Genomic DNA, 454,868 nt, shown 5'->3' on the forward strand with positions numbered 1-454,868 from the left:
AACGGTGAGTCGGCGAGCAAACTTTGCAGCAGATCGCGCTTGCGCTGATAAAACGCCGCCAGCGACAGCCAGGTTTGCGGATCGGTCATGTGTTCGGCAAACGCGTACTGCATCGGCGTATCGGCCGAGAACATTAAAAATTGATGGACCTTACATATTTCATCCATCAGCTCCGCGGGCGCCACACAATAACCCACGCGCCAGCCGGTGACGTGATAGGTTTTTCCGAAAGAAGAAATAATCACGCTGCGCTCCGCCAGTTGCGGGTGCGTTGCCATCCCGTGATGCGGTTCGCCATCAAAAACGACGTGCTCGTACACTTCGTCAGACAAAATGATGATGTCGGTGTGGCGCGTCAGCGCTGCCAGCTGGTGCAGATCGGCGGCTGAAAACACCTGTCCGCTCGGGTTGTGCGGCGTATTGACGATGATCATCCGCGTGCGTGGGGTAATAGCCGCGCGTACTTCATCCCAGTTCACGGCAAAATCCGGTACCGTCAGCTTAATAGCGATCGGCGTCGCCCCCTGCAGACGGACAATCGGCGCATAGCTGTCAAAGGAGGGCTCGAAATAGATCACCTCATCGCCAGGATGAACCAGCCCGCTGATGGCTGAGTAAAGCCCTTCGCTGGCGCTGGCAGTCACCAGTACCTCGCTCACCGGGTCATAGCGGGTGCCATAGAGCGTGGCAATTTTGTCCGCGATGCGCTCTCTGAGCGGTTGCAGCCCGGTCATGGAGGCATACTGGTTATGCCCTGACTCCATGGCGCGAGTGACGCCGGAGATAAGTTTTGGGTCGCAGGAAAAATTCGGCGCACCCTGAGAAAGGTTGATGGCGTTATGCCGGGCTGAAAGCTGGCCGATAACGGTAAAAATGGTGGTTCCTACATCGGGCAATTTGGAGCGGGTCTGCACCGGCGTTTTCAAAGTCATCCTCTGTCCCTTCTCGTGGTGAATGCATAACTATTCAAACAATAACTTAATTGCCGGGACAATCGAATTGTTGTCATAATAGCCATGACAAAAACGCATAGCTAAGGTGAGATATGTCGCGTCGTTCATTTCCGCTTAATGCCGTAGAGACGTTTATCGTGACCGCGCGTCACCTGAATCTTACCCATGCCGCGAAGGAGCTTTGTCTGACGCAGGGGGCGGTAAGCCGCAAAATTGCCTCGCTGGAAAGCTGGTTCGGCTTCCCGCTGTTCGAACGCCATGCTCGCGGCCTGCGTCTTTCTTCACAGGGAAGCGCCCTGCTGCCGGAACTGCAATCTGCGTTTGAGCACCTGCTTAACGTTGCTGAACAGGCGCGGACGCACCAGACCGTAATTCGTCTGAAAGCGCCTACCTGCGCGATGCGCTGGCTGGTACCGCGTCTGTTACAGGTCGAGCGCGAACAGCCGGAACTCCAGATTGCGCTGACCACTACCACCGATCATAACGTCAATTTCAAAACCGAATCCTATGACGCGGCGATTGTGTTTGGAACGCACATGAGCGCCGGCGTTCTGCTGTTCGAAGAGGCCTTAACCCCGGTGATGAGCCCGCTGCGGGCCGGTTCTGCGCTGGACACACTCACCTTCCTTCACCCCACGCGGGACAAAACGGACTGGACGCTGTGGCTGGCGAAACAGCCGCGTCCGGCGCAAGCTATGCTCAAAAATCAACACTTTGAAACCATGGATCTGGCCATTACCGCCGCCATTCAGGGGCTGGGCATCGCCATTGCGGATGAAACGCTGGTGGAGGAGGACGTGCGCGCCGGACGGCTGATGCGGCCTTATGATACGAGCATAAAGACGGGGGCGACCTACCGGCTGGTGTTACGCGACGCACCCGACCCGGAGAACGGGCTGGATGCGTTTCGTGCCTGTCTGCTCAGTCGAGGCTGACGTGGTGTTTCATTACCCGTTTGAAGAGGCTCATACGGGCACGCATAAAACGGTTTTCAAGCCGAAAACCTGCATGTTTATTCACACCGATGCGCAACAACACGTCCCGCCCTTTCCGGCAGGCGGGCCAGCGTGAGGGCCCCACCAGGCTATCGCGTGCTCCCGCATCCCGGGCGAAGCTCACCCAGTAGTCCGCCACCTGAGCGGCGAAGGCCAGATCGCGTTCGTTTACATACTGCCGCGAGGGTTCCACCTGCCCAAGGGTATCGAACACGTAGGGCACTTCGTTACCGTGCCAGGCGCCGTTGGTATACGTCGCGTGCTCCGCTTCGGCCACATAATCAAACCAGTATCGCCAGCACAGGCCGCCTGCCCGCTGCTGCGCCTGCATCACCACGTATCCCATGGTGGTAAAGGCCATGTCGCGGCAAACCTGCCTGCCGAGTTCCTCATCGCCCTTCACGCCCGGATAAAGCAGCTTGATCAGCCCCAGGCCAAAGCGCCGCTCGCGACGGAGCTTCTGGATCTGCCCGGCAAGATCGACCCCGAACACCGACATCACGCTGGCTTCGTCGCTGTTTGACCCAATCATCACCGGTACTGAATGCTGACGGGCAGCGAAAAAGACATCGAGCATGGCCTCAGGCAAAACGCAGTCACCCACGATGGGCGCAGGGGCGATATTCAGTGGCGAGGTCAGCGGCCAGAACGCCTCAGGCGGGATCGCGCGAAGCTGTTCCGCGGTGGCATTTTGCAGGCCAAAATGGGCAGCAATCACTTCGCCTTTATGGATGGCCTGCTCGCGCGGGGTGTCGGGCAGCGTGTACCCGCTTTGCACAATGGCTTTATGGAACAGTCCTCCCGCAAGCGGAGAAGCCATCAGCGACAGCACGCTGCGCGCACCGGCCGACTCGCCAAATACGGTGATGTTCTCAGGATCGCCGCCGAACGCGGCAATGTTATCGCGCACCCATTCCAGGGCCTGGATCTGATCGAGCAGCGCAAAGTTATGCACCACGCGTTCTTCTTCCCCCTCCAGCGCCGGATGGGCAAAAAAGCCGAGGTGGCCGAGACGGTAATTAATTGTCACCACCACCGTACCGCGCTTCGCCAGCGCCCTGCCGTTATACGGAGGCAGACCGCCAGCGCCGAGGGTAAATCCTCCGCCGTGCAGCCAGACCATCACCGGAAGCGGATCGGCGCGTGCGACTGGCGACCAGACGTTAAGGTACAGGCAGTCTTCAGAGAATTGGCCAGGATCGCCGCCGCCCAGCTCCTGACAGCTTTCGCTGCTCTGCCAGCTGGAGGCGGAGAACGCCGTCGCCGGACGCACGCCATCCCAGCGTGCAGGGGGGCGTGGGGAGCGCCAGCGCCACGGGCCAACCGGCGGTGCCGCATAAGGAATGCCACACCACACATGGGTATCGCCTTCAGTAGAACCAATTAGTGCGCCCTGGCGCGTTTCAACCACAGGGGCGGAGGGATTTTCCATACCAACCTTCTTTTTCCATCACACCCCTGCAGAGTAACGGTTTCAGAGCAAACCGCAACGCTGTTTGCTGCGCCCTTCCGCCTCCTCGTAAAGCGTAAACTCGTCGTACACCGCACAGCCGAGCGCGGCTTCGAAGGCATTGCGGCTGGCATTGCCGTGGCTGCGCGCCTGCGTTTCATTGCCAAGATTCGACTGGAAAATCCCCGCAGCGCTGACGGGCAGAAAATCCTCATAGGTGATCGGCTGCGCCACAACCCAGCCGCGTTCGATCAGCGGCTGCGGATCGTCGCCGGGACGAAACGCGTGGCGATGCGCCTCACCTGTCGGAGTCAGACGGTAGCGGAAATAAGCCAGCCCCTGACGGCGCAGGAACATTTCGCTGTCCGGGAAGGTGCTGAAGATCTCGCGCAGGTGAAGCTGATGGGTCAGGTTGTCTTTGCCGGTCCCGGCCTGATTTAACAGACGGTCGTACAGCTCGCGTCCTTTCGGCGTAAGGGCCACGCCCCGCTGCTCAATCTCACCGAAACGCGCGGTATGCGTACCCTTGTGTTCTCCCGCGAAAAGCACCGGCTCTTCCAGCGCCTTAAAGCTGGTCTGGCGCAGGAGGATCGGCACCTCGCGGCGCGGCGGGCCTTCAATCAGGATTTTCGGCTCAATGCCGTACTTCGGCATCAGCTCCTGTACCCGGTCGATATCCAGCGTGCGCGGCGTGAGATGGTTGATATGGCACCCCGGGAAACAGACCACGTCGGCTATCAGGCGATGTTCGTTACTAAGCGCCAGATAGGTTTCCTGATCGACCGTCGCATGGCGATGCCAGCGGAAGGTTTCTAAGGCTTCCTGCACAAATTCGCGCGCCTGTGCCTCGGTAAAGTGTCCCTGTACATCATGCAGGTCGATCAGGTCCAGGCAGCGCGGCGTAAAGATGTTTCGCCGGGAGAGGATCTCTGCCGCCCTTTCGCGCAGCGCAACGTTTTCAATCAGCTCCAGGCGCAGCAGCGAGGTAAAAATGCGAAACGGATTACGGCAGAGCGCCGCATCGTCAGTCGGACGAAACGCCGTCGAGTGGACGGGCACGCCCGCCTGGGAGAGATCGTAGTAGCTGACCGGGTACATGCCCATAATGGCGAAGATCCGGCGCAGGGTGGAAAGCTCCTGCGCGGTGCCAACGCGGATCGCACCGTGACGTTCAACATTCAGGCGCGCCAGTTCGTCTGCATTTGCCAGTTGTTCATGTAAAAGTGGGTTATTTTCCAGAACCGCCAGGTTAACGTCCGCCACCAGTTCCAGCAAGGTGCCGTACTGCGGAACTTCCTGCTGGTACATCGCCGACATAGCCTGCGAAAAGTGTTCCCGAATATCATCAGCCGTGATGGTGTTCGCCATGATGTCATGCCTCCAGTGAATACTACCTGGAGTGTAGAGAAGCCCGTTCTTTTCGTTGGGAAGAATTTACAAATTGTGATCCAGGCAGACGAGTGGTCAAAGCATGGGCGTTTTTGAAAAACAGTTGTAACTCAAACAGATCAAATGTTAAAAATATTTTGCTATCAGGTTATCAAATTCAAACAACTTAACTTGTCACCCGCGTCGCTCTGTTTTTAACATCGCCTATGGAAAAAAATGGTCTGTTCAGTCAGCGCATACGCTTGCGCCATTTGCATACATTTGTGGCCGTCGCTCAACAGGGAACGCTGGGGCGAGCGGCTGAAACCCTTAACCTTAGTCAGCCTGCACTATCCAAAACGCTCAACGAACTGGAACAGCTTACCGGAACCCGTCTGTTCGACCGCGGCCGTCTGGGCGCTCAGCTTACGCTCGTAGGCGAACAGTTCCTGACGCATGCCGTTAAAGTTCTTGATGCCCTCAATACCGCCGGTCAGGCCTTAAACCGTAAAGAAGAGCAGGCCAGCGACATCGTGCGCGTGGGGGCACTGCCAACGGCGGCGCTGGGCATATTGCCTGCGGCGATCGGCCAGTTCCACCGCCAGCAAAAGCACGCCACGCTTCAGGTCGCGACCATGAATAACACCATGCTGCTGGCGGGCCTGAAGTCAGGCGAGCTGGATCTGGGCATTGGCCGGATGTCCGATCCGGAACTGATGAGCGGCCTGAATTACGAGCTGCTGTTCCTGGAATCACTGAAGCTGGTCGTGCGTCCGAATCATCCCCTGCTGCAGGATACCGTCACCTTAAGCCGCGTAATGGAGTGGCCGGTGGTAGTCTCCCCGAAAGGAACGGTTCCGCGTCAGAATGCGGAAGCGTTGCTGCAAATGCAGGGCTGCACGCTGCCTTCAGGGTGTATTGAAACGCTCTCGGCGTCTCTTTCGCGCCAGCTGACGGTGGATTATGACTACGTGTGGTTTGTGCCGTCCGGCGCGGTGAAGGACGATCTGCGACGCGGCGTGCTCACCGCGCTGCCGGTAACCTCACCCGGCGCAGGAGAACCCATTGGGATCCTGACGCGGGTAGATGCCCCGCTCTCTGAAGGCGCCCAAACGCTGTTAAGCGCCATTCGTAAGTCAATGCCTCTCTGATCCTGAACGCAGAACCCGCCGCGAGGGCGGGTCTGTCTTACTCAGAACGTTTCCCAGTTATCACCTGAGACGGCCGCCGCCGGGGTTAAAGGCGCGGGTTTTGCTGCGGTTGCGGCGGCTGTAGTCCGTCCTGCGCGCGCCCCGTTGAGACGAAACGCGCCAACGGCTTCCGTCAGACGCGCGCCCTGCTCTTCCAGCGAGGCCGCCGCCGCAGAGGCTTCTTCCACCAGCGAGGCATTCTGCTGCGTCACCTTATCCATCTCGGAAATCGCCTGGCTCACCTGAACAATGCCGCGGCTCTGCTCATCGGACGCGGCCGCAATCTCCAGCATAATATCGGTGACGCGTTTAACCGCCTCGACGATCTCATTCATGGTATTGCCCGCCGCAACCACCTCCCCGGAACCCTGATCGATAAGCGACACCGATTCATTAATCAGGCTTTCAATCTCTTTCGCCGCGTTCGCGCTGCGGCTTGCCAGGGTGCGGACTTCACTCGCTACGACCGCAAAGCCGCGTCCCTGTTCACCCGCACGCGCCGCCTCGACCGCCGCATTGAGCGCGAGAATATTGGTCTGGAACGCGATGCTGTTAATCACGGCGGTAATTTCAGAGATCTTCTTCGAGCTGGTGGAAATATTACCCATGGTTTTCACCACGCCGGAGACCATCTGCCCCCCGCGGCTGGCCTTACCGGAGGCATCTTCTGCAAGTTTACTCGCATGATGCGCGTTATCGGCGTTTTGCTTCACCGTCGCGGTGAGCTGCTCCATGCTGGCCGCCGTCTGTTCGATGGCCGCCGCCTGCTGTTCGGTTCGGGATGAGAGATCGGTATTACCCGCGGAGATCTCACTGGTTCCCCGGTAGATCTCCTCCGCCCCCTGCCGCACTGTGCCCACGGTTGTCACCAGCGCGTGCTGCATTGTTTGCAGATCGCGCGTCAGGCGGCCAATTTCGCTGCGCCCGGTCGGTTCGTCCGGCATGGTTAAATCGCCTTTCGCGATATTTTCGATACGCGTAGCGGCTCGCTGAAGCGGGTTTATCACCGTACGGCGCAGCACCACAAAGGTGATCACCGCCAGCGCCAGCGCCAGGCCAAACGCGCCGAACATAAACATCAGCCCCAGCCGGGTGCGGGTGTGAGCCTGCGCCGTCAGTGCGTTGGCGCGTTCGGTGCGGATTTTTATCGCCTTCAGCAGCACCGCGTTATAGGCATCGTCCAGCGGACGCGCGGTCTCATTTTCATGGTTGATAATGGCTTCAAACATGCCGTTTTTGGCATATTTCAGCATCGGCTGCATACCGGCGATGTAGGCGTCATAGCGGGCTTTCAGATCGCCATCCAGCGCTTCATCAGCCTGAGTGCGAACGGTGCGCTTCATATAGGCGGCAAATCCATCCTGCGACTGCCTGATGCGGGTCTCAGCCTCAGCGATGTTTTGCTTCATCGCCTCCATCTCCGCGATGCGGCTCGCCGCCCCCGCGTGGATCATGTTGATACGGGCGGTGCGTAAATGGTTGGAACTGTTTGACAGACCGGTGCGCACCTGGATTTCTGCTGTGACATCCTGCTGATCGTTATCGGCCTGGAGCAGGAAATAGCCTGCCAGACCCGAGCTCAAGGCAAACAGGAGAATAATGCCACCGAGAATGGAGGAAAACAGCGGAACCAGCCGGATGTGATGCAAGAAACTCAGCTTGTGCTGCGCCTGCATCGATGTTGTGTTGTCCATGACCGTCGACTCTCTTATAGGTAAGATGCGTAAAAACACGCCTGTAAAAGAGTCATCGGCACAGCGGGGAATTAGATTACGCCTAAAAGCGCCAGACAGGTCACACTTTAGAGAAGATCAGGGAAGAAATGCCAGCGGGAAAAACCGCTGGCAGAATAATCAGTTGTCGCCGAAATGGATGACGGTACGAATGGATTTTCCTTCGTGCATCAGATCGAAAGCTTCGTTGATCTGCTCCAGCGGCAGGCGGTGCGTAATGAACGGGTCGAGCTGAATTTTGCCGACCATCGCATCTTCAACCATGCCCGGCAGCTGTGTACGGCCTTTCACGCCGCCAAATGCCGACCCGCGCCATACGCGCCCTGTCACCAGCTGGAAGGGACGGGTTTTAATCTCCTGACCCGCGCCGGCCACACCGATAATGATGCTCTCACCCCAGCCTTTGTGGCAGCACTCCAGCGCTGAGCGCATCACGTTGACGTTGCCGATACATTCGAAGCTGAAGTCCACGCCGCCGTCGGTCAGCTCAACGATCACGTCCTGAACCGGTTTGTCGTAGTCTTTCGGGTTGATGAAGTCGGTCGCACCCATCTCACCTGCGAGCTTAAATTTCTCCGGGTTGGTATCCACAGCAATGATACGCCCAGCTTTCGCCTGTACCGCGCCCTGGATGACCGCCAGACCGATCCCGCCCAGGCCGAACACCGCCACGGTGTCACCCTCTTTCACTTTCGCCGTGTTATGCACCGCGCCGATACCGGTGGTGACACCGCAGCCGAGCAGACAGACTTTATCCAGCGGGGCCTGCGGATTCACTTTCGCCAGTGAGATCTCGGCGCACACCGTGTATTCGCTGAAGGTGCTGGTCCCCATGTAGTGATAGATTGGCTCGCCGTTATAGGAGAAACGGGTGGTACCGTCCGGCATAAGACCTTTGCCCTGCGTGGCGCGCACTGCCTGACAGAGGTTAGTTTTGCCGGATTTGCAGAACTTACACTCGCCGCACTCTGCGGTGTAGAGCGGGATCACATGGTCGCCGGGCTTCAGGCTGGTAACGCCTTCACCCACTTCCACCACCACACCGCCCCCTTCGTGGCCGAGCACCGCCGGGAATACGCCTTCCGGATCGTCACCGGAGAGGGTAAACGCATCGGTATGGCAGACGCCGGTGTGAGTAATTTTGATCAGCACTTCGCCTTTCTTCGGCGGAGCAACATCAATTTCAACGATTTTCAGCGGCTGGCCTGGGCCGAACGCGACAGCTGCGCGAGATTTCATGATGTCTTTCCCTTGTTGTGAGGTGTGTGGGTTTATTTTAGATAAGAGCGCAGCAAATGGCCGACTTCCGCCATCCGCACTGCCCGCTGATCCGGGGTGGTCTCCCCCGTCACCAGCTCATCTTTGAGGTGAATTTCAACCATTTCACCCATCAGGCCATTGGCAGCACCGCGCACGGCGGCTATTTGCTGCAGAATGGCGAGACAGGGATCGCCCGACTCCAGGGCGCGTTCAAGGGCATCAACCTGGCCTCGAATGCGGCGGACGCGGGTCAGAATACGTTTTTTATCTTCGGGTGAATGCGGCATACGCCCTCCTGATACTATAGGGGGGTATGGTACCTCGTATGTTATTGCCCTGTAAACCACAAGAAAGAGACGCTGCAATGAGCACATCGCCGGCAAGGAACAAAAGATATTTAGGGTTTATTCTGGCCGCTACGAATCCTATTTAGCTCGTAATGTTAAAATTCAGCACTTATATGGCACGATGTGAACAGAAATAACATTCTCGTCACCTAACATACTGCTACAAACAAAATGGTGGTGTTAATGATTGTACTAAAGAGCTTTTTATTCTTTGTTGGCGCGGCGGTCGCATGCGCGCTTATTATACTTTGTCTTTGGGTTGATATGCGGTTTGTCGGCCATGATATTCCGGAATTATCACTGACCGAAATTATGCAGGAAACGGTATTAGCGACTATCGTGTTTCTCCATTTTCGTCTGGCGAAAATGGATGAATCCATGCGTTACTGTAATATACTGGTTGGCGGTTTTTTCCTGACGATGTTAATTCGTGAACTGGACGCGCTTTTTGACCTCATTTCTCATGGGAGTTGGGTGTGGTTCGCGCTGATTACCGCTCTGCTGGCTTTAATTCGCCCCGTTATGCATTTTCGCGCTACGCTGGAACAGCTGGCAAAATACACGCAATCCCCCTGGTACGGTATTCTGTTGAGCGGCCTGCTGGCTGTACTGGTCTTCTCCCGTCTCTTTGGAATGCAAGTGCTGTGGCACGCCATTCTGGAGCATGGCTATATGCGTGTCGTGAAAAACGCCGTGGAGGAAGGTTCGGAATCGTTCGGCTATATGCTGTGCCTGGCCGCATCCCTTGGCTATTACATTACCTTTCGCGCTAACGCACGAGAGAAATAGTCTCTTCCCGCTACGTAGACAGAGACGGCGAGGGAAATATTTATCCACTCCATCCTTAGGGCGTTATGGTGGACATGTAAGAAAGACATATCCTAAAAAGAGGTAATCAGGCGTCGATTTTAGCGAATTCTCTCTCACCTTTGCCATCAGCGTCTATCCTTAGACTATCAACAAAAGGAGGCTGGAATGTCTGATTTCGACACTGATAAAAATGCACAATACGCTGGCGATAAAGCCAAAAACAAACTTGATGAATTATCCGGCTCTGCACAGCAGCAGTTTGGTGAATTCGTTGATTCCCCTAAACATCAGGTGAAAGGTGCAGCGAAAAAATATGCTGCCCAGGCCAGTGATGCCGTCTCGGATGTTACTGAAGCCGTCAGAAATAACCCGTTAACGGGCTTAATCGCTGCGGGTGCGGTAGGCATCGTTCTGGGACTTCTGCTGGGACGGAAATAATTTCAGGCCCTCCGGGGCCTTTTCTTTTCCCCACGTTTTTCTCCCTCTCTTCCCCCCTAATTTTGATAGTTCATCTGACAAATCCCCGAACTGCACGAAAAACTTGTACAATTTAGATGTACAGATTTGACCGGATAGTATAAATTCGATGCCAGTGATGTTACAAAATTGTTTGTCAACGGTGGAAAATTATGCGTCGCAACCATGCTCCCTCTACAGCAGAAAGCGCTATAACCTTGTATTTTAACAAGGATAACGTCCCAACACAGCAGGAAACCCTTGGTGCCATCGTCAGTGAGATCATCAAAGAAAATGTACAACTGAGCAGAATGACAATTTGTACAAAGCTGTTGCGCAGAATTGAAGAATCAACGTCTGACGTAGAGAAAGCGCACTATAACGGTTTGATAGCCCTCTTCTTCGAGCGTCAACCTGAACACTGTTTTTAACTTACTAAGTTAGTCATGCTGAGTGAGAATAGAGCATCTGGATGCGATGACTAACCCCATGCTACAGCCGCGTGTAGCAGAGTGAGATTAAGCTATGCATAGAACTAAATTTGAACGACTTAAGGATGACCTTATCGGTGAGGCCGTATTATCCATACTGAAAGAGAACGGACCTATTACCTTTGCGTCTCTTGCTAATCGCCTGCAGGCGATGGCTAACGTTGAATCAAATGATGAGCGTAAAAATGCATTGATTGCCGCTGAAGATGAAGTGCGCCAGCGTGTAACCGGCGTATCGCACGACCGGGGAAGAGTGATGGGCGATTATGAAATTGGCCGCATGCGCTCTCTTTTTACTCACAACACGCTTCTGAGCCCAAATAAGAAACACTAATTTTAACCGAGACGGTGACCACCATGAGTAAAGCGACTATGCACCAGACGTATAATTTTGAAGCCCTGCACGATAAAGGACTGGCGGAACACTTTCTTAATGCTGGAAAGCATCTCAGTGGTGAAGTTGAAGTGTTAGGCTCGGCAATACGCTGTATTATGCTGACCGGTGACAACCTTTCGAATAAAGAGATCATCCTGCAACTGATTCACGCCCTAGAAATTACCGAGGAGCCTGAAGCCTGCGATGTCATTCGCAACACACTTGAAATTGTTGTCGGCTTTACGCGTGATGATATCTGAGAATACACTATTGCGACGGTGAGTGAGTGTTTTTTACTGGTGGTCGAATACTGTAGTCTGTCGTACCACCAGCATAGTGAAGCCGTTAACTAAATAGCCGTACCATTCGATCCAACTCTTCTTCTTTAACCGCGCGGGAAAGATAATAACCCTGGAATCGCTTAACCCCTAACGCGACAAGTTTTTCAAATTTTTCTTCGCTATCGACGCCTTCCGCAACGCATTCGGTCCCCGTCATGTCGCTGTAAACCTGTATCGCTTTAATAATGCTATAGTCTTTGTCGTTAGCCACAAAGTGCTCAACAATATCGCGATCAAGCTTTAGTCCATCAACATTAATCAGTCTGATGGGCAGCATAGCATGATATTTTGAAAAACAGTCATCCAGAAAAAGCCGACATCCCTCGGCGCGTAAACGCTGGAGTGTTTCGGGAATATTTTTATCCTTTGTTACGTCAATCGTTTCAGCTACTTCAAAGACCAGTTTCCCGGCCCACTGCGGTTTGAGTAACATTTCGACGGCCTTTTTGGCCATCCCCGGCAGCGCGTTTCCCGAAGCAAGTTGAGGAGGAATGTTAACTGAAAAATAATATTTTCCATTGTATTTATTGATACCTGATACGGCCGCATGGATGACTAACGCCGTTAGCTTGAGCCATATTTCACTATTTTTTATCCCTCCCAGAAAATAGGCTGGCTTCAGGATCTCACCTTTTTTATGCCAGCGCAGCAGGATTTCAAATCCAACTCCTTTTTTATCACTATCAGTGATAATTTGATAAGCCGCAAAGATTTCCCGTTTATGTAACGCTTGTAATATATCTATTTCCGTTTCCGAAAACACTTTTGTTTTATTTTTTCCTGCACAAACCTCATCTCTGAAAACGCGAGAGTCGCTAAACCATACTCTGATAATATATAATTTACCCAAACCCACCTTGCGATGGGTATAAATAGTTTTATCTGACAGCCCTAACCTCTTACTCTGCTCTTTTATGGAAATACCCCGATAGAAATTCAGTAGCACGGTTAACTCGCGATGTGTTAACCCATGCAAATTTTCTTTACCCTCCTTGTCCGGTACGTTACGCAACAAGCGTGAAGGGCCAGCACGCTCATCTGGCTCATTTTTTACAAAGCCCATTATTTCTGTAATATTCTCTACCCTGATCGTGGAAAGCTTTTTTGTATTATTAACGAGACTTCTCAACGTTGCATTAAGCCATCGCTCAGGTAGTGCACCATACAGGGTGACCCTGCAAATCACCGACAGTGCATTCAGAACGGATACCAAGCGCTTCAGGCTTTCAAGAAAAGTAGCAACGTCACGACCAAGGAAAACCGAAACCTCGGGCGATTCATTTTCCATCATTTTCTCAACGTCAACGGAACATATTTCATCCTCTTCAAAATGGAGTCGCGTGGCGTGTACGCCTCGAGATTTCAGAAGCAGGCTATACCCTTCAAAGGTGAAACCGCAGGCTGAAATAACAAACCGTTGCTTGTAGCAAGTACCTTGCACAGAGGGTAAATTTTGAGACATAACCTGCTCCTGAGAATACAAACATCATTCCCATATGTAATTAAAGCCAATATTCCTTGTCGCATTGAATAATTTTACCGCACCCCATTTGGTTAATAAACCGTTATCAATGTTATGCACATGAACATCTTTGCGTTAATCAACCGACTCATCCATATGCAGCATAAATATCATTTTCTTTTCATATAACAACAGTAACCAGGACTTTCTCAAGGTATAATGAAAATTCCGAAAAAGAAGTCCGGACACTTCTTCTCATCGGCTCAGACAAAAAAGAGAAAATGCTATGGATAATCACATCTCATCCAGAGCTTTGCTACATCGACGGGATGTCATTAAAAACAACCCGCGATTTAGTGAAGCTATAATAGAACACTACAGAATCAATGACGCCATTTATAAAAAACAACCCCTGTTCTACAAAACGATGCTTCAGGAATCACGGTTCAATATAATACTCTCAATATGTTGTTTTGTTTTTGGCAATCAGGCTGAGTCGGTCTCGGAGATTAAGGCACTGTGCTCACGCTATAATATCGCCAGCCCTAACAGCGTTATTGCGATCATCACCATACTTAAAACCACCGGGCGAATTAAGACCTGGCGCTGTACCGAAGATCGGCGAAAAACAAAAATCGCGCCTACGGAAAAAGGACTGGATGAGCTTAAACGCTATATGTCCGGGGCGTTCACGCCTGTTAGCATTCTTTATCCGACATTCAACATTAATGTTAATCTTCTGGACAATGACACACTCAGGCACAACTTTTTCCGGCGCGCCGCAGAATACCTTTTCCGCGGATTAACATTCAGTAAAGTACTTCCGGAGGTGGGTTTATTTATTGATAAGGATGGTGGCCGGATGATTATGCTCTATCTCTATTTGCAGGCCATTAAAAACAAAACAGCATACGGTGCCATAATAGCGTATTCAGCCAGCACACTTGCAAAAGAATTTTTCGTCTCGCGTATTCACGTCAACCGCATTATCAAATCGGCACAGGAGGCAGGTTATCTTAAAGATCGCGGCGATGGCCGGATGTCCATTTACCCGGCATTTATCGAACTTGTCGAAAATTATGCCGGTTTATATTTTGCCTATGTCACACATTACATCAATGTGGTGCCAAAAGAACGACGCCATGCTGTCAACATGACGTCTACACTCTGATCTGACGGGCGTTCGGCTTGCTGAACGCCTTTTTTATCGCTCGCGCAGCGCCTCTTTTGCCTTATTTAACGGTTTCAGCAGATAATCAATGACGGATTTACTGCCGGTTTTGATATCAACCGTAGCTATCATGCCCGGAAACACCGGGAATTCCTTGCCCTGCCGGTTAGTCAGATGGTTACTGTCTGTACGGATATAAACGCGATAATAATAAACATCCCGTTTCACCTCGTCCTGAAGGGTATCCGGTGAAATCATCGTCACCTCCCCCTCCAGCCCGCCGTAAATGGAGTAGTCATAAGCGGTGATTTTCACCAGCGCTTTTTGCCCGGGATGGATAAACGCGACATCGCGCGGCGAGATTTTCGCTTCTATCACCATCTGGTCATCAAGCGGTACCAGGCTCATCAGTTTGCCGTTCGGCGGGATCACCCCGCCAACCGTCGTCACGTCAATGTCTTTCACGATGCCACGCACCGGCGCATTAAACGTTAAGCGGGTGAGTGAGTCTTCGCGCCCTTTCATCACCGAACGCTGCGCTTCGATTTCCGCGTTCGCTTTCGCCAGTTCTTCGCGGGCGCGAACGTAGTACTGGTTTTTCATCTCGGTGATTTTGCTCTCCAGCTCATTTTTTTGGCGTTCAAGGCGTAAGACTTCGACCTTACTGGCCGCCCCCTGCGTCACCAGCGGGCGCGTTAATGCCAGTTCACGCTGCACGAGATCCGCTCCCTGGCGTAAACCCGCCAGCCCTTTTTCAAGGCTTTCGCGACGAGACTGGTAAAGCGCCGTTTCCTGTTTAACCAGCTCAACGTCGTCATCCAGCTCTGCCGGGAATGTCAGCCCGGTGTCGTTCACTTCAGCATTCAGACGCGCGGCTGTCGCCATCGCAGCATTTAATCGAGACTCGCTCTCAAGCACGCTGGACTCGGTTTTCGTCCGGTCCAGTTGGGCAAGCTGTTGACCACGCTCGACGATATCGCCTTCGCGCACCATCAGACTGTGGATAATCCCCCCTTCCAGGGACTGGATCACCTGCTCGTGGGAGGACGGGATCACCTTGCCACTGCCCGTAGTGACCTCATCCAGCTGGAACAGGCTGGCCCAGGTAATAAACACCACCAGCAGGGCAAACAGCGACCATGCCACCAGCGACGATCGCGGCAGGCGGGGCTCCTTCAGTCGGCTATTAAAGCGGGAGAAATCATTCATGCCACGCCCTCCGTTTTCAGTCTAACCGTGCGCTGCGGCGCCTGCTGCGGGGCCATTCCGTGCTGGCGTAAAATGGCATCACGAGGGCCATCCATCACCACTTTGCCGTTTTCCAGCACGATGATGCGGTCAACCAGGTCCAGAATCGGCAGACGATGCGTCGCCACCACCAGCGTCCGGCGCTTACCGAGCCACTGGTGCAGATGCTGGATAAACTGCTTCTCGCTGACCTCATCCAGCCAGGCGGTGGGTTCATCCAGCAGCAGAATATTCGGCGAGGTGATCAGCGCGCGGGCCAGCAACAGCGCCTGACGTTGCCCGCCGGAAAGCCCCATTCCGCCCTCGTTGATGATGGTGTTCAGCCCCATTTTCTGCTTGCGCACAAACTCCAGCGCGCCGCTATTGACCAGCGCCTGATGGATTTCCTCGTCTGTCGCCAGCGGATTACCCATCAGGATATTGTCGCGTACGGAGCCGAAGAACAGCCTCGCCTGCTGACTGAGCAGCTGCATATCGCGGCGTACGTCAGCCGGGTCAAGATGATTGAGAGCAATATCGTCCAGCAAAATGCTGCCCTGCTGTGGCTCCTGCATTCCCGCCAGCAGGTGCAGCAAAGTGCTTTTCCCCGAACCATTCCGCCCGAGCACCGCCACGCGCTCCCCGGCGCGAATGTGCAGTTTGCTGACGTTCAGCACGGTGAGCTTCTCTTCTTCGTCGTAATAAAACCCGACGTCGTCCAGCTGATAATCACCGCGCAGGTGGGCTTTATGCACTTTTTTGCCGTGCTGGGGATCGTCAATCGGACGCTGCATCAGGTCATCCAGTCCCTTGCGGGCCACCTTTGCTGACTGCCAGCGGGAGAGCACGCCGGAAATCTGCGACAGCGGCGCAATGGTGCGGGACGCCAGAATCGAGGTGCCCACCAGCGCACCGGTGGTCATGTCGCCGCTGATGACCAGGTAACAGCCCACCAGCAGCACCACGGCGTAGACGATAGATTGCACCTCCTGGGTCCAGGTCAGCAGCAGCCCCGTCAGCCAGCGCTGTTTCATGCCGACGCTGGCGGCAACGTCATTGGTGTTATTCCACTGGTTCTGGAACCGCTGCTCGGCGCGCATCAGCTTGATGTCCTCAAGCCCCTGCACCGCTTCCACCAGCGTGGCGTTACGAATCGCCGATTCACGCATCCCTTCGCTGGAGAGTTTTCCCAGCGGGCGCTGCACCAGCAGGCCGGGAATGAGCAGCAGCGGCACGGCCAGCAGCACCACCAGCACCAGCGGGCCGCCAATCATCCACAGAATGAAGACGAACAGCAGGAAGAACGGCAGATCGGAGATGGCCGCAATGGTGGTGGAGGTGATCAGCTCCCGCACCGACTCCAGCTCGCGGATCTGGGCGATAAACGACCCGGTCGATTTCGACCGTGCGCCGTTTTTAATCCTCAGGGCGTGGGCAAACACGCGCTCGGAAATACGCAGGTCGGCGCGTTTCCCTACCACATCCGAAATATGCACCCGCAGCATGCGCATGATGAATTCAAACACGATAGCGATCATCACGCCCCCAAACAGCACCCACAGCGTGGCCTCCGACTGGGACGGCACCACCCTGTCATACACCTGCATGGAAAAGACCATGCCGGAGAGCGCCAGCACGTTGGCGACCAGCGCCACCAGCATAATATCGCTGTAACGACGCCAGTCTTTCAGCGCCAGCTGCCAGAACCAGTTTTTCTCATAGGGTTTGATGTAATCATCCACGCGCGCATCCGGCGTGGACTCCAGGGGACGCAGCACCATCAGCCCTTTTAACCGCGAACCGAGTTCGTCACGCGTCAGCGTCGTCTCCAGGCCGCCGTCGCCGCTGAACTGCACGCTGATGTTCCCTTCGTTGTCCATACGGTTGATGACCGCGATTTGCCCGCCGGTGAACTCCGCCAGCAGCGGTAAGCGCCACGGGTCGAGCGATACGGCTTCCGCCGCTACCCAACGCATCCCCAGCCCAAGCTGGCGCGCCATCTCCTCCAGCACCAGCTGGCGCGAAGACTGGCTTTCATGGTTAATCGTGACCCGAACATGCTCCGCCGAAAAATCCAGCCGATAGTGCTTAGCGATGATGAGCATGCCCTGCAACCAGGGTTCGTACTGTGGATGTGTCTTCATAATGCTACGTCCTGTTCAGGGCGATGATTTCGCACTGAAATGATACCTTTGCGAGATGATTAGAAATCGAACGTTACCTAAACGAGCCCGCAAAATAATCTTGTGAAATAGAGGGTTATGGCTATTAATGTAAAGAAACGCAAAAAGCCGCGAGGATCGCTCCCCGCGGCGTTGTTTTACGCAATTAACAGTTGATGATTTGCCAGCAGCGTCGCCAGATCCGTCTGCACGCCGTTCAGCGTCACCAGGGTGGTTGGCGAGAACTGGCCGCCCGTCCCGTCGAGGTCAACCTGGATCTCGGTGTTGCTGCCGTTCTGCACCACGCGGATGTAGTCAGCAATGTTGCCCGCGCTACTGTCCAGCGTCGCCACGCCGTTCACGTAGCTCGCCGAGCCGGTGCCGGTATAGCCGCTGTCGGAAAGCAGGTCGCGCAGATCGATGCGGTCCGTGTCTGCCGTCCCTTCCCAGGTACCGACGGTAAAGCCGTTCACCACATCGCTACCGTTGCCGCCCGTCGCGTCAGACGCGTTGATCAGCTTATAGAGCAGCGTGTCCTGACCGCCGCTGCCGATGTTGAAGGTGTCGTTACCGCCGCGGCCTTCAAAGAAGTTATCCGCGGTATTGCCTGTAAAGACATCGTCACCATTTCCACCAGCCAGCCCTTCAATGTTGACAAACCGTGCAGAACCAAAACCTGTATCTTGCATACCGGTCTTACTGAGATCGATATTCAGCGCTGTCGAACCAGCGAGCTTGTAATCGACAATATCCATTCCCCCTTCGGCGGTCCAGACGTTCACATCGGATACCACGCGGCTACCGCCGCCACCGTTATAAATATGCGTACCGGCCGTTGCGTATAGCGTGTCGTTGTAACCTGTTCCTACAATACCTACTGAATTGCTTCCATCCGTTGCGGCCTGGGCGCTATCAACGACTGCATCCCCATTTTCTGCGGTCAATACATAGGCATGGTTCTTCTCTACCGCTTTGAGTCCCGCCCAGGAAGCGTTGACGTTCTCGATGGTATTCGTTGTCCCGGAAGAGTCGAAACTGACGGACGAAACACCGCCAAAGTCATTAGCATTAGAAAGCAGTACAGCGCTGTAAGACTTGCTCGCATCAAGACCGTAGAAATACACCAGCCCTGTCGAATCGTTCATGTTCACGCCGCCCTGCGGGTTAATGACCTGTGAACTAACAACTTTACCGGTACTCTCGTCTACCAGCAGTACCGTATTACCATAGAAGGCGTTAATACCGTTGGCGTCAGAAATACGCAGAATGATGCTGGTTCCATCGTTGATGGTACTGGTATTTTCGATGTACTCCGTCTTGCCACCCGCCGCGCGGAACACGACTAAATCGCGATCGCCATCATAATCAAGGTCGAGCGCTAGTGCTCCCGTGGTGACGTTAGTGCTGCCCTGATTTGCGCCCGTTAACAGCGTTTGCGATGACCAGTTAACCTGCCCTGTACCGGCGTTCACACCATTGTTGAGCCAGAGCATGCCGATATTGTTGGCGTTAGTGGCAACTGTGCTGCCCGCTGCGCCCGCAATCTCGATCAGATCCATCTTGCCATCACCGTTCCAGTCCACCGCCAGCGAGGTCATGCTGTTTACGCTGTCGCCAAAGGTCTGAACATTCGACCCGGTTCCCACACCGTTAGCCGCCGCGGTTAAATTCCCGGCACCATCGTTGTAGAAAACGGCACTGGTGGCGTTACCCTGACCGGTTAGCCCTCCCACAAAGAGATCCATATAGCCATCGCCGTTAAGGTCGGCCCAGGTCATAGTGGTGTAATAATTACTCGTCGTCCCCTGATTTCCATAGAAAACCCCCGTCACAATCTGGGTATTGGTCAGCGTATAATTACCGTTTGCATCCACGCCATTGGTCGCGACCACCAGTCGGGTATTCGCACTGCTGGAGCCTCCGCCTGAGGTATAGTTGGTGCCTACCGTCCCGTGATACACAATGTCGACATAGCCATCATTGTTGAGATCCACGCCAGAGAGATCGCGGCTCATTTGCGCATTGTTATTGTTGGTCGATGCCACCCCATCCTGGGTTGTAGCGGTTTCAACATAAGCACCACTTTTGTCAAAGCCGATAATAGTGCCGTCCGTGTTCATTACGATTTGCGTATCATAGCCACCCGGTGCGTTGGAATCGTTTGGAGATCCATCGCCGTATACCATGTCGACAAATCCATCCCCATCAATATCAATGCCCATTACGCCGCCGTACCAACTCCATGTGTTGCCATTGACATCATTTGTCTGTCCCGCAACGCCATTAGAACCCACCTGGAAGGTGGTGTAGGTGCCGTCCGCATTGTATTTGAAAGACTGCTGGCCATTTGCATAACTGGTATCTGCACCGAGGATATCCATCAGGCCATCACGGTCAAAGTCGACAAATGTTGATTGCTGCTGTCTGTCCGGACCACTGATTGCGACGGAGCTGAATGAACCTAACGTCGTCGAACTGGTTGCGTTCTGGGTAAAGACCGTAGAATTGCTGAGGATCCTCCATGAGCCATCTTCAGCCAGAGTCAGTGCCGTGCCCGTATCCTGCGAAGAGGCTGCGGTCGAGGTAAAACTTATTTCCGGCGTCGGTGATACCGTCAGCTCGTTCGCGGAGTCATCCGCCGTGATCTGCGTGCCGTCAGCTTTGTAAAGTGCAGCCTTGACATCATATATGCCTAGCGCCAGGGCGTCTGCGTCAGGGATCTGCACGTACCAGGTACTGTTCTTAGGATCAACAACGACAACGCCATTGCGAGAACTGTAAACCACATTGTTGACCGTCACTTCAACGTATTCACCATCGAGGATCTCGAAGTCAACGCGGCCGGTGATAATCGGCGTGGTATCCAGGGTATCCTGCACCTCTACATACATTTGCAAATCAACGGTGAAATCAAACACAGGTGAAGGTGTGGTTTCATTTCCAGCGGCATCGACAACGACCGCATAAAATTCCCCTTTTTCTCCATCTACCAGCGGATCCGTCAAGGCGAAGGACCAGGAAGTACCGTTTACGTCAGCCTCGCCAAGCAAGGTGCCGTCGGCGCGATACACACGCACCAGCTCGCCGGTCAAAAGCGAGGAAGACAACGTGCCGTTTAGCACAGGCAAACGATCGTCTGTTGTCGTGCCAGCACTAAACTCACCGCGTGATGAGCCTACCTCATCCGTATAGCTAATAATTGTCGCTGCGGTGTTAGACGGCGTCAGATCGACGGTAACCACCTGCTCAGCCGTTGCGCCTGTATTCCCCGCTAAATCTACAACCCGAACTTGATAGGTATGTTCCCCTTCAGGCAAATCGCGGATATCGATGAAGCTCCAGCGGTTGCCATTCATCGTGACATACTGCCAGGTCAAACCGTTATCGACGCTGATCTGCACATATTCACCGCTGGAAAGCGGCGCACCAATCGAACCATTGATAGTCAGTGACGTATCATTAGTCAGGAAGTCGCTGTCGCTATAGCCCGTATCGGTTGAAATACTGTCAATGCTGACGGTAATCGCACTATCAGGCGCCACCAGGTCCACGGTCACCTTCTGATATGCCGACCCACCAATGTTACCCGCGATGTCTATTACCCGCACATAGTAGTCATAGGTGCCGTTACCCAGCGTGCGGCCGTCCACGTAGTACCAGCTGTTGCCGGTGACGATCACGTTCTGCCAGCTGACTCCGCCGTCGATGCTAATCTGGGCATATTCGCCGTCGGCCAGCGTTGCGCCGAGCGAGCCGTGCAGCGTCAGGGAGGTATCATTGGTGATAAAGTCGCTGCTGCTCAGGCCGGTATCGTCGCTGATGCTGTCGATAGCGATCGTTTTGCTGGCGTCCGGCGCGACGGTATCAATGGTCACCACCTGGCTGGTGGTGGCGCTGATATTCCCCGCGTCGTCAATCACCCGCAGCTGGTAGTTGTAGTCTCCGTCGGCCAGCGTGCGGCCATCAACGTAGGTCCAGCTCAGACCGCTGACGCTCACGTCAGTCCAGGTCGCGCCACCGTCCAGGCTGATCTGCGCGTGGTCGCCGCTGCCCAGGGCCGCGCCGAGCGTCCCTTTCAGGCTAATCTGGTTGTCGCTGGTAATGAAGTCGCTGTCGGACAGGCCGGTATCCTGCGAGACGGAATCCACGGTAATGCTCGTCGCCGCAGGCTTCGTCAGATCGATTACCACGTCCTGGCTGTCCGTTGCCCCAACGTTGCCCGCATTATCAATGACGCGCACCTGGTACGGGTACGTCCCGTCCGTCAGGGTACGCCCATCGGTGTAGCGCCAGGTGGTGCCGGTCACGGTCAGGTCAATCCAGGTGACGCCGCCGTCCAGGCTGATCTGCGCCTTCTCGTTATTACCGAGCTGCGCGGTCAGGGAACCGTTCACCACCACCTGCTTATCGTTGGTGATGAAGTCACTCGCGCTCAGGCCGGTATCGTTTTGCAGGGAATCAATGCTGATCCCCATTGACGGTGCGGTGAGATCCACGGTGACGCTGTGGTTATCGCTGGCGCTGTTGCCGATTGCGTTGCTCACCTGCGCATTGATCACGTACGAACCGCCGTCCGCCAGCGCGGTCACGTCTGCGCTGCCGACCGTATAGCTCCAGGTGCCGTCATTTTGAACGGTAGCCGTGTAGGTTTTACCGTTAAGCGTAATGGTCACCGTCTGGCCCGCAGGCGCGTCGGTGGTGCCGCTGACAATTAGCGGCGTGCCGTGCTCGGCGGCGTTGACGATATCGTCCTGGGCAAAGGTGTTAATGACGATGGTCGGCACGTCGCCGTTCAGCGTCACGTCGTGTGTTGCGCTGCCCGGGTTACCCGCCTTATCGCTCACCGTAGCCGTAATGGTGTAATCCCCATCGCTCAGGCCGAGGAAGTCGCGGCCCGGCACGAAGACCGACCACGAACCGTCTGCTCCAACGGTCGCCTGATAGCTGTGCCCGTTGAAGGAGACGGTCACCGTCTGGCCCTGCTCCGCGGTGGTGGTCCCGCTAATAGTCTGCCCCGCCAGCTGCTCGGCGTTGTTGACGATATCGTCATCGGCCACGGTGCTGATGGTGACGGCTGGTGCGACGGTATCGACCGTTAAGGTATGGGTCGTCTGGCCGCTGTTACCGGCTTTATCGTTGACCACGGCGGTCACCGTCAGCGCACCCTGGCTCAGTGCGGCCAGGTCTGCCGCCGGAACGTCCAGCGTCCAGGTGCCATCGCTGCCGACAAGCGCAGTGTAGGTTTTTCCGCCCAGCGTGACGGTCACCGTCTGGCCTGCTTCCGCGCTGGAAGAGCCGTGTACGGTGAGCGGCTGCTGAGCTTCCGCCGCATTCAGCACGTCGTCGCCCGACAACGTGTTCACGCTAATCACCGGCACGGTGGTGTCCACGCTGATGGTATGCGTCGCCGAGGCGCTGTTCCCGGCGCTGTCCTGCGCCGAAGCAGAAACCTGGTAGCTCGCGCCGTCGGCCAGAGCGCCCACGTCGGCGGCCGGAACGGTGGTCTGCCAGGCGCCGTCGCTCTGAATGGTGGCCGTATAGCTCTTACCATTCAGGGTGATAGTGACCTGCGTACCGCTGGCGAACTGCGCACTGGAACCGTTGATAACCAGCGACGCGCCCGCTTCTGCCGCATTGATCACGTCATCACCACTGAGGGTGTTGACGGTCAGCGCGACCGATGCGGTATTTACCACCACGTCATGGGTCTGGGTGCTGCTGTTGCCTGCGCTGTCGGTGATAGTCGCGCTGAGGGTTACGGTGCCGTCGGTCAGTGCGGAAATCACGCTGGCCGGAACGCCCACGCTCCAGTAACCGCTGGCGTCAACGGTGGTGGTGTACTGATTCGAACCGATGGTGATAATCAGCTTATCGCCGACGCTGGCGCCGGTTGCGGTGCCGCTGACGATCTGCGCCTGCCCGTGCTCCACGCTGTTGATGACGTCATCACCCGCCACGACGTTAAAGCTGACGGTCGGCGGCGTGGTATCAAGCGTAATCGCTTTACCCGCGCTGCCCGGGTTACCCGCGGCGTCACTCACGCTCACCTGCACGGTGTAGCCGTTATCCGCCAGGGCGGACAGGTCTGTGCCCGGCACGTTAACGCTCCAGACGCCGCCCTGCTGAACCTGCGCGGTGTAGCTGTTCCCGCCGAAGGTTACGGTTACCGTCTGACCGACTTCCGCCGTGGTGGTGCCGGAAATGGCCACGCCCGCAGCCGCTTCGCTGCCGTTGATCACGTTGTTGCCTGCGACCGTGTCAATCGTCACGGTTGGCGCGGTGGCATCTACACTGTATTCGCGGCCCGCCGAAGCGCTGTTGCCGTGCGCGTTGGTGACGCTCACCTGCACGCTGGCGTCGCCGTCTTTCAGACCCGCAAGATCCGAGGAAGGCACGCTCGCCGTCCAGTTACCGTCGGCATCGACTTTGGCGGTGTAAGACTTGCCGCCAAAGGTGATGGTAACGATCTGGTTCTCTTCCACATTGGATGTGCTGCCGGAAAGCACCAGATCCGCGCCTTTCTCCGCCGCGTTAATCACGTCGTCGGTGGCGATGGCATCGATGCTGATCGCCACGGCTGCCAGATCGATGGTGACGTCGTGGCTGATGGAGACCGGATTGCCCGCCGCGTTCTGGCCCGCTACGGTGACGGTCATCGTGCCTGCGGCCAGAGCGCCCACGTCTGCCGCCGGGATCGCCGCGGTCCAGGAGCCGTCTGCCAGTACCGACGCGGCATAGGTCTTGCCATTCAGGGTCACGGTGAGCGTAGTGCCCGCCGCCAGCCCATCGCTTGAGCCAGTGACGATAAGATTCTGACCATGCTCAATGCTGTTGATCACGTCATCGCCCGCCACGGTATCCACGCGCAGCCCCGGCAGGCTGGCGTCGATAGTGATATCGCGCTCGCCCGTTCCCGAATTGCCATGGTCATTAGTGACGGTCGCAGACACCGTTAAATCGCCGTTGCCCAGCGCCGTCAGAACCGACTCAGGCACGTTCACGGACCAGGTCAGATCGCTCTGCACCGTCGCGGTGTAGCTGTTGCCGCCGATGGTCACCGTCACGGTGTTGCCCGCCTCAGCGTTCGTTACCCTGCCGCTGAGGGTCTGCCCCGCAGCCACTTCCGCCGCGTTAATCACGTTGTCGCCCGCCACGGTGTTGATGGTGACGGTTGGCAGCGCGGTGTCGACAAGCAGGTTCGCGGTGTTGCTCACGCTGTTGCCCACGCCGTTGGTGACGGTCGCGCTCAGGGTGTAGTTGGCTTCGCCCAGGCTCGCCAGATCCGCCGCCGGAACCGTCAGGCTCCAGGTGCCGTCTGCCGCAGTTGTCGCCGTGTAGTTTTTACCGTTCAGAATTACGGTCACCACGGTGCCTTCTGCCAGGTTGGCGCTGGTGCCGTTGACGCTCAGGTCCTGCCCTTTTTCTACCGCGTTCAGGACGTTGTCATCGCTGATGGCGTTGAAGCTGACCGACGGCAGACCAGTATCGACGGTCACATTATGCGTGCCGCTGCCGGTGTTGCCCGCCGCGTCGGTGACAGACGCAGTGACGGTCACGGTGCCGTCGCTGAGGACTGAAATGACGCTGGCCGGAACGCCCACGCTCCAGTTACCCGCCGCGTCCAGCACGGTGGTATAAGTCTGGCCGCCAATCGTGACGGTGACCTTATCGCCCGCTGCCGCGCCGGTGGCGGAGCCGCTGACGATCTGCGCCTGATTGTGTTCAGCCGCGTTAATCACATCGTCACCTGCAACGGTGTGGATGGTCACCCCAGGAACGGTCACATCCACCGTCAGAGTGTGATCAACCGATGCCGGGTTACCCGCCTTGTCGCTGACTGAGGCAGTGACCGTCACGCTGCCGTCGGTTAATCCTGCCAGATCCGCCGCCGGAACGTTCAGCGTCCAGCTGCCGTCCGCGCTCACGGTTGTGGTGTAATCTTTGCCGTTCAGCGACACGGTCAGCGTCTGGCCCGCTTCGGCGGTGCTGGTGCCGGAGATTGCCAGGTCTGACTGCGCTTCCGTGGCGTTGAGGATATCGTCTGTGGCAATCGTGTTGATGGTCACGGACGGCGCGGTAGCATCCACGCTGTACTCGTGGCCCGCAGACGCGCTGTTGCCGTTCACGTTGGTGACGCTCACCTGCACGCTGGCGTCGCCATCCTTCAGGCCAGCCAGATCCGCTGACGGCACGGTGTAAGTCCAGTTGCCGCTGTCGTCCACGGTGGTGGTGTAGATCCTGCCGTTCAGACTGATGGTCACGGTCTGCCCGGCTTCCACGTTGGTGGTCGCACCGGACAGCACCAGATCCGCGCCCTTCTCCGCCGCGTTAATCACGTCGTCGGTGGCAAGCGCATTGATGCTGATGGCAACGGTAGCCAGATCCACGGTCACGTCGTGGCTGATGGTGATCGGATTACCCGCCGCGCTGTCGCCGGTAACGCTGATTTTCACGGTGCCTTCCGGCCACGCGCTCACGTCGGTGGACGGGATCGCCGCGCGCCAGGTGCCGTCTGCCAGTACCGTTGCCGCGTAATCTTTACCGTTGACGGTAACCGTCAGCGCCGTGTCCGGCGCCAGCCCGTCGCTGGAGCCTGAAATAATCAGGTTCTGCGCGTGCTCAATGGTGTTGATCACGTCATCACCCGCCACGGTATTCACGCGCAGGCCCGGCAGGTTAGCGTCGATAGCGATCTCGCGCTCGCCGGTCCCGGTGTTGCCGTGGCCGTTGGTGACGGTTGCCGTCACGCTCAGGCTGCCGTTGCCGAGTGCGGTCAGCACGTCAGACGGCACGTTGACGGACCAGGACAGATTGTTCTGCACCGTTGCGGTGTAGCTGTGGCCGCCGATAGTCACGGTCACGGTGTTGCCCGCTTCGGCATTCGCCACGGTGCCGCTCAGGGTCTGACCTGCCGCCACTTCCGCCGCGTTGATGACGTTGTCGCCCGCCACGGTGTTGATGGTGACGGTTGGCAGCGCGGTGTCCACCAGCAGGTTCGCGGTGTTGCTCACGCTGTTGCCCACGCCGTTGGTGGCGGTCGCGTTCAGGGTGTAACTGGCCTGACCGAGACCGGCCAGATCCGCCGCCGGAACCGTCAGGCTCCAGGTGCCGTCTGCCGCAGTTGTCGCCGTGTAGTTTTTGCCGTTCAGAATTACGGTCACCACGGTGCCTTCCGTCAGGTTGGCGCTGGTGCCGCTGACGCTCAGGTCCTGCCCTTTTTCAACGGCGTTCAGGACGTTGTCATCACTGATGGCGTTGAAGCTGACCGACGGCAGACCGGTATCGACGGTCACATTATGCGTGCCGCTGCCGGTGTTGCCCGCCGCGTCGGTGACAGACGCAGTGACGGTCACCGTACCGTCGCTGAGGCCTGAAATCACATTTGCCGGAACGCCCACGCTCCAGTTACCCGCCGCGTCCAGCACGGTGGTGTAAGTCTGGCCGCCGATCGTGACGGTGACCTTATCGCCCGCTGCCGCGCCGGTGGCGGAGCCGCTGACGATCTGCGCCTGATTGTGTTCAGCCGCGTTAATCACATCGTCACCTGCAACGGTGTGGATGGTCACCCCAGGAACGGTCACATCCACCGTCAGAGTGTGATCAACCGATGCCGGGTTACCCGCCTTGTCGCTGACTGAGGCAGTGACCGTCACGCTGCCGTCGGTTAATCCTGCCAGATCCGCCGCCGGAACGTTCAGCGTCCAGCTGCCGTTCGCGCTCACGGTTGTGGTGTAATCTTTGCCGTTCAGCGATACGGTCAGCGTCTGGCCTGCTTCGGCGGTGCTGGTGCCAGAGATTGCCAGGTCGGACTGCGCTTCTGAGGCGTTCAGGATATCGTCGGTGGCAATCGTGTTGATGGTCACGGACGGCGCGGTAGCATCCACGCTGTACTCGCGTCCCGCAGACGCGCTGTTGCCGTTCACGTTGGTGACGCTGACCTGCACGCTGGCGTCGCCGTCTTTCAGACCGGTCAGATCCGCAGACGGCACCGTGGCGGTCCATTTACCCTCAGCGTCCACCGTGGCGGTGTAGTTCTTGCCGCCGAAGGTGATGGTGACGTTCTGGTTTTCTTCGACGTTCGAGGTGGTGCCGGAGAGCACCAGATCCGCGCCCTTCTCGGCGGCGTTGATCACGTCATCGGAAGCGATGGCGTCAATGCTGATGGCGACGTTTGCCAGATCCACCGTCACATCATGGTTGATAGTCACCGGATTGCCCGCGCTGCTCTGCCCTTCAACGGTCACGGTGACCGTGCCTGCGGCAAGGGCACTCACGTCCGCAGAAGGGATCGCCGCACTCCAGGTGCCGTCTGCCAGCACGGTAGCCGCATAGGTTTTACCGTTTACGGTGACGGTCAGCGCCGTACCCGCCGTCAGGCCGTCGCTTGAACCCGTGATAATCAGATTCTGCCCGTGTTCGATGCTGTTAATCACGTCATCGCCCGCCACGGTGTCCACGCGCAGGCCCGGCAGATTCGCGTCTATCACGATTTCGCGCTCGCCCGTTCCGCTATTGCCCACGCCGTTGGTGACACTGGCTGACACGGTTAAATCGCCGTTGCCCAGTGCGGTCAGCACCGACTCCGGCACGCTCACGGACCAGGTGAGATCGCTCTGCACCGTTGCGGTGTAGCTGTTGCCGCCAATGGTCACGGTCACGGTGTTGCCTGCTTCGGCATTCACCACCTTACCGCTGATGGTCTGGCCGGTTGCCAGCTCCGCCGCGTTAATGACGTCGTCACCTGCCACGGTGTTGATAATCACGCCCGGCAGAACGGATTCCACGTTCACGGTGTGCGAGGTGCTGGTGCTGTTGCCGACGCTGTCCGTCGCGGAGGCCGACACGGTGTAAAGCGCTTCACCCAGTTGCCCCACCTCGCTCGCCGGAACGGTTGTAGTCCATTGGCCATTGGTAGCTACCGTGGCGCTGTACGCTTTGCCGTTGAGCATCACGGTCACCACCGCGCCCGCCACCAGCCCGGAAGCCGTACCTGTGATGGTCAGATCCTGGGTTTTCTCGGTGTTGTTGATCACATCGTCACCGGACACGGTGTCAATGGTCAGCACCGGCGCGGTGAGGTTGACTTCAACCTCGTGCGTTGTGCTGTTGCTGTTTCCGGCTTTATCGGTCAGCGCCGCGGTGATGGTGTGATCCCCGGCAGTCAGAGCACTCACGTCCGCCGCAGGCACGCCCACGTTCCACTTGCCGGAAGCGTCCAGGGTCGCCGTGTAATCTTTGTTATTGATGGTGACGGTCACCACGTCACCCGCCGCCGCACCGGTCACGGAACCGGTGACAATCAGCGCCTGCGCATGCTCGGCGCTGTTGATCACGTCGTCGTCGGAAACGGCGTTAATGGTCAGCTGTGGCACCGTGGTATCCACCAGCACATCGAGATCCGCCGAGGCCGGGTTACCCGCTTTATCCAGGACGGCTGCTGTGATGGTGTAATCGCCGTCGGAAATCGCGCCGACATCCGCAGACGGTACGGTGACGCTCCAGCTGCCATTCGCCTGCACGGTGGTGGTGTAATTCTCGCCGTTCAGGGTCACGGTCACGGTCTGGCCCGCTTCCGCGTCAGAGACGCCGTTGATGACCAGATCCTGCTGCGCTTCGGCAGCATTGATGATGTTGTTGTCGCTGACGATTTCAATCGAAACCGTCGGCGCGGTGGCATCCACGCTGTACTCGCGGCCCGCAGAGGCGCTGTTGCCGTTTACGTTGGTGACGCTGACCTGCACGCTGGTGTCGCCGTCTTTCAGTCCGCCCAAATCGGCAGACGGTACGGTCGCCGTCCAGTGGCCGCTGGCATCCACCGTCGCGCTATAGGTCTTACCGCCGAAAATGATAGTAACGGTCTGGTTTTCTTCCACGTTGGTGGTCGAGCCGGACAGCACCAGATCCGCACCCTTCTCGGCTGCGTTAATCACGTCGTCGGTAGCTACGGCGTCGATGCTGATGGCGACCGGCGCCAGATCCACCTTCACGTCATGGCTGATGGAAACCGGATTACCCGCCGCGCTCTGGCCGTCAACGGTCACGGTGACTGTACCTGCGCTCAGCGCGCCGACGTCAGCCGCCGGAATAGCCGCCGTCCAGGTGCCGTCCGCCAGCACGGTTGCCGCGTAGGTTTTGCCGTTGACGGTGACCGTCAGCGCCGATCCGCTCGCCAGCCCGTCGCTGGAGCCGGTGATAATCAGGTTTTGAGTATGCTCGATGCTGTTGATCACATCGTCGCCTGCCACGGTATCCACGCGCAGGCCCGGCAGGCTGGCATCAATCGTGATGTCGCGCTCGCCGGTGCCGGTGTTGCCGTGGCCGTTGGTCACGCTCGCTGTTACGGTGAGATCGCCGTTACCGATAGCGGTTAAGACGTCAGATGCCACGTTAACCGACCAGCTCAGATCGTCCTGAACCGTCGCGGTATAGGTGTTGCCCCCGATACCGATCGTGACAGTGTCACCGCTCGCCGCGCCGCTCACTTTCCCGCTCAGGGTTTGTCCGGAAGCCACTTCCGCTGCGTTAATCACGTCGTCGGTGGCAACTGCATTAATGGTGACCTGCGGCAGCGCGCTGTCGACCAGCACGCTATGGCTGGTGTACGCGCTATTACCCGCGGTATCGGTCACGCTGGCCGTCACGCTGTAGCTCGCTTCGCCCAGTGCCGAGACGTTTGCCGCCGGAACGGTGACGCTCCAGTTACCGCTGGCATCGGTGGTGGCGGCGTAACTGATACCGTTCAGGGTTACGGTGATGAGGGTCCCGTCCGGCTGGTTGCTGGTGCCGGAGACCAGCAGATCCTGACCTTTCTCGGTCGCGTTGATCACGTTGTCAACCGCCAGGGTAGTGATGGCAATCACCGGCGCGGTCAGGGAGACGTCAAACGCGTGCGTCGCGCTGGTGCTGTTGCCCGCTTTATCGGTGAGCGTGGCGGAGATCGTTTGATCGCCGTTAGCCAGCGCGCCCACGTCCGCCGCCGGAACGCCCACGCTCCAGTTACCGGCACCGTCCAGCATGGCGGTGTAGTCTTTGCCGTTCAGGGTCAGGGTAATCACATCGCCCGCCTGCGCGCCCGTCACCTTGCCGGTGACAATCAGCGCCTGGCCGTGCTCGGCAATATTAACAATGTCGTCGCCCGCCACAATGTTGAAGGTAATCTGCGGCACGGTAGTGTCGACCAGCACGGACGCCCCCGCGCTGGCCGGGTTGCCCGCTTTATCGGACACGGTCGCCGTGACCGCCGCGCTACCGTCTGCGATCCCCGCCAGATCCGCCGCCGGTACATCCAGCGTCCAGCTGCCGTTTGCCTGCACCTGGGCGGTGTACTGATTGCCGTTGAAGGTCACGGTGACCGTCTGGCCTGCTTCGGCAGTAGACGTCCCGCTCAGGGTCAGGTCCTGCGCCGCCTCTGCCGCATTTAGCATGTTGTCGCCGCTGATGGTGTTGATGGTGACCGCTGGCGCGGCGGTATCGACGCTGAATGCCTGCGAGGAAGAGGCCGCGTTGCCGTTCATGTTGGTTACGCTAACCTGTACGCTGGCGTCGCCATCCTTCAGGCCGCTCAGTTCGGCAGCCGGTACGGTGCAGGTCCAGTCGCCGTTGGCATCGACCATCGTGGTCCAGGTTTTACCCGCAAAGATAATGGTAACGGTCTGGCCCGCTTCAACGTTCGAGGAGGAGCCGGACAGCACCAGATCCTGGCCTTTTTCTGCCGCGTTCAGCACGTTGTCGTCCGTCACGCTGTTGATGCTTATCGCCACCGGGGCGAGATCGACATCCACCACGGTACCGATGTTCACCGGGTTGCCGGAGGTATCCTGCGCGCTGGCGCTGATGGTGAGCGCTCCATCCGCCCACCGGGAGACGTCCGCGGCCGGAACCGCAGCCTGCCAGGTGCCGTCCGCCAGTACCGAGGCGGAATAACTCTTGCCGTTGATGCTCACGGTGACGGTGCTACCCGCCGCCAGGTCGGTGCTGGTGCCGGAGATAACCAGGTTCTGCGCGTGTTCAATAACGTTAATGACGTCGTCACCGGCGACGGTATCAATGCGCAGGCCGGGCAACTGGGCGTCAATGGTGACATCCAGGGAAGACGATCCGGTATTACCGTGCGCGTTCGTCACGCTGGCCGATACGGTCAGGTCGCCGTTGCCGAGCGCGGTTAACTGACTCTGGGTTAACGGCAGGCTCCAGGTGAGATCGTCCTGTACGGTAGCCGTGTATGTCTGCCCGCCGATGATAATGGTGACGGTATCGCCCGATGCCGCGTTCGATACTTTCCCGGTCAGGGTTTGCCCTGCGGCCACTTCCGCCGCGTTAACGATATTGTCGCCCGCGACGTTGTTGAGGGTAACAACCGGCAGCGAGCTGTCCACCAGCACATCGTGCGTGGCAGAGGCGCTGTTGCCCACATTATCGGTGACGCTCGCCGTCACGGTGTAATTGGCTTCACCCAGCGCGCTCACCGCAGAGGCGGGTACGGTAACGCTCCAGTTGCCACTGGCGTCGGTGGTGGCTGCATAGTTGATACCGTTCAGATTAACGGTGATGGTGGTTCCTTCCGGCTGGTTGCTGGTACCGGAAAGCAGCAGATCTTCGCCCTTCTCTGCCGCATTGATCACGTCATCCGCTGCCAGCGTATTAATACCGATTACAGGCGTGACTGTATTGACCACTACATCCACTGAACTGCTGCCGGTGTTGCCGGACCGATCGGTCACGGAGACGTTAATGGTCCAGGTGCCGTCCGTCAGCCCCTGAACGACGGACGCAGGCAGGCCGAGGCTCCAGTTGCCCGCCGCATCCACCACGGTGGTGTAGTCCACGTTATTGATGGTGATGATGACCAAATCACCCGCCGCCGCGCCGGTGACGGAGCCGCTCAGGATCTGCGCCTGTGAATGGGCCAGCTGGTTAACGGTGTTGGTGTCGGTGACGAAATCGTTGATGGTCACCTGCGGCACGGTGGCATCCACCAGCCCAACGCGGTCCGCGCTGCTGCTGTTGCCCGCCACGTCACTGACGGTGGCCGTGACGGTGACATTGCCATCGGTCAGCGCGCCAACGTCGGCGGCAGGCACGTTCAACTGCCAGCGACCGTCCGCCTGGACCGTGGTCTGGTAAGATTTACCGTTCAGCGTCACGGTGACCGTCTGGCCCGCTTCAGCGGTTGTGCTGCCGCTGAGCACCAGATCCTGCTGCGCTTCTGCCGCATTAATGATGTTGTCGTCGGTCAGGTTATCAAGCGTAATGGCTGGCGGCTGTGTATCGACAATCACCACGCGTGAGGCGTCCGCGCTGTTGCCGTTGACGTTAGTCACGCTGACACTCACCTGCGCCCGCCCGTCGATCAGCGTTTCCATCGCGCTCGCCGGAACGGTCAGGCGCCAGGAGCCGTCCTGCTGCACCTGTGCGGTAAAGGTTTGATCCGCGAATTTCACCACCACGGTTTGCCCGGCCTCTACGCCCTGCGTCTGACCGGAAAGGGTGACATCCGCGCCTTTTTCCGCCGCGTTGAGCCTATCGTCAGTGGTTACGGTATCGATGGTGACGGCCACCGCGTTCAGGTCAAGCTCGATCGGGTGTTCAGCCGCCACGGTGTTGCCCCAGGCATCTTCCGCACTGACGCTGACGGTCATGCCTCCCGCCGTCCATGCCTGAAGGTCCGCCGACGGCACGCCAATCTGCCAGCTGCCGCTGGCGTTAACCGTGGTGACGTATTCAACATTATTGATGGTGACGGTGATCTGTGTGCCTTCGGCCAGATGAGTGCTGGAGCCGGTCACGGCCAGATCCTGCTGCTGTTCAATGGCGTTAATCACGTCATCGCCAGAGATCGTGTTCACGCGCAGGCCCGGCAGTTCGGCGTTGATGTTGATATCACGTTCGCCGGTGCCGGTGTTGCCGTGCGCATTGGTGACAGAGGCGCTGAAGGTTAACTCGCCGTCGCCAAACGCCTGAAGGTCGGCCGATGGGATGGTCACGCTCCATTTCAGGTCGCTGCCAACCGTCGCGGTGTAGCTCTTGCCGCCCACGGTGACAGAGACGGTATCGCCCGCCGCCGCGCCGGTGACGCGTCCGCTGAGGGTTTGGTCAACCGCCGCTTCGGCGTTATTGACCAGGTTATCCCCGGCAAAGGTGTTGAGGATCACCTGCGGCAGCGCGGTATCGACCAGCAGATTCGCCTCGGCGGAGCCGCTGTTACCCACGCTGTCGGTGCCGCTGACGCTCACGGTGTAAAGGGTATTCGCCAGATCCAGCACGTCGGAAACTGGCACCTGAACGGACCAGCTACCGTTCTCAACGGTGGCCTGATAGTTAACGTTGTTCAACGTCACGGTGACAGCGCTGCCGTTCGGCAGATTACTGGTCCCGCTCAGGCTCAGAGGCTGCATGGCCTCCAGCGCATTCAGGACGTTATCCTGGCTGATGGGGTCAAGGGTAAATTCCGGCGGGTTGCCGCTGAGCGTAATGCCGTGCGTCGCGCTGCTGGTGTTGCCCGCCGCATCGGTCACGGAGACCGAAATGCTGTGGCTACCTTCACCCAGCGCGCCAATGACAGAGGCTGGCACGCCGACGCTCCAGCTGCCGTCCGCCTGGACGACACCGGTAAAGGTCTTGCCGCCAACGGTCACGGTGACAACGTCGCCCGCCGCCGCGCCGTTCGCCTGGCCGGAAATAATCTGAGCCTGCCCCTGCTCGCTGGTGTTCAGAATGTCGTCGCCCGCGACAGTGTTGATAGTGACCACTGGCGCTACGGTATCGACCGTGAAATCGGCGGTGGTGGAGGCCCCGTTACCCGCTTTGTCGCTGACGTTTGCCGTCAGGGTGTGCTCGCCGTTAGCCATCGCCTGTACTTCACTGGCCGAAAGCGTAACGGACCAGGTGCCGTCGCTGCCCACGGTCGCCGTGTGATTTTTGCCGTTCAGCGTGACCGTCACAATCTGGCCCGCTTCCGCATCGGTTTTTCCGGTCAGCGTCAGCGGCTGATTATGTTCAGCCGCGTTGATGATGTTGTCCTGGGCGATCGTGTCGACAGAAATCGCTGGCGCAGCGGTATCGACGCCAATCGTCTGGCTGCCGGTCACGGTGTTGCCCGCCGCGTCTTTGCCGCTGACGTTGACCGTCCAGGTACCATCGCCCAGCGCCTGCGCGTCAGCAGCAGGCACCTTCACGCTCCATGCGCCGTTTGCCCCCACTTCTGCGGAATAGGTTTTACCGTTCAGCGTGACGGTAAGCGCCGTTCCCTGCGCCAGGTTTTTGCTGGTGCCGGACAGCGTAAAGCCAGCGGCCTGCTCGCTGGCGTTGATCACGTTATCGCCCGCCGTGGTGGCGAGCGTCACGCTGGTATCCGCTGTAGAAACGGTTACGGTAATACTGCCCGCAGAGGTCGTTTTACTGCCGTCGATCTGGACGACGGACCAGGTATGTTCCCCGTCCGCCTGGGTCGGAAGTGTTACCGTCCAGGTGCCGTCCTTTGCGACCATGGTGCTGGCGATGGTGCTGCCGCTGCTGTCTTTAACCTGAATGGTCGCGCCCGGCTGCCCGGTACCGCTGAAGGTTGGGGTGTTATCATCCGTGACCTCTTTTGCACTCAGCACCCCCTGCTTGTCACCCGCGTTATCCGTCAGCAAAAATGTTGGCGTGGCGCTTTCGACTTCTTTCGTATTATCAATAACTTTTGTTTTGGTTTCGCCGTCACCGCCGTGAGCCAGCAGTGCGCCAATCGCACCGCCTCCCAACGCCGCTCCGGCAATCCAGCCCCACGGCGCATCGCTTAAGACGCTTCCCTGCTCCAGAAAAGGTTCAATGCTGCTAATGGGTGCAGCCTGGGCGGTTAATTCGGTGGCGGCAACGCCTGATGCTTCCCCGGCATCGGCAAATGAAATATGCGTCAACTCCTGGTTATCGTTAAATACCAGTTCGGAATGATTATGGGTTTCCGTGTCTTCGACAAAATAATTATTGCAGCGGATCACGCTGCCATCTTTCATATAAATGAGGAGGTCATTCCCCTGGCGGACATAACGCACCACGTCCTGAGCAGAACCCTGAATTTCAATCACGCTCGGCGATGAAATAGAGACCGAGAGATTCCCTTCACCGGTTAATTTCGTTTTTTCTGCCGTTTTTCGAATGATAACATCAACAACTTTTGCGTTACTCATATTCTTCTCCTTGCAGGTGCGCGTATTCCTGTGGTTATGTCCACCAGAGGGATGTAACTATCCCTGGGAAAAACCACCCATTATTGTCTGACTTATTTCGCGCAGAAAGGCGCGCCTTTTTTAACTCAAATCAGGTAATTTCGCGGCAGCGTTTTTCTCTATTCCGATAAGCGGCATGAGATTATCCACCGCGGAGGCGTAATTAATCGCCGCGCTCCAGCCATCGTATTCAGCCATTATTTTCGCTGAGGTGGCAGACCAGACATCCTGCTCCACGCTGAGCAGATCGTTAATGCTGCGCTTGCTCAGGGTATATTCATTTTTGTAGACGTCGCGGGCGCGCAACGCATTTTCCAGCTGACGTTTTCCGGCCTCCATACGTCCTTGCGCCCCGGTCCAGTCGGCCTGTGCGACGGAGGCTTTTTGCAGGACATCAAAACGGGCCTGATCGACCTGAGACGATGCCATTGCCCTTGCGCCCTCGGCCTGACGGACGCGCGCCGAGACCGCGCCGCCCTGATAAAGCGGTGCATCAATATTGAGCTGGATCTGATCATCCCAGTACGCGCGATTATCAGACTCGTACCGGGTGCGGCCCCCTTTCAGGCTTAAGGTTGGCCAGTGCTGAGACTTCGCGGTTTCTACGCCGTACTGGGCTGAACGCTCCATGTTCTGCGCGGCCATCACCGTTGGGATCAGTGAATAATCAATTCGATTGAGAGAATCCGACTCCACGGCCAGACCTCCCGGAACCGGTGAATAGCGTTCAGCCTGTATGCCAGTTAATACCGCCAGCCGCGCGCGGGCGCTGTTCAGTGACGCATTGTACTGCTCTACCGTCGCCTGCATTCCGGCAATACGAGTGCGGGTCTGAAGCTCATCAGAGGTGGAGCTTACGCCTGCATCGGCGCGGAGTTTTGCCAGCTGCTCAACGTTTTTAAGCGCCTGCACGTTCTCTGTTGCCGCCTGTAGCAGATCGCTGTAGCGTTTCACTTCCACATAGCTGAGGGCCGTTTTTTCCGCGACGGCAGACATCGTGCTCATCAGCTGGTAGCGATAGCTGTCACGCTGAGCTGAAGACTGGCTGATGCTGTTATTGGTCTTGCCAAAATCGTACACAAGCTGCGTCAGGCTCAGCCCCCAGGCTGCGGAATTTCGCAACGAGCCGCTCGAATCGGTGGTCTGGCTGTGACCCGTACTCCCGTTCAAGGCTATTTGTGGCATCCAGCCACTACGCGCTTCGTCTATTTGTGCCTGGCCAATCCCCAGCTGTGCAGCCTGCTGACTCACCGACGGGTCGCGGTCAAGAGCGAAAAGAATACTTTCTTTCATCGTCATTGCCGCAACGGGAGATATCCCTACCAGACCGTTAGTTGCATGAGCCGCAGTCACCACCAGTGAAATTAAGGTCAGGGAAGCAGATAATCTGAGCATCCTGTTATTGCATTTCATCTTTATAATACCCCCGGACTTCAGGTGATGGCTAAATAATTACCAGGAAGAGGTACAAATAATTCACCCTATTTGCCCCACTCCTGTTTGATAAATTCCGCCAATAGTCGACCACACCCATTTCAATTGAGATGAGAGCCGTTCAATCTCTTTTTTTCTTTTAAGAATTTACTTAAATATTTATTGATTCGCAGCATAACAAAATGTGATATGAGCGACCACATCTGTAATGTTAATGCGGTGTTACAAATAAGAAAAAAGATGGGGTTTCTGGACAAATGGCTATTAGATGCGTTTACGCTGAAACATATAAACCCTCTGTAATTTAAGGAAAATTCTGAAACACCTTGATGTACATTTTTGCGTTTATTTCATCTCGAATCAGACACAAAGATTTTCAAAGAACTGTCAATTTAAGTCATTCGCTGATTAATATTAAATTATTTTACTTTAAAAAGAATATCTAATAGATATAAGCACCAATTTATATTTATAATCTGGTTTTATATTCTTATTCGAACTCCTTATTCGGTAGCTTTAACCAAATTTCTATGTAAAACATAGCGTTAACATCAGGTCTAAACGATACATACATGTTTTTGATGACTGATTAATGCTAATTCAATATTCACCTTATTAAACTGTTTTTGGACAACATCCCCCTCCTGTTACGATTCCCTTTCCTGTAAAATGCTGTAAACTGCATAGTATTGCGACATTTTGCAGGATACTGCACCCATGCATAAAACCGCCAGACAGAAATATGTACTTGAAATTATTACTGAACAAGGCCAGGCCAGCATCACTGAGCTGGCAGAAAAGTTGCAGGTTTCGGCGGATACCATCCGTCGCGATCTGACCGATCTGGAAAAACAGGGACTGGCGCAAAAAAACCATGGCGGCGCCATCGCGCTGAATCTCTCGACGATGAACCGAGTTAGCAGGAATACCTTACTGCCTGAAATCAAGCAGCGGCTGGGTAAACAGGTTGCGCAGTGCGTACCTGCGGGCTCGACGCTTTTTCTGGACGCCGGAAGCACACTTCTGGCCGTTGCCTCTTTCCTGCAGGGACCGCTCACCATAATCACCCCTTCTCTTGATATCGCCCAGCAGGTTAGCGATCGGGAAGATATCGATCTGATCCTGCTTGGTGGAAAGTGGGATCAGAAACAGCGCCTGTTTGCCGGAAGCGCCACCCTTTCGCTGCTCTCTCGCTACCGGGCGGATATCGCCATCCTTGGCGCATGCGCCATTCATGCCGAGCTCGGATTGAGCGCCAGTCAGGAGGCGGATGCCGAGGTGAAGCGTGCCATGCTGGCCGCAAGCCAGGCGCACTGGGTAGTCGCCGATCATCTGAAACTCAACCAGTGCGAACCTTATCTGGTTTCAGGGTTATCCCAGATTCATCAACTGTTTTTAGATCGTCCCTGGGCAGAGCTCGGGGACCATAGCGCCGTGCAGGTTACCGTTTGCGCGCATTAACGTGGAGAAGGTCATGAATAAAGTGAAGACAATGAATATTGCGCTGATCGGGTATGGTTTTGTGGGTAAGACGTTTCATGCCCCACTGATCCAGTCCGTCGACGGCCTGAAGCTGGCGGTGGTCTCATCCCGGGATGAAGAAAAGGTCAAACGCGATCTGCCGGACGTCCTCGTTGTTGCCACCCCAGAAGAGGCTATTCAGCACCCGGATATCGACCTGGTGGTTATCGCCTCCCCTAACGCGACCCATGCGCCGCTGGCCACCCTGGCGCTCAACGCCGGCAAGCACGTAGTGGTGGATAAGCCATTTACGCTGGATATGCAGGAAGCGCGAGATCTGATTGCGCTTGCGCAAGAAAAACAACGCCTGCTCTCTGTCTTCCATAACCGCCGCTGGGACAGCGATTTTCTCGGCATTAAGCAGGTGATTGAGCAAGGCAGTATCGGCAAGGTAAAACACTTTGAATCGCATATCGATCGTTTCCGCCCGGAGGTTCGCGTGCGCTGGAGAGAGCAAAATGTTCCCGGCAGTGGCCTGTGGTTCGACTTAGGCCCGCACATGATTGACCAGACGCTACAGCTTTTTGGTCTGCCGCTGTCGGTACAGGGCAACATCGCCACCCTGCGTGACGGTGCGGAAATTAACGACTGGGCGCACGTGGTGCTGAACTATCCTGAACACAAAGTGGTCCTCCATTGCAGCATGCTAGTGGCAGGCGGCGTTGCCCGCTTTACCGTCCACGGCGATAAGGCCAGCGTGGTGAAAGCGCGCATCGATCAGCAGGAAGCCCAGCTTCTGGCAGGCGTCATTCCGGGTAGCGAAAGCTGGGGTGAGGACAGCGACGCTATGGTGCTGTTTAATGCCCAGGGTGAAGCCAGCGCTATCCCTGCGCCAAAAGGCGACCAGCGGCAGTACTATATAAACGTGCGCGATGCCCTGAACGGCAAGATTGACAATCCGGTCCATCCGGTGGAAGCCCTGGCGGTGATGGCGGTGCTGGAAGCGGCGGTAAAATCTTCAGAAACGGGTACAACTCAGGAACTGGATTTAACGGCGCAGGAGCGCGCGCAACTGCAATAAGCCGCAAAAAAATGCCCTGCGGGTTGGCAGGGCATTATCGGTCACTGACGCTTTTTCGGCATCATGCGCAGCAGCGTATTGTCTTTCCAGAAATAGTGATGCATCAGCGCGGCAAAGGCGTGCAAACCAATCACAAAATACCCCAGATTCGCCAGCGTTACGTGCCACGCTTTTAGCGTATCCACCAGGTCAAAATTCCCCTCCGCCGCATGCGGCATCGTCAGGCCAAACGCAAACCAGTCATTTCCCCGGTTATACATCATCACCATGCCGATCAGCGGCAGCGCAATAAACAGCAGGTAGATAACCAGATGCCCCAGATGGGACAGCCCGGTGATCATCGCTTTTGGTTTCGGTTGAATGGGCGGAGCCGGGAATTTCAGGCGGATAAGCAGGCGCGCCACCATCAGCACCAGGATGCTGATCCCGCAGGAAACGTGGATCATATTAATAAGCGGACGATCGGTTCGCGGGAACCAACCTCTGAATTCCATGGCGCAATAGGCCATAATCACTAACAGAAAAACCAGCCAGTGAATGCTGATTTGCAGACCCGTATATTTTGTGCGCATGTTGTTTCCCGATAAATAACAGTTATCGCGCCAACATAACCACCTTTCCTGAAAATGTGAACCCCCTTTTACGGAGGGCCGAGTATTCCCAGTTATTTGAAATCAGAAGCATTAACGTGCCTTCAGAATAACGGAGGGATTACAGAGATGCCCAGGTCCGGCTGTAAATCGCTGAGGCGTTTGCCTTCCGGCCGGGGCGAGGCGCAGGGATGCGCCGAGAGGGCGGGCTTTACAGGGATGTTACCTCCGCCCGTCCCCGATAAGCCGGAAGGAATAAGCCGAAGGGACCGCGAAGCGGCGATTTACCGCCGGGAGCCCGGGTCGCCAGGGTGGTGGCGACTGAGCCACCCTGGCACGTTCACCGGTCATTTTGTTACAGAGTAGCAAGGAACCTAAAGTGAACGGAATGACCACCAGAGCCGTATGTTCCCCCTCACCCTAACCCTCTCCCCAAAGGGGCGAGGGAACTGCTCCGTGCACACATTATCTCGCATGGAGGGGGCTCCTGATTACGACTGTAAATAGACTACCTGCGTCTGCAAATACTCATTCAGACCGTGTTTGCCATCCGCCCCGCCGATCCCGGATTTCCGCCAGCCCGCATGGAAGCCCTGCATCGCTTCAAAGTTTTCACGGTTAATGTAGGTCTCGCCGAACTTAAGCCCTTTAATGGCTTTCATGGCGACATTCAGATCCTGCGTATATACAGACGAGGTTAAACCGTAGTCGCTGTCGTTGGCCATTTTCAGGGCCTCTTCCAGGGTGTCGAAAGCCACCACCGGCAACACCGGGCCAAAGGTCTCTTCGTGCATGATGGCCATGTCCTGATGTACGTCCAGCAGCAGCGTTGGGGGATAAAAATACCCTTTGCCCTCTGCCGCTTTACCGCCAAGGACCACTTTAGCCCCTTCCTGCACCGCGCGCGCCACCTTCTGCTCCACACGCTCCAGCGCGGCGGCGTTGATCAGCGGCCCCATGGCAATATCCGTTCGCTCAGCCGGATTGCCAAACTGGACGGCTTTCATTGCCTCGCCCAGACGATTCACAAAGCGGTCGTAGATCCCCTTCTGAACATAGACACGTTCCGCGCAGTTACACACCTGTCCGGTATTGATGACGCGTGAATCCACAATGGCCTTCACGGCCAGCTCGAGGTCGGCATCGTCCATCACGATGGCCGGGGCTTTACCACCCAGCTCCAGCCCCACTTTGGTGATGTTTTTCGCAGCCGCAGCCATGATCTTTTCACCCGCCCCGACGCTGCCGGTCATGCTGACCATCGCCACTTTCGGGTTCCCGGCCAGCTCCTGTCCGACGGTTTCACCGCGGCCCAGCACCAGGTTGAAGACGCCTTTCGGCAGGCCAATCTCGTCGACGATTTTGGCAAACGCAATGGCGTTGTTTGGGGTAAATTCGCTCGGTTTGATAACGATGGTGTTGCCGGTGATTAGCGCAGGAGCGAGCTTACGGGCAATCAGGAAGAAGGGAAAGTTCCACGGCAGAATGCCGGTGGTGACGCCAAGGGCGCGCTTAAACACCAGAATATTCTCGCCCGGACGGTCGCTCTGAATGATTTCCCCTTCATAACGGCGCGCCCACTCGGCCATATAGTCGATATAGTCAGCGGTAAAGTTAACTTCCACTTCCGCCAGCTGCTGGATCTTGCCCCCTTCGGCCACAATCAGCGCGCTGATTTCGCTGACGCGCTCGCGGATCCCGGCGGAAATTTTGCGTAGCCAGCTGGCGCGTTCAATGGCAGGCAGCGCCTCCCAGCCAGCCTGCGCGCGTTCTGCCGCGTCAATGGCCTTGCGGGCGTCCTCGGCGGTGCCGTCGGGAATACGGGAAATGACCTCTTCCGTGGCCGGATTGATCACGTCAATCCAGGCATCACCCTGCCAGGCAACAAACTGTCCATCAATATACATAGGATGTTGTACGGGTACTGTCATAACCTGCTCCTGTAATCACACTGTTTTTAACAAGTAAACTTAATGTTAAAAACTATAATTACCGGGGCAATTGCCTACTCTATGAGTCTGTTTTTGTGAGATATCTCATAAAAGAAACGGGTCAGCCCGTTTCAAAAATCACAAATCGGCAACAAAGGCTGCCCGTTTGCGTAAAAGATGGCGCAAACGGGCAAGAGCATTACAGCAGAGAACGGCTCACCAGCGCGTCGGTGAGAATGACGTCGTTTCGCAGGATCTGCCACGCGGCGTCCACGTCGGCAGGGATATCGACATGGGCAATGAAATCACGTCCCGCCGGACCGTAGCCGTTGATGTCGTCCCTGAGTCGCGGAAATTCACCCAGCACCAGCGACAGGTAACGTTCTACCGGCCATAACCCCTCGACCGGGCCGCTGAACGCCAGACCGTCGTCACTGTTTTGCAGCACGGGCGTCAGGCCGGGATGACTCATCCATGCGGGCGATGCAGCCTCGTCGCGGCAAACGCGGGCAAACGTAGCCATTGTGCGACGCTGCATCGTCGGGTCCTGCACTACCAGCACCCGGGCGGCGTTCAGTCCGGACTGTTTCATCAACGCCCGGCTGAAGCGGGCGTTTTCGCCACAGTTGGTCGACTGATCCTCAACGTGAAGATGCTCAGCCGGAATGTTCCAGAATTCACGGGCGATGTCGGCCAGAATAGCCGCCTCAGCCCGCCCGGTGGTGGGTATCCTGTTATAGCGGGGGTGCTTAGCAATCGCGGCGTAGAGGAAGGTCGTCGAGTGACCGATCCCGCCGCTGATGATCAGAGGAACCCCCTGTTCAGCCGCGATTTTACAGGCAGCATCAATCGCGGGGATCACCGCGTTACCCGCCAGAATCACCAGATCAACGGGCTGGTTGTCCTGATAGTCGTCCTGAGCAAGCCACGCCCCAACGGTATTCACGGCGTCGAGTGTTGTGCCAGGCAGACAGGGGAAAAGTGCCATTGTCATCGTTACCTCCTTACAGCATTAATCTTTAGAGTACTTCACACAACGGGGTTGAAAAGGAGATCACTCTGAAAGCCGAGGTGCTCATTACGCTGCATATTTGTCATTTTGATGAAATAACCAGAAACATCCAAAAACAATTGGGTTGCACCCTGGGTTTGTGCTTTTGATTATCTGCCCTTCAACACATCCTGCCACAACAGCGTGCTGAAAAAGCACCAGTTGCTGCTTAACCCATCGTGTTCTGACCCGTTTTAGTTCTGGCTGACTTGCCAAACGTAACATCCAACCCTAAGTTGCTTAACAATTTCACAACCATTACACACCGACAGGTTTCACCTGAAGCGCGCCAGGTAACACCTCTATTATCATCCACGTGGCGGAGTTTTGAGTCATGACACAACATGAGAGCACGACAACGGTATTGCGGAAAAACAAAAAGGTATTAATTGCCAGTCTTACGGGAAGTTCTATTGAATGGTTTGATTATTTTCTCTATGGCACCGCTGCCGCGCTGGTGTTTAACAAGATTTTCTTTCCGATGGTCGACCCGGTAATCGGGCTGATCCTCTCCTATCTCTCCTTCTCGTTGACCTTTTTTATTCGCCCCATTGGCGGCGTTCTCTTTGCACATATCGGGGATCGTATCGGTCGCAAAAAAACGCTTGTCCTCACCCTTTCATTGATGGGAGGTGCAACCGTGATGATTGGCCTGCTGCCCACCTACGACATGATCGGGATGTGGGCGCCCGCGTTGCTGATCCTGATGCGTATTATTCAGGGGATGGGTATCGGCGGTGAATGGGGTGGCGCGCTGCTGCTGGCTTACGAGTATGCGCCAGAAAAACGCAAAGGCTTCTTCGGCAGTATTCCGCAGGCGGGCGTTACCATCGGCATGTTGATGGCGACATTTATCGTCTCGCTAATGACGCTGTTCAGCGAAGAGGATTTTCTCTCCTGGGGCTGGCGCATTCCGTTCCTGCTCAGTTCCGTGCTGGTAATATTGGGGCTTTGGATCCGGAAAGATATTGACGAAACGCCTGATTTCCAGAAAGTGAAAAAATCCGGTCAGGTTGCGAAAGCTCCGCTGCGCGACACCATAAAACACCACTGGCGTGAAGTGCTAATTGCCGCCGGGCTTAAGGTTGTGGAGACAGCACCGTTCTATATTTTCTCCACGTTTGTGGTGAGCTACGCCACTACCACCCTGACCTATCAGAAATCCCAGGCGCTGGAGGCAGTAACTCTTGGCGCACTGGTCGCCACTATCATGATCCCGCTGATGGGGCTGCTCTCCGACAGGGTTGGTCGCCAGCGTATGTACGCCGTCAGTGTCTTCGTGCTCGGCCTGTTTATCGTGCCCTGGTTTATGCTGCTGAATACCGGTACCACCTGGGGAATTGTGCTCGCGACCGTTATCGCTTTTGGCGTACTGTGGGCACCGGTGACGGCAGTTCTCGGCACGCTCTGCTCTGAAATTTTCAGTGCCAACGTTCGCTACACCGGTATCACGCTGGGTTATCAACTTGGGGCCGCGCTGGCGGGCGGAACGGCACCGCTAATAGCTACCGGACTGCTGGCGAAATACGACGGCGACTGGGTACCCGTGGCCTGGTATCTGGGCGTGACGGTCGCTATCTCCCTCATTGCAATTTTTTGTGCCAGCCGCATCAACCGTGAACGCCACCTTCAGGCGCAGCCGGAACAGCGATAATATTATTGCGGCTCCGTTCGCGAGCCGCACTTTTTCTTCATCATTCCCTCTACATTTGATTAACATACAATATTCGTATTCACTTGAATTATGATTTTCGTCAGCCGTAGAATCATTAGCCCGCTCACAATTCAACATTTTTAAAGGTAAACCCCGTTATGCGCCTGCCCCAACGCGATCCTTATGCTCCTCGCGAGTGGCAGCCACACGAGAAACCCGCTCTGCTGGGTTCCCCTTCCACCCCGGAACATCCGACGTCGAAACGGATCGCCTATGGCGTGGTCGGCCTGCTGGTGTGCCTGACCGGGGCGCTGGGTAACGCGGTCGTCACCGCCAATCTGCAAAATCTGCAAGGCACCTTCGGCGCCTGGTCGACTGAAATCGCCTGGCTGCCTGCCGTCTATGTCATGACCAACGTCTCCATCAACCTGCTGCTGGTAAAGTTTCGCCAGCAGTACGGTTTGCGCGCGTTTACGGAAGGCTTCCTGGTGCTGTATGTGCTGGTCACCTTTTTCCACCTGTTTGTGAACGATCTCAGCTCGGCGCTGATGGTACGGGCGGCACACGGGATGGTCGCCGCCGCGCTCAGCTCGCTCGGCATTTATTACCAGATACAGGCCTGGCCCGCGAAGCACCGACTGAAGGCGCTGACCATCGGCATTACCGGTTCGTCGCTGGCGATACCGCTGGCGCGGCTGTTCTCCACCGAGCTGTTGCAGCTTGATGAGTGGCGTGGGCTGTACTTCTTCGAGCTGGGTTTGGCCCTGATCTCACTGGCCTGCGTGATTGTGCTGAAACTGCCCCCGGGCGATCGACGCAAAGTTTTCGAGAAGAAAGATTTCATCACCTTCTTTTTGCTTGCGCCCGGTATGGCGCTGTTGTGCGCGGTTCTGTCGCTAGGGCGTCTGGAATGGTGGTTTGAAACACCGTGGATCGGCTGGGCGTTGGCTCTCTCGCTGGTGCTAATTGTCTGTGCAATCGTCTTTGAACATAACCGCAGCAACCCGCTGCTCAATACCCGCTGGCTGTCCAGCGGCAGCATCGTACGCCTGGGGTTGATTATGCTGCTGATCCGCATCGTACTGGCGGAACAGAACACCGGCGTCATCGGCTGGCTGCAATATGCGGGCCTACAGAATGAACAGATGACCCATCTGGCGTGGTCTATTTTCGCCGGAATCGTCTGCGGTATCGTCACCAGCTGTCTGACGATCAAACCCACTAAGCTGGCCTGGCCGATTATCACCTCGCTGGCGCTGATGATTGTTGCTTCGCTGCTGGACAGCCAGTCCAACAACCTGACCCGGCCGGATCAACTGATGTTCAGCCAGTTCCTGCTTGGTTTCGGCAGCGCTTTCTTCCTCGCCCCTGCGATGCTGGCCGCCATTGGCGGGGTGATCGCCGATCCACGCAATCTGGTCAGCTTTTCCGTGATGTTTGGCATGAGTCAGAACCTTGGTGGCCTGCTGGGTTCTGCAATCCTTGGTACCTTCCAGACCTGGCGCGAGAAGTACCATTCCAGCCTGCTGGCTGACCAGCTCACCACCCTCAACCCGCTGGTGAACGAACGCATTCAGCTTTACACCCAGATGTATAAAAGCCTGGTTGGCGACAGTTCCCTGTTGGGAACCCAGGCCATTATTCAGCTACAGACGGTGACGACGCTTGAGGCAAACATTCTGGCTTACAACGATACTTATCTCCTGACGGCGAGCATTGCCACAGCCACGCTGGTCTGGATTTTATGGCGCTTGCTGCGCCTGCGCATCACCGCCCGTATGGCCCTTAAGAACGCCACTGGCAATAAGTAATGACTATTTTTCAGGAGAAGTTATGAGTCAGCAGGATGCCGCCAAAGAGCAGGCCAACACCCGCAAAAATGTACGCGTCGTTTCCATTTTCACCGCCGCGGCTATCGGCATTGTCGGGGTGCTGGTGATCCTTTATGCCTGGCAGTTGCCCCCGTTCACGCGTCATACCCAGTTTACTGATAACGCCTACGTGCGCGGCCAGACCACGTTCATCAGTCCGCAAGTCAACGGCTACATTACTGAGGTCCATGTTCAGGATTTTGTGCAGGTTAAAAAAGGCGACCTGCTGTTGCAGATTGATGACCGGATCTATCGCCAGCGCGTCCATCAGGCCGAGGCGCAGCTGGCAATGAAAATTGCTGCGCTGAACAACAACCTGCAACAGCGTATAAGCGCGGAAGCGGTGATTGCCAAAAACGAAGCGGCACTGAAAAACGCCCGTGCCCAAAGTCTGAAAACCCAAGCGGATCTGAAACGCGTGAAGGATCTGACCGCAGACGGCTCCCTGTCCATTCGCGAGCGCGATGCGGCGCTGGCCAGTGCCGCCCAGGGGAGCGCCGATATCGACCAGGCGAAAGCAACGCTTGAGATGTCGCGCCAGGATCTACAAACGGTTATCGTCAATCGCGCTTCGCTGGAAGCGGACGTTGAAAATGCAAAAGCCGCGCTGGAGCTTGCGCAGATCGATCTGCAAAACACCCGCATTGTCGCGCCGCGTGACGGTCAGCTCGGGCAGATTGCGGTGCGTCTTGGAGCGTACGTCACCGCCGGGACGCACCTTACCACGCTGGTCCCGCCGCAGCACTGGGTGATCGCCAATATCAAAGAGACGCAGCTGGCGAATTTACGCGTCGGACAGCCAGTGAAATTCACCGTCGATGCGTTAAACGATAAAGCCTATCAGGGCCGCGTGGAGAGCATATCCCCGGCCACAGGCGTCGAGTTCAGCGCTATTACCCCGGATAACGCCACGGGCAACTTTGTTAAAATCGCCCAGCGCATCCCGGTACGCATTGAGGTACTCGGTGAGCCGGAGGCGTACCGGCTGCTGCGCCCTGGCATGTCGGTGCAGGTCACCATCGACACGCGGGAGGCGAAACAATGACGCTTCGCCCGATAGCCGGCCTGCTGATGATGGCTATCCTTGCGGGTTGCCAGTCGGTTGACGTTGAGCCCGCCAAATCGTCCCTGCACATCCCGGCCCAGTGGCGCGCGACGTCGGGGCCAACCAGCCCGACAGAGCAGCTCTGGTGGCGTAATTTCCACGACAGCAATCTGAATCACTATGTGGATCAGGCGCTGAAGAACAACAGCGACGTGCTGATTGCCCGCGAGCGGATTAATGAGTATCAGGCCCGGGTATACGCCGCCGACGGCAGCCTGTTCCCGTCGCTTGACGCGGGCGTGACCGGGACGCGCGCGCGCTCGCAGTCCGCCGCAACAGGCCTTCCGGTATACGGTACGTTGTACAAAGGCAGCCTGACCGCCAGCTACGACGTGGATATCTGGGGGGTAAACCGCAGCACCTCCCGTGCCGCCGAAGCGTCGCTGGAGGCACAAAAGGCGGCGGCCGCGGCGGCAGATCTCACGGTCGCATCGTCGGTGGCCTCCGGGTACGTCACCCTGCTGTCGCTGGATGAACAGCTTCGCGTTACCCAGTCCACGCTGAAATCGCGTGAAGAGGCGTTCAACCTTGCTAAACGACAGTTTGAGACGGGATACAGCTCTCGCCTTGAGCTGATGCAATCGGATTCTGAGCTGCGCGCCACCCGCGCTCAGGTTCCACTGCTTCAGCACCAGATTGCGCAGCAGGAGAATGCGCTTAGCCTGCTGCTGGGCAGCAACCCGGGTGACGTTGCGCGCGGTGAAAGCTTTGATGCCCTGACGCCGCTGAAATTGCCCTCCCAGTTGCCGTCGACGTTACTGAACCGACGTCCGGATATCGTCCAGGCTGAACGTCAGCTGATTGCGGCGGACGCGACACTGGCGGCATCGCGTGCCAGCCTGCTGCCGTCGATCAACCTCACGGCCACAGGATCGGTGCAGGATCCCACGCTGTCGGGATTGCTGGATAACCCCCTCCAGCTCTGGAGCGTGGGCGGCAGTATTCTTGCGCCGCTGCTGAACCGACAGACGCTGAATGCACAGGTGGATATCTCCCAGTCTCAGCGTAATCAGGCGTTGTACAGCTACGAAAAAACCGTACGTAATGCGTTTGCCGAGGTGAATGACAGCCTTGATGCCATCACCCGTTATCAGGAACAGCTTAACGAGCTGCTGGCTCAGCAGGCGGTCGCGCAGGAGACGCTGCGGATAGCGCAAAACCGCTACCGCAACGGGTACTCTTCTTATCTGGATGTGCTCGATGCACAGCGCACGCTGTTCTCGGTGCAGACCAGCGTGGTACAGGTGAAAAACAACCTGCTGCTGGCGCAAATTGATTTGTATAAAGCGCTGGGCGGCGGTTGGGTCAGTGCGTGAAAACATGCCGGGTGGCGGCTACGCCTTACCCGGCCTACATTTCGCCTCTGGCGATACCCCCATGGCGCGCGCCCTGCCGCCGGATGGAAAGCTGATTACGCTTGAAGCGGACCCGAAACATGCCGCTGTTGCACTACAAAATATTCATCTTGCGCGACTCGGCGATCGCATAGAACTGATTACAGGCCCGGCGCTAAAGTCGCTCGAGAATTTCGGTGACGTCCCGCCCTTTGACCTGATCTTTATTGATGCCGATAAGCCAAACAATCCCGGCTACCTGGAGTGGGCGCTGCACTACTCTCGTCCCGGCACGGTAATAATCGGCGATAACGTGGTGCGCGACGGCGAGGTGGTTAACGGGCAAAGCGACGATGCACGCGTGCATGGGGTACGGAAGTTTATCGAGATGACTGGAGATAACCCACGCTTAACCGCCACCGTACTGCAAACGGTGGGCGTTAAGGGGTGGGATGGGTTTACGCTAGCGATGGTGGAACGATAAAAAAGCCGGGTGGCGGCTACGCCTTACCCGGCCTGCATGTTCTCCCGTAGGCCCGGTAAGCGCAGCGCCACCGGGCAATGGTTTTAGCCGGAGATCTGCTCCATCGCCTGCAAGATACGCTTATCCGAAATGGGATACGGCGTACCGAGCTGCTGGGCGAAGAAGCTGACGCGCAGCTCCTCGATCATCCAGCGGATCTCCCGCACATCGTCATCATCGCGACGCGCTGGCGGCAGTTTGTTGAGCCACTGCTGCCACGCCTGCTGCACGTTTTCGACTTTCAGCATCTGCGCTCGATCGCGATGCGGATCGACCGCCATTTTCTCCAGACGCTTCTCAATCGCCTGCAAATAACGCAGCGTATCACCCAGACGCTTAAAGCCGTTGCCGGTGACAAAGCCGCGATACACCAGCCCCGCCATCTGCGCCTTCACGTCCGACAGACCCAGGGCCATGGTCATATCCACCCGCCCCTTCAGACGCTTGTTGATATTGAACACGGCGGTGAGGATCTGCTCGACCTGTTTGGCAATCTCCACCACGGTGTCGTTCAGCTCCGCGCGCACCTTTTCATGAAGCTGAGCAAAGCCCTCTTCCGTCCAGACCGGACCGCCCGCCTCGTGGATCAGTTTGTCCACACCGCAGGAGATGCAGTCGTCGATCAGATCCAGCACCTTACCGTACGGGTTAAAGTAGAGCCCCAGCTTGGCTTTGTTCGGCAGCTTCTCGTGCAGATACTTAATCGGCGACGGGATGTTAAGCAGCAGCAGGCGACGCAGCCCGCGCCACATCATCTGCTGTTGCTCCTGTGGATTGTCAAAGAGCTTAATCGCCACGCTGTCGCGCTCATCCACCAGCGCGGGCCAGGCTTTCACCTTGTAGTTCCCGCGCTTCTGCTCATAGCTTTCCGGAAGCTGACCAAAGCTCCAGATGTGCAGCCCGCTCTGCTCAATACCGTCATCGGCCACCGCAGAGAGTGTCTCCTGGACTTTACCTTTCAGCGCTTCTTTCAGCTCCGTCAGAGAACGGCCTTCGAGCAGCTTTTTGTTTTTATCGTCTACTACGCGGAATGTGATTTTCAGGTGATCGGGCACCTGATCCCAGTTCCAGTCGTCGCGGTCAATGGTGGTCCCGGTCATGCGTCGGAACTCACGCTCCAGTGCGTCCAGCAGCGGCAGTTCCAGCGGCGTGACGCGGCCTAAAAACGCTTCGGCGTAGTTCGGCGCCGGTACAAAGTTGCGCCGCACTGGTTTAGGCAGGGATTTGATTAATGCAATGACAAGCTCGCGGCGCAGGCCGGGAATTTGCCACTCAAACCCGCTCTCATCCACCTGGTTTAACAGCGGCAGCGGAATGTGCACCGTCACGCCATCGGCATCCGCGCCCGGCTCAAACTGATAGGTCAGACGCAGCTTGAGGTTGCCCTGATGCCAGAAGTTCGGGTAGTCGAGCTTGCTGACCGACTCCGCGCCCTCTTTGATCAGCATGCTCTTTTCAAAGTTGAGCAGGTCCGGGGTCTCTTTGCTGGCTTTCTTCCACCAGCTGTCGAAATGGCGCGCCGAGATCACATCGTGGCTGATGCGCTGGTCGTAAAACTCAAACAGCGTCTCGTCGTCCACCAGAATGTCGCGGCGGCGGGACTTGTGTTCAAGCTCTTCCACCTCGGCGCGCAGCTTCAGGTTTTCGCGGAAGAACGCATGGCGCGTCTGCCAGTCGCCTTCCACCAGCGCATGGCGGATAAACAGCTCGCGACTCAGCGCCGGGTCAATCTGGCTGTAGTTAACCTTACGCGCTGCAACCACCGGCAGGCCGTAAACGGTGACTTTTTCCGTCGCCATCACCGCGCCCTGCCCGCGCTCCCAGTGCGGCTCACTGTACGAGCGTTTCAGCAGGTGCTGCGCCACCGGCTCAACCCACTCTGGATCGATACGCGCGGCGATACGCCCCCACAGACGGCTGGTTTCCACCAGCTCGGCGACCATGGTCCACTTCGGCGGCTTCTTGAACAAACCGGAGCCCGGGAAGATGGAGAAACGCGCGTTGCGTGCGCCGGTAAATTCCTGTTTATCCGCATCCTTCATCCCGATATGGGACAGCAGGCCGGTCAACAGGGCAATATGAATTTCGCGGTACTCCGCCGGTTCACTGTTCACCGGGATGCCCAGCTCTTTCACCACCTGGCGCAGTTGGGTGTAGATATCCTGCCATTCGCGCACGCGCAGGTAGTTGAGGAAATCCACCCGGCACTGACGGCGGAACTGATTCGAAGAGAGCGCTTTTTGCTGCTCGCCGAGGTAGTTCCACAGGTTTACGAATGCGAGGAAATCGGACTCTTTATCGTGGAAGCGACGGTGTTTTTCATCCGACGCCTGCTGTTTGTCCATTGGACGCTCGCGCGGATCCTGAATGGAGAGCGCCGAAGTGATGATCATCGCCTCGCGCACGCAGCCGTGTTTTTGCGCCTCCAGCACCATGCGCGCCAGCCGCGGGTCGACCGGCAGCTGGCTAAGCTGGCGGCCCAACGGCGTTAGCTTGTAGGCCGTCGCCTGCTCGTCGGTGGTAATGGCACCCAGCTCTTCCAGCAGCCGCACCCCGTCCTGAATATTGCGCTTATCCGGCGCTTCCACAAACGGGAAGGCGGCGATATCGCCCAGCCCCAGCGCGGTCATTTGCAGGATAACGGATGCCAGGTTGGTTCGCAGGATCTCCGGATCGGTAAACTCCGGGCGCGACAGGAAATCGTCTTCCGAATAGAGACGAATACAGATCCCTTCCGACACGCGGCCGCAGCGGCCCTTACGCTGATTAGCTGACGCCTGCGAAACCGGCTCGATCGGCAGACGCTGAACTTTGGTTCTGTAGCTGTAGCGGCTGATGCGCGCCGTACCCGGGTCGATCACGTATTTAATGCCCGGTACGGTCAGCGAGGTTTCGGCCACGTTGGTCGCCAGCACGATGCGGCGCCCGCTGTGCGGCTGGAACACGCGGTTCTGCTCGCTGTTGGACAGGCGCGCATACAGCGGCAGGATCTCGGTATGGCGCAGATCGCGCTTGCTGAGCGCATCGGCGGTATCGCGGATCTCACGCTCGCCGCTCATGAAGATCAGAATGTCGCCAGAACTCTCGGTGCCCAGCTCGTCGACGGCATCGAAGATGGCCTGAAGCTGGTCGCGCTCGGTATCGTCCGCCTCTTCAACAATCGGGCGATAGCGCACTTCAACCGGATAGGTTCGGCCTGAGACTTCAATGATCGGCGCATTGTTGAAATGTTTTGAGAAGCGCTCCGGGTCGATGGTCGCGGAGGTGATGATGATTTTCAGATCCGGACGCCGGGGCAGCAGCTCTTTCAGGTAGCCGAGCAGGAAGTCGATGTTCAGGCTGCGCTCGTGCGCTTCATCGATGATGATGGTGTCGTACTGCATCAGCAGACGATCCTGCTGGATTTCCGCCAGCAGGATACCGTCGGTCATCAGCTTAACCATGGTGTTATCGCTGACGTGGTCGCTGAATCGCACCTTGTAGCCGATGCAGCCGCCCGGCTCCGTTTGCAGCTCGTCGGCAATACGGTTCGCCACGGTGCGCGCCGCCAGACGACGCGGCTGGGTGTGACCGATCAACCCTTTCACCCCGCGGCCTAATTCCATGCAGATCTTCGGCAGCTGAGTGGTTTTACCTGAACCGGTTTCCCCCGCGACGATCACCACCTGGTGGTCGCGCACGGCCTCAAGAATGTCCTGTTTTTTCTGGCTGACGGGCAGGTTTTCCGGATAGGTAATCTCCGGGCGTGCGGCTTCACGCAGCACAACTTTCCCTGCCGCCTGTTCAATCTCTTTGGCCATCTCCTGGTAGATGGCCTGTTGTGCATCAGGATTTTTAACCTTCTTAACGCCGTGCAGACGGCGCGCAAACCGCTGTTTATCGCGCAGCATCAGCGAATCAAGCTGTTGCATCAGCACCGGGAAGGATAATTTCTGTTGTTCTGTCATAGCGTTAACGGGCAGTGCACTGCCGGATAAAATCTCTTTTTAATGATTGCTATAGAGTACCACATCAGTGCTTTTCGCGCCTTATTCAAAAAATTCGAACATAGGCTTCGATATATTGCGCTATCCCTGTGGCAGGATTGTGAATAAAGTGTCAACAAGCAACGGGGCAACCCCCTCAATCAAATACAAAACAGGAAATTCCCATGAGCAAAGTATTAGTGTTGAAATCCAGTATTCTGGCAGGGTATTCACAGTCTGGTCAGCTGGCTGACTATTTCGTTGAACAGTGGCGTGAACAGCACAGCGCGGATGAAATCACCGTGCGTGACCTGGCGGCAAACCCGATTCCTGTGCTGGACGGCGAGCTGGTTGGCGCGCTGCGTCCGAGCGATGCGCCTCTCACCCCACGTCAGCAGGAAGCCCTGGCGCTCTCCGACGAGCTGATTGCTGAGTTGCAGGCCCACGACGTTATCGTGATCAACGCCCCAATGTATAACTTCAACATTCCTACGCAGCTGAAGAACTACTTCGACCTGGTGGCGCGCGCTGGCGTAACCTTCCGTTACACCGAGAACGGCCCGGAAGGTCTGGTGAAAGGTAAACGCGCTATCGTCCTGACCAGCCGCGGCGGTATTCACAAAGATACCCCTACCGATCTGGTCGCACCGTACATGACGCTGTTCCTGGGCTTCATCGGCATTACCGACGTGAACTTCGTGTTCGCTGAAGGTATCGCTTACGGCCCGGAAGTAGCCACCAAAGCGCAGACCGACGCGAAAGCCGCTATCGACAGCCTGGTCGCAGCCTAAATTTTCCCCCTCTCACCGCCCGGTGGGAGGGTTTTTCTTTCCCCCGTATTTCGTTATCATCCGCACCCACTCTCCAGCCCGGCGGCCTGATGTCTGTCATAATCGATACGTTTATTGCACCACCCTGTCACGACGACATTGAGATCCTCTGGCAGGACGAGCATCTGCTGCTGATCAACAAACCCTCAGGTCTGCTCAGCCTGTCCGGGAAAAATCCGCAAAACCGCGATTCCGTCCACCACCGTCTGGTGCAAACCTTTCCCGGCTGCACGCTGGTGCATCGTCTTGATTTTGGCACTTCGGGTCTGATGGTCATTGCACGTAACAAAGCGATTAACGCCGCGCTTTGCCACCAGTTCAGCCAGCGCGCCGTGACCAAGGTTTACACCGCCCTGTTGTGCGGACATGTGGAACAGGACGAAGGGACCGTGGATGCCCCGATTGCCAAAGATCCGGCGCTGTTTCCGCTGATGACGATCTGTGCCCGCACTGGTAAGCCCGCTCGCTCCCGCTATCGGGTGATGGAACGTATTTACCAGGATACGACAATGCCGTTGACGCGGGTTGAGCTTACCCCGGAGACCGGGCGCACCCACCAGCTGCGCATTCACTGCCAGCAGTTAGGCCACCCTATTTTGGGGTGCGATCTGTATGGGGGTCTGGAATGGCCGGGGGCGGAAGAAACGCCCCGGCTGATGCTGCATGCAAGCGTTCTGAGTTTTATTCATCCGCTGAGCGGCGAGACCATGAATGCCCGTCACGCCGCGCCATTCTGAACGAGGTTTACCACATTAAATCGTCAGGGATTTTGAAGTCTGCGTACGGATCGTCTTCGTCCTGCTCTTCCTGACTCAGCGCGCTGTTTAGCACAATGCTGTCCGCATCGCGCTGGGCAATTTTATCCGCCACCACCGCCGGGATAATCGCGTAATCACAGTCGCCATTCGCGTTAATCACCAGTCGGGCAATCGCCAGACGACCGTTGATCAGCTGGGTTTGCGTCTGCTTATCGACGTCGATTTTTTTGATCAGGCTGCCATCGGTAAAGTTAAAGGTAATGTTGCCCTTCGCCACGGTGATGCGGTTCATCTCAATCAGCTGCTTCACCTGCGCCCTGAACTCTTTTGCCAGCACCGCCTGTTTTTGCTGTTCGCTCAGCTGCTTATCACGCTCCAGCTGGGCTTTCTTATTCTCTTCAACAGCCTCTCTCGCCTCGCGAGCCTGGACGCGGGATTTTTTCGCCGTGCGCTGAACCTTCGCCATCTTTTTACTGCTGACTAAGCCCGCTTTCAGCATCTGCTCTTGTAGGGTGAGTTTTGTCATGATCGTTTAAACCGGTTGGAAATGTCGGGGGATTATACCTGAATCGCGCAGTTCATGAAGAACCCTCATGACGCAGTGAAATTAAGTCACTTCCCCTGCGCCAGTGGCTCAGGCATAAATTATGCATTGATAACGTTTAGGCAACATGAACTTAGGATGCATAACCAAATGAGTCAGGCTTTCACATTTACCCTTAAGCGCAGTTGCTTTGATGAAAATTATAACCCGTCAGAAAACACGCGCACCACCACCAACTTCGCCAACCTGGCGCGTGGCGAGAAGCGTCAGGAGAACCTGCGCAATACGCTGGTGATGATCAACAACCGCTTTAACGCGCTGGCGAGCTGGGATAACCCGAAAGCCGACCGCTATGCCGTCGAGCTGGAGATTATTTCAGTCGATATGAATATCGGCGGCGATTTTACTTTCCCGGCCATCGAAATTCTGCAAACGACGATTGTGGATAAAAAGACCCACGAGCGCATCGAAGGCATCGTCGGGAATAACTTCTCATCCTATGTTCGTGACTATGATTTCAGCGTCCTGCTGCTGGAACATAATAAAGATCAGCCCCGTTTTACCCTTCCCGAGAATTTTGGCGAGCTGCACGGCAATATCTTTAAAAGCTTCATTCATTCTGCGGAATATCAGGCGAACTTTAAAAAAGCGCCGGTGATCTGCCTGAGCGTCTCCAGCAAAGACACCTATCGTCGTACCGGTAACCACCATCCGGTGCTGGGCTATGAGTATCAGCCGGACGGCGAGTCGCTAACGGAACAGTACTTCGCGAAGATGGGCCTCAAGGTTCGCTATTTCATGCCGGAAAACAGCGTCGCGCCATTTGCCTTCTTCTTCACCGGCGATTTACTGCGTGATTACACCAATCTGGAACTGATCGGCACCATCAGCACCATGGAGACGTTCCAGAAGATCTATCGACCAGAAATTTACAATGCCAATTCCGCTGCGGGACAGTGCTATCAGCCCGACCTGAATCAGCAGGATCACTCATTAACAAAAATCGTTTATGACCGTGAAGAGCGCAGCCGGCTGGCCATTGAACAGGGTAAATATACCGAAGAGCGGTTCATCAAACCCTATAAAACCCTTCTTGAGCAGTGGTCTCATCACTTCACGCTTTAATTTAATACGAATAAAAGGTTCTTCTTATGAAAACATTGCTCCCGACATCGACGGCTGGCAGCCTGCCGAAACCCACCTGGCTTGCGCAGCCGGAAACGCTCTGGTCGCCGTGGAAACTCCAGGATGAGGAATTACTGGCAGGGAAACAGGATGCGCTGCGTTTGTCTCTGGATGAACAGATTCGCGCCGGGATTGATATCGTCAGCGACGGGGAACAAACCCGCCAGCATTTCGTCACCACCTTTATTGAACATCTCAGCGGCGTGGATTTTGAAAATCGTCAGACGGTGCGGATCCGTAACCGTTACGATGCCAGCGTGCCGACCGTGGTAGACGCGGTGGCGCGCCAGAAACCGGTGTTTGTAGACGACGCGAAATACCTTCGCCAGCTGACGGATAAGCCGATCAAGTGGGCGCTGCCTGGCCCGATGACCATGATCGACACGCTATACGATGCTCACTATAAAAGCCGCGAAAAGCTGGCCTGGGAGTTCGCAAAAATTCTCAATCAGGAAGCCCGCGAGCTGGAGGCGGCCGGCGTTGACATTATTCAGTTCGACGAACCTGCTTTTAACGTCTTTTTCGACGAAGTGAATGACTGGGGCATCGCCGCGCTGGAGCGCGCCATTGAAGGGCTGAAATGCGAAACCGCAGTACATATCTGCTACGGGTACGGCATCAAAGCCAATACGGACTGGAAAAAAACGCTCGGCTCCGAGTGGCGCCAGTATGAAGAGGCGTTTCCAAAGTTGCAGACCTCAAAGATCGATATCATCTCGCTGGAGTGCCACAACTCGCGCGTGCCGATGGATCTGCTGGAGCTAATCCGCGGTAAAAAAGTGATGGTCGGGGCAATTGATGTTGCCACCCAGACCATCGAAACGCCGGAAGAGGTCGCCGATACGCTACGCAAGGCGTTGCAGTTTGTTGATGAAGACAAGCTCTATCCGTCCACCAACTGCGGCATGGCTCCCCTTTCCCGCCAGGTCGCCAACGGTAAGCTGAAGGCATTAAGCGCCGGAGCTGACATTATCCGTCGCGAGCTTGCCCGCTAACCTTCAGGTTTGCCAGTACAGCGGCGTACCGAACCGCTCAATATAGTAGTCAATCACCGCCCTGACGTTCAGGGGCGGATGACGCGCGTTCGGGTAAATCGCCGCAATCGTCAGTGGCTCCGTATTAATAGAACACTCCATTTCCGGCAGCAGTGCCACCAGCTCACCGCTTTTGAGCCGTTCGCTCACCATCCAGTCCGGGAATAGCACAACGCCCATGCCGCCCAGCGCCGCAATCAGGAGCGTTTCCGCGTTATTGGAAGTCATCAGCGGTACGATGGGATAGTGAACCCACGCCTCGCCCGGCTGCCGGATTAGCCAGCGGTTAGGCCCGGACGAACCGCGGTAAACCAGACAGTGGTGACGACTGAGATCGTCCGGCCCGTCGGGCGCGCCATGTTTTTGCAGATAGTCCGGCGAGGCCGCCAGATGGTAGAACTGCTGACCGAACACCCGGGCGTGAAACGAGGAGTCCGTCAGCGCGCCGATGCGGAAGATAACGTCCGCGGCGTCGCGGTGCGGATCGATAAAATCGTCGGTGAGGGTCAGTTCAATGGAGAGACGAGGATAACGCGCCAGAAGCCCCGGCAGGCCCGGCGCGATGTGCCGTTGTCCGAAAAAGACCGGGCCATTGATACGCAGCGTGCCCGACGGCTCGCGGGCGCGTTCATCCAGCTCGCGTCGCGCATCCTCCAGATTTCCGGCCATCGCCCGGGCATATCGCACAAAAAGATGCCCGCTCTCTGTGGGCATAATCGCCCGCGTGTTGCGGTAGAAAAGCTGTTGCCCGAGGGCGTCCTCAAGCTGGTGGATCATGCGGGAAACCTGCGACGCAGAAATTCCTTCCCGCCTCGCCACCACGGAAAAATTCTGCGTTTCATAAACGTCGATGAAGATCAGCAGCGCGCGAATGCTGATATGTCCGGCATCCATCATTAATGCATTTCCTGCACAGGTGTTTCCTACATTATGGCATTTTTCTCAATGATGTTCAGACGTAATCTTCTCCGCCTGGAAAAAGGAGAAAAAGCGTTATGCACATTATTTTAATTTTACTGGTGATTGCCGGCGGCATGGGGCTGTCCGTGGAAGCCGGGCTGCTGGGGCCGCTGGGCGCGGAGGTGGGCGACCTGTGGGCGGCGTTCAGCATATTTAGCGTGGGAACCGGGCTGACGTTTCTGCTGATGCTGTTTTTCAGCCCCCGCAACAGTCCCTCATTTTTTGCGCAGCCGTCATGGCACCTGCTGGGCGGCGTGCTCGGCCCGGTCTACGTCATCATTCTCACCATTGCCACGCCAGCGATCGGTATTGCCATGACGATGATCGGCATTCTGGCAGGCCAGGTCTTTAAAAGCCTGATTATTGACCACTATGGCCTGCTGGGTACGCCGCACCGCAGGATCGATACAAAACGCATTATTGCGCTGGGATTTATCATCACCGCGCTCATTCTCGTGGCGCAGGGGTAACGTTATGACAGTGATTATGATTATTCTGGCGGTGATTGGCGGCGCGACGCTGAGCATTCAAGCTGCCATTAACGGGCAATTAGGCAGCAGCGTGGGGGTATTCAAAAGCGCGTTTCTGACCTTTTCCGTCGGCGCGCTGGTAACCGCCCTGCTCATTTTCTTTTTTGAGCCGAAACAGGCGGTCAGCCTGATGGATGTGCCCAAGTGGCAGCTTCTGGGCGCCCTGTGCGGCGTGCCCTATATAGTGATTATGGTGCTCGCGGTGCAGCGTATCGGCACCGCCGTTGCCACGGTAGCGGTGATCCTGGGTCAGCTGGCCATGAGCATGCTGATTGATAACTTTGGCTGGCTGAACAATGAAGCCATTCCGTTTTCAGCGAGCCGTTTCGGGGCCGTCGTCTGCCTGAGTATCGCGCTCTTCTTCATCTACTCAAGCAGTAAACCTCAGCCCGAAGAGGATTAACCGCCCTCTTTGCGGGTAAAGAACAGCGTCACCGTGGCGACGGTGACGCCAAATTTCTTCATCTCGGTTTTATTGAATAGGCGGGTGCTGTCCTGCAAATACATCCAATCATCAAAGTGCAGCAGCCAGGTTTTGCCGTCCGCCTTCACGTTCATGCTGTAGCGCCAGTTAAGGGCGTTGCCCGAAACCTGACCTGTCGCGACACCTTCTATGTCACCCGCCGTGCCTTCGTAACGATCGTGGCCAATGCGGCGGATATGCCAGACGCGCTTTTGCTTCTCGCCGTCGTCATAGACAAAATGCTCGTTCAGCGTCAGCGTATCGCCGATAACATCTCCGGCGATCTCGACGTGAAAACGGCGGATCTGCTTACCGCTGCGGTCCTGCACCATCCCCCACGCCTCGGTTTTGCCCTGGAAGTAGTGGAAAATATCAAGCCTTGGCTGCTGCTGACGATACTCGGTCACTTCTGTGCTGCACCCGGCCACCAGCATTGTCAGTGTAAGCGCCATTAACAGGAATCGTTTCATTGTGGTCCTCCGATTAACTGCTGACGCAGTTCAGGATACGCGGTGCGGGGATCGAGCCAGATCGCCAGAAAGCGCGAGCTAAACGCTGCCGACTGGCGCGGCCCGAGGGGCGTAAATTTTTTCTGCAAAGCCGTGGGGCGATACCAGAATTGCCCCTGACCGTTATTAACCACAAACGCGAGCTGCGTGCCGGGCGTGACGTCGGGCCAGAGCGCTTTTAGCATCCGCAGCCAGGCTTCACTCTGCGGCTCCTGCTGCAAAATGCCCTGCGCCTGCCACTGGTCGCGGGTCGCCTCGACCAGGTCGTCGCCATCGATATCCCGGGCATAAGTGATAATCAGCGCGATATCGCTGTCTGTTCCTGTATAGCTGCCGTCGGGCGTCAGCAGTTGAGAGGTATAAACGGTAAACGGCCCCCAGGTGAGGGTGGCATCGCCTACCTTGCGCCAGCTCAGCCAGTCAGTCGCCTGCGCGTTACAGGCCATAACGGTTAGCGCGAGCGCGAGTAACAGATGTCTCATTGTTGTCTCCCCATCAGCAGGTGGAAAAACAGCATCAGCACCAGCCAGCCCGGGATCATCCAGCTGACGACGATAAAAGTCGGATCCAGGAACGTGATGGCCCCCAGACGCTCGCCAAACAGGTAGGCCAGCGGCCCGCCCAGGGTCGCCAGCGCCGTCAGCAGCCAGCCCGGCAAGGTGGTCGTGCGGGTCAGTTGCGTCCAGACGGTGGCAAACATCAGCCACAGCGCCACCATCCATAGCGGCATCAGAGACGTGCCAGTGAATGAAATCAACCCCGTCAGCGCCCAAAGGGCGTCCAGCATCGCGCCCGACGCCGCCAGCACAAGAGCGTATACCCGGTGTGATGGCGGTAACAACAGCCAGGCAATCAGCGCCAGCGCGATCCAGATGACCAGCCCCTGCTCGCGAAACAGCACCACCAGCGTCCAGTAGAGATCAAACCCGATGGCCAGCAGAAAGACCTGCCCGTAGCGCTTCATACGCGTTCCGCAGTCAGTTGCACCACGCTGATGGTGCGGGCGTTAAACCCGGCTTCACAGTAGCCGAGGTAGTACAGCCACATCCGGCGGAAACGGTCATCAAATCCGAGCTTTTCAATCTCCTGCCAGGCGTGAACGAAGCGCTGACGCCAGTGCGCCAGCGTGCGGGCGTAGTCCGGCCCCATATCGAAGAGGTTACGCACGACAAAATCGGTATGGCGGGTCATCAGTTCATTCATGGCGGTGATGCTGGGCAAAAAGCCGCCGGGGAAGATGTAGCGCTGAATAAAATCGACGCTTTTGCTGTAGTCGCGATAGCGCTGATCCTGAATGGTGATGGCCTGAATCGCCATCCGCCCGCCCGGACGCAGACGCGCCTGGCAGGTGCGGAAAAACGTTGGCAGGTAGCGTTGGCCGACGGCTTCAATCATCTCAACCGACACCAGCTTATCGTACACTCCGGTCAGATCGCGGTAGTCGCAGAGCAGCACCTCAACGCGATCCTGTAAACCTGCCCGCGCGATCCGCGCGGTGGCCCAGTGGTACTGCTCCTGCGATAGCGTGGTAGTTGTTACCCGGCAGCCATAATGACGGGCGGCATATTCCGCCATCGCCCCCCAGCCGGTACCAATTTCCAGCAGATGATCGTTTGCGGTGAGCGCCAGTTGGTCGCACAGCCTGGTCATTTTTGCCTGCTGAGCCGCTGCCAGATCCTGCTCTTCCCCGGTAAACAGCGCGCTGGAGTAAAGGAGTTTTTCATCAAGGAAATGGGCGTAAAAGGCGTTGCCCAAATCGTAATGGGCGGCAATATTTTCCCGTGCCTGCGCGCGGGAGTTGCGCCGCATCCAGTGCCGTAGCCGCTCTACCGGTTTCCCGAGCAGGCGAAACCCTTTTTCCAGTTGCCCGAGGATCTGGCTATTGCGCGCTATCAGCTCCAGCAGCGGCGTCAGGTGGGCCGTCTCCCAGTCGCCATCTATCCACGCTTGTGCCGCGGCGAGGCTGCCCCCGGTTAGAATGCGCCAGTAGACGCCCGGAGCGAGTACCTGCACCTCAGCGTGAAGCGCGGCGGAGGCGTCGCCGAACTGGAACGTCTGGGCGCCTTCACGCAGCGTCAGCGAGCCGCCGCGCAGCCCGTTCAGCAGGCGAAAAAGCAGCCATCGCGCGACGCGGACGTTGCGCGGGAAATCGGGTTCAAGCGCAAAGACGGGATCGGTCATGAGCGTTCACTCCTGCTTAGGGGATGGTTATGCAGCGGCACGCGCTTCAGCCACAGCCTGAGCGCCTGCCAGTAAATGGCGAAAACGGTTTTGAGGGTCATCAACGGGATCCGCGCCAGCAGCGACCGCAGCGCTGCGCGCGTCAGCGGCTCACGGCGCAGCGTCAGAGTGGCATCAAACACCTTCGTCTCCTGATGGTTTTCGATATGCATGCGCAGCGTGCTGGCCGGACTGTTGAAGCGCCAGTGGTAGACCATGTCCATCGGATTAAAGGGCGAGACGTGAAACGCTTTTTCCGTCGGCGGGGCGTCCCGCCCCGCTACCGCGTAGTAGTGTCGTTCATTCCACGGCGTGTTGCGGACTTCGGCGAGAACCCAGCGCAGGGTGTCTTCCCCGGCATAGCAGTAGTAAAAATTGACTGGGTTAAAATGAAAGCCGAAATAACGCAGTTGGGTTAGAAGCATGACCCGCCCCGCCGGGCGTTCGCCGGTCAGATTTTCCAGACGCTCAAGGACGCGCTCTTTGAGCGGCGTGCCCAGCGGGTAGTCCGCATCATAAAATGCCGCGGGCGCAACGCGGTTACGGCGCACGCCGACGGAGGGCAGCGCGTCCAGCTCATCGAGATCGAGCCAGGCCATAAAGACGCTGTAGGTAAAGTGGTGCGCTTTTGGCGAAAGACGGCGATGGCGCAATGTGCCGTGGTAAAGGCAGCTGTTCATCTCAGTTGCCCTCCCCGGCCGCAATGGCGTTTACCACATCCAGCGCACTGCGTACCCCATCTTCGTGGAAGCCGTTGTACCAGTACGCGCCGCAGAACCAGCTCCGCTGGCGACCGTTTATTTCGCCACGCCGGGCCTGGGCTTGCCAGCTTTGCGGGTTAAAAAGCGGATGCTCATAGACAAAGCGGCGCAGCACATAGCGTTCTTCCACCGGCGTTTCCGGGTTGAGGGTGACGCAAAACAGCGGGCTACCCGGCGGCAGTCCCTGCAAAATATTCATGTTGTAGGTGACGCAGGCGCTGGCCCGATCCTGCTCGCTGAGGCGGTAGTTCCAGCTCGCCCACGCGCGCTTGCGCACCGGCAGCCAGCGCGGATCGCTGTGAAGCACCACCTCGTTACGCTGCCAGCCGATATCACCCAGCACCTCACGTTCAGCCTGCGTTGGGCTGGCGAGCATCGTCAGCGCCTGAGCGGAGTGGCAGGCGAAGATCACCTGATCAAAGTTGTCTGTTACGCCCTCACGCGTTATATCAACCCCGCGATCGTGGCGAATAACCTGCTGCACCGGCGCATTGAGGTGCAGCGTCAGGCGATCGCCAAGCTTGTCCATCATCGCGCGGATGTACTCCCGGGAGCCGCCCGGCACCACGTACCACTGCGGACGATGGGTAATGTCCAGCAGACCGTGGTTTTCAAAAAAGCGTAAAAAGAGCGGCAGCGGAAAGCGTTTCATCTCCTGTAGCGAGGATGACCAGATAGCCGCCCCCATTGGCAGAATGTAATGACGGGCAAAAAAAGGCGTGAAGCGGTGCTGGTGCAGGAACGTCTCCAGCGTGGCGGACTCGCTGACGTCACCCCGGAGCGTCTGTCTCGCCAGCCGATTAAAGCGCACGATCTCCTTCAGCAGCGTCCAGAAGGCAGGGTTTAACAGATTACGACGCTGGGCGAACATCGACGTCAGCGTGTGGCCGTTGTACTCCAGCCCGCTCTGCGGGTTATGCACCGAAAAACTCATCTGCGTTTTTTGCCCGCTGATGCCCAGTTCGCTCAGCAGCCCCATGAAGCGCGGATAGGTGCGGTCGTTGTAGACAATAAAACCGGTGTCGATGGCAAAGTTGCCCTGCGGCGTGTCGACATCCACCGTTGCGGTATGACCGCCCGGCGTGGCCTGCGCTTCAAACAGCGTGACCTGATGATGTCCGGCGAGCCGCCAGGCACAGGTTAACCCGGCGATACCGCTGCCGATAATCGCGATCTTCATGGTCGCACCATCCTGCGCAGCAGTGCGCGCTGAAGTATATCGGGCAGACCGGAGAGCAGGCGCAGCGCCAGGCTAAACCCGGCGGGAAACGCGATATGATCCTTCCCTTTTGCCAGACCGCGACGAATGGCATGGACGGCGTCCTCCACGCTGACCCGGCCCGGCATCGGGAAATCATTTTTTCGGGTCAGCGGCGTGTCGACAAAACCAGGTGAAACGACCGTGACGGCGATCCCTTTCGGCTCCCAGTCGAGGCGCAGCGTCTCAGCAAACCAGGTTAACGCCGCTTTAGAGGCGCCATAGGCTTCGGCTCGCGGGAAGTGAAGCCAGTGCGCCATCGAACTGATCAGCACCACGCGGTTGCCGGATATCAGATGCGGCTGCAACGCCGCAAGGCAGTTTACCGGCCCCATAAAATTGGTGGTCATGACCCGCGCCACCCGCGCGGCATCCACCTCGCCGCGATCGAGATACTCGCAGGTTCCGGCGCAAAGAATCACCGTGTCGGCAGCACAGTCCGCCAGCGCCTGGCGACAGGCGTCCCTGTCTGTCATATCGAACAGGCGCACCGTAATGTTGGGGCTGTGCTGATGCACGGCTGCCAGACGTTGCGCATCGCGCCCGCAGGCAATCACCCGGTAGCCATCGTCGGCAAAAGATTTCGCCAGCCCGGCCCCTATGCCCGAGCTTGCGCCGGTGATCAGAACCGTTTTCATGATTTCACTCTCCGCTTAACGCCGCGTACGGCCCAGCCGAGCACCGGAAGATGTTCGTAAATCATCTCTCCGGCATCGTAGTAATCCCGCTGGCGAACTATGCGATCGTCGCGCATGTCTACCACAGAGCAACCCGGCAGCTGGCGCATTGCCCCCCGGGCAATACGCGGGTGCGACCAGTGCATCATCCAGGTAACAACAAAGCGATCGCCCTGCTGCAAGGGTGCATCGACGGTAAAGCGGCACCGCTGGACGTTAGCCAGCAGGTGAGTGAAATAGCGCTGAATCGCGAACAACCCGCTGTGTTCGCCAAAGGGATCGATAAGCGTGGCATCGGCGCGATAAATCTTTGCCAGAGCCGAAGGTGGCTGGGTATCCAGCGTGGCGTAATAATCAACGAATCGACTGATGACGGGCGGCAACGTGTTCATGGGTCACATCCTGGCTGTAAACAACGTAGCGAAATCGCATAATTAAAACTTACACAATTAGCGTTATTTGTCCAAGTTTGTGCAGATATATTTTTTATACCTCTTTTAATTCAGTATTTTAAAAACTTTCCCTGAGGTGCCAATTTGAGTCAAAAGCAGATTCTCACCGCCGTGCCGTTATTTTTTAGGGATAACCTTAAGGCAAAGGTGCCATTTATCTTCCAGACTTATCCTTTTAATTCATAAGGATGTCACGCGATGAAAAATTTACTGATGGCGCTCTTTTCCAGCCCGGAATCCTTGTTGCAGGTTATGAGTCACCAGGAAATTATCGAAGCCGTAGAGGATGGCGACCGCATCATCATCGATCAGGATGGAAACGCCTCGGTTAACTACAAAAGTAACGAGGTTCGGCAGGACTTTCTGCGCCATGTCAACGCGCTGAAGAGGGCCTGAAATGGGAACGGCAATATTCATGGTATTGATGGTATGCGGCTACTGGTACACCAGCCGCGATCTCTCAACCCGGTTCAAAATTAAGCGTTCATTCGGCTGGGATGTCTATTTCCTTGTGGCGCTGTATGGCTGCATTTTCGTTTTACAGGGCGTGATCGCCACCGGCCTGCTCTGGCTGCTGTTGTTCGCCCTCTCCGCCGCCGACAACACGTTCCATTTCACGTCCGCAAAATACGCCGACTGGCAAATTGATTTTATGAACTGGAGCTTTTTAGGGATTCAGGCTCCGGTCGTGGTGATGCTGGCCTTTGCGATCCTGTTTTGTCTCTATCGTTCTAACTGGGCCGGCAGCGCGCGGCTGGACGGCGAAGGCCGGAAAAAGCTCTACAAGCGGCTGGCACAATCGAGCGGGATTGAACAACTGCTCTATCAGTGCATGGAGGAAGGTGAACTTGCGCACGTCACGCTGAAGTCGCGGCGAATTTATATTGGCATGATCCATACCGCCACGCTGGAGTATGAAAAAACCGCCAATATCGTGCTTATCCCGATGCTGAGCGGCTACCGCGACGGGGAGAACATGCAGCTGTGTATTGAGCACAACTACAGCAAATGGTACGCCGAGCATGAGGTTACGCTCGACTCAGAGCCAAAAAGCGCTATGGATTTCCGTAAGGTGATCATGCTTGATCAGATCGAGAGTATTTCGCTGTTCGATCCGGCAAGTGCCAGCGCGCTGGCGATGCGTGAATAAAAAAATGGCGCCTTATTTCTAAGGCGCCAGGATTATGTGGATGAAACCTGAACTTATGGCGTTACGATATTGAACCAGAAGTCAAATTTGTCCATGTAGCTCAGCATCTCTTCCAGCTTCGCCCCGTTTCCACTCACCTTCACGTCACCTTTATCCATCGCCTGCTTCAGCGTCTCTTTCTTAAGGATGATGTTGTTCAGCGTGGTGCGATCAAGCGCGATAGTTGCGTCGGCATCCTTCGCCTGCGCGTTGGCGGTATGGTTCAGCACGCCGTTTTCCAGTTCCAGCTTGTATTTGCCGCCATCCTTACCGAGATCGACATTGAAGACCGCCTTCGCGTTACCGGCACGCACCCCGTTGATGTGCACACCCAGGTAGTCGAAGAACATTTCCGGGGTCATCGCCCGCACGGTATCCGGGCTGGCGGTGTTCGGCGTCGGCAGCTTCTTCACGCCATTACGCAGTTCTTGCGCGCCGGTCAGGTAGAAGTTACGCCAGGTGCCCGCCTCCGCCTGGTAACCTAACTGCTCAAGCGCGTCGGCTTCCAGATTACGGGCAGCCTGGTTGTTAGGATCGGCAAAGACCACTTTGCTGACCACCTGAGCAACCCAACGGTAATTACCCTGCTGATAATCCGCTTTGGCTTTCTGCATGATGGCATCAGCGCCGCCCATGTACTGCACGAACTTCTTCGCAGCCTGTTCAGGCGGCAGCTCGTCGAGGGTTGCCGGGTTGCCGTCGAACCAGCCGAGATAAAACACGTAAGTGGCTTTGACGTCGTGGCTAACGGAGCCGTAGTAACCGCGGCTTGCCCACTGTTTCTCGAGCGATTCCGGCAGCTTAAATTCTGCGGCGATCTCATCGCGAGTCAGGCCTTTGTTGGCCATACGCAGGGTCTGGTCGTTGATGTAGCGGTACATATCGCGCTGGCCTTTCATCAGCTTGACGATATTCTCGTTACCCCAGGTCGGCCAGTGGTGCTGCGCAATAATCACTTCCGCGTCCGCGCCCCAGCGCTCAATGGCGGCGTTAATGTACTTAGACCAGGCCAGCGGGTCGCGGATTTTCGCGCCGCGCAGGGAGTAGGTATTGTGCAGAGTATGGGTCACGTCCTCTGCGGCCTCGATCATTTTCTTCTCTTTGACGTACCACAGCATCTCCGACGGAGCTTCTGAACCCGGCGCCATCATAAAGTCGTAGGTCAAGCCGTCGATCACTTCTTCCTGACCGGTATGGGTAATGTAGTCGGTCGGCGGGATGAGGGTGACAGTACCCGCAGAGGTGGTGGTGCCAAGGCCTGCACCCACCTGGCCTTTTGCATCCGGCTTCAGCAGGTTGCCGTACATATAGCTCGCACGGCGGCTCATCGCGTTTCCGGCCATAATGTTTTCGGAAACCGCCTCTTTCATAAAGCCATCCGGCGCGTAGATTTTCACTTTGCCAGACTTGACGTCAGCTTCGTCAACCACGCCGCGCAGACCGCCATAGTGGTCAACGTGGCTGTGGGTGATCACCACAGCCACGACCGGTTTCTTGCCGCGGTTTGCATAGTAGAGATCCAGCGCTTCTTTCGCCGGTTCAGCGCTTAACAGCGGGTCGATAACGGTAATGCCCTTCTCGCCCTCAATGATGGTCATGTTGGAGAGATCGAGATTACGGATCTGATACACGCCGTCGGTGACCTTAAACAGCCCGCCAATGTTGATCAGCTGTGACTGACGCCACAGGCTCGGGTTAACCGTATCCGGGGCTTTTTCACCCTCTTTGACGAAATCATATTTCGCCGGGTTCCAGATAACGTTCCCCTGCTCGCCTTTGATCATGTTTTGCGGCAGCGGGGCGATAAAGCCTTTATGGGCATTTTCAAAGTCGGTTTTATCGGCAAACGGTAATTTGTTATACAGGGCGTTATTAGCCTGCTGGGTTGTAGGAGTGGCATCCTGCGGCTGTACTTCCGCAAACGCGGAAAGCGACAGCGACGTCAACACACCGGCCAGCGCCAGATGTTTAGCGATTATCGTTAATTTCATTAAATGGCCTCATAGATTAATTGCGCCGCCAGCGATATTTAATTGTGGCGGATAATTTTAATGCGAACTCATTGAGGACCATTCTAACCAGAATACCTTCCCTTCATAGTCCCATATGGGACTGGTTATTTATCGATTCGTAATCCGTGGGCTATTGCTGCTATACTCGCTACCATAGCAGACGTTGCGGGGAGAGGCTTAGCGTGAATTTTCAGGATATCCATACCTATTATCAGCAACTCAATATTGGGCAATTTTTTCCGCAAATGCTTTGTGAAGGCGAGGTCTTAACCGTTGCCGCAAATAAAAAACTCACCGTTGAACCTGGCTATATTTATTTCTGTACTGAAGGGTCGCTGACGATATTAATGCCTGATGATGGGCTGAATATTGGCAATACTATTGAGTATATGCCGATCGGGTTAATGGAAAGGTATTGTCCACTGGCGAAATATGAATATCGCAGCAGTGCCAGGGTGAAACTGGTGAGAATATCCTGGGCCGACTTCGACCAGATATTTTTCCAGGGTGGGCCTGAGCGCATGCAGGCGCTGGCCACCATACTGACCTATATGTCGATATTCACCATCGACCTGCATAACGAACGCAGGCAGGTCACCAGCTACCAGACCATTAAACCCATGCTCTATCGCTATCTTTATCGGCAGGAAACCCACACGGGAGAGAATGAGGGTCTGGCGCTGTTTATCATCAAGCGCACTAACCTGTCGCGAACGCATGTCTTTCGCGTGCTGGCGGATCTTAAAGCCGGGGGCTATATCACCATGAAGCGCGGAAAGCTGGTGTCGATAGACCGTCCGCTGCCGGAGGCGTATTAAATTACGCCCCTGAAGCGAATGCTTCAGGGGCTGGCTGATTAACGCACCAGGTGCAGGAAGTGCAGATGTTTTTCATACTGGTCCAGGATATCGTTAATTAACTGCTCCTGGTTCCAGCCCATCACATCGTAATTTTGCCCACCTTCCTTGAGGTAGATATCTGCCCGATAGTATCGGTGCTGTTCTGCCTGATTCTCATCATTCTCCATGGCCGCTAGCGCGAAGGTCGGCGAGTTATAGCCACGCAGCCTGACTTCATAAATGAAATTCAGCTCATTGCCTAAATCCACCTCAAGGCGAATACGATCGTCCGACGCGTCGCTGATATGGCTCTGCGTTCCCTGCTTATTCAGTTCATCCTGCACAAGCACCATGGCCGGTTTGATCACCTCTTCCATAAAGCGTTTCACCAGGGAGCGTTTAGGTAAGTAGGCGATGTTACGCAGTCTGCGCTGCCACGGAATGGGGTTACGGGCCGCTGTCGGCGCGATCGTGGCCATACTCAGGCTCTCGCGTTTGGTCAAATCGCGTCGGAGCGCCTTCAGCAGGCCATAGATTGAGACCAGCAGGATCATCGAGAACGGTAGTGCGCTGGCGATAGTCACGGTTTGCAGCGCACTCAGTCCGCCCGCGAGCAGCAGCGCGATAGCGACTACGCCCATCAGCGCGGCCCAGAAGATGCGCTGCCAGACGGGGGTATTGGCCTCGCCGCCGGACGCGAGGGTATCCACCACCATCGCCCCGGAGTCGGCTGAGGTCACAAAGAAGACGATGACCATCGCCATGGCAATAAATGACAGCACGGAAGAGAACGGGAAATGCTCAAGGAAATTAAACAGCGCCAGCGCCACGTCCTGCTGGACGGTATTCGCCAGATCGGACGCTCCCTTGTTCATGATGAGGTAAATGGCGCTATTGCCGAACACCGTCATCCACATCAGGGTAAAGCCCGCCGGGACAAACAGCACGCCGGTCACGAACTCGCGGATGGTTCTGCCGCGGGACACACGGGCAATGAACATCCCGACAAACGGCGACCAGGACAGCCACCAGCCCCAGTACAGCAGCGTCCAGCCTCCCAGCCAGTTGCTGGATTTCGGTTCATAAGCGTACAGGTTAAACGTCTTGCTCACCAGCTCGGACAGGTATCCGCCGGTATTTTCCACAAAGGATTTCAGCAGGAGTACGGTTGGCCCCAGGCACAACACCAGCACCAGCAGCAGTACCGCCAGCCCCAGATTGAGCTCTGATAAAATGCGAATGCCTTTGTCCAGACCGGACACCACGGAAATGGTCGCCAGCCCGGTAATCAGGACGATCAGGATCACCTGCACGGTATCGTTGATGGGTACGTCAAAAAGGTGGTTCAGCCCGGCATTGACCTGTAAAACGCCGTAGCCTAACGAGGTCGCCACGCCAAATACGGTGCCGATTACCGCGAAGATATCCACCGCATGACCTATCGGGCCGTAAATACGGTCCCCGATAATCGGATAAAGCGCCGAACGAAGCGTCAAAGGCAGGCCGTGGCGGTAGCTGAAGAACGCCAGAATCAACGCAACGATGGCGTAGATAGCCCAGGCGTGCAGCCCCCAGTGGAAGAATGTCAGCCGCATGGCCTCTTTGGCCGCAGCGACCGTTTCAGGTGTCCCCACCGGCGGGGAAAGGTAGTGCATGACCGGCTCCGCCACGCCGAAGAACATCAGGCCGATCCCCATCCCCGCCGAGAACAGCATCGCGAACCAGGAGTGGTAGCTGAAGTCAGGCTGGGAGTGGTCGGGCCCGAGTTTAATATCGCCGTAGCGGGACAAGCCGAGGAACGTCACGCTCATTAAAATCAGCGCGACGGCAAGAATGTAAAACCAGCTGGCGTTGGTGAATATTTGCTGTTGCAGTAGCTTAAAGTTTTTATCGGCAACGTCAGGGAAAATCGCGGCAAAGGCGACAAGAAGGAAAATTAACAAAGCAGATGTGTAAAATACCGCTTTGTTAATCTGGCTTTTGGACTGCTTTGGGATAGTGTCGTTTTCACTCATATAGTGTCTTCCATAAACGCATTGACCGCTCTGAATGAGAGGCGTGATCTGCGTCAGGGTAACAAAATCCCTTTATGAATGCAGGTCTGAAACGTTCAATTATACACTATCCCCAAAGGGTATTTGTTGCGCGTTAACGCATCCCTATGCCATTGCATTATTTCGCAGGCAAGAAATGGTTAATTATCCCGGCCAGCCGACTTGGGCCGTAAGTTCTCATCGAATACCAGCCGTTTGCGGCCGGGCTCTTCTTCCCGCAGCGGCTCTACCTGATGCAGCGTCTGCTTACAGCGATCCACCAGCACCTGATACTCCCGCGTGCCCTGCTTTTTCCACTCTATTTCTTGCGCGCTTAGCTCACGAATCGCTTTCGCCGGACTGCCAAGAATTAAGTGATTCGCAGGCATTTCCGCTTTGGCCTTCACAAACGCCGCCGCCCCGACGATGCTGTTTTCGCCGATCGTCGCCCCGTCCATCACCACCGCATTCATCCCCACCAGCGCATTACGGCGGATAATGCAGCCGTGCAGGATCGCACTGTGGCCGATATGCCCGTCCTCTTCCACCACCGTGTCCTGCTCCGGAAAACCGTGCATCACGCAGTTATCCTGAATGTTCGCGCCGTCTTTCACCACGATCCGGCCAAAATCACCGCGCAGGCTGGCGTTGGGGCCTACGTAAACACCTTTGCCGAGGATCACGTCGCCAATCAGCACCGCGGTCGGGTGAACATAGCTCTCTTCAGGCACGACCGGCGTCAGACCATCAATTTGATAAACAGGCATACCCTCTCCTTATGTGATATTCAGACCACCAAAACGCTGGTGATAAAGCGTGCCGGGCGCGGACAGCTCGCCGACGGAGGTTTCCCCCTTCTCACTGACAAACGCCAGGGCTCCCGCTGCCACGCGCTGGTAGATGTTAATGCACAGCTGTCGCGCGCTCTGTCCCGCCCAGTGCGCCGGGAGTAACTCCTCCGGCAACAGCGGATCTTTCAGCACCACGCGACGATAAAAATGAATGAGTAACAGCTGGATCTGAAAGCAGCGTTCCGGGGTTAAATCCTCGGGCGACGCCTCTTTCAGCAGCGGCAGCAGCGGACGGAACGAGTTGATAAACGTTTCGTACATCGCGTTTTGTTCGGTCAACTGCCAGCACTCTTCCACGCGGGATCGTAACGCCGCGCGTGACAAAGCCAGCGGCGAATGAGCTTCAAAGAAAATGACGTTTTCCGCCACGCCCGCGTCATGCAACAGCGACTGCACGTCCGCGAGGTTCTGCGACGGCGAGGCCATCAGGCTCGGCGCCAGCGTGCCGAACCCTTGCCAGATGAGCTGTTTTTTCACGTCCGCGAGCGTGGTTTTATCCAGCCCCTCGGAAAGCAGCAGCAGCCATTTACCATCCCACGCCGGCAGTTCTGCACGGTAGATTTTATTTTCCGCGCGTCGGGTCAAACGCAGCCCCTTGTCGCTGAGACGGTAAAAGCTGCGGCGGCCAATGCGGGACACGTCCAGCCAGCCCTCTTTGTTGAGGCGAAACAGCGCGGTGCGCACAAAGCGCTCCCCGAATCCCATCCCTTCCAGCAGGGCCGCCAGACTGCCGAGCCAGATCTCTCCGCCGCGATGGGAAAGCGCGTCGCCATAAAGCGAGGAGATAAGCGACGTTCCGCTGACGGGAACAGAGCTGACTGCGTGCTGGATAAAGGCATCAAGTTTATTCATGTGATTCATTCTGTTGTTATTTTTTTCCTGGATGAATCATAGCATAGGAATCTGGGGTTTCCCCCTCACCCCAGCCCTCTCCCTCAAGGGAGAGGGGGCCGTCGATGCAGACATTATTTTGTGTAGATCCCTCATCCGTTAGCCGCAACCTTACGCAAATCAAACACCCGGCAGGCTTTACCCTCGGATCGCGGTATGCTGCCGCAGTTAACGATCATCACATCGGTTGAAATCCCCACCATCGATTTAATCCGATGACGCAGCTGATGGCAGACCTGACAACGCTGTTCATGCGTCAGCGTTAAGCTACTCTGTTTCAGCTCGACCTTCACCGAAAGTGAATCAAGATGCCCGCGGCGGTTCACCTCCAGCTGATAGTGCGGCGAAAGATGTTCGAACTTGACGATCTCCTCTTCCAGCTGTGACGGGAAGACGTTAACGCCGCGAATGATGAGCATGTCGTCGCTGCGCCCGCTGATGCGATCCATCCGGCGCATGGTGCGTGCGGTACCCGGCAGCAGGCGCGTCAGGTCGCGGGTGCGGTAGCGGATCACCGGCAGCGCCTCTTTGGTCAGCGTGGTGAACAGCATTTCGCCCTGCTCGCCGTCGGCCAGCGGCGTGCCGTCATTCGGGTTGACGATCTCCGGGTAGAAGTGATCTTCCCAGATGGTCGGGCCGTCAGCGGTTTCAAGACACTCCATCGCCACGCCCGGCCCCATCACCTCGGAGAGACCATAGATATCCAGCGCGGTAATGCCCAGCCGTTTCTCGATTTCGCGGCGCATCGCCTGCGTCCACGGCTCGGCGCCAAACACGCCGACGCGCAGGGAACAGGCGCTGGCATCACCGCCCATCTGACGCTCCAGCTCTTCGATCAGGTTCAGGCAGTAAGAGGGCGTCACCATGATCATATCCGGCTGGAAATCGCGGATCAGCTGCGCCTGCTTCTCCGTCTGGCCGCCGGACATCGGGATCACCGTCGCCCCCAGACGCTCTGCACCGTAGTGCGCCCCCAGCCCGCCGGTGAAGAGCCCGTAACCGTAGGCGACGTGAATTTTATCCTTCGCGCTGCCCCCGGCGGCGCGCAGGGAACGGGCGACGATATTGGCCCAGTTGTCGATATCATTCTGGGTATACCCCACCACGGTCGGCTTTCCGGTGGTGCCCGACGAGGCGTGAATACGCACCACCTGCTCCATCGGCACCGCAAAGGTATCGAACGGGTAGTTGTCGCGCAGATCCTGCTTGGTGGTGCACGGGAATTTTTGCAGGTCCGCCAGCTCGTTGAAATCGTCAGGGTGAACGCCCGCGGCATCAAACTTGCGTTTGTACATCGGAACGTTGTTGTAGGCGTGGTTCAGCGTCCACTTAAGGCGCGCGGTCTGCAACGCCTGCAATTCATCAATGGACGCGGTTTCGATCGGATCAAGCTTTGTTGTATTTATCATCGCAGGGTACTCACATTATTGTTCGCTCAAACACGCTCAAGGATCATGGCAATGCCCTGACCCACACCGATGCACATCGTACACAGCGCGTAGCGCCCGCCGCGTCGGTGCAATTCATTGCTCGCGGCCAGCGCCAGTCTGGCACCGCTCATTCCCAGCGGATGACCTAGCGCGATCGCTCCGCCGTTCGGGTTGACATGCTCCGCGTCATCCGGCAAGCCCAGCTGACGCAGCACCCCCAGCGCCTGTGCGGCGAAGGCTTCGTTAAGCTCAATGACGTCCATATCGGTGATACTGAGTCCGGCACGTTCCAGCACCTTACGGGTGGCGGGAACCGGGCCTAATCCCATCAGACGCGGCTCGACGCCCGCGGTCGACATGGCCACAATGCGGGTGCGCGGGGTTAACCCCTGGGCAAGCGCCATCGGCTCGCTGGCGATAATCAGCGCCGCCGCCCCGTCGTTGACGCCAGAGGCGTTCCCCGCCGTCACCACACCGTTCTTGCGAAACGGGGCTTTCAGCGCGGCAAGCTGTTCAAGGGTGGTTTCGGCGCGCGGATGCTCGTCTACGCTCACTTCCGTTACCGCGCCTTTTTTCCCCGTTACCTGTACCGGGATTATCTCCTGCGCCAGAACGCCATTCTGCTGCGCCAGCGCGGTGCGCTGCTGGCTGCGCAGGGCAAATGCGTCCTGATCGGCACGGCTTATATTTAACAATTCCGCTACATTCTCTGCCGTTTCCGGCATGCTGTCAGTTCCGTATTGCTGATGCATGAGCGGATTCACAAATCGCCAGCCGATGGTGGTATCGAAGATCTCCGCCTGACGCTGAAACGCCGCGGTGGCTTTACCCATCACGAACGGCGCACGGGACATGGATTCGACGCCACCGGCGATCAGCAGATCGCCATCCCCGGCCTTAATGGCGCGCGCCGCAAAGCCAAGGGCATCCAGACCGGAGCCGCACAGGCGGTTAATGGTGGTACCGGAAAGGGTCTGCGGCAGCCCGGCCAGCAGCGACGACATGCGCGCCACGTTGCGGTTATCCTCTCCGGCCTGATTTGCGCAGCCGAAGATCACGTCATCTATGCGCTCCAGATCGAGCTGCGGGTAACGCGCCAGCAGCGCACGCAGCGGAACGGCCCCTAAGTCATCGGCACGCAGGCTGGATAATCCTCCACCGTAGCGACCGACCGGGGTACGCACACCCTCACAAATAAATGCGTTACGCATCAGGCTTCTCCTGTCACACTGCCGCCGGTGCGGTGGGATTTCCCGCGAAAAAGAGCGACGGTTTTCTGTTGTTGATTCTGAATTTCAATGTCATAGACGCCGGTCAGTTTGCCCTGATGCTTCACCCGCGCGGTAGCGGTCAGCTTATCGCCAGCAAAGCCCGGACGCAGAAAATCGATGGCGCAGCCTGAGGCCACCGCCGCCAGCCCCTGACTGTTGCAGGCGTAGGCAAAGGCGGTATCGGCCAGCGAGAATAGCTGTCCGCCGTGGCAGGTTTTATGCCCGTTAAGCATCTGCGGGGTGATGGTCATGGTCACCACCGCGTAGCCCTCGCCCATCTCGATAATGTCCATCCCCATCGCCTGCGCGCAGGCGTCCCGTTCGTACATCGCGCGGGCGTTATGCCAGGCGTTATGACTCATAACTACTCTCCAGAAGCGCACGCTGGCGCAGCAGTGAACAGGGGCGATAACGTTCCTCGCCGTAGTGACGTTGCAGGTTCTCCAGCAGCGTTAACAGACGCTGCCAGCCAAGGCGCTCGCCCCAGGCGATGGGGCCGCAGGGATAGTTGACCCCTAAGCGCATGGCGGTATCGATGTCTTGCTCACTGGCGACCCCTTTTTGCAGGGCATCCAGCGCTTCGTTGGCAATCATCGCCACCGTGCGCCAGATCAGCAGGCCGGGGTAATCCGCAATCTGGACCACCCGTTTCTCCTGGTGCTGCAACCAGTAAATGGCTTTCTGCGTGGCGGCGTGCGGGTTGCCGGGCGCGGCGGCTATAACGGCCACATCCCGCTCGATGCGGTCGACCACCACCACCGGACAGCCGTGGCGCAGCGCCAGCGACTGCGCGGTTTCACCCTGCGTTTCGATCAACAACAGATCGTCAATTTCCGTGACACCGTCACTTCTTCGCTGTGCGCGCATCGGGCTGAAGCTGTGGCTGACCGGGGCGAGCCAGCTGACGGCGGGTTTGTCCTCCTGCCAGCGGTAAACGCCCTGCCCGCTTTTCTTACCCAGACGCCCCGCCAGCACCAGCTCCTGCTGCACCAGCGACGGCAAAAAACGACGCTCCTGCCAGAAGGCGTTAAATACGGAGCAGGTCACGGCAAAGTTGACGTCCTGACCAATCATGTCCGTCAGCTCAAGCGGCCCCATCGGGAAACCCCCGCCGTCTCGCAGGGCGGCGTCGATCACCTCGGGCGCTGCCACCTGCTCTTCCAGCGCGCGCCAGGCTTCCGAGTAGAAAGGACGCGCTACGCGGTTGACGATAAACCCCGGTGTGGACTGGCAGCGTACCGGCTGCTTTCCCCAGCTCAGCGCCAGCTCGCACAGCGCATCGGCCACTTCGGGTGAGGTCGCCAGCCCGCTGACCACCTCCACCAGCTTCATCACCGGGGCAGGATTGAAGAAGTGCAGCCCGGCGACGCGTTCAGGGTGGTTTATCTCCGCCGCAATCGCGGTAACGGAAATAGACGAGGTATTGCTGGCGAGTAGCGTCTGCGGCGGGCAAACCTCTGCCAGCTGGGTAAACAGCGCCTTTTTCACTTCAAGCCGCTCGGAGGCCGCCTCGATCACCAGATCGGCTTTCGCCAGAGCACTGATATTCGTCACCGGCGTCAGGCGGGCGAGGATCTGTTCCCCGGCGTCGGCAGAGAGTTTTCCGCGCGCAACGCGAGAGGACAGCCGCTGGCGAATGCCGTCGACGGCGCGGGAAATCGCCGCAGCGTCAATGTCGTACACCAGAACCGGATGACCGTGGCTGGCTGCCACTTCGGCAATCCCGGCGCCCATGGTGCCGCTGCCAATGACGGCGACCGTATGGATATTCACCATCTTATTTCCCCGTAAAGTTCGGCGCGCGTTTTGCCAGGAACGCGCTGACGCCTTCCCGGTAGTCGTCGCTGCGTCCAGCCAGACGTTGATAGTCGCGCTCCAGATCAAGCTGGGCGTCGAGGGTGTTGGTTTCAGCGGCGTTGATCGCCTGCTTGATCAAGCCCAGGCCATAGGTCGGCTGCGAGGCAAAATGCAGCGCCATCTGCTGTGCGGTGGCGGAGAGCTGCTCGTCGTCCACCACCTGCCAGATCATTCCCCAGGCCTGTGCCTGCTCGGCGCTGAGCTTGTCGCCCAGCAATGCCAGCCCCATGGCGCGGGCGCGTCCGGTCACGCGCGGCAGCAGCCAGGTTCCGCCGCAGTCCGGTACCAGCCCGAGCTTGCTGAAGGCCATCACAAAGCTGGCTGAACGGGCCGCAATCACCATGTCACAGCCGAGGGCCAGCGTGGCACCTGCCCCCGCCGCCACGCCGTTAACCGCGCAAATCACCGGCTTCGGCAGTTTTGCCAGGCGGCGCACCAGCGGGTTGTAAAAAGTCTCAACGGACATGCCCAGATCCGGCGCAGGGCCGTTCGGGTCCACGTTACGGTCGTTGAGATCCTGCCCGGCGCAGAAACCGCGTCCTGCCCCGGTGATCAGCAGGCAGCGGATAGCGTCATCGCGCTCGGCCTGCTTCAGGCATTCGGAAAGCTGCTGGTGCATGACGTCGTTAAAGCTGTTCAGGCGCTCCGGGCGGTTCAGCGTAATGGTCATTACGCCCTGCTCAACATGGCTCAGAATAAATTCCACAATCAGCGTCCTTTAAAGTCTGGGGTGCGTTTCTGTAAAAAGGCGTTGATGCCTTCCCGGCGATCGTCGGTGGCCGCGAGTAGCGCAAACAGCTGACGCTCCTGCGCCAGCCCGGCCTGAAGCGGCACTTCCTGCGACTGGCGAAGCGCCTGCTTCGCCGCCTGTAACGCCAGCGGCGAGTGGCGCGCCATCAGCCCCGCCTGCTTCAGGGCATACTCCAGCGTCAGCGAGGCCGGGTAAACGCCACTGACCAGCCCGGCGCTGTGCGCCTGAACCGCCGTGATGCTTTCGCCCGTCAGCACCATTTTGCTGGCCAGCGATTTGCCCACGCTACGGATTAGCCGCTGGGTGCCGCCTGCGCCCGGCATGATCCCGAGGGTGATTTCCGGCAGGCCAAAGCGGGCGTTATCACCGGCAATCACCACGTCGCAGAGCAGCGCCAGCTCACAGCCTGCCCCCAGCGCGTAGCCGTTCACGGCGGCAATCAGCGGTTTGGTGAAGGCGTTTATCCGCGCCCACAGCTGCGGGCGGATATCGTTCAGTGTGGCGGGCAGGTCTTTCTCCGCCATTTCGTTGAGATCGGCCCCGGCGGCAAAGCAGCGTTCGTTGCCGTAAATCACACAGACGGCGATCTCCGCATCCGCGGCGGCGGCTTCAAGCTGCTCCGCGATTTGCGTGAGCAGCGCATTGTTGAGCGCGTTGCGCGCCGCCGGACGGTGAAGCGTCAGCTGCAACACGCGGCCATGACGGGTGACAATCAGTTCGCTCATGCCATCCCCTTCGCATCAAAATCGACGATAACGTCAGCGGTTAACGGCAGCGCCTGACAGCTCAGCACATAGCCTGCGGCCAGCTCGTCCGGCTCCAGGCTGTAGTTGGTCGCCATGTCCACCTTCCCACGAAGCACTTTGCATTTGCAGGTGGCGCACACGCCGCCCTTGCAGGCGTAAGGCAGATCCGCCCCCTGACGCAGGGCCGCGTCAAGAATGCTCTCGTCGTCCGCCGTCAGGGTGATCTCCCTGTCGCGCCCGTCCTGACGGACGGTGACCTTCTGCCCGTCGGCCTGCACGCTGACTGTCCGTTTAACGGGGGTTCCCGGCGTGTTAAAGCGTTCAAGATGGATCGCTTTTTCCGGCATACCCAGCGCTTTCAGCGCCGCCTCAGCCTCGTCCATCATCGCCGACGGGCCGCAGATGAAGGCTTCATCGTACTGGCGGAAATTCACCAGCGTTTTTGCCAGCGCATGGAGCTTTTCCCCGTCAATACGGCCATGGAGCAGATCGCTGTCGAGCGTCTCCTGGCTGAAGATAGAGATCAGCTGCAAACGCTGCGGGTATTTATCTTTCAGGTCCGCCAGCGCCCGGCGGAACATCATGCTCTGGCTGCTGCGGTTACCGTAAATCAGGGTGAAGTGGCTGTGGGCTTCAGTGGCCAGCGTAGCGGACATAATCGCCAGCATCGGGGTGATCCCGGACCCGGCGGCAATCGCCAGATAGTGGCCTTCGCGTTCGGCCTGCGGCTGGTAGCCAAAATGCCCCTGGGGAACCATCACCTCCAGCGCCATGCCAGGTTTGATCTCGTCCCGGGCATAGCGGGAAAAACGTCCGCCCTCGATGGCTTTGACCGCCACGCTGATCTCACCGCACGCGGTGCTCCGGCAGATGGAGTAGCAGCGGCGCAGTTCATCCCCGCCAGGACTGGCTTTCAGGGTCAAATGCTGACCGGGACGGAAGCGGTACGCCTCCTGTAACGCCTGCGGCACCGCGAAGGTAATGGTCACCGCGTCGCGGGTTTCGGGTTCCACTTTTGCCACTGTTAATGAATGAAACGTTGTCATGGCAGCCTCAAATACATTTGAAATAGTCGAAGGGCTCACGGCAGGTATTGCAGCGGTAGAGCGCTTTGCAGGCCGTGGAACCAAATTCACTGATGAGCGAGGTATCGGTGCTCGCACAGCGCGGGCAGCTCACCTCCGCAGGAACGTGGGCATGGCAGCTATGGCCGACAGGCGGGCTGATGCCATATTCCCGCAGGCGCCTGCGGGCATCGTCGGTCATCCAGTCGGTGGTCCAGGCGGGCTCCAGTTGCAGCACAATATGTACCGGGGAAAAGCCGTTCCCGGTCAGAGTTTCGCGGATCGCCCCCAGCAGATGCTCCGTTGCCGGACAGCCCGAATAGGTTGGCGTGAAGCCTATAACCCAGCCTTCCCCCTGCGCCTTCACGCTGCGCACCATGCCTAAGTCGGTGATGGTCAGCACCGGCACTTCCGGGTCGGGGATCTGGCTTAACAGCGCCCAAATCTGCGGGATTTGGGCAGGCGCAATGTCGACGAGGCGTTGCATAGTGTTCTCCTTTACCACTGCTGGTCGGGGTAAACGCGCTGGAGATACTGCATCTCAGCCAGCATCGGTCCGAGGTGTTCAGTATGTAGCCCCTTCTTGCCGCCCGTGCGATACGCCACTTCCTCGGGCACGCGGAGGGTAGCTTCCGCCAGCCCCGCAAACACTTCGCGCTCCCACGATTCCCGCAGGGCGCGCGGATCAACCGCCACGTCGGTGTCAACCAGCTCCAGCTCGACGTCGTCGGCGTCAAACAATTCAGCCGTAAAGCGCCACAGGCTATCCACCGCCTGCTGCATTTTCTGTGAGGAGGTTTCTGTCCCGTCCCCCAGCCGCACCAGCCAGCCGCGGCTGAAGCGCAGGTGATAGCGCGCCTCTTTAATGGCTTTTGCCGCGATGGCGGCAAGCTGACTGTCGCTGCTGTGGATCAGCCGTTCGTACAGCGCTACGTTCCACGCATCCATCAGATACTGACGGGCAATGGTGTCGGCGAAGCTGCCGTTTGGCTGTTCCACCAGCAGCAGATTGCGGAACTGACGCTCATCGCGGCCATAGGCCAGGGTGTCTTCATCACCCTTACCCTCCCGTTCAGCGGCGTAGGTCAGGAAATTGCGCGCCTGCCCGAGCAGATCAAGGCCGATATTGGCGAGCGCCAGGTCAATTTCCAGCTCCGGCGCATGGCCGCACCAGGCGCCCAGACGCTGTGAGAGCACCAGACCGTTGTCACCCAGACGCAGGGCATAAGCAGATACGTTGTTCATCCCCAACCTCACATATGCTCAATGCCATCAGGGATGGTGTAAAACGTCGGATGGCGGTAGACCTTGCTTTCCGCCGGATCGAAAAACTCCCCGCTCTCTTCCGGCTGGGAGGCGACGATTTCACTCGCCTTCACCACCCAGATGGAACAGCCTTCGCTGCGGCGGGTATAGGCATCGCGCGCGTTTTCCAGCGCCATGCGGTCGTCGGCAGCGTGAAGGCTGCCCACATGGCGGTGCGACAGCCCCTGCTTCGAACGGACAAAAACTTCGTATAACGGCCAGTAAACATTGCTCATGGTTGATTCCTCTTATGCGGCCTGGCGGGCGCGTTGTTTTTCCGCGTGGGCCAGAGCGGCTTCACGCACCCATGCGCCGTCGTCCCAGGCTTTACGTTTTGCGGCCAGACGTTCGTGGTTGCAGATCCCGCGCCCGTTGATCACCTCGTCAAATTCGTGCCAGTCGATTTCGCCGAAGCGGTAGTGGCCGCTCTCTTCATCGAAACGCAGGTCGGGATCCGGCACGGTCATGCCGAGCATCTCCACCTGAGGCACCGTGTTGTCCACGAAGCGCTGGCGAAGCTCATCGTTGCCAAAGCGTTTGATCTTCCAGGCAAGACTGCGGGCGCTGTTTGGGGAGTTGTCGTCGTTGGGTCCGAACATCATCAGCGCGGGCCACCAGAAACGGTTGATGGCGTCCTGCAACATCTGCCGCTGTGCTTCACTGCCCTGCGCCAGCGCCATACAGGCTTCAAAACCCTGACGCTGGTGGAAGCTCTCTTCTTTACAGATTTTCACCATCGCCCGGGCGTACGGGCCGTAAGACGTACGGCACAGCGCCACCTGGTTCACGATGGCCGCCCCGTCCACCAGCCAGCCAATGACGCCGATATCGGCCCAACTCAGGGTCGGATAGTTGAAGATGGAGGAGTATTTCATCTTGCCGTCGAGCATCTTTTGATAGATGTCCTCCCGGGCGCAGCCCAGCGTTTCCGCCGCGCTGTAGAGGTACAGGCCGTGTCCGGCTTCGTCCTGAACCTTCGCCAGCAGAATGGCTTTCCGGCGCAGCGTCGGCGCGCGGGTGATCCAGTTTCCTTCCGGCAGCATGCCGACAATCTCAGAGTGGGCGTGCTGTCCAATCTGGCGTATCAGCGTCTTGCGATAGGCATCCGGCATCCAGTCCTGCGGCTCGATGGCCGTCTCCTGTGCGATGCGTTGCTCAAAGCGTTGTTCTTGCGTCACATAACCACCTTTGTGATTCGTTAAATCACCAAAAACAGCATAATGGTGAATCATTTGGTTTCTTAAAAGTTACACAAAGGTTAAATATAACCCCAAGAAGCGTTTGTTTATTTTGTGACGACGCTCGCAAGCCTTTTCATGAAAGGCTGATTATACAAGGCTTTCGGGTGGTCAGGCTAAGCAATAGAGATCACAGCGTTAACAATTCATTAAAACTCAGCTTGCTTTTTATGATTCGCGATCAAACTATTTATAGTGAAATCACGAAACACCTGGAGAGAAGAAATGCAGCAGTTAGCCAGCTTCTTGTCCGGCACCTGGCAATCAGGCCGGGGCCGCGAGCGCACCATCACCCACGCCATCAGCGGGGAAACGCTATTTGAAGTCACCAGCGAAGGCCTGGATATGGCGGCCGCGCGCCGTTACGCCATTGAACACGGCGGAGAAGCGCTCCGCGCAATGAGCTTTATCGAGCGCGCCGCCATGCTGAAGGCGGTGGCCAAACATCTGCTGAGCCAGAAGGATCGGTTTTATGCCCTGTCAGCCCAGACCGGCGCGACGAAGGCCGACAGCTGGGTGGATATTGAAGGCGGTATCGGCACCCTCTTCACCTACGCAAGCCTCGGCAGCCGTGAGCTGCCGGACGATACCCTGTGGCCGGAGGATGAGCTGATCCCGCTGTCGAAGGAAGGCGGCTTTGCGGCACGTCACGTGTTAACGTCGAAATCCGGCGTGGCGGTGCATATCAACGCGTTCAACTTCCCGTGCTGGGGGATGCTGGAAAAGCTCGCACCCACCTGGCTTGCCGGGATGCCCGCCATCATCAAGCCCGCCACCGCCACCGCGCAGGTGACTCAGGCGATGGTGAAAGCGATCGTCGAGAGCGGACTGGTGCCGGACGGCGCCATCAGCCTGATCTGTGGTGGCGCGGGCGATCTGCTGAACCAGCTCGACAGCCAGGACGTGGTGACGTTTACCGGGTCGGCCAGCACCGGGCAGAGCCTGCGCGTACATCCGAATATCGTCGCGCATTCCATTCCGTTTACTATGGAAGCGGATTCCCTTAACTGCTGCGTGCTCGGTGAAGACGTAACGCCGGACCAGCCGGAGTTTGCGCTGTTTATCCGTGAAGTGGTGCGCGAGATGACCGCCAAGGCCGGGCAAAAATGTACCGCCATCCGCCGCATCATCGTGCCGGAAGCGCAGGTTGAAGCCGTCAGCCAGGCGCTGATTGCGCGGCTGGAGAACGTGGTCGTCGGCGATCCGGCCCAGGAAGGGGTGAAGATGGGGGCTCTCGTCAACAGTGAGCAACGTGCTGACGTGCAGGAAAAAGTCGATCATCTGCTTGCCTCGGGCTGCCAGATCCGTCTGGGTGGTAAAGCCGATATGCAGGCGGCTGGCGCATTCTTCCCGCCCACCCTGCTGTTCTGCCCGCAGCCGGACGAAACTCCGGCCGTTCACGCCACCGAAGCCTTTGGCCCCGTCGCCACCCTGATGCCCTGCCGCAACAGTGAACACGCCATGCAGCTGGCGCGGGCGGGCGGCGGCAGCCTGGCGGGAACGCTGGTCACGGCAGATTCAAACGTGGCGCGGCAATTTATTGCCGGTGCCGCGCGCGCCCACGGACGCATTCAGATCCTCAACCAGGAATCCTCGAAAGAATCCACCGGCCACGGTTCACCGCTGCCGCAGCTGGTGCACGGCGGCCCGGGACGTGCGGGCGGCGGCGAGGAGCTGGGCGGCCTGCGTGCGGTGAAGCACTATCTCCAGCGCACGGCCATTCAGGGCAGCCCGTCCATGCTCGCCGCCATCGGCAAACAGTGGGTCCGTGGCGCGGAGGTGCTGGAAGATCGCGTTCATCCGTTCCGTAAATACTTCGAGGAGTTACAGCCGGGCGACAGCCTGCTGACCCCGCGTCGTACCCTGACGGAAGCGGATATCGTGAATTTTGCCTGCCTGAGCGGGGATCATTTCTATGCCCATATGGACAAAATTGGCGCGGCGGAGTCGATTTTTGGCGAGCGCGTGGTACACGGTTATTTCCTGATTTCCGCCGCAGCGGGGCTGTTTGTCGATGCCGGGGTTGGGCCGGTTATTGCCAACTACGGCATGGAAAACCTGCGCTTTATCGAGCCGGTCAAGCCGGGCGATACCATTCAGGTGCGCCTGACCTGTAAACGTAAAACGCTGAAGAAACAGCGCACTGCCGAGGAAAAACCGACTGGCGTGGTGGAATGGGCGGTGGAGATCTTCAACCAGCATCAGCAGGCCGTGGCGCTTTACTCCATCCTGACGCTGGTGGCGCGCCAGCAGGGTGACTTTTAATCAAAGCAATGGCATTAACCTTGCTGCCTCGAGTGTTTGAGCGCATCAAAATAAACGGAAGGTAATACAGGGGCTGGTTGGCTTTGATTAATCGAACCATCCAGTCTGCCTGGTTTGGATAAGTTACAACCGGAAACACTAAGCAAATTGACCGTATAGTTAGCATAGTTATTATTTATCGCCGGGAATATTCCCGCGTTAAATTACATGGATGATTAACAGACTATGGCAATTCCTGTTTACCTTTTCTTGACTGACGATGGTGGTACAAAAATTACAGGCTCGGTGGATGTTTGTTACCGTGAGGGAAGCATTGAAGTCACTGGCTTTACACACAATCTTCGCCTCCCAACCGATCCATTGACCGGGAAAATTACCAGTAAACGTAACCATGCCCCAGTCGTATTTCAAAAAGAAATCGATTCCTCCTCCCCTTACCTGATGAAAGCGGTTGCGACTGGCCAAACCCTTAAAACGGCCGAGTTCAGGTGGTATCGCATTAATGACGCCGGACAGGAAGTAGAATATTACAATATGCGTCTCGATAATATTCGCGTCGTTTCCGTTACGCCATTGATGCATGACATTAAAGACCCGACGAAAGAAAAACATAATCATCTTGAAGTCGTGGAACTACGCTATGATAAAATAACATGGACATATTGCGATGGTAATATACAGTTTGCAGACTGTTGGGCTGAGCGTTAAATATGCGAAATCCTTCCTATTCAACACCCTATAATATTGCATCCTTTGCACCACCTGGCGTGGACGTCGTTAGCCACATGATAATAGCGCGATTTCATGGTGGCCCCTCATTAATGACCTACATATGGTTTTATCAAATGGTCAGAAACCATGGTCCCTGGGATTATAAACAAGGCCGTGCAGAGTATGCCAATTTTGGCAATTTTCATTACGGTGCCGTTGGTGCGGCAGCAGGCATTCCTGAGGGAATTCTGCTCCGGGGGGCAGGCACTGCACAGATTCTTGCCGGGACAAGCGATCCTGCCGAATTTGCAAAATTCCAGAACAATAATAATTACGGTGATGATCCAGTCGATCAGTTATGGATAAGGGCAGGAATAGATTATGCGCGACGTTCGGGTTTTTAACTGGCGAGCTGGAATTATTATCTTTAGTTTTCTCATATTCATTGCATACCCTTTCCGCGATCTTTTTACCGTGTATGAAAATTTGCAGGAAAAAATCAAGGTTAACGATCGTTTAACTCTTTACATCACCCAGGTTGAGACGGGCTCACTGTCTAAAAACAGGTCTCATATTTATCTCTTTGATGCGAAAAAAAGTCCGGAAGAATTCATGTCTAACATTAAGAATATCAATCCCGTCATGATCACCGATGATGATAAAGCTTCAGTGGCAATTAAAAATGGAGACATTTATCTTCGCGTTCGCGGTACGGTTTATTCGTTCACGACGGTAGGTTTCGATGTCTGCATTCATCTCGACAGTTCACCTTACTGAAGCACACTTTCACTTTCACGGGGTGTGATGCACCCCCGGTCTTTTTTTAACCTGGCAAGACTGACAAACAACCTGGCAGATGCAGGCAAACGCTTTTCGTGCGCGCCTGTCAGGATAAGGCTGACACAACACAATAAACACAACAAGATGAGGTCTGCGATGGGAAGCAATTCTTCTTTTTTTGCCCGTAGAACGGCACTGGCCATGGCCGTTGCGCTCTGTTGCGCCTGGCAATCCCCTGTTTACGCTCACGGCAGCGAGGCGCATATGGTCCCGATGGACAAAACGCTTCAGGCGTTTGGCGCGGACGTGCAGTGGGATGATTACGCCCAGATGTTCACCATCGCTAAAGACGGTGCCTTTGTGAAGGTCAAACCCGGCGCCAACACCGCCATCGTTAACGGCAAACCGCTGACGCTCCAGGTGCCCGTGGTGATGAAGAACAATAAGGCCTATATCCCGGAGACTTTTATCAACGATGTCTTTCAGTCCGGTCTTGATCAGACATTCCAGGTTGAAAAAAGCCCCCACCCGTTAAACGCGCTGACGGCTGATGAAATTAACCAGGCCGTAGCAATCGTGAAAGCCTCTGCGGATTTTAAACCCAATACCCGCTTTACCCAGATTGCGCTGGCGGAGCCAGAAAAAGCCAAAGTCTGGGACTTCGTGCTTAACGGCACGGCGGTGGATGCGCCCCGCCAGGCCAATATCATTATGCTTGACGGCAAACGCATCATCGAAAGCCGGGTGGATCTGAAGGACAAAAAGATCCTCCGCTGGGAGCCGATCAAAGACGCGCACGGCATGGTGCTGCTGGATGACTTCAATACCGTGCAGCAGATCATCAATGAAAGCCCGGAGTTTGCCGCCGTGCTGAAAAAGCGCGGCATTACCGATCCGAAGAAAGTGATCACCACCCCGCTTACCGTCGGCTTTTTTGACGGCAAGGATGGGCTGAAACAGGAAGACCGCCTGCTGAAAGTGATCAGCTATCTCGACGTGGGCGACGGTAACTACTGGGCGCACCCGATCGAAAACCTGGTTGCGGTGGTGGATCTCGAGCAGAAGAAAATCCAGAAGATTGAGGAGGGCCCGGTCGTGCCGGTGCCGCTCACCCCGCGTCCTTATGATGGCCGTGACCGCGTTGAAACGGTGAAAAAACCGCTGGAGATTATCGAGCCGGAAGGCAAGAACTACACCATTACCGGGGATATGGTGCACTGGCAGAACTGGGATTTTCATCTGAGCCTGGACTCGCGCGTCGGCCCGATGATCTCCACCGTGACCTATAACGACAACGGCAAAAAGCGACAGGTGATGTATCAGGGATCGCTCGGGGGCATGATTGTGCCGTACGGCGACCCGGATATCGGCTGGTACTTTAAGGCCTACCTGGACTCCGGCGACTACGGCATGGGTACCCTGACCTCCCCGCTGGTGCGCGGCAAGGATGTTCCGTCTAACGCCGTGATGCTCAACGAAACCATCCCGGACTATACCGGTGCGCCAATGGAGATCCCCCGGGCGATCGCCATTTTCGAGCGTTACGCCGGGCCGGAGTATAAGCATCAGGAGTTAGGTAAACCCAACGTCAGCACCGAGCGCCGCGAGCTGGTGGTGCGCTGGGTCAGCACCGTGGGTAACTACGATTATATCTTCGACTGGGTATTCCACGAAAACGGCACCATCGGAATTGATGCAGGGGCCACGGGCATTGAAGCGGTGAAAGGCGTGCAGACGAAAACCATGCATGATGCCACCGCGAAGGATGACACCCGATACGGTACGCTGATCGACCATAATATTGTCGGCACCACCCACCAGCACATCTACAACTTCCGTCTGGATATGGACGTGGACGGCATCAACAACAAGCTGGTGGCCATGGATCCGGACGTCAAACCGAACACCGCTGGCGGTCCGCGCACCAGCACCATGCAGGTGAATCAGTATGATATTGATACCGAACAGCAGGCGGCGCAGAAGTTTGATCCGGGCACCATCCGCCTGCTGAGCAACACCAGCAAAGAGAACCGCATGGGCAACCCGGTCTCGTATCAGATCATCCCTTACGCGGGGGGCACACACCCGGTGGCGACGGGCGCGAAGTTTGCCCCGGACGAGTGGATTTATCACCGCCTGAGCTTTATGGATAAACAGCTGTGGGTGACGCGTTACCATCCCGACGAGATGTACCCGGAGGGAAAATACCCGAACCGTTCCACGCATGATACGGGCCTCGGCCAGTACAGCAAAGATAACGAGTCGCTGAACGACCAGGATAACGTCATCTGGATGACCACCGGCACCACCCATGTCGCCCGCGCCGAGGAGTGGCCGATAATGCCGACGGAATGGGTGCACACGTTACTCAAGCCGTGGAACTTCTTTGACGAGACGCCAACGATCGGTAAGAAAAAAGAGCAGAAATAACACGTTGACCGGGCACGATGCCCGGTTTTTCATTCGCTTTCTTGCTGAATACCACTCCCCGATTATAGTTAATGTTACTTCGCTTAATGCTTTTGCAACATCTGAAACATTTTGTAGATATCGAAGTGTCCATGAACAACGCTATACATAACCGAGAGGTTTTAGGATGAAAGTCAATGAGATAGCAAGAAGCCTTGCGCTGGCCGGTTTTTTCATTTCCGCCAGTTCAGCCTGGGCCGCAGAAGCCCCTAAGGATGCAACCGCAGCAACTCAGCAGGCCAACAACGCACTCTTCAACCAGCTTCCTTTCTCCGATAACACCGATTTTACCAATGCCCACAAAGGGTTTATCGCCCCGCTACCTCAGGAAATTATCAAAGGGGAGCAAGGCAACACCGTCTGGGATCCACAGCAGTACGCCTTCATCAAGGAAGGCGATAAAGCGCCCGATTCGGTTAACCCGAGCTTATGGCGTCAGTCCCAGCTGATTAACATCAGCGGCCTGTTTGAAGTTACCGAGGGCGTGTACCAGATCCGTAACCTCGACCTGTCAAACATGACCATTATCGAAGGTAAAGAAGGTATTACCGTGGTCGATCCGCTGGTGTCGGCGGAGACGGCCAAAGTCGGGATGGATCTTTACTATAAAAATCGCGGCAAGAAACCTGTCGTCGCTGTTATTTATACCCACAGCCACGTTGACCACTATGGCGGCGTGCGCGGCGTGGTGGACGAAGCCGACGTGAAGTCCGGCAAGGTTAAAGTCTACGCGCCAGCCGGATTTATGGAGGCCGCCGTCGCGGAAAATATCATGGCGGGTAACGTCATGAGCCGCCGCGCCAGCTATATGTACGGCAACCTGCTGAAGCCGGATGCGAAAGGCCAGGTGGGTGCGGGGCTCGGCACCACCACCTCCGCCGGGACGGTGACCCTGATTGCCCCGACCAATATCATCGAGAAAGATGGTCAGAAAGAGGTGATCGATGGCCTGACCTATGATTTTATGCTCGCGCCGGGCTCCGAAGCGCCTTCTGAGATGCTCTGGTATATCGAAGAGAAAAAGCTGATCGAGTCTGCGGAAGATGTTACCCATACCCTGCACAACACCTACTCCCTGCGCGGTGCGAAAATTCGTGAACCGCTGCCATGGTCGAAATACATCAACCAGGCAATTGTACGCTGGGGTGATAAGGCCGAAGTTATCATGGCGCAGCACCACTGGCCGACCTGGGGCAACGAGAATGTGGTTAACCTGCTGAAAAGCCAGCGCGACCTCTACCGCTACATCAACGACCAGACCCTGCGCATGGCGAATGAAGGGCTGACGCGTGACGAGATCGCCGCCAACTTCAAGCTGCCGAACTCCCTGGCCAATACCTGGGCCAACCGAGGCTATTACGGTTCAGTCAGTCATGACGTCAAAGCCACCTACGTGCTCTATTTAGGCTGGTTTGACGGCAACCCCGCGACCCTGGATGAACTGCCGCCTGAAGAAGCCGCGAAGAAATTTGTGGAGTATATGGGAGGCGCGGATGCCATCCTGAGTAAAGCTAAAACCGATTTTGACCAGGGCAACTATCGCTGGGTGGCTCAGGTGGTCAGCAAAGTGGTATTCGCCGATCCAAACAACCAGGCCGCACGTAACCTTGAAGCGGATGCCCTGGAGCAGTTGGGTTATCAGGCTGAATCCGGCCCATGGCGTAACTTCTACCTGACCGGCGCGCAGGAGTTGCGTAACGGCGTGGTGAAAGGTCCGACCCCGAATACCGCCAGCCCGGATACCGTGCGCGCAATGACGCCAGAAATGTTCTTTGACTATCTGGCGGTGCATATCAACGGTGAAAAAGCAGCGGATGCAAAATCGGTGTTTAACATCGACCTCGGCAGCGACGGCGGCAAATACAAGCTGGAGCTGGAAAATGGCGTGCTGAACCACACGGCGAACGCCGAAGCGAAGGATGCTGACGCGACCGTGACCCTCAACCGCGATACGCTGAATAAAATCATCCTGAAAGAAGTGACGCTTAAACAGGCTCAGGATAATGGCGATATCAAAGTGACGGGCGATGCCGCAAAACTCGATGCCATGCTCGGTTACATGGATAAATTTGAATTCTGGTTTAACATTGTGACCCCGTAAAGGCATGCACTCGCGGGCGGTCTTTCCGCCCGCCACAGGGACATTCTCTCTCATGGAAAAAAGACACAACGCCACTCCGGAGCCCGCGACCTGGCCGACCCGTAACGCCATGGTTGTCCACGGGCTGGCCATGAACCTGCCGTGGCTCGCCTTCGTCAACGCGAGCTTTGCGCTCATGATCCTGCTGCGCAATTCCCTGTTCGGCCAAATTGATACCCTCTTACACGTCAGCCCACCTCTCACACAGATGATTGACGCTTCCATGCTGGGGGTAGTCATCCTTTCCGTGGCGCTGGTAATAATGGCCTGGCGCCACATCCGCGGCGTCAGCGCCGTGCTGTTAATGTGTAGCCTGCTGTGGTCGATAAGTTGTTACTGGTTTATCAACGTGATACAGCTTCCTCATCCCTGGCCGATATTCGTTACCCTGCTGATGGCCGGTATGACCGCGCTCTATTTTCATCCGGTGGGACTGGTGTGCTTTATCGCGCCGCTGTGGATCACCATGCCCGTTGCCAGCATGCTGCTGAATCAGGAGATGAACCTTCGCTTTGCCGGGCTGTGGGTGGTGTTCACGTTCATTCTCGTTTGCGGACGCTACATCCTCTTAAGCTGGTTTGAAGAGGCCTGGCGTCGCAACCAGCAGAATCAGCGTTTAATTTCGCGGCTGGATGCGCTGGCCCATCAGGATCCGCTGACGAAAACGGCCAACCGCCGGGCGATGGAGCTGGTGCTGGAAAATGCGGTGGAGCAAGGCAAACGCTTCACGGTCCTGATGCTGGATGTCGACTACTTCAAACTGTATAACGACACCTATGGTCACCAGGCGGGGGACGCGTGTCTCGCGCGGGTCGCGGAGGTGCTGAACACCTCGGTGCGCACGCCAGAGGATGTGGTTTCGCGCTACGGTGGTGAGGAGTTCGTCGTGATCCTCTTTGACTGTGAAGAAAGCGTTGCTGAGAAAGTCGCCGCGCGGATCCAGGCTGGCCTGCGCACCGCAGCCATTGCGCACAGCGCGTCGAAGGTGAGTGAATGTGTGACGGTGAGTATGGGCATTGCCGGCTATACCCCAGGACTGGCCGGCCCGGAAATCATCGCCCGCGCCGATGCGGCGTTGTATCGGGCGAAGGAGTCCGGGCGGGATAGGTGGTCGCTGTAAGTTACGCCGGGTGGCGCTGCGCTTACCCGGCCTACAAAACCAACCTTTTCCTTGCTCCCGTAGGCCGGGTAAGGCGTAGCCGCCACCCGGCGTTTTTTTAATACCGCACACACACCGACTTGGTTTCGCACCAGCCGTCCAGCCAGTCGGGGCGGAAATCATTGCCCGCGCCGATGCGGCGCTGTACAGGGCGAAGGAGGCCGGGCGGAATCGGTGGTCGCTGTAAGTTACGCCGGGTGGCGCTGCGCTTACCCGGCCTACAAAACCAACCTTTTCCTCGATCCCGTAGGCCGGGTAAGGCGTAGCCGCCACCCGGCGTTTTTTTAATACCGCACACACACCGACTTGGTTTCACACCAGCCGTCCAGCCAGTCGGGGCGGAAATCATCGCCCGCGCCGATGCGGCGCTGTACAGGGCGAAGGAGGCCGGGCGGAATCGGTGGTCGCTGTAAGTTACGCCGGGTGGCGCTGCGCTTACCCTGCCTACAAAACCAACCTTTTTCCTCGATCCCGTAGGCCGGGTAAGGCGTAGCCGCCACCCGGCGTTTTATTAATACCGCACACACACCGACTTGGTTTCACACCAGCCATCCAGCCAGTCGGGGCCGAAATCGCGCCCGGTGCCAGACTGCTTCATGCCGCCGAACGGCAGGTTGGCATCTATCAGCGTGTGGCTGTTCACCCACACGGTTCCGGCCTGTAGCCTGTCGGTGTACTCCAGCGCTTTACTGATGTTCTGCGTCCAGACGCTGGCCGTTAAGCCGTATTCAGTGTCGTTCGCCAGCTGAAGCGCCTCTTCCCCGTCAGCTACACGGACCAGATTCACCACCGGCCCGAAGACCTCTTCACGCGTCAGTCGCAGATGATTATCCGGGTTGACCACCAGCGTTGGCGAAACGTAATAGCCTTTGCCGTCTGGCCCCCGGTTCCCGGCGATCAGCTCCGCATTGTGCGCCTTCGCCTCATCCAGAAACGCCTGGACCTTATCGCAGTGGGCGCGCGACACCAGCGGGTTGATAAACGCATCCGGCGACATGCCCGGCCCGACGCTCAGGGATTTCACGGCCTGTTCAAAGCCGCTGACCAGCGTGTCGAACAGCGGAGCTTCAATATATATACGTGAACTGGCCGCGCAGACCTGCCCCTGATTCAGGAAGCTGCCGGTCATCAGCCCTTCAATCACCCACGCCGGATCGGCATCTTTCAGCACGATGGCCGGGTTTTTGCCGCCCAGTTCCAGCGTCACGCCCGTTAGCGTATCCGCCGCCGCGCGGGCAATCTGCTTGCCCGTCGCCGTCGATCCGGTAAAGCTCACTTTGGCAATGCGCGGGTGCGAGGTCAGTGCCGCGCCACAGACGGCGCCACTGCCGGTCACCACGTTGAAAACGCCATCCGGGATCCCCGCCTCGCTCGCCAGTTCCGCCACCCGTAACAGGGTGAGCGGCGTGGTTTCCGAGGGTTTGATCACGATGGAGCAACCTGCCGCCAGCGCGGGCATCACTTTCCACATGCCAATCATCAGCGGGAAGTTCCATGGCACAATCCCCGCCACGACCCCAACCGGCTCTTTACGCGTCCACGCCTGATAACGCGCGCCCTGCGGCAGTGGAATCGAGAGATCGAGGGTTTTACCGGCAATTTTGGTGGTCAGCCCTGCCGTGTAGCGCATCCAGTTCAGGGTGCAGCCCACCTCGAAGGCGCGGGAAATGTTAATCGATTTCCCCTGCTCCAGGGTTTCGAGCTGTGCCAGTTCTTCGCCATGCTGTTCCACCAGATCCGCAAACCGCAGCAGGATGCGTTCCCGCTCGGCCGGAAGCCGCCCGGCCCAGCTTCGGGCGACAAAGGCGCGCCAGCCAGACATCACCGCACGATCGACATCATCAACGCTGGCATCGGCGGTGGAGGCAATGACCTCTCCGGTCGCCGGGTTGTAGACGTTCAGACGCTTTTCGCTATCGGATGCCGCCTGACGCCCTTCGATCCACAGGCCGTGCTGGCGATCTAAAAACTGCTGCACGCCAGGCAGGACGGCGACGTGTGATTCGGACATAGGATACTCCTTCGTTATGCTTCGCAGGGTGTGTATGCAGTCTAAGAGGGGATTCGCATTCCTGCTTTTGTCTGTGTGACATTCGCTTTGCCAGCTGTGACAGGCTCCGCAAATCGTGATAATTCCCGCTTATATCGCTGTAACCGTTGAGTGTTCTTTCCTATAGTCAGCCTCGTAGCCCTGACAATATGCAACATAAATGCAACAATGCGAAAACAGTGACGGTTCAGCGAGAAAATCAATGGCATGTGCAAGCGAACAGGACAATTTTCAGCAGTGGCTGGCGCAAATTAACCAGGTTTGTGGGCGCTTTGCGGCACGTCCGTTAGAGGGGGCGTTTCTCGGCGAACTGGAAACCAGCTATACCCAAAGTCTGAAGCTGAGCACGGTGACCGCCGCAGGCGTTAACCTGTTTCGCACCCGTCAGGAGATCAAAAACGGCAACGACGCCTGGTTCTACACCGTGTTTCAGCTGGAAGGCAGCGCCGGAATCGAACAGGACGACCAGCGCGCGCTGCTGAAAGCCGGGGATATCACGCTGATTGATGCCTCCCGCCCGTGCTCCATTTACTGGCAGGAGCGTTCCCGCCAGATTTCTCTGTTGCTCCCGCGACAAATCATTGAGCAACACGCGCGTTTTCAGGAAGTGAGGTGCGCGTTGCCCCTCTCCCGCAGTTTGCCTACCGTACAGCTGAGCTACCGACTATTACAGGAGAGCATGGGCAATGCCGATCTCAGCGCCAGTGAAAGCGAAGCGGCGCTGGAGGCGATGGTGTGTCTGCTGCGTCCGGCCTTCCAGCAGCATGACGAGGTGCTGCCGCGCAAGGAGCGTCAGTTCCGCCACGTTCTGTCCCTGATTGACGATCATATTCAGTCGGAGGCGTTAAGACCGGAGTGGATAGCCTCAGAGAGCGGCATGTCCGTGCGTAGCTTGTACCGCATGTTTGCCGGGAAAGGGCTGGTGGTGGCGCAGTATATTAAGAACCGTCGCCTCGATTTATGCGCTCAGGCGCTGCGTTCCATCGGCGATGACGAAAAGCTGGCGGGCATTGGCTACAGCTGGGGCTTTACCGACCATAGCCATTTTTCCACCGCCTTCAAGCAACGTTTCGGGGTTTCGCCGGGCGAATACCGTAAGCGTTACCGCTAGTTACTTTTTCAGCCACTTGCCGTTAATCCCCTTCACGTACTCACCCGGCTGCGCGCGGGCCACCAGCTTTTGCCCCGCCATTTTCGCCACCTCGTCGACGGGCAAATTATTGCTGTCAGCAAGCTGCTGGTAACTTTCCGTGCGTGCGGCGTTAATACGGTTCACCAGCGCCAGGGTTTCAGCGTCGTGCTGAACGGGCGCAAGATAGCCGCTCAGGGTTTCCCCTACGCGCCCCTGGGTGCGCGCATCGTTGAGCGTAAGCGTGGCGGCGTGAACGTTCATCCCCAGCGCCAGTAACATCAGAGCTAATCGTTTCATGGCATCCTCAGAACAGATCGCTGCGGGATTTCAGCAGGGCTTCGACGTCTTTATCCACCTTGATATGGATTTCATGCTCGATTTTCACGTTCATGTTGATGGTGATCGGCTCTTTGGGCGCCGCCACTTCAATGCGCGGCGTGCAGCCTGACAGCAGCGCGACGACGGCCACGGTGAGTACACCAGCCCTCTTTTTCATTGTTGTTCCTCACTTTCCTTGCCTGTCGAACCGCGGAGAAGGGGTATCGCCGCATGTTGCTCAAACCATGTTTGCAGATTGTCCCCAAAGCGCAGGCTGCGCCAGAGGGTAAAAATGTTCTCTTCATGGGTGTAATTCAGGTTAACGAAGCTGCTTTTGCCCTCGACGCGGCTGGTGCCTTTAATGGCCGCCTGCATGGTTAACACACCCAGATTATCCACATTGAGTTTTGTCCACGACTGCGAAATTTCCATATAGCGGAGCCAGTTGATCGCCGCCCCGGCAACCACGTTGTCTTTCACAATGGCATCCGCCGTGTCCTGGTCGATGCGCAGCGTCATCGGCCCCGGGTTGGTCAGCCAGCCATCTTTAATGATCCATTTCTCATTGTCCAGCCAGAACGGCAGCGCGCCGCTCACCGGGCCGGACATGGCAAACTGCTTCGGATTTACCGCGCTTATCAGTTCGCTGGAGGAAATATTATCCACGCGCAGTAAAGCCGGATCGTGCTGCGGCATTCTCAACTGCTGCATGGTGATTTTCCCGCCGAGCGCTTCCACCTTCACGTTGGTGAGCAGGAGCGGGTTCGCTTCGGTCCAGGGATAATCGCCCTGGAGATCCGCGGTGATATTTCGGGCTGTGACCAGGTTTTTCACCTCGTCGATTCGTAACGTTACCGGTCCGCGCGTGCCCAGTGACCAGGTGCCCTGGCTTAAGCGGAACGGCAGAACAAAATCAACGCCGTTGATTTCGTTATCCGGCATCCACGCGCTGCCCGCTTTCAGCACGCCGTGCCCCCCGGCCTCAAACCCCTGGTCGGGGGCCGCCGAGAAAGCCACCTGCGCGTACATTTCGCCGCCGCGCAGGGTCATTTTCCAGTCTGGCGGGATCAGCGGCTGGAACACTGTAAGAGACTGTTTTGGCCACCAGGCCTGACCGCGGAGGCGTTCGCCGTCCCAGCGTCCATTCACCTGGACCGGGCCGATGTCATCCGCATGCAGGTTCCCTTTAAACTGGAACACCGTCGGATCTGTCCCGTCAACGCTGAAGGTCAAAACGGACGGCGGCAGCACGCTTCCGCCTGAAAAGCTTGTTTGCCCGGCATTGAGCGCGAGCGCGCCGCTAAAGGTGGGGTTATCCGGGTCCCGCGACCAGCGCACCGGGTGATCCAGCACCAGGCGCGGTTTGCTGACCAGCATCGTGCCGTACTGCAATTTGTCGAACCCCGTGGAAAGATCGGTCAGTTCGATAACGTTGTCGCGCCACTCCCCGGTCCCCCGGACATCCCAGCGCGCGTTCATCGGCGTGAAGTTCCCTTTACCCCAGTAGCGCCACTGCCACAAACCGTTGTCCGGTAAAAAGTCGTTAGCCTGGCCGTCCAGATGCAGCTCAAAATTGCCCATCTCGTTTTCATGCGCCCGCAGAATGGCTTGCAGGCGGCCATCCACGCCCTTTTGCGTGAGCTTCACGCCCGCCAGCGGCCAGCGGATCTCATCGATATCCAGCGAGTCAATGATGCGTCCGCGCGAGCGCAATAGTGCGCCGGGTTCAAACGTAAGCTGCGGATCGTAAAGGCTGCCGGTCAGCTTCGCCGGGAGTCTGGCATACAGGATCAGATCGTTTTGCTTGGCTTCCCCGCTCAGGTGCAGCGGCATAGCGCTGTTTTCCATACTGAGCGAGCCGGGACCGATATTCAGCACCGCGTTGCCCTTACCCGCATCTCCCTGGGTCAGCACGTTGAGCCGCCCCGTGAAGGTGGCTTTTTCCAGCCCCTGCTGCCAGTTATCCACCTTCAGGCCGATGCGACCGCTCATCGGCATACCGGAGGCTGACCAGTTCCAGCGCCCGTCGCTGATGGTCAACTGCTGAGCGGTGATCTGCCACGGTAAATCGAGCAGCGGATCGGGGTTGTCCCGCGCCATAACCACCAGCTGGCCCTGATTATCCTCCCAGTCCAGATCGGCATCGACCAGCGAGGATAACTGTGGCACGTTAAAGGTCGCGACCGTATGCCCTTTCACCGGTACGCCGTCCGGCACCAGCGGCAGGGTAAATTCACCGACCAGCTTCACGGGCTGCGACTGGTCCGGCAGCTGCACATCGAACTGGCTGAAGGAGAGCGTCTGGCCGCGCAACTGCCCCTTAATGCTCACCTGCTCGCCTTTATAGGTGATGTCCTGGCGGGCTGGCGTGAGTGAGGCATGCAGCTCACCCTCCCACTGCTGCCAGGGAGAAAGGGTAAAACGGTGGATGGTCAGCCAGGTGTTGGGCAGGATGGCCTGCCACTGCGCCAGCGTTTTCGGCGCCACCGTAGACGGCGCCGATTGCGGTAATTTGCTCAGGCAGACAGAGTTAAGTTCAAGTGCGCCAATATCCAGATCCCAGCGGCTGGGGTGTGACAGGGTCACGTTTTCCACGCGGGCAATTTCGCACTCTTCTACCAGATAACGGAGATCGGGGATGATCAGGGCGTGGCGCGTGAGCCGTGGGCTTTTTTCAAACGCAATGCGTGTTCCAACGGGAAGCCAGATCCCGGCGAGCGTGGGCACCCACTGGGCGAGCGTCATCAGCAGCGTCAGCGGCACAAGAAATAGCAGCAGTAATAGCGCGATTGCGGCTTTGTATTTACCCTTCATGGGCAGTTAATATCCTGATTTTGCGAAATAAATAAGCCGTTCTTGCCGCTCATTGTCGCATGTTTAGCCAGTCAGTTGAAGGTAATGCCATTTTTAAGAGTAGATGCTCTACAATAATTCATAGAACTTATTGATTTCAATGAATTTTGAAAAATTGTAAGATAATTTTAAACATGCTAACGTGGTTCCAAAATCACTGGAGAAAGTCTTATGAAACTCGCGGTATATAGCACAAAGCAGTACGACAAAAAGTATCTGCAACATGTTAACGAGACGTACGGTTTCGATCTTGAATTTTTCGACTTTCTGCTGACTGAAAAGACGGCTAAAACCGCCCACGGCTGCGAAGGCGTGTGTATCTTCGTTAACGATGACGGTAGCCGACCGGTACTGGAAGAGTTGAAAAAACAGGGCGTGAAATACATTGCCCTGCGCTGCGCGGGCTTTAACAACGTCGATCTCGATGCCGCCAAAGAGCTGGGTCTGAAGGTTGTTCGCGTTCCGGCCTATTCTCCGGAAGCCGTGGCAGAACATGCGGTCGGGATGATGATGTCGCTCAACCGTCGTATTCACCGTGCCTATCAGCGTACCCGTGATGCCAACTTCTCTCTGGAAGGGCTGACTGGCTTTACTATGTACGGTAAAACCGCAGGCGTGATCGGTACCGGCAAAATTGGTGTGGCCGCCCTACGCATCCTGAAAGGATTTGGCATGCGCCTGCTGGCGTTTGATCCGTACCCAAGCGCCGCTGCGCTGGAGCTGGGCGTGGAGTATGTCGATCTGAAAACGCTCTTCTCGCAGTCTGATGTTATCTCCCTGCACTGTCCGTTGACCCCGGAAAACTATCACCTGCTTAACCAGTCGGCGTTCGACCAGATGAAAGACGGCGTGATGATCATTAATACCAGCCGCGGCGGACTGATCGACTCTCAGGCCGCTATCGAAGCGTTGAAAACGCAAAAAATCGGCGCGTTGGGTATGGACGTGTATGAGAACGAACGCGATCTGTTCTTTGAGGATAAATCTAACGACGTGATTCAGGACGACGTGTTCCGTCGCCTGTCGGCCTGCCACAACGTGTTGTTCACCGGCCACCAGGCGTTTCTGACCGCCGAAGCGCTGATCAGTATTTCGGAAACCACGCTGGGGAATTTACAGCAGCTTGATAAGGGCGAAGCGTGCCCTAACGCGATCGTTTAAGACCGTCAGGCCGGGTGGCGGTAACCTCTGCCCGGCCAATAATAAGCCCATCAGAAAAATAAGCACAGGTTAACTATTAAGATGGCTAACGTTCATCGTAAATATAACAATCAAGGATATGACTGTTCCGGTGTGACCATATCAGAATGAGGCTCTGCTGAAGGCTGCGTGATTTGCTGCACTATCGTAACCAGTTGTTCAAAAACAGCTCTCATTTGCGTCGGGTAGGTTAAAGACAACCAGGTTGCCAGCACTGCTCCAGCCAAAAAGCCCAACTTCATACACCATCCCTAATAAATTTAGCGAGATACAAGCTTTAACGTATGTGTGGTGCCGGGTGCCTCCCGGTGAGTCGTTGGTCAGCCACCTTGACCCGCTACTGATTGCCTAAGCTACACGTGCTGTTTAGCCCCTCCGCACAGGGGGATTCACCACGCGAGAAAAATAACACAGTGCCCCGGCTGGTTTAGGGGATATTTCGTTTAAAAATAAATAATGACCATACAAAATTAATCTATAACTGTTTTCAGGAACCCTTCTACACTTTAAGCGGATATATCAGTAATAAGATTAATATAAGTCAGTTTTATTACGTCCCTAAATGCTGGGCTATTTACTTAGCCTTCACACATGTTGCCATTAGCAGAGGAGTCTGAAATATGGCATTCGTAACAACGAAAGATGGTGTCAGTATTTATTACAAAGACTGGGGTCCGAAGGATGCGCAGCCGATCGTTTTCCATCACGGCTGGCCGCTGAGCGCCGATGACTGGGATAACCAGATGCTCTTTTTCCTTGCAGAAGGCTTCCGCGTCATCGCCCTCGACCGTCGTGGTCATGGTCGTTCCGATCAGGTAAGTGAAGGTCATGATATGGATCATTATGCCTCCGACGCATCAGCCGTGGTCGAAAGCCTTGATTTGCGTAATGCAGTGCACGTCGGCCACTCCACCGGCGGAGGCCAGGTCGCCAGATACGTTGCGAAGTACGGCCAGCCTCAGGGGCGGGTGGCCAAAGCGGTACTGGTCAGCGCCGTTCCTCCGCTGATGGTAAAATCAGACACGAACCCCGGCGGTACGCCCATTGAGGTGTTCGACGGCTTCCGCCAGGCGCTGGCCGCTAACCGCGCCCAGTTTTACCTCGACGTCGCCAGCGGCCCTTTCTATGGATTTAACCGAGACGGAGCAGAGGTTTCGCAGGGAACAATCCAGAACTGGTGGCGTCAGGGTATGATCGGTAGCGCCAAAGCCCACTATGATGGCATTAAGGCATTTTCAGAAACCGACCAGACGGACGATCTCAAAGCTATCACCGTTCCCGTGCTTGTGTTGCAGGGTGATGACGATCAGGTCGTCCCGTATAAAAATGCCTCCCTTCTTCAGGATAAGCTGCTCGCAAACAGCGAGCTTAAAATCTATCCAGGCTTCCCGCATGGGATGCATACCACGCATGCAGATACCATAAATGCCGATATCCTGACGTTTATTCGCTCATAAAGACGTTGATTATCCATAAAACAACCGGGCACCACGCCCGGTTCTCTTTTGCGGCAAGAATTGAGCGACCATTTCAGGAAGAAACGCTTACAGGAGTTTGATTTTTACTTCATACCCCTCCAGGCCTGTCATGGCCTCACGAGCGATAAACTCAATTTCAGATACTTCCTGCCCTGTTTTTTTTCGTAATTCTGCAATTTTTTTGGCTATAAGCGCTGAAATTTCTTCCTCTGCCTTTTGCGTCATTGCGTCAACTTTCATATTTACCTCTTGCGGCCGTTTACTGTTTCCAGTATCTAACTGGTTTTAACCATAACCCTATGTAAAGCGTAGACTATCTGCGTTACGTATGCTGCCTTCACCTTGAGATGAGGGGCAGATGGGGCCATTGCATTTAAATATGCATTTAGATTGCATTATTTGAATAAGCTGTTATTGTGCCAACGCCTTAGAGCACATAAACATAAGAAAAGATTTGACTCAAACTCGCCCCGCACCAGGGGCATTTTTTTTGCTCCCTATAAGCAAAAAACCCGCCATGAGCGGGTTTCTGCGTTATTCGGAAAGATTATTTGAAGACTTCTGCTACGGCCTGGAAGTTAGGGCCATGCTCTCGAGCGGCGATGATGACATAGTATTTCCCGCCCTTCTCATCTGCCAGTTTCGAGAGTTTTTGATGAAGATCTGAAGGTGAAGAAATTTGTCCACCTGAAGCCCCTACAGATACATTGCCCAGGTATTCAAGTTTGAAGTGGTGCGCTTCATCTTTGGAAATCATATCTGCCGCAGATGCGCCAAAGCTTGCAACTGTTAAAGCCAATACACTCCCTAATAGTGCTTTTTTCATATCATTCCTCCTGTTAATAAATCTATCTATTTAACATTAGCATCAAATATGGGAATGATCCGTGCCAATGTCGTAGAGAGACTGAGCGATAAGCGTCGCCTGTTGAGCATTATTACCTGCCCTCTCTGACGCAACCTGCGATTACAGCAGGTTCATCTACTATACTGACCTGTGCAGTTAGCATTTATCTGCCCGGTTGCGCGTAAGGTAACCGAAACTTACCTGTACCATGACCATCAGGAGAACAATATGCACACGAGTAAAACCCTGAAAAGGCTGCTAGCCGTATCAGCAGTTGCAGCAATGTTCAGCACCGTTGGCGTACAAGCCCAGACGACAAGCGCCGCGCAAACTAACGCTGCGGGCCAGGCTCAACCGGACGCCAGACTCAGCTCCGGCGACGAGAAAGCGTTGAAGGATATGGCGCAGGCCAATATCAACGAAGTCGCCGCCGCCAGGCTCGCCCTGGACAAGGCCCAGACCAGTGAAGTGAAAACATTCGCCCAGAAAATGGTCGACGACCACGGCGCCGCCCTGACCAAAGTGCAGGCCGTTGCCCAGAAAAAGGGCATAGAGCTGCCGACCGAGCCAGACGCCGCCCATAAAGCCCTGAACTCAAGGCTTGAAAACCAGCGCGGTGACGCTTTTGACAAAATGTATATGGAATATGCTGGCGTGAAGGACCACGAGAAGGTGCTGTCGAAGCTTAAGAGCGACGCCAGTAAAATTGACGATCCGGATGTGAAGGCTCTGGCCAACGAGCACACGCCAGTCGTTGAGCAGCATCTGAAGTCCGCCGAGCAGATGTCAACGCGTGCTGGCGCATCAGCCGATAAATAACGCGTCGGTGAAACGACTACTGCAAAATAAAGTGGGGCCCGCAGGCCCCACGCTTATTTCACCTTCCTGATGAATTATTCCGGCAACGCATAGACAACCACCTGATCGCCTACCTGATCCTTCAGGATCGTGTTCCCGCCAGCCACGAAGGCCACATACTGCCGACCCTTATATTCATACACGGACGGGTTCGCTACCGCTGGAGCTTCTGCCTGATCGGACCACAGCTCTTCACCGCTCTCTACCGAGTAGGCACGCACTTTGGCATCCATTGAAGCACCGATGAAGATCACGCCACCCGCCGTCACTGCCGGGCCACCAATGGTAGGCGAACCCCAGCTTTCCGGCATGAAGAAGCCATACTGCTGTGAGGCGCCAACCGGACGACGCCATTTCACATCGCCCGTGTGCATGTCTATCGCCACGATTTCGCCAAATGGCGGCTGCCAGCACGGCATGCCCAGCCAGTTGCTCGCCACCAGCAGACGCATACCGTACGGGGCGCCTTCCTGTGGGGCAAAGCCGCTTTCATTGCCGGAGTCTTTGTCCGCGTTATCGTAATCCTCACGGCTGTAGAGCTTCACGTACTGAACGATATGCGAGGTGTTGACGATGGCGATCTGTTTTTGCGGATCGAACGCCACCCCGCCCCACTGCACGCCGCCGGCGCTATCGGGATAGGTGAGCGTGCCTTCGCCTTTGGTGGTAGGCGGAGTATACATTCCCTCATAGGTCAGGTTATCCCACAGGCGAGAGCACTGGCCGCCACCGACGATATCCGCCAGCTTCCAGATTTCCGGCTTTTTCGACTGGTCGAGCAGCGGCGCAGGTTTGGTCGGGAACGGCTGTGTAGGCGAGAGAACTTCGCCCTGGACCGAACCATCACCCTGCGGAACCGGACGCTCTTCGATTGGCCAGACGTCCTCCCCGGTCAGGCGGTTAACCACAAACAGGAAGCCCTGCTTGGTGGCCTGAACCAGCGCCGGGATCTGCTTGCCGTCTACGGTGATATCCATCAGCGTCGGGGCAGAGTTGATGTCGTAATCCCAGACGTCGTGGTGTACCCACTGACGGGACCAGACCACTTTACCGGTGTTGATGTCCAGCGCGGTGGTGGAGGTGCCAAGCGGAATTGCGTCGACGCGGTTGCCGCCCCAATAGTTGGGAGACGGCGATGAGACCGGGAGATAGACCAGCCCATTGGCCTCATCGGCGGACATGTGCGTCCAGACGTTAGCGGTACCGGTACGCTTGCGGATCTCTGCCGGTATCGCCTCAAAGGTCCATTCAAGCTTGCCGGTCTGGGCGTTGACAGAAAATACGGTACCCGGAGGCGCTTCGGCATAGGCCCAGTCTTTCCCGGCCCAACCCACCAGCAGATGGTTGCCGACGACGGTTGGCGGTTGCAGGACAGAGAGCGGATACTTGGCGTTAACGGTGTTCCACTGATTCAGATCCAGCACCCCATTGTCCGCAAAGCCGCTGCACGGTTTGCCTGAATCGGCGTCCAGCGCAAAGAGCTTGCCGTCAACGGTGCCCATATAGACCATCTTCTGGCACGCCTCTCCCTTCACCGGATTTTTGGCCTGCCAGTAGGAAACGCCGCGGTTTTTCAGCACCGGCTGGGTCAGTGCCTTGCGCGACGATTTGGTGTCATAGTGCCACTTCTCTTTACCCGTGCCCGGATCCAGCGCAATCAGGCGATCGAAAGGGGTACCGATGTAGAGCGTGTCGTTAGCGAAAATGGGCGTTGCGGACCACACGGTCGCTGGCGTATCACCTTTACCATCCGAGACGTCGCCGGTATGGAACTCCCAGACTTTCGTTAATTTACTGACGTTATCCGCCGTGATCTGGGTAAGCGGGCTGTATTTCTGCGCGTTAAGCTGGCCGTGGAAGCTGTCCCAGGTTGGCGTGCCGGGCACCAGCGGCGTCGCTGGCTGGCTGGCCGAGGCGACTTTCTTTCCGTCACCGCTACCGGTTGAGGCATCGTCTGTGGTTTTTGTGGTTCCAGGCGCCTGCTGATCGGCCGCATCAATATTCAGTGATTCCTGGGTCCCCTGAGAGGCCTCAGCGGCTTTATCCTGCGCCTGCAGCGCGAACGGGGTGACCAGCAGCGCCAGCGCCGTCATGCTGACTTTTATGAAGGGATAATGCTTATCGTTATGCACGGGCGGCTCCTCAGGTTCTGACGGAATGGTTGTAACGGGCGGAATGGCTGCTCAGCATAATCAGACCAATCAGGCCGACCACCATGGCTGCCGTTATGATGTACTGGTGCAGCAGCGCGGCGGCAAAACCAATACCCGCCAACACCACCAGGGTGACAATAATCAGGAAAACACGCGCCCCGCGCCCCGATGCCGCACGTAACACAAAGATCAGTATCGCCAGCACCGCGCTGGCAATGGCCACGCCCAGTGCGCCAATGGTGTCTGTGACGCCGGTAAGCGGCGTCCACCAGGCGTATAGCGCCACCGCGAAGCCTATAACCGCGGCCAACAGCAGCAAAATAGTGCCGACGCGCGAAGATTGAGAATGCAACATACCAGGAATCCCCCTCTAAAAAATGCAAAATGGACCAACATTAAGGCGTTTTCGTGGATATATGTCCCTGCTGTTCGCGCGTGCAATGGCTATTAAAACAACGCGACGTGAAAAACGGCGGCATATTTCCCTAAACGTAACTGAGTATAGAAGAGGATTTTTTAAAGGGGCGTTTATCCGGCGAGTCCCCTTCCTCACGTTGAGCCCATAAGGCAGTGTGTTTCGCTAAAAACGCTCGGGCGAGGTTTATTGTCTGCTTTGAGCGAGGGACAAACGCTGGGTTGTAAAAAAAAATCGCCAGATGGGGTAGTAAAGGCTAGATTTAATTCAGGCATAACTGGTATGACCACATAAATAAGGCTCTATGAATGCGTTCAGTCATAATACCCGTCAATGAAGGTGGATTTCTGGCAGCCACAATTTGGGAAAGAAGCGATGCCAAAGCGATAGTGCTCCTTCATCCGGCAACGGCGGTTGTACAGGGGTTTTATAAGGGATTCGCAGAATATCTTTTTAACAGAGGATTCAACGTCCTCACATACGATTATCGCGGCACCGGCCTCTCTAAATCCGGGCTGGTCCGTACTTACCGCGTTTCGATGTCTGACTGGATCGACCAGGACGTCGGATGTATAACCGCCTGGGCTAAAGCACATTTTCCAGAGCTTAGCCTGTTGGCGGTAGGACACAGTGTGGGCGGGCATGCCGTTCTGCTTTCAACAGCCACCCACGCCCTGCAAGCTGCGGTCATTGTAGCCTCACATGCCGGGGTGACGAGCACCATCAAACGCACCACAGAAAAGGTGCGTGTCTGGTGCGTATTACGTGTTCTGGCTCCGATTCTGTGCCGTATCTTCGGTTACATGCCTGCCAGGCGCCTGGGGCTGGGTGAAGATTTACCGGCGCCAGTCATGCTTCAATGGGGGCGCTGGAGCGCAATGCCTGGATATTTCTACGATGATCCACACTGGAATGCACGCCAACGGGCAAGTGAGATCACCCTACCCGTGCTGGTAATGGGATTTGATGACGATCCCTGGGCTAACCGTGAAGCTATTGCGCGGCTGATGGAGCCGGTGCAACAAGCAAAAATAGAACGCTGCGAGATACGGCACGCAGAGTTTGGTCTTTCGTCCATTGGGCATATGGGATTTTTTCGTACGCGATGTGCGGAGAAATTATGGCCCGTCGTCGGTCAATGGCTGGAGAGTCAGTGCCCGGATTGAACGACGCGTGAACATGACCTTTCTGAGTATTCAACATATTAAAACCTGCCGGCATAAAAATTTGGAAATTTAACGGAAATGGTTAAGCTTCTTAGACACATGCTTAAGGGATAGTCAGGAAATGATTGTTAACTGTATGGTCTACCGTTCAGGCCACCCCGCCGAAACCGTAGATATTGAGGATATCAGTGAAGTCATCCAGGATACCGATGCGTTTATCTGGCTGGGGCTTTGGCAGCCTGAACCTGCGTTTATGTACAAAGTCCAGGAGGAGTTCGGTCTGCACGATCTGGCCGTTGAGGATGCGCTTAATGCACATCAGCGGCCTAAAATAGAGCGTTATGGCAGCTCGGCATTTATCGTTGTAAAAACCGTCAGTGGACAGGACGACAATATTGAGTTTGGCGAAACGCATTTGTTTGTGGGCCGAAACTTCCTTATTACGGTGCGCCATGGTGCTTCAGTGAGCTATGCACCTATACGCGCCCGTGCTGCTGAGGCCCCGGACATGCTTTCGTACGGTCCGGCTTATCCTCTTTACTGTATTCTGGATTTTATTGTTGACAGTTATGCAGAGCTGACTGCGCGCCTCAACACCAAAATTGGTGATATAGAAGCGACACTTTTTCACAGTGAATTTGACCGTGAAGCTATTCAGGACGTGTATTCCCTCCGCCGTAATCTACTCGGGCTTCGCAACGCCGCTCAGCCAGTAGAAGAAATCTGTACAGAGCTTATCCGCATTCATGAAGAACTTATTCCAAAACCCCTCAGGGCGTATTTCAGAGATATTCAGGATCACGCAAGCCATGTAGTAACGGATGTAAATGACATGCGTGAGCTGCTAAGCAGCGCGATGCACGTTAACCTGGCACTGGTTTCAGTGCAGCAAAACGAAGTCGTGAAGAAACTGGCCGGTTGGGGGGCCATCCTCGTGATCCCGACGGTAGTCTTTAGCATGTATGGTATGAACTTCGAACATATGCCGGAACTGAAGACGCTCTTTGGTTATCCGGCTACGGTCGCTGTCACGCTGGGAGCCTGTGTATTACTGTGGCTTCGGCTCAAACGCTCTCGCTGGCTTTGATTGATAAGCGATCTGATAGTTTTTGGTGTCGTGAAGTACAGTAAAGCTTCACGCTTATGTCGATTATGCCACGACACCATACCCTATCCGTTATTTCCCCTGCATATGTCGGTACATTCCTGTTCACCGGGACCCGGTTGCTCAATCCGGGATCGCCCGCTCCACCGTTTATAAAATCCTGAAAAACGAGGCTATCACAGGGCAAGGTCACTCGTTATTCTAAATTATCAAACCACATCGATAATTATTATATTTGTTTATGATTCATTGAGCTCAGATGTGAATTTATATTGACGGACGTAAACATTATTTTTTCACACAAGGATGGTTAATATGAAAAGGGTTTTTATGACGGCTGCATTAACGGGTTTATTTGTCAGTAATAATCCGTATGCAGGAGAAAGCTATCTGGTCTATAACCCACATAATATTGCGGTATTTGAAGTGCGTTTCTTTAATGTTGGCGACGGCCCCTTTATGCCGGACTGGCCGAATGCGTCTGAGTCAACCTGGGATCTTGGCCAGCAACAAAAAGAAAAAATACTCGATGCTATGCGTTACTGGGCTGAGGTTATTACCCCCAGCCCAGGGCAACTGCCTGCCATTATCAATGTGGGGACGTTTAACGACGAGAATGCCGCAGGTTCCAGCGATTCAGTTACCGACGGCATTATAAGTCTGACGCAGTTGCAAGGCGCATTGAACGGTATTGATACCGGAGAGCTGACCTTTGGCTCCCACGCCCAGTTCATCATGGGCAAACTGGATTTTGATAACGTTCCCTATGTGCCCGCGCAATTGCCGCGCACTGGAAAGGCCGATCTGGTCAGCGTCGCTGTTCATGAGCTGGCACATGGACTGGGAATATCCAATATGGTTACCGATCTGCAAGGAAGTGGCACATTCACGCCTGCTTTTGATACCGTGCCTTTTGGCTCCTGGACCAGCCATCTGCGCGATGACCGTGGCAATCCTGCCCGGCCAGGGCAAGTAATATTATGTAATGGATGCAATAACAGATGGGATCCACAAGGCTTTGATGTACGGCTTGATAAAGGCTATTTCACCGGCAGGCATGTGGATGAAGTCCTTGCAGGCGCCATGCCTGGCGTGCCGGTGAAAATGTTAGCAGACGACGGCTCGGTCGATGATAACTACATGAGCCATATCGAGCTGAAAAACAGCATGATGAGCCATCAGAACTACCGCAATTACACCACGTTTATGGAAGCGGAACTGGCGTTGCTGCAGGATATGGAATATCAGATTGACCGGCGTAACTTTTTCGGTTTTTCGCTGTATGGCAACGGGCAAACGCTCGTTAACCGCAATGGCTATTTTCAGCGTAATCAGCAGGCGGATGGCTATCTGGCTGGTCAATACAATACCGCTAATCTGGGAGTTGGCCTGCATGTGTATGGCAGTAATAACCATATCTTTCAACAAGCGGACCTGTTGACGTCAGGGGCTGGCGGCGCGGGCATCCGTATAGATGGGCAAAATAACACCCTGAGCATCGATCCCGGTGTACGGATATACGCCGATGGCGTTAATGGCCGTGGGGTGATGTTTGCCTACGGTAAACAGCACAGCCTTATTCAACGTGGCGACGTTCAGGCACTGGGAGCCAGTGGCGTCGGTATCAGTTTTGATTTTGGCAATAACCTCCTGGGTAACGAGGTGGACTATCGTGGATCCTGGCTTCATATCGTGGACGGCTATTACGATGCGTTATTACCCGAGTTGCAGGGAGCGCTGGTAGACAATGCCGACATCAGCGGACGGGTTGCCGGTAAAGGCGCGGCGATTTATATATCACCGAACGCGCTGGTCGGTAATATAAATATATTAACGGGTGCCCGGCTGGAGGGTGATATTTATTCGGACTACGCCCAGCGGGATGACTATGGCCAACAGCGGTTAACGCTGCTTACCTTCGGTCGGAAGGCCAATGCGTACGGGCAAGCGACGGAAGCTGCCGATGCTGATTTCAGCTTTACGTACCGCGGAAACATTGAAGGTATCAATAATCTGGCACTGGACGCGCACGGAGGGAAAACCTCGCTTAATGGCGATTTCCAGATTTACAGCATGACTATCGCGCCAGGTGCCAGCCTGTCCGGCAACGCCAGCTATACGCTTAATGAGGAAGGCCGCTTTGTAAATAACGGGATCCTTGCTCCGGGTAATTCACTTGGGCAAATCAATATATCCGGTGCTTATCAACAGGGGAATACCGGGCAGTTGTTGTTGGAAGTCGACGGGCGCGGCAGGCATGATACTCTGCGAGTGGACGGTCACGCACAATTTGACGGTCAACTGACGTTTGCGCCGCAGCCGGACTGGTACGCAACAAACTGGCGTCTGAATACGCAAGATTTGCTAAAAACGGACGCTTCCGACGGCAATTTCAGTGCGGTGAACAGCGTGCTCCGTTCACCCACGCTAACGCTGCAAACAACGCCACAGGGAAAGAATGGCTGGCAGCTCTCAATGCTGCGCGCTTCAAACGCATACAGCCGGTATGCGCAGGACGCTAATGCGCGTCAGGTAGGGCAAGCGCTGGATAAAATTGTGGCGGAAGCTAAGTCGGATATACAACCGCTGTACCGTACTCTGGATTTCTCAGCCACTGATGGCGGGAGTATCAGCAATGCCTTGCCGCAACTTTCTGCGGGCGCCTACAGCGCCATGTTCGCAAGTTCCCTGCAGCGTGAACAGCAGATAGCGCGGATCGTTGGCGGGCCAAATCCTGTGGTTATGCCGAAGCAACTGACGGAAGGCGAATGGCGCAGCTTTGCCATACCCTTTGGCGGCGGCTTCTGGCAACAGCGTCAGGGTGACAGTGTAGGGTACGACGCCAGCAGTTATGGCATTGTATTCGGTGCTGAAAAACAAAACGATGAGAATCACAACTGGATTTATGGCTTTCATGGTGCGGTCAGCGGTCAGTCGGTGACAGTGAAATCACCAGAAACCGCAACCGGGAAAACCACTGCTTTCGATCTGGGTGTTCATGCTCGTTACGGCGCTGAAAGGTCCGAAGGAATGTATTTATTCGGCACTGGCCGATTGGGTATTGAAGACAGCTGGCTGGACAGAAACATTAATGTAGAAACTTACGGAGCAAGCCACCATGCCACCTGGACCGGATTGTCAGGTTCTGTTACGGCCGGCGGAGGCTATCGATGGGCGCTGAATAATAATGTGAACGCCGGACCGGTAACGTCATTGAATTACACCACATTACATCGTCCCGGCGTGAAGGAAAGCGGCAATGACGGCAGCCGACTGATGCTGGGTTCGCAGACCTTCGATTCTCTGAGATCAAGTATCGGGGTGAATGGTAACTGGAATGTACCCCTCGCTTCAGGGGCATCGTTCGCAGCTGAGCTGCAGCTCAGCTGGGATCATGAACTGCTTGATGGCAACGTAGTGCAACAAGCCTCTTTCGCCAACTATCGAAGCACAGGGTTTAGTTCCAGGAATCAGGTGACTGGTCGTGACACTCTGGGTGTTAAGGCAGGTATGAGCTATAAAATCAACGCTGATGTCGAATTGGGCATCGGGGTTGAAAGCGAAATGTTTCGTTCTGGCTATGACTCGATTGCAGGTAATCTTTCAGCCACCTGGCGTTTCTGATGTCTGAGGACGAGAAAATAATAGGACTGGCCCTGTCCCCGGCGTTGCCGGGGTATTCCTGAAGGCTTTTGATATCAAAAATGGCTTGTGTCGCCCTGGCCATGCTCACCTGAACCTTTAACCCGCTTAAGCTGGATCTCTTCACCACGTTGCCAGGCATCCGCTCCCTTAGCAACTGGGTGCGCCACAATATCCTTACGTTCTTCTTTGATGGCTTGCGTGCTCACGTCAAAGCGTCGATCTCTGTCCGCCAGAAGTTTAGGGTCTAACTGCCCTTCCCCGGTAAAGCCCATCATCAGTGCCGGAATGCCGAGCGGCAGCTTTTTATCGCGGTCGGTGTGCCAGGTATGCCAGGTCTTGCCGTAGGTATTCACAATTTTGCTCATCAATGCTTTGTCAGCCACTGCAGGTAAACCTGGAGCAATCAGGCTGCCGGATTTCACTTCATATTGATGGCTGTGCCACAATTTTTTTTCTTCCGGCGGCAGTGTGTTAAACAAACGCTCACTAATAATGTACTCAACGCCCATTAAACGGGCATCTTTGGTGTTACCGTCGTAGATCACCGCCTGCATCACGTCTTCATTCAACACGGTTACATAATGATGGGCTTCCATCTGGCCATTTTTATCCCCGCTATAAAAATGGAAACCGTCAAGGTAGGCACTCATTGCATCAATGGGCGGACGGGACTGGATAAGCTGAGCACCGGCTTCAAGCGTGCTCGTCCCGACGGAGGTTTTTACACCCGGAAGAGGCGTATTTGAAGGGGTATTGTTCGCGCCACAACCCACTAACGTCAGGCTCGACAATAATAAAAGCGATAATGGTTTCATTGACCCTCCCTGTAAAAGTCACTTTACTGAAAGTAGTACATTCGCGCAGACACGCCAGGAGAGTTTTTATTAAACCATCCGGCAAACTGGCGTACGTTCCGTTTAAGAACACCATTTAAATACTGGCAGAAAGAGCATCAGAGATTTGTTTGATCAATTGCCATTTATATCAATGTCCGCTTCTGGCACAAAACAGCCATTAACATTCATCGAATTCTCAGTAAATCTGAATACCGGGTCGTATACCGCGGCGAAAGCATTTCACGCTTCATCTGCCATTGCTGCTGTATGCCCTGCCCGGCAAAATAAAGCGTACCCTTTCCATCTTTCGCGTTCAGACGATCCAGCACTTCCATCAGCTTTTCACTTCCGGCACGCGGCGCGCTGTTGTCAAACAAATTGAGCTGGGCAACGCCCTGGCTGAAGAAGTCCCCGAGCATAATGCCGGCTTTCTGGTAGCGGTGACCCTCCTTCCAGATTTTGTCGAGGCACTTTACCGCGGCGTTGATAATGTCGCGGGAGTCCTGAGTGGGTGTGAGAAGCGTCATTGAGGCACTGTTGCCGTAATAGGGTTCGTTCAGAGCGAACGGAGAGGTCTTTACGAACGCCGAGATAAAGCGGCAATACTGGTGCTCGCCACGTAACTTCTCAGCGCCACGAGCCGCATAGCTGCATATAGCCTGGCGCACCTGCTCGTATTCTGTCACGCGCTCACCGAATGACCGACTACAGACGATCTCCTGCTTTGTCGGTGCAAACTCTTCCAGATCGAGGCACGGCTCGCCGCGCAGCTCCCGGACCGTTCGCTCCAGCACTACATTGAAGTGCTTGCGGATAATCCACGTGCTCTGCTCTGAGAGATCCAGCGCCGTTTTGATACCCATCGCATTGAGCTTCTTGCTGATGCGCCTGCCCACGCCCCATACGTCCTCTACAGGCACGATAGCCAACAACCGGCGCTGGCGGTCGATATTGGATAAATCAACCACCCCACCCGTCTGCTGCTGCCATTTCTTCGCCGCGTGATTTGCCAGCTTCGCCAGCGTCTTCGTCTGGGCTATGCCAACGCCGACCTTCAGGTGCGTACGCTTCAAAACCGTTTCACGGATCTCCTTGCCAAAATCAGTCAGGTCCCGGCAATTACGAACCCCGGTGAGATCACAAAAGGCCTCATCAATGGAATATATTTCGACGCGAGGGCTTATTTCTTCCAGCGTGGTCATTACCCGGCTGGACATGTCAGCGTAAAGTTCGTAGTTACTGCTGAAGCAAACCACGCCGGCGCGCCGGAACAGGTCTTTCTGCTTAAAGTATGGCGCCCCCATGGTAACGCCAGCGGCTTTGGCCTCTGCGCTGCGCGCTATCACGCAACCGTCGTTATTTGAGAGGACAACCACCGGTCGGCCTCTCAAATCTGGCCTGAATACCGTCTCGCATGATGCATAGAATGAATTCACATCACAGAGCGCAAACATATCAGCTGGCCGATTTAACAATAAAAGTGACCACACCAAAAACGTCCAGCGTGTCTTCACTGCCAACGATAATCGGTGAATAAGCGCTGTTCATCGGATTGAGTTGAACATTAGGCCGCAGTTGCAGGCGCTTAACGGTGAATTCCCCTTCCACCGCGGCGATGACGATATCGCCGTGCTCAGCCGTTCGGGAACTATCGACCACCAGTAAATCGCCGTCGCTTATTCCCCCTTCAATCATTGAATCACCCGCGGCTTTAACGAAATACGTCGAGCTGGGGTGGGCAACCAGAAGTTCATTAAGATCAATGCGCTGCTCCACATAATCGGCTGCCGGGCTTGGGAATCCGCACTGAACTAAATCGCTGAAAAGTGGAAGCGCGATAATCTCACGCAGTTCTGTAGGTCTGATAAATTCCATTACGCATACCTCTAACACTGTTTTTATATACAGTAGTTTTGTTTTGAAGCACGCGCAAGGCAGCTGAACCGTAGCGACTGTTTAAACCTTCACCGTTTCGTTTGTAAGTTTCTCTCTGGCTTCAAATTATGGTTTTTGTAAATTTTACGATTAAACGCTTCGACTGCTCGTTTTAAAGGCTAAATGAATAGATTGTCATCAACATAAACAAGGTGAAGGGCGGCATAGCATTTCTTTAGCCGGAATGTCGTTTGACTGTACCCATATACAGTAGTATTTTTACGTGCAGACAGAATCGCACAATTAATATTCATAGGGAAAAAATAATGTTTGTTGAACTGGTTTATGACAAGCGAAACGTACAGGGGCTGGAGGGAGCCAGGGAGATAATTCTGGCTGAACTGACAAAACGTGTGCACCGGATTTTTCCTGATGCCAGCGTGACGGTTAAGCCAATGCAGGCGAATGGCCTGAATAGCGATGCCAGCAAAAGCGACCGGGAAAAGCTGAACCGTATGCTTGAGGAAATGTTTGAAGAGTCGGACATGTGGCTGACGCAAGAGTAACAAGGTTAACAAATACCAGCCCACCGGGGAAAAACCGGGCGCAATGCCCGGTTCTGTTTTCAGCCAGTAATGCCTTTAATCACTCACCCGCGGTTCTCCAGCATCGGTTCATTTCTCGGATCGTGCCCGCAAGATAAAAACGCCTCCCGGAATTTCTGCCCATTTTCTCGCGTTATCTTGTACAAGATACAGCTTTTGCATGTCGATCAAGTCATCTTATCCCTGCCCTATACTTTGAGTATGACATCCGACTGGAGGTTTCTATGTGTGGACGCTTTGCACAAGCCCAAACCCGTGAAGAATACCTGGCCTACCTTGCCGACGAAGGCGATCGCGACATCGCGTATGACCCGGCCCCCATTGGCCGGTACAACGTCGCGCCCGGTACCAAAGTCCTGCTGCTGAGCGAACGCGACGAACTACTGCACCTCGATCCGGTGTTCTGGGGCTACGCACCTGGATGGTGGGACAAAGCACCACTGATTAACGCACGTGTCGAAACCGCGGCCACCAGCAGAATGTTTAAACCTCTGTGGCAACATGGCCGGGCGATCTGTTTTGCCGATGGATGGTTCGAATGGAAGAAGTCAGGTGACAAGAAACAACCCTACTTCATCCACCGGGCCGACGGTCAGCCAATCTTTATGGCGGCGATCGGAAGCACACCGTTTGAGCGCGGCGATGAAGCCGAGGGATTTCTGATTGTGACGTCTGCGGCTGATAAAGGCCTCGTCGACATTCATGACCGCAGGCCACTGGTTTTGTCACCAGAAGCGGCACGCGAGTGGATGCGACAGCATGTTGGCGGGAAAGAAGCTGAAGAGATAGCTTCAGATGGTGCAGTGCCCGCCGATAAGTTCGTCTGGCATGCGGTAACGCGTACAGTAGGAAATGTAAAAAACCAGGGGAGGAATTTGATAGAGCAAATAGAAATCAAATCTGATCTTAGTTAGACCTGCACTTTTTAGATGGGATAATAAAACCCTTCCCTCTATTGAAGTCAAAACCTTTGACAACTCCTGTCATTTTACGGGACAAATTATTTCCTTGCTATAAATCAAATTTGACGACACAGGAAAAATTTGGATTGGCTAATCTAATCTGTATGGCCTCCCAGATGGCTAAAATAAGATTTGCTTAAAAGATCTACACGTGCCTTAATGATGCGGTTGGTTCGATGCAATGTGAATCTGACTTTTCCAAAGTAGTCCTCATAACCAGGTGCTATCTCTGATATCCCCTCCTCTTGAGTCCATACGTATGCCATCATGCGTTTCTTTTCATGAACTTGTAACTTTTAAGTGTTCAAGTGGAGTTTTTATGTCATCAAAAATGATAGGTCTTGTTAAGTGGTTTAACGATGATAAGGGCTTTGGCTTCATCTCCCCACTCGATGGAAGTAAAGATATCCTTGTTCACTCTTCTTCTCTACAGGGAGAGACATTCAAAACTCTTTTTGAAGGCCAAAAAGTTAAATTTGCTGTCATTGCCGGTACCAAAGGTCCGACAGCTGCAAATGTTACGCTTTGCGATAAATAACCCCCCTCAATGACCGCTTAAGCTTCTGTGAATTAAATAATCAGAAGCGTCATTTATCGTTTGCGAATATCATTACAACAGGCCAGCATATTTACAGCACCGTCAAATTTGCTGACCGATGTGATGAAATGCAGGACTGCTGCATGAATAGTCTCAAAGCAGAAGTTAACTGCTTATAAAATATTAAAGTGCGTAAGAGGTTAGGCAGCCTCCAAAAGCATCACTTCTTAGTTATTATATGAGATTTTTTAGTAATTCTGAGGGGATTTGAACAACGCGTTGCAGTAAGGGCAAACCAGTTGAGCTCCCTTTTGTACACGATTGTAACTATGCTCCGAGTCTCTTGTGCAGTTTGGACAAGGGCATTTGACTAAATAATTTCGGCGGAATTGCGTGTTTTTACGTGCAGACATAAGCTTCTCCAGTACAAATGGACTGCTACAGTACACGTTAAGGCAGAATATTGCTTGTTTTAATTTCGAAAGAGGTAACTAAACGTTAATAAATCAACCCCCTTTCGAACAACCCTGGGCCATAAAACCCCCTGAAATACATGGTGATACATGAAAAAAGTAATTATTTTCTTTAATGGTAAACCAGGTAAAGTAATCACCATACTTAAGGGCGTGACATCAATACGCGAACAATACCCTAATGGAGAAGGGATAAACCTTCCGATAATGTCAGCCGGTTTTCCCTCTTTAACAGGTGACCATGAAGTTGTCTATGTTGCATCAGATCGAGAGCTTACATCTCAGGAAATATTAGATGCAGCCAGGAAGTATCTATAAGCTTCAATATCTTCTACCAACACTCAACACTGCGGATAACCTTCAGTAACAAGCATTATTAAAACAATTAGGAATTATCAGTATTGCCTACCTGGCGTAGGCTTTTTTTTTCATTTAGCAGACGATACATTCCTGTCTAATGTCATATATTTTTTAGGACTCGGAACATTTTTTGATTCAAACAGTCTAAAAGATATACTCACAAAGGGGGCCTTTATGACAACGCTTATCATCTCTACTATTGTGGCAATGGTACTGGCATTGATGATTTTAAGTCTGATCAAGATCGGGATCAGCGTATCGAACAATCCTGATGAACTGTAATGTATTCAAGTTTCCATAACCTCTTTATTTACTGGGCAGCCTATTCACCTTTCCTCGCAGGCAGCGCCACTCCAGCCCCGGGTACGTTCCACAATTAATTCCCTCTCCATTGGCGCAGCAGGAAGCTGCCCAGTCGTTTGCCCTGATATATAGGGTCAGCCATAAGAAAGTTATCCTGTAAATTTCGCAGAATTTAAGGATTCATTTTGGAGAGGAATTTGGAGGAGTTTCGGGGAAGAAAAAATCGAACAAAAAACCGGGCATCGCGCCCGGTTCTGTTTCCACACTAAAAAGCCCTTAAACACTCAATCCACGATTCTCCAGCATCGGTTCGATCCTCGGATCGTGCCCGCGCCAGTTCCGGTAAAGTTCAGCTAAATCAGTACTGTTGCCGCGCGACAAAATCGCCTCGCGGAATGTCTGTCCGTTTTCGCGTGTCAAACCACCCTGCTCGACAAACCACTGATAGCCATCGTCCGCCAGCATCTGCGTCCAGAGATAGGCGTAATAGCCCGCCGCGTAGCCGCCGCCGAAGATATGGGCAAAATAGCTGCTGCGATAGCGCGGCGGTACGGCTGGAAGATCCAGCCCTTCTTTTTTCAACGCGGCGGCTTCAAAGGCTTCCACGTCTTCAACGGGCTCATGAATGCCGTGCCAGTTCATATCCAGCAGCGCGGCGCTCAGCAGTTCCGTCATGTCATAACCCTTATTAAACTGGGTCGCATTGAGCATTTTTTCCCGCAGCGCATCCGGCATCGGCTCGCCGGTTTGATAATGACGGGCAAAGTGCGCAAACACCTGCGGATGGCTGGCCCAGTGTTCATTGATCTGCGACGGGAATTCAACGAAATCACGCGGCGTGTTGGTGCCTGAAAGCGTGGCATAGCGCTGGCTGGCAAACAGGCCATGCAGCGTATGGCCAAACTCGTGGAACAGGGTAATCACATCATCCCAGGAGATCAGCGCGGTCTGCCCGTTCGCTGGTTTTTGATAGTTGCAGACGTTATAAATCACCGGACGCGCGGCAAACTCGTAAGACTGCTCAACAAAATTCCCCATCCACGCCCCGCCCGCTTTGGAATCACGCGCGAAAAAGTCGCCGTAGAACAGCGCCATGCCTTCACCCGTGTGGTCGAAAATCTCCCACACGCGAACGTCCGGGTGATAAACCGGAATATCGAAACGCTCGACAAAGCGGATACCGAACAACTGCGTGGCGGTCCAGAATACGCCATCTTCCAGCACGGTATTGAGCGCGAAATAGGGTTTGATCTGCGACTCATCCAGCGCGTATTTCGCTGAACGCACGCGTTCGGCATAAAACGCCCAGTCCCAGGCCTGCACCGTAAAACCGCCCTGCTCGTCGTCAATGACCTTCTGAATATCCGCCTGCTCCAGCGCGGCCCTGCTGCGCGCCGCAGGAACTATCCCGCGCATGAATTCGAGCGCGGCATCCGGCGTTTTCGCCATCTGATCGGCAATGCTCCAGCTGGCATAGTTGTCAAAGCCGAGCAGCTGCGCCTGTCTTGCCCGCAACGCGGTAAGCCGACGGATCAGGTCGCGCGTATCGTTTTCGTCGCCTTTTTGAGTGCGTTCCCAGCCCGCGCTAAAAAACTTTTTACGGGTCTCGCGCAGAGACAGCGCCGCCAGCGCGGGCTGTTGCGTGGTATTCAGAAGCGGGATCAGCCAGCGATCGGTCAGCCCTTTTTCTGCGGCAGCATGAGCCGCGGCAGCCATCTCCTCCGCACTGAGTCCGTCAAGCTGGTGAACATCATCCACCACCAACCCTCCCGCCTTATTCGCCGCCAGCAGGCGCTGGTTGAACTGGCTGGTCAGGGTGGCGGCTTCGGTATTCAGAGATTTCAGCTCGGCTTTTTCATCGGCGTTCAGACGCGCGCCCGCAAGAACAAAGTGCTGATACGTCACCTCCGTCAGTCGGCGGGATTCGGCATCCAGCGTGTCGCGATCCTGCCAGACGGCTTCCACGCGGGCGAAAAGCGTATCGTTTAGCCAGATATCGTTCGCCAGCCCGGCCAGTTCGGTGGAGAACTGCTCGTCCAGTGCCTGAAGATAATCGTTGGTGTGTGCGGACGTCATGGCGAAGAACACGCTGCTGACGCGCGACAGCATGGCCCCGCTCTTTTCCAGCGCCAGCACGGTGTTGTTGAAGTCCGGCACGGCGCTCTGCGCGATAATCGCGTCAATATCTGCACGCTTGAGGCGCATTGCTTCATCAAACGCCGGGCGATAGTGGCTGTCTTCTATCACATCAAAACGCGGAGCCTGATAAGGCAGCAGGCTAACGTCAAAGAAAGGGTTGTTGACCGACATCGTTTACTCCTGAGCACGGTATTTCTCACCAGAGTAGGCCAGCCTGCTCCGGCCTGCAATGGCGTCATACAAATGTTGCCTTAACGACCCGCCCGAGAGCGTGCTATGGTAGTACAACACAAAAAGCGTTGAGGAACAGTGAGATGATTATATTAGTTACCGGGGCGACAGCAGGTTTTGGTGAAAGCATCACGCGTCGCTTCGTCGCCAACGGACATAAGGTGATTGCAACGGGTCGTCGTCAGGAGCGTCTCCAGGAGTTGAAAGACGAGCTGGGCGACAGCATCCTGACCGCACAGCTGGACGTGCGCAACCGCGCCGCCATTGAAGAGATGATTGCCAACCTGCCTGCCGAATGGCGTGAAATCGACGTGCTGGTCAATAACGCTGGCCTGGCGCTGGGCATGGAGCCTGCCCACAAAGCCAGCGTGGAAGACTGGGAGAACATGATCGACACCAACAACAAAGGCCTGGTGTACATGACCCGCGCCGTGCTGCCGGGCATGGTTGAACGTAACCGTGGTCATATCATTAATATCGGTTCCACCGCAGGCAGCTGGCCTTACGCGGGCGGCAACGTCTATGGCGCAACCAAGGCCTTTGTACGCCAGTTCAGCCTGAACCTGCGCACCGACCTGCACGGTACCGCGATCCGCGTGACCGATGTTGAGCCGGGTCTGGTCGGTGGAACGGAATTCTCCAACGTGCGTTTCAAAGGCGATGACGCGAAAGCGGATAAAACCTATGAAAATGCGAATGCGCTGACGCCGGAAGATATCACCGAAACCGTCTGGTGGGTCGCGACGCTGCCGAAGCATGTCAACATCAACACGGTTGAGATGATGCCCGTCAGCCAGACCTATGCCGGACTCAGCGTGCATCGCGGGTAATTCACCCTTCCCGGCCTGCGGGCCGGGTATGTGATGACGGTTAAAAGAATGGTAGTATGTTCAGGTTAACTCTCTGAGAAATCACAACCCATGGCCGCTGAATCGCAACTTAATCCTACCCAGCCTGTAAATCAGCAAATTTATCGCATCTTACGCCGTGATATCGTTCGCTGCCTGATCCCACCGGGAACGCCACTCTCAGAAAAAGAGGTTTCGGTACGTTTTGACGTTTCCCGTCAGCCCGTGCGCGAGGCGTTTATTAAGCTCGCAGAAAACGGCCTTATCCAGATCCGCCCTCAGCGCGGCAGCTATGTAAATAAAATTTCGCTTTCGCAGGTACGGAATGGCTGTTTTGTTCGCCAGGCCATTGAGTGCGCCGTTGTGCGTCGCGCCGCGTCGCTCATCAACGATAACCAGTGCTACCTGCTGGAGCAAAACCTGCATCAGCAACGCATTGCCATCGACCGCAAACAGTTAAACGACTTTTTCCAGCTGGACGACGAATTTCACCAGAAACTGGCGCAGATCGCCGAGTGCCAGCTCGCGTGGGATACCGTCGAAAACATCAAAGCTACCATCGACCGCGTGCGCTACATGAGCCTCGACCATGTTTCTCCGCCAGAGATGTTGCTGCGCCAGCATCACGATATTTTCAGCGCACTGGAAAAACGCGACGTGGAAGCCGTAGATAAAGCGATGACGCTTCACCTCCAGGAAATTAGCGAGTCAGTTCAGTTAATTCGTCAGGAAAACCGCGAGTGGTTCAGCGAAGAATAAAACCTCGCCGCCCCCTTTCGGTTGCGGCGAAGTGATTAGCGGACCACTAATACCGGAATAGTGGCGTAGCGCAGGATAGTTTCAGCATTCGAGCCCAGCAGATGTGTTGTCATGCTCGGGTTTCTTGACCCAATAACAATAACGTCATATTTCCCCTCTTTGCTGAGCTGGATGATTTCATCGCGTACGTTGCCGAAACGTACTTCACAATCAATATTTTCTGGGGACGTATCAAAGAGCCGTTTCAGTGCCTTCATCTTCTTATCCGACTCGGCGGTCATATACTCTTCGAACTTCTTAATATCGGCATTGAACCCCCGCAGTAACGAACGACTGCTGTTAGGGAGAATGTTGACCAGGGTGATCGTCGCGCCTTCCGATTTCGCGAGGTTGACCGCGTGGCGTACCGCTTTATCGCTTAGATCCATTTCAAACACGTCAACAGGCATCAAAATTTTCTTATACATAAGCCTGACTCCTTTTCCGATGAAGGGTTATTTTCTGCCTCCAGAATGGCATTGTGGATATAAACAAAGCCTAAACACTTGCGTCTGGAAACTATCAATTAAGGAAAATAACTGTCCGCTTTGTAAAGCGGTGTCCTGAACCGTCAACGCCATCAGGAAATAAGAAAAAAGTGTGAGCTTGATCAAAAGCAAATAATTTCGTTTAAGAGAGGCGTATTAATAGTGCCCCGTGAACGGCAGCCGTTGAATTAGCGCCGTAACGGATAAGTGCGAGAGGAGAAAATACCATGATGACATACGACCGTAACCGAAATGCAATCACCACTGGCAGCCGCGTCATGATTAGCGGCACAGGTCAGTTTGGCGTGATTAAAGCGATCCACAGCGACGGCCTTAATGCCGAGCAGGTGCGTCGTGGTAAAACGGTTGAAGTGGAAGGATGCGAAGGTAAGTTCGAACCGATTGAGCTGATTCGCCTGGGGATGCACTAAGCTGTGCCCCGACATGCCGCCGTGAACGGCGGCATGTCAAAGCGTTAAAGCCGGGCTGCGTACTCAGCAACCGTGGCCTTCGCGCCTTTTTGCAGCAACGTTTGATAGGCCTGCATGACGGCAGCCACGAATACCGTGTCCTTCGGCAGCTCGTTACCGAAAATAGCCTCAATGCCCAACAGCGCGCTAACGCGGCTTTCACCTTCAGCGCTACCGTTTACCGCCGCCTGAATCACCGCCAGCTGCGGATCGCTCACCTCAATCGCGTTACCCTGCTCATCCACACCGCCGACATAACGCATCCAGCCCGCCACGCCGAGGGCCAGCAGCGGGAAGGGTTTCTGGTGGACAAGGTGCCAGCGCACGGAATCGAGCATGCGCTGCGGCAATTTCTGGCTACCGTCCATGGCGATTTGCCAGGTGCGGTGACGCAGGGCCGGATTGCTGTAACGCGCAATCAACTGGTCGGCATAACGACCCAAATCCACGCCCCGCACTTTCAGCGTCGGCGCCTGCTCTATCAGCATCAGCGCATGCGCGGCTGCGCGATAATGTTCATCTTCCATGCAGTCGTTAATGTGCTGATAACCGGCAAGATAGCCGAGATAGGCCAGGAACGAGTGGCTGCCGTTAAGCATTCGCAGCTTCATCTCTTCAAACGGAATGACATCAGAAACCAGCTCCGCACCGGCCTTTTCCCACTGGGGACGTCCGGCAACAAAATTATCTTCCACCACCCACTGGCGGAACGGCTCGCAGGCGACACCTGCCGGATCGCGTACGCCAGTCAGCTGTTCGATTTTATCCAGCGTATCAGCCGTGACGGCGGGCACAATGCGGTCCACCATCGTTGACGGGAAGGTGACGTTCGCTTCGATCCAGTCCGCCAGTTCGCCGTCTACGGCGCGCGCGTAGGCACAGGTCACATTGCGCATCACGTGGCCGTTCTCCGGCATGTTATCGCATGACATCACGCTGAATGCCGGTAGCCCCGCCGCCTTGCGACGCGCTAGCGCCTCAACCACCACGCCCGGCGCAGATTTAGGCTGATGCGGGTTTTGCAGGTCTGCAACGATTAACGGATGATCGAACATCAGTTGTCCGGTTGCCGGGGAGTGGCAATATCCTTTCTCGGTGATGGTCAGGGAAACAATGGCGACCTGCGGCTCACACAGCGCCGCCAGCACGGTTTCCAGCCCGTCGATCTGCGCATGCAGCGCGTTTTTGACGACGCCGACCACGCGCGCCGTCCACGCATCGGCAGACATCTCTGCCACGGTATAAAGGTTATCCTGTGCCTTCAGATCGGCGATCTGCTGTTCGCCGCCAATCAGGTTAACTTCGCAGTAACCCCAGTCGCTGCCCTGTTCTGCGGCGAGTATATCGGTGTACACCGCCTGGTGCGCACGGTGAAACGCGCCAAACCCTAAATGAACAATGCGTGCCTTGAGGCTGTCGCGATCGTATTGAGGATGCGTTGCCTTCGCCTGTAATAACCGGTTTTCCATGATTGAGACTCGTTAATTAATGAAAGCTGTGATCCACTGCCGCTTCCTTTTAAGAGCGGCAGCGCCTGCTGACTACACCAACTAGAATGGCAGTCGGAGTCAAAAAACGCTGCCATTAACCATACTGATACATCGTTTTCAGATCTTGATTTACATTAACTTTTCGCCATGTGGTGTGACATCAGTAAAAAGTTGTGTGACAGGTAACACAAGATGTAAACCACTAGCGGCGTGAAGAGAGCGCGCCGTAGGCTACCGATTCCTTAGGAGGAGCCTCCGCAGCATCTTCGGCTTCACTCAAATCGCGGTCGCGCACTTCCGGCATCAGCAACGCGGAGACCAGCCCAATCAGCGAGTACGCCACCAGCATCACCACAATCGGCCACCAGGACCCGGTCATGTTGCAGAAGATCCCCGCCAGCACCGGACCAAACCCTACAGCTACCAGCCCGCCCGCCTCTTTCGAAATAGCCATGCGGGTAAAGCGGTTCCGCGAACCAAACATCTCTGCCATGGTGATATTTTCCAGCGCGAACAGCCCGAGCACCGCAAAGTTATGAATAACGATGATAGAGAGCATAATCACGCCCGGCGCGTAACTCTTATCGACGATAATCGACAGCATCGGGTAAGCCAGAATAATGGCTGAAATGTTAAGGAGGATATACGGCAGACGGCGCCCCACTTTATCGGACAGCCAGCCCAGCAGCGGGATGGAGAGGAAGCCGAGAATCGAACTGATCATCAGCGCATCGGTTGGGATCGCCTTATCAAACAACAGCGTCTGCACCAGATATCCGGCAAGGAAAGTCTGAATCAAACCTGAGTTGCCGGCCTGACCAAAGCGCAGCCCCGTCGCCAGCCAGAACGATTTGCTCTTAAACATCGCACCTAATGAGGTATCCTGCGCAGCAACCGGCGCAATGGTTTCAGCGTCGTTAACCTTCTCAAACACCGGGCTCTCTTTAAGGTTCATACGCAGCCAGATGGCGAAGATCATCACCACCACGCTGGCGAGGAACGGCACGCGCCAGCCCCAGGCAATAAGTTCTTCACGATCGAGGGCAAAGAACATCACGGCCCAGATCGCCGTGGCGCTCAGCGTCCCGCAGTTGGTTCCCATGGCCACCAGCGAGGAGATGATGCCGCGTTTACCCTTCGGCGCGTACTCCGCCAGCATGGTACCTGCGCCGGAGATTTCTGCCCCCGCGCCCAGCCCCTGAATAATACGCAGCGTCACCAGCAGCACCGGTGCGAAAATCCCGATCTGCGCGTAGGTTGGCAGGACGCCGATTAAGGTGGTGCAGATCCCCATCATGGTGATGGTGATAAACAGCACCTTTTTGCGGCCAATTCTGTCTCCCATTCTGCCGAAGATAAATGCCCCGACGATACGCGCGATGTAGCCTGCCCCATAGGTCCCCATCGCCAGGATCAGCGCCATGGCCGCGGATTGTTCAGGGAAGAAAATTTCATGGAATACCAGCGCGGCGCCAAGGGAGTAGAGCTGAAAATCCATAAACTCCAGGGCGGTGCCCAGCCAACCGGATACGGCGGCTTTCACCAGGTCTGACGTACTTCTTTGAGGTTGTGCTTGAGTCATAATGGCTATCTCTGCAAGGTAAGATGCGTACCACTGAGAGCCTGTCTTCGCAGGCTCTTAACCGCGTGAATTATTATTGGTCGAACGTGAGCAAGACTTTGCAGCACTGCCGCTGGTCTTTTTCAAACAGTTCGATGGCGTCTGTAACGTGGTGATAGTCAAATGTATGGGTGACCAGTTTTTCAGGGTCGATCAGCCCTTTTTCCAGCCAGTCAATGACCACCGGAAATTTGTTGGCATTCAGGCGCGAAGAGAAGATCGACAGCTCTTTGCCGGTGATCCCCTGTTGCACGATCTGGCTCGGGTCGCTGGAGAAGCCCATCAGCACGATGCGCGCCGCCGGAGACGCCAGCGTAATCGCTTCCTGCAAAATGGACGGATGACAGGCAGCATCGATGATTAACGTCGGCTTGATGCCTTTTTCATCCAGCGCGGCTTGTAACGAGTGCTCGCTGTTGTTGAAGACCCAGTCTGCGCCGCTGCGTTGCGCCATCCCCAGCCGCTCATCTATGCGATCCACCACGATGACCTGCTTCACCTTGTAAACGCCCTTTAGCGCCTGCACGGTGACCAGCCCCATCGGGCCTGCGCCGTAGATCAGCGCCACGTCCTGTTCGGTGGGTTTCGCCTGCCCCGTCACGTTGGCGGCAATGGTGAAAGGCTCAACCATCACCGCGTGTTTGTCAGGGATCGCATCCGGAATGTGCCAGGCATTTTTCGCCGGCACGACGGCGTATTCGCTGAAGCCGCCGTCACGGTGGACGCCCAGCACCACCAGCGAGGTACAAACGTTCGGTTTTCCGACGGAACACGGGTAGCAGTGCCCGCAGCTGATCACCGGATCCACAGACACGCGCTGGCCCAGTCGGGTGCTCTCCACGCCTTCGCCAACCGCGTCTATTTCGCCAAAGAACTCGTGACCGATTACCCGCGGGTATTTCGCAAACGGGTTATGCCCGCGATAGATATGGCTGTCTGAACCGCAGATACCGGCGAGCTTAATTCTGACGCGGACGTCGCCTGCGCCCGGCAACGGGAGAGGACGCTCCTCAATCACCAGCGCATTCGGCTGTTGGATCACTACGCTTTTCATTATTCGCTCCTCGTTTACCAGTTCCAGAGGGTGCCGTCTTCCAGACGGGCCACCGGCAGACAGGCCGGTTCGTACGGGTATTTCGCTGCCAGCTTCTCATCAAACTCAATGCCCAGCCCTGGCTTGTCGCCCGGGTGCATATAGCCGTTATCGAAGCGCCAGCTGTGCGGGAACACTTCCAGCATCTGCTCTGAATACCCCATATACTCCTGCACGCCAAAGTTCGGTACCCACAGGTCAAAATGCAGCGCCGCGGCGTGGCAAATCGGCGACAGATCCGACGGGCCGTGTGAGCCGGTACGCACCTGGTAGAGTGAGGCAAAGTCAGCAATGCGACGCATCCCGGTGATGCCGCCCGCATGGGTTATGGTGGCGCGAATATAGTCAATGAGCTGCTCTTCAATCAGCTGCTTGCAGTCCCAGATGCTGTTGAACACTTCCCCCACCGCAATGGGCGTGACGGTGTGCTGGCGGATCAGGCGGAAACACTCCTGGTTTTCAGCGGGAGTCGGGTCTTCCATCCAGAACAGGCGGTACTCTTCAATGCTTTTGCCGAATCGCGCCGCTTCGATGGGCGTCAGACGGTGGTGCATGTCGTGAAGGAGATGTTCGTTGAAGCCGAACTGACTGCGCACTGCGTCGAACAGTTTCGGCGTGAAGTCGAGGTATTTCTCGGTGGACCAAAGCTGCTCGTCCGGCCAGTCGCCCTTGGTTGCAGGCTCATACGCCAGCCCTTTTCCTTTAGACATACCATAGGTGGTTTTCATCCCCGGCACGCCGCACTGCACGCGAATAGCCTTGAAGCCCATCTCTTTATGACGGGCATAATCTTCCAGTACGTCGTCAATGGTGTGCCCGGTGGTATGACAATAAACCATCACCCCTTCCCGGGAGGCTCCGCCCAGAAGTTGATAGAGCGGCATGTTCGCGGCTTTCGCTTTGATGTCCCACAGCGCCATATCCACGGCAGAAATCGCTGACATGGTGACCGGGCCACGACGCCAGTACGCGCCTTTATAGAAGAACTGCCAGATATCTTCGATGCGGTGCGCATCGCGGCCAATCAGCTGAGGGCACAGGTGATCTTTCAGGTAGGAGGCAACGGAAAGTTCACGTCCGTTAAGCGTGGCATCACCCAGGCCGACAATGCCCTCATCGGTGGTGATTTTAAGGGTGACAAAGTTACGCCCCGGGCAGGTGACAAATACTTCAGCCCCGACAATCTTCATAATCCATTTCCTTACATCGCTCGTTGTGATGCAGGAAATTTACGCAACTACACTACTACCATACAAGTATAACGATCGAAAAATCAGCGGGCGATCACACTATGAGGACGACTATGCGCGTCCCCAGCCGGCCACGATGATCAACATGCCGCACAGGGCAACCAGCGCGCCTGCCCAGTCATACAGGCTTAGCCTGATGCCATCGACAAAGCGCAGCCACAGCAGCGCAGTACAGACGTACACCCCTCCGTAGGCCGCATAAACCCGCCCGCTAGCGGCCGGATGCAGGGTGAGCAGCCAGACGAAAAGAACCAGGGACACACCCGCCGGGATCAGCAGCAGCGCGGAAGCGCCCCGCTTTAGCCAGAGCCACGGCAAAAAGCATCCGATGATTTCACACAGCGCGGTCGCGAAAAAAAGCAGCGTCGTTTTGAACATTTTTCTCGTTTCGTAAGGATTGATTTAGACATCATACGCGATAATGCTCTCATCGTTCCCATACCTGCCGCGCGGGTATGACACCCTTTCGGATTGGTGTAGAATCCAACGGGGTAATCCGATTGTCTGCACCCGTTTAAAGGAAACGCTATGACTACATTAAGCAAACGCCTTTGTCTGACAGCCGCACTGGCGCTGTCCTCGTTCGCCTTTGCCGCAACGGCATCAGCCGAAACCAGCAAACTCATCATTGAGTCTGGTGACAGCGCGCAAAGCCGTCAGAACGCCGCCATGGACAAAGAACAATGGAATGACACCCGCAGCCTGCGTCAGAAAGTGAATAAGCGCGTGGAAAAAGAGTGGGATAAAGAAGACGTCGCGTTTGATGCCCGCGACAAATGCCAGCAAAGTGCCAACGTCAACGCTTACTGGGAGCCTAACACCCTGCGCTGTCTGGATCGTCGCACTGGCCGCACGGTAGCACCGTAATGTCGACGCCGTGTGACGTTAAGCTCCGTCCGCTGGAGCGCGAAGATTTACGCTTTGTCCACCAGCTCGACAACAATGCCAGCGTAATGCGCTACTGGTTTGAAGAGCCTTACGAGGCCTTCGTCGAGCTGTCCGATCTCTACGATAAGCATATCCACGATCAGAGTGAACGCCGGTTTGTAGTGGAGTGCGAAGGTGAGAAAGCCGGGCTGGTTGAGCTGGTTGAGATCAACCATGTTCACCGTCGGGCGGAATTTCAGATCATTATTTCACCGGAGCACCAGGGGAAAGGTCTTGCGTCGCGGGCGGCAAAGCTGGCGATGGATTATGGGTTTAACGTCCTGAATCTCTACAAGCTTTACCTTATCGTCGACAAAGAGAACGAAAAAGCGATTCATATCTACCGTAAGCTCGGCTTTATGGTGGAAGGTGAACTGATCCATGAGTTCTTTATTAATGGCGAATACCGTAACACCATCCGCATGTGCATTTTCCAGCATCAGCATCTGGCCGGGCATAAATCCTCCTCCGCCAACCTGCTTAAACCCACCGCGCAGTAACCTGCGCGGTTTTATTCTTAATAATATTCAATGCTGTTTTTGATGGTGTACTTGCGCTCAATGGCAGGTTTAACGCTGTCATCGACGATAACCAGCTCACAGCTCACCGGGTTGTTGTGGCGATCGTAATCGCAACTCTGCTTTACATTGCCCATCGGTTTATCGTTCAACAGGCTTACCGCCGTATAATCCATGCGCTTACGCAGATCTTTCGACGGCATCGCTTTGACCGATAATCGCTGGTCGCCGGAGACCGTGGTTTTACCCAGCGGGTAGCCGTCGGCGTCATACTGGTACTTCACTTCCATCTCTTTGCTGTGCGCGGCAACCACAAACCCGTTATCGTCGGTGTCCCACGTCAGGCCGGCAGACGGCAGTTCCGCCAGCTGACATTTTCCCTGCAACTTCACCTTCTGCTGCTGGGTTTCCGCATCGACGTAGTAGTTAGCATCCAGCACCAGCGCAACGCCCGTGTTAGCCTCCAGATCGTGCAGTTCAAGGGTATCGAAACACCCCTCCGACGACATCGTTCCAGTCACGCGTTTAGAGACTTCACCCTTATCGTTCAACAGCGTCTGGGTAAAATCTTTCACCGGCCCGCGCAGAGGGTCAAAGTCAAACTCGTTCGAAAAGCTCGCCATCTCCGGCGTAAATGACAGCGGCGCGGTGTTGTTGTCGCATCCCACCAGTACCGTTGCCAGTAGCGTTATCGCTGCGTATTTGTTCACGTCATTTACCAAAAGAATGAAAGGATTGTGGCACTCATAGTAGCAAATAGTATGGTAGCGATGTTGAATTGGTTCGAATACTGGTAAAATATATGAATTTGGCCCAGCTATTAAGTCTTTAAGGAACGCTAAAAGGATGAGAACTTTTATAGTCAATCTCAAACACTCGCTCGAACGTCGTGCGAAAATGGAATGTCAATTGTCCGGATTGAACATTGCATACGAGTTTATTGAAGCAGTAGATGGTCGAAAAATGACTGAAACTGAACTAAGAAATGTCACACGGGAGACAAATTATGCTTTTCTCCCGGGAGAAGTGGGTTGTGCATTAAGCCATCAAAAAATATACAAAAGAATAATAGATGAAAATATCGACGCCGCTCTTATCCTTGAGGATGATGTTGTACTAAACAGCGATCTGCGTGAGATACTTAATAGCGTTACGCTCAGCAAAACAAAACCTGAGATTCTTCTTCTGAGTCGGGTCAATAAATATTACAAAAAACCGTTCAAACACATTTTCGGCTCATATAATATACATAAGACTCAGCATGCCACGACTACTCATGCATACATTATCAATCAAAAAGCTGCTAGAAGCCTTCTGGATAACCTTTATCCTGTATGGATGGTTGCCGATAAATGGAGTTTATTCGAAGACCTATCACTGGCTAAAATCCACTCTATAGTACCTTATCCAGTACGCCTTTCCGAAGAAGCCAATGTTTCAACAATTAATGAATCAAAAGGTGATGCCATGCTGGATGCCAAAAAGAAAAAAATTTGGAATTTACTTATGCGGGAAAGGCCGTTAGCTGCAAAGCTTCGCCACCGTTATCGAAGAGCCATAACTCCTTTATTGAATCAAATAATCGATCAGGGCAAAGGGTAATCTAACATTCTTCAACATGATTACGGCTCCAGGACAATTCAGAAAGACAGGTCCAAAAACAAAAGCTTACCCTAACCCTGCTATGCTTACAGTCTACACAGTGAAAAGGAGCTACAGATGAAACGGTTACCCTGGATTACCGCCCTGCTGTTAATGAGTGCTTCACCTGCTATTCTTGCGGCCCCGGACTCCTGCGAGCGCGTGAAAAGCGACATTCAGCAGAAAATTATCAACAACGGCGTACCGGAGTCTGGCTTTACCCTGAACATCGTGCCGAACGATCAGGCCGACCAGCCGGATGCGCAGGTCGTTGGGCATTGCGCCAACGATACTTTCAAAATTTTGTACACTCGTACCAGTAGCGGAAACTACCCGGTAAGCGGTGCAGGTACGCAGGAGAATGCACCCGCTGAGCCGCAATGATTTTCCCACTCAATTCCCCTGAGTTGACGAGGATTAATATTTAATACCTCTAAATAAGTAACACTCCCCCCATCATTAGCCCGGTTGTAGTCACGGGTGAAAATAATTATTAACAATGATGGGGTGAGTTATGTCTGAAGTTGAACATCACGACGGGATAAGCCGTCGAACTCTGGTTAAATCTACTGCCATAGGATCTCTGGCGCTTGCCGCCGGTGGGATCGCATTGCCTTTTGGTCTGAAAAGCGCCGCCGCCGCAGTGCAGACCGCTATTCAGCCAGCGGAAGATAAAGTCGTCTGGGGCGCCTGCTCGGTAAACTGCGGTAGCCGCTGCGCGCTGCGTCTGCACGTTCGCGATGACGAAGTCTATTGGGTTGAAACGGATAATACCGGCGAGGATGTTTACGGCAACCATCAGGTTCGCGCCTGCCTGCGAGGCCGTTCAATTCGCCGTCGCATTAATCATCCAGACCGTCTGAACTATCCGATGAAACGCGTGGGCAAACGCGGAGAAGGCAAGTTTGAACGTATCACCTGGGAAGAAGCGCTGGACACCATCGCCGCGAGCCTGAAAAGCGTGGTCGAAAAATACGGCAACGAAGCGGTCTACATTAACTACTCCTCCGGAATTGTCGGCGGCAATATCACCCGCTCCTCCCCTTACGCCTCGCTGGTGGCACGCCTGATGAACTGCTACGGCGGCTTCCTCAGCCACTACGGCACCTACAGCACCGCGCAGATCGCCTGCGCAATGCCCTACACCTACGGCAGCAACGACGGCAACAGTACATCAGATATCGAAAACACCAAACTGGTGGTGATGTTCGGCAATAATCCGGCAGAAACGCGCATGAGCGGCGGCGGGATCACTTACTACCTTGAACAGGCACGCGAACGCTCTAACGCACAGATGATCGTTATCGATCCGCGCTACACCGACACCGCCGCAGGCCGCGAAGACGAGTGGATCCCGATTCGTCCGGGCACCGATGCCGCACTGGTGGCAGGTATTGCGTGGGTGCTGATTAATGAAAACCTCGTCGATCAGCCCTTCCTCGATAAATACTGCGTAGGTTATGACGAAAAAACCCTGCCGGAAGGCGCACCGGCTAATGGTCATTACAAAGCCTATATTCTCGGCCAGGGTGATGACAAAACTGCGAAAACCCCGGAATGGGCGTCGCGCATTACAGGCATTCCTGCCGATCGCATCATTAAGCTGGCCCGTGAAATCGGTTCGGCAAAACCGGCCTACATTTGCCAGGGTTGGGGCCCGCAGCGTCAGGCCAACGGCGAGCAGACATCCCGCGCCATCGCCATGCTGCCGATCCTGACCGGCAACGTCGGCATTAACGGCGGCAACAGCGGCGCGCGCGAATCGACCTACACCATCACCATCGAACGGATGCCGCTGCCGGAAAATCCTGTGAAAACGCAAATCTCCTGCTTCAGCTGGACGGATGCCATCGTGCGTGGACCGGAGATGACCGCCCTGCGCGACGGCGTACGCGGTAAGGATAAGCTGGATGTGCCGATCAAGTTCATCTGGAACTATGCGGGTAATACCATCATCAACCAGCACTCTGATATCAACAAAACTCACGACATTTTGCAGGATGAGAGTAAGTGCGAAACGATCGTCGTTATCGACAACTTCATGACCTCGTCCGCGAAGTATGCCGATATTGTCCTGCCGGACCTGATGACCGTTGAGCAGGAAGATATCATCCCCAACGATTACGCCGGCAACATGGGATACCTGATTTTCCTCCAGCCGGTAACCGCCCCGAAGTTTGAGCGCAAACCCATCTACTGGATCATGAGCGAAGTAGCGAAACGTCTCGGACCGGATGTCTATCAGAAATTCACCGAAGGCCGTACGCAGGAGCAGTGGCTGCGCTACCTTTACGCCAAAATGGTTGCCAAAGATCCGCTGCTGCCGTCCTACGACGCGCTGAAAAAAATGGGTATTTATAAGCGCAAAGATCCAAATGGACATTTTGTGGCCTATAAAAAATTCCGTGACGATCCGGATGCCAATCCGCTCAAAACCCCGTCCGGGAAAATCGAGATCTACTCCAGCAAGCTGGCGATTATTGCGGCAACCTGGGAACTGCAAAAAGACGAAACCATCACCCCGCTGCCAGTCTATACCTCAACCTTTGAAGGTTGGGACGCGCCCGAGCGCAGCAAATTCCCGCTGCAACTGTTCGGTTTCCACTTTAAAGCCCGTACCCACTCCAGCTACGGCAACGTGGATGTGCTCCAGGCCGCCTGTCGCCAGGAGGTGTGGCTTAACCCTGTAGACGCCGAGAAGCGCGGCATTAAAAACGGTGACACGGTGCGCGTGTTTAACGATCGCGGCGAAGTGCGCATTGCCGCCAAAGTCACCCCGCGCATCATGCCTGGTGTGAGCGCGATGGGCCAGGGCGCCTGGCATGACGCCAACATGAACGGCGATCGTGTCGATCACGGCTCCTGCATCAATACCCTGACCACACACCGCCCGTCACCGCTGGCGAAAGGCAATCCGCAGCACACGAACCTGGTGCAGATCGAGAAGGCATAAGGATTAACCGATGACAACCCAGTATGGATTTTTTATTGATTCCAGCCGCTGCACCGGGTGTAAAACCTGCGAGCTGGCCTGCAAGGATTACAAAGATCTGACCCCGGACGTCAGCTTCCGTCGTATTTATGAATACGCGGGCGGCGACTGGCAGGAGGATAACGGCGTCTGGCATCAGAACGTCTTCGCCTATTACCTGTCGATTGCCTGCAACCACTGCGAAGATCCGGCCTGCACCAAGGTCTGCCCGAGCGGGGCAATGCACAAGCGAGACGACGGTTTTGTGGTGGTGAACGAGGATGTCTGCATCGGCTGTCGCTACTGCCACATGGCCTGCCCGTACGGTGCGCCGCAGTATAACGCGGCTAAAGGCCACATGACCAAGTGCGACGGCTGCCACAGCCGCGTGGCGGACGGCAAAAAGCCCATCTGCGTCGAGTCCTGCCCGCTGCGCGCGCTGGACTTTGGCCCGATTGAAGAGCTGCGTAAAAAACACGGTCAGCTTGCTGCGGTCGCGCCGCTGCCGTCTGCGCACTTCACGAAGCCGAGTATTGTGATTAAACCTAACGCCAACAGCCGTCCGACGGGTGACACCACCGGCTACCTGGCAAACCCGAAGGAGGTGTGAGATGGGAAGTGGATGGCATGAATGGCCGCTGGTGATCTTCACCGTTTTCGGGCAGTGCGTGGCTGGCGCATTAATCGTGATGGGCTTCGCCTGGCTGAATGAAGGTGATGACAAGGCCAGAATACGCATCGTGCGCAGCCTGTTTTTTCTCTGGCTGGTAATGGGTATTGGGTTTATGGCCTCGGTACTGCATCTTGGCTCCCCGCTGCGCGCCTTCAACTCGCTTAACCGCGTGGGAGCGTCAGCGCTGAGTAATGAGATCGCGGCGGGTTCGATCTTCTTTGCCGTGGGCGGTTTCTGGTGGCTGGTGTCGGTTATCGGTAAAATGCCCCCAGCTCTGGGCAAAATCTGGCTGGTTGTCAGCCAGCTCCTGGGTGTCGTTTTTGTCTGGGCGATGACCCGGGTCTATCAGATCGATACCGTTCCGACCTGGTATACGGGCTACACCACGTTGGCCTTCTTCCTGACGATGGCTCTTACTGGCCCGATGCTGGCCGCGCTGCTTCTGCGGGTCGCAAACGTGACATACAAAGGTACCCTTGCCGCGTCTGTCAGCGTACTGGCACTCATCGCCTGCGTGGCGGTCGTCGTGTTGCAAAGCAATACGCTGGGGACGATCCAGAGTTCTATCCAGCAGGCTAACGCCCTGCTGCCGGATTATGGTTCGCTTCAGGTATGGCGCATCGCGCTGCTGGCGGCGGGTTTAGGCTGCTGGATCTGTCCACTTATTCGTCGTCAGGAACCGAAAACGCTCGGCCTGTTTGCAGGTTTCGTGCTGGTGGCTGTGGGTGAAATGATTGGCCGTGGGCTATTTTATGGTTTGCATATGACCGCTGGGTTAGCAATTGCAGGTTAACACAGGTGCGCGGGCTACCCCCGCGCACAAGTAAGGAAAGTTGTAATGAATGACGTCTCACACCGCGAAACGTTCGCGTTCAGCGCCCGGGTACTGGGCGCGCTGTTTTATTTTGCCCCTGACAGCGAGCAGACCGCACCGCTGGTGAGTGCCCTGACCGCAGGTGACTGGGTGCAGGACTGGCCGCTGGCGCAGGAAAGCCTGCAGCCCGTGGCCAGTATGTTTAAGAACCCGTCGGACGAAGCGTTGAAAGACGCCTGGCAGCGTCTGTTTATTGGCCCGTATGCCCTGCCCGCCCCCCCGTGGGGCTCCGTCTGGCTCGATCGCGAGTCCGTGCTGTTTGGCGATTCGACCCTTGCATTGCGCCAGTGGATGCGTGAAAACCATATCGCCTTTGAGATGCAGCAGAATGAGCCGGAAGATCACTTCGGAACGTTGCTGATGCTGGCGGCATGGCTTGCCGAGAACGGTCGCGACACAGAACGCGACCAGCTTATGGCCTGGCATCTGCTGCCGTGGAGCACGCGTTTCCTTAGCGTATTCGTTGAAAACGCGGCCCATCCGTTCTACACGGCGCTGGGTAAACTTGCCCAGCTGACGCTGGCAGAATGGCAGTCCACTTTGCTGATCCCGATTGCAGAAAAAACGCTGTACCGATAACAGCTCCTGGCTTGTACATCCGTTGTGTAAGCCAGGTTCGGACATTTTTGCTGCAACGCAGATCCGGAACTGCTATACTGTATATAATTACAGTACTGGAGGTGCAAAATGGCTGTTGAAACAAAATTCGTGGTCGTAAGAAAAGGTGAAGAGAAAATGACTTTTGCCAGTAAGAAAGAGGCTGACGCTCACGACAAACTGCTCGACATGGCAGAAGCGTTCACCGACTGGCTGCTGCAAAGCGGAATGCAGATGGATGAAACGCAGGCGGAAAACCTTGGTCTGTATCTTGCCGAGCAGAAAGAGTCCGTGCAGCATATCCTGCGTACCAGCAAGCTTCCCGAGCTCAATGCTGCAACGGATAAAACAGCGCCAGAGGCGGATAGCAGCAAAAAAATCCGGGCCGTCAAAGCCGCCTGATCGTCAGAACGACTCATCACCTGTCCTGCTGCCGCGGGCCGGAAACGGCTCGCGGCTTAATAGTGCGGTAAATTATCACACAACTCTTGCAACTCGTTGATTAGTCTGGCCACATGGAAACCATCACAGACAGAATGATGAACCTGAACGGCGAAAGGCAACAAGACTTTTCCATCCTGGTTAAAGTATTTTCCAAACGTGAACATGGGCGCAAAAAAGTTCTGCATGTTAGCCACGTTGATATTAAAACTGGTAAAACTGACCCACGGAATATCCGATATGAAGAATATATTTTCCCGGTACTCTTCTTTGGGCCAGTAGGCAAGATTATCACCATAGCGAGAAACGTCTTCTGCATAAACGTTCTGAAAGTGATGAATATTCCCGTCGAAGTGACTCCATAATGATGAAAACGTCTCCGTCTCTTTATGGAAAAGGGTATAGCTGGGATGCACCTCATTCCATATTACAAGCTCATTATCCTTCATAGCCATACGGAACTCAGAATGGCGGTTAACGACTGTCGAAATAAGGGAAATAATCGAAGGATAAAATTTCCAGCCAACCTGTTTGATATGTTTCAGCAGCGCAGTGATATCCAGCTGAACCGTTTGGTTAATCGTGCATTGAGCAAAGCTCTGAAAGACTTCAAAATGTTCTTTCCTTGCCCAACTCGATAAGTTTACAGCCGTATATTCTGGCGTTATTTTTGTCATTTCTTTGCCTTAATTAAGCAGCGCTATATAAAATAGTAGCGTACCACAAACCCAGGAGCTGTATAGACCGTCGAGCAGAGGCTGCCTTAAATTTTCAACGTATCAATAACCGCTCTCAGCGCCGGGGACACGTTGCGGTGCGGGTAATAGAGGTAAAGCCCGTCCATCCGCAGGCTGTAGCGCTGTAAGACGCGTATAAGCGTGCCACGCTCCAGATCGTCAGACACCAGCTCAACCGGGACATAGGCCAGCCCGAGTTCCAGCCGGGCCGCTTCGGCCTCCATGTAGCTGTCGGAAAAGGCCCATTGCCCCTCAGGCCGGTGCGTAACTCGCTTCCCGTCCTGAACAAGCTCCCATTGATAGTGGTTACCGTCGGCAAACTGGTAGGCAATGCAGGGATGAGCATCCAGATCGGCGGGCGTCTGCGGGAAACCATAGCGCCGAAAATGCGCCGGGGCGGCAACCACAGCCATCTCCATATCGGGCGTGATGCGCACCGCAATCATTCCTTGTCCCACCTCCGGTCCCAGCCGGACGCCCGCGTCGAATCGCTCGGCAATGATATCCACGAACCGGCTCTCATTCATCAATTCCAGACGGATATCCGGGTAACGCTGTTTGAAGATAGCGAGCTTTGGCAGCAGACATTTCTCGATGGCGTGCTGGCTGGCATTAATGCGCACCGTGCCGGACGGCGTCTGGCGGTAATGCGCCAGTCTGGTCAACCCGGTATCAAGCGCATCAAAGGCGGAACCGGCGGTCTGGTAAAGCTGTTCCCCGGCGTGTGTCAGCGACAGCTTGCGCGTAGTACGCACCAGAAGCTGCACGCCCAGCCGCTCTTCCAGCTCGCGAACCGATCGGCTGATCCCGGATTGCGCCAGCCCGAGCCGCTGTGCGGCTGCCGTGAAGCTTCCCTCCCGCACCACCTGGATAAAGAGATACAGTTCATTATAGTTTTCCCGCTTCGCCATCATGCCTCGTCAATTCATAACAAAATGATATTAATCCTAGCAGCTTTTGGCCTCTAATCAGCACTATTTCTGCTAACTATAATGGCCTCATTACAACAACACACGGTACCTCTTATGAAGACATTCACCCAAAAACTGTCCGTTGCGCTGCTGTTATGCGCATCATTAAGTGGAGTGACAACAATGAGTTATGCAGAAACGCTAAATCCTAACGCCCCCGTTTCGATGGTGACAACCTGGGATAAAACCTTCGCCGAGAGCAATAAAGTCAACCACCGCAAAGTGACGTTCCAGAACCGGTACGGGATCACTCTGGTGGGCGATCTGTACATTCCCAGGAACCACGGCGACCAGAAATTGGCGGCGATAGCCGTCAGTGGGCCGTTCGGTGCGGTTAAAGAACAATCCAGCGGTCTGTACGCCCAGACTCTGGCTGAGCAGGGGTTCGTGGCCCTGGCCTTCGATCCATCCTACACGGGGGAAAGTGGCGGCCAGCCGCGTAACGTTGCCTCCCCTGACATCAACACCGAAGACTTTAGCGCCGCTGTGGATTTCCTGGGGTTACAGAAAGAAGTCGACCGTAACCGTATCGGCATTCTTGGTATCTGCGGCTGGGGCGGTATGGCGCTGAACGCGGCATCCATGGATACCCGCGTGAAGGCGGTCGCCACCAGCGTAATGTACGATATGAGCCGCGCGATGGGTCACGGCGTGGGCAACGGGAAAGATCGCTATTCAGCGGCCGATCGTCGGGCCGTGTTTCAGTATCTGAACGCGCAGCGCTGGAAAGATGCTGAAAGCGGCACTTTCGCCCATGGCGGCCACGATATTAATGTCGATGAGAATGGCAAGGTGACGGCGGCCGAGCGCATTCTGCCGGAAGCACTGCCCACCGATCCGCATCCGGTACTGAAAGAGTTCTATGATTACTACCGTATGCCGCGCGGTTTCCATGCCCGTTCCGTAAACTCCACCGGCGCGTGGACTGCGACCATGCCGTTATCCTTTATGAATATGCCGCTGCTGAGCTATGCCGGGGAGATCACTATCCCAACGCTGATTGTGACCGGTGAAAACGCACACTCTCGTTATATTGCGGAGGATGCGTTCAAGGCCGTCGGCAGCAAAGAGAAAGAGCTGGTGATTGTTCCCGGTGCAAACCATGTTGATCTCTACGATAACGTCGCAGGAAAAATCCCGTTCGCGCAGTTTGAGCAGTTCTTCAAAACCAGTCTGAAATAACACTCTAAGCCCCCGGAAATCACGGGGGCATCTCTTCTCATCGTCGTGAATGACACCTATGTCTACACTGAATCAAATCCCATCCCGCTACAGCGAGCATGCACACTGGGACAGTATTTTTGCCCGTCAGTCTGCTCGTGGCATCTGCAATAAGGCATTATATTAACAGGGTTATTTTATTTAATTACAAAACCTCGAATACCTCCCGTTGAAATAATAATTAAGCAATATCCTGGTCAGTCGGCGACATCGCTTTGTTAGCTTGAGAAGTCAGGCAAAGCTCAAACTGGAGGTATTCTTTGCTGATTAAATTAAAGAAAGAACGAACGCATCAGGAGGATCGTCGTCTTGCACTCTGGCTGGCGACCTCCGCGGGACTGCTGAATGCCATTGCGCTGGGCGCGTTCGGCTTTTTCCCCTCTCATATGACGGGTAATACATCGCAGTTATCCAGCGAAGTTTCCTCCACCGATCTCAGTGATATTCTTTTTTTTGGCGCCATTATTCTGTCGTTTGTCACTGGGGCCATTGTTGCGCGGATTATTGTTATCTGGGGAATTATCCATAACGTCAGGCTGATATTCAGCCAGGTTTTATTTGTTGAAGGGCTATTACTTGCCGGGGTATCCCTTTATGAAATGTATTTTCACTCCTTCGCCACGAATCAGGAGATTATTCTTTTCCTGTGCGGTTTGATGGGAATTCATAACTCCACCTCAACTCAGCTTTCCGGCGGTCGGGTGAGATCCACGCACATTACCGGCACGCTGACCGATGCCGGCATTTCGCTGGCCTCCGTTATGGTCGCCATGCTGCGCCGGGATTATTCCAAAGACACGGCCGCGCAAAAGAGCCAGCTCAAAACCCATTTAACCACCCTTTTCTCGTTTATTACCGGCGGGATTGCGGGGCTGATCCTCTTCAGAGAGTTTGGATTCCACGCGATGCTGGCACTGGGCCTGATGCTGGTGTTTATCGCCGCCTTTTCAATCGTTCGTATCTCGTGGCGCGTTCGAAAGGTACGCGCCGCGCTTAGTCGATAGGGTGATCAGCACGCCTCAAGTGACGTTGTCACTTGAGGCGTGCTTCTTTAAGACTATTCTGCCTTCCCACTGACAGCCCTTACGCCATAAGGCTTAACTCAGGTTGTCACTAATTTCATAGGGTTACTGTTTTACCCCCTTTGCTGGAACCCTTCCGTTTCGCTTGCTATAGGTGAAGTACCCCTGCCGAAACATGGCATAACAACAGGCAACCGCAACAGGTGGTTGCTATAACGCATGCGCACAGGGAGACACACCGCAATGCACCCATTACTTAAACGTTCGCTGCTTTTTGTCGGCGCGATTATCGTGGTCCTCGCTCTCCTCACCTGGGGAATTGGACTGGAGACGATTAAGGCGCGCCAGGTTGACCTGCTCTACCTCGGTCAACAGCACCTGATTCTGGTCTTTTCATCAATGTTCTTTGCCCTGCTGGTGGGCATTCCAAGCGGTATTCTGCTGAGCCGTCCAGCGGCACGGGGTATCGCCGAATACGTGATGCAAATCTTTAACGTGGGCAACACCCTGCCGCCGCTGGCCGTTCTGGCGCTGGCGATGGTGGTGATTGGCATCGGTGATAAACCGGCCATTATCGCCCTCTTTCTCGCTTCTTTGCTGCCAATTGTGCGTAACACCTATGCCGGGCTGTGCTCTGTTCCCGCGTCGTTGCTGGAAGCGGCAAACGGCATCGGCATGACCAAATGGCAGCGCCTGCATCAGGTCGAAATTCCTAACGCCTGGCCGGTGATGCTTTCCGGTATTCGCATTGCCACTGCGATTAACGTCGGTACCGCACCGCTGGCATTCCTGATTGGCGCCAGCAGCTACGGCGAGCTGATTTTCCCGGGGATCTATCTGAATGACTTCCCGACGCTGATCCTGGGCGCGGCGGCCACCGCCCTGTTCGCCCTGATTCTGGATACGCTGCTGGCGGCACTGGGTCGACTACTGAGCCCGCATCTGGCGCGATAATTATAACAAGGAGCTTCTATGAGACTGTTTTCCGGCCTGACGGCGCTGTGCGCCGCCGCGCTCTTCACCAGCCAGGCGCTCGCCGCGCCGCTGATCCTGGCAACAAAGAGCTTTACCGAGCAGCACATTCTCTCGGCCATGACCGTACAGTATCTGCAAAAGAAAGGATTTCAGGTGCAGCCGCAGACTAATATTGCGACGGTGATTTCCCGTAACGCGATGATTAACAAGCAGATTGATATGACCTGGGAGTACACCGGCACGTCGCTGATCATCTTCAACCATATCAACAAACGCATGTCGCCGCAGGAGTCATACGAGACGGTGAAACGCCTCGACGCAAAGCACGGTCTGGTGTGGCTTAAACCTGCCGATATGAACAATACCTATGCCTTTGCCATGCAGCGCAAGCGCGCCGAGGCTGAACATATCAATACCATGTCTGAGATGGTGGCAAAGATTGAGCAGATCCGTAAAACCGATCCGGATAACAACTGGCTGCTGGGCCTTGACCTGGAATTTGCCGGGCGTAGCGACGGGATGAAACCGTTGCAGGCGGCCTACAACATGGAGCTGGACCGCCCGCAGATCCGCCAGATGGATCCGGGGCTGGTCTATAACGCGGTGCGCGACGGGTTTGTCGATGCCGGGCTGATCTACACCACCGACGGGCGCGTGAAGGGCTTCGATCTTAAAGTGCTGGAAGACGATAAAGGCTTCTTCCCGAGTTACGCCGTGACGCCAGTTGTTCGAAAAGACACGCTGGAGGCTAACCCGGGGCTGGAGGAGGCGCTGAACACCCTCTCAGCCCAGCTCAACAACGACGTTATCACCGAACTGAATAAAAAGGTGGATATCGACCATCAGTCACCGCAGCAGGTCGCCCGTGATTTCCTGCGTAGCAAACAGTTGCTGTAGGAGGCGCTATGGAGACGATTCACTATATTCTCGACAACTGGGACTATCTCTTAACCCTGACGCTGCAACACCTCTGGCTGGTGGCACTCGCCGTGGGCCTGGCGATTGTTATTGGCGTGCCGCTGGGTATTTTAATTGTCCGCCATAAATGGCTGGCAACGCCGGTGCTGGGGATTGCCACCATTGTGCTCACCATCCCGTCAATTGCGCTTTTCGGCCTGATGATCCCGCTCTTTTCGCTGATCGGTCAGGGCATTGGCGCCCTGCCCGCGATTACGGCGGTGTTCCTCTATTCACTGCTGCCGATTGTGCGCAACACCCACACGGCGCTCGACAGCCTGCCACCCGGCCTGCGCGAAGCGGGACGCGGCATCGGCATGACCTTCTGGCAGCGTCTGCGCTGGGTGGAAATCCCAATGGCGCTGCCGGTCATTTTTGGCGGCATCCGCACCGCCGTGGTGATGAACATCGGCGTCATGGCGATTGCTGCCGTGATTGGCGCGGGCGGTCTGGGCCTGCTGCTGCTTAACGGTATTGGCGGGAGTGATATTCGTATGTTAATTGCGGGCGCGCTGATGATTTGTCTTTTAGCGATTGTGCTCGACTGGTTGCTGCACCGTTTGCAGGTGGTACTGACTCCGAAGGGGATTCGATAATGATAAAACTGGAAAACCTCACCAAACAATTTTCACAGAAGCACGGCCAGACGTTTAAGGCCGTCGACAACGTCAATCTGAACGTGCCTGAAGGGGAAATGTGCGTGCTGCTCGGCCCGTCCGGCTGCGGAAAAACCACTACCCTGAAGATGATTAACCGTCTCATTACGCCAAGCAGCGGGACGATCCTGATTAACGGCGAAGACACCAGCGGGATGGACACCGTGACCCTGCGCCGCAACATTGGCTACGTGATCCAGCAGATTGGCCTGTTCCCGAACATGACTATCGAAGAGAACATTACCGTCGTGCCGCGCATGCTGGGCTGGGACAAAGCGCGCTGTAAATCCCGTGCCGAGGAGCTGATGGATATGGTGGCAATGGATCCACATAAATTCCTTCACCGCTATCCGCGCGAAATGTCCGGCGGTCAGCAGCAGCGTATCGGCGTCATCCGCGCGCTGGCAGCGGATCCTCCAGTCCTGCTGATGGATGAACCATTCGGCGCGGTTGACCCGATTAACCGTGAGGTGATCCAGAACCAGTTCCTGGAGATGCAGCGCAAGCTGAAAAAGACCGTGATGCTGGTGAGCCACGATATTGACGAAGCGCTGAAGCTGGGCGACCGTATTGCCGTCTTCCGTCAGGGGCGTATTGTTCAGTGCGCCAGCCCGGACGAGCTGCTGGCGAAACCCGCCAATGAGTTTGTCGGCTCGTTTGTTGGTCAGGACCGGACGTTGAAACGCCTGCTGCTGGTATCCGCGGGCGACGTCACCGACCAGCAGCCGACGATTACGGTACGCGAATCGACGCCGCTGCCAGAGGCCTTCGCCACCATGGATGACAACGATATTCGCGCCATTACCGTGGTTGATGATCTCGGCAAACCGCTGGGCTTTGTGAAGCGCCGCGAAGCGCGTAATGCCAGCGGCAGCTGCGGTGATATTCTGCATCCGTTCCGCATGACAGGTAAGGCCGAGGATAACCTGCGCGTGGTGCTTTCTCGCCTGTATGAGAGCAACACCAGCTGGATGCCGATTGTGGACGAGGACGGACGCTATAACGGCGAGATATCCCAGGATTATATTGCGGAGTATTTGAGTTCCGGGCGTACGCGCCGGGCATTGAATATTCATAGCGAGAGTTAAGCATTCAGGCCGGGTACTGCCCGGCCTTTTTCCGCACGCATACCTTTTGCTAACCTCACGTTTTCCCGCCACAATATCGTATCGTCCCCGTTAATCACGACTTCATGCAACGTCTTCACGCATACCCCGACATCCGCGCGATGTTTCGCCGTCTCCTGATTGCTACCGTCACCGGCGTGCTGGCAGCGCTGGCCGTTGCGGTGTTCCGCCACAGCATGTATCTGCTGGAGTGGTTGTTTCTCAGCAACGAAAGCGGAAGCCTGGTGAACGCCGCTGCCGCGTTATCGCCCTGGCGGCGGGCGCTGACGCCTGCGCTGGGTGGTCTGGCCGCGGGAGTGCTGCTGTGGGGATGGCAGCGCATGACGGCACAACGTCCCCACGCCCCGACCGATTATATGGAGGCGCTGGAGACGGGTGATGGCCAGTTTGATTACGGCGCCAGCCTGGTGAAATCCCTCGCCTCGTTGCTGGTGGTCGCCAGCGGCAGCGCCATCGGCCGGGAAGGCGCCATGATCCTGCTTGCCGCCCTCGCTGCCTCCTTTTTTGCACAACGTTGTACGCCGAAATCCGAATGGAAACTGTGGATCGCCTGCGGTGCCGCCGCCGGGATGGCCAGCGCCTATCATGCGCCGCTGGCGGGCAGCCTGTTTATCGCAGAGATCCTGTTTGGCACACTTATGCTGGCCTCCCTCGGCCCGGTGGTGATTGCCGCTGTGGTGGCTCTGCTGACCACGCGCCTGTTAAGTCCCGGCGCGAATACACTTTATGATGTCCATCTCAGCGAGATGCTTACGGCGGTGGATTATTTCCTGATCGTTGGCGTGGGTCTGCTGGCTGGGCTGTGCGGCCCGCTTTTGATGTGGCTAATGGCTTTCAGCCATTCTCTTTTTCTGCGTCTCAAACTCTCACCACCGTGGCAGCTGGCGCTGGGTGGTCTGATCGTCGGGCTGCTGTCGCTGCTGACGCCGAAGGTATGGGGGAATGGCTATAGCGTGGTTCAGGCGTTTTTGCAGTCGCCGCCGCTGCTGTCGGTAATTGCCGGCGTCTTTATCTGCAAGCTCCTGGCGGTGCTGGCAAGCAGCGGGTCCGGCGCACCGGGAGGCGTGTTTACGCCAACCTTGTTCGTTGGTATGGCAACGGGAATGCTGTTTGCGCAGATCTTTGCGCTGTGGTTTCCTGGCTCTGAGACGGCGATCCTGCTTGGGCTGGCGGGTATGGCGACGCTGCTCGCCGCCACAACGCATGCGCCAATCATGTCGGCCTTGATGGTATGTGAGATGACCGGGCAGTATTTTTTACTTCCCGGTTTGCTGGTTGCCTGTGTTGTGGCGTCGGTATTGTCGAGAACGCTACGCCACGACTCGATCTACGGCCAGCATACCGCCGAAAGCCGAGAGATCGATATAGTGCGCTAATTCGCGCTGCTCGGCGCGGGGCAGATAAGGCAGTTCGCCTACCAACGGGCCAGGCAGCTTTTTGCTCAGCACGTCGATGATTTCTGCGTAGTGCGCAAGGCCCGGGTTAATACGGTTCGCCACCCAACCAATCAGTGGCAGGCCGTCATTAGCGATAGCCTGCGCCGTCAGCAAGGCATGGTTGATGCACCCTTCCTGAATGCCCACGACCATAATCACCGGCAGCTGCTCCTGCACCACCCACTCGGAAAGGGGACGTAAATCGTTCATCAGGCTGCGCCAGCCACCGGTCCCTTCAACGACAACGTGGTCAACCTTTTCACTCAGATTTGCCAGGCCATCAGAGAGCAGACTGTAGTTGATAAGCCCACTGTGAGCGACGCTGCTTTCCTCTTCGCTTAACGCGATGGGATTGACGGCATCATAAGGCAGTTCCAGAGACGAGACGCTTTGCAGAACCAGGGCGTCCTTATTGCGCAGCCCTTCTGGCGTCTCTTTACTGCCTTTTGCTACCGGCTTGTATCCTGCAACGCGTTTACCGCTTGCCGCCAGGGCCTGAAGTAACGCGCGGGATACGACGGTCTTCCCGACAGACGTATCCGTACCAGTAATAAAGAAACGCTTAAGCATGACTCATTCCACCTCTTGGGTATGCTTCAAAAAATATAAACCAGGTAAATAATTCAGTGGGGAAAGTCTACGGGAAGCGTGCGCTACCCGGCTTGAGATAGCGCAATTTTTCGTACATCTATGGAAAAGAGTTAGCCCTGAAGCAAACGAATCAGTAACGAGCCGTTGTACATCGCATCTTTTACCAGCGCGGCGCCAGCCATCGTACCTTGGTTGGAAAATTGCGTACTTTCCACCACGATGTTTTTACTGTACGCGGGAAGCGCCTGCTGGTTGATGCAGGCGGAAATCGCCGGGAAGAGGATATCCGCCGCCTGGCTGAGCGGGGAGCCGATCAGTATTTTTTGCGGGTTAAACAGGTTCACCATAATGGCCAGAATGCGTCCGACATTATTGCCCACGCCGGTAATGATGTCCTTCGCCAGCAGATCGCCCTGCCTTGCCGCAGTGCACAATGCCTCGACGCTCAACGGTTGACCGTGCAGCGTGGAGCTCATTGACTGGCTGAGCCGCACCTGCGCCAGCTCCAGCACGCTTTCGACGCTGGCAATCGTCTCCAGACAACCATGATTACCGCAGTAGCAGCGTTTTCCGTACGGATCGACCTGCGTATGGCCAATCTCCACCAGGCTACTGCTGCCAGCATGCAACAGACGCCCGTCGGTGATCACACCTGCGCCAACGTTGTGATCAATCACCACCTGAATCACGTCGCGCGCGCCCCGGGAAGCGCCAAACAACGCCTCCGCCATCGTCCAGGCGCTGATATCATGCTGAATGTAGACCGGCACACCGGTGTGGTTTTCCAGCACGTCGCCCAGCGGCATCTCTTTGACGTTTTCATAAAACGGCATGCGGTGCACAATGCCATTTTCGGTATCAATAATTCCCGGCAGGGTGATCGCAATCGCCGTTAAACGTTCAAGGCGCTGCTGGTGACGAATAAAGAACTGGTCGATGTGGGTCAGAATGGCATCGAGGAGTGGTTGCTCTGCATCGAGCGGGAGTTCCAGCCGGTCTTCCACCACCAGCTTGCTGCTGAGGTCGCGCAGCGCGAGGAAGATTTCCCCGCGGCTAATTCGCAGCGACAGGTAGTGCCAGGCTTCCGTTTCCACCACCAGCCCTACCGCCGGACGGCCACGGCTGCCCGGCTCCTGAATTTCTGTCTCCTGAACCAGATGGGCTTCCAGCATTTCGCGGACAATCTTGGTAATACTGGCGGGTGCCAGTTGTGCCAGGCGCGAAAGATCGATACGCGAAACCGGACCCAGCTGATCAATCAGGCGATAAACGGCGCCCGCGTTGGTCTGCTTGATCTGATCGATATGCCCTGGCTGACTATCAGCAACCACCTCGTACTCCCTTATTTTCGAGCTTCGAAATAAACTGAGGGCTATGGTGAAGCACTTCAATGGCTGACGTCAAATTTTTACTTAGCCATGTGATTTACTGCACATTTTCGCCCGCTTTTCCCTATAAATAACGCCCGTGAGAAGCGGTAATTAATTGTTCTTTGAAACGCTGTGCCGCATGGCTCTGTTCATGATGTTTAGACCACACTAGCCACATCTCCGAGACCGCATCCTGCTCGGCAATCTTCACCCAGCGCATTTCCGGCAGTTTTACCCGTTTAAACGAGGCCGGAAGAATCGACACGCCAAGTCCTGCGGCAACGAGACCAATGATCGTCATGGCTTCCCCCACTTCCTGCGCGATAGTCGGGACAAGGCCATATCGCCGCATCAGACCAAGAATATCGTCATACAATCCGGTACCCACCTGTGGGTCAAAAAAGACAAAGGGTTCTTTCGCCAGTTCAGCCAGCGTGACGCTATGCTGCGCGGCGAGCGGGTGATCCCGGGGGATCATCGCCATCAGCGGTTCGCGGAGGATCACCTGCCACGCCAGGGTATCAGGCAACTGCGTGTTACGCATTAGCCCCAGGTCGAGCGATCCTTCATTAAGCGGCGATATTTGCTCCCGGGTATTTATTTCGCGCGTCTGAATATGCACATCCGGAAAGTTACTGCGAAACGAGGATAGCGTTTGTGAAACAGCGCTGATGAAGGGGGCCGACGAGGTAAACCCGATGCGCAGCTCTCCCGTCTCCCCGAGATGAAGCCGTTCAGCTCTGGCGGCGGCGTCCACCACCATACTCAGGATCTGTCGGCTATCGGCGAGAAACTGTTTTCCCGCCGCCGTCAGGCTCACGCTGCGGTTGGTTCGCGCCAGCAAACGCGCCCCAACCTGCTGCTCAAGGATCTGGATCTGTTGGCTCAGCGGTGGCTGGGAGATATTCAGCCTTGCCGCAGCACGACCAAAATGGAGCTCTTCGGCGACGGCGACAAAATAGCGCAGATGGCGCAGCTCGATATTCATATTTTTAAAGTATCATTTGAGATTATTAATATATTAGACAGAATATTTACATTTTCCTACCCTAATCTTGTGGTCATACCCGTCACCAGAAACCACGGGGAAGTTTAAGCAAGGATTATGTGTGAGCCGTACAACGACCGTTGATATCGCGCCGGCCAGCGACATTGATGATTTACCCGCAGTACCGCAGCCGGTTCAGTTTATAAAACGTGGTACCCCCCAGTTTATGCGCGTCACGCTGGCGCTCTTTTCAGCGGGTCTCGCCACTTTCGCCCTGCTCTACTGCGTTCAGCCGATCCTGCCGGTCCTGTCGCATGAATTTGGCGTGTCGCCAGCCAGCAGCAGTATTTCGCTCTCCATTTCAACCGGGATGCTGGCGATCGGTCTGCTGTTCACCGGGCCACTTTCAGATGCCATCGGGCGTAAGCAGGTCATGGTAACGGCGTTAATGCTGGCCTCCGTGTGTACCTTGCTGTCCACCATGATGACCAGCTGGCACGGCATTCTGGTCATGCGCGCGCTGATTGGGTTATCCCTCAGCGGCGTGGCGGCGGTCGGGATGACCTATCTCAGCGAGGAGATCCACCCGAGTTTCGTGGCCTTCTCCATGGGGCTGTACATTAGCGGGAACTCTATCGGCGGGATGAGCGGACGCCTGCTCAGCGGTGTGTTTACCGATTTCTTTAACTGGCGCATTGCGCTGGCCGTAATCGGCTGCTTCGCCCTCGCTTCGGCGCTGATGTTCTGGAAAATCCTGCCGGAATCGCGCCATTTCCGCCCGACTTCCCTGCGTCCGAAAACACTGTTTATCAACTTCCGTCTGCACTGGCGCGACAAAGGTTTGCCGCGACTGTTTCTGATGGGATTCCTGCTGATGGGGTCATTTGTCACGCTGTTTAACTATATTGGCTACCGGCTGATGCTCTCGCCGTGGCATCTTAGCCAGGCATTGGTGGGTTTGCTCTCTGTGGCGTATCTCACCGGGACGTGGAGTTCGCCAAAAGCGGGCGCCATGACCGCGCGCTTCGGCCGTGGTCCGGTGATGCTGGTGTCCACCGCTGTGATGTTGTTCGGACTGCTGATGACGCTTGTCTCTTCCCTGTGGCTGATTTTTGCCGGAATGCTGCTCTTCTCTGCGGGATTCTTTGCCGCGCATTCTGTTGCCAGCAGCTGGATTGGCCCACGCGCGCGCCGCGCTAAAGGTCAGGCTTCGTCTCTGTATCTGTTCAGTTACTATCTCGGTTCCAGCATTGCCGGGACTCTCGGCGGGGTGTTCTGGCATAACTACGGCTGGAACGGCGTGGGCGGATTTATCGCGCTGATGCTGTGCGCGGCACTGCTGGTGGGCGCGAGCCTGCATAAACGACTGCATTAACATTCAGCCCTCTTCGTGTTTAAATCGAGCCGATGCTAATTTTTGTCATCGGCTGATTCAGACACGAGGACTTCATGAAAAACAATAACTATCAACAACTCACCCGCACCTTCCAGCGTCTCTCCCGCTTCTCTCACCTCTCCTCCATCGCCAGCTGGGACATGTTTACCATGATGCCGCCCGGCGGCAGCGCCGCGCGCGGTGAAGCGCTGGCGGAGATGAGCGTCCTGCAACATCAGATCCTGACCGATAAAAAAGTGGGTGAATGGCTGGCGGCGGCGGCAGAAGAAGATCTGAACGACGTTGAGCAGGCCAACCTGCGTGAAATGACGCGCCACTACCAGCAGGCCACTTTACTTCCGGAATCGCTGGTGGAGGCCAAATCGCTGGCGGGCAGCAGGTGTGAACACGCGTGGCGCACTCAGCGTCCGGCCAACGACTGGCAGGGCTTTTCAGCCAACCTGAAAGAGGTGGTGAAACTCAGTCGTGAAGAAGCCCGCCTGCGCGCTGAGGCTAAAGACTGCACGCCTTACGACGCGCTGCTGGATATCTTTGAACCCGACATGACCAGCGCTCGCCTGGATGTGCTGTTCGGCGATCTGAAGTCCTGGCTGCCGGAGCTGCTGGCAAAGGTTGTGGAAAAACAGGCTCAACGATCGTTCGTTCCGCCACAGGGTCCCTTCCCGACCGCCACCCAGCGCGAGCTGGGCCTGGAAGCGATGAAAATGCTTGGCTTCGATTTTAACGGCGGTCGTCTGGACGTTAGCGCCCACCCGTTCTGCGGCGGCGTGCCGGAAGATGTGCGTATCACCACGCGTTACGATGAAGACGAGTTGCTCAGCGCGCTTTTCGGCGTGATCCACGAAACCGGACATGCCCGCTACGAGCAAAACCTTCCGCGAGCGTGGGCCGGTCAGCCCGTTGCGCTGGCGCGCTCTACGGCGATCCATGAATCCCAGAGCTTGTTCTTTGAAATGCAGCTGGGCCGCAGTGAGGCTTTCCTGAAGCATTTGCTTCCGGCGGTCCATGCCCGTTTCGGCAGCCAGGCGGCATTCAGTGAAGAGAATTTTATTGCCTGGAATCAGCGCGTGAAACCGGGCTACATCCGCGTTGACGCAGATGAAGTGAGCTATCCGGCGCATGTGGTATTGCGCTATGAGATTGAGCGCGCGCTGATCAATGGCGAAATTGAAGTGGATGATATCCCCGCGTTATGGGATGAGAAAATGCAGGCCTGGCTTGGATTATCCACCAAAGATAACTACCGCAACGGCTGTATGCAGGACATCCACTGGACCGACGGCGGTTTTGGCTACTTCCCGTCTTACACGCTGGGGGCAATGTATGCGGCACAGCTGTTCCATGCCGCCAAAACTGCGCTGCCCGGGTTGCAGGCATCCATTGCCGGGGGCGACTTCTCGGCGCTGTTTGACTGGCTGCGTCAGAATATCTGGCAGCACGGCAGCCGTTTCAGCACGTCGCAGCTCATCACCCAGGCCACGGGTGAAGATCTGAATATCCGCTACTTCCGCGAACACCTGACGTCCCGCTACCTGTAAACGAACGCGCCGGGGGCCACCCCGGCGTTGTACATATGGTTACACACCGATACCAATCACTCACGGAAACCCCGAATTTACAGGGATATAGTTATTTCAACGGCCCCGCAGTGGGGTTAAATGAAAAACCAAATTCGAGGGTATGAAAATGAAAAAAGTATTAGCTCTGGTTGTTGCCGCTGCTATGGGTCTTTCTTCCGCTGCATTCGCGGCTGAAACTACCGCCACCGCAGCGCCTGCGGCATCCACCGCTGCTCCGGCCAAAACGGTTCACCATAAAAAACATCACAAAGCGGCTAAACCAGCGGCAGCACAGAAAGCGCAGGCCGCGAAAAAGCACCACAAAAAAGCGGCAAAACCTGCGGTAGAGCAGAAAGCCCAGGCGGCTAAAAAGCATCACAAAAAAGCGGCAAAACACGAAGCGGCTAAACCTGCTGCACAGCCAGCAGCGTAAGAGTACAAGCTTAACCGTGCCCTTCGGGGCACGTTGGTAAACCGGCGCTGAACGGGATTGCGGTCAGCGCCGTTTTTTTATCCGGAGGGCGTATGCTGCGGCGCTATCGGTTTGAGTTCATTCTTATCCTGCTAATTTTATGCGCGCTCATCGCCAGCCACTTTTATCTTTCCTGAATGTAGCACGCTGATTTTACTCCCACTTTCTCGCCGTCGCGTCTATAGTATTTTCATAGGGTTCACTTTTAATAATCATAATTACCCCCACCAGAGTGTGATATGCGTAAATCTGTTGTGTTGTTACTGGGAACGTTTAGCCTTTTTGCAGGCTTTTCACATGCGGATGAGGGCGACGATGACGCCATCAGCGCCAAAGAGGTAAAGACGCTGTTTTTTGGTCATGACGATCGTACGCGTGTCACCGATCCTACCGAAGCGCCCTGGGATGCCATCGGGCAACTGGAAACCGCCAGCGGCAATCTATGTACCGCAACTCTCATAACGCCACGCCTTGCGCTGACGGCGGGTCATTGCTTGTTAATGCCGCCCGAAGGCAAACCGGATAAAGCGATCGCCCTGCGCTTTGTCTCGCAGAAAGGGATTTGGCGCTACGAAATTCACGGTATTGAGGGGCGGGTGGATCCGTCGCTCGGGAAACGCCTGAAACCGGATGGCGATGGATGGATTGTGCCGCCCGGGGCGGCATCCTGGGATTTCGGTCTGATCGTTTTACGTTATCCGCCGTCCGGGATCGCTCCGCTACCGCTCTTTGATGGTGACAAAGACGCGCTCACCGCCGCCCTGAAAGCCGCCGATCGAAAAGTGACGCAGTCAGGCTACCCTGTTGATCACCTCGATTCGCTGTACACCCATACGGACTGCGTGGTGACGGGCTGGGCGCAAAACAGCGTGCTTTCGCATCAGTGCGATACGCTACCGGGTGATAGCGGATCGCCCCTGATGTTAAAAACCGTTAACGGCTGGCAACTGATTGGCGTTCAGAGTTCTGCTCCGGCAGCGAAAGACCGCTGGCGCGCCGATAACCGAGCGTTGGCGGTGACCGGTTTTCGCGACCGGCTGGAAGCCCTGGCGCAGCAGTAGGTCACTCAGGCCAGTTTAATCATGATCATGCCAGCGAGCAGTAATACCAGCCCTATCCAGCCTTTATGGTTTAAACGCTGCCCGAACATAATCCAGCCTGCCGCCAGGGTGGCGGCAATACCGAAGCCGCCCCACAGCGCGTAGGCCACGGAAAGATCGATGCCTTTCACCGCCTGCGACAGGGCGCTAAACGCCCCCAGAACCGCGGCAATCGATAACAGGCCGTAGGCTTTGCGACGAAAGCCGTCGGAGAACTTCAAAAAGACGTTCGCAATAATTTCCAGAACGATGGCGAAAGCCAGCCAGGCCGCGTGGATCCATTCAAACTGCTGCATGGGTCTGCTCCTTCTGCTGTTTGGCTGGTTTGCGCGTACCCGATTTAATCAGCACGATACCTGCCACCAGGGTCGTCAGCCCGGCAATTTTCATTGTCGTCAGGGTTTCATCAAATATCATGACGCTGAACAGCGTAATCAATAAAATACCAACACCTTCCCACAAAGCGTATGCCACGCCCAGCGCGATTTTTTTAACCGCGAAAGAGAGGAATATATAGGAAAGCGTAATCATGACCAGCATCAAAATAAATCCGGTGCTGCCGTCACTCACGCTCGCCCATTTCATCGACAAGGTGCCGGTAATTTCAGCAACGATAGCCAGAGCTAATAAAATCCAGTAAAACATGTTTTTCTCCTGCTTGAGAATATAATCCATCGAGGCTCGCTGCGAACAGCAAACCAAAAAAGTGGGAATTAAATCAGTTAGCTAAGCGCATAGCGCCAGCTCAGGCAGAAGACGTGACTATAGCGCGGAACGCCAGTGTTGTTCACCGGAAAGCGTGCAGAGGGAGGTAGAAAACAGAGCAGAGTTGTTTGAAAAATACGTCCTGAACAAATTGTCCATAAAATTACAATTATCCGCGGTGTTGCTTCTCGTCTTTGCGGATGAAAATTGTCCTCAGTAGTTGAACACGCCTGATTTGTATCATAAGCCAGGAATTTACTCAAAGCCTTTTCATTTCTTTACCCAGTCTGTTTGATTTTGGTTAGTTTTTTTAATCCGCTTTCCCCTCTATTATAAATAAAAAACTGTTCAGGAACGTCCATGACCAAACCCATTATCACCCTCAACGGGCTTAAGATCGTCATCATGCTGGGCATGCTGGTGATCATTCTGACCGGCGTTCGTTTTGCGGCCGATATCATCGTGCCTTTTATCCTGGCGCTTTTTATCGCGGTGATCCTCAATCCACTGGTGCAGCGAATGGTGCGGCTACGCATCCCGCGTGTGCTGGCGATAAGCCTGCTTATCAGTATTATTATCGTTGCGATGGTGCTGTTAGTCGCCTATCTGGGAACCTCCCTGAACGAGCTGGCGCGGACGCTGCCGACATACCGCTCTTCCCTGGCGACCCCGCTGCTGCAAATTGAACCCTGGCTGCAACGCGCGGGTATCGAAGTCTCGGTTGAGGAACTGCTTAAATACATCGATCCGAATGCCGCCATGACGATTGTCACCAGCCTGCTGGCACAGCTCTCCAACGCCATGACCTCGATTTTCCTGCTGTTCCTGACGGTTGTGTTTATGCTGCTGGAAGTTCCACAGCTGCCTGCAAAACTCCAGCACATCATGGTGCGTCCGGTAGAGGGAATGGGTGCTATTCAGCGCGCGCTCGACAGCGTTTCACGCTATCTGGTGCTGAAAACGGCCATCAGCCTGGTGACGGGATTAGTGGTCTGGGGGATGCTCGCCGCGCTGGATGTGCGTTTTGCCTTCGTCTGGGGACTGCTGGCCTTTGCGCTCAACTATATTCCTAACATCGGCTCCGTGCTGGCGGCGATCCCCCCTATCCTTCAGGTGCTGGTTTTCAGCGGTTTGTATGATGCCCTGATTCTGCTGGCAGGCTATCTGGTGATTAACCTTGTCTTCGGGAACATTCTCGAACCACGGATAATGGGACGCGGGCTGGGGCTTTCAACTCTTGTTGTATTCCTGTCCCTGATTTTCTGGGGCTGGCTGCTCGGGCCTGTCGGCATGCTGCTCTCCGTTCCGCTGACAATTATTGTCAAAATTGGCCTCGAGCAGACCGCCGGTGGACAAAGTATCGCTGTACTGCTGAGCGACATGAGCCATAAGGCCGATTAATTGTCCATCGACAGCATAGGCTTGCCCGTTCTTCCCGCTTCGCGGTAGTTGCCCACTGCCCGCTGCCATTCCGACAGCGGGTAGAGGGTAACATTGCTGCACTGGCTGACGTGCAGTTTAGGCCAAATGCGCCGAAACTCCGCCTGCCACGCCTCAGCGCTCAGCGCGTCCAGATAGTTACGAATGTGAAACCACGCCACGCGCGGCAACGGCCGCTGCTGCCGGAAGGTCTGCCCGGAGAGTAGCCCGTAGCAGACAAAGGTACCGGTTTCGGGCATCACGCTCAGGATCGCCTCCGCCAGGCTGCCGCCCGTGGCGTCGTACACCACCTCCGCTTGCGCGGCGGCAGCGTTGACGGCGGCCGTATCATCTTGCGCAATCGGGACGATCCCCATTTCAGCCAGACGTTGAGCGTGCACGGGCGAGCGATGGATCCCGTAAACCGCCTCTGCACCCGCCTGGCGTGCCCATTGCCCGAGCAGAACGGCGCAGTCAGAACCGGCAGCGGTGAGCAGCACCGTTTTCCCGACCGGAGGATAACGGTCCAGCATCATCTGAGCGGCAAGCGGGTTGATATACGCCCGCGCGGCAAGAAGCGAGTCGACGTCGTCCGGGACGGGAACCGCATACGCCACCGGGCAGTCGACATAGCGCTGCCAGGTTCCCTGCCCCCGGAACGGCAGGACCCGCTTGCCCAGCAGCGCCGGGTAAGCGGCGGGCGTTTCGGTCACTATTCCGACCCCTTCATAACCGGCTATTGCGGGCAGCGGCGTGCGATGGCGATATGCCCCGGTGATGGGGATGAGATCGGAGGCGTTCACCGGAGAAAAAAGCATGCGCACACGTATCTCTCCCGGCTGTCGCGGTGACAATGGTGTGCTTTCCGCTTGCAGTACCGATTCAGGCTCACCAAACCGGCGATACCAGAGGGCCAGATTACGCATTGCGATCGCGCCATCCCATTTCCGGTGCGACATGTTTCAGGATGGACTCGATCACATGTGCGTTGTATTCCACGCCCAGCTGATTCGGCACGGTAAGCAACAGCGTATCCGCTTCCGCGATCGCTTCATCCTTTTTCAACTGTTCAATCAGCTTGTCTGGCTCTGCGGCATAGCTGCGTCCGAAAATGGCCCGCGTTTTCTCATCCAGAAAGCCAACGCTGTCGCTCTCATTGCGGCTTGAACCGAAATACATCCGGTCGCGATCGTCCATCAGGGCAAAAATACTGCGGCTGACCGAAACGCGTGGCTGACGGGTATGCCCTGCCTCGGCCCAGGCCTGTCGGTAGGCACGGATCTGTTTTGCCTGCTGAATATGGAACGGCTCGCCGGTTTCATCATCTTTCAGCGTTGAGCTTTGCAGGTTCATCCCCAGTTTTGCCGCCCATACTGCCGTTGCATTGGAGCCAGCCCCCCACCAGATACGATCGCGTAAGCCCTCTGAATGCGGCTCCAGACGCAACAATCCCGGCGGGTTTGGGAACATCGGCTGTGGGTTAGGCTTCGCAAACCCTTCACCGCGTAATACATCAAGCAGTACCTCAGTGTGACGGCGCGCCATATCAGATTCGTTTTCCCCGTCCTGCGGCACGTAACCAAAATAACGCCAGCCATCAATCACCTGCTCCGGGGAGCCCCGGCTGATACCAAGCTGTAATCGCCCGCCGGAGATGAGATCTGCCGCGCCAGCATCTTCCGCCATATACAGCGGATTCTCGTACCGCATGTCGATCACGCCCGTACCGATTTCGATGCGTTTGGTTTTCGCGCCTATCGCAGCCAGCAAGGGGAATGGCGAACTGAGCTGGCGGGCAAAGTGATGCACACGGAAATAAGCCCCGTCCGCGCCCAGCTCTTCGGCGGCGACCGCCAGATCGATGGACTGTAGCAGCGTGTCAGCCGCGGTTCGCGTACCGGACTGGGGTGACGGCGTCCAGTGACCAAACGACAAAAATCCGATCTTTTTCATAGTGGAGTATCCTGATAAAGCATTGCGTTATCCCTACTCTACGCATTAACGGATGAGAATAAATGGTGATTATTTAACGGAATGCTTCAAATAAACTGACAGAAATACGCAAATCGCACGCTGCCTTCCCGCAGAGGAGGCATTCTCCTGGCATCTCAAAATGGGATATAGTGTGAACTGTTCTCTTTTTTAACAGGTAACATCAGCAATGGCTCTGATTCCCAAAAACTACGCACGGCTGGAAAGCGGCTACCGTGAAAAAGCGCTAAAAATTTACCCGTGGGTCTGTGGACGCTGCTCGCGGGAGTTTGTGTATTCGAATCTTCGTGAACTCACGGTCCACCATATCGACCACGATCACACCAATAATCCGGAAGATGGCAGTAACTGGGAGTTGTTGTGCCTGTTTTGCCATGACCACGAACACTCAAAGTACACCGAAGCGGATCAGTATGGCACCACCGTTGTCGCAGGTGAGGATGCGCAAAAAGACGTGGGTGTCGCCACGTTTAACCCCTTTGCCGATCTCAAGGCGATGATGAACAAGAAGAAGTAATATCGGCGGCTTTACTGCCCATACCTGCCGTATGGGCAGTCAGAAAGATAAAGGTAATGTATTCCAGTCACAGATTGAACAAGGAGACGGCCTTAATATCGGCTTCAGGATTCACGCGTTTTACAGCCTCTAAAAACGCAGCAAAGTTTTGATTAAACACCGTCAGATTATTATAAAATTGCACCTGTTTTTCACGGGTTCCCTCAAGATAGCTCACAGACCAGATCCGCCTGTTATTTACCACTGTCGAGCCCGGCTTAATTTTTACGATAGCGGCCAGCTCAATTTTACGGGTGACGCTATTTATGACCTCGTATAAATACTGCTCATCATAAAAATAGGTTTTACCTGACGATCCGCCAAACCAGGAAGGATGGGTAGAGATTTTTTTCATTCCCCGGCTGTCGGCAACGATGCGCTTTGGATGCCGAATACGCCTGATGAAAAAGCGTATCAGCATAATCAGTGCCGTGAAAGACAGCACCACGAAAATAAAATTAATGCTCTCCCGCATATTTCGTTACCTGCCACGCATAACTCAAAGTGGCGAAGTATAGCGTAGCCCGGTAGCTCAGGGAACGTACGCGATGCAATCGCAGATGGAACGGGAAATGCTCTTATCTCGCCACGCAATATGATGTGCGGATCTCCTCAGGGTTAAGCGTTATTAACAATTGCTGCTAAGTTGTAAGTTTCTCCTTGCCGGACCGGACAAATCGGTTATCGTGCCAGGCAACTTTCGCAGCAATAAAAAACAGTGGGATGCGCTATGGCGATTTTTGATGGTCACAATGACCTGTTGCTTAATTTATGGCTTCATCATCGCCAGGATCCGGTAACGGCCTTCTTTTCCGGCATTGAGAACGGACACCTCGATTATCCGCGCATGCAGCAAGGCGGATTTTCCGGCGGGCTGTTCGCGCTGTTCGTGCCGCCGCAGGAGTATATCGCCCGCATGGCGCCGCACTACGCCAGCGAGCCGTGGCAACCGATCGACATTATCTGGCAGCAGTTGACGATCCTCAAGCAGCTTATCGCACACTCCGATGGACGGGCGCGATTGTGCCTGAGCGCGGCAGATATCGAACGCTGCCGTCAGGATAAGGTGCTGGCGATGGTGGCGCATATTGAGGGTGCGGGCGGTTTTGACGGCGAGGGTGGCGATCTACAGGCTTTCTATGCCGCTGGCGTGCGCAGCATTGGGCCTTTCTGGAACATTGCTAACCGTTTTGGCACCGGCGTTAACGGGGCGTTTCCCGGCAGCCCGGACAGCGGCCCAGGGCTTACCGCAGAGGGTATCGCCCTTATTAAGCACGCTAACGCCCTGAACATGCTGATTGACGTTTCTCATATGAATGAAAAGGCGTTCTGGGATACTGCTCGTCATTCCTCTTCACCGCTGGTCGCCACCCATTCCAACGCCCATACGCTGTGCCCGCAACCGCGTAATCTGACCGATCGGCAACTGCTGGCTATCCGCGACAGCGGCGGCGTGGCAGGGGTCAATTTCGGCAACGCCTTTCTGCGCGCCGACGGTAAACGCGATAGCGATACCCCGCTGAGCACAATCGTTCGCCATATCGACTATCTTATTAACATCATGGGCGAAGATCATGTTGCGCTGGGCTCCGATTTTGACGGCATCACGTTACCTGATGATTTGCATGATGTGAGTGGTTTACCGCGGCTAATCAGCGCGTTGCGTGACAGCGGCTATGATCAATTTGTGCTGAATAAGCTGCTGTGGGGCAACTGGCAAAAGGTATTGCAAAATGTTTGGCAACAATAGGTTACGTTGTAAACATTACGTTAATTCCTTACATCTTTCGGGTTGAGCTTTGCCCCACTGTGACGCATTATTTGATGACCATCACAAAACTGGCACAAACAATGGTGTTGGTGCTGCATTTTTAAAGAGGAAAAAACGATGTGGAAGAAACCTGCTTTTATTGATTTACGTCTTGGCCTGGAAGTGACGCTGTACATTTCCAACCGCTAATCGCTCAGCCCGCCATCCGTGCGGGCATTTTTGTTTTACTACCTGGCCTATCTTCATGTTTATTAAAGTCCTCGGTTCCGCCGCCGGCGGCGGTTTCCCTCAGTGGAACTGTAATTGCGCCAACTGTCAGGGTTTGCGCAACGGTACCCTTCAGGCGACCCCCCGCACCCAGTCGTCGATCATCGTCAGCGATAACGGCGAAGAGTGGATACTGTGTAACGCCTCGCCCGATATCAGCCAGCAGATTGCCCATACGCCAGAATTGAATAAGAAAGAGGTTCTGCGCGGCACGCATATTGGCGGCATTATTCTCACCGACAGCCAGATTGACCACACCACCGGGCTACTCAGCCTGCGCGAGGGGTGTCCGCATCAGGTATGGTGTACGCCGGAGGTGCATGAAGATCTTTCCAGCGGATTCCCGATTTTTACCATGCTCCGGCACTGGAACGGCGGCCTGGTTCATCATCCGATTGCGCCGCTCGCCGCCTTTAGCGTGGAAGCCTGCCCTGATTTGCAGTTTACCGCTGTCCCCATCGCCAGTAACGCACCGCCCTATTCGCCGTGGCGCGACCGCCCGCTGCCGGGGCATAACGTGGCGCTGTTTATCGAAAACCGCCGCAACGGTCAGACGCTGTTCTACGCGCCGGGTCTCGGTGAACCCGATGACACTATCCTGTCGTGGCTTAAAAAAGCGGACTGTCTGCTGATTGACGGCACCGTCTGGCAGGACGATGAACTGCAGGCCGCTGGCGTCGGGCGCAATACCGGCCGCGATATGGGCCATCTGGCGCTCGGCGATGAACACGGCATGATGGCGCTGCTGGCCTCGCTGCCGGCAAAGCGCAAGATTCTGATTCACATTAATAACACTAACCCGATCCTTAACGAGCAGTCGCCGCAGCGTCACGCCCTCACGCAGCAGGGAATTGAAGTGAGCTGGGACGGGATGACCATCACGCTTCAGGACTAACTATGCACATTCGTGAAACGCTCTCGCCGCAAGAGTTTGAACACGCCCTCCGGGCGAAAGGCGCCTACTATCATATTCACCATCCGTACCATATCGCGATGCATAAAGGCGAGGCCAGCCGCGAGCAGATCCAGGGCTGGGTGGCGAACCGGTTTTACTACCAGACGACGATCCCGCTGAAAGATGCGGCCATTATGGCGAACTGCCCGGATCCGCACACGCGTCGCAAATGGGTGCAGCGGATCCTCGATCACGACGGCAGCAACGGTCATGACGGCGGGATCGAAGCCTGGCTACAGCTGGGCGAAGCCGTAGGGCTTAGCCGCGACGACTTAATCAGCGAACGCCACGTGCTGCCCGGCGTTCGTTTTGCCGTGGACGCTTACGTTAACTTCGCCCGCCGCGCCAACTGGCAGGAGGCGGCATGCAGTTCGCTCACCGAACTGTTTGCCCCGCAAATTCATCAGTCGCGTCTCGACAGCTGGCCGCAGCACTATCCGTGGATCAAAGAGGAAGGCTATTTTTATTTTCGCAGCCGCCTCAGCCAGGCCAGCCGCGACGTTGAACACGGTCTGGAGCTGGCGAAGAGTTACTGCGATAGCGCAGAAAAGCAGAATCGGATGCTGGAGATCCTTCAGTTCAAACTCGATATCCTGTGGTCGATGCTCGACGCGATGACCATGGCCTACGCCCTACAGCGTCCGCCTTATCACACGGTCACCGACAAAGCGGCCTGGCACACAACCCGACTGGTATAAGCATGCAAAAAAACTCCATCGTCGCCTTTCGTCGCGGCTATCGCCTGCAATGGGAAGCCGCTCAGGACAGCCATGTCATCCTTTATCCGGAAGGCATGGCTAAACTCAATGAGACCGCGGCCGCAATCCTCGAACTGGTCGATGGCCAACGCGACGCGGCGGCCATCATTGCCATACTCAACGAACGGTTCCCGGAAGCCGGCGGCGTGGATGACGACGTCGTAGAATTCCTGCAAATCGCTTATCAACAGAAGTGGATTATTTTCCGTGAGCCAGAATAAACCCGCCGTCAATCCACCGCTGTGGCTGCTGGCGGAGCTGACCTATCGCTGTCCGCTACAGTGTCCTTACTGCTCTAACCCGCTGGACTTTGCCCGGCAGGATCAGGAGCTGACCACTGAACAGTGGATTGAGGTTTTCCGCCAGGCGCGGGCGATGGGCAGCGTGCAGATAGGTTTTTCCGGCGGCGAACCGTTGACGCGTAAAGATCTGCCGGAGCTGATCCGCGCCGCCCGCGATCTCGGTTTTTATACCAACCTGATCACCTCGGGAATTGGCCTGACGGAAAGCAAGCTCGACGCGTTCAGCGAGGCCGGTCTGGACCATATCCAGATTAGCTTCCAGGCTAGCGATGAAGTGCTCAACGCCGCGCTGGCGGGGAATAAAAAAGCCTTCCAGCAGAAGCTGGCGATGGCCAAAGCGGTCAAAGCGCGCGATTACCCGATGGTGCTGAATTTCGTCCTGCACCGGCACAACATCGACCAGATCGATAAAATCATCGAGCTGTGCATCGAACTGGACGCCGACGACGTCGAACTTGCCACCTGCCAGTTCTACGGTTGGGCGTTCCTTAATCGTCAGGGGCTTCTGCCGACGCGGGAACAGATTGCCCGAGCGGAACGCGTGGTTGCCGACTATCGGCAAAAAATGGCCGCCAGCGGCAATCTGACCAACCTGCTGTTCGTCACCCCTGATTATTACGAAGAGCGACCAAAAGGCTGTATGGGCGGCTGGGGGTCGATTTTCCTCAGCGTGACCCCGGAAGGCACGGCGCTGCCCTGCCACAGCGCGCGCCAGTTGCCGGTGGAGTTCCCCTCGGTGCTTGAGCAGAGTCTGGAATCCATCTGGTATGACTCTTTCGGCTTCAATCGCTATCGCGGGTTTGACTGGATGCCGGAGCCGTGCCGCTCCTGCGATGAAAAGGAGAAGGACTTCGGCGGCTGCCGCTGCCAGGCCTTTATGCTCACCGGGAATGCTGATAACGCCGATCCGGTGTGCAGCAAATCGCCGCATCATCATAAAATTCTGGACGCGCGACGCGAAGCAGCCTGTAGCGACATGAAAATCGGCCAGCTTCAGTTCCGCAACCGTACCCGTTCGCAGCTTATCTATAAAACCCGGGAACTGTAGCGATAATGACCACCCGCATCGTGGAGCTGGCAGACGGTTTACGCGCAACGCTGGTGCATCAGTCGCAGGCGACACGCGCGGCGGCGCTGGCGCGCGTGAGTGCCGGAAGCCATCACGAGCCACCGCGCTTCGCCGGTCTTGCGCATTTACTTGAGCACCTGCTGTTCCGCGGTAGCCAGCGCTATCAGGGCGACGATCGACTCATGGCCTGGGTCCAGCGTCAGGGCGGTAGCGTCAATGCCACCACGCTGGCTCGCCACAGCGCATTTTTCTTCGATGTGGCCGCCGATAACCTGTCCGACGGCGTCGCGCGACTGCGGGATATGTTGCAGGCGCCGCTGCTTTCATGCGATGACATACAGCGCGAAGTGGCGGTCATTGATGCGGAAAACCGGCTCATCCAGCAGCATGATTCCGCCAGGCGCGAAGCGGCGGCACGCCACGCGATGGAAGAACCCACAGTTTTCCGCCGTTTTCAGGTGGGTTGCAAGGATTCTCTGGGGCAGGACCCGGGATCGCTGCAAACCGCGTTGCGCGACTTTCATCGGCGCTATTATGTGGCCGGACACCTGCAATTGTGGCTGCAAGGGCCGCAAAAGCTGGATGCGCTGGCCGAGCTTGCCCATACGTTTGCGTCCGGTTTTGCTTCTGGTGGTATGCCTGAAACCGCTCCCCCGTTGCGTCTTAGCGCTGAAGCAGATTTTCAGCTGGCAGTGACGGAGCGACCCGCACTGTGGCGTTGTCCGTTAATTCGAAAAAGTGACAACGTCACCTTATTTCGGGAGTTTTTACTGGACGACGCCCCCGGAAGCCTGATTGCCGGGCTGCGGGCGCGCGGGCTGGCAGAAGATGTCGCCCTGAACTGGCTTTATCAGGATAACGATAACGGCTGGCTGGCGCTAACGGTTGATAGCGAACGACCCGAGGAGGTTGACCCGCATATTACCCACTGGCTACGGGCGCTACAGCAAACGACGGATGAGCAGCAGCGGCATTATTATCGGCTGGCACAGCAGCGTTTCAGCGCCCTGCCGACGCTGGAGCAGCTGCGCCAGCGGGCGTTCGGTTTTGCGCCCGGTGCGGCGCCCGTAAGTTTTTCCGCCTTTTGTGCCGATTTACTGGCGGCGCCCACCTCGTATCTGGCCTGCAAAAAAATTGAAACCGCTGAAATTATCGCCAGCCAGGGGTTTGCTCTGCCGCTTAGCCATTGGCGTCGCCAGCCGGTTGCAGATGATAGCCCCATCGCGTTTTCCTTCTACCCGCAGACTGCCAGGTATGTTACGCCAGCCCCGACGTCAGAAGCCGCTCCGCTGCTGCATTTGTCGGCGCAGACACAACCGCCAACGCTGATCCTGCGCAGGCCTTTTTATTCGTGCATGGAACGGGCGCAGGGGGTGGCGATGGGCAAACAGTTACGCCCTCTCCTTGCTGAACTGCGCCATATTGACGGCAGCGGCGAGTGGCATACGGTTGACGGTAGCTGGCAGCTCACCCTGCGGCTTCCTGACGCCGTGGTGACGGCGGAACACATCATCGGGGCGATAATCGATCGCCTCTCCCACCCCGCCCCGGCTCTTACGCCAGTCCCAGAAGGCATTGCCATCCGTGAGCTGCTTCAGCAATTGCCTGAACGTCTGGCATCGGATCCGCCACGGGACGGCTGGCTGGCGGCGCTAGTTGGCGGCAGCGTCGCACACGCGCACGGGTTAGCCCGGCAGCTTGGCCTGCTCCGGGCGCCGGTTAACGCTAAGCCGACGCCATTAAGCGGTTGTCCCGGCGGGATCGAACACATTCCGCACGCCAGCGCGGATTCGGCGCTGCTGGTGTTTATTCCCCTGCCGCCGGGCGCATCGCTCGCCGCGCTGCGGCTGCTGGCGTTATGCTGCGAACCGCAATTTTTCCAGCGCCTGCGCGTGGAACAGCAGATTGGCTACGTGGTCAGCTGTCGTTATCAGCGTATTGCCGATCGCGATGGCCTGCTGCTGGCGTTACAGTCGCCTGACCGCTCTCCCGTGAACCTGTTGGGTTGCTGCAAACAATTTTTGCGTGAGCTGACGCTGTGCGATGAGACGGCGTTCAGCGTATTGCGACAGCAGCTGGCGACGCAAATCCGGTCACCGATGAATGCCAGCGCCACGGCAGTAGCCGCCCTGCGCCAGCGCTATGGTTTACCGGTGTTAACGCCGCAGGCTGTTGATGCCCTGCAACATGACGAGATAATCGCACTATGGCGCGAGATGACTCGCCATCGCCGTCGCTGGCGGGTGCTTTTCACGGGCTGACCGGACCCGCCGCTTTCTTCATATCCGTGGTTTTTAGTCAAAAAAAAGCCCCGTACTACGACGGGGCCAGGTTGCTTATTTCGCTGTTATTTATCCAGCGCGTAGGCAATCACGTAGTCACCACGATCCGGCGACTGGCGTGCACCGCCAGCAGAGATCAGAATGTACTGTTTGCCGGTTTTCGGTGATACATAGCTGATAGGTCCGCCCTGGCTACCCACCGGAAGACGCGCTTTCCACACTTCTTCCCCCGTAGAGGAATCAAAGGCGCGCAGGTAGTAATCCTGGGTTCCCGCAATGAAGACCAGACCGCCCTGCGTGGCCAGCGTACCGCCCAGCGTCGGCATACCGACAGGCATTGGCATACGCATTTTTACCCCAAACGGACCGGTATCCTGTACGGTACCGACCGGCACCTGCCAGACGATTTTCTGCGTTTTCAGGTCAATGGCGGAGAGAGAGCCAAACGGTGGTTTCTGGCACGGAATGCCCAGCGGTGACATGAAACGGTTTTTGTTGACCGAATACGGCGTTCCTTTCATCGGAACGGCGCCCATCCCGGCGTTCACGGCTTCACCGCCCGTGTTTGCCACCGCGCTCTGCGGATCTTGCTTAATCAGCTGAACCCACAGGCCCAGACGCATGTCATTGACGAAGATATACTGGTTGTTCGGATCGGTGGACAAACTGCCCCAGTTCATTCCCCCCAGCGAGCCCGGGAAGCTCAGGGAAATATCGGTTCCCGGCATCGTGTACAGACCGTCATAACGCATTGATTTGAAGCTGATACGACAGGCCAGCTGGTCAAACGGCGTCGCCCCCCACATATCCGATTCTTTCAGGGTTTCTGCGCCAATCTGCGGCATCCCCACAGAGCGAGGCTGCGTTGCCGGGTACTGTTCACGTGGAATATCCGCTGGTTTTACCGGAACCTCTTTCACTTCAGTGAGCGGTTTACCCGTCAGGCGATCGAGAACGTAAATTTGCCCCGCTTTAGTGCCCACCACCACCGCGGGCTTGTTGCCCTCTTTCGTTGGGAAATCAACCAGGCTCGGCTGCATCGGGATATCGAAATCCCAGAGGTCGTTATGCACGGTCTGGTATACCCACTTCTCTTTCCCGGTAGTCGCATCCAGCGCGAGGATTGAGGTGGCGTATTTGTGATCTTCCGGAATACGGTCAGCGCCCCACAGGTCGACAGAGGAACTTCCCATCGGGATAAACACGGTATTCATCGACGCATCCCAGGACATAGGGGCCCAGGAGTTTGCGGAGCTGCGTTTGTAGTGTTCCCCCGGCTTCAGAACGTAGTTCGGATCCGGATTACGCGGATCGAACGCCCAGCGCAGCTGGCCGGTGATCACGTCATAACCACGTATTACGCCTCCCGGCATATCGGTGCTGACATTATCCGCAACGCGGCCGCCAACCACGACCGTGGTACCCGCCAGCGTCGGGGCCGACGTCAACACATAGGTTGGATCTGACGCGTCGCCCATTCCTTCATGCAGGTTAACGCTGCCGTCAGTGCCGAAATCCGGGCAGAATTTGCCGTTATCGGCGTCTAACGCGATCAGCTTACCGTCAATGGTATTCATCAGGATACGGCGCTGGCATGCCGCGCCCGGTGCGACCTGCGCTGGCAGAACCGGTGTGGAGCCGGCTACCGTTGGCTGTGCCAGCGGTTTGGTGGCATCAAAGTACGCCAGGCCACGGCAGCGCATCCAGATGGCAGACTTAGCGTTGATTTCCGCTTTCCAGATTTCTTTCCCGCTATCGGCATCCACGGCGATCACGTTGTTATGCGGCGTACAGAGGAAGACACGATCGCCTACCTGTAGCGGCGTTTGCTGATCTTCTGCGCCATTGCCATCCGGACTTTGCGGAATATCACCGGTATGGTAGGTCCAGACCGGTTTCAGGTTTTTCACGTTGTCACGGGTTATCTGGTCCAGCGCCACAAAGCGACTACCGCCAGCCGTATTACCGTAGTGATCCCAGTTCTGCTGTTTCGCCTCTTCTTTTACCGGCACCAGCGGGCGCTTTTCGCCGCTAAACGGCACGGTCGGATGGGGTTGAAACATCTGAACAAAGGTGACGCCCATGCCGATAATAAGGACCGCGCAGACCGCCATCGCCCCTTTCGTGGAGGACGGTTTTCCTTCACGCTTACGCAATGCAGGCCAGGTGGCTGCTGCCAGCACCATCAGCCCGGCGGGTACCATTAATCGGGAAACCAGGGGCCAGAAGTCGAGTCCGGCATCGAAAAATGCCCAAATCAGGGTGCCAAGAAACACCAGAGCAAACAGCCCTACGGCAGAGGATTTGCGGCGGAAAAACTGAATTGCAGAGAGCAGCGTGAAAACCCCGGCAATGAGAAAGTACCAACTCCCCCCCAGGGAAGCCAGTTTAAAACCGCCGATGGCAAAAAACAGCCCCGTCACAAGAAGTACCACACCCACCAGCAGGCACCACGGGCCTAACCAGCCCAATGGGCGGGGATTATTGTCTGACATAAAAATGAATCTCCTGATTACTTTATATAAAGCAGGGTTTTATTAACTGCCACGATGTTAAAACCCTGCACAACGCTAATTGTTCGTATGCGAAGCATAAATTAAAAAGAGAACGTAGACAAAATCTATTATGTCGGAAGAAATGAAAACCAGCGCAATTGCATGGGTTTAACAGGGTTAAAATAGCGAATATCGCTAACTACGTCACCGATGCTGGAATATATGACCAGCCGGAAGTTGCTTAAAGGATTAATATCAGGATTCCTCCAAGGCCGGTCTTATAGCGTCAGATTTTTACAGCTGAGCCTTCAAACAGAAGATTTAATTAAGCAATAACCATGAATAAGCACAGGGATAAACCTGAGTTCAGTTTCAGGAAGAAATTATCAATAATTTTAGAGCGTCTGGTGCGTTGAACATTCCGTCATTATCAGCACTGAAAATGTGACTTTCCGCATCAAAGCGGACTCACAGCGTGACAATACAAACACTATCAAATCACTTAATGAAGTCTTGAATCGCAGAAAATCCAAACAGCAATTCACTGTGCCTTCACTACGCATTGACTTTACACCAAGACTAGCGCATATTTTACAGCACAAATTAACAAGACAATTTTTGGAGGACGTTTTCTATGCCAGCCCGTGATTATCCCGACAAGCGTGTTGCTCGCGGTGTAGCAAAGGAGGCCGATCTCAGGATGTTAAGTGCGCGCATCGATCCAGCGCTGATGGAATACATCCGCATTACTGCGTATGAAACACGGAAAAGTAAGCAGGAAATCGTGGCGGAAGCGTTAGCACTTCACCGCCAAAGGAATCAGATTGCGTCATAAACACCAAAAGCCCGAAAAATCCCCCGGGCTTTTGCTGCTGTCTGGATTACTCCACCAGCGTATTTAACGTCTCCAGCGCCTCAGGCGGCAATACCAGATCGGCTGCCGCCAGGTTTTCACGCAGATGCGCCACCGAAGAAGTACCCGGGATCAAGAGGATATTTGGCGAGCGTTGCAGCAGCCATGCCAGCGCCACCTGCATAGGCGTCGCATCCAGTGAATCCGCCACCGCCTGTAGCCCGGAAGATTGCAGTGGCGTGAAACCACCCAGTGGGAAGAACGGCACCCAGGCAATCCCCTGCTGCGCCAGCGAATCTACCAGCGCATCGTCACCGCGATTCACCACGTTGTACATGTTCTGTACGCATACCACGGAAACCGTCTTCTGCGCTTCAGCCACCTGCGAAGCAGTGACGTTGCTCAGCCCAATATGGCGAACCAGCCCCTGTTGTTGCAGCTCCGCGAGGGTGCTTAGCGGCGCGGCAATCGAGCCTTCCGCTGGTCCGTGGGCGCTAAACATGATCCGCAGGTTAACCACGTCCAGCACATCTCGCTTCAGGTTGCGCAGGTTGTCATGCACCGCCTGCGTCAGCTCCTGGGCGGAAAACGCCGGCAGCCAGGAGGCGTCCTCGCCGCGTCGGGCTCCGATCTTGGTCACAATCGTAAGGTCATCCCGGTACGGATGAAGCGCCTCGCAGATAAGCTGGTTGGTCACATGGGGGCCGTAAAAATCGCTGGTATCAATGTGATTTACCCCCGACTCTACCGCTTCACGCAACACCGCCAGCGCCGCATTTTTGTCTTTTGGCGGACCAAAAACGCCAGGTCCGGCAAGCTGCATCGCGCCATAGCCAAACCGTTTAACCGTACGCGTTCCGAGCGTGAATGTTCCGCATTTATCTATGCTGCTCATGCTGACCTTCCTCATTAAAATGATCCGGGTTTACAACAGGTTCCGCAACGAAACCATTAGTTAAGCAATAGTAAAATTAAAGTTTAAATTCGCTACGACGATAGTATTGATGTAACCCTGCCTCTTCTATTACGGATGACCGCCATGCTGAAAAATCTGCACGTGATTACCGGTATTATCTTTGCCCTCACCATATTCTGTCTGCTGCAAGTTGTCACGGGAGGGTTGTTCTACTCTGCCGTTAACAACGATCGTCACAACTTTCAGAACTCCGGGTTGCTCAATGCCCAGCAGGAGAGCCTGAGCGACAGTGTGAACACCCTGGTGAAAACGCGCGTTACCGTCACCCGCGTGGCGATCCGCTACCTGAAAAACCAGCGCGACCCGGCCTCTCTCGCGGCAATCAATACGCTGCTGGGCACCGCGAACGGTTCGCTGGCCAAAGCAGAAGACTATTACAAAAACTGGCAGGCGATTCCGCAGGTGAAGGGGCAAAATGCCGCGCTCACCGAAGAGATGCAGAAAGCCTGGAAGAACATGCACGAGGTAATGCGCTTGTCCATTGCGTACTTGCGCGCCGATGACTATCAGGCCTATGGCGACCTGGACGCCCAGCAGGCGCAGGATGAGATGGAGGCGGTCTATACCCGCTGGCGCGCGGAAAACAACGTCCTGCTGAAAGCCGCCGCCGAAGAGAACCAGAACAGCTTTACCCAGATGCAGTGGACGCTGGCGGCGATCTTCCTGACCGTTATCGCCGTGCTGGTGGTGATCTGGCAGGGTTTACAGCACCTGCTCCTGAGACCGCTCAACGCCATCATGAACCATATTCGCACCATCGCGAGCGGCGATCTGACGCAAAACGTCGCGATTACCGGGCGCAACGAAATGGGCCAGCTGGCCGCCGGTCTGCATGAGATGCAACAGTCGCTGGTCAGCACCGTCAGCGCCGTGCGCGGCAGCACAGATTCTATCTACACGGGCGCAGGAGAAATTGCCGCCGGGAGTAACGACCTTTCCGCCCGAACCGAGCAGCAGGCAGCCTCGCTGGAAGAGACCGCCGCCAGCATGGAAGAGCTGACGGCCACGGTGAAACAGAACTCGGATAACGCTCGTCAGGCGACGCTGCTGGCAAAGAATGCGTCTGAAACCGCCGCACGCGGCGGCCAGGTGGTGAATAATGTAGTGCGTACCATGAATGACATTGCCGACAGTTCTCAGCAAATTGCGCATATCACCGGCGTTATCGATAGCATTGCCTTCCAGACCAACATTCTGGCGCTCAACGCGGCGGTTGAAGCCGCCCGTGCCGGCGAACAAGGCCGCGGCTTTGCGGTGGTGGCAGGCGAAGTACGGACGCTGGCCAGCCGCAGCGCGCAGGCGGCAAAAGAGATCAAAGGGCTTATTGAAAACTCCGTCAGCCGGGTGAATACCGGCTCGGAACAGGTGAGCGAGGCGGGTGCGACCATGAAAGAGATCGTCGCGGCCGTGACACGCGTAACCGATATTATGGCTGAAATCTCGTCGGCGTCTGACGAGCAAAGCCGCGGTATTGAACAGGTCAGCCTGGCGGTCTCGCAGATGGACAGCGTAACGCAGCAAAACGCCGCGCTGGTACAGGAGTCGGCAACGGCGGCGGCGGCGCTGGAAGATCAGTCTGAACAGCTGCGCCAGGCCGTGGCGGCATTCCGGCTGAACATGCAGGAAAACACCGCTCCGCGGCCAAAAAATACAAAAGCACCGCAACTGTTGCGTCCCGCCACGGTCAGTGCCTCAGGTGACACAAACTGGGAGACGTTCTAGGCCTTACCGTTAACGGCTGCGCTTGGCGTGACGTTCCCAGTTCTCCTGTTTCGCCTCATCGGATTTTCGGAGTGAAACATAACATGCCCCGCTGCCGCCGTGATGCGGCAGCGCCACGCAGAAAGCCTGCACGTCCTCGAACTCAGTTAACCAGCGGGCAAGATAACTGCGCACCACGTTCGGGTGCGAATTCTGCTCGCGGCCCTTCCCGTGAATGATAATCAGGTTACGTAAACCGTCGCGGCTGGCCTGGCGAATGAAGGCGTACAGCATCTGGCGGCAGCGTTCGGCGGGCTGACGCAACAGATTTAAGCTGGCCTGTCGGGCGTATTTACCCGAGCGCAGCTTGTCAATAACGCCCTGCTGAACGCCCTCGCGCTGGAACATCAGCGGCTCTTCAAGCGGCAAGAGTTCCAGGAAACCCAGTGTGAGAAAGTTGTCGAGCTGCTCGGTATCGATCTCCTGGCGAACCCGGGTATTACGGCTTTGCTGCCAGTGGATATCGGTGCAGCGTTTCAGGGGCTGGACATCCTCCATGGCGTCAAGAAAAAGTGATTTGTCGTCAGGGTTCATGGAAATCCTCCGGGCACATCGGGGCTTGTACTATACCTGCACCGGGCAGGGGCCTCAATAACCCTTACCGCAAGGGGCAAGATAAATATTAATCTGATGAATATATATAGCTACCATTAAAGTTATTTAAATATTACTTAACTAAAACTACAGCAGAGTTAAAATAAGTGATTTGCGTTGAAATTTTGTAAAACCAATGACGTGCCGCCTTTCTTTTTTCAGGAAAGATGTTATACCTAAATATACCTGCCTCATGGATATAATACCCAGGATTTGCGAAAGGACGCACTGCTGTGTGTACTGTAGGGTCTGTCTGATGTCGGACAGGCTCTATTTTTTCTTTGGCAATTTCACGATAAAACTATTTTTCTCGCTTCCCTTCTGAATTGTGTAATTAATGATTCAGCCAGGGGCGTCTGGCGTGCATCACGGCGCTGAATTAAATAATAGGCCGCTCTGGGAAGTGTTTCCACAACCGGCAGCATGACCAGCCGGTGCGCCAGCAGCGGGTCGCAGCCCAGCTCCTGCGGCAGCACGCTCAGGAAGTCACTTTGTGCGACAAGGCTAATACAGGACGAAAAGGTTTCGCAAACGACGCCAATACGCGGTATCTGCGAGCGATGATGAAATATATCCTCAAGCTGCTTATAATAACTTCCCCGCGGCGTTGGCATTGTCCAGTTATAATGAAGAAGTTCATTAATAGAGGTAGCCCCCAACGCCGGATGTCCTTCCCGACAAAATACCGCAAAAGGTTTCTCAAAGAGTTTTTCAAACGTAAATTCGTGATCGTAAGGCCCCTGATAATAGGTATTGATGGTAAAGTCCAGCTCACCCTGGCGTAATTCATTGATCATTGATACCAGCTGACCTTCCATAATCCGCACCTTGATCTGAGGATGCTGCGCATGAAAACGAGAGATAACGGCGGGCATCAGGCTGCGCGCCACGCTGGCACCCATCCCAATATTGATCTGCCCGGTCAGCTCCCCCTGACGCTGACGGATATCATCCTGCGCTGCGCGAAGCTCTTCCAGAATCAAATTAGCGCGGTGATAAAACCCTTCCCCGCACTCGGTCAGGGCGACACCTTTACTCCGGCGCACAAACAGCTGTGCCGCCATGCCCTCTTCCAGCTCTTTAATGGATTTAGTCAGCGCGGGCTGCGAAAGATTCAGCACCCGGCTGGCTCCGCGAATACTGCCCTGACGCGCCACTTCAACAAAAGCCCGAATTTGATGAAATTTAATCTGAAATGACATAGCCCGACCGATAACCGTTGTTTATCAGAGTAAAGAAACTGTCATCTACTTTAATGGATTTGGATGTGCGAGGGTAATTCCTGAACGGTTAAAACTGTGAAAAATCGCTTAGTGATAAGTAAAAACTATCACAGCGTGAAGCAGTTCACATATTTTAATGATGACAGGAAAAGATATGAACGCACTGGCGCAGTACATCCATACATTAGCCCCCCAACTGAGCGCATGGCGTCGCGATTTTCACCATTTCGCGGAATCCGGCTGGGTGGAGTTTCGCACAGCCGCGAAAGTCTCGGAGATCCTGGACTCGCTGGGTTACGAGCTGGCGATGGGTCGCGATGTCGTGGATGCCGAAAGCCGGATGGGGTTGCCCGATGACGCAACCCTGGCGCGGGAATTTGCCCGCGCCCGCGCGCAAGGCGCACCGGAAAAATGGCTCGCGCCGTTCGAAGGCGGGTTCACCGGCATTGTCGCGACCCTGAATACCGGTCGCCCCGGCCCGACCCAGGCCTTTCGCGTGGACATGGATGCGCTTGATCTGAGCGAAGCGCATGACGACAGCCACCGGCCGTACCGCGACGGTTTTGCCTCCTGCAACCCGGGCATGATGCACGCCTGCGCGCACGACGGCCACACCACCATTGGTCTGGGGCTGGCGCAGGTGCTTAAGCAGCATGAAGCCCAGCTCAACGGCACCATCAAACTGATCTTCCAGCCTGCCGAAGAGGGTACGCGCGGCGCCCGCGCTATGGTCGCTGCAGGGGCGCTGGACGACGTGGACTACTTTACCGCCATTCATATTGGAACCGGCGTTCCGGAAGGGACGGTGATCTGCGGCAGCGATAACTTCATGGCGACCACCAAATTTGACGTGCGCTTTACCGGCGTTGCCGCACACGCTGGCGGTAAACCGGAAGACGGCCGTAACGCCCTGCTCGCGGCGGCCCAGGCCGCTATCGCGCTGCATGGCATCGCGCCACACAGCGAAGGCGCGTCCCGGGTTAACGTCGGAGTCATGCAGGCGGGCAGCGGACGCAACGTGGTTCCGGCTGATGCGTTGCTTAAGGTTGAAACCCGCGGCGAAAGCGAGGCGATTAATCAGTATGTCTTTGAGCGCGCGCAGGCGGTGATTACCGGCGCGGCGGCGCTCTACGGCGTAACAGCCGGGATAAACCTGATGGGGGCGGCGACCTCCAGTGCCCCCTCCCCGGCCTGGGTCGATTATCTGCGCGAACAGGCAAGCCAGGTGCCCGGCGTGACTCATGCCATTAATAAGGTCAAAGCCCCTGCGGGCTCCGAAGATGCCACGCTAATGATGGCCCGCGTGCAGCAGAACGGCGGCATGGCCTCGTATATGGTCTTCGGCACCGAACTGAGCGCCGGACATCACAACGAAAAATTCGATTTTGATGAGCAGGTGATGAACGTTGCCATCGAAACACTGGCGCGAACTGCGCTTAATTTCCCGTGGACGCGAGGTGTGTAATGCAGGAGAACTACGCTTTTATCGCTGATGCCATCGACACGCGATGTCAGACGTTTACCGATATTGCCGACGACATCTGGGATCATCCCGAAACGCGCTTTGAAGAGTTCTGGTCCGCCGAACGGCTTGCCAGCGCGCTGGAAGCCGAGGGCTTTACCCTGATGCGGGAAGCCGGAGGCATTCCCAACGCCTTTATTGCCAGCTACGGCAGCGGCAAGCCCGTTATCGCCCTTCTGGGCGAATACGACGCCCTGGCCGGGTTGAGCCAGCAGGCGCACTGCGCGACGGCGCAATCCGCCACCCCGGGGGCTAACGGCCATGGCTGCGGGCATAACCTGTTGGGTACTGCTGCCTTTGCCGGTGCGGTGGCGGTGAAAAGCTGGCTGGAACAGCACGGCGGCAGCGGAACGGTACGATTTTACGGCTGCCCCGGCGAGGAAGGCGGCTCTGGTAAAACCTTTATGGTGCGTGAAGGATTATTTGACGATGTGGACGCTGCCGTGACCTGGCATCCGGAAGCCTTTGCCGGGATGTTTAACGTCAGCACGCTGGCCAATATTCAGGCCGCCTGGCGGTTTAAGGGGATCGCCGCCCACGCCGCAAACTCCCCACATCTGGGACGTAGCGCGCTAGATGCCGTGACGTTGATGACCACCGGCACAAACTTCCTCAACGAACACATCATTGAAAAAGCGCGCGTTCATTACGCCATCACCGATACCGGCGGAATTTCGCCTAACGTGGTGCAGGCCCAGGCAGAAGTGCTGTACCTGATCCGCGCTCCGGAGATGGCCGATGCGCAGCAGATCTACGCGCGCATCGAGAAAATCGCCAAGGGCGCGGCGATGATGACCGAAACCACTGTCGAGTGTCGCTTTGATAAAGCCTGCTCCAGCTATCTGCCGAACCGTACGCTCGAAGCGGCCATGTACCGCGCATTGCAGCATTACGGCACGCCGGACTGGACGGAAGAAGAACGCGAATTTGCCCGTGAAATCCGCGCCACGCTCACGGCAAACGACCTGCAAAACAGCCTGAAAAACATTGCCGCAACGGGAGCCGAAGAGGGAAAAGCCTTTGCCCGACGCCATCACGAAACGCTACTGGTGGATGAAGTTGCCCCTTACGCCATCACCGATAACGTGCTGGCTGGCTCCACCGACGTGGGGGATGTCAGCTGGAAGATGCCTGTCGCACAGTGCTTTAGCCCCTGTTTTACCGTCGGCACCCCGCTGCATACCTGGCAATTGGTGGCGCAGGGACGTACCTCTATTGCCCATAAAGGCATGCTGCTGGCCGGAAAAGTGATGGGCGCGACCGCGCTGCATCTGCTTCAGGATGCCGACCTGCTGCGAAAATGTCGGAAAGAATTTGAACAACACATAACACAAAAACCGTACGAGTGTCCGATCCCACAGGACGTGACACCGTCACCTTTAAAATAAAAAAACACAACACAACACAACAACAGTCCCGAGGAACGCCCATGAGTATGTCATCCATACCTTCGCATTCCCCATCCGGTAAGCTCTATGGCTGGGTTGAAAGGATCGGCAATAAAGTGCCGCACCCTTTCCTGCTTTTTATCTATTTAATTGTCATCCTGATGGTCGCGACAGCCGTGCTGTCCGCCTTTGATGTGAGCGTGCGCAGCCCGGCCGACGGCAGCATGGTGGCCGTAAAAAATCTGCTCAGCGTGGAGGGGTTGCACTGGTTTTTGCCGAACGTGATTAAAAACTTCAGCGGTTTTGCGCCGCTGGGCGCCATCCTGGCGCTGGTGTTAGGCGCGGGTCTGGCCGAACGCGTGGGTCTGCTGCCCGCGCTGATGGTGAAAATGGCCTCGCACGTCAGCGCGCGTTATGCCAGCTATATGGTGCTGTTTATTGCCTTCTTCAGCCATATCTCGTCCGACGCGGCGCTGGTGATCATGCCGCCGATGGGGGCGCTGATTTTCCTCGCCGTTGGCCGTCATCCTGTTGCGGGCCTGCTGTCGGCGATCGCGGGCGTCGGCTGTGGGTTTACCGCTAACCTGCTTATCGTGACCACCGATGTGCTGCTCTCCGGCATCAGCACGGAGGCAGCCAGCACCATCGATGCGGCCATGCACGTCAGCGTGATCGACAACTGGTACTTTATGGCCAGTTCGGTGATTGTCCTGACGATTGTCGGGGGGTTGATTACCGATAAGATCGTTGAGCCGCGCCTGGGTAAATGGGAAGGCCGGAGCGATGAAAAGCTGGAGACGCTGAGCAAAGAGCAGCAGTTCGGCCTGCGCGTCGCCGGGATCGTCTCGCTGGCGTTCATTGCGGCTGTGGCGCTGATGGTGGTGCCGGAGAATGGCGTGTTGCGCGATCCGATCAAACACACCGTACTTCCCTCGCCGTTTATTCAGGGTATTGTGCCGCTGATAATTCTCTTCTTCTTCGTCGTTTCGCTCGCCTACGGCATCGCTACCGGTAAAATCCGCCGTCAGGGAGATCTGCCGCACCTGATGATCGAGCCGATGAAGGAGATGGCGGGTTTTATCGTGATGGTGTTCCCGCTGGCGCAGTTTGTGGCCATGTTTAACTGGAGCAACATGGGCAAGTTTATGGCCGTGAGCCTGACGGACGCGCTGGAGGCGGCGGGGTTGAGCGGGGTTCCGGCCTTTGTCGGCCTGGCGCTGCTGTCGTCCCTGCTGTGCATGTTTATTGCCAGCGGGTCGGCCATCTGGTCGATTCTAGCCCCCATCTTTGTCCCCATGTTTATGATGCTCGGCTTTCATCCGGCGTTCGCCCAGATCCTGTTCCGTGTCGCCGATTCTTCGGTGATCCCGCTGGCGCCCGTGTCACCCTTCGTTCCGCTGTTTTTAGGCTTCCTGCAACGCTACAGACCGGAGGCTAAGCTGGGTACCTACTATTCGCTGGTCTTGCCCTATCCGCTTATCTTCTTAGGGGTATGGCTGGTGATGCTGGTGGCGTGGTATCTTGTCGGCCTGCCGATTGGACCGGGTATTTACCCGAGGCTGAACTAAGGAATACTGATGCTGAGATTACTCGAAGACAAGATTGCGACACCGCTGGGGCCGCTGTGGATTATCGCGGATGAAGCGTTCAATCTTCGCGCTGTTGAGTGGGAAGAGCACAGCGACCGGATGGTTGAGCTGCTCAACATTCATTATCGCGCCGAGGGTTACGAGCGTATTACAGCCCGTAATCCTGGCGGGCTGAGCGATAAACTGGCGGCCTACTTCGAGGGCGATCTCAGCATTATTAATACCCTGCCAACCGCCACGGCGGGTACCCCTTTTCAGCGCGAGGTGTGGCAGGCGCTACGTAACATTCCCTGCGGGCAGGTGATGCACTACGGTCAGCTGGCAGAGCAACTTGGCCGTACCGGCGCGGCGCGCGCGGTCGGTGCGGCGAATGGCTCAAATCCCGTCAGCATTGTGGTGCCTTGCCATCGCGTGATCGGGCGCAACGGCACCCTCACGGGCTATGCCGGGGGCGTACAGCGTAAAGAGTGGCTGCTGCGTCACGAAGGGTATTTTCTGCTGTAATTCCCAGGCTTTTTGTGCTTAATTTTCTTCCTGTTAGGCTAATAATCCTTAATCATTCTGTGGAATTTCAAGGAGATGGCAACTCGTTGCCGTCTCTTGCCTTTATTGGGGGTTTGCCAGACTTACGTCCTTACCAAAAAGATGTTAAAATTGACCAATATCAATTAAGGCTTGAGCAAACCTATGATCCCGGAAAAGCGAATTATACGACGCATTCAGTCTGGCGGTTGTGCTATCCATTGCCAGGATTGCAGCATCAGCCAGCTCTGTATCCCGTTTACTCTGAATGAGCATGAACTCGATCAGCTTGACAATATCATCGAGCGCAAAAAGCCTATTCAGAAAGGGCAGACGCTGTTTAAAGCGGGAGACGAACTGAAATCGCTCTATGCTATCCGTTCTGGCACCATCAAAAGCTACACCATTACCGAACAGGGCGACGAGCAGATCACTGGCTTCCATCTGGCGGGCGATTTAGTCGGCTTTGACGCTATCGGCAGTGGCCATCACCCGAGCTTTGCTCAGGCGCTGGAAACCTCTATGGTTTGTGAAATCCCGTTTGAAACGCTGGACGATCTGTCCGGTAAGATGCCGAACCTGCGTCAGCAGATGATGCGTCTGATGAGCGGTGAGATCAAAGGCGATCAGGATATGATCCTGCTGCTTTCCAAAAAGAATGCCGAAGAGCGTCTGGCCGCCTTTATCTATAACCTCTCCCGCCGTTTCGCGGAACGTGGCTTCTCCCCACGCGAATTCCGTCTGACCATGACGCGTGGCGATATTGGTAACTATCTGGGCCTGACCGTGGAAACCATCAGCCGTCTGCTGGGTCGTTTCCAGAAGAGCGGAATGCTGGCGGTTAAAGGTAAGTACATCACCATTGAAAACGGTGAAGCGCTGGCCATTCTGGCGGGACACTCACGTAACGTGGCATAACTCTCCCGGATATCTTATGCCAGGTCGATAAATTTTCATGATTATTGATCTGGCAAAAACTTCCCCCCTGTTTCATTCAAGATATATAGGTTACTCTTTTACTTACAGACTGTGGTGACAGTAGTAAGGAGACCTGTATGGCAAAGTATCAAAATATGCTGGTGGCTATCGATCCGAATCAGGACGATCAGCCAGCATTACGACGTGCTGTGTATTTGCATCAACGGATTGGTGGCAAAATTAAAGCCTTTTTGCCGATTTATGACTTCTCATACGAGATGACCACCCTTCTGTCGCCTGACGAGCGCACCGCTATGCGTCAGGGAGTGATCAGCCAGCGTACCGCGTGGATCCGCGAGCAGGCGAAGTATTATCTGGAAGCGGGCGTACCTATCGATATCAAGGTGGTCTGGCACAACCGTCCTTTCGAAGCCATTATTCAGGAAGTGGTGGCCGGTGGGCATGACCTGCTGCTGAAAATGGCGCACCAGCATGACAAACTGGAATCCGTGATTTTCACCCCGACCGACTGGCACCTGCTGCGCAAATGCCCTTGTCCGGTATGGATGGTGAAAGATCAGCCGTGGCCTGAGGGCGGGAAAGCCGTCGTGGCGGTCAATCTGGCCAGCGAAGAGGATTATCACAATTCGCTGAACGAGAAGCTGGTGAAGGAGACCCTTCAGCTTGCCGACCAGGTTAACCATACCGAAGTCCATCTGGTGGGAGCCTATCCGGTTACGCCAATCAATATCGCCATCGAGCTGCCTGAATTTGACCCGAGCGTGTATAACGATGCGATTCGCGGTCAGCATCTGCTAGCCATGAAAGCGCTGCGCCAGAAATTCAGTATCGATGAGAACATGACCCACGTAGAAAAAGGGTTACCGGAAGAGGTTATTCCGGATCTGGCGGAGCATTTGCAGGCCGGGATTGTGGTGCTGGGCACCATTGGCCGGACCGGTATTTCTGCCGCGTTCCTGGGTAATACCGCCGAGCAGGTGATCGACCATCTTCGCTGCGACCTTCTGGTTATCAAGCCGGATCAGTATCAGACGCCGGTTGAACTGGACGATGAGGAAGACGATTGACCCCAAAATGAAAGCCCGCCGGTAACGGCGGGCTTTTTTTATTGCGCTTCGCTCAACCGTTGCGCCGGTGCCTCGTCGCCAGCATTCATCCAGGGCGCGTGCAGAACCATGCTCGGCAGCGCCAGCTTGATCTCCTGCTGGTTCAGCCCCTCCAGAATACGAATATTGATCTCCTGCTGAATATCCATGTACTTGTTGTAATCCGCCGTATTAACGATATGGACCACCTCGAAGGTCAGGCGATCGCGATCGAAGCCCAGGAAATGGGCGCGGTCAAACTTCGTTTCCCCGACGTCGGTAATGATCTGTTTGACCATATCACCCACTGAACGCAGTTTTTCCGGCGCCGTGTCGCTGGCGACCCCGAAGGTAAAGACGATCCGGCGCGTTTGCATCCGCTTGTAGTTATGCAGCGTCTGTTGCAGCAGGATGGCGTTCCCGCAGACAATCTGCTCCCCGCTCAGGCTACGGATACGAGTGGTTTTCAGGCCGATGTGCTCTACCGTCCCGGCGACATCGTTAAACACCACAAAATCGCCGATTTCGAACGGCTTATCAAAACCGATGGAGAGCGATGCAAACACGTCGCTCAGGATCGTTTGCACCGCGAGGGCGATAGCAATACCCCCTACCCCAAGGCTGGCAACCAGAGCAGTGATGTTGACGCCCGCGTTAGCAAGGATAGACAGCAGCATCACTGACCAGACAATGGCACGGAGGATAAGCCCCGTGATCACCAGCGTCACCGGGTTTTTATGGCTTCCCGGCGCCAGCATGACGTGACGAAGCCACGACACCACCCCCTGATCCATCCACAGCGCCACCTGGATAGCGAAGACCAGGAACCAGGCGTGGCTCACGGTACCAAAGAGATGATCCGGTAAGTCGACGAAACGCAGGCTGAACAGCAGCGCCACGACAAAAAGCAGGAAGCGGCTGGTGCGGTTAAGCATATCCGTCAGGATAAAACGCATCCGGTTGGTGGTGGGATGCTTGTCGCCCCAGGTGGTGATCCCCTTCTTAACAAAGGCGATCAGGCGCGTCAGCAGCCAGTACACCAGCAAAGTTACAAAGACTACCGTGGCGACGCCAATCCAGAATGATGGCGTCATCATCAGCGCGATGATGTCAAAGCGGGACAGAAATTGCATTACACCTCCTCGTATTACACAAAGGGTAAAGTATAGACAGAGGAGAATGGCTGACCGCAGAAATAAGAAAACCGCCCCCAGGGGCGGTTTGACAGGATGAAGCGGAATTAAAGAGATTTCAGAATCGCATCCACGCTGGCCTTGGCGTCGCCAAACAGCATGTGGGTGTTATCTTTAAAGAACTGCGGGTTCTGCACGCCAGCATAGCCGGTGTTCATAGAGCGTTTGAAGACAATGACGTTCTGCGCCTTCCACACTTCGAGAACAGGCATACCCGCAATCGGGCTGCGCGGATCGTCCTGCGCCGCCGGGTTAACGGTGTCGTTGGCGCCAATCACCAGCACGGTGTCGGTGTCGGCGAAATCATCGTTGATCTCGTCCATTTCCAGCACGATGTCGTAAGGCACCTTCGCTTCCGCCAGCAGCACGTTCATGTGGCCTGGCAGACGCCCCGCCACCGGGTGAATACCAAAGCGAACCTTGATACCGCGCGCGCGCAGTTTCTCGGTGATTTCCGCCACCGGATACTGCGCCTGCGCCACCGCCATGCCATAGCCCGGGGTGATGATAACGGAATGCGAGTTTTTCAGCATCTCTGCGGTGTCTTCCGCACTGATTTCACGGTGTTCACCCACTTCCTCATCAGAACCGGTTGATGAACCGTCAGAACCGAAGCCACCCGCGATGACGCTGATAAACGAGCGGTTCATCGCCTTACACATGATGTAAGACAGGATCGCACCGGAAGAACCGACCAGCGCACCGGTGACAATCAGCAGGTCGTTGCTCAGCATAAAGCCTGCTGCTGCCGCTGCCCAACCGGAGTAGGAGTTCAGCATGGAGACGACTACCGGCATATCTGCCCCGCCGATAGACGCCACCAGATGCCAGCCGAAGGCTAGCGCGATGATGGTCATCACCAGTAACGCCAGCACCTGCAAGCCTACGCTTTCGGTACGCACGAAGACCACCAGCAGCACAAAGGAAACGACCAGCGCCGCCAGATTCAGCTTGTGGCGGTTAGGCAGCATCAGCGGTTTGGAAGAGATCTTCCCGCGCAGTTTGCCGAACGCCACAATTGAGCCAGTGAAGGTCACCGCACCAATGAAGATGCCGAGGAACACTTCGGTCAGGTGGATGTTCACCAGAATCGGTTCCAGACCCGGTTCGTGGTACAGATAGCTGTTGAAGCCCACCAGCACCGCGGCCAGACCCACGAAGCTGTGCAGAATAGCAACCAGCTCCGGCATCTCGGTCATTTCAACGCGTTTCGCCAGACGAATACCAATCGCACCACCGATGATCATCGCCACCAGGATCCACGCCACGTTGCCAGTGTCCGGCCCAAAGATGGTGGCAATCAGCGCAATCGCCATCCCGGCGATACCAAAGTTATTTCCCTGCTGAGACGTTTCGTGTTTGGAAAGCCCCGCCAGACTGAAAATAAACAGGATTGCAGCAACAATGTATGCGGCTGTAACTAATCCTCCAGACATATGCTACCCCTTAGCCTTTACGAAACATTTTCAGCATGCGCTGAGTCACGGTGAAACCACCGAAAATATTGATACTGGCGATCAGCACTGCAATGAAGCTCAGGAAGCTGATCCAGCCGCCATGACCAATTTGCAGCAATGCCCCAACCACGATAATCCCGGAGATGGCATTGGTAACCGACATCAGCGGGGTATGCAGCGCATGGGAAACGTTCCACACGACGTAGTAACCCACCACGCAGGAGAGCGCGAAGACGGTGAAGTGGCCAAGGAACTCTTTTGGCGCGACGTCCGCCAGCCAGCCAAACAGGATAATGACCAGCGCCATGATGGCGTATTTGCGCCACGGCGACGCAGGTTTCGCTGGTTCTGCAGGCTCAGGCGCCGCTTTCGGCGCAGCCTGAGGCTGAGCGGAAACCTGTATCGGCGGTGCAGGCCAGGTAATTTCCCCTTCACGCACCACGGTCACGCCGCGCACCACCACATCATCAAAATCAACGGTGATGTTGCCGTCTTTCTCTTTGCAGAGCAGCTTCAGCAGATTAACGAGGTTCGTGCCGTACAGCTGAGAGGACTGGGTTGGCAGACGTCCTGGCAGGTCGGTATAACCGATCACCTTCACGCCGTTCGCGGTCGTCGTGACCTGATTTGGCACGGTATACTCACAGTTACCGCCGTTTTGCGCCGCCAGATCGACAATCACGCTGCCCGGCTGCATGGAATCCACCATCTCACGGGTGATCAGCTTCGGTGCCGGTTTACCCGGAATAAGCGCGGTGGTGACAATGATGTCCACCTCTTTTGCCTGCGCCGCAAAGAGCGCCATTTCCGCCTTAATAAAGGCTTCAGACATGACCTTCGCGTAACCATCACCGCTGCCCGCTTCTTCCTTGAAGTCCAGCTCAAGGAATTCGGCGCCCATACTCTGCACCTGCTCCTTCACTTCCGGCCGAGTATCAAACGCACGAACAATAGCGCCCAGGCTGTTTGCGGCCCCAATAGCAGCAAGACCTGCCACACCGGCACCAATTACCATCACCTTCGCGGGTGGTACTTTGCCTGCGGCCGTAATTTGACCGGTAAAGAAGCGACCAAACTCATGAGCAGCTTCGACAATGGCGCGATAGCCGGCAATGTTTGCCATAGAACTCAGCGCATCCAGAGACTGCGCGCGCGAAATACGCGGCACGGAATCCATCGCCATCACGGTGACACCGCGTGCCGCCAGCTTCTCCATCAGCTCCGGGTTTTGGGCTGGCCAGACAAAGCTCACAAGCGTCGTGCCCGCGTTCAGCAGTTCAATTTCACTCTCTTCCGGTGCGTTTACCTTCAGAATAATGGGTGATTGCCAGACCTCAGCACCGTCCACTACGTCCGCGCCAGCCTGAGTAAAGGCCTCGTCATCGAAACTCGCCAGTTTGCCCGCGCCGCTTTCAATCGCGACGGTAAAACCCAGTTTAAGCAGTTGCTCCACCGTTTTTGGTGTTGCCGCTACGCGGGTTTCATTGGCTAACCGTTCTTTTGGTACCCCAATACGCATAGTTTTCCCTTCCATCGGTTTGTGATGATGGTTTGTCGATAATTGCCCGCGGTTCGTATCAATTTTAACCATCGCGATAACGACGGAGAATGATTAACCCCGGAAAATAAAACAGTAACAAACTTTCTATAACCTACTGAAAATAGCGCCCGTGATCTACCGCCAGAAAACACTATTTCTTATTTTATCTGTGAAAAATAAGCGATCGGGGTCACTGACAGAGATATTTACCTTAAATTCGCCTTCAGGACCGATAAATCGCGCAAGCGAAGCGGTAAAAACATGATATAGCGCCATAAAAGAACAACTCATTAACATTAAATTAACTTGTAAAAGTCATATGCTTAATTAGTTTTTCTTGTGAAACGCCTGTTTTTTCCACATATCACAAAATGTTATCGAATCAGGTCCTTTGCTGAGCACAGGCTGTGAAAAATGCCGCAGACAGCGACGGGTGTTAAATGCCATAATCGGGACCGTCTCAAATTAACAACAACACCAGTACATGGTTTGCGCAAGGCGAAGGATTATTTTTATGAAGCTTAAGAACACACTCCTGGCGTCCGCACTTCTTTCCGCGACCGCCCTGTCAGCGAATGCTGCGACAGAGTTGACGCCGGAGCAAGCGGCAGCGTTAAAACCTTTTGACCATACGGTCATTGTGGGTCGGTATAATTCCATTGGCGATGCCGTCGCCGCCGCATCAAAAGCCGCCGATAAAAACGGCGCTGCCTCGTTTTACGTTGTTGACCAGTCCGATCAGGGCAACAGCGGTAACCAGCGCGTGACTGTTGCGCTGTACAAAGAGAATGCCCCAAAGGCAGATGAACAGAAAAACCGCGTGATTAACGGCATTGTTGAACTGCCGAAAGATCAGGCTGTTCAGCTGGAACCGTATGACACCGTGACCGTTCAGGGCTTCTACCGCAGCCAGCCTGAAGTTAACGATGCCATCACCAAAGCCGCGAGAGAAAAAGGCGCTTACGCGTTTTATATCGTGCGTCAGGTTGATGCCAACCAGGGCGGAAACCAGCGCATTACCGCCTTCATCTATAAGCAAGATGCGAAAAAACGCGTAGTGCAAAGCCCGGATGCGATTCCAGCGGATTCAGAAGCCGGTCGTGCTGCGTTAGCAAAAGGCGGTGAAGAAGCGAAGAAAGTTGAAATTCCGGGCGTAGCAACGTCTGCGGCACCAAGCGCTGAAGTGGGTCGTTTCTTTGAAACCCAATCCACCAAAGGCGGTCGTTATACCGTTACGTTACCAGACGGCACGAAAATTGAAGAGCTGAACAAAGCCACTGCCGCGCAGATGGTGCCGTTCGACAGCATCAAGTTTACGGGCAACTATGGCAACATGACAGAAATCTCCTATCAGGTGGCGAAGCGTGCTGCGAAGAAAGGCGCGAAGTATTACCACATCACCCGCCAGTGGCAGGAACGTGGCAACAACCTGACCATCAGTGCCGATCTGTACAAGTAACAAAACGGTTTCATAAAGGCGGCGCAGTGCCGCCTTTTTTGTTACTTTTTTTCTGATTTCTGCCCCATGTCATTGCATGCATCCGTCACACTCCGTAAAATCCCGCGCCTTAGCGTGATCCACCATTTTTATGCGCCTTAGCGAAATAATTATTCTGGATTTGGACTTTTCATAACAGGAAGCCAATGGAAAAGAAACTTGGCCTGAGTGCGTTAACTGCACTTGTATTGAGCTCAATGCTGGGCGCGGGCGTATTCAGTTTGCCGCAGAACATGGCGGCCGTCGCCAGCCCGGCCGCATTACTGATTGGCTGGGGCATCACCGGCGTCGGGATTTTGTTGCTGGCGTTCGCCATGCTGCTGCTGACGCGTATCCGACCGGATCTGGACGGCGGAATATTCACTTACGCCCGTGAAGGTTTTGGCGAGCTGATTGGCTTCTGCTCCGCCTGGGGCTACTGGCTGTGCGCGGTGATCGCCAACGTCTCCTATCTGGTTATCGTCTTCTCGGCGCTCAGTTTCTTTACCGATACGCCCGAACTGCGCCTGTTTGGTGACGGCAATACCTGGCAGTCCATCGTCGGCGCCTCGGTGCTGCTGTGGATTGTTCACTGGTTGATTATGCGCGGCGTTCAGACCGCGGCCAGCATTAACCTGGTGGCGACGCTGGCCAAGCTGGTGCCGCTTGGCCTGTTCGTCGTGCTGGCCTTCCTCGCCTTCCGTCTCGATGTCTTTACGCTCGATTTCAGCGGTATTGCGTTGGGCGTTCCCGTCTGGGAGCAGGTGAAAAATACCATGCTGATTACCCTGTGGGTGTTCATCGGTGTTGAAGGTGCCGTCGTGGTCTCTGCCCGCGCGCGTAACAAACGCGACGTGGGACGCGCCACGCTGCTGGCCGTCCTGGCGGCGCTGGGCGTTTATCTGCTGGTGACGCTGCTGTCGCTCGGTGTGGTGGCCCGCCCTGAACTGGCGGAGATGCGTAATCCGTCCATGGCCGGGCTGATGGTGAAAATGCTCGGTCCCTGGGGTGATGTGGTTATCGCGGCAGGTTTGATTGTCTCCGTCTGCGGCGCGTACCTGAGCTGGACCATTATGGCGGCGGAAGTTCCGTTCCTGGCCGCCACGCACAAAGCGTTCCCGCGCCTGTTTGCCCGTCAGAATAAAAACAGTGCGCCATCGGCCTCTCTGTGGCTCACCAACATCAGCGTGCAGGTCTGTCTGGTGCTGATCTGGCTCACAGGTTCGGACTATAACACGCTGCTGACCATCGCCTCCGAGATGATTCTGGTACCCTATTTCTTAGTGGGCGCATATCTGTTAAAAATTGCGACCCGCCCGGCACACTATGCGGTAGGCGTAGGTGCCTGTATTTACGGTCTATGGTTATTGTATGCTTCCGGCCCGATGCATCTGCTGCTGTCCGTGGTGCTCTACGCGCCAGGCCTGCTGGTGTTTATCTACGCTCGCCGTACGCATCAGCTTGATAATGCCCTTAAGCGCCGCGAAATGGCGTTGATAGGTTTGCTGTTAGTCGCTGCCGTACCGGCAACGTGGATGTTAATGGGATAGCGCCGCCTGTCCCATTGTTGAACTGAAAAGGAGATTACGATGGGACACACGCAGCAACGCCCAATATTGATCACTGGCGCAGGCCGTCGCATCGGCCTCGCCCTCGCCCATCACTTTCTCAATCTTCGCCATCCGGTTATCGTCAGTTACCGCACGGAATATCCCTCCATTGAAGGGCTACGACATGCCGGAGCCGTCTGCATTCAGGCGGATTTCTCCACGGATGAAGGTATTCTTGCTTTCGCGGAAAAAGTGAAATCGACCACCCGCGGGCTGCGGGCGGTTATTCACAACGCCAGTACCTGGCTTCCTGAAAAAGCAGGACATTCGCTCAGCGAAACGCTCGCCTGCATGATGCAGATCCACGTTAATGCGCCTTATCTGCTCAACCATGCCCTACAGGATCTGCTACGCGGACACGGCCATGCCGCAGGCGACATTATCCATTTCACCGATTACGTGGTGGAGCGAGGCAGCGATAAACACATCGCCTACGCGGCCAGCAAAGCCGCGCTGGATAATATGACTCGCTCGTTCGCGCGCAAGCTGGCCCCCGAGGTAAAAGTCAACGCGATTGCCCCGGCGATGATTTTATTTAACGAGGGCGATGATGCCGAGTATCGTCAGCAGGCGCTTAACAAGTCGTTGATGAAAATTGCGCCCGGCGAGAAAGAGGTGATCGACCTGATCGATTATCTGCTGACCAGCTGTTACGTCACGGGCAGGACGTTTGCCGTGGACGGTGGCCGCCCGCTGCGCTAGTGAAAGCGGCTCCAGAAGAAGATGAGCACCCAGGCGCTGAGGCTCCAGCAGACCACCGCCCCGCCCAGCGCCAGGGGCAGACGCAGAAAACCGGTGAAGTACCACAGCGACAGCAGATAGATGAAATACGGGATGATTGACCACATCCCGAATACAATGGTGGCCCGCAGCGCCTCTATACCCCGCTCAGAGGCCACAATATAGTGCGCAATTAACGCAAAGGTGGGAAACAGCGGGATAAGCCCGGCAATGTAGTAGTTCTTCGTTTTAGCCAGCACCCCAATCAGCAACACGACCAGCGCACCCAGCGCGGCTTTGATCAACAGCCCCATTCTTTTCCCTTAACAATCAAATAACATTCCCGTGCAGGATAACGGAACTCCGGCTAATTATGAAAGATTAATGGAAGGTTAAGGTTGTGCGGTGTATGTTGACGTTTTTCGCGATGACAGACGTAGTATGAATAAGATTGTTTATGTTGAAGATGAACCCGAAGTGGGTCAATTGATCGCCGCTTATCTGGGTAAACATGATATTGAAGTGGTTGTCGAACCTCGTGGCGATCGCGCTGAAGACGTCGTCACCCGCGAAAATCCGGACCTGGTGTTGCTGGACATTATGCTGCCCGGAAAAGATGGCATGACGCTTTGCCGGGATCTGCGCGCGAAATGGGACGGCCCGATCGTTCTGCTGACCTCTCTCGACAGCGATATGAATCATATTCTGTCCCTTGAGATGGGCGCGAATGACTACATCCTGAAAACCACGCCGCCGGCGGTCCTGCTTGCTCGTTTGCGCCTTCATCTGCGTCAGCGTGCCAGCGCTGAGCGTGAAGCGCCTGCGCCCTCTTTAACGCCGCATAAGGCGATGCGGTTCGGCACGCTTTCTATCGACCCGGTCAACCGACAGGTTATGCTTTCCGGGGAGCTGATTGCGCTCTCAACCGCAGATTTTGACCTGCTGTGGGAGCTGGCAACTCATGCCGGGCAAATTATGGACCGGGATGCATTGTTGAAAAATCTGCGCGGCGTAAGTTACGACGGAATGGATCGTAGCGTTGATGTGGCGATTTCTCGCCTGCGAAAAAAACTGCAGGACAGCGCCACCGAGCCCTACCGCATTAAAACCGTACGTAATAAGGGCTACCTGTTTGCCCCGCACGCATGGGAAACCTGAAAAAAAACTACACAGTAAATTTCGAAAAATAACTTGCGATGCATCAGGAATGTTATCGGTATACGTCGTAAGTTTTCGATTATATGCATCGTTAGTCATGAAATATCCCTTGATCACATTCCTCTTACCTGTTCAATTTCGATGTGCATTTTTCGCGTAAACAAAAGTAGCTCTAATGTATTTCATTGCTATAGTACAATATATATTCAGCAGTTCAGGAACCATCATCGATCAAAAATCCGTCACTTAAATGCACATTGTGTTAAAAATGAACTTTACAATTGACTAAATTATTATCTTATCCTTATGAAAACAAAGGGGATATAGTTATCATATAAATAATATCGATCTTTTTCAATAGCTTACGCGTTTGCAGAAATCTAATTCTCATGCTAAACCTTATACTCTCTCAATTATTTAATGAACGAGGTATAGCAATGTCATGGAGAGTCATTAGCTCGGTAATTTGTCCTAACACGGGAATCGTTTATTCAAGCATCTTGGGACTCAAGTTCTTGAAACTCATCATTTGGTATGAAAGCGATGTCTATTTGTACCCCGGCGATAGGATATATCCGACAAAGAATGGCGTCTTCATTAATGGCGTTTTCAAGCCAATATCGATATACAACATCTCCCCTTACAACGAGATGTTATGGAGTGAAATTAAAAACAAGATGGCCTGCCCATACAATCGAAACCAGGAAGAGGAGATATGTACCTACACGGTGCATTGCAACGCGCGTAAGTGTCCGCATGGGTTTATCACGAATCCACTGATTGTCAGCACAGTCAAATCCAGACATTAACGAATGTTGGTAATGTTCAGGTTACAAAGATAAGTATCTTTGTCGCACCGTTTGCGCCGGATACCTCTCACTGGTAAACGCCATAAATAAAGCCACCCGCAGGTGGCCTTTGTCATTGTTATTCTGATTCACAAATACTCTCAATCGCAAATAAACTCGTATAGCGAAGCGTAAACGGATTACCCGGGCATTGATGGAATAAAGCGATGCCGTGTTTTATTACCTTTCGACGAATACCCCTTTTCAACTCATCATGCCTGACTTGCGCCCATAGCGACCCTGCTGGTAAAAGACGTGTAGTGAAGCCCCTGTTTCGGTGAAATTAATGAAGAAGCTGTTTGTTCAGTTTTATTTACTGCTGTTTGTCTGCTTTCTGGTGATGACCATGCTGGTCGGGCTGGTCTATAAGTTCACCGCAGAGCGTGCGGGCAGACAATCCCTGGACGATCTGATGAAAAGCTCGCTCTACCTGATGCGTAGCGAGCTGCGCGAAATTCCTCCGCATGACTGGGCACGTACGTTAAAAGAGCTGGATCTGAATCTGTCGTTTGATCTGCGTATCGAACCCATGAAGGATTTTGATTTAGCGCCGCCGGCGATGCAGCGTTTGCGCGACGGAGACATCGTCGCCCTGGACGAGAAATATACCTTCATTCAGCGTATTCCACGCAGCCACTATGTCCTGGCCGTCGGGCCAGTGCCCTATCTCTATTACCTGCACCAGATGCGCCTGCTGGATCTCGCCCTGCTGGGCTTTATTGCCATCTCGCTCGCTTTCCCTGTGTTCATCTGGATGCGACCGCACTGGCAGGACATGCTGAAACTGGAATCCGCCGCACAGCGTTTTGGGGAGGGTCATTTAACTGAACGCATACATTTCGACAGTGGTTCCAGTTTTGACCGTCTCGGTATTGCCTTTAACCAGATGGCCGATAACATCAACGCCCTGATTGCCAGCAAGAAGCAGCTTATCGACGGCATTGCGCATGAACTGCGCACTCCGCTGGTACGCCTGCGTTATCGCCTGGAGATGAGCGAGAACCTCACCGCCGCGGAATCGCAGGCCCTCAATCGGGATATTGGCCAGCTTGAAGCGCTGATTGAAGAGCTGCTGACCTATGCCCGCCTCGATCGGCCTCAGACGGAGTTGCACCTCAGTACGCCGGATCTTCCCGTCTGGCTACAGACGCATATTAACGATGTGCAGAGCGTTAACCCTCAGCGAAAACTGCTGACAGCCATTACCCCCGGCGCGTACGGCGCGCTGGACATGCGCCTGATGGAACGCGTGCTGGATAATCTGATGAACAACGCCATGCGCTACAGCGAAACCACGCTGCGCATAGGTTTAGATTTGCAGGGGAGCCAGGCAATTCTGTGTGTGGAAGACGATGGCCCCGGTATTGAGCCAGCGGAGCGTGAAAAAGTTTTCGAGCCGTTTGTGCGCCTCGACCCCAGCCGCGACCGTGCTACCGGCGGCTGTGGTCTGGGGCTGGCTATTGTCCGTTCTATTGCCCAGGCGATGGGCGGTTCGGTTCGCTGCGAAGCGAGCGAGCTGGGCGGGGCCCGGTTCGTCTTTAGCTGGCCGATCTATCACAACATTCCTCTTCCCGTACCTGCCTGAACTAAACCGCACGCTGGCCTGACCCGGCGTGTTGTGCTATATCAGTAGTATGTTGTAACTAATTAAGGGCTATTATGGCGACTTACGATCTCATCGAAAGGCTTAACACCACATTTCGGGAAATAGAGCAGGCGTTACTGACCCTGACGGCGCAACTACAGGGCTGCCGCCTGCTGGCCGCCCGCGTCTTTTCCCTGCCCGAGGTGGCGAAAGGCGCGGAACACGACCCGCTGAACACCATTGAGGTAACGCAGCATATCGGTAAAGTGGCGCTGGAACTGACGTTGCAGCACTATCGCCGCCTTTTCATCCAGCAGCAGTCCGAAAATCGCAGCAGTAAGGCCGCCGTTCGCCTGCCCGGCGTCATCTGTCTGCAAACGGATACCGCAACACGTGAAGCCATTGAGGCGCAAATTACGCATATTAATACGCTGAAAGCCGCCTTCGAGAAAATCGTGACCGTTGAGTCCGGGCTGGCACCGGCTGCCCGTTTTGAATGGGTGCATCGCCAGCTTCCGGGGCTGATCACCCTGAATGCTTACCGCACGCTGACGGTACTGCGCCACCCCGCCACGCTGCGCTTCGGCTGGGCCAACAAGCACATCATTAAAAACTTCACGCGCGACGAGATCCTGGCTCAGCTGGAGAAAAGTCTGAAATCGCCGCGAACGGTCGCCCCGTGGTCGCGGGAACAGTGGATTGAACGGCTGGAGCAGGAGTACCACAGCATTGCCTCCCTGCCGGCTGATACCCGTCTTAAAATAAAGCGTCCGGTGAAGGTGCAGCCTATCGCTCGTGTCTGGTATGCCGGACAGCAAAAGCAGGTGCAATACGCCTGCCCGACACCGCTGATTGCGCTCTACGATGCCGATCAGGGTGCGGTGGTGCCGGATATCGGAGAACTGCTGAACTACGATGCTGAAAACGTTCAGCATCGCTATAAACCCCAGGCGCAGCCGCTACAGCTGATTATCCCGCGGCTGCACCTGTATGTGGCGCAGTGATTACCTGATGCTGCCCACCATCGCTTCCGGGCGGACCCAGGCATCAAACTCGGCGTCCGTCAGGTAGCCCAGCGCCAGCGCAGAGGCTTTCAGGGTAAGCCCCTCTTTGTGCGCTTTTTTAGCGATTTCGGCCGCTTTGTCATAACCAATATGGGTGTTTAGCGCCGTGACCAGCATCAGGGACTCATTCAGCAGCTGGCTGATTCGCTCGCGATTAGGCTCAATGCCCACCGCGCAGTGCTCGTTAAAGCTCTCCATGCCATCGGCCAGCAGACGAATCGATTGCAGTACGTTGTGGATCACCATCGGGCGATAGACGTTAAGCTCGAAGTTACCCGACGCGCCGCCCATGTTGACCGCAACGTCATTACCCATCACCTGACAACACAGCATGGTCATGGCTTCGCACTGTGTCGGGTTTACTTTACCCGGCATAATGGAGCTGCCCGGCTCGTTTTCCGGAATGCTGATTTCGCCGATGCCGCAGCGCGGGCCGGAGGCCAGCCAGCGCACGTCGTTGGCGATTTTCATCAGCGAGGCTGCCAGCCCTTTCAGCGCGCCATGGGTATGGACCAGAGCATCACAGGTCGCCAGCGCTTCGAATTTATTCGGGGCGGTAACAAACGGCTGCCCGGTGATCTTCGCCAGCTCTTCGGCCACACGCACCGCGTACTCGGGATGGGTGTTTAACCCGGTTCCAACCGCCGTTCCGCCGAGCGCCAGCTCCGCCAGATGCGGCAGGCTGTTGTCTATATGCTTAAGATTGTGCTCCAGCATCGCCACCCAGCCGGAGATCTCCTGGCCAAGCGTCAGCGGCGTGGCGTCCTGCAGGTGCGTACGACCAATTTTTACAATGTCGCCGAAAGCCTGCGCTTTCTCGTTAAGCGTAGATTTGAGCACGTTGAGTTGCGGGATAAGCTGCTCGCGGATAGCGATGACGGCCGCCACGTGCATGGCCGTCGGGAACACGTCGTTGGAACTCTGGCTTTTATTCACGTCATCGTTCGGGTGAACCTTCCGCTCCATGCCGCGTACGCCGCCAAGCAGCTCGCTTGCGCGGTTCGCCAGCACCTCGTTCATGTTCATGTTGCTCTGGGTGCCTGAGCCGGTCTGCCAGATGGCAAGGGGGAATTCGTCGGGATGTTTGCCCGCCAGCACTTCGTCGGCGGCATTGATGATGGCGGAGGCTTTATCGGCATCCAGCAGGCCCAGATCCTGATTGACTTTGGCGGCAGCGCGTTTGGTCAACGCCAGCGCCTGGATTAGCGAGACGGGCATTTTCTCTGTCGAAATGCGGAAATGCTCCAGCGAACGCTGGGTTTGCGCGCCCCATAGCTTGTCGGCCGGGACGTCGATGGCGCCCATGGAGTCTTTCTCGCGGCGATGCATTGTCATTACTTACTCCTTGATAACAAAGATGGGATTGCTCACATGCTTAAGAGATAAGTATTGATGACTTCTGAGAAACGTTATGGCGCTTTGTGCGCTCTTTTTGATGTCGGGTGGCGGCTGCGCCTTACCCGACCTACGAGAATGTAGGCCGGGTAAGCGTCAGCGCCACCCGGCAATTTACAGAATTACTTCACACACGCCGAACACTGGGAAGACTGGATCTGTTTGAAGAAGTCGTTACCTTTGTCATCCACAAGAATGAACGCCGGGAAGTCTTCCACTTCAATTTTCCAGATCGCTTCCATACCCAGTTCCGGGTACTCCACGCACTCCAGGCTCTTGATACTGCCCTGTGCCAGCACCGCTGCCGGGCCGCCGATGCTGCCGAGGTAGAAGCCGCCGTGCTTGTGGCACGCGTCCGTCACCTGCTGGCTGCGGTTGCCTTTCGCCAGCATGATCATGCTGCCACCGTTGGCCTGCAACTGGTCGACGTAGGAGTCCATACGGCCCGCCGTGGTTGGGCCTAACGAGCCGGAAGCATACCCATCAGGCGTTTTTGCCGGGCCTGCGTAGTAGATCGGGTGATCTTTAATGTACTGCGGCAGCCCTTCACCGTTGTCCATGCGCTCTTTCAGCTTCGCATGGGCGATGTCGCGGCCCACGATAATCGTCCCGTTCAGGGAAAGGCGCGTTGAAACCGGATACTGCGAAAGCTGCGCCAGGATCTCCTTCATCGGGCGATTCAGGTCAACGCGTACCGCTTCGCCCTCACCCGCTTTACGCAGTTCTTCAGGGATGTATTTGCCCGGGTTGTTCTCCAGCTTTTCGATCCAGATGCCGTCGCGGTTGATCTTCGCTTTGATGTTACGATCCGCAGAGCACGACACGCCCATCCCCACTGGACAAGATGCACCGTGGCGCGGGAGGCGGATCACGCGAATGTCATGCGCGAAGTATTTGCCGCCAAACTGCGCGCCCAGCCCCAGATTCTGCGCTTCGGCCAGCAATTCCTGCTCAAGCTGCACGTCGCGGAACGCCTGACCATGTTCGTTACCTTCCGTTGGCAGGCCATCGTAGTATTTGGTTGAGGCCAGCTTAACGGTTTTCAGGGTGCTTTCAGCAGACGTGCCGCCAATCACAAACGCGATATGGTACGGCGGGCAGGCCGCAGTGCCGAGGGTGCGCATCTTCTCAACCAGATAGTTCTTCAGCTTGCCCGGGGTAAGCAGCGCTTTGGTTTCCTGGTAAAGATAGGTTTTGTTGGCTGAACCACCGCCTTTGGCAATGCAGAGGAATTTGTACTCGTCACCGTCGACGCTGTAGAGGTCAATCTGCGCAGGCAGGTTGGTGCCGGTGTTCACCTCTTTGTACATATCCAGCGCCGCGTTTTGCGAATAGCGCAGGTTGTCTTCGGTATAGGTGTTGTAGACGCCGCGCGCAAGCGCCGCTTCGTCACCGCCGCCGGTCCAGACGCGCTGGCCTTTTTTACCGGTGATAATCGCCGTGCCGGTGTCCTGGCAGGTCGGCAGAATGCCTTTCGCCGCGATATCAGAGTTACGCAGGAATTGCAGGGCAACGTATTTGTCGTTCTCGCTGGCTTCCGGGTCGCTCAGAATATCGGCAACCTGCTGCTGATGCGCCGGACGGAGCATAAAGGAAGCATCGTGGAAGGCTTGCTGCGCCAGCAGCGTCAGCGCCTGCGGGTCAACTTTGAGGATCTCCTGCCCTTCAAACTCAGAGACAGAAACGTAATCGCGGGTTAACAGGTAATACTCGGTCCGATCCTGACTGAGGGGGAAAGGATCCTGATAATGGAAGGGTTTATTCGACATTGTTCTCTCACTTACTGCTTCGGTCTGTTTATTCAGGGCAGATGTTCCGCTGCCCGGCTTAAAAGCGAGTCAGCTTATCCTACACAATTTTTTAACAAAAACTGAGACTAGTACGACTTTTTACATCCGCAGGTTACTTCCATTCGGTTTATTGCTTTAATACGCGAAGTTAATTCCACATATGAATCAGGGCTTGATAATGCAAAAACTCATCAACTCAGTGCAAAACTACGCCTGGGGAAGTCAAACTGCGTTAACGGATCTCTACGGTATCGCCAACCCGGACAACCTGCCGATGGCAGAGCTGTGGATGGGCGCGCACCCGAAGAGCAGCTCAAAAATTGAAGATGCCAGCGGCCAGGTGCGCAGCCTGCGTGATGTCATCGATGCCGACAAAGCCGCGCTGCTCGGCGATAAAGTGGCGAATCGTTTTGGTGAGCTGCCTTTTCTGTTCAAGGTATTGTGCGCCGACCAGCCGCTCTCCATTCAGGTTCACCCGAACAAAAAAGCCTCTGAGCTGGGCTTTGCCAAAGAAAATGCCGCCGGTATTCCGTTAGACGCCGCAGAGCGTAACTACAAAGATCCTAACCACAAGCCGGAACTGGTTTTCGCCCTTACCCCTTTCCTGGCGATGAATGCCTTCCGCGAGTTTTCCGAGATCATATCCCTGCTGCAACCGGTCGCTGGGGCTCACAACGCGATCGCCCACTTCCTGGAAAACCCGAACGCAGAAGCCCTGAGCGCGCTGTTTGCCAGCCTGCTGAATATGCAGGGCGAGGAAAAATCCCACGCGCTGGCGGTGCTGAAAGCCGCGCTGAACGACCAGCGGGGTGAGCCATGGGACACCATTCGCGTAATTTCCGCGTTTTATCCGGACGACAGCGGCCTCTTCTCTCCGCTGCTGCTGAACGTGGTGAAGCTCAACCCGGGCGAAGCAATGTTCCTGTTCGCTGAAACCCCGCACGCCTACCTGAACGGCGTGGCGCTGGAGGTGATGGCTAACTCCGATAACGTACTGCGCGCGGGCCTGACGCCAAAATACATCGACATCCCTGAGCTGGTTGCCAACGTGAAGTTCGTGGCGAAACCTGCTGCGGAGCTGCTTACTCAGCCGGTGAAAAACGGCGCAGAGCTGGACTTCCCGATTCCGGTTGACGATTTTGCCTTCTCCCTGCATGACCTCAGCGCAGACGAAACCGCCATTGCACAGGAGAGCGCCGCGATCCTGTTCTGTGTGGAAGGCGAAGCGACGTTGCATAACGGTAGCGAGCGTCTGCTGCTTAAACCGGGGGAGTCCGCTTTTGTCCCGGCAAACGAGTCGCCTGTCTTCGTGAGCGGCACTGGTCGCCTGGCGCGCGTTTTTAATAAGCTTTAGGGACTTACTGAATTTTTTAACAACTCTTGCTAAGCTAGTAACAGGCGTTGTAACACCAGGCGGTTTTAACCGCCTGGTTTCATTTTAGGGATAATCGCAATGAAAAAATCGGTCGTAGCGGTAGGAGTGATTGTTGCTTTAGGCGTGATCTGGACGGGTGCTTCCTGGTATACCGGGAAACAGCTGGAAAGCCGTCTGGCAGAGATGATGGCGCAGGCAAACAGCGAAATTAAGCGCAGCGCGCCTGAAGCAGGTCTGGAGCTGAGCTACCAGAACTACCAGCGTGGCGTCTTTACCAGCCATATGCAGGTGGTGGTGAAGCCGGTAGCGGGCAATCAGAACGCCTGGCTGAAACCGGGCCAGAGCGTGGTACTGGATGAAGTGGTCAGCCACGGTCCGTTCCCGCTGGCACAGTTGAAAAAGTTTAACCTGATCCCCTCTATGGCATCCGCCAGAACCGTACTGGTAAATAACGAGGTGACGAAGCCAATTTTCGATATGGCGAAAAATGAGTCGCCGTTCGAGATCAATACCCGCATCAGCTATGCCGGTGATACGCGTTCCGACATCGACCTGAAAGCCCTGAATTACGAACAAGGCACCGATAAAGTCGCCTTCAGCGGCGGTAATTTCCAGCTTGATGCCGATCGCGACGGCAAGAATGTCTCTCTGACCGGCGATGCCGCCAGCGGCCTGGTGAATTCAGTCAATGAATATAACCAGAAGGTTCAGCTCACCTTTAACAACCTGAAAGCCAGCGGCAATAGCCGTATGACCGATTTTGACGAGCGTATTGGCGATCAGAAGCTGAGCCTCGATAAGATCGCCATTGCGATTGAAGGTAAAGAGATGGCAGTGCTGGAAGGCATGGATCTGGACGGCAAGTCTGACGTTTCCAAAGACGGTAAAAGCATCAACACCCAGCTGGATTACAGCCTGAAAAGCCTGAAAGTACAGAATCAGGACCTGGGTACCGGCAAGCTGTCACTGAAAATTGGCAACATTGACGGCCAGGCATGGCACGAATTTAGCCAGAAATACAGCAAAGAGAGTCAGGCTCTGCTGACCGATGCCGCCCTGCAACAGAACCCGCAGGCGTACCAGCAGCAGGCGATGGCCGTGCTGTTTAATAACCTGCCGATCCTGCTGAAAGGCGAGCCGGTAATTACCGTTGCGCCACTGAGCTGGAAAAACGACAAAGGCGAAACCAACTTCAACCTGTCGCTGTTCCTGAAGGATCCGGCGGCCGCGACCGGCGAGCCGCAGACCCTGGCGCAGGAAGTTGACCGCAGCGTGAAATCGCTCGACAGCAAGCTGACCATCCCGATGGATATGGCAACCGAGTTCATGACGCAGATTGCGAAACTCGAAGGGTATGGTGAAGAAGATGCAGGTAAACTGGCAAACCAACAGGTGAAAGGCCTGGCGGCGATGGGCCAGATGTTCCGCATCACGAAGGTGGAAGACAACACCATTTCCACCAGCCTGCAATATGCTAATGGCCAGGTAACGCTCAACGGCGACAAAATGCCGCTGGAAGATTTTGTCGGCATGTTTGGTATGCCGACGCTGGGCATTCCGGCACCGGCTGAACCGGCAGCGCCGCCAGCAGTACCGCAGCAGTAAACGAAAAACCCCTCGCATGAGGGGTTTTTTATTGCCGGGCGATGTGCAGCGGAAATTACTTCACCGTCACTAACCGCGCCGCCACAATCTGATGCCCGGCCTGCACGTCCGTATTTTCAATACGCTGCATAATTCGGTCTGCCAGGGTGTACCCCATTTCACGAGCCGGCGTCGTCGCCCAGACGATGGGGAGATCGTCTAGCGCATTTTCACCGACATCCGCAAATGCCCCCAGCGCCACCTGATGGCCGAAGAACGTTTCTACCCCGCCCTCACCGCTCTGGCGTCCGGCGCGGATCAAGCCGAACCACGCCCCCATCGCAATCACATCGTTATAGCAAATCACCGCGCTGATTGTCGGGCTGTTGCGAAGCAACGTGCCGATGGCTTCGGCGGCTTTTTTCTGGCTGGACTCACACTCCACCACCCATTCGCTGTGAAACGGCAGGCCGTATTTGATGAGCGTGGAGCAGTAACCGCCCACCCGCTCCGCACGCGTCAGGGACGAGCTTTTACCGCCGAGCCAGGCGATGCGCTGATGGCCGCGATGAATAAGATGCTCGGTCAGCATTTGCGCGGCCTGCATGTTATCCGGCCGAAGGGTATCGGCTTCGTCGAGATAGCTGGCGCGTGACGCAACCACCAGCGGTACGCCTTTCTGCGCCGCGCGCTCACACAATTCACTGCCCACACCGGACGCGCCGGCCACGATCACCCCATCCACCCCTTGTGTCAGCAGCATATCCAGCCTGGAGAGCAGTTGCTCCGGTTCGCGCCCACCGTGGAGCAGGAAAACCATTCGCCCCTGCGCTTCAAGCGCCTCGGTAAGCCCGGCGGTCAGTTCTGCATAAAACGGCGACGCGAGGTCGCGAACAATCAGCCCTATCACCCCGCTTTGCCCACCGCGCAGCGCCGACGCCTGGCGATTACGCACAAAGCCCAGTTGCTCAACGGCCTCGTTGACGCGCTGACCCGTAGCAGGAGAGATGCGCCCCTTCCCGCTCAATACCAGCGAAACGGTGCTAACGGAAACCCCCGCCGCCAGCGCGACATCGTTGATGGTGATCTTTTTCGCTACAGCCATGTGGTGGCGTGACTCCTTGATAATGAGATCGCTAAAACGTTTTATCAATATGCTATCTTTATACTACCAGTAAAAGCCTGAGAATGTGATTTAGCGCGCACTAAAGTTTGATAAAACGTTTTATCTTTTCGCCCCATCGCGGTCGTTAAATCTCTTTCTACCATTTAAGGAGTCGTTTTATGACGACGAAAGCAGCACAAAAAATATCGCTGTGGGAGTTTTTCCAGCAACTGGGTAAAACCTTTATGCTGCCCGTGGCGCTTCTCTCATTTTGCGGGATTATGCTGGGGATCGGCAGCTCGTTAAGCAGCCATGACGTCATTACTCTAATCCCTTTCCTCGGAAATCCGGTACTGCAGGCGATCTTCATCTGGATGAGCAAGGTCGGCTCTTTTGCCTTTAGCTTCCTGCCGGTAATGTTCTGTATCGCCATTCCTCTGGGTCTGGCGCGCGAAAACAAAGGCGTGGCGGCGTTTGCGGGCTTCGTTGGCTATGCGGTCATGAACCTTGCGGTTAACTTCTGGCTGACCGCCAAAGGGATCCTGCCCACGACCGACGCGGCGGTACTGAAAGCCAATAACATTCAGAGCGTGATTGGAATTCAGTCCATCGATACCGGGATCCTTGGAGCCGTGATCGCGGGAGTGATCATCTGGATGCTGCACGAGCGCTTTCATAACATCCGCCTGCCCGATGCGCTGGCCTTCTTCGGCGGCACCCGCTTTGTGCCAATCATTACGCTGGTTGTGATGGGTCTGTTTGGTCTGATTATCCCTCTGATTTGGCCGGTTTTTGCCATGGGGATCACCGGAATTGGCCGCATTATCAACGGCGCGGGTGATTTCGGCCCGATGATTTTCGGTACGGGTGAACGTCTGCTGCTGCCATTTGGTTTACAGCACATCCTGGTTGCCCTGATCCGTTTTACTGAAGCAGGCGGCACTATGGACGTTTGCGGTCATTCCGTTAGCGGCGCGCTGACCATCTTCCAGGCCCAGCTGAGCTGCCCGACCACGCACGGCTTCTCTGAAAGTGCGACGCGTTTCCTCTCTCAGGGTAAAATGCCTGCCTTCCTCGGCGGCCTGCCGGGCGCTGCGCTGGCGATGTACCACTGCGCCCGCCCGGAAAATCGTCATAAAATTAAAGGCCTGCTGATCTCCGGCGTTATTGCCTGCGTGGTGGGCGGTACGACAGAACCTATCGAGTTCCTGTTCCTGTTCGTGGCACCGGTGTTATACCTCATCCACGCCGTACTGACGGGCCTGGGCTTCACCGTGATGGCTGTGCTCGGTGTGACCATCGGTAACACTGACGGTAACGTGATTGACTTCGTGGTATTCGGTATCCTGCACGGCCTGTCCACCAAGTGGTATCTGGTGCCGGTTGTGGCCGCCATCTGGTTCGCGGTTTACTACGGGATCTTCCGCTTCGCCATCACCCGCTTTAACCTGAAAACGCCTGGCCGCGATACCGATACGGCCACCAGCGTTGAACAGGCAGTGGCCGGTACCGTTGGGAAATCCGGATATAACACGCCGGCTATTCTGGCGGCGCTGGGCGGTGCGGATAACATTACCTCTCTGGATAACTGCATCACCCGCCTGCGTTTGTCGGTGGCGGACATGTCCAAAGTGGATACCAACGCACTTAAAGCTAACCGGGCTATCGGCGTGGTACAGTTAAATCAACACAATTTGCAGGTCGTCATTGGCCCGCAGGTACAGTCAGTGAAGGATGAGCTGGCAACCCTGATGCGAACCGTCGAAGCCTGATGCCTCGCCCCCCTCGTCATGAGGGGGTTTTACTTTACGGAGCACCGTCATGTTTGATTTTTCTACCGTCGTGGATCGACACGGCACCTGGTGTACCCAGTGGGATTATGTCGCTGACCGTTTTGGGGCTGCCGACCTGCTGCCCTTCACCATCTCTGATATGGATTTCGCTACCGCTCCCTGTATTACCGATGCGCTGCACCAGCGCATCAACCACGGCGTGTTTGGCTACAGCCGCTGGAAAAATAACGAATTTCTGGCTGCCGTGGCGCACTGGTTCCGGCAACGCTTTAACAGTCAGATTGATACCGAAACCGTAGTGTATGGGCCGTCGGTCATTTATATGGTCTCGGAGCTGATCCGCATATGGTCCGCGCCTGGCGACGGCGTGGTGGTTCATACCCCGGCTTACGATGCCTTTTATAAAGCCATTGAAGGCAACCAGCGTACCGTTGTTTCCGTGCCGATGCAGAAAACGGCGCGTGGCTGGGACGGCAATATGGCCGCGCTGGAAGCGGCGCTGGCAAAACCGGAAAACACGGTTCTGCTGCTGTGTAGCCCGCAAAATCCAACCGGCAAAGTCTGGACGCGGGAAGAGCTGGCCACTATTGCAACGCTTTGCAGCCGTCATGATGTGGCGGTAATCAGCGACGAAATTCATATGGACATGGTATGGGGCACGCATCGCCATACCCCGTGGAATGAGGTTGCACGCGGTAAATGGGCGCTGCTGACCTCCGGTTCCAAAAGCTTCAATATTCCGGCACTGACGGGCGCCTGGGGGCTTATCGCCGATGACGACAGCCGTAACGCCTATCTGAATGCCTTAAAAGGGCGGGACGGACTCTCTTCCCCTTCCGTGCTGGCGCTGACCGCGCACATTGCTGCTTACCGGCAGGGCGAACCCTGGCTGGACGCGCTGCGGACCTATCTCGAAGAAAACCTGCGCTACATTGCTGACGAACTGAATGCTGCGTTTCCGACACTCAACTGGCAACCGCCAGAGGCCACCTATCTGGCCTGGATTGATCTCAGCCCACTCGGTATTGATGACAATACGCTGCAAAACGTGCTGATTGAACAGCAAAAAGTGGCCATCATGCCGGGATATACTTATGGGGATGAAGGTAAAGGCTATGTGCGACTGAACGCTGGCTGTCCGCGTAGTAAGCTTGAACAGGGCGTTCAACGCCTTATCGCTGGCATCAACACTCTGCTGTAAATTATTTGCGCAACGGAATATTCCCTTGCGCAAATAGCTTTTTCCCCCGTTTTGTTTTTATAATATGGCGCACTTTAACCAGCAAAGAGTGCGACCATGATTGATACACGCCTGCCTTTAACTGATATTCACCGCCACCTCGACGGGAACATTCGTGCCCAAACTATTCTCGATCTTGGTCGCCAGTTCAATTTAACGCTTCCTGCCGAAACGCTTGAAACCCTGATCCCCCATGTCCAGGTGACGTCGAACGAGCCGGATCTGGTAAGTTTTCTGAGCAAGCTTGACTGGGGCGTGAAGATGCTGGCCTCGCTCGATGCCTGTCGCCGTGTCGCCTTTGAAAACATCGAAGATGCCGCTCGCAACGGCCTGCACTATGTCGAACTGCGTTTCTCTCCGGGCTATATGGCGATGACCCACAGTCTCCCCGTAGCGGGCGTGGTTGAAGCGGTCATTGAGGGCGTGCGTGAAGGTTGCAAAACCTTTGACGTTCAGGCGCGTTTGATCGGCATTATGAGCCGTACCTTCGGTGAAGCGGCCTGTCTTCAGGAGCTGGAAGCGTTACTGGCGCATCGCGACCAGATCACCGCCATCGACCTGGCCGGTGATGAGTTGGGCTTCCCGGGCAGCCTGTTCCTGTCTCATTTCAACCGCGCACGTGATGCAGGATGGCATATTACCGTTCATGCTGGCGAAGCCGCGGGGCCGGAAAGCATCTGGCAGGCCGTTCGTGAACTGGGTGCGGAACGTATTGGTCACGGTGTGAAAGCCATTGAAGATCGCGCGCTGATGGATTTCCTCGCCGAACAACGTATTGGAATCGAATCCTGCCTGACCTCTAATATTCAGACCAGTACAGTGGCGTCGCTGGCGCAACACCCACTGAAAACCTTCCTTGAACACGGGGTGCTGGCTTCACTGAACACGGACGATCCGGCGGTTCAGGGCGTGGATATTATTCACGAATATAACATCGCCGCGCCGCAGGCCGGGCTGAGCCGCGAGCAGATCCGTCAGGCGCAAATCAACGGGCTGGAGATCGCCTTCCTGACGCCTGAAGAGAAACAGGCGCTGCGCGATAAAGTTGCTCAGTAGTCCTCTTTACTGCCGGGTGGCGCTGCGCTTACCCGGCCTACGAAAGCGTTTGGCACTTATGCCAGACAGAGCGTTGCGCGATGTTTGGCAGATTCGATCCCCAGCTCGATGAGCTCCATAATCTGGATTGCCTGGCTCGCCGGAACCGGATTTTCACCTGAACCGTTCAGCGCGTCACGAATTGCGGCGTAATACGCCGGATAGTTCCCAGGCTGGGTCAACACCGTCTCTTCAACCAGTACCTCCCCCTCCGCACGCGTCACCACCCCGTCCCGCATGTCGTAGCCCCAGTCCTCCTGCGGTAAGCGTTCGCCATTTTTGAGGCGCTCTTCCTGCGGATCCAGGCCGAACTTCACATAGCTGCCGCGCGCCCCGTGAAGGATATAGCGGGCCGATTCCGCCGCCGCAAGCATTGTCCCGTGCAGCACAATGCGCCGCTGCGGATAACTCAAAACGGCGTGGAAATAGTCGGTGGTCTGCGCCCCCGGCCTGAGCTGCGCTAAATCGACCGTCATGCTTACGGGCAGACCAAACAGATGAACGGCCTGATCGAGAAGATGCGGCGCTAAGTCATACCAGATGCCGCTGCCCGGTCCCGCCTGCTCGCGCCAGCGATCTCGCACCTGCGGACGATAACGATCGAAGTGAGACTCAAAAAAAGCAATTTCGCCGAGCGTGCCTTCGTTTATCAGCGCTTTGATCGTCAGGAAATCACTATCCCAGCGCCGGTTGTGAAAGACCGACAATAACCGACCCAGGCTTCGCGCCAGCGCATCCAGCTCGCGCGCCTGTGACAACGTCACGGTAAAAGGCTTATCGACAACGACATGTTTGCCAGCCTCCAGCGCCGCTTTCGCCAGGGGGAAATGGGTGTCGTTAGGGGTGGGAATGACAATAAGGTCAATATTAGGATCGTTAAACAGATGCTTAGGCTCCGTTACCACCGGCACGGCTGGCCAGTCGGCATGGACTTTGGTTTCATTGCTGCTTGTGATAGCCGCCAGTTCCATTCCCGGCGTGCCGGCAACCAGCGGCGCATGAAAGGTTTTGCTTGCGTACCCGTAGCCAATAAGACCGACGCGGATGTTTTCACTCATCGTATGCCCCCTCGCTGTGCGCTTATTTATCACTGGCCTTGTGCTTAACGCACAGATTAATAATGTGCCCTGTGAGTTAAAATAGCATCTCGCGACAGCTTTTTTTGTTACCTCGCATTAAAGTGTGTATATGGGGCCCGGGAATCGTTCCCAAAGCGCTTGCTCTGTCGAAAAGGCCGCTGTAACATTTGCAATCTGTATTTATGGATAAATTACAAACACAAAATATGTCATCAATAATTAATCGAATCATTGAATTAGCGGGATGGATTGTCCTTGGCGTTTCAGTCGTGTTGCTCGGCATTGCCAGCCATATCGATAACTACCAGCCGCCGGAGCCTGTTACTGTTGCTCAACAAAAGTAAGCCGCATCGTCATAAAGCGTGACACATTACGTCATGGAACGTATTGCCAGCCGTAATGAACGGGGTTACCCTTCTCTTCCAGGCATCTGCTGATGCCTGAATCTTCGCAAAGAAAACTCCTAATTTCGTCGCGTTACCCGAGTGGACAGTTTACGTCTTTATTAATCCGTTTATTATTCGAACGCATTACCTTTATGGGTATTACCCTTTTATATGGAAACTTATTAATATGACAGTTCAGGACTATTTATTAAAATTTCGCAAGATCAATTCCCTCGAAAGCCTGGAAAAACTGTTTGACCATCTGAACTACACGCTGTCGGATAATCAGGACATCATCAATATGTACCGCGCGGCTGACCATCGTCGCGCCGAACTCGTCTCTGGCGGTCGTCTGTTCAACGTGGGGGAAGTACCTAAATCTGTCTGGCGTTACGTTGTATAAGAAAGTAGCCTTCGGCGTGAAATGTTATATACTCTCCGCCCTGCAAATTTCTGTATAACATTTCGCGCAGACTATGGGAGAGCGTATGACCGCATTGCCTGGAGAGAGAATTGGGGGCTGGTTAATCGCCCCGCTGGCATGGCTGCTGGTGGCTTTATTAAGCGCTTCGCTGGCGCTGTTGCTTTACACCACTGCACTGGTTACTCCTCATGCTATCCAGACACTGATGTCTCAGAGCGCGCTCAATATTGCGACGTGGTTTGTGTCGTTCGTTTTCGCAATCGCGATGTGGTACTACACGCTTTGGCTGACCATCGCCTTCTTCAAACGCCGCAAAAGCGTGCCGAAACATTACATTATCTGGCTGCTGGTCTCCGTGCTGCTTGCCGTCAAAGCGTTCGCTTTTTCGCCAGTTTCTGACGCACTGGCGGTTCGCCAGCTACTCTTTCCGTTGCTTGCAACGGCGCTTCTGGTGCCCTATTTCAAGCGGTCGACGCGCGTTAAGAAGACCTTCGTTAACCCGTAATAACCTTACAGTTAACCTGTTGTGGCCTGTTGTCGTTTATCCGATAATAGGCGGCTCTTTTATTTCAGGCTAAATAATGACCGATTACTTACTGCTCTTTGTCGGAACTGTGCTGGTTAATAACTTCGTACTGGTGAAGTTCCTTGGCCTGTGCCCGTTTATGGGGGTCTCCAAAAAGCTGGAGACGGCAATGGGCATGGGGCTGGCCACCACCTTCGTGATGACGATGGCCTCCATTTGCGCATGGCTGATTGATACCTGGATCCTGATCCCGCTGGACATGCTCTACCTGCGCACCTTGTCCTTTATTCTGGTCATTGCGGTGGTGGTGCAATTTACCGAAATGGTAGTGCGTAAAACCAGCCCTGCCCTGTATCGCCTGTTGGGTATTTTTCTGCCCCTCATCACCACCAACTGTGCTGTGCTGGGCGTGGCGCTGCTCAACATCAACCTTGGGCATAATTTCATGCAGTCGGCGCTGTACGGTTTTTCCGCGGCGGTCGGTTTCTCTTTTGTTATGGTCCTGTTCGCGTCGATTCGCGAGCGTCTGGCAGCGGCGGATATTCCCGCGCCGTTTCGCGGTAACGCCATCGCTCTGGTGACCGCAGGTTTAATGTCTCTGGCCTTTATGGGCTTTAGTGGTCTGGTGAAGTTGTAATGAGTGCTATCTGGATTGCCATCGCGTCCATCAGCGTACTGGGACTCGTCTTTGGCATCATTCTGGGTTATGCCTCCCGCCGGTTTGCGGTAGAGGACGATCCGGTGGTTGAAAAAATTGATGAGCTTTTGCCGCAGAGCCAGTGTGGGCAGTGCGGCTACCCTGGCTGCCGTCCTTACGCTGAGGCGGTGGGCGTGCAGGGAGAAAAGATCAACCGCTGCGCGCCGGGTGGCGAAGCGGTCATGCTTAAAATAGCTGCAATGCTGAACGTCGATCCGCAGCCTGTCGACGGCGATGAACAGGCGCAGGAGCCCGTTCGTGCCCTTGCTGTTATCGACGAAGCCAACTGCATCGGCTGCACCAAATGTATTCAGGCGTGCCCTGTCGACGCCATTGTAGGCGCAACCCGCGCCATGCACACCGTTGTGGCGGACCTGTGCACCGGCTGTAACCTCTGCGTGGCCCCCTGCCCGACGCAGTGTATAGAACTCCGCCCGGTTGAAACGACGACCGAAAGCTGGAAATGGGATCTTCAGACCATTCCGGTTCGCAATATTCCTGTGGAACAACATGCTTAAGTTATTTTCTGCTTTCAGAAAAGAGAAGATCTGGGACTTCGACGGCGGTATCCATCCCCCGGAAATGAAAACCCAGTCAAACGGTACGCCGCTGCGTCAAATTCCGCTGGCGACCCGCTACGTGATGCCATTGAAACAGCACATCGGCGCGGAAGGCGAGCTGTGCGTGAAAGAAGGCGATACCGTCCTTCGCGGCCAGCCGCTGACCTTTGGTCGTGGACGTATGTTGCCGATACATGCCCCGACTTCGGGCAAGGTGGTGGCTGTTGCCCCCCATACCGTTGCCCATCCCTCGGCGTTGTCTGAGCTGAGCGTCATCATTGAAGCCGACGGGGAAGATCGCTGGATCGATCGTGACGGCTGGAGCGACTACCGTTCCCGCAGCCGTGAAGCGCTGATTGAACGCATTCATCAGTTTGGCGTAGCAGGTCTTGGAGGCGCTGGCTTCCCGACCGGCGCCAAGCTTCACGGCGGCGGCGATAAAATCGAAACGCTGATTATTAACGCCGCCGAGTGCGAACCGTACATCACCGCCGATGATCGTCTTATGCAGGACTGTGCCGCGCAGGTGGTGGAAGGTATTCGCATTCTTGCGCATATCCTGCAACCCCGCGAAGTGCTGATCGGTATAGAGGACAATAAACCGCAGGCCATTTCGATGCTGCGCGCGGTGCTGGCGGACAGCCATGATATCGCCCTGCGCGTGATTCCAACCAAATACCCATCCGGCGGGGCGAAGCAGCTGACGCAGATCCTGACCGGAAAACAGGTTCCCCACGGGGGCCGTTCGTCCGATATCGGCGTGCTGATGCAAAACGTGGGTACTGCCTACGCGGTGAAACGTGCGGTGATTGACGGAGAGCCATTGACCGAACGCGTCGTCACGCTGACCGGCGAGTCCGTCTCCCGTCCCGGCAACGTCTGGGCGCGTCTGGGTACGCCGGTGCATCATCTGCTGGAACAGGCTGGCTTCTGCCCGGGGAGCGAGCAGATGGTCATTATGGGCGGCCCGCTGATGGGCTTTACCCTGCCGTGGCTGGATGTGCCAGTGGTGAAGATTACCAACTGCCTGCTCGCCCCTTCCCCAACGGAGATGGGCGAAACGCAGGAAGAGAAAGGTTGTATACGCTGTAGCGCCTGCGCGGATGCGTGTCCGGCAGACTTGCTGCCGCAGCAGTTGTACTGGTACAGCAAAGGCCAGCTGCACGATAAAGCCCAGGCGCATAACCTGTCTGACTGTATTGAATGCGGTGCCTGTGCCTGGGTCTGCCCAAGCAATATTCCGCTGGTGCAGTACTTTCGTCAGGAGAAAGCCGAAATCTACGCTATCTCCATGGAAGAAAAACGTGCCGCTGAAGCGAAGGCCCGCTTTGAAGCGCGCCAGGCGCGACTGGAGCGCGAGAAACAAGCCCGTCAGGAACGCCATAAGCAGGCTGCCGTGCAGCCTGCGGCGAAAGATCAGGATGCGATTAACGCTGCCCTCGCCCGTGTGCGGGAGAAGAACGCGACTGCCGCTCAGCCGGTAGCGATCGTGTCTGGCCAAAAGCCGGACAATAGCGAAGCGATTGCCGCCCGCGAAGCGCGTAAAGCCGAAGCGCGCGCACGTCAGGCGGAGAAGGCGCAAAACGCCAAACCGGAAGCCGACACAGACCCGCGTAAAGCGGCGGTGGAAGCGGCTATCGCCAGGGCAAAAGCCCGTAAAGCCGGTCAACAGACAGTGGTGGTTGAACAGGAAGCGACCGATCCGCGCAAGGCGGCCGTTGAAGCCGCTATCGCCCGCGCCAAAGCACGTAAAGCGGCACAGCTTCAGCCTGCCGAAGAGAGTGAAGCGCCTGTCGACCCACGTAAAGCCGCCGTTGAAGCGGCCATCGCCCGTGCCAAAGCACGAAAAGCGGCACAGCAGGACGAACGGCCTGCGGCCGCCAACGACGATCCACGCAAAGCCGCAGTCGCCGCCGCGATTGCGCGTGTTCAGGCAAAGAAAGCCGCGCAGCAAGCCGTTAACGAGGATTAAATGGTTTTCAGAATTGCAAGTTCCCCTTATACCCATAACCAGCGCCAGACATCGCGTATTATGATGCTGGTGTGCCTGGCCGCGTTGCCAGGTATTGCCGTACAGTGTTGGTTTTTCGGCTGGGGTACGCTTTTCCAGTTAGTTCTGGGTTGCGCCAGTGCCGTCGCAGCGGAAGCAGCGATCCTGAAGCTGCGCAAAATGGAGGTGACTCGCATCCTGAGCGATAACTCCGCCCTGTTGACCGGCCTGTTGCTTGCCCTCAGCATTCCCCCGTTCGCCCCGTGGTGGATGGTAGTATTGGGAACGGTATTTGCGGTGATCATCGCCAAGCAGCTGTACGGTGGGCTGGGCCATAACCCGTTTAACCCGGCAATGATTGGTTACGTGGTGCTACTGATCTCCTTCCCGGTACAGATGACCAGTTGGCTGCCGCCGCATGAGATCGCCGCCACGGTGCCCGGCTTTATGGATGCCCTGAACGTTATCTTTACTGGCCACACCGCGATGGGCGCGGATATGAACGCGCTTCGCATGGGCGTGGATGGCATCAGCCAGGCCACCCCGCTCGATACCTTCAAAACCTCCCTGCGTGCCGGCCACAGCGTCGAGCAGGTGATGAAATCGTCTATTTACAGCGGCGTACTGGCGGGTGCGGGCTGGCAGTGGGTCAATCTGGCCTACCTGTTGGGCGGTGCCTTCCTGCTGCAACAAAAAGCGATCCGCTGGCATATTCCGGTGAGCTTCCTGGTGACGCTGGCCGTCTGTTCAACGCTCGGCTGGGTCATCTCACCTGAGTCACTGGCCAGCCCACAGCTCCATCTGCTCTCCGGCGCGACCATGCTCGGGGCATTCTTTATTCTGACCGATCCGGTCACCGCCTCTACCACCAACCGAGGTCGTCTGATTTTCGGCGCGCTGGCGGGCTTGCTGGTCTGGCTTATTCGCAGCTTTGGTGGCTATCCGGACGGCGTGGCATTTGCCGTACTGCTGGCTAACATCACCGTTCCGCTCATCGACTACTACACGCGTCCACGCGTGTACGGTCATCGCTAAGGGTTACGCCATGCTAAAGACTATGCAAAAACACGGCGTCACGCTGGCGATCTTCGCCGCCGCCCTCACCGGGCTGACCGCGCTGGTAAATGAACTGACGAAAAGCACCATTGAAGAGCAGGCAATGAAGCAGCAAAAGGCGTTGTTCGATCAGGTGATCCCATCAGACTTCTATGATAATAACCTGCAAAAAAGCTGCTTTGTCGTGCAGGCCCCGCAGCTCGGTAAAGGAACACACCGCGTTTATATTGCCCGTAAGGGCGAGAACCCGGTGGGTGCCATCATGGAAGCCACCGCGCCGGACGGTTACTCTGGCGCAATTCAGCTGCTGGTAGGCAGCGATTTTTCCGGCACCGTGCTGGGTACGCGCGTGACGGAACATCACGAAACGCCGGGCCTTGGCGACAAAATTGAAACACGCCTGAGCGACTGGATTTTACGCTTTGCCGGTAAGATGATTCATGGCGAGGACGATCCTGCTTTCGCGGTGAAAAAAGATGGCGGTGAGTTTGACCAGTTCACGGGCGCCACGATTACGCCCCGCGCGGTCGTCAACGCCGTCAAACGCGCCGGTCTGTATGCCGAAACGCTGCCCGCGCAGATCAATCATCTTTCCGCCTGTGAGGAGTGACCATGAGCCAGGTTAAAGAGGTTATCGTCCAGGGACTCTGGAAGAACAACTCGGCATTGGTACAGCTGTTGGGATTGTGCCCGCTGCTGGCGGTGACGTCTACCGCCACCAACGCGCTCGGGCTGGGGCTGGCGACCACGCTGGTGCTGACCCTGACCAACTTCTCCATTTCTGTTTTGCGCCGCTGGACGCCATCGGAAATCCGTATTCCGATTTATGTCATGATCATTGCATCGGTGGTCAGCGTCGTGCAAATGCTAATTAACGCCTACGCATTTGGCCTGTACCAGTCGCTCGGGATCTTCATTCCGCTTATCGTGACTAACTGTATTGTCGTGGGACGCGCTGAAGCCTTCGCGGTGAAAAACAACCCGGCAATTTCCGCGCTGGATGGGTTTTCCATCGGCATGGGCGCGACTGCCGCCATGTTCGTCCTCGGCTCTCTGCGTGAAATTCTGGGCAACGGTACGCTCTTCGACGGTGCGGACGCGCTGCTTGGCGGCTGGGCGAAATCGCTGCGTATCGAGGTGTTCCATACGGACACCCCATTCCTGCTGGCCATGCTACCGCCAGGCGCATTCATTGGCCTTGGAATGATGCTGGCGTTAAAATACCTGATTGATGAAAAACGTAAACGCCGCGCCGCTGAACGCAGCGTACAGGAAGGGATCCCCGAGAAAGCAGTATGAATAAAGAGAAACGCATTGCGATCCTGACGCGCCTGCGCGATGAGAATCCTCATCCAACGACAGAGCTGAATTTTAACTCGCCGTTTGAACTGTTGATCGCGGTGCTGCTCTCTGCGCAGGCCACTGACGTGAGCGTCAACAAAGCCACGGCCCTGCTCTACCCTGTCGCCAATACGCCGCAGGCTATGCTGGAGCTGGGGGTTGAAGGGGTAAAATCCTATATCAAGACCATCGGCCTGTTTAACAGTAAAGCCGAAAACGTCATTAAGACCTGCCGGATCCTGCTTGAGCAGCACGGCGGTGAAGTCCCGGAAGATCGCGCAGCGCTGGAAGCGTTGCCAGGCGTCGGGCGTAAAACGGCAAATGTCGTGCTCAACACGGCGTTTGGCTGGCCGACGATCGCCGTGGACACTCACATCTTCCGCGTTTCTAATCGCACCCGGTTCGCGCCGGGTAAAAACGTGGAAGAGGTGGAAGAAAAGCTATTAAAAGTGGTCCCTGCGGAATTTAAGGTGGATTGCCATCACTGGCTAATCCTTCACGGGCGCTATACCTGTATTGCACGTAAGCCACGCTGCGGCTCCTGCATTATCGAAGATCTCTGTGAATACAAAGAAAAAGTCTATCCCTGAAGGTACATACACTTGTTACTGTTCAAGCCCTTAGATTAAATAAGGGCTCTAATATCTTCTCCCTTGGCCGTAATTTTCCCTCTCATTGTCCATAAAGTGTTGTCGATTCTGCGGATATTTAACACTCAAACAGGTTAATAGTTTTTTCATCACCAAAAATTTCTATAAATCTGTGATCGCGATCACTCTGATAACTTGATGTTGTATTTTTGTTTTTAAAACCCTCTCCACGCCTTTGCCAGACAAGATCTCATCCTTTACTCACCGCATATAAGACCAGTCATTTTTCAGAATATGGGCTATATCACTGCCTTTCACCCAAAATAGCAGAACATATCGCCATACAGCCATTCATCAGGGTCATTTACAGTGAAAAAAACCACCAATTCTCAACGGATGAAATTTAACGCTGCATAACATTTGCGTGAACCGATGATTATACCACCACAGTTATATGTAACAGATTATTACAAACGTATTGCCAGATGGGGCTGGATAGTGAACATTACCCGCCGTTTCCCCTCCCAATATAACTATAAAGCGGATGGACTACGGTCATCACGCTATGAACACCCCCGTTAATATGGGATGTAAAAAAAGAGGTATATGTGTCTACTGCAAACAATAAACCAACAGATGAGAGCGTAAGTCTTAACGCTTTCAAACAGCCTAAAGCGTTCTATCTCATTTTCTCTATCGAATTATGGGAGCGTTTTGGCTACTACGGCCTGCAAGGGATTATGGCCGTTTACCTGGTTAAGCAACTGGGTATGTCCGAAGCCGATTCCATCACGCTGTTCTCGTCCTTCAGCGCTCTGGTCTATGGCCTGGTCGCCATCGGCGGCTGGTTAGGCGATAAAGTCCTCGGTACGAAACGTGTCATTATGCTGGGCGCCGTGGTTCTGGCGATTGGCTATGGCCTGGTTGCATGGTCCGGGCACGATGCGGGCGTGGTATACATGGGCATGGCTACCATCGCGGTAGGTAACGGCCTCTTTAAGGCTAACCCGTCCTCCCTGCTTTCTACCTGCTACAACAAAGATGATCCGCGTCTGGACGGTGCATTTACCATGTACTACATGTCCATCAACATCGGTTCATTCTTCTCTATGCTGGCAACTCCATGGCTGGCCGCGAAATTCGGCTGGAGCGTAGCGTTTGCGCTGAGCTTCGTGGGTATGCTGATCACCGTTGTGAACTTCCTGTTCTGTCGCAGCTGGGTTAAAGATTATGGTTCTAAACCAGACTTCGAACCCGTGCATATGGGCAAACTGCTGGCAACCATCGTCGGCATTGTGATCCTGGCCGCTGTCGCGACCTGGCTGCTGCACAACCAGGGTATTGCACGTGCCGTACTGGCCGTGGTTGCGCTGGGTATCGTGATTATCTTCGCTAAAGAAGCCTTCGCGATGCAGGGTGCGGCACGTCGTAAGATGATTGTGGCGTTCATCCTGATGCTGGAAGCGATTATCTTCTTCGTCCTGTACAGCCAGATGCCAACGTCCCTGAACTTCTTCGCAATCCGCAACGTTGAGCACTCCATCCTGGGTATCGCGTTCGAGCCGGAGCAGTACCAGGCACTGAACCCGTTCTGGATCATGATTGGTAGCCCGATTCTGGCCGCTATCTATAACAAGATGGGCGACCGTCTGCCGATGCCGCACAAGTTCGCTATCGGTATGGTGCTGTGCTCTGGCGCATTCCTGGTGCTGCCGCTGGGGACGAAATTCGCGACCGACGCGGGTATCGTGTCTGTTAACTGGCTGATCCTGAGCTATGCGCTGCAATCCATCGGTGAACTGATGATCTCCGGTCTGGGCCTGGCGATGGTTGCACAGCTGGTCCCTCAGCGTCTGATGGGCTTCATCATGGGTAGCTGGTTCCTGACGACCGCTGGCGCAGCCATCATTGCAGGTAAGATTGCGAACCTGATGGCGGTACCGGACAACGTTACCGACCCGCTGGTCTCCCTGAACGTCTACGGCACCGTGTTCATGCAAATTGGTATCGCGACAGCCGTAATTGCCGTGCTGATGCTGCTCACCGCACCAAAACTCAATCGTATGACGCAGGACGACGACAAATCCGCTAAAGCGATCAACACCGCGAACGCGTAATGTCATCGGGAAACGACTGAACAGAAGCCGCTAATTGATTAGCGGCTTTTTTTTTATCTGAACGCGCACTAACATAGCGGGAACCTCAGCAAAAAGGAGTTACCGATGAAACTGTTCTATAAACCGGGCGCCTGCTCTCTTGCTTCGCATATCACCCTTCGCGAGAGCGGTAAGGATTTCACGCTGGACGGCGTTGACCTGATGAAAAAGCGCCTGGAAAACGGGGATGACTTTTTTGCGATTAACCCAAAAGGGCAGGTTCCGGCCCTGCTGCTGGATGACGGTACGCTGCTGACCGAAGGCGTGGCGATTATGCAGTACCTGGCCGACAACGTGCCTGATCGTCAGCTGCTGGCACCAACAGGCAGTATCTCTCGCTATAAAACCCTTGAGTGGCTTAACTACATCGCGACCGAGCTGCACAAAGGCTTTACGCCGCTGTTCCGCCCGGATACTCCGGAAGAGTACAAACCGACCGTACGTGCGTTACTTGAGAAAAAGATGCAGTACATTAATGAATCACTGAAAGACGATCAGTGGATCTGCGGTGCGCGTTTCACCATTGCTGATGCGTATCTGTTTACCGTTCTGCGCTGGGCGCGCGCGGTGAAGCTGAACCTGGAAGGATTAGATCATATTGCGTCGTATATGGAACGCGTAGCGGCACGCCCTGCGGTTGCAGCGGCGCTGAAGGCAGAAGGGTTGAATTAATCCGAGCGCGCTGTATTGCCGGGTGGCGCTGCGCTTACCCGGCCTACACTATCCCTGCTCTTACAATTGGGTTGCGCTGAAATAATGCTCGGGCTTCGCGATGCGATCCTGCGCCGCAACCACCTGTAGCTCATATTCCTGCATCGTCTTCGTCGCAATCATGATTTCATAAACGGCTGCGGTGACGTGCTCCAGCGCATCGCGCAGGCTTGCGCCCTGCAATAGCTTCACCAGCAGCAAACCGCTGGTCACATCCCCAACTCCGACAGGCTGACGTGCACCGAAATCCACCAGCGGTCGACTGATGTGCCAGGCTTCATCCTTCGTCACCAACAGCATTTCAAAACGGTCCTGGCTCAACCCTGCGCGTGCCAGGTGCTTAACCAGCACAATCTCTGGCCCCTGGGCGATGAGCTCGCGAGAGGCGCGTACAGCCTCTTCTACGCTGTTGACTGGATGCTCGCACAGGATCTCAAGTTCAATCAGGTTGGGCGCAATAATATCGCTGGCAGGCAATGCATGACGGACATGAAACTCCGCAACGCCCGGCGCGACGATGCAGCCTTTTTCCGGATGTCCCATCACCGGATCGCAGAAATATTTCGCCGCGGGGTTTGCCGCTTTCACCTGGCGCACAATGCCGAGGATATGTTCCCCCTGCTCCGCCGAACCCAGATAACCGCTCAGTACGGCATCGCAGCGTTTAAGCTGGTCGATATCCGCAATCCCCTGAACGATCTCCGTCAGATGCGACGGCGGCATCACGCAGCCGGTCCATTTACCGTACTGGGTGTGATTCGAGAACTGAACGGTATTGAGGGGCCAGACGTTGGCCCCGAGGCGGCGCATCGGGAATTCCGCAGCGCTGTTGCCAGCATGTCCAAAAACAACGTGGGACTGAATGGCGAGGATGTTCTTCATGTTGTACTTACCAAACCCTGTCAAAACAAAAGGGGCGTGGTTTCCCACGCCCCTGCGTACTTTTAATTACTTCCAGCAGACCAGGCAGTAATTTTTCTTACCGCGACGCAGCAGCGTGTAGCGACCATAGAGACGGTCGTTCTCGGTAAAGGTGTATTCCGGATCGGCCTGTTTTTCGCCATTAATGGTGATCGCGTTAGAGGCGATGGTTTTACGCGCCTGACCGCGAGACGGCTGGAGCTCGGAGTCCACCAGCGCCTGCATCAGATCGGCGCCTTTTTCCATCTCCACCATCGGCACGCCATCCTGAGCAAGCTGTTCGAAGTCCGCTTCGCTTAAATCGCTCAGGGTCCCGTTGAACAGGCTCGCCGTAATGCGTTTCGCCGCTGCCAGACCTTCTTCACCGTGAACCAGTTTAGTCACTTCGTCGGCCAGCACATACTGGGCGCGCGGTGCTTTACCGCTGTTCTTGTCTTCTTCTTCCAGCGCATTGATTTCTTCGATATCCATAAAGGTGAAGAATTTCAGGAAGCGATAAACATCGGCATCCGCCGTGTTGATCCAGAACTGGTAGAATTTGTACGGGCTGGTTTTCTTCGGATCCAGCCATACTGCGCCGCCTTCGGTTTTACCAAACTTGGTACCGTCTGCTTTGGTGATCAGCGGCACGGTCAGACCAAACACCTGATTCTGGTGAAGGCGACGGGTCAGATCGATACCGGAGGTGATGTTACCCCACTGATCAGAACCGCCAATTTGCAGCGACACGCCGTGCAGCTTGTTCAGGCAGGCGAAGTCATACCCCTGCAACAGGTTGTAGGAGAACTCGGTGAAAGAGATACCCTGATCGTCACGGTTAAGACGCTGCTTGACCGCTTCTTTGTTAATCATCTGGTTAACAGAGAAGTGTTTGCCGATGTCACGCAGGAACGTCAGCACGTTCATGCCACCAAACCAGTCGTAGTTGTTCGCCGCAATCGCAGCGTTGTCACCACAGTTGAAATCCAGGAACGGTGCAACCTGTTTACGGATCTTATCCACCCACTCCTGCACGGTGTCTTCGGTATTCAGCTTACGCTCAGCGGCTTTGAAACTTGGGTCGCCAATCAGACCAGTCGCACCGCCAACCAGGGCAACAGGCTTATGACCCGCCATCTGGAAGCGTTTCAGGCATAACAATGGAACAAGATGCCCCAAATGCAAGCTGTCAGCGGTGGGATCGAAGCCGCAATAGAGCGCGATCGGGCCTTGCGCCAGTCGCTCTGCTAACGCTTCCTCGTCCGTCACCTGGGCCACCAGGCCCCGCTCTTGCAATTGTTTAATCAAGTTACTGCTTGCCATCAAATTCTCCATGTATAAACGACTGCACCTTTGCCGGTACACGACTTTTCGCCTGATGCGAAAGGACCATAGAATAAAGCGCCAGCGCGGTGTGCGCTAGCGCTTAAATCAACAAATTTTGGGGATTACGGTGCCAGTCGGTCTATTTTCCAGCCACCGTTGTCGCGCTGGTATAAAAAGCGATCGTGCAGGCGGTGCTCACCGCCCTGCCAGAATTCCATCTGCTCAATGGGGATGCGGAACCCGCCCCAGAAACTCGGCAGCGGCACTTCACCCTGCTGAAACTTCTGTTTGAGTTCGAGGAATTTACTTTCAAGTACGCCGCGGGCCGAGATTCGGCTGGACTGTTTAGAAACCCAGGCGCCAATCTGACTGTCGCGCGGTCGGCTGTGGAAATATTTCACCACTTCGAGCGTAGAGAGGCGCTCTGCCTTGCCGGTAACCATCACCTGGCGCTCAAGCATATGCCACGGGAAGAGCAGGCTAATACGCGGATTATTTTCCAGGTGATGCGCTTTACGACTACCAAGGTTGGTGTAGAACACCAGCCCTTTCTCGTCATAATGCTTAAGAAGAACGATGCGTTGATACGGCTGACCGTTTTCATCAACCGTGGCAACGACCATCGCCGTCGGGTCGGCCAGTTTCGCTTCGCAGGCCTGTTTCAGCCAGCGTTCAAAAAGCACCAGCGGTTCGGCGGGAAGATCCTGGCGGCGCAGACCGCCTTTGGTGTATTCACGGCGCAGATGCGCAATTTGCTGTAGTTCGTCGTTATCTGACATGGCGTTAGCTGAAAGTGAGGTTGGGTGGCGCTATTGTGCGCGCCCCCTTCAAAAATCTCAACGCTTCGGATTTTCCAACTGACAATTGTTCAGCACAATGCGGTCTCGCTTATAGACGGTGGCGCTGTCACCTTTTGACCAGAAGACGTAGATCCCATCCGTGTAACGCGCCCCGGAGGCGGACATCCCCTGCTTCAGCGTCAACAACTTATTGTCATAAACAAAGCTGGCTTCCTGGCGAGTGTTGTTCAGCTTCACCGTCAGCGGTTTTTCATCACAACGATATTCCAGCGTATCGGTTTGCATACGCTCAACGAACTGGTTATAGACGCTGCATCCGGTCATAAGAAAAGGTACAGCAATGAGAAGAAGTTTTTTCATGGGCAGATTCCGAAGACTATCCTGGTCCTGGAGGGCCTAACCGCCCTCCTGTTTTTCCCTATTTTACGGGTTATGCCTCCCGCTGAATTTCAGTTAACTCTGATTATTGCGCGGATTTGCCGGGAAAATAGCACCGAGGACGCTCGCCTCTCGCGCACCGGTTACGGAGGGTAAATTCCCGGGCAGACCGGCAACCGTACGCCAGGCAAGCCAGGCGAAGGCCAGCGCTTCCATGTCGTCTCCGCTGATCCCGGCTTCGTCAGTGGTCGTGACTTCGGTGCCCGGCAGCAGGGCGGCGAGGCGTGCCATCAGGAGCGGGTTGCGGCTTCCGCCTCCGCATACCAGCAGACGCTCGCACCCGCCGCTGAGCAACACCTGTTCAGAAATCGACACGGCGGTAAGCTCAGTCAGCGTAGCCTGCACATCCTGAGGCGCAAGGCCGGGGAAGCGTGCCAGATGACGTTCAAGCCAGCCGTAGTTGAAATACTCTCGCCCCGTGCTTTTCGGCGCTGGCAGGGCAAAGAATGGATCGCTTAACAGGGCTTGCAGCAAGGGAAGGATCACTTTCCCCTGGCTGGCCCACTGCGCGTCTTTGTCGTAGGGTCTACCGTTCTGACGCCAGATCCAGGCATCCATCAGCATATTACCGGGCCCGGTATCGTATCCACGCACGGGCTGACCGGGAATGAGCATCGACAGGTTGGCAATCCCGCCAATGTTCAGAACCATTCTGCGCTCCACCGGGTGCGCCAGCAGCGCCTGATGAAATGCCGGAACCAGCGGCGCCCCCTGCCCGCCGAGGGCCATATCGCGACGACGGAAATCCCCCACCACCGTCACGCCGGTTTTTGCCACAATCTGGTTATTATCGCCAATTTGCATCGTGTGCGGCGCCTCGCCGACAGGTTCATGCCAGACGGTCTGGCCATGGCAGCCTATTGCCACGACATCCTGCGGATGAAGTCTTTCTTGCTGCATCAGAGCCAGTACCGCATCAGCAAACAGCGCCCCCAGACGCACATCCAGTTGGCCCAGTTGGGAAAGCGTCAGCTGTTGCCCCTGGCAGATGCTCAGGATCTCTTCTTTTAACGAGACCGGAATAGGCCAGGTCAGGCTTGCCTGCTGCGCCACCATGTTTTCATCAATGGCGGCCAGAACGACATCCACACCGTCAAGACTGGTACCAGACATCACACCGATATAGCGACCCGATTTCATGCGCTTTCCTTACGTTACATGGGCTAAGTGCAACCACTCCATCATAAATAACGCTGCTTTGCTATCCGGTGATAATATTTTTTAACAATCTCAGACCTGTAGCACAGACGGTTTTTGTTTATGTCCCGTTAAGCCCCGTTCAGGTAAAATTTATCTATTCGGCATGCAAAGATATGAACTGTGGTCAGGAATGCCATATAATTTAGCCATAACGGATGCCCCAACCGGGCGTTTTTTGGTGAACAGGAGAGTCAAATGATTTTACGTGTACTGGGCGTTTCGCTGATTGGTTTAACACTGGCGGGTTGTGTGAACGACAATTCACTCTCCGGCGACGTATATAGTGCTTCTGAAGCTAAACAGGTACAGAACGTGACCTACGGTACTATCGTTAATGCCCGTCCTGTTCAGATTCAGGGTGGTGATGACACGAACGTCGTGGGCGCAATCGGTGGTGCTGTGCTGGGTGGTTTCCTGGGTAACACCATTGGTGGCGGCACCGGTCGCTCTCTGGCTACCGCAGCAGGCGCAGTTGCAGGCGGCGTAGCGGGTCAGGGCGTTCAGGGTGCGATGAACAAAACTCAGGGCGTTGAGCTGGAAATCCGTAAAGACGATGGCAGCACCATTATGGTTGTGCAGAAACAGGGTAATACTCGCTTCTCTGCAGGCCAGCGTGTTGTACTGGCAAGCAACGGTAGCCAGGTCACCGTCTCCCCGCGTTAATATCCCGACGGATGCGGTCCTTTCGGGCCGCATCCATTTACAAAAACTATCATTTTAAAAAATGTATTTATAAAAATACATTCACACGGCGTATAATTAATTCCCTCTGATATTGTTCCTGCTCAAAGTATTTTTTATTTCCCTCCTTTAGACTCGTCTGATTCTCTTTTTCCTCTTTTTAATTTTTTAAGATTCTATGCTTGCGAACTGTCGATTTGTAATGAACCGCTTTGTGGCCTTTGCACTTGGGTGCATTTTTATCATTGCCGTGTTACAAGGTTGTTTTATAAAACTTGTTGAATGGGTTCCTTCATTCTCTCCGCTATTTTTCCCTACGCTCACTATTTTTCTTCTGGTATTCCATCTGTTTATCGCCTGTTTTATGGCAATGAAATACTGGTGTGATAAAAAACGGCTATATCTCGTTCCGATTGCGTCAGCCTTTGCCGGTTCAGCACTGCTGATGGTGGGTACGCTATCCAGTTTTCCAGGTTGGCTGGATCTCTATCAGTTCAACGAGGCGAACTACAATGACGCGATGATCTTTTATATGTTCCGACACCTCTTAATGGCGGTGCTCATGATGGCCTCAGCCTTACTTTATACGCTTCGCGTTTCCCCCCTTTCACGAAGCACCCACATCGGTATTGTTGTCGGATCGGCTCTCTTTACGGGCTGCATGCTTTGGCTGGCGTGGTTCTATTCCAGCCATTCCACGACGTTAACCCTGGATCTTGTGGATAATGAAACCCGGCAGTTCATGATTCTCTGGAGCCAGACCATCAACATCATTTTGGTCATTCTTTGGGTTGTCACATTAATCACCCTGATGGTCGTGACCCGGATAAGAAATTTGTTCTGGGCGGGCGGCAATTTTTTATGCGTCTGTTATGTCGTCACGCTGTTAATGCTGTTGTTAGGTGGATACGTAGAAGATGTATCATGGTACCGCGCCCGGTTATTCGAAACTGTCGCGACATTAATGATTATTTTCATTTTGCTTTCCGACGTCTTTAATTTGTATCGTGACTCGCACGTCAAATACCAGCAGTCATATCAAAATTCAATCCGCGACCCGCTTACCCGTCTTTATAATCGCAGCTATTTTTATGATTCATTAAACTATGCCCTCAGCTCTGCAACGGAGGCACACCCGGTATCGGTGGTGGTAAGCGACCTTGACCGTTTCAAACGTATCAACGACTGTTACGGGCATTTGCAGGGCGATAAGGTATTACAGTTCGTCTCTAATCTGCTGACGGATTCCGTGCGCCCCCAGGATATCGCGGCCCGAATCGGTGGTGAAGAGTTTGTGTTGATGCTGACAAATACCCCTTCAGACGCCGCGCGGCAGGTGGCCGAGCGCATTCGCCTCAAGCTGAGCGGGTTTGATAAAGCCAGCAGCGGCGGTCATCTGCCGGAACCCATTACCATCAGCATGGGCGTATTCACCGCAACCTCGCCGGAAACCAGTGCGGAAACCTGCGTGGAGAGCGCGGATAAAGCCATGTATGAGGCAAAAGAGACAGGGCGCAACCGGGTGGTGGTGTTCAGATAATAAGAAAGGCCTTGATTTCGCAAGGCCTTTACGTTCGGTCAGTCGCGAGACTGCAGATCGTGGATGTTCTGCTCAAGACGGGCGATGAGTCCTATCAGCATCTCCAGCTCAGCGGGGGAAATACCTTCAAGGATCTCCCCACGCGTTTTACTGATGACAGCTTCCATCTCAGTAATAATCGGGGCCGCTTTTTCCGTCAATTTGATCCGCTTGGCGCGACGGTCGCTGGCGCAGGTTTGTCGGGAGATAAGTCCCTTCTCTTCCAGTTGGTCAAGAGTGCGCACCAGTGACGGCTGCTCAATGCCAATCGCTTTTGCCAGTTGGATCTGTGACTGGTCGGGCGGGAGCTGATGAATGTTATGCAGCGTAACCCAGTGCGTCTGCGTGAGTTCCAGAGGTTTCAGGCGATGGTCAATCAGAGCACGCCAGATGCGTACCAACCTTGCCAGATCAGAACCTAATGGCGATTCCAATTTCATCTCCTTATAATTAGCTTGCTAAGTGATTATAGTGATTTTAGAATAGTTTGCAGTATTTGTATTGCCAAAACAAATGCAATCACGGTATTCATCATTCCTGAAAGGATGATTTACACTGAACGGTAATGCGCCATCGCATTGAAATATGCCATTGTGGCCCTCACCCCACTGCAAAGGATCACTGCTTGTGACGTTCTTTTCCCTCTCCGCAGGGTTGCCCCTCCAGGATCTGATTGTCGGCGCATCGGTCTACTTTCCGCCACTGTTTAAAGCCGTGATGGTCGGTTTTGTGATCTGGCTCATTGCGCATCGTCTGCTGCGCGACTGGATGTATTCCGGTGAAATCTGGCACCCGATGTTAATGGATCTCTCCCTGTTTACCCTTTCCGTCTGTCTTGGCCTTGCCGTGTTAACCGTGTGGTGAGAATAGCATTGAAAACGTTAAAATATTTTTCCACTCTTTTCGTTTTAGCGCTGGCGCTTATGGCCGGCTGGTGGCTCTGGAATTATTACATGCAGTCGCCCTGGACGCGTGACGGCAAGATCCGCGCAGAACAGGTCAGCATCACGCCACAGGTGTCCGGCAGTATCAGCGCGCTGCTGGTGAAGGACAACCAGTTCGTTCATGCGGGCGATGTGTTATTCCGCATCGATGAGACCCCTTTCCACATTGCGGTGCTCAATGCCCAGGCGCAGCTCGCAAAAGCTCAATCAGATCTGGCAAAAGCCAATAACGAAGCCGAACGTCGCCGACATCTGTCGAGGAATTACATCTCTGCGGAAGATCTCGATACCGCCAATATCAATGTAAAAGCCATGCAGGCCAGCCTGAAGGTTGCAGAGGCAACGCTGAAACAGGCCGAGTGGCAACTGACCCAGACCGTTGTCAAAGCTCCGGTGGATGGATGGATCACGAGCCTGTCGACCCGTGTGGGGGATTACGCCACCACAGGCCAGCCGGTCTTTGCCCTGGTAGATAGCCACTCTTTCTATGTTGTAGGTTATTTTGAAGAGACCAAGCTGCGCCATATCCGCGAGGGTGCGCCTGCCCGGATCACGCTTTACAGCGGTGCAGAAACGTTACAGGGTCACGTTAGCAGCATAGGTCGGGCAATTTACGATCAGAGCGTGGAAACCGATTCTGGCCTGGTGCCTGACATCAAACCCAACGTACCGTGGGTGCGTCTGGCTCAGCGGGTGCCTGTTCGCGTCGAGTTTGAGCAACTGCCGAAAGACATTACTCTGGTCTCTGGCACAACCTGCACCGTCGCCATCGGATCGCGATGATGAACCTGGGGGCTTTCTCCTGGCGCAATACGCCGTGGATAAAAGCGACACGGCCGCAGTGGCGTTACGCGCTGCGTAACGGCATCGCCATGTGCCTTGCGCTTACGGTAGCCTATTATCTGAATCTGGATGAGCCTTACTGGGCGATGACCTCTGCTGCGGTCGTCAGCTTCCCTACCGTCGGGGGCGTTATCAGTAAAAGCCTCGGGCGCGTGGCGGGTAGCCTGCTGGGTGCGACCGCTGCACTGCTTCTTGCCGGCCATACCCTGAACGATCCCTGGCTCTTTCTGTTAAGCATGTCGGCATGGCTGGGGCTGTGCACCTGGGCCTGCGCCCATTTTACCAACAACGTTGCGTACGCGTTTCAACTGGCAGGTTACACCGCAGCCATTATCGCCTTTCCGGTCGTCAACGTGCTGGATACCACCGAGCTATGGGATATCGCCCAGGCACGCGTGTGTGAAGTGATGGTCGGCATTCTGTGCGGCGGCGTCATGATGATGATCCTGCCCAGCACCTCGGATGGTACTACGCTTATCACCGCCCTTAAAACGATGCACGCGCGTTTGCTGGAACATGCCAGCCTGCTCTGGCAGCCTGATAGCAGCGATAACATCCGTCTAGCACACGAAAAGGTCATCGGCCAGATCCTGACCATGAACCTGTTACGCATCCAGGCATTCTGGAGCCACTACCGTTTTCGTCGCCAGAACACGCTCCTGAACTATTTACTGCACCAGCAATTGCGGATGACGAGTGCGATCTCAAGCCTTCGCCGGATGTTGCTGAACTGGCCTGCGCCGCCAGCCCATACCCGGGAAGTTATCGAGGCGCTGCTCGCCGCCCTTGCGCGTCCGGATGCCGATATCTATACCGTGGCCCGCATTATCGCGCCGCTCGCCCCAACGGATGAATATGATTACCGGCACCGCGCCTTCTGGCAGCGTCTGAACTATTTCTGCCGCCTGTATCTGCGCAGCAGCCGCTGGTTAAAAGCCGTCGAAAATGCCACGCCCGTCACCGAATTTTCCGTTCCCGGTAGCCCAGCTCTGGCGCGCCATACCGACGCAATGGAGGCGCTGTGGAGCGGTTTTCGTACGTTTTGCGCGTTGACGGCCGTGGGCGCATGGGCCATCACCACCCAATGGGATGCGGGCAGTGCAGCCCTGACGCTTGCGGCAATCAGCTGCGTGCTCTATTCCGTCGCAGCTTCCCCGTTTAATTCCCTGACGCTTCTGCTGCGTACGCTGGTACTGCTGTCGCTGTTCAGCTTCGTGGTGAAATTTGGTTTGATGGTGCAGATAACCGACCTCTGGCAATTTCTGCTGTTTCTCTTCCCGCTATTAACCACCATGCAGTTGCTCAAACTGCAAATGCCAAAACTGGCCGGTCTGTGGGGGCAGTTGATTGTTTTTATGGGCTCATTTATCTCTGTAACGAATCCTCCGGTTTACGATTACGCTGATTTTCTCAACGATAACCTGGCGAAGATCCTCGGCGTGGGGCTGGCGTGGCTGGCTTTCGCCGTGCTACGCCCGGGCTCGGATGCGCGTAAAAGCCGCAGGCATATTCGTGAGCTGCGCAGGGGTTTTGTCGATCAACTGAGTCGCAGCCCGCATCTGCGTGAAAGCGAGTATGAATCGCTGGTTTACCATCATGTCAGCCAGCTGAACAACAGCCAGGATTCCCTCTCCCGTCGCTGGCTACTGCGCTGGGGCGTGGTGCTGCTGAACTGTTCGCACGTGGTGTGGCAGCTGCGTGCCTGGGAGACGCGTTCCGACCCGCTTTCGCAGGTCCGCGATAATTGTATTTCCATGCTTCGCGATGTGATGAGCGAGCGCGGAGTTCAGCAACGCCCCCTGAGCGTCACGCTCGCCGAGCTTCAGCGTATTTGCGACGCTCTGGCGCACCACCATCAGCCTGCGGCCCGCGATCTGGCGTCCATTATCTGGCGGCTGCACTGCTCCCTGTCACAGCTTGAACAGGCGCCGCCACCCGGAACAATTGGCGATCAGATCACCCCGCAGGCATAGCGCGCCCCGCCGCCGCCAAGCGGTTTAGGTTGATCGGACATGTTATCGCCGCCCACATGGACCATCAGCGCCTTGCCTTTGACCTCGTCAATCTTTTTCAGCCGGGGCGCAACAACCGGATCGGTGGCTTTACCGTCGTTATTCACCACCAGCACCGGCAGATCGCCGAGGTGCCCCATACCTTCCGGGCCTTCATGCTTACCAGAGTTGTGCGGATCCAGATGCCCCCCAGCGGCCTCAGCGGCTGAAGGTTTCCCCTCTTTCATTGCGGGTTGACAGCTGCCTTTGGCATGAACGTGAAAACCATGTTCACCGGGTGGAAGGGCCTTGAGATCGGGAGCAAATTCCAGCCCTTTATCGGTTTCGGTGATTTTCACCGTCCCGATGGACTGGCCTACCCCCTGAGAAGTGACGAGATTCATTTCAACTTCTTCGCTGGCTGCCTGCGCTCCTGCGCAAACAACCAGCGTGACCACTGCCAGAGCAAAACGCTTCATATGACCTCCACGGGTTATTTTTTGCACCTTAAGTCTATACCAGAGGCGCAGATTTCACCGGAAAGTCAGACTCCACGCACTCAGGGTACGTCGTAGCCCAGAGCCGCCTTGCGGATGCGGAACCACTGCTGACGCGACATATCCAGCTCTTCAGCCACCAGCGCAGCGCGTACGCGCTCAATTTTGCCGGAGCCGATAATTGGCAGCGGTTTAGACGGCAGGCGCAGGATCCAGGCGTAAACCACCTGCTCAATACTCTCCGCATTCAGTTCGCGGGCCACCGTTTCAAGCTCGTTACGCAGCGGCTGGAATGCTTCATCGTTAAACAGGCGGCCGCCGCCCAGGCAAGACCATGCCATTGGACGGATGCGCAGCTGTTGCAATTGGTCGAGCGTGCCATCCAGCAGCAGCGGCTGATGAACAGGCGAAATCTCCACCTGATTCGTCGCCAGCGTAAACGGCAGGCGAGACTGCAATAGCGCAAACTGTGCCGGGGTGAAGTTAGACACGCCAAAATGACGCACTTTGCCGCTCTGGTGTAGCGTCAGGAACGCTTCCGCAACCTCATCCGCATCCATCAATGGATCGGGACGGTGGATCAGCAGCAGGTCGATACGATCGGTGGCCAGGTTGACCAGTGACTGCTCAGCGCTTTTAACGATATGCGCGCTGTCAGTGATGTAATGCCCAAGTGCATGCTCCGGTTTTGCTGTGGTGGCAATACCGCATTTGGTCACAATCTCCATACGTTCACGCAGCGCTGGCGCACGCTTCAGCGCTTCGCCAAAAGCGGCCTCGCACTGATAGCCACCATAAATATCAGCGTGATCGACGGTGGTGATCCCGAGATCGAGATGCTCTTCTATAAAGTCCGCCAGCTGGACCGGAGACATATTCCAGTCCATAAGGCGCCAGTAGCCCATAACGAATCGGGAGAATTCCGGGCCCTGCGGGGCAAGGGTAATACGCTGAACCATAACATTTTCCTCAAGGAAGTCATGTCACCAGTATACGCAATTACCCTGCTAAAACAGTGAAGGTTGCTGAGGTTCTTCGGTTTCAACCGCTTTGTTTGCACGAATTTTGCGCAGCAGACGTTGTCGGCAGAGCCGTAAGACCTCCTGCTTTTGCGCGTCGCTGAAATTTTGCCAGTTAAAACGTTCATCGCGTGTGCGCATGCAGCCACGGCAGTATCCTCGTTCATCAACCTGGCAAATACCCCGGCACGGGCTCTGGACAGGGAAAAATTCCAGTTGCTCTGCCACACCTACCTCCAGAACGTCATTATTCCCTACAGTGAAGACCCTAAATGGCCTGCATGCAAGGAGTGTCCGTCACAAACAGGGCATTAAGGTTTCGCTAATCTTCCCTTCTTATACTCGCCGCATTGATATAACGAATGGTCTGGTCATCATGTGGCTCACTAAAAAGTTACACTGTAACGATACGAAATTTACCCTCGCCTGTGCGCTTTTCTTCACCGTGTTCAATGCGCTGTTTATCCAGCGCAGCTGGTCAATCATCGCACCTGCCCGTCTGCACGACGTGCTTTTTGCCGCCAGTGTGCCGCTGGTTCTGTTCTGCGGCTGGGTCATTGTTTTTAGCCTGCTGAATATTCCCTTTATTCGCAAGCCGCTCATGATTGCCCTGACCATAGGATGCGCCGCCGCGACCTGGTTTATGTACACCTATGGCGCGGTTATCGATCAGAACATGATTGTGAACGTGTTTGAGACTAACTCCCAGGAAGCGACAGCCCTGGTAACGCCGCAACTGATCCTGTGGCTGGCCGTCGCGGGTCTGGTCCCTTCCGTCATCTTAGCCCTGACGCGCATTCGAACCGGAAAATGGTGGTATGCCCTGCTAACACGTTTCGCCGCTATACTGGGTGCGCTGCTGGTGATCATTCTCGTCGCGGCAGTGTTCTATAAAGATTATGCTTCGCTGTTCCGCAATAACAAAAGCATCGTCAAAATGGTCACTCCGGCGAACTACGTGAGCGCCGTTGTGAAGTACAGCAAAATGCGCTGGTTTGCCGGCGACCAGACGCTGGTCCGCATTGGCGAAGATGCCCATAAAGGGGCGCTGATTTCCGGCCAACGTAAGAAAACCGTGCTGGTTCTGGTGGTGGGCGAAGCCTCCCGCGCTGCAAACTATTCGTTAAATGGTTACCCCCGTGAAACCAACCCCGAGCTGAAAAAGCGGGATGTCATCAATTTCCCACAGGCCTCCTCCTGTGGCACGGAAACCGCCGTTTCCGTCCCCTGCATGTTCTCCGGCATGACGCGAAAAAAATATGACGCGGACCTCGCCCATCATCAGGAAGGACTGCTCGATGTGCTTAACCACGCCGGGTTCAACCTGCTGTGGCGCGACAATGACGGCGGGTGTAAAGGTGCCTGCGACCGCGTGCCGCACACGGACATGACCCAGTGGAAACTGGATCAGTTCTGTAAGGACAAATCCTGTATCGACGACGTCAACCTGTACCGCCTGGACAACGTGCTGGACGGAATAAAGCAGGATACCGTACTGGTGATACACCTGATGGGCAGCCACGGTCCGGCTTATTACAACCGTTACCCGGACCGCTTCCGGAAATTCACCCCAACCTGCGATACCAATGAAATTCAGGATTGCGATCATCAGTCGCTGATCAATACCTATGACAACTCGATTCTGAATACCGATAGCGTGCTCAGCCGAACCATCGACGCGCTAAAAGCCCGGAAGGCCAGTATGAACACAGCGCTCATTTACCTCTCCGATCACGGCGAATCGCTGGGCGAAAGCGGAATTTACCTGCACGGTACGCCGTATATGCTGGCCCCGGAGCAGCAAACGCATATTCCGTTTATGTTCTGGCTCTCCCCGGACTATGCGAAAAACTTCGGCGTAAACACAGATTGCCTGCGTAACCATGCTGCAAAAGAGGCAGTTTCACAGGACAATTTGTTTGCCACGGTTCTGGGCATGATGGACGTGAAATCAGTGGTTTATCAGCCGCAGCTGGATATTTTGTCGCAATGTCGTCGCTAAGCGGGCTTGCATTAGACCGAACGGTCTATTAGAGTAAGAGCATGAGCAGACATACAGAACACGATACACGAGAACATTTGCTGGCTACCGGCGAGCGCCTTTGCATGCATCGCGGGTTTACCGGTATGGGGCTGAGTGAGTTATTAAAAACCGCTGAAGTGCCTAAGGGATCGTTTTATCACTATTTTCGATCCAAAGAGGCGTTTGGCGTAGCCATGCTGGAGCGGCACTACGCCAGCTACCATCAGCGCCTGGCAGCCCACTTCGCCAGCGGCGAAGGTGACTACCGGGATCGTGTTCTGAACTACTATCAGGATACGCTGACGCAGTTCTGTCAGCAGGGCATCATCAGCGGCTGCCTGACGGTAAAACTGTCTGCCGAAGTGTGCGATCTCTCCGAAGATATGCGCACCGCCATGGATAAAGGGGCCAGCGGCGTAATCGCTCTGCTGGCTCAGGCGCTGGAAAAAGGCCGCGATGAAACAACGCTCTCCTTCTCCGGCGATCCGCTCACGCAGGCACAGGTGCTCTATTCCCTCTGGTTAGGCGCCAACCTGCAAGCAAAAATGTCTCGCAGCGCCGTGCCGCTCGAAAGCGCGCTGGCGCATGTGAAAAACTGTATTACTGCGCCTGGCGTGTAACCGGCGTTTTTATTTACCCTTTTACTAGTCGACTGGTCTACTCAGGAGCCATTATGTCCGCTGAAAAGCTATTTACCCCACTGAAAGTGGGTGCCGTTACTGCCCCAAACCGCGTGTTTATGGCCCCACTTACCCGTCTGCGCAGCATCGAGCCGGGAGATATCCCAACGCCATTGATGGGTGAGTATTACCGTCAGCGCGCCAGCTCGGGCCTGATTATTTCCGAAGCCACGCAGATTTCTGCCCAGGCTAAAGGCTACGCCGGTGCGCCGGGTCTGCACAGCCCGGAACAGATCGCCGCGTGGAAAAAAATCACCGCTGGCGTTCATGCTGAAGATGGCCGTATTGCGGTTCAGCTGTGGCACACCGGTCGTATCTCGCACAGCAGCATCCAGCCTGGCGGTCAGGCGCCCGTTTCTGCCTCTGCCCTGAATGCGAATACCCGCACTTCCCTGCGCGATGAAAACGGTAATGCTATTCGTGTCGACACCACCACGCCACGCGCGCTTGAGCTGGACGAGATCCCGGGTATCGTGAATGATTTCCGTCAGGCCGTCGCCAACGCCCGTGAAGCGGGCTTCGACCTGGTTGAGCTGCACTCTGCGCACGGCTACCTGCTGCACCAGTTCCTGTCACCGTCTTCCAATCAGCGTACCGACCAGTACGGCGGCAGCGTTGAAAACCGCGCGCGTCTGGTGCTTGAAGTGGTAGATGCCGTGTGTAATGAGTGGAGCGCAGATCGCATTGGTATTCGAGTTTCCCCAATTGGTACCTTCCAGAACGTCGACAACGGTCCGAACGAAGAAGCGGATGCGCTGTATCTGATTGAAGAGCTGGCTAAACGCGGTATCGCGTATCTGCACATGTCCGAGCCGGACTGGGCAGGCGGCAAGCCCTACAGCGAAGCCTTCCGCCAGAAAGTTCGCGAGCGCTTCCACGGCGTGATTATCGGGGCGGGCGCTTATACGGCAGAGAAAGCCGAGGATCTGATCGGTAAAGGTCTGATCGACGCCGTGGCCTTTGGCCGTGATTACATTGCTAACCCGGATCTGGTTGCCCGTTTGCAGAAGAAAGCCGAACTGAACCCGCAGCGCCCTGAAAGCTTCTATGGCGGCGGCGCGGAAGGTTATACCGACTACCCTTCACTGTAATCCCGCTTTGTACATTGATAGCGGCGACCTTTCGCCGCTATACTAAAACATCGTTTCTGTTCAAAAAGATAATCCATTCCACTGGTTAATGAGGAAATTATGCGCCTACTTCACACCATGCTGCGCGTTGGCGACCTGCAACGTTCCATCGATTTCTACACTAACGTTCTGGGCATGAAGCTGCTGCGCACCAGCGAAAATCCGGAATATAAATACTCTCTGGCGTTTGTCGGTTACGGCCCGGAATCTGAAGAAGCGGTCATCGAGCTGACCTACAACTGGGGCGTGGACAGCTACGAGCTGGGTACGGCTTACGGCCATATCGCGCTGGAAGTGGATAACGCGGCTGAAGCCTGCGAACGTATCCGCAGCAATGGCGGTAACGTCACCCGTGAAGCCGGTCCGGTTAAAGGCGGCACCACCGTGATTGCGTTTGTTGAAGATCCGGACGGGTATAAAATCGAACTGATCGAAGCTAAAGACGCTGGTCGCGGTCTGGGCAATTGATCCCGCAGGGCGCACTATGCGCCCGTTGTTTTGCTGCATCCCCTCTCAAAATTTGCCATAATGCGCACTGCTTTTTCCCCCTTGTAAGAGACCCTGATGTCCGATAACGCTCAATTTACCGGTCTGTGCGACCGTTTTCGTGGTTTTTATCCCGTTGTCATTGATGTAGAAACAGCCGGATTTAACGCTAAAACCGATGCGCTGCTTGAAATTGCCGCCATCACGCTGAAGATGGATGAACAGGGCTGGCTTGTACCGGACACCACGCTGCATTTCCACGTTGAACCCTTTGAAGGCGCAAACTTACAGCCAGAGGCGCTGGCCTTTAACGGTATCGATCCGACAAACCCGCTGCGCGGGGCGGTAAGCGAATACGAGGCGCTGCACGCCATTTTCAAAATGGTGCGCAAGGGCATGAAAGAGAATGACTGTAGCCGCGCCATCATGGTGGCCCACAACGCTACGTTCGATCACAGCTTCACCATGGCTGCCGCCGAGCGCGCCTCGCTAAAACGTAATCCATTCCATCCGTTTGTGACCTTCGACACCGCCGCGCTGAGCGGCCTGGCGCTGGGGCAAACCGTGCTCTCTAAAGCCTGCATCACGGCGGGTATTGCGTTTGACGGCACTCAGGCGCATTCCGCGTTATACGACACCGAGCGTACGGCGGAGCTGTTCTGTGAGATCGTCAACCGCTGGAAACGTCTCGGCGGCTGGCCGCTGCCGATGGGCGACGAGGCCGATCTTCAATCGTAGGTTGGGTAATCAATAGCCCCACAGGACAAAAAAAAGCGACCAACATAATGTGGTCGCTTTTTTATATCCGCAGAAAACTTATTCTGCGTCCGGCTCTTCGGTTTTATACTTCGCCGCAGTCTCTTTGATCAGCTGTTGCAGTTCGCCGCGCTGATACATTTCAATCAGAATATCACAGCCGCCAACCAGTTCACCGTCAACCCACAGCTGTGGGAAGGTCGGCCAGTTTGCGTATTTTGGCAGCTCAGCGCGGATGTCCGGGTTTTGCAGGATATCAACGTAAGCAAAACGCTCACCACAGGCGGACAGCGCCTGAACCGCTTGCGCGGAGAAGCCGCAGCTTGGCAGCTTCGGAGAACCTTTCATGTACAGGAGAATCGGGTTTTCAGCGATCTGGCGCTGAATTTTTTCAATAGTGGTGCTCATGTCTTGCTTCCTTTAACTTCTGTTACGGCATCAGTCTGACATTGTAGCGGGTCAGGCCGACATCGGAAAATAACATTTTTGTCACGTCTCATTATTTTATCCGCTATCGCGTAAAGTTGCATTGATAATGACGTTTAAGGCTACGCGCCGTGCGGTTTTGCTTAAGGAGCGAACAAGAGTGCGACAGAATGGTGAATTTTTTTGCACTTGCTAACGAAACACAATTTTTGAATGAAAAATGCTATTAACTTATTCCGATTTTATGGATTAGAATCGACTGGTTTTGTAAATCTCATGCGGGTATGTATTTTGGCTCGCACTTATCAGGGGACTGCCCAGTGGCGCGGATAACTAAAATCTCGATGACGCTCTGTGCTTTACTGTTTACCACACTCTCATTTACGCCAGCGGCGAACGCCTCCGAACAGGCGCGGCATTCTGCTGTACAAAAAACGCATCTGGCAAAAACCACAGAACGTAAGAAAAAAACCACCAGCAAAACAGTAAAGAAGAAAACCACCGCTCACACCAAAAAGACCGCCTCTAGTAAAACCAAAACTCTCCGTTCCGCCACGCACAAAACCACTCGCACGACCGCCAGCCTGGTGAATGATAAATGCACCATGCGCAAAGGCCATAAAACGAAATGCGCAAAAGTGACGAAGCTGGCTGACGTGCATAAAGCGCGTATGCAGAAAGCGCAAAAAACGGCGATGAATAAACTGATGGGGCAAATAGGTAAACCATATCGCTGGGGTGGCACCTCTCCGCGCACCGGTTTTGACTGTAGTGGGCTGGTTTATTATGCCTATAAAGATCTGGTGAAGTTTCGCATTCCACGCACCGCCAATGAGATGTACCATCTGCGCGACGCCGCGCCTGTAAACCGTGGCGAACTGCAAAATGGCGACCTGGTGTTCTTCCGCACCCAGGGACGTGGCACGGCCGATCACGTTGGGGTGTATGTGGGTAATGGTAAATTTATCCAGTCACCGCGCAGCGGTCAGGACATTCAGATCACCTCCCTCAGTGAAGATTACTGGGTGCGCCACTATGTGGGTGCGCGCCGAGTGATGACGCCAAAAACCATTCGCTAGACCCTGCCCTGCCGCCTCCGTGGCGGGGTAAGTTCCTCTTTTGCATACCCTTTCAATTTGCTATTCTGTCCTTGTTGTCTGTAGGGTTATTGGCAACATATAAAACTATAAGGAGAGTAGCAATGTCGTTCGAATTACCTGCACTACCGTATGCAAAAGACGCCCTGGCTCCGCACATTTCTGCGGAAACCCTGGAGTACCATTACGGCAAGCATCACCAGACCTATGTCACCAACCTGAATAACCTGATCAAGGGCACCGATTTTGAAGGCAAAACGCTGGAAGAGATTGTGCGCAGTTCAGACGGTGGCGTATTCAACAACGCCGCTCAGGTGTGGAACCACACCTTCTACTGGCACTGCCTGGCTCCAAATGCAGGCGGAGAACCTACCGGTGAGCTGGCCGCAGCGATTAACGCCGCGTTTGGCAGTTTCGCGGATTTCAAAGCGAAATTTACTGACGCAGCCGTTAAAAACTTTGGCTCCGGCTGGACCTGGCTGGTAAAAGAGGCTGATGGCAAACTGGCTATCGTTTCCACTTCTAATGCGGGTACCCCTCTGACCACCAGCGCAACGCCGCTGATGACCGTGGACGTATGGGAACACGCCTATTACATTGATTACCGTAATGCGCGCCCGAACTACCTGGAACATTTCTGGGCACTGGTTAACTGGGAATTTGTTGCGAAGAACTTCGCCGCATAAGGGACACGCAGAAGGGGCAACCCTTCTGCGTTTTTATTTATTCCGCCGTACACACCGCTTCTGGCTGTTTACGCCCGGACATCAACACCAGCAGCAAGCCGAGTGCGGCAATGATCGCCCCCATCACCGGCACAAAGTTGTAACCCAAACCACCCGAAATCACCGCCCCACCCGCTGCGGCTCCCAGCGCATTTCCCAGGTTAAACGCACCGATATTCACGGATGATGAGAGCCCCGGCGCCTCATGCGCAACGCGCATCACGCGCATCTGCAACGGCGGCACCACGGCAAAGGTTGCGGCGCCCCACACCACCATGGCAATCGCGGCACCCACTTCGTTACGTGCCAGCCACGGGATCGCCACCATGATGACAATCAGCAGCGTTAAAAAACCTTTCAGCGTCCCGCTGACGGAGCGATCTGCAAATTTCCCGCCGAGATAGTTGCCAATCGAGAACCCGACACCAATCAGCACCAGCATCGCGGTAACAAAGAGTGGCGTTGCGTGGGTTATGTCGTGCAGCACCGGGGAGATATAGGTGTAGAGCGTAAACATCGCCCCTGCCCCCAGCACCGTGGTGAGCAGCGCGGACAACACCTGAGGACGCATCAGCACCGCCAGCTCTTTACGTACTTCCGGACGTTCTCCCGCACTTCCTTTCGGCAGCGAGAAGAACAGCGCGACCATCGCGACCACGCCCAGTCCGGCGGTTGCGAGGAAAGACATACGCCAGCCGATGGCTTCTCCGAGCCAGGTGGCAGCGGGAACGCCGCCGATATTAGCGATAGTGAGGCCCATAAACATAGTGGCTACCGCGCTGGCCTGCTTATGTTTTGGCACTACGCTTGCGGCAACAACCGAGCCCAGCCCGAAGAAAGCGCCGTGGTTCAGGCTGGTCAGAATACGGGAAAGCATCAGCGTGGTGTAATCCGGCGAAATCGCGGAAAGCACATTTCCGAGAGTAAAAATTGCCATCAGGAAAATCAGCGCATTGCGTCGCGCGCGGTGCGAAAGCAGCAGCGTCATCAGCGGTGCGCCCACCATCACGCCGATCGCATAGGCGCTAATCAACATACCGGCCGCAGGGATAGAGACGTCCACACCCCGGGCGATAACAGGCAATAACCCCATCGGGGAGAATTCAGTGGTGCCAATCCCAAAGGCGCCAATCGCCAGGGCCAGCAGGGGAAAATTGATTTTCATGAAAAGACTCCGGATACCGTGCCGTTACCCGGCACAGACTAAGAAGGCAAAAGCATGACATCAATCACAAAAAATGAGAAGTTAACATTTTGGCAAAAGATTTTTGCCGGAGAGGTAACAATAGCGGCAAGGGAGGGAGAAGACTCTCCCTCCACCTAAATCAGTGCAGCGCAGCGGTTAAACCACCCGCAACAATCAGGGCAAGAACAACAATGGTGGTAAACAGCGAAAACTTCAGATCGGTACTCATCAATTTTTCTCCTTTTATTCACCCTACGAAAAGTGAGCTTGCTCATTTTTACACAGTTCAGGTCAAAAATCTTCCAGGATTTAAGCGGATATCCACTTTACCTCTTCCCCTTTTCATCAAGATAGGACAAAATTCCACGCTAAATTTATTAGCGTACCGGCCACTGACCCCCTCCTGACGTCCTGTGTCGTTTTCCCGGCGTGTCGCAACTCATGTTTGCGTGATAAGGGTGAGAGAAGGCAAACGTTTACCTTCAATTTTTTCAGGAGCTTAGGATATGGTCTGGAGTGACATTTAATGGCAACAATTAAAGACGTAGCAAAACGAGCAAACGTTTCCACTACAACCGTATCACATGTTATTAACAAAACGCGTTTCGTCGCTGAAGAGACGCGTAATGCCGTCTGGGCGGCAATCAAAGAGCTGCACTACTCGCCAAGTGCCGTCGCCCGCAGCCTGAAGGTTAATCACACCAAATCGATTGGCCTGCTGGCCACCAGCAGTGAAGCGGCCTACTTTGCTGAAATCATCGAAGCCGTTGAAAAAAACTGCTTTCAGAAAGGCTATACCCTGATTCTGGGCAACGCGTGGAACAACATTGAAAAACAGCGCGCTTACCTGTCAATGATGGCGCAAAAGCGCGTCGACGGCCTGCTGGTAATGTGTTCTGAATACCCCGAGTCGGTCCTTTCCATGCTGGAAGAGTATCGCCACATTCCGATGGTAGTGATGGACTGGGGCGAGGCGCGCGCAGACTTCACCGACTCTGTTATTGATAACGCTTTTGAAGGCGGCTACATGGCCGGGCGTTATCTGGTAGAACGCGGGCATCGTGAAATTGGCGTGATCCCGGGTCCGCTGGAGCGTAACACCGGTGCTGGCCGTCTGGCCGGTTTCATGAAAGCGATGGAAGAGGCGCTGATTACCGTGCCAGAAAACTGGATTGTCCAGGGCGATTTCGAGCCGGAGTCGGGCTATCGCGCCATGCAGCAGATCGTCTCCCAGCCGCATCGCCCTACCGCTGTATTCTGCGGCGGCGATATCATGGCAATGGGCGCGCTCTGCGCGGCGGATGAACTCGGCCTTCGCGTTCCGCAGGACATCTCGGTGATCGGCTATGATAACGTTCGCAACGCCCGTTTCTTTACCCCGGCGCTGACCACCATTCACCAGCCGAAAGATTCGCTGGGTGAAACGGCCTTCAATATGCTGATGGACAGGATCGTCAACAAGCGAGAACAGTCCCAGTCCATTGAGGTCCACCCGCGCCTGATTGAACGCCGTTCCGTTGCCGACGGTCCGTTCCGCGACTACCGACGTTAATCTCTTTACGGGGCCAGCTACGCTGGTCCCCGCAACCACTCCCGGTTCAGCGTTTCGCTGTCTCCCAGATAATCCAGCAGCCAGGCCATGGCGGGCGAGACGTCGTTTTGCTGCCACGTCAGACAGCATGCAGCATCCGGGAAAGGGTTTTCCAGCGTCAGAGCCACCCACTCTCCCGCGTCGATGCGCGGGCGCGCAAAATGCACCGGCACCATGCCAACGCACAGCCCCGCGCTCAGACAGGTGGCTGACGACTCCCAGTCCGGCGCAACCACGCGGCGCTGATTATCCAGCAGCCAGGTAATGCGCTTGGGCAGCGAGCGGGAGGTATCTTCCAGCACCAGCGAGGGCCAGTTGCGTAAGGTGTCATCACTCAGCGGCCCGTCCAGCGCCGCCAGCGGGTGATCGCGCGCGACCACGCAGGTCCAGCTCAGCATGCCCATGTCGCGAAACGCGTAGCGCCCGCCAACCGGGATCGCCTGGGTTGCACCAATCGCCATCTCCGCCCTGCCGTCCGCCAGCGCATCCCATACGCCGTTGAACACTTCCTGCGACACACGCAGTTCGACGTCGGAAAAATGACGATAGAAATCGACGATCATCTGCCGGGTCCGCTCCGGCTTAACGATGTTATCCACCGCGATAGCGAGATGTCCGCGCCAGCCGTTGGCGATCTGCTGGCACTGCTCACGGGTGATCTGCATTTTTTTGATAACAGACCGGCCTTCCTTCAAAAACCACGCGCCGGCAGGCGTGAGCTCCACGTCGCGATGACGCCGCTCGAACAGCGGGACCGCCAGCCACGCCTCCAGCTGGCGCACCGTATAGCTGATAGCCGAGGGAACGCGGTGCAACTCCTGGGCGGCACCGGTAAAGCTGCCGTTACGCGCCACGGCATCAACCACTTCAAGGGAATAATCTGACCACATCTTTAGCCTGCAAATTTTTTGAATGCACCCACCAAATATTAGCGTTTCACAAGCCGCTTTGCACTCCCTACACTCTGCGCCAACGTACACCTGCCTCCTCAGGAGAAAAAAAGTGCAACCCAGGAAAGGATTTTTAGTCTGGCTCGGCGGCTTAAGCGTGCTGGGCTTTTTGGCGACCGACATGTATCTGCCCGCCTTCGCCGCGATGCAGGAAGATTTGCAAACTCCTGCCGCCGCCATCAGCGCCAGTTTGAGTTTATTCCTCGCCGGCTTTGCTTTTGCGCAACTACTCTGGGGACCGCTCTCTGATCGTTTTGGCCGTAAGCCCGTCCTGTTGCTGGGACTGGCGATTTTTGCCGTAGGCTGTCTGGGCATGCTGTGGGTCCGCGATGCCGCCTGGTTACTGGTGTTGCGCTTTATTCAGGCGGTCGGCGTCTGTGCCGCAGCGGTCACCTGGCAGGCGCTGGTGACCGATTACTACCCCGCCTCACGCACTAACCGCATTTTCGCCACCATCATGCCGCTGGTCGGCCTGTCTCCGGCGCTCGCTCCGCTGCTGGGCAGCTGGATCCTGGCGCATTTCGACTGGCAGGCCATTTTCGCCACGCTCTTTGCGATCACGCTGGTCCTGATGCTGCCCGCGTTCGGGCTTAAACCTGCGCATAAAAAAGAGACGCATCCGGACGCGAAGCCCATCACCTTTACCTCTTTACTGCGGTCGAAAGCCTATCGCGGTAACGTGCTGATTTATGCCGCCTGCTCTGCCAGCTTCTTTGCCTGGCTTACCGGTTCACCGTTCATTTTGCATGACATGGGCTACAGCCCGGCGGCTATCGGCCTGAGCTATGTACCACAGACCATCGCCTTCCTGGTGGGTGGCTATGGCTGTCGCGCCGCGCTGCAAAAATGGGAAGGCCAGCAGATGCTGCCCTGGCTGCTGGTGCTGTATGCGCTAAGCGTGATTGCGACCTGGGCTGTCGGCTTTATTCCCGGCGCCGGGCTTGCAGAAATTTTGATTCCGTTCTGCGTCATGGCGATCGCTAACGGGGCCATTTACCCTATTGTTGTAGCCCAGGCGCTGCGTCCATTCCCTCAGGCGACAGGCCGCGCTGCCGCGCTGCAAAATACCCTGCAACTTGGCCTGTGCTTCCTGGCAAGTCTCGTGGTCTCTGCATTGATTGCAACCCCGCTGCTCACCACCACCAGCGTGATGCTGGTCACCGTTGTGCTGGCAGGATTGGGTTATCGCATGCAGTCCTCCGCCCATCGCGAGCAGAGTGAAAACGCGCAGACAGAAACGTCGCACGCCTGATTACGCGGGAAACTATGTTAAAAACCAGTGATTAGGTTGCTAACAATTTTCTGTTGAATCACCAAATTTTGCGGCCTATACTGAATTTGGTTCGATTAAATACGATAAATATTAAGTGTTAACGGGAGCCGGAGCGCTCCCGTTTTACCATGGAAGGCATTTCGGCAAGGGTTATCTCCCTTCCTCTGTTCTACGTCGGATATTAGCCTCGCGGGCATTTACCGTGAGATTTCTCACAAACCAAAAAAGCGTCTACGCTGTTTTAAGGTTCTGATCACAGCAAGGTGATGGAGAAGCTATGAGTTCATCGTGTATAGAAGAAGTCAGCGTTCCGGACGATAACTGGTCCCGGATCGTCAGTGAACTGTTGGGACGTGCGGGCATTACGATTAATGGCTCATCCCCCTCCGATCCCCAGATTAAACATCCCGATTTTTTCAAACGCGTGTTACAGGAGGGATCGTTAGGGCTGGGTGAAAGCTATATGGACGGCTGGTGGGAGTGTGAGCGGCTGGATATGTTCTTCTCCAGCGTTTTACGCGCCGGTCTTGAAAATCAGCTCCCTCGTCATTTCAAAGATACGTTACGTATCGCTTCCGCCCGCCTGTTCAATCTGCAAAGTAAAAAGCGCGCGTGGATCGTCGGTAAAGAGCATTATGACCTGGGCAACGATCTTTTCAGCCGTATGCTCGACCCGTTAATGCAGTACTCCTGCGGATACTGGAAAAAAGCGACAACCCTGGAAGAGGCGCAGCAGGATAAGCTACAGCTGATTTGCGATAAGTTGCAGTTGCAGCCCGGCATGCGCGTGCTGGACATCGGCTGTGGTTGGGGCGGCCTTGCCTGGTTTATGGCGAAACATTACGGTGTCAGCGTAGTCGGCGTCACGATTTCAGCTGAACAGCAGAAGATGGCACAGGAACGGTGTCTGGGTCTGGATGTCGATATTCGGCTTCAGGATTACCGCGACCTGAATGAGCAGTTCGATCGGATTGTTTCCGTGGGTATGTTCGAGCACGTGGGGCCAAAGAACTACAAGACTTATTTCGACGTCGCCGACCATAACCTGAAGCCTGACGGAATTTTCCTGCTACACACCATCGGCTCTAAACGCACCGATAACAATGTGGATCCCTGGATCAACAAATATATCTTCCCGAATGGTTGTTTACCCTCTGTTCGCCAGATTGCGAACGCCAGCGAACCGCATTTTATTGTGGAAGACTGGCATAACTTCGGCGCAGATTACGACACCACGCTGATGGCCTGGCATGAACGTTTCCAGGCTGCATGGCCTGAAATCGCCGACAACTATTCGGAACGATTCAAACGGATGTTCAGTTATTATCTTAATGCCTGCGCGGGTGCGTTCCGCGCGCGGGATATACAGCTGTGGCAGGTGGTGTTTAGTCGTGGGATTGAGCACGGCCTGCGCGTGGCCCGCTGAAAAATAACCCCGGTTACCCGGGGTTATTTTTTATTCTTCTTCCACGGCCTTTATTATCGCCGCCTCTTTCGCCGCCAGCACGCGCTCAACGGTATCCACGACCGCCTGGGTCTGCGGATCAATTTCGATATTTACGCGCTGCCCCAGTTTTTTTGCGCCAAGCGTAGTACGTTGCAGCGTTTCAGGAATTAAATGCACGCAAAAACGCGTTGGCGTCACTTCACCGACGGTCAGACTAATCCCATCGATGCCAATAAATCCTTTATAAAGGATGTATTTCATTAATGACGGATCCTGCACCTTAAACCAGATTTGACGGTTATTTTCCGAGGTCACGATTTTCGCCACTTCTGCGGTGGTCATAATATGGCCCGACATCAGATGCCCGCCAATCTCATCGCTGAATTTCGCCGCACGTTCAACGTTGACGGTATCCCCCACCACCAGCTCACCCAGGTTAGTGATGCGCAGCGTCTCTTTCATTAAATCAAAGCTTATCTGGTTACCGTTAATTTCGGTCACCGTCAGGCAGCAGCCGTTATGCGCTATCGACGCCCCGGTTTCAATGCCGTCGAGCATATATTCAGGCAGCTCAACTACGTGAGTGCGGAAATTCGGTTTTTCATCAATGGACACCACTTTGGCAGTGCCCTGCACAATACCAGTAAACATGCTTACAGCTCCTGTTCATTCCGAACGGCGATGACACCGTATAATCCCACCACAATAACAGTTGAAAAAACAGGTTGCCAGTGATGCGCAATTTCTGGCGATTTTTTCACTAGATAATTAGTTAAACCCCGCTACAATAGCTGGCATCCCTCTGTTTTTTCTTCTTGCTGCCAGTAACGGCGGCCTTTTTAGTCTCTCAAATAACTACAATACAAAGGTGTTCACGTGCAGAAGTATATGATCGAAGCGCGTCAGTTATTGGCACTGGCCATACCGGTGATCGTCGCGCAGGTAGCCCAAACCGCAATGGGATTTGTGGATACGGTAATGGCCGGTGGTTACAGCGCCACCGATATGGCCGCCGTGGCGATCGGAACCTCAATCTGGCTCCCGGCCATTCTGTTTGGTCACGGCCTGCTGCTGGCGCTGACGCCCGTTATCGCGCAGCTTAACGGCTCCGGTCGACGCGACCGCGTAGCCCATCAGGTGCGCCAGGGCTTCTGGCTGGCCGGGGGTGTCTCCGTCCTGATTATGATCGTCCTGTGGAACGCCGGGTATATTATTCGCGCCATGCATAATATCGACCCGGCGCTGGCAGATAAAGCAGTCGGTTATCTGCGCGCCCTGCTCTGGGGCGCGCCCGGTTATCTCTTCTTCCAGGTGGCTCGTAACCAGTGTGAAGGGCTGGCAAAAACCAAGCCGGGCATGGTGATGGGCTTTATCGGCTTGCTGGTGAACATTCCCGTGAACTACATCTTCATCTACGGTCATTTTGGCATGCCGGAACTCGGCGGCGTGGGTTGTGGCGTGGCGACGGCTGCGGTGTACTGGGTGATGTTCGGCTGTATGCTCACCTACGTTAAACATGCGCGATCCATGCGCGACATTCGTAACGACACCGCCTTTAGCACGCCTGACTGGTCGATGATGAGCCGCCTTACCCAACTGGGTCTGCCCATTGCGCTGGCGCTGTTCTTTGAAGTGACGCTGTTTGCCGTTGTCGCCCTGCTGGTCTCGCCGTTAGGGATTATTGACGTGGCAGGCCACCAGATCGCCCTGAACTTCAGCTCTTTGATGTTCGTCCTGCCGATGTCCCTGGCTGCTGCGGTGACGATTCGCGTGGGCTTCCGTCTGGGGCAAGGCTCGACGCTGGATGCGCAAACGGCAGCCCGCACCGGTCTGGGCGTCGGCGTCTGCATGGCAGTCTGTACCGCGCTCTTTACCGTGCTGTTGCGTGAGCAAATTGCCCTGCTCTATAACGACAACCCGGAAGTAGTCACCCTGGCCTCGCATTTGATGCTGCTTGCGGCCATTTACCAGATCTCTGACTCCATCCAGGTAATTGGCAGCGGCGTGCTGCGTGGGTATAAAGATACGCGTTCCATCTTCTTTATCACCTTTATCGCTTACTGGGTTCTGGGCCTGCCGAGTGGGTATATTCTGGCGCTCACGGATCTGGTGGTGGATCGCATGGGGCCAGCCGGATTCTGGATGGGCTTTATCATCGGCTTAACGTCTGCAGCCATTATGATGATGCTGCGCATGCGCTTCCTGCAACGTCAGTCGTCTGCGGTAATTTTGCAACGCGCTGCGCGTTAATGACACAGTAGCCGCCGGCTGGCGGCTACTTTCTCTTCACTTTGCGCGGTAATGAAGCAATCGCGTGAAATCAGAGAGAAAAATGCATTTTCCCTCTTGCCACCTTGGGGCTGTGCCGCTAATATTCGTCCCCGTTGTCACCGACAACACAATGCGTTCATAGCTCAGTTGGTTAGAGCACCACCTTGACATGGTGGGGGTCGTTGGTTCGAGTCCAATTGAACGCACCATTCTGCGTCCGTAGCTCAGTTGGTTAGAGCACCACCTTGACATGGTGGGGGTCGGTGGTTCGAGTCCACTCGGACGCACCATTTCAGTCCTGAAATGGTGCAAAAATCCTCTTCTGAACGTCTTAATTTTTCCCTTCATTGAATGACTTAACCTTTCTCCTGCTACGCTTGTTGTATGGTTCAGAAACGCAGGAACGCTTTCGATGAAAAAAATCGCCATTATCGGCTCAGGCCCAACAGGGATTTACACCTTTCACTCACTTCTTAACAACGCAGCACCGCTGTCGGTCACCGTGTTCGAAAAAGCAGACCAACCCGGCGTAGGGATGCCCTACAGCGACGAGGATAACTCCCGGCTGATGCTGGCGAATATCGCCAGTATCGAAATCCCGCCCATTTTTATTACCTACCTCGACTGGCTCAAACAGCAGAGTGAAGCCCATCTTGCCCGCTATAACGTCGACAAAGACAGACTGAATGACCGGCAGTTTCTGCCGCGTATTCTGCTGGGTGAATATTTCCACGACCGCTTTCTCGCCGTCGTTGCCGAGGCGAAAAAGGCTGGGTTTCATATCGAGGTTCATCCCAACGCAGAAGTCACTGATATTAAGGCTGATGCAGACGGCGTGGCCCTGTCAGTGAACGATGCCCCTTTCTCAAGGCGGTTTGATCTTGCAGTGGTCGCCACCGGTCACGTCTGGCCTGATGAAGATGAATCCACCCGCGACTATTTCCCAAGCCCATGGTCGGGGCTGATGGACGCGGATATCCGAGCCTGTGAGGTGGGGATTATGGGTACCTCCCTCAGCGGACTGGACGCTGCTATGGCGGTAGTAATGCAGCATGGTCGGTTTAGCGGGGAGCAGTTCGTTGTCAATAAAGGTAGTGAGGGGCTAAACATCACGCTGATGTCCCGCTCGGGCGTTCTTCCGGAGGCCGACTTTTACTGCCCTATCCCTTATGAACCGCTGTCGGTGTTAACGGAGTCTGTGGCAGAAAGCGAAATTGCCAAAGGCCCTGACGGGCTGCTTGACCGCATCTTTGCGCTGATGGTGAAAGAGCTTGAGCTGGCCGATCCGCGCTGGTGCCAGGCGATAGCGATCGGCACGCTGAATGCTGACACGCTTCGTGATGTCTGGTTTGAGGATCGTAAAAAGCATGGTCCTTTCACCTGGGCCGAAGCGAATCTGAAAGAAGTGGAGCGCAATAAGTGCGAGAAACGCACCGTTGCCTGGCGCTATACCGTGCTTCGTCTGCATGAAGTAGTTCAGGCCATTGTCCCTTCACTCAATGAACGTGACAGAGAACGGTTTAAATCCGGGCTGGAGCGTGTGTTTATTGATAACTATGCCGCCATTCCACCGCAGTCTATCCGCCGGTTACTGGCACTGCGCGAGGCAGGGATCATTAGCGTAGTCGCACTCGGTGATGATTACGACCTGGATATCGGCAGCGATCAGACCGTCATCACCACGGAAGAAAAGCGTTATCGCTTCGACGTCTTTATCGATGCCCGCGGGCAGAAACCGCTCAGAAATAAGGATATTCCCTTCCCGACGCTGCGCAAACAGCTTGAGGAAACGGGGGATGAGATACCGGACGTGGGGGAAGACTACACGTTGCTGTCACCTGCGTCTCTGCGCGGACGTATCGCTTTTGGGGCGATCCCCTGGCTGATGCACGATCATCCGTTTGTTCAGGGTTTGTCTGAGTGCGCTGAAATTGGTAAAGCGATGGCGAAAGCGGCGGGGAATCCTGCGTCGGGCGTGCGACGAAAATTACCTTTCGTGGAGTTTTAACAGGGCTTCCCTGCCCTGCGGTGTCGGATTACTCGAAGAAGACTTCCGGGTTTTCCGACAGCGATACGAAGGTTTTAGTGTTCTTGTCCAGGGCAAGGATTTTGCCGCTTTCGATGTCATATACCCAGCCGTGCAGGCGAATGGCGTTGTTGCGCAGGCCTACCGCCACCGACGGATGGGTCTTGATGTTGCTCAGCTGAGCAAAGACGTTCTCCTGCACCATCGCATTCACTTTATCGATTGGCTGATCCCAGGTTTTCTTCTCAACCACCGCTTTTGCCGCATCAGAATAGCGCAGCCAGTGGGAAACGGCTGGCATCGGCTCCAGATCGGCGTTGTCAGCAATCGCCTTCATCGCGCCGCAGTTGGAGTGGCCGCAAATAACAATATCGGTCACGCCAAGGGCCACTACCGCGTATTCGATGGTTGCAGAGACACCGCCAGGCTCCGGCCCGAACGGTGGCACAATGTTGCCCGCGTTTCGAATGACAAAGAGCTGTCCTGGCTCCTGCTGCGTGACCAGTTCCGGAACCAGACGGCTGTCGGAGCAGGAGATAAACAGCGCTTTGGGATTCTGACTGGACGCTAAACTACGAAAAAGCTCTTTACGTTGCGGGAAAATCTCTTTTTGAAAGCTGAGAAAACCTTCAATGATATGTTGCATAGCCATTTCTCTTTTATCTGTTTTAGTTTAGGTATGATCGCGATCACACTCGTAAAATTTAACCACCGTGCCTTAGCGGAGACAAGCAATATATTTCTGGCCCGACCGCTGCACAATCTCATCTGCGTTCGCCGGGATGTTTTGCCCTTCAAAGGCCCCGTACAGTCGCTGGTACGTTTTCCCGGTCAGTCGACCGATCACCGCCTCAACGGTGCGGGCAGGCAGCGGCAGCATATTCGGATAACTCCACATAAACGACACGGCGTCCTTACCAGGCGTAACCTGCAAAATATCACCGGCCAGCAGCACGCCGTCGCCTGACTGCCAGTGCAGCACCGTGCCGCCTGCAAAATGCCCGCCCAGACGCAGCAGCGTCACCGACGGCATAATCTCCAGGGCGTCCTCCTCCCAGAAGCGTATCGCCGGACTGTCACGCATCACCCACTGCCGATCGCTGGCGTGCAGATAGATCGGCGCGTTAAACGCGGCGGCCCACTCCTGCATGGTGGTGTAGTAATGCGGGTGCGAAATCGCGATCGCGCTGATGCCCCCGAGCGCGTCAACTAACGCTCTGGTCGCCGGATCGAGGTTAGCGATGCAGTCCCACAGAACATTGCCCTGCGGCGTACTCAGCAGAAGCGCCCGCTGGTTGATGGCAAAAGCGGGAACGGTTTTGATGCTGAACAGCTGTGGCTCCAGCTGTTGCCATTTGTTGGTGTGCGTGGTCGTAAGGCTGTCGAAGTCCGTCCATGCCTGGCCCGTCACCGGGACATACTGGCGCTCATCGTCGCAAATCGGGCAGTTTTTGGGCTGTTCATCGTAAGCGGTACCGCAGGTTTTACAGAGTGTAATCATCGGCTTTCCTCAGCAATAAAGCACTGAGTATGGCAGGGATTATCCATATGTGCTGAGGGGTGCCTGGCCCGCTTTTTTTGACTTATACTGTGCCAGTATCAAAAACTGAATAACGCAGGTGGCACATGGAAATTGATCTCGATAACTTAGTCTTTAACGGGCTGGATGAAGCAGAAGAGCGCAACGCGGAACGTCTCGACGATGCGGATAAAAAAGCCCAGGCGATTGTCGCCGATGACGACTGCGGCGATGCCTGCAAGATCTGAATACAGAGCACCGGCCATGCCGGTGCTTTTTTTATGAATTACTGTCCGGCCCCGTTAATGGCCGCCTGGGCACAGGCTTCATCAAGATGACCGCCCGGCGCACCGCCGATGCCAATCGCCCCAATCACCTCATCGCCCTCTTTTACCGGTAAACCACCCGCCAGCAGCAGGAAGCCGGGAACATCACGCATATTCTGCGCGCCCGCGTTAGTCTGTGCAGCTTCCATTACCTTGCTTGACGCGTTTTTCGTACTCAGCGCGGTATATGCCTTCATTTCGCTGGCTTTTACCGTATGTGGACCAGCGTTATCCGTGCGCTGCACCGCCTTAACTACCCCTGCGCGGTCAACCACGGTCACCGTAACCTGATAGTTCTTTGCCATACAGGCCTTAACAGCAGACGTTGCCAGCGCGTTAGCCTGTGCCAGAGAGAGGCTTTTCTGATTCAGCGCATCCGCCCGTGCAGCCAGGCTTACGCTACCTGCAACCAGTGCTGCCACCATCAATACTTTTTTCATTGCACTTCCTCGAGTGTTGGGAGACAACCCGAGATTACTGAAGCGCGCGTTTACGCGTAATTCGGTTGATTACGCACTTCACCTGGTAGTTATACGGATTGCAATTTGTCATAATCCCGGCTCGCCTGAACCAGGCTGCTGACGCCAAGCTTGGCAAACGCCGCCGCGCGGTGCGCTTCCACGGTCCTCGGGGAGAGGTTAAGACGCGCAGCCGCCTCTTTATTGCTGCATCCTTCCATCAGCACGGTCAACACCTCGTGCTCCCGCGCGGTTAGCTGTTCGAATCGCGCTTTAATCCGCGAGATATCCTGCCAGGCGGCAGATCGCCGCAGGCTCTCTTCGAAAGCCATGCCAACCGTTTCGATAAGCCTGTCGGCATCCAGGGGTTTGGTGAAGAACTCAAACACGCCGTTGCGAAACGCGCGACGGCAGGCGTCGACCGTTCCGTGCCCGGTCATGATAACGACTGGCAGCAGCGGCCAGGGCCATTCACCCTCTTCCAGCCAGGCAAGCCCGCTCTTGCCCGGCATGCGCATATCCAGAAGCAGACAGCCGACAAGCGCCGTTTCGCCGCCGTGCGCCAGCGTAAAGGCATCGACGCTCTCGAATGCCTTAACCTGCCAGCCCATTCCGGAGAGTAAAAACGTCAATGATTCCCTGATGGACTCATCGTCATCAATGAGCCAGACCACCTTATCCATGCTTTGTCTCCTTACCTTCTGCGAGCTGCAACCGGATCTGCGCCCCACCCTGCGGGGCGTTGCCCAGGGCAATCGAGCCGGTCATGCGGGTTATTAGCGTTTCGGTTAACGTCATCCCCAGCCCCGTTCCGCCGGGTCGTCCGCTAAAGAAGGGCATAAAAGCGTTTTGCAGGGCCTCCGGGCTAAATCCCGGCCCGCCGTCAGTAAGCGTGACCAGAATGCCCTTCTCGTTTTTCTGGCTGTCGATTCGCACCCAGCCGTGCGTGCTCTCCTGCTGAGCCTGAATCGCATTGCTGAGCAGGTTGTGCAGTATCTGCTCCAGCCAGAGCCTGTCTGCCAGCACGGTCGTGGCGTCCGCTGCAAACGCGTGGATGACCGCGATACGGTTCGATTTGCGCTCGTGCTCCAGCAGGCTCTCAACCTGCTGCCAGCACTGCACCAGATCGGTTTCGCGCAGAGTCACCTTCTCCTGTACCACATGCTCGCGAAAGCGCGTCAGCAGGGCGCTGATGCGTTGCGTTTGCAGCAGCGCGGCCGCAAGCGCCTGCGGCACGGCCTGCGGATTAGCCTCGAGCTGTCGCTGCGCCCCCTGGATCCAGGTTTGCACGGCGGTAAGAGGCTGGTTAATTTCATGGACAATGCCCGCGGTGATCTCCCCCAGCGTGTTAAGCCTGGCATGCTGATAATAGCGGGCGCGCTGCTCGGCCTGCTGCCGCTGTTTGCGCTGCCAGAGCACGCTTCCCACGCCCGCAATCGCTACCCCCCACGTCAGAAAGAGCAGCAGGTAATGCAGCTGGGAAACGCTGAACCAGTCAGGCTCTGCCTCGGCTGTAAGAACGAAGGGCTGGGTATGCTGCGGGAAAGCGCGCTGCCAGCGCCAGAAAGCGCCGGAGGATGGCGGACCATCGCCGTTCGTGACGTTAAGATGCAACTGCGCAAAGCTATGGCGCGCGGGAATCAGCGCGCTTAGGTCGACCAGCACGCGTATCTGCCGCCAGGGATTGTATAACCAGTACTGCACCCCGCGAAACGGCTCCACACGCGGGGCGTCCAGCGCACGCCCCGCGGTTTTTTCCAGGGCCAGGACAGAAGGAAACTTTTTGCGTAACGCGGTAATATCTTCATCGCCGCTCAGAAGCGGAAGCACCGATTCGTTTTGCGTCAGCACCGCGCCGATCGCCGAATAGCGTGCCGTAAACTCGCGATCGCGCTCCCAGTACTGGCGACGTATCTGTTCCGCATAAAGCAGCATACCGCTTATCAGGCAGACCGCCACCCATGCAGCGATGCTGCGCTTTATCATCTTATTTAAGCTCATAGCGTTAACGGGCGCAGTCATTCAGGCTGTCGACATTACCAGCTAACGCTGTTGAGAACAAAAAAACGCGGGCGTTATCAGATCTCCGGCGTTTTGCTAAACCCGGTCAGCATCAGGATCAGGCTTTGTTGAGATGACCCCGTCTCAAACTGATAGTGGTTTCCCTGACGATCGCCGCCGATATACCACGAAATTTCGGTTTTCCCTTCTGCCAGCGCCTTGCGCACCGCTTTATCCATGTCCACCATCCGGTATTCGCGGGAGTGGTTCAGGTAAAGCACCGCATCCGAGCGATAGTTGCAGCGCGGCCGTGAATGCCAGCTCACGGTGGCCGGATCCCAGTCGTTGCTCGCCGGATAGAAGAAGATTTGATCCGCGCCGTTGGTTTCCACTTTCCCGCCATAAATTCTCACGCGGTATTTAAACTGGGCAGGATCCTGTCCGGCAGGCAGCGGAGGGATGTTGAACTTCACCAGCGACAATGTTTCGCTGTTTTTCGTCCTTCCGCCGTTCTTCCAGTTGTCCTGCACCAGTAAGACCTGGGGATCGGGCTGTGAAAGTGCGGGTTCCATGCTGCTGAGCCAGACGTTGGCCTTCGCTTTTGAATAACCATACGGCACGGTGGTGCCGCAATCCATTCCGCGGTTCATGCACAGGTCGGTCATAAAGCGCGCGGCATCTTCCGTCCAGCCGTTCATGAAGTCAGCATGCGCCGTATACAGGCTCCCCCATCGCTCTTCACGTTCACTGCCATGCATGGTGGGGTCGAGGGAAAGCTGGACTTTACTGGTATCCAGAGAGCTAATTGTCGGAAGCACGTACGCAATATTCATGTTCACCGTCGGGATCTTCACCGGGAAGGTGGACGGACACTGTCCTTTCGTATCGTAGGTGGCGTTAGCCAGGCCGTGGGCGGGCTTCAGGTTGGCCCCGTCCCAGCAGTTCGGGAACTGAATGCCGATATTAAACTGCACGGTATCCTTCGCCTTGCGTAAACCGCAGACTTCACCCGTTCTGGTGGTGTAGCCCTTGCCGTTGGCGCATAAAAAGGTGATATGTGGATTTGGCGCGGTGCCGTGATGATCGCCCGCCAGCAGCGACAGCCCCGCCGGGAACGGGTGCAGTGGCCAGGCGTCAACGTTCGATGCCTGATAATAGGTTTTTTGATAGGCGGGTTTGACCACCGTTCCGTCCGGTAATTTTAGCGACGGAGCCCAGTAGGCCGAGCTGTCTGCTTTGTTATCGCAGGTGGTCTTTTCCTGGGTACGCAGCGATTCACGGCTGGAGTAAGCATCCGTTTGCACGTTACCAAAAAAATCGTGCAGCATGGCCTCGTTGGGCATGCCGTACATCATAATGGCATCATCGCCGAGGGTATGGGAATAACTGCATACAACATGCGCCTGTGGACCAGCGTGTGCCGCCTGCATGGCAAGCAATAGCACGGTGGCAGAAAGCGCGGGGGTTAATACTGTCCGTTTCATTATCATCTCCATCTGAGAAAGGAGATAGTGGTAACAAAACGGCTATCGTTTACCGAGGATTAGCCAGGGCATTTTTCCCTTCATTCTCACTTTACACGCATCACGCACAGCTCATTCCAGTACATTTCGCGCGTCCGGCGAAGTTCAGCGTGACGTTTTAACATAGAACCACTCCGGGTCGATGTTGGCTACGTCCACGCCATAGAGGCTGGCGACAGGCAGTATTGACTCAAGAACACGTTGCGCGCTGTTCTCCGCATTCGCTGGTCGGGGCGCAAAAAACCGCCGTAACGTGCTTATCCATTTTTTCATCGTCATTACCCTTCTCGCTTAACCTGGACTCAGTTAAACACGCCTTCATCATGAAGAGGAAATAACAATAATGACTGTTGATATGCGGGATCTGAAAAACTCGCGAGACGCTGTCGTCCTAACCGGCCAGCGCTTTAACCACCGTTTCCATCGCTTTGGTGGTCAACTCACTGCGCTTAACGCGCTGGTTCGCCAGCGCGGTACGCAGTACCCCGGCAATCACGATATGCTTGGGCTCCTGCCCTAAGTCACGCATCTCCAGAACGACCTTGCCTACCACCCGACACATCTCCTGGTACAGCGCTTCGTCTTTGGTCACATTGCCCATTGCCATCACTCCGTTGCCCTAAACCGTCAGCTTAAATCATTCGTCGGCTGGATACAAAAAAGAAGCCCGGCGTGTTGTTCGCCGGGCTTCGTCTGGAAAATCAGGCGATTAGTTGTTTACCGGGATGACCGCGCCTTTGTATTTGGTGCGGATCCAGTCCTGAATCTCTTTGGAGTGCAGCACGTTCACCAGCGCGACGATATCCTTCTTCTTCTCATCAACGCGATGAACGGTAATGATGTTGGCGTACGGGTTATTCTCACCGCTTTCAACCGCAATTGGATCGTGGACCGGATCCAGACCAGCATCAATTGCGTAGTTGGCGTTGATCACCACCGCAGCACCTTCGTCGTTGTTGTACATCTGCGGCAGCAGAGATGCCTCGACGTTAGGGGTGAATTGCAGCTTCTTCGGGTTCTCCACAATATCGCTGATGCGCGCGGTCACTTTATCGATGCCTGGCTTCAGCTTGATCACGCCCTCTTTTTCGAAGATGGAGAGAATACGCCCTTCCTCGGAAACCGCATCACGCATGATGATTTTGCCGCCTTCCGGCAGATCCTTCAGCGATTTGTATTTTTTTGAATAGATACCGATCGGCTCAATGTGGATTGCGCCTGCACTGACAAAATCATAATCCTTATCGCCCGCATGATCTTTAAGCACGCTGTTCAGGTAAGGGATGTGCTGGAAATAGTTGGCATCAATGTCATGCCCTGCCAGCGCCGTGTTTGGCAGAATGTAGTCCTGGAACGGTTTAATCTCCAGATCGATCCCCTGCTTCGCCAGAATCGGCTTAGCCTGCTCCAGAATTTCCGCGTGCGGGGTGTTGGACGCCCCCACGGTGAGCGTGTCCGCCCAGGAGGCAAAGCTCAGGGCGCTCAGGGTGGCTGCGGCGATCAGTGTCAGTGTCTTTTTCATGATGTGGTTCCTGTGTGTATTTATTAGCGTTTATCTAACAGTGAAGTAATGGCATCGCCGCAGAACTGGATAATGAACACGATGATCAGAATGGTCACCGTTGCCACCAGCGTGACGTCACCATGGTTGCGCTGGAATCCTTCCAGATAAGCCAGATTTCCCAAACCGCCGGCACCTATCACCCCCGCCATTGCGCTGTAGCTCACCAGCGCAATCAGCGTCACCGTCATACCTGAAACCAGTGCGGGTGAAGATTCCGGCAGTAAAACCCGAAACACTAACGTGCTCAGCCGTGCGCCCATCGAACGCGTGGCTTCAATTACCCCTTTATCCACTTCCCGCAGGGCAATCTCGACCAGACGGGCGTAGAACGGCGCGGCGCCCACAATCAGGGCGGGCAGCGCAGCGTTAGCGCCGAGAATGGTCCCCACAACGGTCTTGGTGAACGGGATCAGCAGAACAATGAGAATGATGAACGGAATCGAGCGGAACACGTTCACCACAATCGACATCACGCTGTAGACCGTGCGGTTGTGGAATAACCCGCCGCGGGCGGTTAAAAACAGCGCCAGACCGAGCGCGATCCCCAGAACAAACGTCGCCACGCCGGAAAGCGCGGTCATGTAGAGCGTCTCCTGGGTTGCAGCCCAAAGCTGATCCCACTTCAGGTGCGGAAAGAGTTCTTCAGCCATGCTTGATTACCTCGCCTTCAATATCGCTTTGCTTCAGGTCGGCGAGGATATTGTTCAGTTGTTCATCCGATGCCACCACGTGCACCCAGAGCTGCCCGAAAACACCGTGGGCGGTTTGCGTCATTTTGCCGTGCAGGATGTTAAACGGCAGGCCGTAGCGCAGGGTCAGTTCACCGACGATCGGCCTGTGCGTGCTGTGCCCGGTGAAGGTGAGCTTGATGACCGCGCCCTCCAGCTCATTTGCCAGTTCGGTATTGAAGGTCTCTTCCTCCGCGTACTGGCTCACCTGGCGGACAAACTGCCGGGTGATCGGCTGCTGAGGATGCGTAAACACGCTGAGTACCTCCCCCTCTTCCACCACCTTGCCGTTCTCCATTACCGCCACGCGGTCACAGATTTTGCGCACCACGTGCATCTCATGCGTAATGAGTACGATGGTCAGGTTAAAACGACGGTTAATGTCCAGGAGCAGATCGAGGATCTGATCGGTGGTCTGCGGATCCAGCGCCGAGGTGGCTTCGTCACACAGCAGTACGTCCGGATGATTGGCCAGCGCGCGGGCAATGCCCACACGCTGTTTTTGCCCGCCGCTTAGCTGCGACGGGTAGGCATTCTCGCGTCCCTTCAGGCCGACCAGCTCCACCAGCTCGGCAACGCGAGCCTGAATTTGCGCTTTTGGCACACCGGCAATTTGCATTGAAAAGGCGATGTTTTCCTTCACCGTGCGCGACCAGAGCAGATTAAAGTGCTGGAACACCATGCTGATTTTCAGGCGTGCCTGACGCAGCGCTTCTCCCTTCGCGGCGGAGATATCCTGACCGTTAATAGTGACGCTGCCGGCGCTGGGCTTTTCCAGACCGTTCAGCAGACGGATAAGCGTACTTTTCCCGGCCCCGCTGTAACCAATGATCCCGTAAATCTGTCCCTGCTCTATCGTCAAATTGACGTTATCAACGGCTGTCAGCGCCAGCTTCCCGTTGTCAAAAACCTTCGAAATATTACTGAGTACGATCATTCTTATTCGTTATCCGTTACGCATATAGCGGTTTAGCAGTATGGATGTCCAAAAGATAGTAAACAGCCGTTATCAGCTTTTAAATGACCAAAAAAGAATTTCTTATAATGCGGCGGAATAAGCAGCGAACTGGCGGGTGAAAAGCATTTAGATGAATATCTGCAATAATTATCTGCCTTTTGCATATCAGGTCTCATTCATCCAACGAAATTGGTTAATTTTGCAGCACTATGTACTGATATAGCCATCCTCACATCCGGACAACTTTACGTCTTGCTGTCTTTCCACCCAAAAAACATAAGGATTATTCCTTTCTGTTCTAAAACCCAGTGAAACGTTCTTTATTGAGAAAATTTCGTGGTCCTATCATCCGGTCATCACCTCTTCACAGGACATGACCATGACGCTTTACCACTCCGTCACCGAACTAATTGGCCATACGCCACTCATCCAGCTGCACAAGCTGGATACCGGCCCCTGCTCGCTGTTTCTGAAGCTGGAAAATCAGAATCCAGGCGGCTCGATTAAAGACCGCGTCGCGCTGTCGATGATTAACGAGGCCGAGCGTATGGGGCAGCTACGGCCTGGCGGCACCATTATTGAAGCCACGGCGGGGAACACCGGCCTGGGGCTGGCGTTGATTGCGGCGCAGAAGGGCTACTCGCTGATTCTGGTGGTGCCGGACAAAATGAGCCGCGAGAAGATTTTCCACCTGCGGGCGTTAGGGGCGCAGGTCGTGCTGACCCGCTCGGATGTGAATAAAGGGCATCCGGCCTACTACCAGGATTATGCCCGGCGGCTGGCGAATGAACTGCCAGGCGCGTTTTATATCGACCTGTTCAATAACGCAGCCAATCCGCTGGCGCACCGCACCACTACCGCACCGGAACTGTTTGAACAGCTTGACGGCCAGATCGATGCCATCGTCGTCGGCGTAGGGTCCGGCGGTACGCTGGGGGGCTTACAGGCGTGGTTTGCAGAACATTCGCCGCAGACGGAATTTGTGCTTGCCGATCCGGCCGGGTCGGTGCTGGCGGACCAGGTTGAGACCGGACGCCATCACGATGCCGGATCGTGGCTGGTTGAGGGGATTGGCGAAGACTTTATCCCTCCGCTGGCGCACATCGAAGGTGTTAACCGCGCCTGGCGCATTACCGATCGCGAGGCGTTCACCACCGCCCGCGATCTGCTAAAAACGGAAGGGATCCTGGCAGGCTCCTCCACCGGCACGCTGCTGGCGGCGGCGCTGAAATATTGCCAGGCGCAGACTACGCCAAAACGTGTGGTCACCTTCGCCTGCGACAGCGGCAATAAATACCTCTCGAAGATGTTCAACGACGACTGGATGCGCCAGCAGGGGTTGATTTCGCGTCCGCAGGCAGGCGATCTCTCGGACTATATTGCCCTGCGCCACGATGAAGGCGCGACGGTGACTGCCGCCCCGGACGACACGCTTTCCACCGTGCTGGCCCGCATGCGCCTGTACGACATCTCCCAGCTGCCGGTGCTCGATAACAACAAGGTCGTCGGCATCATCGACGAGTGGGACCTGCTGCGGCACATCGGGGGAGATGCCGATCGCTTCTCTCTCCCCGTGACGGCGGCCATGACGCGTCAGGTCGAATATCTGGATAAGCAGGCCCCGGAGAGCGCCCTGTACACCATCTTTGACCGTGGCCTGGTGGCGATTATTTATGACGAAGACCGCTTTCTGGGTCTGATCACACGCAGTGACGTACTCACCACCTGGCGTAACCGCCTGACGAAATAAAAGGAGCAAAAGATGAAAAACCTGGCCACCCTCAGCGTTCACAGCGGTGAGTATCACGACACGCACGGCGCCGTGATGCCGCCAATTTACGCCACGTCGACGTTTGCGCAACCGGCACCGGGTGAACATACCGGCTACGAATACTCCCGGAGCGGCAACCCAACCCGCCATGCGCTGGAGACCGCCATCGCCGAACTGGAAGGGGGCACACGCGGGTACGCCTTCGCGTCAGGGCTGGCGGCCATTTCCACCGTGCTCGAACTGCTGGATAAAGACAGCCATATCGTTGCCATTGACGACGTGTATGGCGGTACGTATCGCCTGATCGAAAACGTGCGCAAGCGCAGCACCGGGCTACAGGTGAGCTGGGTTAAGCCGGACGATGTAGCCGGACTTGAGGCCGCCATTCGCCCGGACACCCGCATGATCTGGGTGGAAACGCCGACGAACCCGCTGCTGAAACTGGCCGACCTGGAGGCCATCGCAGACATTGCCCGGCGCCATAATGCGATCAGCGTGGCGGATAATACCTTCGCCTCCCCGGTCATTCACCGGCCGCTGGAGGCGGGGTTCGACATTGTGGTTCACTCCGCCACCAAATATCTCAACGGTCATTCAGACGTGGTTGCCGGGCTGGCTGTTGTCGGGGCAAATAAGGATCTCGCGGAGCGTCTGGGCTATCTGCAAAACGCGGTTGGCGGCGTTCTGGATCCGTTCAGCAGCTTCCTGACGCTACGGGGGATTCGCACCCTCTCCCTGCGCGTTGAGAAGCACAGTGCCAACGCGCTGGCGATTGCGCAATGGCTGGAGCAGCATCCGCAGATAGAGAGCGTGCTCTATCCCGGGCTGGAGTCACACCCCCAGTATGCGCTTGCCCGCAGACAAATGGCGCTGCCGGGCGGCATGATCTCCGTTGTGATTAAAGGCGATGCGCAACGCGCGACAGAGGTGATTCGTCATCTTACGCTCTTTACCCTGGCGGAAAGCCTGGGCGGGGTGGAGAGTCTGGTGAGCCAGCCCTACAGCATGACCCACGCCTCCATTCCACTGGCGCAGCGTCTTGCAAACGGCATTGTGCCGCAGCTGATACGCCTGTCGGTGGGGATTGAGGATGCGAAGGATCTGATCGCCGACCTTCAACAGGCGCTGGAAAAGTGAGCAAAAAACGGCGGGCGTTGCGCCTGCCGTCATAAGATGACATTAGGCCTTAACGCCTTGATAACAAACTTATGTGAATCTGCACAGAATGTTTTTGAAACGCTGTTTCCATTTTCCTTTTTACTGTGAATCAGCGTATAATGCGCGCCAAATCCCTGGTGAATGGTTTCAGCGCTTGGAATACAAAAAACAACGTACAACTTCTCCTCTCCTTCGTTGGGCTGGCACTCAGGCACACTTTCTTCTGCACGCTCATTTGATGTCACCTATTCTTAGTGCGTGTCATATACTCTTTCGCAACACAGGTTTGACTCCGCGGCGGTGCGCCCCCGGAGCGAGATTTCCATATCCTTCCCAACTTAAAGACTAAGACTGTCATGAAAAAGACGAAAATTGTTTGTACTATCGGCCCGAAAACCGAATCCGAAGAGATGCTGAGCAAAATGCTGGATGCCGGCATGAACGTGATGCGTCTGAACTTCTCCCACGGCGACTATGCTGAACACGGTCAGCGTATTCAGAACTTGCGCAACGTGATGAGCAAGACCGGGAAAAAAGCGGCAATCCTGCTCGACACCAAAGGTCCTGAAATCCGCACCATCAAACTGGAAGGCGGTAACGACGTTTCCCTGAAAGCGGGCCAGACCTTCACCTTCACCACCGACAAATCCGTTGTAGGTAATAACGAAATCGTTGCCGTGACCTACGAAGGCTTCACCAGCGATCTGTCCGTTGGCAACACCGTGCTGGTAGATGACGGCCTGATCGGCATGGAAGTGACCGCGATTGAAGGTAACAAGGTTATCTGTAAAGTGCTGAACAACGGCGATCTGGGCGAAAACAAAGGCGTTAACCTGCCGGGTGTGTCCATTGCTCTGCCAGCGCTGGCTGAAAAAGACAAACAAGACCTGATCTTCGGCTGCGAACAAGGTGTGGACTTCGTTGCGGCGTCCTTCATCCGTAAACGTTCTGACGTGGTTGAGATCCGTGAGCACCTGAAAGCGCACGGTGGTGAGAACATCCAGATCATCTCCAAGATCGAAAACCAGGAAGGCCTGAACAACTTCGACGAAATCCTTGAAGCGTCCGACGGTATCATGGTTGCGCGTGGTGACCTGGGCGTTGAAATCCCGGTTGAAGAAGTGATCTTCGCGCAGAAGATGATGATCGAGAAATGCGTTCGCGCGCGTAAAGTGGTTATCACCGCAACGCAGATGCTGGACTCCATGATCAAAAACCCACGCCCTACCCGCGCTGAAGCCGGCGACGTGGCGAACGCCATCCTCGACGGTACCGATGCCGTTATGCTGTCTGGCGAATCTGCAAAAGGGAAATACCCTCTGGAAGCGGTCGGCATCATGGCGACCATCTGTGAGCGTACCGACCGCGTGATGAAAAGCCGTCTGGATTACAACAACGACAGCCGTAAACTGCGCATCACCGAAGCCGTGTGCCGTGGTGCGGTAGAAACCGCCGAGAAACTGGAAGCCCCACTGATTGTCGTGGCGACCCAGGGCGGTAAATCTGCGCGTGCCGTGCGTAAATACTTCCCGGATGCGACCATTCTGGCGCTGACCACCAACGAAACCACCGCGCGTCAGCTGGTGCTGAGCAAAGGCGTGATCCCACACCTGGTGAAAGAGATTGCCTCTACCGATGATTTCTATCGTCTGGGTAAAGAAGTGGCTCTGGAACTGGTTGATTGTGGCCTGGCTCAGAAAGGCGACGTGGTGGTTATGGTTTCTGGTGCACTGGTACCAAGCGGTACAACCAACACTGCATCTGTCCACGTACTGTAATATTTCACGAACAAATTATTGTTTTGTTAAAAAGCGTCCTTCGGGGCGCTTTTTTTATTCCCGCCATTAACCAGAACTATTCAAAAAGCAAATCGGGTTTTTCTATTTAATCGCGATTTATCTAAGATGAATCCGATGAAAAATGCCTTTTTTAACATAGCTTTTTCGTCAAAATTGCCGATTTCGTTGCTTCTTTGAGCGAACGATCAAAAATAGGCGTAATCCCATCAAAAAAATATTCTCAACCCAAAAAACTTTGTGTAATACTTGTAACGCTACATGGAGATTAACTCAATCTAGAGGGTATTAATAATGAATCGTACTAAACTGGTACTGGGCGCGGTAATCCTGGGTTCTACTCTGCTGGCAGGTTGCTCCAGCAACGCTAAAATCGATCAGCTGTCTTCTGACGTTCAGACTCTGAACGCTAAAGTTGACCAGCTGAGCAACGACGTGAACGCAATGCGTTCCGACGTTCAGGCTGCTAAAGACGACGCAGCTCGCGCTAACCAGCGTCTGGACAACCAGGCTACTAAATACCGTAAGTAATAGTACCTGTTAATAAAATGGCGCACATTGTGCGCCATTTTTTTTGCCTTCGTCAAACCTCTACTGAAGCGCTTTCTCTCCCTCGCCTTCCGTCACCGCCGCTGAGACACGACTGTTCTGAACCGACAGGACAGAATTGCTGGCTGACGAACCATTGCCTGCTGAAACGGCAACCGGGATCCCGGCTCTGCGCGCCAGAGCTTTGTCGATTAGCGTTTTATCGCTACCTGATTCCGCTGCGAAGGCGGTAAACGCCGCTGAGTGCGTGAACGGCACCGTCTGTGGGTTTTCGCCCTCAGCCTGCGCCAGCGGCCTGTGCACCTCGATATAACGTTTGCCGTCCGGCTCGACGGAGAACTTCACCGGCTCATTGATAATCTGCACCCGCGTGCCGACGCGCACTTGTTCAAACAACGCTTTGATATCCGGCGCGTTCATTCGCATACAGCCCGAGCTGACCCGTAGCCCTACGCTGTCCGGCGCGCTGGTGCCATGAATAAGATATTCCCCATTCCCGATGCCCAGACGCAGCGCAAAGCGCCCCAGCGGGTTATTTGGCCCTGCGGGTACCACAGGCGGCAGTTTTATGCCCTGCGCCAGTGAGCGCGCTCTGATGCCCGCTGTGGGGGTCCAGGTAGGGTTAGGGATTTTCTGACTCACACGGGTGGTGCTGACCGGTGTTTCCAGCCCAAGCTGACCAATACCCAGCGGATAGACCTGCACGATATTTTCGCCAGGCGGATAGAAGTAAAGACGCAGCTCCGCCAGATTCACCACAATGCCCTCACGCTCGGTGTCCGGGAGCAGCATCTGGGAAGGAATGGTAATGACCGTTCCTGGCGCAGGGTTTACCGGTGCAATGGTATTATTGGTTTCAAGGATAAGCTGTGCGGCGGTATTAAACCGACGAGCGATAGCCTGGAGCTTATTGTCGCCTTCCTGAATGGTGTATGTCTGATTTTGCCCAATCAGGCGGCTGCCTGCGGGCGGTAAAGGATAATCAACCGCCCTGGCTGAATTAACAGTACTGAGCGAACCAAGGAGTAATAGAGTTATTAGAGACGCGCGCTTCATGCTGAGATTCCTTATTCACTGACCAAACGTCAGAAAGCTGAAAAACCAGCGAGGTGGAAACCACCCCGCGAAACAGAATGAATGCTGTTCTGTCAGTTTAGCTAAGGATTGTGGCTTTGGCGCGTATGGCGCGGATCATCGCTTCCAGTCCCTGGGAGCGGGACGGGGTGAGGTGTTGGGTTAAGGCCATTTTTTCAAACCACGAGCGAACGTCAAAGGCGACAATATCCTGCGCCGACATCTGGTGATAAAGAATAAATACGACGGCAATAAGCCCCTTCACAATGGCGGCATCGCTGTCACCCTGTAAATCGATTACGCCATCATCCGTCTGCTGCATCTGGATCCAGACCTGGCTCTGGCAGCCCTGAATGATGTTGTCCCGGTTATGCGCCTCTTCGCTGAGCGGCGGCAGGCGCTGACCTAGCTCGATAATATAAAGGTATTTCTCTTCCCAGTTTGCGCAACGCCCAAAGTTACGCAGCAATTTATCTCTGTCCGGCAAATCTGCCATCTCTCGCCTCTCCGTTAGCCAAGCAGTTGGTGAATACGTTTTAGTCCCGCCACTAGTCTGTCGACCTCTTCCGTTGTGTTGTACATCACCAGCGATGCGCGGCACATGGCCGGTACCTGATAATACGCCATCAGTGGCATCGCGCAGTGATGCCCGGTACGTACGGCGACGCCGTAATTATCCAGGAAACTGCCCACATCATAAGCGTGATGCTCGCCGAGGTTGAAGGCTATCACACCCAGACGGTCAGCAGGGCCATATAAGGTCAGATCCGGGACGCCGGCAAGCTCCTCCAAGGCATATTGCATCAGCAGCTGTTCGTACTCCTGAATCGCCACCAGCCCCGTTTCAGATACGTAGCTAATGGCCGCGCCCAGCCCGATGATCCCGCCCGTGTTTGGCGTGCCCGCCTCGAAGCGCCAGGGCGCCCGGGCGTAGGTTGTGCCTTCCGTCAGGCTGACGGTGGCAATCATTGACCCGCCCCCTTCCCACGGCGGCATGGCCTGGAGAATATCCTCCTTCACATACAACACGCCGATGCCCGTCGGACCATACAGCTTGTGCCCGGAGAAGACGTAGAAATCGCAGTCCAGGGCCTGAACGTCAACCGCATGGTGCATCACCGCCTGGGCACCATCAATCAACACTTTCGCACCGGCCTGATGGGCTTTGTCGACGATCAGCGCCACCGGATTTTCCGTCCCCAGCACGTTTGAAACGTGGGTCACCGCTACCAGCCGCGTTCTGTCGTCAAGCAGGGCGTCCAGCTGTTCAAGCTGAAGCGTACCGTCTTCGTTTAGCGGGATCACCCGCAGTTGCGCCCCCATACGCTCACAGAGCATCTGCCAGGGCACGATGTTAGCGTGGTGCTCCATCTGGGTGATGATGATGTTATCCCCCGCGTGCACCTGCGCATTGCCCCAGCTGTTAGCCACCAGGTTGATCCCTTCGGTGGTGCCACGCACGAACACCAGCTCTTCCGGCGAACGCGCGTTGAGAAACGCCGCAACCTGCGTGCGCACGTTTTCCATACGCTGGGTCGCCTCGGCGCTCAGGGTGTGGATCCCGCGATGGACCGCCGCATAACCGTGGCGGTAAAACTCGGCTTCCGCATCCACCACCTGATTCGGTTTTTGCGCGCTGGCCGCACTGTCGAGATAGGCCAGCGGCAGACCGTTCACTTCACGGGTCAGTACCGGAAAATCTGCCCGGACTTTCTCTACGGGAAATGTCATGCTTCGCCTCCAGGCAGCCGCTGACCGATACGGGCCAGCACCTGCTGTTTAAGTCCGCCATCGGGCAGCGCTTCCGTCAGCTCAGCCGCAAAGGCGTAAATAATCATCTTTTGCGCGGCCTGCTGGTCTATCCCGCGAGAGCGCAGGTAGAACATCTGCTCATCGTCAATACGCCCGACCGTTGCGCCGTGGCTGCATTTCACGTCGTCCGCATAAATTTCCAGCTGTGGTTTGGTGTCCACCTCTGCCAGACGTCCCAGCAAAAGGTTGTTGTTGGTCATCTGCCCGTCAGTTTTGATGGCGTGCTGCGCCACATTGATCAGGCCGTTAAACACCGCACGTCCTTTGTCGCTGACGATGGTTTTGTGCAGCTGACGGCTGTTGCAGTAGCCTTTGTTATGCTCAAGCCAGGTGCGCGTGTCGCATACTTCTGACTTCACCGGCATTGCCAGGCTGTTAATACGCAGCGTAGTGTTCTCACCGTTCAGCTGGGTGCTGGTATTGTGGCGCAGCACCGCGCCGCCAAGCAGGAAGCTGTGGCTGTACGCCGCGGCATCCTGGCCCAGCAGAATATCGTTGTGGGCGAAGTGGTGGCTGAGCGGATTCTCAAACGCCAGCTTGATATGGTGCAGCTGGGCGTTGGCCGCCACGTTCATCGTCAGACGCGAGCCGGTAAAATGGCGGGTGTCGTTCAGACTAACGTAATGCTCAATTACCGTCGCTTCTGCCCCTTCTGCCAGCTCGAGATGGTGGCGATAGTGGGCGGTGTTGATCTCGTCGCCCTCAACACCCTGGGTGATATGCATCAGCAGCAGCGGTTTCGCCGGGCGCTGGTTACGCTTAACGTGAATATGGGTGACAGACTGAGACAGGCTCTCTGTGAGGTGCAGAAAGACGTCAGGCTGGACCGGAGCACTCAACGACTGGCGCTCGTCGTTAATGGCGATATCGAACCCGCTCTCCTGTACGCTGTCGCTGAGTTCCTCACGAAACTGCCCGTCTACAAACACCAGACGCACGGCATCCACGCTCAGCGCCAGCACATCGCGCTGACCGGGGCTAACCTGCGCCAGACGGGTGACAAACTCGCCGTTCAGCAGGCCGTCCAGCGGGGTATATTTCCAGTTCTCATGCTTACGCGTCGGTAAACCGAGACGCAGCATCTGCTGGAGATGGTGCTGAGCCTGTTCAGAGCGCGCTCCACCCTGGGCTTCAAACAGTCGGTGCCACTGCTGGAGTGCATTACTGCTGTTCGGTAAGCCAGCCATAACCCTGCTCCTCCAGTTGTTTAACCAGCGTAAAGTCACCGGATTTCACAATGCGCCCCTGATAAAGCACGTGGACATAGTCCGGTTTGATGTAGTCCAGAATACGCTGGTAGTGAGTCACGATAATAAATGAGCGGTTACCGTCACGCAGAGAGTTTACGCCGTCGGCAACGATCTTCAGGGCATCAATATCCAGCCCTGAATCGGTTTCATCGAGAATGCACAGCTCCGGCTCAAGAACCGCCATTTGCAGAATATCGTTACGTTTTTTCTCACCGCCAGAAAAACCCACGTTCACCGAGCGGGTGAGCAGATCTTCGGGCATTTTCAGCAGCTTGATTTTCTCTTCCATCAGATCCTGGAAGTCAAAGCGATCCAGCGCCTCAAGCCCGCGATACTTGCGCACCGCGTTCAGCGCGGTTTGCAGGAAGAACTGGTTGCTGACGCCCGGGATTTCCACCGGATACTGGAAGGCCATAAAGATGCCCTCACCGGCACGCTCTTCAGGCGACATCTCCAGCAGATCCTTGCCGTTAAACTCAACGGAGCCGCTGGTGACCTCATAATCTTCGCGTCCTGCCAGCGTCGCTGAAAGCGTACTTTTCCCGGAGCCGTTTGGCCCCATGATGGCGTGAACTTCACCCGGTTTGACGTCAAAATTGAGCCCACGCAGGATCTCTTTCTCTTCCACGCTAACCTGTAAATCTTTAATGCTTAACATGTGCTTTCCTTAACCGACGCTGTGTTCAAGACTAATGGCGAGGAGTTTCTGGGCTTCAACGGCAAATTCCAGCGGCAGTTCAGAGAACACGTCCTTACAGAAGCCGTTAACAATCATTGAAATCGCATCTTCTTCACTGATCCCGCGTTGCAGGCAGTAGAACAGCTGATCTTCACCGATACGTGACGTAGTCGCCTCATGCTCGAGCTGGGCGCTGTTATTGCGGCATTCGACATAGGGGAAGGTATGCGCCCCGCAGTCAGCGCCAATCAGCATGGAGTCGCACTGGGTAAAGTTACGTGCGTTGGTGGCTGTCGGCATGATTTTCACCAGCCCGCGATAGCTGTTCTGGCTGTGACCGGCAGAGATCCCTTTTGAGATGATGGTCGATTTGGTGTTTTTACCGATGTGGATCATCTTGGTGCCGGTATCGGCCTGCTGATGACCGCTGGTCAGTGCCACGGAGTAAAACTCACCGATGGAGTTGTCGCCGCGCAGAATACAGCTCGGGTATTTCCAGGTAATGGCGGAGCCGGTTTCTGACTGCGTCCAGGACATCTTACTGTTTTCACCTTCGCACAGCGCACGCTTGGTGACGAAGTTCAGAATACCACCGGTGTTGCCATCGCCCGGGAACCAGTTCTGTACCGTAGAGTATTTCACTTCCGCGTCTTTATGGATGATCACCTCTACCACCGCCGCGTGCAGCTGGTAGCTGTCGCGCACCGGCGCCGAACAGCCTTCGATATAGCTGACGTAGCTGCCTTCATCGGCCACCAGGATGGTGCGTTCAAACTGGCCGGTTTTTTCCGCGTTGATGCGGAAATAGGTCGAGAGCTCCATCGGGCAGCGCACACCTTTAGGCACGTAGATAAAGGTGCCGTCTGACGCCACCGCCGCATTCAGTGCCGCGAAGAAGTTATCGTTACTGGGTACCACGGTGCCAATGTATTTTTTCACCAGCTCCGGGTGATCGTGAATGGCTTCCCCAAAGGAGCAGAAAATTATCCCCTGCTCCGCCAGCTTTTCACGGTAGGTGGTTGCCACCGAGACGGAGTCAAAAATGGCGTCCACCGCCACCTCTTTACCTTCGCGCACGGGCACGCCGAGCTGATTGAAGGCCTCTTCCACCTCTTTACTCAGGAAGCTGTTCTCGGCACCGGTTTGCTGTACCGCGCCGGGCTGCGAGGCACAGGTATCATCGCAGCTGCCGCATGAGGGCGCGGAGTAGTAGCTGTAATCCTGATAGTTCAGCTTATCGTAATGCGCTTTCAGCCAGTGGGGTTCTTCCATCTCCAGCCACGCGCGGAATGCGCTCAGGCGAAACTCCAGCATCCACTCCGGCTCGTTACGTTTCGCCGAAATGGCGCGCACGACCTCTTCGTTGATGCCTTTCGCCAGCTCATCGGTTTGCAGCTGCGTGAAGAAACCCTCTTTATAGTTGAGGTGTCCGCCGCTCCAGGTGTTTACATCACTCGTTGCTTCAGTATTACGAGACATAGTACCGCCTATACCCCAAAGCTTTCGCCGCAGCCGCATTCGTTCTGGGCTTTCGGGTTATGAAATTTGAATAACTGGTTTAAACCTTCCCGAACGTAGTCGACTTCGGTTCCATCAATAAACGGCATAGCCTGTAGCGCGACGTATAACTTTGCACCGTCGGTTTCAAAGACCAGATCGTCCTTTTTGGGTTCGGTTACGGTATCCAGCACGTAGCCAAATCCTGCGCAGCCCGTCTGCTTAACGCCTAAGCGTACGCCGAGGATGTCGGGATTTTTTGCCACCAGCTCATGAATATGCGCCGCCGCCGCGGGCGTCAGCGTTAAGCCACGCCAGGCAAAATCGGCCGGATTGAAGGTTTCTGAATGCAGTTCCATAGGTCCACCTCATCTGATAAGCCACCAGGGCATAACACCATGTTAGTGATAACGATTATCACTTCAACCCCCTGCGAGCAGGGGCTTTGGGCTAAACCGCCCTTTTTGGCTACTTTCATTAAGCATAGACCCTGTGACGGGATGCGGATGGGTGGGTTAGTTTTGTTCAATGCATTGATAAATAATGCATTTCATAAGAAAGGCGGTAAGGTGGCGGGCAATAATAAAAATTGTATTGAAAATACCTATTTTTGAGATAGCTAAAGTACGCCCAGGCATCATATACATTTTTTACGTATGCCTCCCCCTTAAGCCAGGTTCTTTTTAATTCTTTTTTGCTTTACCTGGGCGCGCATAAAGACGTTTGATGGATAAGTTAACCATTATTTATCAGTCTGATAGTGGTTAAATTCCGATCATGATTAATTACATAAACTCGTCCCTTTTCGGCGTAATGTTTCCCTTGTTAACCATTTATTCAGTAAGGGATTAAATTATGTGGAGTGCCCATAAAGCCGCAGTTCATGCTCGCCAGCATGCAGGTCAGTATAGCCAGAAAAGATGTGCAGAATTTGTTTCAAAATCCATTCGCGCCGGCGGTGCTAATCTACAGAACACACATTATGCTAAGGATATGAAAAGCAATTTAATTCTGGCGGGCTTCCACCAGGTTTACGGTGAGCCTGTTGAGGGCGATGTGGCGGTGATCCAGCCCACAGCGCACCACCCCTATGGCCACGCTTGCATCTATGGTGGGAACGGCGTCTGGTACTCTGATTTTGTTCAGCGAACAATGTATCCGGGAAAAGAATACCGGGAAGTAAAGCCAGCATATGCAATTTACAGGCATGACTGACATGAAAAAAATAATTCTGGCGTTCCTGCTTCTGCCCACTCTCGCATCCGCTGCACAGGAGTTACCCGCTGAGGTATCCGCTGCCCTTCAGTTTAATAAGTGGTACATCTCGCAAATTATTACCGGGAAAGAGCCCCTGAAAAACTATGAAGCGCTCAGGCCATATGTGACCCGCGAAACCATCAGCAAACTCAAAGCCATGGATAAGCTGGATCCAGATGAATATGACGTGCCTGACGTCGATATGTTCATCAAGGCTCAGGGATATGAAGATGACTGGGACATCGTCAGTGCGCGGGCGCTGGATTACGATGCCGCCTGTATGCAGGTTTATATCTCATTCGGCAAAAAGCGGGATCACACCGTGATTGACTGCATGCTCAAGGAAGATGGCGTGTGGAAAGTTGAATCCGTGGCCAGTATGAATATTTCAGACAACCTGATGATGGAATAAACCGACGATATGACAGGGGTACTGATGCTATGCATCTTCGCGGATACCCCTGTCGTATCGCCAGAAAGCAAAAATCCCGCGCTGGCGGTTTACCGTTGGCCCCCTTAACATCAGTGATGGAACGAGACGGCGAAACCCTGTTCACGCCAGTGGTCGAGCTGCTCCTGTTGACGAGGCGTAGGCGCTTTACCGGTCCAGACGAAAATTTTTTGCCCGGGAAAGAGTTCCGGACGCGGAGAATCAATCGGCTCAGCCAGCACGTCAATATGCCAGCCCTTATAGGCAAGACGGGCAGCTTCCAGCCATAAATGCGTACGGTCGTCGCACTCCCACCCAATCAGCAGCGCATCCTTACCTGCTTTTTTTCGCGACTCACCCAGGCTTGTAACGGCAAACTCAATCAGGACACCGTCGAGCAGGCTCGCCATGTGACGCACCGTATTCTGGTCCTGGTTCATTCGCTGACGCACAGGGGTGATGATGTTATCTATCAGAACATCCATCGCATGGTCGCGGCGGAACTCGCCGATTTTGGCGCGCAGTTTTGCCGGGCTGGCATAGCGCAGAACGGTTAACATCTCTTCCTGAAACGATGCCCAGTTCCCCTGAGTCATCACTTCTGTATTTTCAAGAAGCGCTTTTACTTTACCGACCGAAACACCCGTTTTCATCAGGCGTTTGATCTCTTCGATACGCAGGATATCTTCATCGTCAAACTGACGATGGCCCCCTTCGCTTCGCTGCGGCTTCAACAATCCATAACGGCGCTGCCAGGCACGCAACGTAACGGGGTTGATACCGCATCGTTCGGCCACTTCGCCGATACTGTAATAGGCCATTAACTCCCTCACGCACAATACTTCCATACCTAACCAAACCAACCTTATCAGATTGTACAAATCATTTGTATAACTAACTCCTCGTTCTGAGACAAGTGAATGGCTCAAAGAACCACTCACTCGTTAATATATTGTTGTATAAATTTAGCCGTACGTACAGGTCACTTTTAAGAGTTACGTACAGGTTTTTATAAATCGTACTTTTTCTCGGGCCAGGCAATCGCCGGAATGCCCCCCAGACGCGGGCTGGCGAAAAGGTGACCCTGGAACTGAGAAATCCCGGCAGATTCCAGCCACATCCACTCTTCAGCCAGCTCTACGCCTACCGCACAGAAAAGAATTTCCAGGGAGGCGCAGCATTTAATGATTGACTGAATGATTGCCTGACGCGGGCCGCTCTTGTGCACGTTAGCAATCAAATCACGGTTGATCTTGATTCTGTCCGGCTGGAACTGAGCCAGCAGTTGCAGACCGGCGAATCCCGCGCCAAAGTGATCGATGGCCACGCTGATCCCGGCGCTTTTAAGCTGTCTGACCGCGCTGGTGAACTCTTCAAAGCGCGAGATGGCCTCGCTCTCGGTGAACTCGACTACAATTTGCTCCGGCACAAAACCGTTCGCCTCAATTGCCGTCAGTAAAAAATCGACGGCGCCAGGAACATTGACCAGCGTCATCGGCAGCAGATTAATGGACAACGTTTGAGTCTGTAGGCCCAGCGCGCTGGCCATCGACAAAGCCACCTGTTTACTCTTCAGATCCGATTCGTACAGCGCCTCACGCGACAGGTTGGCAAAATAGCTTTCCGGAGACTCACCGGACGGCGTGCGGATCAGGGCTTCCCAGGAAACAACCTGCTGCATAAACGGATCGACGATAGGTTGAAACGCGAAACTACAGTCCGCGCCCTTTGCCACTACCGTCGGCTGGGAGGATAACGGCGTGTTTTCGATGACAAACTCCCAGGCGTCAGCAGGAGGCAGCTCAAAGTAGTTGGCTTTTTCAGTGGCCTCAACGAAGGTGCGGAAAAATTGCAGGGCGCGATCGTTATAGGTTAGCTGATAGCGGCTTGTGCCTTTATCAAGAACCTGTTGCAGCACTTCGTTGGTGTCGTACTGACGAAGGTCAAAGAGCTCCATACCCACGTTGCCAAAACGTCTTGAAGGCCCGTGATCGCTCAACAATTCGACCACGTTGTGATGCCGTGGGTCACGGCAGATGAGCTCATAGATCTCCTTAACGTTATCAGCGGGCCCTTCAAGTAACTGAAAAAAGTGTGTGCCGTTAAACAGCAAAATCCCCGTCACATCGAACTGGCGATTTCTACAATTTGCAGCAGCGACCATGTCTTCCAGCGCTTTCACTGGAACGTCCTCGCAGATATGACTGCGGTAAATGATGGTTGTGAGCATGCTAATCCTGAAGATTGAGGGGGTGACCACGAAAACACGTGGGGAGAACTCTGTTATAGCACATTAATTTCCCAACAAATAATTTACATCTCAACAATTTACACGGCTTCTTTGCGCCTTTCCCAAGCTTGTACAATTCTGCGACGCCGCTTTGGATTGTACAATATATTTTGTGAATCACGCAGTAAAGTGTGCACATATAACACTATGATAAATAAAGACTTTATAAAATATATAATAAAATATTTAAAAAATTGTACATTTTAAATGTACAGATTTGAAAATTATGTATACCTTAAATGTAACGTTACTGATTACAGAATTTTACAGGAGCGAAACATGCAGCAGAACGGATACGTCGCAGACTCAGCAACAGCGATTGCGCAGTACTTCGAAAAAGCCGCGCTTCCAACCCAACAGGAAACATTGGGTCAGGTTGTTGTTGAAATCCTTAGCGATGGGCGGAATCTGAATCGCAAATCGCTCTGCACAAAACTGTTGAGTCGCCTTGAAAGGGCCAATGGTCCGGAAGAGGAACATCATTATCACCTGCTTCTTGGTCTGCTCTTCGAACGTTAATGTTATGAATAGCAGTGATGCGGACAGACTGATCGACCAGCTCATTGGAGAAGCCGCTCTTTCACTTTTGAAGGAGCGCGGTCCCGTGACGACCGAGGGATTGGTTCAGCGTCTGCGTAACATGCAAGCCTGTGAGACGGATCCCCAGCGGCGGGAGACATTAGCGAGGGTGATAGCTGAAATCAGCTCAGGCACGGTCGCTTTTAAAGGTCGCAGAACCGCACAAGGACGAATACAGAGAGAGGGATCTCTCAAAAATAATCGAGACAATGTAGTGCCGTTATTTGGAAATGGAAAACCGTCCGATCCCAAAAAGATGCATTGACTACAACTTTACAGCAACGGTGAGAACAAATGAGACAAAATATTCAGCTTCAACCCGAATACCACTCCGCCTTTTTAGATAGCGCGTTGTCGGAGTATTTCCGTCACGCAGGCGATCGCTTTGCTGAAGAGTCTGCCATTTTTTCGACTGCGGTTCGTTGTGTTCTCGCTTCTGAAGGTCATCTGACCAACAAAGCGATCATTCTCTGGCTGATCCAGACGCTGGAAACCACCGACGATGTCGTTAAGGCGGATGTGATCCGCAAGACGCTGGAAATTGTTGTCGGTTATACCATGGACGATCTTTAACGCCTCTCCCTTCCCATCCCTACGGATAGCGTGTCATCGTCAATTCTGACGAACAGACTGACGATGACACACCCTCTCTTCCCTGACGCCCTGTTAATCAAGCACGCTGAATGTGGCATGGATCCTGCTTAGTCCGCTAAGGGACTGGGCTTTCCAGTAAACATTGCTTCATTTCTTAACAGGTCTGTTATTGATGAAAAAAATCGCCAGCGTCTGCCCTTACTGCGGTGCAGGCTGCAAACTAAACCTCGTCGTGAAAAATAACCGGATTATCCGTGCCGAAGCCGCTGATGGCGTAACCAATCAGGGCACGCTTTGCCTGAAAGGATTCTACGGCTGGGACTTTCTTAACGACACACGGCTGCTTACCCCCCGTCTGACGCAGCCCATGATCCGCTACAGCAAAGGCGAGTCCTTTACCCCTGTTACCTGGGAAGAGGCCATTCGCTATACTGCTCACAGGCTTAAAAGCATCAAAGATCAGTACGGCCCTCGATCCATTATGACCACGGGGTCCTCGCGGGGAACGGGCAATGAGACCAACTATGTGATGCAAAAATTTGCCCGTGCGGTGCTGAACACTAACAACGTCGACTGCTGCGCCCGCGTCTGTCACGGTCCGTCCGTTGCCGGTTTACAGGAGACCCTCGGCAACGGTGCCATGAGCAATTCCATTAACGATATTGAAAACTCAAAATGCCTGCTGGTGTTCGGCTATAACTGCGCCGACTCTCACCCCATCGTCGCCCGACGCGTGCTTAAAGCACGTGAAAATGGCGCAAAAATCATCGTCTGCGATCCGCGTCATATTGAAACGGCACGCATTGCCGATCTTCATCTTCAGTTGAAAAACGGCAGTAACATGGCGCTGGTCAATGCCTTTGGCTATGTCCTGCTTGAAGAGGAACTGTACGACAAAAACTACGTTGCCCGCTTCACAGAAGGGCTTGAGGCTTACCGACTGACGGTAAAAGATTACGCACCCGAGCAGGTTGAACATCTGACGGGCATTCCCGCGCGGGATGTTCGTCAGGCAATGCGCATGTTCGCGGCGGCGCCTTCAGCAACGGTAATGTGGGGAATGGGCGTTACGCAGTTTGGTCAGGCGGTTGATGTGGTGAAAGGTCTCTCCAGCCTGGCGCTGCTCACCGGCAACCTGGGCCGCCCTGCCGTCGGCGTAGGTCCGGTTCGCGGGCAAAATAACGTTCAGGGTGCCTGCGATATGGGCGTTTTGCCCAATATGTTCCCCGGCTACCAGGATGTCACTGACCCGGCAGTCAGACTGAAATTTGCCGATGCGTGGAAAATCAATGTCAGCCGGATGGACGATCGTGTCGGGACGCGTATCACCGAAGTGCCGCATCTCGCGCTGGAAGGTAAGATCAAAGCCTATTACATCATGGGGGAAGATCCGCTTCAGACAGAAGCCGATCTGGGCCTGGTCCGCCGCGGCTTTGAGTCCCTCGATTTTGTGGTGGTTCAGGACATCTTTATGACCAAAACGGCAGAGGTGGCTGACGTACTGCTCCCTGCCACGTCATGGGGAGAACATGCTGGCGTGTTCACCTGTGCCGATCGCGGCTTCCAGCGTTTTGGCAAGGCCATTGAGGCCAGCGGCAACGTCAAGCGCGACTGGGAGATCATCAGCCTGCTGGCCACGGAGATGGGCTATCCCATGCATTACGAGAATAACCAGCAGATCTGGGACGAAATGCGCGAGCTGTGCCCCCTCTTCTACGGCGTGACCTACGAAAAAATGGGCGAGATGGGCCATGTCCAGTGGCCCTGCCCAACCCTTGATCATCCCGGCACACCCTATCTGTACAGGGATAATCAGTTCGACACCCCCACTGGCAAAGGCCAGCTGTTTGCTGCCCCCTGGCGCGCTCCGGCCGAGACACCGGATACGGAATACCCGCTGGTACTTTGCACGGTGCGCGAAGTCGGTCACTACTCCTGTCGGTCAATGACCGGGAACTGCGCGGCGCTGCAAAGCCTGGCCGACGAGCCGGGCCGGGTGCAAATGAACCCGGCCGACGCTGATGAGCGTGGGATCGCCGACGGCCAATTGGTCTGGGTACGTTCACGCCGGGGTAAAGTGATCACGCGCGCCAGCATCAGCGAGCGCATCAATGCGGGAGCAATCTATATGACCTACCAGTGGTGGATTGGCGCCTGTAATGAGCTGACGCAGGATAATCTAGACCCGATCTCCAGAACGCCTGAAACGAAATATTGCGCCGTGCAGATGGAGGCGATCGAGGACCAGCGCTGGGCGGAGGATTTTGCGGCTTCTGCATACCAGACCATGAAGACGCGGTTGATCGCTGCGGTTAACGTTTAAATGCATTGCCGGGTGGTGGCTATCACTGCCCGGCCAGCTATCCGCTGGCGTTTTACGCTATCTGTTCTGCATAATTATTTTCAAGGTAATCGCGAAGCAGGTTCGGACGGCTCTTTTTCTCCATCAGCCTTCTCAACAGTACGATCAGCTCGTAATCGCTTCGCAGATTAAATTTTTGCATCAGCATATATTTATGGGTAAAGACCGTTTTCTGACTCATCTCCAGCGCCTGAGCGGTCTGCACTACCGACAGCCCTCGGTAAAAATTGACCAGAATACGAATTTGTTGCCGGGATAACCCTTTATGCTGGCAGTCGAAGCAGTTATGTTTAGTCCATGTGTAACCCGGTAATTGCGTCCTGAACCACGCGATAAACAGTACGCCACTGATACGATCAAGCGATGCACGGCGAGGGAGAAAAATAATGTCCTGAAAGCAGGAGGGCAACGCCGAAAAGCGCAGTTCATCGTCGACAAACCCTAGCACAATCCCTTTTTGCCGGGCGAGTAACTCGGGAAAACAGGTCAGTGTTTCACCCTGGCATAATGACAGGACAATAATATCGGCCTGACTGACGTTTTCATGGGTCAGCGCCAGGTTAAATGTAATGGCACGATGAAAGTTATGTTTAAAAAAATCCTCGAAAAATTCATGTAGCCCAGCCTGAAAAAATAGATCGGTTTCCTGAATCAGAATATTTAACATAGCTCATACCAACGTCTTTAAAAAAGGCATATCACCGGCGCTCAGTTGTACTGCATCGTCATCACCACAACTGCACTGATGCTTCCCGGCGTGACGCCACCCGTCACGGATTTAACCGAGGCCTGCATAGCCATTGTCGCGGTTCTGTCGGCACCAATAGTTTGAGTCATGCCAGAGCCTGTTCCTTTAAGCGTACCCGTTTGGGCATCGCGCATGGCTATCGCCACGTGCGTGGCCGAACCGCTGTTCATAAAATAGTCCGCGCCCGCCGCGGGATCGGGGCTGCCGGTAAAAGAGACGGTCACACTCTGCGTTCCCGTTGGGCACTGGGTGAACAGCAGACTAAATGGCACCGGATCCGATGTTGAGCCCGGCGTCGCCATATTGGTTGCCTGAATATTGCCCAGATTGACATCGAGGCTGTTACTCCCGCCATTAAATATGCACGGCGACGCAACGATATTTCCCGTCACACCGATGTTGACGCTATCAGCGGTGAAAGCCTTCCCGCTGAGTAAAGCCAGTAACAGCAGTGTCCCGTATATTATTTTCATCTTCGTACCTGCTACTGATAGGTCAAATTAAGGGTGGCGGAGGCATTTGCTGAACCTGACTCCACGCGGTTCAACGTCTGGTAATATCGGGCCGTTAACGGCAATGTCTCTTGCCCGCCGGCAGACTGCCGCAAGAATAGTCGGCTGTTCATCACCAGCGGCACACCGTTATAGATAAGCTGCACCCCAACCCCTTTTGCGGTGCCGGCATTCCCCTGCCCGGTTAAGGCCATCACGCTGGTATTGGCGCTGTCCGGATTCTGTATTCCACTGAGCGAGACCGTAATATTGGTTCCGGCGGCGCAGGTTAAGCCCAGGTTTTGCGTGTTCTGTGCTCCCGCTGGCGTGGTGCCCACCACGTTGCCGAACGCCGAGGCGGGGATATCCCCGATCGGAAACGTCAGCTGTGACGTATTCACCGTGCACGCCATGGCATTAATGGTTCCGGCGGTGAGCTGCGTGGTCAGGCCGTCACGATAGATGCCGTCGCTCCCCTGAAGCGTCACGACGCCGATCGCCCCCGGGGTTAACGCCCCCGATGAGACCGGGCCAGTCACCACCAGCTCAATCCTCCCGCCATACCAGTCGACATAGGAGGTCTGCGCATTGTACGAGAACGTATTGCTCGGGTTTTCAAAATAGGCGTTGGAGGAAAAGCGTATGCCTATCCCGCTGACGTTAGTGTTGTAAACATGATTGCCGTAGCTGCTCAACGTGGCGCTGTTGTAGCGCATGCTGAATCCCAGCATCAGCGGATTAGCACATCCAGTAAGATAGGAACCGGTGGCTGTCGCCGCGCCGGAAAAGACCACCGTGCCGACAGGCGCATCACGCTGCACGTTAATCGTCCCCACGGACAGGGTTGACAGCTGCGGCGTGATGGTGGTGCACGTACCGGCACGGGCGAGGTTTCCCGCCGCGAGCAAACAGAGAAGCAAAATCACGATAAGCCATTTCATGTTAACGTTCCTGACGGCAGGAGGCGCGCATGTCAGCGATCCCACCGAATGTTGAGTGTGTCGGCAGGCTGAAATCAGCGCGGCATTGCTGGCTGGGCTGACTCCCCCATGTTGCGACTAACGTCCCCTCCTCGCGCATACCGGTTAAATAAACCTGGCCGCGATCGCCCACAATAAAACTGCTGCTCTCATCACCGACAAGGGTGACCACCGCCCCAAACGGAACGGCGCGTTCGTTGTCGGTCAAGGTCATCAGCACCCGGCGACCTGACTTCGGCAAATAATCGGCTCTCACCACCGCTCCCCGCGTCGGCGTCACCGTGCGGGTGTTGATCTCCAGTTCGACATCCTCCGGCATATTTTCCGGATCGAGAGTGAGATCGTTTTTTCGGTAGACCGAAAGGTTGCTCACGACCGTATAACCGCGAACATCTGTCCGTACACCGGGCTGATTGCGGATATCCACGCCGTGGGCGCCAGGCGCTTTAATTAAGGCGTTGGTCTCCCCCAGCGGCTGAGAAAGCGTGATGCCATCAGCATGGGCGAGAATGCCGCCTTGTAGCCCGTAATTCAGGCGTTCACTGTTTTTGTCATAACCATACCCCGCCGTGGCTTCGCCATAGGTGCCTCTGTAGTCCGCGTTAACGCTGCCGGTATAGCCCATGCCCTCTGTGCCGTATCCCTGCTGCACGTTCCAGTTCAGGGCTCGGTTTTTGAGAGCCACCCCGTTCAGACCGATGCTGTGTGTCATCCCGTTATTCCTGCTGGCGTTCATGCCATAGTTCGCCCATGTCTGCGGCAAAAATTTATCCAGCGGAATGCTGATGTTGAACGCCAGAAGCTGGTCGTGATCAGCGTTTTTTTGGTTGTCGCGGGTTTCTGACGCTGAGCGGACATTTTTGCTGTAGGTCCATGTCAGGCCATAGCTGATGTTGTGCCAGTAGTTGCTATAGCCGACGCTCCACGAAGCCATCGACTTACCGTCATTCCAGTAATCTTCCTGCGCCGCACTGAGGGTAAGCGCGCCCAGGTTGTCCCCCAGCGTCTGGCTCATTGTCAGCTCGGCACGGTTACGTCGCCTGTCCTGAAGCGCGCTGCTGTCGCCGTACGAATCGAGGACCTCCTGCATCCCGTAATAGCCGCGGGTCGAGTAGCGATACCCGGCAATCGAAAAGTTCGTCCCGGAATTAATAAAATTCTTGCTGTATCGGGCCCGCCACGACTGACCGCTTGTTTTCGCGGCATGCTCCGGCGTTGACCAGCCCTGGGTGAGGTCTGCGGATATCGCCCCGAAATCGCCCATGTTCTTGCCCACCCCCAGAGCCGCCGACTGGTACTTATCTGCCCGCTGAACGCCGCCATAGAGCGTGAGGCCGTAAGGGAGGCCGTAGATTCCGGTCAGTTGCCCGAAGGGGGTTTTCTCCACGCTACGGTTATACGATCGATACTGCCCGGCGGTAAGGGCATATTTCAGGCGCCCCTCCCGTTGCAGGACCGGCAGCGAAGCGTACGGCAGGGTGAAATGTTGCTCACTGCCATCGGCTTCGACGATCGTGACTTCAAGATCGCCCGCGCCGCCGGTGGGATACATATCCGCGATCTCAAACGCGCCCGGCGCCACATAGCTTTGGTAGATTTGATAGCCATTCTGACGCACCACGACCTGCGCGTTAGTTCGCGCAATACCGCGCACCACCGGCGCATAGCCTTTCAGGGAATCCGGTAGCATGTCGTCGTCGGACGCCAGCTGGACGCCGCGAAAAGGCATGCTGTCAAAGACATCGGCAGGGGCGGAACTGTCTCCGAGCGTAAGCTGGGCTTGCAGGGGAATAATCGCGCGCTGCATCAAGGTATAGACATTGTCCCACTTATCCTGGCCGGACGCATCGCGGGACCAGGTGGTGTAGTTGCGTAACTGCCAGGGACCGACGTTGATCCCCGGTCGCAGGTTTGCATACTGACTGTCGCTGCGGGTGCCTGCCCCGCTTCTTGCCCGGCTGTTCGCGCCGCTCAGGCTGTAGTTGAGCATGGCCGCGGTAATGCCTTCATCCCACATCTCCGGTGGAACGTAACCTCTCGCTGGCAGATCTATGGCCGCCTGTGGGATGCTGATTGCCAGACGCTGGGCGCCAAACTGGAAGTCCGCGCTGGCCTGTGGAATCGCCTTGAGATCGGCGCATTCTCCTTGCCCGGCGTCGAGCTGCGGGAAAAGCGCCGTTTTCACGCCCCACGCTTTTAACTGCCTGATACTCAGGCACGGCTGCAACGTTTCACTGCCGTTAGCATCCTTCACTGCCATGAAACGAATATCCCGCGTTTCCAGCAGCCGCTCGTCAAGAATAATATCCACGTGGTACGTCCCGGGCGCCTGCGAGCCGGATTCAAAGGCAGATAAATCCGCTTTTCCCATTCCGGGATTATCCAGTTCTACCAGTTCCGTATTAAACGTCTCACTGGCCCACAGTGTGGGAGAGAAACCCGCAAGCGCGAGGGCAATGAATATTGCCAGGCGCGCAGGCTGCACTGTATTAAATGCCGTTGTCATGACGAGCACCCGATTAATGCAAAGGGATCACAAACTGGCCCGGTGTAATTCGCCAGGATTGCCATAATCGTTAATGACTTTAAACGTCAGCGTATTGCCATTGGTCCCATTCGGTAACGGGAAACGAACTGAGCCTGAAGGCATTACGTACGTGACATCATCAAGTTTTTTACCCCCGACCGTTATTTCATTGAAATTGATAACGTACGGCGCTGGGTTATTTACCTGCAGAGCATTTCCCGCACGATGCCAGGTTAATTTGTTGGTTTGTTCCTCAGGGGTAGACGCACGAAGGCTCTCTGGCCGATAAATAAGTTTAATGCGCGTTTTGACGGCAATTTGCAGCGAGTTCATCTGCTTTGAAGCTGATGGAATAGCTTTAATGTTCAGCCAGAATAAACTCTCCTGCCCCTGAGGCAGCGAGCCTGTCATGACAATACGCTCAAGGTTTTTTTGCCCGCCATCCAGCCGATACAGCGGAGGCGTAATAATAAAAGGCGCTTTACCGGATTGCCCATCCTGAACATCAATCCACGACTGGATTAAATAAGGAACGTCATCAGGATTGGTGATACTTATTGACGCTTCTTTTTTTGCCCCATCGAAAATAATGCGGGTGCCGCCAATAACTACTCCAGCACTGGCGGATGTTAACGTCAGCGATAACAGCGCCATCGCCAGGCCAGTTGTCGTTATAAAACGCATTTCAATACCTCATAAAACAAGGGGCCGGGAAGCCCCCTGCTAATTACTGCCAATGACTTAGTTGTAAACCACTGAGAAGTTCGCGACCGAGTTAGCCGGGCCCGCGGTCACGGACGCTGCGGTGGAGATATACTGCGCGTAGAAGTTCAGTGTATTATCAGCCGTACTGCTGAGCGCGTAGGTATAGCTGTTGCTGCCGTACAGCGGCAGATCGGCTTTATCTGCAGTCATCAGGTTAATCGCTACCCCTGTGGCCGCCCCCGCCACGGACGTATCAATCGCCAGCAGGCTGGCGTTGGTTAAATCCGGCGTACCGTCAAAACGGACTTTTGCATTAGTGACCGTCACAGGACAGTTTTTCAAAATAATATTAAACTGCGTCGCAGCCGTTCTGGCTCCCGCCGTCGGGAATTCCGTTTTATAATAATCGCCCAATACCACCACCTGGTTCTGAGATGCCACATCTACGTCGCAGGCAGAATCCAGAATATTTCCGTTAAAATTAACGGTACCTGCCGCTGCAAATGCATTGGTCATGGTGAGTACAGAACCTGCCGCTAACATTGCCATCATCAATTTTTTATTCATAATTCTCTTTCCTGTATTACTTTATTTATTACCGATATTCAGTTGCAGAAATAAAACCCCTTTCGACGAATCAAAATTTATACAACTCTTTTTCTACGCACAATCGATTTTAGGGTCTAGCTGTAGACTCTCTTTTAACAAAAACAAAACAAATTACTTTGGAAATATCTTAACAATAAAGTCCCCGGTCTACTTTTAGACCTAAGTCAAAAATGTTTCAAATTCAACTAATTAACACTCATTAATAGGCAAGTCTATAATTAGACTCGACGAAAATATTCCCTGACCAACTGTTTTTTAAGATAATTCTTTATGTCGATCAAAAAATGATCGCATCAGTGTATGAGGCCTCTTATGAACACCCGTATTGCGCCCGTTTCAGGCAATGAAATAACAACAGTGCTTGGCGCTAAGCCTCTTAAGCACATTGAAAAAATAATCGATAATGTTTTGCCGCATACGGAAAGATGCATCATGGCTAAAGGTGAAGTCATCCATTATTATTCCGGTGATATCCGCCAGTGCTTTTTACTGTTACATGGCAGCGTGGCATTGCATCGTCGAGGTGACGGTATCGTCTTAAATTCCGAATCCGCACCTTTTATACTCGGCGTGAGCAGCCAGTTTTCTTCTGAGCACCTCTACGTCAGAGCGCTGGAAACTTCAGAGGTGGCTAGCGTTACGCTGGAGCGTTTTAATCACGTAGTCGCACAACAGAATTTATGGGAGTCCTTCTCGAACCTGCTGATCTATACCGCATCGCGCGTTTACGAACATTGTGCCCAGATATCGCAGATGTCGGCTTACGACATTATCCGCTTTCAGCTGGTAGAACTGATGCAGGAGCCGGAAGCCATAAGACAAAGCATTACCGCCGCAGCCTATATCAAAAGCCGCACCTATCTTTCACGCAGCGGCATTATGCGGATCCTGGCGGAGTTGCGGACGGGGAAATACATCACTATGGAGCGCGGCGTGCTAATCGAGATCCATCACTTACCCCGCAAGTACTGAGGCTGTTTTTATCTCTGGAGAAGGTGGAAAATAAGAGCGACACTATAGAAAGTACAGTCTCTTTCCAGGTTAACGCTATGTCTTCTGACAAACCATCGCATCGCGGCTCTCCCTATGCCCAGGAACTGATTTCCCACTTACAGCCGCACTGCGCCACGTATAAAACCGATCCCGGTGAGCAACTTGATCTCCAGGTTAACGGGCAGAGTATGTGTTATTTAATTCTCGAGGGCACAATCGCGATATACAGAAGAAGCGACGACATGATGCTTACCACCGCGCGCAGTCCCGCCCTGTTTGGCCTCGCTAACCTGACGGACATATATTTTAACGATTATCTCAAAACGGTGACGCCATGCCTGATCGGCGTGCTAGCAACCGATCGGGTGGCAGAAGTTATCAAAGAGAAGGCGTTATGGGGGCTGCTTTCTAATCATCTGATGTTTGTCTATAACCGCCTTTATCACAACGTCATGCCGAAAGGTGCGCCAACGGCTTACGAGATGATTCGTCAGCAGCTCATGATGCTGATGCAGGAAGATGACAACTACCGACGCAGCGTGACGGCGGAAAGGTACATCCGGGATAAAACCCGGCTTTCCCGCAGCGGCGTAATGCGGATACTGGCTGACCTGAAAACGGGCGGGTTCATCGAAATGGAAGAAGGCCGGCTCATTAAAATTAACAAGCTGCCTGCCAAATACTGATTTTCAGACACAAAAAAGGCCGCGCGGGCGGCCTTTTCTTCACTGCTCAATGGACGTGAACGCCCAACCGCCAGGCAAAGTAGATCTCTTCTTTCAGCTCGTTTGAAGAGAGCGCCAGCAAATCCGTAAATTCCAGCTCAAGTTGTTTCAGCTTTTTCAGGTACTGCGCCGGAGACAGATTGCTTTTATCGCGACGTAAATATTCAATTGCCAGCTGTGTTGGGGTTATTTCAGTATCCATGATGTCCTCGCTTATGTTCAAAACGTGACCAGTATATCACAATCAGGCGGCTAATTTTTGACCAAAAGCAAGACATTCGGAAACTTTACACAACGGCCGTCGTCAGTCTGGATGAACAACACAGGCGATCCTGCTCGTCCAGAATATCAATCTGCCACACCTGATGACGACTTCCGGCGTGCAGTGCGCGGCAAACACCGCGCACGCGCCCGCTGCGAACGGAGCGGATGTGGTTGGCATTGACCTCCAGCCCGACCACCTTCTGCTCCCCTTCCGTACACAGGTAACCTGCGACCGACCCCAGCGTTTCGGCCAGCACGACGGACGCGCCGCCGTGCAGCAGGCCAAACGGTTGATGAGTACGACTGTCTACTGGCATCGTCGCTTCAAGTTCGTTATCGCCAATGCGCGTAAACTGGATATCCAGTAAACCGACCATGTTTTCTGCACCCATGGCATTTAAGGCCTGCAGAGTGACCGCACGTTTCCAGATCATCCGATAATCTCCAGTAAAGCCTGCAAGGGATGGCGAACGCCGTTACCTTCCACCCGTTTCACCTGGCTGCGGCAGGAGTAGCCCGTCGCCAGACAGCGGTTACGCGGCAGGCGCTGCATTGCCTGGTGCCACGACAGCTCGTAAATGCCGAGCGAGTTAGCGTGGTTTTTGACTTCATGACCGTAGGTTCCGGCCATACCGCAGCAACCCACGTTGACGCTTTCCAGCTTCGCGCCATAGCGGGCGAAGATAGAAGCCCACTGGGCAGGCGCCGTCGGCAGCGCGGTCACTTCAGTGCAGTGCCCAAACAGGTACCAGGATTCTCCGCTGACCTCCTGAGGGGCCGTTTGCTTCAGCACCGAAGGCAGCCACTCATGCACCAGTAAGACCTGAAAATCACCGCGCTTATCGCCGAGCGTCTGCTTATATTCATCCCGGTAGCAGAGCACCAGCGCCGGATCGACGCCCACCATTGGCATATCGAGCTGCGCCACGCGATTCAGGAAATCTGAAGTTTTCTGCGCGGTTTTCGCGAAGCGGGTCAGGAAACCTTTAATGTGCTGCGCCTTGCCGTTCGGCGAGAACGGCAGTACCACCGGCTGGTAGCCAATTTTCTCTGCCAGACGGACAAAATCAGCCACCACCTGCGCATCGTAATAGCTGGTAAACGGATCCTGCACCACCAGCACCACCTTCGCTTTCTGCTCAGGGCTTAATGCTTCCAGTTGTTCCAGGGTCATGTTCGCCGAGCGGTGCCCCACCAGCCGACGCTGGAGCGATGGCACCGACAGCAGCGGCAGATCCACCATGCCGATATGTTTTTCAGACAGTTTGCGCACCAGCGGCTGATTGATAAAGAAGTTAAAGGTTTTTGGCGCACGAGCCATTAGCGGCGCGTAACTCTCCACCGTTGCCACCAGATGATCGCGCATCGGGCGCAGATAACGCGTGTGGTAAAGCTGGAGGAAGCGGGAACGGAATTCCGGCACGTCAATTTTAATCGGGCACTGGGTTGAACACGCCTTGCACGCCAGGCAGCCGGACATCGCCTCTTTCACCTCATGCGAGAAATCGTATTCGCCTTTATTCGCATGCCAGCTGTTGCGGGTCCGTTCGATGAGCCCGCGCAGGCTGGCGCGTTTTTCCGGCAGCTCCTGTTCCAGCTTGAGCGGGTCAATGCCGCGATCGGCCAGCAGGCGCAGCCATTCGCGCACCAGCGTCGCACGTCCTTTTGGGGAGTGGATGCGGTTGCTGGTGATTTTCATCGACGGACACATCGGGCTTTTCACATCGAAGTTGAAGCACAGCCCGTTGCCGTTGCACTCCATCGCGCCGCGCCAGGAAGCGCGTACCGCAATCGGAATTTGTCGGTCATAGGTGCCGCGCTTGACGGCGTCTACCTGCAACATCGGCGCATCAACGCCCTCTGGCGGGCAGATTTTACCCGGGTTAAGACGGTTATTAGGATCAAAAGCGGCTTTCACCTTACGCAGCTCGGCGTAGAGTTGTTCGCCAAAAAACGCCGGGCTGTACTCGGCGCGGAATCCTTTGCCATGCTCTCCCCATAACAAACCGCCATATTTGGCCGTAAGGGCCACGACCTCGTCGGAGATCTCCTTCATCAGGATCTCCTGCTGCGGATCGCACATGTCCAGCGCCGGGCGCACGTGTAGCACACCCGCGTCAACGTGCCCGAACATGCCATAGCTCAGACCATGGCTGTCGAGCAGCGCACGAAACTCCACAATATAATCCGCCAGATGCTCCGGCGGCACGCAGGTATCTTCCGCAAATGGAATCGGCTTCGCCGCCCCTTTCGCGTTACCGAGCAGCCCCACCGCCTTTTTACGCATCGCGTAGATTCGCTCGATGCCGGAGAGGTCGTTACACAGCTGCCAGCCAATGACGCCGCCCTCACCCAGTGCAATCAACTCGTCCAGACGCTGGCAGAGCGTGCTCACCTGGCTCTCAATCAGCTCTGCGTCATCCCCGGCGAACTCGACGATGTTCAGACCGAGCATCTCTTTATCCGGCACGTCGGTAATTAGTTCGCTCACCGAATGCCAGACAATATCTTCCCGGGCCAGGTTCAGTACTTTTGAATCAACGGTTTCCACCGACAGCGCCCGCGCCTCCACCATAAACGGGGCATTACGCAGCGCGGAGTCAAAGGAGTTGTATTTGACGTTCACCAGACGGCGCACCTTCGGCAGCGGGGTGATATCCAGACGCGCTTCGGTGATAAAGGCCAGCGTACCTTCTGACCCGGTCAGTATGCGGGTAAGATCGAACTGGCTCAGATCGTCATTAAAGACATGGCGCAGATCGTAGCCCGTCAGGAAGCGATTGAGCTTCGGGAATTTGTCGAGGATCAGTTCGCGATTTTCGCGGCAGCGCTCCAGCACGGTGCGATAAATCCGTCCGCTGGTGGTGCTCTCTTTTGCCAGCGTTTCAGCCAGTTCGACCGGCAACGGCTGGGTATCGAGAATATCGCCCCCCAGCAGCACCGCCCGCACACCCATGACGTGATCGGAGGTTTTGCCGTAGACCAGCGAGCCCTGCCCTGAGGCATCGGTGTTGATCATCCCGCCAAGGGTTGCGCGGTTACTGGTGGAAAGCTCGGGCGCAAAAAAATAGCCATACGGTTTTAAAAACTGATTCAGCTGATCTTTGATTACCCCCGCTTCCACACGCACCCACCCCTCTTCCGGGTTGATCTCAATGATGCGATTCATATAGCGGGACATATCAACGATGATGCCCTGGTTCAGCGCCTGCCCATTGGTGCCCGTCCCGCCGCCGCGCGGGGTAAAGACCAGGGAGCTGAAACGCTCCTGCGACGCCAGACGGGCGATGAGGGCCACATCGGCGGTAGAGCGCGGGAAAACGACGGCATCGGGAAGAAGCTGGTAAATACTGTTATCGGTTGCCATCGTCAGCCTGTCGGCATAATCGGTGGCGGTATCACCTGTAAAACCCTGTTGCTCCAGTGCCTGCAAAAAATTAAGCACCAGTTGAACGACGCCCGGTGCCTGAGAAATCTGTGGGATCATTGCTGTCGACCCTAATGAGAATAGTGTGAAATCGTTTGCGTTGTGTCTGGAAAGTTTTATCACATTTTTTTCTTATGTGCTTCGTAGAATTACGGGCAAAATCCGCCTGTCAAAAATCGCTGAAATCACTAATGATTAGAGAGATGCGGTTTATATTCCCATCAGCCTTGCTGGTGTTCATTTAAGGAAAGTTTCGTTTATGGTCAATCTTCGTCAGCCCAGGGATGTCGCACAGATACTGCTGTCGGTGCTGTTCTTAGCCATTATGATTATTGCGTGTCTGTGGATTGTTCGTCCTTTCGTGCTCGGATTTGCCTGGGCCGCGACCGTCGTGGTCGCAACCTGGCCTTTACTCTTACGTTTGCAGAAACTGCTGTTTGGTCGCCGCGGCCTTGCCGTGCTGGTGATGACGCTGCTGCTGTTCCTGCTGTTTATTATTCCCATTGCGCTGCTGGTTAACAGCCTGGTTGACAGCAGCGGCCCGGTTATTCGCGCGGTCACCAGCGGTGACATGACGCTGCCGGATCTCGCGTGGCTGAACAGCATTCCTGTTGTGGGCGCAAAACTATACAGCGGCTGGCACAGCCTGCTGGAGATGGGCGGTAGCGCCCTGATGGCCAAAGTGCGCCCGTACATCGGCACAACCACCACCTGGTTTGTCGGGCAGGCTGCGCATATTGGTCGCTTTATGATGCACTGTACGTTGATGCTGGTCTTCAGCGCCCTGCTGTACTGGCGCGGCGAGCAGGTTGCGCTGGGGGTACGCCATTTCGCCACCCGGCTGGCAGGTAAACGCGGCGATGCGGCCGTGCTGCTGGCAGCCCAGGCCGTTCGCGCGGTGGCGCTCGGCGTGGTGGTCACAGCGCTGGTGCAGGCGGTGCTTGGCGGTATCGGGCTGGCGGTTTCCGGCGTACCTTATGCCACCATTTTCACCGTTGTCATGCTGATGACCTGTCTGGCACAGCTTGGTCCGCTGCTGGTGCTGGTTCCCTGCATTATCTGGCTTTACTGGACGGGGGACACGACCTGGGGCACGGTGCTGCTGGTCTGGAGTTGCGTGGTGGGCACCATGGATAACGTGATTCGTCCTCTCCTCATCCGCATGGGCGCTGATCTGCCGCTGATTCTGATCCTGTCCGGGGTGATCGGGGGGTTGATTGCCTTCGGCATGATTGGCCTGTTTATCGGTCCGGTGCTGCTTGCGGTAACCTGGCGTCTCTTCTCAGCCTGGGTGCATGAAGTGCCGCCACCCGGAACCGATCCGGACCTCATCTTAAGCGAACTTGAAGAGCTGGAAGATAAGAACGCGCAGTAATAACCTTTGCCGGGTGGCGCTAACGCTTACCCGGCCTACACTCTTCGCAGGAATACTTAAACGTTGCTAAACTATTTATTCTCTGCGCACTGGTCAGACCCGCCTTTTCATGCCTAAAACCGTCATTCTCTTCAAGAAATCTTTACCTCCCTTTAACTATTGAGACGAATCCGATCGACTCATAAAGTTGGCATGCCTACTATTAAGACACGGTTATAAATCAACACCTTGATTTATAAGCATGGAAATCCCCTGAGTGAAACAACGAATTGCTGTGTGTAGTCTTTGCCCATCTCCCACGATGGGCTTTTTTTTTATTTACCTTATGCTGAGCGCACAGGATTTAGGCGTGTTTTAAACGAAACAACCGTTCATTACAGACGGATGAATAGCGATGAAAGAGTTTTACTGTTTAGTTCCATTCGTCATAAGCATATGCCATTTCACTATCAACTGAATATCTTTCTCGTACCAACAGCCAATTGGCGTTCCTAAAAACGCCATCATTTAGCTTTATCTTTTATACTTTTTTCAACCTGAGCATGAAGATTCATGCAGTTTATATACCCTTCTCTACGCGCTGCGTTGACTTCCGTAGCGTGTCTTAACTCCATTGCTAACAACTTATCTTCCATGACAGAAAGGCGATAAATCAGGGCGCACACAATCATTAAAAGAATAATGAATAACACCGAAATATCTACAACCACTTAACCTCTCCAGTTACTTATTGAATCCTGAGTTCTGACGCTATGCACTGTAGGTCTTCGTTTTCCCTGCATTGCGTTGTCATGTAGCCGTTGCACAGGGAACTTAAATCAGACAGAGTCCGTATCTTCATTTAAATTTCATCTTTTATAGCTCATCAAACCTATCAGGCTATCTGGCGCAGTCCTGCAATCAGCAGACGGTGAGGAGTAGCTATATCAGTTCCAGGCTCAGAGCAAGGCGGCTAAGACTATTCTTATGCGAACTATTTTTTTAAGTTATTAGTGCTTTGTAAGTTCATTTTCTTCTTTTAATTGCTTGAAAGAGGACTCGCCTTTGTGGCCAGGCGAGTCCTGAATATTAATTTTTACAAATTTCACTCCTACTCAACATCTGCCATTCCCCCTCCAGCACCCGCGTCTCCCCGGTCACCTGCACGTTCACCACCTCGCGAATATCCGCCGAGGACGCGCCAACCTGTAGCTCAAATTCCCCTGACTCGACAATCCGCTTCCCGTCCCGGCGGGTGAAATTAAACATCTCCACCGGCAAGGTAAAGGTCAGGGTGGCGGTTTCTCCCGGTGAAAGCGTAACGCGTTGAAACGCTTTCAGCTCCTGAAGCGGACGAACCTGCGTCGCGACTTTGTCACGCACGTATACCTGTATTACTTCGCTGCCGCTGCGCTCCCCGATGTTACTGACATCGACGCTTAACACCACCTCTCCGTCGACCGGGACGTGGCTTTCAGCGAGACGCGCCGCACTCCAGCGAAACTGCGTCCAGCCAAGACCGTAACCGAATGGGTAAAGTGCGCCGAAATGGAACGCAAACGGCGTGCCGCCGCTTTTCAGCTTGTGGTTATAGTAGTACGGCATCGCCCCGGCGTTTTTCGGCACGCTGACTACCAGCCTGCCCTGCGGCTCCGCGCGGCCGGTTAAGATATCGGCAATCGCCCAGCCCCCTTCCTGCCCCGGCGCCCAGGCCATCATCAGCGCGGCCACCTTCTCTTCCAGCCCCTGAAGGTTATAAGGACGCCCGCCCGTCATGACGACAATTACCGGCTTGCCGGTTGCCACCAGCTCCTCAAGCAGCTGTTGCTGCACGCCCGGCAGATTCAGCGAATCGGTATCCGATCCTTCCCCCACGGTGCCGCTCTGGAATAGCCCGGCGAGGTCGCCCACGCAGGCCACCACCACGTCACTCTCTTTTGCCGCGCTCACGGCTTCGGGGATCAAATCCGTGCGTTGTGAAACCGGCGATTGCTGCATCGGTTTACCGCCGCTGTCGCCCGGGAACACCGGCGCACCCGCCATCCGTTTTTCGATAATGTGGCACCCTTTGGCGTAACGTATCTGCGATGCACCAAGGTACTGTTCCAGCGCCGCGCGCGGGGTTGTCACCTGCGAGGTCTCTTCAACCATATCGCTGATGATCAGGTGAACCGGGAAGCTGTAGCCGCTCAGCAACGCCAGCGGATCGTCCGCCGTCGGCCCCACTACCGCTACACGGGGTTTTCCGCCGAGGGGCATAATGCCGTTATTTTCCAGCAGCGTGATCGATTTTGTTGCCACCTCGCGCGCCACCTGCCGGGTCGCCTCATTCTGCAAATCGATACCTTTTTCGTCGGCGTACGGTTTTTCAAACAGCCCGAGACGGAATTTTTCACTTAGCACGCGCGCCACAATCTCATCCACTTTCGCCATTGAGATAAGCCCACGCTCTACCGCTTCCGCCAGATGACGCGCGCAGTCATCCTTCGGCAATTCCACGTCCAGCCCGGCGTTAAACGCCAGCGCCGCCGATTCTGCTGGATCGTGAGAAATCCCGTGGTGCTGGTGCAGCAGGCTGACGCCGCCGTAATCCGCGACAATAATGCCGTCGAAGCCCCACTGTTCACGCAGCACGGTGGTGAGCAGGAAATGGTCGCTGTGCCCTGGCTGATTATCGATGTCATGATAGGCTGGCATCACCGAACCGGCGTTGGCCAGCTTCACCGCCATCTCAAACGGTAGCAGGAAGGTATCGCTTAGCTCGCTGAAACCCAGATGGACCGGCGCATGATTGCGCGCCCCTTCGCTGAAGGAGTGCCCCACGTAATGTTTCAGGGTCGCCAGCAGATCGCGCTTATCGCCCTGCAACCCCTTCACGTACGCCGTCGCCATCACCCCTACCAGCCACGGATCTTCCCCAAAGGTCTCTTCCGTCCGTCCCCAGCGCACATCGCGCGAGACATCCAGCACCGGGGCCAGCCCCTGCTGGCACCCGACGGACCGGGCCTCGTTGCCAATCTGCTCCGCCGCGCGCTGCACCAGCGCCGGGTCCCAGGTGGAACCGTAGTTCAGCGACGACGGGAACAGGGTTGCATCTTTGCACAGCAGCCCAACCAGACACTCCTCATGAAACAGCGCCGGAATGCCGAGCCGGGTCTCCTCCATCATCATACGTTGCAGGCGGTTAGCGGCACGCACGCCGGTTTTTGCATCAACAATGTGCGTGCCGAGCGGACGGGTGATCTGCCCGACGCCCAGCTTCAGCCTTTCGCTGAGGGACGCCTGTTCGCTCACGCCGGCGAACTCATCGCTCAAATCGCTGCGCTCGCGGTGGCTGCCGTGTTCATCGAGGATCAGCCAGTACGCGTGCATCTGGGCAAATTTCTCTTCCGGCGTCATACGCGCCAGTAAATCAGCGACACGCTCGTGTACGGGACGTCCCGCGTCCTTGTAGATCACAGTCATGGTTTACTCCTGTAGTGCGGATTGGGTTACCGGGCTGAGCTGCCCCGCATCGTTTCGAATGTCTCGCTTGCTGGCCAGCTCACGGGCAATGGAATCCACCAGTCGGCTGTTGAGTTTGTAGATAGCAAGGAGCGCCACCATGCAGAGGAACAGCGCGCAGGGGATCAGGGTGAACAGGGCATTGATGGTTGCGAGGACGTGAGGCGCCTGGTTTGCCTGTCCGGGCGCGTAATCCACCATGCCCAGCACCCAACCGACTACCGCCCCACCCAGCGCCAACCCAAACTTGATGGCAAACAGGGCGGTAGAAAAGACCAGCCCGTCCAGACGGCGGCCGCTGCGGTGTTCTTCGTAGTCCACCACATCGGAGAACATGGTCCATTGCAGCGGCGTGGTCAGGTTCTGAATAAAACTAAACACAATATTCAGACCGAATATCAGCCACACCTGCGAAGGCGGAATGAAGAAAATCAGCGCGCCAAAAATAACGAAAGAAATAATGGTCCACTGATAGGCACGTACGCGATCAAATTTCCCCAGCAGGCGTTCAGATAATAATGCGCCGCTTAAGGATGCCACCATGCCGGAAACAATAAAGGCAAAGACCAGTTCAGGACGTAACAGAACATAGTTAACGTAATACATGGTCGCAGAGCCACGCGTCACGACGGCGGTTAACAGTAAAATATTAAACAGAAAAACAATTCGCCACTGGCTGTTGGCGGCCAGCAGTTTTAAATCCGTCAGCATCGAGCCGGAGGTGTCATTGCGTGGCGAGTAACGCTCCCGGGTCATAAAGAAGCAGCAGAAGAATAAAACAATACCCAGCAGCCCCATCAGGCTCATGGCATAGAAATAACCTTTTTGCACATTCCCCTGACCTAATAATGAGACCAGCGGCAGCGCGATGACCGTTACAATCAACCCGCCGATAAACGACAGGCCAAAGCGCCAGGATTGCAGCGAGTGGCGCTCGCGCGGGTCGAGCGTCAGCGCGCCGGGCATGGCGCAGTATGGAACGTTAATCGCGGAGTAGATCAGGCTCAGGATGGCATAGGTTACGCAGGCATAGACAATTTTCGCCGTCTGCCCGGCATCCGGTACGTAGAAGGTAATCAGGCAGCTCACGCCAAACGGAATGGCAAACCAGAGCAGCCAGGGACGAAAACGACCGTGGCGGGTCTGAGTGCGGTCCACCAGCGCGCCAATGCACGGATCGACAAACGCATCGATCACGCGCACCACTAAAAACATGGTGCCCATAATGGCCGCCGGCAAACCGAATACGTCCGTATAGAAATACGCGAGAAATAACGTTGCCGTTTGCCAGACCAGCGCGCTGGCCATATCACCGAGGCCATAACCTATTTTATCTTTGGTACGTAATACAGAGGAGATTGTCATTGTTATTTGCCTTTTTATCAGGTTAAAACGTATTTCAACCAGTCGCGCATCATCCCGACGGATGTACGCGGTAAGGCTCAAGTATTAGCAACGCCCTGCCCACTAACAATTGTCTAAATTAACAGATAAATTATGATATTTGGTTTTTTGCTTTATTTGTGATGGTGAGCATATTCGCAGGAAAATAAAAAAGGCGAGGACAGATCTCCTCGCCTTTTTCAGATTATGCAGGTTTTACTTGTTCAGCTCTGCCAGGCTCAGCCAGGTTTGCACCACGGTGTCCGGGTTCAGGGAGAGGCTATCAATCCCCTCATCCATCAGCCAGGCCGCAAAGTCTTCATGGTCAGAAGGACCCTGCCCGCAGATCCCGACATATTTACCCTGTTTCTTCGCCGCACGGATGGCCATGGAGAGCAGCGCTTTCACCGCCTCGTTACGCTCATCAAACAGCTCAGAGACAACGCCGGAGTCGCGGTCCAGGCCGAGCGCCAGCTGCGTCATATCATTCGAACCAATGGAGAAGCCGTCGAAGTGCTCCAGGAACTGCTCGGCCAGCAGGGCGTTGGACGGAATTTCACACATCATGATGATCTTCAGCCCGTTCTCGCCGCGCTTCAGCCCCTGACGCGCCAGCTCATCCACCACCGCTTTCGCCTGATCCACGGTACGGACGAACGGGATCATGATTTCCACGTTGGTCAACCCCATGTCGTTGCGCACGCGTTTTACCGCTTCGCACTCCAGCGCGAAGCAGTCGCGGAAGTTTTCCGACACGTAGCGTCCGGCGCCGCGGAAGCCCAGCATCGGGTTCTCTTCTTCCGGCTCGTAGCGTTCGCCGCCCACCAGGTTGGCATATTCGTTGGACTTAAAGTCCGACAGACGCACGATCACGCGTTTCGGGTAGAAGGCCGCACCGAGCGTGGCGATGCCTTCCGTCAGGCGGCCGACATAGAACTCTCTCGGCGAGTCGTAACCCTTCATCATCTCGCGGATTTCGTTTTGCAGCTTCGCGTCCTGGTCGTCAAACTCCAGCAGCGCGCGCGGGTGAACGCCGATCATGCGGTTGATGATGAATTCCAGACGCGCCAGGCCCACGCCTTCGTTCGGCAGGCAGGCGAAGTCAAACGCGCGATCCGGGTTACCGACGTTCATCATGATTTTCAGCGGCAGGTCCGGCATGGTATCCACGCTGGAGCTCTTCACGCTGAAGTCGAGGATATCGGCATACACGTAACCGGTATCGCCTTCGGCACAGGAGACCGTCACGTTCTGGTCGTCCTTCATGCGTTCGGTCGCGTCACCACAGCCGACTACCGCCGGGATCCCCAGCTCACGGGCAATGATAGCCGCGTGACAGGTACGGCCACCGCGGTTGGTGACGATAGCAGCCGCTTTCTTCATGATCGGCTCCCAGTCCGGGTCGGTCATGTCGGTCACCAGCACGTCGCCAGGCTGAATGCGATTCATCTCGCTGATGTCGTGGATCACTTTCACCGGACCGGCACCGATGCGGTGGCCGATTGCGCGGCCTTCCGCGACAATTTTGCCCTGCGCGTGCAGGGTGTAGCGCTCCATGACCTGACCGCGCGAACGGACGGTTTCCGGACGCGCCTGCACGATAAACAGCTTGCCGGTGTGTCCGTCTTTGGCCCACTCGATGTCCATCGGACGGCCATAGTGTTTTTCAATCTGCACCGCCTGCTTCGCCAGCTCTTCCACTTCGGCGTCGGTGAGCGAGAAGCGATCCCGCTGCTCCAGCGGCACATCTTCAATAGTGACCTGCTTGCCATGCTCTTGCGTCGGGGCATAGATCATGCGGATTTTTTTCGAGCCCATGGTGCGGCGTACCACTGCCGGACGGTTAGCCGCCAGCGTAGGCTTGTGCACGTAGAATTCGTCAGGGTTCACCGCCCCCTGCACCACCATCTCGCCCAGACCCCATGCGGAGGTGATAAACACCACCTGGTCGAAGCCGGATTCAGTATCGATAGAGAACATCACGCCGGAAGAGCCTACGTCGGAGCGCACCATGCGCTGTACGCCTGCGGAGAGCGCGACGCCGCGGTGGTCATAGCCCTGATGCACGCGATAGGAGATGGCGCGGTCGTTGAACAGGGAAGCAAACACATGCTTCACCGCCACCAGTACCGCCTCGTAACCCTGGACGTTGAGGAAGGTTTCCTGCTGTCCGGCGAAAGAGGCATCCGGCATATCTTCCGCGGTAGCGGAAGAGCGCACGGCAAAGGAGGCCTGCGCGTCGTCAGCGGAGAGCTGGTTGTAGGCGTCATGGATGGCTTTTTCCAGTTCCGGCTGGAAAGGTGTGTCGATAATCCACTGGCGGATTTGCGCGCCGGCTTTGGCAAGCTCGGTGACATCATCAATATCCGTTTTATCCAGCAGGTCGTAAATGCGCTGGTTTACACCGCTCTGGTCTAAAAACAGGTTAAACGCATCGGCGGTTGTGGCAAACCCGTTTGGTACGGAGACACCCATACCGGACAGATTTGTAATCATTTCACCCAGGGAGGCATTTTTGCCCCCAACTCTGTCTACATCATTCATGCCGAGTTGGTTATACCAAAGCACCAGCGGTGACGAGCCATTGTTGGACATCGAAACAATCCTTTTGTGATATTTGATCGGAGTAAGAAACACCTGACTACGTATTTATACTGGCATATTTATTTCCGCTAAAAAAACGGTGAATCGTGTAAGCAATTTAAATTTTCAACTTTTCGGACAGTTTCCCCGCACTCGCTAACCCGATGATTCCTATAGATTCCGTCAAAAACCATAGAAATAACGCCGCTAATCAGAAAATGAAATCCACTTTTCAGGAAAATCAAAAACACCATTTCATTTTAAATTCAGATAAGTTCATTGCTGTGCAATTAACTTTTTTAATTTATGCTTTCAGGCAATTACGTACGCTATTCAGGGTGGATAAAATGGATAATGCTGTCGATCGCCACGTTTTTTATATTTCTGATGGGACGGCGATTACCGCCGAGGTGCTGGGTCACGCGGTGATGTCGCAGTTTCCCGTGTCGATAAACAGCATCACGCTGCCGTTCGTGGAAAACGAGAGCCGGGCCAAAGCGGTCAAGGACCAGATCGACGCCATTTACCAGCAGACCGGTGTTCGTCCGCTGGTGTTCTATTCCATTGTGATCCCTGAGATCCGCAACATCATTCTGCAAAGCGAGGGCTTCTGTCAGGATATCGTGCAGGCGCTGGTTGCACCCTTGCAAAGCGAGCTGAAGCTCGACCCGACGCCGATCGCTCACCGTACCCACGGGCTGAACCCCGGCAACCTGACCAAATACGATGCGCGTATTGCCGCCATTGACTACACTCTGGCGCACGACGACGGGATCTCGCTGCGCAATCTGGACCAGGCGCAGGTCATTTTGCTAGGCGTGTCGCGCTGCGGTAAAACCCCCACCAGCCTTTACCTGGCAATGCAGTTTGGCATTCGCGCCGCCAACTACCCCTTTATTGCCGATGATATGGACAACCTGGTGCTGCCTGCCGCGCTCAAGCCGCTTCAGCATAAGCTGTTTGGGCTGACCATCAACCCGGAACGACTGGCGGCGATCCGCGAAGAACGTCGCGAGAACAGCCGCTACGCCTCAATGCGCCAGTGCCGAATGGAAGTCTCCGAAGTCGAAGCGCTGTACCGGAAAAATCAGATCCCCTGGCTGAACAGTACCAACTATTCAGTAGAAGAAATTGCCACCAAGATCCTCGATATCATGGGACTGAATCGCCGCATGTACTAATATGCTAGTACATTAATCCAGTTTCAGTTATTATCATGCCATCCTCGGGGCGACGTGCCCCGAACTTGAAATCAGCAGGGATTGGTTTAAGGTGATGCCCATCACTTCCCGGTAGTCTGCCGATGAAGCAAAAAATTTCTGAGACATTCCATGAACAAAACCGACGAACTGCGCACCGCGCGCATTGATAGCCTGGTCACCCCGGCTGAACTGGCCCGGCTGCACCCCGTTTCCGACGAGGTGGCGGACCATGTGACGGCCTCCCGTCGCCGCATCGAAAAAATTCTCAATGGTGAAGACAAACGTCTTCTGGTAGTAATTGGCCCCTGTTCCATCCACGACCTGGACGCGGCGATGGATTATGCACAACGCCTTCAGACGCTGCGCAGCACGTATCAGGATCGCCTGGAGATCGTGATGCGTACCTACTTTGAAAAACCGCGTACTGTCGTGGGCTGGAAAGGATTGATATCCGATCCCGATCTGAACGGTAGTTACCGGGTGAATCACGGCATTGCGCTGGCGCGTAAGCTGCTGTTACAGGTTAACGAGCTGGGCGTGCCGACCGCTACCGAATTTCTGGATATGGTGACCGGACAGTTTATTGCCGACCTCATTAGCTGGGGCGCGATTGGCGCGCGTACCACCGAAAGCCAGATCCACCGTGAAATGGCGTCGGCGCTCTCCTGCCCAGTGGGCTTCAAAAACGGAACGGACGGCAATACCCGCATCGCCGTTGATGCCATCCGCGCGTCACGCGCCAGCCATATGTTCCTCTCCCCGGATAAAAACGGCCAGATGACCATCTACCAGACCAGCGGCAACCCGTTCGGACATATCATTATGCGTGGCGGTAAAAAACCGAATTACCATGCAGAAGATATTGCCGCCGCCTGCGAAACGCTGGCGGAATTTGACCTGCCGGAGCATCTGGTGGTGGATTTCAGCCACGGCAACTGCCAGAAACAGCACCGCCGCCAGCTGGACGTCTGCGATGAAGTCTGCCAGCAGATCCGCAGCGGCTCGACCGCCATTGCAGGAATTATGGCGGAGAGCTTTATCAAAGAAGGCACGCAGAAGATCGTCGCCGGACAGCAAATGGTGTACGGCCAGTCGATTACCGACCCGTGCCTGAGCTGGGAAGACAGCGAACGGCTGCTGGAGAAGCTGGCTTCAGCCGTGGACACGCGCTTTTAAAATCCTGCCGGGTGACGCTGCGCTTACCCGGCCTACGGTACGTGCCCTTCTCCCTCTCCCCGTGGGAGAGGGTCGGGGTGAGGGCATCAGACCGCACCTCTCCCCCAAATTTGATCCCGTCACACAATTTTCACAAAAACGCTTGCTGTGAAAATGCAGTTTATTGATAATGATTATCATTGTTACATTGATTGTTATTTATAAACATTATGTCACCGACCGATAACAGCGCAGCAACGCCAGTAAAAACACACACAGCGCCGTCCCCTGCTCCCACAGATCGCCGAATCGACAGCAAAAGCCTGTTGGGTGAGGAGGGACGGGTCATTATCGAGCATGACGGCCAGCACTACCTGCTGCGCCAGACCAATGCCGGAAAACTGATCCTGACTAAATAATCCAGACAACACATTCGCCAGCCACCCAGGTGATCCCCAGGCAGCCAGCGCTTTTCAATTCTTATGGAGAGTTGCTATGCCACACCTGCAATCCGCGTCTTTACGCCCGTCTCTTCTGGCGCTGGCAATTGTCAGCACCCTGCCGGGCGTTGCGTTTGCCGCCACAGACGATATCACCGTTACCGCCACCGGCAACGCCCGCAGCGCCTTCGAAGCCCCCATGATGGTAAGCGTGATTGACGCCACCGCGCCGGAAAACCAGACCGCCAGCTCCGCCGCCGACCTGCTGCGCAAGGTGCCCGGCCTGACGCTGGACGGCACCGGACGCACCAACGGTCAGGACGTTAACCTGCGCGGTTACGACCGACGTGGCGTGCTGGTGCTGGTGGATGGCGTACGCCAGGGCACCGATACCGGACACCTGAACAGCACGTTCCTCGATCCGGCGCTGATCAAACGTATCGAAGTGGTACGTGGCCCTTCCGCCTTGCTGTACGGCAGCGGCGCGCTGGGCGGCGTAATTTCATATGACACCGTCGACGCCAGCGATCTGCTGGACGCAGGTAAAAATAGCGGCTATCGCGTATTTGCTACCGGTGCAACAGGCGATCACAGCATCGGGATGGGCGCCAGCGCCTATGGCCGCACCGATACCCTGGACGGTGTGGTCTCCTGGTCCAGTCGCGATCGCGGCGACATTCGCCAGAGTGACGGCGCGAGGGCGCCAAACGACGAATCCATCAACAATATGCTGGCGAAAGGCAGCTGGAAAATTGATCCGGCTCAGACGCTGAGCGGCTCCCTGCGCTACTACAACAACGACGCGCAGGAGCCGAAAAATCCGCAGACCACGGATGCCAGCAGCAGTAACCCGATGACCGATCGTTCCACCATTCAGCGCGATGCCCAGCTTGGCTACCGCATTGCGCCAGCCGGAAACGACTGGCTGAACGCCGATGCGAAAATTTACTGGTCCGAAGCGCGGATCAACGCCCAGAACATCGACGCCAGCGGCGAGTTCCGTAAGCAGACCACCAAAGGCGGCAAAGTGGAAAACCGCACCCGCCTGTTCAGCGACTCCTTCGCCTCGCACCTGCTGACCTACGGCGGGGAATACTACCGTCAGGAGCAACACCCTGGCGGCGCGACCACCGGCTTCCCGGACGCTAAAATCGACTTCAGCTCCGGCTGGTTGCAGGATGAGATCACCCTGCGCGACCTGCCGGTAACGCTTCTCGGCGGGACGCGTTACGACAACTACCGCGGCAGCAGCGACGGTTACGACTACGTGGATGCGGATAAATGGTCATCACGCGCCGGGTTAACCGTGAGTCCAACCGACTGGCTGATGCTCTTCGGCTCTTACGCCCAGGCCTTCCGCGCGCCAACGATGGGCGAGATGTATAACGACTCAAAGCACTTCTCTATCGGCAGCTTCTACACTAACTACTGGGTGCCGAACCCGAACCTGCGTCCGGAGACCAACGAAACCCAGGAGTTCGGTTTTGGGCTGCGTTTTGACGATCTGCTACTCGCCAACGACGCGCTGGAGTTCAAAGCCAGCTACTTCGACACCAAAGCGAAAGATTACATCTCTACCACCGTCGATTTTGCGGCGGCCACCACCATGTCCTATAACGTACCAAATGCCAAAATCTGGGGCTGGGACATGATGGCGACCTACTCGACCAGCCTGTTCAACCTCGACGTGGCCTACAACCGCACGCGCGGGAAAGATACCGACACGGGTGAATATATCTCCAGCATCAACCCGGACACCGTCACCAGCAAGCTGGATATCCCGGTGGCGCAAAGCGGCTTCTCCGTGGGCTGGATCGGCACCTTCGTCGAACGTTCAACGCACATCAGCAGCAGCTACAGCGAGCAGCCTGGCTACGCAGTAAATGATTTCTACGTCAGTTATAAAGGCCAGCAGCAGTTCAAAGGCATCACCACCACCCTCGTGCTGGGGAACGCCTTCGACAAAGCCTACTGGTCACCGCAGGGCATCCCGCAGGATGGCCGCAACGGCAAGATCTTCGTCAGTTATCAATGGTAATTCCCTTCGGGGCAACGATTCAGAAGGATAAGATTATGGGTCACTACACACGCTGGCTTGAGCTTAAAGAAGAACATCCGGGTAAGTACGCCCGTGATATCGCCGGATTAATGCACATCAGCGAAGCAGAGCTGGCATTTGCGCGCGTTGGACACGACGCCTGGCGGCTGCGCGGTGAAATCCGCGAGATTCTGGCAGCGCTGGAGTCCGTGGGGGAAACCAAATGCATCTGCCGTAACGAATACGCCGTTCACGAACAGGTTGGAGCGTTTACTCACCAGCACTTCGGCGGTCATGCCGGGCTGGTGCTGAATCCGCGCGCGCTGGATCTGCGTTTGTTCCTCAACCAGTGGGCGAGCGCGTTTCACATTAGCGAAACGACCTCCCGCGGTGAACGTCAGAGCATTCAGTTCTTCGATCATCAGGGCGACGCTTTACTGAAGGTCTACACCACGGATCACACCGACGTTGCCGCCTGGGGCGACGTCCTGACCCGTTTTATCATTGCCGATAACCCCGCTCTGGCGCTGAAGGCTGTCGAAGCCCCCGCGCATTCCGACGGTGCAGATGCAGGCTCGGTAGAGAAAGAGTGGCGCGCCATGACCGACGTGCATCAATTCTTTAGCTTATTGAAGCGCCATAACCTGAGCCGCCAGCAGGCGTTTCGTCTGGTGAGTGACGATCTGGCCTGTAAGGTGGATAACAGCGCGCTGGCACAACTGCTGGAGACGGCGCAACAGGACGGAAACGAAATCATGATCTTCGTCGGCAACCGAGGCTGCGTGCAGATCTTCACCGGTGTGGTGGAAAAACTGACGCCCATGAAGGGCTGGCTGAACATCTTTAACCCAACCTTTACCCTGCATCTGCTGGAGGAGACTATCGCGGAGACGTGGGTTACGCGTAAGCCCACGGCAGACGGACACGTTACCAGCCTGGAGCTGTTTGCTGCGGATGGAACTCAGATCGCCCAGCTCTACGGGCAGCGTACCGAAGGCGAGCCGGAGCAGAGCCAGTGGCGCCGCCAGATTGACGCTCTGACGCCAGAAGGGCTGGCCGCATGAAAAACTGGTTTGCCCTGCTCTGCGCACTGCCGCTGGTCGCCGTCGCCGCGCCGGAGAGAATTGTCGCCCTCGGCGGCGACGTGACGGAGATCGTCTACGCCCTCGGCGCGGAGTCTTCTCTGGTTGCGCGCGACAGTACCAGCCAGTGGCCGCAGGTGACAAACGCGCTGCCTGACGTGGGGTATCTCCGCCAGCTGAATGCGGAGGGAATTCTGTCCGTACGCCCGACGCTGGTGCTGGCAAGCGACCAGGCGCAACCCTCTCTGGCGCTGAAACAGGTTGAACAGAGCCACGTCCGGGTGGTTACCGTTCCCGGCACGCCTGACCTGCGCACGATTGACGAAAAAGTGCGGGTGATAGCTCAGGCGACGCATCATGAGGTGCAAGGGGAAACCCTGCGCAACTCGCTGCGTCAGGCGCTGGCGGCTCTGCCCTCAACACCGCTCAACAAGCGGGTGCTGTTTATCCTCAGCCACGGCGGAATGACCGCAATGGCGGCCGGGCAACAGACCGGCGCGGATGCGGCAATACGCGCCGCCGGGTTGCAGAACGCCATGCAGGGCTTTACCCGCTATCAGCCGCTCTCCCAGGAGGGTGTAATGGCCAGCCAGCCGGATCTGGTGGTGATTTCGCAGGACGGCCTTCACGCGCTGGGCGGCGAACAAAATCTGTGGAAACTGCCCGGTCTGGCGCAAACGCCAGCGGGACGAAGCAAGCAGGTGCTGGCTATTGATGACATGGCCCTGCTGGGCTTCAGCGTCCGCACGCCGAAAGCCATACAACAGCTGCGTGCCAGAGCGGAGCAACTGCCCTGATGTCCCGGCGCATCACGTTATCGTTATGGCTTCTGGCGGGGTTGCTTACCGTCATGACGTTCATGGCTACCGGTTTTGGGGCGTTACGCCTGCCGGTGAACGTGCTGTGGAGCGGCAGCGATGAGACGCTACGCCAGATCTGGCTCACCATCCGTCTGCCCCGCGTGCTGCTGGCGCTGGTGATTGGCGGGTCGCTGGCGCTCGCCGGCTGCGTCATGCAGGGGCTGTTCCGCAATCCGCTGGCCGACCCGGGTCTGCTCGGGATCAGCAGCGGTGCGGCGCTGGCCGTCGCCCTGTGGGTGGTGCTCCCGCTCTCGCTGCCCGCGCTGGTGATGCTTTATGCCCCGATGCTGGCGGCATTTTTTGGGGCGCTGGCAGCCACAGGCGTGATCTTCCTGCTCAGCAAGCAGCGTGACACCTCTCTGTCACGTCTGTTGCTGGTGGGTATCGCCATCAATGCCCTGTGCGGTGCGGCAGTGGGTGTGCTTTCGTGGGTCAGCAATGACGCCCAGTTGCGTCAGCTTTCACTCTGGGGAATGGGAAGTCTCGGTCAGGCGCAGTGGTCAACGCTGCTCGCCGTGATCTCGCTGATGGTGCCTGCCGCTCTGGCGATCTGGCGTTGTGCCAGCGCGTTAAATTTACTGCAACTGGGTGAAGAGGAAGCGCATTACCTCGGCGTGGACGTTGCCCTTGTACAGCGAATATTACTGTTATGCAGCGCTCTGCTGGTCGCTGCGGCTGTCGCCGTCAGCGGCGTGATTGGCTTTGTCGGACTTGTGGTGCCGCACCTGATGCGCATGTGGCTGGGCGCCGATCACCGGGCAACCCTCCCCGGCACGGTTCTCGCGGGCGCTTTTCTGCTGCTGGTGGCGGATACGGTAGCCCGCACTCTGGTCGCCCCGGCAGAAATGCCGGTCGGGTTGCTCACCAGCATCCTTGGCGCCCCCTGGTTCTTATGGCTCATTTTTCGTCGTGGAGAACAGCATGGCTGAACGTTATACGGCTGAAAATCTGACTTTTACCCGGTCTGGCCGCACGCTGACAGATAACGTTTCGCTGTCACTGTCGCAGGGAGAGCTGGTTACATTGATCGGTCCCAACGGCGCGGGGAAATCCACGCTGCTGCGACTGCTGACCGGCTACCTGAAACCCGACAGCGGCGGCTGTTCGCTGGCGGGGAAAGCGCTGGATGAATGGCACCCGGAGACGCTGTCCCGCTATCGGGCAGTGATGCGTCAGCATACTCAGCCTGGATTTGACTGGCTGGTGGAGGAGATCGTTGGAATGGGGCGTGCGCCCTGGTCGCCTCAACCTGAACCGTCGATTGTGCGTGAGGTGATGCAGTTGACCGGTTGCCTGCCGCTGGCTGGCAGACGTTATCATTCCCTCTCGGGCGGCGAGCAGCAGCGCGTTCAGCTCGCCCGCGCGCTGGCGCAGCTGTGGCGTGAGGGAACGCCGCGCGGCTGGCTGTTTCTCGACGAACCCACTTCAGCGCTGGATCTCTACCACCAGCAGCATCTGCTGCGCCTGTTGAAATCGCTGACCCGTCTGGGTCATCTTCACGCCTGCGTGGTGCTGCACGATCTTAATCTCGCCGCGTTATGGTCGGACCGGATCCTGCTGTTACACAACGGCAGGATTGTTTCTCAGGGCATACCGGAGACGGTATTGCAGGCCGACGCGCTGGCGCGCTGGTACGGTGCGCAGGTGCACGTCGGCAGACATCCGGCGCACGCCGCGCCGCAGGTTTTTCTCGCCCCTTAGCTTGAGCAGCTCACTTCCAGTCGCTTGCCCCAGTCCGGCGGGCGGCTGACATAGTCATCCTCCCGGTCGGCAAACGGCGTGCGCAGGGCGATATGCAGCCGATGCAGCTCGGCATAATCCCCCTGCTCTGCCTGCTCAATAGCCCGCTGCGCCAGCCAGTTGCGCAACACCATCGCCGGGTTAACCGCCTTCATCCGCGCCTGGCGGGTATCGTCATCAATCTGTTCCTGCTGTAAACGCGCCCGGTAAGTGGCAAACCAGTCATCAAACGCCTGTCGATCGATGAACTCGTCACGCAGAGGTGAAGTGGCGCTCTGCTGCGCAGTCTGGCTCAGCATACGGAAGGTTCGGGTATAGTCGCTGCCTTCACGCGCCATGATGGCAAACAGCCCATTCAGCAGCGCGTTATCGCCTTTTTCCTGCGTCATCAGCCCCAGCTTGTTGCGCATTAACACACCATATTCCCGCAGCAAGACCTCCTGATAGGTGTCGAGCGCATCGTTCAGGGCATCGACGTCGATAAACGGCGACAGGCTTTGCGCAAGCCGCTGAAGGTTCCACAGCCCCACCGCAGGCTGGTTGTCGAAACGGTAACGCCCCTGATAGTCCGAATGGTTACAGATGTAACCCGGTTGATAGTCATCAAGGAAGCCGTACGGACCGTAGTCAAACGTCAGCCCTAACAGGGACATGTTGTCGGTATTCATCACCCCGTGGGCAAAGCCGACGGCCTGCCAGCGGGCAATCATTGAGGCGGTGCGCGCGACAATATCACGGAACCAGAGAACATAGCGGTCCGGTTCGTTTTGCAGGTGCGGCCAGTGACGTCGAAGGGCGTAATCGGCAAGCTGGCGGACATTATCCGGCTCGCGGCGATAGTAGAAGTGTTCAAAATGACCGAAACGCAGATGGCTTTCCGCCACGCGGATAAGCATCGCCCCCTGCTCTATCGTCTCGCGGGCCACCGGCGTGTCGCTGGTGACAATGGACAGCGCGCGTGAGGTGGGGATCCCCAGGGCATGCATCGCCTCGGAAGCCAGACTTTCACGAATGGTTGAACGCAGCACCGCGCGGCCATCCCCCATGCGTGAGTACGGTGTTAACCCTGCCCCTTTCAGGTGCCAGTCGAGCGTTTCGCCATTCGGCAGAACCTGTTCACCCAGCAGGATGCCGCGACCATCGCCGAGCTGTCCCGCCCAGACGCCAAACTGATGTCCGCTGTAGACCTGAGCCAGAGGCTTCATGCCCGGAAGCAGCGTTTCGCCGCCCCAGACACCGGCGCCCTTTTCTGGCTGAAAAAGTGTCGAAGGGATGCCAAGCGAATCCGCTAATGCATCGTTATGCCAGATAAGACGCGCGTTCTGTAAAGGCGTGGGCTTAAGCGCGGTGTAAAAGCCGGGTAATTCATCGTGCCAGTGAGCAGTAAAAGACAGGGTCATAAGTCCTCCTGCTTTAAGTGTAGAGGGTTTCCCTTGACGTAAACACGGGCGAAGAAAGGGGTTATTGCTGAACGAGGGTCGTTACGCGTTCTGCCGGGACGGCAGGCCACAGGGTTCCCTGCATTGCGCCAAAATTGAAGGGCAGCACGCGTTGTAAGATGCCGTGATCGTCAATTCCCGAGACCATGACCGACTGACAATGCGGCGCGATCTGCCAGAGAATGGCGCGCATAAATGGCTCGAAAGAGAGCGCCGAGACGCGCTGATGAATAAAGTTTTTATCCAGAATCACCCGTTTGAACAGACCATCATACACCGGTTTAAGGGATGCAGCCCCTGCACCAAAGTTAGCCAGCACTAAGGGGAAATGGATCGCCATTCTTGCAAGCGTAAGATCGTCTTTCCCGTTATTTAAACCTGGATAGTTCTCATTAACAGTAAACTCAAGAAACGGATAACGATCAAGGATTGAAACAGCGTTCTCATTAGTTAATAAAAACTCAACAATTGCAGGTGTAATATTGATCCATGCAATTAACTGATGCTGAATAAAAAATAGCTTACAGGTATCGAGTAATTGCAGTTTTTCCTGAAACAGCACTAATTCATCTTCCTGAGAAAGATGAGGGATAACCAGTTCAGTCGGGATTCGTACGTCCGTACCCACGCCAGTAAAGTTAACCAAAATCTCTAAACCTTTAAGCAAACCTGTACTATCACGCGCCGGAAGGAGTAAAAGTTCAGACTGGTAAGCATTATCTAGCGTAATAATCATCGCCCTTGTCCTGCATTAAAGATGAGAGAGAACATCCTGGAGCAATTGCAGGCACAATTCCACTGTCTTGATTTTAATAAGATTAATTTCATTCTTTCCGTATTAATTTTCAGATTTTTCCCTGAATCTAAAATAATCTTATCCTGGTTATTGAATAATAGCCAGTTTTAGATAAAACAGGCACATGCTGACAAAAATAAGTGGGCAAAAATTTTACTTTAATCCACCCGCAAGAAAAGCCTGACGTCTATTTTCACCGCCAGGCCCTCCGCACTGCATCTTTATGCAGCGGTTAAATACGCCTGGCCTGCCAGAAATTTTTACGCCAGTAAACATTATCGAGAGAGGAGCGCATCACGCCACGGCTGGTCGAGGCATGGATGAACTGATTATCGGTGTCATAAATGCCGACATGAAGGCCGCTTTCACCGGAACCTGTTTTAAAAAAGACCAGATCGCCGGGCAGGAGCTCGTCTTTATCAATTTCAGTGCCGATTTTCGCCTGCATACGCGTTTCACGCGGAAGCTGTAGGTCAAATTTATCGCGGAAAGTCATTAGCACAAATCCCGAGCAATCCACCCCGCCCCGGCTCATCCCGCCGTAGCGATAAGGGGTGCCGCGCCAGTTGCTGAGCTGATCGTTCAGGCTGGCAATGACCGTAATGGAGTCAGAAAGCCGTGGGTTAGGCGGAGGTGCACGATGGCTGCTGCATCCTGCAAGAAATAGCGCCGCAACAAGGAGAAACCAGAATCGCATTTCAGACGAATCCTCTGCTTTTTTTGTTCTTTCGGTAATTTAGCGTGCATCTATGCGGCTGTGCAAGAAAGGTTACTCCTGCGTCGTGGAAATGAGCATCTTGTGGCCTTCAATATCCAGCCTCCGGAACGACATGTGGTAAGCACTCGCAAGATTGGGGGCCGTCAGCACGTTGTCGCGCGTTCCGCTGGCAATCAGTTTGCCACGCGCCAGCAACCACACCCGATGCGCGTGGCGCAACGTATGGTTTAAATCATGGCTGCTCATCACAATGGCGATGCCCTTGCGACACAGCGCGCTGAGCAGAGTATCCAGCGCTGCCTGCTGGGCAACGTCCAATCCGCTCATCGGCTCGTCCAGCAGCAGCAACCGCCCGTGAGGATTTCCCACCGGATGAACCTGAAGGATGACGGCGGCCAGACGCACGCGCTGCCATTCGCCACCGGAAAGCTGGCTGGCCTGTCGGGTGAGCTTATCGTCTAACCCGAGCGCCGCAGCAACGTCATGGAGCAATGCTACCTGATTTTTATCAGGCAGGTGCAGCGTCAGGTAGTGCCAGACGGGCATTGCAAAGGGCGGAACCTGCTGCTGAACCAGATAGCTTCGACAGGAGGCAAGTGTAGAGGGTAGCCAGTTGACGAGCGATTGCCCGAGAAAGGTAATCTCCCCTTCCCCGCGGGTCAGCCCCGCCATGCGCGCCAGCAGCGTGCTTTTTCCGGCGCCGTTAGGCCCAACCAGGTGAAGGATTTCACCTGCGTTGACTGCGGCGGTAACAGGCTCAAGACGTCCCTTCCCGGCAACGCCTGTGAGCTGCATCAGCAGCGTCATTATTTCGCCAGCGCCAGCTTGATTGATTCCATCACGATAGGATCTTCAGGCGTCATGTCAGGCGAGAAACGCTGCACGACCTGACCGTCACGGCCAATCAGGAATTTTTCGAAGTTCCACAGAATATCGTCCGGATAGAGCGGCGCGCGACCTTTGCTCGCCATACGCTCATAGAAACCACTCTCTTCAGGCGCAACGGCGGTCGGCGCCGCGGCCACCAGTTTGGCATACAGCGGATGACGATTTTCCCCGTTCACATCAATTTTGCTGAACATCGGGAACGTCACACCATAGGTTGTGCTGCAAAAGGTCTTAATCTCCTCTTCGCTGCCCGGCTCCTGGCCCAGGAACTGGTTGCACGGGAAGCCGAGTACGGTAAAGCCGTCTTTTTCCCAGGCTTTATGAATGTTTTCCAGCTGTTCATACTGCGGCGTAAGGCCACATTTCGATGCCACGTTCACGATGAGCAGTACCTTGCCCTTGTAGCCTTCCAGCGTGGTTTTCTCGCCGTCAATGGTAGTCACTTCGGTATTCAGAATATCAGACTGCATAGCATTCCCTCAGGTTGACTTACAGGTTGTGTTTTAACGTCCAGCCTTTAATAGTAGCCAGATAAAGACCGGTGCGCCCAGCGTTGCGGTCACCACGCCTATTGGCAACTCAGCGGCCGTCAGCGCAAGCCGGGCGATGATATCGGCAATCAGCAGCGTTGCCGCCCCGGCAACCGCCGAGGCAGGAAGCAGGGTTCGGTGGTCCGTAATACCGCACAGGCGCAGCATATGCGGGATCACCAGCCCAATAAAGCCAATCGCCCCCGCCAGCGCCACGCTTACGCCCACCATCCAGCCGATAGCGATAACCAGCACGTTGCGCCAGAAGCCAATCGGCATCCCGAGCTGGCGAGCAGACGTTTCGCCCAGCGCGAGAATATTAAGCGGCTGCGCCTGGAACGCCGTCCACAGGATGACCGGGATCAGGAGCACCATCAGCCACCCCTGATGCCAGTCAACGCCACCAAATCCCCCCATCATCCAGTACATTAACTGGCGCAGATCGAAAGAGGTGGAGAAGTAGACGGCCCATGTCATCAACGCGCTACAGATGATCCCCAACGCTACACCGGCAAGCAGCAGCCGGCTGGTGGATAAATGGCGACGAGCAAAGCGCAGAAGGATAAGGGTTATCAACAGCGCGCCAAGGATGGCGCTGAGGCTAATCCCCCAGGCGGAGAGCTCGCCTCCCCCCAGCATCACGGCGGCGATAAGCCCGACGCCTGCGCCATTCGACACCCCGAGAAGTCCGGGTTCCGCCAGAGGGTTTTCAAATAATGCCTGCATGATCGTGCCGCACAGCGCCAGCGCAGCGCCGACTAAAAGCACAGCCAGCGTCCGTGGCAGGCGGATCTGCCAGACAAAGAGCTGTCCCTCAGGCGTAAACCAGCTTTCCGGTCCCAGCCACCGATCGCCCGCACACAGGCTGACGGTGGTGGCGACAATCATCAGCACCCCGAGCAGACACAGGCGGCGGAGATCGGAGCGGTGCTGAAGACGGGCAAGATCAAGCATAGACGATAGGTTATCCGGTTGAGATATCATTGATTTTACGGCGGGTTTAGCAAATAGCGCAAAGAAAAAAGGCCGCGTGAGCGGCCTTTTTAGTTAGTTCATATTACTCTGCTTTGGGCGTTGCGTTTTCGACACGGCTTTTTAACTTCTGTCCGGGTCTGAAGGTCACCACGCGGCGGGCTGTAATGGGAATATCTTCCCCCGTCTTCGGGTTACGGCCCGGACGTTGGTTTTTGTCTCGCAAATCAAAATTGCCAAAGCCGGAGAGTTTAACCTGCTCACCATTTTCCAGAGCACGACGGATCTCTTCGAAAAACAGCTCTACCAGCTCTTTGGCATCCCGTTTGCTAAGCCCAAGCTTATCAAACAGATATTCTGACATTTCAGCTTTTGTAAGCGCCATAGGTTCAATCCCTCAATGATGCCTGGAATCGCTCTTTTAATGCCTCTACACATTTGGCGACGGTAGCGGCAATCTCCTCTTCTTCGAGTGTACGGCTGGTATCCTGAAGGATAAGGCTAATAGCGAGGCTCTTGAAACCTTCTGCTACGCCCTTGCCGCGGTACACGTCAAATAAGTTTACGCCAACTACCTGATTTACGCCAACTTTCTTACATTCGGCCAAAATATCTGCTGCGGGCACATTTTCAGCGACCACAACCGCGATATCACGGCGGTTTGCCGGGAAGCGTGAGACGTCCTTTGCCTGAGGAATGACGCGGTCTGCAACCGGGTTCCACTCCAGCTCGAATACGATGGTACGGCCATTCAGATCCAGCTTACGTTCCAGCTCCGGGTGAACAACCCCAATAAAACCAACACGTTTGCCGTCTAAATAGATCGCCGCACTCTGGCCCGGATGCAGGGCTGGAATCGCTTCTGCGCGGAATTCAATTTCGGATAATTTACCGGTCAGATCGAGAATCGCTTCCAGATCGCCCTTCATATCGTAGAAATCAACCGTCCCTTTTGCCAGGTCCCAGTGCTCTTCATAGCGGTTACCGCTGATGGCGCCGGCCAGCATGAGATCCTGACGGATGCCTAAATTGGCCTGAGTATCCGGTACAAAGCGCAAACCGCTTTCGAAAATACGCACGCGGTTCTGCTGACGGTTCTGGTTATAAACGATAGTACCCAGCAGTCCCGTCCACAGGGACAGACGCATCGCTGACATCTCGCTGGAGATCGGGCTTGGCAGGATCAGCGCTTCCTGACCCGGGTGGATCAGCTGTTGCAGCTTAGGATCAACGAAGCTGTAGGTGATCACTTCCTGGTAGCCTTTGTCGTTCAGCATGGTTTTCACACGCTTCAGTGACAGATCGGCTTCGCGATGGCTGCCCATCACCAGACCCGCCTGCACCGGCTCGTCAGGGATATTGTTGTAGCCGTACACGCGGGCCACTTCTTCCACCAGATCTTCTTCGATCTCCATGTCGAAACGCCAGGATGGCGCAACGGCTTTCCACTCATCCTGACCTTCAGTCACTTCGCAGCCCAGACGCGCCAGAATGTCGGTCACCTGCGCATCGGCAACGTGGTGACCAATCAAACGATCCAGCTTGCTGCGGCGCAGAGTAATGGTCGCACGCTTCGGCAGCGCCGCTTGGTTGGTCACATCGATAACCGGACCCGCTTCGCCGCCGCAGATGTCGATCAGCAGGCGAGTCGCACGCTCCATCGCTTTGTATTGCAGCGCAGGATCCACGCCACGCTCATAGCGGTGAGAAGCGTCAGTGTGCAGACCGTGACGGCGTGCGCGGCCGGTGATGGAGAGCGGGCTGAAGAACGCGCATTCCAGCAGGACGTTTTGCGTCTCGTCGTTGACGCCAGAGTGCTCGCCGCCGAAGATCCCGCCCATCGCCAGCGCTTTGTTGTGATCGGCAATTACCAGGGTGTCGGCGTTCAGTTTCGCTTCGCTGCCGTCCAGCAGAACCAGGGTTTCGCCCTCTTTCGCCATGCGCACAATAATACCCCCTTCGATACGATCTTTATCGAAGGCGTGCATTGGCTGGCCCAGCTCCAGCAGAACATAGTTGGTCACGTCAACCACAGCGTCGATAGAACGGATACCACAGCGACGCAGTTTCTCTTTCATCCACAGCGGGGTTGGCGCTTTAACGTTAATACCTTTCACCACGCGACCGAGGTAGCGCGGACATGCGTCAGGGGCGTCAACCTGAATCGGCAGCACATCACTGATGGTTGCCTCAACCGGAGCGATCTCCGGCTCGTTCAGTTCGGTCTGGTTCAGAACGGCCACGTCGCGGGCCACACCGATGATGCCTAAGCAGTCGGCACGGTTTGGCGTCACGCTGATTTCGATGGTGTTGTCATCAAGCTTCAGGTATTCGCGGATATCGGTACCCACTGGTGCATCCTGCGGCAGCTCGATAATGCCGGAGTGATCGTCGGAAATGCCCAGCTCGGAGAAGGAGCACAGCATGCCTTCAGACGGCTCACCGCGCAGCTTAGCCGCTTTGATTTTGAAATCGCCCGGCAGTACCGCGCCGACAGTCGCCACGGCTACCTTCAGGCCCTGTCGGCAGTTTGGCGCACCGCAGACGATATCCAGCAGACGGTCACCGCCCACATTGACTTTTGTTACGCGCAGTTTGTCGGCGTTAGGGTGCTGGCCACACTCAACCACTTCACCTACCACGACGCCGGTAAAGGCGCCAGAAACAGGATCCACGCCATCAACTTCCAGACCCGCCATGGTGATCTGGTTAGAAAGCGCGTCGCTGTCCAGCGTGGTGTTAACCCATTCGCGTAACCACAGTTCACTGAATTTCATTGTTCTTTCCTGCCCTTATTTAAACTGTTTGAGGAAACGCAGATCGTTTTCGAAGAACGCACGTAAGTCGGTTACGCCGTAGCGCAGCATGGTAAGACGCTCCATGCCCATACCGAACGCAAAGCCGGAGTATACTTCCGGATCGATACCTACGTTGCGCAGTACGTTTGGATGCACCATGCCGCAGCCCAGCACTTCCAGCCATTTACCGTTTTTACCCATCACGTCAACTTCCGCAGAAGGTTCAGTGAACGGGAAGTAGGACGGACGGAAACGAACCTGCAAATCTTCCTCAAAGAAGTTGTTCAGGAAATCGTGCAGTGTGCCTTTCAGGTTGGTGAAGCTGATGTTTTTATCAACAATCAGACCTTCCATCTGGTGGAACATTGGGGTGTGGGTCTGATCGTAGTCGTTACGGTATACGCGACCCGGCGCGATGATGCGGATCGGTGGAGCCTGCTCCTTCATGGTACGGATCTGAACGCCAGATGTCTGAGTACGCAGCAGACGGGTGGCGTCAAACCAGAAAGTGTCGTGGTCAGCGCGTGCCGGATGATGGCCAGGAATGTTAAGGGCATCGAAGTTGTGGTAGTCATCTTCTATTTCCGGGCCAGTCGCCACGGTAAAGCCGAGCTCACCGAAGAAACTTTCAATACGATCGATAGTACGGGTAACCGGATGCAGACCGCCGTTTTCGATACGGCGACCCGGCAGAGAAACGTCAATCGTTTCTGCCGCCAGACGCGCATTCAGTACTGCGCTTTCCAGCTCGGCTTTACGTGCGTTCAGCGCCTGTTGTACCTGCTCTTTGGCTTCGTTAATCACTGCACCTGCTGCCGGGCGCTCCTCTGCTGGCAGTTCACGCAGGGTAGTCATCTGAAGGGTCAGATGCCCTTTCTTGCCCAGATATTCGACGCGGACATTGTCTAACGCGGCAACATCTGAGGCCTGGTTAATGGCGGCCGTTGCACTGGCAACCAGCTCTGCGAGATGTGACATGGTTTTCCTCATTATGTCGGTGCAGACACCGAATTGTTGGACGTAATCTCTCAAATTCAGGCACAAAAAAAGCCTCCATCGGGAGGCTTATCTGGCGCTGTTTTTCGTTTCATCTTTCACGCGCTAGCCTCCTGAAGTCAGGTGCTAAAGTAAAAGAAGAAGCGGAAAATAGCAGCATTCATGCTTGCGTTACCTTGTAGGGTAAAAACCGTTAAGACCTTATTGAAAAGCCTGGACGGGTAAATGTCAATCTTCTGATAAGGCGATATGAAAAGAGGGAGCAAAGCCCCCTCTTTCAACTGGCTTATGCCAGTGCTGCTTTCGCTTTTTCGACCAGAGCGGTGAACGCTACTTTGTCGAATACTGCGATGTCAGCCAGGATCTTACGGTCGATTTCAACAGAGGCTTTTTTCAGGCCGTTGATGAATTTGCTGTAAGAAATACCGTTCTGACGTGCTGCTGCGTTGATACGCGCAATCCACAGTTGACGGAACTGACGCTTACGCTGACGACGGTCACGGTAAGCGTACTGACCTGCTTTGATAACAGCCTGGAAGGCAACGCGGTATACGCGTGAACGCGCACCGTAGTAGCCTTTAGCTTGTTTCAAAATTTTCTTGTGACGTGCACGTGCAATTACACCACGTTTTACGCGAGCCATGTGTGCTCTCCTGTATCTATTCTAAGTTAAAAAAGTTAAACGTTAACGACTTATGCGTACGGCAGGCACGCGATGACCAGGCCCAGATCGCCTTTAGAAACCATGGCTTTTGGACGCAGGTGACGTTTACGCTTGGTAGCTTTCTTAGTCAGAATGTGACGCAGGTTAGCGTGCTTGTGCTTAAAACCACCTTTACCGGTTTTTTTGAAGCGCTTAGCAGCACCGCGTACGGTCTTAATTTTTGGCATTTTAATAACTTCCACTTCGCATTGTTAAATAAACGAAACATAGGCGAACAAAACCTATGGGGCCCGAAGGCTCCACAGATTTTGCTGCTTGAAGGCCTTACTGTTTCTTCTTAGGAGCGAGCACCATGATCATCTGGCGGCCTTCGATCTTCGTTGGGAAGGATTCGACTACTGCCAGTTCACTCAGATCTTCACGGACGCGGTTAAGCACTTCCATACCAATCTGTTGGTGGGCCATCTCACGACCGCGGAAACGCAGCGTGATCTTGGCCTTATCGCCATCTTCCAGAAAGCGAATCAGGCTGCGGAGTTTTACCTGATAATCGCCATCGTCGGTACCAGGACGGAATTTGATTTCCTTAACCTGGATAACTTTTTGCTTCTTCTTCTGTTCCTTAGAAGATTTACTCTTTTCATAAAGGAACTTGCCGTAGTCCATAATACGACAAACTGGCGGTTCGGCGTTAGGGCTGATTTCAACTAAATCTACTCCAGCTTCTTCAGCTTTTTCGATCGCTTCTCTCAGACTCACAATCCCCAGTGGTTCACCTTCAAGATCTGTTAAGCGAACTTCCTGGGCGCGAATCTCGCCATTGATACGATTCGGACGTGCCGTTTGAACTCGTTTTCCGCCTTTAATACCTTATTCCTCCAGTTGTTGAAGACTGCGGCTGCGAATCTCTTGTTGCAGCTTCTCAATCACTTCACTTACGTCCAGGCTCCCCAGGTCTTTACCACGGCGGGTGCGAACGGCAACTTTGCCTGCTTCCACCTCTTTATCACCACAGACCAACATATACGGGACACGACGTAAAGTGTGCTCGCGGATTTTAAAGCCAATCTTCTCATTTCTCAAGTCTGCTTTTACGCGAATGCCCGCATTTTGTAGTTTCTGCGTCAATTCTTTAACGTAATCCGCCTGAGAATCGGTAATGTTCATCACAACTACCTGCACTGGCGCAAGCCAGGTTGGGAAGAAGCCCGCGAACTCTTCAGTCAGGATGCCGATGAAGCGCTCCAGTGAACCGAGAATCGCACGGTGAATCATAACCGGCACCTGACGCTCGTTGTCTTCGCCAACATAAGAGGCGCTTAAACGCTGCGGCAGGGAGAAGTCCAGCTGTACCGTTCCGCACTGCCATGCGCGATCGAGGCAGTCATACAGGGTAAATTCAATTTTTGGACCGTAGAATGCGCCCTCGCCCAGCTGGTATTCGAACGGAATACCGTTCTCTTCCAGCGCCACGGCGAGATCCGCTTCTGCGCGATCCCATGTCTCATCGCTACCGATACGTTTTTCCGGACGCGTTGAGAGTTTGACCACGATCTTCTCGAAGCCAAAGGTGCTGTACATATCGTAGACCATACGAATACAGGCGTTAACTTCATCACGTACCTGATCTTCAGTACAGAAGATATGCGCATCATCCTGAGTAAAGCCACGAACACGCATCAGACCGTGCAGCGCACCTGATGGCTCGTTACGGTGGCAGCTACCGAACTCCGCCATACGCAGCGGCAGATCACGGTAGGATTTCAGACCCTGGTTGAAGATCTGAACGTGGCCCGGACAGTTCATTGGCTTGATGCAGTATTCACGGTTCTCAGACGAAGTGGTGAACATCGCATCTTTATAGTTGTCCCAGTGGCCGGTTTTTTCCCACAGCACACGGTCCATCATGAACGGGCCTTTCACTTCCTGATACTGGTACTCTTTCAGCTTGGAGCGCACGAACGTTTCCAGTTCACGGAAGATTGTCCAGCCGTCGTTATGCCAGAACACCATCCCCGGCGCTTCTTCCTGCATATGATACAGGTCAAGCTGCTTACCGATTTTACGGTGGTCACGCTTAGCCGCCTCTTCCAGGCGTTGCAGGTACGCGTTCAGGGCTTTCTTATCGGCCCACGCGGTACCATAGATACGCTGCAACATTTTATTGTTGCTGTCGCCACGCCAGTAGGCGCCTGCGATTTTCATCAGTTTGAAGTGATGACAGAAGCGCATATTCGGCACGTGCGGTCCACGGCACATGTCGACATATTCTTCGTGATGGTACAAGCCAGGCTTGTCATCATGAGCGATGTTTTCATCAAGAATCGAGACTTTATAGCTCTCGCCGCGCTTCACGAAGGTTTCACGTGCTTCATGCCAGCTGACTTTCTTCTTGATGACGTCATAGTTCGTTTCGGCGAGCTCATGCATACGTTTTTCGAGCGCGTCGATATCTTCCTGTGTCAGGGTGTGGTCAAGGTCAACGTCGTAGTAGAAGCCGTTGTCGATAACCGGGCCGATCGCCATTTTGGTGTTGGGCCACAGCTGCTTAATAGCATGACCTAACAGGTGCGCACAGGAGTGACGAATGATCTCCAGACCTTCTTCGTCTTTCGCGGTGATGATCGCAAGCGTTGCATCGCTTTCAATCAGATCGGACGCGTCTACCAGCTCACCGTTTACGCGGCCTGCAATGGTTGCTTTTGCGAGTCCAGGACCGATATCCAGTGCAACATCCATTGGGCTTACAGCGTGGTCGAAATGGCGTTGGCTGCCATCAGGAAGAGTAATTACAGGCATTTTATATCCTTATTTGCAGTGATGCCCCACACATAAGAGCATATACAAAGAAAATAATCGTGATTAAACAGTAGATTACGAAACCATCTGACCAACAATCGTCAAATTGGTTCGTCATCATGCACCTGCCGATTCAGATAAATGCGGATTTACGGCAAGCAGCGTAATGGTAACACTATTAACAGGGCGAATGCACCTTCCCGCGACCGATTTGAACCGCTCATCCTTATGTCTGCGTTCATGAACTTTTGTTGACGGGGGCTCGCAATCCGAAAGTGCTGAGCTATTCTTGATCTGGTCCTTAAACATCGAAGGGGTATCACATGAATGTATCGAGCAGAACCGTTGTGATATTGAATCTACTTTCCGCTGCTGGTCTGGTATTGATACTGGCCGACAGATTCCACTGGTTTTAAGCCGAACCGCTGTTCTGGCATAACCTGTTGTCCCGGGTAAAGCGCTTTCTGGCGCAGACTTTGGTAGACTAAGGGTATCAACTGACAAGGATTGGGTTATGCCAACAAAAAGATTTGCCGTTAAGCACTGGAAAATGGTCGTGGTGTTAATCGCTATTTGCGGCGCGATGTTGCTGCTGCGTTGGGCCGCGATGATCTGGGGCTAATATTATGTCAGCGAAAACGTGCCGTGAATTTACTGAATAAATCTTAACTATCTTTACGATAATTTATGGTCCAAAACCGGTACGTCATAATCCGGTTTTCGCCAGGCTGTGACAGCGTATATATTCCATCACATGTGGCGGTTGAAATATCAGGACCACTCACCCGCCACCAGCTTGTGTACATCAAATGCATCATTCATTGACTGGCCGGTAGACTGGGAGCCAGGGGCAATGTTGGAGCCTGCTTCAACATCAGAGGCTTTAGCGATCCCGACTGGGCTGTTAACGTCACTGGCAGGTTGCGTCATATTATCAGCAGCAAATACGCCAAATGAAAGTGCGGAAAGCACCATCGCTGCTGTAGCGGTTTTGATTTTTTTCATAATTCTGTTCTCATACTTAATTAATGCAGAAATGCCTGAGGCGAGTTTTTTGCCTGTGCCGTAAGTGTAGATCTGGATCACACTTTTTCCTAGTCAAATTATTTATCAAATCGTGTCAAATAAACTGAATAAGGCCTGGCCGCCTAATTATGGAGAAATTATGAAGACGAAACCATGCCTATTATTTCAAAACGCCGTTTAATATAAATAAGCACAGTTTCAAAAAATAAAAAACAGGCCGAGAATAGTCCCGGCCCGAAGAAATTACATTTTATAACCTAAAGAAATCGTGGTTCGGCGATCGGTATGTTCCGGCGCGGAATCAGGCGGTGATGAGTTCCAGGTTACGTTGTACGCCACCTTGAGTCCAAAGTGTTCGTTGATAGCCACGTTCAACGCACTTTCAGAGTTCAGCGTTGTATCTTCAGCACCAAACACCGACACACCCTGGGTGAATTTAGCGTTGTCAGTCATTTGCCATGCGTAGGTGCCCGATGCATAACCCAGCGGCTGGGTTTCATCTTCGCCGTTGGTGTACTCGTCGTAACGGACACCCGGACCGAATTCAAAACGGAGGCTGTGCACCGGTCCATTCAGGAACTGACGACCATAACCCGCAGTCATGACATCGCGCTGGCGATAGCCGTTGTAGCGGTCAGTAAGCCAACTCGCCTGCCCAAACAGGTAGTCATAATCTGTCATGTTGTAACGGCTACGCCCACCTACCGCGTATTTCTCAGAGGAGCGTTCATCGTTAGCAGACGTGTTGCTGGCATTGCCCCACAGCGACCAGGCCGTGGTGTTGCCGTACCAGGTCAGGGTGCTGTCTGCGGTCATGGAGGAGCTTTTCGTGTTACCGGATTGCGCCAGATACCCGGCATTCACGTTACCTTCAAAGGGTTTTTTGGCAGTGGAGGGATCGTCCATGACAGTAAAAACGGTATCATCGGCGGTTGCATTCAGTGACGCAAATACGCCACCCGCCAGCATCAGTGCTGCGGGTACTGTCTTCAAAAGCTTCATTTATTTTAGGAGTCCGTACAACATAAAAAGAGACCGTCACGGTCTCGGAAACTTTCTTGCGGATCAATGACAAGGCGACCATAGAAAGGTAACAAATTATAAAAAGCCGCAAATAACATAGCAATAATTTCTTCTTTCATTTTTTGAATAAGAACGATCCCAAAACGCGATTTAATGTATATACCCGGCCAAGGTTTTTTGTCAGCATTCATTTTTAAAATCATACTGTTATTTACGTTGCCTTCCTGCCAAACGGTGCCAGGCTTAAAATAACCCATGATAAAAGGAGGTCATGATGGCTTCGATTTACACGCTGACACTCTCCCCTTCCCTCGACTCTGCGACCATGACGCCGCAAATCTATCCGGAAGGTAAGCTGCGCTGTAGCGCGCCGGTGTTTGAGCCGGGCGGCGGCGGCATTAACGTGGCGCGCGCCATTACACATCTCGGCGGAAAAGCAACCGCCATCTTCCCCGCTGGCGGCGCCACGGGTGAGCATCTGGTTGCGTTGCTGGCAGATGAACAGGTTGCCGTAGATACCGTTGACGCCAGAGACTGGACCCGGCAAAACCTGCATGTCCATGTTGAATCCAGCGGCGAGCAATATCGTTTTGTGATGCCAGGGGCGAAGTTGAGCGATGATGAGTTTCGTCAACTGGAAGAGAAAGTGCTGACCATTGAAAGCGGCTCATTGTTGGTGATCAGCGGTAGCCTGCCGCCGGGCGTCAAAACAGAAAAGCTGACGGCACTGGTTCAGGCGGTGCTCCAGCGCGGCATCCGCTGCATTGTCGATAGCTCAGGCGATGCCCTGAAGGCGGCGTTAGAGCCCGGACAACTTGAACTTGTCAAACCTAACCAGAAAGAGCTCAGTGCGCTTGTCAATCGCGAGCTCAACCAGCCTGATGACGTGCGTACTGCCGCAGAAGAGCTGGTACGCACGGGCAAAGCGCATCGCGTTGTAGTCTCTCTCGGTCCTCAGGGTGCGCTGGCCGTCGACAAGACGGGCTGCGTGCAGGTTGTTCCACCGCCGATGAAAAGTCAGAGTACCGTGGGTGCCGGTGACAGTATGGTTGGCGCGATGGTGCTGAAGCTGGCGCAGGGCGCTTCGCTTCTGGAGATGGCACGCTATGGCGTCGCGGCAGGGAGCGCTGCCACCATCAATCAGGGAACCCGTCTGTGTTCGCTTGCGGATACTCAGAAAATTGTCGATTACCTGGCGAGAAGCTGAACGTGCTTCCCCTTCCCGTGGAGGGGGAAGTCGCCAAATATGGCTTATCGACTATGCTAAGAAAACTTTCAGGATAACAACGAGGTGAATTATGAGCAGTGGTGATATCACCCGCTACGTCGTAACCGTCAATATTCATGAAGCATCGCTAACCGAACTGAATGAACTCAACAACGCTTTCACGCGGGCGAATTTTCTGCTCACGCTGACGGACGATGAGGGCAATATTCACGATCTCGGCTCGCTGGCCTTTGGCCTGATAAGCCCGCTGAGTCAGGAGGAGGTGAAGGCGCTGGCCAGTAGCCTGGTGGAAAGCGTGACTGACAAAGCCACGGAAATTGAAGTGGATAGCTGGGAAAACTGGCATAAAAAAGAACAATAAGTGCCCTGTACAAAATTAAACCGCTCAGTTGTGCGTTAGTTCCTGTTTTTTTATAGCCGTTTTGCGCTAACTTTATGATCTGGCAGACAACATGGGAGAGACATCATGTGGCAGGCTATCAGTCATCTTTTAAGTGAGCAACTGGGTGAAGGTGAAATTGAACTGCGTAACGAACTGCCAGGCGGAGAGATCCATGCCGCATGGCATTTACGTTACGCCGGGCGCGATCTCTTCGTAAAATGTGATGAGCGCGAATTGCTCCCCATTTTTACGGCCGAAGCCGATCAGCTTGAGTTGTTATCGCGCAGTAAAACAGTCAACGTTCCACAGGTTTTAGCCGTTGGCAGCGATCGTGACTACAGCTTTCTGGTGATGAACTATCTTCCGGCGCGCCCTCTGGATGCGCACAACGCCTTTATTCTCGGCCAACAGATCGCCCGTTTGCACCAGTGGAGCGATCAACCTCAGTTTGGGCTCGATTTCGATAACGACCTCTCAACCACCCCACAGCCAAACGCGTGGCAACGCCGCTGGTCGACTTTTTTTGCCGAGCAGCGCATAGGCTGGCAGCTGGAGCTGGCCGCTGAAAAGGGACTAGCGTTCGGCAACATCGACGCGATTGTTGAACACATTCAGCAGCGTCTGGCTTCGCATCAGCCTCAGGCTTCCCTTCTGCACGGTGATTTATGGTCGAACAACTGCGCGCTTGGGCCTGATGGTCCCTATATATTTGACCCGGCCTGCTACTGGGGCGACAGAGAATGTGACCTGGCGATGCTGCCGTTGCACCCTGAACAGCCGCCGCAAATTTATGATGGCTATCAGTCTGTCTCGCCGTTACCTGCGGGTTTCCTTGAACGTCAGCCGGTTTATCAGCTGTACACCTTGCTAAACCGGGCGATTTTGTTTGGCGGGAGTCATCTGGTGAATGCCCAGCGGGCGCTGGACCGTATCCTGGCGGCATAGCGGGAGGGGGCGGCAATACGCCCCCTTTGACATTACAGGAAGCCGAGCAGCGTAAAGAAGAAATACCCGGCCACAATGATAATAACCGGCAGGATATAGAGCGGGAAAAACTGCACAAAAATGGTATGACGCGGAACGACAATGCGCGATTCGATCTGCTCGCGGCTCATCCCGTCAGGGCCTTTCGCCTTCTCAAGTATCAGCTGATCTTCTACCCCTTCGCGTAAAAAGCGGGTCTGGCGGCTCATGCGTGCGCCGGAGGCCTGCAACGCCATCGCGATAAAGATCAACGCATAGATTATCCAGAACCCGACATTCAGCTGGTGGTGAAAATCCGGGGTGGGCGAGTTGAACCAGAAGACGTTCAGGAATGGGGTGTTAAACCGCATCATCTCAATCATGACGTGGGCAAAATCGAGCATGACGGCATTAATGCCCGGCTGTTTTTCGCTGTGATCGTACATAAATTTAAGTACGGAGATCAGCGTTGAAATCAGGGCGGGAATGAAAATAACCCAACCAGCAATACGTTTTAAGACTGCGATGCGTCCAGCTTGTTGATACGTCATTAGTTCCTCTTCATAAAGACGCGTTATTTGTGCCTAAGTCTACCTGCTGTCGGTCATTTTCGCCCGATCTTTGAATGCAATATGCTAAATTGCTTGTGCTTAGCACCGTTTGTCTTACCCCAAGATAAGGAGATGTTGTAATGTCGACACCGCGCCAGATACTTGCCGCTATTTTTGACATGGATGGATTGTTGATTGATTCCGAACCCCTGTGGGATCGGGCTGAACTGGACGTGATGGCCAGCCTCGGCGTCGATATCAGTCGTCGTAATGAGCTTCCCGATACCCTGGGGCTGCGCATCGATATGGTGGTTGACCTTTGGTATGCCCACCAGCCATGGGTTGGCCCGGATCGCGACGAAGTTACGGCGCGCATTATCAACCGTGCTATCTCCCTTGTAGAAGAGAATAAGCCTCTGTTACCGGGCGTACGCGACGCTATCGCCCTGTGCAAGGCGCAAGGGCTGAAAGTGGGGCTTGCCTCTGCCTCACCTCTGCATATGCTGGAAAAAGTGCTGACGATGTTCGGGCTGCGCGACAGCTTCGACGCGCTGGCCTCGGCCGAAAAGCTTCCTTACAGCAAGCCACATCCGCAGGTGTATATGGACTGCGCCGCGAAACTGGGGCTGGATCCGCTTACCTGTGTGGCGCTGGAAGATTCGGTTAACGGCATGGTGGCGTCCAAAGCCGCACGTATGCGCTCCATCGTTGTGCCGGCTGAAGAAGGCCGACACGATCCCCGCTTTGCCCTCGCGGATGTCAGGCTGACGTCTCTTGAAGAATTGACTGCCCGCCATCTGCGCGGAGAGTAACGCTCTTTCAGGCAGCTTCGGCTGCCTGTATCACAAAATCAAAACAACGTTTTACTTTATTTGCTTTTCTCATTCCAGACTCCTATCCTTACGTGCAGAATGACAATAACCTGACTTCTGAGGCGCGTATGATACTGGATGCTTTTACTCTGGCAGGAAAAGTGGCGATGGTGACCGGGTGCGATACCGGTCTGGGGCAAGGCATGGCCATTGCCCTCGCCCAGGCAGGATGCGATATCGTGGGGGTAAACCGCAAGGTTCCTGACGAAACGGCAGCGCGCGTCACGGCGCTGGGACGGCGCTTTATCGCAATTCGCGCCGATCTCGGCAAGCATGAGAGTATTCAGAGCGTCGTGGATACCGCCGTCACAGAGATGGGCCGCATCGATATTCTGGTTAACAATGCCGGCACCATTCGTCGGTGCGATGCGCTGGAATTTAGCGAGAAGGACTGGGACGAGGTTATCGATCTCAATCTGAAATCGGTCTTTTTCCTCTCTCAGGCAGTAGCGAAACAGTTTATCGTGCAGGGTCAGGGCGGCAAGATCATTAACATTGCCTCCATGCTCTCCTTCCAGGGCGGCATTCGGGTGCCGTCCTATACGGCTTCGAAAAGCGGCGTCCTCGGGCTCACCCGCTTGCTGGCAAACGAATGGGCGCCGCTAGGTATTAACGTGAACGCTATCGCGCCGGGTTATATGGCGACAAATAACACCCAACAACTTCGCGATGATGAGCAGCGCAGCCAGGCGATCCTCGACCGTATTCCGGCGGGCCGCTGGGGACTTCCGGAGGATTTACAGGGTCCGGTGGTGTTTCTGGCCTCGGCGGCGTCGGATTACGTTAACGGCCATACCCTTGCCGTAGACGGTGGCTGGCTGGCGCGCTAACCGCCGGTTTGTGACAAAGAGTTACACCGTCACCTCTTTCACACACTGTATAAAAACCCTATACTGTATGGATTGACAGTTTACCGGGTTTTATCATGACGGCGGAAGGCCACCTGCTTTTTTCACTTGCCTGTGCAGTGTTTGCTAAAAACGCTGAACTGACCCCTGTGCTGGCCCAGGGGGACTGGTGGCATATTGTCCCTTCTGCCGTGCTGACCTGCCTGCTGCCGGACATCGACCATCCAAAATCATTCCTTGGTCAGCGGCTGAAGTGGATTTCAAAACCCATCGCCAGAGCCTTTGGTCATCGCGGGTTTACCCACAGCCTGCTGGCCGTATTTGGCCTGCTTACACTCTTCTATTTGAAGGTTCCCGAGAGTTGGATAGTCCCGGCGGATGCCATTCAGGGCATGGTGCTCGGCTACTTAAGCCATATCCTCGCCGATATGCTGACGCCAGCGGGCGTTCCGCTGCTCTGGCCCTGCCGCTGGCGTTTCCGCCTGCCAATCCTCGTGCCGCAAAAAGGCAACCAGCTGGAGCGCGTTCTGTGCATGGCGCTGTTTGCCTATGCCGTCTGGATGCCGCAGACATTGCCCGAAAATGGTGCAGTGCGCTGGTCATCGCAGATGATCAACTCGCTGCAATTTCAGTTCAATCGTTTTATTAACCACCAGATTGAACATTAAACCGACAATATAATCACTTTTGTCATAAACCATTCCATATGGATATAAGCGCTACATCACACTTCTGATAACCTTGCGCCAACAGGTTCGGTAAAAACCGACCGTATAATAAATCAGGAGAACGGGGATGAATTTTCCACTCATCGCGAACATTGTTGTGTTCGTCGTATTGCTATTGCTTCTCGCCCAGGCTCGCCACAAACAGTGGAGCCTGGCGAAAAAGGTACTGGTTGGTCTGGTCATGGGCGTGGTGTTTGGCCTGGCCTTACACGCTATTTACGGCTCCGACAGCCCGGTACTGAAAGATTCCATTCAGTGGTTCAACATTGTCGGTAACGGCTATGTACAGCTGCTGCAAATGATCGTTATGCCGCTGGTATTCGCCTCAATTCTGAGCGCCGTAGCCCGGCTGCATAATGCTTCTCAACTGGGTAAAATCAGTTTCCTGACCATTGGCACCCTGCTCTTCACCACGCTGATTGCGGCGCTGGTGGGTGTGCTGGTTACCAATCTGTTTGGCCTGACTGCTGAAGGTCTGGTGCAGGGTAGCGCTGAAACCGCGCGTCTGACGGCGATTGAGACCAACTACGTGGGTAAAGTGGCCGATCTGACCGTTCCGCAGATGGTGCTCTCCTTCATTCCGAAAAACCCGTTTGCTGACCTGACCGGTGCAAGCCCAACCTCCATTATCAGCGTAGTGATCTTCGCTGCGTTCCTGGGCGTGGCTGCGCTGAAGCTGCTGAAGGACGATGCGCCGAAAGGCGAGCGGGTTCTGACTGCCATCGATACCCTGCAAAGCTGGGTAATGAAGCTGGTGCGTCTGGTCATGCAGCTGACGCCGTACGGTGTCCTGGCGCTGATGACCAAAGTCGTGGCAGGTTCTAACCTGCAAGACATCATCAAGCTTGGCAGCTTTGTGATTGCCTCGTACCTCGGTCTGGGCATCATGTTTGTTGTGCACGGCATCCTGCTGGCGGTGAACGGCGTTGGCCCGCTGAAATATTTCCGCAAAGTCTGGCCGGTGCTGACCTTCGCCTTCACCAGCCGTTCCAGCGCGGCATCGATTCCGCTGAACGTGGAAGCACAGACACGTCGTCTGGGCGTACCCGAGTCTATCGCCAGCTTCTCGGCCTCCTTTGGCGCCACCATCGGGCAGAACGGCTGTGCGGGTCTCTACCCGGCGATGCTGGCCGTGATGGTTGCCCCAACCGTGGGTATTAACCCGCTGGATCCGGTCTGGATTGCGACGCTGGTCGGTATCGTGACCATTAGCTCCGCCGGTGTTGCGGGCGTGGGCGGCGGCGCGACCTTCGCTGCGCTGATCGTTCTGCCTGCGCTGGGGCTGCCGGTAACGCTGGTTGCCCTGCTGATCTCTGTTGAACCACTGATCGATATGGGTCGTACCGCGTTGAACGTGAGTGGTTCAATGACCGCCGGTACCCTGACCAGCCAGTGGCTGAAGCAGACCGACAAAACGATTCTCGACAGTGAAGATGATGCCGAACTGGCACATCGTTAATCACTGCTGAAATAAAAAAACCGCCATCGGGCGGTTTTTTTATGGCTGTTATTCTTCAACCTCTTCATCCTGGCGGGTCTGCATTGCCCATCGCTGCGCCGATTCCGGCACCGTAAACGCAGGGGAGCGACGGAAGTGCTCGCCAATCAGCACGAAGGCAACGTATTTACCCCGCAGCATCCAGACATCGCGAAAACCATCCACCTTCAGGGCATGGTCTGGCGGCGCGGGCTCAACGCGGGGTACATAGCTAATAACCTGGCGGTTTTGTTGACGAAGAGGTTTCATAAGCGACGGGTTCACTAAAGCAAATTCTTAAAGCAGGAAATTTCTATCATAGCCGATTCTCCCCCCGCCCGTCGCGCCTGACGTATCGCAGATGGCTCCTTTCGCTAATCAATATCTGAAAACGCTTAGTTCGCCTGCTAATTCTTAACATTGTTCTATCCTTAATAGGGTTTTTAGGAATGAACAAAGGAGAAGCGTGCAATGTCGAACAATGATAAACCACATCAGTCACCCATTCATGGGACTGAAGAATCTCAACCGGGAATGGACTCACTTGCCCCAGCCGACGGCTCACACAAACCATCACCGGGTCCTTCTGCACCGGGTGAACAGCCTACCGCCCCGGGCAGCATGAAAGCCCCGGAAACGGAAAACGAAAAGCTGAAATCGCTCGATCCTCACCGCAAGGGCGGTGAAGGCCATGCGCTGACCACGAACCAGGGCGTTCGCATTGCCGATGATCAGAACTCCCTGCGCGCCGGAACGCGCGGCCCGACGCTGCTGGAAGATTTCATCCTGCGCGAAAAAATCACCCATTTCGACCATGAGCGTATCCCTGAGCGTATCGTCCACGCTCGCGGCTCCGCGGCGCACGGCTATTTCCAGCCGTACAAGAGCCTGAAGGAGCTCACCAAAGCAGATTTCCTTTCCGATCCGAACAAAATCACACCGGTGTTTGTGCGTTTCTCTACCGTACAGGGCGGCGCGGGTTCGGCCGACACGGTGCGTGATATCCGCGGCTTCGCCACCAAATTCTATACCGAAGAGGGCATTTTCGACCTCGTCGGGAATAACACCCCGGTTTTCTTCATACAGGACGCGCATAAGTTCCCTGACTTTGTCCATGCGGTAAAACCAGAACCACACTGGGCCGTACCGCAGGGACAAAGTGCGCATGACACATTCTGGGACTACGTCTCCCTGCAACCGGAAACCCTTCACAACGTGATGTGGGCGATGTCTGACCGGGGGATCCCGCGCAGCTATCGCACCATGGAAGGCTTTGGTATTCATACCTTCCGTCTGATTAACGCTGAAGGTAAAGCGACGTTTGTGCGTTTCCACTGGAAACCGGTCGCGGGGAAAGCGTCGCTGGTGTGGGATGAAGCGCAGAAGCTGACCGGACGCGATCCGGACTTCCACCGTCGCGAACTGTGGGAATCCATTGAAGCCGGTGATTTCCCGGAATACGAGCTGGGGTTACAGCTGATCCCGGAAGAAGACGAGTTCAAATTCGACTTCGACCTGCTCGACCCGACCAAGCTTATTCCTGAAGAGTTGGTGCCGGTTCAGCTGGTGGGTAAAATGGTGCTTAACCGCAACCCGGACAACTTCTTCGCGGAAAATGAGCAGGCAGCGTTCCACCCGGGCCATATTGTGCCGGGGCTGGACTTCACCAACGATCCGCTGCTGCAGGGTCGTCTGTTCTCTTACACCGATACGCAGATCAGCCGTCTTGGTGGACCTAACTTCCATGAGCTCCCAATCAACCGTCCGACCTGTCCGTACCATAACTTCCAGCGTGACGGGATGCATCGCCAGGATATCGATACCAACCCGGCGAACTACGAGCCGAACTCCATTAACGATAACTGGCCGCGTGAAACCCCGCCGGGGCCTAAACGTGGCGGATTCGAGTCGTATCAGGAGCGCGTGGACGGAACAAAAATTCGCGAGCGCAGCCCGTCATTCGGCGAATATTACGCTCAGCCTCGCCTGTTCTGGAACAGCCAGACCCCGATCGAACAGCAGCACATTATCGGCGGCTTCAGCTTCGAGCTGAGCAAAGTGGTGCGTACCTACATTCGCGAGCGCGTGGTCGACCATCTGGCGCATATTGATATCCAGCTTGCTCAGGGCGTGGCGAATAATCTCGGCATTACGCTGACTGACGAGCAATGCCATGCTGCACCGCCTAAAGACGTGAACGGGCTGAAGAAGGATCCGTCCCTGAGCCTGTACGCGGTACCTGGCGGGTCGATCAAAGGCCGCGTAGTGGCTATCCTGCTGAACGATAAACCGCGCGCCAGCGACGTGCTGGGGATCATGAGGGCGCTCAAGACTCAGGGCGTACATGCCAAACTGCTTTACTCACGCATGGGTGAAGTGACGGCCGATGATGGCTCCGTCCTGCCGATTGCTGCGACCTTCGCCGGGGCACCGTCCCTGACGGTTGATGCGGTGATTATGCCGTGCGGCGACGTTGAGAGTTTGCTCGGTAACGGTGATGCCGCCTATTATCTGCTGGAAGCCTATAAGCACCTGAAGCCAATCGCCCTCGCAGGCGATGCGCGGAAGTTTAAATCGCTGCTGAAGGTACCGGATCAAGGGGAAGAAGGCATTGTCGAAGGTGATAACATTGACGATGCGTTTATGACCCGGCTGTTTGACCTGCTCGCCGCGCACCGCGTGTGGTCGCGCAGCAGCAAGATTGACCAGATACCGGCGTAAAAAAAACCGGGTGGCGCTACGCTTACCCGGCCTATATTTCGACTGATGTTGTAGGCCCGGTAAGGCGAAGCCGTCCCCGGGCTTTATTTTGCTCACAAATCCCTGAACGTCCCCAGACGATACCCACGCTCGGCAATCGCATACTTCAACGACGCCGACGTTAGCACGTCCAGTTCCGCCAGACGCGGCCAGCAGTAGGCGCTCTTAAGTACGATGTTATCGACAAACGCCGGATGCGCCATTACCTCAAGCGAGCGCTCCCCTTTTGCGGCGGAGGCATCCAGCACCTTCAGGAACAGCGCTTCGTCGATATCGTCGCCATAAAATGCGCTGCTGAACCCCTCCGTTGACGTCACCGCAACGTCCGGCAGTCCGCGCACCTCCCGATCCACGCGCATCGCCACGCCTTTACGTTTGGCAAATTCTGCCACAAGCGGGAAAATCGCCGGGATCATATGCACATGATGATGACTGTCGATATGGGTGGGCTCGCGGCCAAACACATCCACAAAGCGGTTAAACTGGCAATCCAGCTCGCGGACAATCTCATCAAGCGGCAAAGCGTCCTGCTCCGCCATTTCCCAAATCCATTTACCCAGTTGCCCGTCGCGCGTCAGCCCCGGCATCGGTGAAAGGGGCAACCCAAGCGTCAGCACAAAGTGCATGCCCACGCCCAGTTCGGGCAGCTCACGGCTTAACTGCGCCGCATGTTCCACCGCCTCACCGTTGATGAGCGCTGTTGTAGAGGTCACGACGCCCCGGCGACAGGCTTCGATAATGCCGTAGTTCTGCCCTTTTGACAGGCCGAAATCATCGGCATTGACGATCAGCAGGTTTTCCATCGCGCCTCCTCTTAACGGTGTGTGAGTTTCAGTTTCTCAACCGTTGCAGCAAAGTTTGGCAGCCATTTCTCATGCGCCAGGATCATCTCACTCGCGAGTTTTTCAGCGTCACGGTCAGAATGCACCAGCGGGCTCAGGTTCAGCGCCAGCAGCACGTCATTCAGCTCGCCGCTCAGGGCCGCATTGCTCGCCGCCACTTCAAAGCCTTTGATGGTATGAATCAGGCCCATCACCTTATCGTCGAAGTGGGTAATGCGGGGATGCGGTTTTGCACCCTCGCGCCCAAGGATGCAGGTCATCTCCACGGCCCAGTCTGCCGGGATATTGTCGATGTGCCCATGATGCGGAACGTTCACATAGTGCTCGGCCTGCTTGTCATTGTAAATGGCGTTGATCACTTCACACGCGGCATCTGAATAGTATGCCCCACCGCGCTGCTCAAGCTCTTTCGGTTTGACGTTCAGGTTCGGATCTTTATACAAATCAAAAAGCTGCTTCTCTACTTTCTGTACAACCTGAGCGCGTGCGCCACCTTTGTAGTATTCGCCCATTTCAATCGCCAGCATCTCTTTCTGCTTGAAGTAGTAAAGCAGATACGAGCACGGCAGCAGATTCAGGGAGCGGATCAGCCCTTCGCTGAACGGCAGATCGAAGATGTTTTTCACCGAGGCCGCGGTCAGGCGACCAGAGGCAACGCCATCAAGCAGCTCCGCAAAGCGCGATTGCCCGTTCACAATCACATCTTTGATAAAGACCATGTGGTTCAGGCCGAACAGGTCAATGGACAATTCATCGTTATCGGTTAGCGCCAGCACATCGCGGATGAACATCTTCATGCCGATCGGAATATTGCAGACGCCGATAAAGCGTTTGAAACCGGTGTGACGATAGACTGCCTCGGTGACCATCCCGGCCGGGTTGGTAAAGTTAATCACCCACGCGTTCGGGCAGATCTCCTCCACGTCTTTAATGATGTCAAAAATGACCGGAATAGTACGCAGGCCTTTAAACAGGCCACCAGCCCCGTTGGTTTCCTGGCCCAGATAACCGTGGCTCAGCGGAATACGCTCGTCCAGCTCACGCGCCTTCAGCTGGCCGACGCGCAGCTGGGTGGTCACGAAGTCAGCATCTTTCAGCGCCAGGCGGCGATCCAGCGTTTTATGCACGGTTAAAGGCACGCCTGCTTTTTCAACCATGCGTTTGCACAGTTCAAAAATAATATTTAGCTTCTCCTGACCTTCTTCAACATCCACCAGCCATAATTCGCTGACCGGTAATTCATGATAACGTTTCAGGAAACCTTCAAGTAATTCCGGGGTATAGCTGCTGCCGCCACCAATGGTTACGACTTTTAATTTCTTTTGCATAAACTCTCCCTTAGCTTATCAGGGTAATCGCCTGCAAGGTATAGCGTACTCTTCCCGCTATTTGGGCAAGCCATTACGTCAATATTCCTGGCGGATAACCGCCGAAAGTTAATTAATTACCGTTAAATTTTTGCGGTAACTGTTCGGTGTGAATGAAGTCATTTTCTTAAAGGTTTTAATAAACAGGCTGGGGCTGCTGTAACCCGATTCGTAAGCGATATCGGTGACAGAGTAGTTAGTAATTTCCAGCTGTTTTTTGGCAAAATTGATGCGGATTTCATTAATAATTTGAACAGGCGTTTTACGGTAATAGCGCTGCGTGGCACGCGTTAAATATTCCTGCGATTTACCCGACAGCGCCACCATGTTTTCCAGGGCGTTATCGCTGAACTGTCCTTTGTCGTGCATCAGCTCCACGGTACTGCGCAGCCACTGAGGAATATCATCCACCACCTGCTGTTCTTCACGGTGATGGCGAAGACGGTTCATGACGTAGAACGTCACGGTTTCAATAAATTCATCAAATTCATTGTCGCGGAAATTCAGCGAGGCGATAACCGTTTCAATCCAGGTCATAAACTCATTTTTAACGCGATAGACCTGTGACGCCACAAAGCAGAACGGAACCAGCGGCAGATAGTGCTTCTCGAAGAAACGCCTGCTCACCCCTACGTTAAGAATGCGCGTCGCACCAAACTCATAAAAGCTCTGGTGATAGGACCCCATCGGCAGGAAGACGAAATCGCCACGCTCAAGCAGGACGCGCTTACCGTTAATCTCCTGATAGTAGCGGCCGGTCAGAACAATCGTGAACTCGTAGTAGTCATGCTGGTGCAGACCGCTGGCGCTCTCCGTTTTGTTGTAAATCACCACGTGAAAATTCTTGCCATTAAACAGCTGCTGCTCATGTGCGGTTTTGATTTCCATCGTGCTGACCTCCTGGTGCCTGTTCAGACTTACTGCATCTTCTCGTGAAGCTCGATGAGCTCCGCTACCATCTCGCGCGCCAGCATGGAGGTCATCAGGTGATCCTGCGCATGTACCAGCACCAGACTCACTTTCATCTTTCCTTCGCCCTGGTCGCTTTCGATGAGTTTCGTCTGCACCAGATGCGCTTCGTTTAACGCCGTACGGGACTGCTCCATCATGGTTTTCGCGGCAACAAAATCGCCCTGCTTAGCCTGCTTAAGCGCCGCATACGCCAGGCTTCGCGCCTGCCCGGAATTGATGATGAGCCCCATCACCACCTCTTCCAGATCGTTCACTGCGGTTTCTTCGACAACGATACTCTCTAAATCTAACATCTTTAAGCTCCTTTACGCTGGCGCGGGTTGCCCCGCGCCGTGCAATTTTAGAATTTCAGTGCGAGGGCGATATCCTCTTCGCTCTCTTCTTCATCGATAACCGTTGCAGCCTTGTTCGCAATCGCCACGAACGGCATGTAGAGCAGGGTTGCAATCCCGAGGTTGAATATCGCCAGCAGGAAGGCGGCCACGCTACCGTTGGTGTTGAAGAACGCGCCCAGACCAGCTGGCATCGTCCACGGCGCAATGTTGGTCACCGGCGGGATAATGCCCAGGTAATACGCCGTCAGCGTAATCGCGGCCAGCAGCGGCTGAACCAGGATGAATGGAATGAACATCACCGGGTTCATGATAATTGGCAGACCAAACAGGATCGGCTCGTTAATCTGGAAGATGCCTGACGGCAGGGCCAGCTTCGCAACCTGACGATGGTCGGCGCGGCGAGAGACAATAAAGACCGCGATGATCAGACCCAGCGTCGCCCCGGTACCGCCCAGGAAGATATAGGAGTCAAGCATCGGCTTCGCCCACACATGGAAGGTTTTACCGGCCGCCAGCGCCGCATCGACGGAGCCGTACTGCTGGTAAAGCGCGACGTTTTCCAGTGCCCACGGGGTCATAATACCGCTGTCCAGCGCCGCCAGTGCCAGTGAACCATGCACGCCGAAGAACCACAGCAGGGAGGTAAAGATGACATACGCCCAACCGACCACGCTACCCATCGACGCCAGCGGCGTTGAGATAGAGTCCATAATGATCTGGTGGAAGTTAGTCCCCCAGTGAGAGAGCGCCCAGGCAATAATCCCCATGATGGAGAGAATAATGAAGCCCGGTATCAACGCGGAAAATGAACGAGAAACGGAGGCCGGAACGCTATCCGGCAAGCGGATAACCCAGTTGCGGCGAATAATAAAGGTGAACATTTCGGCCACCACCAGTCCGATAATAATACCGGAAATGATGTTTGCCCCACCCAGCCAGTTGGCGCCCACGGCGTAAGCGTCGCCCACGCTGTACGGCGTGACGGTCATAAACGCGGCAATGGACAGTAAGCCTGCCGCCAGCGGATCCACCTTACGCTCTTCCGCCAGCGCCATTCCAATAAAGAAAGGCGCCATTAGCGACATAATACCCAACGTACCATTGTATACGTTGCCGCCAATGGCTTTTAAACCATTAAGGGTTTCAATAGTGGAAGCATCTAACCTAATTCCTAATGAATAAAAAAAGGAACCTTCTCCAAAGCTGAGAAAAACGTTGTTAATTAAAACGAACATTGCCCCGGCTAATGTCAACGGCATTAATTTAATAAAGCCGTTCTTAATGGCATTAACGTGAGGCTGCTTTCCTATTTTAACAGCAAAAGGAAGGAGTACCTTTTCAAGTGAAGCGATGACTTTACTCATAGGAAAATACCCTTAAATGCCGCAACGACCGTTACGGCGTATTGTGTGTGAAATAACTCTTTGACGGGAAAAATAAAAAATTAATTAGCAGCTTTTTTAATCGCCGCAACAGCAGCTTTTAATACACCTAAACCATCAATCTTGCCGTATAAAACGGAATCGATCACTTCGACCGGCTTATTAGGGAGCAAACGTTGAATTTCTGGCAGCATATAAGCGATTTGTGGCCCGAGTAAAATTACATCTGCTGTCTGGCCCTTTTCGCCCGCCAGCGTTTCCGGAAACGCCTCAATCACCACAGGGACTTCATATTTTTCGGCCTGCGCGCGCATTTTTGAAACCAGCAGCGAAGTGGACATGCCCGCAGAGCAGAACAAGTAGATATGTTTCTTTTCCATGATAATTTCCCTCTTATTGGACTGACCGCCGTCGCGCTATCAATCGACTCGCTATCCTGGCTGACGGGCAGTGTGCTGAACATTGTTTGTCGTTGAAGTGAGTATACGCAATGGTACAGGGAGGGGATAATTCTGGATAGACTCAAATTGTCTCTCATTGACCTGGCTTGTTGACTACCTTCACATTTCAGGCAAATATTTCGCGCTAAGAAATAAGATTTACGTATGCATAAAAAAACCGGCCATCAGGCCGGTTTGTTAACACTTTCAGGCAAGCGCGGTTACTGCGCCTTAGGTGCCTGTGGATCGGTGTCGTATTCAGCGCAGGTCTGGTAGCCCGAATTGATCACGTGACCGGTATCATCCAGGGCGACAAAGTAGGTTTCTGCCTTACCATTACGTTGACCCAGAATATAGGTCTGGCAGGTGCCACGCGCGTGGATCATAGTGACTTCTGAAGAAGGTTTACCGGCAATGGCTGCAACCTGGGAACGCGTCATGCCTTTTTTGACGTCTTTTACCACTGGCTGTGTGAACTGATCTGTGGTGCGATCGTAAGCTGTACACCCAGCCAGCATAGTCAGTACCGCCGCTGCGCTTAAAATTCCTGCTACGTTCTTGTTCATATTCCGTCCTCTTGTTTATCAGCGTGTTAACTAAGCATGGGATAAAAATTACTATTGTTCAACTTTGCGAGTTACGCCAGACGAATTTCGGAAAATTCTAATAAAACAACGATAAGCTGCTAAATCGCTGTAAAACAGTACACTCAAAACTGTGATCCTTGTCGTTTCCCCGACAAAGGGTTAGTTTTAACAGATCACACTTTCTGTTTGGTTCTGCATAGGGAGGGCGTAATGGCTCTGCAACAAGAAATTATTCAGGCGCTGGGCGCGAAACCTGCGATTAATGCCAAAGAAGAGATCCGTCGTAGCGTTGATTTTTTGAAAGCTTACCTGTCCGCACACCCTTTCCTGAAGACGCTGGTACTGGGTATCAGCGGCGGTCAGGACTCCACTCTGGCCGGTAAACTAAGCCAGATGGCCATCACCGAGCTGCGTGACGAGACCGGTGACATCGCACTGCAATTTATTGCCGTACGTCTGCCGTATGGCGTGCAGGCCGACGAGCAGGACTGTCAGGATGCGATCGCCTTTATTCAGCCGGACCGTGTTCTTACCGTAAACATCAAAGGTTCGGTACTGGCAAGCGAGCAGGCCTTGCGTGAAGCCGGTATTGAACTGAGCGATTTTGTTCGTGGCAACGAGAAAGCCCGTGAGCGCATGAAAGCGCAGTACAGTATCGCAGGGATGACCAAAGGGGTCGTCGTCGGCACCGACCACGCCGCGGAAGCCATCACCGGTTTCTTCACCAAATACGGCGATGGCGGCACGGACATCAACCCCCTCTTCCGCCTGAACAAGCGTCAGGGTAAGCAACTGCTGGCGGCGTTGGGCTGCCCGGAGCACCTGTATAAGAAGGCGCCAACGGCAGACCTGGAAGACGATCGCCCTTCCCTGCCGGATGAAGCCGCGCTGGGTGTGACCTATGACAACATCGATGATTATCTGGAAGGCAAAACGCTCGACGAAGGTACCGCAAAAATTATTGAAGGCTGGTATCTGAAAACCGAGCACAAACGCCGTCCACCCATTACGGTGTTTGATGATTTCTGGAAAAAGTAAAAGCAAAACGGTAACTCAGTTTTGCAGGCCGGGTAAGGCGTAACCGCCACCCGGCTCTTTTTTAACCACCAAACACCTGCTACACTGTATGCCTGAACAGTATATGGAGCAGTATGTGAGCAGGCGTCAATCCGCCCCGCGTCTTGAGTTTGAAGCGGCGGCTATCTACGAATATCCCGAGCATCTTCGCCCCTGGCTTGAGGCGCTGCCTAAACAGCCTGGCGTCTATTTCTTCCACGGCGACAGCGACACCATGCCGCTCTATATCGGCAAAAGCGTAAATATCCGCAGTCGGGTGATGTCGCACCTGCGTACGCCGGACGAAGCGTCGATGCTCAGACAGTCCCGGCGGATCACCTGGATCGAGACGGCAGGTGAACTGGGCGCGCTTCTGCTCGAAGCCCGGCTCATCAAGGAACAGCAGCCGCTGTTTAACAAACGCCTGCGCCGCAACCGCCAGCTGTGTTCCTTGCAGGTTAACGCGGGAAAACCGCAGGTTGTTTATGCCCGGGAAGTGGATTTTTCGCATGAACCGAATCTTTACGGTCTGTTTGCCAACAAACGTGCCGCACTGCAAACTCTGCAATCCCTTGCTGATGAATTACAGCTTTGTTACGGCCTGTTAGGACTGGAAGCGACTACCCGCGGTCGCGCCTGTTTCCGCTCCGCGTTGAAACGCTGCGCCGGGGCGTGCTGTGGAAAAGAGAGCGTTGAAGAACATCATGCCCGGTTTATGGCTGGCCTGGCCTCAATCAGCGTCAACTGCTGGCCGTGGGAAGGCGCGGTGGCGTTGAAAGAGACCCGCGATGCGATGACGCACTATCACGTCATCCGCAACTGGCTCTGGCTTGGCGCGGTTGAAAGTCTGGATGACGCTGCCGCCCTGCTGCGCACACCTGCCGGGTTCGATCAGGATGGCTACAAAATTCTCTGTAAGCCGCTGTTAACCGGTAAATATGAGATAGTCATGCTCAATGACCCGGCAGCCAGGTAATTTCACTGAACAGCAGCGACCCCTTCGTTTCCAGTAGACGGAGGGTATGGCTGCCCTCTTGCCAGCTGGCGCCCTGATCGGCGGTCAGTAATTTATCGCCCAGTTGCCAGGCGCCGCTTAATACGAACGCCACGCCACCGCGTGATGCGAAGGTAGTGAACGTCCGGGTAGCAACGCGCACTTTTGCCTGGCAGTGCTCCCGTCGGGTCATGACATTGAAATCCATCGACATCTGCCCCTCCGTGAGCACGGCTTTCACCGTCAAATCGCCCGCAAAGCCGTAAGGCTGATGGTGTTTCAGGGTATGGCAAAACGCCCTCCCCGCATCCAGCGTCACCTCGCCGCCTTCCAGCAGCGTAATCACCCGGTCAACGCCCGGAAACGCGGAGAATTCGCCGTTACTGGCGATGGAGGCGATGCTGGCCCGCCAGGAAAAATCCCGCGTCGCGGGAGGGAAACAGCAAATCTCACGCGTCTCACCCGCGCCGTTACGCCAGAGACTGACGGGTATTTTACGGATATCAAAGAATTCCATGACCACTCCTGAAGGACGCACCGTGCGCCAGGGCATTTTCACAGACGTATTATCGGCAACGGTAAGGCCAGACCTTAGGCATGGGGCAAAAGAAAAACCGCCGGTCCTGTCCACAGCGTTTTCGCTTGTGTAGACAGGAGCCCGGCGGTCTTAAGAGAGTGAACCGATTATTCGGCTGGTGCAGGCATTTTACCTTCCGGCGCTGCACGTTCTGTCAGACGCTTCTCAAAATTGGCATTAAATTGCTTTTTCTGTTCCGGCGTCAGAATGTTGTAAATCTTGTTCTGGGTTTCCATGTGGGCCAGCATGCGCGCTTTATGCTGCTCGGCCATTTTGTCGATCTGCGCTTCTGCTTTTGCTTTGTCGAAGCTGTCGCTGGCAATGATGTCATGCATCGCGCGGCGCTCTTCCAGCGGAGGACGTTTCATCTGGTCACGCTGACTTTTCCTGATGTCGCGGATCTGCTGCTTCTGCGCATCGGTCAGGTTCAGATCTTTAAACATCATCATCTCATGATGCATACCCGGCTTGCCTTTATGATGCATCATCATTTTGCCTTCTGCCGGCGCGGCGGTAGTGGTCGCGGTATCGGCGGCGAACGCCATGCTGGTAGCGCCCAGAGCCAGGGTAGAGGCAACAAACAGTGCAGTTAATTTACGCATAATGTCTTTCCTTACTTTCAGTTATTCTTCGGCGCTATGCCGTGTTGACGAGATTAACTTTACGGGGTTTATCGTCAATTAGTCAGAGCAACGGTAAAACAATGAAAGTATAAAAAACACGTTTTCGCCAATTATGGAGAAATTAAGGAAAAAGCGTGGAGAGATGAAACAAAAATATTCAACAGGATGATTTTAAAGAGATTATGGAGGAGTATAGCGAAGTGCCGTTTAATAATAAAGCAATTCTCCAGGAATATTCCGCAAACACTACCAGAGCGCTTTTAACGTTAAGAAATTAATTCTTCGTTTCCCCTCCGGTCTGCGCGAGGGGAGACGATCAGGGCATTTTTTCCAGCATCAACCCGGCTCGTAAACCAAACGCGACTGACGGGTTAGGAAATAAAACATATTCCGTGGGGTTCTGTACCGCATAGCGCGTCTCACCATCTTCCGCCAGCAGGACGCCCTGGCGAAACGGCGTGAAGTTCAGCGTATGGGGCGCCATATGAAGCTGGAAAGCTTCGCTTTGACGCGTGATCTGCTGTACGACCCGATAGCGCACGACGGGTTCCCGGGTGGGTTCCGGCGCAACCCCTGCGAGCAACGCCCGAAGCGCCTGATGCGTAGGGGCAAAACGCGTCAGGTCGTTTTGCCCGAACGGCAGCGCTTTTCCCAGCTCCAGCGTGCAGGACAGCGCGCCGAAATTCTCGCAGGTGAAGTGGGTAAACGTGCCGCCCGGCGTCTGGTGGAAAACCAGCGCTTCCAGTCCCGCGTCGCCAAGCCAGGTCAGAAACGCCTCATCCCACGGCTGATGGCGCTGCGGTAACACGCCAAAACGTACGTGGTACGAGGCGCGGATGGCGGTATGCAGATCGAGGTGCCAGCGCGTTTCCCCCGCCCCGGCAAAAAACGCCGTGACCACCTTCTCCAGCCATTGCGCACGTGTCGTTTCATCACTCTGTGGAAATTGCGCCCAGCGGCCACCAAACATTCGGTTGATGTCGCTCACGAGATACCGTTTGTTTTGCGCCAGCGCAGGCGGATTTCCCAGTACCACCAGCAGACGGCAGTGCAGCGTGATCTCTGCGCGATACAGCGCGCGCAGCAACAGATCGACAATCTCCACGGGCGCGGTTTCATTCCCGTGAATGCCGGTAGAAAGCAGCAGCGACAGGTTATATTGCCCCGTCGGCGTCAGTTCAAGCACGCCCGGCCCCAGCCATCGCCAGTGGAACGAAGGGCCTTCCCCCTCGTGCCGCTCCGGTGTCTCTTCAGCCAGCGTCAGCGCCAGAAAGTTTTCCATATCGTCTCCTTAGCGCTGGAACGGATAAACCGATCCCAGTTGCAGGATGGTCGATAATGCATCCAGCGCCTCGCGGCCTTCGCGCAGCAGCTGCGGATCAACCAGATCGGCCTGAACCAGACGGTCACGATAGTAGCGGTCCACCCAGTCATTGAGGGTATTGAACAGCGTGTCGTTCATCATCACCGACGGATTCACGGCCTGCATTTCCTCCGGCGTTAACACCACGCGCAGTCGCAGGCACGCCGGTCCCCCGCCGTTGGCCATACTTTCCCGCAGATCAAACACGCGCAGTTCATCAATCGGGTTATCCGCCTGTACCAGTTCGCTGAGATAGCGCCAGACGCCCTGATGGTTGCGGGACTCCTGCGGCAGCACCAGCATCATGCTGCCGTCATCCCGGCTCAGCAGCTGGCTGTTGAACAGATACGTTTCGACCGCATCCTGCACGCTTACCGCCTGCGTGGGCACCTGAATCGGCATAAATCCCGGCACGCGTTCGCGCAGCGTGGCCAGCAACTTTTCCTGATGGGCAAACGCCTGCTCGTGGCAGAACAGCACCTGACGGTTGGAAACGGCAATCACGTCGTTATGAAACACGCCCTGGTCGATCACCTGCGGATTTTGCTGGGCAAAAATCACCTGAGTAGGATTAACCTGGTTCAGCCGTGCAACCGCCTGGCTTGCGGCTAAGGTTTGTCTCGCCGGATAACGAACCGGCGCGGCGTGGCCGCCCTCTTCCCGTCCATAGATAAACAGCTGCAAACCCGGATCGCCGTAATCGCCACCCAGACGGTTGTGGTTTGCCGCCCCTTCGTCGCCAAACATCGCGACCTGCGGCAGCGCCGAATGCACCTCAAAATGCGCATCATGATTAAAAATGGCGCGCAGCACGCGCCCGGTGGTCTCCGCTTCGCTGGCGCGGTGGAATTTGTTGTTCAGGTTAGCGACGGTCAGATGCACTTTGCCGTCCAGCGTATCCGCCGACGGCGCGACGGTGGCGGCATTCGCTACCCACATTGAAGAGGCTGAACTGGCCGCGGAAAGCAGCTGTGGGGACTGCGTACCGGCTTTTTCAACCACCTGTTCATCCGTACCGCTGAAGCCCAGCTGGCGCAGCACGGCCACGTTCGGCCGCTCCTGCGGCGGGATTACCGCCTGCGGGAAACCGGCATCGGACAGCGCCTTCATTTTCAATAGCCCCTGCTTGGCCGCCAGCTTCGGGTTCGAGACCTGGAAACGGTGCTTCGTCGAAGCTTCATTGCCGAACGACAGCCCGGCATAGTGGTGCGTCAGCCCCACCAGTCCGTCAAAATTAACCTCACGCGCTTTCATGGGCGTCACCCTCTGTAAAATCCAGCCCCGGATTCAACGTCTCCGGCAGCGTCAGCGCCGGGGTTTCCAGGCTTGCCATCGGCCACGCGCAGTAATCGGCGGCATACCAGGCGCTGGCGCGATGGTTGCCCGATGCCCCTACGCCACCAAACGGCGCGGTGCTCGCCGCGCCGGTCAGCGGTTTGTTCCAGTTCACGATCCCGGCGCGCGCTTCCAGCAGCAGCTGGTCGAATTTCTCGCGATGCGGGGATATCAGGCCGCTCGACAGGCCGTAGCGGGTGTTGTTGGCCATCTCGATCGCCGATGCAAAATCGTCATAGCGCCAGACGCACAGCAGCGGGCCAAAGACCTCTTCATCCGGCACGTTGCTCGTCGCACTCATCTCAATAATCCCCGGCGTCAGCAGCGATGTGCCCGGCTGAACCAGCTTCGGCTCCAGCAGGGTTTTCGCCCCGCGCGCCACGTGCTCCTGCCACGCTTTCAGCACGTTCAGCGCCGCCTGCCCGGAGATCAGCCCGCCGATAAACGGCTGCGGCTCGGTATCCCATTTCGCGGGAACCAGACGCCCGCTCACCTCCACCAGACGCTTAAGAAACGCATCCCCCTGCGCGCCGCGTTTAACCAGCAGGCGGCGGGCGCAGGTGCAGCGCTGTCCGGCGGTAATGAATGCCGACTGAATGGTCAGGTGGACCGCAGCATCGATATCATCCGGATCTTCCACAATCAGCGGGTTGTTGCCACCCATCTCCAGCGCCAGAATTTTTTCCGGCTGCCCCGCCAGCTGACGATGCAGCTGATAACCCGTTCCGGCACTGCCGGTAAACAGCAGACCGTCAATGTCGCTCAGCGCACTCAGCGCCTGACCGGTTTCACGCCCGCCCTGCACCAGATTCAGCACGCCCGGCGGCAGCCCCGCCTGCTCCCAGAGTTTTACCACCGCTTCTCCGGTTAAGGGGGTTAACTCACTCGGCTTGAAGATGACGGTATTTCCCGCCAGCAGCGCAGGCACAATATGCCCGTTCGGCAGATGCCCGGGGAAGTTGTACGGGCCAAACACCGCCAACACCCCGTGCGGACGGTGGCGCAGCGTGGCGGCGCCGTCCGGCATCCCGGTATGCTGCTCGCCGGTGCGGGCATGGTACGCCTTCACCGATATACCGATTTTATTGATCATCGCCGTCACTTCGGTTGTTGCCTCCCAGCGCGGCTTGCTGGTTTCGCAGGCAATGATGCGGGTCAGCTCTGCTTTATTGGCCTCCAGCAGCGCAGCAAATTTCTCAACCAGCGCCTGGCGCTCGGAGAATGGCCGTTTCGCCCATGCCGGAAACGCGCGGCGTGCAGCCTGGCAGGCCTGCTCAACCTGCCCGGCGCTGGCGTCGCTCCCCGACCAGAGCACCTCCTGGCCGACCGGGTTAGTTTTTGTCCGCGCGTCACCTTCGCCCGTTACCCAGTCACCGTTAATCCATAAAGTCATGCTGTTTTCTCCTCAGGGCAGAGCCGCACCAGGCGAACCGTGTCGCCAGCGTTACATTTCAGGGCATCCAGTTGCGCAGCCGTCAGTACCAGACGCTCGCATGTTGGGTTGGTTCGCACTAGCATGGCGCGGAAGTTGGCGTAATTCTCGTTCGAGACAAGACAGGCTGGCCACTCGCCCGGCGCGGGCTGGCCTTCTGAAACCTCAACCAGGCGGCTTTTTCGGATGGCGCGTACGCGGTCAATATCGCATTCCAGCGTCGGACCGCCGTCAAAGATGTCGACGTAATTACGGTAGCGAAAACCCTCTTTCTCCAGCACTGCACGGGCCGGGGCGGTTTGCGGGTGAACTTCGCCGATCACCGCCTGCGCTTCCGGCGTTAAGAAATGGGTATAAATAGGATGCTTCGGCATTAACTCGGCGATAAACGCCTTCTGACCGGTACCGCACAGGTAATCCGCCCGGCTGAATTCCATGGAGAAGAAGCGTTCGCCCAGGCTCTCCCAGAACGGCGAGTAGCCCGTCTCATCAATTACGCCGCGCATCTCCGCGACCACTTTTTCGTTGAAGCGGTCGCGAAAGGCGGCCATAAACATGAAGCGCGATTTGGAGAGCAGATAACCGTTACCCTCTTTGCGCCAGTCCGGATCGAGAAACAGGGTGCAGAGTTCGCTGGCGCCGGTATGGTCATTACAGAGAAAGAGCGTCGGCAGCGCGTTGTAGACGTTCAACTCTTTCGAGGCGTGGACCATCGTGCCGACGCGGTAGTTGTACCACGGATCGTTAAGCCCGACGGCCACCTCGATGGCGCAAATCCCCGCCACGGTTCCCGTGTCGGTCTCTTCCAGCACGAACACATAGCCCTGTTCGCTTTTTGGCAACGTCCCCTGCCAGGTTTGCAGGGCGCGCTCAATGCGCGCCGACAGCGTTTTTTCATCGGCAGGCAGCGAGGTCAGCCCGCCCCCTGTCTTACCGGCAAGCTGCATAAGCCCGGCGAGATCGCCGTGCGCAACGGGACGGATGACCATCATGATGACACCCCGGACTTCACCTGTTCGCAGGCCAGCGCAAAACGATCTAACCCGGTTCTGACCTCTTCCTCACTGACGATCAGCGCAGGGGCAAACCGCACCACGTTAGCGCCGGCAATCAACACCATCACGCCCTGCTTTGCCGCTTCCTGTGAAATCAGCTTCGCTTTGCCAGCAAACTCAGGGGCAAGCTCACAACCTATCAACAGCCCCAGACCGCGGATCTCTTTGAACATGCCGGTCTGGTTATTGATGGCGGTAAGACGCTCAACAAACCACTGGTGACGCTGCTTCACGCCGCTAAGCACCTCAGGAGTGTTGATGATATCCAGCACCTGTCCGGCGACAGCGGTTGCCAGCGGGTTACCGCCGTAAGTGGTGCCATGGGTGCCCACGGTCATCACGCTGGCGAATGTATCGGTGGTCAGCATCGCCCCCACCGGGAAGCCGCCGCCGAGCGCTTTAGCTGTTGAGAGCACATCCGGGGTCACGCCATAGTGCATGTAGGCGTACAGCTCACCCGTACGGCCCACGCCGGTCTGGACTTCGTCAAAAATCAGGACCGCGTTATGCCGATCGCACAGCTCGCGCAGCCCTTGCAGGAACGCTTTCTGGGCGGGCATGACGCCGCCTTCCCCTTGCATGGGCTCGACAATCACCGCACAGGTGGTGTCGTCAATCAGCTCGCTGGCAGAGTGTAAATCGTTATACGCCGCATGACGGATATCCGGCGGCAGCGGCGCAAAATCCTGAGAATATGAGGGCTGACCACCCGCACTGACGGTAAACAGCGTGCGACCATGGAAGGCATTTTTAAAGGCTACGATGCCGCTCTTGTGCGGGCCGAATTTATCGTGCGCATATTTGCGCGCCAGCTTCAGCGCCGCTTCGTTCGCTTCCGCGCCGGAGTTACAGAAAAAGACTTTTTCTGCGAAAGTGGCGTCGATCAGCTTCTTCGCCAGACGTAACGCCGGTTCGTTGGTATAACCGTTGCCGGTATGCCAGAATTTCGCCGCCTGATCATTCAGCGCCTGCCGCAGCGCCGGGTTTGCATGCCCCAGCGCATTCACCGCAATCCCACCCGCAAAGTCGATATACTCTTTGCCCTGCTGATCCCACAGGCGAGAGCCTTCCCCACGTACCGGAATAAAAGCCGCCGGAGCGTATACCGGCATCATCCATTCATCAAAATTTTCACGCGTAACTGACAGAGACATAGCGACCTCATCCGGTAAATAAAAGGTTGTTTAAATGTTAAATAATTGAGTGTTTGCACTGTGAATGTAGATTGCAGCGTTCGTGCCAGCCAGCGATAAAAATGCATAAACGGATTTGGGTAACAGAATATCAATGAGTTACAATATGGAGTTATTCACTATTAATGCATATATAGTGAATATTTTTACAGCAAGCGGCGCTTTGCCGCACGAAAACAAGAAAGAGTATGCACATGCCAAATATAATTCTGGAATTGTGATCGCTCGCGAAATTTATCGGTCCTTTACGCCCTGTTCGAGGGCAAAACGCGTCGAAATGGTGCAAATATTGCACCGTCGGCATTATCTGTCGCAGTAATTGGGCGAAGCGGATAACAGACGACGTAAATTCTGCTACCATCCTTGCACTATTCACCTTGCATTGGCAGCGACTATGAAATTTGTCTCTTTTAATATCAACGGCCTGCGTGCCCGCCCTCACCAGCTCGAAGCGATTGTTGAGCAACATCAGCCAGATGTGATCGGCTTGCAGGAGACAAAAGTTCACGACGATATGTTCCCGCTCGAAGAGGTAGCGAAGCTGGGCTATAACGTTTTTTACCACGGTCAGAAAGGCCACTACGGCGTTGCGCTGCTGACCAAAGATACGCCGGTGTCGGTGCGTCGTGGCTTCCCGGGTGACGGTGAAGAAGCACAGCGTCGTCTCATCATGGCTGAGCTGCCTTCCCCGCTGGGTAACATCACTGTGATTAATGGTTACTTCCCGCAGGGTGAAAGCCGCGACCACCCGACCAAATTCCCGGCCAAAGCCAAATTTTATCAGGATCTGCAAAACTACCTTACGACCGAACTCAACAAAGATAATCCGGTGCTGATCATGGGGGATGTGAATATCAGCCCGACTGATCTGGACATTGGCATTGGCGAAGACAGCCGCAAGCGCTGGCTGCGCACCGGGAAATGTTCCTTCCTGCCGGAAGAGCGCGAGTGGATGCAGCGCTTGCTTGACTGGGGGCTGGTGGATACCTTCCGCACCGCTAACCCGGAGACGCAGGATCGCTTCTCGTGGTTTGACTACCGCTCTAAAGGCTTCGATGACAACCGGGGCCTGCGTATTGATCTGCTGCTGGCGAGCGCCCCCCTGGCCGAACGCTGCATCGAAACCGGTATCGACTATGATATTCGCAGCATGGAAAAACCGTCCGACCATGCGCCGGTATGGGCAACGTTCAAGCTGTAATCCTCAGTGAATATTAAAAAAATCAGTCTACTGTGCGCCCTTCTGGGCGCATTTGTTTTGATCGTTGTTTTGCTTCCTCCGGGCATGCTCTCCCTCGACACGTTAAAAATACACCAGCAAACGTTGCTCGATCGTGTGGAGCAGGCGCCCCTTCAGAGCGCGCTGATCTATTTTGCGGTTTACGTTCTGGTCTCTGCGCTGTCGATACCCGGGGCTGCGCTTCTGACGCTGCTCGGCGGGGCGATTTTCAGCCTGTGGGAGGCGACGCTGTTGGTGTCATTGGCCTCGACGCTCGGCGCCACGCTTGCCATGCTCGTCAGCCGTTATCTGCTGCGTGAATGGGTGCAACGGCGCTTTGCCGCACAGATGAACACGATCGATGTGGGGATGGTTCGCGATGGCGCGCGCTACCTTTTTGCCCTGCGCCTGATGCCGTTGTTTCCGTTCTTTCTGGTCAATTTGCTGATGGGGCTAACCCGTATCCAGGTGCGTCACTACTGGTGGGTCAGCCAGCTTGCGATGCTACCTGCCACCGTCATTTATCTGAACGCCGGACGCGAGCTGGGAAAACTCACCACGCTGCGCGATATTCTGTCGCCGGGACTGCTGTTCGCCTTTACACTATTAGGGTTGTTACCGCTGGTCACTCGCTGGCTGTTTTCCCGTTACATCCCTTCGATTAAAAAGTGAGGCATTATGCGCCGGGTGCGTTTTTGCGCGTTTCTGACGAGTCTGCTGCTGGCAACCTCTGCCTTCGCCGCAGAAAGCTGGCAATCCATTCAGCAACAGGCCACCGGGCAGACCGTCTGGTTTAACGCCTGGGGCGGTGACGAGGCCGTTAACCGCTACCTCGACTGGGTGAGCGACGAGATGAAAACGCACTACGCCATTAACCTGAAGATCGTTCATCTGGCCGATGCCGCCGATGCGGTGAAGCGGATCCAGACGGAACAGGCCGCAGGACGTAGCAGTAACGGGTCGGTGGATCTACTCTGGGTAAACGGGGAAAACTTCCGCACGCTGAAGGAGGCAAACCTGCTGCTCACCGGCTGGGCGCAAACCCTGCCCAACTGGCGTTACGTCGATACCCGTAAACCGGTCACGGAAGATTTTGCCATCCCGACCGATGGGGCGGAATCCCCATGGGGCGGCGCGCAGTTAACCTTCATCGCCCGTAAAGCGAGTATGCCGACGCCTCCGGCAGATCCCCACGCGCTGCTGGCTTACGCTCAGCAGCACCCTGGCAAGGTGAGCTATCCGCGACCGCCGGATTTTACCGGCACGGCGTTTCTTGAACAGCTTCTGCTGGCATTGACCGCCCATCCGGAGGCGTTAAAAAACGCGCCGGACGGCACCTTTGCAGAGATCACCGCGCCGCTGTGGAACTATCTTGATACGCTGCATCCCCTGCTGTGGCGCGAAGGGAACGATTTTCCGCCATCGCCTGCGCGCATGGATACGCTGCTGGCCAGCGGCAGCCTGAACCTGTCGCTCACCTTTAACCCCGCTCATGCGATGCAAAAGGTGGCGAGCGGTGAACTGCCTGCCGACAGCTACAGTTTCGGCTTTCTCAAAGGTATGATCGGCAATGTCCATTTTGTCGCAATCCCGGCAAATGCCAGTGCGAGCGCAGGGGCGAAAGTGGTGGCAAATTTCCTGTTGTCACCGCAGGCGCAGATCCGCAAAGCCGATCCTGCCGTCTGGGGTGACCCGAGCGTGCTGGATGGTGCCAAACTACCTGCGAAAGCGGCAAAACAGCTTCATGCCTTTACCCCTTCAGGCACGCCTGATGTGCTTCCCGAACAGCACGCCGCCTGGGTTAACGCCCTGGAGCAGGAATGGCTTCGCCGCTACGGAACCCGCTAAGAGGGCTGGTATGGGCGGCAATGGCGGTCATCTATCTGCCACTGCTTCCCGCCAGCGGCATGCTGCTGGCCCCGGCGTTTTCTCTCAGTAACTGGGCGGCGCTGTTTGCCGACCCGCAGCTGCCGCAGGCGCTGGCCGCTACGCTGGTGTCAACCCTCATCGCGACGCTGGGCTCACTGTTTATCGCCCTGAGCCTGCTTGCGCTTCTCTGGCCGGGTGATGGCTGGCAGCGCCTGAGCACCCGTCTGTCGTGGCTGTTAGCCGTGCCGCACGTCGCCTTCGCCACCAGCGCGCTGCTGCTGTTTGCGGAAGGCGGTCAGTTTTACCGGATCTGTACAGTCTGTTCGCCGCAGCTTGACCGCTACGGTATCGGGCTTGGCCTGACGCTTGCGGTCAAAGAGAGCGCGTTCGTTCTGTGGGCAATCTACGCCGCGCTGCCTGAAAAGCGCCTCGCACAGCAGAAAATTGTCCTGCATACCTTCGGCTACGGACGAATGCAGGCGCTTAACTGGCTCGTCCTCCCGGCTATCGCCCCCGCGCTGGGCGCCGTGATGCTGGCGGTGCTCGCCTGGTCGCTTTCCGTGGTGGATGTGGCGATCGTGCTCGGGCCGGGCAACCCACCTACGCTGGCGGTGCTGGCCTGGCAGTGGCTCACCCAGGGCGATGCGCAGCAGCAGTCAAAAGGAACGTTGCTGTGTCTGGTGTTGCTCCTGCTGCTGGCCGCACTTGCCGCGGTGGGATACAGCCTCTGGACGGCTTGGCGGCGCGCCCAGCCTGACGTCTCGGGGGTACGTCGCGCTTCGCATACCGCGTTGCCCGCACGGACGCTGGGCGGGTTACTGCCGCTGTGCGGTGTGCTCTGTGCGCTGGTTCTGCTGATGCTGGCACGCCGGGGCGACATCGGCCCCGTCAGCGACAGCCTTTCACTGGGACTGCTGTCCAGCCTGACAGCGCTGGCCATCCTCATGCTCTGGCTTGAGTGGGGACCCCAGCGTGGCGCGGTGTGGATCTGGCTGCCGCTCGCCCTCCCGGCGCTGCCCCTCGTGTCCGGGCAGTATGCCGTGGCGCTGTGGCTGGGCATCGACGGCCAGTACGCTGCGGTGCTCTGGAGCCATATGCTCTGGGTTCTCCCGTGGATGCTCCTGGTGCTGCAACCGGCCTGGCGCAGGCTCGATCCCCGGCTTATCCTCACCGCCAGAACGCTGGGCTGGCGACAGGCGAAAATTTTCTGGTTAGTGAAATGCCCCCTGATGATTCGTCCGGCCCTGCTGGCCGTTGCCACCGGTTTTTCCGTGAGCATGGCCCAGTACATGCCCACCCTCTGGCTGGGAGCGGGTCGTTTTACTACTCTGACCACGGATGCGGTCGCCCTCAGCAGCGGCGGCAGCGTTCCGATCCTTGCCAGCCGGGCGCTGGGTCTGTTGCTGTTGACCAGCAGCGTATTTGCCCTTGCCGCGCTGCTCGCCCGGTTCGTGGGCCGTCACAGACAAGGATTACGTTAATGCTGAACGTGAAAAATCTCACCATTGCGCCACTCTTACGTGAGGTCAACTTCCGCGTCCCGGCAGGGGAGATTCTCACGCTGATGGGACCCTCCGGGAGCGGGAAATCGACCCTTTTCGCCTGGATGGTGGGCGCGTTATCCGCTGATTTTAAGGCGCACGGCGAGCTGTGGCTGAACGATCGTCGCTGCGATATGCTCCCCGTGGAAACGCGCGGGATCGGCATTCTGTTTCAGGACGCCCTGCTGTTTGACGCCTTCAGCGTGGGGCAAAACCTGATGCTGGCGTTGCCGGCGCACATTGCCGGACGCGCGCGGCGCGACGCGGTAGAGCAGGCTCTTGAATCTGCCGGGCTGGAAAACCTCTACGCCAGCGATCCGGCGACCCTTTCCGGCGGCGAGCGCGCCCGGGTCAGCCTGCTGCGCGCCCTTCTCGCCCAGCCGCAGGCATTGCTGCTCGACGAACCGTTCAGCCGACTGGATAAAACGCTCCGCGCCTCATTCCGGGCGTGGGTATTCGAAACCACTCGCCAGCGCAAGATCCCGGTGGTGCTGGTCACGCATGATGAGGAAGATATCCCGCCCGGCGGAGAGGTGATTGAGATTTCTCGCTGGCAATAATGTGCTAACGCAATGTTTTTGGCTTCAGGAGAGACGACAATGCCACCCTCTTTTAATGACGTCAGGTTTTTCGATGAAACGTGTTTCTCAACTGACCGCGCTGGCTCTGATCTGCGGCCTCGCCTCACTCTCCTCCATGGCGGCTGATATGCCCCACTCCCTCACGCTGGACCGGCTCCAGGCGCAAAACGGCGCGGTAATTGATACGCGCATCAGTGCGTTCTATAACGGCTGGCCGCAGACGCTGCGCGGAACGTCCGGGCATGAACCCGCCGCGCTTAATCTCTCTGCAGGCTGGCTTGGGGCAATGAGCGATGAACAGCTCAGCGGCTGGGCAAAACAGCATCGGCTTACGCCTGACATGCCGGTTGCGCTCTATGGCAATGATGATGACAACCAGACCGTCAAAACGCGGCTGGAAAAAGCGGGTTTTACCCACGTTTCCATCCTGAGCGATGCCCTGCAACAATCCGACCGTTTGCAACGTCTGGCACATTTTGAACAGCTGGTTTATCCGCAGTGGATCCACCTGTTGCAGCAGGGCAAACCCGTTACCGCCGCACCAGCCGGAGAATGGAAGGTGATCGAGGCTGGCTGGGGTGCGCCGAAGCTTTATCTCCTGAGCCACATTCCCGGCGCGGGCTACATCGACACCAATGAAGTGGAAAGCGAACCGCTGTGGAATAAGGTCGCTGACGAAAAGTTGAAAGCGATGCTGGCGAAGCACGGGATCCGTCACGATACCACCGTCATTCTGTACGGTCGCGACGTATATGCCGCCGCGCGCGTGGCGCAGATCATGCTCTACGCGGGCGTGAAGGATGTGCGAATTCTGGACGGCGGCTGGAAGGCATGGTCAGATGCCAGCCTGCCCGTTGAGCGCGGAACGCCTGAGAACGTGAAGCCAGCCCCTGATTTTGGCGCGCCGATCCCGGGCCAGCCCCGGCTGATGGTGGATATGGAACAGGCCCGGGGAATGCTGCACCGTCAGGACGCCTCACTGGTGAGCATTCGTTCCTGGCCAGAGTTTATCGGTGAAACCAGCGGCTACAGCTATATCAAGCCAAAAGGTGACATTGCCGGTGCGCGCTGGGGCCATGCGGGTAGCGACGCGACCCACATGGAAGATTTCCACAATCCGGATGGCACCATGCGCAGCGCCGATGATATTGCCGCCATGTGGAAGACGTGGAATATCCTGCCGGAGCAGCACGTTGCGTTTTACTGCGGCACCGGCTGGCGCGCGTCTGAAGCCTTCATGTACGCCCGCGCCATGGGCTGGCAAAACGTTGCCGTCTACGACGGCGGCTGGTACGAATGGAGCAGCCATCCGCAGAACCCGGTCTCCACCGGGGAGCGTGGACCGGAGAGTACACGCTAGCGGGGGAGTGACTTCAGCGTCACGTAACCGCTCCAGATGCGCGTTGTGGTGGTCAGCCAGCACAACGCGCCAAACGCCCAGGCAAACAGCGTGAAGTGTGCCGGAAACAGGCAGCACAGCACAAACAGCGCGATGGTCTCCGTTCCTTCCGTTAATCCTCCAATGTAATAAAGCGACTTGTGCGCGTAGCCGGGGTTGTCGATATTATGCTTCCCCGCCAGCGCGGCAAAGGCCAGGAAACTGCTGCCTGTCCCCATAAACGCGAACAGCAGCCAGGCGGCGGCGATCGCATTGTCAGCCGGAGCGGCCAGCGCGAAGCCAAACGGTACCAGCGCGTAAAACAGGAAGTCGAGGGCGATATCAAGAAATCCTCCCGCGTCCGTCAGGCCACGGCGACGCGCCAGCGCACCGTCCAGACCATCCAGCAGCCGGTTCAGCACAATGGCGACCAGCGCTGGCAGATACCAGCCCAGCGCCAGAAACGGTAACGCCAGTACGCCAATCGCAAACCCGGCGAGCGTTAACCCATCAGGCGTAATAAACGGTTTATCCAGCGCGGCGGCCAGCTGATTTAACCCGGGCTTCAGCCGTGGATGCAGATGTTTATCCAGCATGCGGTTCACCTTTAAACGTGGCACACAGGCCCTGAGCCGGGATATCCAGCGCGGCGTTAAAGCGGGCGGAGAGGTTCTGAAAGGCAATCAGAGCCGTCATTTCGGTGATAGTCTCTTCGCTAAAGTGGCGCTTCAGCTGGTTTTTGATATTTTCATCCACCTGAGGCGGCGTGGCGGTGACCGCTTCCGCATAGGCCAGCGCCGCGCGCTCCTCTTCGCTGAACAGGGTGGAATTTTGCCATTCGTTGACGGCCTGCACTTTATCCAGCGCCCCGCTCCGCTCGGCCAGACGCAGGCTGTTGGCATCAATACAAAATGCGCAGTGGCAGATCTGCGAGACCCGCGTCATTAGTAACGAACGCAGAACCGGCGTCAAACGCGCCTTGCGCCGCTCCAGATAGCCGACAAATAGCGCTACCAGCCAGAAAAGACGCGGCATACGCCCCCACCAGCGCGTGGGGTTCAGCACCGCGCCGAAGTGTTTTTTCTGCATGGCAGCAATGGGCTTGAGGCTGACGGGAAGGGTTTCCATGGGCGCAACCCAGGCGGCTGTCTCTTTCACCTGATTCTCCTGATGACTGGACTCTTTGGCAGGGCACGATAATATGTCGTTTTTCGCTATTAATTATTGACGAACATGCTGAAAACACTCGATGTTGTTGCGGCCATCCTCGAAAAAGAGGGCAAGATCTTGCTGGCGCAGCGTCCCGAACATGCCGATCAGCCAGGAATGTGGGAATTTGCGGGCGGAAAGGTTGAAGCCGGTGAGACCCAGCAGGAAGCGCTGATCCGCGAACTACGCGAAGAGCTCGGCATTGAAGCCGTGCCCGCGCGGTATGTGGCAAGCCACCAGCGGGAAGTGTCGCAGCGGCTGATCCACCTCCACGCCTGGCACGTGCCGGAATTTAGCGGCGAGCTGAAGGCGCACTACCACTCGGCGCTGGTGTGGTGCACGCCAGAAGACGCGTTCACGTATGATTTAGCCCCGGCGGATATACCGCTCCTGGAAGCGTTTATTCTTTTACGCGACGCCAGACCAGCGGGTTTGTACTGAGGGTGCGTTCATCACGCTGGCACTGCAACAGCACGCCATCCGCCCTGACCACTGCGCCTTCGGAATAGTTTTGATCCTGATAGATACAGCACTGATTACACGGCTGCGCACGCTGGCCGCCAGCGCTAAAAACCTCTGGCGGCACGTTAACTTCGACATCCGGGCGAATGCGATCAGCCTGTGCCCCGGCGGACACCATCAAACATAACGCGACCATTGCGAAACGGTTCATAGACTTAATTTCCTTTGCATCGTTTATATCTATAACGGTAGATCCTGACGGGATCTTTAATTTATCTCGTCATCGCTTTTGGTTATGACGCGCGCCTTGTCATTAATTTCCCTTTCGGCCTAAATTTCTGCTTGCCTCTCAAAGCGGTGCGGGTGGTATAGTCAAAAAAACGACACAAAACATCTCCGCCACACGCATAAATTATTATAAGAGGTTCTTATATCTATGGATCAGACACGCTCTCTGGAAAGCTTTCTTGCCCATGTTCAGCAGCGCGACCCGCACCAAAGCGAGTTTGCCCAGGCCGTTCGTGAAGTCATGACCACCCTGTGGCCCTTCCTTGAGGAAAATCCGCGCTACCGCCAGATGGCGCTGCTTGAACGTCTGGTGGAGCCGGAGCGCGTCATCCAGTTCCGCGTGGCGTGGGTGGACGATCGCAATCAGGTACAGGTCAACCGCGCGTGGCGCGTGCAGTTTAACTCCGCCATTGGGCCGTTTAAGGGCGGGATGCGCTTCCATCCCTCGGTGAACCTGTCGATTCTGAAATTCCTCGGCTTCGAGCAGACCTTTAAAAATGCGCTCACTACCCTGCCGATGGGCGGTGGTAAAGGCGGGAGTGATTTCGATCCGAAAGGCAAGAGCGAAGGCGAAGTGATGCGCTTCTGCCAGGCGCTGGTCACTGAGCTCTATCGCCACCTTGGGCCGGACACCGACGTTCCTGCCGGGGATATCGGCGTGGGTGGTCGTGAAGTGGGCTTTATGGCCGGGATGATGAAAAAGCTCTCCAACAACAGCGCCTGCGTCTTTACCGGCAAAGGTCTGTCGTTTGGCGGCAGCCTGATTCGTCCGGAAGCGACGGGTTACGGTCTGGTCTATTTCACTGAAGCGATGCTTAAGCGTCACGGGCTGAGCTTCGAGGGGATGCGCGTGGCGGTCTCCGGCTCCGGCAACGTGGCGCAGTACGCTATCGAGAAAGCGATGGCGTTTGGCGCGCGCGTAGTGACCGCCTCCGACTCCAGCGGCACCGTGGTGGATGAAGCTGGCTTCACGGCAGAAAAACTGGCGCGTCTATGCGAAATCAAAGCCAGCCGTGACGGCCGCGTGGCGGATTATGCCCGAGAGTTTAGCCTGACCTATCTGGAAGGTAAACAGCCGTGGGGTGTGCCGGTGGATATCGCCCTGCCGTGCGCGACGCAAAACGAGCTGGACGTGGATGCCGCCCGGACGCTGATTAGCAATGGCGTGAAGGCGGTAGCGGAAGGGGCAAATATGCCCACCACCATTGAAGCGACCGATCTGTTCCTGGACGCGGGCGTACTCTTTGCGCCAGGCAAGGCGGCGAACGCGGGCGGGGTGGCAACATCCGGTCTGGAAATGGCACAAAACGCCGCGAGAATGGGCTGGAAGGCGGAGAAAGTGGATGCCCGTCTGCACCACATTATGCTTGATATTCACCATGCCTGCGTGGAGTACGGCGGTGAGGCTTCACAGACCAACTACGTGCGCGGCGCCAACATCGCCGGGTTCGTGAAGGTGGCCGATGCGATGATCGGGCAGGGTGTGATTTAGTTTCGCTGCATTCTCGCCCTTGCAGGCCCGGTAAGCGTTATCGCCACCGGGCTTTTTTCAGGCCGCAGAGCTGCTTTTTGCCGGGTGGCGGCTTCGCCTTACCCGGCCTACGGTTTAAGCGGTGGTATTTTTGGCTGCGCTTTTTTTCTTTTTGAACGGTTTCTTCGCCCCGCCACCCGGGGCAACCATCCCCCGGAATCGCTTCACTGGCGTGCTGCGCGCCTGATCAATCAGCTGATAAAGCGTCCCCACCAGCGGCTGCATAAAGTCCTGGTAACGGCACTGCTTTTCGCTGATCTGCGTCAGCACCGACTCCCAGTGCGCGGTCATGTCCGGTCTGGCGGCCAGCTCTGGCAAGGAGTGAATCAGTGCCCGGCCCGGCTCTGTCGAATGGATATAGCGCCCTTTTTTCTCGAGAAAACCACGCTTAAACAGCAACTCGATAATCCCCGCGCGGGTTGCTTCCGTACCCAGACCGTCGGTGGCGCGGAGGATCTTCTTTAGATCTTTATCCTGCACAAAACGGGCGATCCCGGTCATGGCCGAAAGCAGCGTCGCATCGGTGAAGTGGCGCGGCGGCTGGGTCTGACGTTCAACCACTTCGCCTTTTTCGCACAGCAGTTCATCGCCTTTGGCTACGACCGGCAGCGGCGTGCCGTCGTTCTCTTCGTCACGCTCTTTGTTGCCGAGCAGCGTGCGCCAGCCCGCTTCCGCGAGGAAACGCGCTTTGGCGATAAATTTGCCTTTGGCAATTTCCAGCTCAATAACGCACTTGCGGAAAACCGCGTCCGGGCAGAACTGCATCAGATACTGACGCGCGATCAGGTTATAGACCTTTGCTTCGTTGTCGTTCAGGTTGACGTTGCTGGTGCGCGCCGTCGGGATTATCGCGTGGTGGGCATCGACTTTTTTATCGTCCCAGCAGCGGTTATGGGTATCCGGGTTTACCGCCGGCTGCGGCAACAGATCCGGCGCATGGACACCAATGGCATTCATCACCGAGTGGCGTCCGGCGAAGTGTTCCTCCGGCAGATAGCGGCTGTCCGAACGCGGATAGGTGATCAGCTTGTGGGTTTCATAGAGCTTCTGGCAGATATCGAGCACGTTCTGCGCGCTCAGGCCAAACTTTTTCGCGGCCTCGATCTGCAACGCCGAAAGGGAGAACGGCAGCGGTGCGGGCTCTGATTCCCGTTTGTCGTTATAGCTGGTAACGATCGCGGGCTGGCCGGTAATGCGGTTAACCACGTGCTCCGCCAGCGGACGATGCAGCAGCCGTCCCTCTTCGTCCTGATATGACTCACAGGCATCGCTCGGCTGCCAGACGGCGGTAAAGCGTTCGTCTTTCGGCGTGACGATATGCGCTTTGACTTCGAAGAAGTCTTTGGCGACGAAATTTTCGATCTCTTCGTCGCGACGCACCACCAGCCCCAGCACCGGGGTTTGAACACGCCCAACAGAGAGTACGCCCTGATAGCCCGCATTGCGTCCCAGGATGGTGTAGGCGCGGGTCATGTTGATCCCGTACAGCCAGTCGGCACGCGCACGCGCCAGCGCGGAGACACACAGGGGAATAAATTCGCTGTTGGCGCGCAGGCGCGAAATCGCGCGCTCCACCGCCTGCGGGTTGAGGTCGTTAATTAAACAGCGCTGCACCTGCTGGCGCTTTTCCGGTGCCAACTCCAGGTAGTCGAGCACTTCGTCGACAAGCAGTTGCCCTTCCCTGTCCGGGTCACCCGCGTGGACCACTTCCGTCGCCTCATGCAGGAAACGCTTAATGACGTTGAGCTGTTTGGTGACGGAAGGACGCGGTTGCAGACGCCACTTTTCCGGCACGATCGGCAGATCGTTGAGATTCCAGCGGGCGTAGCGGCTGTCGTAGACATCCGGCTGCGCCTGTTCAAGCAGGTGACCGATACACCAGGTGACCACCTGCCCGTTACCGCATTCGATAAAGCCATCACCTTTGCGATGCGGCTTGGGCAGCACGTCGGCGATGGCTCGCGCCAGACTCGGCTTTTCGGCAATAAACAACCGCATCGAATTAACGGATCTCAATCATCGGGCGGCCACCGCGGGCGGTCACCAGCTCGCCAATGGCCGTCAGGGTGATGCCAAACTCGGCCGCCGTTGCCTGAACGTCAGCTTCTGCTTCCGGCGTCACCGCCAGCAGCAGGCCGCCGGAGGTTTGCGGATCGCACAGCAGATTGCGCCACGCTTCCGGCATTTCGCCCATTAAATGGCCGTAGCTGGCGAAGTTGCGCTGCGTCCCGCCCGGAACGGCGCCCTGAGCAATGTACTCTTCCACGCCCGGCAGCTTCGGCACATCCTGATACCAGACCTGCGCCTGCACGCCCGCGCCCTGACAGACTTCAGAGAGGTGTCCCAGCAGACCAAAGCCGGTCACGTCGGTCATGGCCTTCACGCCGTCGATACTGGCGAATGCCGCACCGGCAAGGTTCATCTGGCACATCACTTCCGTTGCCAGACCAATATGCTCGGGCTTCAGCAGGGACTTTTTCTCGGCGGTTGTCAGTACGCCAATGCCCAGCGGCTTGGTGAGGAACAGCTTGCAGCCCGCCTGCGCGGTGCTGTTGCGCTTCACGCGTTCGGTCGGCACCACGCCGGTGACGGCCAGGCCGAAGATCGGCTCCGGCGCATCGATAGAGTGACCACCGGCCAGGGCAATACCCGCCTGCTGGCAGGCAAAGCGTCCGCCTTCGATGACATCGCGGGCAATCTCCGGCGGGAGGGTGTTAATCGGCCAGCCCAGAATGGCGATCGCCATAATCGGCTTACCGCCCATCGCGAAGATATCGCTGATGGCGTTGGTGGCCGCAATGCGTCCGAAGTCGAACGGGTTGTCGACAATCGGCATAAAGAAGTCAGTGGTGCTGATAATGCTGGTGCCGTTACCTAAGTCATAAACCGCTGCATCGTCACGCGTTTCGTTACCGACAAGCAGGTTCGGGTCGACAAACTTCGCCTGTTCACTGTGCAGGATGGTCTCCAGCACTTTCGGGGAAATTTTACAACCGCAACCGGCTCCGTGGCTGTATTGCGTTAAACGAATGGTTTGCTCACTCATGGACGTCTCCTGTCATCTCAATCGCGCTATGGTAGCGCTCATTCCATAAAGAGGTAAGTATGACTGTCTGAATTCTGCGGCGGATGCTCAGAATCCAGACAGTTTAGCGCGTGTAATTAAAAACGGCTGACGAAAGGCGTGGTGTCCGGCACGCTAATGGTGCTGGAGGCTTTAAGTTGCGGGGTGCCGAGATAGAGGAAGCCGACAATTTTATCGTGTTCACCGCAGGAGAAGCCTTCCCGCACGGCGGCGCTCCCGGTCAGCGGCCCGGTACGCCAGATGCCGTTAAAGCCCTGCGCGACGGCGGCCATCTGCATTGCCATTACCGCGCAACCGGCAGACATCTCCTGCTCCCAGACCGGCACTTTATGGTCGGCCTGGCATTTTGCGACTACCGCGATGATCATCGGCGCACGGAACGGCGCGTTGCGGGCTTTATCAATCCCCTTCTCATCCTGGCCTGCGGCAACCGCCCCCTGCTCCAGCAGCTGGCTGAAGCGGTCGCGCCCTTCGCCTTCAATAATAAAGAAGTGCCACGGCTGCAATGTGCCATGGTCCGGCGCACGCATTCCGGCACGCAGAATGTTTTCCAGCTGTTCGCCGACGGGGGCCGGGTCGGCCAGGCGGGAAGCGCTACGACGGTTAACAAGCAGTTCAAGTGCGTCCATTGGTTAACTCCTTTCGTGAAATTTACTCACAAAATTAACACGACAGCAGAATTTGTTACAGCGTGGCAGGCGATTCCTGCTGACAAGTGGCGGTTGGGTCATTACGATAACCGCACATTACCGTCCTGTGGCGACGGAAACAGTCCTTTTCTGGTTAGGGAGAATACATGCGAACCCTTTGGCGAATCTTTGCCGGTTTCTTTAAATGGACGTGGCGACTGCTCAACTTCGTCCGCAACCTGGTGATGAATATCTTCTTCATCTTCCTGGTCCTGGTATGCGCAGGTATCTGGATGCATCTCAGCAGCGCCAGCCAGGCGCAGAATTCGACGCGCGGCGCACTGCTCCTTGATATCACCGGGGTGATTGTTGATAAGCCATCGACCAGCAACCGTCTGGGCGTGATTGGCCGCCAGCTGTTCGGCGCGACTTCAGACCGCCTGCAGGAAAACTCCCTGTTTGATATCGTTGACACGATCCGTCAGGCCAAAGACGATCGCAACATTACCGGTATCGTGCTGGATCTGAAAGATTTTGCCGGAGCCGATCAGCCTTCGATGCAGTACATCGGGAAAGCGCTGCGGGAATTCCGCGACAGCGGTAAACCGGTCATTGCCGTCGGCGACAGCTACACCCAGGGGCAATATTATCTGGCGAGCTTTGCTAACAAAATCTGGCTCTCTCCGCAGGGCACGGTCGATCTGCATGGCTTCGCCACAAATGGTCTGTACTACAAATCGCTGCTCGACAAGCTGAAGGTCACTACCCACGTCTTCCGCGTCGGGACCTATAAATCTGCCGTGGAGCCGTTTATCCGTGATGATATGTCCCCTGCCGCCCGTGAAGCGGACAGCCGCTGGATTGGCGAGCTGTGGCAGAACTATCTCGGCACCATTGCCGCTAACCGTCAAATGACCGCTGAGCAGGTCTTCCCGGGCGCGCGCGGTGTGCTGGAGGGCCTGCGCAAAGTGGACGGCGATACAGCGAAATACGCGCTTGATAACAAACTGGTCGATCGGCTGGGTTCCAGCGCTGAAATCGAAAAAGCGCTGACCAAACAGTTCGGCTGGAGTAAAGAGGACAAGAACTACAGCGCCATCAGCATGTATGACTACGCCGCGAAAAAGCCGGATGACAGCGGTGACAGCATCGCCGTGGTGTTTGCTAACGGGGCCATTATGGACGGTGAAGAAACGCCGGGGAACGTCGGCGGGGACACCACCGCGTCGCAGATCCGCGATGCGCGCCTGGATCCGAAAGTGAAGGCGATTGTCCTGCGGGTGAACAGCCCTGGCGGCAGCGTCAGCGCCTCCGAGGTGATCCGTGCTGAGCTGGCCGCCGCGCGTGCCGCGGGCAAGCCGGTCGTGGTCTCGATGGGGGGCATGGCGGCTTCAGGGGGGTACTGGATCTCGACGCCAGCCAACTACATTGTGGCTAACCCAAGCACGCTGACCGGCTCGATTGGCATCTTCGGCGTGATCAACACCGTAGAGAACAGCCTGGATTATCTCGGCGTTCATACCGACGGCGTTTCCACCTCGCCGCTGGCGGATGTGTCCGTGACTAAATCTCTGCCGCCTGAGGTGTCCGAGATGATGCAGCTCAGCATTGAGAGTGGCTATAAGCGCTTCATCACGCTGGTGGCGGATTCCCGTAAAAAGACGCCAGACCAGATTGACCAGATCGCGCAGGGCCACGTCTGGACCGGCCAGGATGCGAAGAGCAACGGTCTGGTAGACAGCCTGGGTGACTTCGACGATGCCGTGAAGAAAGCGGCGGAACTGGCGAAGCTCAAGCAGTGGCACGTTGACTATTATCAGGACGAACCGACGTTCTTCGATATGGTCATGGACAGCATGTCCGGCTCCGTCCGCGCCATGCTGCCGGAAGCGCTTCAGGCGTATCTGCCGGCGCCGGTGGCGACGGCGGCTAAAGCCATGAAAGCGGAGAGCGATAAGCTCGCGACTTTCAACGATCCGCAAAGCCGTTACGCGTTTTGCCTGACCTGTGCGAACGTGCGTTAAAAACCGTCCCCTCTTCCCGTTAAGAGGGGATTTTTTCTTTTGAAGAACAAGAACTCATTACCATGCAGAAGAAATCAATATATGTCGCCTATACCGGCGGTACCATCGGTATGCAGCGCTCAGAAAATGGCTATATTCCGGTTTCTGGCCACTTGCAGCGCCAGCTGGCGCTGATGCCTGAATTCCACCGTCCGGAAATGCCGGACTTTACCATCCACGAATATGAGCCGCTGATGGACTCCTCCGACATGACGCCGGAAGACTGGCAGCATATTGCGGACGATATTAAAGCCCATTACGACCAGTACGACGGCTTCGTGATCCTGCACGGCACCGACACCATGGCGTTCACCGCCTCGGCGCTCTCCTTCATGCTGGAGAACCTGGGCAAGCCCGTCATCGTGACCGGTTCGCAGATCCCGCTGGCGGAACTGCGTTCAGACGGGCAGATCAACCTGCTTAACTCCCTGTACGTGGCCGCAAATTACCCGATCAACGAGGTAACGCTGTTCTTCAACAACCGACTGTACCGCGGGAACCGTACCACTAAAGCGCACGCTGACGGCTTTGACGCGTTTGCCTCACCTAACCTGCAACCGCTGCTGGAAGCGGGGATCCATATCCGTCGTCTGGGCACGCCGCCCGCGCCAAATACTGCAGGCGAGCTGATCGTTCACCCGATCACCCCGCAGCCGATTGGCGTGGTGACGATTTATCCGGGTATTTCCGCCGACGTGGTGCGCAACTTCCTGCGCCAACCGGTGAAGGCGCTGATCCTGCGCTCCTATGGCGTGGGTAACGCCCCGCAGAACGGTGAGTTCCTGAAAGAGCTTCAGGAGGCGAGCGATCGCGGGATTGTGGTGGTGAACCTCACCCAGTGTATGTCCGGTAAGGTCAATATGGGCGGCTACGCCACCGGCAACGCCCTGGCGCACGCTGGCGTGATCAGTGGTTTCGATATGACCGTTGAGGCAACGCTGACTAAACTTCACTATTTACTGAGTCAGGATCTGGATATTGATTCCATTCGCCGCGCCATGATGCAAAACCTGCGCGGTGAACTGACGCCGGACGAATAAGGAGTTCCCATGAAGCAACGCGCCCTGTTACTGGTCGATTTGCAAAATGATTTCTGTGCGGGTGGTGCGCTGGCCGTCGCGGAAGGCGACAGCACCGTAGACGTCGCGAATTCGCTGATTGAGTGGTGTAAGGCTCGTGGTGAAGCGGTGGTGGCGAGTCAGGACTGGCATCCGGCAAACCACGGCAGCTTTGCCAGCCAGCACAACGTTGAGCCTTACAGCCAGGGCGAACTGGACGGACTGGCGCAAACCTTCTGGCCCGATCACTGCGTGCAGCAGACGGAAGGCGCTGAGCTGCATCCGCTGCTGAACCAGAAAGCCATCGACGCGGTGTTCCACAAAGGTGAAAACCCAACCATCGACAGCTACAGCGCATTCTTCGATAACGGTCACCGCCAGAAGACGGCGCTGGACGCATGGTTACGCCATCATGAGATCACCGAGCTGATTGTGCTGGGCCTGGCGACGGATTACTGCGTGAAGTTCACCGTGCTGGATGCGCTCCAGCTGGGCTATACCGTGAATGTCATTACCGACGGCTGTCGCGGGGTGAATATTCAGCCGCATGACAGCGCCCAGGCGTTTATGGATATGGCCGCAGAAGGCGCAACGCTGTATACGCTGGCTGACTGGATGGAGACGCAGGCGTAAGCTTTTTTAGCCGGGAGGCGGCTTCGCCTTACCCGGCCTACTTTCTCTGGTTTTGTAGGCCGGGTAAGCATCAGCGCCACCCGGCAAAACCCCCTCCCCGATCTCCCATAAAGTGAACTCCCTCGCATCACAAGCGAGGCGGCGATGGTATTCTCTTCAGGCTGTTTTTTCGCCACGCCTTTTCTGTGGCGTGGTTATTTTTATTCAGTCAAAGAGGAACTTATATGAAACGTTTGCCCTTGCTGGCAGCATTACCCTTGCTTTGCGCGTCACTGGCTTCCGCCGCGCCCCTGATGTCCGTGGGCTACTTCAATGGCGGTGGCGATGTTACCGCCGGACCGGGTGGCGATATCAATAAACTCGATGTCCGCCAGATCACACACCTCAACTACTCGTTTGGTCTGGTCTATAACAACGAGAAAGACGAAACCAACCCTGCACTGAAAGATCCGGCAAAACTGCATCAAATCTGGTTATCACCCAAGGTGGCATCCGACCTGGCGTTACTTCCTCAGCTTCGTAAACAAAACCCGAATTTAAAAGTGCTGCTTTCCGTTGGCGGCTGGGGCGCACGTGGTTTTTCTGGCGCAGCGGCTACCAAAGAGAGCCGCGCGGTGTTTATTCGCTCCGCGCAGCAGATCGTCAGTCAATACGGCCTGGACGGGATCGATCTCGACTGGGAGTTCCCGGTCAACGGCGCGTGGGGACTGGTCGAGAGCACCCCTGCCGACCGGGATAATTTCACCGCGCTGTTAAAAGAGATGCGTGACGCGTTTGGTAAGAAAAAACTGGTCACGATTGCGGTGGGCGCAAATGCAGAAAGTCCGAAAAGCTGGGTGGATGTGAAGGCTATTGCCCCCCTGCTCGATTACATCAACCTGATGACCTACGACATGGCGTACGGGACGCAGTATTTTAACGCGAATCTGTATGACTCCAGCGCCTGGCCAACGGTGGCTGCCGCAGACAAATACAGCGTTGATTTTGTGGTGAATAACTATCTGGCCGCCGGCCTTAAGCCGCAGCAAATGAACCTCGGAATCGGTTTTTACGGTCGTGTACCGAAGCGCGCCGTTGAACCGGGTATCGACTGGAGTAAACCGGACGCGCAAAACAATCCGGTCACCCAGCCCTACTTCGGGCCGCAGGAACTGGGCCTGTTCAAATCGCTTGGCTATGACCTGACCAAAGATACCTACGTGAAATACAACGATATCGTCCGCAAACTGCTAAACGATCCGCAGAAACGCTTTACCGAGCACTGGGACGAACAGGCGAAGGTGCCGTGGCTGTCGGTAAAATCCGCCGACGGGAAGGCGCTGTTTGCGATCTCCTATGAGAACCCGCGTTCCGTGGCGATTAAAGCCGATTATATCAAGGAGAAAGGTCTCGCCGGGGCGATGTTCTGGGAGTATGGCGCGGATGACAACAACCAGTTAGCGAAGCAGCTGGCGGAGTCGCTTGGGATCCCGCACTAAGGTGTAGTGTGCCGGGTGGCGGCTTCGCCTTACCCGGCCTACATGGGAGATTTATTTGAAGGTTGCAATCGGCTTCGGCGTGATGCCGAAGTCTTCTTTCAGTTCGCGCTTACTTTTCATCACCATCTGACCGTTAGTGTCGATGGTCATGTGCTGGGCGTTGGTATTGTGACGCGCCTGCCACAGCATCACCAGCTGCAAGCTGTTCTCTTTTTGCTCAGGTGTGAGCGCCACACCGTCCGGCCATTTTCCCAGCTCAACGGCCGTCACCAGGCGCTGATAAACCTCCGGGGTCATGCCTGCAATCATGTCATCAATATTCACGATCTCTCCCTTTCAAAGGAATAATTTGCTGAATCGTTTTTTCAACCCTTGGTCTGGTCGCCGTTTTCGTCATCGGTAAAGCTCATCGAAGCCGAATTTACGCAGAAACGCTCCCCCGTCGGCTGCGGGCCATCCGGGAAGACATGCCCGAGATGGGCGTCGCAGTTCCCACAACGAATTTCGGTGCGCACCATGCCGTGCGAGGAGTCCGTCAGATAGCGGATCGCATCATCGCTGACAGGCTCGTAAAAGCTTGGCCAGCCGCAGCCAGAATCGTACTTAGTCTGGGAGTTAAACAGCGGTGCATCACACACCAGGCAATGGTAGACGCCTTCCCGTTTATTGTGCAGCAAACGCCCGGTAAACGGCGGTTCCGTGCCGTGATTTTGCGTTACGTAAAACTGCATCTCTGTAAGGTTTTTTTTCAAATCGTCGGGGTTATGTTGGTTCGACATATGCTTACATCTCGCTGTTGTAACAGACATCTTTTAACCCAGATTCTAACAAAACATTAACACCCGCGCGTGCACTTTTGATCTAAACTTATGTGTCGCGAAAAGGCGGTCAGGCAATTGTGATCAATTTCACATTTTAATCCTGCAAGGCCTTTAAAATTCCGGGCGCAGCCCCCATGTGGTTGCTAGCTCAAAGGGAAAGTGAGGCGAGTCAGTCGCACAAACGTTAGTCACAGGATTGATTTGTCGCAATGATTGACACGATTCCGCTTGACGCTGCGTAAGGTTTTTGTAATTTTACAGGCAACCTTTTATTCACTAACAAATAGCTGGTGGAATATATGACTATCAAAGTAGGTATCAACGGTTTTGGCCGTATCGGCCGTATTGTTTTCCGTGCTGCTCAGAAACGTTCTGACATCGAAATCGTTGGTATCAACGATCTCCTGGACGCTGAATACATGGCGTACATGCTGAAGTACGACTCAACTCACGGTCGTTTCGACGGCACCGTTGAAGTGAAAGACGGCCACCTGGTTGTTAACGGCAAAACCATCCGCGTTACTGCTGAGAAAGACCCAGCTAACCTGAAATGGAACGAAATCGGTGTTGACGTTGTAGCTGAAGCTACCGGTATCTTCCTGACCGACGAAACTGCACGTAAACACATCACTGCGGGTGCGAAGAAAGTTGTTCTGACTGGTCCTTCCAAAGACAACACCCCAATGTTCGTTCGCGGTGCAAACTTCGAAACTTACGCTGGCCAGGACATCGTTTCCAACGCATCCTGCACCACCAACTGCCTGGCACCGCTGGCTAAAGTTATCAACGACAACTTCGGCATCATCGAAGGTCTGATGACTACCGTTCACGCTACCACCGCTACTCAGAAAACCGTTGATGGCCCGTCTCACAAAGACTGGCGCGGCGGCCGTGGCGCGGCTCAGAACATCATCCCATCTTCTACCGGTGCTGCTAAAGCAGTAGGTAAAGTACTGCCAGAACTGAATGGCAAACTGACTGGTATGGCGTTCCGCGTTCCAACTCCTAACGTATCCGTTGTTGACCTGACCGTTCGTCTGGAAAAAGCTGCTTCTTACGAAGAAATTAAGAAAGCAATCAAAGCTGCTTCCGAAGGCCCAATGAAAGGCGTTCTGGGTTACACCGAAGACGACGTTGTATCTACCGATTTCAACGGCGAAGTGTGCACTTCCGTGTTCGATGCTAAAGCAGGTATCGCACTGAACGACAACTTCGTGAAACTGGTTTCCTGGTACGACAACGAAACTGGCTACTCTAACAAAGTACTGGACCTGATCGCTCACATCTCCAAATAAGTTGAGATGAGTGCTTGATCCTAAAAGGCGACTTCGGTCGCCTTTTTTATTGTTTTTAGACAGAGGATTGCTTAATGATTAATAAAATTTTTGCACTTCCGGTAGTCGAACAACTTACCCCTGTGCTCTCCCGCCGTCAGATTGACGGCGCCGATATCATCGTCGTCGATCATCCGCGCGTTAAAGCCTCCGTAGCGCTCAATGGCGCCCACCTGCTCTCCTGGAAACCAGAAGGCGAAGAAGAAGGCCTGTGGCTGAGCGAGGCCACCTCGTTCAAAAAAGGGGCGGCGATCCGTGGCGGCGTACCGATCTGCTGGCCATGGTTTGGTCCGTCAGCGCAGCAGGGATTGCCGTCTCACGGTTTCGCCCGTAACCAGCAGTGGACGCTGAAAGCCCACAACGAAGATGATAACGGCGCGGTGTTGACCTTTGAACTTCAGGCAAATGATGAAACGCGCGCCCTGTGGCCACATGAATTCACCCTCTATGCCCGCTTCAAGCTGGGTAAAACCTGCGAGATTGAACTGGAAGCGCACGGCGAATTCGAAACAACGTCCGCCCTGCACACCTATTTCAACGTAGGCGACATTCAGGCCGTTAAGGTGAGCGGACTTGGCGATACCTTTATCGACAAAGTGGACAACGCGAAAGAAGGCAGGCTGGACGACGGCGTTCAGAGCTTCCCGGACCGTACCGACCGCGTGTATCTGCACCCGGAAGCCTGTAGCGTCATCCACGACAGCGCGTTGAACCGCGGCATTGACGTGGTTCACCACCACCATAGCAACGTGGTGGGCTGGAACCCGGGCCCTGCCCTTTCCGTCAGCATGGCAGATATCCCGGATGACGGTTACAAGACCTTCGTGTGTGTGGAAACCGCGTGCGTGACCGCCCCGCAGAAAACCAGCGAAGAAAAACCGTCCCGCTTAGGCCAGACGATCAAGATTGTGAAGCGCTAATATTTATCAGGCACCATAAAAAACAAACGGGGCGCAAGCGCCCCGTTTTAATACATCACGTTCTGGTCAGAACTTGTAGGTCACACCCACGGAGAAGATGCCGGACCAGGACTTGTCGACCATCGGGCTGTCCTTCACTTCGTCGCTCAGACGGGTATAACGGCCAGTACCGTACACGTTCCAGTCGCCGAGGAAGTTATACGAGGCGGTGAGTTCCAGGTACGGATCCCAGCCATCATCAGCGCTGTAGCTCTTCAGACCACTGCGGCGAGACTCAGCCTTAGACACGCCATAGTAGTAGTCATTGTAATTCTCGCTGCTGTACTGCACACCGATACCCGGCGTCAGGGTCACCGCGCCATTGGTATAGCGATAAAGCCACGCCAGATCCCAGATAAAGCCATTGCTGTTGTCCAGGGTATCGCCCGCCAGCGCCGTGCGCAGGAAGCCATACTCGGTATTATGGACGTAAGAAAGCCCGGCCATCAGTGAGCTTCTGCGCTTGTCCAGCTGACGAAGCGCATTGCTGTCGCTGTCGCCTGGTTTAAAGTACGTTGGGTCGTAATAGGCCATGATGGAGAGCTTATCGGCCGTATCGTTCCACAGATAGTAGCCGCCGCCCAATCCACGGAACCAGAAGTTATCGCCTTCATAGGTGACAACGGGGACAGGATAAACGTCGCGGTCATACTGCTTGTACGGGCTGTTGATCACGCCAGCACCCGCGCCAACAGTCCACTGGCTCTCAGCCTGTACGGTGCTCGCTGCGGTAGCGGCAAGGATGCCCAATGCCAGAAGTTTGAGTTTGGTCACAATCCATTCTTTCCTGTAGTCAAATAATCAGCGGGTGAAGTGTAACCGCCATTCCCGTACATCCCAAAATTTTTTGCGCGCGAATCCATTTGATTAACCCGTTATTTTTCATTTTTCAGATGACATCCCGCTTTCATTTATGTGACCGATAAATGAAAAACCCCCTTTTCGCTTATAACCGCAGTGGAAATTTTTGGATGAGTTATTGATATGTCATTGAAAGTAGATTTTATCCGTATGCAAGTTTTGCAATTGCCATCTACGCTTTAATTTAAGAAGAGGTTTTGCTGAACACCCTGCGGTTCATAGCCTTCGACCTGGCACACAGGTTGCTGCTCTGGCAGTGAGGTGCGAAAGATTCTCTTCCGGGAGCCTCCACTACTCATACGAACGGCTCTTATCCTGTGCTAAAAAACGAAAGGACGGCATGCCATGAATATATTCGATCACTATCGCCAGCGCTACGAAGCTGCCAAGGACGAAGAGTTCACACTGCAGGAGTTTCTTACCATTTGTCGGCAAGATCGCAGTGCCTATGCCAATGCGGCAGAACGGCTATTGATGGCTATCGGTGAGCCAAACATGGTTGATACTGCCCTGGAGCCACGGCTTTCCCGTCTTTTTTCGAATCGGGTAGTCGCCCGATACCCGGCGTTTGAAGAGTTCTATGGTATGGAAGATGCCATTGAGCAGATTGTCTCCTACCTGAAGCATGCCGCTCAGGGGCTGGAAGAGAAGAAACAGATCCTTTACCTGCTGGGTCCCGTCGGCGGGGGTAAATCCTCCCTGGCTGAACGGCTGAAAGCGCTGATGCAGCGCGTGCCGATCTACGTGCTGAGCGCCAACGGCGAGCGCAGCCCGGTCAATGACCATCCGCTGTGCCTGTTTAATCCGCAAGAGGATGCGCAAATTCTGGAAAAAGAGTTTGGCATTCCGCATCGCTATCTCGGTACGATCATGTCGCCGTGGGCGGCAAAACGCCTGCACGAGTTTGGTGGGGACATCACCAAATTCCGCGTCGTGAAAGTGTGGCCGTCTATCCTCGAGCAGATCGCCATTGCTAAAACTGAACCCGGTGACGAGAACAACCAGGACATCTCGGCGCTGGTGGGTAAAGTCGATATCCGTAAGCTGGAACATCACGCGCAAAACGACCCGGATGCCTATGGCTATTCCGGTGCGCTGTGCCGCGCCAACCAGGGGATTATGGAATTCGTCGAGATGTTTAAAGCACCGATCAAAGTGCTGCATCCGCTGCTGACCGCCACCCAGGAGGGGAACTACAACGGGACGGAAGGTATTTCCGCCCTGCCGTTTAACGGGATTATCCTCGCCCACTCGAACGAATCTGAATGGGTGACCTTCCGTAACAACAAAAACAATGAGGCGTTCCTTGACCGCGTGTACATCGTCAAAGTGCCTTATTGCCTGCGCATCTCCGAGGAGATCAAGATTTACGAAAAACTGCTCAACCACAGTGAGCTGGTCCATGCCCCTTGCGCACCGGGAACGCTGGAAACGCTGTCACGCTTCTCGATCCTGTCGCGCCTGAAAGAGCCGGAAAACTCCAGCATTTACTCCAAAATGCGCGTGTATGACGGCGAAAGCCTGAAGGATACCGACCCGAAAGCCAAATCGTACCAGGAATACCGCGATTACGCCGGGGTCGACGAAGGGATGAACGGTTTGTCGACGCGTTTCGCGTTTAAGATCCTCTCCCGCGTCTTTAACTTCGACCACGCGGAGGTGGCCGCCAACCCGGTACATCTTTTCTACGTGCTGGAACAGCAAATTGAACGTGAACAGTTCCCACAGGAGCAGGCTGAACGCTACCTGGAGTTCCTGAAAGGCTACCTGATCCCGAAATACGCCGAGTTTATCGGCAAAGAGATCCAGACCGCCTACCTGGAATCCTATTCCGAATACGGCCAGAACATTTTCGATCGGTACGTCACCTACGCTGACTTCTGGATCCAGGATCAGGAGTACCGCGACCCGGATACCGGCCAGCTGTTTGACCGTGAATCCCTGAACGCAGAGCTGGAAAAAATTGAGAAACCGGCCGGGATCAGCAACCCGAAAGACTTCCGAAACGAGATTGTGAACTTCGTGCTGCGCGCCAGAGCGCATAACAACGGCCGTAATCCAAACTGGACCAGCTACGAAAAACTGCGCACGGTTATAGAGAAGAAAATGTTCTCTAACACGGAAGAGCTGTTGCCGGTTATCTCGTTCAACGCCAAAACCTCAACCGACGAGCAGAAAAAGCACGACGATTTTGTCGACCGTATGATGGAAAAAGGCTATACGCGCAAACAGGTCCGCCTGCTTTGTGAATGGTATCTGCGCGTGCGTAAATCGTCTTAAAACAAGTGCCCGGTAACGCGCTTACCGGGCCAACAAAATGTCCGGCACTTACGGACGCTGCAAGTTGGCAAATGCAGTACGGGGGATATATGACCTGGTTTATTGACCGGCGTCTTAACGGCAAAAACAAGAGCACGGTGAATCGCCAGCGCTTCTTGCGCCGTTATAAAGCGCAAATTAAACAGTCGATCTCCGAGGCCATCAACAAACGCTCGGTGACCGACGTCGACAGCGGCGAATCCGTCTCCATCCCCAACGATGACATCAGCGAACCGATGTTTCATCAGGGGCGTGGCGGCCTTCGCCATCGCGTGCACCCAGGTAATGACCACTTCGTCCAGAATGACAGAATCGAGCGGCCACAAGGCGGAGGCGGCGGTTCTGGCAGCGGTCAGGGACAGGCCAGCCAGGACGGTGAAGGCCAGGATGAGTTCGTCTTTCAGATTTCAAAAGACGAATATCTCGACCTGCTGTTTGAGGATCTGGCCCTGCCGAATCTGAGAAAGAATCAGCACCGTCAGCTCAACGAATACAAAACCCATCGCGCGGGTTATACCGCAAACGGGGTGCCCGCCAACATCAGCGTGGTGCGTTCACTGCAAAACTCGCTGGCGCGACGCACGGCGATGACGGCAGGCAAACGGCGCGAACTGCGCGAGCTGGAAACCAACCTGAAAGTGGTGGAAAACACCGAACCGGCGCAACTACTGGAAGAGGAGCGCCTGCGAAAAGAGATCGCCGAACTGCGGGCGAAGATCGACCGGGTACCGTTTATCGACACGTTCGACCTGCGCTATAAGAACTACGAAAAACGTCCGGAGCCTTCCAGCCAGGCGGTGATGTTCTGCCTGATGGACGTGTCAGGTTCAATGGATCAGGCCACCAAGGATATGGCTAAGCGTTTTTATATTCTGCTCTATCTGTTCCTGAGCAGAACGTATAAGAACGTGGAGGTGGTCTACATCCGCCATCACACTCAGGCGAAAGAGGTGGATGAGCATGAGTTTTTCTACTCGCAGGAGACCGGTGGCACCATCGTGTCGAGCGCCCTTAAGCTGATGGATGAGGTGGTGAAGGAGCGCTACGACCCGGCGCAGTGGAACATCTACGCCGCCCAGGCATCGGATGGCGATAACTGGGCGGATGACTCGCCCCTGTGTCATGAAATTCTGGCGAAGAAGATCCTGCCGGTGGTGCGCTACTACAGTTACATTGAAATTACCCGTCGCGCCCACCAGACGCTGTGGCGTGAGTATGAGCATCTGCAAGCGATGTTCGATAACTTTGCGATGCAGCACATTCGTGACCAGGATGACATCTATCCGGTCTTCCGGGAACTGTTCCAGAAACAGTCTTCCACCAGCAACGCATGAATCAACAGCCAGCGCTCCCGCTGGCTGTTTTCTTTCAGCCCTCTCCCTCCCATGCTAATGTAGTAAGCTACGTATTGGCTAATCACAGGTGAAATCGTTATGTCAGATGACGTGACCGGGACGACAACCCATCAGCAGCTAATCAGCTTATTAACCGAGCAGGAGGCGCACTTTCGTGTGGTGGCGCATGAGGCCGTAGGGAAATGCGAAGCGGTCAGTGAAATTCGCGGGACCGATCTCCGCCAGGGAGCAAAAGCGCTGGTCTGTAAGGTAAAAGGCAACGGCGTTAAGAAACATATTCTGGCAATCCTCGCCGCCGATCGGCAGGCCGATCTGAGCCTGCTGGCCAGCCATTTCGGAGGGCTTAAGGCATCTCTCGCCAGTCCGGCCGAAGTGGATGCGCTTACCGGCTGCGTTTTCGGCGCCATTCCCCCCTTCAGCTTTCACCCGGATCTGACGCTTGTCGCCGATCCGTTGCTGTTTGAGCGCTTTGACGAGATCGCCTTTAACGCCGGTCTGCTGGAAAAATCGGTGATTATGGATACCCAGGACTATCTGCGTATCGCCCGTCCTGAACTGGTGTCGTTCCGTAAACAATAAATACAGAGGCTGGCTAACGGTCAGCCGTTTTCCAGCAGCAGCACGGAAGCAATCAAAATAATCGCGATGATAAAAAACGATGAGGAGATAATCAGCGTTTCGACAAACATAGGATCGTTCATGATGCCCTCTGCTTTGCCCATTTCCTTTTTTTTACTCCCGCATAATGACAGTTAAATGACAATGACGCGTCCGCGAGATGACGATTTTTCGCTGAAACGATTCGCTGTTAACTCCCCTCCCCCATATAAAGTCACTGTTTAAATACTTTATTTGTTACCGGTATCACGAAAAGAAATTTACGTAACCCCGATGCCAGATCTCGCAATTGTTAACCTTTTCATGATGGTTAACCTTGTTTACGGAGCACCTCATAAATAAACCTTACACTGGCAAGGTGAATACAATGACCGAGATAATTACCCGTAAAGAAAAAATCAGTTATGGGTTAGGCGATATGGCGAGCCATATTGGGCTGGATAACGTCATTATTTTTCTGACGTTTTACTATACGGACGTGGTGGGGTTACCTGCCGCATTCGTGGGCACTATGTTTCTTCTGGCGAGAACCGCCGATGCCATAATTGATCCGGCGATGGGCTATATCGCAGACAGGACGCGTACCCGCTGGGGAAAATTCCGCCCCTGGATGCTGTGGCTGGCGCTGCCCTTTGGCGCAAGCTGTCTGCTGACCTACGCCGTGCCGGCGTCGCTCGACCTGCACGGTAAAATGATTTTCGCCACCGTCAGCTATACCCTGATGATGCTGATGTATACCGCAATCAATATTCCCTATTGCTCCATGGGCGCGGTAATTACGCCCGACAACGATGCGCGAATTTCCCTTCAGTCTTATCGCTTTTTCCTTGCCACGCTGGGTGGCGCGTTGTCGACATTCTTTATGATGCCGCTGGCAGAGTTTTTAGGCGGCGACGATAAATTACTGGGCTACCGCTGGGCGATGGCCATTATGGCGACCGTCGCGGTCATCATGTTCTGGATCTGCTTCGCGAATACGCGTGAACGTATTAAGGCTCCCGCCACCCACAATAATTATCTTGCGGAACTGCGGGATTTATTACGAAACGACCAATGGCGAGTTGTCGCCGTCCTGGTATTAGCCAATATTGGTTTTGGCGTTATTCGCCTTGGCGCAATGATGTATTTCGTCACTTATTATCTCGGTAGCGCAAGCTATTTTATGTGGATGCTCGGCGCGCATATTCTCGGGAAAGCCGCAGGCAGCGCGCTGGCCAAACGTCTGACGCAGAACGTCAGCAAAGTGCAGATGTTTGGATATTGTTCCGTACTGGCGGGGGTACTCAGCATCGCCCTGTTCTTTGCGCCTAAGTCGGTGCTTATTCTGGTGCCCATGACGTTTATCGTCTCCACCCTTTACCAGGCCACCACCACGCTAATGTGGGTGATGATGGCGGATGTCGCCGATTACGGCGAATGGAAACAGGGCAAACGCATGGACGGCGTGATCTTCTCCACCTTCCTCGCCGTACTCAAGCTGGGGATGGCGATCAGCGGCGCGATTGTTGGCTGGACGCTGGGCTTAAGCGGCTATGTTGCCAATGCCCCGGAACAAACTACCACGGCCATGTACTGCATCATCGCCCTCTTCACCGTCGTACCTGGCATCTTGTCGCTCTGCGCGTTTGCCACGCTGCGCTGGTACAAGCTCGACGACAGCACAATGCAATCCATCCATCTCGCCAAACACCCTGTTTAGAAGGACGCATTATCCATGAGTGAGCTGATTCAACATTCCAACTGTATCGAATGGCGTTTTGAACGCCAGATCCTGCGCATCGAACCCTGGGGAGAAAACAGTCTTCGCGTCAGGGCCACCTGCTCCCCGGCATTTGATGACGCCTTACAGGCACTGTTGCCCGCCGCCCCTTGCCAGGCCGAGATTGTCGCCGAAGCGGAAAGCCTGACGCTGCGCAACGGCAATATTACCGCGACCCTGAACCTTAAAGGTCAGCTGGCCTTCTACAATCAGCGCGGCGAACTGCTGCTGGAGGAGATGTGGCGCCAGCGTTCAACGGTGGGTATCGGTGCCAGCGAGAAGAGTCAGGATAAATATGTCAGCGCCCTGAAGCTGGATGGCCGCGAATTTAAACCGCTGATGGGCGGCAAATATCAGCTCACCGTCCGGTTTGAATCGCGTCCGGATGAACGCATCTATGGCATGGGTCAGTATCAACAGCCGTGGCTGGATCTGAAAGGCTGTACGCTGGAGCTGGCTCAGCGCAACTCCCAGGCCAGCGTGCCCTTTATGCAGTCCAGCCTTGGCTATGGCCTGCTGTGGAACAACCCGGCGATTGGTGAAGCCAGCTTTGCAAAAAATCAGACGGAATGGCGCGCCCGCGTCACAGGAGAGATGGACTACTGGATCACCGCCGCTGACACGGTGGCGGATATCACCCGCCAGTATGTGAAAGCCACCGGTACTCCGCCCCCCGCCCCGGCGTTTATCAGTGGGCTGTGGCAGTGCAAATTGCGATACCGCACCCAGCAGGAGGTGCTTGAGGTTGCGCGGGAGTATAGCCGCCGTAATCTGCCGCTGTCGGTGATGGTCATCGACTTTTTCCACTGGCCGAATCAGGGCACCTGGTGCTTCGACCCCGTAGACTGGCCCGATCCTGAAGGCATGGTCGACGAGCTGCGCGAAATGGGTATTGCGCTGATGGTGTCGGTGTGGCCAACGGTAGAGGCGCGCAGCCCCCTCTACCCGCTGATGAAAGCCAAAGGCTGGCTAGTCAGCAGTGAGCGCGGCGTGCAGGTCAACCTCGATTTTATGGGCAATACCACCTTCTTTGATGCGACCCATCCAGAGGCGCGGAAATTCGTCTGGGATACGGTGAAGAAAAATTACTACGACATGGGCATTAAGCTGTTCTGGCTGGACGAAGCGGAGCCGGAATACCGCGCCTATGATTTTGACAACTATCGCTACCACGCCGGTCCGGTACTGGAAGTGGGCAATCGCTACCCGCGTGACTTTGCGCAGGGCTTTTACGATGGGCTCCAGGCAAACGGCGAAACCGACATTATTAACCTGGTACGCTGCGCCTGGGCTGGCAGCCAACGCTTCGGCGTGCTGGCGTGGTCGGGTGATGTCCACTCCTCGTTCCATGCTTTTCGCAATCAACTCGCCGCAGGACTGAATATGGGGCTGGCGGGGATCCCATGGTGGACGACCGATATCGGCGGCTTCCAGGGAGGGAACGTTAACGACCCGGCGTTCCATGAATTGCTGATCCGTTGGTTCCAGTGGGCGGTGTTTACACCGGTACTGCGCATGCACGGCTATCGCGAACCGCAGATCCAACCTCCGGAGCGCTACCGTGACGGTATTCCTCAGTGTAACAGCGGTTCGCCTAATGAGCTGTGGAGTTACGGAGAAGAGAATTACGCCATCATGCAGCACTGGCTTACCGTGCGCGAAACCCTGCGCCCGTATATTGACGCGTTGTACCGGCAGGCTCATCTGCACGGAGACCCGCTCATGCGTCCGCTGTTCTGGCACTATCCGAAGGATAAGCAGAGCTGGGCGTGTGAAGATCAGTATCTGTTTGGTGAAGATCTTCTGGTGGCGCCGGTTATGCAGGCCGGTCAGCGTGAGCGCGATGTCTGGCTGCCGACGGGCAATAGCTGGATCGCCCTCAACGGTGAGCGCTACGCCGGTGGGGAGCATATCCGGGTGCCTGCGGCGCTGGAAACCATCCCGGTGTTTATCCGCGAAGGGAGTCCGCTTATCCAGCAACTGGTGGACTGACGTCAGGCAAATGCCCAAAAATAGACAATTTTTTCAGTAAAGCCTGCCTGCCGTCGCGTTTGTGCGTAAAGTAAGCAGGCTTACTATTTTTGGCAAGGATCCCGTCATGTTCGACCCTACACTACTCATACTTCTGGCCCTGGCTGCTCTGGGTTTTGTCAGCCACAATACCACCGTCGCGATTTCCATTCTGGTCCTGATCATCGTTCGCGTCACACCGTTGAACACCTTCTTCCCGTGGATAGAAAAACAGGGGCTTTCCATCGGGATCATTATTTTGACCATCGGTGTGATGGCCCCGATTGCCAGCGGAACGCTACCGGCCTCAACGCTGCTGCACTCCTTTGTGAACTGGAAATCGCTGGTGGCGATTGCAGTGGGCGTTTTTGTCTCATGGCTTGGCGGGCGCGGCGTGACGCTGATGAGCAGCCAGCCTTCTCTGGTGGCCGGGCTGCTGGTGGGCACCGTGTTAGGCGTGGCGCTGTTTCGTGGCGTGCCGGTTGGCCCGCTGATTGCTGCCGGACTGGTTTCGCTGTTTATCGGGAAGTCGTAGTCAGGCTTGCGATATAGCGGGCGGGCGTCTGTCCCAGTTCTTTCTTGAACATGGTGATAAAGGCGGTGGTGGAGTCATACCCCAGCGCCTGCGCCGCCTGCTGGACCGACTTCCCGCCGATCAAAAACTGCAATGCGACAATCAGCTGGAGCTGGTGTCGCCAGCGGCGAAAGCTTAAGCCGGTCTCTTTCACCACCAGTCGCGCCAGATTGCGCTCGCTCATGGCAAAGTGGCTGGCCCACTGCGCCAGCGTCTGCCAGGCGGCAGGTTCGTTTGCCATGGTCTCACTCATCAGACGAATTTTCGGATGCGGAGATACCGGCAGCTGGAGATGCTCCTGCGGTTGCAGGGGCAGTTCATCAAACAGGACGTCAACCAGCCTTCCGGTAGCGGGAAGAGGCAGTTCCGCCTGTGACCTGTCCGCGAGCGCCAGCACCAGCTCCCGCACCAGGGGCGATATTTTCAACGTACAGGTACGCGTCGGCAATTCGAGCGCGCCGGGTTCAATAAACAGCAGGCAGAGCTGCGCGCCGGGCGTCGCCTTGTTGCTGTGCGGCGTTTGACCCGGGATCCACACCGCATACTGGGGCGGCACCATCAGCATCGCGTTCTCTACTTCACAGGTGATCGCTCCTCCCAGCGCCATAATCAGCTGCCCTTTGCGGTGCTGATGCAGCGGAATGTACTGTTCTTGTGCCACCACGCGGATGCGAAAGGCCACCGCCGCGTCGTGCTGGCTATCGGGATCGTAGCCGTCGAGTCCCAGTCCATACATAAAGTTGTCCGATATTAGCGATAAACTGTCATTTTAGCCTGATTTCAACCACGACTTAAATCGGTATGGTATGCGCTCGCCTGAACGTAAGAGACAATAATGACTACTGCTATTCAACCTTCCGGGAAACAGGGCGCGCTGCTGGTTGCAGGCATCCTGATGATCGCCACGACGCTGCGCGTCACCTTTACCGGGGTCGCCCCCCTGCTCGACACCATCCGACAGGACTATGGCTTAAGCACGGCGCAAACCGGCCTGCTCACAACGCTGCCTCTGCTGGCCTTCGCCTTTATCTCTCCCCTTGCCGCAGGCGTCGCCCGGCGCCTGGGCATGGAGCGCAGCCTGTTTATCGCTCTGCTGCTGATTTGCATCGGGATTGGCGTACGTTCGCTGCCGTCGGCCTCGCTGCTGTTTATCGGTACGGCGATCGTGGGCTGTGGGATTGCGCTGGGCAATGTCCTGTTACCCGGATTAATCAAACGTGATTTTCCGGGCCAGGTCGCAAAACTGACGGGGGCTTATTCGCTGACGATGGGGGCCGCCGCTGCCGCAGGGTCGGCGCTGATCGTCCCGCTGTCGCTGGGGAATGCTGGCTGGCACGGGGCGCTGTTGATGCTGATGTTCTTCCCGCTGGTGGCGCTGCTGCTGTGGTTACCGCAATGGCGCCAGAGGCCGGCCGCCACCCTGACCGGCGCGGGCGCGTTGCACAATCGGGCAATCTGGCGCTCCGCACTCGCCTGGCAGGTGACGCTTTTTCTGGGCATTAACTCGCTGATTTACTACGTCATTATCGGCTGGTTACCCGCGATTTTACTTAGCCACGGCTACAGCGAAACGCAGGCTGGCTCCATGCACGGACTTCTCCAGCTGGCAACCGCTGTTCCCGGTCTCGCCATTCCGCTGATCCTGCACCGTCTTAACGATCAGCGTGGCATAGCCGGGCTTGTCGCTCTGATGTGCGCCGTCAGTGCGGCCGGGTTCTGGTTCGCGCCGGGGCTGGCCGTCGTCTGGACGCTGGTGTTTGGCTTTGGATCCGGCGCCACCATGATCCTCGGCCTGACGTTTATCGGACTGCGGGCCAGCTCGGCCCATCAGGCCGCCGCGCTCTCCGGCATGGCACAGTCGATTGGCTATCTGCTGGCGGCCTGTGGCCCACCGCTGATGGGGAAAATTCACGATACCGCCGGAGACTGGCGCATTCCGCTGCTGGCCTGCGCGCTGGCTGCGGTAGTGATGGCCCTGTGCGGCATGCTAGCGGGGCGTGACCGGGAGATCACACCCCGCTGACATTCAAGGCAGACCTGACGGTCTGCTTTTTTTATCCCTGCGCCGCCCGCAGCATGGCCTGTACCAGCACCACCGGGCGCCCTTGAAGCGCCGCCCGCTCATGCTGGAACAGGGTGATGACAAAGAAAGGATGGGTCAGCAGCTCTGCCGCGCGGATCTCGCCCTGCTCGTCCCAGCCCGTTACGCGCATGTCGCCCCGCTCAAGCTGGCTGGCAAACTCAGACGAGACGCCGTAATTGCAGTGATAACCTTCCTGAATTTCCGGCTTGCCGTACGCTTTGGCAATCAGCGTGTTGTTCCGCAGCTCAATCGCGTCGGTTTTTTCCACCAGCGAGCAGGCCAGCGGCGCAATCACCATCCTCCCCTCGGTATCGGTTTCGGCATGGCCTGCATCGTGCCAGCCCAGCACATTACGGGCATACTCAATCAGCGCATGCTGGAACCCGCCGCAGGTGCCGAGAAAAGGGATGCTGTTCTCACGCGCGTAACGCGCGGCAATAAACGCCGCCTCGGTGTTTTTATACGGGCTTGCCGGTACCAGCCAGATGGCATCATACCCGACCAGGTCTTCGGGGTTGGTCAGCTCAGGCGTGGCGAGCCAGTCATAATCAGCGGTGAGATCCAGAACCGCAGCGGCGTCGTCAATCGCCAGCGGGATCGCCTGGTGCGCAATAACATCGGGATTGTAATCACCAACCAGCGCAATGCGCAGCGTCGTTTTAACCGGGGAGAGTTCCATGAGAGATTCCTTATGCCGGAGGATTTTCAGATAACATAAGGAACCTCAGACTACCGATCTTTTGCAATTATCACAATACCTTAAATTGGGTGCTTAAACGCCGGGTGCTATAGTGTTCTTGCCGAACGTTGCACGGTAGGAGGAAAACGGATGATTCAATGTAAGCGCGTCTATGAACAGGCAACATCAGACGATGGTTACCGGGTGCTGGTAGACAGACTCTGGCCGCGAGGGATAAAAAAGACCGACCTCGCCTGTGATGAGTGGTGTAAAGCGCTAACGCCGTCCAGCGAACTGCGGAAAGCCTTTCACAGTGAAACGATCGATTTCACCGCGTTCAGTGAAGCCTATCGTAAAGAGCTGGCGCAGCAGCAGGATGAAGGCAAACGCCTGGCGGCCCTCGCCCGACAGCAGACCGTGACGCTACTCTATGGGGCGAAAAATACGGAGCAGAATCACGCGCGGGTACTGGCGGACTGGCTGCGTGAACTGTGATTAACCGATTGCCAGCTCATCCACGTTGTGTGGCATCTCGTCGGGAGTAAGCGGCATCAAATGTTCCGGGCGAACAAACGCAAAACCGTGCTGATTATCAAAGGCGTAAACATCACCGGTGACCAGCCACAGCGCACGCGCTGATGTATCAGGTAAATGCGTCATGACGCCGTTAACCGGGTTCACAAAACGCTGACCCGGCTGACAAAGGCCAAACAGCTCCACGGATTTACCGATATTTCGACGGCCCGCCGTCGTACGCGCACCCACAATTATCGCCATGCTGCCCGGTTTTAACTGAAACATACTTCTTCTCGCAAACGTACCGCCAGAAACTGGCTAAGAATAATCCTAAAGAGAAGTGTATCGCAGTTTTATTGCCGTTGTCATCTGGTCGGTTGCGGGTGATCGCGGCGATAGAGATCCCATTCATCGATCACTTCCCCGCCTGGCAATTTGCACTCGGTACGTACGCCCTGCGGGCTTTGTACAGGGATTTGCTCTCCCCCTTTCTCCAGACAGTACACTGACGCCGGATTTGCCATACCAATAGCGTGCGGCGGTTGAGGCGCATCGGGAGGAGGTGTCTTTGTTGAGCATGCGGCCAGCGGTAAAACCAGCGCCAGGAGAAGATATTTCATTATCATGATCCTTCAGGGTGTTGAAAACGTCAGAGTAACGGGTCATCGCCGTTTTCTCCATGATTTCTCCATTAAACCTGCACGATTCATCCCTATAGTGGTGTCTGTTCTCACTCTGACCAGAGAACATCATTCCGTAATCAAGATGTTTTGCCCCGATCTCAACATCGGGGCTTTTTTTTAGCCTCTCCTTCATCCGCTTTCAGAAGAATCTATAAAATTAATCCTGTTCATGTTTTACTATGACCGGAGTCTATATTTTCAGCATAACATGCAGATACAGAGGTCTTCTGCATGGGAGTCAACCTGCCTCATGTCAGATATCATTCTTGCCCGTGTTTCAGAAACCCTCTCCACCGAGCAATCTCTCGACAGTCTGGTGCGTCAGCTACTGGAAATGCTGGAAATTGTGACGGATATGGAATCAACCTACCTGACCAAAATCGATATCAACGCGCGTTTGCAGCACATTTTATATGCCCGTAACAGCAAGCAAATGCAGATCCCGGAAGGGTTCAGCGTGCCCTGGGACGAAACGCTCTGTAAGCGCGCCATGGATAGCGACACCTTGTTCAGTAACGAGGTGCCCGACCGCTGGCCGGAGTGTGAAGCGGCAAAAGCACTGGGTATTACAACCTATATGAGCGTGCCGGTTCACCTGGCTGACGGTTCTCTGTACGGCACGCTTTGCGCTGCCAGCACCGCACAGAAACAGTTCAGCGAGCGTGGCGAGCAGGTGATCAGGCTCTTTGCCGGGTTAATTGGTCAGTACATTCAGAAAGAGTCGCTTGTGCTTCAGCTTCGTGAAGCAAATGCGGCGCTCATTGCCCACTCTTACACCGACGCCCTTACCGGCCTGCCGAATCGTCGCGCCATTTTTGAAAACCTTACCACCCTGTTCTCACTGGCGCGCCATCTTAACCGCAACGTCATGATTGCCTTTATTGATCTCGATGATTTCAAGCGAATCAATGATCAGTACGGTCATGAAGCGGGCGATCGGTTCCTCGTTCAGGTCGGCAATCGACTGACTCACCAGCAAACGCAGGACGAAATTATCGGCCGGCTCGGCGGCGATGAATTTCTGGTTGCCAGCCTGAGTCACAGCGATGATGGCGACGCCAGCACAGAGGTCAACGCTATCAAAACCCGCCTCAACGGCCGTATCGCGGGTGAATATGGGTTAGGTAATGTCACTATTCTCTATCCCGGTGCAAGCTATGGCGTCGTTATTGTTGATCCTCACTGCACAGATGAAGATAGTGCCCTGCGCACCGCAGACCTCGCGATGTATCAGGATAAAAAAGGAAAAAACAAAACAGGCTTTGTCGCGTTAGATTAAAACCGTACACTCTACGGCCTTATACAAACTCAAACAGGTGATGGCATGAGAATAGGGATCCTCTTTCCGGTGGTTATTTTTATCACGGCAGTCGTGTTTTTAGGCTGGTTTTTCCTTGGCGGTTACGCCGCGCCGGGGGCATAAATGAGAAAAACGACCCTCATCATGCTGATTGTCGCCATCGTGGCCGTCGCCGGTACGCAGTTAGGCTGGTGGTAACGCCCAAAGTAAAAAGGCCGCCCTCAGGCAGCCTTTTTTAACACAGGTCAGATTTAGCTTTTGATTTTTCTGTAGATAAACAGAACAACCAGCGCGCCAATCACCGCGACGACAAAGCTGCCGAAGTTGAAGCCATCAACTCTGCCAAAGCCGAACAGGGTACTGATCCAGCCACCGACGACTGCACCCACAATCCCCAGAACGATCGTGACGATGAAACCGCCGCCATCTTTGCCCGGCATAATCCACTTCGCCAGGATCCCCGCAATCAGCCCAAAGATAATCCAGGATAAAATTCCCATAGCTTTCCTCTCTGTATGGTTTTTGTCATTAAATCAACGACACAGAAAAGGATAGCACAGGATCTGAGAAAGGAAATTTGTGATAAGAATCACACGGTTCGTTTGAGTAAAATCTAAGCAATAAAAATTGCCGTTCCACACTCATCGTGGGGTTGCATCTTTTACTGAGAAAGATTATCTTTCTCATTACTGAATAGTTGAGCAAATTACTCAGGTATTCAGTACGACATTGCTCACATTGCTTCCAGTATTTTTTGCCCACTTTTTAGTGGGCTTTTTTTTGCCTCACCCCACCAAAATCTGGCGTTTTTTCCCATGAGGTGAACCGCTATTCTCTGTGGCTACTGAACAGCAAAGTGAATCTGATAACATGAACGTATCGAGCAAGTTCGTCATCTGCCTTAATCTTGTTTCTGCCAGTACGCTACTCTTACTGCTCTCAACACGGTTTGAGTGGTTCTGAGATGTAATGAGTCGGCATGGTGGCTTTCCTTTCAATTACGTGCGGGCTCAACGCGCATACTTGTAGCTTTAATGACCTGTGTTAAGATCCCTGCACCTCAGGACGTGGCGGGACAGCAGGAAAATGATCAAGGCCATTGCCGTTGCTATCATCTCAACCTTTATGGTCGTCCTGTCGCTGTATGCGGTTAACGCCATTATCGTTGAGCAGCAAAAGGACCGGCAGAGGGAGATCTCCCACACGCTCTTACGCTATTCCGAAGACTTGACGCAAAATATCGCCAGTACGCTTAAAAATACCTCCGCGAAGGGATGCGATAACGCCAGCCTGAACGTCTACCGTAATTTAAAGATGCAGAGTCTCTATTTCGCCGATGTGGGGTTTATTGAAAATGGGAAAATCACCTGCACCGCATTTTGGGGCAAGCTGGCAAATCCCATCGCCCTTCCCTCTGAGCTTCACAACACCCTGAACGGATTCAGTCTGGCGCAATTTTCACAGAAAGATTTTTTTGTAGGCAATGCGACAATTTATAACCATCTTATTATCTTCACATCACGTTCAGCCTACGATAAATTCTCTCCGGTCACCGCCAACTATTCACTTCGTTCTACCACGAAAGATTTCGACCGAACCTTTTTTACCGTTACGTCACCTACAGAAAACCTTAGCCGCTTGTCGTCACTGTTATTCACGCAGACCGTGACGCAGTGCAGCACGCGCTGGGATTTGTGCGTTACCGTCACCCACCATAATGCCGGACTGGCATCGCTCTCCCGCGTAGTGATGGTGCTCCTGTGCCTGTTTTTATACTTTATCTGGGTATCCCTGACGCTGTTTTCTCTTCGACTTTATGAAGATCGACTTTCTCTTGAGCGAACGCTGGTCAAGGCGGTGATAGCGAATACTATCAGCGTTCATTTTCAGCCCATAATTCGGGTTGCTGATAAGAAAATCGTCGGGGTTGAAGTGTTATCAAGATGGCAGGATAACAATCACAAAGAGGTTTCTCCTGAGCTGTTTATCCCGTTAATAAAAAAAATTGGTCTGTATAACGTTTATTATCAGAACATGATAAAGAAATCCCTGGCGGAAATTGCCGGGCTGGCGGCCGAACATCAGTTAATGATTTCACTGAACGTTGGCCGGACGGAAATTGAAGACGGCAAATTTCTGGCGGTATTACGTCATGCATGCTTAGAGAACGCTATTCCCTTATCGTTAATCAAAGTTGAGTTATCCGAGAATGGCGTTTCCACCTCGGCCATCCTTGAAGAGTTTTGTGAGGATCTTAAATCGGCAGGCGTCAAAATTTCAATAGACGATTTTGGCGTGCAAAACTCTAATCTGGCAAGGCTGTCCAATCTCAAATATGACGAAATCAAAGTGGATAAGTCGTTAGTGGATGGCATCAACGAGCATTATAAACAGGATATCCTGGTGATCTTTAGCGACGCGCTCGCTAAACTGCACAAAACCCTGGTGTTTGAGGGAGTCGAAAGCGAAACGCAATATCAGTTCATCGCGCAGAGATACCCCGATGCCCTCGTGCAAGGCTGGTACTTTTCAAAATCACTAACCCGGCACGACCTCGCCAGCCTGCTGGCTTACTCAGCGCGATGACGCGTTATTCATTGCCCCATTGATTCAGGAAGTTCGCAATATCGTCAATGCGCGCTTCATCTATCTCCGCCTGGACAGCCATCTCCCGCTGCGCCTCTTCACTGATTTCCTCATTGTTGTATAAGCGAGTGAGCAGCAGCTGAAAATAGTGTGCCAGTGGCGTACGCTCCGCCTCTTCTGGCGGTTTTGCCGTTTCAGTCGCATACTCGTCGACGATGTCATAATACTTGAGCGGGATATCATGGGTCATAGCGTTGTTTTCCGTCTTGTGTGCATAAAAAACGGGAACCCTCAGGCTCCCGTTGTCATTTAACCCAGCGAGTGGATTACATGTTCGCGATAATCGCGTCGCCAAACTCTGAGCATTTCAGCAGTTTAGCGCCTTCCATCAGACGTTCAAAGTCATAGGTGACGGTTTTCGCGTTAATCGCGCCTTCCATACCCTTAACAATCAGGTCTGCGGCTTCGAACCATTCCATATGACGCAGCAGTATTTCATGAAGCCAATCATGACACATTGATTTTTAAGTAAAAACATCAGAAATAATGCTCTCGTCACACATTTTTAGCAACAGGCTAACCAGTTGATTGTATTTAAATATTTTTGAGTTTTGATAACCACTTTTCGTTTGAAGAGATTATCCTCTTCTAGAATACGCGAAATCATAAAGGTTTTTAAATCACGCCTATTTTAGAATTATCAATCACTTAAGTGATTTGCTTTCGCCAATGAAATATGATTATCAACTATTAACAATCAATAAGTTACGCACTTCACTGTTCCGAAATGGAGTAAGTTTTGGAGGTGGTTTTGTTGATGTAAGTGGATAAAATTGATATTGTACAATCAGTGCGTTTAGCCAGTATCATGACCCAAAGCCTAACCGCCACGTCGTTTATTCCAGCCCTTATTTTTCTATCTCTAACACTGCTACGTACCATGAGTATTGTGTTATCGAACCTTGAAAGTAAGGAGCCGCATATGAATAAATTATTCCGTTTTGCCTTGATTTTTGCGTCCAGTTTTTGTGAGACCGCTTGGGCTGGAATAGTAGGTGTGGTCTTTAGTGCCATGACTGGCCACTCCGAGGTAATCTCGGTACTGGCTAAGCGCACTTGCTCCTTACTTGAGATGCCGACATGGGGTGTCGGGGGTCGGAGGTTCAAATCCTCTCGTGCCGACCAAAAACATATTGAAAACCAGCCTCTTATGGCTGGTTTTTTTATTGGTAAATTTCTTGTGGGGAAGCATTGGGGAATAACCGGGGAATAACTACCCGTAATTTATGTTCAGACAGACGAAAAAAGCACATCCTGAAAATCGTTTCACTCACCTTGACACTGTATATATTTACAGTAAAAATACAACCTCCTCTCATAAAAATTTAGGAGACTATTATGTTCGTTGAGTTGGTTTACGATAAGCGAAATGTCCAAGGTTTGGATGGTGCCAGAGAAATTATTTTGGCTGAACTGACGAAGAGAGTTCATCACATATTCCCTGATGCTGAAGTGAAGGTAAAACCTATGCAGGCTAACGGCTTGAATAGTGATGCAAGCAAAAGTGATCGTGAAAAGTTGAACCGTATGCTGGAGGATATGTTTGAAGAGTCTGATATGTGGCTTACAAATGAATGAATTTCTTTACTGTCATCACAGCGAACCCGGCACCCCTACCGGGTTTAGTTTTTTCTTTTAGCTTTGTTGAAACTTTGCGTAGGTCCTTCCAGTTTCACAACGTATCGCTTTACGCCTCTCTTCCTGCTCAGCATAATCGCCACGAATCCGTTTGTATGACTTAACCAGCGCGCGCTACTTTTTCTCCCTGCCCTATACTTTCAGTTTACATCAGGCTGGAGGTTTCTATGTGTGGACGTTTTGCACAAGCACAAACCCGCGAAGAATATCTGGCTTACCTGACCGACGAAGCCGATCGCGATATCGCGTACGACCCTGAACCAATCGGACGTTACAACGTGGCACCTGGTACCAAAGTCCTGCTGCTGAGCGAACGCGACGAGCAGCTGCACCTCGATCCGGTGCTTTGGGGTTACGCGCCAGGGTGGTGGGATAAGCCGCCACTGATTAACGCGCGCGTCGAGACTGCAGCAACAAGCCGCATGTTCAAACCTCTCTGGCAGCATGGTCGCGCTATATGCTTTGCAGATGGGTGGTACGAGTGGAAAAAAGAAGGCGACAAAAAACAACCCTACTTCATACACCGCGCCGACGGCCAGCCGATTTTTATGGCGGCTATCGGTATTGCGCCGTTCGAGCGTGGCGATGAGGCTGAAGGTTTCCTCATTGTGACATCTGCAGCTGATAAAGGCCTTGTCGACATTCACGACCGCAGGCCGCTAATTCTGTCACCGGAAGCCGCCAGAGAGTGGATGCGTCAGGACATAGACGGGAAAGAAGCTGAAGAGATAGCGGCCGACGGTGCAGTGCCCGCCGACAAGTTTATCTGGCACGCCGTGACGCGCGCCGTGGGTAATGTGAAAAATCAGGGAGAATTTCTCGTTAAGGCATTGCCTTAAACCGTTCATATCTTTCTTTTATTATTTTTAACACCTCATCTGAAAGGGGAACTTTATAAGTTTGAAGAGGTGTATGAATTACATAGAATCCTTTTCTAAATTTCAAATCATTTGATTCATTAAGCTGCCTAAAGATTGGCCACCAGTGATTGCCTGCGTCTATTGTTAGTTTTAGTCGGACCATTTCCCCTTTGAAAGTTAGCTGAAATGGCACCGCCCTTCCTTCAAGTAAATGGCCAATATGTATAGGTTTTTCAGAGTCAATCACTAAAAAAATATCTTCCACCTTTGTATGGATCGCTCTTAAATTAATGATTTCTATAGAAACATCCCAACTATCACCAAACAAACTCTTACCTATCATTTTAGTCTTCAGTAAGATTTTTTCTTTATCATTCTGAGTTGCTTGATACGCCATAAATAATGAAACAACTACAGCAATGAATGTTAGGATGCTTGAAAGCCACCCTCCTATCATCGCCCAAAATGCTACTGTCGAAGCATATTTCGGGCTAGTCCAAGTAAGGCTAACGCTACCAAAAAAATAACCAGCAAGAAAAATTAATCCGCTCAATACAATTAGTAGTAGTATTTTCATAAAATTCTTGTATTTCAATATCTCGGGAATACTATCTTACCTTAAGAAGATCGTTAAAACGCGTAGTATATCTTGGCGAAAGCATTTCTCGCTTCATCTGCCACTGCTGCTGTATGCCCTGCCCGGCAAAGTACAGTGTTCCTTTCCCATCTTTCGCGTTCAGGTGATCTAGCACCTCCATCAACCTTTCGCTACCGGCCCGCGGCGCATTCTCATCGAATAAGTTGAGCTGGGCCACTCCCTGGCTGAAGAAGTCACCCAGCATAATTCCGGCTTTCTGGTACCTGTGACCATCCTTCCAGATTTTATCCAGGCACTTTACCGCGGCGTTGATGATGTCTCGTGAATCCTGTGTAGGAGTGAGAAGCTTCATTGACGCACTGTTGCCGTAATATGGCTCATTTAGGGCAAAGGGTGATGTCTTCACGAACGCCGAGATAAAGCGGCAGTACTGATGCTCGCCGCGTAGCTTTTCAGCGCCTCGGGCCGCATAACTGCAGATAGCCTGGCGCATCTGTTCATACTCAGTAACACGTTCGCCGAATGACCGACTGCAGACGATTTCCTGCTTAGCTGGTGCAAACTCCTCCAGATCCAAACATGCTTCGCCGCGCAGCTCCCGGACAGTTCGTTCCAGGACGACATTGAAGTGCTTTCGAATAATCCAAGTACTCTGCTCAGAGAGGTCCAGAGCCGTTTTGATACCCATGGCGTTTAGCTTCTTGCTTATGCGCCTTCCGACGCCCCATACGTCCTCTACCGGCACGATAGCCAACAACCGACGCTGTCGATCGATATTGGACAAATCGACCACCCCGCCCGTCTGCCGCTGCCATTTCTTTGCGGCGTGGTTGGCGAGTTTAGCGAGTGTTTTTGTTTGGGCAATGCCAACGCCAACGGTGAGGTGCGTACGCTTCAGAACCGTAGCGCGGATCTCCTTGCCGAACTCGGTCAGGTCCCGGCAGTTTCTCACTCCAGTAAGATCACAAAAAGCTTCATCGATACTGTAAATTTCGACGCGGGGGCTCATTTCTTCCAGTGTCGTCATTACCCGGTTCGACATGTCAGCGTAAAGCTCGTAATTGCTGCTGAAGCAAACAACGCCAGCGCGCCGGAAAAGCTCCTTTTGCTTGAAGAATGGCTCCCCCATTGTGATTCCGACCGCTTTTGCTTCTGCGCTGCGTGCGATTACACAGCCATCATTATTTGAGAGAACGACAACCGGCCGCCCCCTCAAATCAGGCCGAAACACCGTCTCGCATGATGCGTAGAACGAATTCACATCACAGAGCGCAAACATGTTCAGCTCGCAGATTTAACGATGAAAGTCACGACGCCGAAAACGTCCAGCGTGTCTTCGCTGCCAACAACGATCGGACTGTAGGCGCTGTTCATTGGATTGAGTTGCACGGTCGGGCGCAACTGCAGGCGTTTAACAGTGAACTCCCCTTCCACCGCAGCGATGACAATGTCACCGTGCACAGCCGTGCGCGAACTGTCCACCACCAGCAGATCGCCGTCACTGATCCCGGCCTCAATCATCGAGTCGCCTGCAGCTTTAACGAAATATGTTGAGCTGGGGTGGGAAACCAGTAACTCATTGAGATCGATACGCTGTTCAACGTAATCTGCTGCGGGACTTGGAAAACCACACTGCACTAAGTCACTGAAAAGCGGAAGAGCAATAATTTCTCGCAGTTCTGCAGGCCTGATAAATTCCATAATGCACACCTCAAATACTGTTTTTATATACAGTAGTTTCATTTGAGTATGCGCGCAAGACACAGGGTCTGTCATGGCTGATTAAAGCTTCACCGTTTCGTTTCTAAGTTTCTACGTCGCTTCGAATTATGAGTTTTGTAAATTTTATGGCCGCAACTCTATGTAGCAAAATTAAGCCGACTTTGAAGCGGGAAATTTTTTATAAAGCGTGCATACAGCAACGTCATAAATTATCGCTACCTGCTTCCTGTCCATGCCGTTCGCAATCAGTCGGCCCGCCTGGTCCCATTGTTCTTGCGTAAGCTTCGGACGCCTGCCGCCGATTCGTCCTTTCTCACGTGCTGCAGCCAGACCTGCCCGAGTACGCTCAACAATCAACTCCCTCTCCATTTCCGCCAGGGCTGACATGATATGGAAGATGAAGCGCCCCATCGGGCTGGATGTATCGATACTGTCCGTGAGGCTCTTAAAGTGGATACCGCGCTGCCGGAGCTCGTCCACCAGAAGAACCAGATTACGCATGCTGCGCCCAAGGCGATCCAGCTTCCAAACCACCAGCGTATCCCCCTCATTCAGTGCCTTGAGAAGTTTTTTGAGTGCTGGCCGGTTTGCCACTGTTCCGCTCATTTTTTCTTCAAAAATCTGCTCACATCCTGCGCGTTCGAGCGCTTGTCGCTGAAGATCCGTATTTTGGTCATTTGTTGACACCCTTACATAGCCAATTTGCATATTTTTCACCCAATAAATTCTGCAAAAAAATCAGGTGAAGTTATCGGCCAGGTGCCCTCAGGGCAATCTATAAAACGTCGGTTTAGGAAGTAGTGCGACAAAGGACGTCGGAACAGCTGCAGGAAACGTCCAGGTTGTTGGTGGACTCGGGGGGCCGGTGGATGCTTACAGGTTCTTCCTGATTGAAGCAGCGTTACCGTCAAACACCATCAATTTGGATGACGCACGCAACCCTGGAGTCTTTCCTAACCTCATCAATTTCACTACTGCAGTAAACCCTCCGGCTGCAAGCGGTTACGGGTACATTCAGAACTATGTCCGAATTGCTGGCAGCAGTGGGGCATCAACGCAGTTTATGCTCCCTTATGCCACACAAAGTGATTCAGGCAGGTTTTTTTACAGGGGGTTTAATACCAATGCCTGGGCACCGTGGAAAGAAATTTTGACTTCGGCGGTTTCCGACAGAAATATGAAAAACATCGGCGATAACCTTGATCCAGAAGAAGCGCTGCTGAATATTTGCCGGATGGAGTTCAAGCACTTCACTTTTAAGGATGATGAAACGCAGACCCCACGACGCGGGGTGATATCTCAGCAGATTGAAACTATCGACCCTGAATACGTCAAAGATATTGGTGGCCTGCTGCACCTCGATCAGACCCCCATGTTGCTTGATGCGCTGGCGGCAATCAAAGCGCTGGCAACCCGCGTCAGGTTTTTGGAAGAACAGGGAGCCACTAAGGTTTCAGTTCAGTAAGCTATATCTGTATTAGTTCAAACCTGATCTGGTCTGTTGCTGCACAGGGCTTAACCTAAGCAGACAGTCCGCTCTGTGCCAGAAGCGGACATTCATAGCGAATGAACATGCGCATTGATAGCTGACTACCCAAGTCTTTTAGGACACTCGTTCAGCTTTAGCTGGAGTGCCCCATATCCCCTCTGGTCGCTGGAAGCATTTGATGGAAGATGATGGCTAAGCAAGGAACTGGCAATGCTTTTTTTAGCGATCGCAATTATGCCGGTCACTCTCCAATGGTTCACTGCATTCAAAAATTTGTGTCAATAACGGGTTGAAAGTGAACCACTTTTCACAAGGACATTTAACCGAAAACGGCAAATCATTCCTTTAAGTAAAGACTCTCCCACCATTTATTTAGAATCGAATGAGTCATGTGGAAAAACACATTGAGATTGATAGGGGCTTCCTTGTGAGACCATGACGCTCCCAAGGTTGATTTCAATGGAGTAAAATCAGAGGTAGGGGGGCATACTGCTTGTTCAGCTAATCCAAAATGGTTGTCCGGTGGAGAACACATAGGTTGGGGGAAAGGTTTCCCAGCATGAAGCGCTAGAGAGCGTAATCCATATATGGATTTAAATATTTTCAGTAAATTTTTTTCTTCCCATTCTATTTTTCCGCTCTCCGGTCTTATAGGCGGGGCATCAGGAAGGAAATTGACGCAAAAGTCACAAAATTTCTTAGTTGCTCCAAATGTTCCTTCAAATTGTGTAGCGATATCTTCAATCAGCCCGTCAACATTATGGTCTAATAATCTATCAAACAACTCTGGTTTGGATGCTTTGAATCTTTCAACCTTATCGCCCTTGTTAGAGTCCCAGTTCCCAGCAGCCACTTCTAACGCTGAAACCATTAATAACCAAGCTAGATTTGGTGAAGATTCGCAGATCCAAAGGCTATCTTGGAAATTTCGAGCTGACTTAATTAGTGAGTTAAAATCTTTTTCTGAAAGCTTGTAAATATCGTTTAATAATTTCAACTGTGAAATTTCAATTTGTTTTTTTGCTGAAGGAACTACAAATGTTCCTTTTGACATTAAAGGTGGCGGAGGGTTTTGCTCTGCTCTTGGGCTACCATAGTCAGGTGTGTAACTACTATATTCTCTGACATTTGAGCCTGCGTGTGCTCTTACGCCTAATTTCAAGCTAACTAAAGCTGCGATTTCATCGTTAAACCAACCGCCATGAAAGTCATCAGTATGTGGCTTTTCATCCATAAAAGCCAACCTTGCTGGGTTTAAAGCAGACAAGGCTCTCACCGTTAAGGTTGGTTTTACACCAACATTTTCCAAAGGGATCATGTTTAGGAAGGAATAGACCAAATCCCCTTTAGCTTCATCAGTGAATCTACTATCGGAATAAATTATGAATTCAGATATTCCAAACACATCACTCTTAGCTTGAAATAGCTTACAGTTTTTATAAGAGAGTAAACTAGCTCTTATATATTCATCTTTTCGAATCATAAACTCATCCATTTTCAGTTTCCCTTGTGTAATTCAAATCTAATCAATTTCATTAAATAAGTCACTACCTGCAGCTTTGCATTCCCTCATAACTCACTTTCGATATGGTGACCTGCTCCACCGTTGATCCACACAAAATTCAGTTAGCAATGTCGGTTAATCGCTCAAAGCAGACTGTCAGATTTGATAGTGTGCTGCCAGATAAAACTGTCAGGTCAAGTCTGAGCTAATACACTATATCGCGGATCGGGCCTTGAGTTCGGCAAGCTCACTCTCGATGCTTTTTACCCGGTTGGCCAGCTCCTTCATGGCCTCAACATACAGGGCGCTCATCGCACTGTAGTCCACGGTTTTGAGATCGTTAATCTCCTCTCCATTCTGCGTTGTGCCGGTGCCGCCTGAACTTACCGCGACAGGAAGAACACGCTCCAGTTCCTGGGCGATGATACCTGCGCTGCGTACCGACTCCGATTCAGTTAGTTGGATGCCGAACGTATAACCCGTCAGGGAACAAATCTTCTCCAGAGCGTTACTGACGGGCTCTTTATCAAACTTCACTCGCTCATCCGAAGTCTGGTTCACAGAAATACAGGTAAACCTGCCATCAGCTCCGAAAGAGAAGCTATAGCCATTTGCTCCACCATTATCATTATTATCAGGCCTGAGCCGGATGGTACCTTCCTTGGGCGCATAGATTACCCCTCGAGATTCAATACCTCCCGCACCGTAAAACCACACGTGAGCGTTCTGTGTATCGCTGGAGGCCCATACGTTTGATGACGTTACGGCTTTTAGTGAACCACCTGCGTTAATGCTCCCTGAAGCAGTTATGCTGTTCTGGCAGGTGATAGGATTTCGAAACTCAAAACTGTCACCGATAAAAGTGTATTTTCCAGCATAGAAAGTGAAATCACCTTTCCCCATCCCTCCATTCGAATTGCCACCACACAGGATGCGCGCGTCATAGTCGTTAGTGCCAATAAAATGGAAATCAACGAAGCTTGCAGAAGAGGCCTTTTTCGCTCCAATTTCGAGGCTTCCGAAGTTGGCTGTGACGCTATCTCCCAAACCGACCTTTATTCATTATCACCGGCAGTCATGGCCAGCTGGGCAGCTCTCATTCTTTGGTTGTACAAAGAATCGTCAGGCATTTCGACACGCACGGACACAAACTGGTCACGGGGGATATCGACCGGATCGCCGTCATTGATACCCTGTAGCTCGTTCCTGGCGAACGCCGGTGCTTCCGGGTGTGTACGGTGATAGGTTTTCACCAGGACAGAACCGTCCGCATTAACTTCGTAATCCAGCCAGATCAGCGGCTGCTTGTTGCGGTCGGTGGGGATATCAAAACCGCCATCGATGCCGCCCCAGGCTGCGTCTGAGTTCATCCCCTCACATCCCTCAACAAGATATTCACCGACGGCCAGACGGGTTACAGTGCAGCCTTCTGATTCATCGTTGGTCTGGTATGTACCATCCGAAAACACCTTTAGCACGGGCGATGCGGCTTTTAGAGTCCCATCGCTGGCACGAGTTGTATTGATGGTGGTATAGACTGCAAACCAATCGAAATAATTACCAGTCGAATATTTAGTTCGCGCTGCGATTCCCTTTTGAGTGATTACGCATTGGGCATTGAACAACCCAGCCCCAACATTCAATGCCACTCCATAATAGTTAATTAGCGACCCCCCTAAGACTTTCGAAGGTGAGCCTTCCCCTGCACCATTTCCGTCATCAAACTGGCGGCCATAGATGCCAGAACCACCGTAGTTGGGAGAGGCATCAGGCATATCAGAGGTGCTATTCCAGTTTTTGTTATTGGTTGTCCCAGTAAAAACTTGCTCAACTATTTGCAAGTTATTCCTTGCATCTTTAGCTGAGTTAGCACCCGTCCCCCCTAAGCTGACAGGTACTACACCTTTGCTATCTACCAAACCGAGGTTTGAGCGAGCGTCTGCTGCAGTCGTTGCCCCGGTACCGCCGTCATCGATTGCAAGCGCACCATTGCTCCCTTTCTGCGCCAGTTTGCCGATGCTGGGGATCGTAACAGGGGTGCCATTGATGGTAACTGTGATGCTCTGGTTTGCTGAAGTGGTCGCGAACGTCTCCCACGCGCCAATATTCTCGTCGTACTCATTGATGAGCTGTGACATGGCCTGCGCCAGGCCGTCGACCGAGATATTGTCAGACACAAGGATTCCATACTTCTGGCCGCTCAGCGCCGGGGAAGCAGCTGGCGTAACCGTCATTGACGTGGCGCTGTTCACGGATGAAATCTGGAACAGCTGCACCGGGTTAGACATCACGATAATTGTCTGGCCAGCGCGAACCTGGCTGGCGGGTGCCGTCCAGTTTGTGCCGGTGCCGGTTGCGGTGTTTCCGTTAATGGCGATAGTGCCGGTGTTATAAAGCATATTTTCTCCAGGCAATAAAAAACCCCGCCGGAGCGAGGTTGATTTAATTAGGCAGTGTATTCAGACGTACATATCGGGCAGAACAGGAAGGCTGAGCGACGTCACCGTGTTATTACCGAAAATGGCATATTGCTCACGACCAAGATATTTTCCGCCCTGAACTGAAGCGCTGCCGTTCTGTATTTTTATTCCGAACATTCGATACACATACATGCCATTGACCATATGTACCATCAGACCAAACCTGCCGAGCGGAACATACCCGCTACCGATATTCACGGCGCTTGTTGAAGGGGTCCAGAGTTGATTGAGATATACGAAAGGCCGTCTTGTTGTTGAAAACGTGCAGACTCCTGCAGCATTAAAAATATTGAGGCCGGTACCAGGCTGCGGCGCTACGCCACTGGCGAAAATAACGATGTCTATCGTGCCGGTTGCGGGAGCGTCATCGTTCGTGGACGGAGGGCTGAAGAACCTGACAGTATTACCGTCGAAGTCAATCGTGTTACCGCTATTACAGCGTCCGAAAACGATATACTTTGATTTGTCATATCCAGCTATCGTGGGAACCGCCCAACCCCCGGTCGGAACATTAACGGTACCCTTCCAGATACACTGGCCTGACTGTGTGGCGTTGGTGATCGCCAGGAAGTCGGTGCTGTCACCAATAAGCAGGCCAACCCCACTTCGCTGACCTGTCGGGAATATCTGCCAGACACTACCGGGAAAGGTATAGGTACTATCCCTCTCACTTATACCCAGCGCTTGCATCCTCGAATTTTGCGTAACCCTCCCACCAGAGATAGTGACGGAATTCATTTTATGCCACAGCCCTGAATCAACATAGGCAGTCGCATGCGGTATAAACAGCACCTGCGCTCCTGAAACATAACCAGCGATGTCCACATACTTTGCTTTCTGGTAGCCAGTGTCAAAGCTGCCACCAAAAGACGGGCATCTCAGGCCCGCCGTTATCTCCATACGCTTTCCGCCGTCATTAAGTTCTATCAATAATCCTGTCGGCATCTTATGTCCATGTCCCCAGTACAATCCGGCCACCACCAGGAATGTTGACGGTTAAACCGTTGCCATTGATCACTGTTGTGTTGCCGGAGCCATTGAAAGAAAAATTACCGTTTGTGGCGTAAATCGAGCCGCGAACGGTCACGTTGTTGAACGTCGCGTAGCCTGACTTGTTGATGTGCCAGCCAACGTTCCCCGTGCCGTCCCAGGTTGTGGACTGGATGTAGCTGCCGATTTTGGTGTTGTCGATAGTCGCTTCACCAATCACAGTATTTCGGATAAAGGTCTGCCCGTTCTGAATCACGAACGGAAGCGTAACGGTCGCTCCTGCCTGGTGCGTTACCGCGAAGCGGTCAGCCAGGAAGATAACCTGCGACTGCATCCCGGATGGCGTATTCTCCACGCCGATCCCCATCCCCGCCGCGTAATACTGGCCGTTGCTGGATAACCCGACCTTAATGCTGTACATCGCATTCAGGTCGCCGTTGACGTTCGCAATGGCCTGCGCATTGGTGGTGATCGCAGAAGTGTGGCCATTAACGGTCGCCGTGATGCTGTTTACCTGCGTGGCCATAGCCTGCTGGTAATCCGAGAACGTCTGATTCAGGTTGTTGATAGATGCTTTGTTGCCGTTAACGTCCGTCTGCAGGCTCAGCAGCGAGCGCGCCGTTGCTTCCTTCTCGTTAACGATAACCTCGTCAATACGGTCCAGCTGAGCGCTGTTACCGGCGACCGTTGCGGATAACCTTTTGCGTGTGGTCACCTGCGCCAGCCCGTTCTGGATAATGGCGATGGCTGAGTTCTTCACACCACCCGTCATGCCGTCCATGGATACGCTGATGCTGTCGATTCGCTGGCCCAGGGCGGCATCTTCTGTTGCTACCGTTTGCTCAAGCTGGCTGAGTGAAGACGAAACATCCCCGACCGTGCTGGAAAGCTCATTAACGCTGGTCTGTACCTTCCCAATGTTCTGGGCGTTTTGGGCGATATCCTTCGCCTGCAGCTCCAGTTCGTCATTGGCCTGTTTGATGTCATTAACCATGCCAGCAATTTTTTCATTGCTGTCGACGGCATTCTCAACCACATCCTTCAGTAGACCTGTTTCCTCCATCTCCTTGAGAATGGAATCGGTGATATCAGATACGTCCATGCTCGACTGCCCAAATACCCACTCGGTCCAGTCGCTCTGATTGCCGAGGCGATCAACGAGCCTTGCCCGGTACCAGAACGATTTTCCGGCGAGCAGCCCCATTTGCTGGTAGGACAATGAGGGATAAGGCACGTCTGCCAGTAGTAACGGAGAATCACCGTTCGCCGTGGCGCTGTAGTGTATTTCTGTCTTCTGCGTGTCCTGCGCCCCGGATGGAAATCCCCAGGAAATGCCGATCCCGAACACCAACGGCTGCGTGGAGAGATTCACGGGCATAGGTGGTTTTCCGACCTTACCCGTAAGCTCCGTCTCAGCTGACGTTGCCCAGAGGGATGCGATATCGAGCGCGTTAACCGCGCGGATTCGGACCACGTAGCGCCCGGAGTAAATTCCGTCGACCTCAAAGCGCGTGTTGCCGGTGCGCGGAACGTTAATCCAGTCGCCGTTGTTCTGACGCCACTGCGCCTCATAGGCAACGGCATTTTTGACGGTATCCCACGTAACAACCATCGTGGTGATGCCTATCCCCTGTTCAACGCGGTACACGCTTGAGAGCGTGATATTTTCCGGCATTCCCTGTCCGCGTGGCGGCACAACGCTGACGGGCCTGTCTTCAATAACCGCGCCGTCATCAACGCGCGGAAACTTGTTCGGATTGTAAGGCAGGCCGTTAATGGTGACCGTATTATCCGAATTAACCATAATCCGCTTAACGCGGAATAGCTGAATGGCTAAATCAGGCTGGTCAAGCACCCAGGCTGATTCAGCATTTGGGGTAACGCTGTACGCTGTCTCAACGGTCACTGCGCGTCCGGAGACGCTTTTCACCTTCCTGCCTTCGGATTTGCCGGTGGGAAGGTTAACGATAAGCGTGTCCCCCGCTTTCGCAGTAGTAATACGGTCAAGCGTGACTTTCGTTCCGGAAGCTGCGGCTACGCGACCGCCGTTCTCGCGACCGGCCAGCGGGGCGTTATTGAGGCCGATCACCTTGCCTATACGCGGGATGCGCCCTTCCATCCCTGTTTTAAACTCCACGCCATTGTCATCGCGGTTGGTTTCAATAGCGTAAAGCCCGTGCCGCTGCGCTTCCGATTCCCGCGTACACCCGATGCGGGACAGCTCTATGGTGTTAAAGCCGAACCGGTTAGAGACTTCCGGCACCCAGGCGCTGGCCTGATCGTCCTGATAGCCGTTGGCCGGATTGCTGTAGGTGACGATTGCTGACGAGTAGTTCGTCTTTTCCGATGTGCTGGAGAAGTTAAACGCGCCCACGATATTCGACTTGTTGAACACAAAGTCGGGGTCCAGCTCGCGGGGCATATCGGCGTCAACGGACAGAAGATTGTTGGACCAGCTGATCATCCCCCGGAAGATGTTCGCCAAATCCATCAGCACGGTCCATGCATCGGTACGCTGGGAAATGTACAAATCGCAGAGGTACCGCGCCTCTTTCCCGCCTGCTCCGTCCGAAACCTGCGCATCGCAGTACTGTGCAATCTGGTACAGGGTCCATTTATCGACTAAATCAGCCGTGATCCGTTTTCCCAGACCGTATCGCTTGTTCAGCACGAGATCGTAAAAAATCCAGGCGGGGTTGTTTGTCCATGCCCACTTAAAGGTTCCGTCCCAGGTGCCGCTGTAGGTGCGGGTAACAGGATCGTAGTTCGCCGGTACGCGGACGATTATCCCCTTCATTTCCACGGTGACGTTTGGCGTTCTACCGTCAAACAGCTTCGAATCAAACTGGATGAACAGCAGCGACGTGTGCGGATAGCGCAGCTTGGCATCGACAATATCGGTCATTGATTCAATGCGCGAAGTATCCGCATGCCGACCATCAGTGGTATTTTCCGTCAGGCGTCGGACGCGGATTTGCCAGCCGGATGTCGCTGCCGGCAGGTCAATTCGATAGCTCCGCTCATACCCGGCTGCGGCAATGCCGTCCGCCTCATCCGTGCCGTATTCAACGTAGGAACCGCCATCGGTTGAAATATCGATAGCGAACGCTATCCGGTAGCCATCCTTCCCGCCGCTGTCACGCAGTTTATAAACGCCGTTAGGAAATTTAAGCCGCAGGCGTACTGCAGAAAGCTGGGTGTTGTTAATGGATTTAACCCACGGCGTCCCGTATTTCAGCTCCGTGCCAACGCTGATTTCATTCTCTACTGCCGGGAAGCCAGCAATATAATCCTGATCCACCGTGCCGCTGCGCCACTCCCACGTCACGCCAGGGAAGTTTTCGTTGCCAGCATCATCAAGCAGTGGCGTGCCATCGAGATAAATATCTTTTCCGGTAAAGTCTCCTGCAGCTTCCCCCTCGGTCAGCGCCAGCAGAATTTTCATGTACGCTACGGAGGCGATCTCGGTACCGCGATTGCCGCCTTTATCACCGCCGCCACCGCCCCCTTTCGAACCCCTGATTACTGCCATATGCAAACTCCGGGCAAAAAAAATCCCGCCTGAGCGGGAGAATTAAACATGTTGCGAGATAAGCGTTATTGCTGTTCTTCTGCGTAGATGCCGCCGCTGATAAGAACACCGGCGACAAGACGCTTACCGAAGAGAAGATTGACGCCGTTCCCCGCTGCAGACTGGTTGATTGGGGAGCCAAACGAATAGCTTTTCCGGGTATCGCCGGAGTCCATCGTCATGCCCTGAGTGCCGCTGGGCGTGAGCATCTGGACAACGCCCCCAAGCATCATCGCCGCCCCCATTTTGTAGAGGAACGGCGAGGCCACTGCTGCTGGCGTAAAGCTCAGCGCAAAGCCAACAGCTACCAGCACAGCGCCGAAGATGGTCTGGAACACTCCCGCCTTTTTACTGCCGATAATGACCGGCGCAATCCTGATAACTTCATGCACACCGTTCAGGTGCAGCTCTTCTGCAGTCACGTTGCGGGAGCCGTTAAACACGCTGTAGGTCACGCCGCGTCCTTCACTCGTATCGAGCCAGCGCTCAAAGCCGGGGAGCATGATACAAAGCGCCCTGATAGCCTCCCGCACCGAGGAAACTGAAAGGCGGTGCTCACGTCCAAATAAAGTGCCGAGCTTGCCATAGAGCCGCACAAGCACGATTTTCTCAACTGTGTTCATCGCCATTCTGGTACCTCAGCGTCAACATAGTTCTCTCGCGCCACATGCCGCCGTAGGGAACGACTTCGCTCAGTTTGCCGTACATGTGGTGCAGCATTTTCCCGTCGCCCAGATAGATGCCTGCATGGTTGATTTCTTCTGCCTTGTACTGCATCAGGATCACATCCCCTACCTGCAGTTCGTCGGCGTGAGAATAAAATCCCGCTTCGGCATAGTGTTTTACGTAAAGGTTTTCGCCGCGCGTCCACCAGTTGTCGTCACGGTGAAAATCAGGCAATTCGATGCCCCGCTCCTGCTGATACCAGTCCCGGATGAGCCCGTAGCAATCCCAGCTGCCGTGTATAAAGGGCCGCTTGAGAATCGGTGGTGTATCTGCCGGTGTTGTCACCGTGTACTCACCGCCTGGCCACGACATAATCACCCAGGGTAATCCGGAGTCGTGGCACGACTTCAGATCGTCGGAAGAAGCGTGCGGCCCCGCATCCGGATGTGAATGAACGATGGCCAGCACCTCCCCCATATCCTCAGCATCAGCCCAGGCCTGCGCAGATATCATGAAGTGCTCAGAGGGATTTTCGTGTGAATTACTGCAGGGGATGTACCGGCGCTGGCGCGTGGCGCGAATAATCAGGCCACAGCATTCATGGGGATAGGCTGCAGCAGCGTGTTTTTCAATGGCGGTGATAAGTCTCTGGCTCAGCATCATTAAATCCTCGTGATCGCAATTGCCGGAAAACCGCCAAACGGCAGCTGCCCATCTTCCCCCCAGCGCAGCTTGCAGCCTGCCACCGTTCCGGAGCAGACGTCATCTGCAGGGTTATCAACCGGGTTGCCGAACTTGTCGAAATACTTCGTGCCGGTGTAACCGCAGTCCGCACCCCGATACTGGCCCTGCAGGCACCAGGCGCAACGGCTGGTCATTTGTCTGGCCGGAACCTTCTGCCCGGTCACGTCAACAGGCGAGCTCAACTTGAACTGAACGTCCGTTTCGTTATCTGCAGTTTTGCTGTCGATGTAAAACACCTCCAGCTGCTCGGCAGTCGGATCGGCCTGTGAGTTCCCGTCCGGGAAATTACTGGCATCGAGGTAATGCGCATACGTTCGGTGGATGGTGACCTTTGCCTGCTTCATATCCTGAAAAAGGTGGCACAGCGCGGAGATCGAACCGTCCAGATTCCCAACGGATAATTTTGGCGATACTGGCGTTCCGTCGCCGTTGGCTTCGATATCCTCAATCTGGCATGGCCAGAGATCGTATCGGATGCCCTGCCAGTAAATCGGCTTACCCGGTAGTTCCGATTCATCATCACCGGCAGCGAGGATTTCTTCTTCGGTGTACGCTACTGCGTGGTTGTGGAAATAGAGAACATCGGCCCCAAACGCGGTACCATCAACTTCAAACAGGACGATCTTGTTGCCGGGCTCGAGTTTTTGATCGTCAGCGGTTATCCCCATAAAAACCTCTCATTAGGAGCGCGGACCCATAACAAAAAACCCCGCAATGCGGGGTTTCAAAGGTGCCTTTTAGACGTTATTTAATGGCTTGCAAATTTGTCTCAAGTAGTCTTTCAAATTTCTTGGCTAATTCAGAAGGCATGCCCGATTTTATTCTTTCAATATGTGGTGCATTAGTGACCATAACGGAAAGCGCGGTATTATCTGGCATTTCTTTATGCAATTTTTCCGCATAATGACGAACCGCATCCTCATTAAGAATAAAACTACCATCGGCCCTTTTCTCTACAAATTTGGATTCATGAACAGGAGATTCAGTGTCTGCTTTCACGTGTGGTAAGGCACTCTTGATAATCGCCTCTTTTAACACACCACCAGACAAAAGAATTGCACCGGTGACAAGAAGTGAGCACCCGATAGAGACAGTCATCTGTCTGGAGGCAATCAGCCCCGTATTATATACGTTCATCTGAGCGCCTGAGCTCACCGTGACATCCATATCGAGGCCCATGATGATGCATATAACACCTAGAGCCAGAACTACAAAACCACATATTCTAAGCATGACAACATTCCCTTATTTCAAAGAAAGCATCATAGCAAAATGATATTAATATCCCTCCGATTTATATTGGCTCGGCCCGATATGCCGTCGCAAATGTGACTGTAATTGTCATTCGTGCAAAATCAAGAGCCGTGACCTTCAGTTGCGATGCGCGGTAGAGACCAAGTTCACCCAACGGGTTGGTCCATTTGAATGCTTTGACTTCGCCATGCTCGCGCAAAAACTTGAGCACCGGCTTCATATCCTCATTCATACCGGTGAACGTTAATGGCCATGACTGCGTCTCCGGGTTAATGCCCTCTCCGCTTACTGCCTCATAGCCATCGCCGAATTGTACGCTGCTGGTTCGGTACTTAAAGTCTCCCACAGGGCCATTACGCGGAGACCAGGTAAACGTCTGCAATGCCATCAGGCCGTCCTCATTTTGTTGTCAATCATGCCTCCGTTGGCCAGTTCGCGATCAAGCGTTTCAATAACAAACTGCTTAAGTCGGGCTTTGGTCTCGCTGGTCAGAAGCTCCTGACTTTTTGAGGAAGGTTCCTGACTCGCTCCGCCCTGCTGAATGACCTGCAGCGGAATAGTTAAAGAGAAATGGAGGTTGCCCTGGCCAGCAGAGGGCTGCGAATACGAGTCTCCGGATGGTTTTGCCACGCCGCCACCGACCAGACCACCTTCGGCGTAGCCGTTGCCGTAAGTAAGCTGATTCAGGAAACTGAGCATGCCAGGCTTCTTGACCACAGATTGCGGAACCACCCATTCGCCACGGTGAACCACACCGGCGACGTCATGCTTGCCGCCGTCGCCGGTATAACCCCCGTCAGCCCAACCGAACCAGCTGCTCACACCCAGCGCTGAAGCGCCGGATTTGATAGCGTTCAGCATCAGCATCTTCGTGATCATCTTGCCAATATCGTCGATAACAGATACGGCCAGCGATTTGAACTCTCCCTTTCCCTTCGACGCAACATTCCAGAGGGCAGTACCCATGCCATCCATCGCGTTTATGGCAATGTCGCGAACCTGGGTGAACTGGTTTTCAGCGTTAACTCGCCAGTCCGTCAGCCCTTTTTTCATCCCGTCAAACGATGACCCTTCTACCTGCTTTTTCCGCTCTGCACCGCTACGGACAATTTCCAGCTGCTTCTGCTCTTCATCCCTCAGCACCTCAGTTTGTTTTCGGTACAGTTCGGAACTGTGATCGGAAATCGTTTTATCCTGCTCTTCCCGGAGCTTTGCAAAACGCTCCCGGACCTGCTGCTCTGCTACCAGCTGGTCATAGGCATCGGAGCTCATGGTCATCTGGGCGACACTGTTAGCATATTCCTGCTGCAGCTGCAGCGTTGAGCGATAAAGCTCCTGGTTCTGCTCCTGAATCTGAAGGCCGAGTTTGCGCTGCTGGTTGGCTTTATCCAGGCTGGCGTTAATCTCCAGCTGGTGACGCAGCTCCGTTTCCTGCTCCAGAATGCTGCGCTGGCCAGCGGTCAGGATACGCTTCTCCTTGAGGTCAGCGATTTCCTGGTTGAACTGCGCCAGTTTCTTTTCCGACTGCGTCAGCGTCTCGGTCTGTTCGTTCTGGGACCGCAGCGCGGCCTCTTCCTGGCGAAGCTGATTCAGGCGCGTGGTCGCAGCATCGTCGCTGTACGCCTTCTCGCGGGATTTTTTCTGCTCAGCATACATTTTGTCGATGCCGCGCATTGCCTGCGTGTATTCAGCCGTTCCTTTGGTGAAATTGGCATTAACAAGCGCAACGGCATCGGCCCGCTCTTTTTCACGCGATGTCCCGGCTTTTAGCAGCCCTGAAAGTGTGTTTTCGTCCTTCAGACGCTTCGAAATTTCTTCACGCTGCTTTTTCTGCGCCTGATATTGCTTTTCCGCCTCTTCACGCTGCTTGATTGCCGGGTCAGGAGTGGTATCGAGATCAACGCCTGCACCCGCAGCCATCGCCTGCGCGGTGGCTATGTGCGCGTCTCCCATCGTTTTGAACGCATCTGCGACAAAATCTTTCAGCGATTTCCACGCGCTTTTCAGCCCACCTACGTTCGATTCCTGCTCCTTGAGTTTGGTATCAAGGTCATTCATCGCCGCCTGCTGCAGCAGCGCCGTTGCTTCAGAGGTTTTCCCCTGGCGCTCGAGCGTGACTATCTGGTCTATCATGCTGCCGTTGAGCAAAATCCCCTGATCGGTCAGCTTTTGAAGCGCCTGCAGCGGATCGCCTTTCAGGCTCGACAGCAGCGACACGAGATCGTCGGAGCTCTGCCCGATTTCCTCCATTCGCGTGCCGAGGCTGGCGACCTGCTCCAGCATATTGCCGCCGAAACCCGCCGACACGGATGCCGTAACCGCCTTAACGGCGCGATCTGAATCACCGAGGCTGGAGGTCAGGTTCTGCAGATACATCACCGACATAACGGACTGCTGGCCGGATTTCTGTAACGCCTGCGTATACCCTTTAATGACCGCTTCGCTGTTGGAGTAGGCCGAGTAAATCGCGGTCACCGCACCGGCGACGGCAATAACGGCCAGCCCGACAGGACCGCCGACCATCGCCATTGCGCCGCGCAGCAGACCTGCGCTGGCTGCAGCAGCTCGCTGGCCAAGAGACAACTCCTGGCTGGCCACGGCGAGCTGGCGCGTTGAGGTGGCCAGCTGCTGCTTACCGGCAGACTCGGCGATATCAGCTGCCAGCACCGTTTTCGTCGCTTCTGCAAGACTGCCCTTCGCCTTCGCTTCAGCAAGATTCGCCTCCTGAATGGTTCTGGCATTTTTAACGTGCTCGGCCTCATAGCTTACGGCCAGCCCGTACTGCTTGTTCACCTCGGCCTGTTTGGCAAAATGCTCATCGAGCGCAAAGGCGCGCTCGCGGTCGGCACGGGCGGCTTCAATGGTCTTAACCGCGATGTTCTGCTTCTCGATAGCTTCAGCACGCAGCTGCCTGGCGTTCTCTATCGAGCCCTGCGCGGCGCTTACCTGCGCCTGGGTAAACTCAATCTGGGCCTGTCGCTGTGATTTCAGGCCCGTAATGCTGTTATCCAGCGCGGTGCTCATACCCTCGCTGAGGGCCGAAATCAGCGCCGTCGTGATAGAACTTCCGGCAACCGTGCTGCCAGCTGAAATGTTGGCCAGCAGACCGCGCATTTCATCCAGCCCGGTCAGGCGCTTGTCGACCGTTTTGCCAAGCTTGTTAAAGTCGGCGTCCAGCCCGGTAATCCCCTTTCCCAGCCCTTCAAACGACTGCCGGGTTTTCTGATTGTCCGTCTGGACTTTCCTGTTAAATTGCTGGGCGCTGCTGTCCGCCGTTCGCATAGCATCAGCAAACTGTGATTTAAAACTGGCGGAGTTGAGATGCAGCGCGACAGCCAACGACGCAACGTCAGCAGCCATGTCCTAATATCCTGAAGCAGTCAGCGAACTGCTGGTCGCTTTCAGATTGCGCAGCAGTCACCGAAGGGGAGTTAACCGGCGCTGGCGTTTCGGCCTCAGTTCTCAGGAGATCGAAATAGGCCTGCCAGTGGGTCAGTATGTTCGCCGGAAGTTCGGCTATTTTGCGGGGGTCCGGCTCGTCCCATCGGTCTGCCAGCATGAACAGCAGCCTGAGATGGGACGAGTCGGTTAGTTTTTTGTGGCTTCCTCCAGCGTGCCGTAAGAATGGCGCTGAACGAGCGTGACAGCGTCGAGAAGATCGGCGTTCGCGTGGGCGGCCATCAGCTGGTCTGCGGTGGGCAGTTCGCTGGCTTTTGGCCTGCTGCCGTCTTCATTGACCAGCGCTGCCAGAAACAGGTTTACCCCCATTGCCGACAGCTCTCGCGACGGAAGCTTGGCCTGGCGTCCGGCTTCAACTTTGTCGTTATAGTCATCCAGCTCGGCGCTGGTCAGGCGGCGAAGATACACCTTCTGGCCGAGGAGCGTTTTTTCAACGGTGGTATTCAGTGGGTTGATAAGGGATTTGTAGTTCATTTTTTTTATCCTGTTTCATCAGTAAAAAGCCCCGCGACCGGCGCGGGGAAATAGAAGGTTACTCGCCGCCACCGGCTGGCTGCTCAACGGACCATTTAACGCTGTTCTGCTTGCCGTAGACCTCAACCTGCAGCACTTTGCCTTTCGGCGTGTCAACGGCCTGCAGGCTCCAGCCAGCCAGCACCAGTTCGACTTCTGAAATGCGCTTGTTGGGGAACTTCATGAAGAAGACCACCGTTTTTTTCGCATCGGCGTCGCTCAGCAGCGCTTCCTGCACGGTATCGGATGGATCGTCAATGAAGACGAGCGTTTTATCTTCGCCCTCGCCCATGTCGGCCATGTATTTCGGCTCTGTGTCGATGAGGCGCGTCACTTCGAGGAAGGTGCCTTTTTTCCCCGTTGCCCCAATCCCCATCGCGCTCTGCAGAAGCGCGGCGGTGGTAATGGTTGCGCCCTTCTGACCGTAGCGAACCTCGGTACCCGCAGGGAGTACCGCGTACTCTGACGGGGATTTGATTTCTGGATCTGCCATTTACTCTCTCCTGATTGCTAACGCCCTTCGAGGCCCAGCCGGATTTCTGCGGCCAGCACTTTAAGGATTTTTTGAACGTTGTAATCCATCGACGGACGAATGAAGGGGTCGGCGACCTGTTTGACGGTGCCGAACTCCTGCGCCACCGCTTTCATGTGGTGAATTTTGCTGGGACCGACGCGCAGCGTAACGATGGTGTTATAGCGCGAGGTCTCTGCCACGTTGGTGCTGCGGATTTTGATGGAGTCGCGCATGTGCGGCCCGATGCTTTCCTCATCAAAACCGGCGTGCTGCCGCATATCCTGCTCAACGACCGCAAGCGCGGCGCGTCCGGCATCACGCAGGAGTTTCACCCCGACTTTCTTGTCGATGCTTTCCAGCAGCCGGTCAAACTCCTTCCCGGTGGGGAATTTAATGTCCATCTGCATGGCGTTTACTCCGGAACGGTGAAGATGAAGTCGCGAACCAGCCGGTACTGGATGCGGTTGTTGGGAAGCGTGGTTTTCCCCTGCTGTATGCCTCCGCGCTCAACGTACTGGACCGGATGACCTTCCAGCTGGCCATGAACAATTTCCTTCCATTCAGCCCAGAGCGCCCCATCGAACTGAAGCAGCGACGTGTACCGGTCGACAACATAAAGCGAAAGCTGTATCCGGACCTCGGACAGCCCTGTCCGCCTCAGTCCGTCACCAACCTGCGGGTCGGAAATACGCTGGAACGTCGCGCCTTCCTGCACCGTATCCGGAAGCAGCAGCGGGTACGTATCCAGCCCGGTAATCCGCTCGACGGCGGTTTTAATTGCTGACTCGATCATGGCGTGAATCCGCCTCTCCGGTGATGATTATCCGATCCGTCAGGCGCTCGACGTTGCGAACGGTATATACCCGGTCCGCTGTCGATACCTTCCAGTCCACGTCAACCCTGCGCGGGTACAGCGTGAAGAGGCACGTTTCGACGACCTGCTGCTGGTCCAGCGTCCGGACCTTCCGCCCGGAGACCAGCTCCTTTCTGGACCAGGCCTTTCCGGCGCTCACCTCACGGGCCGGAAGCGTCTCGCCGAGCTCCCCGCGTTCTGTTTCCATGTAGCTAAGTGTTATCCGGCAGTTCAGCTCGCCGGGGCGCAGGGGGTCATTCATACGGTATGCTCCATTAGCGGGAACAGCAGGTACTCAACGCCCAAATCGGACGGCGAACCTTCTGCCGTGCCGGTGGGATTCAGATACCACTGCGAGACCATCATCTTCGCGGCCAGCTTGATATCTTCATCAATGATGTAACCCGTCCCACCGTCAGGCAGTGCGTCAAGCTGCGCCTGGTTCTCTACCAGCCTGCAGTAGTAGCTACGCTCGATGCTGCGCTGAGCCGCGTCAATCAGGCTGGTCAGCAGGCTGTCATGCTCATCAAAATCTAGCTCGAGGCGCAGCTGGGTTTTGGCTTCAGCCAATGTCAGTATCATGCGCGTCATCGTCCTTATTCGGTTGAAGGGCGCGTTCTGCATCTTTTGCCCAGACGGCGATATTTCGGTCCACCATGTCCTGAGCGACGGCGCTGTCAAAGCAGGCCACATCGCCACGGCTGTAGCGGCTGAACGGACCAAGGAACGTCACCGCGACGCGCCCGTTTTGCACCGAAGCGACTTTTCCAGTCAGTTTTGACATGCGTTCCTCTGGGGTTTCATCCTGTTTCGCATCACCACCTGAATCCGTATCGTCGCCGTCCGGACCGGGTTCGGTACCATCACCGTCCCCACCGGCATCGCCTGCAGAACCGGTGTTAACGTCTGGTGCAGGTGCTGAAGTATCAGCTGCAGTCGTTACCGCTGGCTCGGCGTTGGCGTCGGTGGCGGTATCGTCTTTCTGAGTGTTTTTGGTTTTAGGAGCCATGATGTTCACCTGTAAAAAAGCCCGCGAGGGGCGAGCTGTTAATCACGAATGTCGGAGTTTTACCAGGTAACGCCGGTACCCAGCGCCAGGCCTTCGATATGGCGGAAGCCGATATCGTGCTCCATGATGACGCGGATCAGGGACTGGTTACGCGCGAACGCGGAAACGGTGTTCCCGTCGGCATCGATGTAGGTCGCCTCGCGGGAGAAATCGACCACCATTGCGCCGTCTTCACCAATCAGTACATCGTTGAAGTCAGCAAAGTAAATCTCAGACTCCTTGCCGCCCGTGCCCAGGTTCGCTGGAATAGCCGAGGTGCGCTCAATCGGATAGCCTTTCAGCATACCCGCTGCCATTTCTGGATAAACCTTGTTGCCGTTCCCGTCGCGCAGGCCGAAGAGCTTCATGTAGGTGCGGTTGGACATACCCCAGCCGCACTTCAGCATGTTGCTGTTACCGTCCATCGCCATGAGGATCAGCGCATCAAGGTAGGTATCGATGGTCTGCAGGTTAACTTCGTCATCTGCAACCCACGCATGCGTGCGGCTACCCGCCGTGGCCACGGCCTTCATCCCTTTCGGGGTGTCGTTGGTGCCGTCATCGCGGAGGAACGCCTTATCTTCACGGGTGGAAATGCCGCTGATGATGTCGTCTAAAATCAGCTGCTCGACGTTGAAGCCGCCGCGACCAATCAGCTGGTTGGAAATCGGAACCATGGTGATCAGCGTTTTGGCGTTCAGTTTGACGTCATCGAAGGTCGCACCGCTCGCCTTCACATCCTTGCCTTCACCGACATAGCTTGCCGTTGAGCCGCTGGCCAGTCGCGGGATCGCCAGATTACCGTTCGGCAGCGGGATGCTTCGCGCCCCGAGCTTACGCACGATGGTGCGGTCGCGCAGGAGCTCAATCACCTCGTTCTGCATGTTCTGCGGAACGAGCGCGCCGCCGGAATTGGCAGCTGTGCTGATCGCCATCGACAGGCCCTGATCGTTCAGGTCTTCCGCAGCGAACGCGGCGGCCTGCTGCAGGTCGCCCTTACCTGCCGCGATGGCCATCACCATGCGGGTCATGCCTGCACCTTTATACTGTGGCGGTTCGGCTTTCACATGCACTGCCGGTGCGTTACGACCGTTCTGCGCAGCCTTCACCGGAACCGCCGTGGTGGCGGCGAGGCGTTCTGCCGCTTCCAGACGCTCAATGGATGCCGAAAGCTCATCAAACTGAGCCTGCAGGCCAGTGAATTGCTCCAGCTGCTCCGCGCTCAGCGTGCCGCCGTTCATTTCAATCTGTGCCAGGGCCTGAACCTGAGTGTTAATACCCGCACGCTGGCGACGCAGTTCTTCGATTTTGTTCATCGTTCTTCTCTCTTTTACGCATAAAAAAAGCAGCCATCTGGCTGCTTACGGTGACGCTTCGCGTCGGGTTACATACGGGCCTGCTGATCCATAACAGCAGCACGTAACTGGATACTGGATTGCTGGGGCGAGGGTTTGTATTTCGCGGCAATCGCGTTGATGGCTGACTGAGGATCGGACATCTCATCTGCCAGCCCTGCTGCGACGGCGTTCTGCCCGAAATACAGCGCGGCCTGGGTGCCGATAACGGCGTCGATATCTATGCCGCGATACTGCGCGACGGAGGACGTGAACGTCTGGTATGCGCCGTCGATCATCGCCTGTATCTGGGACGTGGCCAGCTCCGTCAGCGGTTCATGCGGGGAGCCGTTGTTCTTGTTATCGCCGCGCGAGAACGTGGTAAATTTCAGCCCCACGCTCTCCTCCCATTTCGATGCTTCCATGTGCTCCAGGATGACCCCGATGGAGCCCACGCCGCTGGTTTCGCTGACGATAATTTTGCTGCAGGCCGACGCGATAAAGTACGCCGCAGAGAACGCGCTGAAGTTCACGATGGCCGTAATGGGCTTCACGCTGCGCGACTGGTAAATGTAGTCAGCCAGCTCCTTACAGCCCGATACCGCGCCGCCGCCCGAGTTAATATCGAGCACGATTTCTTTAATGCCCGGGTCGTTCAGAAGGGAAGCCAGCTGGCCGCGAATACGCTCGTAGCTGTTCAGCTCCGTACACATATTCACGATCTGACCACGCCGGGGGACAAGGATGCCGTGGACAGGAATAACGCCCACGCCGCCGCCGCTTTGCTGAGGTTCATTCGTTTCCTGTGACTCATCCGGCCCCAGGGCCATTTCCAGCGGGGCCACATTCATGCCCTGCAGGCGGGGAACCAGGATCGACTTCACCGAGTCCATGATTTGCCGCGTGGCGTAGTGAGGCACCCCGAACACCTGGTCAGCCAGGTGCGGCAGGTTGATTAATTTCGACATTGTGTATACCTGTGAGAGCCTGATAATCAGGTTTTATGCAGTTCGCTGCAGGATTGCGCTGATTTCGCTTATCTGCGCGGGGGTGGCTTTATCCAGCCCGAGAACGGTGCTGGTATCGACCATGTTCAGCGGCGTCAGATACTTGTCGCCGCCCTCTACCGGGGCCATGTTCTCCATGCGCCGGATATCGTTTACCGACAGCCAGCCCCACTGGCGGCCCAGCGCGTAGGACTCGTAACGCGATTTCTGATCGCCGCGCAGCAGCGATGAGACGTTGAACTCGATGTAAAAGTCGCGACGCTCGCTGGGTAACAACAAATCGCGCATCATCGCCGCTTCATGGCGCTTCAGCCAGGCCAGCAGCGTGTACATCACGTACTGAAGCCCCTGGTGCTCGATGTTGTTGTTGGTCGATTTGTCGAGAAGCTGAATCATGTGCGGCGGGATTTTGTAAAGCCGACATACCTCGTTTACCGTCCACTGCCGCGACTGCAGCAGCTGCGCTTTTTCGTTGTCCTGCGACAGCTGCTTATAGCTCATGCCCTCCTGCAGCAACGCCACGCTGAAGGCGTTTCGCACACCGGAATAGCGGTCCGTCCATTTAGCCAGAAGCTTGTCAATTGACGCCTGGCTCTTGATGGCTCCCGCCTCTTTGGGGCGCTCAATCACGCCGGACATCGTGGTGCCACGGGCGAACACCTGCGCGGCGTGCTGCTCAACCGCCATGCCCAGCCCGAGAACGTCCGCGTTCGTCTGAATCGGTGAGGTGCCGATGTACCCGTCGAGCGAGAAATACTTGATGTGGTGCATCATGCGCATCGGCACCGTTTCACCCAGCTCAGGCAGCTCGTAATACGGCATCCCGTCCGGCCCTTTCAGGACGATGACCTTTTTGGGGTTAATCGGTATCAGTTCAGCGATATCGCCGTTGCCGTGCCGGTCAATCAGGGAATAGCTGTTCCCCTCAAGCCCCAGCACGCCCTGCTGCTGTTCGTAATATTCAAAGCTGGTGTCCTTTCTGTTTGGCTGCGAATGGATCACATCGTACAGGGGATGATCCGTTGCCCTGCGCCGACCGCCTTTTTCGTCGCGCTGATAAAGCTCGACGGGCAGCTGGGCGATGGATTCGGCAAGGAGCGTTACGCAGGCACGTATGGCCCCAATCCCCATTGCCGTTTCCGGAGTAACCAGCATGCCCGATGAGCTCTTGCTGGCGCTGACGCTCCCGAGAACCGTTGTCCAGTTACTCCCTCCCGGACGCGACCTGCCCCGGAAGAACTGAGGAATGAACATCAGTTACCCCCTGGAGAATCATTCGCAGGCGCAGCGGCTCTGGCAGCAAAATAGGATGCCAGCAGGCAAAACAAGCCTGCAGCAATAACGCCTGCAGGCGGAAACACCATCCACGCGCCAAACGAGATAAGCGCCGCGCCGAACAGGCCGATCATAAAGGTAATAATTGCCGTTAACATGCGACGTCTTCCTCATCATAAACGGATTGATTGCTGGCCCGACCGTTCAGCATTGCGCGGCCTATAGCCATAAACAGCGCTGTCGCGCCGTCGATTTTTGACTGCTTGTCGCCCTTCGTCGGTCGGACGATATCGTCGCTTCCGGGGACATTTTTTCCGATAACGTTGCTGATACACCATGACAGGACTGGGTTCCCGTCATGGTGGAAACGACCGCCAGCGAGCGCCGCTTCCAGCTCCTTCATCGGCGGCGACATGTTGGTGTAGTCCTGCCGGATAGAAATGGGCTCAAACCCTTGGTCCTGCAGCTCGTGGCTGAGTGCCGTGGCCCCGCTGGGGTCGATGGGGATTTCGCTGACGCGGACCTTATCAATTTCCTGAAGGTCGATAATGCTGGCCAGGATTTCGCGATAATCCGCTTCTGCCCCATCTGTCGCTTCAAGCGCCCCCATTTCGACGAACTTCACATACCGGTCTGCAGTTTTGGCAATTTTCGGGTCCGTGCTCCGGACCGTGTCCTCCGGTACCCAGAATTTCGGCCTGATGCAGTAGTAGTGTTTCTTACCCTCAATTTCGCGGACGAAAACACCAACACCGGCGTTAAGATCCAGCCGCTGGGCAAGGTCCAGACCGAGGTAATAATCCTCGCCGGCAAAGTCCTCGTAGCGCAGGGATTTATCGGCGGCAGCATGCCACTGCGTCATGTTGTAGAAAGCGGCTTTACCGGATACCCAGATATTCAGACGCTTCGTTTTAAAGGCATTGACCTTACGCGGAACCTGTTTAGCGACCTCCATCTCCGCCAGCAGATCGTCATACGATATCGACACGTCGAGGTTAGGATTCGCTTTAATGAAGTTGGTCGGGTCGGTCCATTCATCCCCTTCATCGAGCTCATAAATCAGGCCAAACAGGCGCTCGTTAGGGACATGCCCGTTAAGCATCTCCTTGACCTGTTTATCTTTGTCATAGCATGGCGATTCCAGCGACGTACCCGCTGTGGTAATGATGAGCGTAAGCGGCTGCGAACGTGCGCCCATACCCAGCGTCATGGCTTCATACATGTGATCCGTATCGTGCTCATGATATTCATCGATGATCGCGCAGTGAGGGCTGTCACCGTCGCCAGGCTTCCCGGCGATAGGCGCGAACAGCGAACCGTCCGGACGGGTCAGGCTGTCAACCCAGACCGAAATACTGAATTTTGAGCGGAGCGACGGAAGGCGGTCTGCCATCTGCCTGGCTGGGGTGAAGACCTTTTTCGCCTGCGCCATCGTGGTAGCCCCGCAGTACACTTCCGCGCTGTTTTCACCGTCAGCGCAGAACATGTACGTGCCAATGCCTGCTGCGAAAAACGATTTCCCGTTTTTCCTGGCCACCCGGATATACGCTTCACGAAAACGGCGCTTTTTGGTCTTTTTCGTAACCCAGCCGAAAATCGAGCTGAATGCAAACGCCTGCCAGGGTTCCAGCTTCAGTTTTTGACCGGCTAAATCACCGCTGGAGTGCGGTAATAGCTGAACGAAACGGCAGGCGCGTTCCGCCAGTTCGCGGTCGAATCGGTAGGGATAACCCTTATCAAGAGAAATTTTCAGATCATTAAAATGGCGCTGGCATGCAAGCTGGATGCTCTTGCAGGCGAGTATTTTCCCGTTCAGCACATCCCGCGCATACTGGTTCGCCATATTGACGCTCGGGTACGCGGCCATAATAAGTCCCTAAAAATTGGGAACATCACCCCAATCAAAATTCGTCAAATTCATTCCCGGATTTACTTTCTTCGCCCGGCGTGCGTTTTCTGGCTCTACTATTGGGATCAAGTTTCAGAACTACGCTAAGACGGATAAGCTGTGAGATATACTTATCCCGCGCCTTTACTGCGGCTCCCATTTTCTGCCCACCGGCAGCAGTTTCATCCCCAATCCCATCAGCTTTTATTTCCTGGTTCGCGTCGTAAAGGAGTTGCACCGTATTGCAATATTCCATCAGTAGATAGCAGTCCTCCATTTCAAACGAACCACGATTTATCAGAATTTTGCAGGTTCGTTTCCAGGCATCGATCGCCATCTCACCCAGCAGTTCATCTGGCGGTGAAACTGCACGAGTCAGAGAGCTGACCTGCGTTCCGGTCCTCTTCGGCTTACGACCTCCCCCCGGCGATCTCACTCCGGTACTCATAGCGAAACACCTCAAAAATCATCAAAAAAAAATTCTTATTTCTCACGCGTAAAAAACTACCGGGAGCGGCAGTCCTTAAAAGCGAAAGGGGTTAAGGATTTGATCCCCCCCTCCCCATGCGCTGACCGGCCGAGTTTCACCGGAGACGCTCCCTTGCAGTCTTGGCTCGATGGCATGGCCAACACAATGCCTCCAGATTGAAATCATCGTCCGTTCCTCCGTGAGCCTTGGCAAGGATATGGTCGACGGTATTTGCACGTGTTGCGATGCCAGAGCGTCGACACTCCTGGCATATATGTTTATCTCGCAGAAGGATACGTGCACGCCTGACTTCCCAGGGACGCCCATAACCACGCTCTTGTCGGCTTTTACCGTTCTGATAGTTGCGCCATCCTTCACTGGCATGTTTTTGATGGAGATCACAGTAGCCAAATGAATCATTCACTACCGCTGAGCACCCCATATGGCGACAAGGTCTTTTAATACGAGGGGGCATAGCTAATTGTCTTAATATTGATGAGTTTGAGCATTAACCTCACTCCATTATAAATGTTGTCATTCATGCTTAATAATTCCCCCACTTAATTACATTGGCGAGTTATAAGAACCATGATGACTTGCAATCCCAACTTATAAAAATGAGATCAAGCTAAAAATTATACATTATAAAGCCCACATATTAACCACATCCAACATGAACTGAATTTTATTAAGTTCACCTCCACAAATTAAGGGTTTAAGTTGGTAGTTTCATGGTTCATTCATCTAACTCGCACCTTCCTTCGCTAGCACCCTACTATTAATTGGAGGTAATAAATACCAGCTAATTCATTTATTATACTTTGCTTAAATCTTTTAAGGTATATACATATGACAACTAATCAGCAACTCAGCACCTTCGCAATTACATCACAGAAAAAACCGCATCATCCAAGTGACAACAAAACATGCATGGTGCTAATGATTGCCTTTATTTTCAGCATTCCCTACGCCGCCGCGCTTAATGCTGCGCTGTTGGAAGAAAATAATTTAAAAGTTTCTTTAGCGTGGATTGGTATAGCCTTCGCTGTCATATGGATTGGATACGACTTGAGTAAGCTAAAAGAAAAAACTAAGTTCCATGTGATTTTTACAATCGCCGCCAAAGCTATACCTGCGATTTTGGCTTTAATTGGACTTAAGTTTTCCTAACCTCATTATTTTTTTATTTAAAAAAACAATGAATTAAACAATCCACTACTGAGTTACCCCCTTATGAGGTTCGCACTATGGTATCTAAGCAACGTTAAAAACTGATCGAGCTGGTCCTTGTAGGCGGAATCAGCATTGCCCGGTACGCGACGCGCCCCCCCCACGCGAGTTATCACACGTTTAAGAAGCTGGCGCCGGGGGAATGGTTTAACTCGGTTTCAGTTTCCCGCTATATCGAACTCTATGAGCACGAGATACTGGCGAAGCTGAATCCGGAACAGACCTGGAATGAGCTGCATCTGTTGGCAAGATGTGAGCCTGTACTGCTGTGCTGGGAGCCGCCGGGAGAGTTTTGCCATCGACAGTTGGTCGCGCGGTGGTTCAGAAAGGAGTTGGGAATTGCTGTTGATGAGTACAATCCCCACGCCACACCGCAGTTGGATATGTTCTAAAGCAAAGCCGGGAAAACCCGGCTTACTTCTTGTTAATTGGCTTGGTGACTATATTAGCGCAGTGCGTATGAATTTCATGATAGGAAATCTCGCCATCCACATATCGAATATGATTGTCATTGATGAAAAGCCAAGATTCCGTCACATGCTTATTGTCCACCAACGAACCCTCCAAGCTAAACCAAGCAAAAGCGGCTTCAGCCAATAAATCAGTCAGCTCATCAATCTTCGCTGGATTATCCCTTGTGGTTCCCGGAGGGCTCAAATGGCTTGGAAGCGCAACCAGGCAATAGGCGTATTTGGCGACGGCTGATTTAAAATTTACCTTCGCCTTAAACTGCTCCTGTTTTTTCCATTCTTTCATCGCGCAAAACGCAATACCTACGGTTGCAGCTGTAAATATTGCAGATATTGCAGCCCAAATTGTTGCCCACGGCCAAGCGTAGATTGTTTGCCACATGAAAACCTCCTTGAGTTAAGTAGATTATTCTACCCTGGTAAACGCATAAACTGGGGATTGCTGTTGATGAATACGATCCCCGTGCTACACCGCAGATGGATATGTTCTGAAGCAGAGCCGGGGAAACCCGGCTTTCACTTAAAGACGAATCTTATCTTCAGAATGCTGTCACACGCATTATGCAGAACAGTGCTACCGTCCTCTCCTTTAAGAAAAGATGAATGATGCGAGTAAATATTATTCCAGTGAGCCAGAACATCGGTCTCCTTATCAAGCAAACCTTCGCAATAAAGAAAAGTATTACGGCATTGATTAAATTTTGAAATCAAACTCATCCTTAAGTCGTAATAATCGGCGTATGCCTTCTCATCACTTAAGTCATCAGGAAGAAGGAGTAAGGCGTAAAGGTAATCTGCAATAGCTTGTTTAAAAGCCATCTTAGCCTTCAACTCATCTTGTTTTTTCCAACGTAACAGTGCCAACCCAGCAACAATAACTGCCAATAATGTAAAAATTGCCGAAATCGATGCCCAGATGTTTGCCCAACTTGCTCCCAAAATCGCCTGCAACATAAAGCCTCCATGATTTAAGGAGGTTATTCTACCCTGGTAGGTATCTAACTTCCGATAGCGAGCATCCCATCAAAGTTGATTTTTTCGGATATTAAGCGCTGCCTTGAGTGCTAAGCGAGTGAAGCAGGTCTGATGAGTAAGGCATTATCGCAGGTACTCAAGGAATGCCTGCTGTAATGCTCTCGGCTCTTTTCTCAACATAGCCCCTTGCTATGCACCAGACGCTCTCTCAGGATCACCAGCTGAGAAATAGACGGGCTAACATCGGGCCAGCCCTCTTCCCCGCAGCTATCGAGCCATATAGCTAGGAGGATAAACAGAATCAGCATTATTGATTCCAGGTCAGTGAACTGGATTGACGCTGAAACTCAATCTCACGAACACCAGCAAAGTTATTGTTACCTTTCTCAATAACTGCCAGCAGCGGCTTAATCCACAGGACAGCCTGGCAATAGGTCATTGAGCTGGCGGCAGCGGTACGATCATCGGCTTGGTTAGGTCTGCCGGTATCGGTGTACATGGCGCTGGCACGTAAACTGTGCGCGTATTCGAGCAGCCCACCAGCAATGTCAGCAGGAACAGGCAAATCACAGGTTTTTTCACGGCGGAGAATCTCCCGGTATTCGATTACGGTTTCTTCGGTGCTGGTGTCGACCAGGGAGTTAAGCCTGTTGGCTTGTTCTGCAACCTGATTGAATCGATTGAAGTTGAATGCCTGTGTAGCAATCACCTGCCCCTGCAAAGCGTTGTCACTTCGCAGAACGTCGTTATCGCTCTGGAGGCTACTGGCGTTTGAGCAACTCTTAGCGAGAGCGACCGAAAGGCCAGCAATAACGACAACGCAGATAAGAGCCGGATTAATTTTCATTGGTCGAGCCCCCAGCACGTCAACGCACTTTCCTGTTCACGACGCTCAACCTGCCCATAACAGCCATTCTTTTGGCCTTTAGTCAGGCGGCAATCACGTCCACCGTCCTTAATCCACCAGCGGATTGCTTCGCATGCCCCTTTACGGTCACCTGCGTTGATCCGCTTATAGAAGGTCGAAGGGAAACATTTACCCGGGCCAATGTTGTACGGGCAGAAGGATGCTATACCGACCTTCTGCGGCTCTGTCAGAGGCACTTTGATATTGCGATCAACCCAGGCTAATGCCTTATCGCGTTCAATAGAGTTAACTTTCCGGCATTGCTCATTTGTGGCCGTCATGCCTTTAACAACACGCCTGCCATCGATGACGGTCACGCCGTGACATAAAGACCAGACCCCACCCGGATCAACTACGGCCACCAGCGCATTGCCTTCTTTCTCTCTGATAAACTGGTCGAAAATGAGTGGCGCAGATGCACCTGATGCGATTAGTGCCAGCACTGCTGCGCTGAGTTTCGATTTATTAGACATCATTTACCTCGCGCAGCTCTTCGACGGTCTGCTTTGATTTGGAAATAGAGGTTAGTGAGAAAGGTGAGCAAGCCGAACAGTAAACTACCGATCACACCTATAGCCGCCCACTGTTCGGGGGAGTAACCATCAAGAAGTCTTCTAAACCAGTAAATAGCACTTCCTCCCGATGCGCCGTAGGAAATGCCAGTAGTTATTTTGTCCATTCGATACATGCTCTCACCTCGCTACGTTGCGGGTGTCCTGTTGAGGTAATAAAAAGGGCCGCGATAGCGACCCAAGCTTTTATTCCCCTGCCAGCTGCCTTACCTCACTTACCGTCTGGTTGAAACGTTCCTCTTCCAGTTCTACGCCGATAGCATGGCGGCCCAGTTCAATGGCTGCTTTAACTGTTGATCCCGAGCCCATAAAGAAATCAGCTACCACATCGCCGGGCCTGCTGCTGGCGTTGATGATTTGCCGCAACATATCAGCGGGTTTTTCGCACGGGTGTTTACCTGGATAGAACTGGACGGGTTTATGGGTCCAGACGTCGGTATAGGGCACGGCTACTGTCACAGAGAAATGCCGCCGAAGAGATTTGTACTCTTTCAGCAAATCAAGGTATTTGCGGTTCAACGAATGCCACGTGGCCACCAGCTGGTGATGCGGTGCTTTGAGTTCAGAGGCGCGGTGCTTCTCAATGGCGGTCTGAGTGAACAATTCCTGCAGCTTTTCATAATCCTGCTGGTTCGGTAGTTGCCACTGACTGGCCCCGAACCAGTGGGACGCCATATTTTTCTTTCCGGTGGCGTCAGCTATTTGCCTGGACGTGACACCCAGTTCAGCTCTTGCATCCCGAAAGTAGGTGATTAACGGGGCCATGACGTGCTGTTTGACCTCGTTGCTTTTCTCAGCATACCCGTCGCTTTTCGGCTTATATGGCCCCTGATAATGCTCAGCGAAAAGGATGCGTTCAGTCGCGGGGAAGTAAGAGCGCAGGCTTTCCTTATTGCATCCGTTCCAGCGCCCTGATGGCTTCGCCCAGATAATGTGGTTCATGACGTTGAAGCGTTCACGCATCATGATCTCAATGTCCGATGCAAGTCGGTGCCCAGAGAATAAATACAAGCTGCCGGCAGGCTTAAGGACTCGCCAGAATTGGGCAAGGCACATATCAAGCCAGCGAAGATAATCTGCGTCGCCGTCCACTGGTTATCCCAGCCATTCGGCTTCACCTTGAAATATGGTGGGTCGGTAACAATGAGGTCTACTGAGTCATCTGGAAGATGAGCAAGATACTGAAGGCAATCGGTGTTTACCAATTGAGAGCTGGATATTTTTACAGTATTTTTCATAGATCAGTAAGCGGGTCTCTGGTAGGCTCAACATGCTTTAGCGCTAAAGCGGTGGGCCTTGGTTCGCTTGTGACCTTCTACATGAGCAAATGGCTGGCCGGGTGCTACAACACCCACCAGCCGCCCATTCCACAAAAAAAAGCCCCCATCACTGGAGGCGTTTGTAACAGCCGAATTGATAATCTGATAACCCCGCCATTGCCAGCTGCGTAAGTATGAGCTGGCATTTTTCACGGCTAAGGTGAGTATTCTGCGCAATTTCCCCAACTGTCGCTGGTGACGCGCTTAATTCGTTTAAGACCGCCTTTGCTTCAGCAGTCATATATGGCTGATTTTGCATGTCTTTTTCCTGTCTGGAAGAGTGTGACATACAGATAACTCTGGTTGGTAAAGCCAGCAAGAAGTCTTTGCATCAGGCACAAAAAAACCCGCGCGAGGCGGGTTTTTCAAAAAGCACCAGCTATGGTTATGCTGCTTTGCGATGGCGCTGCTTACCCTGCTTTTCCTTTCCGGAAACAGTGGCGTCAGTGAACGCGTTAGGAGCAGCCTTCATCAGCACTTCAACAGCAGCACCCATACCTGCGAATGCTTTCATTGTGTCGAATTTTACTTGTGGCTTGGTCGCTTTTTGAGTTTTCATGATTACCTCTGAGACTCGTGTGCCTCTTCTTTCATAATAAAGGTAGCACCGTGGCTATCCTTTACCAATCGTTCTGGCCGATTGGTGTCATCAAAACGTCCGTCAAGATAGTTTGATGGTTACGTTTACCTGAAAGGTAAATTTGGAAGGTAATCCTACAATGTGTAAAGGGATCCCGTCTACCCTAATTGTGCGAATTTGAGGAAAACAGCTTCGATTGTGGTTGTTTCACAGACCATAACATACCCGCTTCTATCCAGAACAAAGCCGAAAGAAGAATAGTAAGCAAGCAGTTCAGAAACAGGTTCAATGATACGAATTTCTTCACACTCGACCGCTTTACAGAACATGTATGCGCTCATCAGCGTAATCAGAACCATACGTCCGTTAAGTGGATGAGGTTCATCATCGCGAGTAAAACGTTCAATCATATGAATGTTGAATGTATGGCTTTCTGTGTCGAACACACACAAAGCGGCACCATCTGGTACACCTTGTACTGCACCATGTGCTACAAACTTAATACATAGCTCAAATTTGCTCGGATCGTTACCATGAGTAGCAAGCGCATAATCCCACTCTAACTGTCCAAAGCCACCACAAAGAATTTTATAGTCATCATCGCTGATTGGGCCGACGGCTAAGGGAAGCTGAATATTATCCAAAATCAACTGGATATTATTTCTAACTGATTGGCCAATCTCTTCCAATGAAAGCATAGACACCTCAACAAGCGAAACGCGACGAATGCTTAGTTTACCCTATCCTACTTACGGAGGGTGCACCTGAGTTGTAAAAGATGTGTATACAGAACGACGATATGACAGGGGTATTGATGCAATGCACCTCGCGAATACCCCTGTCGTATCGCCGTAAAGCAAAAGCCCCGACTGGCGGGGCTCTCGTTATGTTCAAATTGTCGCTTATGTTCGCTGCCATCGCGGCGCAGCTCTGCCAAGCATGAATGAATTATCAAAATTCCTGGCTCGTTTTCAATGCTAAAATCGAAATTAAGCACGAAAAGCTAAAGAGCAATAATTCAATTCTGCTCAGCCAGAAGTTTCCGCGTAGATAAAAAGACCTTCGCCCTGAAGATTTCCAGGCACCAGCGAACACGTTTCCTGGCTTCCCAATCCGTTAGCCACGGTGCGATCGACTGTAACTCCCGCGTAATGTCTGAGATTTTTTTGCGTGTGGTATAATACTGGAGACCAACGATATACACCGGGTCATTAACATCAAGCGCCTGCAGCACCGACTGCTCGACAAAATCGACATCATCATCACGTATAGCTTCATCGATGATGCTGATATTGGGCTGTGGCCACAAAATGGCGTGAGCACGATTTAGCGCCTGCGGCCCTCTGAATCCCTCTGCTCGCGCTTGTTCTAGTGCAGCTGTAAAGCGAGACAATGCCTTGTCCGACCATCGCCCGCCCTTAAGAACATCCCAGCACGCATGAGAGCGAGGCAAGCGCGGCGCAGTTCCACCGCTTACCCCGTCTCCCCATGTTGTCAGTAGAGACTTAATCCATGCGGATTGAATACTGGTCAGGAGCATGCTTTTACCTAACCAGCTTTTGCGTGGCGCAGAAGCTGCTTTGCCCAGGGCTTCAATATGATTACGGCATTGACGTGGTGTCATCCTAATTAGCTCCTTACGCCAGAACGCCGAGCGCGTAGGCCCGGTCCAGCACTCTAATGATCATTTCCAACTGCGAGCCATATTTGCGCTCGAATGCCAGGCGGTCGTTATGCAGTTCGGTATGATGTTTTCGGCAAAGTGGAATGGAGAAGATGTCGTGCGCTTTTGTTGCCATGCCACCCTGCCCCCATCCGATTAAGTGATGCGGGTCGTCTGATTGCTGCTGGCAGCATTCGCAGGGCTGTGTTTTCACCCAATTCAGATAATCGCGACTTTCCCAGCGCAGACGCTTTGGTCGACGCATGAAAGACTGAGGAGGAACTGGATCCACCATCACGCCCACCAGCGGTTCTGTCAGCGCTTCAGGCAGGTCAACGGCTGACACTAATTTCTCAAGGATGCTGGTGGCCGGTACTTCGGGAATTATGTCACTTTCTCGTCCAATTGGACTTTCTTCACGCAGACGAAGAGCTTCACGAACGCATGATTCTGGAAGTGCATCCGTAACTTCTTTACGAACAGCCCACCAGCAGAGCTCTGCAAGTGAGATCTCCCGGCTTTTGTCCAGGCAAAGTTGAATGCGGACAGAATCCAAAACAAAGGCAATTACATTTCTGCGTGCCAACTCTGCCAGTGCTTCGGTACGCTGCTCTCGCAAGTGGTTATCGCAATAGCCACAAAGCAGGATGGAGCCAGGCTCATGGTGCATAATAGTTAGTTCGTGATAGTGGTAATCACTATGCTCGTACTGGCACCGTCCACCAGCGTATCGCAGCAACCAGTAATCCAGACCACTAGTCCCGCCAGCGGCATGAATCACTTTGTCATTCAGAAAGAAAGTGCGTAGCGATTTATCATCACCGAGAGGCTGGCGGGCATCAGGAACGCGACCCGTTTCCAGATGAGCCATGCTATCTGGCTGTCGCTCAATCAGCACTCTACCACCACCAAATAAGCTCATAAGTTCGCTGCCGGGCTTTAACAGCACGACACCAAGCTCTCTGGCGATTACAGGTTGAAGGAGCGCGCGCATCAGTCGATATTCCTGATAATTATCTGACCGACTTCACCCCATAGCTTCGTAATCCGTGCATCCCAGATATGAGCGTCATCTTCATAAATGGCATCGGAGAGTGCTTTAACTAGGTTATCGAAGTCAGGTTTACTCTGGTGTGGCTTACCATCAAACTGCTGGCGCTTCTTCTTACTCCAGCTTTTTGGCATTGGAAGAATGAAGGTAATGTGTGAATTAGATTCGGGCATAGTGACACCCAGGAGCCGGACATGGTCGCAGAAAGCCCGATAACGCATAACTTCCGGGCGCTTCTTCCATTTATCTGCACGCGTCATGCGCGGCTTTCCCATCGGGAGGATGTTGTAGGCAGTCACAATCACCCCCATGCCCGTGAACGCATACTTTGCTGCGTCTTAGGTGCGGATTTTTGCTGCGGCAGAAGTGCGCTGACTATCCAAAGGCGAGGGTCAATATCGAGACTCTTCTCGACAGGAACACCTTTAGACTTATAGCGCGCCACCAGCTCATTGGCTTCTTCGGTTGTCAGCCCGGTGTGAGTGAACCAGCTTTTCTTCATGCTGCCTCCTGCAGGAGTGACATCAAAAGAAAATTGCTGGCCCTTTGAAGGGTCAGTGAGGATTTAATCTGGTTTGTTGTTTGCGCCATGGTATCTCTCCAGTGGCGCAGCAGGTTATTAGTTGTTCAGGCTAACTTCTACATCATAACACAACTTTTAGAACCATAAGAATTACTTGATACAAAAATCTAATCCCCTTAAGACTTAATGTTATTTAAATATTCATTTAATTTATCAGACATCTCTGCAAATGATGGTGTTCCTAGTGAAGGAAGATATTCTACAAAGAGTGCCTTACCATTAACGCCTCTTCTAAGAGAAGCAATATTGAGTCCTAGATTTTTTAAGAGCATATTTATTTCGTATAAATCCAACGACTCCGGGAGTCTATCTTCGAAAGTGAATGCATATGTCTCAAAAGCAGATTGACCTAATGCACGTTTTTTAAGTGATACTGTTTCAGAATTGACTTTACTTGTCATCGCAATTGAGTTTAAAACAAGCTCTTTCAAATCCCTTAGTTCAGCAACCAAAAACTCGCTGCCAGTCACTTCTCTTTCATCAAGTTTTGCAACTTTGAACGTCCCAAAATGCTTTAAAAAAGTTGTATAATCTGGGTCATTGGTTGAACGTTTATATGTCTCAATAATTTTCTTTTTTAAGTTAATTTTAAATTCATTTATAAGCTGATATCTCAAATCAGACGGATATTCGAGGTGCTCAATTGCTGCAATGTCGAAACTATATGGAGTTTTATTATCTTTGACTATTATCGTTGGTTTATCGAATGCTAATCTCATACCTAGCTCAAGCATGACATTAGCATTTCGGCTGCTAATATCACAAATAACAATAGGGTTGGAGTATATGTTGTGTACAATTCTTTTATGAATTATTCCAACATCATCATCAAAACTCACAAGGTTCGGGCTGAATCCTGCATCTGAAGCAACTTCACATAAAATACCATACACATCTGCCCAATGGTTGTCATTATACCCTTCTGTTTTCGCAATAGGCATTATCACGCCGCAGACTGGATTATCTCCAGTATTTATGTTTTCTTCTGTAGCAACTTTGGTACCATTCTGTTTAGTCACTTAATTTCACCCTCCTGAAGATTATATGTTACTAAATTTTTCAAGGAAGTATAGCAAACATATCACAATAAATTCATGTAGTTTATGGTGCTAGGAATTGTAGTATTGAGTAACCTTTATTTTCTATCAAACAAATTGATTTTATAACCAGCACGCTCAAGCATCTGTGTAAAGAGTGTCGTTGTTCCAACCATCTCATCATCCTGTAACGACATGAAGGATACTTCATCACCACGTCTGTACATTAACGCTCGTTCACTCTCAGGAAATGAGTGCAGTCTTGCAACGATAACCCCATCGTGGCATCTGATGACCGCGTAACCTTTGCTCGATAATTCTTCTTTTTGTTTCACCAGTCCCCCTCCACACTGGAAATTTATTGCATGCTGTCTTTATAAAACCACTCGTCAGCGCTCTCCCAGGTTTCCTGCAGGATTTCTTCAAAACGCTTTTTGTCCGTATTTTCTCCGCCAACAATGTTTAACCCGTCAGAACCGGCCCGGCGAACGACCAGTTTGCAGTCAGTGTAGCTCTGTGTGATTCGCTTCAGAAGCTCCTGCTCAAGTGCCGGAATAGCACCGTCGGGTAGCTTTTTGGTACGGTCGATGGTGACTTCGATTTTCATAAATTCCCCTTCGAAGATGCACTGGATAAATAAACAGTATACTCATCTGAGAAAATGATCAATCCTTTAAGAGCACTTTTTGCGAAGGCTACTGCTATGTTTCTTAGAGTATTTTTTACCATTGGCGAGAAAACGCCCGCACGCAGCGGGCTTAGAGATATATCAAACTTTTGAGGTTACGAGGATTTCTTCACTCAATGTCCAGGCCAGTCAGGTCTTTAACTTTCTTCTTGGCAAAACCCATCGCCAGTGATTTTGATAGGCCCATTAGTGTGCTTATTCCTTCATCTTTAAAATTTGTTTTTATGGTTTGCCATACCTCTTTCTGACGCAAGTCAGCGATAAAATCATGCCCTCTTGCCGTCAGCCTGAGCGGAGTATCAAGCCAGTAATAGCTAACCCCTTCTCCCAAAGCTCTGGACATCTCGTGCCCAAACCCAGATTTCCCATCAGTCCTAACAATCAGCCCATTGTCATAAAGCAAACGCATATGGAAAATAAAATCCGAGTCATCTTGGTGAAACCCTGATTCACCAAGCTCACTTAGCATTGTGTCAGGGCCTTGAGTTTCCTCGAAAGCTATTAGTAAATCCTTGAGGTATTGATGGTTTATTTTCATAACTTTCTCCGTGACATATCACAGTCTTTTATATCACCAATTTAGTTTCGTGCCATCCTCGCATCTCCGGCAATTTTTGTGTTAGCTGCTGCTTCCCTTATCGCGCGTTTGTCGATGATGCTAAATAAATTGCTCATACTCGCGCGCTCCCGAAAATTTTGTGAATCATATAGCCTTGCCAGTTCTGGCGGCAAACTTCGGTGATACCGGACTTCTTGCGAACCACCGGTAATGGCTTAATGCATGTTTCCCCGCCTGGCTGCATCACGTACACTGGGTGGTGTCGCTTACCGATATTATTCACGGCGCCAACAGAAACGAGATGCTCCAGCAGGCGACAGGCCTTTTTGCTATCGCAGCCCAGCAACTGGCGAACTTGACGCGGGGTGATCTCGCCGCCCTGCTGGATGGCGCGAATAATTATCCAAAGGTTATCGCTGGCCATTCTCAAGCCCTCTCCGCCTGGCGCAGACAGTCTTTACGGCGTTTGGCAATACGGGCTACTTCAACAGCGCTCCCGGCTATACCAAACATGTCCGAATACACTGCTGCTGCTCTTCGCCAAAGCCCCTTCTGTTCTAGCTCCTTCGCTTTCTGCTCGGCAGCCTGCATCCTGACCGGATCGCTTTTCTCCAACATGCACGGAAGGATTACGTCTGGAATATCTGCGTGCGGTGCCGCCCTGTATGTGTACTGAACGCTGTCACGTAAGCGAATGATCACGCCTTCGTCACTCAGCTCGCGCAGAAGTCTGCCCGCCGTCCCTCCAGCCATATCCAGCGCTTCGGACACATCGCCAACTGCGCAGTTCGGTTGGTAGCGCACAAACACCGCCACCTGCTCTTTTTGGGTTAATGTTTTGGTCATTGGTCAATACTCGATTTGATTACTTAACAACCCGTAAATGGGTCACGTTTTTTCGATAACTTCCCCAGGCAAAGTTCACCCAGATACCGTTATCCATGGTTAAGCGGTCCATTACCCGCTCACCAAGAGTCTTCGATAATTCATCAAAATTCAGGTTAGTCAGGACGCCCACTGGTTTCATCGCCGCCATACGACGATCAATAATTTGATTGAGTAGAACCCATTCGTTTCGCGTTTCTCTTTGGACGCCGACTTCATCAAGAACCAGTAAATCTACTTTGCAAAGGTCATCCAGCAGCGCGGACTCTGATTGCCCCTCGTCATAGCACTTACGAGCGCGCAACATCAGGTCAAGTACTGTAACCACCAGAACGGAGTGATCACGTTGCAACAGGTAATTTCCGATTGCTGCAGCAAGATGATTTTTCCCCGTCCCGCAACTCCCACTGAAAATGAAACTAGTGAAACCAGACCCGAAGTTATGGGCATAGCTCTTTGCCATGGTGAGGGCATGCTTTTGCCCGTCGTTGCTGACCTGATAATTCGAGAAAGTGCACCCCTTATGCAGATCGCATATCCCTGAACGCCCAAATATCCTCTCCGCTCGCGCCCGCTGATTTAGTTTTTCCAGCTCTACTGCACGCTTCCGACCTTCTTCCTGCTGCCAGGCCATCAATTCCTGACTGCTGGTAAACTTCGGCTGGACACCTGCAGGCATGATATTGCGGAGACGACCAAGCAATTCGTGCGTCGATTTCATAGTTACCCCCTGAATCCCGGTGGGATCTCAGTGTCTGGTTGTGAAATGCCAAAGCCTGCCTGACGGCGAGAAGATGCCCCAGAGGTTAAGGTTTTGGCTCGGGATGTTTTCAGGCTCGAGGCGAAAGTCTGTTCCCACTGCAGGTGGTGTTTTACCTTCCCTTCGCACTTCCAGTAATCGCGGAACTGCTGAAGTTCCACTGGGGTATAACCAGGGCGGTCACCGAGATTAATTCCCCACTGTGCGGCTTGCCCGACAAAGTCATCACTCGGCATCCAGTCATCGGTAATCGGGAATTTGCCGATTGGTGGCAAAAATGATTCTTGCGCGCTTAACTCTCTCTCTTGTTTCTCTTTTAGATCTGTATCTGTATCTGTATCTGTATCTGTATCTTTATTAGTTGAGTTGCCGTTGCTGCTCTGTTCAAACGGAGCATTAACACCCGTTGAACGCTCGTTACTGTTTTGTTGGGTGTTTGCTCCTTTTTTGGCCTTTCTGGCCTGGGCGGACGCTTTACCTGCAGCCGACTTTTGACTGATTGAATTTTTCACAGCCTCCAGATCCCGCTCAATTCTCTCCTGCACCCATTCGGTGCCAGTGTCGTTAAAAAATTCTTTCAACGATGGCTCAACGGCATCCCAACGGTCGTTGCTTAGCCGTGCTATTTTCGAGAGGCGGTTTTTGGGGATCGGGCGACCTGTTTGCCAATAATTGAACATCAGCAGCAGGTATGCGCCATGCTCTTCTGTAGACAGATGCATGGTGTCCGCCAGGTAATCAGCAATGTAAAGTTGCATGTAAGGCAGAGCTGCCATGGTTACTCCCTTGTCCGGTTTCCCGGTACGTAATGGTTATTGCTCAAAACTCGATTAAAAAAATTGCGGCGCTACGGCGCTGATGCTCGCCAGTAGTGGTCCCGCCGCGTCAGCAGGTAACATGTTGAACAAAGCGATTGCCGCTTCACGAATTTCTTTTTCAAGCTTTTGAAGGGGGACGCCCAGCAACTTAGCTTGATGCGCCTCACTGCATTCTTTGATTGCATTCGCCACCAGCTCAGCTTCCGTTCTGGCGTTACTGAGTCCATGCTTTCTGGCTATCTCAATAGGCATAGCTGCGAGGATTGCGCCCGACAGCTGCATAACGTAAGCAGTATATTTCTCCGACCCTCCTTCATTTTTCAGATAGCGGAATAAATTCTGCTTATTGACCGCGATGCCGCGGCCCCCTTCCTTCGCCCACTGCTCAGCCACCAGCTGAGCGATTTTTTCCTGCGCCTGACCGGGCAAAGTTGATTCCCACTCTCGAACTGCAACCTGTATTGAACGGTGCTTAAAGCTGTCTCGCCGATGCGCCATAAATTGATTTTGAGTTTTCAGCGGTCCGGCCAAGCGTTGGTTATGATGTTGATATGTAGCTGACTGCATGATTAAGCCTCCTTCTGAGGTAAACCATCTGTTGCGTTGGGATAGAGGTCTGGACGTAATTCATGCGGGGTGACTTCCCAATCCAAAGCTCTGCATGCGTTTAAAACCTCTGTGCTAGCTACCTGAGTACGAAACCAGACAGATACAGTCTGCGAGTTTTTACCTAAGCGGCGAGCCAGCTCTGATTGGCTGCCACACAGAGAAATAATCTTCTTTTGAATGTTATGGTTCATTGAGCCTCCTAAATTCCGTACCACATAATTGATAATTTACTTATCAATGTCAAGAAATTTAACTGGCCACATTTGAAAAGAAACTTTGTATGCTGGACAACTGGTTAGATTTGGAACTGAAAATGAACTTTGAAGAACGTTTGCAAAGAGCTATTGATGAGGCAGGCATTTCTCAATCTGAACTGGGGCGCCGGATAGGCGTCAACTCGCAAACCGTTAGCCATTGGTGTAACTCAGGGATTTTCCCGCGCAAGGAGAAACTGGTTCTCTTGCCTGAAGCCCTTGGAAAGCCTCTTTATTGGTTTTTCATGACTGATGAAGAAGAGCAGCACGTTGCTTCTCTAACGCAGAGTAAAACAGTTTTAACCCCCCACCAATCAGCACTATTAGAAGTTTTTGATCAACTTCCGGAAGCCGAGCAGGATAGATTCATTTCCTTAGCCAAAACCCGGCTTGAAGAGCTCGATGCGTTTATGGCGGAATTTTTACGTAAAAGAAAAATAGATCCTCAGCCATAACCTTCAAAATGTATCGTTAAAGGCCGCTATAAGCGGCTTTTTTTGCGCGTACACCCTCCAAAAACTGATAAGACAAAACATTGCTGGTATGTTATTTATCAATTTCAGCTTGACCTATGGTATATTTATTTGTAGCCTGATTTTAGAAAATCAGTCATCAAGGCAGGACGCCCACGAAGTAGCTGCCGGTGGCATACGAAACACCGGATGAGATGGCAAGACAATCGCGCAGCAGGTTTACCGTTCCGCCAGCCTGGCGTTAAAGGCACACAGGAGTTAACCATGATCGATTTCGCACGCAAAAGAGCTGGCTGCCAAGCCGTACGCTTAAATCTGTTTGAAGTTCTGGTTCGTAAGCTTTGCTACTTACTGGCCCAAAAAGGCAATCCAGAGCTAAAAGTATGAGCTCGTTATTTGCTCTGATCGTTACCGTCTGTGCCCTCACCGGGGAATGCTCAGACATCATGCTCGGTGTATACCAAACCGAATCTGGCTGTGATGCAGCTGCCAAAGAGCAGCACATTAAAGGAGAGTGTTACCCATATAAACCGGCTGGAGACCAACAGCCTGCTTTCAAATTTTAATCGAGTTATGACCAATGGCTGTTACCAGCCCCCTAAAAGCACAAAACCCGCGCAAGGCGGGTTAAGTACCCGGTCAGCCGACCAAAGCTTTCCGGAATCGAGTTTTGACCAATGACCACTACCCAAGGCGGCAATCACTAGCTGCGGGTATCTTACAACCAAAATTAAGGACCCGATATGGAATTCTTTCATTTAATCAAGGCAACGCAGAAATCCGGCAAAGAAGATGCCGTTATCTGGTTCACGGCTAAATCAGAAGCACGAGCCAATTTGCAGTTGGATGTAGAGCTGGAAGATGCTGGCATTGAAACCGGCCGGGGCAAGGATTATAGCAAGCCTGTCCGTACCGATTTCCCTGTTTACAACGACCTGCCGGAAGAAAGCACAGTGGATTACACCTGGTGCAAACGCTACGTACTCCAGGACGATGGACGCACCTGGCTGCCAAATGCTGGTGCTGAGTCTACTGGAGCCGTGGACAACAACACTGCTGCTCCGGAAGCGACCACTACAGTTGAAAAGAGTGTCCCGCTTGAAAACCGCACTCCAGCAGTACGTTTTGCCGTTCACCTGACCAGCGACAAGTATCAATCACACATCACAAAAGAGCAGCAGCTGGCTGCCAGCGAAATGTCACTGGATGAAGGTAACACCTATCTTCAGAACCTGCTGCTGGCGAAGAGCGACATCCCTGAAGTTGCCGAACTCAGCCTGAACGCTGAGTGGAAACTCGTTCAGGCGATTAAGCAGGTATTCGCGCCAGATGAAACGCACGAAACTGAAGATATCGCTGCATTCATGGCTGACTGGGCTAAAGCAGATGCCAGCGCTCGCAACCAATTAGTGGAAGACTGGCGCAGCGGCAAATTTCCCCTTCTGAAATCTGAAAGCACCAGCGACACTGGCGTTATAGCAGGTCAGGGTTTTGAACCTGTTAACGCTATCCAGATTGACGAGAATGATGACGAAACCACACGTTATCCTGTCGTTCGTATGCCCTTCCGCAAGCAGCTACTCGCCCAGTTCACCGCCGACGAACTGCGCCACCACTTAACCCGCGAAGAATACGAAGGTATCAGCGCGCTTGAGATGGACACTGACAATAGCTATGTCCAGAACCTGTTGCTGGCGGCAGAAAACTGCGAACAGGTTAAGGGTTACAACACCAAAGACCTGTGGCGCTATACCGAGGCCATTCGCAAGGTGTTCGGGCAGGAAAAGCGTCACGAACTCGCTTTGGTTCTCCGATTCACCAGAATCTGGGCGGCGACTGATTACATTGACCGCGGCCTGCTGGTAAAAGAATGGGCCAAAGGCAGTCGCGTTGCAGAAATACAGCGTACTGAAAGCGGTACGAATGCTGGCGGAGGCAACAAGACCGACAGAAACCCTGACCTTAAACATGATCTAGACACTCTCGATTTAGAGATTGCGCTGGCCACGTTACCAATGGATTTCAACATTTATGATATCCCTGGTGGTGTTTTCCGTCGGGCAAAAGAGATCGTGAGTAAAAAAGAAAGTCCATTCAAAGAATGGTCTAAAGCTCTTCGTGCAACTCCGGGAGTTTTGGATTACTCGCGTGCAGCTATCTTTGCACTTATCCGCAGCGCTCACCCAGAGCATTACCTGTATCCAGCACGTCTCAGCGGATTCATTAACGCGAACCTGACTGAAAGCGATCATTCTGCTCCATCAGACGAAACTCTTGCGGCTGCGCGCCATAACCCTGAGGTGAGCTGGACAAACGAGGTAACTAATGACTCTGCTGTTGAAACTGGCGACCAGAATGAGGGGACTCAGGTCGACGGCGACACGCAGCCGGTTCTCGAAAAAGTTGGTAATGGTCTTTTTTCTATTGAAGGGCTGGCCACCAGCAACGCTGTAATCGACCAACAAAATACCGCGGCGGAGTACGTTGATAATGTGCAGATGGAAGAAACTGACAATGATGAAACCCCGGACGGTGCTGCGTTATCAGAAGGCACGGAAGAAACTATCTCAAGCGCAAGCACTACTGAAACTTATAGCAGCACAACTGCCATAAATAATGATTCCGGTCATCATAATCATACCGAGCCTGAAATGCTCTATACACACCTTATGATCGACATTGAAGCTTTTGGTAAAAAAGCTGATTCACCAGTCGTATCTATCGGGGCCGTGTTCTTTGATCCATCTACAGGTGATACCGGTTCGGAATTTTACAAAGTGATTAGCCTAGAATCTTCCATGGCCAGCGGCGGGGTTCCGGATGCATCTACCATAATATTCTGGCTTAAAGCTTCGCCTGAGGCTCGTTCTGAGTTAGTGATGGATGATGCTATTCCGCTAGATGATGCCTTACTGCAGCTAAATGATTTTATATCCGAGAATGCGGCAAACGGCCCTGATTCTGTACAGGTATGGGGGAATGGTGCCACTTATGACAATGTCCTGCTTGAAGCATCTTATGACCGGGCGGGGATCCCCTGCCCATGGAAGTTCTGGAATAACCGGGATGTAAGAACCATTGTTGAGTTGGGTAAAACCGTTGGGTGCAAGCCTCGCTATGAGATCCCATTTGAAGGAGAACCACACAAGGCTATTTCGGATGCGCTTCATCAGGTCAAATACGTGTCAGCAATCTGGCAGCGTCTGACTGAACACTGATTTTTTAATTTCAGAATATGGCCCGAATATGGGCCATTATGAGGTAAATCACATGCTTCAAATGCTGACTTTAGAAGAATGGGCTGCGGAAAAATACCGAAGTAATCCCCCAAGTCTGAATACCTTACGCCGATACGCAAAAGAGAGCATGTTCACTCCCCCGGCCACCAAAGAAGGGAGATATTGGCGGGTAAGAGAAGATGCCGAGATCACAGGTAATTTAACCCAGCCCGTAATTAAAAAATCTGATTCGCCTATGCTTCAAAGGATACTGTCTGATGGCTGCCCGACCACGTAAAAACAACGTCAAGATACCTAATCTTTATCCGCTCTACAGTCGTAAGGTAAATAAAATCTACTGGCGGTATAAGCATCCCGTTACAGGTAAGTTTCATAGCCTTGGAACTAACGAGGCCGAAGCAACAGCGATAGCAATTGAAGCCAATGAGCGACTAGCTGAACAGCGCACTAGGCAGGTTTTGGCTATCAGTGACAAGATCGCCTCCAGCAAAGGAAAGGCGATAACAACAAATACGTGGTTAGATCGTTATTGGAAAATTCAGGATGAAAGACTGGAGAATGGTGATATCAAGCCGAACACTCATAAGCAAAAGGCTAAACCAGTAGCCCTACTTCGTGAGAGCGTGGGAATGAAATTGATTTCATCCGTCGATGTTCGGGATGTTGCACAGATACTGGAGTCCTATGTTGCAGAAGGTCAACCGAGGATGGCCCAGGTGATCCGCTCTGTTTTAATCGATGTTTTCAAGGAAGCCCAACATTATGGCGAGGTACCGCCGGGTTATAACCCGGCTCTTGCGACAAAACAACCGCGTCGGCGAATTAGCCGACAACGTTTAAACCTCGAAGAATGGCAAAAGATTTTCGCGATTGCTGATGCCCACCATCAATATATGGGCAATGCAATGCTATTGGCGCTCGTTACGGGTCAGCGCCTCGGGGATATTTCCAACATGAAGTTTAGCGATATTTGGGATGATCATCTTCATATCGTTCAGGAGAAGACGGGGAGCAAGATAGCGATCCCGCTTTCCCTTAAGCTTAACGCGATTGACTGGAGTTTGAGAGATGTAGTTGCGCGTTGCCGCGACTATGCAGTGAGTCCATATCTAATCCACTTCTTCCGGGCAACCTCAATGGCAGAACGAGGTGCACAGGTTAGGTCGAACACAATAACAATGAATTTTAGTAAGGCCCGTGATAAAGCAGAAATAAATTGGGTAGTAGGTACGCCGGCTACGTTTCATGAACAAAGGTCTTTATCTGAAAGACTCTATAAGGAACAAGGTATCGATACAAGAATACTTTTAGGTCATAAAACTCAGAGCCAAACCGATCGATACCATGATGATAGAGGAAAAAATTGGACCACAGTACGAATTAGTCAACAATGAGCTTTTTGCTAAAGGATTCGTCATCAAATGATTGAATTTTTTCAATAATTTTAATGACTGAATCCTGTGTTGTTTCTCGCTCTGTGATTATTGCATTCATATAATATGAAATTCTCATCCATGCCTTTAAATGTTTTTCTTCCAAAGTCGCAACCACTGGAACAAAGCTATTGAAAAGATCTATGTCATTTTTGCAGTGTATACGAATATCTTTTATTGCACTCTCAGTTAATCCATGAGTTTCAATATAACCTTTCAACGACATTAATTCTTTACTATTTTTTTCGTGCTCACTCCCATAAAACTTCCCTACTCTGTAACTTTCGGGGACATGTTTGTTTAATGTGTTAAAGAAAAAAATAAACATTTCGCGAAGTCGTTTTTCTGCTTTTACTTTATTCTGTCTTTCGTTTTTCCTTTGGAGATGATCAATAATATAAAGAATGATTATAAATTCTAAAATCACCCCTGTGAATTCCGGTAACAAATTCCCTTCAAAGTAATCGATGTAATTGATACTCTTGATAAAAAATGGAGCAAGCATTAAAAGAATAAACAATACAACAAAGATCCATCTTGGTTTTTTAATTCGAATGCGCTTCACAGTGACCTCATTTTGATAAATCGTTTTGATAAAATTTTGATAACTGTTAGAAAACTAATAATAAAAACGGGAACCATTCGGCTCCCGTTCTTGTTTAATCCAGCAATTGGATTACATGTTCGCGATAATCGCGTCGCCAAACTCTGAACATTTCAGCAGCTTAGCGCCTTCCATCAGACGTTCGAAGTCATAGGTGACGGTTTTCGCGTTAATCGCGCCTTCCATACCTTTAACGATCAGGTCTGCGGCTTCGAACCATTCCATATGACGCAGCATCATCTCTGCGGACAGAATGATAGAGCCTGGGTTGACTTTGTCCTGGCCTGCATATTTCGGTGCAGTACCGTGAGTTGCTTCAAACAGGGCGCACTCGTCACCGATGTTCGCGCCCGGGGCGATACCGATACCACCGACCTGCGCTGCCAGCGCATCAGAGATGTAGTCGCCGTTCAGGTTCATACAGGCGATCACGTCATATTCAGCAGGACGCAGCAGGATCTGTTGCAGGAACGCATCGGCGATCACATCTTTAATGATGATCTCTTTACCGGTGTTCGGGTTTTTAATTTTCTGCCATGGGCCGCCGTCGATCAGTTCACCGCCGAACTCTTCGGTCGCCAGCTGGTAGCCCCAGTCTTTGAACGCGCCTTCGGTGAACTTCATGATATTGCCTTTGTGAACCAGGGTCACAGAGTCACGATCGTTGGTGATAGCGTATTCGATGGCGGCACGCACCAGACGCTTGGTCCCTTCTTCGGAGCACGGCTTGATGCCGATGCCGCAATGCTCAGGGAAGCGAATTTTCTTCACGCCCATCTCTTCGCGCAGGAATTTAATCACTTTTTCTGCATCAGCAGAATCCGCTTTCCATTCGATACCGGCGTAGATGTCTTCAGAGTTTTCACGGAAGATGACCATGTCGGTCAGTTCCGGGTGCTTAACCGGGCTTGGAGTGCCCTGGTAGTAACGCACCGGACGCAGACACACATACAGATCCAGTTCCTGACGCAGCGCCACGTTCAGGGAGCGAATGCCGCCGCCAACTGGCGTGGTCAGAGGGCCTTTGATAGCAACGCGATAGTCGCGGATCAGGTCCAGCGTTTCGGCTGGCAGCCAGACGTCCTGGCCATAAACTTGAGTCGATTTTTCACCGGTGTAAATTTCCATCCAGGAAATTTTACGCTCGCCTTTGTAGGCTTTCTCAACAGCGGCATCAACCACTTTCAGCATTGCCGGGGTAACGTCTACACCGATACCGTCACCTTCGATGAACGGGATAATCGGGTTGTGAGGAACGTTAATCTTGCCGTTTTGCAGGGTGATCTTTTTACCTTCCGCCGGAACAACTACTTTGCTTTCCATTAACCTCTCCTTCGAGCGCTTCTGGTTGTTACTGATCTTATGTTAATAAATTGTAATGAGCCTTCCGATAGTACCTGATTGTCCGACGCCATGAAAGGTCTTCGTTATTAGGCTATAATGCGGCAATTGATAACGCCTGAAAATACCATGAAGAAAACTTCTTTTAGAAAACACCGGGTTGAGCGATTCAGCTCACGACAAGCCACCAGAAGAACGCCAGAACCCCAGCCAACGCGGGTCATACTGTTCAATAAACCCTACGATGTATTGCCGCAGTTTACCGACGAGGCCGGGCGCAGCACGCTGAAGGATTTTATCCCCGTTCAGGGGGTCTACGCGGCCGGGCGTCTGGATCGCGACAGCGAGGGGCTGCTGGTGCTTACCAATGACGGCGTGCTCCAGGCCAGGCTTACTCAGCCGGGCAAACGTACCGGAAAAATTTACTATGTGCAGGTTGAAGGCGAGCCGGACGACGCGTCGCTGGCAAAGCTGCGCAACGGCGTAACGCTGAACGATGGTCCTACCCTGCCAGCTGGTATTGAGCGCGTGAATGAACCCGAGTGGCTGTGGCCGCGCAACCCGCCGATTCGTGAGCGCAAATCGATTCCCACCAGCTGGCTTAAAATCACCCTTTATGAAGGCCGCAACCGACAGGTCAGGCGCATGACTGCGCATGTGGGCTTCCCTACCCTGCGACTCATTCGCTACGCCATGGGCAGCTACACGCTGGACTCGCTGGCTAACGGGGAATGGCGGGATGTTACCCCTAAGGAGAACTGATGTTTAAACCCCATGTTACGGTCGCCTGCGTGGTCCACGCGCAGGGGAAATTCCTGGTGGTGGAAGAGACCATCAACGGCAAAGCGCTTTGGAATCAGCCAGCCGGGCATCTTGAAGCCAACGAAACCTTATTGCAGGCAGCGAAACGCGAGCTCTGGGAAGAGACGGGTATCCGCGCCGAACCGCAGCACTTTATCCGTATGCACCAGTGGATAGCGCCTGACCAGACACCTTTCCTGCGCTTTTTATTCGCCGTTGAGCTTAACGAAACGTGCGCCACTGAACCGCACGACGACGATATCGATCGCTGCCTGTGGGTGACCGCAGACGAGATCCTGAACGCGCCAAACCTGCGCTCGCCGCTGGTTGCGGAAAGCATCCGCTGCTGGCAGTCTGCGGCTCGCCTGCCGCTGGATGTCATTGCAGAATTTAACTGGCCGTTTACAGAGGGTGTCAATGGTGGGGGGGCGTGATAGAATATGCCGCCTTGAAGTTCAATGTCGTGAGTATTCCATGTCAGATAACAGCCAGAAAAAAGTGATCGTCGGCATGTCCGGCGGTGTCGATTCCTCCGTTTCCGCCTACCTGTTGCAGCAACAGGGCTATAAGGTGGAGGGCCTGTTCATGAAGAACTGGGAGGAAGACGATGGCGAGGAATACTGCACTGCCGCTGCGGATCTCGCCGATGCGCAGGCCGTGTGCGATAAGCTCGGCATCGAACTGCACACCGTTAACTTTGCCGCAGAATACTGGGACAACGTTTTTGAACTCTTCCTCGAAGAGTACAAAGCGGGCCGCACGCCGAACCCGGATATCCTGTGCAACAAAGAGATCAAATTCAAAGCCTTCCTGGAATTCGCCGCGGAAGATCTGGGCGCAGACTACATTGCGACCGGCCACTACGTGCGTCGCGCGGATGTGAATGGTAAAAGCCAGCTGCTGCGCGGTCTGGATGGCAATAAAGATCAGAGCTACTTCCTCTACACGCTGAGCCATGAACAGATTGCCCAAAGTCTGTTCCCGGTCGGCGAGCTTGAAAAGCCGGAAGTGCGTAAGATTGCTGAAGATTTGGATCTGATCACCGCGAAGAAAAAAGACTCCACCGGTATCTGTTTTATCGGCGAGCGTAAATTCCGCGAGTTCCTGGGGCGCTACCTGCCTGCACAGCCGGGCAAAATCGTCACCGTTGACGGTGATGAGATTGGTCAGCACCAGGGGCTGATGTACCACACTCTCGGCCAGCGTAAAGGTCTGGGTATCGGCGGCACCAAAGAGGGCAGCGAAGATCCGTGGTACGTGGTCGACAAAGATGTCGAAAACAATATTCTGGTGGTGGCTCAGGGTCACGACCATCCGCGCCTGATGTCCGTTGGACTTATCGCGCAACAGCTGCACTGGGTCGATCGCGAGCCGCTGAAAGGCACGCTGCGCTGCACCGTGAAAACGCGCTACCGCCAGACGGACATCCCTTGCACCGTCACCGCACTGGATGACGATCGCATTGACGTGCGTTTCGACGAGCCGGTTTCCGCCGTAACCCCTGGCCAGTCTGCTGTTTTCTACAGCGGCGAAATTTGCCTCGGCGGTGGGATTATTGAACAGCGCCTGCCGCTGCCTGCTGTTTAAACCGTTTGCACACATAAAGGAGACCGTGTGGCGAAGAACTATTACGACATCACCCTGGCGCTGGCGGGAATTTGCCAGTCAGCCCGTCTGGTGCAACAGCTGGCGCATCAGGGTCATTGCGACGCTGATGCCCTGCACGTTTCACTCAACAGCGTTATCGATCTTAACCCAGGCTCCACGCTGGGCGTCTTTGGCGGCAGTGAAACCAATCTTCGTCTCGGTCTTGAAACCCTGCTCGGCGTGCTCAACGCCAGCAAACGTCAGGGGTTGAACGCGGAACTGACCCGCTACACCTTAAGCCTGATGGTGCTGGAACGTAAGCTGAACGCGGCGAAAGGCGCAATGAATACCCTGGGCGATCGCATCGCCGGGCTACAGCGCCAGCTCGACCACTTTGACCTCCAGTCTGAGACCCTGCTGAGCGCGATGGCCGGTATCTACGTCGACGTAATTAGCCCGCTCGGCCCGCGTATTCAGGTCACCGGTTCGCCTGCCGTATTGCAAAGCCCACAGGTACAGGCGAAGGTACGCGCTTCGCTGCTGGCAGGCATCCGTGCCGCCGTGCTGTGGCAACAGGTCGGCGGTGGCCGCCTACAGCTCATGTTTTCTCGTCATCGCCTGACGACTCAGGCAAAACAAATTCTTGCTCATTGTTAACCTCCCGGAGTTGCGAATTATGGAATTATCCTCACTGACCGCCGTATCCCCTGTCGATGGACGCTACGGCGATAAAGTCAGCGCGCTGCGCGGGATCTTCAGCGAATATGGCCTGCTGAAGTTCCGTGTTCAGGTTGAAGTGCGCTGGCTGCAAAAGCTGGCCGCCCAGACAGCAATCAAGGAAGTTCCTGCTTTTGACGTAAAGGCAAACGATTACCTTGATAAAATCGTTGCTGAGTTCAGCGAAGAAGATGCCGCGCGTATTAAAACCATCGAACGCACCACCAACCACGACGTGAAAGCGGTTGAATACTTCCTGAAAGAGAAAGTGGCAAGCGTCCCTGCCCTGCTCGCGGTATCTGAATTTATTCACTTCGCCTGTACCTCTGAAGATATTAACAACCTGTCTCACGCGCTGATGCTCTCTACCGCACGCAAAGAGGTGGTACTCCCTTACTGGCGTAAAATCATCGATGCGGTGAAAGCGCTGTCCGTGGAGTACCGCGATATTCCGCTGTTGTCCCGTACTCATGGCCAGCCAGCAACCCCATCCACCATGGGTAAAGAGATGGCGAACGTGGCGTACCGCATGGAACGCCAGTATCGTCAGCTGGAGCAGGTTGAGATCCTCGGCAAAATCAACGGCGCGGTGGGTAACTACAACGCCCACATCGCGGCGTACCCGGAAGTGGACTGGCACCAGTTCAGTGAAGAGTTCGTGACGTCTCTGGGGATCCAGTGGAACCCGTACACCACCCAGATTGAGCCGCACGACTACATCGCTGAGCTGTTTGACTGCATTGCGCGCTTCAACACCATCCTGATCGACTTCGATCGTGACGTCTGGGGCTACATCGCCCTGAACCACTTCAAGCAGAAGACCATCGCCGGGGAAATCGGTTCGTCCACCATGCCGCACAAAGTGAACCCAATCGACTTCGAAAACTCCGAAGGTAACCTGGGCCTGGCGAATGCCGTGTTGCAGCATATGGCGAGTAAGCTGCCGGTCTCCCGCTGGCAGCGCGACCTGACTGACTCCACGGTGCTGCGTAACCTGGGCGTGGGTATTGGCTACGCGCTGATCGCCTACCAGTCCACCCTGAAGGGTGTGAGCAAGCTGGAGGTGAACCGCGACCGTCTGCTGGACGAGCTGGATCACAACTGGGAAGTGCTGGCGGAGCCGATTCAGACGGTGATGCGTCGTTATGGCATCGAAAAACCGTACGAGAAACTCAAAGAGCTGACCCGCGGTAAACGCGTTGATGCTGAGGGTATGAAACAGTTTATCGATGGTCTGGCGCTGCCCGAAGAAGAAAAAGCGCGCCTGAAAGAGATGACCCCGGCAAACTATATTGGCCGCGCCATTACTATGGTTGACGAGCTGAAGTAATCACCCTCCCCCTTTCCACCCGGAAAGGGGGCTGCTTTTCATCATCGTGTCGACGTTCACACCCCGTTACAGGCTCTGCCGGGATTACAACCTGTTGTCAGGCTGGTTGTTATTTTTCGCCGTGGAATAACTTTCCGGAATATATCGTTTTAAGCCGAACGGGCATAGCCTGAACTGGCACGGGGTCTCAACCGTGCATGGACGATCCATCTCCTGCCGGTTACCTGGACACGCGTTTTTCTGTTTGAACCCCATCCAGCCTATTGATGTATAGGGCATTGCCTGCGCTATCCATACCCTACGCCGCCGATCGTTAATCAGGATACCCTGGTTTGAGGTGGTGATGATTTCACCGGCACGAACGTAATAATCCCCTTTTAGCCAAAGGATATAATTCAGGCCATATTGTGTTTCAACTTTGCAAAAGATGGTTCCACTTTCCGGGCTCGCAATAGTCTCAACAACCTTCCATTCCATAGAATCCTCTTTACTCGCTATATTGCTGTTTTGTTGTGTAAAAATGCTGATTTTCTGGCACATCTTATGCAAATCTAATTTCGCACCATAAAATAAGCGTAGACAAAGACAGACATAGTGAGAACATCCTTACAAAAAAAAAGGCAATCTTTACAAAACTGGCGTGCCCGTTCTGTCAAAAAAGCGACTCGCCTTCAACCGTTCATAAACGGATGGATGTTTTATCCGGATTGCGGAAGCGTGCGAAAACAAGTCAGTTTATATTACCCGCGCCTTCTGGGGGCGTATGAGGCTTATGTGAGGTGGGTGGGCGATATGAAACAGGATCAGGTCAACATACTTAATAATCAGATGCCTGGGGTATTACCACCTGTCTTCGGAAGCATGAAAAAAATCATTTAATTTCATAACGCTGGTGTCAACCTGGATAATCAGCGTTAAACTATTCATACCATTTATAAAGGGAGAAATGATGATGCGCGTACTGGTTGTTGAGGATAACGCATTGCTACGTCATCACCTGAAAGTTCAACTTCAGGAGATGGGTCATCAGGTGGACGATGCTGAAGACGCAAAAGAGGCCGATTATTATCTCAATGAACACCTGCCGGACATCGCCATTGTCGATTTAGGGCTGCCGGATGAAGACGGATTATCTCTTATCCGCCGCTGGCGTAGCCATGACGTTTCCCTGCCGGTACTGGTGCTGACTGCTCGCGAAGGCTGGCAGGACAAGGTTGAAGTGTTGAGCGCAGGCGCAGATGACTACGTGACCAAACCCTTCCATATTGAAGAAGTCGCCGCGCGTATGCAGGCGCTGCTGCGCCGCAACAGCGGGCTGGCGTCACAGGTGATCTCTCTGCCGCCGTTCCAGGTGGATCTCTCCCGCCGCGAATTTTCAATAAATGATGAAGTAATCAAGCTGACCGCATTCGAATACACCATCATGGAAACGCTGATCCGTAACAACGGTAAAGTGGTGAGCAAAGATTCCCTGATGCTTCAGCTTTATCCGGATGCCGAACTGCGCGAAAGCCACACCATTGACGTGCTGATGGGCCGCCTGCGCAAAAAAATTCAGGCACAGTACCCGCACGACGTGATTACCACCGTGCGTGGTCAGGGCTACCTGTTCGAATTACGCTAAATGAAAGGGATTTTGCGCCACATTTTACCCCTTTCACTGCGGGTTCGCTTTCTGCTGGCAACCGCCGCCGTCGTGCTCGTGCTGTCCCTCTCTTACGGAATGGTGGCGTTGGTCGGGTACAGCGTAAGCTTCGATAAAACCACCTTCCGCCTGCTTCGCGGCGAAAGTAATCTGTTCTATACCCTGGCGAAATGGGAGAACAACCAAATCACCGTCGAGATGCCGGAAAACCTGAACCAGCAGAGCCCAACGCTGGCACTTATTTACGATGAAAAAGGAAAATTGCTGTGGGCGCAGCGCGACGTCCCCTGGCTGAAAAAGCGCATCCGTCCGGAATGGCTTAAAACCAATGGTTTTCACGAAATAGAAGCCGACCTCAACTCTACCAGCATCCTGCTGCGTGACGATCGGGCGTTACAGAACAAGCTCAATGAGATCCGCGCTGAAGATGACGACACGGAGATGACCCACTCGGTGGCCATCAACCTGTATCCCGCCACTCTGAACATGCCGCAGCTGACCATTGTAGTGATCGATACCATACCGGTTGAGCTAAAACGTTCGTATATGGTCTGGAACTGGTTCGTGTACGTTCTGGCTGCCAACCTGCTGCTGGTGATCCCTCTCCTGTGGGTTGCTGCGTGGTGGAGCCTCCGCCCGATTGAATCCCTTGCCAAAGAGGTGCGCGAGCTGGAGGAACATCACCGCGAGAAGCTTAACCCGGAAACTACGCGCGAACTGACCAGCCTGGTGCGCAACCTCAACCGCCTGCTGAAAAGCGAACGTGAACGTTACGACAAGTATCGCACGACGCTCACCGATCTTACGCACAGCCTGAAAACCCCGCTGGCAGTGATGCAAAGTACACTGCGTTCAATGCGCAGTTCGAAAATGAGCGTGGATGACGCCGAGCCGGTAATGCTGGAGCAAATCAGCCGTATTTCACAGCAGATTGGTTATTACCTGCACCGCGCGAGCATGCGTTCCGGAAGCGCCTTATTGAGCCGTGAACTGCACCCGGTAGCCCCGCTGCTGGATAACCTCACCTCTGCGCTGAACAAGGTTTACCAGCGTAAAGGGGTAAACATCAGTCTGGATATCTCACCGGAAATAAGCTTTGTTGGCGAGAAGAATGACTTTATGGAAGTGATGGGAAATCTGCTCGATAACGCCTGCAAATATTGTCTGGAGTTTGTCGAGGTGTCCGCGCGCGTAACGGATAACGAACTGCATATTATCGTTGAGGATGATGGTCCTGGCATTCCCCATAATAAACGCGAAGTGGTATTCGATCGCGGTCAGCGCGCCGATACGCTGCGCCCGGGCCAGGGTGTCGGATTATCCGTCGCCCGGGAAATTGTCGATCAGTACGAGGGCAAGATTGAAACCGGCGAAAGTCTGCTGGGCGGTGCCCGTATGGAAGTCATTTTTGGCCGCCAACAGCCCGTATTGAACGATAGTTAACCCGAAATGTGAAAAATACGCGGATCTCGCAGCCAGGGGTCGGTGCTTCCGTTATAATCCGTCTCAGTAAGAGCCTGCGGAATACAAAAATATGGATTATCAATTAACGCTTAACTGGCCCGAATTTATTGAACGTTACTGGCAAAAACGCCCGGTCGTTCTTAAACGCGGGATCAGCAATTTTATCGACCCTATTTCTCCTGACGAACTCGCTGGTCTGGCGATGGAAAACGAGGTAGACAGCCGTCTGGTGAGCCATCAGGACGGGAAATGGCAGGTCAGCCACGGTCCCTTTGAAAGCTACGATCACCTGGGCGAAAGCAACTGGTCTTTACTGGTGCAGGCGGTCAACAACTGGCACGAACCCACCGCAGCCTTGATGCGTCCCTTCCGCGCCCTCCCAGACTGGCGAATGGACGATCTGATGATCTCCTTCTCTGTTCCCGGTGGCGGCGTGGGTCCGCATCTTGATCAGTACGACGTGTTTATCATTCAGGGAACCGGTCGCCGTCGCTGGCGAGTGGGCGAAAAAGTGCCAATGAAGCAGCACTGCCCGCACCCGGATCTGCTTCAGGTTGATCCGTTTGAAGGGATCATTGATGAAGAGCTGGAGCCAGGCGACATTCTGTATATCCCGCCAGGCTTCCCGCATGAAGGTTATTCCCTTGAAAACTCGCTAAACTATTCGGTTGGTTTCCGCGCGCCAAGCGGCCGCGAGATGATCAGCGGATTCGCTGACTATGTTTTACAGCGCGAGCTGGGCAGCCATCGTTACAGCGATCCGGATGTTCCGGCGCGTGAGCACCCGGCCGATATTCTGCCAGAGGAGCTGGATAAGCTGCGCGGTATGATGCTGGATCTGATCAACGAACCGGAGCACTTCAGACAGTGGTTTGGCGAGTTTATCAGCCAGTCGCGTCACGAACTGGACGTCGCACCGCCAGAGCCGCCGTATCAGGCAGATGAAATTTATGATGCCCTCCAGCAGGGCGATAAGCTGGTTCGTCTGGGCGGATTACGCGTACTACGCATTGGCGAAGAGGTATTCGTCAACGGCGAGCGCCTGGACTCTCCACACCGTCCGGCACTGGAAGCGATTGCCAGCCATATGGTGCTGTCTGCGGATACCTTTGGCGACGCGCTGGACGATCCCTCCTTCCTCGCCATGCTGGCCGCGCTGGTGAACAGCGGGTACTGGTTTTTTGAGGACTGAGTCATGATGTTTGTCGGGTGGCGGCTACGCCTTACCCGGCCTACAAAAGCCGTTCCCGTAGGCCCGGTAAGCGATGCGCCACCGGGCTTTTTTTACTTCCGCTCCCCCGCCGCAAAATCCTCAATCTCACCCGCCCAGTCTGCCGGATATAACCCCTCCCGCACGTCCCGATGAAACGTTGAATAGGGCCAGTCGACGACTTTCCCGACATAGCCATGCTTCAGCGGATTGATGTAGACGTAATCCATATGCCGCCGGTAATCCTGTTCATTGCGAATAGTGTGTTCCCAGAAACGCGGCTGCCAGACGTGGCGCATCTCAATGTTGCGGCTAAACATTTTTTTGATGTCGCGCCAGCGCGCTGAAAAGTCACTGTCCCCTTCCGGTAAGGTCCAGATACAGTGCATATGTTCAGGCAGGATAACCCAGGCGTTAATGGTGAAGGGCTTCGCATGCTTAACCGTGGCGGTAGCGGAACGCAGGCTGTCGATGTGGCGGGTAAGTAAATCGCTCTGGCGGTTTTGCAGATTGACGGTGAAAAACCAGGTCCCACCGGGGATGTAGTGGCGGCGGTAGTTTGACATTTGAACTACCTGTTCATGTGCCGGGTGGCGGCTACGCCTTACCCGGCCTACAAAAGCCTTTACTGTAGGCCCGGTAAGCGCAGCGCCACCGGGCTTTTTCTTACCGCTTCGCGGTTAACTCTGCTATCCGCACAATCACCTGCACCGCTTTTTCCATCCCTTCCAGCGTCACGAACTCATGCTTGCCGTGGTAGTTATATCCACCGGTAAACAGGTTCGGGCACGGCAGGCCCATAAATGACAGCTGCGAACCATCGGTTCCACCACGGATCGGTTTCATCACCGGCTCGATATCACAATCGCGCATCGCCTGCTGGGCGATATCAAGAATGTGCGGATGCTCCATCACCTTCTCGCGCATATTGTAATAGCTGTCTTCGATGATGAGCTCAATATAGCAATCCGGGTGCAGCCCCTTGCCGACCTTTTTCGCGATCTCCATCATCTTACGCTTGCGCGCTTCAAAGGCTTTGCGGTCAAAATCGCGGACGATATAGTGCATCTGCGCGCTGTCCACGTTCCCCTTGATGCTGGTCAGATGATAAAAACCCTCATACCCTTCCGTCATCTCCGGGCTCTCTTCGGCAGGAACTTCCGCATGAATACGCGCAGCCAGCGACAGCGCATTCACCATCACCCCTTTCGCAGAGCCCGGGTGCACGTTATTCCCGACGATTTTGATCGTCACCGATGCCGCGTTAAAGTTTTCATACTCAAGTTCACCCACGCCGCCACCGTCGACGGTGTAGGCCCACTGAGCGTTAAACGCCTCAACGTCAAAATGTTTCGCGCCTTTTCCTACCTCTTCATCCGGCGTGAAGGCCACGCGAATATCGCCATGCGGGATATTTTTGCCCTTCAGCACCGCCAGCGCCGTCATGATCTCGGCGATACCCGCTTTGTCATCGGCCCCCAGCAAGGTTTTGCCGTCGGTGGTGATTAACGTCTGCCCCAGCAGCTGATGCAGTACCGGGAACATCACCGGCGACAGCACTTCGTCGCCAATGCCCAGCGCAATATCTCCGCCGCGGTAGTTTTCAACAATCTGCGGATTAACGTGTTTACCGCTAAAATCAGGTGAGGTATCGACATGAGAAATAAAGCCAATCGCCGGGATATCTCCCTCAACGTTGGCCGGCAGCGTTCCGATCACGGTCCCTTTTTCACTGAGCGTGACATCAACCAGCCCCATGGCCTCCAGCTGCTCTTTCAGCAGATTTAGCAGCTTCCACTGGCCTTCGGTGCTTGGCACCTGTCGGACCCCCGGCTTAGATTGGGTATCCAGCGAAACGTAATGTAAGAAACGCTCAAGTAGTTTATCCATGCAGTCACCCTCACTTTTTGTGACAACATTATCATTAAGCAGCAAAACGCAAATATTGCGTCAGGTCACTTTTATCCCGCAAACGAGAACTTTTTACGTTTATATCGTTCTGCGTTAATAAATGTAGCTTATGAATAAGTGAGAAGGATTGGCGATTCAATGGGTTTGCCGTAGAATGTCCGCCCTCATTACGAGTCACCAAGGTGGTTACACACAAACCCCGCTTCAGTCTGCTGCCTGAGGCGTCTATATGGGACAGCGCGAAAATTGAATACACAACCCCGTTCCCTTTCACCGCTGGTGCAACTGGAACGAATTCATAAAAGTTTCGATGGCAAAGATGTCATTTCCGATCTTAATCTGACCATCAATGACGGTGAGTTTCTCACGCTGCTTGGCCCCTCCGGCTGCGGCAAAACCACCGTCCTGCGCCTTATTGCCGGGCTGGAAAGCGTCGATAACGGCCATATCCATCTTGAGAACCAGGACATTACCCAGGTCCCTGCCGAAGATCGCCACGTCAATACCGTCTTTCAGAGCTATGCCCTGTTCCCGCACATGACCGTGTTTGAGAACGTGGCGTTTGGCCTGCGGATGCAAAAAACACCCGCCAGCGAGATCCCGCCGCGCGTTACCGAAGCCCTGCGCATGGTGCAGCTGGAGGCATTCGCCCAGCGCAAGCCGCATCAACTTTCTGGTGGTCAGCAGCAGCGTGTGGCCATTGCCCGCGCCGTGGTCAACAAACCACGCCTGCTCCTGCTGGATGAATCCCTCTCCGCGCTGGACTACAAGCTGCGCAAGCAGATGCAGAACGAGCTGAAAGCGCTTCAGCGTAAGCTCGGCATCACGTTCGTGTTTGTCACTCACGATCAGGAAGAAGCCCTGACTATGTCAGACCGTATCGTGGTGATGCGTGAGGGCAAGATTGAGCAGGACGGCACACCGCGTGAAATTTACGAGGAGCCGAAAAACCTGTTCGTCGCCAGCTTCATTGGCGAAATCAATATTTTCAACGCCACGGTGATTGAGCGTCTGGACGAGCAGCGCGTGCGCGCCAACGTGGAAGGCCGCGAATGCAACATCACGGTGAACTTTGCCGTGGAAAAGGGTCAAAGGCTCAACGTTCTGCTGCGCCCGGAAGATCTTCGCGTCGATGAGATCCACGACACGGCTGACGCCGAAGGTCTGATCGGTTACGTTCGCGAACGCAACTACAAAGGGATGACCCTCGAATCCGTTGTGGAACTGGAAAACGGCAAAATGGTGATGGTTAGTGAGTTCTTCAACGAGGACGATCCGGACTTCGACCACTCGCTGGATCAGAAGATGGTCATCAACTGGGTAGAAAGCTGGGAGGTTGTACTGGCTGATGAAGAACACAAGTAAGTTCCAGAATGTGGTGATTGCCACGATCGTCGGTTGGCTTGTGTTGTTTGTCTTTCTTCCCAACCTGATGATCATCGTAACCAGCTTCCTGACCCGCGACGACGCGAACTTCGTCGCGATGGTCTTTACGCTGGACAACTACGCACGCCTGCTCGATCCGCTCTACTTTGACGTGCTGCTGCACTCGCTCAATATGGCGCTGATTGCAACCGTTGCCTGTCTGGTGCTGGGGTATCCGTTCGCGTGGTTCCTGGCTCGCCTGCCGCAAAAAGTGCGTCCGCTGCTGCTGTTTTTACTGATTGTGCCATTCTGGACCAACTCGTTAATCCGCATCTACGGGCTGAAAATCTTCCTCAGCACCAAAGGATATCTAAACGAGTTTTTGCTGTGGCTTGGGGTTATTGATACGCCGATCCGCATTATGTTCACTCCGAGCGCGGTGATCGTCGGCCTGGTCTATATCCTGCTGCCGTTTATGGTGATGCCGCTTTACTCAAGCATTGAAAAGCTTGATAAACCACTTCTGGAAGCCGCGAGAGACCTGGGGGCCAGCAAGCTGCAAACCTTTATCCGCATCATTATCCCGCTGACCATGCCGGGCATTATTGCCGGATGTCTGCTGGTCATGTTGCCTGCGATGGGCCTGTTCTACGTGTCGGACCTGATGGGCGGGGCGAAAAACCTGCTGATCGGCAACGTGATCAAGAGCCAGTTCCTGAACATCCGCGACTGGCCGTTCGGCTCGGCCACCAGCATTACGCTGACGGTGGTAATGGGGCTGATGCTGCTGGTTTACTGGCGTGCCTCACGCCTGCTGAATAAGAAGGTGGAGCTGGAATGATCGGTCGACTGCTTCGCGGCGGTTTTATGACCGCCATTTATGCGTATCTTTATATTCCGATAATCATTTTGATCGTGAACTCCTTTAACAGTTCACGCTTCGGGATCAACTGGCAAGGGTTTACCACCAAATGGTATGGCCTGCTGATGAACAATGACAGCCTGCTACAGGCCGCTCAGCACTCGCTGACGATGGCGGTATTCTCTGCCACCTTCGCGACGCTGATTGGCTCGCTGACCGCCGTGGCGCTGTACCGCTACCGTTTTCGCGGTAAGCCGTTCGTCAGCGGTATGCTGTTTGTGGTGATGATGTCCCCGGACATCGTGATGGCCATTTCACTGCTGGTGCTGTTTATGCTGCTGGGTGTCCAGCTCGGTTTCTGGTCGCTGCTGTTTTCGCATATCACCTTCTGCCTGCCGTTTGTGGTGGTAACCGTCTACGCGCGACTGAAAGGATTCGACGTACGCATGCTGGAAGCGGCGAAGGATCTGGGAGCCAGCGAGATGACCATTCTGCGCAAAATCATCCTGCCGCTGGCGATGCCTGCCGTGGCAGCCGGATGGCTGCTCAGTTTTACCCTGTCGATGGACGACGTGGTCGTGTCCTCCTTCGTCACCGGGCCGAGCTACGAAATTCTGCCGTTGAAGATCTACTCAATGGTGAAAGTCGGTGTTTCACCCGAAGTGAACGCGCTGGCGACTATTCTGTTGGTGTTATCGCTGGTTCTGGTGATTGCCAGCCAGGTTATTGCTCGTGATAAAACAAAATCTCAGGGGACACAGAAATGAAAAAAATGCTTGCCGCTGCGGCACTGGTGCTCGGAATGGGTGCCGCGCATGCTGATGACAGCAAAACGCTCTATTTCTACAACTGGACCGAGTATGTGCCGCCGGGCCTGCTGGAGCAGTTCACCAAAGAGACGGGCATCAAGGTGATCTATTCGACCTACGAGTCGAATGAAACCATGTACGCCAAGCTCAAAACCTATAAAGATGGCGCGTATGACCTGGTGGTGCCGTCGACCTATTTCGTCGACAAGATGCGCAAAGAAGGCATGATCCAGAAGATCGATAAAACGAAGCTAACCAATTTTTCAAACCTCGATCCTGAGATGCTAAACAAGCCATTCGACCCGAACAACGATTATTCCATTCCGTACATCTGGGGCGCGACGGCAATTGGCGTTAACAGCGATGCCGTTGATCCAAAAACGGTTTCATCCTGGGCTGACCTGTGGAAGCCGGAATACAAAAGCAGCCTGCTGTTAACCGATGATGCGCGCGAAGTGTTCCAGATTGCGCTGCGTAAACTCGGCTACTCCGGCAACACCACCGATCCGAAAGAGATCGAAGCGGCGTATAACGAACTGAAAAAGCTGATGCCAAACGTGGCGGCGTTCAACTCGGATAACCCGGCTAACCCGTATATGGAAGGTGAAGTGAATCTGGGGATGGTCTGGAACGGCTCTGCGTTTGTGGCGCGTCAGGCCGGTACGCCGCTGGAGGTGGTCTGGCCGAAAGAGGGCGGCATCTTCTGGATGGACAGCCTCGCGATCCCGGCTAATGCGAAAAACGTCGATGGCGCCCTGAAGCTGATTAACTTCCTGCTGCGCCCGGATGTGGCAAAACAGGTGGCGGAAACTATTGGTTACCCGACACCAAACCTGGCCGCGCGGAAGCTGTTAAGTCCTGAAGTGGCGAATGATAAATCGCTTTATCCGGACGCTGAAACCATCAGCAAAGGGGAATGGCAGAACGACGTCGGTGACGCGAGCCGCCTGTATGAAGAGTATTATCAGAAGCTAAAAGCAGGCCGTTAATGCACAACGGGCGACGCAAGGTCGCCCGTTACCCTTACAGCCCCTTCAGGAGTTTATCCACAAAGGCTGGCACCACCTCGCTGGCCAGACCGTAATGCTTCTCTTCAAACTCACTCCCGACCTGGCTTGGCTCCAGATTAAGCTCCACCGTATGGGCACCTTGCAGTCGCGCTTCGTGAACAAACCCCGCCGCCGGATAGACATGTCCTGAGGTACCAATGGCGATAAAGACGTCCGCCATGGCCAGGGCGCTGTAGATCTCATCCATTCCCAGCGGCATTTCGCCAAACCAGACCACATGGGGACGCAGACGCGAAGGGAACTGACAGCAGTGGCAACGGTCTTCGTCCAGCACGTCCTCTTTCCACTCCAGCACCTGCCCACTCCATGCACACCGCACCTTGAGCAGTTCGCCGTGCATGTGAATGATGTTGTGGTTTCCGGCTCTTTCATGAAGATTGTCGATGTTTTGCGTCACCAGCAGAAAACGATCCCCCAGCGCCTCCTCCAGCTTTGCCAGCGCCAGGTGCGCCGCGTTTGGCGCAATCTCCGGCTGCTGAAGCTGGCGACGACGGGCGTTGTAAAACGCCTGAACCAGCGCCGGATCGCGGGCGAAACCTTCCGGCGTCGCCACATCTTCTACTCGGTGTTCTTCCCACAGCCCGTCCGCCGCGCGGAAGGTCTGAATACCGGATTCGGCGGAGATCCCCGCCCCGGTCAACACCACCACTCTGGGTTTATCCATCGCTTCTGGCATCATCCTGTCTCTGAAAAAGATCCGCTGACGCAGGCGTTCACGTAAGCGGCGTTTATTTTTGCGAAAACGGCTGAGTCGACCCTGGCGACGCGACAGCATAGTAACCTCGTAAACTAATCGGTGAGATGAAGGAATGCGGCTCCGCGCATGCCTCCTGCGTCCCCGTGTCGCGCACGCTCAATGCGCGGCACGCGGGCGACCGGCAATAAATGTCGGGGCAAACGCCCGGACAGCTGTTCCGTAATCGCAGTGAAATTTGACAGCCCTCCCCCGATCACCAGCAGATCCGGGTCGACGATGGTCAGGATATTCCCCAGACACACCGCCAGCAAATCAAGATAGCGCTCAACGTGCTCACGCGCCTGCGCGTCTCTTTGCTCCCACAGCGTAATGATTTGAGGGGCCTCAAGTTTCTGATGATAGAAGTGTTCATAAAGCCATGCAAACCCGCGCCCTGAAAGGTAACTCTCAATGCAGCCGTGCTGACCACAGCCGCAGCGGGTAAGCGGGAAATCACGACCAACGACGTCCAGCGCATCCACCGGCAGACGGATATGACCAAATTCTCCGGTAATGTAGCTGCGCCCGGTAATGGGCTTACCGTTAATGACAATCCCGCCACCGACGCCCGTTCCGAGGATCAGCCCCATCACCAACGGATAGCGACGAAACTCGTCGTCCCAGGCCTCTGAGAGAGCAAAACAGTTGGCATCGTTGTCTAAGCGCACGTCGCGCTCAAGGAGAGCAGAAAGATCGGCACGCAGCGGTTTGCCGCTGGCAGCAGGAACGTTGGCGGCATACAGCGTGCCGTCGTCGGTTTCGGGCATACCCGGTATACCAATGCCGACGCTGCCTTTGACGCCAAAGCGTTCATCCGCCTGCGCCACCAGCGCGGCAATGGCGGTTAAAAATTCATCGTAGCTATCGCGCGGCGTAGGCACGCGGGTTTCCCATTGTAGCTTAAGGTCTTTATCGAACACGCCGAGCGCAATCTTGGTGCCGCCAATATCAAATCCGTAATACATGATGCATTCCTCTGTTTGATTCAGCGGCCAAAAGACCGCTAAACCATGACGAAATTACTGGCCACTTAATACCCTCGCCGGATCAATTCGGCTTGCGCGACGCGCCGGATACCAGCTTGCCAGCAGACTCAGTAAAAGTGCTGTAACCAGCACATAAATGACGTCCAGCCAGTGCAGTTCAGACGGCAGGAAGTCAATAAAATAGATATCGCCTGACAGGAATTGATGGCCGATAAGCGCCTCAATCCCGTTGATAATCGGCGTCAGCTGAAGAGACACCACCACGCCGATGACCACGCCGCAGAGGCTACCAAACAGCCCCGCCAGCAAACCGTACCAGACGAAGATGGCGCGAATAAGACCGTCTTTCGCCCCTAAGGTACGCAGCACGGCAATGTCGCCGCTCTTGTCCTTAACGGCCATGACCAGCGTAGAGACGATATTAAAGCACGCCACGCCAATCACCAGCACCATCGCCAGATACATAATCGCGCGGATCATCTGGATATCACGGTACATATACCCGTAAGTGCCGATCCAGCTTTTGATGTAGACATAGTTATTGGTCACGCTGCCAGCGTCACGCACCAGTGTATTGGCGTTGAAAACGTCGTTAACCTTAATGGCAATGCCCGTCACGCTGTCGCTCATATCCAGATACTGGCGCGCATCTTCCAGCGGCACCATCGCGAAGCTGTGATCGAGCTGGCCGCTCAGCTGCAAAATACCGGTGACGTGCAGACGCACGCGCTTAGGCTGCTGCAATTTGTGATCAGCGCTGGCGTTCGGGATCATGATCGAGACCCAGTCGCCCTGCTTCACCTTCAGTGCATCGGCAACGCCTTTGCCCATGATGATCTGCTGTTCGCCAGCCTTAAAGTTTGCCCATGCACCATTTTGCACATAGCGAGGCAGCGCGCTCAGACGCTCCTCCTGACGTGGATTCACCCCTTTCACCTGAATGGCGCGCAGGTTTACCCCGCTCTCTACCAGCCCGGTAAAGTTGATGTAAGGTGCAGCCGCCGCAATGCCGGGTACCTTTTCCACTTTGTTCAGGGCATCACGCCAGCTGGACCACGGCTGGTTAACCGGCTCGATTTCACCGTGGGGTACAACGGCCAGAATGCGGTTATTCAGTTCGCGCTCAAAGCCATTCATGGCGCTTAAGCCCACGATTAGAACCGCCACGCCCAGGGCGATACCGATGGTGGAGATCACGGAGATAAGGGAAACCATCCCGCTCCGGCGACGACCGCGGCTAAAGCGTAACCCAATGAGTAACGATAACGGTGAAGCCATTACTCCGCTCCCATCAGCGTCAGTTCTGCATTCAGACGACCGTCGCGCATTTCCAGCTGACGGCCCATCCGCTTAGCCAGCTGCAAATCGTGCGTGACCACCAGAAACGCGGTTCCCTGCGCGGCGTTCAGTTCGCCGAGAAGCTGGAAAATGCTGTCTGCGTTACGCGCATCGAGGTTACCTGTCGGCTCATCCGCCAGCACCAGGCGCGGGTTGTTGACCAGCGCACGGGCGATGGCCACACGCTGACGCTCGCCGCCGGAAAGCTCAGACGGACGATGATTCCCGCGATGACCCAGCCCTACCGCGTTTAGCATGTCGCTGGCGCGGGCATTGATTTCTGCGGGTTTCTTTTTACCAATCAGCAGCGGCATCGCCACGTTTTCCAGCGCCGTAAAGTCCGGCAGCAGGTGGTGGAACTGATAGATAAAACCCAGCTCACGGTTACGCAGCTCGGCTTTCGCCGTAGACGACATTTTACTCAGCGGCTGCCCGGAAAAGATCACATCGCCTTCGGTTGGCGTGTCCAGCCCGCCCAGCAGGTGCAGCAGCGTACTTTTGCCGGAGCCGGAGCTGCCAACAATCGCCATCATCTCGCCTTCACCCACGCTAAAGCTGACATTGTGCAGCACGTCGGTCTGCACAGCGCCTTCCTGATAGCGTTTGGACAGGTTGTCGCACTGCAACAGGATCTTATTCATAACGTAAAGCCTCAGCGGGTTGAGTGGCGGCAGCCCGCCAGGAAGGATAAAGCGTAGAGAGCAGCGCAATAGCCATCGCGGCCAGCGCAATACCGACCACCTGGAGCGGCTCGATAGCCACCGGCAGCGCCGCACCATCAAGCAGCGCGCCGATAATCGGCATGAGATTGTTGAGCTGGCTGGCGAGCAGCGCACCCAGCGCCGCGCCGAGCAGCGCGCCGATGATGCCAGCGCTGGCGCCCTGGACCATAAATACCGCCATGATCTGGCGCGGCGTCAGCCCCTGGGTTTGCAGAATGGCGACTTCGCCTTGCTTCTCCATCACCATCAGCCCGAGCGAGGTGATGATATTAAACGCGGCAACGGCCACGATCAGGCTCAGCAGCAGCCCCATCATGTTTTTCTCCATGCGCACGGCCTGGAACAGTTCGCCTTTGCGGTCGCGCCAGTCCTGCCATTTCGTTCCTTCCGGTAGCGTCTGCTGGCTAAGGGTATCCACCTTCAGCGGCGCATCAAGCCACAGACGCCAGCCGGTGATATTTCCCGCCGGGTAGCGCATCAGACGCGAGGCGTCCTGAATGTTAACCAGCATCTGGTAACCATCGACTTCGCTGTTCGCCGCAAACGTGCCAATCACGTTGAACAGGCGCTGGCTTGGCAGACGCCCCATCGGCGTAAACTGACTGGCTGAGGGCACCATCACGCGCAGTTGATCGCCACGGTTGACCCCGAGCTGCCCGGCAAGCTGCTCACCGAGGATGACGTTGTATTTACCCGCTTCCAGGTCGGTTTGTTTCACATTGACCAGGAACGGCGTCAGCGGATCTTTTTGCGCCGGATCGATACCCAGCATCACCCCGACCGCCACGCTGCGGGCGCTTTGCAGCACCACATCGCCCGTCGTGAGGGGCGCAACGCGCGTGACACCCTGTAACTTCACCGCGCTTTCCGGCAGCTGTTGCGGGTTAACGGAGCCCTGAGTGGAAGAGAGAACGGCCTGCGGCATCAGCCCCAGGATATTGTTTTGCAGCTCGCGCTCGAAGCCGTTCATGACGGAAAGCACCGTCACCAGAGCCATCA

Annotated in this window: 449 protein-coding genes, 2 tRNA genes, 1 other RNA gene, 6 pseudogenes and 1 other annotated feature (2 of these 459 cut by a window edge); of the genes and pseudogenes, 214 read left to right on the forward strand and 244 right to left on the reverse strand. The window is 54.8% G+C overall.

Annotated elements, in window-relative coordinates; genetic code table 11:
• On the reverse strand, positions 1–932 hold the 5' portion of the coding sequence (locus tag AC4OVS_RS11590) for a pyridoxal phosphate-dependent aminotransferase (protein WP_063853650.1). It extends 238 nt beyond the left edge of the window; the window shows 932 of its 1,170 coding nt (coding positions 1–932); the start codon lies at positions 930–932; the stop codon falls past the left edge of the window.
• A 113-nt stretch (positions 933–1,045) separates the two neighbouring features.
• On the opposite strand from AC4OVS_RS11590, the gene AC4OVS_RS11595 reads away from it, so the two are divergent.
• Positions 1,046–1,888, forward strand: a complete 843-nt coding sequence (locus AC4OVS_RS11595) for a LysR family transcriptional regulator (protein WP_038416032.1) — start codon at positions 1,046–1,048, stop codon at positions 1,886–1,888.
• Here AC4OVS_RS11595 and AC4OVS_RS11600 read toward each other — a convergent pair.
• Together AC4OVS_RS11600 and hglS are read right to left on the reverse strand one after the other, a co-directional pair.
• Positions 1,875–3,380, reverse strand: a complete 1,506-nt coding sequence (locus AC4OVS_RS11600) for a carboxylesterase/lipase family protein (protein WP_481241599.1) — start codon at positions 3,378–3,380, stop codon at positions 1,875–1,877. The two genes, AC4OVS_RS11595 and AC4OVS_RS11600, sit on opposite strands and share 14 nt — an antisense overlap.
• A gap of 42 nt (positions 3,381–3,422) precedes the next feature.
• On the reverse strand, positions 3,423–4,766 hold the full coding sequence (gene hglS / locus AC4OVS_RS11605; protein ID WP_063152176.1) for a 2-oxoadipate dioxygenase/decarboxylase HglS: 1,344 nt from the start codon (positions 4,764–4,766) through the stop codon (positions 3,423–3,425).
• Between the two features lie 227 nt (positions 4,767–4,993).
• Here hglS and AC4OVS_RS11610 point away from each other — a divergent pair, with 227 nt between their 5' ends.
• Positions 4,994–5,917 (forward strand): LysR substrate-binding domain-containing protein, encoded by a 924-nt coding sequence (locus AC4OVS_RS11610; RefSeq protein WP_022648073.1) that lies wholly within the window; start codon positions 4,994–4,996, stop codon positions 5,915–5,917.
• A 41-nt stretch (positions 5,918–5,958) separates the two neighbouring features.
• On the opposite strand, the gene AC4OVS_RS11615 is transcribed toward AC4OVS_RS11610, so the two are convergent.
• The 3 genes from AC4OVS_RS11615 to AC4OVS_RS11625 all read right to left on the reverse strand — a co-directional run bounded on the left by AC4OVS_RS11615 (position 5,959) and on the right by AC4OVS_RS11625 (position 9,236).
• A complete protein-coding gene (locus tag AC4OVS_RS11615; protein ID WP_045308096.1) occupies positions 5,959–7,650 on the reverse strand; it encodes a methyl-accepting chemotaxis protein in 1,692 nt (563 codons plus the stop codon).
• A 159-nt stretch (positions 7,651–7,809) separates the two neighbouring features.
• On the reverse strand, positions 7,810–8,928 hold the full coding sequence (locus AC4OVS_RS11620; protein ID WP_017693450.1) for an S-(hydroxymethyl)glutathione dehydrogenase/class III alcohol dehydrogenase: 1,119 nt from the start codon (positions 8,926–8,928) through the stop codon (positions 7,810–7,812).
• A gap of 32 nt (positions 8,929–8,960) precedes the next feature.
• Positions 8,961–9,236, reverse strand: coding sequence for a metal/formaldehyde-sensitive transcriptional repressor (locus tag AC4OVS_RS11625; RefSeq protein WP_003857256.1), 276 nt, complete (start codon positions 9,234–9,236; stop codon positions 8,961–8,963).
• 243 nt (positions 9,237–9,479) lie between these two features.
• Here AC4OVS_RS11625 and AC4OVS_RS11630 point away from each other — a divergent pair, with 243 nt between their 5' ends.
• The 5 genes from AC4OVS_RS11630 to AC4OVS_RS11650 all read left to right on the forward strand — a co-directional run bounded on the left by AC4OVS_RS11630 (position 9,480) and on the right by AC4OVS_RS11650 (position 11,689).
• A complete protein-coding gene (locus AC4OVS_RS11630) occupies positions 9,480–10,085 on the forward strand; it encodes a hypothetical protein (RefSeq protein ID WP_023306165.1) in 606 nt (201 codons plus the stop codon).
• Positions 10,086–10,271: 186 nt separating this feature from the next.
• Positions 10,272–10,544, forward strand: a complete 273-nt coding sequence (locus AC4OVS_RS11635; protein WP_003857263.1) for an ElaB/YgaM/YqjD family protein — start codon at positions 10,272–10,274, stop codon at positions 10,542–10,544.
• Positions 10,545–10,735: 191 nt separating this feature from the next.
• Positions 10,736–10,993 (forward strand): regulatory protein YcgZ, encoded by a 258-nt coding sequence (gene ycgZ, locus AC4OVS_RS11640; RefSeq protein ID WP_491922429.1) that lies wholly within the window; start codon positions 10,736–10,738, stop codon positions 10,991–10,993.
• Positions 10,994–11,087: 94 nt separating this feature from the next.
• Positions 11,088–11,387, forward strand: coding sequence for a hypothetical protein (locus AC4OVS_RS11645; RefSeq protein ID WP_022648070.1), 300 nt, complete (start codon positions 11,088–11,090; stop codon positions 11,385–11,387).
• A gap of 23 nt (positions 11,388–11,410) precedes the next feature.
• Positions 11,411–11,689, forward strand: coding sequence for a biofilm development regulator YmgB/AriR family protein (locus AC4OVS_RS11650; RefSeq protein ID WP_075208094.1), 279 nt, complete (start codon positions 11,411–11,413; stop codon positions 11,687–11,689).
• An 85-nt stretch (positions 11,690–11,774) separates the two neighbouring features.
• On the opposite strand, the gene AC4OVS_RS11655 is transcribed toward AC4OVS_RS11650, so the two are convergent.
• Positions 11,775–13,232, reverse strand: coding sequence for an EAL domain-containing protein (locus AC4OVS_RS11655; protein WP_491922430.1), 1,458 nt, complete (start codon positions 13,230–13,232; stop codon positions 11,775–11,777).
• Between the two features lie 286 nt (positions 13,233–13,518).
• On the opposite strand from AC4OVS_RS11655, the gene AC4OVS_RS11660 reads away from it, so the two are divergent.
• Complete coding sequence (locus AC4OVS_RS11660) at positions 13,519–14,403, forward strand: hypothetical protein (RefSeq protein ID WP_023300064.1); 885 nt, start codon at positions 13,519–13,521, stop codon at positions 14,401–14,403.
• Between the two features lie 33 nt (positions 14,404–14,436).
• Here AC4OVS_RS11660 and AC4OVS_RS11665 read toward each other — a convergent pair whose 3' ends face one another.
• The 4 genes from AC4OVS_RS11665 to AC4OVS_RS11680 all read right to left on the reverse strand — a co-directional run bounded on the left by AC4OVS_RS11665 (position 14,437) and on the right by AC4OVS_RS11680 (position 37,393).
• Positions 14,437–15,612 carry an HlyD family type I secretion periplasmic adaptor subunit gene (locus AC4OVS_RS11665; RefSeq protein WP_022648066.1) on the reverse strand — a complete coding sequence of 392 codons (1,176 nt, stop codon included), beginning with the start codon at positions 15,610–15,612 and terminating at the stop codon, positions 14,437–14,439.
• The gene (locus AC4OVS_RS11670) at positions 15,609–17,774 is read right to left on the reverse strand and encodes a type I secretion system permease/ATPase (protein ID WP_491922431.1); all 2,166 of its coding nucleotides are present in this window, start codon (positions 17,772–17,774) and stop codon (positions 15,609–15,611) included. The genes AC4OVS_RS11665 and AC4OVS_RS11670 overlap by 4 nt, the downstream gene beginning before the upstream one ends.
• A 176-nt stretch (positions 17,775–17,950) precedes the next feature.
• A complete protein-coding gene (locus AC4OVS_RS11675; RefSeq protein ID WP_491922432.1) occupies positions 17,951–35,959 on the reverse strand; it encodes an Ig-like domain-containing protein in 18,009 nt (6,002 codons plus the stop codon).
• 120 nt (positions 35,960–36,079) lie between these two features.
• Positions 36,080–37,393, reverse strand: a complete 1,314-nt coding sequence (locus AC4OVS_RS11680) for a TolC family outer membrane protein (protein ID WP_223861947.1) — start codon at positions 37,391–37,393, stop codon at positions 36,080–36,082.
• Between the two features lie 756 nt (positions 37,394–38,149).
• On the opposite strand from AC4OVS_RS11680, the gene AC4OVS_RS11685 reads away from it, so the two are divergent.
• Positions 38,150–38,893: a DeoR/GlpR family DNA-binding transcription regulator gene (locus AC4OVS_RS11685; protein WP_022648061.1), complete on the forward strand. Its 744-nt coding sequence runs from the start codon at positions 38,150–38,152 to the stop codon at positions 38,891–38,893.
• 13 nt (positions 38,894–38,906) lie between these two features.
• Positions 38,907–39,974 carry an oxidoreductase gene (locus tag AC4OVS_RS11690; RefSeq protein WP_038416023.1) on the forward strand — a complete coding sequence of 356 codons (1,068 nt, stop codon included), beginning with the start codon at positions 38,907–38,909 and terminating at the stop codon, positions 39,972–39,974.
• 41 nt (positions 39,975–40,015) lie between these two features.
• Here the strand turns inward: AC4OVS_RS11690 and cybB are convergent, their stop codons facing one another.
• The 3 genes from cybB to AC4OVS_RS11705 form a co-directional block, all read right to left on the reverse strand.
• Positions 40,016–40,546 (reverse strand): cytochrome b561, encoded by a 531-nt coding sequence (gene cybB, locus AC4OVS_RS11695; RefSeq protein WP_023300059.1) that lies wholly within the window; start codon positions 40,544–40,546, stop codon positions 40,016–40,018.
• Between the two features lie 509 nt (positions 40,547–41,055).
• Complete coding sequence (aldA, locus tag AC4OVS_RS11700) at positions 41,056–42,495, reverse strand: aldehyde dehydrogenase (RefSeq protein WP_032624297.1); 1,440 nt, start codon at positions 42,493–42,495, stop codon at positions 41,056–41,058.
• 199 nt (positions 42,496–42,694) lie between these two features.
• A complete protein-coding gene (locus AC4OVS_RS11705; protein WP_022648057.1) occupies positions 42,695–43,489 on the reverse strand; it encodes a YdcF family protein in 795 nt (264 codons plus the stop codon).
• 391 nt (positions 43,490–43,880) lie between these two features.
• Between AC4OVS_RS11705 and AC4OVS_RS11710 the strand changes: the two genes are divergently transcribed.
• The 5 genes and pseudogenes from AC4OVS_RS11710 to AC4OVS_RS11730 form a co-directional block, all read left to right on the forward strand.
• Positions 43,881–45,200, forward strand: coding sequence for an MFS transporter (locus AC4OVS_RS11710; protein WP_032624298.1), 1,320 nt, complete (start codon positions 43,881–43,883; stop codon positions 45,198–45,200).
• Between the two features lie 158 nt (positions 45,201–45,358).
• Positions 45,359–47,011, forward strand: a complete 1,653-nt coding sequence (locus tag AC4OVS_RS11715) for an MFS transporter (protein WP_491922433.1) — start codon at positions 45,359–45,361, stop codon at positions 47,009–47,011.
• A gap of 22 nt (positions 47,012–47,033) precedes the next feature.
• Positions 47,034–48,116: an HlyD family secretion protein gene (locus AC4OVS_RS11720; protein ID WP_491922434.1), complete on the forward strand. Its 1,083-nt coding sequence runs from the start codon at positions 47,034–47,036 to the stop codon at positions 48,114–48,116.
• Entirely contained in the window at positions 48,113–49,492 is a 1,380-nt protein-coding gene (locus AC4OVS_RS11725) for an efflux transporter outer membrane subunit (RefSeq protein ID WP_491922435.1), read from the forward strand. Before AC4OVS_RS11720 ends, AC4OVS_RS11725 begins: the two co-directional genes overlap by 4 nt.
• Positions 49,493–49,553: 61 nt before the next feature.
• Positions 49,554–49,994, forward strand: a pseudogene (locus AC4OVS_RS11730) (O-methyltransferase); the annotation flags it as partial.
• 83 nt (positions 49,995–50,077) lie between these two features.
• Here AC4OVS_RS11730 and hrpA read toward each other — a convergent pair.
• Positions 50,078–53,980, reverse strand: coding sequence for an ATP-dependent RNA helicase HrpA (gene hrpA / locus AC4OVS_RS11735; protein ID WP_063148852.1), 3,903 nt, complete (start codon positions 53,978–53,980; stop codon positions 50,078–50,080).
• A gap of 203 nt (positions 53,981–54,183) precedes the next feature.
• On the opposite strand from hrpA, the gene azoR reads away from it, so the two are divergent.
• The gene (gene azoR / locus AC4OVS_RS11740; RefSeq protein WP_022648050.1) at positions 54,184–54,789 is read left to right on the forward strand and encodes an FMN-dependent NADH-azoreductase; all 606 of its coding nucleotides are present in this window, start codon (positions 54,184–54,186) and stop codon (positions 54,787–54,789) included.
• Positions 54,790–54,878: 89 nt separating this feature from the next.
• A complete protein-coding gene (locus tag AC4OVS_RS11745; protein ID WP_023300051.1) occupies positions 54,879–55,565 on the forward strand; it encodes an RluA family pseudouridine synthase in 687 nt (228 codons plus the stop codon).
• 7 nt (positions 55,566–55,572) lie between these two features.
• On the opposite strand, the gene AC4OVS_RS11750 is transcribed toward AC4OVS_RS11745, so the two are convergent.
• Positions 55,573–56,112 (reverse strand): DUF2058 domain-containing protein, encoded by a 540-nt coding sequence (locus AC4OVS_RS11750; protein ID WP_022648048.1) that lies wholly within the window; start codon positions 56,110–56,112, stop codon positions 55,573–55,575.
• Positions 56,113–56,280: 168 nt separating this feature from the next.
• Here AC4OVS_RS11750 and AC4OVS_RS11755 point away from each other — a divergent pair, with 168 nt between their 5' ends.
• Both AC4OVS_RS11755 and AC4OVS_RS11760 read left to right on the forward strand, forming a co-directional pair.
• Positions 56,281–57,255: a DUF1852 domain-containing protein gene (locus AC4OVS_RS11755; RefSeq protein ID WP_063147385.1), complete on the forward strand. Its 975-nt coding sequence runs from the start codon at positions 56,281–56,283 to the stop codon at positions 57,253–57,255.
• Between the two features lie 26 nt (positions 57,256–57,281).
• Positions 57,282–58,310, forward strand: coding sequence for a methionine synthase (locus AC4OVS_RS11760; protein WP_058646689.1), 1,029 nt, complete (start codon positions 57,282–57,284; stop codon positions 58,308–58,310).
• A gap of 3 nt (positions 58,311–58,313) precedes the next feature.
• On the opposite strand, the gene AC4OVS_RS11765 is transcribed toward AC4OVS_RS11760, so the two are convergent.
• Entirely contained in the window at positions 58,314–59,246 is a 933-nt protein-coding gene (locus AC4OVS_RS11765) for a LysR family transcriptional regulator (RefSeq protein WP_126489983.1), read from the reverse strand.
• 98 nt (positions 59,247–59,344) lie between these two features.
• Here AC4OVS_RS11765 and AC4OVS_RS11770 point away from each other — a divergent pair, with 98 nt between their 5' ends.
• Together AC4OVS_RS11770 and AC4OVS_RS11775 are read left to right on the forward strand one after the other, a co-directional pair.
• Positions 59,345–59,779: a DMT family transporter gene (locus tag AC4OVS_RS11770; protein WP_063148850.1), complete on the forward strand. Its 435-nt coding sequence runs from the start codon at positions 59,345–59,347 to the stop codon at positions 59,777–59,779.
• A 4-nt stretch (positions 59,780–59,783) separates the two neighbouring features.
• A complete protein-coding gene (locus AC4OVS_RS11775; protein WP_022648044.1) occupies positions 59,784–60,242 on the forward strand; it encodes a DMT family transporter in 459 nt (152 codons plus the stop codon).
• Here AC4OVS_RS11775 and AC4OVS_RS11780 read toward each other — a convergent pair.
• Genes AC4OVS_RS11780 through AC4OVS_RS11815 form a run of 8 tightly spaced genes read right to left on the reverse strand, consistent with a single transcriptional unit; the run spans position 60,239 to position 66,119 of the window.
• Positions 60,239–60,772, reverse strand: coding sequence for a DUF3833 domain-containing protein (locus AC4OVS_RS11780; protein ID WP_023300045.1), 534 nt, complete (start codon positions 60,770–60,772; stop codon positions 60,239–60,241). The genes AC4OVS_RS11775 and AC4OVS_RS11780 overlap by 4 nt on opposite strands.
• Positions 60,769–61,293, reverse strand: a complete 525-nt coding sequence (locus AC4OVS_RS11785) for a chalcone isomerase family protein (protein ID WP_491922436.1) — start codon at positions 61,291–61,293, stop codon at positions 60,769–60,771. Before AC4OVS_RS11785 ends, AC4OVS_RS11780 begins: the two co-directional genes overlap by 4 nt.
• On the reverse strand, positions 61,290–61,775 hold the full coding sequence (locus tag AC4OVS_RS11790) for a DUF2878 domain-containing protein (protein ID WP_046621641.1): 486 nt from the start codon (positions 61,773–61,775) through the stop codon (positions 61,290–61,292). Before AC4OVS_RS11790 ends, AC4OVS_RS11785 begins: the two co-directional genes overlap by 4 nt.
• On the reverse strand, positions 61,772–62,992 hold the full coding sequence (locus AC4OVS_RS11795) for a class I SAM-dependent methyltransferase (protein WP_491922437.1): 1,221 nt from the start codon (positions 62,990–62,992) through the stop codon (positions 61,772–61,774). The genes AC4OVS_RS11790 and AC4OVS_RS11795 overlap by 4 nt, the downstream gene beginning before the upstream one ends.
• Positions 62,989–63,711: a DUF1365 domain-containing protein gene (locus tag AC4OVS_RS11800; RefSeq protein WP_491922438.1), complete on the reverse strand. Its 723-nt coding sequence runs from the start codon at positions 63,709–63,711 to the stop codon at positions 62,989–62,991. Before AC4OVS_RS11800 ends, AC4OVS_RS11795 begins: the two co-directional genes overlap by 4 nt.
• Before the next feature lies 1 nt (position 63,712).
• Complete coding sequence (locus AC4OVS_RS11805) at positions 63,713–64,972, reverse strand: NAD(P)/FAD-dependent oxidoreductase (protein WP_491922439.1); 1,260 nt, start codon at positions 64,970–64,972, stop codon at positions 63,713–63,715.
• Positions 64,969–65,688 (reverse strand): SDR family NAD(P)-dependent oxidoreductase, encoded by a 720-nt coding sequence (locus AC4OVS_RS11810; RefSeq protein WP_126291563.1) that lies wholly within the window; start codon positions 65,686–65,688, stop codon positions 64,969–64,971. Before AC4OVS_RS11810 ends, AC4OVS_RS11805 begins: the two co-directional genes overlap by 4 nt.
• Positions 65,685–66,119, reverse strand: a complete 435-nt coding sequence (locus tag AC4OVS_RS11815; protein ID WP_491922440.1) for a nuclear transport factor 2 family protein — start codon at positions 66,117–66,119, stop codon at positions 65,685–65,687. The genes AC4OVS_RS11810 and AC4OVS_RS11815 overlap by 4 nt, the downstream gene beginning before the upstream one ends.
• A gap of 258 nt (positions 66,120–66,377) precedes the next feature.
• On the opposite strand from AC4OVS_RS11815, the gene AC4OVS_RS11820 reads away from it, so the two are divergent.
• Together AC4OVS_RS11820 and AC4OVS_RS11825 are read left to right on the forward strand one after the other, a co-directional pair.
• Positions 66,378–66,575: a hypothetical protein gene (locus AC4OVS_RS11820; RefSeq protein WP_022648035.1), complete on the forward strand. Its 198-nt coding sequence runs from the start codon at positions 66,378–66,380 to the stop codon at positions 66,573–66,575.
• Position 66,576: 1 nt separating this feature from the next.
• Entirely contained in the window at positions 66,577–67,329 is a 753-nt protein-coding gene (locus tag AC4OVS_RS11825; protein ID WP_022648034.1) for a hypothetical protein, read from the forward strand.
• Positions 67,330–67,382: 53 nt separating this feature from the next.
• Here the strand turns inward: AC4OVS_RS11825 and AC4OVS_RS11830 are convergent, their stop codons facing one another.
• Positions 67,383–69,359, reverse strand: coding sequence for an alkyl/aryl-sulfatase (locus AC4OVS_RS11830; protein WP_022648033.1), 1,977 nt, complete (start codon positions 69,357–69,359; stop codon positions 67,383–67,385).
• Positions 69,360–69,562: 203 nt separating this feature from the next.
• Here AC4OVS_RS11830 and AC4OVS_RS11835 point away from each other — a divergent pair, with 203 nt between their 5' ends.
• The gene (locus AC4OVS_RS11835; RefSeq protein ID WP_032624309.1) at positions 69,563–70,198 is read left to right on the forward strand and encodes a helix-turn-helix domain-containing protein; all 636 of its coding nucleotides are present in this window, start codon (positions 69,563–69,565) and stop codon (positions 70,196–70,198) included.
• Positions 70,199–70,236: 38 nt separating this feature from the next.
• Here AC4OVS_RS11835 and AC4OVS_RS11840 read toward each other — a convergent pair whose 3' ends face one another.
• The 14 genes from AC4OVS_RS11840 to paaA all read right to left on the reverse strand — a co-directional run bounded on the left by AC4OVS_RS11840 (position 70,237) and on the right by paaA (position 83,596).
• Positions 70,237–72,234 (reverse strand): BCCT family transporter, encoded by a 1,998-nt coding sequence (locus tag AC4OVS_RS11840; protein ID WP_491922441.1) that lies wholly within the window; start codon positions 72,232–72,234, stop codon positions 70,237–70,239.
• Positions 72,235–72,413: 179 nt separating this feature from the next.
• The gene (gene paaY / locus AC4OVS_RS11845; protein WP_023300036.1) at positions 72,414–73,019 is read right to left on the reverse strand and encodes a phenylacetic acid degradation protein PaaY; all 606 of its coding nucleotides are present in this window, start codon (positions 73,017–73,019) and stop codon (positions 72,414–72,416) included.
• Between the two features lie 9 nt (positions 73,020–73,028).
• Positions 73,029–73,964 (reverse strand): phenylacetic acid degradation operon negative regulatory protein PaaX, encoded by a 936-nt coding sequence (gene paaX / locus AC4OVS_RS11850; RefSeq protein ID WP_491922442.1) that lies wholly within the window; start codon positions 73,962–73,964, stop codon positions 73,029–73,031.
• Between the two features lie 122 nt (positions 73,965–74,086).
• Positions 74,087–75,403, reverse strand: coding sequence for a phenylacetate--CoA ligase PaaK (paaK, locus tag AC4OVS_RS11855; RefSeq protein WP_491922443.1), 1,317 nt, complete (start codon positions 75,401–75,403; stop codon positions 74,087–74,089).
• A 26-nt stretch (positions 75,404–75,429) separates the two neighbouring features.
• The gene (pcaF, locus tag AC4OVS_RS11860; RefSeq protein ID WP_032624312.1) at positions 75,430–76,635 is read right to left on the reverse strand and encodes a 3-oxoadipyl-CoA thiolase; all 1,206 of its coding nucleotides are present in this window, start codon (positions 76,633–76,635) and stop codon (positions 75,430–75,432) included.
• Positions 76,635–77,057, reverse strand: a complete 423-nt coding sequence (gene paaI / locus AC4OVS_RS11865; RefSeq protein WP_023300032.1) for a hydroxyphenylacetyl-CoA thioesterase PaaI — start codon at positions 77,055–77,057, stop codon at positions 76,635–76,637. The genes pcaF and paaI overlap by 1 nt, the downstream gene beginning before the upstream one ends.
• A complete protein-coding gene (gene paaH, locus AC4OVS_RS11870) occupies positions 77,047–78,471 on the reverse strand; it encodes a 3-hydroxyacyl-CoA dehydrogenase PaaH (RefSeq protein ID WP_058646318.1) in 1,425 nt (474 codons plus the stop codon). The genes paaI and paaH overlap by 11 nt, the downstream gene beginning before the upstream one ends.
• A gap of 1 nt (position 78,472) precedes the next feature.
• Positions 78,473–79,261, reverse strand: coding sequence for a 2-(1,2-epoxy-1,2-dihydrophenyl)acetyl-CoA isomerase PaaG (gene paaG / locus AC4OVS_RS11875; RefSeq protein ID WP_120773519.1), 789 nt, complete (start codon positions 79,259–79,261; stop codon positions 78,473–78,475).
• A complete protein-coding gene (gene paaF, locus AC4OVS_RS11880) occupies positions 79,261–80,028 on the reverse strand; it encodes a 2,3-dehydroadipyl-CoA hydratase PaaF (protein WP_491922444.1) in 768 nt (255 codons plus the stop codon). Before paaF ends, paaG begins: the two co-directional genes overlap by 1 nt.
• Positions 80,025–81,095, reverse strand: coding sequence for a 1,2-phenylacetyl-CoA epoxidase subunit PaaE (gene paaE / locus AC4OVS_RS11885; protein WP_063853672.1), 1,071 nt, complete (start codon positions 81,093–81,095; stop codon positions 80,025–80,027). Before paaE ends, paaF begins: the two co-directional genes overlap by 4 nt.
• 7 nt (positions 81,096–81,102) lie before the next feature.
• A complete protein-coding gene (paaD, locus tag AC4OVS_RS11890) occupies positions 81,103–81,600 on the reverse strand; it encodes a 1,2-phenylacetyl-CoA epoxidase subunit PaaD (protein ID WP_003857347.1) in 498 nt (165 codons plus the stop codon).
• An 11-nt stretch (positions 81,601–81,611) separates the two neighbouring features.
• Entirely contained in the window at positions 81,612–82,358 is a 747-nt protein-coding gene (gene paaC, locus AC4OVS_RS11895; RefSeq protein ID WP_410022507.1) for a 1,2-phenylacetyl-CoA epoxidase subunit PaaC, read from the reverse strand.
• A gap of 8 nt (positions 82,359–82,366) precedes the next feature.
• Positions 82,367–82,654: a 1,2-phenylacetyl-CoA epoxidase subunit PaaB gene (gene paaB, locus AC4OVS_RS11900; RefSeq protein ID WP_003857353.1), complete on the reverse strand. Its 288-nt coding sequence runs from the start codon at positions 82,652–82,654 to the stop codon at positions 82,367–82,369.
• Between the two features lie 12 nt (positions 82,655–82,666).
• Positions 82,667–83,596, reverse strand: a complete 930-nt coding sequence (gene paaA / locus AC4OVS_RS11905; protein ID WP_022648019.1) for a 1,2-phenylacetyl-CoA epoxidase subunit PaaA — start codon at positions 83,594–83,596, stop codon at positions 82,667–82,669.
• Between the two features lie 285 nt (positions 83,597–83,881).
• Here paaA and paaZ point away from each other — a divergent pair, with 285 nt between their 5' ends.
• From paaZ to AC4OVS_RS11940, 7 genes are all read left to right on the forward strand, one after another.
• Positions 83,882–85,921 carry a phenylacetic acid degradation bifunctional protein PaaZ gene (paaZ, locus tag AC4OVS_RS11910; protein ID WP_058646321.1) on the forward strand — a complete coding sequence of 680 codons (2,040 nt, stop codon included), beginning with the start codon at positions 83,882–83,884 and terminating at the stop codon, positions 85,919–85,921.
• Between the two features lie 225 nt (positions 85,922–86,146).
• Positions 86,147–86,629: an Hcp family type VI secretion system effector gene (locus AC4OVS_RS11915; RefSeq protein WP_022648017.1), complete on the forward strand. Its 483-nt coding sequence runs from the start codon at positions 86,147–86,149 to the stop codon at positions 86,627–86,629.
• Between the two features lie 113 nt (positions 86,630–86,742).
• Positions 86,743–87,036, forward strand: a complete 294-nt coding sequence (locus AC4OVS_RS11920; protein WP_223825170.1) for a polymorphic toxin type 44 domain-containing protein — start codon at positions 86,743–86,745, stop codon at positions 87,034–87,036.
• On the forward strand, positions 87,014–87,409 hold the full coding sequence (locus AC4OVS_RS11925) for a hypothetical protein (protein WP_022648016.1): 396 nt from the start codon (positions 87,014–87,016) through the stop codon (positions 87,407–87,409). Before AC4OVS_RS11920 ends, AC4OVS_RS11925 begins: the two co-directional genes overlap by 23 nt.
• A gap of 159 nt (positions 87,410–87,568) precedes the next feature.
• Entirely contained in the window at positions 87,569–89,842 is a 2,274-nt protein-coding gene (gene tynA, locus AC4OVS_RS11930) for a primary-amine oxidase (RefSeq protein ID WP_491922445.1), read from the forward strand.
• A gap of 166 nt (positions 89,843–90,008) precedes the next feature.
• Positions 90,009–91,982 (forward strand): alkyl/aryl-sulfatase, encoded by a 1,974-nt coding sequence (locus AC4OVS_RS11935; RefSeq protein WP_048966596.1) that lies wholly within the window; start codon positions 90,009–90,011, stop codon positions 91,980–91,982.
• 52 nt (positions 91,983–92,034) lie between these two features.
• Entirely contained in the window at positions 92,035–93,141 is a 1,107-nt protein-coding gene (locus AC4OVS_RS11940) for a GGDEF domain-containing protein (protein WP_045309013.1), read from the forward strand.
• 323 nt (positions 93,142–93,464) lie between these two features.
• On the opposite strand, the pseudogene AC4OVS_RS11945 reads toward AC4OVS_RS11940, so the two are convergent.
• Together AC4OVS_RS11945 and AC4OVS_RS11950 are read right to left on the reverse strand one after the other, a co-directional pair.
• Positions 93,465–93,539, reverse strand: a pseudogene (locus AC4OVS_RS11945) (hypothetical protein); the annotation flags it as partial.
• 152 nt (positions 93,540–93,691) lie between these two features.
• Positions 93,692–95,191 (reverse strand): aldehyde dehydrogenase family protein, encoded by a 1,500-nt coding sequence (locus AC4OVS_RS11950; protein WP_022648012.1) that lies wholly within the window; start codon positions 95,189–95,191, stop codon positions 93,692–93,694.
• A gap of 241 nt (positions 95,192–95,432) precedes the next feature.
• Here AC4OVS_RS11950 and feaR point away from each other — a divergent pair, with 241 nt between their 5' ends.
• Entirely contained in the window at positions 95,433–96,341 is a 909-nt protein-coding gene (feaR, locus tag AC4OVS_RS11955) for a transcriptional regulator FeaR (protein WP_023300024.1), read from the forward strand.
• Here feaR and AC4OVS_RS11960 read toward each other — a convergent pair whose 3' ends face one another.
• From AC4OVS_RS11960 to AC4OVS_RS11970, 3 genes are read right to left on the reverse strand one after another with little or no spacing between them, the layout of a single operon-like run.
• Positions 96,342–96,659 (reverse strand): YdbL family probable chaperone protein, encoded by a 318-nt coding sequence (locus AC4OVS_RS11960; RefSeq protein ID WP_022648010.1) that lies wholly within the window; start codon positions 96,657–96,659, stop codon positions 96,342–96,344.
• A 7-nt stretch (positions 96,660–96,666) separates the two neighbouring features.
• Entirely contained in the window at positions 96,667–96,858 is a 192-nt protein-coding gene (locus AC4OVS_RS11965) for a YnbE family lipoprotein (protein WP_003857369.1), read from the reverse strand.
• Positions 96,855–99,494 carry a YdbH family protein gene (locus AC4OVS_RS11970; RefSeq protein ID WP_427178547.1) on the reverse strand — a complete coding sequence of 880 codons (2,640 nt, stop codon included), beginning with the start codon at positions 99,492–99,494 and terminating at the stop codon, positions 96,855–96,857. Before AC4OVS_RS11970 ends, AC4OVS_RS11965 begins: the two co-directional genes overlap by 4 nt.
• 210 nt (positions 99,495–99,704) lie before the next feature.
• On the opposite strand from AC4OVS_RS11970, the gene AC4OVS_RS11975 reads away from it, so the two are divergent.
• Entirely contained in the window at positions 99,705–100,694 is a 990-nt protein-coding gene (locus tag AC4OVS_RS11975; protein WP_003857375.1) for a 2-hydroxyacid dehydrogenase, read from the forward strand.
• A gap of 659 nt (positions 100,695–101,353) precedes the next feature.
• Entirely contained in the window at positions 101,354–102,190 is an 837-nt protein-coding gene (locus AC4OVS_RS11980; RefSeq protein WP_022648007.1) for an alpha/beta fold hydrolase, read from the forward strand.
• A gap of 87 nt (positions 102,191–102,277) precedes the next feature.
• Here the strand turns inward: AC4OVS_RS11980 and AC4OVS_RS11985 are convergent, their stop codons facing one another.
• Entirely contained in the window at positions 102,278–102,451 is a 174-nt protein-coding gene (locus AC4OVS_RS11985) for a GnsA/GnsB family addiction module toxin (protein ID WP_022648006.1), read from the reverse strand.
• A gap of 307 nt (positions 102,452–102,758) precedes the next feature.
• Positions 102,759–103,037, reverse strand: coding sequence for a YdgH/BhsA/McbA family protein (locus tag AC4OVS_RS11990; RefSeq protein ID WP_003857380.1), 279 nt, complete (start codon positions 103,035–103,037; stop codon positions 102,759–102,761).
• Positions 103,038–103,286: 249 nt separating this feature from the next.
• Here AC4OVS_RS11990 and AC4OVS_RS11995 point away from each other — a divergent pair, with 249 nt between their 5' ends.
• Positions 103,287–103,877, forward strand: coding sequence for a DUF4142 domain-containing protein (locus AC4OVS_RS11995; protein ID WP_193132035.1), 591 nt, complete (start codon positions 103,287–103,289; stop codon positions 103,875–103,877).
• A gap of 74 nt (positions 103,878–103,951) precedes the next feature.
• On the opposite strand, the gene AC4OVS_RS12000 is transcribed toward AC4OVS_RS11995, so the two are convergent.
• Together AC4OVS_RS12000 and AC4OVS_RS12005 are read right to left on the reverse strand one after the other, a co-directional pair.
• The gene (locus AC4OVS_RS12000) at positions 103,952–106,048 is read right to left on the reverse strand and encodes a pyrroloquinoline quinone-dependent dehydrogenase (protein ID WP_022648004.1); all 2,097 of its coding nucleotides are present in this window, start codon (positions 106,046–106,048) and stop codon (positions 103,952–103,954) included.
• Positions 106,049–106,058: 10 nt separating this feature from the next.
• Positions 106,059–106,424, reverse strand: a complete 366-nt coding sequence (locus AC4OVS_RS12005; protein WP_045621686.1) for a hypothetical protein — start codon at positions 106,422–106,424, stop codon at positions 106,059–106,061.
• Positions 106,425–106,792: 368 nt separating this feature from the next.
• Here AC4OVS_RS12005 and AC4OVS_RS12010 point away from each other — a divergent pair, with 368 nt between their 5' ends.
• From AC4OVS_RS12010 to AC4OVS_RS12020, 3 genes are all read left to right on the forward strand, one after another.
• Positions 106,793–107,650, forward strand: a complete 858-nt coding sequence (locus tag AC4OVS_RS12010) for an alpha/beta hydrolase family protein (protein WP_023306125.1) — start codon at positions 106,793–106,795, stop codon at positions 107,648–107,650.
• 121 nt (positions 107,651–107,771) lie between these two features.
• Positions 107,772–108,737 (forward strand): magnesium and cobalt transport protein CorA, encoded by a 966-nt coding sequence (locus AC4OVS_RS12015; RefSeq protein WP_022648001.1) that lies wholly within the window; start codon positions 107,772–107,774, stop codon positions 108,735–108,737.
• 333 nt (positions 108,738–109,070) lie between these two features.
• Complete coding sequence (locus AC4OVS_RS12020) at positions 109,071–112,379, forward strand: autotransporter outer membrane beta-barrel domain-containing protein (protein ID WP_410022500.1); 3,309 nt, start codon at positions 109,071–109,073, stop codon at positions 112,377–112,379.
• 74 nt (positions 112,380–112,453) lie between these two features.
• On the opposite strand, the gene AC4OVS_RS12025 is transcribed toward AC4OVS_RS12020, so the two are convergent.
• From AC4OVS_RS12025 to AC4OVS_RS12035, 3 genes are all read right to left on the reverse strand, one after another.
• The gene (locus AC4OVS_RS12025) at positions 112,454–113,215 is read right to left on the reverse strand and encodes an OBAP family protein (protein WP_038415995.1); all 762 of its coding nucleotides are present in this window, start codon (positions 113,213–113,215) and stop codon (positions 112,454–112,456) included.
• A gap of 206 nt (positions 113,216–113,421) precedes the next feature.
• Positions 113,422–114,690, reverse strand: a complete 1,269-nt coding sequence (locus tag AC4OVS_RS12030) for a Y-family DNA polymerase (RefSeq protein WP_032622206.1) — start codon at positions 114,688–114,690, stop codon at positions 113,422–113,424.
• 1 nt (position 114,691) lies between these two features.
• Positions 114,692–115,111: a translesion error-prone DNA polymerase V autoproteolytic subunit gene (locus tag AC4OVS_RS12035; protein WP_022647996.1), complete on the reverse strand. Its 420-nt coding sequence runs from the start codon at positions 115,109–115,111 to the stop codon at positions 114,692–114,694.
• A 326-nt stretch (positions 115,112–115,437) separates the two neighbouring features.
• On the opposite strand from AC4OVS_RS12035, the gene AC4OVS_RS12040 reads away from it, so the two are divergent.
• The 3 genes from AC4OVS_RS12040 (at position 115,438) to AC4OVS_RS12050 (ending at position 117,216) form a co-directional block, all read left to right on the forward strand.
• Positions 115,438–115,677: a DinI family protein gene (locus tag AC4OVS_RS12040; RefSeq protein ID WP_006808847.1), complete on the forward strand. Its 240-nt coding sequence runs from the start codon at positions 115,438–115,440 to the stop codon at positions 115,675–115,677.
• Between the two features lie 263 nt (positions 115,678–115,940).
• The gene (locus AC4OVS_RS12045; RefSeq protein WP_038415993.1) at positions 115,941–116,630 is read left to right on the forward strand and encodes an SOS response-associated peptidase; all 690 of its coding nucleotides are present in this window, start codon (positions 115,941–115,943) and stop codon (positions 116,628–116,630) included.
• A gap of 367 nt (positions 116,631–116,997) precedes the next feature.
• Entirely contained in the window at positions 116,998–117,216 is a 219-nt protein-coding gene (locus tag AC4OVS_RS12050) for a cold shock domain-containing protein (protein WP_022647994.1), read from the forward strand.
• A gap of 248 nt (positions 117,217–117,464) precedes the next feature.
• Here the strand turns inward: AC4OVS_RS12050 and AC4OVS_RS12055 are convergent, their stop codons facing one another.
• Entirely contained in the window at positions 117,465–117,629 is a 165-nt protein-coding gene (locus AC4OVS_RS12055; RefSeq protein ID WP_232934454.1) for a YnfU family zinc-binding protein, read from the reverse strand.
• 150 nt (positions 117,630–117,779) lie between these two features.
• Between AC4OVS_RS12055 and AC4OVS_RS12060 the strand changes: the two genes are divergently transcribed.
• Entirely contained in the window at positions 117,780–118,007 is a 228-nt protein-coding gene (locus AC4OVS_RS12060) for a hypothetical protein (RefSeq protein WP_491922446.1), read from the forward strand.
• A 216-nt stretch (positions 118,008–118,223) separates the two neighbouring features.
• Positions 118,224–118,331, forward strand: coding sequence for a YnaM/YnfT family protein (locus AC4OVS_RS12065; protein WP_022647993.1), 108 nt, complete (start codon positions 118,224–118,226; stop codon positions 118,329–118,331).
• Between the two features lie 297 nt (positions 118,332–118,628).
• Here the strand turns inward: AC4OVS_RS12065 and dcp are convergent, their stop codons facing one another.
• A complete protein-coding gene (dcp, locus tag AC4OVS_RS12070) occupies positions 118,629–120,662 on the reverse strand; it encodes a peptidyl-dipeptidase Dcp (RefSeq protein WP_491922447.1) in 2,034 nt (677 codons plus the stop codon).
• A gap of 143 nt (positions 120,663–120,805) precedes the next feature.
• On the opposite strand from dcp, the gene ydfG reads away from it, so the two are divergent.
• A complete protein-coding gene (gene ydfG, locus AC4OVS_RS12075) occupies positions 120,806–121,552 on the forward strand; it encodes a bifunctional NADP-dependent 3-hydroxy acid dehydrogenase/3-hydroxypropionate dehydrogenase YdfG (RefSeq protein ID WP_022647991.1) in 747 nt (248 codons plus the stop codon).
• Between the two features lie 90 nt (positions 121,553–121,642).
• The gene (locus tag AC4OVS_RS12080; protein WP_003857403.1) at positions 121,643–122,329 is read left to right on the forward strand and encodes a GntR family transcriptional regulator; all 687 of its coding nucleotides are present in this window, start codon (positions 121,643–121,645) and stop codon (positions 122,327–122,329) included.
• Positions 122,330–122,364: 35 nt separating this feature from the next.
• Here the strand turns inward: AC4OVS_RS12080 and AC4OVS_RS12085 are convergent, their stop codons facing one another.
• Positions 122,365–122,796, reverse strand: coding sequence for a universal stress protein (locus AC4OVS_RS12085; protein ID WP_063163238.1), 432 nt, complete (start codon positions 122,794–122,796; stop codon positions 122,365–122,367).
• 287 nt (positions 122,797–123,083) lie between these two features.
• On the opposite strand from AC4OVS_RS12085, the gene ydfZ reads away from it, so the two are divergent.
• Positions 123,084–123,287, forward strand: coding sequence for a putative selenium delivery protein YdfZ (gene ydfZ / locus AC4OVS_RS12090; protein WP_003857405.1), 204 nt, complete (start codon positions 123,084–123,086; stop codon positions 123,285–123,287).
• A 44-nt stretch (positions 123,288–123,331) separates the two neighbouring features.
• Here ydfZ and AC4OVS_RS12095 read toward each other — a convergent pair whose 3' ends face one another.
• The 5 genes from AC4OVS_RS12095 to AC4OVS_RS12115 all read right to left on the reverse strand — a co-directional run bounded on the left by AC4OVS_RS12095 (position 123,332) and on the right by AC4OVS_RS12115 (position 129,158).
• Entirely contained in the window at positions 123,332–124,795 is a 1,464-nt protein-coding gene (locus AC4OVS_RS12095) for a mannitol dehydrogenase family protein (RefSeq protein ID WP_032624328.1), read from the reverse strand.
• A gap of 223 nt (positions 124,796–125,018) precedes the next feature.
• Complete coding sequence (locus tag AC4OVS_RS12100) at positions 125,019–126,398, reverse strand: MFS transporter (RefSeq protein WP_491922448.1); 1,380 nt, start codon at positions 126,396–126,398, stop codon at positions 125,019–125,021.
• Positions 126,399–126,471: 73 nt separating this feature from the next.
• Complete coding sequence (locus tag AC4OVS_RS12105; RefSeq protein WP_045621670.1) at positions 126,472–127,491, reverse strand: Zn-dependent oxidoreductase; 1,020 nt, start codon at positions 127,489–127,491, stop codon at positions 126,472–126,474.
• Positions 127,492–127,505: 14 nt separating this feature from the next.
• Positions 127,506–128,720, reverse strand: a complete 1,215-nt coding sequence (manD, locus tag AC4OVS_RS12110; protein ID WP_023300009.1) for a D-mannonate dehydratase ManD — start codon at positions 128,718–128,720, stop codon at positions 127,506–127,508.
• Positions 128,721–128,831: 111 nt separating this feature from the next.
• Positions 128,832–129,158, reverse strand: coding sequence for a YnfA family protein (locus AC4OVS_RS12115; protein ID WP_023300008.1), 327 nt, complete (start codon positions 129,156–129,158; stop codon positions 128,832–128,834).
• 150 nt (positions 129,159–129,308) lie between these two features.
• Here AC4OVS_RS12115 and AC4OVS_RS12120 point away from each other — a divergent pair, with 150 nt between their 5' ends.
• A complete protein-coding gene (locus AC4OVS_RS12120; RefSeq protein WP_023300007.1) occupies positions 129,309–129,647 on the forward strand; it encodes a DUF1283 family protein in 339 nt (112 codons plus the stop codon).
• A complete protein-coding gene (gene speG, locus AC4OVS_RS12125) occupies positions 129,647–130,207 on the forward strand; it encodes a spermidine N1-acetyltransferase (protein ID WP_022647983.1) in 561 nt (186 codons plus the stop codon). The genes AC4OVS_RS12120 and speG overlap by 1 nt, the downstream gene beginning before the upstream one ends.
• A 17-nt stretch (positions 130,208–130,224) precedes the next feature.
• On the opposite strand, the gene AC4OVS_RS12130 is transcribed toward speG, so the two are convergent.
• On the reverse strand, positions 130,225–130,935 hold the full coding sequence (locus AC4OVS_RS12130) for a YnfC family lipoprotein (RefSeq protein WP_058676697.1): 711 nt from the start codon (positions 130,933–130,935) through the stop codon (positions 130,225–130,227).
• 136 nt (positions 130,936–131,071) lie between these two features.
• Between AC4OVS_RS12130 and AC4OVS_RS12135 the strand changes: the two genes are divergently transcribed.
• The 7 genes from AC4OVS_RS12135 (at position 131,072) to AC4OVS_RS12165 (ending at position 137,383) form a co-directional block, all read left to right on the forward strand.
• Positions 131,072–131,827: a glycosyltransferase family 25 protein gene (locus tag AC4OVS_RS12135; RefSeq protein WP_491922449.1), complete on the forward strand. Its 756-nt coding sequence runs from the start codon at positions 131,072–131,074 to the stop codon at positions 131,825–131,827.
• 117 nt (positions 131,828–131,944) lie between these two features.
• Entirely contained in the window at positions 131,945–132,250 is a 306-nt protein-coding gene (locus AC4OVS_RS12140; RefSeq protein WP_006808860.1) for a DUF1161 domain-containing protein, read from the forward strand.
• A gap of 130 nt (positions 132,251–132,380) precedes the next feature.
• The gene (gene ynfE, locus AC4OVS_RS12145) at positions 132,381–134,819 is read left to right on the forward strand and encodes a selenate/tellurate reductase subunit YnfE (RefSeq protein WP_491922450.1); all 2,439 of its coding nucleotides are present in this window, start codon (positions 132,381–132,383) and stop codon (positions 134,817–134,819) included.
• Positions 134,820–134,829: 10 nt separating this feature from the next.
• Positions 134,830–135,447, forward strand: a complete 618-nt coding sequence (locus AC4OVS_RS12150; RefSeq protein ID WP_022647979.1) for a DMSO/selenate family reductase complex B subunit — start codon at positions 134,830–134,832, stop codon at positions 135,445–135,447.
• A 1-nt stretch (position 135,448) separates the two neighbouring features.
• On the forward strand, positions 135,449–136,303 hold the full coding sequence (locus AC4OVS_RS12155; protein ID WP_022647978.1) for a dimethyl sulfoxide reductase anchor subunit family protein: 855 nt from the start codon (positions 135,449–135,451) through the stop codon (positions 136,301–136,303).
• A gap of 45 nt (positions 136,304–136,348) precedes the next feature.
• Complete coding sequence (dmsD, locus tag AC4OVS_RS12160; protein ID WP_491922451.1) at positions 136,349–136,963, forward strand: Tat proofreading chaperone DmsD; 615 nt, start codon at positions 136,349–136,351, stop codon at positions 136,961–136,963.
• A 108-nt stretch (positions 136,964–137,071) separates the two neighbouring features.
• Entirely contained in the window at positions 137,072–137,383 is a 312-nt protein-coding gene (locus AC4OVS_RS12165; RefSeq protein WP_022647976.1) for a YebG family protein, read from the forward strand.
• A gap of 56 nt (positions 137,384–137,439) precedes the next feature.
• Here the strand turns inward: AC4OVS_RS12165 and catA are convergent, their stop codons facing one another.
• Together catA and AC4OVS_RS12175 are read right to left on the reverse strand one after the other, a co-directional pair.
• Complete coding sequence (gene catA / locus AC4OVS_RS12170) at positions 137,440–138,099, reverse strand: type A chloramphenicol O-acetyltransferase (protein WP_045621658.1); 660 nt, start codon at positions 138,097–138,099, stop codon at positions 137,440–137,442.
• An 86-nt stretch (positions 138,100–138,185) separates the two neighbouring features.
• Positions 138,186–139,070 (reverse strand): LysR family transcriptional regulator, encoded by an 885-nt coding sequence (locus AC4OVS_RS12175; RefSeq protein ID WP_046620166.1) that lies wholly within the window; start codon positions 139,068–139,070, stop codon positions 138,186–138,188.
• A 114-nt stretch (positions 139,071–139,184) separates the two neighbouring features.
• Between AC4OVS_RS12175 and AC4OVS_RS12180 the strand changes: the two genes are divergently transcribed.
• The 7 genes from AC4OVS_RS12180 to clcB all read left to right on the forward strand — a co-directional run bounded on the left by AC4OVS_RS12180 (position 139,185) and on the right by clcB (position 146,464).
• A complete protein-coding gene (locus AC4OVS_RS12180; protein WP_491922452.1) occupies positions 139,185–140,312 on the forward strand; it encodes an alpha/beta hydrolase in 1,128 nt (375 codons plus the stop codon).
• Between the two features lie 299 nt (positions 140,313–140,611).
• Complete coding sequence (locus AC4OVS_RS12185) at positions 140,612–141,355, forward strand: YoaK family protein (RefSeq protein WP_045621656.1); 744 nt, start codon at positions 140,612–140,614, stop codon at positions 141,353–141,355.
• 261 nt (positions 141,356–141,616) lie between these two features.
• Entirely contained in the window at positions 141,617–142,327 is a 711-nt protein-coding gene (gene osmY, locus AC4OVS_RS12190; RefSeq protein WP_022647971.1) for an osmoprotectant ABC transporter permease OsmY, read from the forward strand.
• Between the two features lie 18 nt (positions 142,328–142,345).
• Complete coding sequence (gene osmX / locus AC4OVS_RS12195) at positions 142,346–143,245, forward strand: osmoprotectant ABC transporter substrate-binding protein OsmX (protein WP_017694085.1); 900 nt, start codon at positions 142,346–142,348, stop codon at positions 143,243–143,245.
• Positions 143,246–143,253: 8 nt separating this feature from the next.
• Positions 143,254–143,901 carry an osmoprotectant ABC transporter permease OsmW gene (gene osmW, locus AC4OVS_RS12200; protein WP_022647970.1) on the forward strand — a complete coding sequence of 216 codons (648 nt, stop codon included), beginning with the start codon at positions 143,254–143,256 and terminating at the stop codon, positions 143,899–143,901.
• A complete protein-coding gene (gene osmV, locus AC4OVS_RS12205; RefSeq protein ID WP_022647969.1) occupies positions 143,901–145,049 on the forward strand; it encodes an osmoprotectant ABC transporter ATP-binding protein OsmV in 1,149 nt (382 codons plus the stop codon). Before osmW ends, osmV begins: the two co-directional genes overlap by 1 nt.
• Before the next feature lie 104 nt (positions 145,050–145,153).
• Positions 145,154–146,464 carry a voltage-gated ClC-type chloride channel ClcB gene (gene clcB, locus AC4OVS_RS12210; RefSeq protein ID WP_023299996.1) on the forward strand — a complete coding sequence of 437 codons (1,311 nt, stop codon included), beginning with the start codon at positions 145,154–145,156 and terminating at the stop codon, positions 146,462–146,464.
• Here clcB and bioD read toward each other — a convergent pair.
• The 3 genes from bioD to AC4OVS_RS12225 all read right to left on the reverse strand — a co-directional run bounded on the left by bioD (position 146,399) and on the right by AC4OVS_RS12225 (position 149,473).
• The gene (bioD, locus tag AC4OVS_RS12215; RefSeq protein WP_015570628.1) at positions 146,399–147,094 is read right to left on the reverse strand and encodes a dethiobiotin synthase; all 696 of its coding nucleotides are present in this window, start codon (positions 147,092–147,094) and stop codon (positions 146,399–146,401) included. The genes clcB and bioD overlap by 66 nt on opposite strands.
• Before the next feature lie 131 nt (positions 147,095–147,225).
• Positions 147,226–148,446, reverse strand: coding sequence for a sugar metabolism global transcriptional regulator Mlc (gene mlc, locus AC4OVS_RS12220; RefSeq protein ID WP_022647966.1), 1,221 nt, complete (start codon positions 148,444–148,446; stop codon positions 147,226–147,228).
• A gap of 121 nt (positions 148,447–148,567) precedes the next feature.
• Positions 148,568–149,473 carry a LysR family transcriptional regulator gene (locus tag AC4OVS_RS12225; protein WP_423397733.1) on the reverse strand — a complete coding sequence of 302 codons (906 nt, stop codon included), beginning with the start codon at positions 149,471–149,473 and terminating at the stop codon, positions 148,568–148,570.
• A 121-nt stretch (positions 149,474–149,594) separates the two neighbouring features.
• Here AC4OVS_RS12225 and AC4OVS_RS12230 point away from each other — a divergent pair, with 121 nt between their 5' ends.
• The 5 genes from AC4OVS_RS12230 (at position 149,595) to AC4OVS_RS12250 (ending at position 153,961) form a co-directional block, all read left to right on the forward strand.
• The gene (locus AC4OVS_RS12230; RefSeq protein WP_022647964.1) at positions 149,595–150,848 is read left to right on the forward strand and encodes an MFS transporter; all 1,254 of its coding nucleotides are present in this window, start codon (positions 149,595–149,597) and stop codon (positions 150,846–150,848) included.
• 74 nt (positions 150,849–150,922) lie between these two features.
• Positions 150,923–152,407: a carboxypeptidase M32 gene (locus tag AC4OVS_RS12235; RefSeq protein WP_045621647.1), complete on the forward strand. Its 1,485-nt coding sequence runs from the start codon at positions 150,923–150,925 to the stop codon at positions 152,405–152,407.
• A gap of 148 nt (positions 152,408–152,555) precedes the next feature.
• The gene (asr, locus tag AC4OVS_RS12240; RefSeq protein ID WP_022647962.1) at positions 152,556–152,861 is read left to right on the forward strand and encodes an acid resistance repetitive basic protein Asr; all 306 of its coding nucleotides are present in this window, start codon (positions 152,556–152,558) and stop codon (positions 152,859–152,861) included.
• Positions 152,862–152,953: 92 nt separating this feature from the next.
• Entirely contained in the window at positions 152,954–153,037 is an 84-nt protein-coding gene (gene ydgU, locus AC4OVS_RS12245; protein WP_057979992.1) for a small membrane protein YdgU, read from the forward strand.
• 102 nt (positions 153,038–153,139) lie between these two features.
• The gene (locus AC4OVS_RS12250; RefSeq protein WP_023299991.1) at positions 153,140–153,961 is read left to right on the forward strand and encodes a trypsin-like serine peptidase; all 822 of its coding nucleotides are present in this window, start codon (positions 153,140–153,142) and stop codon (positions 153,959–153,961) included.
• Positions 153,962–153,966: 5 nt separating this feature from the next.
• Here the strand turns inward: AC4OVS_RS12250 and mdtI are convergent, their stop codons facing one another.
• The 3 genes and pseudogenes from mdtI to AC4OVS_RS12265 all read right to left on the reverse strand — a co-directional run bounded on the left by mdtI (position 153,967) and on the right by AC4OVS_RS12265 (position 154,933).
• On the reverse strand, positions 153,967–154,296 hold the full coding sequence (gene mdtI / locus AC4OVS_RS12255) for a multidrug/spermidine efflux SMR transporter subunit MdtI (protein WP_022647960.1): 330 nt from the start codon (positions 154,294–154,296) through the stop codon (positions 153,967–153,969).
• Positions 154,283–154,645, reverse strand: coding sequence for a multidrug/spermidine efflux SMR transporter subunit MdtJ (mdtJ, locus tag AC4OVS_RS12260; protein ID WP_032624865.1), 363 nt, complete (start codon positions 154,643–154,645; stop codon positions 154,283–154,285). Before mdtJ ends, mdtI begins: the two co-directional genes overlap by 14 nt.
• Before the next feature lie 117 nt (positions 154,646–154,762).
• Positions 154,763–154,933: pseudogene (locus AC4OVS_RS12265) on the reverse strand (protein YdgV).
• A 132-nt stretch (positions 154,934–155,065) separates the two neighbouring features.
• On the opposite strand from AC4OVS_RS12265, the gene AC4OVS_RS12270 reads away from it, so the two are divergent.
• Positions 155,066–156,106, forward strand: a complete 1,041-nt coding sequence (locus AC4OVS_RS12270) for an AI-2E family transporter (RefSeq protein WP_150325278.1) — start codon at positions 155,066–155,068, stop codon at positions 156,104–156,106.
• On the opposite strand, the gene AC4OVS_RS12275 is transcribed toward AC4OVS_RS12270, so the two are convergent.
• Together AC4OVS_RS12275 and AC4OVS_RS12280 are read right to left on the reverse strand one after the other, a co-directional pair.
• The gene (locus AC4OVS_RS12275) at positions 156,103–157,050 is read right to left on the reverse strand and encodes a zinc-dependent alcohol dehydrogenase family protein (RefSeq protein WP_491922453.1); all 948 of its coding nucleotides are present in this window, start codon (positions 157,048–157,050) and stop codon (positions 156,103–156,105) included. The two genes, AC4OVS_RS12270 and AC4OVS_RS12275, sit on opposite strands and share 4 nt — an antisense overlap.
• Positions 157,043–158,077, reverse strand: coding sequence for an LLM class flavin-dependent oxidoreductase (locus AC4OVS_RS12280; protein WP_491922454.1), 1,035 nt, complete (start codon positions 158,075–158,077; stop codon positions 157,043–157,045). Before AC4OVS_RS12280 ends, AC4OVS_RS12275 begins: the two co-directional genes overlap by 8 nt.
• 208 nt (positions 158,078–158,285) lie before the next feature.
• Between AC4OVS_RS12280 and yajD the strand changes: the two genes are divergently transcribed.
• Positions 158,286–158,633, forward strand: coding sequence for an HNH nuclease YajD (yajD, locus tag AC4OVS_RS12285; RefSeq protein ID WP_006808895.1), 348 nt, complete (start codon positions 158,286–158,288; stop codon positions 158,631–158,633).
• Between the two features lie 67 nt (positions 158,634–158,700).
• Here yajD and AC4OVS_RS12290 read toward each other — a convergent pair whose 3' ends face one another.
• Positions 158,701–159,147, reverse strand: coding sequence for a hypothetical protein (locus AC4OVS_RS12290; RefSeq protein ID WP_491922455.1), 447 nt, complete (start codon positions 159,145–159,147; stop codon positions 158,701–158,703).
• A gap of 255 nt (positions 159,148–159,402) precedes the next feature.
• On the opposite strand from AC4OVS_RS12290, the gene AC4OVS_RS12295 reads away from it, so the two are divergent.
• The 7 genes from AC4OVS_RS12295 (at position 159,403) to pqqF (ending at position 166,055) form a co-directional block, all read left to right on the forward strand.
• Complete coding sequence (locus AC4OVS_RS12295; protein WP_491922456.1) at positions 159,403–160,422, forward strand: dipeptidase; 1,020 nt, start codon at positions 159,403–159,405, stop codon at positions 160,420–160,422.
• A 138-nt stretch (positions 160,423–160,560) separates the two neighbouring features.
• Positions 160,561–160,632, forward strand: coding sequence for a pyrroloquinoline quinone precursor peptide PqqA (gene pqqA, locus AC4OVS_RS12300; protein ID WP_002905689.1), 72 nt, complete (start codon positions 160,561–160,563; stop codon positions 160,630–160,632).
• Positions 160,633–160,687: 55 nt separating this feature from the next.
• On the forward strand, positions 160,688–161,605 hold the full coding sequence (gene pqqB, locus AC4OVS_RS12305) for a pyrroloquinoline quinone biosynthesis protein PqqB (RefSeq protein ID WP_206227815.1): 918 nt from the start codon (positions 160,688–160,690) through the stop codon (positions 161,603–161,605).
• 2 nt (positions 161,606–161,607) lie between these two features.
• Positions 161,608–162,363, forward strand: coding sequence for a pyrroloquinoline-quinone synthase PqqC (gene pqqC, locus AC4OVS_RS12310; protein ID WP_193130086.1), 756 nt, complete (start codon positions 161,608–161,610; stop codon positions 162,361–162,363).
• 2 nt (positions 162,364–162,365) lie between these two features.
• Positions 162,366–162,644, forward strand: coding sequence for a pyrroloquinoline quinone biosynthesis peptide chaperone PqqD (gene pqqD, locus AC4OVS_RS12315; RefSeq protein ID WP_003857508.1), 279 nt, complete (start codon positions 162,366–162,368; stop codon positions 162,642–162,644).
• Complete coding sequence (gene pqqE / locus AC4OVS_RS12320) at positions 162,631–163,773, forward strand: pyrroloquinoline quinone biosynthesis protein PqqE (protein WP_063149337.1); 1,143 nt, start codon at positions 162,631–162,633, stop codon at positions 163,771–163,773. Before pqqD ends, pqqE begins: the two co-directional genes overlap by 14 nt.
• Before the next feature lie 5 nt (positions 163,774–163,778).
• Positions 163,779–166,055, forward strand: a complete 2,277-nt coding sequence (gene pqqF / locus AC4OVS_RS12325) for a pyrroloquinoline quinone biosynthesis protein PqqF (protein WP_491922457.1) — start codon at positions 163,779–163,781, stop codon at positions 166,053–166,055.
• 86 nt (positions 166,056–166,141) lie between these two features.
• On the opposite strand, the gene AC4OVS_RS12330 is transcribed toward pqqF, so the two are convergent.
• Positions 166,142–168,571, reverse strand: coding sequence for a glucose/quinate/shikimate family membrane-bound PQQ-dependent dehydrogenase (locus tag AC4OVS_RS12330; protein WP_192970706.1), 2,430 nt, complete (start codon positions 168,569–168,571; stop codon positions 166,142–166,144).
• A 634-nt stretch (positions 168,572–169,205) separates the two neighbouring features.
• Here AC4OVS_RS12330 and AC4OVS_RS12335 point away from each other — a divergent pair.
• Complete coding sequence (locus AC4OVS_RS12335) at positions 169,206–169,406, forward strand: hypothetical protein (RefSeq protein WP_022647949.1); 201 nt, start codon at positions 169,206–169,208, stop codon at positions 169,404–169,406.
• 46 nt (positions 169,407–169,452) lie between these two features.
• Here AC4OVS_RS12335 and AC4OVS_RS12340 read toward each other — a convergent pair whose 3' ends face one another.
• Positions 169,453–170,319: an aldo/keto reductase family oxidoreductase gene (locus tag AC4OVS_RS12340; RefSeq protein WP_063148145.1), complete on the reverse strand. Its 867-nt coding sequence runs from the start codon at positions 170,317–170,319 to the stop codon at positions 169,453–169,455.
• Between the two features lie 144 nt (positions 170,320–170,463).
• Between AC4OVS_RS12340 and tcp the strand changes: the two genes are divergently transcribed.
• A complete protein-coding gene (gene tcp, locus AC4OVS_RS12345) occupies positions 170,464–172,122 on the forward strand; it encodes a methyl-accepting chemotaxis citrate transducer (RefSeq protein ID WP_491922458.1) in 1,659 nt (552 codons plus the stop codon).
• A gap of 9 nt (positions 172,123–172,131) precedes the next feature.
• Here tcp and smrA read toward each other — a convergent pair whose 3' ends face one another.
• Complete coding sequence (gene smrA, locus AC4OVS_RS12350; RefSeq protein ID WP_023299979.1) at positions 172,132–172,695, reverse strand: DNA endonuclease SmrA; 564 nt, start codon at positions 172,693–172,695, stop codon at positions 172,132–172,134.
• Between the two features lie 350 nt (positions 172,696–173,045).
• The gene (locus AC4OVS_RS12355) at positions 173,046–173,957 is read right to left on the reverse strand and encodes a LysR family transcriptional regulator (protein WP_046620072.1); all 912 of its coding nucleotides are present in this window, start codon (positions 173,955–173,957) and stop codon (positions 173,046–173,048) included.
• Between the two features lie 175 nt (positions 173,958–174,132).
• On the opposite strand from AC4OVS_RS12355, the gene AC4OVS_RS12360 reads away from it, so the two are divergent.
• The 6 genes from AC4OVS_RS12360 (at position 174,133) to uspE (ending at position 181,005) form a co-directional block, all read left to right on the forward strand.
• On the forward strand, positions 174,133–175,443 hold the full coding sequence (locus AC4OVS_RS12360; RefSeq protein WP_491922459.1) for a M20 family metallo-hydrolase: 1,311 nt from the start codon (positions 174,133–174,135) through the stop codon (positions 175,441–175,443).
• Positions 175,443–176,888 (forward strand): M20 family metallopeptidase, encoded by a 1,446-nt coding sequence (locus AC4OVS_RS12365; RefSeq protein ID WP_491922460.1) that lies wholly within the window; start codon positions 175,443–175,445, stop codon positions 176,886–176,888. Before AC4OVS_RS12360 ends, AC4OVS_RS12365 begins: the two co-directional genes overlap by 1 nt.
• A gap of 41 nt (positions 176,889–176,929) precedes the next feature.
• Entirely contained in the window at positions 176,930–178,456 is a 1,527-nt protein-coding gene (abgT, locus tag AC4OVS_RS12370; protein WP_022647942.1) for a p-aminobenzoyl-glutamate transporter, read from the forward strand.
• A gap of 9 nt (positions 178,457–178,465) precedes the next feature.
• Positions 178,466–178,981: a methylated-DNA--[protein]-cysteine S-methyltransferase gene (ogt, locus tag AC4OVS_RS12375; RefSeq protein ID WP_479437936.1), complete on the forward strand. Its 516-nt coding sequence runs from the start codon at positions 178,466–178,468 to the stop codon at positions 178,979–178,981.
• Between the two features lie 183 nt (positions 178,982–179,164).
• Entirely contained in the window at positions 179,165–179,917 is a 753-nt protein-coding gene (fnr, locus tag AC4OVS_RS12380) for a fumarate/nitrate reduction transcriptional regulator Fnr (protein WP_000611906.1), read from the forward strand.
• A gap of 137 nt (positions 179,918–180,054) precedes the next feature.
• Complete coding sequence (gene uspE / locus AC4OVS_RS12385) at positions 180,055–181,005, forward strand: universal stress protein UspE (RefSeq protein WP_003857535.1); 951 nt, start codon at positions 180,055–180,057, stop codon at positions 181,003–181,005.
• Positions 181,006–181,043: 38 nt separating this feature from the next.
• Here uspE and AC4OVS_RS12390 read toward each other — a convergent pair whose 3' ends face one another.
• The 3 genes from AC4OVS_RS12390 to pntA form a co-directional block, all read right to left on the reverse strand.
• Positions 181,044–182,156, reverse strand: a complete 1,113-nt coding sequence (locus AC4OVS_RS12390) for a mechanosensitive ion channel family protein (protein ID WP_022647940.1) — start codon at positions 182,154–182,156, stop codon at positions 181,044–181,046.
• Positions 182,157–182,263: 107 nt separating this feature from the next.
• Positions 182,264–183,652: a Re/Si-specific NAD(P)(+) transhydrogenase subunit beta gene (gene pntB / locus AC4OVS_RS12395; protein ID WP_491922461.1), complete on the reverse strand. Its 1,389-nt coding sequence runs from the start codon at positions 183,650–183,652 to the stop codon at positions 182,264–182,266.
• Between the two features lie 10 nt (positions 183,653–183,662).
• The gene (gene pntA / locus AC4OVS_RS12400) at positions 183,663–185,192 is read right to left on the reverse strand and encodes a Re/Si-specific NAD(P)(+) transhydrogenase subunit alpha (protein ID WP_017384575.1); all 1,530 of its coding nucleotides are present in this window, start codon (positions 185,190–185,192) and stop codon (positions 183,663–183,665) included.
• A gap of 535 nt (positions 185,193–185,727) precedes the next feature.
• On the opposite strand from pntA, the gene ydgH reads away from it, so the two are divergent.
• The 3 genes from ydgH to folM all read left to right on the forward strand — a co-directional run bounded on the left by ydgH (position 185,728) and on the right by folM (position 189,002).
• Positions 185,728–186,672: a DUF1471 family protein YdgH gene (ydgH, locus tag AC4OVS_RS12405; RefSeq protein ID WP_022647937.1), complete on the forward strand. Its 945-nt coding sequence runs from the start codon at positions 185,728–185,730 to the stop codon at positions 186,670–186,672.
• Positions 186,673–186,857: 185 nt separating this feature from the next.
• On the forward strand, positions 186,858–188,240 hold the full coding sequence (locus AC4OVS_RS12410; RefSeq protein WP_063841947.1) for an amino acid permease: 1,383 nt from the start codon (positions 186,858–186,860) through the stop codon (positions 188,238–188,240).
• A gap of 39 nt (positions 188,241–188,279) precedes the next feature.
• Entirely contained in the window at positions 188,280–189,002 is a 723-nt protein-coding gene (gene folM, locus AC4OVS_RS12415; RefSeq protein ID WP_023306085.1) for a dihydromonapterin reductase, read from the forward strand.
• On the opposite strand, the gene AC4OVS_RS12420 is transcribed toward folM, so the two are convergent.
• Positions 188,999–189,334 (reverse strand): GlpM family protein, encoded by a 336-nt coding sequence (locus AC4OVS_RS12420; RefSeq protein WP_022647934.1) that lies wholly within the window; start codon positions 189,332–189,334, stop codon positions 188,999–189,001. The genes folM and AC4OVS_RS12420 overlap by 4 nt on opposite strands.
• A gap of 127 nt (positions 189,335–189,461) precedes the next feature.
• Between AC4OVS_RS12420 and rstA the strand changes: the two genes are divergently transcribed.
• The 4 genes from rstA to tus all read left to right on the forward strand — a co-directional run bounded on the left by rstA (position 189,462) and on the right by tus (position 193,615).
• Positions 189,462–190,178, forward strand: a complete 717-nt coding sequence (gene rstA, locus AC4OVS_RS12425) for a two-component system response regulator RstA (protein ID WP_032671147.1) — start codon at positions 189,462–189,464, stop codon at positions 190,176–190,178.
• Between the two features lie 437 nt (positions 190,179–190,615).
• On the forward strand, positions 190,616–190,987 hold the full coding sequence (gene iraM, locus AC4OVS_RS12430; RefSeq protein ID WP_491922462.1) for an anti-adapter protein IraM: 372 nt from the start codon (positions 190,616–190,618) through the stop codon (positions 190,985–190,987).
• A 325-nt stretch (positions 190,988–191,312) separates the two neighbouring features.
• Positions 191,313–192,611 carry a two-component system sensor histidine kinase RstB gene (rstB, locus tag AC4OVS_RS12435; RefSeq protein WP_063145994.1) on the forward strand — a complete coding sequence of 433 codons (1,299 nt, stop codon included), beginning with the start codon at positions 191,313–191,315 and terminating at the stop codon, positions 192,609–192,611.
• Between the two features lie 74 nt (positions 192,612–192,685).
• On the forward strand, positions 192,686–193,615 hold the full coding sequence (gene tus / locus AC4OVS_RS12440; RefSeq protein WP_022647930.1) for a DNA replication terminus site-binding protein: 930 nt from the start codon (positions 192,686–192,688) through the stop codon (positions 193,613–193,615).
• Here tus and fumC read toward each other — a convergent pair whose 3' ends face one another.
• Entirely contained in the window at positions 193,616–195,010 is a 1,395-nt protein-coding gene (gene fumC / locus AC4OVS_RS12445) for a class II fumarate hydratase (protein WP_022647929.1), read from the reverse strand. It abuts the gene before it with no gap.
• 182 nt (positions 195,011–195,192) lie between these two features.
• Entirely contained in the window at positions 195,193–196,839 is a 1,647-nt protein-coding gene (fumA, locus tag AC4OVS_RS12450; protein ID WP_069596496.1) for a class I fumarate hydratase FumA, read from the reverse strand.
• Positions 196,840–197,038: 199 nt separating this feature from the next.
• On the opposite strand from fumA, the gene manA reads away from it, so the two are divergent.
• Both manA and AC4OVS_RS12460 read left to right on the forward strand, forming a co-directional pair.
• Complete coding sequence (gene manA / locus AC4OVS_RS12455) at positions 197,039–198,214, forward strand: mannose-6-phosphate isomerase (RefSeq protein ID WP_491922463.1); 1,176 nt, start codon at positions 197,039–197,041, stop codon at positions 198,212–198,214.
• Between the two features lie 99 nt (positions 198,215–198,313).
• Positions 198,314–199,840, forward strand: coding sequence for a YdgA family protein (locus AC4OVS_RS12460; RefSeq protein WP_022647926.1), 1,527 nt, complete (start codon positions 198,314–198,316; stop codon positions 199,838–199,840).
• 55 nt (positions 199,841–199,895) lie between these two features.
• Here the strand turns inward: AC4OVS_RS12460 and AC4OVS_RS12465 are convergent, their stop codons facing one another.
• Positions 199,896–200,924 (reverse strand): Mal regulon transcriptional regulator MalI, encoded by a 1,029-nt coding sequence (locus AC4OVS_RS12465; protein WP_023299968.1) that lies wholly within the window; start codon positions 200,922–200,924, stop codon positions 199,896–199,898.
• 179 nt (positions 200,925–201,103) lie between these two features.
• Here AC4OVS_RS12465 and malX point away from each other — a divergent pair, with 179 nt between their 5' ends.
• From malX to add, 3 genes are all read left to right on the forward strand, one after another.
• Positions 201,104–202,696 (forward strand): maltose/glucose-specific PTS transporter subunit IIBC, encoded by a 1,593-nt coding sequence (gene malX / locus AC4OVS_RS12470; RefSeq protein WP_023299967.1) that lies wholly within the window; start codon positions 201,104–201,106, stop codon positions 202,694–202,696.
• Between the two features lie 49 nt (positions 202,697–202,745).
• Complete coding sequence (locus AC4OVS_RS12475; protein WP_491922464.1) at positions 202,746–203,918, forward strand: MalY/PatB family protein; 1,173 nt, start codon at positions 202,746–202,748, stop codon at positions 203,916–203,918.
• Between the two features lie 96 nt (positions 203,919–204,014).
• Entirely contained in the window at positions 204,015–205,013 is a 999-nt protein-coding gene (add, locus tag AC4OVS_RS12480) for an adenosine deaminase (RefSeq protein WP_491922465.1), read from the forward strand.
• A gap of 56 nt (positions 205,014–205,069) precedes the next feature.
• On the opposite strand, the gene AC4OVS_RS12485 is transcribed toward add, so the two are convergent.
• Positions 205,070–206,110: an oxidoreductase gene (locus AC4OVS_RS12485; protein ID WP_449506583.1), complete on the reverse strand. Its 1,041-nt coding sequence runs from the start codon at positions 206,108–206,110 to the stop codon at positions 205,070–205,072.
• A 239-nt stretch (positions 206,111–206,349) separates the two neighbouring features.
• On the opposite strand from AC4OVS_RS12485, the gene blr reads away from it, so the two are divergent.
• The 12 genes from blr (at position 206,350) to gstA (ending at position 216,529) form a co-directional block, all read left to right on the forward strand.
• Positions 206,350–206,475 carry a division septum protein Blr gene (gene blr, locus AC4OVS_RS12490; RefSeq protein WP_151884424.1) on the forward strand — a complete coding sequence of 42 codons (126 nt, stop codon included), beginning with the start codon at positions 206,350–206,352 and terminating at the stop codon, positions 206,473–206,475.
• Between the two features lie 229 nt (positions 206,476–206,704).
• Positions 206,705–206,920, forward strand: a complete 216-nt coding sequence (gene ydgT / locus AC4OVS_RS12495) for a transcription modulator YdgT (RefSeq protein WP_000217941.1) — start codon at positions 206,705–206,707, stop codon at positions 206,918–206,920.
• Between the two features lie 85 nt (positions 206,921–207,005).
• Positions 207,006–207,446, forward strand: coding sequence for a DUF2569 domain-containing protein (locus tag AC4OVS_RS12500; RefSeq protein ID WP_015570663.1), 441 nt, complete (start codon positions 207,006–207,008; stop codon positions 207,444–207,446).
• Between the two features lie 76 nt (positions 207,447–207,522).
• Positions 207,523–208,104, forward strand: a complete 582-nt coding sequence (gene rsxA, locus AC4OVS_RS12505; RefSeq protein ID WP_022647920.1) for an electron transport complex subunit RsxA — start codon at positions 207,523–207,525, stop codon at positions 208,102–208,104.
• Positions 208,104–208,682 carry an electron transport complex subunit RsxB gene (gene rsxB, locus AC4OVS_RS12510; RefSeq protein WP_491922466.1) on the forward strand — a complete coding sequence of 193 codons (579 nt, stop codon included), beginning with the start codon at positions 208,104–208,106 and terminating at the stop codon, positions 208,680–208,682. The genes rsxA and rsxB overlap by 1 nt, the downstream gene beginning before the upstream one ends.
• Positions 208,675–210,696 carry an electron transport complex subunit RsxC gene (gene rsxC / locus AC4OVS_RS12515; protein ID WP_491922467.1) on the forward strand — a complete coding sequence of 674 codons (2,022 nt, stop codon included), beginning with the start codon at positions 208,675–208,677 and terminating at the stop codon, positions 210,694–210,696. The genes rsxB and rsxC overlap by 8 nt, the downstream gene beginning before the upstream one ends.
• Entirely contained in the window at positions 210,697–211,749 is a 1,053-nt protein-coding gene (gene rsxD / locus AC4OVS_RS12520; protein WP_491922468.1) for an electron transport complex subunit RsxD, read from the forward strand.
• Between the two features lie 10 nt (positions 211,750–211,759).
• Positions 211,760–212,380: an electron transport complex subunit RsxG gene (gene rsxG, locus AC4OVS_RS12525; protein WP_491922469.1), complete on the forward strand. Its 621-nt coding sequence runs from the start codon at positions 211,760–211,762 to the stop codon at positions 212,378–212,380.
• 2 nt (positions 212,381–212,382) lie between these two features.
• Positions 212,383–213,069: an electron transport complex subunit E gene (locus tag AC4OVS_RS12530; RefSeq protein ID WP_003857592.1), complete on the forward strand. Its 687-nt coding sequence runs from the start codon at positions 212,383–212,385 to the stop codon at positions 213,067–213,069.
• Positions 213,066–213,701: an endonuclease III gene (nth, locus tag AC4OVS_RS12535; RefSeq protein ID WP_015570668.1), complete on the forward strand. Its 636-nt coding sequence runs from the start codon at positions 213,066–213,068 to the stop codon at positions 213,699–213,701. The genes AC4OVS_RS12530 and nth overlap by 4 nt, the downstream gene beginning before the upstream one ends.
• Before the next feature lie 608 nt (positions 213,702–214,309).
• Entirely contained in the window at positions 214,310–215,818 is a 1,509-nt protein-coding gene (gene dtpA / locus AC4OVS_RS12540) for a dipeptide/tripeptide permease DtpA (RefSeq protein ID WP_022647916.1), read from the forward strand.
• A gap of 105 nt (positions 215,819–215,923) precedes the next feature.
• Entirely contained in the window at positions 215,924–216,529 is a 606-nt protein-coding gene (gstA, locus tag AC4OVS_RS12545; protein WP_023299960.1) for a glutathione transferase GstA, read from the forward strand.
• A 60-nt stretch (positions 216,530–216,589) separates the two neighbouring features.
• On the opposite strand, the gene pdxY is transcribed toward gstA, so the two are convergent.
• From pdxY to anmK, 5 genes are all read right to left on the reverse strand, one after another.
• Positions 216,590–217,450, reverse strand: a complete 861-nt coding sequence (pdxY, locus tag AC4OVS_RS12550; RefSeq protein ID WP_023299959.1) for a pyridoxal kinase PdxY — start codon at positions 217,448–217,450, stop codon at positions 216,590–216,592.
• A 66-nt stretch (positions 217,451–217,516) separates the two neighbouring features.
• On the reverse strand, positions 217,517–218,791 hold the full coding sequence (tyrS, locus tag AC4OVS_RS12555) for a tyrosine--tRNA ligase (RefSeq protein WP_022647913.1): 1,275 nt from the start codon (positions 218,789–218,791) through the stop codon (positions 217,517–217,519).
• 125 nt (positions 218,792–218,916) lie between these two features.
• Positions 218,917–219,573 (reverse strand): pyridoxamine 5'-phosphate oxidase, encoded by a 657-nt coding sequence (pdxH, locus tag AC4OVS_RS12560; protein ID WP_003857601.1) that lies wholly within the window; start codon positions 219,571–219,573, stop codon positions 218,917–218,919.
• 57 nt (positions 219,574–219,630) lie between these two features.
• Complete coding sequence (mliC, locus tag AC4OVS_RS12565; protein ID WP_022647912.1) at positions 219,631–219,954, reverse strand: C-type lysozyme inhibitor; 324 nt, start codon at positions 219,952–219,954, stop codon at positions 219,631–219,633.
• 93 nt (positions 219,955–220,047) lie between these two features.
• Positions 220,048–221,172, reverse strand: coding sequence for an anhydro-N-acetylmuramic acid kinase (gene anmK, locus AC4OVS_RS12570; protein WP_491922470.1), 1,125 nt, complete (start codon positions 221,170–221,172; stop codon positions 220,048–220,050).
• Positions 221,173–221,427: 255 nt separating this feature from the next.
• Between anmK and slyB the strand changes: the two genes are divergently transcribed.
• Positions 221,428–221,895, forward strand: coding sequence for an outer membrane lipoprotein SlyB (gene slyB, locus AC4OVS_RS12575; protein ID WP_022647910.1), 468 nt, complete (start codon positions 221,428–221,430; stop codon positions 221,893–221,895).
• 196 nt (positions 221,896–222,091) lie between these two features.
• Entirely contained in the window at positions 222,092–223,453 is a 1,362-nt protein-coding gene (locus tag AC4OVS_RS12580) for a sensor domain-containing diguanylate cyclase (protein ID WP_045308479.1), read from the forward strand.
• 38 nt (positions 223,454–223,491) lie between these two features.
• Here AC4OVS_RS12580 and slyA read toward each other — a convergent pair whose 3' ends face one another.
• Positions 223,492–223,932, reverse strand: coding sequence for a transcriptional regulator SlyA (gene slyA / locus AC4OVS_RS12585; RefSeq protein WP_032623345.1), 441 nt, complete (start codon positions 223,930–223,932; stop codon positions 223,492–223,494).
• Positions 223,933–224,119: 187 nt separating this feature from the next.
• Between slyA and AC4OVS_RS12590 the strand changes: the two genes are divergently transcribed.
• Genes AC4OVS_RS12590 through AC4OVS_RS12600 form a run of 3 tightly spaced genes read left to right on the forward strand, consistent with a single transcriptional unit; the run spans position 224,120 to position 227,252 of the window.
• Positions 224,120–224,356 (forward strand): DUF1656 domain-containing protein, encoded by a 237-nt coding sequence (locus AC4OVS_RS12590; protein WP_022647907.1) that lies wholly within the window; start codon positions 224,120–224,122, stop codon positions 224,354–224,356.
• 2 nt (positions 224,357–224,358) lie between these two features.
• On the forward strand, positions 224,359–225,219 hold the full coding sequence (locus tag AC4OVS_RS12595; protein ID WP_032624867.1) for an efflux RND transporter periplasmic adaptor subunit: 861 nt from the start codon (positions 224,359–224,361) through the stop codon (positions 225,217–225,219).
• Complete coding sequence (locus tag AC4OVS_RS12600; RefSeq protein WP_032677351.1) at positions 225,219–227,252, forward strand: FUSC family protein; 2,034 nt, start codon at positions 225,219–225,221, stop codon at positions 227,250–227,252. Before AC4OVS_RS12595 ends, AC4OVS_RS12600 begins: the two co-directional genes overlap by 1 nt.
• On the opposite strand, the gene sodC is transcribed toward AC4OVS_RS12600, so the two are convergent.
• The 3 genes from sodC to AC4OVS_RS12615 all read right to left on the reverse strand — a co-directional run bounded on the left by sodC (position 227,231) and on the right by AC4OVS_RS12615 (position 229,014).
• Positions 227,231–227,749 (reverse strand): superoxide dismutase [Cu-Zn] SodC, encoded by a 519-nt coding sequence (sodC, locus tag AC4OVS_RS12605; RefSeq protein WP_022647904.1) that lies wholly within the window; start codon positions 227,747–227,749, stop codon positions 227,231–227,233. The two genes, AC4OVS_RS12600 and sodC, sit on opposite strands and share 22 nt — an antisense overlap.
• An 80-nt stretch (positions 227,750–227,829) precedes the next feature.
• Positions 227,830–228,726 (reverse strand): aldo/keto reductase, encoded by an 897-nt coding sequence (locus AC4OVS_RS12610; RefSeq protein WP_023299952.1) that lies wholly within the window; start codon positions 228,724–228,726, stop codon positions 227,830–227,832.
• A gap of 48 nt (positions 228,727–228,774) precedes the next feature.
• Positions 228,775–229,014, reverse strand: coding sequence for a DUF1289 domain-containing protein (locus tag AC4OVS_RS12615; RefSeq protein ID WP_023299951.1), 240 nt, complete (start codon positions 229,012–229,014; stop codon positions 228,775–228,777).
• A gap of 148 nt (positions 229,015–229,162) precedes the next feature.
• Here AC4OVS_RS12615 and eptA point away from each other — a divergent pair, with 148 nt between their 5' ends.
• From eptA to rnt, 5 genes are all read left to right on the forward strand, one after another.
• The gene (eptA, locus tag AC4OVS_RS12620) at positions 229,163–230,788 is read left to right on the forward strand and encodes a phosphoethanolamine transferase EptA (RefSeq protein WP_491922471.1); all 1,626 of its coding nucleotides are present in this window, start codon (positions 229,163–229,165) and stop codon (positions 230,786–230,788) included.
• A 41-nt stretch (positions 230,789–230,829) separates the two neighbouring features.
• Positions 230,830–231,429 carry a TetR/AcrR family transcriptional regulator gene (locus AC4OVS_RS12625; RefSeq protein ID WP_063853903.1) on the forward strand — a complete coding sequence of 200 codons (600 nt, stop codon included), beginning with the start codon at positions 230,830–230,832 and terminating at the stop codon, positions 231,427–231,429.
• Between the two features lie 53 nt (positions 231,430–231,482).
• Positions 231,483–232,580, forward strand: coding sequence for an alkene reductase (locus tag AC4OVS_RS12630; protein ID WP_023299948.1), 1,098 nt, complete (start codon positions 231,483–231,485; stop codon positions 232,578–232,580).
• Between the two features lie 99 nt (positions 232,581–232,679).
• On the forward strand, positions 232,680–233,087 hold the full coding sequence (gloA, locus tag AC4OVS_RS12635) for a lactoylglutathione lyase (RefSeq protein WP_022647898.1): 408 nt from the start codon (positions 232,680–232,682) through the stop codon (positions 233,085–233,087).
• A gap of 96 nt (positions 233,088–233,183) precedes the next feature.
• Positions 233,184–233,843 (forward strand): ribonuclease T, encoded by a 660-nt coding sequence (rnt, locus tag AC4OVS_RS12640; RefSeq protein WP_003857625.1) that lies wholly within the window; start codon positions 233,184–233,186, stop codon positions 233,841–233,843.
• A gap of 78 nt (positions 233,844–233,921) precedes the next feature.
• Here the strand turns inward: rnt and grxD are convergent, their stop codons facing one another.
• Complete coding sequence (gene grxD, locus AC4OVS_RS12645; protein WP_003832760.1) at positions 233,922–234,269, reverse strand: monothiol glutaredoxin 4; 348 nt, start codon at positions 234,267–234,269, stop codon at positions 233,922–233,924.
• A 338-nt stretch (positions 234,270–234,607) separates the two neighbouring features.
• Between grxD and AC4OVS_RS12650 the strand changes: the two genes are divergently transcribed.
• Both AC4OVS_RS12650 and sodB read left to right on the forward strand, forming a co-directional pair.
• Positions 234,608–235,366, forward strand: coding sequence for a C40 family peptidase (locus tag AC4OVS_RS12650; protein ID WP_058647179.1), 759 nt, complete (start codon positions 234,608–234,610; stop codon positions 235,364–235,366).
• A 122-nt stretch (positions 235,367–235,488) separates the two neighbouring features.
• Positions 235,489–236,070: a superoxide dismutase [Fe] gene (sodB, locus tag AC4OVS_RS12655; RefSeq protein WP_017693553.1), complete on the forward strand. Its 582-nt coding sequence runs from the start codon at positions 235,489–235,491 to the stop codon at positions 236,068–236,070.
• A gap of 37 nt (positions 236,071–236,107) precedes the next feature.
• Here sodB and AC4OVS_RS12660 read toward each other — a convergent pair whose 3' ends face one another.
• The gene (locus tag AC4OVS_RS12660) at positions 236,108–237,274 is read right to left on the reverse strand and encodes an MFS transporter (protein WP_491922472.1); all 1,167 of its coding nucleotides are present in this window, start codon (positions 237,272–237,274) and stop codon (positions 236,108–236,110) included.
• A gap of 160 nt (positions 237,275–237,434) precedes the next feature.
• The gene (gene cydH, locus AC4OVS_RS12665) at positions 237,435–237,524 is read right to left on the reverse strand and encodes a cytochrome bd-I oxidase subunit CydH (RefSeq protein WP_003857632.1); all 90 of its coding nucleotides are present in this window, start codon (positions 237,522–237,524) and stop codon (positions 237,435–237,437) included.
• A 297-nt stretch (positions 237,525–237,821) separates the two neighbouring features.
• Here cydH and purR point away from each other — a divergent pair, with 297 nt between their 5' ends.
• Positions 237,822–238,847 (forward strand): HTH-type transcriptional repressor PurR, encoded by a 1,026-nt coding sequence (gene purR / locus AC4OVS_RS12670; RefSeq protein WP_006809011.1) that lies wholly within the window; start codon positions 237,822–237,824, stop codon positions 238,845–238,847.
• Between the two features lie 17 nt (positions 238,848–238,864).
• On the opposite strand, the gene punR is transcribed toward purR, so the two are convergent.
• On the reverse strand, positions 238,865–239,776 hold the full coding sequence (gene punR, locus AC4OVS_RS12675) for a DNA-binding transcriptional activator PunR (RefSeq protein WP_022647895.1): 912 nt from the start codon (positions 239,774–239,776) through the stop codon (positions 238,865–238,867).
• A gap of 112 nt (positions 239,777–239,888) precedes the next feature.
• Between punR and punC the strand changes: the two genes are divergently transcribed.
• Positions 239,889–241,088 (forward strand): purine nucleoside transporter PunC, encoded by a 1,200-nt coding sequence (gene punC / locus AC4OVS_RS12680; RefSeq protein ID WP_023299943.1) that lies wholly within the window; start codon positions 239,889–239,891, stop codon positions 241,086–241,088.
• Positions 241,089–241,386: 298 nt separating this feature from the next.
• Entirely contained in the window at positions 241,387–242,535 is a 1,149-nt protein-coding gene (cfa, locus tag AC4OVS_RS12685; protein WP_022647893.1) for a cyclopropane fatty acyl phospholipid synthase, read from the forward strand.
• Positions 242,536–242,565: 30 nt separating this feature from the next.
• On the opposite strand, the gene AC4OVS_RS12690 is transcribed toward cfa, so the two are convergent.
• Positions 242,566–243,207 carry a riboflavin synthase gene (locus AC4OVS_RS12690; protein ID WP_022647892.1) on the reverse strand — a complete coding sequence of 214 codons (642 nt, stop codon included), beginning with the start codon at positions 243,205–243,207 and terminating at the stop codon, positions 242,566–242,568.
• Positions 243,208–243,432: 225 nt separating this feature from the next.
• Here AC4OVS_RS12690 and mdtK point away from each other — a divergent pair, with 225 nt between their 5' ends.
• The 4 genes from mdtK (at position 243,433) to AC4OVS_RS12710 (ending at position 246,835) form a co-directional block, all read left to right on the forward strand.
• Positions 243,433–244,806 carry an MdtK family multidrug efflux MATE transporter gene (mdtK, locus tag AC4OVS_RS12695; RefSeq protein WP_032622176.1) on the forward strand — a complete coding sequence of 458 codons (1,374 nt, stop codon included), beginning with the start codon at positions 243,433–243,435 and terminating at the stop codon, positions 244,804–244,806.
• Positions 244,807–244,959: 153 nt separating this feature from the next.
• Positions 244,960–245,036 (forward strand) — tRNA-Val (locus tag AC4OVS_RS12700).
• 4 nt (positions 245,037–245,040) lie between these two features.
• Positions 245,041–245,117, forward strand: a tRNA-Val gene (locus AC4OVS_RS12705).
• A gap of 122 nt (positions 245,118–245,239) precedes the next feature.
• Positions 245,240–246,835, forward strand: coding sequence for an FAD-NAD(P)-binding protein (locus AC4OVS_RS12710; protein ID WP_491922473.1), 1,596 nt, complete (start codon positions 245,240–245,242; stop codon positions 246,833–246,835).
• A gap of 28 nt (positions 246,836–246,863) precedes the next feature.
• Here the strand turns inward: AC4OVS_RS12710 and AC4OVS_RS12715 are convergent, their stop codons facing one another.
• Together AC4OVS_RS12715 and AC4OVS_RS12720 are read right to left on the reverse strand one after the other, a co-directional pair.
• The gene (locus AC4OVS_RS12715; protein ID WP_045309087.1) at positions 246,864–247,499 is read right to left on the reverse strand and encodes a carbonic anhydrase; all 636 of its coding nucleotides are present in this window, start codon (positions 247,497–247,499) and stop codon (positions 246,864–246,866) included.
• Between the two features lie 72 nt (positions 247,500–247,571).
• The gene (locus tag AC4OVS_RS12720; RefSeq protein WP_048965526.1) at positions 247,572–248,354 is read right to left on the reverse strand and encodes an MBL fold metallo-hydrolase; all 783 of its coding nucleotides are present in this window, start codon (positions 248,352–248,354) and stop codon (positions 247,572–247,574) included.
• Positions 248,355–248,479: 125 nt separating this feature from the next.
• Between AC4OVS_RS12720 and AC4OVS_RS12725 the strand changes: the two genes are divergently transcribed.
• Positions 248,480–248,620: a hypothetical protein gene (locus AC4OVS_RS12725; protein ID WP_003857665.1), complete on the forward strand. Its 141-nt coding sequence runs from the start codon at positions 248,480–248,482 to the stop codon at positions 248,618–248,620.
• 38 nt (positions 248,621–248,658) lie between these two features.
• On the opposite strand, the gene AC4OVS_RS12730 is transcribed toward AC4OVS_RS12725, so the two are convergent.
• The 9 genes from AC4OVS_RS12730 to AC4OVS_RS12770 form a co-directional block, all read right to left on the reverse strand.
• Entirely contained in the window at positions 248,659–249,138 is a 480-nt protein-coding gene (locus AC4OVS_RS12730) for a GlcG/HbpS family heme-binding protein (protein WP_126490255.1), read from the reverse strand.
• Between the two features lie 89 nt (positions 249,139–249,227).
• Entirely contained in the window at positions 249,228–249,839 is a 612-nt protein-coding gene (locus AC4OVS_RS12735; RefSeq protein ID WP_022647886.1) for a response regulator transcription factor, read from the reverse strand.
• Positions 249,832–251,142 carry a sensor histidine kinase gene (locus AC4OVS_RS12740; RefSeq protein WP_491922474.1) on the reverse strand — a complete coding sequence of 437 codons (1,311 nt, stop codon included), beginning with the start codon at positions 251,140–251,142 and terminating at the stop codon, positions 249,832–249,834. The genes AC4OVS_RS12735 and AC4OVS_RS12740 overlap by 8 nt, the downstream gene beginning before the upstream one ends.
• A gap of 92 nt (positions 251,143–251,234) precedes the next feature.
• Positions 251,235–252,641, reverse strand: coding sequence for a DUF1996 domain-containing protein (locus AC4OVS_RS12745; RefSeq protein ID WP_491922475.1), 1,407 nt, complete (start codon positions 252,639–252,641; stop codon positions 251,235–251,237).
• A 144-nt stretch (positions 252,642–252,785) separates the two neighbouring features.
• A complete protein-coding gene (locus AC4OVS_RS12750; protein ID WP_022647883.1) occupies positions 252,786–252,953 on the reverse strand; it encodes a hypothetical protein in 168 nt (55 codons plus the stop codon).
• A gap of 118 nt (positions 252,954–253,071) precedes the next feature.
• Entirely contained in the window at positions 253,072–253,281 is a 210-nt protein-coding gene (fumD, locus tag AC4OVS_RS12755) for a fumarate hydratase FumD (protein WP_003857676.1), read from the reverse strand.
• 108 nt (positions 253,282–253,389) lie between these two features.
• A complete protein-coding gene (locus AC4OVS_RS12760) occupies positions 253,390–254,202 on the reverse strand; it encodes a MetQ/NlpA family ABC transporter substrate-binding protein (protein WP_155025349.1) in 813 nt (270 codons plus the stop codon).
• Between the two features lie 23 nt (positions 254,203–254,225).
• Positions 254,226–254,894 carry a methionine ABC transporter permease gene (locus AC4OVS_RS12765; RefSeq protein ID WP_017384621.1) on the reverse strand — a complete coding sequence of 223 codons (669 nt, stop codon included), beginning with the start codon at positions 254,892–254,894 and terminating at the stop codon, positions 254,226–254,228.
• Positions 254,887–255,909, reverse strand: coding sequence for a methionine ABC transporter ATP-binding protein (locus AC4OVS_RS12770; protein WP_023299939.1), 1,023 nt, complete (start codon positions 255,907–255,909; stop codon positions 254,887–254,889). The genes AC4OVS_RS12765 and AC4OVS_RS12770 overlap by 8 nt, the downstream gene beginning before the upstream one ends.
• A gap of 400 nt (positions 255,910–256,309) precedes the next feature.
• Between AC4OVS_RS12770 and AC4OVS_RS12775 the strand changes: the two genes are divergently transcribed.
• The 5 genes from AC4OVS_RS12775 (at position 256,310) to lpp (ending at position 261,186) form a co-directional block, all read left to right on the forward strand.
• Positions 256,310–257,680 (forward strand): pyridoxal-phosphate dependent enzyme, encoded by a 1,371-nt coding sequence (locus AC4OVS_RS12775; protein ID WP_491922476.1) that lies wholly within the window; start codon positions 256,310–256,312, stop codon positions 257,678–257,680.
• 12 nt (positions 257,681–257,692) lie between these two features.
• Positions 257,693–258,838 (forward strand): trans-sulfuration enzyme family protein, encoded by a 1,146-nt coding sequence (locus AC4OVS_RS12780; protein ID WP_058677994.1) that lies wholly within the window; start codon positions 257,693–257,695, stop codon positions 258,836–258,838.
• 88 nt (positions 258,839–258,926) lie between these two features.
• The gene (gene ynhH / locus AC4OVS_RS12785; RefSeq protein WP_418517247.1) at positions 258,927–259,208 is read left to right on the forward strand and encodes a protein YnhH; all 282 of its coding nucleotides are present in this window, start codon (positions 258,927–258,929) and stop codon (positions 259,206–259,208) included.
• A gap of 7 nt (positions 259,209–259,215) precedes the next feature.
• The gene (gene pykF / locus AC4OVS_RS12790) at positions 259,216–260,637 is read left to right on the forward strand and encodes a pyruvate kinase PykF (protein ID WP_015570703.1); all 1,422 of its coding nucleotides are present in this window, start codon (positions 259,216–259,218) and stop codon (positions 260,635–260,637) included.
• A 312-nt stretch (positions 260,638–260,949) separates the two neighbouring features.
• Complete coding sequence (gene lpp / locus AC4OVS_RS12795; RefSeq protein ID WP_001082307.1) at positions 260,950–261,186, forward strand: murein lipoprotein Lpp; 237 nt, start codon at positions 260,950–260,952, stop codon at positions 261,184–261,186.
• A gap of 60 nt (positions 261,187–261,246) precedes the next feature.
• Here the strand turns inward: lpp and ldtE are convergent, their stop codons facing one another.
• The 7 genes from ldtE to sufA all read right to left on the reverse strand — a co-directional run bounded on the left by ldtE (position 261,247) and on the right by sufA (position 267,875).
• On the reverse strand, positions 261,247–262,260 hold the full coding sequence (ldtE, locus tag AC4OVS_RS12800; RefSeq protein ID WP_323634644.1) for a L,D-transpeptidase LdtE: 1,014 nt from the start codon (positions 262,258–262,260) through the stop codon (positions 261,247–261,249).
• 97 nt (positions 262,261–262,357) lie between these two features.
• Positions 262,358–262,774: a cysteine desulfuration protein SufE gene (gene sufE, locus AC4OVS_RS12805; RefSeq protein ID WP_108367680.1), complete on the reverse strand. Its 417-nt coding sequence runs from the start codon at positions 262,772–262,774 to the stop codon at positions 262,358–262,360.
• A 14-nt stretch (positions 262,775–262,788) separates the two neighbouring features.
• Positions 262,789–264,009 (reverse strand): cysteine desulfurase SufS, encoded by a 1,221-nt coding sequence (gene sufS / locus AC4OVS_RS12810; RefSeq protein WP_323634642.1) that lies wholly within the window; start codon positions 264,007–264,009, stop codon positions 262,789–262,791.
• Positions 264,006–265,277: a Fe-S cluster assembly protein SufD gene (sufD, locus tag AC4OVS_RS12815; protein ID WP_058647191.1), complete on the reverse strand. Its 1,272-nt coding sequence runs from the start codon at positions 265,275–265,277 to the stop codon at positions 264,006–264,008. Before sufD ends, sufS begins: the two co-directional genes overlap by 4 nt.
• Positions 265,252–265,998 (reverse strand): Fe-S cluster assembly ATPase SufC, encoded by a 747-nt coding sequence (gene sufC, locus AC4OVS_RS12820; RefSeq protein ID WP_022647874.1) that lies wholly within the window; start codon positions 265,996–265,998, stop codon positions 265,252–265,254. The genes sufD and sufC overlap by 26 nt, the downstream gene beginning before the upstream one ends.
• A 9-nt stretch (positions 265,999–266,007) precedes the next feature.
• Positions 266,008–267,498: a Fe-S cluster assembly protein SufB gene (gene sufB, locus AC4OVS_RS12825; protein ID WP_003857739.1), complete on the reverse strand. Its 1,491-nt coding sequence runs from the start codon at positions 267,496–267,498 to the stop codon at positions 266,008–266,010.
• An 8-nt stretch (positions 267,499–267,506) separates the two neighbouring features.
• A complete protein-coding gene (sufA, locus tag AC4OVS_RS12830; RefSeq protein WP_022647873.1) occupies positions 267,507–267,875 on the reverse strand; it encodes a Fe-S cluster assembly scaffold SufA in 369 nt (122 codons plus the stop codon).
• A 496-nt stretch (positions 267,876–268,371) separates the two neighbouring features.
• Here sufA and AC4OVS_RS12835 point away from each other — a divergent pair, with 496 nt between their 5' ends.
• Both AC4OVS_RS12835 and AC4OVS_RS12840 read left to right on the forward strand, forming a co-directional pair.
• A complete protein-coding gene (locus AC4OVS_RS12835) occupies positions 268,372–268,731 on the forward strand; it encodes a hypothetical protein (protein WP_023305987.1) in 360 nt (119 codons plus the stop codon).
• 1 nt (position 268,732) lies between these two features.
• A complete protein-coding gene (locus AC4OVS_RS12840; protein ID WP_250116551.1) occupies positions 268,733–269,185 on the forward strand; it encodes a DUF3828 domain-containing protein in 453 nt (150 codons plus the stop codon).
• 110 nt (positions 269,186–269,295) lie between these two features.
• Here AC4OVS_RS12840 and AC4OVS_RS12845 read toward each other — a convergent pair whose 3' ends face one another.
• Complete coding sequence (locus tag AC4OVS_RS12845; protein ID WP_038415914.1) at positions 269,296–270,024, reverse strand: MerR family transcriptional regulator; 729 nt, start codon at positions 270,022–270,024, stop codon at positions 269,296–269,298.
• A gap of 188 nt (positions 270,025–270,212) precedes the next feature.
• A complete protein-coding gene (locus tag AC4OVS_RS12850; protein WP_022647870.1) occupies positions 270,213–271,433 on the reverse strand; it encodes a diguanylate phosphodiesterase in 1,221 nt (406 codons plus the stop codon).
• Between the two features lie 339 nt (positions 271,434–271,772).
• Here AC4OVS_RS12850 and ycgZ (AC4OVS_RS12855) point away from each other — a divergent pair, with 339 nt between their 5' ends.
• The 4 genes from ycgZ (AC4OVS_RS12855) (at position 271,773) to fdhF (ending at position 274,989) form a co-directional block, all read left to right on the forward strand.
• Positions 271,773–272,012 (forward strand): regulatory protein YcgZ, encoded by a 240-nt coding sequence (gene ycgZ / locus AC4OVS_RS12855; protein WP_022647869.1) that lies wholly within the window; start codon positions 271,773–271,775, stop codon positions 272,010–272,012.
• Positions 272,013–272,016: 4 nt separating this feature from the next.
• Positions 272,017–272,337 carry a hypothetical protein gene (locus tag AC4OVS_RS12860; RefSeq protein ID WP_045309075.1) on the forward strand — a complete coding sequence of 107 codons (321 nt, stop codon included), beginning with the start codon at positions 272,017–272,019 and terminating at the stop codon, positions 272,335–272,337.
• 29 nt (positions 272,338–272,366) lie between these two features.
• A complete protein-coding gene (locus AC4OVS_RS12865; RefSeq protein ID WP_022647868.1) occupies positions 272,367–272,645 on the forward strand; it encodes a biofilm/acid-resistance regulator YmgB/AriR in 279 nt (92 codons plus the stop codon).
• Between the two features lie 193 nt (positions 272,646–272,838).
• Complete coding sequence (fdhF, locus tag AC4OVS_RS12870; RefSeq protein WP_032624379.1) at positions 272,839–274,989, forward strand: formate dehydrogenase subunit alpha; 2,151 nt, start codon at positions 272,839–272,841, stop codon at positions 274,987–274,989.
• A gap of 52 nt (positions 274,990–275,041) precedes the next feature.
• Here fdhF and AC4OVS_RS12875 read toward each other — a convergent pair whose 3' ends face one another.
• From AC4OVS_RS12875 to AC4OVS_RS12900, 6 genes are read right to left on the reverse strand one after another with little or no spacing between them, the layout of a single operon-like run.
• Entirely contained in the window at positions 275,042–275,695 is a 654-nt protein-coding gene (locus tag AC4OVS_RS12875) for a helix-turn-helix transcriptional regulator (protein ID WP_022647866.1), read from the reverse strand.
• 41 nt (positions 275,696–275,736) lie between these two features.
• Complete coding sequence (locus AC4OVS_RS12880) at positions 275,737–276,249, reverse strand: fimbrial protein (RefSeq protein ID WP_022647865.1); 513 nt, start codon at positions 276,247–276,249, stop codon at positions 275,737–275,739.
• Positions 276,250–276,260: 11 nt separating this feature from the next.
• Complete coding sequence (locus tag AC4OVS_RS12885; RefSeq protein WP_023299925.1) at positions 276,261–277,208, reverse strand: fimbrial protein; 948 nt, start codon at positions 277,206–277,208, stop codon at positions 276,261–276,263.
• A 1-nt stretch (position 277,209) separates the two neighbouring features.
• A complete protein-coding gene (locus AC4OVS_RS12890; protein ID WP_491922477.1) occupies positions 277,210–279,753 on the reverse strand; it encodes a fimbria/pilus outer membrane usher protein in 2,544 nt (847 codons plus the stop codon).
• 27 nt (positions 279,754–279,780) lie between these two features.
• Positions 279,781–280,458 carry a fimbrial biogenesis chaperone gene (locus AC4OVS_RS12895; protein ID WP_491922478.1) on the reverse strand — a complete coding sequence of 226 codons (678 nt, stop codon included), beginning with the start codon at positions 280,456–280,458 and terminating at the stop codon, positions 279,781–279,783.
• Between the two features lie 57 nt (positions 280,459–280,515).
• Complete coding sequence (locus AC4OVS_RS12900) at positions 280,516–281,046, reverse strand: fimbrial protein (RefSeq protein WP_022647861.1); 531 nt, start codon at positions 281,044–281,046, stop codon at positions 280,516–280,518.
• A 354-nt stretch (positions 281,047–281,400) separates the two neighbouring features.
• On the opposite strand from AC4OVS_RS12900, the gene AC4OVS_RS12905 reads away from it, so the two are divergent.
• Together AC4OVS_RS12905 and AC4OVS_RS12910 are read left to right on the forward strand one after the other, a co-directional pair.
• On the forward strand, positions 281,401–282,060 hold the full coding sequence (locus AC4OVS_RS12905; protein ID WP_022647860.1) for a winged helix-turn-helix transcriptional regulator: 660 nt from the start codon (positions 281,401–281,403) through the stop codon (positions 282,058–282,060).
• 77 nt (positions 282,061–282,137) lie between these two features.
• A complete protein-coding gene (locus AC4OVS_RS12910; RefSeq protein WP_023299922.1) occupies positions 282,138–282,767 on the forward strand; it encodes a helix-turn-helix domain-containing protein in 630 nt (209 codons plus the stop codon).
• A gap of 46 nt (positions 282,768–282,813) precedes the next feature.
• Here AC4OVS_RS12910 and AC4OVS_RS12915 read toward each other — a convergent pair whose 3' ends face one another.
• The 3 genes from AC4OVS_RS12915 to ydiJ all read right to left on the reverse strand — a co-directional run bounded on the left by AC4OVS_RS12915 (position 282,814) and on the right by ydiJ (position 286,557).
• A complete protein-coding gene (locus AC4OVS_RS12915) occupies positions 282,814–283,008 on the reverse strand; it encodes a YdiH family protein (protein WP_003857766.1) in 195 nt (64 codons plus the stop codon).
• An 85-nt stretch (positions 283,009–283,093) separates the two neighbouring features.
• Positions 283,094–283,504 (reverse strand): 1,4-dihydroxy-2-naphthoyl-CoA hydrolase, encoded by a 411-nt coding sequence (gene menI / locus AC4OVS_RS12920; RefSeq protein ID WP_023305978.1) that lies wholly within the window; start codon positions 283,502–283,504, stop codon positions 283,094–283,096.
• On the reverse strand, positions 283,501–286,557 hold the full coding sequence (ydiJ, locus tag AC4OVS_RS12925; RefSeq protein WP_491922479.1) for a D-2-hydroxyglutarate dehydrogenase YdiJ: 3,057 nt from the start codon (positions 286,555–286,557) through the stop codon (positions 283,501–283,503). The genes menI and ydiJ overlap by 4 nt, the downstream gene beginning before the upstream one ends.
• 199 nt (positions 286,558–286,756) lie before the next feature.
• Here ydiJ and ydiK point away from each other — a divergent pair, with 199 nt between their 5' ends.
• Positions 286,757–287,872 carry an AI-2E family transporter YdiK gene (ydiK, locus tag AC4OVS_RS12930; RefSeq protein ID WP_022647856.1) on the forward strand — a complete coding sequence of 372 codons (1,116 nt, stop codon included), beginning with the start codon at positions 286,757–286,759 and terminating at the stop codon, positions 287,870–287,872.
• Positions 287,873–288,081: 209 nt separating this feature from the next.
• An RNA gene (rprA, locus tag AC4OVS_RS12935) (antisense sRNA RprA) lies at positions 288,082–288,189 on the forward strand.
• 186 nt (positions 288,190–288,375) lie between these two features.
• On the opposite strand, the gene AC4OVS_RS12940 is transcribed toward rprA, so the two are convergent.
• The 4 genes from AC4OVS_RS12940 to ppsA form a co-directional block, all read right to left on the reverse strand.
• Positions 288,376–288,582, reverse strand: a complete 207-nt coding sequence (locus AC4OVS_RS12940) for a hypothetical protein (protein WP_022647855.1) — start codon at positions 288,580–288,582, stop codon at positions 288,376–288,378.
• Between the two features lie 358 nt (positions 288,583–288,940).
• The gene (locus tag AC4OVS_RS12945; protein ID WP_163347871.1) at positions 288,941–291,316 is read right to left on the reverse strand and encodes a glycoside hydrolase family 3 N-terminal domain-containing protein; all 2,376 of its coding nucleotides are present in this window, start codon (positions 291,314–291,316) and stop codon (positions 288,941–288,943) included.
• Positions 291,317–291,319: 3 nt separating this feature from the next.
• Entirely contained in the window at positions 291,320–292,720 is a 1,401-nt protein-coding gene (locus AC4OVS_RS12950) for an MFS transporter (RefSeq protein ID WP_032624388.1), read from the reverse strand.
• A 234-nt stretch (positions 292,721–292,954) separates the two neighbouring features.
• Entirely contained in the window at positions 292,955–295,333 is a 2,379-nt protein-coding gene (ppsA, locus tag AC4OVS_RS12955) for a phosphoenolpyruvate synthase (protein ID WP_320680249.1), read from the reverse strand.
• A 335-nt stretch (positions 295,334–295,668) separates the two neighbouring features.
• Here ppsA and ppsR point away from each other — a divergent pair, with 335 nt between their 5' ends.
• From ppsR to AC4OVS_RS12995, 8 genes are all read left to right on the forward strand, one after another.
• Positions 295,669–296,502, forward strand: a complete 834-nt coding sequence (gene ppsR / locus AC4OVS_RS12960) for a posphoenolpyruvate synthetase regulatory kinase/phosphorylase PpsR (RefSeq protein ID WP_017384644.1) — start codon at positions 295,669–295,671, stop codon at positions 296,500–296,502.
• Between the two features lie 150 nt (positions 296,503–296,652).
• Positions 296,653–297,699: a 3-deoxy-7-phosphoheptulonate synthase AroH gene (gene aroH, locus AC4OVS_RS12965; protein WP_491922480.1), complete on the forward strand. Its 1,047-nt coding sequence runs from the start codon at positions 296,653–296,655 to the stop codon at positions 297,697–297,699.
• A 209-nt stretch (positions 297,700–297,908) separates the two neighbouring features.
• Positions 297,909–298,097 carry a hemin uptake protein HemP gene (gene hemP / locus AC4OVS_RS12970; protein ID WP_022647850.1) on the forward strand — a complete coding sequence of 63 codons (189 nt, stop codon included), beginning with the start codon at positions 297,909–297,911 and terminating at the stop codon, positions 298,095–298,097.
• Between the two features lie 76 nt (positions 298,098–298,173).
• The gene (locus AC4OVS_RS12975) at positions 298,174–300,156 is read left to right on the forward strand and encodes a TonB-dependent hemoglobin/transferrin/lactoferrin family receptor (RefSeq protein ID WP_491922481.1); all 1,983 of its coding nucleotides are present in this window, start codon (positions 298,174–298,176) and stop codon (positions 300,154–300,156) included.
• Between the two features lie 35 nt (positions 300,157–300,191).
• The gene (gene chuS, locus AC4OVS_RS12980) at positions 300,192–301,220 is read left to right on the forward strand and encodes a hematinate-forming heme oxygenase ChuS (protein ID WP_192970179.1); all 1,029 of its coding nucleotides are present in this window, start codon (positions 300,192–300,194) and stop codon (positions 301,218–301,220) included.
• Positions 301,217–302,035, forward strand: a complete 819-nt coding sequence (locus tag AC4OVS_RS12985; protein ID WP_063137541.1) for a heme/hemin ABC transporter substrate-binding protein — start codon at positions 301,217–301,219, stop codon at positions 302,033–302,035. The genes chuS and AC4OVS_RS12985 overlap by 4 nt, the downstream gene beginning before the upstream one ends.
• Complete coding sequence (locus AC4OVS_RS12990; RefSeq protein WP_023299913.1) at positions 302,035–303,027, forward strand: FecCD family ABC transporter permease; 993 nt, start codon at positions 302,035–302,037, stop codon at positions 303,025–303,027. Before AC4OVS_RS12985 ends, AC4OVS_RS12990 begins: the two co-directional genes overlap by 1 nt.
• Positions 303,020–303,799, forward strand: coding sequence for a heme ABC transporter ATP-binding protein (locus tag AC4OVS_RS12995; protein ID WP_491922482.1), 780 nt, complete (start codon positions 303,020–303,022; stop codon positions 303,797–303,799). The genes AC4OVS_RS12990 and AC4OVS_RS12995 overlap by 8 nt, the downstream gene beginning before the upstream one ends.
• Here AC4OVS_RS12995 and selO read toward each other — a convergent pair.
• From selO to thrS, 14 genes are all read right to left on the reverse strand, one after another.
• Positions 303,796–305,238: a protein adenylyltransferase SelO gene (gene selO, locus AC4OVS_RS13000; protein ID WP_491922483.1), complete on the reverse strand. Its 1,443-nt coding sequence runs from the start codon at positions 305,236–305,238 to the stop codon at positions 303,796–303,798. The genes AC4OVS_RS12995 and selO overlap by 4 nt on opposite strands.
• 61 nt (positions 305,239–305,299) lie before the next feature.
• Positions 305,300–306,013 carry an EAL domain-containing protein gene (locus tag AC4OVS_RS13005; RefSeq protein ID WP_108367693.1) on the reverse strand — a complete coding sequence of 238 codons (714 nt, stop codon included), beginning with the start codon at positions 306,011–306,013 and terminating at the stop codon, positions 305,300–305,302.
• 292 nt (positions 306,014–306,305) lie between these two features.
• A complete protein-coding gene (locus AC4OVS_RS13010) occupies positions 306,306–306,770 on the reverse strand; it encodes an NlpC/P60 family protein (RefSeq protein WP_015570730.1) in 465 nt (154 codons plus the stop codon).
• Between the two features lie 72 nt (positions 306,771–306,842).
• Positions 306,843–307,598: a vitamin B12 ABC transporter ATP-binding protein BtuD gene (gene btuD / locus AC4OVS_RS13015; protein ID WP_427178578.1), complete on the reverse strand. Its 756-nt coding sequence runs from the start codon at positions 307,596–307,598 to the stop codon at positions 306,843–306,845.
• Positions 307,598–308,149: a glutathione peroxidase gene (locus AC4OVS_RS13020; RefSeq protein ID WP_022650905.1), complete on the reverse strand. Its 552-nt coding sequence runs from the start codon at positions 308,147–308,149 to the stop codon at positions 307,598–307,600. Before AC4OVS_RS13020 ends, btuD begins: the two co-directional genes overlap by 1 nt.
• Before the next feature lie 33 nt (positions 308,150–308,182).
• Positions 308,183–309,163, reverse strand: a complete 981-nt coding sequence (gene btuC, locus AC4OVS_RS13025; RefSeq protein ID WP_069596464.1) for a vitamin B12 ABC transporter permease BtuC — start codon at positions 309,161–309,163, stop codon at positions 308,183–308,185.
• A 103-nt stretch (positions 309,164–309,266) separates the two neighbouring features.
• Positions 309,267–309,566, reverse strand: coding sequence for an integration host factor subunit alpha (ihfA, locus tag AC4OVS_RS13030; RefSeq protein ID WP_003857805.1), 300 nt, complete (start codon positions 309,564–309,566; stop codon positions 309,267–309,269).
• Between the two features lie 4 nt (positions 309,567–309,570).
• Positions 309,571–311,958 (reverse strand): phenylalanine--tRNA ligase subunit beta, encoded by a 2,388-nt coding sequence (pheT, locus tag AC4OVS_RS13035; protein ID WP_063844032.1) that lies wholly within the window; start codon positions 311,956–311,958, stop codon positions 309,571–309,573.
• 15 nt (positions 311,959–311,973) lie between these two features.
• A complete protein-coding gene (gene pheS, locus AC4OVS_RS13040; RefSeq protein WP_022647837.1) occupies positions 311,974–312,957 on the reverse strand; it encodes a phenylalanine--tRNA ligase subunit alpha in 984 nt (327 codons plus the stop codon).
• Positions 312,958–313,019: 62 nt separating this feature from the next.
• Positions 313,020–313,144, reverse strand: a sequence feature (Phe leader region).
• Positions 313,095–313,139 (reverse strand): pheST operon leader peptide PheM, encoded by a 45-nt coding sequence (pheM, locus tag AC4OVS_RS13045; RefSeq protein ID WP_001386830.1) that lies wholly within the window; start codon positions 313,137–313,139, stop codon positions 313,095–313,097. Its footprint overlaps the feature before it by 45 nt.
• A gap of 117 nt (positions 313,145–313,261) precedes the next feature.
• Entirely contained in the window at positions 313,262–313,618 is a 357-nt protein-coding gene (gene rplT, locus AC4OVS_RS13050) for a 50S ribosomal protein L20 (protein WP_000124850.1), read from the reverse strand.
• A gap of 50 nt (positions 313,619–313,668) precedes the next feature.
• Entirely contained in the window at positions 313,669–313,866 is a 198-nt protein-coding gene (gene rpmI, locus AC4OVS_RS13055) for a 50S ribosomal protein L35 (protein ID WP_001124225.1), read from the reverse strand.
• A gap of 97 nt (positions 313,867–313,963) precedes the next feature.
• Complete coding sequence (infC, locus tag AC4OVS_RS13060) at positions 313,964–314,506, reverse strand: translation initiation factor IF-3 (RefSeq protein ID WP_059443439.1); 543 nt, start codon at positions 314,504–314,506, stop codon at positions 313,964–313,966.
• A 3-nt stretch (positions 314,507–314,509) separates the two neighbouring features.
• On the reverse strand, positions 314,510–316,438 hold the full coding sequence (thrS, locus tag AC4OVS_RS13065) for a threonine--tRNA ligase (protein WP_006809077.1): 1,929 nt from the start codon (positions 316,436–316,438) through the stop codon (positions 314,510–314,512).
• 323 nt (positions 316,439–316,761) lie between these two features.
• On the opposite strand from thrS, the gene yncL (AC4OVS_RS13070) reads away from it, so the two are divergent.
• Both yncL (AC4OVS_RS13070) and yniD read left to right on the forward strand, forming a co-directional pair.
• Entirely contained in the window at positions 316,762–316,854 is a 93-nt protein-coding gene (gene yncL, locus AC4OVS_RS13070) for a stress response membrane protein YncL (RefSeq protein ID WP_071785204.1), read from the forward strand.
• A 98-nt stretch (positions 316,855–316,952) separates the two neighbouring features.
• Complete coding sequence (gene yniD, locus AC4OVS_RS13075) at positions 316,953–317,060, forward strand: small membrane protein YniD (RefSeq protein WP_003857815.1); 108 nt, start codon at positions 316,953–316,955, stop codon at positions 317,058–317,060.
• Positions 317,061–317,209: 149 nt separating this feature from the next.
• Here yniD and AC4OVS_RS13080 read toward each other — a convergent pair whose 3' ends face one another.
• The 3 genes from AC4OVS_RS13080 to AC4OVS_RS13090 all read right to left on the reverse strand — a co-directional run bounded on the left by AC4OVS_RS13080 (position 317,210) and on the right by AC4OVS_RS13090 (position 318,744).
• Positions 317,210–317,443 (reverse strand): YdgH/BhsA/McbA family protein, encoded by a 234-nt coding sequence (locus AC4OVS_RS13080; protein ID WP_032622263.1) that lies wholly within the window; start codon positions 317,441–317,443, stop codon positions 317,210–317,212.
• Positions 317,444–317,707: 264 nt separating this feature from the next.
• Positions 317,708–318,466 (reverse strand): DUF481 domain-containing protein, encoded by a 759-nt coding sequence (locus tag AC4OVS_RS13085; protein ID WP_022647833.1) that lies wholly within the window; start codon positions 318,464–318,466, stop codon positions 317,708–317,710.
• 5 nt (positions 318,467–318,471) lie between these two features.
• Complete coding sequence (locus tag AC4OVS_RS13090; protein WP_022647832.1) at positions 318,472–318,744, reverse strand: hypothetical protein; 273 nt, start codon at positions 318,742–318,744, stop codon at positions 318,472–318,474.
• 17 nt (positions 318,745–318,761) lie between these two features.
• On the opposite strand from AC4OVS_RS13090, the gene pfkB reads away from it, so the two are divergent.
• From pfkB to AC4OVS_RS13105, 3 genes are all read left to right on the forward strand, one after another.
• Positions 318,762–319,694 carry a 6-phosphofructokinase II gene (pfkB, locus tag AC4OVS_RS13095; RefSeq protein ID WP_022647831.1) on the forward strand — a complete coding sequence of 311 codons (933 nt, stop codon included), beginning with the start codon at positions 318,762–318,764 and terminating at the stop codon, positions 319,692–319,694.
• A gap of 91 nt (positions 319,695–319,785) precedes the next feature.
• Positions 319,786–320,076, forward strand: coding sequence for a type V toxin-antitoxin system endoribonuclease antitoxin GhoS (gene ghoS, locus AC4OVS_RS13100; RefSeq protein ID WP_063448982.1), 291 nt, complete (start codon positions 319,786–319,788; stop codon positions 320,074–320,076).
• Positions 320,077–320,181: 105 nt separating this feature from the next.
• A complete protein-coding gene (locus tag AC4OVS_RS13105; RefSeq protein ID WP_022647830.1) occupies positions 320,182–321,042 on the forward strand; it encodes a fructosamine kinase family protein in 861 nt (286 codons plus the stop codon).
• A 32-nt stretch (positions 321,043–321,074) separates the two neighbouring features.
• Here the strand turns inward: AC4OVS_RS13105 and AC4OVS_RS13110 are convergent, their stop codons facing one another.
• Positions 321,075–321,611: a YniB family protein gene (locus tag AC4OVS_RS13110; protein ID WP_015570741.1), complete on the reverse strand. Its 537-nt coding sequence runs from the start codon at positions 321,609–321,611 to the stop codon at positions 321,075–321,077.
• A gap of 140 nt (positions 321,612–321,751) precedes the next feature.
• Between AC4OVS_RS13110 and hxpB the strand changes: the two genes are divergently transcribed.
• From hxpB to tcyP, 4 genes are all read left to right on the forward strand, one after another.
• The gene (hxpB, locus tag AC4OVS_RS13115; RefSeq protein WP_022647828.1) at positions 321,752–322,423 is read left to right on the forward strand and encodes a hexitol phosphatase HxpB; all 672 of its coding nucleotides are present in this window, start codon (positions 321,752–321,754) and stop codon (positions 322,421–322,423) included.
• 128 nt (positions 322,424–322,551) lie between these two features.
• A complete protein-coding gene (gene kduD, locus AC4OVS_RS13120) occupies positions 322,552–323,313 on the forward strand; it encodes a 2-dehydro-3-deoxy-D-gluconate 5-dehydrogenase KduD (protein WP_023299906.1) in 762 nt (253 codons plus the stop codon).
• A gap of 95 nt (positions 323,314–323,408) precedes the next feature.
• The gene (locus AC4OVS_RS13125; RefSeq protein ID WP_015570742.1) at positions 323,409–323,999 is read left to right on the forward strand and encodes a metal-dependent hydrolase; all 591 of its coding nucleotides are present in this window, start codon (positions 323,409–323,411) and stop codon (positions 323,997–323,999) included.
• A 127-nt stretch (positions 324,000–324,126) separates the two neighbouring features.
• On the forward strand, positions 324,127–325,518 hold the full coding sequence (gene tcyP, locus AC4OVS_RS13130) for a cystine/sulfocysteine:cation symporter (protein ID WP_022647826.1): 1,392 nt from the start codon (positions 324,127–324,129) through the stop codon (positions 325,516–325,518).
• 48 nt (positions 325,519–325,566) lie between these two features.
• Here the strand turns inward: tcyP and cedA are convergent, their stop codons facing one another.
• Positions 325,567–325,806: a cell division activator CedA gene (gene cedA / locus AC4OVS_RS13135; protein WP_022647825.1), complete on the reverse strand. Its 240-nt coding sequence runs from the start codon at positions 325,804–325,806 to the stop codon at positions 325,567–325,569.
• Positions 325,807–326,007: 201 nt separating this feature from the next.
• On the opposite strand from cedA, the gene katE reads away from it, so the two are divergent.
• Entirely contained in the window at positions 326,008–328,257 is a 2,250-nt protein-coding gene (gene katE, locus AC4OVS_RS13140; RefSeq protein ID WP_046618281.1) for a catalase HPII, read from the forward strand.
• A gap of 92 nt (positions 328,258–328,349) precedes the next feature.
• Here katE and chbG read toward each other — a convergent pair whose 3' ends face one another.
• The 7 genes and pseudogenes from chbG to osmE all read right to left on the reverse strand — a co-directional run bounded on the left by chbG (position 328,350) and on the right by osmE (position 334,200).
• Positions 328,350–329,099 (reverse strand): chitin disaccharide deacetylase, encoded by a 750-nt coding sequence (chbG, locus tag AC4OVS_RS13145; protein WP_046618282.1) that lies wholly within the window; start codon positions 329,097–329,099, stop codon positions 328,350–328,352.
• 11 nt (positions 329,100–329,110) lie between these two features.
• Positions 329,111–330,466, reverse strand: a complete 1,356-nt coding sequence (locus AC4OVS_RS13150; protein ID WP_022647822.1) for a 6-phospho-beta-glucosidase — start codon at positions 330,464–330,466, stop codon at positions 329,111–329,113.
• A 108-nt stretch (positions 330,467–330,574) separates the two neighbouring features.
• Positions 330,575–331,420, reverse strand: a complete 846-nt coding sequence (gene chbR, locus AC4OVS_RS13155; RefSeq protein WP_255248587.1) for a transcriptional regulator ChbR — start codon at positions 331,418–331,420, stop codon at positions 330,575–330,577.
• A gap of 2 nt (positions 331,421–331,422) precedes the next feature.
• Entirely contained in the window at positions 331,423–331,770 is a 348-nt protein-coding gene (gene chbA / locus AC4OVS_RS13160; protein ID WP_126314787.1) for a PTS N,N'-diacetylchitobiose transporter subunit IIA, read from the reverse strand.
• Between the two features lie 47 nt (positions 331,771–331,817).
• Positions 331,818–333,176: a PTS N,N'-diacetylchitobiose transporter subunit IIC gene (gene chbC, locus AC4OVS_RS13165; protein WP_017384664.1), complete on the reverse strand. Its 1,359-nt coding sequence runs from the start codon at positions 333,174–333,176 to the stop codon at positions 331,818–331,820.
• Positions 333,177–333,256: 80 nt separating this feature from the next.
• Positions 333,257–333,586: pseudogene (locus AC4OVS_RS13170) on the reverse strand (PTS sugar transporter subunit IIB); the annotation flags it as partial.
• 269 nt (positions 333,587–333,855) lie between these two features.
• Positions 333,856–334,200 (reverse strand): osmotically-inducible lipoprotein OsmE, encoded by a 345-nt coding sequence (osmE, locus tag AC4OVS_RS13175; RefSeq protein WP_022647818.1) that lies wholly within the window; start codon positions 334,198–334,200, stop codon positions 333,856–333,858.
• Positions 334,201–334,431: 231 nt separating this feature from the next.
• Between osmE and nadE the strand changes: the two genes are divergently transcribed.
• Positions 334,432–335,259, forward strand: a complete 828-nt coding sequence (nadE, locus tag AC4OVS_RS13180; protein ID WP_063849315.1) for an NAD(+) synthase — start codon at positions 334,432–334,434, stop codon at positions 335,257–335,259.
• A gap of 115 nt (positions 335,260–335,374) precedes the next feature.
• Entirely contained in the window at positions 335,375–336,253 is an 879-nt protein-coding gene (gene cho / locus AC4OVS_RS13185) for an excinuclease Cho (RefSeq protein WP_032624399.1), read from the forward strand.
• Here the strand turns inward: cho and ves are convergent.
• From ves to astC, 7 genes are all read right to left on the reverse strand, one after another.
• Positions 336,231–336,788: an environmental stress-induced protein Ves gene (gene ves, locus AC4OVS_RS13190; protein ID WP_022647815.1), complete on the reverse strand. Its 558-nt coding sequence runs from the start codon at positions 336,786–336,788 to the stop codon at positions 336,231–336,233. The two genes, cho and ves, sit on opposite strands and share 23 nt — an antisense overlap.
• 167 nt (positions 336,789–336,955) lie before the next feature.
• Positions 336,956–337,450, reverse strand: a complete 495-nt coding sequence (gene spy, locus AC4OVS_RS13195; RefSeq protein WP_022647814.1) for an ATP-independent periplasmic protein-refolding chaperone Spy — start codon at positions 337,448–337,450, stop codon at positions 336,956–336,958.
• 337 nt (positions 337,451–337,787) lie between these two features.
• On the reverse strand, positions 337,788–338,753 hold the full coding sequence (gene astE / locus AC4OVS_RS13200; protein ID WP_038415886.1) for a succinylglutamate desuccinylase: 966 nt from the start codon (positions 338,751–338,753) through the stop codon (positions 337,788–337,790).
• 9 nt (positions 338,754–338,762) lie between these two features.
• Positions 338,763–340,088 carry an N-succinylarginine dihydrolase gene (astB, locus tag AC4OVS_RS13205; RefSeq protein WP_045307971.1) on the reverse strand — a complete coding sequence of 442 codons (1,326 nt, stop codon included), beginning with the start codon at positions 340,086–340,088 and terminating at the stop codon, positions 338,763–338,765.
• Positions 340,075–341,562: a succinylglutamate-semialdehyde dehydrogenase gene (gene astD / locus AC4OVS_RS13210; protein WP_045307970.1), complete on the reverse strand. Its 1,488-nt coding sequence runs from the start codon at positions 341,560–341,562 to the stop codon at positions 340,075–340,077. Before astD ends, astB begins: the two co-directional genes overlap by 14 nt.
• Positions 341,559–342,593, reverse strand: coding sequence for an arginine N-succinyltransferase (gene astA, locus AC4OVS_RS13215; protein ID WP_022647810.1), 1,035 nt, complete (start codon positions 342,591–342,593; stop codon positions 341,559–341,561). The genes astD and astA overlap by 4 nt, the downstream gene beginning before the upstream one ends.
• Positions 342,590–343,810, reverse strand: a complete 1,221-nt coding sequence (gene astC / locus AC4OVS_RS13220) for a succinylornithine/acetylornithine transaminase (RefSeq protein WP_022647809.1) — start codon at positions 343,808–343,810, stop codon at positions 342,590–342,592. The genes astA and astC overlap by 4 nt, the downstream gene beginning before the upstream one ends.
• 433 nt (positions 343,811–344,243) lie before the next feature.
• Here astC and xthA point away from each other — a divergent pair, with 433 nt between their 5' ends.
• The 6 genes from xthA (at position 344,244) to AC4OVS_RS13250 (ending at position 350,419) form a co-directional block, all read left to right on the forward strand.
• Positions 344,244–345,050, forward strand: coding sequence for an exodeoxyribonuclease III (xthA, locus tag AC4OVS_RS13225; RefSeq protein ID WP_023299900.1), 807 nt, complete (start codon positions 344,244–344,246; stop codon positions 345,048–345,050).
• 6 nt (positions 345,051–345,056) lie between these two features.
• Positions 345,057–345,740 carry a TVP38/TMEM64 family protein gene (locus AC4OVS_RS13230; RefSeq protein WP_427178582.1) on the forward strand — a complete coding sequence of 228 codons (684 nt, stop codon included), beginning with the start codon at positions 345,057–345,059 and terminating at the stop codon, positions 345,738–345,740.
• 6 nt (positions 345,741–345,746) lie between these two features.
• Complete coding sequence (locus tag AC4OVS_RS13235) at positions 345,747–346,916, forward strand: ABC transporter substrate-binding protein (RefSeq protein ID WP_491922484.1); 1,170 nt, start codon at positions 345,747–345,749, stop codon at positions 346,914–346,916.
• Positions 346,889–348,418 (forward strand): ABC transporter permease family protein, encoded by a 1,530-nt coding sequence (locus AC4OVS_RS13240; RefSeq protein WP_491922485.1) that lies wholly within the window; start codon positions 346,889–346,891, stop codon positions 348,416–348,418. The genes AC4OVS_RS13235 and AC4OVS_RS13240 overlap by 28 nt, the downstream gene beginning before the upstream one ends.
• A complete protein-coding gene (locus AC4OVS_RS13245) occupies positions 348,418–349,038 on the forward strand; it encodes an ATP-binding cassette domain-containing protein (protein WP_180242941.1) in 621 nt (206 codons plus the stop codon). Before AC4OVS_RS13240 ends, AC4OVS_RS13245 begins: the two co-directional genes overlap by 1 nt.
• 73 nt (positions 349,039–349,111) lie before the next feature.
• The gene (locus AC4OVS_RS13250; protein WP_276349847.1) at positions 349,112–350,419 is read left to right on the forward strand and encodes a rhodanese-like domain-containing protein; all 1,308 of its coding nucleotides are present in this window, start codon (positions 349,112–349,114) and stop codon (positions 350,417–350,419) included.
• Here the strand turns inward: AC4OVS_RS13250 and AC4OVS_RS13255 are convergent.
• Both AC4OVS_RS13255 and AC4OVS_RS13260 read right to left on the reverse strand, forming a co-directional pair.
• A complete protein-coding gene (locus AC4OVS_RS13255) occupies positions 350,416–351,033 on the reverse strand; it encodes a CDP-alcohol phosphatidyltransferase family protein (RefSeq protein ID WP_023299894.1) in 618 nt (205 codons plus the stop codon). The genes AC4OVS_RS13250 and AC4OVS_RS13255 overlap by 4 nt on opposite strands.
• A complete protein-coding gene (locus AC4OVS_RS13260) occupies positions 351,023–351,595 on the reverse strand; it encodes a carboxymuconolactone decarboxylase family protein (RefSeq protein ID WP_155024217.1) in 573 nt (190 codons plus the stop codon). The genes AC4OVS_RS13255 and AC4OVS_RS13260 overlap by 11 nt, the downstream gene beginning before the upstream one ends.
• A gap of 75 nt (positions 351,596–351,670) precedes the next feature.
• On the opposite strand from AC4OVS_RS13260, the gene AC4OVS_RS13265 reads away from it, so the two are divergent.
• Entirely contained in the window at positions 351,671–352,087 is a 417-nt protein-coding gene (locus AC4OVS_RS13265) for a pyrimidine (deoxy)nucleoside triphosphate diphosphatase (RefSeq protein ID WP_022647800.1), read from the forward strand.
• Here AC4OVS_RS13265 and AC4OVS_RS13270 read toward each other — a convergent pair.
• Positions 352,047–352,319, reverse strand: coding sequence for a YnjH family protein (locus AC4OVS_RS13270; RefSeq protein WP_045621416.1), 273 nt, complete (start codon positions 352,317–352,319; stop codon positions 352,047–352,049). The genes AC4OVS_RS13265 and AC4OVS_RS13270 overlap by 41 nt on opposite strands.
• Positions 352,320–352,544: 225 nt before the next feature.
• Here AC4OVS_RS13270 and gdhA point away from each other — a divergent pair, with 225 nt between their 5' ends.
• A complete protein-coding gene (gene gdhA, locus AC4OVS_RS13275) occupies positions 352,545–353,888 on the forward strand; it encodes an NADP-specific glutamate dehydrogenase (protein WP_023305947.1) in 1,344 nt (447 codons plus the stop codon).
• A 114-nt stretch (positions 353,889–354,002) separates the two neighbouring features.
• Here the strand turns inward: gdhA and AC4OVS_RS13280 are convergent, their stop codons facing one another.
• From AC4OVS_RS13280 to AC4OVS_RS13290, 3 genes are all read right to left on the reverse strand, one after another.
• On the reverse strand, positions 354,003–355,925 hold the full coding sequence (locus AC4OVS_RS13280) for a DNA topoisomerase III (protein ID WP_063147503.1): 1,923 nt from the start codon (positions 355,923–355,925) through the stop codon (positions 354,003–354,005).
• 4 nt (positions 355,926–355,929) lie between these two features.
• The gene (selD, locus tag AC4OVS_RS13285; RefSeq protein WP_022647796.1) at positions 355,930–356,973 is read right to left on the reverse strand and encodes a selenide, water dikinase SelD; all 1,044 of its coding nucleotides are present in this window, start codon (positions 356,971–356,973) and stop codon (positions 355,930–355,932) included.
• Between the two features lie 116 nt (positions 356,974–357,089).
• Positions 357,090–357,641 (reverse strand): NAD(P)H nitroreductase, encoded by a 552-nt coding sequence (locus AC4OVS_RS13290; RefSeq protein ID WP_022647795.1) that lies wholly within the window; start codon positions 357,639–357,641, stop codon positions 357,090–357,092.
• Positions 357,642–357,808: 167 nt separating this feature from the next.
• Between AC4OVS_RS13290 and sppA the strand changes: the two genes are divergently transcribed.
• The 4 genes from sppA (at position 357,809) to chiD (ending at position 362,873) form a co-directional block, all read left to right on the forward strand.
• On the forward strand, positions 357,809–359,665 hold the full coding sequence (sppA, locus tag AC4OVS_RS13295) for a signal peptide peptidase SppA (RefSeq protein ID WP_023299888.1): 1,857 nt from the start codon (positions 357,809–357,811) through the stop codon (positions 359,663–359,665).
• A gap of 62 nt (positions 359,666–359,727) precedes the next feature.
• Positions 359,728–360,744, forward strand: coding sequence for an asparaginase (gene ansA, locus AC4OVS_RS13300; RefSeq protein ID WP_023305945.1), 1,017 nt, complete (start codon positions 359,728–359,730; stop codon positions 360,742–360,744).
• Between the two features lie 9 nt (positions 360,745–360,753).
• Positions 360,754–361,395 (forward strand): bifunctional nicotinamidase/pyrazinamidase, encoded by a 642-nt coding sequence (gene pncA, locus AC4OVS_RS13305; RefSeq protein WP_017384686.1) that lies wholly within the window; start codon positions 360,754–360,756, stop codon positions 361,393–361,395.
• Positions 361,396–361,619: 224 nt separating this feature from the next.
• A complete protein-coding gene (gene chiD / locus AC4OVS_RS13310) occupies positions 361,620–362,873 on the forward strand; it encodes a chitinase ChiD (protein ID WP_022647792.1) in 1,254 nt (417 codons plus the stop codon).
• Positions 362,874–362,924: 51 nt separating this feature from the next.
• Here chiD and AC4OVS_RS13315 read toward each other — a convergent pair whose 3' ends face one another.
• Both AC4OVS_RS13315 and msrB read right to left on the reverse strand, forming a co-directional pair.
• The gene (locus tag AC4OVS_RS13315; RefSeq protein WP_022647791.1) at positions 362,925–363,197 is read right to left on the reverse strand and encodes a YeaC family protein; all 273 of its coding nucleotides are present in this window, start codon (positions 363,195–363,197) and stop codon (positions 362,925–362,927) included.
• A gap of 41 nt (positions 363,198–363,238) precedes the next feature.
• Positions 363,239–363,652, reverse strand: coding sequence for a peptide-methionine (R)-S-oxide reductase MsrB (gene msrB / locus AC4OVS_RS13320; protein ID WP_022647790.1), 414 nt, complete (start codon positions 363,650–363,652; stop codon positions 363,239–363,241).
• 341 nt (positions 363,653–363,993) lie between these two features.
• Here msrB and gapA point away from each other — a divergent pair, with 341 nt between their 5' ends.
• On the forward strand, positions 363,994–364,989 hold the full coding sequence (gene gapA / locus AC4OVS_RS13325) for a glyceraldehyde-3-phosphate dehydrogenase (RefSeq protein WP_006809136.1): 996 nt from the start codon (positions 363,994–363,996) through the stop codon (positions 364,987–364,989).
• Positions 364,990–365,063: 74 nt separating this feature from the next.
• On the forward strand, positions 365,064–365,948 hold the full coding sequence (locus tag AC4OVS_RS13330) for a D-hexose-6-phosphate mutarotase (protein WP_022647789.1): 885 nt from the start codon (positions 365,064–365,066) through the stop codon (positions 365,946–365,948).
• A gap of 66 nt (positions 365,949–366,014) precedes the next feature.
• Here the strand turns inward: AC4OVS_RS13330 and AC4OVS_RS13335 are convergent, their stop codons facing one another.
• The gene (locus AC4OVS_RS13335; protein ID WP_032676322.1) at positions 366,015–366,761 is read right to left on the reverse strand and encodes a MipA/OmpV family protein; all 747 of its coding nucleotides are present in this window, start codon (positions 366,759–366,761) and stop codon (positions 366,015–366,017) included.
• Between the two features lie 432 nt (positions 366,762–367,193).
• Here AC4OVS_RS13335 and yeaG point away from each other — a divergent pair, with 432 nt between their 5' ends.
• From yeaG to AC4OVS_RS13350, 3 genes are all read left to right on the forward strand, one after another.
• Positions 367,194–369,128, forward strand: a complete 1,935-nt coding sequence (gene yeaG, locus AC4OVS_RS13340) for a protein kinase YeaG (RefSeq protein ID WP_006809140.1) — start codon at positions 367,194–367,196, stop codon at positions 369,126–369,128.
• Between the two features lie 89 nt (positions 369,129–369,217).
• The gene (locus tag AC4OVS_RS13345) at positions 369,218–370,501 is read left to right on the forward strand and encodes a YeaH/YhbH family protein (RefSeq protein WP_032676323.1); all 1,284 of its coding nucleotides are present in this window, start codon (positions 369,218–369,220) and stop codon (positions 370,499–370,501) included.
• A gap of 99 nt (positions 370,502–370,600) precedes the next feature.
• The gene (locus AC4OVS_RS13350; protein WP_023299826.1) at positions 370,601–371,101 is read left to right on the forward strand and encodes a YbaK/prolyl-tRNA synthetase associated domain-containing protein; all 501 of its coding nucleotides are present in this window, start codon (positions 370,601–370,603) and stop codon (positions 371,099–371,101) included.
• A 20-nt stretch (positions 371,102–371,121) separates the two neighbouring features.
• Here the strand turns inward: AC4OVS_RS13350 and yoaI are convergent, their stop codons facing one another.
• Positions 371,122–371,223, reverse strand: coding sequence for a small membrane protein YoaI (yoaI, locus tag AC4OVS_RS13355; RefSeq protein ID WP_017384693.1), 102 nt, complete (start codon positions 371,221–371,223; stop codon positions 371,122–371,124).
• 284 nt (positions 371,224–371,507) lie between these two features.
• Between yoaI and AC4OVS_RS13360 the strand changes: the two genes are divergently transcribed.
• The 3 genes from AC4OVS_RS13360 (at position 371,508) to AC4OVS_RS13370 (ending at position 375,444) form a co-directional block, all read left to right on the forward strand.
• On the forward strand, positions 371,508–372,839 hold the full coding sequence (locus AC4OVS_RS13360) for a glycoside-pentoside-hexuronide (GPH):cation symporter (RefSeq protein WP_491922486.1): 1,332 nt from the start codon (positions 371,508–371,510) through the stop codon (positions 372,837–372,839).
• 15 nt (positions 372,840–372,854) lie between these two features.
• Complete coding sequence (locus AC4OVS_RS13365) at positions 372,855–374,891, forward strand: glycoside hydrolase family 31 protein (protein ID WP_491922487.1); 2,037 nt, start codon at positions 372,855–372,857, stop codon at positions 374,889–374,891.
• 106 nt (positions 374,892–374,997) lie between these two features.
• Positions 374,998–375,444 carry a DUF441 domain-containing protein gene (locus tag AC4OVS_RS13370; protein WP_063163243.1) on the forward strand — a complete coding sequence of 149 codons (447 nt, stop codon included), beginning with the start codon at positions 374,998–375,000 and terminating at the stop codon, positions 375,442–375,444.
• Here AC4OVS_RS13370 and AC4OVS_RS13375 read toward each other — a convergent pair.
• The gene (locus tag AC4OVS_RS13375) at positions 375,428–376,219 is read right to left on the reverse strand and encodes an AraC family transcriptional regulator (protein WP_491922488.1); all 792 of its coding nucleotides are present in this window, start codon (positions 376,217–376,219) and stop codon (positions 375,428–375,430) included. The two genes, AC4OVS_RS13370 and AC4OVS_RS13375, sit on opposite strands and share 17 nt — an antisense overlap.
• A 99-nt stretch (positions 376,220–376,318) precedes the next feature.
• Here AC4OVS_RS13375 and AC4OVS_RS13380 point away from each other — a divergent pair, with 99 nt between their 5' ends.
• Positions 376,319–377,506 (forward strand): CynX/NimT family MFS transporter, encoded by a 1,188-nt coding sequence (locus AC4OVS_RS13380; RefSeq protein ID WP_023299822.1) that lies wholly within the window; start codon positions 376,319–376,321, stop codon positions 377,504–377,506.
• A 31-nt stretch (positions 377,507–377,537) separates the two neighbouring features.
• On the opposite strand, the gene AC4OVS_RS13385 is transcribed toward AC4OVS_RS13380, so the two are convergent.
• Complete coding sequence (locus AC4OVS_RS13385) at positions 377,538–378,245, reverse strand: CTP synthase C-terminal region-related (seleno)protein (RefSeq protein WP_022647780.1); 708 nt, start codon at positions 378,243–378,245, stop codon at positions 377,538–377,540.
• A 150-nt stretch (positions 378,246–378,395) separates the two neighbouring features.
• Between AC4OVS_RS13385 and AC4OVS_RS13390 the strand changes: the two genes are divergently transcribed.
• Positions 378,396–378,740, forward strand: coding sequence for a DUF488 domain-containing protein (locus AC4OVS_RS13390; RefSeq protein WP_022647779.1), 345 nt, complete (start codon positions 378,396–378,398; stop codon positions 378,738–378,740).
• Here the strand turns inward: AC4OVS_RS13390 and AC4OVS_RS13395 are convergent, their stop codons facing one another.
• Together AC4OVS_RS13395 and AC4OVS_RS13400 are read right to left on the reverse strand one after the other, a co-directional pair.
• A complete protein-coding gene (locus AC4OVS_RS13395; protein ID WP_023299820.1) occupies positions 378,741–379,046 on the reverse strand; it encodes a hypothetical protein in 306 nt (101 codons plus the stop codon). It lies immediately after the preceding gene.
• An 80-nt stretch (positions 379,047–379,126) separates the two neighbouring features.
• Positions 379,127–379,381 (reverse strand): putative hemolysin, encoded by a 255-nt coding sequence (locus tag AC4OVS_RS13400; RefSeq protein WP_022647777.1) that lies wholly within the window; start codon positions 379,379–379,381, stop codon positions 379,127–379,129.
• Positions 379,382–379,694: 313 nt separating this feature from the next.
• Between AC4OVS_RS13400 and AC4OVS_RS13405 the strand changes: the two genes are divergently transcribed.
• From AC4OVS_RS13405 to yoaJ, 3 genes are read left to right on the forward strand one after another with little or no spacing between them, the layout of a single operon-like run.
• Positions 379,695–380,723 carry a sensor domain-containing diguanylate cyclase gene (locus tag AC4OVS_RS13405; RefSeq protein ID WP_022647776.1) on the forward strand — a complete coding sequence of 343 codons (1,029 nt, stop codon included), beginning with the start codon at positions 379,695–379,697 and terminating at the stop codon, positions 380,721–380,723.
• A 45-nt stretch (positions 380,724–380,768) separates the two neighbouring features.
• Complete coding sequence (locus AC4OVS_RS13410; protein ID WP_015570793.1) at positions 380,769–380,867, forward strand: YoaK family small membrane protein; 99 nt, start codon at positions 380,769–380,771, stop codon at positions 380,865–380,867.
• Complete coding sequence (gene yoaJ / locus AC4OVS_RS13415; protein WP_071785224.1) at positions 380,868–380,942, forward strand: protein YoaJ; 75 nt, start codon at positions 380,868–380,870, stop codon at positions 380,940–380,942.
• 53 nt (positions 380,943–380,995) lie between these two features.
• Here the strand turns inward: yoaJ and AC4OVS_RS13420 are convergent, their stop codons facing one another.
• On the reverse strand, positions 380,996–381,244 hold the full coding sequence (locus AC4OVS_RS13420; RefSeq protein WP_022647775.1) for a GlsB/YeaQ/YmgE family stress response membrane protein: 249 nt from the start codon (positions 381,242–381,244) through the stop codon (positions 380,996–380,998).
• 370 nt (positions 381,245–381,614) lie between these two features.
• Here AC4OVS_RS13420 and yncL (AC4OVS_RS13425) point away from each other — a divergent pair, with 370 nt between their 5' ends.
• Together yncL (AC4OVS_RS13425) and AC4OVS_RS13430 are read left to right on the forward strand one after the other, a co-directional pair.
• Entirely contained in the window at positions 381,615–381,707 is a 93-nt protein-coding gene (gene yncL, locus AC4OVS_RS13425; RefSeq protein ID WP_071524166.1) for a stress response membrane protein YncL, read from the forward strand.
• 123 nt (positions 381,708–381,830) lie between these two features.
• A complete protein-coding gene (locus AC4OVS_RS13430; protein WP_192970197.1) occupies positions 381,831–383,330 on the forward strand; it encodes an EAL domain-containing protein in 1,500 nt (499 codons plus the stop codon).
• A gap of 4 nt (positions 383,331–383,334) precedes the next feature.
• On the opposite strand, the gene AC4OVS_RS13435 is transcribed toward AC4OVS_RS13430, so the two are convergent.
• Positions 383,335–383,580, reverse strand: coding sequence for a DUF2543 family protein (locus tag AC4OVS_RS13435; RefSeq protein ID WP_022647773.1), 246 nt, complete (start codon positions 383,578–383,580; stop codon positions 383,335–383,337).
• A 76-nt stretch (positions 383,581–383,656) separates the two neighbouring features.
• Positions 383,657–383,827 (reverse strand): annotated as a pseudogene (locus tag AC4OVS_RS13440) (NADP-dependent isocitrate dehydrogenase); the annotation flags it as partial.
• 485 nt (positions 383,828–384,312) lie between these two features.
• On the opposite strand from AC4OVS_RS13440, the gene AC4OVS_RS13445 reads away from it, so the two are divergent.
• The 3 genes from AC4OVS_RS13445 (at position 384,313) to AC4OVS_RS13455 (ending at position 385,867) form a co-directional block, all read left to right on the forward strand.
• The gene (locus tag AC4OVS_RS13445; RefSeq protein WP_491922489.1) at positions 384,313–384,603 is read left to right on the forward strand and encodes a hypothetical protein; all 291 of its coding nucleotides are present in this window, start codon (positions 384,313–384,315) and stop codon (positions 384,601–384,603) included.
• A gap of 125 nt (positions 384,604–384,728) precedes the next feature.
• Entirely contained in the window at positions 384,729–384,968 is a 240-nt protein-coding gene (locus AC4OVS_RS13450; RefSeq protein ID WP_068795469.1) for a DinI family protein, read from the forward strand.
• A gap of 227 nt (positions 384,969–385,195) precedes the next feature.
• Positions 385,196–385,867 carry an SOS response-associated peptidase gene (locus AC4OVS_RS13455; protein WP_491922490.1) on the forward strand — a complete coding sequence of 224 codons (672 nt, stop codon included), beginning with the start codon at positions 385,196–385,198 and terminating at the stop codon, positions 385,865–385,867.
• On the opposite strand, the gene AC4OVS_RS13460 is transcribed toward AC4OVS_RS13455, so the two are convergent.
• From AC4OVS_RS13460 to AC4OVS_RS13475, 4 genes are all read right to left on the reverse strand, one after another.
• Positions 385,851–386,465, reverse strand: coding sequence for a hypothetical protein (locus AC4OVS_RS13460; protein ID WP_491922491.1), 615 nt, complete (start codon positions 386,463–386,465; stop codon positions 385,851–385,853). The genes AC4OVS_RS13455 and AC4OVS_RS13460 overlap by 17 nt on opposite strands.
• A 31-nt stretch (positions 386,466–386,496) precedes the next feature.
• A complete protein-coding gene (locus AC4OVS_RS13465; protein WP_068795466.1) occupies positions 386,497–387,765 on the reverse strand; it encodes a Y-family DNA polymerase in 1,269 nt (422 codons plus the stop codon).
• Positions 387,766–387,767: 2 nt separating this feature from the next.
• Positions 387,768–388,187, reverse strand: coding sequence for a translesion error-prone DNA polymerase V autoproteolytic subunit (locus AC4OVS_RS13470; protein ID WP_068795465.1), 420 nt, complete (start codon positions 388,185–388,187; stop codon positions 387,768–387,770).
• 171 nt (positions 388,188–388,358) lie between these two features.
• A complete protein-coding gene (locus AC4OVS_RS13475; protein ID WP_068795477.1) occupies positions 388,359–388,916 on the reverse strand; it encodes a recombinase family protein in 558 nt (185 codons plus the stop codon).
• 157 nt (positions 388,917–389,073) lie between these two features.
• Here AC4OVS_RS13475 and AC4OVS_RS13480 point away from each other — a divergent pair, with 157 nt between their 5' ends.
• Positions 389,074–389,673: a pyocin knob domain-containing S74 family peptidase gene (locus AC4OVS_RS13480; protein ID WP_068795493.1), complete on the forward strand. Its 600-nt coding sequence runs from the start codon at positions 389,074–389,076 to the stop codon at positions 389,671–389,673.
• Positions 389,674–390,034: 361 nt separating this feature from the next.
• On the opposite strand, the gene AC4OVS_RS13485 is transcribed toward AC4OVS_RS13480, so the two are convergent.
• The 3 genes from AC4OVS_RS13485 to AC4OVS_RS13495 form a co-directional block, all read right to left on the reverse strand.
• Positions 390,035–391,192 carry a hypothetical protein gene (locus tag AC4OVS_RS13485; RefSeq protein WP_068795492.1) on the reverse strand — a complete coding sequence of 386 codons (1,158 nt, stop codon included), beginning with the start codon at positions 391,190–391,192 and terminating at the stop codon, positions 390,035–390,037.
• Positions 391,193–391,414: 222 nt separating this feature from the next.
• Positions 391,415–392,248 carry a tail fiber domain-containing protein gene (locus AC4OVS_RS13490; RefSeq protein WP_491922492.1) on the reverse strand — a complete coding sequence of 278 codons (834 nt, stop codon included), beginning with the start codon at positions 392,246–392,248 and terminating at the stop codon, positions 391,415–391,417.
• Between the two features lie 8 nt (positions 392,249–392,256).
• Positions 392,257–393,378: a phage tail fiber protein gene (locus AC4OVS_RS13495; RefSeq protein ID WP_491922493.1), complete on the reverse strand. Its 1,122-nt coding sequence runs from the start codon at positions 393,376–393,378 to the stop codon at positions 392,257–392,259.
• On the opposite strand from AC4OVS_RS13495, the gene AC4OVS_RS13500 reads away from it, so the two are divergent.
• Positions 393,368–393,595: a hypothetical protein gene (locus AC4OVS_RS13500; protein WP_240485686.1), complete on the forward strand. Its 228-nt coding sequence runs from the start codon at positions 393,368–393,370 to the stop codon at positions 393,593–393,595. The two genes, AC4OVS_RS13495 and AC4OVS_RS13500, sit on opposite strands and share 11 nt — an antisense overlap.
• Positions 393,596–393,660: 65 nt before the next feature.
• Here the strand turns inward: AC4OVS_RS13500 and AC4OVS_RS13505 are convergent, their stop codons facing one another.
• The 23 genes from AC4OVS_RS13505 to AC4OVS_RS13615 form a co-directional block, all read right to left on the reverse strand.
• Positions 393,661–394,626, reverse strand: a complete 966-nt coding sequence (locus tag AC4OVS_RS13505; protein ID WP_330752198.1) for a DUF6453 family protein — start codon at positions 394,624–394,626, stop codon at positions 393,661–393,663.
• A gap of 1 nt (position 394,627) precedes the next feature.
• The gene (locus AC4OVS_RS13510; protein WP_491922494.1) at positions 394,628–398,203 is read right to left on the reverse strand and encodes a TipJ family phage tail tip protein; all 3,576 of its coding nucleotides are present in this window, start codon (positions 398,201–398,203) and stop codon (positions 394,628–394,630) included.
• A gap of 65 nt (positions 398,204–398,268) precedes the next feature.
• The gene (locus AC4OVS_RS13515; protein WP_089600944.1) at positions 398,269–398,871 is read right to left on the reverse strand and encodes a tail assembly protein; all 603 of its coding nucleotides are present in this window, start codon (positions 398,869–398,871) and stop codon (positions 398,269–398,271) included.
• Complete coding sequence (locus tag AC4OVS_RS13520; RefSeq protein WP_332962034.1) at positions 398,852–399,568, reverse strand: C40 family peptidase; 717 nt, start codon at positions 399,566–399,568, stop codon at positions 398,852–398,854. The genes AC4OVS_RS13515 and AC4OVS_RS13520 overlap by 20 nt, the downstream gene beginning before the upstream one ends.
• 2 nt (positions 399,569–399,570) lie before the next feature.
• A complete protein-coding gene (locus tag AC4OVS_RS13525; RefSeq protein WP_422709077.1) occupies positions 399,571–400,320 on the reverse strand; it encodes a phage minor tail protein L in 750 nt (249 codons plus the stop codon).
• 76 nt (positions 400,321–400,396) lie between these two features.
• Complete coding sequence (locus AC4OVS_RS13530; protein WP_104440090.1) at positions 400,397–400,885, reverse strand: hypothetical protein; 489 nt, start codon at positions 400,883–400,885, stop codon at positions 400,397–400,399.
• Between the two features lie 61 nt (positions 400,886–400,946).
• Positions 400,947–401,294, reverse strand: coding sequence for a phage tail protein (locus AC4OVS_RS13535; protein WP_491922495.1), 348 nt, complete (start codon positions 401,292–401,294; stop codon positions 400,947–400,949).
• Positions 401,294–404,266: a phage tail tape measure C-terminal domain-containing protein gene (locus AC4OVS_RS13540; protein WP_491922496.1), complete on the reverse strand. Its 2,973-nt coding sequence runs from the start codon at positions 404,264–404,266 to the stop codon at positions 401,294–401,296. The genes AC4OVS_RS13535 and AC4OVS_RS13540 overlap by 1 nt, the downstream gene beginning before the upstream one ends.
• Positions 404,256–404,465 carry a hypothetical protein gene (locus AC4OVS_RS13545; RefSeq protein ID WP_104440092.1) on the reverse strand — a complete coding sequence of 70 codons (210 nt, stop codon included), beginning with the start codon at positions 404,463–404,465 and terminating at the stop codon, positions 404,256–404,258. Before AC4OVS_RS13545 ends, AC4OVS_RS13540 begins: the two co-directional genes overlap by 11 nt.
• Before the next feature lie 29 nt (positions 404,466–404,494).
• Positions 404,495–404,839: a phage tail protein gene (locus tag AC4OVS_RS13550; protein ID WP_422709081.1), complete on the reverse strand. Its 345-nt coding sequence runs from the start codon at positions 404,837–404,839 to the stop codon at positions 404,495–404,497.
• 58 nt (positions 404,840–404,897) lie between these two features.
• Positions 404,898–405,371 carry a hypothetical protein gene (locus tag AC4OVS_RS13555; RefSeq protein WP_010433125.1) on the reverse strand — a complete coding sequence of 158 codons (474 nt, stop codon included), beginning with the start codon at positions 405,369–405,371 and terminating at the stop codon, positions 404,898–404,900.
• 17 nt (positions 405,372–405,388) lie between these two features.
• The gene (locus AC4OVS_RS13560) at positions 405,389–405,799 is read right to left on the reverse strand and encodes an HK97-gp10 family putative phage morphogenesis protein (RefSeq protein ID WP_460213034.1); all 411 of its coding nucleotides are present in this window, start codon (positions 405,797–405,799) and stop codon (positions 405,389–405,391) included.
• A 5-nt stretch (positions 405,800–405,804) separates the two neighbouring features.
• Positions 405,805–406,185, reverse strand: a complete 381-nt coding sequence (locus AC4OVS_RS13565; protein WP_256027116.1) for a hypothetical protein — start codon at positions 406,183–406,185, stop codon at positions 405,805–405,807.
• A complete protein-coding gene (locus AC4OVS_RS13570) occupies positions 406,166–406,507 on the reverse strand; it encodes a phage head completion protein (protein ID WP_256027115.1) in 342 nt (113 codons plus the stop codon). Before AC4OVS_RS13570 ends, AC4OVS_RS13565 begins: the two co-directional genes overlap by 20 nt.
• Complete coding sequence (locus tag AC4OVS_RS13575; RefSeq protein WP_460213033.1) at positions 406,504–406,827, reverse strand: head-tail connector protein; 324 nt, start codon at positions 406,825–406,827, stop codon at positions 406,504–406,506. Before AC4OVS_RS13575 ends, AC4OVS_RS13570 begins: the two co-directional genes overlap by 4 nt.
• A complete protein-coding gene (locus tag AC4OVS_RS13580) occupies positions 406,808–407,254 on the reverse strand; it encodes a hypothetical protein (protein ID WP_422709084.1) in 447 nt (148 codons plus the stop codon). Before AC4OVS_RS13580 ends, AC4OVS_RS13575 begins: the two co-directional genes overlap by 20 nt.
• Before the next feature lie 59 nt (positions 407,255–407,313).
• A complete protein-coding gene (locus AC4OVS_RS13585) occupies positions 407,314–408,609 on the reverse strand; it encodes a phage major capsid protein (RefSeq protein ID WP_126495626.1) in 1,296 nt (431 codons plus the stop codon).
• 68 nt (positions 408,610–408,677) lie between these two features.
• Positions 408,678–409,595, reverse strand: a complete 918-nt coding sequence (locus AC4OVS_RS13590; RefSeq protein ID WP_104440098.1) for a S49 family peptidase — start codon at positions 409,593–409,595, stop codon at positions 408,678–408,680.
• 33 nt (positions 409,596–409,628) lie between these two features.
• Complete coding sequence (locus AC4OVS_RS13595) at positions 409,629–410,888, reverse strand: phage portal protein (protein ID WP_256027111.1); 1,260 nt, start codon at positions 410,886–410,888, stop codon at positions 409,629–409,631.
• On the reverse strand, positions 410,888–411,067 hold the full coding sequence (locus tag AC4OVS_RS13600; protein WP_058609097.1) for a hypothetical protein: 180 nt from the start codon (positions 411,065–411,067) through the stop codon (positions 410,888–410,890). The genes AC4OVS_RS13595 and AC4OVS_RS13600 overlap by 1 nt, the downstream gene beginning before the upstream one ends.
• Positions 411,061–412,776 (reverse strand): terminase large subunit, encoded by a 1,716-nt coding sequence (locus AC4OVS_RS13605; protein ID WP_460213032.1) that lies wholly within the window; start codon positions 412,774–412,776, stop codon positions 411,061–411,063. Before AC4OVS_RS13605 ends, AC4OVS_RS13600 begins: the two co-directional genes overlap by 7 nt.
• Before the next feature lie 34 nt (positions 412,777–412,810).
• Entirely contained in the window at positions 412,811–413,245 is a 435-nt protein-coding gene (locus AC4OVS_RS13610; protein ID WP_047364315.1) for a P27 family phage terminase small subunit, read from the reverse strand.
• Between the two features lie 136 nt (positions 413,246–413,381).
• On the reverse strand, positions 413,382–413,741 hold the full coding sequence (locus AC4OVS_RS13615; RefSeq protein ID WP_075606889.1) for an HNH endonuclease: 360 nt from the start codon (positions 413,739–413,741) through the stop codon (positions 413,382–413,384).
• A 374-nt stretch (positions 413,742–414,115) separates the two neighbouring features.
• Here AC4OVS_RS13615 and AC4OVS_RS13620 point away from each other — a divergent pair, with 374 nt between their 5' ends.
• A complete protein-coding gene (locus AC4OVS_RS13620; RefSeq protein ID WP_045351067.1) occupies positions 414,116–414,436 on the forward strand; it encodes a hypothetical protein in 321 nt (106 codons plus the stop codon).
• 474 nt (positions 414,437–414,910) lie between these two features.
• Here the strand turns inward: AC4OVS_RS13620 and AC4OVS_RS13625 are convergent, their stop codons facing one another.
• The 23 genes and pseudogenes from AC4OVS_RS13625 to AC4OVS_RS13735 all read right to left on the reverse strand — a co-directional run bounded on the left by AC4OVS_RS13625 (position 414,911) and on the right by AC4OVS_RS13735 (position 428,163).
• Complete coding sequence (locus tag AC4OVS_RS13625) at positions 414,911–415,348, reverse strand: hypothetical protein (protein ID WP_052686676.1); 438 nt, start codon at positions 415,346–415,348, stop codon at positions 414,911–414,913.
• 134 nt (positions 415,349–415,482) lie between these two features.
• Positions 415,483–415,920 carry a hypothetical protein gene (locus tag AC4OVS_RS13630; protein WP_075606888.1) on the reverse strand — a complete coding sequence of 146 codons (438 nt, stop codon included), beginning with the start codon at positions 415,918–415,920 and terminating at the stop codon, positions 415,483–415,485.
• Between the two features lie 328 nt (positions 415,921–416,248).
• Positions 416,249–416,788, reverse strand: a complete 540-nt coding sequence (locus AC4OVS_RS13635; RefSeq protein ID WP_075606887.1) for a hypothetical protein — start codon at positions 416,786–416,788, stop codon at positions 416,249–416,251.
• A complete protein-coding gene (locus tag AC4OVS_RS13640; RefSeq protein ID WP_126495640.1) occupies positions 416,785–417,321 on the reverse strand; it encodes a lysozyme in 537 nt (178 codons plus the stop codon). Before AC4OVS_RS13640 ends, AC4OVS_RS13635 begins: the two co-directional genes overlap by 4 nt.
• Positions 417,321–417,536, reverse strand: coding sequence for a class II holin family protein (locus AC4OVS_RS13645; protein ID WP_010433101.1), 216 nt, complete (start codon positions 417,534–417,536; stop codon positions 417,321–417,323). The genes AC4OVS_RS13640 and AC4OVS_RS13645 overlap by 1 nt, the downstream gene beginning before the upstream one ends.
• Positions 417,537–417,606: 70 nt before the next feature.
• Positions 417,607–418,658: pseudogene (locus tag AC4OVS_RS13650) on the reverse strand (DNA-methyltransferase).
• Positions 418,659–418,806: 148 nt separating this feature from the next.
• Positions 418,807–418,998 (reverse strand): DprA-like winged helix domain-containing protein, encoded by a 192-nt coding sequence (locus tag AC4OVS_RS13655; protein WP_010433097.1) that lies wholly within the window; start codon positions 418,996–418,998, stop codon positions 418,807–418,809.
• Positions 418,999–419,124: 126 nt separating this feature from the next.
• Positions 419,125–419,298 (reverse strand): hypothetical protein, encoded by a 174-nt coding sequence (locus AC4OVS_RS13660; protein ID WP_010433095.1) that lies wholly within the window; start codon positions 419,296–419,298, stop codon positions 419,125–419,127.
• Between the two features lie 179 nt (positions 419,299–419,477).
• Positions 419,478–420,017 (reverse strand): hypothetical protein, encoded by a 540-nt coding sequence (locus tag AC4OVS_RS13665; RefSeq protein WP_126495630.1) that lies wholly within the window; start codon positions 420,015–420,017, stop codon positions 419,478–419,480.
• Between the two features lie 320 nt (positions 420,018–420,337).
• On the reverse strand, positions 420,338–420,943 hold the full coding sequence (locus tag AC4OVS_RS13670) for a hypothetical protein (protein ID WP_075606883.1): 606 nt from the start codon (positions 420,941–420,943) through the stop codon (positions 420,338–420,340).
• A 13-nt stretch (positions 420,944–420,956) separates the two neighbouring features.
• Positions 420,957–421,976, reverse strand: a complete 1,020-nt coding sequence (locus AC4OVS_RS13675) for a DUF968 domain-containing protein (RefSeq protein WP_491922497.1) — start codon at positions 421,974–421,976, stop codon at positions 420,957–420,959.
• Complete coding sequence (locus AC4OVS_RS13680; RefSeq protein WP_023315842.1) at positions 421,976–422,344, reverse strand: RusA family crossover junction endodeoxyribonuclease; 369 nt, start codon at positions 422,342–422,344, stop codon at positions 421,976–421,978. The genes AC4OVS_RS13675 and AC4OVS_RS13680 overlap by 1 nt, the downstream gene beginning before the upstream one ends.
• Positions 422,335–422,535 carry a hypothetical protein gene (locus AC4OVS_RS13685; protein ID WP_063162725.1) on the reverse strand — a complete coding sequence of 67 codons (201 nt, stop codon included), beginning with the start codon at positions 422,533–422,535 and terminating at the stop codon, positions 422,335–422,337. The genes AC4OVS_RS13680 and AC4OVS_RS13685 overlap by 10 nt, the downstream gene beginning before the upstream one ends.
• Positions 422,536–422,732: 197 nt before the next feature.
• On the reverse strand, positions 422,733–423,635 hold the full coding sequence (locus AC4OVS_RS13690) for a hypothetical protein (protein ID WP_126495632.1): 903 nt from the start codon (positions 423,633–423,635) through the stop codon (positions 422,733–422,735).
• A gap of 116 nt (positions 423,636–423,751) precedes the next feature.
• A complete protein-coding gene (locus AC4OVS_RS13695) occupies positions 423,752–423,988 on the reverse strand; it encodes a hypothetical protein (RefSeq protein ID WP_072203945.1) in 237 nt (78 codons plus the stop codon).
• Between the two features lie 23 nt (positions 423,989–424,011).
• Entirely contained in the window at positions 424,012–424,260 is a 249-nt protein-coding gene (locus AC4OVS_RS13700; RefSeq protein ID WP_126495633.1) for a DinI-like family protein, read from the reverse strand.
• Between the two features lie 190 nt (positions 424,261–424,450).
• Positions 424,451–424,879 (reverse strand): DUF2513 domain-containing protein, encoded by a 429-nt coding sequence (locus AC4OVS_RS13705; protein WP_063158480.1) that lies wholly within the window; start codon positions 424,877–424,879, stop codon positions 424,451–424,453.
• Positions 424,880–425,012: 133 nt separating this feature from the next.
• On the reverse strand, positions 425,013–425,324 hold the full coding sequence (locus AC4OVS_RS13710) for a hypothetical protein (protein WP_126495634.1): 312 nt from the start codon (positions 425,322–425,324) through the stop codon (positions 425,013–425,015).
• Positions 425,325–425,326: 2 nt separating this feature from the next.
• Entirely contained in the window at positions 425,327–425,746 is a 420-nt protein-coding gene (locus AC4OVS_RS13715; protein WP_126495635.1) for a PerC family transcriptional regulator, read from the reverse strand.
• A gap of 19 nt (positions 425,747–425,765) precedes the next feature.
• Entirely contained in the window at positions 425,766–426,506 is a 741-nt protein-coding gene (locus tag AC4OVS_RS13720) for an ATP-binding protein (protein ID WP_491922498.1), read from the reverse strand.
• Positions 426,507–426,508: 2 nt separating this feature from the next.
• Positions 426,509–427,321: a DUF1376 domain-containing protein gene (locus tag AC4OVS_RS13725; protein WP_491922499.1), complete on the reverse strand. Its 813-nt coding sequence runs from the start codon at positions 427,319–427,321 to the stop codon at positions 426,509–426,511.
• Between the two features lie 54 nt (positions 427,322–427,375).
• Entirely contained in the window at positions 427,376–427,930 is a 555-nt protein-coding gene (locus tag AC4OVS_RS13730; protein WP_069597477.1) for a toxin YdaT family protein, read from the reverse strand.
• Positions 427,931–427,932: 2 nt separating this feature from the next.
• A complete protein-coding gene (locus AC4OVS_RS13735) occupies positions 427,933–428,163 on the reverse strand; it encodes a transcriptional regulator (protein ID WP_081329664.1) in 231 nt (76 codons plus the stop codon).
• Positions 428,164–428,252: 89 nt separating this feature from the next.
• Here AC4OVS_RS13735 and AC4OVS_RS13740 point away from each other — a divergent pair, with 89 nt between their 5' ends.
• The 6 genes from AC4OVS_RS13740 to AC4OVS_RS13765 all read left to right on the forward strand — a co-directional run bounded on the left by AC4OVS_RS13740 (position 428,253) and on the right by AC4OVS_RS13765 (position 433,332).
• On the forward strand, positions 428,253–428,681 hold the full coding sequence (locus AC4OVS_RS13740; protein ID WP_081329663.1) for a helix-turn-helix domain-containing protein: 429 nt from the start codon (positions 428,253–428,255) through the stop codon (positions 428,679–428,681).
• A 282-nt stretch (positions 428,682–428,963) separates the two neighbouring features.
• Entirely contained in the window at positions 428,964–429,086 is a 123-nt protein-coding gene (locus tag AC4OVS_RS13745) for a hypothetical protein (protein WP_257393914.1), read from the forward strand.
• Entirely contained in the window at positions 429,083–429,265 is a 183-nt protein-coding gene (locus AC4OVS_RS13750; RefSeq protein WP_069597476.1) for a DUF1482 family protein, read from the forward strand. The genes AC4OVS_RS13745 and AC4OVS_RS13750 overlap by 4 nt, the downstream gene beginning before the upstream one ends.
• Before the next feature lie 177 nt (positions 429,266–429,442).
• Positions 429,443–431,917, forward strand: a complete 2,475-nt coding sequence (locus AC4OVS_RS13755; protein WP_491922500.1) for a 3'-5' exonuclease — start codon at positions 429,443–429,445, stop codon at positions 431,915–431,917.
• 52 nt (positions 431,918–431,969) lie between these two features.
• The gene (locus AC4OVS_RS13760) at positions 431,970–432,215 is read left to right on the forward strand and encodes an excisionase (protein ID WP_071785721.1); all 246 of its coding nucleotides are present in this window, start codon (positions 431,970–431,972) and stop codon (positions 432,213–432,215) included.
• A complete protein-coding gene (locus AC4OVS_RS13765; RefSeq protein ID WP_126495638.1) occupies positions 432,196–433,332 on the forward strand; it encodes a site-specific integrase in 1,137 nt (378 codons plus the stop codon). The genes AC4OVS_RS13760 and AC4OVS_RS13765 overlap by 20 nt, the downstream gene beginning before the upstream one ends.
• Here AC4OVS_RS13765 and AC4OVS_RS13770 read toward each other — a convergent pair.
• Both AC4OVS_RS13770 and icd read right to left on the reverse strand, forming a co-directional pair.
• Positions 433,319–433,936 carry a hypothetical protein gene (locus AC4OVS_RS13770; RefSeq protein WP_063136147.1) on the reverse strand — a complete coding sequence of 206 codons (618 nt, stop codon included), beginning with the start codon at positions 433,934–433,936 and terminating at the stop codon, positions 433,319–433,321. The genes AC4OVS_RS13765 and AC4OVS_RS13770 overlap by 14 nt on opposite strands.
• Positions 433,937–434,047: 111 nt before the next feature.
• Entirely contained in the window at positions 434,048–435,298 is a 1,251-nt protein-coding gene (icd, locus tag AC4OVS_RS13775; protein WP_003857898.1) for an NADP-dependent isocitrate dehydrogenase, read from the reverse strand.
• 117 nt (positions 435,299–435,415) lie between these two features.
• Between icd and rluE the strand changes: the two genes are divergently transcribed.
• The 5 genes from rluE to purB are packed head-to-tail and all read left to right on the forward strand — an operon-like array spanning position 435,416 to position 439,751.
• Entirely contained in the window at positions 435,416–436,078 is a 663-nt protein-coding gene (rluE, locus tag AC4OVS_RS13780) for a 23S rRNA pseudouridine(2457) synthase RluE (protein WP_062932503.1), read from the forward strand.
• Positions 436,078–436,551, forward strand: a complete 474-nt coding sequence (locus AC4OVS_RS13785; protein ID WP_045623090.1) for an NUDIX hydrolase — start codon at positions 436,078–436,080, stop codon at positions 436,549–436,551. Before rluE ends, AC4OVS_RS13785 begins: the two co-directional genes overlap by 1 nt.
• 40 nt (positions 436,552–436,591) lie before the next feature.
• Positions 436,592–437,704, forward strand: a complete 1,113-nt coding sequence (gene mnmA, locus AC4OVS_RS13790) for a tRNA 2-thiouridine(34) synthase MnmA (RefSeq protein WP_032103856.1) — start codon at positions 436,592–436,594, stop codon at positions 437,702–437,704.
• Positions 437,705–437,731: 27 nt separating this feature from the next.
• Complete coding sequence (hflD, locus tag AC4OVS_RS13795) at positions 437,732–438,361, forward strand: high frequency lysogenization protein HflD (protein ID WP_491922501.1); 630 nt, start codon at positions 437,732–437,734, stop codon at positions 438,359–438,361.
• Between the two features lie 19 nt (positions 438,362–438,380).
• Positions 438,381–439,751: an adenylosuccinate lyase gene (gene purB / locus AC4OVS_RS13800; protein WP_491922502.1), complete on the forward strand. Its 1,371-nt coding sequence runs from the start codon at positions 438,381–438,383 to the stop codon at positions 439,749–439,751.
• A gap of 84 nt (positions 439,752–439,835) precedes the next feature.
• Here the strand turns inward: purB and AC4OVS_RS13805 are convergent, their stop codons facing one another.
• Positions 439,836–440,228, reverse strand: coding sequence for a hypothetical protein (locus tag AC4OVS_RS13805; RefSeq protein WP_022647769.1), 393 nt, complete (start codon positions 440,226–440,228; stop codon positions 439,836–439,838).
• Positions 440,229–440,703: 475 nt separating this feature from the next.
• Here AC4OVS_RS13805 and phoP point away from each other — a divergent pair, with 475 nt between their 5' ends.
• The 3 genes from phoP to AC4OVS_RS13820 all read left to right on the forward strand — a co-directional run bounded on the left by phoP (position 440,704) and on the right by AC4OVS_RS13820 (position 444,052).
• The gene (gene phoP / locus AC4OVS_RS13810; protein WP_026094318.1) at positions 440,704–441,375 is read left to right on the forward strand and encodes a two-component system response regulator PhoP; all 672 of its coding nucleotides are present in this window, start codon (positions 440,704–440,706) and stop codon (positions 441,373–441,375) included.
• A complete protein-coding gene (gene phoQ, locus AC4OVS_RS13815; protein WP_022647768.1) occupies positions 441,376–442,839 on the forward strand; it encodes a two-component system sensor histidine kinase PhoQ in 1,464 nt (487 codons plus the stop codon). It begins immediately after the preceding gene.
• Between the two features lie 91 nt (positions 442,840–442,930).
• Positions 442,931–444,052, forward strand: coding sequence for a ribosomal protein uL16 3-hydroxylase (locus AC4OVS_RS13820; RefSeq protein ID WP_022647767.1), 1,122 nt, complete (start codon positions 442,931–442,933; stop codon positions 444,050–444,052).
• A gap of 92 nt (positions 444,053–444,144) precedes the next feature.
• Here the strand turns inward: AC4OVS_RS13820 and AC4OVS_RS13825 are convergent, their stop codons facing one another.
• Together AC4OVS_RS13825 and pepT are read right to left on the reverse strand one after the other, a co-directional pair.
• Positions 444,145–444,636, reverse strand: a complete 492-nt coding sequence (locus tag AC4OVS_RS13825; RefSeq protein ID WP_022647766.1) for an REP-associated tyrosine transposase — start codon at positions 444,634–444,636, stop codon at positions 444,145–444,147.
• A gap of 100 nt (positions 444,637–444,736) precedes the next feature.
• The gene (pepT, locus tag AC4OVS_RS13830; RefSeq protein ID WP_491922503.1) at positions 444,737–445,960 is read right to left on the reverse strand and encodes a peptidase T; all 1,224 of its coding nucleotides are present in this window, start codon (positions 445,958–445,960) and stop codon (positions 444,737–444,739) included.
• Positions 445,961–446,197: 237 nt separating this feature from the next.
• Between pepT and potA the strand changes: the two genes are divergently transcribed.
• From potA to potD, 4 genes are read left to right on the forward strand one after another with little or no spacing between them, the layout of a single operon-like run.
• Positions 446,198–447,346, forward strand: coding sequence for a spermidine/putrescine ABC transporter ATP-binding protein PotA (gene potA, locus AC4OVS_RS13835; RefSeq protein ID WP_276349927.1), 1,149 nt, complete (start codon positions 446,198–446,200; stop codon positions 447,344–447,346).
• Positions 447,330–448,187 carry a spermidine/putrescine ABC transporter permease PotB gene (potB, locus tag AC4OVS_RS13840; RefSeq protein WP_022647763.1) on the forward strand — a complete coding sequence of 286 codons (858 nt, stop codon included), beginning with the start codon at positions 447,330–447,332 and terminating at the stop codon, positions 448,185–448,187. Before potA ends, potB begins: the two co-directional genes overlap by 17 nt.
• Positions 448,184–448,975: a spermidine/putrescine ABC transporter permease PotC gene (gene potC, locus AC4OVS_RS13845; protein WP_015570805.1), complete on the forward strand. Its 792-nt coding sequence runs from the start codon at positions 448,184–448,186 to the stop codon at positions 448,973–448,975. Before potB ends, potC begins: the two co-directional genes overlap by 4 nt.
• A complete protein-coding gene (potD, locus tag AC4OVS_RS13850) occupies positions 448,972–450,006 on the forward strand; it encodes a spermidine/putrescine ABC transporter substrate-binding protein PotD (RefSeq protein ID WP_022647761.1) in 1,035 nt (344 codons plus the stop codon). The genes potC and potD overlap by 4 nt, the downstream gene beginning before the upstream one ends.
• Positions 450,007–450,040: 34 nt before the next feature.
• Here the strand turns inward: potD and cobB are convergent, their stop codons facing one another.
• The 5 genes in view from cobB to lolC are tightly spaced (at most 54 nt apart) and all read right to left on the reverse strand, a layout consistent with a single transcriptional unit that may run on beyond the window.
• A complete protein-coding gene (gene cobB, locus AC4OVS_RS13855; protein ID WP_022647760.1) occupies positions 450,041–450,862 on the reverse strand; it encodes a Sir2 family NAD+-dependent deacetylase in 822 nt (273 codons plus the stop codon).
• Between the two features lie 14 nt (positions 450,863–450,876).
• Complete coding sequence (gene nagK / locus AC4OVS_RS13860; protein WP_421767625.1) at positions 450,877–451,788, reverse strand: N-acetylglucosamine kinase; 912 nt, start codon at positions 451,786–451,788, stop codon at positions 450,877–450,879.
• 54 nt (positions 451,789–451,842) lie between these two features.
• Positions 451,843–453,087 (reverse strand): lipoprotein-releasing ABC transporter permease subunit LolE, encoded by a 1,245-nt coding sequence (gene lolE, locus AC4OVS_RS13865; RefSeq protein ID WP_022647758.1) that lies wholly within the window; start codon positions 453,085–453,087, stop codon positions 451,843–451,845.
• Positions 453,087–453,788, reverse strand: coding sequence for a lipoprotein-releasing ABC transporter ATP-binding protein LolD (gene lolD / locus AC4OVS_RS13870; RefSeq protein ID WP_032624471.1), 702 nt, complete (start codon positions 453,786–453,788; stop codon positions 453,087–453,089). Before lolD ends, lolE begins: the two co-directional genes overlap by 1 nt.
• A protein-coding gene (gene lolC / locus AC4OVS_RS13875) for a lipoprotein-releasing ABC transporter permease subunit LolC (protein WP_017384712.1) crosses the window boundary here: on the reverse strand, positions 453,781–454,868 show its 3' portion. It continues 112 nt past the right edge of the window; only the last 1,088 of its 1,200 coding nucleotides appear in the window; the start codon falls outside the window, past its right edge; it ends in the stop codon at positions 453,781–453,783. Before lolC ends, lolD begins: the two co-directional genes overlap by 8 nt.

It is taken from the genome of Enterobacter sp. 4974935, from assembly GCF_058661735.1.

Bases quoted from the DNA above. Each gene is read 5' to 3' on its own strand.
- AC4OVS_RS11595 (WP_038416032.1), top strand. From the start codon at position 1,046: ATGTCGCGTCGTTCATTTCCGCTTAATGCCGTAGAGACGTTTATCGTG.
- AC4OVS_RS11600 (WP_481241599.1), bottom strand. From the start codon at position 3,380: ATGGAAAATCCCTCCGCCCCTGTGGTTGAAACGCGCCAGGGCGCACTA.
- hglS (WP_063152176.1), bottom strand. From the start codon at position 4,766: ATGGCGAACACCATCACGGCTGATGATATTCGGGAACACTTTTCGCAG.
- AC4OVS_RS11610 (WP_022648073.1), top strand. From the start codon at position 4,994: ATGGAAAAAAATGGTCTGTTCAGTCAGCGCATACGCTTGCGCCATTTG.
- AC4OVS_RS11615 (WP_045308096.1), bottom strand. From the start codon at position 7,650: ATGGACAACACAACATCGATGCAGGCGCAGCACAAGCTGAGTTTCTTG.
- AC4OVS_RS11620 (WP_017693450.1), bottom strand. From the start codon at position 8,928: ATGAAATCTCGCGCAGCTGTCGCGTTCGGCCCAGGCCAGCCGCTGAAA.
- AC4OVS_RS11625 (WP_003857256.1), bottom strand. From the start codon at position 9,236: ATGCCGCATTCACCCGAAGATAAAAAACGTATTCTGACCCGCGTCCGC.
- AC4OVS_RS11630 (WP_023306165.1), top strand. From the start codon at position 9,480: ATGATTGTACTAAAGAGCTTTTTATTCTTTGTTGGCGCGGCGGTCGCA.
- AC4OVS_RS11635 (WP_003857263.1), top strand. From the start codon at position 10,272: ATGTCTGATTTCGACACTGATAAAAATGCACAATACGCTGGCGATAAA.
- ycgZ (WP_491922429.1), top strand. From the start codon at position 10,736: ATGCGTCGCAACCATGCTCCCTCTACAGCAGAAAGCGCTATAACCTTG.
- AC4OVS_RS11645 (WP_022648070.1), top strand. From the start codon at position 11,088: ATGCATAGAACTAAATTTGAACGACTTAAGGATGACCTTATCGGTGAG.
- AC4OVS_RS11650 (WP_075208094.1), top strand. From the start codon at position 11,411: ATGAGTAAAGCGACTATGCACCAGACGTATAATTTTGAAGCCCTGCAC.
- AC4OVS_RS11655 (WP_491922430.1), bottom strand. From the start codon at position 13,232: ATGTCTCAAAATTTACCCTCTGTGCAAGGTACTTGCTACAAGCAACGG.
- AC4OVS_RS11660 (WP_023300064.1), top strand. From the start codon at position 13,519: ATGGATAATCACATCTCATCCAGAGCTTTGCTACATCGACGGGATGTC.
- AC4OVS_RS11665 (WP_022648066.1), bottom strand. From the start codon at position 15,612: ATGAATGATTTCTCCCGCTTTAATAGCCGACTGAAGGAGCCCCGCCTG.
- AC4OVS_RS11670 (WP_491922431.1), bottom strand. From the start codon at position 17,774: ATGAAGACACATCCACAGTACGAACCCTGGTTGCAGGGCATGCTCATC.
- AC4OVS_RS11675 (WP_491922432.1), bottom strand. From the start codon at position 35,959: ATGAGTAACGCAAAAGTTGTTGATGTTATCATTCGAAAAACGGCAGAA.
- AC4OVS_RS11680 (WP_223861947.1), bottom strand. From the start codon at position 37,393: ATGCTCAGATTATCTGCTTCCCTGACCTTAATTTCACTGGTGGTGACT.
- AC4OVS_RS11685 (WP_022648061.1), top strand. From the start codon at position 38,150: ATGCATAAAACCGCCAGACAGAAATATGTACTTGAAATTATTACTGAA.
- AC4OVS_RS11690 (WP_038416023.1), top strand. From the start codon at position 38,907: ATGAATAAAGTGAAGACAATGAATATTGCGCTGATCGGGTATGGTTTT.
- cybB (WP_023300059.1), bottom strand. From the start codon at position 40,546: ATGCGCACAAAATATACGGGTCTGCAAATCAGCATTCACTGGCTGGTT.
- aldA (WP_032624297.1), bottom strand. From the start codon at position 42,495: ATGACAGTACCCGTACAACATCCTATGTATATTGATGGACAGTTTGTT.
- AC4OVS_RS11705 (WP_022648057.1), bottom strand. From the start codon at position 43,489: ATGACAATGGCACTTTTCCCCTGTCTGCCTGGCACAACACTCGACGCC.
- AC4OVS_RS11710 (WP_032624298.1), top strand. From the start codon at position 43,881: ATGACACAACATGAGAGCACGACAACGGTATTGCGGAAAAACAAAAAG.
- AC4OVS_RS11715 (WP_491922433.1), top strand. From the start codon at position 45,359: ATGCGCCTGCCCCAACGCGATCCTTATGCTCCTCGCGAGTGGCAGCCA.
- AC4OVS_RS11720 (WP_491922434.1), top strand. From the start codon at position 47,034: ATGAGTCAGCAGGATGCCGCCAAAGAGCAGGCCAACACCCGCAAAAAT.
- AC4OVS_RS11725 (WP_491922435.1), top strand. From the start codon at position 48,113: ATGACGCTTCGCCCGATAGCCGGCCTGCTGATGATGGCTATCCTTGCG.
- hrpA (WP_063148852.1), bottom strand. From the start codon at position 53,980: ATGACAGAACAACAGAAATTATCCTTCCCGGTGCTGATGCAACAGCTT.
- azoR (WP_022648050.1), top strand. From the start codon at position 54,184: ATGAGCAAAGTATTAGTGTTGAAATCCAGTATTCTGGCAGGGTATTCA.
- AC4OVS_RS11745 (WP_023300051.1), top strand. From the start codon at position 54,879: ATGTCTGTCATAATCGATACGTTTATTGCACCACCCTGTCACGACGAC.
- AC4OVS_RS11750 (WP_022648048.1), bottom strand. From the start codon at position 56,112: ATGACAAAACTCACCCTACAAGAGCAGATGCTGAAAGCGGGCTTAGTC.
- AC4OVS_RS11755 (WP_063147385.1), top strand. From the start codon at position 56,281: ATGAGTCAGGCTTTCACATTTACCCTTAAGCGCAGTTGCTTTGATGAA.
- AC4OVS_RS11760 (WP_058646689.1), top strand. From the start codon at position 57,282: ATGAAAACATTGCTCCCGACATCGACGGCTGGCAGCCTGCCGAAACCC.
- AC4OVS_RS11765 (WP_126489983.1), bottom strand. From the start codon at position 59,246: ATGATGGATGCCGGACATATCAGCATTCGCGCGCTGCTGATCTTCATC.
- AC4OVS_RS11770 (WP_063148850.1), top strand. From the start codon at position 59,345: ATGCACATTATTTTAATTTTACTGGTGATTGCCGGCGGCATGGGGCTG.
- AC4OVS_RS11775 (WP_022648044.1), top strand. From the start codon at position 59,784: ATGACAGTGATTATGATTATTCTGGCGGTGATTGGCGGCGCGACGCTG.
- AC4OVS_RS11780 (WP_023300045.1), bottom strand. From the start codon at position 60,772: ATGAAACGATTCCTGTTAATGGCGCTTACACTGACAATGCTGGTGGCC.
- AC4OVS_RS11785 (WP_491922436.1), bottom strand. From the start codon at position 61,293: ATGAGACATCTGTTACTCGCGCTCGCGCTAACCGTTATGGCCTGTAAC.
- AC4OVS_RS11790 (WP_046621641.1), bottom strand. From the start codon at position 61,775: ATGAAGCGCTACGGGCAGGTCTTTCTGCTGGCCATCGGGTTTGATCTC.
- AC4OVS_RS11795 (WP_491922437.1), bottom strand. From the start codon at position 62,992: ATGACCGATCCCGTCTTTGCGCTTGAACCCGATTTCCCGCGCAACGTC.
- AC4OVS_RS11800 (WP_491922438.1), bottom strand. From the start codon at position 63,711: ATGAACAGCTGCCTTTACCACGGCACATTGCGCCATCGCCGTCTTTCG.
- AC4OVS_RS11805 (WP_491922439.1), bottom strand. From the start codon at position 64,972: ATGAAGATCGCGATTATCGGCAGCGGTATCGCCGGGTTAACCTGTGCC.
- AC4OVS_RS11810 (WP_126291563.1), bottom strand. From the start codon at position 65,688: ATGAAAACGGTTCTGATCACCGGCGCAAGCTCGGGCATAGGGGCCGGG.
- AC4OVS_RS11815 (WP_491922440.1), bottom strand. From the start codon at position 66,119: ATGAACACGTTGCCGCCCGTCATCAGTCGATTCGTTGATTATTACGCC.
- AC4OVS_RS11820 (WP_022648035.1), top strand. From the start codon at position 66,378: ATGAAAAATTTACTGATGGCGCTCTTTTCCAGCCCGGAATCCTTGTTG.
- AC4OVS_RS11825 (WP_022648034.1), top strand. From the start codon at position 66,577: ATGGGAACGGCAATATTCATGGTATTGATGGTATGCGGCTACTGGTAC.
- AC4OVS_RS11830 (WP_022648033.1), bottom strand. From the start codon at position 69,359: ATGAAATTAACGATAATCGCTAAACATCTGGCGCTGGCCGGTGTGTTG.
- AC4OVS_RS11840 (WP_491922441.1), bottom strand. From the start codon at position 72,234: ATGAGTGAAAACGACACTATCCCAAAGCAGTCCAAAAGCCAGATTAAC.
- paaY (WP_023300036.1), bottom strand. From the start codon at position 73,019: ATGCCTGTTTATCAAATTGATGGTCTGACGCCGGTCGTGCCTGAAGAG.
- paaX (WP_491922442.1), bottom strand. From the start codon at position 73,964: ATGAATCACATGAATAAACTTGATGCCTTTATCCAGCACGCAGTCAGC.
- paaK (WP_491922443.1), bottom strand. From the start codon at position 75,403: ATGATAAATACAACAAAGCTTGATCCGATCGAAACCGCGTCCATTGAT.
- pcaF (WP_032624312.1), bottom strand. From the start codon at position 76,635: ATGCGTAACGCATTTATTTGTGAGGGTGTGCGTACCCCGGTCGGTCGC.
- paaI (WP_023300032.1), bottom strand. From the start codon at position 77,057: ATGAGTCATAACGCCTGGCATAACGCCCGCGCGATGTACGAACGGGAC.
- paaH (WP_058646318.1), bottom strand. From the start codon at position 78,471: ATGGTGAATATCCATACGGTCGCCGTCATTGGCAGCGGCACCATGGGC.
- paaF (WP_491922444.1), bottom strand. From the start codon at position 80,028: ATGAGCGAACTGATTGTCACCCGTCATGGCCGCGTGTTGCAGCTGACG.
- paaE (WP_063853672.1), bottom strand. From the start codon at position 81,095: ATGACAACGTTTCATTCATTAACAGTGGCAAAAGTGGAACCCGAAACC.
- paaD (WP_003857347.1), bottom strand. From the start codon at position 81,600: ATGCAACGCCTCGTCGACATTGCGCCTGCCCAAATCCCGCAGATTTGG.
- paaC (WP_410022507.1), bottom strand. From the start codon at position 82,358: ATGAACAACGTATCTGCTTATGCCCTGCGTCTGGGTGACAACGGTCTG.
- paaB (WP_003857353.1), bottom strand. From the start codon at position 82,654: ATGAGCAATGTTTACTGGCCGTTATACGAAGTTTTTGTCCGTTCGAAG.
- paaZ (WP_058646321.1), top strand. From the start codon at position 83,882: ATGCAGCAGTTAGCCAGCTTCTTGTCCGGCACCTGGCAATCAGGCCGG.
- AC4OVS_RS11915 (WP_022648017.1), top strand. From the start codon at position 86,147: ATGGCAATTCCTGTTTACCTTTTCTTGACTGACGATGGTGGTACAAAA.
- AC4OVS_RS11920 (WP_223825170.1), top strand. From the start codon at position 86,743: ATGACCTACATATGGTTTTATCAAATGGTCAGAAACCATGGTCCCTGG.
- AC4OVS_RS11925 (WP_022648016.1), top strand. From the start codon at position 87,014: ATGCGCGACGTTCGGGTTTTTAACTGGCGAGCTGGAATTATTATCTTT.
- tynA (WP_491922445.1), top strand. From the start codon at position 87,569: ATGGGAAGCAATTCTTCTTTTTTTGCCCGTAGAACGGCACTGGCCATG.
- AC4OVS_RS11935 (WP_048966596.1), top strand. From the start codon at position 90,009: ATGAAAGTCAATGAGATAGCAAGAAGCCTTGCGCTGGCCGGTTTTTTC.
- AC4OVS_RS11940 (WP_045309013.1), top strand. From the start codon at position 92,035: ATGGAAAAAAGACACAACGCCACTCCGGAGCCCGCGACCTGGCCGACC.
- AC4OVS_RS11950 (WP_022648012.1), bottom strand. From the start codon at position 95,191: ATGTCCGAATCACACGTCGCCGTCCTGCCTGGCGTGCAGCAGTTTTTA.
- feaR (WP_023300024.1), top strand. From the start codon at position 95,433: ATGGCATGTGCAAGCGAACAGGACAATTTTCAGCAGTGGCTGGCGCAA.
- AC4OVS_RS11960 (WP_022648010.1), bottom strand. From the start codon at position 96,659: ATGAAACGATTAGCTCTGATGTTACTGGCGCTGGGGATGAACGTTCAC.
- AC4OVS_RS11965 (WP_003857369.1), bottom strand. From the start codon at position 96,858: ATGAAAAAGAGGGCTGGTGTACTCACCGTGGCCGTCGTCGCGCTGCTG.
- AC4OVS_RS11970 (WP_427178547.1), bottom strand. From the start codon at position 99,494: ATGAAGGGTAAATACAAAGCCGCAATCGCGCTATTACTGCTGCTATTT.
- AC4OVS_RS11975 (WP_003857375.1), top strand. From the start codon at position 99,705: ATGAAACTCGCGGTATATAGCACAAAGCAGTACGACAAAAAGTATCTG.
- AC4OVS_RS11980 (WP_022648007.1), top strand. From the start codon at position 101,354: ATGGCATTCGTAACAACGAAAGATGGTGTCAGTATTTATTACAAAGAC.
- AC4OVS_RS11985 (WP_022648006.1), bottom strand. From the start codon at position 102,451: ATGAAAGTTGACGCAATGACGCAAAAGGCAGAGGAAGAAATTTCAGCG.
- AC4OVS_RS11990 (WP_003857380.1), bottom strand. From the start codon at position 103,037: ATGAAAAAAGCACTATTAGGGAGTGTATTGGCTTTAACAGTTGCAAGC.
- AC4OVS_RS11995 (WP_193132035.1), top strand. From the start codon at position 103,287: ATGCACACGAGTAAAACCCTGAAAAGGCTGCTAGCCGTATCAGCAGTT.
- AC4OVS_RS12005 (WP_045621686.1), bottom strand. From the start codon at position 106,424: ATGTTGCATTCTCAATCTTCGCGCGTCGGCACTATTTTGCTGCTGTTG.
- AC4OVS_RS12010 (WP_023306125.1), top strand. From the start codon at position 106,793: ATGCGTTCAGTCATAATACCCGTCAATGAAGGTGGATTTCTGGCAGCC.
- AC4OVS_RS12015 (WP_022648001.1), top strand. From the start codon at position 107,772: ATGATTGTTAACTGTATGGTCTACCGTTCAGGCCACCCCGCCGAAACC.
- AC4OVS_RS12020 (WP_410022500.1), top strand. From the start codon at position 109,071: ATGAAAAGGGTTTTTATGACGGCTGCATTAACGGGTTTATTTGTCAGT.
- AC4OVS_RS12025 (WP_038415995.1), bottom strand. From the start codon at position 113,215: ATGAAACCATTATCGCTTTTATTATTGTCGAGCCTGACGTTAGTGGGT.
- AC4OVS_RS12030 (WP_032622206.1), bottom strand. From the start codon at position 114,690: ATGTTTGCGCTCTGTGATGTGAATTCATTCTATGCATCATGCGAGACG.
- AC4OVS_RS12035 (WP_022647996.1), bottom strand. From the start codon at position 115,111: ATGGAATTTATCAGACCTACAGAACTGCGTGAGATTATCGCGCTTCCA.
- AC4OVS_RS12040 (WP_006808847.1), top strand. From the start codon at position 115,438: ATGTTTGTTGAACTGGTTTATGACAAGCGAAACGTACAGGGGCTGGAG.
- AC4OVS_RS12045 (WP_038415993.1), top strand. From the start codon at position 115,941: ATGTGTGGACGCTTTGCACAAGCCCAAACCCGTGAAGAATACCTGGCC.
- AC4OVS_RS12050 (WP_022647994.1), top strand. From the start codon at position 116,998: ATGTCATCAAAAATGATAGGTCTTGTTAAGTGGTTTAACGATGATAAG.
- AC4OVS_RS12055 (WP_232934454.1), bottom strand. From the start codon at position 117,629: ATGTCTGCACGTAAAAACACGCAATTCCGCCGAAATTATTTAGTCAAA.
- AC4OVS_RS12060 (WP_491922446.1), top strand. From the start codon at position 117,780: ATGAAAAAAGTAATTATTTTCTTTAATGGTAAACCAGGTAAAGTAATC.
- AC4OVS_RS12065 (WP_022647993.1), top strand. From the start codon at position 118,224: ATGACAACGCTTATCATCTCTACTATTGTGGCAATGGTACTGGCATTG.
- dcp (WP_491922447.1), bottom strand. From the start codon at position 120,662: ATGTCGGTCAACAACCCTTTCTTTGACGTTAGCCTGCTGCCTTATCAG.
- ydfG (WP_022647991.1), top strand. From the start codon at position 120,806: ATGATTATATTAGTTACCGGGGCGACAGCAGGTTTTGGTGAAAGCATC.
- AC4OVS_RS12080 (WP_003857403.1), top strand. From the start codon at position 121,643: ATGGCCGCTGAATCGCAACTTAATCCTACCCAGCCTGTAAATCAGCAA.
- AC4OVS_RS12085 (WP_063163238.1), bottom strand. From the start codon at position 122,796: ATGTATAAGAAAATTTTGATGCCTGTTGACGTGTTTGAAATGGATCTA.
- ydfZ (WP_003857405.1), top strand. From the start codon at position 123,084: ATGATGACATACGACCGTAACCGAAATGCAATCACCACTGGCAGCCGC.
- AC4OVS_RS12095 (WP_032624328.1), bottom strand. From the start codon at position 124,795: ATGGAAAACCGGTTATTACAGGCGAAGGCAACGCATCCTCAATACGAT.
- AC4OVS_RS12100 (WP_491922448.1), bottom strand. From the start codon at position 126,398: ATGACTCAAGCACAACCTCAAAGAAGTACGTCAGACCTGGTGAAAGCC.
- AC4OVS_RS12105 (WP_045621670.1), bottom strand. From the start codon at position 127,491: ATGAAAAGCGTAGTGATCCAACAGCCGAATGCGCTGGTGATTGAGGAG.
- manD (WP_023300009.1), bottom strand. From the start codon at position 128,720: ATGAAGATTGTCGGGGCTGAAGTATTTGTCACCTGCCCGGGGCGTAAC.
- AC4OVS_RS12115 (WP_023300008.1), bottom strand. From the start codon at position 129,158: ATGTTCAAAACGACGCTGCTTTTTTTCGCGACCGCGCTGTGTGAAATC.
- AC4OVS_RS12120 (WP_023300007.1), top strand. From the start codon at position 129,309: ATGACTACATTAAGCAAACGCCTTTGTCTGACAGCCGCACTGGCGCTG.
- speG (WP_022647983.1), top strand. From the start codon at position 129,647: ATGTCGACGCCGTGTGACGTTAAGCTCCGTCCGCTGGAGCGCGAAGAT.
- AC4OVS_RS12135 (WP_491922449.1), top strand. From the start codon at position 131,072: ATGAGAACTTTTATAGTCAATCTCAAACACTCGCTCGAACGTCGTGCG.
- AC4OVS_RS12140 (WP_006808860.1), top strand. From the start codon at position 131,945: ATGAAACGGTTACCCTGGATTACCGCCCTGCTGTTAATGAGTGCTTCA.
- ynfE (WP_491922450.1), top strand. From the start codon at position 132,381: ATGTCTGAAGTTGAACATCACGACGGGATAAGCCGTCGAACTCTGGTT.
- AC4OVS_RS12150 (WP_022647979.1), top strand. From the start codon at position 134,830: ATGACAACCCAGTATGGATTTTTTATTGATTCCAGCCGCTGCACCGGG.
- AC4OVS_RS12155 (WP_022647978.1), top strand. From the start codon at position 135,449: ATGGGAAGTGGATGGCATGAATGGCCGCTGGTGATCTTCACCGTTTTC.
- dmsD (WP_491922451.1), top strand. From the start codon at position 136,349: ATGAATGACGTCTCACACCGCGAAACGTTCGCGTTCAGCGCCCGGGTA.
- AC4OVS_RS12165 (WP_022647976.1), top strand. From the start codon at position 137,072: ATGGCTGTTGAAACAAAATTCGTGGTCGTAAGAAAAGGTGAAGAGAAA.
- catA (WP_045621658.1), bottom strand. From the start codon at position 138,099: ATGACAAAAATAACGCCAGAATATACGGCTGTAAACTTATCGAGTTGG.
- AC4OVS_RS12175 (WP_046620166.1), bottom strand. From the start codon at position 139,070: ATGGCGAAGCGGGAAAACTATAATGAACTGTATCTCTTTATCCAGGTG.
- AC4OVS_RS12180 (WP_491922452.1), top strand. From the start codon at position 139,185: ATGAAGACATTCACCCAAAAACTGTCCGTTGCGCTGCTGTTATGCGCA.
- osmY (WP_022647971.1), top strand. From the start codon at position 141,617: ATGCACCCATTACTTAAACGTTCGCTGCTTTTTGTCGGCGCGATTATC.
- osmX (WP_017694085.1), top strand. From the start codon at position 142,346: ATGAGACTGTTTTCCGGCCTGACGGCGCTGTGCGCCGCCGCGCTCTTC.
- osmW (WP_022647970.1), top strand. From the start codon at position 143,254: ATGGAGACGATTCACTATATTCTCGACAACTGGGACTATCTCTTAACC.
- osmV (WP_022647969.1), top strand. From the start codon at position 143,901: ATGATAAAACTGGAAAACCTCACCAAACAATTTTCACAGAAGCACGGC.
- clcB (WP_023299996.1), top strand. From the start codon at position 145,154: ATGCAACGTCTTCACGCATACCCCGACATCCGCGCGATGTTTCGCCGT.
- bioD (WP_015570628.1), bottom strand. From the start codon at position 147,094: ATGCTTAAGCGTTTCTTTATTACTGGTACGGATACGTCTGTCGGGAAG.
- AC4OVS_RS12225 (WP_423397733.1), bottom strand. From the start codon at position 149,473: ATGAATATCGAGCTGCGCCATCTGCGCTATTTTGTCGCCGTCGCCGAA.
- AC4OVS_RS12235 (WP_045621647.1), top strand. From the start codon at position 150,923: ATGAAAAACAATAACTATCAACAACTCACCCGCACCTTCCAGCGTCTC.
- asr (WP_022647962.1), top strand. From the start codon at position 152,556: ATGAAAAAAGTATTAGCTCTGGTTGTTGCCGCTGCTATGGGTCTTTCT.
- ydgU (WP_057979992.1), top strand. From the start codon at position 152,954: ATGCTGCGGCGCTATCGGTTTGAGTTCATTCTTATCCTGCTAATTTTA.
- AC4OVS_RS12250 (WP_023299991.1), top strand. From the start codon at position 153,140: ATGCGTAAATCTGTTGTGTTGTTACTGGGAACGTTTAGCCTTTTTGCA.
- mdtI (WP_022647960.1), bottom strand. From the start codon at position 154,296: ATGCAGCAGTTTGAATGGATCCACGCGGCCTGGCTGGCTTTCGCCATC.
- mdtJ (WP_032624865.1), bottom strand. From the start codon at position 154,645: ATGTTTTACTGGATTTTATTAGCTCTGGCTATCGTTGCTGAAATTACC.
- AC4OVS_RS12270 (WP_150325278.1), top strand. From the start codon at position 155,066: ATGACCAAACCCATTATCACCCTCAACGGGCTTAAGATCGTCATCATG.
- AC4OVS_RS12275 (WP_491922453.1), bottom strand. From the start codon at position 157,050: ATGCGTAATCTGGCCCTCTGGTATCGCCGGTTTGGTGAGCCTGAATCG.
- AC4OVS_RS12280 (WP_491922454.1), bottom strand. From the start codon at position 158,077: ATGAAAAAGATCGGATTTTTGTCGTTTGGTCACTGGACGCCGTCACCC.
- yajD (WP_006808895.1), top strand. From the start codon at position 158,286: ATGGCTCTGATTCCCAAAAACTACGCACGGCTGGAAAGCGGCTACCGT.
- AC4OVS_RS12290 (WP_491922455.1), bottom strand. From the start codon at position 159,147: ATGCGGGAGAGCATTAATTTTATTTTCGTGGTGCTGTCTTTCACGGCA.
- AC4OVS_RS12295 (WP_491922456.1), top strand. From the start codon at position 159,403: ATGGCGATTTTTGATGGTCACAATGACCTGTTGCTTAATTTATGGCTT.
- pqqB (WP_206227815.1), top strand. From the start codon at position 160,688: ATGTTTATTAAAGTCCTCGGTTCCGCCGCCGGCGGCGGTTTCCCTCAG.
- pqqC (WP_193130086.1), top strand. From the start codon at position 161,608: ATGCACATTCGTGAAACGCTCTCGCCGCAAGAGTTTGAACACGCCCTC.
- pqqD (WP_003857508.1), top strand. From the start codon at position 162,366: ATGCAAAAAAACTCCATCGTCGCCTTTCGTCGCGGCTATCGCCTGCAA.
- pqqF (WP_491922457.1), top strand. From the start codon at position 163,779: ATGACCACCCGCATCGTGGAGCTGGCAGACGGTTTACGCGCAACGCTG.
- AC4OVS_RS12330 (WP_192970706.1), bottom strand. From the start codon at position 168,571: ATGTCAGACAATAATCCCCGCCCATTGGGCTGGTTAGGCCCGTGGTGC.
- AC4OVS_RS12335 (WP_022647949.1), top strand. From the start codon at position 169,206: ATGCCAGCCCGTGATTATCCCGACAAGCGTGTTGCTCGCGGTGTAGCA.
- AC4OVS_RS12340 (WP_063148145.1), bottom strand. From the start codon at position 170,319: ATGAGCAGCATAGATAAATGCGGAACATTCACGCTCGGAACGCGTACG.
- tcp (WP_491922458.1), top strand. From the start codon at position 170,464: ATGCTGAAAAATCTGCACGTGATTACCGGTATTATCTTTGCCCTCACC.
- smrA (WP_023299979.1), bottom strand. From the start codon at position 172,695: ATGAACCCTGACGACAAATCACTTTTTCTTGACGCCATGGAGGATGTC.
- AC4OVS_RS12355 (WP_046620072.1), bottom strand. From the start codon at position 173,957: ATGTCATTTCAGATTAAATTTCATCAAATTCGGGCTTTTGTTGAAGTG.
- AC4OVS_RS12360 (WP_491922459.1), top strand. From the start codon at position 174,133: ATGAACGCACTGGCGCAGTACATCCATACATTAGCCCCCCAACTGAGC.
- AC4OVS_RS12365 (WP_491922460.1), top strand. From the start codon at position 175,443: ATGCAGGAGAACTACGCTTTTATCGCTGATGCCATCGACACGCGATGT.
- abgT (WP_022647942.1), top strand. From the start codon at position 176,930: ATGAGTATGTCATCCATACCTTCGCATTCCCCATCCGGTAAGCTCTAT.
- ogt (WP_479437936.1), top strand. From the start codon at position 178,466: ATGCTGAGATTACTCGAAGACAAGATTGCGACACCGCTGGGGCCGCTG.
- fnr (WP_000611906.1), top strand. From the start codon at position 179,165: ATGATCCCGGAAAAGCGAATTATACGACGCATTCAGTCTGGCGGTTGT.
- uspE (WP_003857535.1), top strand. From the start codon at position 180,055: ATGGCAAAGTATCAAAATATGCTGGTGGCTATCGATCCGAATCAGGAC.
- AC4OVS_RS12390 (WP_022647940.1), bottom strand. From the start codon at position 182,156: ATGCAATTTCTGTCCCGCTTTGACATCATCGCGCTGATGATGACGCCA.
- pntB (WP_491922461.1), bottom strand. From the start codon at position 183,652: ATGTCTGGAGGATTAGTTACAGCCGCATACATTGTTGCTGCAATCCTG.
- pntA (WP_017384575.1), bottom strand. From the start codon at position 185,192: ATGCGTATTGGGGTACCAAAAGAACGGTTAGCCAATGAAACCCGCGTA.
- ydgH (WP_022647937.1), top strand. From the start codon at position 185,728: ATGAAGCTTAAGAACACACTCCTGGCGTCCGCACTTCTTTCCGCGACC.
- AC4OVS_RS12410 (WP_063841947.1), top strand. From the start codon at position 186,858: ATGGAAAAGAAACTTGGCCTGAGTGCGTTAACTGCACTTGTATTGAGC.
- folM (WP_023306085.1), top strand. From the start codon at position 188,280: ATGGGACACACGCAGCAACGCCCAATATTGATCACTGGCGCAGGCCGT.
- AC4OVS_RS12420 (WP_022647934.1), bottom strand. From the start codon at position 189,334: ATGGGGCTGTTGATCAAAGCCGCGCTGGGTGCGCTGGTCGTGTTGCTG.
- rstA (WP_032671147.1), top strand. From the start codon at position 189,462: ATGAATAAGATTGTTTATGTTGAAGATGAACCCGAAGTGGGTCAATTG.
- iraM (WP_491922462.1), top strand. From the start codon at position 190,616: ATGTCATGGAGAGTCATTAGCTCGGTAATTTGTCCTAACACGGGAATC.
- rstB (WP_063145994.1), top strand. From the start codon at position 191,313: ATGAAGAAGCTGTTTGTTCAGTTTTATTTACTGCTGTTTGTCTGCTTT.
- tus (WP_022647930.1), top strand. From the start codon at position 192,686: ATGGCGACTTACGATCTCATCGAAAGGCTTAACACCACATTTCGGGAA.
- fumC (WP_022647929.1), bottom strand. From the start codon at position 195,010: ATGACAATGCATCGCCGCGAGAAAGACTCCATGGGCGCCATCGACGTC.
- fumA (WP_069596496.1), bottom strand. From the start codon at position 196,839: ATGTCGAATAAACCCTTCCATTATCAGGATCCTTTCCCCCTCAGTCAG.
- manA (WP_491922463.1), top strand. From the start codon at position 197,039: ATGCAAAAACTCATCAACTCAGTGCAAAACTACGCCTGGGGAAGTCAA.
- AC4OVS_RS12460 (WP_022647926.1), top strand. From the start codon at position 198,314: ATGAAAAAATCGGTCGTAGCGGTAGGAGTGATTGTTGCTTTAGGCGTG.
- AC4OVS_RS12465 (WP_023299968.1), bottom strand. From the start codon at position 200,924: ATGGCTGTAGCGAAAAAGATCACCATCAACGATGTCGCGCTGGCGGCG.
- malX (WP_023299967.1), top strand. From the start codon at position 201,104: ATGACGACGAAAGCAGCACAAAAAATATCGCTGTGGGAGTTTTTCCAG.
- AC4OVS_RS12475 (WP_491922464.1), top strand. From the start codon at position 202,746: ATGTTTGATTTTTCTACCGTCGTGGATCGACACGGCACCTGGTGTACC.
- add (WP_491922465.1), top strand. From the start codon at position 204,015: ATGATTGATACACGCCTGCCTTTAACTGATATTCACCGCCACCTCGAC.
- AC4OVS_RS12485 (WP_449506583.1), bottom strand. From the start codon at position 206,110: ATGAGTGAAAACATCCGCGTCGGTCTTATTGGCTACGGGTACGCAAGC.
- ydgT (WP_000217941.1), top strand. From the start codon at position 206,705: ATGACAGTTCAGGACTATTTATTAAAATTTCGCAAGATCAATTCCCTC.
- AC4OVS_RS12500 (WP_015570663.1), top strand. From the start codon at position 207,006: ATGACCGCATTGCCTGGAGAGAGAATTGGGGGCTGGTTAATCGCCCCG.
- rsxA (WP_022647920.1), top strand. From the start codon at position 207,523: ATGACCGATTACTTACTGCTCTTTGTCGGAACTGTGCTGGTTAATAAC.
- rsxB (WP_491922466.1), top strand. From the start codon at position 208,104: ATGAGTGCTATCTGGATTGCCATCGCGTCCATCAGCGTACTGGGACTC.
- rsxC (WP_491922467.1), top strand. From the start codon at position 208,675: ATGCTTAAGTTATTTTCTGCTTTCAGAAAAGAGAAGATCTGGGACTTC.
- rsxD (WP_491922468.1), top strand. From the start codon at position 210,697: ATGGTTTTCAGAATTGCAAGTTCCCCTTATACCCATAACCAGCGCCAG.
- rsxG (WP_491922469.1), top strand. From the start codon at position 211,760: ATGCTAAAGACTATGCAAAAACACGGCGTCACGCTGGCGATCTTCGCC.
- AC4OVS_RS12530 (WP_003857592.1), top strand. From the start codon at position 212,383: ATGAGCCAGGTTAAAGAGGTTATCGTCCAGGGACTCTGGAAGAACAAC.
- nth (WP_015570668.1), top strand. From the start codon at position 213,066: ATGAATAAAGAGAAACGCATTGCGATCCTGACGCGCCTGCGCGATGAG.
- gstA (WP_023299960.1), top strand. From the start codon at position 215,924: ATGAAACTGTTCTATAAACCGGGCGCCTGCTCTCTTGCTTCGCATATC.
- pdxY (WP_023299959.1), bottom strand. From the start codon at position 217,450: ATGAAGAACATCCTCGCCATTCAGTCCCACGTTGTTTTTGGACATGCT.
- tyrS (WP_022647913.1), bottom strand. From the start codon at position 218,791: ATGGCAAGCAGTAACTTGATTAAACAATTGCAAGAGCGGGGCCTGGTG.
- pdxH (WP_003857601.1), bottom strand. From the start codon at position 219,573: ATGTCAGATAACGACGAACTACAGCAAATTGCGCATCTGCGCCGTGAA.
- mliC (WP_022647912.1), bottom strand. From the start codon at position 219,954: ATGAAAAAACTTCTTCTCATTGCTGTACCTTTTCTTATGACCGGATGC.
- anmK (WP_491922470.1), bottom strand. From the start codon at position 221,172: ATGAAATCGGGTCGCTATATCGGTGTGATGTCTGGTACCAGTCTTGAC.
- slyB (WP_022647910.1), top strand. From the start codon at position 221,428: ATGATTTTACGTGTACTGGGCGTTTCGCTGATTGGTTTAACACTGGCG.
- AC4OVS_RS12580 (WP_045308479.1), top strand. From the start codon at position 222,092: ATGCTTGCGAACTGTCGATTTGTAATGAACCGCTTTGTGGCCTTTGCA.
- slyA (WP_032623345.1), bottom strand. From the start codon at position 223,932: ATGAAATTGGAATCGCCATTAGGTTCTGATCTGGCAAGGTTGGTACGC.
- AC4OVS_RS12600 (WP_032677351.1), top strand. From the start codon at position 225,219: ATGAACCTGGGGGCTTTCTCCTGGCGCAATACGCCGTGGATAAAAGCG.
- sodC (WP_022647904.1), bottom strand. From the start codon at position 227,749: ATGAAGCGTTTTGCTCTGGCAGTGGTCACGCTGGTTGTTTGCGCAGGA.
- AC4OVS_RS12610 (WP_023299952.1), bottom strand. From the start codon at position 228,726: ATGGTTCAGCGTATTACCCTTGCCCCGCAGGGCCCGGAATTCTCCCGA.
- eptA (WP_491922471.1), top strand. From the start codon at position 229,163: ATGTGGCTCACTAAAAAGTTACACTGTAACGATACGAAATTTACCCTC.
- AC4OVS_RS12625 (WP_063853903.1), top strand. From the start codon at position 230,830: ATGAGCAGACATACAGAACACGATACACGAGAACATTTGCTGGCTACC.
- AC4OVS_RS12630 (WP_023299948.1), top strand. From the start codon at position 231,483: ATGTCCGCTGAAAAGCTATTTACCCCACTGAAAGTGGGTGCCGTTACT.
- gloA (WP_022647898.1), top strand. From the start codon at position 232,680: ATGCGCCTACTTCACACCATGCTGCGCGTTGGCGACCTGCAACGTTCC.
- rnt (WP_003857625.1), top strand. From the start codon at position 233,184: ATGTCCGATAACGCTCAATTTACCGGTCTGTGCGACCGTTTTCGTGGT.
- grxD (WP_003832760.1), bottom strand. From the start codon at position 234,269: ATGAGCACCACTATTGAAAAAATTCAGCGCCAGATCGCTGAAAACCCG.
- sodB (WP_017693553.1), top strand. From the start codon at position 235,489: ATGTCGTTCGAATTACCTGCACTACCGTATGCAAAAGACGCCCTGGCT.
- AC4OVS_RS12660 (WP_491922472.1), bottom strand. From the start codon at position 237,274: ATGAAAATCAATTTTCCCCTGCTGGCCCTGGCGATTGGCGCCTTTGGG.
- cydH (WP_003857632.1), bottom strand. From the start codon at position 237,524: ATGAGTACCGATCTGAAGTTTTCGCTGTTTACCACCATTGTTGTTCTT.
- purR (WP_006809011.1), top strand. From the start codon at position 237,822: ATGGCAACAATTAAAGACGTAGCAAAACGAGCAAACGTTTCCACTACA.
- punR (WP_022647895.1), bottom strand. From the start codon at position 239,776: ATGTGGTCAGATTATTCCCTTGAAGTGGTTGATGCCGTGGCGCGTAAC.
- cfa (WP_022647893.1), top strand. From the start codon at position 241,387: ATGAGTTCATCGTGTATAGAAGAAGTCAGCGTTCCGGACGATAACTGG.
- AC4OVS_RS12690 (WP_022647892.1), bottom strand. From the start codon at position 243,207: ATGTTTACTGGTATTGTGCAGGGCACTGCCAAAGTGGTGTCCATTGAT.
- AC4OVS_RS12710 (WP_491922473.1), top strand. From the start codon at position 245,240: ATGAAAAAAATCGCCATTATCGGCTCAGGCCCAACAGGGATTTACACC.
- AC4OVS_RS12715 (WP_045309087.1), bottom strand. From the start codon at position 247,499: ATGCAACATATCATTGAAGGTTTTCTCAGCTTTCAAAAAGAGATTTTC.
- AC4OVS_RS12720 (WP_048965526.1), bottom strand. From the start codon at position 248,354: ATGATTACACTCTGTAAAACCTGCGGTACCGCTTACGATGAACAGCCC.
- AC4OVS_RS12725 (WP_003857665.1), top strand. From the start codon at position 248,480: ATGGAAATTGATCTCGATAACTTAGTCTTTAACGGGCTGGATGAAGCA.
- AC4OVS_RS12730 (WP_126490255.1), bottom strand. From the start codon at position 249,138: ATGAAAAAAGTATTGATGGTGGCAGCACTGGTTGCAGGTAGCGTAAGC.
- AC4OVS_RS12735 (WP_022647886.1), bottom strand. From the start codon at position 249,839: ATGGATAAGGTGGTCTGGCTCATTGATGACGATGAGTCCATCAGGGAA.
- AC4OVS_RS12740 (WP_491922474.1), bottom strand. From the start codon at position 251,142: ATGATAAAGCGCAGCATCGCTGCATGGGTGGCGGTCTGCCTGATAAGC.
- AC4OVS_RS12745 (WP_491922475.1), bottom strand. From the start codon at position 252,641: ATGAAACGGACAGTATTAACCCCCGCGCTTTCTGCCACCGTGCTATTG.
- AC4OVS_RS12750 (WP_022647883.1), bottom strand. From the start codon at position 252,953: ATGAAAAAATGGATAAGCACGTTACGGCGGTTTTTTGCGCCCCGACCA.
- fumD (WP_003857676.1), bottom strand. From the start codon at position 253,281: ATGGGCAATGTGACCAAAGACGAAGCGCTGTACCAGGAGATGTGTCGG.
- AC4OVS_RS12760 (WP_155025349.1), bottom strand. From the start codon at position 254,202: ATGAAAAAGACACTGACACTGATCGCCGCAGCCACCCTGAGCGCCCTG.
- AC4OVS_RS12765 (WP_017384621.1), bottom strand. From the start codon at position 254,894: ATGGCTGAAGAACTCTTTCCGCACCTGAAGTGGGATCAGCTTTGGGCT.
- AC4OVS_RS12770 (WP_023299939.1), bottom strand. From the start codon at position 255,909: ATGATCGTACTCAGTAATATTTCGAAGGTTTTTGACAACGGGAAGCTG.
- AC4OVS_RS12775 (WP_491922476.1), top strand. From the start codon at position 256,310: ATGACGCTTTACCACTCCGTCACCGAACTAATTGGCCATACGCCACTC.
- AC4OVS_RS12780 (WP_058677994.1), top strand. From the start codon at position 257,693: ATGAAAAACCTGGCCACCCTCAGCGTTCACAGCGGTGAGTATCACGAC.
- ynhH (WP_418517247.1), top strand. From the start codon at position 258,927: ATGTTTTTGAAACGCTGTTTCCATTTTCCTTTTTACTGTGAATCAGCG.
- pykF (WP_015570703.1), top strand. From the start codon at position 259,216: ATGAAAAAGACGAAAATTGTTTGTACTATCGGCCCGAAAACCGAATCC.
- lpp (WP_001082307.1), top strand. From the start codon at position 260,950: ATGAATCGTACTAAACTGGTACTGGGCGCGGTAATCCTGGGTTCTACT.
- ldtE (WP_323634644.1), bottom strand. From the start codon at position 262,260: ATGAAGCGCGCGTCTCTAATAACTCTATTACTCCTTGGTTCGCTCAGT.
- sufE (WP_108367680.1), bottom strand. From the start codon at position 262,774: ATGGCAGATTTGCCGGACAGAGATAAATTGCTGCGTAACTTTGGGCGT.
- sufS (WP_323634642.1), bottom strand. From the start codon at position 264,009: ATGACATTTCCCGTAGAGAAAGTCCGGGCAGATTTTCCGGTACTGACC.
- sufD (WP_058647191.1), bottom strand. From the start codon at position 265,277: ATGGCTGGCTTACCGAACAGCAGTAATGCACTCCAGCAGTGGCACCGA.
- sufC (WP_022647874.1), bottom strand. From the start codon at position 265,998: ATGTTAAGCATTAAAGATTTACAGGTTAGCGTGGAAGAGAAAGAGATC.
- sufB (WP_003857739.1), bottom strand. From the start codon at position 267,498: ATGTCTCGTAATACTGAAGCAACGAGTGATGTAAACACCTGGAGCGGC.
- sufA (WP_022647873.1), bottom strand. From the start codon at position 267,875: ATGGAACTGCATTCAGAAACCTTCAATCCGGCCGATTTTGCCTGGCGT.
- AC4OVS_RS12835 (WP_023305987.1), top strand. From the start codon at position 268,372: ATGTGGAGTGCCCATAAAGCCGCAGTTCATGCTCGCCAGCATGCAGGT.
- AC4OVS_RS12840 (WP_250116551.1), top strand. From the start codon at position 268,733: ATGAAAAAAATAATTCTGGCGTTCCTGCTTCTGCCCACTCTCGCATCC.
- AC4OVS_RS12845 (WP_038415914.1), bottom strand. From the start codon at position 270,024: ATGGCCTATTACAGTATCGGCGAAGTGGCCGAACGATGCGGTATCAAC.
- AC4OVS_RS12850 (WP_022647870.1), bottom strand. From the start codon at position 271,433: ATGCTCACAACCATCATTTACCGCAGTCATATCTGCGAGGACGTTCCA.
- ycgZ (WP_022647869.1), top strand. From the start codon at position 271,773: ATGCAGCAGAACGGATACGTCGCAGACTCAGCAACAGCGATTGCGCAG.
- AC4OVS_RS12860 (WP_045309075.1), top strand. From the start codon at position 272,017: ATGAATAGCAGTGATGCGGACAGACTGATCGACCAGCTCATTGGAGAA.
- AC4OVS_RS12865 (WP_022647868.1), top strand. From the start codon at position 272,367: ATGAGACAAAATATTCAGCTTCAACCCGAATACCACTCCGCCTTTTTA.
- fdhF (WP_032624379.1), top strand. From the start codon at position 272,839: ATGAAAAAAATCGCCAGCGTCTGCCCTTACTGCGGTGCAGGCTGCAAA.
- AC4OVS_RS12875 (WP_022647866.1), bottom strand. From the start codon at position 275,695: ATGTTAAATATTCTGATTCAGGAAACCGATCTATTTTTTCAGGCTGGG.
- AC4OVS_RS12880 (WP_022647865.1), bottom strand. From the start codon at position 276,249: ATGAAAATAATATACGGGACACTGCTGTTACTGGCTTTACTCAGCGGG.
- AC4OVS_RS12885 (WP_023299925.1), bottom strand. From the start codon at position 277,208: ATGAAATGGCTTATCGTGATTTTGCTTCTCTGTTTGCTCGCGGCGGGA.
- AC4OVS_RS12890 (WP_491922477.1), bottom strand. From the start codon at position 279,753: ATGACAACGGCATTTAATACAGTGCAGCCTGCGCGCCTGGCAATATTC.
- AC4OVS_RS12895 (WP_491922478.1), bottom strand. From the start codon at position 280,458: ATGCGTTTTATAACGACAACTGGCCTGGCGATGGCGCTGTTATCGCTG.
- AC4OVS_RS12900 (WP_022647861.1), bottom strand. From the start codon at position 281,046: ATGAATAAAAAATTGATGATGGCAATGTTAGCGGCAGGTTCTGTACTC.
- AC4OVS_RS12905 (WP_022647860.1), top strand. From the start codon at position 281,401: ATGAACACCCGTATTGCGCCCGTTTCAGGCAATGAAATAACAACAGTG.
- AC4OVS_RS12910 (WP_023299922.1), top strand. From the start codon at position 282,138: ATGTCTTCTGACAAACCATCGCATCGCGGCTCTCCCTATGCCCAGGAA.
- AC4OVS_RS12915 (WP_003857766.1), bottom strand. From the start codon at position 283,008: ATGGATACTGAAATAACCCCAACACAGCTGGCAATTGAATATTTACGT.
- menI (WP_023305978.1), bottom strand. From the start codon at position 283,504: ATGATCTGGAAACGTGCGGTCACTCTGCAGGCCTTAAATGCCATGGGT.
- ydiJ (WP_491922479.1), bottom strand. From the start codon at position 286,557: ATGATCCCACAGATTTCTCAGGCACCGGGCGTCGTTCAACTGGTGCTT.
- ydiK (WP_022647856.1), top strand. From the start codon at position 286,757: ATGGTCAATCTTCGTCAGCCCAGGGATGTCGCACAGATACTGCTGTCG.
- AC4OVS_RS12945 (WP_163347871.1), bottom strand. From the start codon at position 291,316: ATGACTGTGATCTACAAGGACGCGGGACGTCCCGTACACGAGCGTGTC.
- AC4OVS_RS12950 (WP_032624388.1), bottom strand. From the start codon at position 292,720: ATGACAATCTCCTCTGTATTACGTACCAAAGATAAAATAGGTTATGGC.
- ppsA (WP_320680249.1), bottom strand. From the start codon at position 295,333: ATGTCCAACAATGGCTCGTCACCGCTGGTGCTTTGGTATAACCAACTC.
- ppsR (WP_017384644.1), top strand. From the start codon at position 295,669: ATGGATAATGCTGTCGATCGCCACGTTTTTTATATTTCTGATGGGACG.
- aroH (WP_491922480.1), top strand. From the start codon at position 296,653: ATGAACAAAACCGACGAACTGCGCACCGCGCGCATTGATAGCCTGGTC.
- hemP (WP_022647850.1), top strand. From the start codon at position 297,909: ATGTCACCGACCGATAACAGCGCAGCAACGCCAGTAAAAACACACACA.
- AC4OVS_RS12975 (WP_491922481.1), top strand. From the start codon at position 298,174: ATGCCACACCTGCAATCCGCGTCTTTACGCCCGTCTCTTCTGGCGCTG.
- chuS (WP_192970179.1), top strand. From the start codon at position 300,192: ATGGGTCACTACACACGCTGGCTTGAGCTTAAAGAAGAACATCCGGGT.
- AC4OVS_RS12985 (WP_063137541.1), top strand. From the start codon at position 301,217: ATGAAAAACTGGTTTGCCCTGCTCTGCGCACTGCCGCTGGTCGCCGTC.
- AC4OVS_RS12990 (WP_023299913.1), top strand. From the start codon at position 302,035: ATGTCCCGGCGCATCACGTTATCGTTATGGCTTCTGGCGGGGTTGCTT.
- AC4OVS_RS12995 (WP_491922482.1), top strand. From the start codon at position 303,020: ATGGCTGAACGTTATACGGCTGAAAATCTGACTTTTACCCGGTCTGGC.
- selO (WP_491922483.1), bottom strand. From the start codon at position 305,238: ATGACCCTGTCTTTTACTGCTCACTGGCACGATGAATTACCCGGCTTT.
- AC4OVS_RS13005 (WP_108367693.1), bottom strand. From the start codon at position 306,013: ATGATTATTACGCTAGATAATGCTTACCAGTCTGAACTTTTACTCCTT.
- AC4OVS_RS13010 (WP_015570730.1), bottom strand. From the start codon at position 306,770: ATGCGATTCTGGTTTCTCCTTGTTGCGGCGCTATTTCTTGCAGGATGC.
- btuD (WP_427178578.1), bottom strand. From the start codon at position 307,598: ATGACGCTGCTGATGCAGCTCACAGGCGTTGCCGGGAAGGGACGTCTT.
- AC4OVS_RS13020 (WP_022650905.1), bottom strand. From the start codon at position 308,149: ATGCAGTCTGATATTCTGAATACCGAAGTGACTACCATTGACGGCGAG.
- btuC (WP_069596464.1), bottom strand. From the start codon at position 309,163: ATGCTTGATCTTGCCCGTCTTCAGCACCGCTCCGATCTCCGCCGCCTG.
- ihfA (WP_003857805.1), bottom strand. From the start codon at position 309,566: ATGGCGCTTACAAAAGCTGAAATGTCAGAATATCTGTTTGATAAGCTT.
- pheT (WP_063844032.1), bottom strand. From the start codon at position 311,958: ATGAAATTCAGTGAACTGTGGTTACGCGAATGGGTTAACACCACGCTG.
- pheS (WP_022647837.1), bottom strand. From the start codon at position 312,957: ATGTCACATCTCGCAGAGCTGGTTGCCAGTGCAACGGCCGCCATTAAC.
- rplT (WP_000124850.1), bottom strand. From the start codon at position 313,618: ATGGCTCGCGTAAAACGTGGTGTAATTGCACGTGCACGTCACAAGAAA.
- rpmI (WP_001124225.1), bottom strand. From the start codon at position 313,866: ATGCCAAAAATTAAGACCGTACGCGGTGCTGCTAAGCGCTTCAAAAAA.
- thrS (WP_006809077.1), bottom strand. From the start codon at position 316,438: ATGCCTGTAATTACTCTTCCTGATGGCAGCCAACGCCATTTCGACCAC.
- yncL (WP_071785204.1), top strand. From the start codon at position 316,762: ATGAATGTATCGAGCAGAACCGTTGTGATATTGAATCTACTTTCCGCT.
- yniD (WP_003857815.1), top strand. From the start codon at position 316,953: ATGCCAACAAAAAGATTTGCCGTTAAGCACTGGAAAATGGTCGTGGTG.
- AC4OVS_RS13080 (WP_032622263.1), bottom strand. From the start codon at position 317,443: ATGAAAAAAATCAAAACCGCTACAGCAGCGATGGTGCTTTCCGCACTT.
- AC4OVS_RS13085 (WP_022647833.1), bottom strand. From the start codon at position 318,466: ATGAAGCTTTTGAAGACAGTACCCGCAGCACTGATGCTGGCGGGTGGC.
- AC4OVS_RS13090 (WP_022647832.1), bottom strand. From the start codon at position 318,744: ATGGGTTATTTTAAGCCTGGCACCGTTTGGCAGGAAGGCAACGTAAAT.
- pfkB (WP_022647831.1), top strand. From the start codon at position 318,762: ATGGCTTCGATTTACACGCTGACACTCTCCCCTTCCCTCGACTCTGCG.
- ghoS (WP_063448982.1), top strand. From the start codon at position 319,786: ATGAGCAGTGGTGATATCACCCGCTACGTCGTAACCGTCAATATTCAT.
- AC4OVS_RS13105 (WP_022647830.1), top strand. From the start codon at position 320,182: ATGTGGCAGGCTATCAGTCATCTTTTAAGTGAGCAACTGGGTGAAGGT.
- AC4OVS_RS13110 (WP_015570741.1), bottom strand. From the start codon at position 321,611: ATGACGTATCAACAAGCTGGACGCATCGCAGTCTTAAAACGTATTGCT.
- hxpB (WP_022647828.1), top strand. From the start codon at position 321,752: ATGTCGACACCGCGCCAGATACTTGCCGCTATTTTTGACATGGATGGA.
- kduD (WP_023299906.1), top strand. From the start codon at position 322,552: ATGATACTGGATGCTTTTACTCTGGCAGGAAAAGTGGCGATGGTGACC.
- AC4OVS_RS13125 (WP_015570742.1), top strand. From the start codon at position 323,409: ATGACGGCGGAAGGCCACCTGCTTTTTTCACTTGCCTGTGCAGTGTTT.
- tcyP (WP_022647826.1), top strand. From the start codon at position 324,127: ATGAATTTTCCACTCATCGCGAACATTGTTGTGTTCGTCGTATTGCTA.
- cedA (WP_022647825.1), bottom strand. From the start codon at position 325,806: ATGAAACCTCTTCGTCAACAAAACCGCCAGGTTATTAGCTATGTACCC.
- katE (WP_046618281.1), top strand. From the start codon at position 326,008: ATGTCGAACAATGATAAACCACATCAGTCACCCATTCATGGGACTGAA.
- chbG (WP_046618282.1), bottom strand. From the start codon at position 329,099: ATGGAAAACCTGCTGATCGTCAATGCCGATGATTTCGGCCTGTCAAAA.
- AC4OVS_RS13150 (WP_022647822.1), bottom strand. From the start codon at position 330,466: ATGCAAAAGAAATTAAAAGTCGTAACCATTGGTGGCGGCAGCAGCTAT.
- chbA (WP_126314787.1), bottom strand. From the start codon at position 331,770: ATGTTAGATTTAGAGAGTATCGTTGTCGAAGAAACCGCAGTGAACGAT.
- chbC (WP_017384664.1), bottom strand. From the start codon at position 333,176: ATGAGTAAAGTCATCGCTTCACTTGAAAAGGTACTCCTTCCTTTTGCT.
- osmE (WP_022647818.1), bottom strand. From the start codon at position 334,200: ATGAACAAGAACGTAGCAGGAATTTTAAGCGCAGCGGCGGTACTGACT.
- nadE (WP_063849315.1), top strand. From the start codon at position 334,432: ATGGCTCTGCAACAAGAAATTATTCAGGCGCTGGGCGCGAAACCTGCG.
- ves (WP_022647815.1), bottom strand. From the start codon at position 336,788: ATGGAATTCTTTGATATCCGTAAAATACCCGTCAGTCTCTGGCGTAAC.
- spy (WP_022647814.1), bottom strand. From the start codon at position 337,450: ATGCGTAAATTAACTGCACTGTTTGTTGCCTCTACCCTGGCTCTGGGC.
- astE (WP_038415886.1), bottom strand. From the start codon at position 338,753: ATGGAAAACTTTCTGGCGCTGACGCTGGCTGAAGAGACACCGGAGCGG.
- astB (WP_045307971.1), bottom strand. From the start codon at position 340,088: ATGAAAGCGCGTGAGGTTAATTTTGACGGACTGGTGGGGCTGACGCAC.
- astD (WP_045307970.1), bottom strand. From the start codon at position 341,562: ATGACTTTATGGATTAACGGTGACTGGGTAACGGGCGAAGGTGACGCG.
- astA (WP_022647810.1), bottom strand. From the start codon at position 342,593: ATGATGGTCATCCGTCCCGTTGCGCACGGCGATCTCGCCGGGCTTATG.
- astC (WP_022647809.1), bottom strand. From the start codon at position 343,810: ATGTCTCTGTCAGTTACGCGTGAAAATTTTGATGAATGGATGATGCCG.
- xthA (WP_023299900.1), top strand. From the start codon at position 344,244: ATGAAATTTGTCTCTTTTAATATCAACGGCCTGCGTGCCCGCCCTCAC.
- AC4OVS_RS13235 (WP_491922484.1), top strand. From the start codon at position 345,747: ATGCGCCGGGTGCGTTTTTGCGCGTTTCTGACGAGTCTGCTGCTGGCA.
- AC4OVS_RS13240 (WP_491922485.1), top strand. From the start codon at position 346,889: ATGGCTTCGCCGCTACGGAACCCGCTAAGAGGGCTGGTATGGGCGGCA.
- AC4OVS_RS13245 (WP_180242941.1), top strand. From the start codon at position 348,418: ATGCTGAACGTGAAAAATCTCACCATTGCGCCACTCTTACGTGAGGTC.
- AC4OVS_RS13250 (WP_276349847.1), top strand. From the start codon at position 349,112: ATGAAACGTGTTTCTCAACTGACCGCGCTGGCTCTGATCTGCGGCCTC.
- AC4OVS_RS13255 (WP_023299894.1), bottom strand. From the start codon at position 351,033: ATGCTGGATAAACATCTGCATCCACGGCTGAAGCCCGGGTTAAATCAG.
- AC4OVS_RS13265 (WP_022647800.1), top strand. From the start codon at position 351,671: ATGCTGAAAACACTCGATGTTGTTGCGGCCATCCTCGAAAAAGAGGGC.
- AC4OVS_RS13270 (WP_045621416.1), bottom strand. From the start codon at position 352,319: ATGAACCGTTTCGCAATGGTCGCGTTATGTTTGATGGTGTCCGCCGGG.
- gdhA (WP_023305947.1), top strand. From the start codon at position 352,545: ATGGATCAGACACGCTCTCTGGAAAGCTTTCTTGCCCATGTTCAGCAG.
- AC4OVS_RS13280 (WP_063147503.1), bottom strand. From the start codon at position 355,925: ATGCGGTTGTTTATTGCCGAAAAGCCGAGTCTGGCGCGAGCCATCGCC.
- selD (WP_022647796.1), bottom strand. From the start codon at position 356,973: ATGAGTGAGCAAACCATTCGTTTAACGCAATACAGCCACGGAGCCGGT.
- AC4OVS_RS13290 (WP_022647795.1), bottom strand. From the start codon at position 357,641: ATGGACGCACTTGAACTGCTTGTTAACCGTCGTAGCGCTTCCCGCCTG.
- sppA (WP_023299888.1), top strand. From the start codon at position 357,809: ATGCGAACCCTTTGGCGAATCTTTGCCGGTTTCTTTAAATGGACGTGG.
- ansA (WP_023305945.1), top strand. From the start codon at position 359,728: ATGCAGAAGAAATCAATATATGTCGCCTATACCGGCGGTACCATCGGT.
- pncA (WP_017384686.1), top strand. From the start codon at position 360,754: ATGAAGCAACGCGCCCTGTTACTGGTCGATTTGCAAAATGATTTCTGT.
- chiD (WP_022647792.1), top strand. From the start codon at position 361,620: ATGAAACGTTTGCCCTTGCTGGCAGCATTACCCTTGCTTTGCGCGTCA.
- msrB (WP_022647790.1), bottom strand. From the start codon at position 363,652: ATGTCGAACCAACATAACCCCGACGATTTGAAAAAAAACCTTACAGAG.
- gapA (WP_006809136.1), top strand. From the start codon at position 363,994: ATGACTATCAAAGTAGGTATCAACGGTTTTGGCCGTATCGGCCGTATT.
- AC4OVS_RS13330 (WP_022647789.1), top strand. From the start codon at position 365,064: ATGATTAATAAAATTTTTGCACTTCCGGTAGTCGAACAACTTACCCCT.
- yeaG (WP_006809140.1), top strand. From the start codon at position 367,194: ATGAATATATTCGATCACTATCGCCAGCGCTACGAAGCTGCCAAGGAC.
- AC4OVS_RS13345 (WP_032676323.1), top strand. From the start codon at position 369,218: ATGACCTGGTTTATTGACCGGCGTCTTAACGGCAAAAACAAGAGCACG.
- AC4OVS_RS13350 (WP_023299826.1), top strand. From the start codon at position 370,601: ATGTCAGATGACGTGACCGGGACGACAACCCATCAGCAGCTAATCAGC.
- yoaI (WP_017384693.1), bottom strand. From the start codon at position 371,223: ATGAACGATCCTATGTTTGTCGAAACGCTGATTATCTCCTCATCGTTT.
- AC4OVS_RS13360 (WP_491922486.1), top strand. From the start codon at position 371,508: ATGACCGAGATAATTACCCGTAAAGAAAAAATCAGTTATGGGTTAGGC.
- AC4OVS_RS13365 (WP_491922487.1), top strand. From the start codon at position 372,855: ATGAGTGAGCTGATTCAACATTCCAACTGTATCGAATGGCGTTTTGAA.
- AC4OVS_RS13370 (WP_063163243.1), top strand. From the start codon at position 374,998: ATGTTCGACCCTACACTACTCATACTTCTGGCCCTGGCTGCTCTGGGT.
- AC4OVS_RS13375 (WP_491922488.1), bottom strand. From the start codon at position 376,219: ATGTATGGACTGGGACTCGACGGCTACGATCCCGATAGCCAGCACGAC.
- AC4OVS_RS13380 (WP_023299822.1), top strand. From the start codon at position 376,319: ATGACTACTGCTATTCAACCTTCCGGGAAACAGGGCGCGCTGCTGGTT.
- AC4OVS_RS13385 (WP_022647780.1), bottom strand. From the start codon at position 378,245: ATGGAACTCTCCCCGGTTAAAACGACGCTGCGCATTGCGCTGGTTGGT.
- AC4OVS_RS13390 (WP_022647779.1), top strand. From the start codon at position 378,396: ATGATTCAATGTAAGCGCGTCTATGAACAGGCAACATCAGACGATGGT.
- AC4OVS_RS13395 (WP_023299820.1), bottom strand. From the start codon at position 379,046: ATGTTTCAGTTAAAACCGGGCAGCATGGCGATAATTGTGGGTGCGCGT.
- AC4OVS_RS13400 (WP_022647777.1), bottom strand. From the start codon at position 379,381: ATGAAATATCTTCTCCTGGCGCTGGTTTTACCGCTGGCCGCATGCTCA.
- AC4OVS_RS13405 (WP_022647776.1), top strand. From the start codon at position 379,695: ATGTCAGATATCATTCTTGCCCGTGTTTCAGAAACCCTCTCCACCGAG.
- AC4OVS_RS13410 (WP_015570793.1), top strand. From the start codon at position 380,769: ATGAGAATAGGGATCCTCTTTCCGGTGGTTATTTTTATCACGGCAGTC.
- AC4OVS_RS13420 (WP_022647775.1), bottom strand. From the start codon at position 381,244: ATGGGAATTTTATCCTGGATTATCTTTGGGCTGATTGCGGGGATCCTG.
- yncL (WP_071524166.1), top strand. From the start codon at position 381,615: ATGAACGTATCGAGCAAGTTCGTCATCTGCCTTAATCTTGTTTCTGCC.
- AC4OVS_RS13430 (WP_192970197.1), top strand. From the start codon at position 381,831: ATGATCAAGGCCATTGCCGTTGCTATCATCTCAACCTTTATGGTCGTC.
- AC4OVS_RS13435 (WP_022647773.1), bottom strand. From the start codon at position 383,580: ATGACCCATGATATCCCGCTCAAGTATTATGACATCGTCGACGAGTAT.
- AC4OVS_RS13445 (WP_491922489.1), top strand. From the start codon at position 384,313: ATGAATAAATTATTCCGTTTTGCCTTGATTTTTGCGTCCAGTTTTTGT.
- AC4OVS_RS13450 (WP_068795469.1), top strand. From the start codon at position 384,729: ATGTTCGTTGAGTTGGTTTACGATAAGCGAAATGTCCAAGGTTTGGAT.
- AC4OVS_RS13455 (WP_491922490.1), top strand. From the start codon at position 385,196: ATGTGTGGACGTTTTGCACAAGCACAAACCCGCGAAGAATATCTGGCT.
- AC4OVS_RS13460 (WP_491922491.1), bottom strand. From the start codon at position 386,465: ATGAAAATACTACTACTAATTGTATTGAGCGGATTAATTTTTCTTGCT.
- AC4OVS_RS13465 (WP_068795466.1), bottom strand. From the start codon at position 387,765: ATGTTTGCGCTCTGTGATGTGAATTCGTTCTACGCATCATGCGAGACG.
- AC4OVS_RS13470 (WP_068795465.1), bottom strand. From the start codon at position 388,187: ATGGAATTTATCAGGCCTGCAGAACTGCGAGAAATTATTGCTCTTCCG.
- AC4OVS_RS13475 (WP_068795477.1), bottom strand. From the start codon at position 388,916: ATGCAAATTGGCTATGTAAGGGTGTCAACAAATGACCAAAATACGGAT.
- AC4OVS_RS13485 (WP_068795492.1), bottom strand. From the start codon at position 391,192: ATGGATGAGTTTATGATTCGAAAAGATGAATATATAAGAGCTAGTTTA.
- AC4OVS_RS13505 (WP_330752198.1), bottom strand. From the start codon at position 394,626: ATGCCGACAGGATTATTGATAGAACTTAATGACGGCGGAAAGCGTATG.
- AC4OVS_RS13510 (WP_491922494.1), bottom strand. From the start codon at position 398,203: ATGGCAGTAATCAGGGGTTCGAAAGGGGGCGGTGGCGGCGGTGATAAA.
- AC4OVS_RS13515 (WP_089600944.1), bottom strand. From the start codon at position 398,871: ATGGCGATGAACACAGTTGAGAAAATCGTGCTTGTGCGGCTCTATGGC.
- AC4OVS_RS13520 (WP_332962034.1), bottom strand. From the start codon at position 399,568: ATGCTGAGCCAGAGACTTATCACCGCCATTGAAAAACACGCTGCTGCA.
- AC4OVS_RS13525 (WP_422709077.1), bottom strand. From the start codon at position 400,320: ATGGGGATAACCGCTGACGATCAAAAACTCGAGCCCGGCAACAAGATC.
- AC4OVS_RS13530 (WP_104440090.1), bottom strand. From the start codon at position 400,885: ATGCTTAGAATATGTGGTTTTGTAGTTCTGGCTCTAGGTGTTATATGC.
- AC4OVS_RS13535 (WP_491922495.1), bottom strand. From the start codon at position 401,294: ATGGCATTGCAGACGTTTACCTGGTCTCCGCGTAATGGCCCTGTGGGA.
- AC4OVS_RS13540 (WP_491922496.1), bottom strand. From the start codon at position 404,266: ATGGCTGCTGACGTTGCGTCGTTGGCTGTCGCGCTGCATCTCAACTCC.
- AC4OVS_RS13545 (WP_104440092.1), bottom strand. From the start codon at position 404,465: ATGCTGGCAGACCGATGGGACGAGCCGGACCCCCGCAAAATAGCCGAA.
- AC4OVS_RS13550 (WP_422709081.1), bottom strand. From the start codon at position 404,839: ATGAACTACAAATCCCTTATCAACCCACTGAATACCACCGTTGAAAAA.
- AC4OVS_RS13555 (WP_010433125.1), bottom strand. From the start codon at position 405,371: ATGGCAGATCCAGAAATCAAATCCCCGTCAGAGTACGCGGTACTCCCT.
- AC4OVS_RS13560 (WP_460213034.1), bottom strand. From the start codon at position 405,799: ATGCAGATGGACATTAAATTCCCCACCGGGAAGGAGTTTGACCGGCTG.
- AC4OVS_RS13565 (WP_256027116.1), bottom strand. From the start codon at position 406,185: ATGATCGAGTCAGCAATTAAAACCGCCGTCGAGCGGATTACCGGGCTG.
- AC4OVS_RS13570 (WP_256027115.1), bottom strand. From the start codon at position 406,507: ATGAATGACCCCCTGCGCCCCGGCGAGCTGAACTGCCGGATAACACTT.
- AC4OVS_RS13575 (WP_460213033.1), bottom strand. From the start codon at position 406,827: ATGATACTGACATTGGCTGAAGCCAAAACCCAGCTGCGCCTCGAGCTA.
- AC4OVS_RS13580 (WP_422709084.1), bottom strand. From the start codon at position 407,254: ATGGCTCCTAAAACCAAAAACACTCAGAAAGACGATACCGCCACCGAC.
- AC4OVS_RS13585 (WP_126495626.1), bottom strand. From the start codon at position 408,609: ATGAACAAAATCGAAGAACTGCGTCGCCAGCGTGCGGGTATTAACACT.
- AC4OVS_RS13590 (WP_104440098.1), bottom strand. From the start codon at position 409,595: ATGTCGAAATTAATCAACCTGCCGCACCTGGCTGACCAGGTGTTCGGG.
- AC4OVS_RS13595 (WP_256027111.1), bottom strand. From the start codon at position 410,888: ATGTTCATTCCTCAGTTCTTCCGGGGCAGGTCGCGTCCGGGAGGGAGT.
- AC4OVS_RS13600 (WP_058609097.1), bottom strand. From the start codon at position 411,067: ATGTTAACGGCAATTATTACCTTTATGATCGGCCTGTTCGGCGCGGCG.
- AC4OVS_RS13605 (WP_460213032.1), bottom strand. From the start codon at position 412,776: ATGGCCGCGTACCCGAGCGTCAATATGGCGAACCAGTATGCGCGGGAT.
- AC4OVS_RS13610 (WP_047364315.1), bottom strand. From the start codon at position 413,245: ATGAGTACCGGAGTGAGATCGCCGGGGGGAGGTCGTAAGCCGAAGAGG.
- AC4OVS_RS13615 (WP_075606889.1), bottom strand. From the start codon at position 413,741: ATGCCCCCTCGTATTAAAAGACCTTGTCGCCATATGGGGTGCTCAGCG.
- AC4OVS_RS13620 (WP_045351067.1), top strand. From the start codon at position 414,116: ATGACAACTAATCAGCAACTCAGCACCTTCGCAATTACATCACAGAAA.
- AC4OVS_RS13625 (WP_052686676.1), bottom strand. From the start codon at position 415,348: ATGTGGCAAACAATCTACGCTTGGCCGTGGGCAACAATTTGGGCTGCA.
- AC4OVS_RS13630 (WP_075606888.1), bottom strand. From the start codon at position 415,920: ATGTTGCAGGCGATTTTGGGAGCAAGTTGGGCAAACATCTGGGCATCG.
- AC4OVS_RS13635 (WP_075606887.1), bottom strand. From the start codon at position 416,788: ATGAAAATTAATCCGGCTCTTATCTGCGTTGTCGTTATTGCTGGCCTT.
- AC4OVS_RS13640 (WP_126495640.1), bottom strand. From the start codon at position 417,321: ATGTCTAATAAATCGAAACTCAGCGCAGCAGTGCTGGCACTAATCGCA.
- AC4OVS_RS13645 (WP_010433101.1), bottom strand. From the start codon at position 417,536: ATGTATCGAATGGACAAAATAACTACTGGCATTTCCTACGGCGCATCG.
- AC4OVS_RS13655 (WP_010433097.1), bottom strand. From the start codon at position 418,998: ATGCAAAATCAGCCATATATGACTGCTGAAGCAAAGGCGGTCTTAAAC.
- AC4OVS_RS13660 (WP_010433095.1), bottom strand. From the start codon at position 419,298: ATGAAAACTCAAAAAGCGACCAAGCCACAAGTAAAATTCGACACAATG.
- AC4OVS_RS13665 (WP_126495630.1), bottom strand. From the start codon at position 420,017: ATGCTTTCATTGGAAGAGATTGGCCAATCAGTTAGAAATAATATCCAG.
- AC4OVS_RS13670 (WP_075606883.1), bottom strand. From the start codon at position 420,943: ATGACACCACGTCAATGCCGTAATCATATTGAAGCCCTGGGCAAAGCA.
- AC4OVS_RS13675 (WP_491922497.1), bottom strand. From the start codon at position 421,976: ATGCGCGCGCTCCTTCAACCTGTAATCGCCAGAGAGCTTGGTGTCGTG.
- AC4OVS_RS13680 (WP_023315842.1), bottom strand. From the start codon at position 422,344: ATGGGGGTGATTGTGACTGCCTACAACATCCTCCCGATGGGAAAGCCG.
- AC4OVS_RS13685 (WP_063162725.1), bottom strand. From the start codon at position 422,535: ATGAAGAAAAGCTGGTTCACTCACACCGGGCTGACAACCGAAGAAGCC.
- AC4OVS_RS13700 (WP_126495633.1), bottom strand. From the start codon at position 424,260: ATGAAAATCGAAGTCACCATCGACCGTACCAAAAAGCTACCCGACGGT.
- AC4OVS_RS13705 (WP_063158480.1), bottom strand. From the start codon at position 424,879: ATGAAAATAAACCATCAATACCTCAAGGATTTACTAATAGCTTTCGAG.
- AC4OVS_RS13710 (WP_126495634.1), bottom strand. From the start codon at position 425,324: ATGGCCAGCGATAACCTTTGGATAATTATTCGCGCCATCCAGCAGGGC.
- AC4OVS_RS13715 (WP_126495635.1), bottom strand. From the start codon at position 425,746: ATGACCAAAACATTAACCCAAAAAGAGCAGGTGGCGGTGTTTGTGCGC.
- AC4OVS_RS13720 (WP_491922498.1), bottom strand. From the start codon at position 426,506: ATGAAATCGACGCACGAATTGCTTGGTCGTCTCCGCAATATCATGCCT.
- AC4OVS_RS13725 (WP_491922499.1), bottom strand. From the start codon at position 427,321: ATGGCAGCTCTGCCTTACATGCAACTTTACATTGCTGATTACCTGGCG.
- AC4OVS_RS13730 (WP_069597477.1), bottom strand. From the start codon at position 427,930: ATGCAGTCAGCTACATATCAACATCATAACCAACGCTTGGCCGGACCG.
- AC4OVS_RS13735 (WP_081329664.1), bottom strand. From the start codon at position 428,163: ATGAACCATAACATTCAAAAGAAGATTATTTCTCTGTGTGGCAGCCAA.
- AC4OVS_RS13740 (WP_081329663.1), top strand. From the start codon at position 428,253: ATGCTGGACAACTGGTTAGATTTGGAACTGAAAATGAACTTTGAAGAA.
- AC4OVS_RS13745 (WP_257393914.1), top strand. From the start codon at position 428,964: ATGATCGATTTCGCACGCAAAAGAGCTGGCTGCCAAGCCGTACGCTTA.
- AC4OVS_RS13750 (WP_069597476.1), top strand. From the start codon at position 429,083: ATGAGCTCGTTATTTGCTCTGATCGTTACCGTCTGTGCCCTCACCGGG.
- AC4OVS_RS13755 (WP_491922500.1), top strand. From the start codon at position 429,443: ATGGAATTCTTTCATTTAATCAAGGCAACGCAGAAATCCGGCAAAGAA.
- AC4OVS_RS13760 (WP_071785721.1), top strand. From the start codon at position 431,970: ATGCTTCAAATGCTGACTTTAGAAGAATGGGCTGCGGAAAAATACCGA.
- AC4OVS_RS13765 (WP_126495638.1), top strand. From the start codon at position 432,196: ATGGCTGCCCGACCACGTAAAAACAACGTCAAGATACCTAATCTTTAT.
- icd (WP_003857898.1), bottom strand. From the start codon at position 435,298: ATGGAAAGCAAAGTAGTTGTTCCGGCGGAAGGTAAAAAGATCACCCTG.
- rluE (WP_062932503.1), top strand. From the start codon at position 435,416: ATGCGGCAATTGATAACGCCTGAAAATACCATGAAGAAAACTTCTTTT.
- AC4OVS_RS13785 (WP_045623090.1), top strand. From the start codon at position 436,078: ATGTTTAAACCCCATGTTACGGTCGCCTGCGTGGTCCACGCGCAGGGG.
- mnmA (WP_032103856.1), top strand. From the start codon at position 436,592: ATGTCAGATAACAGCCAGAAAAAAGTGATCGTCGGCATGTCCGGCGGT.
- purB (WP_491922502.1), top strand. From the start codon at position 438,381: ATGGAATTATCCTCACTGACCGCCGTATCCCCTGTCGATGGACGCTAC.
- AC4OVS_RS13805 (WP_022647769.1), bottom strand. From the start codon at position 440,228: ATGGAATGGAAGGTTGTTGAGACTATTGCGAGCCCGGAAAGTGGAACC.
- phoP (WP_026094318.1), top strand. From the start codon at position 440,704: ATGCGCGTACTGGTTGTTGAGGATAACGCATTGCTACGTCATCACCTG.
- phoQ (WP_022647768.1), top strand. From the start codon at position 441,376: ATGAAAGGGATTTTGCGCCACATTTTACCCCTTTCACTGCGGGTTCGC.
- AC4OVS_RS13820 (WP_022647767.1), top strand. From the start codon at position 442,931: ATGGATTATCAATTAACGCTTAACTGGCCCGAATTTATTGAACGTTAC.
- AC4OVS_RS13825 (WP_022647766.1), bottom strand. From the start codon at position 444,636: ATGTCAAACTACCGCCGCCACTACATCCCCGGTGGGACCTGGTTTTTC.
- pepT (WP_491922503.1), bottom strand. From the start codon at position 445,960: ATGGATAAACTACTTGAGCGTTTCTTACATTACGTTTCGCTGGATACC.
- potB (WP_022647763.1), top strand. From the start codon at position 447,330: ATGAAGAACACAAGTAAGTTCCAGAATGTGGTGATTGCCACGATCGTC.
- potC (WP_015570805.1), top strand. From the start codon at position 448,184: ATGATCGGTCGACTGCTTCGCGGCGGTTTTATGACCGCCATTTATGCG.
- potD (WP_022647761.1), top strand. From the start codon at position 448,972: ATGAAAAAAATGCTTGCCGCTGCGGCACTGGTGCTCGGAATGGGTGCC.
- cobB (WP_022647760.1), bottom strand. From the start codon at position 450,862: ATGCTGTCGCGTCGCCAGGGTCGACTCAGCCGTTTTCGCAAAAATAAA.
- nagK (WP_421767625.1), bottom strand. From the start codon at position 451,788: ATGTATTACGGATTTGATATTGGCGGCACCAAGATTGCGCTCGGCGTG.
- lolE (WP_022647758.1), bottom strand. From the start codon at position 453,087: ATGGCTTCACCGTTATCGTTACTCATTGGGTTACGCTTTAGCCGCGGT.
- lolD (WP_032624471.1), bottom strand. From the start codon at position 453,788: ATGAATAAGATCCTGTTGCAGTGCGACAACCTGTCCAAACGCTATCAG.